Annotated in this window: 431 protein-coding genes, 7 tRNA genes, 3 rRNA genes, 1 pseudogene and 1 riboswitch (1 of these 443 running past the window's edge); of the genes and pseudogenes, 247 read left to right on the top strand and 195 right to left on the bottom strand. The window is 71.0% G+C overall.

All coding sequences use genetic code 11. The annotated features are described in order from the left end of the window. The first annotated feature begins 69 nt into the window (after positions 1-69). Positions 70-942, top strand: coding sequence for an NAD(P)H-binding protein (locus DEJ20_RS16310; protein WP_111235648.1), 873 nt, complete (start codon positions 70-72; stop codon positions 940-942). A gap of 43 nt (positions 943-985) precedes the next feature. Here the strand turns inward: DEJ20_RS16310 and DEJ20_RS16305 are convergent, their stop codons facing one another. Together DEJ20_RS16305 and clpS are read right to left on the bottom strand one after the other, a co-directional pair. Beyond that, the gene (locus DEJ20_RS16305) at positions 986-1,459 is read right to left on the bottom strand and encodes a DUF2017 family protein (protein WP_027466644.1); all 474 of its coding nucleotides are present in this window, start codon (positions 1,457-1,459) and stop codon (positions 986-988) included. Next, complete coding sequence (gene clpS / locus DEJ20_RS16300) at positions 1,456-1,761, bottom strand: ATP-dependent Clp protease adapter ClpS (RefSeq protein ID WP_071404706.1); 306 nt, start codon at positions 1,759-1,761, stop codon at positions 1,456-1,458. The genes DEJ20_RS16305 and clpS overlap by 4 nt, the downstream gene beginning before the upstream one ends. 38 nt (positions 1,762-1,799) lie before the next feature. After that, positions 1,800-1,884, top strand: a riboswitch (ZMP/ZTP riboswitch). Positions 1,885-1,980: 96 nt separating this feature from the next. On the opposite strand from clpS, the gene glyA reads away from it, so the two are divergent. The 3 genes from glyA to DEJ20_RS16285 all read left to right on the top strand — a co-directional run bounded on the left by glyA (position 1,981) and on the right by DEJ20_RS16285 (position 4,775). Beyond that, entirely contained in the window at positions 1,981-3,258 is a 1,278-nt protein-coding gene (gene glyA, locus DEJ20_RS16295) for a serine hydroxymethyltransferase (RefSeq protein ID WP_017888107.1), read from the top strand. Further along, positions 3,255-4,190 (top strand): tetrahydrofolate dehydrogenase/cyclohydrolase catalytic domain-containing protein, encoded by a 936-nt coding sequence (locus DEJ20_RS16290; protein ID WP_111235649.1) that lies wholly within the window; start codon positions 3,255-3,257, stop codon positions 4,188-4,190. The genes glyA and DEJ20_RS16290 overlap by 4 nt, the downstream gene beginning before the upstream one ends. A 135-nt stretch (positions 4,191-4,325) precedes the next feature. After that, the gene (locus tag DEJ20_RS16285) at positions 4,326-4,775 is read left to right on the top strand and encodes a hypothetical protein (protein ID WP_111235650.1); all 450 of its coding nucleotides are present in this window, start codon (positions 4,326-4,328) and stop codon (positions 4,773-4,775) included. 124 nt (positions 4,776-4,899) lie between these two features. Here the strand turns inward: DEJ20_RS16285 and galK are convergent, their stop codons facing one another. Together galK and galT are read right to left on the bottom strand one after the other, a co-directional pair. Next, complete coding sequence (gene galK, locus DEJ20_RS16280) at positions 4,900-6,039, bottom strand: galactokinase (protein ID WP_111235651.1); 1,140 nt, start codon at positions 6,037-6,039, stop codon at positions 4,900-4,902. Beyond that, entirely contained in the window at positions 6,036-7,133 is a 1,098-nt protein-coding gene (gene galT / locus DEJ20_RS16275) for a galactose-1-phosphate uridylyltransferase (RefSeq protein ID WP_111235652.1), read from the bottom strand. The genes galK and galT overlap by 4 nt, the downstream gene beginning before the upstream one ends. A 64-nt stretch (positions 7,134-7,197) precedes the next feature. Here galT and DEJ20_RS16270 point away from each other — a divergent pair, with 64 nt between their 5' ends. Together DEJ20_RS16270 and DEJ20_RS16265 are read left to right on the top strand one after the other, a co-directional pair. Next, positions 7,198-8,052, top strand: coding sequence for a DeoR/GlpR family DNA-binding transcription regulator (locus DEJ20_RS16270; RefSeq protein WP_111235653.1), 855 nt, complete (start codon positions 7,198-7,200; stop codon positions 8,050-8,052). Further along, positions 8,049-8,981 carry an aldose 1-epimerase family protein gene (locus DEJ20_RS16265; protein WP_111235654.1) on the top strand — a complete coding sequence of 311 codons (933 nt, stop codon included), beginning with the start codon at positions 8,049-8,051 and terminating at the stop codon, positions 8,979-8,981. Before DEJ20_RS16270 ends, DEJ20_RS16265 begins: the two co-directional genes overlap by 4 nt. An 87-nt stretch (positions 8,982-9,068) precedes the next feature. On the opposite strand, the gene DEJ20_RS16260 is transcribed toward DEJ20_RS16265, so the two are convergent. The 4 genes from DEJ20_RS16260 to DEJ20_RS16245 form a co-directional block, all read right to left on the bottom strand. Beyond that, complete coding sequence (locus tag DEJ20_RS16260) at positions 9,069-9,389, bottom strand: hypothetical protein (RefSeq protein WP_027466636.1); 321 nt, start codon at positions 9,387-9,389, stop codon at positions 9,069-9,071. 175 nt (positions 9,390-9,564) lie between these two features. Continuing rightward, entirely contained in the window at positions 9,565-10,401 is an 837-nt protein-coding gene (locus tag DEJ20_RS16255) for an SGNH/GDSL hydrolase family protein (RefSeq protein WP_181431572.1), read from the bottom strand. A 41-nt stretch (positions 10,402-10,442) separates the two neighbouring features. After that, positions 10,443-10,515: transfer RNA gene (locus tag DEJ20_RS16250), tRNA-Lys, on the bottom strand. 53 nt (positions 10,516-10,568) lie between these two features. Then, positions 10,569-10,730 carry a DUF2207 domain-containing protein gene (locus tag DEJ20_RS16245; RefSeq protein ID WP_146245443.1) on the bottom strand — a complete coding sequence of 54 codons (162 nt, stop codon included), beginning with the start codon at positions 10,728-10,730 and terminating at the stop codon, positions 10,569-10,571. 127 nt (positions 10,731-10,857) lie between these two features. Between DEJ20_RS16245 and DEJ20_RS16240 the strand changes: the two genes are divergently transcribed. The 3 genes from DEJ20_RS16240 (at position 10,858) to DEJ20_RS16230 (ending at position 13,466) form a co-directional block, all read left to right on the top strand. Next, on the top strand, positions 10,858-11,487 hold the full coding sequence (locus tag DEJ20_RS16240; RefSeq protein ID WP_027466634.1) for a hypothetical protein: 630 nt from the start codon (positions 10,858-10,860) through the stop codon (positions 11,485-11,487). Between the two features lie 507 nt (positions 11,488-11,994). Continuing rightward, entirely contained in the window at positions 11,995-12,594 is a 600-nt protein-coding gene (gene sigK, locus DEJ20_RS16235) for an ECF RNA polymerase sigma factor SigK (RefSeq protein ID WP_027466633.1), read from the top strand. Beyond that, entirely contained in the window at positions 12,591-13,466 is an 876-nt protein-coding gene (locus DEJ20_RS16230) for an anti-sigma factor (protein WP_111235656.1), read from the top strand. The genes sigK and DEJ20_RS16230 overlap by 4 nt, the downstream gene beginning before the upstream one ends. A gap of 184 nt (positions 13,467-13,650) precedes the next feature. On the opposite strand, the gene pstB is transcribed toward DEJ20_RS16230, so the two are convergent. The 9 genes from pstB to DEJ20_RS16185 form a co-directional block, all read right to left on the bottom strand. Continuing rightward, positions 13,651-14,430 (bottom strand): phosphate ABC transporter ATP-binding protein PstB, encoded by a 780-nt coding sequence (pstB, locus tag DEJ20_RS16225; RefSeq protein ID WP_027466631.1) that lies wholly within the window; start codon positions 14,428-14,430, stop codon positions 13,651-13,653. A 49-nt stretch (positions 14,431-14,479) separates the two neighbouring features. Continuing rightward, positions 14,480-15,565: a phosphate ABC transporter permease PstA gene (gene pstA / locus DEJ20_RS16220; protein ID WP_027466630.1), complete on the bottom strand. Its 1,086-nt coding sequence runs from the start codon at positions 15,563-15,565 to the stop codon at positions 14,480-14,482. 13 nt (positions 15,566-15,578) lie between these two features. Then, on the bottom strand, positions 15,579-16,529 hold the full coding sequence (gene pstC, locus DEJ20_RS16215; RefSeq protein ID WP_111235657.1) for a phosphate ABC transporter permease subunit PstC: 951 nt from the start codon (positions 16,527-16,529) through the stop codon (positions 15,579-15,581). A 166-nt stretch (positions 16,530-16,695) separates the two neighbouring features. Continuing rightward, the gene (locus tag DEJ20_RS16210) at positions 16,696-17,802 is read right to left on the bottom strand and encodes a phosphate ABC transporter substrate-binding protein PstS (RefSeq protein WP_111235658.1); all 1,107 of its coding nucleotides are present in this window, start codon (positions 17,800-17,802) and stop codon (positions 16,696-16,698) included. A 372-nt stretch (positions 17,803-18,174) separates the two neighbouring features. Further along, entirely contained in the window at positions 18,175-19,122 is a 948-nt protein-coding gene (locus DEJ20_RS16205; protein ID WP_071404718.1) for an NUDIX hydrolase, read from the bottom strand. Beyond that, on the bottom strand, positions 19,119-21,284 hold the full coding sequence (locus tag DEJ20_RS16200) for an RNA degradosome polyphosphate kinase (RefSeq protein WP_071404719.1): 2,166 nt from the start codon (positions 21,282-21,284) through the stop codon (positions 19,119-19,121). The genes DEJ20_RS16205 and DEJ20_RS16200 overlap by 4 nt, the downstream gene beginning before the upstream one ends. A 116-nt stretch (positions 21,285-21,400) precedes the next feature. Next, positions 21,401-21,994 (bottom strand): hypothetical protein, encoded by a 594-nt coding sequence (locus DEJ20_RS16195; protein ID WP_111235659.1) that lies wholly within the window; start codon positions 21,992-21,994, stop codon positions 21,401-21,403. An 83-nt stretch (positions 21,995-22,077) separates the two neighbouring features. Then, entirely contained in the window at positions 22,078-22,914 is an 837-nt protein-coding gene (gene mshD / locus DEJ20_RS16190; protein ID WP_111235660.1) for a mycothiol synthase, read from the bottom strand. After that, positions 22,914-23,597: a response regulator transcription factor gene (locus tag DEJ20_RS16185; RefSeq protein WP_017888078.1), complete on the bottom strand. Its 684-nt coding sequence runs from the start codon at positions 23,595-23,597 to the stop codon at positions 22,914-22,916. Before DEJ20_RS16185 ends, mshD begins: the two co-directional genes overlap by 1 nt. A gap of 137 nt (positions 23,598-23,734) precedes the next feature. Between DEJ20_RS16185 and DEJ20_RS16180 the strand changes: the two genes are divergently transcribed. The 3 genes from DEJ20_RS16180 to ygfZ all read left to right on the top strand — a co-directional run bounded on the left by DEJ20_RS16180 (position 23,735) and on the right by ygfZ (position 25,837). Then, on the top strand, positions 23,735-24,016 hold the full coding sequence (locus DEJ20_RS16180) for a hypothetical protein (protein WP_146238581.1): 282 nt from the start codon (positions 23,735-23,737) through the stop codon (positions 24,014-24,016). 136 nt (positions 24,017-24,152) lie between these two features. Continuing rightward, on the top strand, positions 24,153-24,755 hold the full coding sequence (locus DEJ20_RS16175) for a heme-binding beta-barrel domain-containing protein (RefSeq protein ID WP_027466617.1): 603 nt from the start codon (positions 24,153-24,155) through the stop codon (positions 24,753-24,755). Further along, entirely contained in the window at positions 24,755-25,837 is a 1,083-nt protein-coding gene (gene ygfZ, locus DEJ20_RS16170) for a CAF17-like 4Fe-4S cluster assembly/insertion protein YgfZ (protein ID WP_111235662.1), read from the top strand. The genes DEJ20_RS16175 and ygfZ overlap by 1 nt, the downstream gene beginning before the upstream one ends. A gap of 14 nt (positions 25,838-25,851) precedes the next feature. Here the strand turns inward: ygfZ and DEJ20_RS16165 are convergent, their stop codons facing one another. Then, complete coding sequence (locus tag DEJ20_RS16165) at positions 25,852-26,625, bottom strand: class I SAM-dependent methyltransferase (RefSeq protein ID WP_111235663.1); 774 nt, start codon at positions 26,623-26,625, stop codon at positions 25,852-25,854. A gap of 44 nt (positions 26,626-26,669) precedes the next feature. Here DEJ20_RS16165 and DEJ20_RS16160 point away from each other — a divergent pair, with 44 nt between their 5' ends. Beyond that, positions 26,670-27,416: a phosphoglyceromutase gene (locus DEJ20_RS16160; protein WP_071244006.1), complete on the top strand. Its 747-nt coding sequence runs from the start codon at positions 26,670-26,672 to the stop codon at positions 27,414-27,416. 93 nt (positions 27,417-27,509) lie between these two features. On the opposite strand, the gene DEJ20_RS16155 is transcribed toward DEJ20_RS16160, so the two are convergent. Next, positions 27,510-28,058 (bottom strand): P-loop nucleotide/nucleoside kinase family protein, encoded by a 549-nt coding sequence (locus DEJ20_RS16155; RefSeq protein WP_111235664.1) that lies wholly within the window; start codon positions 28,056-28,058, stop codon positions 27,510-27,512. Positions 28,059-28,106: 48 nt separating this feature from the next. Next, the gene (gene phoU / locus DEJ20_RS16150) at positions 28,107-28,775 is read right to left on the bottom strand and encodes a phosphate signaling complex protein PhoU (RefSeq protein WP_111235665.1); all 669 of its coding nucleotides are present in this window, start codon (positions 28,773-28,775) and stop codon (positions 28,107-28,109) included. A 146-nt stretch (positions 28,776-28,921) separates the two neighbouring features. Here phoU and DEJ20_RS16145 point away from each other — a divergent pair, with 146 nt between their 5' ends. Then, positions 28,922-30,088, top strand: a complete 1,167-nt coding sequence (locus tag DEJ20_RS16145) for a sensor histidine kinase (RefSeq protein WP_071404724.1) — start codon at positions 28,922-28,924, stop codon at positions 30,086-30,088. Continuing rightward, positions 30,085-30,765, top strand: coding sequence for a response regulator (locus tag DEJ20_RS16140; RefSeq protein WP_027466611.1), 681 nt, complete (start codon positions 30,085-30,087; stop codon positions 30,763-30,765). Before DEJ20_RS16145 ends, DEJ20_RS16140 begins: the two co-directional genes overlap by 4 nt. A 96-nt stretch (positions 30,766-30,861) precedes the next feature. Here DEJ20_RS16140 and DEJ20_RS16135 read toward each other — a convergent pair whose 3' ends face one another. Further along, positions 30,862-31,500, bottom strand: coding sequence for a hypothetical protein (locus DEJ20_RS16135; RefSeq protein WP_111235666.1), 639 nt, complete (start codon positions 31,498-31,500; stop codon positions 30,862-30,864). Between the two features lie 159 nt (positions 31,501-31,659). Between DEJ20_RS16135 and DEJ20_RS16130 the strand changes: the two genes are divergently transcribed. From DEJ20_RS16130 to rlmB, 4 genes are all read left to right on the top strand, one after another. After that, positions 31,660-32,142, top strand: coding sequence for a CarD family transcriptional regulator (locus tag DEJ20_RS16130; RefSeq protein WP_017888066.1), 483 nt, complete (start codon positions 31,660-31,662; stop codon positions 32,140-32,142). 61 nt (positions 32,143-32,203) lie between these two features. Further along, positions 32,204-33,406 (top strand): 2-C-methyl-D-erythritol 4-phosphate cytidylyltransferase, encoded by a 1,203-nt coding sequence (gene ispD / locus DEJ20_RS16125; protein ID WP_111235667.1) that lies wholly within the window; start codon positions 32,204-32,206, stop codon positions 33,404-33,406. A 32-nt stretch (positions 33,407-33,438) separates the two neighbouring features. Then, positions 33,439-34,848 carry a cysteine--tRNA ligase gene (cysS, locus tag DEJ20_RS16120; RefSeq protein WP_111235668.1) on the top strand — a complete coding sequence of 470 codons (1,410 nt, stop codon included), beginning with the start codon at positions 33,439-33,441 and terminating at the stop codon, positions 34,846-34,848. A gap of 28 nt (positions 34,849-34,876) precedes the next feature. Next, positions 34,877-35,887, top strand: coding sequence for a 23S rRNA (guanosine(2251)-2'-O)-methyltransferase RlmB (rlmB, locus tag DEJ20_RS16115; RefSeq protein ID WP_111235669.1), 1,011 nt, complete (start codon positions 34,877-34,879; stop codon positions 35,885-35,887). Between the two features lie 437 nt (positions 35,888-36,324). Here the strand turns inward: rlmB and DEJ20_RS16110 are convergent, their stop codons facing one another. Both DEJ20_RS16110 and DEJ20_RS16105 read right to left on the bottom strand, forming a co-directional pair. Then, complete coding sequence (locus DEJ20_RS16110; RefSeq protein ID WP_111235670.1) at positions 36,325-37,650, bottom strand: DUF4032 domain-containing protein; 1,326 nt, start codon at positions 37,648-37,650, stop codon at positions 36,325-36,327. An 84-nt stretch (positions 37,651-37,734) separates the two neighbouring features. Further along, positions 37,735-38,835, bottom strand: a complete 1,101-nt coding sequence (locus DEJ20_RS16105; protein WP_111235671.1) for an ABC transporter ATP-binding protein — start codon at positions 38,833-38,835, stop codon at positions 37,735-37,737. A 243-nt stretch (positions 38,836-39,078) separates the two neighbouring features. Between DEJ20_RS16105 and DEJ20_RS16100 the strand changes: the two genes are divergently transcribed. Further along, positions 39,079-40,023 (top strand): DsbA family protein, encoded by a 945-nt coding sequence (locus DEJ20_RS16100; RefSeq protein ID WP_111235672.1) that lies wholly within the window; start codon positions 39,079-39,081, stop codon positions 40,021-40,023. Between the two features lie 85 nt (positions 40,024-40,108). Here the strand turns inward: DEJ20_RS16100 and ypfJ are convergent, their stop codons facing one another. After that, on the bottom strand, positions 40,109-41,002 hold the full coding sequence (gene ypfJ, locus DEJ20_RS16095) for a KPN_02809 family neutral zinc metallopeptidase (RefSeq protein ID WP_111235743.1): 894 nt from the start codon (positions 41,000-41,002) through the stop codon (positions 40,109-40,111). Between the two features lie 114 nt (positions 41,003-41,116). Here ypfJ and DEJ20_RS16090 point away from each other — a divergent pair, with 114 nt between their 5' ends. After that, entirely contained in the window at positions 41,117-42,259 is a 1,143-nt protein-coding gene (locus DEJ20_RS16090) for a glycerol dehydrogenase (protein ID WP_111235673.1), read from the top strand. A 28-nt stretch (positions 42,260-42,287) separates the two neighbouring features. Here DEJ20_RS16090 and DEJ20_RS16085 read toward each other — a convergent pair whose 3' ends face one another. Next, the gene (locus tag DEJ20_RS16085) at positions 42,288-43,091 is read right to left on the bottom strand and encodes an NAD(P)H-hydrate epimerase (protein ID WP_258377187.1); all 804 of its coding nucleotides are present in this window, start codon (positions 43,089-43,091) and stop codon (positions 42,288-42,290) included. On the opposite strand from DEJ20_RS16085, the gene DEJ20_RS16080 reads away from it, so the two are divergent. From DEJ20_RS16080 to DEJ20_RS16070, 3 genes are all read left to right on the top strand, one after another. Further along, on the top strand, positions 43,090-43,875 hold the full coding sequence (locus DEJ20_RS16080; RefSeq protein WP_111124194.1) for an alpha/beta fold hydrolase: 786 nt from the start codon (positions 43,090-43,092) through the stop codon (positions 43,873-43,875). The two genes, DEJ20_RS16085 and DEJ20_RS16080, sit on opposite strands and share 2 nt — an antisense overlap. Positions 43,876-43,928: 53 nt before the next feature. Further along, a complete protein-coding gene (locus DEJ20_RS16075; protein ID WP_110861756.1) occupies positions 43,929-44,960 on the top strand; it encodes an aldo/keto reductase in 1,032 nt (343 codons plus the stop codon). 208 nt (positions 44,961-45,168) lie between these two features. Continuing rightward, on the top strand, positions 45,169-45,921 hold the full coding sequence (locus tag DEJ20_RS16070; RefSeq protein WP_284183349.1) for a DUF3800 domain-containing protein: 753 nt from the start codon (positions 45,169-45,171) through the stop codon (positions 45,919-45,921). 105 nt (positions 45,922-46,026) lie between these two features. Here the strand turns inward: DEJ20_RS16070 and DEJ20_RS16065 are convergent. Both DEJ20_RS16065 and msrB read right to left on the bottom strand, forming a co-directional pair. Next, positions 46,027-46,102: transfer RNA gene (locus DEJ20_RS16065), tRNA-Thr, on the bottom strand. Between the two features lie 37 nt (positions 46,103-46,139). Continuing rightward, the gene (msrB, locus tag DEJ20_RS16060; RefSeq protein WP_027466599.1) at positions 46,140-46,547 is read right to left on the bottom strand and encodes a peptide-methionine (R)-S-oxide reductase MsrB; all 408 of its coding nucleotides are present in this window, start codon (positions 46,545-46,547) and stop codon (positions 46,140-46,142) included. 65 nt (positions 46,548-46,612) lie between these two features. On the opposite strand from msrB, the gene DEJ20_RS16055 reads away from it, so the two are divergent. The 7 genes from DEJ20_RS16055 to DEJ20_RS16025 all read left to right on the top strand — a co-directional run bounded on the left by DEJ20_RS16055 (position 46,613) and on the right by DEJ20_RS16025 (position 52,632). After that, on the top strand, positions 46,613-47,086 hold the full coding sequence (locus tag DEJ20_RS16055; protein WP_111235675.1) for a GNAT family N-acetyltransferase: 474 nt from the start codon (positions 46,613-46,615) through the stop codon (positions 47,084-47,086). After that, the gene (locus DEJ20_RS16050; protein WP_111235676.1) at positions 47,086-48,087 is read left to right on the top strand and encodes a DUF2332 family protein; all 1,002 of its coding nucleotides are present in this window, start codon (positions 47,086-47,088) and stop codon (positions 48,085-48,087) included. Before DEJ20_RS16055 ends, DEJ20_RS16050 begins: the two co-directional genes overlap by 1 nt. Positions 48,088-48,183: 96 nt before the next feature. After that, complete coding sequence (locus DEJ20_RS16045; RefSeq protein WP_258377188.1) at positions 48,184-48,510, top strand: DUF3263 domain-containing protein; 327 nt, start codon at positions 48,184-48,186, stop codon at positions 48,508-48,510. Next, positions 48,507-49,112 (top strand): LytR C-terminal domain-containing protein, encoded by a 606-nt coding sequence (locus DEJ20_RS16040; RefSeq protein WP_111235678.1) that lies wholly within the window; start codon positions 48,507-48,509, stop codon positions 49,110-49,112. Before DEJ20_RS16045 ends, DEJ20_RS16040 begins: the two co-directional genes overlap by 4 nt. A gap of 203 nt (positions 49,113-49,315) precedes the next feature. Then, a complete protein-coding gene (locus DEJ20_RS16035; RefSeq protein ID WP_017888049.1) occupies positions 49,316-49,519 on the top strand; it encodes a cold-shock protein in 204 nt (67 codons plus the stop codon). A 257-nt stretch (positions 49,520-49,776) separates the two neighbouring features. Continuing rightward, complete coding sequence (groL, locus tag DEJ20_RS16030) at positions 49,777-51,399, top strand: chaperonin GroEL (protein ID WP_071404070.1); 1,623 nt, start codon at positions 49,777-49,779, stop codon at positions 51,397-51,399. Positions 51,400-51,735: 336 nt separating this feature from the next. Then, positions 51,736-52,632, top strand: a complete 897-nt coding sequence (locus DEJ20_RS16025) for a putative endonuclease domain-containing protein (RefSeq protein WP_284183348.1) — start codon at positions 51,736-51,738, stop codon at positions 52,630-52,632. Between the two features lie 199 nt (positions 52,633-52,831). Here DEJ20_RS16025 and DEJ20_RS16020 read toward each other — a convergent pair whose 3' ends face one another. From DEJ20_RS16020 to DEJ20_RS16000, 5 genes are all read right to left on the bottom strand, one after another. Next, positions 52,832-54,526 (bottom strand): sensor histidine kinase, encoded by a 1,695-nt coding sequence (locus DEJ20_RS16020; RefSeq protein ID WP_111235680.1) that lies wholly within the window; start codon positions 54,524-54,526, stop codon positions 52,832-52,834. Positions 54,527-54,592: 66 nt separating this feature from the next. Then, entirely contained in the window at positions 54,593-55,288 is a 696-nt protein-coding gene (locus DEJ20_RS16015) for a response regulator transcription factor (protein ID WP_017888045.1), read from the bottom strand. 51 nt (positions 55,289-55,339) lie between these two features. Further along, positions 55,340-57,037, bottom strand: coding sequence for a DNA repair helicase XPB (locus tag DEJ20_RS16010; RefSeq protein ID WP_111235681.1), 1,698 nt, complete (start codon positions 57,035-57,037; stop codon positions 55,340-55,342). A 48-nt stretch (positions 57,038-57,085) separates the two neighbouring features. After that, a complete protein-coding gene (locus tag DEJ20_RS16005; protein ID WP_111235682.1) occupies positions 57,086-58,852 on the bottom strand; it encodes a helicase-associated domain-containing protein in 1,767 nt (588 codons plus the stop codon). 28 nt (positions 58,853-58,880) lie between these two features. Continuing rightward, positions 58,881-59,180, bottom strand: a complete 300-nt coding sequence (locus DEJ20_RS16000) for a hypothetical protein (protein ID WP_128780559.1) — start codon at positions 59,178-59,180, stop codon at positions 58,881-58,883. Positions 59,181-59,235: 55 nt separating this feature from the next. Between DEJ20_RS16000 and DEJ20_RS15995 the strand changes: the two genes are divergently transcribed. Both DEJ20_RS15995 and DEJ20_RS15990 read left to right on the top strand, forming a co-directional pair. Next, on the top strand, positions 59,236-59,613 hold the full coding sequence (locus tag DEJ20_RS15995) for a cold-shock protein (protein WP_017888041.1): 378 nt from the start codon (positions 59,236-59,238) through the stop codon (positions 59,611-59,613). A 4-nt stretch (positions 59,614-59,617) separates the two neighbouring features. After that, entirely contained in the window at positions 59,618-60,430 is an 813-nt protein-coding gene (locus DEJ20_RS15990) for a DUF3027 domain-containing protein (protein ID WP_111235683.1), read from the top strand. Between the two features lie 78 nt (positions 60,431-60,508). Here DEJ20_RS15990 and serC read toward each other — a convergent pair whose 3' ends face one another. Then, positions 60,509-61,624 (bottom strand): phosphoserine transaminase, encoded by a 1,116-nt coding sequence (gene serC / locus DEJ20_RS15985; protein ID WP_111235684.1) that lies wholly within the window; start codon positions 61,622-61,624, stop codon positions 60,509-60,511. Between the two features lie 184 nt (positions 61,625-61,808). On the opposite strand from serC, the gene DEJ20_RS15980 reads away from it, so the two are divergent. The 14 genes from DEJ20_RS15980 (at position 61,809) to DEJ20_RS15915 (ending at position 75,361) form a co-directional block, all read left to right on the top strand. Next, a complete protein-coding gene (locus DEJ20_RS15980; protein WP_111235685.1) occupies positions 61,809-62,504 on the top strand; it encodes an iron-dependent transcriptional repressor DtxR in 696 nt (231 codons plus the stop codon). 227 nt (positions 62,505-62,731) lie between these two features. Further along, positions 62,732-63,718 (top strand): C40 family peptidase, encoded by a 987-nt coding sequence (locus DEJ20_RS15975; protein ID WP_146245444.1) that lies wholly within the window; start codon positions 62,732-62,734, stop codon positions 63,716-63,718. Positions 63,719-64,070: 352 nt separating this feature from the next. Beyond that, entirely contained in the window at positions 64,071-64,565 is a 495-nt protein-coding gene (locus DEJ20_RS15970) for an HNH endonuclease (protein WP_027466591.1), read from the top strand. 159 nt (positions 64,566-64,724) lie between these two features. Further along, the gene (locus tag DEJ20_RS15965; protein ID WP_181431575.1) at positions 64,725-65,492 is read left to right on the top strand and encodes a CPBP family intramembrane glutamic endopeptidase; all 768 of its coding nucleotides are present in this window, start codon (positions 64,725-64,727) and stop codon (positions 65,490-65,492) included. Continuing rightward, positions 65,489-66,352: a CPBP family intramembrane glutamic endopeptidase gene (locus DEJ20_RS15960; protein ID WP_111235688.1), complete on the top strand. Its 864-nt coding sequence runs from the start codon at positions 65,489-65,491 to the stop codon at positions 66,350-66,352. Before DEJ20_RS15965 ends, DEJ20_RS15960 begins: the two co-directional genes overlap by 4 nt. A gap of 27 nt (positions 66,353-66,379) precedes the next feature. Continuing rightward, entirely contained in the window at positions 66,380-67,084 is a 705-nt protein-coding gene (locus DEJ20_RS15955) for a TIGR00266 family protein (protein ID WP_111235689.1), read from the top strand. A gap of 153 nt (positions 67,085-67,237) precedes the next feature. Continuing rightward, the gene (locus DEJ20_RS15950; protein ID WP_111235690.1) at positions 67,238-67,426 is read left to right on the top strand and encodes a hypothetical protein; all 189 of its coding nucleotides are present in this window, start codon (positions 67,238-67,240) and stop codon (positions 67,424-67,426) included. Further along, positions 67,423-68,055 carry a hypothetical protein gene (locus DEJ20_RS15945; protein ID WP_111235691.1) on the top strand — a complete coding sequence of 211 codons (633 nt, stop codon included), beginning with the start codon at positions 67,423-67,425 and terminating at the stop codon, positions 68,053-68,055. Before DEJ20_RS15950 ends, DEJ20_RS15945 begins: the two co-directional genes overlap by 4 nt. Next, the gene (locus DEJ20_RS15940; RefSeq protein ID WP_111235692.1) at positions 68,052-69,281 is read left to right on the top strand and encodes a PrsW family intramembrane metalloprotease; all 1,230 of its coding nucleotides are present in this window, start codon (positions 68,052-68,054) and stop codon (positions 69,279-69,281) included. Before DEJ20_RS15945 ends, DEJ20_RS15940 begins: the two co-directional genes overlap by 4 nt. Positions 69,282-69,635: 354 nt before the next feature. Then, positions 69,636-70,508, top strand: coding sequence for an EamA family transporter (locus tag DEJ20_RS15935; protein ID WP_111235693.1), 873 nt, complete (start codon positions 69,636-69,638; stop codon positions 70,506-70,508). A gap of 200 nt (positions 70,509-70,708) precedes the next feature. Continuing rightward, positions 70,709-71,650 (top strand): phosphate/phosphite/phosphonate ABC transporter substrate-binding protein, encoded by a 942-nt coding sequence (locus tag DEJ20_RS15930; RefSeq protein WP_111235694.1) that lies wholly within the window; start codon positions 70,709-70,711, stop codon positions 71,648-71,650. Positions 71,651-71,685: 35 nt separating this feature from the next. Further along, on the top strand, positions 71,686-72,522 hold the full coding sequence (phnC, locus tag DEJ20_RS15925) for a phosphonate ABC transporter ATP-binding protein (protein WP_111235695.1): 837 nt from the start codon (positions 71,686-71,688) through the stop codon (positions 72,520-72,522). Then, positions 72,519-74,264: a PhnE/PtxC family ABC transporter permease gene (locus DEJ20_RS15920; RefSeq protein ID WP_111235696.1), complete on the top strand. Its 1,746-nt coding sequence runs from the start codon at positions 72,519-72,521 to the stop codon at positions 74,262-74,264. Before phnC ends, DEJ20_RS15920 begins: the two co-directional genes overlap by 4 nt. After that, positions 74,261-75,361, top strand: coding sequence for a TIGR03364 family FAD-dependent oxidoreductase (locus tag DEJ20_RS15915; protein WP_111235697.1), 1,101 nt, complete (start codon positions 74,261-74,263; stop codon positions 75,359-75,361). Before DEJ20_RS15920 ends, DEJ20_RS15915 begins: the two co-directional genes overlap by 4 nt. A 48-nt stretch (positions 75,362-75,409) precedes the next feature. Here DEJ20_RS15915 and DEJ20_RS15910 read toward each other — a convergent pair whose 3' ends face one another. Genes DEJ20_RS15910 through DEJ20_RS15900 form a run of 3 tightly spaced genes read right to left on the bottom strand, consistent with a single transcriptional unit; the run spans position 75,410 to position 78,286 of the window. Then, positions 75,410-76,519: an alpha-D-ribose 1-methylphosphonate 5-triphosphate diphosphatase gene (locus DEJ20_RS15910; protein WP_111235698.1), complete on the bottom strand. Its 1,110-nt coding sequence runs from the start codon at positions 76,517-76,519 to the stop codon at positions 75,410-75,412. 7 nt (positions 76,520-76,526) lie between these two features. Then, the gene (locus DEJ20_RS15905) at positions 76,527-77,594 is read right to left on the bottom strand and encodes an alcohol dehydrogenase catalytic domain-containing protein (RefSeq protein WP_111235699.1); all 1,068 of its coding nucleotides are present in this window, start codon (positions 77,592-77,594) and stop codon (positions 76,527-76,529) included. Continuing rightward, the gene (locus tag DEJ20_RS15900) at positions 77,591-78,286 is read right to left on the bottom strand and encodes an HAD family hydrolase (RefSeq protein WP_111235700.1); all 696 of its coding nucleotides are present in this window, start codon (positions 78,284-78,286) and stop codon (positions 77,591-77,593) included. Before DEJ20_RS15900 ends, DEJ20_RS15905 begins: the two co-directional genes overlap by 4 nt. 176 nt (positions 78,287-78,462) lie before the next feature. Between DEJ20_RS15900 and DEJ20_RS15895 the strand changes: the two genes are divergently transcribed. The 4 genes from DEJ20_RS15895 (at position 78,463) to argG (ending at position 82,054) form a co-directional block, all read left to right on the top strand. Next, positions 78,463-79,188, top strand: a complete 726-nt coding sequence (locus tag DEJ20_RS15895; RefSeq protein ID WP_220035002.1) for a GntR family transcriptional regulator — start codon at positions 78,463-78,465, stop codon at positions 79,186-79,188. Between the two features lie 66 nt (positions 79,189-79,254). Then, positions 79,255-80,358, top strand: a complete 1,104-nt coding sequence (locus DEJ20_RS15890; protein ID WP_111235702.1) for an epoxide hydrolase family protein — start codon at positions 79,255-79,257, stop codon at positions 80,356-80,358. A gap of 13 nt (positions 80,359-80,371) precedes the next feature. Then, a tRNA-Arg gene (locus DEJ20_RS15885) sits at positions 80,372-80,446 on the top strand. A 165-nt stretch (positions 80,447-80,611) separates the two neighbouring features. Further along, positions 80,612-82,054 (top strand): argininosuccinate synthase, encoded by a 1,443-nt coding sequence (gene argG / locus DEJ20_RS15880; protein WP_042540079.1) that lies wholly within the window; start codon positions 80,612-80,614, stop codon positions 82,052-82,054. Positions 82,055-82,145: 91 nt separating this feature from the next. Here the strand turns inward: argG and DEJ20_RS15875 are convergent, their stop codons facing one another. After that, positions 82,146-82,859 (bottom strand): alpha/beta hydrolase, encoded by a 714-nt coding sequence (locus tag DEJ20_RS15875; RefSeq protein WP_111235703.1) that lies wholly within the window; start codon positions 82,857-82,859, stop codon positions 82,146-82,148. 190 nt (positions 82,860-83,049) lie between these two features. Here DEJ20_RS15875 and DEJ20_RS15870 point away from each other — a divergent pair, with 190 nt between their 5' ends. Together DEJ20_RS15870 and DEJ20_RS15865 are read left to right on the top strand one after the other, a co-directional pair. Further along, positions 83,050-83,250 (top strand): hypothetical protein, encoded by a 201-nt coding sequence (locus tag DEJ20_RS15870; RefSeq protein ID WP_111235704.1) that lies wholly within the window; start codon positions 83,050-83,052, stop codon positions 83,248-83,250. A gap of 41 nt (positions 83,251-83,291) precedes the next feature. Further along, complete coding sequence (locus DEJ20_RS15865) at positions 83,292-83,918, top strand: copper resistance CopC family protein (protein WP_111235705.1); 627 nt, start codon at positions 83,292-83,294, stop codon at positions 83,916-83,918. Positions 83,919-84,075: 157 nt separating this feature from the next. On the opposite strand, the gene DEJ20_RS15860 is transcribed toward DEJ20_RS15865, so the two are convergent. Both DEJ20_RS15860 and DEJ20_RS15855 read right to left on the bottom strand, forming a co-directional pair. Continuing rightward, positions 84,076-85,503 (bottom strand): MATE family efflux transporter, encoded by a 1,428-nt coding sequence (locus tag DEJ20_RS15860; RefSeq protein ID WP_111235706.1) that lies wholly within the window; start codon positions 85,501-85,503, stop codon positions 84,076-84,078. A gap of 259 nt (positions 85,504-85,762) precedes the next feature. After that, positions 85,763-86,200, bottom strand: a complete 438-nt coding sequence (locus DEJ20_RS15855; RefSeq protein ID WP_111235707.1) for a MarR family winged helix-turn-helix transcriptional regulator — start codon at positions 86,198-86,200, stop codon at positions 85,763-85,765. 454 nt (positions 86,201-86,654) lie between these two features. Between DEJ20_RS15855 and nadE the strand changes: the two genes are divergently transcribed. Both nadE and DEJ20_RS15845 read left to right on the top strand, forming a co-directional pair. Then, on the top strand, positions 86,655-87,482 hold the full coding sequence (gene nadE / locus DEJ20_RS15850; protein WP_111235745.1) for an NAD(+) synthase: 828 nt from the start codon (positions 86,655-86,657) through the stop codon (positions 87,480-87,482). Between the two features lie 175 nt (positions 87,483-87,657). Further along, positions 87,658-89,115 (top strand): SPFH domain-containing protein, encoded by a 1,458-nt coding sequence (locus tag DEJ20_RS15845; protein ID WP_111235708.1) that lies wholly within the window; start codon positions 87,658-87,660, stop codon positions 89,113-89,115. Positions 89,116-89,149: 34 nt separating this feature from the next. On the opposite strand, the gene DEJ20_RS15840 is transcribed toward DEJ20_RS15845, so the two are convergent. Then, positions 89,150-89,539 (bottom strand): hypothetical protein, encoded by a 390-nt coding sequence (locus DEJ20_RS15840; protein ID WP_111235709.1) that lies wholly within the window; start codon positions 89,537-89,539, stop codon positions 89,150-89,152. Between the two features lie 217 nt (positions 89,540-89,756). Between DEJ20_RS15840 and DEJ20_RS15835 the strand changes: the two genes are divergently transcribed. The 9 genes from DEJ20_RS15835 to DEJ20_RS15795 all read left to right on the top strand — a co-directional run bounded on the left by DEJ20_RS15835 (position 89,757) and on the right by DEJ20_RS15795 (position 99,985). After that, positions 89,757-91,817, top strand: coding sequence for an MDR family MFS transporter (locus DEJ20_RS15835; protein ID WP_111235710.1), 2,061 nt, complete (start codon positions 89,757-89,759; stop codon positions 91,815-91,817). A gap of 77 nt (positions 91,818-91,894) precedes the next feature. Next, entirely contained in the window at positions 91,895-92,488 is a 594-nt protein-coding gene (locus DEJ20_RS15830) for a TetR/AcrR family transcriptional regulator (RefSeq protein WP_111235711.1), read from the top strand. Positions 92,489-92,728: 240 nt separating this feature from the next. Then, the gene (locus DEJ20_RS15825) at positions 92,729-94,066 is read left to right on the top strand and encodes an enolase C-terminal domain-like protein (RefSeq protein ID WP_111235712.1); all 1,338 of its coding nucleotides are present in this window, start codon (positions 92,729-92,731) and stop codon (positions 94,064-94,066) included. Positions 94,067-94,110: 44 nt separating this feature from the next. Further along, positions 94,111-95,346, top strand: coding sequence for an ABC transporter substrate-binding protein (locus tag DEJ20_RS15820; RefSeq protein ID WP_258377189.1), 1,236 nt, complete (start codon positions 94,111-94,113; stop codon positions 95,344-95,346). Positions 95,347-95,454: 108 nt separating this feature from the next. Then, entirely contained in the window at positions 95,455-96,429 is a 975-nt protein-coding gene (locus DEJ20_RS15815) for a carbohydrate ABC transporter permease (RefSeq protein WP_111024311.1), read from the top strand. Continuing rightward, on the top strand, positions 96,422-97,312 hold the full coding sequence (locus DEJ20_RS15810) for a carbohydrate ABC transporter permease (RefSeq protein ID WP_111235714.1): 891 nt from the start codon (positions 96,422-96,424) through the stop codon (positions 97,310-97,312). Before DEJ20_RS15815 ends, DEJ20_RS15810 begins: the two co-directional genes overlap by 8 nt. Before the next feature lie 50 nt (positions 97,313-97,362). Further along, positions 97,363-98,688: an alpha-L-fucosidase gene (locus DEJ20_RS15805; protein WP_111235715.1), complete on the top strand. Its 1,326-nt coding sequence runs from the start codon at positions 97,363-97,365 to the stop codon at positions 98,686-98,688. Continuing rightward, entirely contained in the window at positions 98,688-99,032 is a 345-nt protein-coding gene (locus DEJ20_RS15800) for an L-rhamnose mutarotase (protein ID WP_111235716.1), read from the top strand. The genes DEJ20_RS15805 and DEJ20_RS15800 overlap by 1 nt, the downstream gene beginning before the upstream one ends. Further along, the gene (locus DEJ20_RS15795) at positions 99,029-99,985 is read left to right on the top strand and encodes an aldo/keto reductase (protein WP_111235717.1); all 957 of its coding nucleotides are present in this window, start codon (positions 99,029-99,031) and stop codon (positions 99,983-99,985) included. Before DEJ20_RS15800 ends, DEJ20_RS15795 begins: the two co-directional genes overlap by 4 nt. A gap of 90 nt (positions 99,986-100,075) precedes the next feature. On the opposite strand, the gene DEJ20_RS15790 is transcribed toward DEJ20_RS15795, so the two are convergent. The 6 genes from DEJ20_RS15790 to DEJ20_RS15765 form a co-directional block, all read right to left on the bottom strand. Beyond that, positions 100,076-100,351 carry a GlsB/YeaQ/YmgE family stress response membrane protein gene (locus DEJ20_RS15790; RefSeq protein WP_027466577.1) on the bottom strand — a complete coding sequence of 92 codons (276 nt, stop codon included), beginning with the start codon at positions 100,349-100,351 and terminating at the stop codon, positions 100,076-100,078. 96 nt (positions 100,352-100,447) lie between these two features. Next, positions 100,448-101,125 carry a FadR/GntR family transcriptional regulator gene (locus DEJ20_RS15785; protein WP_110862381.1) on the bottom strand — a complete coding sequence of 226 codons (678 nt, stop codon included), beginning with the start codon at positions 101,123-101,125 and terminating at the stop codon, positions 100,448-100,450. A gap of 100 nt (positions 101,126-101,225) precedes the next feature. After that, the gene (locus tag DEJ20_RS15780; protein WP_258377190.1) at positions 101,226-101,999 is read right to left on the bottom strand and encodes an SDR family NAD(P)-dependent oxidoreductase; all 774 of its coding nucleotides are present in this window, start codon (positions 101,997-101,999) and stop codon (positions 101,226-101,228) included. After that, positions 101,999-102,847: a fumarylacetoacetate hydrolase family protein gene (locus DEJ20_RS15775; protein ID WP_111235718.1), complete on the bottom strand. Its 849-nt coding sequence runs from the start codon at positions 102,845-102,847 to the stop codon at positions 101,999-102,001. Before DEJ20_RS15775 ends, DEJ20_RS15780 begins: the two co-directional genes overlap by 1 nt. Positions 102,848-102,889: 42 nt before the next feature. Further along, the gene (locus DEJ20_RS15770) at positions 102,890-103,804 is read right to left on the bottom strand and encodes an amidohydrolase family protein (protein WP_111235719.1); all 915 of its coding nucleotides are present in this window, start codon (positions 103,802-103,804) and stop codon (positions 102,890-102,892) included. A gap of 146 nt (positions 103,805-103,950) precedes the next feature. Further along, positions 103,951-104,220 carry a glutaredoxin family protein gene (locus DEJ20_RS15765; protein WP_017888006.1) on the bottom strand — a complete coding sequence of 90 codons (270 nt, stop codon included), beginning with the start codon at positions 104,218-104,220 and terminating at the stop codon, positions 103,951-103,953. Positions 104,221-104,294: 74 nt separating this feature from the next. Between DEJ20_RS15765 and DEJ20_RS15760 the strand changes: the two genes are divergently transcribed. From DEJ20_RS15760 to DEJ20_RS15725, 8 genes are all read left to right on the top strand, one after another. Beyond that, the gene (locus tag DEJ20_RS15760; protein WP_111235720.1) at positions 104,295-105,260 is read left to right on the top strand and encodes a PrsW family intramembrane metalloprotease; all 966 of its coding nucleotides are present in this window, start codon (positions 104,295-104,297) and stop codon (positions 105,258-105,260) included. Positions 105,261-105,302: 42 nt separating this feature from the next. Beyond that, positions 105,303-107,030: an adenosylhomocysteinase gene (locus DEJ20_RS15755; RefSeq protein WP_111235721.1), complete on the top strand. Its 1,728-nt coding sequence runs from the start codon at positions 105,303-105,305 to the stop codon at positions 107,028-107,030. Then, complete coding sequence (locus DEJ20_RS15750; RefSeq protein ID WP_258377191.1) at positions 107,027-108,412, top strand: amidohydrolase family protein; 1,386 nt, start codon at positions 107,027-107,029, stop codon at positions 108,410-108,412. Before DEJ20_RS15755 ends, DEJ20_RS15750 begins: the two co-directional genes overlap by 4 nt. After that, positions 108,409-108,906 (top strand): cupin domain-containing protein, encoded by a 498-nt coding sequence (locus tag DEJ20_RS15745; protein ID WP_253183664.1) that lies wholly within the window; start codon positions 108,409-108,411, stop codon positions 108,904-108,906. Before DEJ20_RS15750 ends, DEJ20_RS15745 begins: the two co-directional genes overlap by 4 nt. 25 nt (positions 108,907-108,931) lie before the next feature. Continuing rightward, positions 108,932-109,723, top strand: coding sequence for a DUF3800 domain-containing protein (locus DEJ20_RS15740; RefSeq protein WP_071404035.1), 792 nt, complete (start codon positions 108,932-108,934; stop codon positions 109,721-109,723). A 242-nt stretch (positions 109,724-109,965) separates the two neighbouring features. After that, a complete protein-coding gene (locus DEJ20_RS15735; protein ID WP_111235722.1) occupies positions 109,966-110,787 on the top strand; it encodes an ABC transporter substrate-binding protein in 822 nt (273 codons plus the stop codon). A 4-nt stretch (positions 110,788-110,791) separates the two neighbouring features. Then, on the top strand, positions 110,792-111,670 hold the full coding sequence (locus tag DEJ20_RS15730) for an amino acid ABC transporter permease (protein WP_071404033.1): 879 nt from the start codon (positions 110,792-110,794) through the stop codon (positions 111,668-111,670). Then, on the top strand, positions 111,667-112,443 hold the full coding sequence (locus DEJ20_RS15725; RefSeq protein WP_111235723.1) for an amino acid ABC transporter ATP-binding protein: 777 nt from the start codon (positions 111,667-111,669) through the stop codon (positions 112,441-112,443). The genes DEJ20_RS15730 and DEJ20_RS15725 overlap by 4 nt, the downstream gene beginning before the upstream one ends. Here the strand turns inward: DEJ20_RS15725 and DEJ20_RS15720 are convergent. Continuing rightward, entirely contained in the window at positions 112,440-113,405 is a 966-nt protein-coding gene (locus DEJ20_RS15720; protein WP_111235748.1) for an NAD(P)H-quinone oxidoreductase, read from the bottom strand. The genes DEJ20_RS15725 and DEJ20_RS15720 overlap by 4 nt on opposite strands. Before the next feature lie 148 nt (positions 113,406-113,553). Here DEJ20_RS15720 and DEJ20_RS15715 point away from each other — a divergent pair, with 148 nt between their 5' ends. Then, positions 113,554-114,042, top strand: coding sequence for a hypothetical protein (locus DEJ20_RS15715; protein WP_111235724.1), 489 nt, complete (start codon positions 113,554-113,556; stop codon positions 114,040-114,042). Between the two features lie 95 nt (positions 114,043-114,137). On the opposite strand, the gene DEJ20_RS15710 is transcribed toward DEJ20_RS15715, so the two are convergent. From DEJ20_RS15710 to DEJ20_RS15695, 4 genes are all read right to left on the bottom strand, one after another. Further along, positions 114,138-115,016: an aldo/keto reductase gene (locus tag DEJ20_RS15710; RefSeq protein WP_111235725.1), complete on the bottom strand. Its 879-nt coding sequence runs from the start codon at positions 115,014-115,016 to the stop codon at positions 114,138-114,140. Between the two features lie 67 nt (positions 115,017-115,083). After that, the gene (locus DEJ20_RS15705) at positions 115,084-116,331 is read right to left on the bottom strand and encodes an FAD-dependent oxidoreductase (protein ID WP_111235726.1); all 1,248 of its coding nucleotides are present in this window, start codon (positions 116,329-116,331) and stop codon (positions 115,084-115,086) included. Between the two features lie 141 nt (positions 116,332-116,472). Further along, complete coding sequence (locus DEJ20_RS15700; protein WP_111030703.1) at positions 116,473-116,940, bottom strand: DUF6264 family protein; 468 nt, start codon at positions 116,938-116,940, stop codon at positions 116,473-116,475. 10 nt (positions 116,941-116,950) lie between these two features. After that, positions 116,951-117,823, bottom strand: a complete 873-nt coding sequence (locus tag DEJ20_RS15695) for an HpcH/HpaI aldolase/citrate lyase family protein (RefSeq protein WP_027466565.1) — start codon at positions 117,821-117,823, stop codon at positions 116,951-116,953. Between the two features lie 185 nt (positions 117,824-118,008). Here DEJ20_RS15695 and DEJ20_RS15690 point away from each other — a divergent pair, with 185 nt between their 5' ends. Next, a complete protein-coding gene (locus DEJ20_RS15690) occupies positions 118,009-121,836 on the top strand; it encodes an ATP-binding protein (RefSeq protein WP_111038986.1) in 3,828 nt (1,275 codons plus the stop codon). A 302-nt stretch (positions 121,837-122,138) separates the two neighbouring features. Beyond that, on the top strand, positions 122,139-122,723 hold the full coding sequence (locus tag DEJ20_RS15685) for a CDP-alcohol phosphatidyltransferase family protein (protein WP_111235728.1): 585 nt from the start codon (positions 122,139-122,141) through the stop codon (positions 122,721-122,723). Between the two features lie 87 nt (positions 122,724-122,810). On the opposite strand, the gene mscL is transcribed toward DEJ20_RS15685, so the two are convergent. The 3 genes from mscL to DEJ20_RS15670 all read right to left on the bottom strand — a co-directional run bounded on the left by mscL (position 122,811) and on the right by DEJ20_RS15670 (position 124,259). Continuing rightward, positions 122,811-123,305: a large conductance mechanosensitive channel protein MscL gene (gene mscL, locus DEJ20_RS15680; protein ID WP_111235729.1), complete on the bottom strand. Its 495-nt coding sequence runs from the start codon at positions 123,303-123,305 to the stop codon at positions 122,811-122,813. A gap of 77 nt (positions 123,306-123,382) precedes the next feature. After that, positions 123,383-123,673, bottom strand: coding sequence for an FmdB family zinc ribbon protein (locus DEJ20_RS15675; RefSeq protein ID WP_111235730.1), 291 nt, complete (start codon positions 123,671-123,673; stop codon positions 123,383-123,385). A gap of 1 nt (position 123,674) precedes the next feature. After that, entirely contained in the window at positions 123,675-124,259 is a 585-nt protein-coding gene (locus tag DEJ20_RS15670) for a 5-formyltetrahydrofolate cyclo-ligase (protein WP_111235731.1), read from the bottom strand. 114 nt (positions 124,260-124,373) lie between these two features. On the opposite strand from DEJ20_RS15670, the gene galU reads away from it, so the two are divergent. From galU to DEJ20_RS15645, 5 genes are all read left to right on the top strand, one after another. Next, entirely contained in the window at positions 124,374-125,264 is an 891-nt protein-coding gene (gene galU, locus DEJ20_RS15665; protein WP_027466560.1) for a UTP--glucose-1-phosphate uridylyltransferase GalU, read from the top strand. Between the two features lie 87 nt (positions 125,265-125,351). Further along, positions 125,352-126,011: a GNAT family N-acetyltransferase gene (locus DEJ20_RS15660; protein WP_017887986.1), complete on the top strand. Its 660-nt coding sequence runs from the start codon at positions 125,352-125,354 to the stop codon at positions 126,009-126,011. A gap of 118 nt (positions 126,012-126,129) precedes the next feature. Further along, positions 126,130-127,248 carry a hypothetical protein gene (locus DEJ20_RS15655; RefSeq protein ID WP_111235732.1) on the top strand — a complete coding sequence of 373 codons (1,119 nt, stop codon included), beginning with the start codon at positions 126,130-126,132 and terminating at the stop codon, positions 127,246-127,248. Positions 127,249-127,321: 73 nt separating this feature from the next. Next, positions 127,322-127,394: transfer RNA gene (locus DEJ20_RS15650), tRNA-Ala, on the top strand. Between the two features lie 217 nt (positions 127,395-127,611). Beyond that, positions 127,612-128,439: a glycoside hydrolase family 25 domain-containing protein gene (locus DEJ20_RS15645; protein WP_111235733.1), complete on the top strand. Its 828-nt coding sequence runs from the start codon at positions 127,612-127,614 to the stop codon at positions 128,437-128,439. 113 nt (positions 128,440-128,552) lie between these two features. Here the strand turns inward: DEJ20_RS15645 and DEJ20_RS15640 are convergent, their stop codons facing one another. Continuing rightward, positions 128,553-128,936 carry a response regulator gene (locus tag DEJ20_RS15640; RefSeq protein ID WP_146245445.1) on the bottom strand — a complete coding sequence of 128 codons (384 nt, stop codon included), beginning with the start codon at positions 128,934-128,936 and terminating at the stop codon, positions 128,553-128,555. A gap of 105 nt (positions 128,937-129,041) precedes the next feature. Between DEJ20_RS15640 and DEJ20_RS15635 the strand changes: the two genes are divergently transcribed. Continuing rightward, entirely contained in the window at positions 129,042-130,100 is a 1,059-nt protein-coding gene (locus tag DEJ20_RS15635; protein ID WP_146245446.1) for an amidase domain-containing protein, read from the top strand. Between the two features lie 16 nt (positions 130,101-130,116). On the opposite strand, the gene DEJ20_RS15630 is transcribed toward DEJ20_RS15635, so the two are convergent. From DEJ20_RS15630 to DEJ20_RS15615, 4 genes are all read right to left on the bottom strand, one after another. Continuing rightward, positions 130,117-131,346, bottom strand: a complete 1,230-nt coding sequence (locus DEJ20_RS15630) for a putative hexosyltransferase (protein WP_181431576.1) — start codon at positions 131,344-131,346, stop codon at positions 130,117-130,119. Between the two features lie 150 nt (positions 131,347-131,496). Next, positions 131,497-133,383: a glycoside hydrolase family 2 protein gene (locus DEJ20_RS15625; RefSeq protein ID WP_111235735.1), complete on the bottom strand. Its 1,887-nt coding sequence runs from the start codon at positions 133,381-133,383 to the stop codon at positions 131,497-131,499. A 90-nt stretch (positions 133,384-133,473) separates the two neighbouring features. Continuing rightward, entirely contained in the window at positions 133,474-133,929 is a 456-nt protein-coding gene (locus tag DEJ20_RS15620; protein WP_111024335.1) for a MaoC/PaaZ C-terminal domain-containing protein, read from the bottom strand. Positions 133,930-133,949: 20 nt separating this feature from the next. Next, positions 133,950-135,422 carry a CYTH and CHAD domain-containing protein gene (locus DEJ20_RS15615; RefSeq protein ID WP_111235736.1) on the bottom strand — a complete coding sequence of 491 codons (1,473 nt, stop codon included), beginning with the start codon at positions 135,420-135,422 and terminating at the stop codon, positions 133,950-133,952. Positions 135,423-135,550: 128 nt separating this feature from the next. Between DEJ20_RS15615 and DEJ20_RS15610 the strand changes: the two genes are divergently transcribed. After that, the gene (locus DEJ20_RS15610; RefSeq protein WP_258377192.1) at positions 135,551-136,891 is read left to right on the top strand and encodes a phosphotransferase; all 1,341 of its coding nucleotides are present in this window, start codon (positions 135,551-135,553) and stop codon (positions 136,889-136,891) included. A 75-nt stretch (positions 136,892-136,966) separates the two neighbouring features. Here DEJ20_RS15610 and DEJ20_RS15605 read toward each other — a convergent pair whose 3' ends face one another. Next, the gene (locus tag DEJ20_RS15605) at positions 136,967-137,317 is read right to left on the bottom strand and encodes a DUF1844 domain-containing protein (protein WP_027466553.1); all 351 of its coding nucleotides are present in this window, start codon (positions 137,315-137,317) and stop codon (positions 136,967-136,969) included. Between the two features lie 314 nt (positions 137,318-137,631). Here DEJ20_RS15605 and infC point away from each other — a divergent pair, with 314 nt between their 5' ends. From infC to DEJ20_RS15460, 29 genes are all read left to right on the top strand, one after another. Further along, positions 137,632-138,306, top strand: coding sequence for a translation initiation factor IF-3 (gene infC, locus DEJ20_RS15600; RefSeq protein WP_081827403.1), 675 nt, complete (start codon positions 137,632-137,634; stop codon positions 138,304-138,306). A gap of 60 nt (positions 138,307-138,366) precedes the next feature. After that, positions 138,367-138,561 (top strand): 50S ribosomal protein L35, encoded by a 195-nt coding sequence (gene rpmI / locus DEJ20_RS15595; RefSeq protein ID WP_017887976.1) that lies wholly within the window; start codon positions 138,367-138,369, stop codon positions 138,559-138,561. A 27-nt stretch (positions 138,562-138,588) separates the two neighbouring features. Next, entirely contained in the window at positions 138,589-138,972 is a 384-nt protein-coding gene (gene rplT, locus DEJ20_RS15590) for a 50S ribosomal protein L20 (protein WP_017887975.1), read from the top strand. A gap of 65 nt (positions 138,973-139,037) precedes the next feature. Beyond that, on the top strand, positions 139,038-139,889 hold the full coding sequence (locus DEJ20_RS15585; RefSeq protein WP_111235737.1) for a TrmH family RNA methyltransferase: 852 nt from the start codon (positions 139,038-139,040) through the stop codon (positions 139,887-139,889). A 96-nt stretch (positions 139,890-139,985) separates the two neighbouring features. Then, complete coding sequence (gene pheS / locus DEJ20_RS15580; protein ID WP_111235751.1) at positions 139,986-141,026, top strand: phenylalanine--tRNA ligase subunit alpha; 1,041 nt, start codon at positions 139,986-139,988, stop codon at positions 141,024-141,026. Beyond that, positions 141,026-143,518: a phenylalanine--tRNA ligase subunit beta gene (gene pheT / locus DEJ20_RS15575; protein WP_111235738.1), complete on the top strand. Its 2,493-nt coding sequence runs from the start codon at positions 141,026-141,028 to the stop codon at positions 143,516-143,518. The genes pheS and pheT overlap by 1 nt, the downstream gene beginning before the upstream one ends. A 77-nt stretch (positions 143,519-143,595) precedes the next feature. Then, positions 143,596-144,693: an N-acetyl-gamma-glutamyl-phosphate reductase gene (locus DEJ20_RS15570; RefSeq protein ID WP_111235739.1), complete on the top strand. Its 1,098-nt coding sequence runs from the start codon at positions 143,596-143,598 to the stop codon at positions 144,691-144,693. Next, entirely contained in the window at positions 144,690-145,889 is a 1,200-nt protein-coding gene (gene argJ, locus DEJ20_RS15565; protein WP_111032408.1) for a bifunctional glutamate N-acetyltransferase/amino-acid acetyltransferase ArgJ, read from the top strand. The genes DEJ20_RS15570 and argJ overlap by 4 nt, the downstream gene beginning before the upstream one ends. Then, positions 145,889-146,941 carry an acetylglutamate kinase gene (argB, locus tag DEJ20_RS15560; protein WP_071405141.1) on the top strand — a complete coding sequence of 351 codons (1,053 nt, stop codon included), beginning with the start codon at positions 145,889-145,891 and terminating at the stop codon, positions 146,939-146,941. Before argJ ends, argB begins: the two co-directional genes overlap by 1 nt. Then, complete coding sequence (locus tag DEJ20_RS15555; RefSeq protein WP_110865443.1) at positions 146,938-148,161, top strand: acetylornithine transaminase; 1,224 nt, start codon at positions 146,938-146,940, stop codon at positions 148,159-148,161. The genes argB and DEJ20_RS15555 overlap by 4 nt, the downstream gene beginning before the upstream one ends. Continuing rightward, positions 148,158-149,081 carry an ornithine carbamoyltransferase gene (gene argF / locus DEJ20_RS15550; RefSeq protein WP_110865444.1) on the top strand — a complete coding sequence of 308 codons (924 nt, stop codon included), beginning with the start codon at positions 148,158-148,160 and terminating at the stop codon, positions 149,079-149,081. The genes DEJ20_RS15555 and argF overlap by 4 nt, the downstream gene beginning before the upstream one ends. 18 nt (positions 149,082-149,099) lie before the next feature. After that, the gene (locus DEJ20_RS15545; protein WP_111235740.1) at positions 149,100-150,296 is read left to right on the top strand and encodes an argininosuccinate synthase; all 1,197 of its coding nucleotides are present in this window, start codon (positions 149,100-149,102) and stop codon (positions 150,294-150,296) included. A gap of 38 nt (positions 150,297-150,334) precedes the next feature. After that, the gene (argH, locus tag DEJ20_RS15540; RefSeq protein ID WP_017887965.1) at positions 150,335-151,771 is read left to right on the top strand and encodes an argininosuccinate lyase; all 1,437 of its coding nucleotides are present in this window, start codon (positions 150,335-150,337) and stop codon (positions 151,769-151,771) included. After that, positions 151,768-152,466: a DNA-3-methyladenine glycosylase gene (locus tag DEJ20_RS15535; protein ID WP_111235741.1), complete on the top strand. Its 699-nt coding sequence runs from the start codon at positions 151,768-151,770 to the stop codon at positions 152,464-152,466. Before argH ends, DEJ20_RS15535 begins: the two co-directional genes overlap by 4 nt. Positions 152,467-152,529: 63 nt before the next feature. Beyond that, the gene (tyrS, locus tag DEJ20_RS15530; protein ID WP_111235742.1) at positions 152,530-153,843 is read left to right on the top strand and encodes a tyrosine--tRNA ligase; all 1,314 of its coding nucleotides are present in this window, start codon (positions 152,530-152,532) and stop codon (positions 153,841-153,843) included. A 582-nt stretch (positions 153,844-154,425) separates the two neighbouring features. Then, positions 154,426-155,947, top strand: a 16S ribosomal RNA gene (locus DEJ20_RS15525). A 434-nt stretch (positions 155,948-156,381) separates the two neighbouring features. Further along, positions 156,382-159,509, top strand: a 23S ribosomal RNA gene (locus tag DEJ20_RS15520). Positions 159,510-159,667: 158 nt separating this feature from the next. Further along, a 5S ribosomal RNA gene (rrf, locus tag DEJ20_RS15515) occupies positions 159,668-159,784 on the top strand. Together the 16S, 23S and 5S rRNA genes form the textbook arrangement of a ribosomal RNA operon. A gap of 369 nt (positions 159,785-160,153) precedes the next feature. After that, complete coding sequence (locus DEJ20_RS15510; protein WP_111235961.1) at positions 160,154-161,134, top strand: hypothetical protein; 981 nt, start codon at positions 160,154-160,156, stop codon at positions 161,132-161,134. Then, positions 161,125-162,018, top strand: a complete 894-nt coding sequence (locus DEJ20_RS15505; RefSeq protein WP_111235962.1) for a tetratricopeptide repeat protein — start codon at positions 161,125-161,127, stop codon at positions 162,016-162,018. The genes DEJ20_RS15510 and DEJ20_RS15505 overlap by 10 nt, the downstream gene beginning before the upstream one ends. A 13-nt stretch (positions 162,019-162,031) precedes the next feature. Next, positions 162,032-163,021 carry an HAD-IIA family hydrolase gene (locus DEJ20_RS15500; protein ID WP_111235963.1) on the top strand — a complete coding sequence of 330 codons (990 nt, stop codon included), beginning with the start codon at positions 162,032-162,034 and terminating at the stop codon, positions 163,019-163,021. A gap of 10 nt (positions 163,022-163,031) precedes the next feature. Further along, complete coding sequence (locus tag DEJ20_RS15495) at positions 163,032-163,199, top strand: hypothetical protein (RefSeq protein ID WP_181422652.1); 168 nt, start codon at positions 163,032-163,034, stop codon at positions 163,197-163,199. Beyond that, positions 163,192-164,025: a TlyA family RNA methyltransferase gene (locus tag DEJ20_RS15490; protein WP_111235964.1), complete on the top strand. Its 834-nt coding sequence runs from the start codon at positions 163,192-163,194 to the stop codon at positions 164,023-164,025. Before DEJ20_RS15495 ends, DEJ20_RS15490 begins: the two co-directional genes overlap by 8 nt. Continuing rightward, complete coding sequence (locus DEJ20_RS15485) at positions 164,022-164,945, top strand: NAD kinase (protein WP_071245131.1); 924 nt, start codon at positions 164,022-164,024, stop codon at positions 164,943-164,945. The genes DEJ20_RS15490 and DEJ20_RS15485 overlap by 4 nt, the downstream gene beginning before the upstream one ends. A 56-nt stretch (positions 164,946-165,001) precedes the next feature. Beyond that, complete coding sequence (gene recN / locus DEJ20_RS15480; RefSeq protein WP_111235965.1) at positions 165,002-166,696, top strand: DNA repair protein RecN; 1,695 nt, start codon at positions 165,002-165,004, stop codon at positions 166,694-166,696. A 126-nt stretch (positions 166,697-166,822) separates the two neighbouring features. Next, on the top strand, positions 166,823-168,538 hold the full coding sequence (gene pyrG, locus DEJ20_RS15475) for a CTP synthase (RefSeq protein ID WP_111235966.1): 1,716 nt from the start codon (positions 166,823-166,825) through the stop codon (positions 168,536-168,538). Positions 168,539-168,716: 178 nt separating this feature from the next. Further along, entirely contained in the window at positions 168,717-169,292 is a 576-nt protein-coding gene (locus DEJ20_RS15470; RefSeq protein ID WP_111235967.1) for an NUDIX domain-containing protein, read from the top strand. Then, entirely contained in the window at positions 169,289-169,888 is a 600-nt protein-coding gene (locus DEJ20_RS15465; RefSeq protein WP_111235968.1) for a DUF1349 domain-containing protein, read from the top strand. The genes DEJ20_RS15470 and DEJ20_RS15465 overlap by 4 nt, the downstream gene beginning before the upstream one ends. A gap of 37 nt (positions 169,889-169,925) precedes the next feature. Beyond that, positions 169,926-170,906 carry a site-specific tyrosine recombinase XerD gene (locus DEJ20_RS15460; protein WP_111235969.1) on the top strand — a complete coding sequence of 327 codons (981 nt, stop codon included), beginning with the start codon at positions 169,926-169,928 and terminating at the stop codon, positions 170,904-170,906. Positions 170,907-170,921: 15 nt separating this feature from the next. Here DEJ20_RS15460 and DEJ20_RS15455 read toward each other — a convergent pair whose 3' ends face one another. After that, positions 170,922-171,368 carry a DUF2510 domain-containing protein gene (locus DEJ20_RS15455; RefSeq protein ID WP_181431596.1) on the bottom strand — a complete coding sequence of 149 codons (447 nt, stop codon included), beginning with the start codon at positions 171,366-171,368 and terminating at the stop codon, positions 170,922-170,924. Between the two features lie 124 nt (positions 171,369-171,492). Between DEJ20_RS15455 and DEJ20_RS15450 the strand changes: the two genes are divergently transcribed. Then, positions 171,493-171,951: an ASCH domain-containing protein gene (locus DEJ20_RS15450; RefSeq protein ID WP_220035010.1), complete on the top strand. Its 459-nt coding sequence runs from the start codon at positions 171,493-171,495 to the stop codon at positions 171,949-171,951. Positions 171,952-171,961: 10 nt separating this feature from the next. Here the strand turns inward: DEJ20_RS15450 and DEJ20_RS15445 are convergent, their stop codons facing one another. Further along, a complete protein-coding gene (locus DEJ20_RS15445; RefSeq protein ID WP_111235972.1) occupies positions 171,962-172,999 on the bottom strand; it encodes an LLM class flavin-dependent oxidoreductase in 1,038 nt (345 codons plus the stop codon). A gap of 49 nt (positions 173,000-173,048) precedes the next feature. On the opposite strand from DEJ20_RS15445, the gene DEJ20_RS15440 reads away from it, so the two are divergent. Continuing rightward, a complete protein-coding gene (locus DEJ20_RS15440) occupies positions 173,049-173,381 on the top strand; it encodes a TraR/DksA family transcriptional regulator (protein WP_111235973.1) in 333 nt (110 codons plus the stop codon). Between the two features lie 130 nt (positions 173,382-173,511). Next, entirely contained in the window at positions 173,512-173,961 is a 450-nt protein-coding gene (locus DEJ20_RS15435; protein WP_111235974.1) for a TIGR02611 family protein, read from the top strand. Between the two features lie 138 nt (positions 173,962-174,099). On the opposite strand, the gene DEJ20_RS15430 is transcribed toward DEJ20_RS15435, so the two are convergent. Continuing rightward, positions 174,100-175,353 (bottom strand): MFS transporter, encoded by a 1,254-nt coding sequence (locus tag DEJ20_RS15430; protein WP_111235975.1) that lies wholly within the window; start codon positions 175,351-175,353, stop codon positions 174,100-174,102. A gap of 103 nt (positions 175,354-175,456) precedes the next feature. On the opposite strand from DEJ20_RS15430, the gene DEJ20_RS15425 reads away from it, so the two are divergent. Then, on the top strand, positions 175,457-175,822 hold the full coding sequence (locus DEJ20_RS15425) for an ArsR/SmtB family transcription factor (RefSeq protein ID WP_111224270.1): 366 nt from the start codon (positions 175,457-175,459) through the stop codon (positions 175,820-175,822). After that, entirely contained in the window at positions 175,819-177,405 is a 1,587-nt protein-coding gene (locus tag DEJ20_RS15420) for a DUF7059 domain-containing protein (protein ID WP_258377210.1), read from the top strand. Before DEJ20_RS15425 ends, DEJ20_RS15420 begins: the two co-directional genes overlap by 4 nt. A 3-nt stretch (positions 177,406-177,408) precedes the next feature. Here the strand turns inward: DEJ20_RS15420 and DEJ20_RS15415 are convergent, their stop codons facing one another. Next, a complete protein-coding gene (locus DEJ20_RS15415) occupies positions 177,409-178,272 on the bottom strand; it encodes an NAD-dependent epimerase/dehydratase family protein (RefSeq protein WP_071245140.1) in 864 nt (287 codons plus the stop codon). Positions 178,273-178,452: 180 nt separating this feature from the next. Beyond that, positions 178,453-179,043, bottom strand: a complete 591-nt coding sequence (locus DEJ20_RS15410; RefSeq protein WP_084741272.1) for a TetR/AcrR family transcriptional regulator — start codon at positions 179,041-179,043, stop codon at positions 178,453-178,455. Positions 179,044-179,228: 185 nt separating this feature from the next. Between DEJ20_RS15410 and DEJ20_RS15405 the strand changes: the two genes are divergently transcribed. Then, positions 179,229-181,709, top strand: coding sequence for a beta-glucosidase H (locus DEJ20_RS15405; RefSeq protein WP_111236044.1), 2,481 nt, complete (start codon positions 179,229-179,231; stop codon positions 181,707-181,709). A gap of 584 nt (positions 181,710-182,293) precedes the next feature. On the opposite strand, the gene DEJ20_RS15400 is transcribed toward DEJ20_RS15405, so the two are convergent. Continuing rightward, positions 182,294-183,307, bottom strand: a complete 1,014-nt coding sequence (locus tag DEJ20_RS15400) for an LLM class flavin-dependent oxidoreductase (protein ID WP_111235976.1) — start codon at positions 183,305-183,307, stop codon at positions 182,294-182,296. Between the two features lie 80 nt (positions 183,308-183,387). On the opposite strand from DEJ20_RS15400, the gene DEJ20_RS15395 reads away from it, so the two are divergent. After that, positions 183,388-185,958: a DEAD/DEAH box helicase gene (locus tag DEJ20_RS15395; RefSeq protein WP_111235977.1), complete on the top strand. Its 2,571-nt coding sequence runs from the start codon at positions 183,388-183,390 to the stop codon at positions 185,956-185,958. Between the two features lie 91 nt (positions 185,959-186,049). Beyond that, entirely contained in the window at positions 186,050-186,301 is a 252-nt protein-coding gene (locus tag DEJ20_RS15390; protein ID WP_027465939.1) for a DUF6458 family protein, read from the top strand. A 13-nt stretch (positions 186,302-186,314) separates the two neighbouring features. Here DEJ20_RS15390 and DEJ20_RS15385 read toward each other — a convergent pair whose 3' ends face one another. Both DEJ20_RS15385 and DEJ20_RS15380 read right to left on the bottom strand, forming a co-directional pair. Next, positions 186,315-186,836: a ribonuclease H family protein gene (locus tag DEJ20_RS15385; protein WP_027465941.1), complete on the bottom strand. Its 522-nt coding sequence runs from the start codon at positions 186,834-186,836 to the stop codon at positions 186,315-186,317. 63 nt (positions 186,837-186,899) lie between these two features. Next, entirely contained in the window at positions 186,900-187,730 is an 831-nt protein-coding gene (locus DEJ20_RS15380) for a LysM peptidoglycan-binding domain-containing protein (protein ID WP_146245459.1), read from the bottom strand. A 118-nt stretch (positions 187,731-187,848) separates the two neighbouring features. Here DEJ20_RS15380 and DEJ20_RS15375 point away from each other — a divergent pair, with 118 nt between their 5' ends. Continuing rightward, complete coding sequence (locus DEJ20_RS15375; RefSeq protein ID WP_111235979.1) at positions 187,849-188,187, top strand: hypothetical protein; 339 nt, start codon at positions 187,849-187,851, stop codon at positions 188,185-188,187. Here DEJ20_RS15375 and DEJ20_RS15370 read toward each other — a convergent pair. The 3 genes from DEJ20_RS15370 to DEJ20_RS15360 all read right to left on the bottom strand — a co-directional run bounded on the left by DEJ20_RS15370 (position 188,184) and on the right by DEJ20_RS15360 (position 191,056). Further along, positions 188,184-188,756, bottom strand: a complete 573-nt coding sequence (locus DEJ20_RS15370; RefSeq protein WP_111235980.1) for a hypothetical protein — start codon at positions 188,754-188,756, stop codon at positions 188,184-188,186. The genes DEJ20_RS15375 and DEJ20_RS15370 overlap by 4 nt on opposite strands. 56 nt (positions 188,757-188,812) lie before the next feature. Next, positions 188,813-189,631 (bottom strand): aldo/keto reductase, encoded by an 819-nt coding sequence (locus DEJ20_RS15365; protein ID WP_111235981.1) that lies wholly within the window; start codon positions 189,629-189,631, stop codon positions 188,813-188,815. Positions 189,632-189,850: 219 nt separating this feature from the next. After that, positions 189,851-191,056 (bottom strand): MFS transporter, encoded by a 1,206-nt coding sequence (locus tag DEJ20_RS15360; protein WP_111224260.1) that lies wholly within the window; start codon positions 191,054-191,056, stop codon positions 189,851-189,853. Positions 191,057-191,411: 355 nt separating this feature from the next. Between DEJ20_RS15360 and nrdH the strand changes: the two genes are divergently transcribed. The 4 genes from nrdH (at position 191,412) to nrdF (ending at position 195,362) form a co-directional block, all read left to right on the top strand. After that, positions 191,412-191,645: a glutaredoxin-like protein NrdH gene (gene nrdH, locus DEJ20_RS15355; RefSeq protein WP_017886897.1), complete on the top strand. Its 234-nt coding sequence runs from the start codon at positions 191,412-191,414 to the stop codon at positions 191,643-191,645. A gap of 112 nt (positions 191,646-191,757) precedes the next feature. Beyond that, complete coding sequence (gene nrdI / locus DEJ20_RS15350) at positions 191,758-192,174, top strand: class Ib ribonucleoside-diphosphate reductase assembly flavoprotein NrdI (protein WP_027465945.1); 417 nt, start codon at positions 191,758-191,760, stop codon at positions 192,172-192,174. A gap of 17 nt (positions 192,175-192,191) precedes the next feature. Beyond that, entirely contained in the window at positions 192,192-194,297 is a 2,106-nt protein-coding gene (gene nrdE / locus DEJ20_RS15345) for a class 1b ribonucleoside-diphosphate reductase subunit alpha (RefSeq protein ID WP_110864196.1), read from the top strand. A 90-nt stretch (positions 194,298-194,387) separates the two neighbouring features. Next, positions 194,388-195,362 carry a class 1b ribonucleoside-diphosphate reductase subunit beta gene (gene nrdF, locus DEJ20_RS15340; RefSeq protein ID WP_017886894.1) on the top strand — a complete coding sequence of 325 codons (975 nt, stop codon included), beginning with the start codon at positions 194,388-194,390 and terminating at the stop codon, positions 195,360-195,362. A gap of 214 nt (positions 195,363-195,576) precedes the next feature. Here the strand turns inward: nrdF and DEJ20_RS15335 are convergent, their stop codons facing one another. Both DEJ20_RS15335 and DEJ20_RS15330 read right to left on the bottom strand, forming a co-directional pair. Next, positions 195,577-196,218, bottom strand: coding sequence for a GNAT family N-acetyltransferase (locus tag DEJ20_RS15335; protein ID WP_111235982.1), 642 nt, complete (start codon positions 196,216-196,218; stop codon positions 195,577-195,579). A gap of 392 nt (positions 196,219-196,610) precedes the next feature. Further along, positions 196,611-197,015, bottom strand: a complete 405-nt coding sequence (locus tag DEJ20_RS15330) for a hypothetical protein (protein WP_146245460.1) — start codon at positions 197,013-197,015, stop codon at positions 196,611-196,613. A 240-nt stretch (positions 197,016-197,255) separates the two neighbouring features. Here DEJ20_RS15330 and DEJ20_RS15325 point away from each other — a divergent pair, with 240 nt between their 5' ends. Further along, positions 197,256-197,465, top strand: coding sequence for a hypothetical protein (locus DEJ20_RS15325; RefSeq protein WP_146245461.1), 210 nt, complete (start codon positions 197,256-197,258; stop codon positions 197,463-197,465). After that, a complete protein-coding gene (locus tag DEJ20_RS15320; protein WP_111235984.1) occupies positions 197,462-197,926 on the top strand; it encodes a hypothetical protein in 465 nt (154 codons plus the stop codon). Before DEJ20_RS15325 ends, DEJ20_RS15320 begins: the two co-directional genes overlap by 4 nt. Before the next feature lie 165 nt (positions 197,927-198,091). Here the strand turns inward: DEJ20_RS15320 and DEJ20_RS15315 are convergent, their stop codons facing one another. From DEJ20_RS15315 to DEJ20_RS15295, 5 genes are all read right to left on the bottom strand, one after another. Beyond that, positions 198,092-198,964 (bottom strand): carboxypeptidase-like regulatory domain-containing protein, encoded by an 873-nt coding sequence (locus DEJ20_RS15315; protein ID WP_181431597.1) that lies wholly within the window; start codon positions 198,962-198,964, stop codon positions 198,092-198,094. A 224-nt stretch (positions 198,965-199,188) separates the two neighbouring features. Continuing rightward, complete coding sequence (locus tag DEJ20_RS15310; protein WP_111235986.1) at positions 199,189-200,424, bottom strand: acyl-CoA dehydrogenase family protein; 1,236 nt, start codon at positions 200,422-200,424, stop codon at positions 199,189-199,191. A 416-nt stretch (positions 200,425-200,840) separates the two neighbouring features. Beyond that, a complete protein-coding gene (locus DEJ20_RS15305; RefSeq protein WP_111235987.1) occupies positions 200,841-201,266 on the bottom strand; it encodes a hypothetical protein in 426 nt (141 codons plus the stop codon). 260 nt (positions 201,267-201,526) lie between these two features. After that, the gene (locus tag DEJ20_RS15300) at positions 201,527-202,576 is read right to left on the bottom strand and encodes a methionine synthase (RefSeq protein WP_111235988.1); all 1,050 of its coding nucleotides are present in this window, start codon (positions 202,574-202,576) and stop codon (positions 201,527-201,529) included. Positions 202,577-202,613: 37 nt separating this feature from the next. Then, complete coding sequence (locus tag DEJ20_RS15295; protein WP_111235989.1) at positions 202,614-203,570, bottom strand: putative oxygenase MesX; 957 nt, start codon at positions 203,568-203,570, stop codon at positions 202,614-202,616. Positions 203,571-203,689: 119 nt separating this feature from the next. On the opposite strand from DEJ20_RS15295, the gene DEJ20_RS15290 reads away from it, so the two are divergent. Continuing rightward, positions 203,690-204,631 (top strand): LysR family transcriptional regulator, encoded by a 942-nt coding sequence (locus tag DEJ20_RS15290; RefSeq protein ID WP_111235990.1) that lies wholly within the window; start codon positions 203,690-203,692, stop codon positions 204,629-204,631. A 56-nt stretch (positions 204,632-204,687) separates the two neighbouring features. Here DEJ20_RS15290 and DEJ20_RS15285 read toward each other — a convergent pair whose 3' ends face one another. Then, on the bottom strand, positions 204,688-206,091 hold the full coding sequence (locus DEJ20_RS15285; RefSeq protein ID WP_146245462.1) for a family 20 glycosylhydrolase: 1,404 nt from the start codon (positions 206,089-206,091) through the stop codon (positions 204,688-204,690). A gap of 166 nt (positions 206,092-206,257) precedes the next feature. Continuing rightward, positions 206,258-206,860 carry a hypothetical protein gene (locus tag DEJ20_RS15280; protein WP_146245463.1) on the bottom strand — a complete coding sequence of 201 codons (603 nt, stop codon included), beginning with the start codon at positions 206,858-206,860 and terminating at the stop codon, positions 206,258-206,260. A gap of 207 nt (positions 206,861-207,067) precedes the next feature. On the opposite strand from DEJ20_RS15280, the gene DEJ20_RS15275 reads away from it, so the two are divergent. The 5 genes from DEJ20_RS15275 (at position 207,068) to DEJ20_RS15255 (ending at position 213,634) form a co-directional block, all read left to right on the top strand. Further along, positions 207,068-208,129: a LacI family DNA-binding transcriptional regulator gene (locus DEJ20_RS15275; RefSeq protein ID WP_220035011.1), complete on the top strand. Its 1,062-nt coding sequence runs from the start codon at positions 207,068-207,070 to the stop codon at positions 208,127-208,129. Between the two features lie 147 nt (positions 208,130-208,276). Beyond that, positions 208,277-209,614, top strand: a complete 1,338-nt coding sequence (locus DEJ20_RS15270; protein WP_110892194.1) for an ABC transporter substrate-binding protein — start codon at positions 208,277-208,279, stop codon at positions 209,612-209,614. 11 nt (positions 209,615-209,625) lie between these two features. After that, the gene (locus DEJ20_RS15265) at positions 209,626-210,579 is read left to right on the top strand and encodes a carbohydrate ABC transporter permease (protein WP_220035012.1); all 954 of its coding nucleotides are present in this window, start codon (positions 209,626-209,628) and stop codon (positions 210,577-210,579) included. After that, positions 210,576-211,484 (top strand): carbohydrate ABC transporter permease, encoded by a 909-nt coding sequence (locus DEJ20_RS15260; protein WP_110864171.1) that lies wholly within the window; start codon positions 210,576-210,578, stop codon positions 211,482-211,484. Before DEJ20_RS15265 ends, DEJ20_RS15260 begins: the two co-directional genes overlap by 4 nt. Continuing rightward, positions 211,481-213,634: a beta-galactosidase gene (locus DEJ20_RS15255; RefSeq protein WP_258377211.1), complete on the top strand. Its 2,154-nt coding sequence runs from the start codon at positions 211,481-211,483 to the stop codon at positions 213,632-213,634. The genes DEJ20_RS15260 and DEJ20_RS15255 overlap by 4 nt, the downstream gene beginning before the upstream one ends. Before the next feature lie 77 nt (positions 213,635-213,711). Here DEJ20_RS15255 and DEJ20_RS15250 read toward each other — a convergent pair whose 3' ends face one another. Next, positions 213,712-214,455: an SDR family oxidoreductase gene (locus DEJ20_RS15250; RefSeq protein WP_111224243.1), complete on the bottom strand. Its 744-nt coding sequence runs from the start codon at positions 214,453-214,455 to the stop codon at positions 213,712-213,714. An 83-nt stretch (positions 214,456-214,538) separates the two neighbouring features. On the opposite strand from DEJ20_RS15250, the gene DEJ20_RS15245 reads away from it, so the two are divergent. Then, positions 214,539-214,988, top strand: a complete 450-nt coding sequence (locus DEJ20_RS15245; RefSeq protein WP_111235994.1) for a MarR family winged helix-turn-helix transcriptional regulator — start codon at positions 214,539-214,541, stop codon at positions 214,986-214,988. Between the two features lie 262 nt (positions 214,989-215,250). Here DEJ20_RS15245 and DEJ20_RS15240 read toward each other — a convergent pair whose 3' ends face one another. Next, on the bottom strand, positions 215,251-215,871 hold the full coding sequence (locus DEJ20_RS15240; protein ID WP_111235995.1) for a hypothetical protein: 621 nt from the start codon (positions 215,869-215,871) through the stop codon (positions 215,251-215,253). 271 nt (positions 215,872-216,142) lie between these two features. Here DEJ20_RS15240 and DEJ20_RS15235 point away from each other — a divergent pair, with 271 nt between their 5' ends. Further along, on the top strand, positions 216,143-217,390 hold the full coding sequence (locus DEJ20_RS15235; RefSeq protein ID WP_111235996.1) for an endo-1,4-beta-xylanase: 1,248 nt from the start codon (positions 216,143-216,145) through the stop codon (positions 217,388-217,390). Between the two features lie 52 nt (positions 217,391-217,442). Here DEJ20_RS15235 and DEJ20_RS15230 read toward each other — a convergent pair whose 3' ends face one another. The 7 genes and pseudogenes from DEJ20_RS15230 to DEJ20_RS15200 form a co-directional block, all read right to left on the bottom strand. Further along, positions 217,443-217,781, bottom strand: a complete 339-nt coding sequence (locus DEJ20_RS15230; RefSeq protein ID WP_111235997.1) for an SdpI family protein — start codon at positions 217,779-217,781, stop codon at positions 217,443-217,445. A gap of 86 nt (positions 217,782-217,867) precedes the next feature. Further along, entirely contained in the window at positions 217,868-218,161 is a 294-nt protein-coding gene (locus DEJ20_RS15225; RefSeq protein WP_258377212.1) for a helix-turn-helix domain-containing protein, read from the bottom strand. A 15-nt stretch (positions 218,162-218,176) separates the two neighbouring features. Further along, on the bottom strand, positions 218,177-219,250 hold the full coding sequence (locus DEJ20_RS15220) for a threonine aldolase family protein (RefSeq protein WP_111235998.1): 1,074 nt from the start codon (positions 219,248-219,250) through the stop codon (positions 218,177-218,179). Positions 219,251-219,254: 4 nt separating this feature from the next. Beyond that, positions 219,255-219,938 (bottom strand): SDR family NAD(P)-dependent oxidoreductase, encoded by a 684-nt coding sequence (locus DEJ20_RS15215; RefSeq protein WP_111235999.1) that lies wholly within the window; start codon positions 219,936-219,938, stop codon positions 219,255-219,257. Then, positions 219,935-221,399 (bottom strand): annotated as a pseudogene (locus DEJ20_RS15210) (DUF6421 family protein). The gene DEJ20_RS15215 and the pseudogene DEJ20_RS15210 overlap by 4 nt, the downstream one beginning before the upstream one ends. Positions 221,400-221,607: 208 nt before the next feature. After that, positions 221,608-221,925, bottom strand: a complete 318-nt coding sequence (locus DEJ20_RS15205) for a hypothetical protein (RefSeq protein WP_111236000.1) — start codon at positions 221,923-221,925, stop codon at positions 221,608-221,610. Next, complete coding sequence (locus DEJ20_RS15200; protein WP_111039793.1) at positions 221,922-222,443, bottom strand: hypothetical protein; 522 nt, start codon at positions 222,441-222,443, stop codon at positions 221,922-221,924. The genes DEJ20_RS15205 and DEJ20_RS15200 overlap by 4 nt, the downstream gene beginning before the upstream one ends. A 449-nt stretch (positions 222,444-222,892) precedes the next feature. Between DEJ20_RS15200 and pstC (DEJ20_RS15195) the strand changes: the two genes are divergently transcribed. The 9 genes from pstC (DEJ20_RS15195) to DEJ20_RS15155 all read left to right on the top strand — a co-directional run bounded on the left by pstC (DEJ20_RS15195) (position 222,893) and on the right by DEJ20_RS15155 (position 235,009). After that, complete coding sequence (pstC, locus tag DEJ20_RS15195; protein ID WP_111039792.1) at positions 222,893-223,876, top strand: phosphate ABC transporter permease subunit PstC; 984 nt, start codon at positions 222,893-222,895, stop codon at positions 223,874-223,876. Positions 223,877-223,878: 2 nt separating this feature from the next. Next, positions 223,879-225,243: a phosphate ABC transporter permease PstA gene (gene pstA, locus DEJ20_RS15190; RefSeq protein ID WP_111236001.1), complete on the top strand. Its 1,365-nt coding sequence runs from the start codon at positions 223,879-223,881 to the stop codon at positions 225,241-225,243. Further along, a complete protein-coding gene (pstS, locus tag DEJ20_RS15185; RefSeq protein WP_258377213.1) occupies positions 225,240-226,982 on the top strand; it encodes a phosphate ABC transporter substrate-binding protein PstS in 1,743 nt (580 codons plus the stop codon). Before pstA (DEJ20_RS15190) ends, pstS begins: the two co-directional genes overlap by 4 nt. After that, a complete protein-coding gene (locus tag DEJ20_RS15180) occupies positions 226,979-229,582 on the top strand; it encodes a hypothetical protein (protein ID WP_111236003.1) in 2,604 nt (867 codons plus the stop codon). Before pstS ends, DEJ20_RS15180 begins: the two co-directional genes overlap by 4 nt. 64 nt (positions 229,583-229,646) lie before the next feature. Then, the gene (locus tag DEJ20_RS15175; RefSeq protein WP_111236004.1) at positions 229,647-231,713 is read left to right on the top strand and encodes an Ig-like domain repeat protein; all 2,067 of its coding nucleotides are present in this window, start codon (positions 229,647-229,649) and stop codon (positions 231,711-231,713) included. A gap of 89 nt (positions 231,714-231,802) precedes the next feature. Beyond that, on the top strand, positions 231,803-232,849 hold the full coding sequence (locus DEJ20_RS15170) for a sortase (RefSeq protein ID WP_111236005.1): 1,047 nt from the start codon (positions 231,803-231,805) through the stop codon (positions 232,847-232,849). A 98-nt stretch (positions 232,850-232,947) separates the two neighbouring features. After that, complete coding sequence (locus DEJ20_RS15165) at positions 232,948-233,724, top strand: phosphate ABC transporter ATP-binding protein (RefSeq protein WP_228513776.1); 777 nt, start codon at positions 232,948-232,950, stop codon at positions 233,722-233,724. Between the two features lie 111 nt (positions 233,725-233,835). Next, positions 233,836-234,375, top strand: coding sequence for a hypothetical protein (locus DEJ20_RS15160; protein WP_146245464.1), 540 nt, complete (start codon positions 233,836-233,838; stop codon positions 234,373-234,375). Positions 234,376-234,430: 55 nt separating this feature from the next. Beyond that, positions 234,431-235,009 (top strand): TetR/AcrR family transcriptional regulator, encoded by a 579-nt coding sequence (locus DEJ20_RS15155; protein WP_111236007.1) that lies wholly within the window; start codon positions 234,431-234,433, stop codon positions 235,007-235,009. Between the two features lie 82 nt (positions 235,010-235,091). Here DEJ20_RS15155 and DEJ20_RS15150 read toward each other — a convergent pair whose 3' ends face one another. Continuing rightward, positions 235,092-235,736 carry a GntR family transcriptional regulator gene (locus DEJ20_RS15150; RefSeq protein WP_111030607.1) on the bottom strand — a complete coding sequence of 215 codons (645 nt, stop codon included), beginning with the start codon at positions 235,734-235,736 and terminating at the stop codon, positions 235,092-235,094. A 97-nt stretch (positions 235,737-235,833) separates the two neighbouring features. Between DEJ20_RS15150 and DEJ20_RS15145 the strand changes: the two genes are divergently transcribed. From DEJ20_RS15145 to DEJ20_RS15130, 4 genes are all read left to right on the top strand, one after another. Further along, entirely contained in the window at positions 235,834-236,541 is a 708-nt protein-coding gene (locus DEJ20_RS15145; RefSeq protein ID WP_111236008.1) for a DUF969 domain-containing protein, read from the top strand. After that, entirely contained in the window at positions 236,538-237,620 is a 1,083-nt protein-coding gene (locus tag DEJ20_RS15140) for a DUF979 domain-containing protein (RefSeq protein ID WP_111236009.1), read from the top strand. Before DEJ20_RS15145 ends, DEJ20_RS15140 begins: the two co-directional genes overlap by 4 nt. Further along, entirely contained in the window at positions 237,607-238,668 is a 1,062-nt protein-coding gene (locus DEJ20_RS15135) for a DUF2891 family protein (RefSeq protein WP_258377214.1), read from the top strand. The genes DEJ20_RS15140 and DEJ20_RS15135 overlap by 14 nt, the downstream gene beginning before the upstream one ends. 63 nt (positions 238,669-238,731) lie before the next feature. Next, positions 238,732-238,914: a hypothetical protein gene (locus DEJ20_RS15130; protein ID WP_111236010.1), complete on the top strand. Its 183-nt coding sequence runs from the start codon at positions 238,732-238,734 to the stop codon at positions 238,912-238,914. Positions 238,915-238,983: 69 nt separating this feature from the next. On the opposite strand, the gene DEJ20_RS15125 is transcribed toward DEJ20_RS15130, so the two are convergent. From DEJ20_RS15125 to DEJ20_RS15110, 4 genes are all read right to left on the bottom strand, one after another. Continuing rightward, positions 238,984-239,286 carry a putative quinol monooxygenase gene (locus DEJ20_RS15125; RefSeq protein WP_111024724.1) on the bottom strand — a complete coding sequence of 101 codons (303 nt, stop codon included), beginning with the start codon at positions 239,284-239,286 and terminating at the stop codon, positions 238,984-238,986. A gap of 63 nt (positions 239,287-239,349) precedes the next feature. Then, positions 239,350-240,234 (bottom strand): 5-oxoprolinase subunit C family protein, encoded by an 885-nt coding sequence (locus DEJ20_RS15120; protein ID WP_111236011.1) that lies wholly within the window; start codon positions 240,232-240,234, stop codon positions 239,350-239,352. Beyond that, positions 240,231-240,863: a 5-oxoprolinase subunit B family protein gene (locus DEJ20_RS15115; protein WP_111236012.1), complete on the bottom strand. Its 633-nt coding sequence runs from the start codon at positions 240,861-240,863 to the stop codon at positions 240,231-240,233. Before DEJ20_RS15115 ends, DEJ20_RS15120 begins: the two co-directional genes overlap by 4 nt. Beyond that, a complete protein-coding gene (locus DEJ20_RS15110) occupies positions 240,860-241,621 on the bottom strand; it encodes a LamB/YcsF family protein (RefSeq protein ID WP_111236013.1) in 762 nt (253 codons plus the stop codon). Before DEJ20_RS15110 ends, DEJ20_RS15115 begins: the two co-directional genes overlap by 4 nt. A 169-nt stretch (positions 241,622-241,790) precedes the next feature. On the opposite strand from DEJ20_RS15110, the gene DEJ20_RS15105 reads away from it, so the two are divergent. Next, positions 241,791-241,961: a hypothetical protein gene (locus DEJ20_RS15105; protein ID WP_181431600.1), complete on the top strand. Its 171-nt coding sequence runs from the start codon at positions 241,791-241,793 to the stop codon at positions 241,959-241,961. A 247-nt stretch (positions 241,962-242,208) separates the two neighbouring features. Next, positions 242,209-243,573: an MFS transporter gene (locus DEJ20_RS15100; protein ID WP_111236014.1), complete on the top strand. Its 1,365-nt coding sequence runs from the start codon at positions 242,209-242,211 to the stop codon at positions 243,571-243,573. A 104-nt stretch (positions 243,574-243,677) separates the two neighbouring features. Here the strand turns inward: DEJ20_RS15100 and DEJ20_RS15095 are convergent, their stop codons facing one another. The 4 genes from DEJ20_RS15095 to DEJ20_RS15080 all read right to left on the bottom strand — a co-directional run bounded on the left by DEJ20_RS15095 (position 243,678) and on the right by DEJ20_RS15080 (position 246,485). After that, positions 243,678-244,022, bottom strand: a complete 345-nt coding sequence (locus DEJ20_RS15095) for a hypothetical protein (protein WP_110864146.1) — start codon at positions 244,020-244,022, stop codon at positions 243,678-243,680. Positions 244,023-244,168: 146 nt separating this feature from the next. Then, positions 244,169-244,999: an alpha/beta hydrolase gene (locus DEJ20_RS15090; RefSeq protein ID WP_111236015.1), complete on the bottom strand. Its 831-nt coding sequence runs from the start codon at positions 244,997-244,999 to the stop codon at positions 244,169-244,171. A gap of 92 nt (positions 245,000-245,091) precedes the next feature. After that, positions 245,092-245,757: a hypothetical protein gene (locus DEJ20_RS15085; protein WP_111236016.1), complete on the bottom strand. Its 666-nt coding sequence runs from the start codon at positions 245,755-245,757 to the stop codon at positions 245,092-245,094. Next, positions 245,754-246,485, bottom strand: coding sequence for a hypothetical protein (locus tag DEJ20_RS15080; RefSeq protein WP_111236017.1), 732 nt, complete (start codon positions 246,483-246,485; stop codon positions 245,754-245,756). Before DEJ20_RS15080 ends, DEJ20_RS15085 begins: the two co-directional genes overlap by 4 nt. A 9-nt stretch (positions 246,486-246,494) precedes the next feature. Between DEJ20_RS15080 and DEJ20_RS15075 the strand changes: the two genes are divergently transcribed. Continuing rightward, positions 246,495-247,526 carry a YeiH family protein gene (locus tag DEJ20_RS15075; protein WP_111236018.1) on the top strand — a complete coding sequence of 344 codons (1,032 nt, stop codon included), beginning with the start codon at positions 246,495-246,497 and terminating at the stop codon, positions 247,524-247,526. A gap of 75 nt (positions 247,527-247,601) precedes the next feature. Here DEJ20_RS15075 and DEJ20_RS15070 read toward each other — a convergent pair whose 3' ends face one another. The 4 genes from DEJ20_RS15070 to DEJ20_RS15055 form a co-directional block, all read right to left on the bottom strand. After that, entirely contained in the window at positions 247,602-248,678 is a 1,077-nt protein-coding gene (locus DEJ20_RS15070) for an ABC transporter permease (protein WP_071405948.1), read from the bottom strand. Continuing rightward, positions 248,675-249,556, bottom strand: a complete 882-nt coding sequence (locus tag DEJ20_RS15065) for an ABC transporter ATP-binding protein (protein WP_111236019.1) — start codon at positions 249,554-249,556, stop codon at positions 248,675-248,677. Before DEJ20_RS15065 ends, DEJ20_RS15070 begins: the two co-directional genes overlap by 4 nt. A 358-nt stretch (positions 249,557-249,914) precedes the next feature. After that, a complete protein-coding gene (locus DEJ20_RS15060; RefSeq protein ID WP_111236020.1) occupies positions 249,915-250,607 on the bottom strand; it encodes a response regulator in 693 nt (230 codons plus the stop codon). Then, the gene (locus tag DEJ20_RS15055) at positions 250,589-251,863 is read right to left on the bottom strand and encodes a sensor histidine kinase (RefSeq protein WP_111236021.1); all 1,275 of its coding nucleotides are present in this window, start codon (positions 251,861-251,863) and stop codon (positions 250,589-250,591) included. The genes DEJ20_RS15060 and DEJ20_RS15055 overlap by 19 nt, the downstream gene beginning before the upstream one ends. A gap of 65 nt (positions 251,864-251,928) precedes the next feature. On the opposite strand from DEJ20_RS15055, the gene DEJ20_RS15050 reads away from it, so the two are divergent. Next, the gene (locus DEJ20_RS15050) at positions 251,929-252,279 is read left to right on the top strand and encodes a YciI family protein (protein WP_111236022.1); all 351 of its coding nucleotides are present in this window, start codon (positions 251,929-251,931) and stop codon (positions 252,277-252,279) included. On the opposite strand, the gene DEJ20_RS15045 is transcribed toward DEJ20_RS15050, so the two are convergent. Next, positions 252,185-253,387: an MFS transporter gene (locus DEJ20_RS15045; protein ID WP_181431601.1), complete on the bottom strand. Its 1,203-nt coding sequence runs from the start codon at positions 253,385-253,387 to the stop codon at positions 252,185-252,187. The two genes, DEJ20_RS15050 and DEJ20_RS15045, sit on opposite strands and share 95 nt — an antisense overlap. A 62-nt stretch (positions 253,388-253,449) precedes the next feature. On the opposite strand from DEJ20_RS15045, the gene DEJ20_RS15040 reads away from it, so the two are divergent. Continuing rightward, positions 253,450-254,037, top strand: a complete 588-nt coding sequence (locus DEJ20_RS15040) for a TetR/AcrR family transcriptional regulator (RefSeq protein WP_111236024.1) — start codon at positions 253,450-253,452, stop codon at positions 254,035-254,037. Next, positions 254,034-254,927: an alpha/beta hydrolase gene (locus tag DEJ20_RS15035; protein ID WP_111236025.1), complete on the top strand. Its 894-nt coding sequence runs from the start codon at positions 254,034-254,036 to the stop codon at positions 254,925-254,927. The genes DEJ20_RS15040 and DEJ20_RS15035 overlap by 4 nt, the downstream gene beginning before the upstream one ends. A 138-nt stretch (positions 254,928-255,065) precedes the next feature. Here DEJ20_RS15035 and DEJ20_RS15030 read toward each other — a convergent pair whose 3' ends face one another. Then, positions 255,066-255,548 carry an ATP-dependent zinc protease family protein gene (locus DEJ20_RS15030; protein ID WP_027465989.1) on the bottom strand — a complete coding sequence of 161 codons (483 nt, stop codon included), beginning with the start codon at positions 255,546-255,548 and terminating at the stop codon, positions 255,066-255,068. An 87-nt stretch (positions 255,549-255,635) separates the two neighbouring features. Between DEJ20_RS15030 and DEJ20_RS15025 the strand changes: the two genes are divergently transcribed. The 4 genes from DEJ20_RS15025 (at position 255,636) to DEJ20_RS15010 (ending at position 261,788) form a co-directional block, all read left to right on the top strand. Continuing rightward, positions 255,636-256,814: a RimK family alpha-L-glutamate ligase gene (locus DEJ20_RS15025; protein WP_110861118.1), complete on the top strand. Its 1,179-nt coding sequence runs from the start codon at positions 255,636-255,638 to the stop codon at positions 256,812-256,814. Between the two features lie 69 nt (positions 256,815-256,883). Beyond that, a complete protein-coding gene (locus tag DEJ20_RS15020; RefSeq protein WP_111232933.1) occupies positions 256,884-257,957 on the top strand; it encodes a 3-oxoacyl-ACP synthase III in 1,074 nt (357 codons plus the stop codon). Continuing rightward, entirely contained in the window at positions 257,954-260,671 is a 2,718-nt protein-coding gene (locus DEJ20_RS15015; RefSeq protein ID WP_258377216.1) for an alpha/beta fold hydrolase, read from the top strand. The genes DEJ20_RS15020 and DEJ20_RS15015 overlap by 4 nt, the downstream gene beginning before the upstream one ends. Positions 260,672-260,795: 124 nt before the next feature. Continuing rightward, positions 260,796-261,788 (top strand): NAD-dependent epimerase/dehydratase family protein, encoded by a 993-nt coding sequence (locus DEJ20_RS15010; RefSeq protein WP_111236026.1) that lies wholly within the window; start codon positions 260,796-260,798, stop codon positions 261,786-261,788. Here DEJ20_RS15010 and DEJ20_RS15005 read toward each other — a convergent pair. The 10 genes from DEJ20_RS15005 to DEJ20_RS14960 all read right to left on the bottom strand — a co-directional run bounded on the left by DEJ20_RS15005 (position 261,764) and on the right by DEJ20_RS14960 (position 267,612). Further along, the gene (locus tag DEJ20_RS15005) at positions 261,764-262,414 is read right to left on the bottom strand and encodes a gamma-glutamylcyclotransferase family protein (RefSeq protein ID WP_258377217.1); all 651 of its coding nucleotides are present in this window, start codon (positions 262,412-262,414) and stop codon (positions 261,764-261,766) included. The genes DEJ20_RS15010 and DEJ20_RS15005 overlap by 25 nt on opposite strands. 98 nt (positions 262,415-262,512) lie before the next feature. Further along, on the bottom strand, positions 262,513-262,929 hold the full coding sequence (locus DEJ20_RS15000; protein ID WP_111236027.1) for an MFS transporter permease: 417 nt from the start codon (positions 262,927-262,929) through the stop codon (positions 262,513-262,515). Beyond that, positions 262,926-263,786, bottom strand: a complete 861-nt coding sequence (locus tag DEJ20_RS14995; protein WP_111236028.1) for an Asp23/Gls24 family envelope stress response protein — start codon at positions 263,784-263,786, stop codon at positions 262,926-262,928. Before DEJ20_RS14995 ends, DEJ20_RS15000 begins: the two co-directional genes overlap by 4 nt. 79 nt (positions 263,787-263,865) lie before the next feature. Next, positions 263,866-264,039 (bottom strand): CsbD family protein, encoded by a 174-nt coding sequence (locus tag DEJ20_RS14990; RefSeq protein ID WP_071246087.1) that lies wholly within the window; start codon positions 264,037-264,039, stop codon positions 263,866-263,868. Positions 264,040-264,122: 83 nt separating this feature from the next. Continuing rightward, positions 264,123-264,686: a hypothetical protein gene (locus DEJ20_RS14985; protein WP_110864128.1), complete on the bottom strand. Its 564-nt coding sequence runs from the start codon at positions 264,684-264,686 to the stop codon at positions 264,123-264,125. Then, a complete protein-coding gene (locus tag DEJ20_RS14980; RefSeq protein WP_111236029.1) occupies positions 264,683-265,258 on the bottom strand; it encodes a DUF6286 domain-containing protein in 576 nt (191 codons plus the stop codon). Before DEJ20_RS14980 ends, DEJ20_RS14985 begins: the two co-directional genes overlap by 4 nt. A gap of 9 nt (positions 265,259-265,267) precedes the next feature. Further along, entirely contained in the window at positions 265,268-265,582 is a 315-nt protein-coding gene (locus DEJ20_RS14975) for a hypothetical protein (protein WP_111236030.1), read from the bottom strand. Further along, positions 265,579-265,770, bottom strand: a complete 192-nt coding sequence (locus DEJ20_RS14970; protein ID WP_017885412.1) for a DUF2273 domain-containing protein — start codon at positions 265,768-265,770, stop codon at positions 265,579-265,581. The genes DEJ20_RS14975 and DEJ20_RS14970 overlap by 4 nt, the downstream gene beginning before the upstream one ends. Continuing rightward, positions 265,767-266,225, bottom strand: coding sequence for an Asp23/Gls24 family envelope stress response protein (locus DEJ20_RS14965; RefSeq protein ID WP_111236031.1), 459 nt, complete (start codon positions 266,223-266,225; stop codon positions 265,767-265,769). The genes DEJ20_RS14970 and DEJ20_RS14965 overlap by 4 nt, the downstream gene beginning before the upstream one ends. Positions 266,226-266,394: 169 nt before the next feature. Further along, positions 266,395-267,612: an AraC family transcriptional regulator gene (locus DEJ20_RS14960; protein WP_111236032.1), complete on the bottom strand. Its 1,218-nt coding sequence runs from the start codon at positions 267,610-267,612 to the stop codon at positions 266,395-266,397. A gap of 82 nt (positions 267,613-267,694) precedes the next feature. Between DEJ20_RS14960 and DEJ20_RS14955 the strand changes: the two genes are divergently transcribed. From DEJ20_RS14955 to DEJ20_RS14925, 7 genes are all read left to right on the top strand, one after another. After that, the gene (locus tag DEJ20_RS14955) at positions 267,695-267,985 is read left to right on the top strand and encodes a metal-sensitive transcriptional regulator (RefSeq protein WP_027466001.1); all 291 of its coding nucleotides are present in this window, start codon (positions 267,695-267,697) and stop codon (positions 267,983-267,985) included. A gap of 32 nt (positions 267,986-268,017) precedes the next feature. Next, the gene (locus DEJ20_RS14950) at positions 268,018-268,236 is read left to right on the top strand and encodes a heavy-metal-associated domain-containing protein (RefSeq protein ID WP_111024449.1); all 219 of its coding nucleotides are present in this window, start codon (positions 268,018-268,020) and stop codon (positions 268,234-268,236) included. After that, positions 268,233-270,464, top strand: a complete 2,232-nt coding sequence (locus tag DEJ20_RS14945) for a heavy metal translocating P-type ATPase (RefSeq protein ID WP_111236033.1) — start codon at positions 268,233-268,235, stop codon at positions 270,462-270,464. Before DEJ20_RS14950 ends, DEJ20_RS14945 begins: the two co-directional genes overlap by 4 nt. 237 nt (positions 270,465-270,701) lie before the next feature. Next, a complete protein-coding gene (gene pgi, locus DEJ20_RS14940) occupies positions 270,702-272,423 on the top strand; it encodes a glucose-6-phosphate isomerase (protein ID WP_111236034.1) in 1,722 nt (573 codons plus the stop codon). Between the two features lie 237 nt (positions 272,424-272,660). Beyond that, positions 272,661-273,197, top strand: a complete 537-nt coding sequence (locus DEJ20_RS14935; RefSeq protein ID WP_111236035.1) for a hypothetical protein — start codon at positions 272,661-272,663, stop codon at positions 273,195-273,197. A gap of 155 nt (positions 273,198-273,352) precedes the next feature. Beyond that, a complete protein-coding gene (locus DEJ20_RS14930; RefSeq protein ID WP_111236036.1) occupies positions 273,353-274,810 on the top strand; it encodes a sugar porter family MFS transporter in 1,458 nt (485 codons plus the stop codon). 138 nt (positions 274,811-274,948) lie between these two features. Next, a complete protein-coding gene (locus DEJ20_RS14925) occupies positions 274,949-275,689 on the top strand; it encodes a ZIP family metal transporter (RefSeq protein ID WP_111058054.1) in 741 nt (246 codons plus the stop codon). A gap of 97 nt (positions 275,690-275,786) precedes the next feature. Here DEJ20_RS14925 and DEJ20_RS14920 read toward each other — a convergent pair whose 3' ends face one another. From DEJ20_RS14920 to DEJ20_RS14905, 4 genes are all read right to left on the bottom strand, one after another. Next, complete coding sequence (locus DEJ20_RS14920) at positions 275,787-276,761, bottom strand: zinc-binding dehydrogenase (protein ID WP_111236050.1); 975 nt, start codon at positions 276,759-276,761, stop codon at positions 275,787-275,789. A 27-nt stretch (positions 276,762-276,788) separates the two neighbouring features. After that, on the bottom strand, positions 276,789-277,211 hold the full coding sequence (locus DEJ20_RS14915) for an organic hydroperoxide resistance protein (RefSeq protein ID WP_027466009.1): 423 nt from the start codon (positions 277,209-277,211) through the stop codon (positions 276,789-276,791). A 107-nt stretch (positions 277,212-277,318) separates the two neighbouring features. After that, a complete protein-coding gene (locus DEJ20_RS14910; protein ID WP_181431602.1) occupies positions 277,319-277,777 on the bottom strand; it encodes a MarR family winged helix-turn-helix transcriptional regulator in 459 nt (152 codons plus the stop codon). Between the two features lie 36 nt (positions 277,778-277,813). Beyond that, a complete protein-coding gene (locus DEJ20_RS14905; RefSeq protein WP_111236037.1) occupies positions 277,814-279,412 on the bottom strand; it encodes a Mur ligase family protein in 1,599 nt (532 codons plus the stop codon). A gap of 124 nt (positions 279,413-279,536) precedes the next feature. Here DEJ20_RS14905 and mvk point away from each other — a divergent pair, with 124 nt between their 5' ends. Genes mvk through DEJ20_RS14880 form a run of 5 tightly spaced genes read left to right on the top strand, consistent with a single transcriptional unit; the run spans position 279,537 to position 284,811 of the window. Beyond that, a complete protein-coding gene (gene mvk, locus DEJ20_RS14900) occupies positions 279,537-280,520 on the top strand; it encodes a mevalonate kinase (protein ID WP_111236038.1) in 984 nt (327 codons plus the stop codon). Further along, positions 280,514-281,527, top strand: a complete 1,014-nt coding sequence (gene mvaD / locus DEJ20_RS14895) for a diphosphomevalonate decarboxylase (protein ID WP_111236039.1) — start codon at positions 280,514-280,516, stop codon at positions 281,525-281,527. The genes mvk and mvaD overlap by 7 nt, the downstream gene beginning before the upstream one ends. Then, on the top strand, positions 281,524-282,606 hold the full coding sequence (locus DEJ20_RS14890; RefSeq protein WP_111236040.1) for a phosphomevalonate kinase: 1,083 nt from the start codon (positions 281,524-281,526) through the stop codon (positions 282,604-282,606). Before mvaD ends, DEJ20_RS14890 begins: the two co-directional genes overlap by 4 nt. Continuing rightward, positions 282,599-283,663 (top strand): hydroxymethylglutaryl-coenzyme A reductase family protein, encoded by a 1,065-nt coding sequence (locus DEJ20_RS14885; protein ID WP_111236041.1) that lies wholly within the window; start codon positions 282,599-282,601, stop codon positions 283,661-283,663. Before DEJ20_RS14890 ends, DEJ20_RS14885 begins: the two co-directional genes overlap by 8 nt. After that, the gene (locus tag DEJ20_RS14880; RefSeq protein ID WP_111236042.1) at positions 283,660-284,811 is read left to right on the top strand and encodes a hydroxymethylglutaryl-CoA synthase; all 1,152 of its coding nucleotides are present in this window, start codon (positions 283,660-283,662) and stop codon (positions 284,809-284,811) included. Before DEJ20_RS14885 ends, DEJ20_RS14880 begins: the two co-directional genes overlap by 4 nt. An 86-nt stretch (positions 284,812-284,897) precedes the next feature. On the opposite strand, the gene DEJ20_RS14875 is transcribed toward DEJ20_RS14880, so the two are convergent. Beyond that, on the bottom strand, positions 284,898-285,881 hold the full coding sequence (locus DEJ20_RS14875; protein WP_284183343.1) for an SRPBCC family protein: 984 nt from the start codon (positions 285,879-285,881) through the stop codon (positions 284,898-284,900). Further along, positions 285,881-286,264, bottom strand: a complete 384-nt coding sequence (locus DEJ20_RS14870; protein WP_111236825.1) for an ArsR/SmtB family transcription factor — start codon at positions 286,262-286,264, stop codon at positions 285,881-285,883. The genes DEJ20_RS14875 and DEJ20_RS14870 overlap by 1 nt, the downstream gene beginning before the upstream one ends. A 79-nt stretch (positions 286,265-286,343) precedes the next feature. Here DEJ20_RS14870 and DEJ20_RS14865 point away from each other — a divergent pair, with 79 nt between their 5' ends. Genes DEJ20_RS14865 through DEJ20_RS14850 form a run of 4 tightly spaced genes read left to right on the top strand, consistent with a single transcriptional unit; the run spans position 286,344 to position 289,282 of the window. Further along, on the top strand, positions 286,344-286,811 hold the full coding sequence (locus tag DEJ20_RS14865; RefSeq protein ID WP_111236826.1) for a hypothetical protein: 468 nt from the start codon (positions 286,344-286,346) through the stop codon (positions 286,809-286,811). Further along, a complete protein-coding gene (locus DEJ20_RS14860; RefSeq protein ID WP_111236827.1) occupies positions 286,811-287,716 on the top strand; it encodes a hypothetical protein in 906 nt (301 codons plus the stop codon). The genes DEJ20_RS14865 and DEJ20_RS14860 overlap by 1 nt, the downstream gene beginning before the upstream one ends. A 4-nt stretch (positions 287,717-287,720) precedes the next feature. After that, positions 287,721-288,878, top strand: coding sequence for an alpha/beta hydrolase family protein (locus DEJ20_RS14855; RefSeq protein ID WP_111236828.1), 1,158 nt, complete (start codon positions 287,721-287,723; stop codon positions 288,876-288,878). A gap of 8 nt (positions 288,879-288,886) precedes the next feature. Then, positions 288,887-289,282, top strand: coding sequence for a DUF7882 family protein (locus tag DEJ20_RS14850; protein WP_111236829.1), 396 nt, complete (start codon positions 288,887-288,889; stop codon positions 289,280-289,282). A 366-nt stretch (positions 289,283-289,648) separates the two neighbouring features. Here the strand turns inward: DEJ20_RS14850 and DEJ20_RS14845 are convergent, their stop codons facing one another. From DEJ20_RS14845 to DEJ20_RS14795, 11 genes are all read right to left on the bottom strand, one after another. Beyond that, positions 289,649-291,439: a sulfite reductase subunit alpha gene (locus DEJ20_RS14845; RefSeq protein WP_111236830.1), complete on the bottom strand. Its 1,791-nt coding sequence runs from the start codon at positions 291,437-291,439 to the stop codon at positions 289,649-289,651. Beyond that, complete coding sequence (locus tag DEJ20_RS14840) at positions 291,436-297,006, bottom strand: glutamate synthase-related protein (RefSeq protein WP_111236834.1); 5,571 nt, start codon at positions 297,004-297,006, stop codon at positions 291,436-291,438. The genes DEJ20_RS14845 and DEJ20_RS14840 overlap by 4 nt, the downstream gene beginning before the upstream one ends. Positions 297,007-297,346: 340 nt before the next feature. Continuing rightward, the gene (locus DEJ20_RS14835; protein WP_258377290.1) at positions 297,347-298,639 is read right to left on the bottom strand and encodes a bifunctional glycosyltransferase family 2/GtrA family protein; all 1,293 of its coding nucleotides are present in this window, start codon (positions 298,637-298,639) and stop codon (positions 297,347-297,349) included. A gap of 182 nt (positions 298,640-298,821) precedes the next feature. Beyond that, on the bottom strand, positions 298,822-299,091 hold the full coding sequence (locus DEJ20_RS14830) for a hypothetical protein (RefSeq protein WP_071406090.1): 270 nt from the start codon (positions 299,089-299,091) through the stop codon (positions 298,822-298,824). Between the two features lie 100 nt (positions 299,092-299,191). Further along, a complete protein-coding gene (locus tag DEJ20_RS14825; protein WP_111236832.1) occupies positions 299,192-300,754 on the bottom strand; it encodes a sensor histidine kinase in 1,563 nt (520 codons plus the stop codon). 56 nt (positions 300,755-300,810) lie between these two features. Beyond that, on the bottom strand, positions 300,811-301,533 hold the full coding sequence (locus DEJ20_RS14820) for a response regulator transcription factor (protein WP_111236833.1): 723 nt from the start codon (positions 301,531-301,533) through the stop codon (positions 300,811-300,813). A gap of 35 nt (positions 301,534-301,568) precedes the next feature. Continuing rightward, entirely contained in the window at positions 301,569-303,743 is a 2,175-nt protein-coding gene (locus DEJ20_RS14815; protein WP_258377291.1) for an ArnT family glycosyltransferase, read from the bottom strand. Positions 303,744-304,085: 342 nt separating this feature from the next. Then, positions 304,086-304,898, bottom strand: coding sequence for a fructosamine kinase family protein (locus tag DEJ20_RS14810; protein ID WP_111236730.1), 813 nt, complete (start codon positions 304,896-304,898; stop codon positions 304,086-304,088). 69 nt (positions 304,899-304,967) lie between these two features. Then, positions 304,968-305,702 (bottom strand): response regulator transcription factor, encoded by a 735-nt coding sequence (locus DEJ20_RS14805; protein ID WP_111236729.1) that lies wholly within the window; start codon positions 305,700-305,702, stop codon positions 304,968-304,970. Further along, entirely contained in the window at positions 305,690-306,901 is a 1,212-nt protein-coding gene (locus DEJ20_RS14800) for a sensor histidine kinase (protein ID WP_111236728.1), read from the bottom strand. Before DEJ20_RS14800 ends, DEJ20_RS14805 begins: the two co-directional genes overlap by 13 nt. A 70-nt stretch (positions 306,902-306,971) precedes the next feature. Beyond that, entirely contained in the window at positions 306,972-307,820 is an 849-nt protein-coding gene (locus DEJ20_RS14795; RefSeq protein ID WP_111236727.1) for a LysR family transcriptional regulator, read from the bottom strand. Positions 307,821-307,891: 71 nt separating this feature from the next. Between DEJ20_RS14795 and DEJ20_RS14790 the strand changes: the two genes are divergently transcribed. From DEJ20_RS14790 to DEJ20_RS14780, 3 genes are all read left to right on the top strand, one after another. Continuing rightward, the gene (locus DEJ20_RS14790) at positions 307,892-308,797 is read left to right on the top strand and encodes a DMT family transporter (protein WP_111236726.1); all 906 of its coding nucleotides are present in this window, start codon (positions 307,892-307,894) and stop codon (positions 308,795-308,797) included. A 98-nt stretch (positions 308,798-308,895) separates the two neighbouring features. Further along, on the top strand, positions 308,896-310,482 hold the full coding sequence (locus tag DEJ20_RS14785; RefSeq protein ID WP_111236732.1) for a long-chain-fatty-acid--CoA ligase: 1,587 nt from the start codon (positions 308,896-308,898) through the stop codon (positions 310,480-310,482). Between the two features lie 42 nt (positions 310,483-310,524). Further along, complete coding sequence (locus tag DEJ20_RS14780; protein ID WP_111236725.1) at positions 310,525-311,394, top strand: UbiA family prenyltransferase; 870 nt, start codon at positions 310,525-310,527, stop codon at positions 311,392-311,394. A gap of 67 nt (positions 311,395-311,461) precedes the next feature. Here DEJ20_RS14780 and DEJ20_RS14775 read toward each other — a convergent pair whose 3' ends face one another. Continuing rightward, positions 311,462-312,655: an FAD-dependent oxidoreductase gene (locus DEJ20_RS14775; protein WP_111236724.1), complete on the bottom strand. Its 1,194-nt coding sequence runs from the start codon at positions 312,653-312,655 to the stop codon at positions 311,462-311,464. 130 nt (positions 312,656-312,785) lie between these two features. On the opposite strand from DEJ20_RS14775, the gene DEJ20_RS14770 reads away from it, so the two are divergent. Beyond that, positions 312,786-313,472: a hypothetical protein gene (locus DEJ20_RS14770; RefSeq protein WP_181431659.1), complete on the top strand. Its 687-nt coding sequence runs from the start codon at positions 312,786-312,788 to the stop codon at positions 313,470-313,472. 68 nt (positions 313,473-313,540) lie between these two features. Further along, a complete protein-coding gene (locus DEJ20_RS14765) occupies positions 313,541-314,509 on the top strand; it encodes a DUF2382 domain-containing protein (RefSeq protein WP_111236723.1) in 969 nt (322 codons plus the stop codon). 110 nt (positions 314,510-314,619) lie between these two features. On the opposite strand, the gene DEJ20_RS14760 is transcribed toward DEJ20_RS14765, so the two are convergent. The 4 genes from DEJ20_RS14760 to DEJ20_RS14745 form a co-directional block, all read right to left on the bottom strand. Further along, positions 314,620-315,834, bottom strand: a complete 1,215-nt coding sequence (locus tag DEJ20_RS14760) for an acyltransferase family protein (protein ID WP_111236722.1) — start codon at positions 315,832-315,834, stop codon at positions 314,620-314,622. A 292-nt stretch (positions 315,835-316,126) separates the two neighbouring features. Then, on the bottom strand, positions 316,127-317,425 hold the full coding sequence (locus DEJ20_RS14755; protein ID WP_071406544.1) for an NAD(P)/FAD-dependent oxidoreductase: 1,299 nt from the start codon (positions 317,423-317,425) through the stop codon (positions 316,127-316,129). 102 nt (positions 317,426-317,527) lie between these two features. After that, entirely contained in the window at positions 317,528-318,076 is a 549-nt protein-coding gene (locus DEJ20_RS14750; protein ID WP_111236721.1) for a dihydrofolate reductase family protein, read from the bottom strand. A gap of 21 nt (positions 318,077-318,097) precedes the next feature. After that, positions 318,098-318,640, bottom strand: a complete 543-nt coding sequence (locus DEJ20_RS14745; protein ID WP_111236720.1) for a hypothetical protein — start codon at positions 318,638-318,640, stop codon at positions 318,098-318,100. Between the two features lie 82 nt (positions 318,641-318,722). On the opposite strand from DEJ20_RS14745, the gene DEJ20_RS14740 reads away from it, so the two are divergent. Together DEJ20_RS14740 and DEJ20_RS14735 are read left to right on the top strand one after the other, a co-directional pair. Then, a complete protein-coding gene (locus DEJ20_RS14740; protein ID WP_146245515.1) occupies positions 318,723-319,496 on the top strand; it encodes an alpha/beta fold hydrolase in 774 nt (257 codons plus the stop codon). A gap of 71 nt (positions 319,497-319,567) precedes the next feature. Continuing rightward, on the top strand, positions 319,568-320,272 hold the full coding sequence (locus DEJ20_RS14735) for an esterase/lipase family protein (protein WP_111236718.1): 705 nt from the start codon (positions 319,568-319,570) through the stop codon (positions 320,270-320,272). 113 nt (positions 320,273-320,385) lie between these two features. On the opposite strand, the gene DEJ20_RS14730 is transcribed toward DEJ20_RS14735, so the two are convergent. From DEJ20_RS14730 to DEJ20_RS14710, 5 genes are all read right to left on the bottom strand, one after another. Further along, positions 320,386-320,772 (bottom strand): VOC family protein, encoded by a 387-nt coding sequence (locus DEJ20_RS14730; protein ID WP_220035037.1) that lies wholly within the window; start codon positions 320,770-320,772, stop codon positions 320,386-320,388. Positions 320,773-320,938: 166 nt separating this feature from the next. Continuing rightward, positions 320,939-321,970 carry a LacI family DNA-binding transcriptional regulator gene (locus DEJ20_RS14725; protein ID WP_111236717.1) on the bottom strand — a complete coding sequence of 344 codons (1,032 nt, stop codon included), beginning with the start codon at positions 321,968-321,970 and terminating at the stop codon, positions 320,939-320,941. Between the two features lie 27 nt (positions 321,971-321,997). After that, positions 321,998-323,026: a Gfo/Idh/MocA family protein gene (locus DEJ20_RS14720; RefSeq protein WP_111236716.1), complete on the bottom strand. Its 1,029-nt coding sequence runs from the start codon at positions 323,024-323,026 to the stop codon at positions 321,998-322,000. Then, positions 323,023-324,045, bottom strand: coding sequence for a Gfo/Idh/MocA family protein (locus tag DEJ20_RS14715; RefSeq protein ID WP_111236715.1), 1,023 nt, complete (start codon positions 324,043-324,045; stop codon positions 323,023-323,025). The genes DEJ20_RS14720 and DEJ20_RS14715 overlap by 4 nt, the downstream gene beginning before the upstream one ends. A 39-nt stretch (positions 324,046-324,084) precedes the next feature. Continuing rightward, a complete protein-coding gene (locus DEJ20_RS14710; RefSeq protein ID WP_111236714.1) occupies positions 324,085-324,738 on the bottom strand; it encodes a CatA-like O-acetyltransferase in 654 nt (217 codons plus the stop codon). A gap of 41 nt (positions 324,739-324,779) precedes the next feature. On the opposite strand from DEJ20_RS14710, the gene DEJ20_RS14705 reads away from it, so the two are divergent. Further along, complete coding sequence (locus tag DEJ20_RS14705; RefSeq protein WP_111236713.1) at positions 324,780-325,337, top strand: YbaK/EbsC family protein; 558 nt, start codon at positions 324,780-324,782, stop codon at positions 325,335-325,337. Here the strand turns inward: DEJ20_RS14705 and DEJ20_RS14700 are convergent. From DEJ20_RS14700 to DEJ20_RS14670, 7 genes are all read right to left on the bottom strand, one after another. Beyond that, the gene (locus DEJ20_RS14700) at positions 325,318-325,686 is read right to left on the bottom strand and encodes a VOC family protein (RefSeq protein WP_071246991.1); all 369 of its coding nucleotides are present in this window, start codon (positions 325,684-325,686) and stop codon (positions 325,318-325,320) included. The genes DEJ20_RS14705 and DEJ20_RS14700 overlap by 20 nt on opposite strands. Positions 325,687-325,705: 19 nt before the next feature. Next, positions 325,706-329,557 (bottom strand): ATP-dependent RNA helicase HrpA, encoded by a 3,852-nt coding sequence (gene hrpA, locus DEJ20_RS14695; RefSeq protein WP_111236712.1) that lies wholly within the window; start codon positions 329,555-329,557, stop codon positions 325,706-325,708. Positions 329,558-329,597: 40 nt separating this feature from the next. Next, a complete protein-coding gene (locus tag DEJ20_RS14690; protein ID WP_111236711.1) occupies positions 329,598-331,430 on the bottom strand; it encodes a thioredoxin domain-containing protein in 1,833 nt (610 codons plus the stop codon). 91 nt (positions 331,431-331,521) lie between these two features. After that, on the bottom strand, positions 331,522-332,052 hold the full coding sequence (locus DEJ20_RS14685) for an AAA family ATPase (RefSeq protein WP_111236710.1): 531 nt from the start codon (positions 332,050-332,052) through the stop codon (positions 331,522-331,524). Between the two features lie 4 nt (positions 332,053-332,056). Continuing rightward, positions 332,057-333,124 carry an NAD-dependent epimerase/dehydratase family protein gene (locus DEJ20_RS14680; protein ID WP_111236709.1) on the bottom strand — a complete coding sequence of 356 codons (1,068 nt, stop codon included), beginning with the start codon at positions 333,122-333,124 and terminating at the stop codon, positions 332,057-332,059. 51 nt (positions 333,125-333,175) lie between these two features. Next, positions 333,176-334,036, bottom strand: a complete 861-nt coding sequence (locus tag DEJ20_RS14675; RefSeq protein WP_181431658.1) for a sulfurtransferase — start codon at positions 334,034-334,036, stop codon at positions 333,176-333,178. Between the two features lie 317 nt (positions 334,037-334,353). Then, a complete protein-coding gene (locus tag DEJ20_RS14670) occupies positions 334,354-335,895 on the bottom strand; it encodes an MFS transporter (protein WP_111236836.1) in 1,542 nt (513 codons plus the stop codon). Between the two features lie 170 nt (positions 335,896-336,065). Between DEJ20_RS14670 and DEJ20_RS14665 the strand changes: the two genes are divergently transcribed. Further along, on the top strand, positions 336,066-336,728 hold the full coding sequence (locus DEJ20_RS14665; RefSeq protein WP_111236837.1) for a TetR/AcrR family transcriptional regulator: 663 nt from the start codon (positions 336,066-336,068) through the stop codon (positions 336,726-336,728). Positions 336,729-336,891: 163 nt separating this feature from the next. Here DEJ20_RS14665 and DEJ20_RS14660 read toward each other — a convergent pair whose 3' ends face one another. Next, the gene (locus tag DEJ20_RS14660; RefSeq protein ID WP_111236838.1) at positions 336,892-338,523 is read right to left on the bottom strand and encodes a dolichyl-phosphate-mannose--protein mannosyltransferase; all 1,632 of its coding nucleotides are present in this window, start codon (positions 338,521-338,523) and stop codon (positions 336,892-336,894) included. 109 nt (positions 338,524-338,632) lie between these two features. Between DEJ20_RS14660 and rsmI the strand changes: the two genes are divergently transcribed. The 4 genes from rsmI to rsmA all read left to right on the top strand — a co-directional run bounded on the left by rsmI (position 338,633) and on the right by rsmA (position 342,939). Beyond that, positions 338,633-339,454: a 16S rRNA (cytidine(1402)-2'-O)-methyltransferase gene (rsmI, locus tag DEJ20_RS14655; RefSeq protein ID WP_111094536.1), complete on the top strand. Its 822-nt coding sequence runs from the start codon at positions 338,633-338,635 to the stop codon at positions 339,452-339,454. 133 nt (positions 339,455-339,587) lie between these two features. Continuing rightward, positions 339,588-341,156, top strand: a complete 1,569-nt coding sequence (metG, locus tag DEJ20_RS14650) for a methionine--tRNA ligase (protein WP_111234346.1) — start codon at positions 339,588-339,590, stop codon at positions 341,154-341,156. Beyond that, positions 341,153-342,085, top strand: coding sequence for a TatD family hydrolase (locus DEJ20_RS14645; protein WP_071406527.1), 933 nt, complete (start codon positions 341,153-341,155; stop codon positions 342,083-342,085). Before metG ends, DEJ20_RS14645 begins: the two co-directional genes overlap by 4 nt. Positions 342,086-342,087: 2 nt before the next feature. Next, positions 342,088-342,939, top strand: coding sequence for a 16S rRNA (adenine(1518)-N(6)/adenine(1519)-N(6))-dimethyltransferase RsmA (gene rsmA, locus DEJ20_RS14640; RefSeq protein ID WP_111236839.1), 852 nt, complete (start codon positions 342,088-342,090; stop codon positions 342,937-342,939). A gap of 138 nt (positions 342,940-343,077) precedes the next feature. Here the strand turns inward: rsmA and DEJ20_RS14635 are convergent, their stop codons facing one another. Beyond that, positions 343,078-343,818 (bottom strand): SDR family oxidoreductase, encoded by a 741-nt coding sequence (locus DEJ20_RS14635; RefSeq protein ID WP_111236840.1) that lies wholly within the window; start codon positions 343,816-343,818, stop codon positions 343,078-343,080. A 101-nt stretch (positions 343,819-343,919) separates the two neighbouring features. Here DEJ20_RS14635 and DEJ20_RS14630 point away from each other — a divergent pair, with 101 nt between their 5' ends. From DEJ20_RS14630 to DEJ20_RS14610, 5 genes are all read left to right on the top strand, one after another. Next, positions 343,920-344,762: a helix-turn-helix transcriptional regulator gene (locus tag DEJ20_RS14630; protein ID WP_111236841.1), complete on the top strand. Its 843-nt coding sequence runs from the start codon at positions 343,920-343,922 to the stop codon at positions 344,760-344,762. A 273-nt stretch (positions 344,763-345,035) separates the two neighbouring features. Beyond that, complete coding sequence (locus DEJ20_RS14625) at positions 345,036-346,034, top strand: ATP-grasp domain-containing protein (RefSeq protein ID WP_111235752.1); 999 nt, start codon at positions 345,036-345,038, stop codon at positions 346,032-346,034. A gap of 147 nt (positions 346,035-346,181) precedes the next feature. After that, a complete protein-coding gene (locus tag DEJ20_RS14620; RefSeq protein WP_071406522.1) occupies positions 346,182-347,222 on the top strand; it encodes an LLM class flavin-dependent oxidoreductase in 1,041 nt (346 codons plus the stop codon). Beyond that, positions 347,222-348,541 carry an O-acetylhomoserine aminocarboxypropyltransferase/cysteine synthase family protein gene (locus tag DEJ20_RS14615; RefSeq protein WP_111235753.1) on the top strand — a complete coding sequence of 440 codons (1,320 nt, stop codon included), beginning with the start codon at positions 347,222-347,224 and terminating at the stop codon, positions 348,539-348,541. Before DEJ20_RS14620 ends, DEJ20_RS14615 begins: the two co-directional genes overlap by 1 nt. A 9-nt stretch (positions 348,542-348,550) precedes the next feature. After that, entirely contained in the window at positions 348,551-349,483 is a 933-nt protein-coding gene (locus DEJ20_RS14610) for a 4-(cytidine 5'-diphospho)-2-C-methyl-D-erythritol kinase (RefSeq protein WP_027466065.1), read from the top strand. A 63-nt stretch (positions 349,484-349,546) separates the two neighbouring features. Here the strand turns inward: DEJ20_RS14610 and DEJ20_RS14605 are convergent, their stop codons facing one another. After that, a complete protein-coding gene (locus DEJ20_RS14605; protein WP_111235754.1) occupies positions 349,547-351,199 on the bottom strand; it encodes a glycosyltransferase family 39 protein in 1,653 nt (550 codons plus the stop codon). Between the two features lie 95 nt (positions 351,200-351,294). Between DEJ20_RS14605 and DEJ20_RS14600 the strand changes: the two genes are divergently transcribed. Genes DEJ20_RS14600 through DEJ20_RS14580 form a run of 5 tightly spaced genes read left to right on the top strand, consistent with a single transcriptional unit; the run spans position 351,295 to position 355,452 of the window. Beyond that, a complete protein-coding gene (locus DEJ20_RS14600) occupies positions 351,295-352,353 on the top strand; it encodes a ThiF family adenylyltransferase (protein ID WP_181431577.1) in 1,059 nt (352 codons plus the stop codon). Between the two features lie 59 nt (positions 352,354-352,412). Beyond that, entirely contained in the window at positions 352,413-352,829 is a 417-nt protein-coding gene (locus tag DEJ20_RS14595; RefSeq protein WP_111235756.1) for a TOBE domain-containing protein, read from the top strand. Beyond that, positions 352,826-353,611, top strand: coding sequence for a molybdate ABC transporter substrate-binding protein (modA, locus tag DEJ20_RS14590; RefSeq protein ID WP_111235757.1), 786 nt, complete (start codon positions 352,826-352,828; stop codon positions 353,609-353,611). The genes DEJ20_RS14595 and modA overlap by 4 nt, the downstream gene beginning before the upstream one ends. A 3-nt stretch (positions 353,612-353,614) precedes the next feature. After that, the gene (locus tag DEJ20_RS14585; RefSeq protein WP_111235758.1) at positions 353,615-354,415 is read left to right on the top strand and encodes an ABC transporter permease; all 801 of its coding nucleotides are present in this window, start codon (positions 353,615-353,617) and stop codon (positions 354,413-354,415) included. Beyond that, positions 354,412-355,452 carry an ABC transporter ATP-binding protein gene (locus DEJ20_RS14580; protein WP_258377193.1) on the top strand — a complete coding sequence of 347 codons (1,041 nt, stop codon included), beginning with the start codon at positions 354,412-354,414 and terminating at the stop codon, positions 355,450-355,452. The genes DEJ20_RS14585 and DEJ20_RS14580 overlap by 4 nt, the downstream gene beginning before the upstream one ends. 274 nt (positions 355,453-355,726) lie before the next feature. Here the strand turns inward: DEJ20_RS14580 and DEJ20_RS14575 are convergent, their stop codons facing one another. Genes DEJ20_RS14575 through DEJ20_RS14565 form a run of 3 tightly spaced genes read right to left on the bottom strand, consistent with a single transcriptional unit; the run spans position 355,727 to position 358,476 of the window. Further along, complete coding sequence (locus DEJ20_RS14575) at positions 355,727-355,975, bottom strand: MoaD/ThiS family protein (protein ID WP_111235759.1); 249 nt, start codon at positions 355,973-355,975, stop codon at positions 355,727-355,729. Positions 355,976-355,978: 3 nt separating this feature from the next. Next, the gene (gene moaA, locus DEJ20_RS14570; protein WP_111235760.1) at positions 355,979-357,031 is read right to left on the bottom strand and encodes a GTP 3',8-cyclase MoaA; all 1,053 of its coding nucleotides are present in this window, start codon (positions 357,029-357,031) and stop codon (positions 355,979-355,981) included. A 5-nt stretch (positions 357,032-357,036) separates the two neighbouring features. Next, positions 357,037-358,476, bottom strand: a complete 1,440-nt coding sequence (locus DEJ20_RS14565; RefSeq protein ID WP_111235761.1) for a glycosyltransferase 87 family protein — start codon at positions 358,474-358,476, stop codon at positions 357,037-357,039. An 87-nt stretch (positions 358,477-358,563) separates the two neighbouring features. Between DEJ20_RS14565 and DEJ20_RS14560 the strand changes: the two genes are divergently transcribed. Genes DEJ20_RS14560 through pheA form a run of 4 tightly spaced genes read left to right on the top strand, consistent with a single transcriptional unit; the run spans position 358,564 to position 362,052 of the window. Beyond that, a complete protein-coding gene (locus tag DEJ20_RS14560) occupies positions 358,564-360,006 on the top strand; it encodes a molybdopterin-dependent oxidoreductase (RefSeq protein ID WP_111235762.1) in 1,443 nt (480 codons plus the stop codon). After that, positions 360,003-360,482: a hypothetical protein gene (locus DEJ20_RS14555; protein ID WP_111235763.1), complete on the top strand. Its 480-nt coding sequence runs from the start codon at positions 360,003-360,005 to the stop codon at positions 360,480-360,482. The genes DEJ20_RS14560 and DEJ20_RS14555 overlap by 4 nt, the downstream gene beginning before the upstream one ends. Before the next feature lie 28 nt (positions 360,483-360,510). After that, positions 360,511-361,056 carry a MarR family winged helix-turn-helix transcriptional regulator gene (locus tag DEJ20_RS14550; protein ID WP_017888293.1) on the top strand — a complete coding sequence of 182 codons (546 nt, stop codon included), beginning with the start codon at positions 360,511-360,513 and terminating at the stop codon, positions 361,054-361,056. A 39-nt stretch (positions 361,057-361,095) separates the two neighbouring features. After that, positions 361,096-362,052: a prephenate dehydratase gene (gene pheA, locus DEJ20_RS14545; RefSeq protein ID WP_071406510.1), complete on the top strand. Its 957-nt coding sequence runs from the start codon at positions 361,096-361,098 to the stop codon at positions 362,050-362,052. Between the two features lie 17 nt (positions 362,053-362,069). Here pheA and DEJ20_RS14540 read toward each other — a convergent pair whose 3' ends face one another. Next, positions 362,070-363,140, bottom strand: coding sequence for a diacylglycerol/lipid kinase family protein (locus DEJ20_RS14540; protein ID WP_111235764.1), 1,071 nt, complete (start codon positions 363,138-363,140; stop codon positions 362,070-362,072). Between the two features lie 55 nt (positions 363,141-363,195). Here DEJ20_RS14540 and serS point away from each other — a divergent pair, with 55 nt between their 5' ends. From serS to DEJ20_RS14515, 5 genes are all read left to right on the top strand, one after another. Continuing rightward, on the top strand, positions 363,196-364,461 hold the full coding sequence (gene serS, locus DEJ20_RS14535) for a serine--tRNA ligase (RefSeq protein WP_111235765.1): 1,266 nt from the start codon (positions 363,196-363,198) through the stop codon (positions 364,459-364,461). After that, positions 364,458-365,321: an HAD family hydrolase gene (locus DEJ20_RS14530; protein ID WP_111235766.1), complete on the top strand. Its 864-nt coding sequence runs from the start codon at positions 364,458-364,460 to the stop codon at positions 365,319-365,321. Before serS ends, DEJ20_RS14530 begins: the two co-directional genes overlap by 4 nt. Before the next feature lie 83 nt (positions 365,322-365,404). Continuing rightward, positions 365,405-365,489 (top strand) — tRNA-Ser (locus DEJ20_RS14525). Positions 365,490-365,503: 14 nt separating this feature from the next. Beyond that, the gene (locus DEJ20_RS14520) at positions 365,504-366,022 is read left to right on the top strand and encodes a GNAT family N-acetyltransferase (protein WP_258377194.1); all 519 of its coding nucleotides are present in this window, start codon (positions 365,504-365,506) and stop codon (positions 366,020-366,022) included. Beyond that, positions 366,019-366,582, top strand: a complete 564-nt coding sequence (locus tag DEJ20_RS14515) for a GrpB family protein (RefSeq protein ID WP_111235768.1) — start codon at positions 366,019-366,021, stop codon at positions 366,580-366,582. The genes DEJ20_RS14520 and DEJ20_RS14515 overlap by 4 nt, the downstream gene beginning before the upstream one ends. A gap of 10 nt (positions 366,583-366,592) precedes the next feature. On the opposite strand, the gene DEJ20_RS14510 is transcribed toward DEJ20_RS14515, so the two are convergent. After that, positions 366,593-366,994 carry a hypothetical protein gene (locus tag DEJ20_RS14510; protein WP_146245447.1) on the bottom strand — a complete coding sequence of 134 codons (402 nt, stop codon included), beginning with the start codon at positions 366,992-366,994 and terminating at the stop codon, positions 366,593-366,595. Between the two features lie 113 nt (positions 366,995-367,107). Then, entirely contained in the window at positions 367,108-367,803 is a 696-nt protein-coding gene (locus tag DEJ20_RS14505; protein ID WP_111029862.1) for an SDR family oxidoreductase, read from the bottom strand. A gap of 84 nt (positions 367,804-367,887) precedes the next feature. Between DEJ20_RS14505 and DEJ20_RS14500 the strand changes: the two genes are divergently transcribed. Further along, positions 367,888-368,343: a winged helix-turn-helix transcriptional regulator gene (locus DEJ20_RS14500; protein WP_111235770.1), complete on the top strand. Its 456-nt coding sequence runs from the start codon at positions 367,888-367,890 to the stop codon at positions 368,341-368,343. Positions 368,344-368,414: 71 nt separating this feature from the next. Here the strand turns inward: DEJ20_RS14500 and DEJ20_RS14495 are convergent, their stop codons facing one another. Continuing rightward, complete coding sequence (locus DEJ20_RS14495; protein WP_258377195.1) at positions 368,415-369,428, bottom strand: LacI family DNA-binding transcriptional regulator; 1,014 nt, start codon at positions 369,426-369,428, stop codon at positions 368,415-368,417. 76 nt (positions 369,429-369,504) lie between these two features. Further along, on the bottom strand, positions 369,505-370,770 hold the full coding sequence (locus tag DEJ20_RS14490; RefSeq protein WP_502866585.1) for a Gfo/Idh/MocA family protein: 1,266 nt from the start codon (positions 370,768-370,770) through the stop codon (positions 369,505-369,507). Between the two features lie 201 nt (positions 370,771-370,971). Here DEJ20_RS14490 and DEJ20_RS14485 point away from each other — a divergent pair, with 201 nt between their 5' ends. The 5 genes from DEJ20_RS14485 to DEJ20_RS14465 all read left to right on the top strand — a co-directional run bounded on the left by DEJ20_RS14485 (position 370,972) and on the right by DEJ20_RS14465 (position 375,567). After that, positions 370,972-371,946, top strand: a complete 975-nt coding sequence (locus tag DEJ20_RS14485) for a carbohydrate ABC transporter permease (protein WP_228516654.1) — start codon at positions 370,972-370,974, stop codon at positions 371,944-371,946. An 11-nt stretch (positions 371,947-371,957) separates the two neighbouring features. Next, positions 371,958-372,899: a carbohydrate ABC transporter permease gene (locus DEJ20_RS14480; protein ID WP_171907877.1), complete on the top strand. Its 942-nt coding sequence runs from the start codon at positions 371,958-371,960 to the stop codon at positions 372,897-372,899. A gap of 26 nt (positions 372,900-372,925) precedes the next feature. Further along, entirely contained in the window at positions 372,926-374,299 is a 1,374-nt protein-coding gene (locus tag DEJ20_RS14475) for an ABC transporter substrate-binding protein (RefSeq protein ID WP_220035004.1), read from the top strand. A gap of 117 nt (positions 374,300-374,416) precedes the next feature. Continuing rightward, the gene (locus tag DEJ20_RS14470; protein WP_051596847.1) at positions 374,417-374,887 is read left to right on the top strand and encodes a BLUF domain-containing protein; all 471 of its coding nucleotides are present in this window, start codon (positions 374,417-374,419) and stop codon (positions 374,885-374,887) included. Between the two features lie 71 nt (positions 374,888-374,958). After that, a complete protein-coding gene (locus DEJ20_RS14465) occupies positions 374,959-375,567 on the top strand; it encodes a ScbR family autoregulator-binding transcription factor (protein WP_146245448.1) in 609 nt (202 codons plus the stop codon). Positions 375,568-375,610: 43 nt separating this feature from the next. Here DEJ20_RS14465 and DEJ20_RS14460 read toward each other — a convergent pair whose 3' ends face one another. The 3 genes from DEJ20_RS14460 to DEJ20_RS14450 form a co-directional block, all read right to left on the bottom strand. Further along, the gene (locus DEJ20_RS14460) at positions 375,611-376,039 is read right to left on the bottom strand and encodes a BLUF domain-containing protein (RefSeq protein ID WP_027466101.1); all 429 of its coding nucleotides are present in this window, start codon (positions 376,037-376,039) and stop codon (positions 375,611-375,613) included. 75 nt (positions 376,040-376,114) lie between these two features. Then, the gene (locus DEJ20_RS14455) at positions 376,115-377,269 is read right to left on the bottom strand and encodes an AI-2E family transporter (RefSeq protein ID WP_111235775.1); all 1,155 of its coding nucleotides are present in this window, start codon (positions 377,267-377,269) and stop codon (positions 376,115-376,117) included. A 10-nt stretch (positions 377,270-377,279) separates the two neighbouring features. Beyond that, positions 377,280-378,497 carry an MFS transporter gene (locus DEJ20_RS14450; RefSeq protein ID WP_111235776.1) on the bottom strand — a complete coding sequence of 406 codons (1,218 nt, stop codon included), beginning with the start codon at positions 378,495-378,497 and terminating at the stop codon, positions 377,280-377,282. Positions 378,498-378,565: 68 nt separating this feature from the next. On the opposite strand from DEJ20_RS14450, the gene DEJ20_RS14445 reads away from it, so the two are divergent. Genes DEJ20_RS14445 through DEJ20_RS14435 form a run of 3 tightly spaced genes read left to right on the top strand, consistent with a single transcriptional unit; the run spans position 378,566 to position 380,637 of the window. Continuing rightward, complete coding sequence (locus DEJ20_RS14445) at positions 378,566-379,321, top strand: MSMEG_4193 family putative phosphomutase (protein WP_111235777.1); 756 nt, start codon at positions 378,566-378,568, stop codon at positions 379,319-379,321. A gap of 33 nt (positions 379,322-379,354) precedes the next feature. Further along, positions 379,355-379,882: a DUF3090 domain-containing protein gene (locus tag DEJ20_RS14440; protein WP_110892335.1), complete on the top strand. Its 528-nt coding sequence runs from the start codon at positions 379,355-379,357 to the stop codon at positions 379,880-379,882. Continuing rightward, positions 379,879-380,637: an SCO1664 family protein gene (locus DEJ20_RS14435; protein ID WP_111235778.1), complete on the top strand. Its 759-nt coding sequence runs from the start codon at positions 379,879-379,881 to the stop codon at positions 380,635-380,637. The genes DEJ20_RS14440 and DEJ20_RS14435 overlap by 4 nt, the downstream gene beginning before the upstream one ends. A 70-nt stretch (positions 380,638-380,707) precedes the next feature. On the opposite strand, the gene DEJ20_RS14430 is transcribed toward DEJ20_RS14435, so the two are convergent. Together DEJ20_RS14430 and DEJ20_RS14425 are read right to left on the bottom strand one after the other, a co-directional pair. Further along, positions 380,708-382,726, bottom strand: coding sequence for a vWA domain-containing protein (locus DEJ20_RS14430; protein ID WP_111235779.1), 2,019 nt, complete (start codon positions 382,724-382,726; stop codon positions 380,708-380,710). Next, on the bottom strand, positions 382,719-384,104 hold the full coding sequence (locus DEJ20_RS14425) for a MoxR family ATPase (protein ID WP_111235780.1): 1,386 nt from the start codon (positions 384,102-384,104) through the stop codon (positions 382,719-382,721). The genes DEJ20_RS14430 and DEJ20_RS14425 overlap by 8 nt, the downstream gene beginning before the upstream one ends. A gap of 224 nt (positions 384,105-384,328) precedes the next feature. Here DEJ20_RS14425 and DEJ20_RS14420 point away from each other — a divergent pair, with 224 nt between their 5' ends. The 4 genes from DEJ20_RS14420 (at position 384,329) to DEJ20_RS14405 (ending at position 388,665) form a co-directional block, all read left to right on the top strand. Beyond that, entirely contained in the window at positions 384,329-385,783 is a 1,455-nt protein-coding gene (locus tag DEJ20_RS14420; protein ID WP_502866584.1) for an MFS transporter, read from the top strand. A gap of 169 nt (positions 385,784-385,952) precedes the next feature. Further along, the gene (locus DEJ20_RS14415; RefSeq protein ID WP_111235781.1) at positions 385,953-386,633 is read left to right on the top strand and encodes a GntR family transcriptional regulator; all 681 of its coding nucleotides are present in this window, start codon (positions 385,953-385,955) and stop codon (positions 386,631-386,633) included. Positions 386,634-386,835: 202 nt separating this feature from the next. After that, entirely contained in the window at positions 386,836-388,137 is a 1,302-nt protein-coding gene (locus DEJ20_RS14410; RefSeq protein ID WP_258377196.1) for an LCP family protein, read from the top strand. 438 nt (positions 388,138-388,575) lie between these two features. After that, a tRNA-Ser gene (locus DEJ20_RS14405) sits at positions 388,576-388,665 on the top strand. A gap of 65 nt (positions 388,666-388,730) precedes the next feature. Here DEJ20_RS14405 and DEJ20_RS14400 read toward each other — a convergent pair. Further along, a complete protein-coding gene (locus tag DEJ20_RS14400; RefSeq protein ID WP_111235783.1) occupies positions 388,731-389,921 on the bottom strand; it encodes an MFS transporter in 1,191 nt (396 codons plus the stop codon). 127 nt (positions 389,922-390,048) lie between these two features. On the opposite strand from DEJ20_RS14400, the gene DEJ20_RS14395 reads away from it, so the two are divergent. The 3 genes from DEJ20_RS14395 to DEJ20_RS14385 all read left to right on the top strand — a co-directional run bounded on the left by DEJ20_RS14395 (position 390,049) and on the right by DEJ20_RS14385 (position 392,375). Continuing rightward, positions 390,049-390,498: a MarR family winged helix-turn-helix transcriptional regulator gene (locus DEJ20_RS14395; protein WP_111235784.1), complete on the top strand. Its 450-nt coding sequence runs from the start codon at positions 390,049-390,051 to the stop codon at positions 390,496-390,498. Positions 390,499-390,577: 79 nt separating this feature from the next. Further along, positions 390,578-391,579 carry a type IV toxin-antitoxin system AbiEi family antitoxin gene (locus tag DEJ20_RS14390; protein ID WP_111235785.1) on the top strand — a complete coding sequence of 334 codons (1,002 nt, stop codon included), beginning with the start codon at positions 390,578-390,580 and terminating at the stop codon, positions 391,577-391,579. Next, positions 391,566-392,375: a hypothetical protein gene (locus tag DEJ20_RS14385; RefSeq protein ID WP_111235786.1), complete on the top strand. Its 810-nt coding sequence runs from the start codon at positions 391,566-391,568 to the stop codon at positions 392,373-392,375. The genes DEJ20_RS14390 and DEJ20_RS14385 overlap by 14 nt, the downstream gene beginning before the upstream one ends. 38 nt (positions 392,376-392,413) lie before the next feature. On the opposite strand, the gene DEJ20_RS14380 is transcribed toward DEJ20_RS14385, so the two are convergent. Beyond that, the gene (locus tag DEJ20_RS14380; protein ID WP_111235787.1) at positions 392,414-393,418 is read right to left on the bottom strand and encodes a LacI family DNA-binding transcriptional regulator; all 1,005 of its coding nucleotides are present in this window, start codon (positions 393,416-393,418) and stop codon (positions 392,414-392,416) included. 116 nt (positions 393,419-393,534) lie between these two features. Here DEJ20_RS14380 and DEJ20_RS14375 point away from each other — a divergent pair, with 116 nt between their 5' ends. From DEJ20_RS14375 to DEJ20_RS14355, 5 genes are all read left to right on the top strand, one after another. Beyond that, positions 393,535-394,776 carry a Gfo/Idh/MocA family protein gene (locus DEJ20_RS14375; RefSeq protein ID WP_111235788.1) on the top strand — a complete coding sequence of 414 codons (1,242 nt, stop codon included), beginning with the start codon at positions 393,535-393,537 and terminating at the stop codon, positions 394,774-394,776. Continuing rightward, a complete protein-coding gene (locus DEJ20_RS14370; RefSeq protein ID WP_111235789.1) occupies positions 394,773-395,777 on the top strand; it encodes a sugar phosphate isomerase/epimerase family protein in 1,005 nt (334 codons plus the stop codon). The genes DEJ20_RS14375 and DEJ20_RS14370 overlap by 4 nt, the downstream gene beginning before the upstream one ends. Before the next feature lie 203 nt (positions 395,778-395,980). After that, a complete protein-coding gene (locus DEJ20_RS14365; RefSeq protein WP_110865495.1) occupies positions 395,981-396,985 on the top strand; it encodes an AAA family ATPase in 1,005 nt (334 codons plus the stop codon). Then, positions 396,985-398,316 (top strand): DUF58 domain-containing protein, encoded by a 1,332-nt coding sequence (locus DEJ20_RS14360; protein WP_111032893.1) that lies wholly within the window; start codon positions 396,985-396,987, stop codon positions 398,314-398,316. Before DEJ20_RS14365 ends, DEJ20_RS14360 begins: the two co-directional genes overlap by 1 nt. Positions 398,317-398,321: 5 nt before the next feature. Further along, positions 398,322-400,673, top strand: a complete 2,352-nt coding sequence (locus DEJ20_RS14355; protein ID WP_146245450.1) for a transglutaminase TgpA family protein — start codon at positions 398,322-398,324, stop codon at positions 400,671-400,673. A 355-nt stretch (positions 400,674-401,028) separates the two neighbouring features. On the opposite strand, the gene DEJ20_RS14350 is transcribed toward DEJ20_RS14355, so the two are convergent. Together DEJ20_RS14350 and DEJ20_RS14345 are read right to left on the bottom strand one after the other, a co-directional pair. Beyond that, complete coding sequence (locus DEJ20_RS14350; RefSeq protein WP_111235791.1) at positions 401,029-401,631, bottom strand: TetR/AcrR family transcriptional regulator; 603 nt, start codon at positions 401,629-401,631, stop codon at positions 401,029-401,031. A gap of 247 nt (positions 401,632-401,878) precedes the next feature. After that, on the bottom strand, positions 401,879-402,640 hold the full coding sequence (locus DEJ20_RS14345) for a trimeric intracellular cation channel family protein (protein WP_071406483.1): 762 nt from the start codon (positions 402,638-402,640) through the stop codon (positions 401,879-401,881). A 69-nt stretch (positions 402,641-402,709) separates the two neighbouring features. On the opposite strand from DEJ20_RS14345, the gene efeU reads away from it, so the two are divergent. The 3 genes from efeU to efeB are packed head-to-tail and all read left to right on the top strand — an operon-like array spanning position 402,710 to position 406,861. Beyond that, the gene (gene efeU / locus DEJ20_RS14340; RefSeq protein WP_111235792.1) at positions 402,710-404,350 is read left to right on the top strand and encodes an iron uptake transporter permease EfeU; all 1,641 of its coding nucleotides are present in this window, start codon (positions 402,710-402,712) and stop codon (positions 404,348-404,350) included. Then, entirely contained in the window at positions 404,337-405,560 is a 1,224-nt protein-coding gene (efeO, locus tag DEJ20_RS14335) for an iron uptake system protein EfeO (protein WP_111235793.1), read from the top strand. The genes efeU and efeO overlap by 14 nt, the downstream gene beginning before the upstream one ends. Beyond that, entirely contained in the window at positions 405,557-406,861 is a 1,305-nt protein-coding gene (efeB, locus tag DEJ20_RS14330) for an iron uptake transporter deferrochelatase/peroxidase subunit (protein WP_111235794.1), read from the top strand. The genes efeO and efeB overlap by 4 nt, the downstream gene beginning before the upstream one ends. 320 nt (positions 406,862-407,181) lie before the next feature. Here efeB and DEJ20_RS14325 read toward each other — a convergent pair whose 3' ends face one another. From DEJ20_RS14325 to DEJ20_RS14310, 4 genes are all read right to left on the bottom strand, one after another. Continuing rightward, positions 407,182-409,578, bottom strand: coding sequence for a bifunctional metallophosphatase/5'-nucleotidase (locus tag DEJ20_RS14325; protein ID WP_111235795.1), 2,397 nt, complete (start codon positions 409,576-409,578; stop codon positions 407,182-407,184). A 102-nt stretch (positions 409,579-409,680) separates the two neighbouring features. Continuing rightward, complete coding sequence (locus tag DEJ20_RS14320) at positions 409,681-411,495, bottom strand: thiamine pyrophosphate-requiring protein (RefSeq protein WP_111235796.1); 1,815 nt, start codon at positions 411,493-411,495, stop codon at positions 409,681-409,683. A gap of 152 nt (positions 411,496-411,647) precedes the next feature. After that, complete coding sequence (locus tag DEJ20_RS14315) at positions 411,648-412,574, bottom strand: sugar phosphate isomerase/epimerase family protein (protein ID WP_111235797.1); 927 nt, start codon at positions 412,572-412,574, stop codon at positions 411,648-411,650. Further along, positions 412,571-413,728 carry a Gfo/Idh/MocA family protein gene (locus DEJ20_RS14310; protein WP_181431579.1) on the bottom strand — a complete coding sequence of 386 codons (1,158 nt, stop codon included), beginning with the start codon at positions 413,726-413,728 and terminating at the stop codon, positions 412,571-412,573. The genes DEJ20_RS14315 and DEJ20_RS14310 overlap by 4 nt, the downstream gene beginning before the upstream one ends. Positions 413,729-413,804: 76 nt before the next feature. Between DEJ20_RS14310 and DEJ20_RS14305 the strand changes: the two genes are divergently transcribed. The 3 genes from DEJ20_RS14305 (at position 413,805) to DEJ20_RS14295 (ending at position 416,224) form a co-directional block, all read left to right on the top strand. Further along, positions 413,805-415,226: a glucose-6-phosphate dehydrogenase gene (locus tag DEJ20_RS14305; protein ID WP_111235799.1), complete on the top strand. Its 1,422-nt coding sequence runs from the start codon at positions 413,805-413,807 to the stop codon at positions 415,224-415,226. A 29-nt stretch (positions 415,227-415,255) separates the two neighbouring features. Beyond that, positions 415,256-416,041, top strand: a complete 786-nt coding sequence (locus DEJ20_RS14300) for a dienelactone hydrolase family protein (RefSeq protein WP_111235800.1) — start codon at positions 415,256-415,258, stop codon at positions 416,039-416,041. Positions 416,042-416,151: 110 nt separating this feature from the next. Continuing rightward, a tRNA-Arg gene (locus DEJ20_RS14295) sits at positions 416,152-416,224 on the top strand. 157 nt (positions 416,225-416,381) lie between these two features. Here DEJ20_RS14295 and DEJ20_RS14290 read toward each other — a convergent pair. Further along, positions 416,382-418,496, bottom strand: coding sequence for an acyltransferase family protein (locus DEJ20_RS14290; protein ID WP_111235801.1), 2,115 nt, complete (start codon positions 418,494-418,496; stop codon positions 416,382-416,384). An 81-nt stretch (positions 418,497-418,577) separates the two neighbouring features. Here DEJ20_RS14290 and DEJ20_RS14285 point away from each other — a divergent pair, with 81 nt between their 5' ends. After that, a complete protein-coding gene (locus DEJ20_RS14285; RefSeq protein WP_111235802.1) occupies positions 418,578-419,339 on the top strand; it encodes a hypothetical protein in 762 nt (253 codons plus the stop codon). Between the two features lie 94 nt (positions 419,340-419,433). Here the strand turns inward: DEJ20_RS14285 and DEJ20_RS14280 are convergent, their stop codons facing one another. From DEJ20_RS14280 to DEJ20_RS14260, 5 genes are all read right to left on the bottom strand, one after another. Then, positions 419,434-420,555: an alkene reductase gene (locus DEJ20_RS14280; RefSeq protein ID WP_111235803.1), complete on the bottom strand. Its 1,122-nt coding sequence runs from the start codon at positions 420,553-420,555 to the stop codon at positions 419,434-419,436. Between the two features lie 37 nt (positions 420,556-420,592). Next, positions 420,593-420,805: a hypothetical protein gene (locus DEJ20_RS14275; protein ID WP_027466129.1), complete on the bottom strand. Its 213-nt coding sequence runs from the start codon at positions 420,803-420,805 to the stop codon at positions 420,593-420,595. A gap of 51 nt (positions 420,806-420,856) precedes the next feature. Beyond that, positions 420,857-421,300 (bottom strand): MarR family winged helix-turn-helix transcriptional regulator, encoded by a 444-nt coding sequence (locus tag DEJ20_RS14270; RefSeq protein ID WP_111235804.1) that lies wholly within the window; start codon positions 421,298-421,300, stop codon positions 420,857-420,859. A gap of 133 nt (positions 421,301-421,433) precedes the next feature. Further along, positions 421,434-424,085 carry an MMPL family transporter gene (locus tag DEJ20_RS14265; RefSeq protein WP_111235805.1) on the bottom strand — a complete coding sequence of 884 codons (2,652 nt, stop codon included), beginning with the start codon at positions 424,083-424,085 and terminating at the stop codon, positions 421,434-421,436. Positions 424,086-424,171: 86 nt separating this feature from the next. Beyond that, entirely contained in the window at positions 424,172-424,810 is a 639-nt protein-coding gene (locus DEJ20_RS14260; protein WP_027466131.1) for a TetR/AcrR family transcriptional regulator, read from the bottom strand. Positions 424,811-424,971: 161 nt separating this feature from the next. On the opposite strand from DEJ20_RS14260, the gene DEJ20_RS14255 reads away from it, so the two are divergent. Then, entirely contained in the window at positions 424,972-426,453 is a 1,482-nt protein-coding gene (locus DEJ20_RS14255; RefSeq protein WP_111235806.1) for a mannitol dehydrogenase family protein, read from the top strand. Positions 426,454-426,613: 160 nt separating this feature from the next. On the opposite strand, the gene DEJ20_RS14250 is transcribed toward DEJ20_RS14255, so the two are convergent. Then, positions 426,614-427,171, bottom strand: coding sequence for a GNAT family N-acetyltransferase (locus DEJ20_RS14250; RefSeq protein ID WP_111235807.1), 558 nt, complete (start codon positions 427,169-427,171; stop codon positions 426,614-426,616). A gap of 102 nt (positions 427,172-427,273) precedes the next feature. Between DEJ20_RS14250 and bla the strand changes: the two genes are divergently transcribed. Further along, positions 427,274-428,176, top strand: coding sequence for a class A beta-lactamase (bla, locus tag DEJ20_RS14245; protein ID WP_502866598.1), 903 nt, complete (start codon positions 427,274-427,276; stop codon positions 428,174-428,176). Between the two features lie 32 nt (positions 428,177-428,208). Here bla and DEJ20_RS14240 read toward each other — a convergent pair whose 3' ends face one another. After that, a complete protein-coding gene (locus DEJ20_RS14240; RefSeq protein WP_111235809.1) occupies positions 428,209-429,198 on the bottom strand; it encodes an alpha/beta hydrolase in 990 nt (329 codons plus the stop codon). 56 nt (positions 429,199-429,254) lie between these two features. Next, positions 429,255-430,187 (bottom strand): NADP-dependent oxidoreductase, encoded by a 933-nt coding sequence (locus DEJ20_RS14235; RefSeq protein ID WP_111235810.1) that lies wholly within the window; start codon positions 430,185-430,187, stop codon positions 429,255-429,257. Positions 430,188-430,290: 103 nt separating this feature from the next. Between DEJ20_RS14235 and DEJ20_RS14230 the strand changes: the two genes are divergently transcribed. Then, positions 430,291-430,785, top strand: a complete 495-nt coding sequence (locus DEJ20_RS14230; RefSeq protein WP_111235865.1) for a MarR family winged helix-turn-helix transcriptional regulator — start codon at positions 430,291-430,293, stop codon at positions 430,783-430,785. Between the two features lie 31 nt (positions 430,786-430,816). On the opposite strand, the gene DEJ20_RS14225 is transcribed toward DEJ20_RS14230, so the two are convergent. Together DEJ20_RS14225 and DEJ20_RS14220 are read right to left on the bottom strand one after the other, a co-directional pair. Further along, positions 430,817-431,008, bottom strand: a complete 192-nt coding sequence (locus DEJ20_RS14225) for a hypothetical protein (RefSeq protein WP_111235811.1) — start codon at positions 431,006-431,008, stop codon at positions 430,817-430,819. A gap of 55 nt (positions 431,009-431,063) precedes the next feature. Then, on the bottom strand, positions 431,064-431,633 hold the full coding sequence (locus tag DEJ20_RS14220) for a GNAT family N-acetyltransferase (RefSeq protein WP_220035006.1): 570 nt from the start codon (positions 431,631-431,633) through the stop codon (positions 431,064-431,066). A 239-nt stretch (positions 431,634-431,872) separates the two neighbouring features. Between DEJ20_RS14220 and DEJ20_RS14215 the strand changes: the two genes are divergently transcribed. After that, on the top strand, positions 431,873-433,927 hold the full coding sequence (locus tag DEJ20_RS14215) for a transglycosylase domain-containing protein (protein WP_258377197.1): 2,055 nt from the start codon (positions 431,873-431,875) through the stop codon (positions 433,925-433,927). A gap of 81 nt (positions 433,928-434,008) precedes the next feature. Here DEJ20_RS14215 and DEJ20_RS14210 read toward each other — a convergent pair whose 3' ends face one another. Genes DEJ20_RS14210 through DEJ20_RS14195 form a run of 4 tightly spaced genes read right to left on the bottom strand, consistent with a single transcriptional unit; the run spans position 434,009 to position 438,217 of the window. After that, positions 434,009-435,028, bottom strand: coding sequence for an ABC transporter substrate-binding protein (locus tag DEJ20_RS14210; protein WP_111235812.1), 1,020 nt, complete (start codon positions 435,026-435,028; stop codon positions 434,009-434,011). A gap of 11 nt (positions 435,029-435,039) precedes the next feature. After that, entirely contained in the window at positions 435,040-435,990 is a 951-nt protein-coding gene (locus DEJ20_RS14205) for an ABC transporter ATP-binding protein (protein WP_258377198.1), read from the bottom strand. Then, positions 435,987-437,117, bottom strand: coding sequence for a FecCD family ABC transporter permease (locus DEJ20_RS14200; RefSeq protein ID WP_258377199.1), 1,131 nt, complete (start codon positions 437,115-437,117; stop codon positions 435,987-435,989). Before DEJ20_RS14200 ends, DEJ20_RS14205 begins: the two co-directional genes overlap by 4 nt. Then, positions 437,114-438,217 (bottom strand): FecCD family ABC transporter permease, encoded by a 1,104-nt coding sequence (locus DEJ20_RS14195; RefSeq protein ID WP_246566063.1) that lies wholly within the window; start codon positions 438,215-438,217, stop codon positions 437,114-437,116. The genes DEJ20_RS14200 and DEJ20_RS14195 overlap by 4 nt, the downstream gene beginning before the upstream one ends. Before the next feature lie 28 nt (positions 438,218-438,245). Here DEJ20_RS14195 and DEJ20_RS14190 point away from each other — a divergent pair, with 28 nt between their 5' ends. Then, complete coding sequence (locus DEJ20_RS14190) at positions 438,246-439,076, top strand: siderophore-interacting protein (protein ID WP_111235813.1); 831 nt, start codon at positions 438,246-438,248, stop codon at positions 439,074-439,076. A 387-nt stretch (positions 439,077-439,463) separates the two neighbouring features. Here the strand turns inward: DEJ20_RS14190 and DEJ20_RS14185 are convergent, their stop codons facing one another. From DEJ20_RS14185 to DEJ20_RS14175, 3 genes are all read right to left on the bottom strand, one after another. Next, a complete protein-coding gene (locus tag DEJ20_RS14185; RefSeq protein ID WP_111235814.1) occupies positions 439,464-440,375 on the bottom strand; it encodes a carbohydrate ABC transporter permease in 912 nt (303 codons plus the stop codon). A 1-nt stretch (position 440,376) separates the two neighbouring features. Further along, positions 440,377-441,348 (bottom strand): carbohydrate ABC transporter permease, encoded by a 972-nt coding sequence (locus DEJ20_RS14180; RefSeq protein WP_027466146.1) that lies wholly within the window; start codon positions 441,346-441,348, stop codon positions 440,377-440,379. A gap of 84 nt (positions 441,349-441,432) precedes the next feature. Further along, complete coding sequence (locus tag DEJ20_RS14175; RefSeq protein WP_111235815.1) at positions 441,433-442,788, bottom strand: extracellular solute-binding protein; 1,356 nt, start codon at positions 442,786-442,788, stop codon at positions 441,433-441,435. 295 nt (positions 442,789-443,083) lie between these two features. On the opposite strand from DEJ20_RS14175, the gene arfA reads away from it, so the two are divergent. Next, entirely contained in the window at positions 443,084-444,589 is a 1,506-nt protein-coding gene (gene arfA / locus DEJ20_RS14170; protein WP_111057630.1) for an arabinosylfuranosidase ArfA, read from the top strand. Between the two features lie 223 nt (positions 444,590-444,812). Here the strand turns inward: arfA and DEJ20_RS14165 are convergent, their stop codons facing one another. Continuing rightward, positions 444,813-445,838, bottom strand: a complete 1,026-nt coding sequence (locus DEJ20_RS14165; protein ID WP_035808788.1) for a LacI family DNA-binding transcriptional regulator — start codon at positions 445,836-445,838, stop codon at positions 444,813-444,815. 196 nt (positions 445,839-446,034) lie between these two features. Between DEJ20_RS14165 and DEJ20_RS14160 the strand changes: the two genes are divergently transcribed. The 4 genes from DEJ20_RS14160 (at position 446,035) to DEJ20_RS14145 (ending at position 451,312) form a co-directional block, all read left to right on the top strand. After that, entirely contained in the window at positions 446,035-446,979 is a 945-nt protein-coding gene (locus tag DEJ20_RS14160) for a carbohydrate ABC transporter permease (protein ID WP_027466150.1), read from the top strand. After that, positions 446,976-447,947 (top strand): carbohydrate ABC transporter permease, encoded by a 972-nt coding sequence (locus DEJ20_RS14155; protein ID WP_220035007.1) that lies wholly within the window; start codon positions 446,976-446,978, stop codon positions 447,945-447,947. The genes DEJ20_RS14160 and DEJ20_RS14155 overlap by 4 nt, the downstream gene beginning before the upstream one ends. Before the next feature lie 97 nt (positions 447,948-448,044). Continuing rightward, positions 448,045-449,379 (top strand): ABC transporter substrate-binding protein, encoded by a 1,335-nt coding sequence (locus DEJ20_RS14150; protein WP_181431580.1) that lies wholly within the window; start codon positions 448,045-448,047, stop codon positions 449,377-449,379. 103 nt (positions 449,380-449,482) lie between these two features. Further along, complete coding sequence (locus DEJ20_RS14145; protein ID WP_111235817.1) at positions 449,483-451,312, top strand: glycoside hydrolase family 35 protein; 1,830 nt, start codon at positions 449,483-449,485, stop codon at positions 451,310-451,312. A 99-nt stretch (positions 451,313-451,411) separates the two neighbouring features. On the opposite strand, the gene DEJ20_RS14140 is transcribed toward DEJ20_RS14145, so the two are convergent. Next, the gene (locus DEJ20_RS14140; protein WP_111235818.1) at positions 451,412-451,876 is read right to left on the bottom strand and encodes a hypothetical protein; all 465 of its coding nucleotides are present in this window, start codon (positions 451,874-451,876) and stop codon (positions 451,412-451,414) included. Then, positions 451,873-452,172, bottom strand: coding sequence for a biopolymer transporter Tol (locus DEJ20_RS14135; RefSeq protein WP_111235819.1), 300 nt, complete (start codon positions 452,170-452,172; stop codon positions 451,873-451,875). The genes DEJ20_RS14140 and DEJ20_RS14135 overlap by 4 nt, the downstream gene beginning before the upstream one ends. Positions 452,173-452,216: 44 nt before the next feature. Here DEJ20_RS14135 and DEJ20_RS14130 point away from each other — a divergent pair, with 44 nt between their 5' ends. Further along, positions 452,217-453,290, top strand: coding sequence for a spore photoproduct lyase family protein (locus DEJ20_RS14130; RefSeq protein ID WP_111235820.1), 1,074 nt, complete (start codon positions 452,217-452,219; stop codon positions 453,288-453,290). Positions 453,291-453,305: 15 nt separating this feature from the next. Here the strand turns inward: DEJ20_RS14130 and DEJ20_RS14125 are convergent, their stop codons facing one another. Then, on the bottom strand, positions 453,306-454,406 hold the full coding sequence (locus tag DEJ20_RS14125) for an SDR family oxidoreductase (RefSeq protein ID WP_111224677.1): 1,101 nt from the start codon (positions 454,404-454,406) through the stop codon (positions 453,306-453,308). Between the two features lie 205 nt (positions 454,407-454,611). Between DEJ20_RS14125 and DEJ20_RS14120 the strand changes: the two genes are divergently transcribed. Together DEJ20_RS14120 and DEJ20_RS14115 are read left to right on the top strand one after the other, a co-directional pair. Further along, positions 454,612-455,121 carry a nucleotidyltransferase domain-containing protein gene (locus DEJ20_RS14120; protein WP_181431581.1) on the top strand — a complete coding sequence of 170 codons (510 nt, stop codon included), beginning with the start codon at positions 454,612-454,614 and terminating at the stop codon, positions 455,119-455,121. Between the two features lie 41 nt (positions 455,122-455,162). Continuing rightward, positions 455,163-455,519, top strand: a complete 357-nt coding sequence (locus tag DEJ20_RS14115) for a hypothetical protein (protein WP_146245452.1) — start codon at positions 455,163-455,165, stop codon at positions 455,517-455,519. 22 nt (positions 455,520-455,541) lie between these two features. Here DEJ20_RS14115 and DEJ20_RS14110 read toward each other — a convergent pair whose 3' ends face one another. After that, positions 455,542-455,940, bottom strand: coding sequence for a DUF3253 domain-containing protein (locus tag DEJ20_RS14110; protein ID WP_111235823.1), 399 nt, complete (start codon positions 455,938-455,940; stop codon positions 455,542-455,544). 81 nt (positions 455,941-456,021) lie between these two features. On the opposite strand from DEJ20_RS14110, the gene DEJ20_RS14105 reads away from it, so the two are divergent. Next, on the top strand, positions 456,022-457,316 hold the 5' portion of the coding sequence (locus DEJ20_RS14105; RefSeq protein WP_220035008.1) for an alpha-amylase family glycosyl hydrolase. Its footprint extends 46 nt past the window's final position; only the first 1,295 of its 1,341 coding nucleotides appear in the window; its start codon is at positions 456,022-456,024; its stop codon lies beyond the right edge, outside the window.

Genomic DNA, 457,316 nt, shown 5'->3' with positions numbered 1-457,316 from the left:
GATCGTACCGGCGTACATTCTGGTATCAGGAAACTGATACCAGGTTGGTCAGCGGGACGAGGAGCAGACATGGGCGAGATCGTGGCGGTCACCGGCGTGACCGGGGACGTCGGGGGCAAGACGGCGGAGCTGCTGCGGGCGGCCGGGGTGACGGTGCGTGCCGTGGTCCGACGGCCCGAACAGGTCGACGCGCTCCGGGCGCGGGGCATCGACGGACGCCTGGCCGACCTGGACGACGAGGGCGCACTCACCGCGGCGCTCGAGGGGGTCGACCGCTTCTTCCTCGTGACGCCGGTCAGCCAGCGGCAGCGCGAGCAGGGCGCCACCGGGGTCCGTGCGGCGCAGCGCGCAGGGGTCGGCCGGATCGTGCAGCTGTCGGGCGGGGACGCCGCCGAGCACTCCCCGATGTCGTGGGCGAGCGCCGCCTGGCACATCGACCGGCTGGTGCGCGAGAGCGGGCTGGCGTGGACGATCCTGCACCCCTCGTCGTTCATGACGAACGTGCAGCCCTCGGCGCCCGCGATCCGACGGGGGTGGTTCCCGCACACCACGGGCCGCGGGGTGATCGGCTGGATCGACACCGAGGACATCGCCCGGACCGCCGCACGGGTGCTGACGGAGGACGGCCACGACGGCACCGAACCGGTGCTCACCGGGCCGGACCTGCTCGATGCGCGGGGTGTCGCCGCGGCGCTCGCCACCGGGCTCGGCCGACCCGTGCGCGCCCTGCACCTGCCGAGCCGGGTCTACGCCGGTGTGCTGCGCCTGAGCGGCGTGCCCGTGTGGCAGGCCGAGGGGCTCCGGCAGCAGTTCGGCCGGGTCGTCCGCCGCGGCCTCGACGGCGTCGACGTGATGAGCGACGACGTCCGGCGCATCACCGGCACCGCACCCAGGAGCCTGACCAACTGGGCGCGAGCCCACCGCGACGACCTGCTGGGGTGACCCGCCGCACCGGAGGTGACCCGGGCCTCCAGGCCGTGGGCCGTCAGCGCGACGTGAGCGTGACGACCAGGTGTTCCTGTACGTAGCCGAGCCAGTCGTAGACGTCGCGCAGGCCGACGCCCGCGTCGGCCTCGACGGAGCGCTCCTCGTCGTCGGCGTCCTCGATGCCCAGCCGGTCGGCGATCGTCAGCCGCAGGTCGGTGAGGGTGCGGAGCCACGCCTGCTCGTCCTCGGCGTCGAGCGAACCGTCGCGGGTGCCCGTCAGCCAGTCGTGCACGATCGAGGCGTTCGTCGTCTTCTGCGTGAGCAGGTCGGACTGCGTGTACTTCCGGAACTCCGCGCTCGCCTCGTCGTCACCCGGGTAGGCGTCCGGGAACATCCGCTCGCTGATCGGGTCGGTGGACAGGTCGCCGCCGAGCACCTGCCGCAGCTGTTCGGTGAGCGAGGCGAGCAGGTCGCGCTCGCCGGAGGACAGGCCGAGGTGGACGCCGTCGGCGCGGCGGACGAACGGGATCACGCTTCGGGGGCCTTGTCGACGGTCGCCTGCAGCCCGTAGCCGTGCATGGACTGCACGTGGGCCTCCATCGACTCACGCGGGCCCGTTGCCACGATCGCCCGACCGTCGTCGTTGACCTGGTGCATGAGCCGCTCGGCCTGCTCGCGCGAGAACCCGAAGTGCCGCTGGAAGACGTAGGTGACGTACGACATCAGGTTCACCGGGTCGTCCCACACCACCGTGACCCACGGGGTGTCCGCCCGCGCACTGGTCCGTTCGTCCGTGGTGGTCCGTTCGTCCACGTCGGGCGAGAGCAGCGTCATGCATCCAGGGTGACACAGGGTGCGGTGGCTCGGTACGATCGTCAGGTCGCGACTGGCGTTGGATGGGTCACCATCGGGGAGCGACAAAGACACGGTGCGCGGCCGTACGCCTGGGCTGCACCGACCGACCGTCCGAGTGCGACCAGCTGGTCGTCCGCACACCGTAGGAGTTCCGTGTCCATTGCCGATCTGCCCCCGTTCGTCTCCGACTCGGCCGAGGTGGCCGAGCAGGCCGCCGCCCGCGCCGCGTTCAACGCCCCGCTCACCGAGGTCGACCCCGAGATCGCCGCCGTCCTGCAGCAGGAGCTCGGCCGCCAGCGCGACACCCTCGAGATGATCGCGTCCGAGAACTTCGTGCCGCGCGCCGTGCTCGAGTCGCAGGGCTCCGTGCTCACCAACAAGTACGCCGAGGGCTACCCGGGCAAGCGCTACTACGGCGGCTGCGAGTACGTCGACGTCGCCGAGCAGCTCGCCATCGACCGTGCCAAGGCGCTCTTCGGTGCCGAGTACGCCAACGTGCAGCCGCACTCCGGCGCGACGGCGAACGCGGCCGTCCTGCACGCCATCGCATCGGCCGGCGACACCATCCTCGGCCTCGAGCTCGCGCACGGCGGGCACCTGACCCACGGCATGAAGCTCAACTTCTCGGGCCGCATCTACAACGCCGTGGCGTACGGCGTCGACCCCGAGACGTTCGAGGTCGACTACGACGACATCCGTGCCAAGGCCATCGAGCACCAGCCGAAGGTCCTGATCGCCGGGTGGTCCGCCTACCCGCGCCAGCTCGACTTCGCGAAGTTCCGCGAGATCGCGGACGAGGTCGGCGCGAAGCTCTGGGTCGACATGGCGCACTTCGCTGGCCTCGTCGCCGCCGGTCTGCACCCGTCGCCGGTCCCGCACGCCCACGTCGTCTCGTCGACGGTCCACAAGACCCTGGGCGGCCCCCGCTCGGGCATCATCCTGTCGAACGACGAGACCCTGTTCAAGAAGCTGAACTCCGCGGTCTTCCCGGGCCAGCAGGGCGGCCCGCTCATGCACGTGATCGCCGCGAAGGCCACCGCGTTCCTGCTCGCCGGCACCCCGGAGTTCAAGGACCGTCAGGAGCGCACCATCCGCGGCGCCCAGGCCCTCGCCGCTCGCCTGACCGCTGATGACGCAAAGGCCGCGGGCATCGACGTGCTCACCGGCGGCACCGACGTGCACCTGGTGCTCGTCGACCTGCGCGCGTCCGAGGTCGACGGCAAGCAGGCCGAAGACCTGCTGCACGAGGTCGGCATCACGGTGAACCGCAACTCCGTGCCGTTCGACCCGCGCCCGCCGATGGTCACCTCGGGTGTCCGCATCGGCACCTCGGCGCTGGCGACCCGTGGCTTCGGCGACGCCGAGTTCACCGAGGTGGCCGACATCATCGCGCTGACCCTCATGCCGAACCCGGACGTCGCAGCACTCTCGGCGCGGGTGAAGGTCCTGACCGACGCGTTCCCGCTCTACGCGTGAGCGGTTCGGTCAGCGCGGCGCTCCCGCGCGAGCTCTGGGCCGGTGCGGGCAGTGCCGTCCGGATCGACGGCACCGCCCTCGCCGCCCGGACGCTCGACGAACTCCGGGTCCGGATCGACCGCCTGCACGAGCACGGCATCCGTCCGGGCCTCGGCACGATCATGGTCGGCTCGAACCCCGGCTCGATGTCCTACGTCGCGGGCAAGCACCGCGACTCGGCGTCGATCGGGCTCGACTCGCACCGCATCGACCTGCCCGAGACGGCGTCCGCTGCCGACATCCGGGCCGCGATCCTGCAGATGAACGACGACCCCCGGGTCACCGCGTTCATCGTGCAGCTCCCGCTGCCGCAGGGCATCGACCCGACGCCGATGCTCGAGCTCATGGACCCGTCGAAGGACGCCGACGGCCTGCACCCGACGAACCTCGGCGAGCTGGTGCTCGCCGTGCCCGGTGGCGCCGGCACGATCGACGCACCGCTGCCGTGCACCCCGCGGGGCATCGTCGCGATGCTCGACGCGTACGAGATCCCGATCCGTGGCGCGCACGTCACGATCATCGGCCAGGGGCTGACCGTCGGGCGGCCGCTCGGCCTGCTGCTCACGCGGCTCGAGGCGACCGCGACCCTGACGCACTCGCTGACCGCCGACGTCGCCGCGGAGTGCCGTCGCGCCGACATCATCGTCGCCGCGGCCGGGGTCGCCGGGCTCGTCAAGCCGGACTGGGTCCAGCCCGGTGCCGCCGTCATCGACGTGGGCATCACCCGCGTGGTCAACGAGGAGACCGGCAAGGCGAAGCTGCACGGCGACGTCGACCCCGCGGTCGCGTCGGTCGCGGGCTTCCTGTCGCCGACCCCCGGTGGCGTCGGGCCGATGACCCGCGCGATGCTCATGAAGAACGTCGTCGAGGCCGCCGAGCGCCAGCTGTCGTAGCGCGCGGGAGCGTGCGCTCGCGTGGCGCTCGCGTGGCGCTCGCGTGGCGATGGTGTGCAGCAATGGTCGGGTGGCGTCATCGCACCGGACCATTGCTGCTCACGTAGTGCACTCCGCCGGTGCTACGGTCGCGGCATGGGGGACGAACGGCTGCAGACGACGCCGGTGATGCGAGCTCGGCCCGAACCGTCGCAACTGACCAAGGACGCCCGGTGGCTGATCGTCATCGTGGTGCTCTGCGTGCTGTTCCAGGCTCCGGGGTCGACCTGGGCGACGACCTTCGTGCACGCCGGCCAGGAGTACACGTTCACGTCGGGCCCCTGGTCCGGATGGACGCTCGCGACGGTCGGGTTCGCGGTCGCCGGGTTCGTCGTCGCGATCGCCCGCCGTGGTGCAGCCCGCTTCGACGAGCACACCGTGATGGGCCTGACCCTGGCCGCCGTGCTCGGGACCACCGCGCTGGTGTGGCTGCTCATGCCGGCGCAGACCGCGTGGGTGGAGTGGGCCGTGGAGCACGGTCGGACGCACCCGTTCGTGGTCGGGAACGTGGTGGAGTACGTCCGGTACGCGGACTACCTCGGCTGAGTCGGCGGGCGCGCGGCGGGACGCTGCTGTTCTTTCGCGCTGAGCGGCAGTCCACGGGCTGATCGCCGCGTGAACTGTCGTTGAGCGCGAAACGTCGAGCGCGCCCGCGAGCGGCGGAGCGCCGTCAGTCGCGCCGGGCGCCCTGCGCGGCGTGCACCGTGAACACGTTCGGCTCGCGGAACCCGGCGTCGGCGAAGGCGGCGGTGACAGCGGCGGTGATCGCCCCGCGTGACTCCTGGTCGACCAGCGCGATCGCCGCACCGCCGAACCCACCACCGGTCATGCGCGCACCGACGGCACCGTGCTCGACCGCGGTCGCGACGGCGAGGTCGAGCTCCGGCACGGAGATCTCGAAGTCGTCGCGCATCGACTCGTGCGACGCGACGAGCAGGGAACCGATCGCCCGGGGACCCTGTTCGCGCAGCGTGCGGACGGTGTCGAGGACGCGCTGGTCCTCGGTCACGATGTGCCGTACGCGGCGGAAGGTCTCGTCGTCCAGGAGCTCCTGCGCACGAGGCAGGTCCTCGACGCTGACGTCACGCAGGGCCTCGACACCGAGCACCCGCGCACCCTTCTCGCACGAGGCCCGACGAGCCGCGTAGCCACCGGTCGCGTGGGCGTGCTCGACGCGGGTGTCGATCACCAGGACCTCGAGCCCGTTCGCCTCGAGCGCCAGGTCGACGACGGCGGTGTCGAGCGTGCGGCAGTCGAGGAACACGACGGCGTCCTGCTCGCCGAGCAGCGAGGCGGACTGGTCCATGATCCCGGTGGGGGCACCGACGGCGTGGTTCTCCGAGTACTGCCCGACGCGCGCCAGGGTCTTCCGGTCGAGGCCGAGTTCCCACAGGTCGTTGAACGCAAGCGCGACACCGCACTCGATCGCCGCACTGGACGACAGGCCGGCACCGACCGGCACGTCGGACTCGATGAAGACGTCGAACCCGGACTTGTCGTCCAGATCGGCACCGGCCTGCTCGCGCAGGGCCCAGGCGATGCCGAAGACGTACGCCGACCAGCCGCCCATCGCCTCGGGCGACAGGTCGTCGAGGGACAGCGCCACCGGCTCGCTCGTGGCGTCGAAGGCGGAGGCGACGCGGATCGTCCGGTCGGCGCGCTGCGCGATGGAGGCGGTGGTGCGACGGTCGATCGCGAAGGGCAGCACGTAGCCGTCGTTGTAGTCGGTGTGCTCACCGATCAGGTTGACGCGACCCGGAGCGGAGTACCGCACCGTCGGCTCGTACCCGTAGACCTGCTGGAACGTCATGCGCGCTCGACTCCCTGTCGGATGAACTCGGCCGCCTTCTCGGGCACGAGGTCCCCGATCCAGGCACCCATGGCGGCTTCGCTGCCAGCCAGGAACTTCAACTTGTCCGCCGCACGTCGCGGCGAGGTGATCTGCAGCATCAGCCGCACGGTGTCGCGGGCGGTGTGCACCGGTGCCTGGTGCCACGCGGCGATGTACGGCGTCGGGTCGCCGTAGAGCGCGTCGAGCCCGCGGGTGAGCCGGAGGTGCATGTGCGCCAGCTCGTCCTTCTCGGCGTCGGTCAGGCCGGCGAAGTCGGGGACGTGACGATGCGGCAGCATGTGGATCTCGATGGGCCAGCGCGCGGCGAACGGGACGAAGGCGGTGAAGTGCTCGCCAGCGAGGACGACCCGCTCGGAACCCCGCTCGTTCGCGAGGTGCTGCTCGAACAGGTCCGGCCCGAACCGCTCGATGCTCGCGAGCAGGCGCTGGGTGCGCGGCGTGATGTACGGGTACGAGTAGATCTGCCCGTGCGGGTGGTGCAGCGTGACGCCGATCGCCTCGCCCCGGTTCTCGAAGGGGAACACCTGCTGGATGCCCGGCATCGCGGAGAGTGCGGCGGTGCGGTCGGCCCAGGCTTCGACGACGGTGCGGGCACGCGACTCGGAGATGGAGGCGAAGGACCCGGACGTCTCGGGCGAGAAGCACACGACCTCGCACCGGCCGACCGAGCGGAGCTGGCGGTTCAGGCCGACGTCGCTCAGGGACTCGAGTGACTCGGGAGCGTCGTCGGCTTCGAACAGCGGGCCGAACGACGGCGAGCGGTTCTCGAACACGGCGACGTCGTAGCGGCTCGGGATCTCGGACGGGTTGGCCGGGCTCTGGGGTGCGAGCGGGTCCTGGTCGGCCGGCGGCAGGAACACCCGGTTCTGCCGGGACGCCGCGATCGACACCCACTCGCCCGTCAGGACGTCCTGCCGCATCCGCGCCGTCTCGGGCCGCGGGTCGAGCACGCGCTCGTCGATGCTGCGTTCTGCGGGCAGCGTCGAGTCGGCGTCGTCGAAGTAGAAGAGGTCGCGGCCGTCCGCGAGCTTCGTCACGCGCTTGGTGATCACCGGAACAGCCTAGCGCCCATCCGAAGCGTTGCGAAAGACATCGGAAGCAAGCGAAACTGTGCACATGACGGACGCCGACCTCTCCTTCCTCGCCGGCGCGCTGCCCGCGCCCCTCCGGCAGGACCGCATCGTCGCGATCGTCGAAGGCGCCCCCGGCATGGTCCGGACGGCCGCGTTGGCCGCGTCCCTCGGCACCAGTGAGGTGACGGTCCGCCAGGACCTCGCCGTCCTCGACCAGGAGGCCCGGATCCGGCGGGTGCACGGAGGCGCGGTCCGCCTCGGGGCCGGGTTGACCGAGCGCCCCTTCGAGGAGACCGCCGTCGAGCACCAGGTGGCCAAGGCCGCCATCGGCCGTGCGGCCGCTGCGCTGGTCCGCCCGGGGGAGTGCGTCGTCCTCGACGTCGGCACCACGCCGGCCGCCGTCGCCGAGGCCCTCGTGGCGCGCACCGAGCTCACCGGCGTCACGGTCGTCACGAACTCCCTCACCACGGCGCTCGCGCTCGAGCGAGCTGTCCCGCGCTTCACCGTGATCGTCACCGGCGGCACCCTCCGGCCCCTGCAGCACTCGCTCGTCGCCCCCTTCAACGGCGCGGTCCTGCCGATGATCGCCGCGGACCTCGTGTTCCTCGGCGGGACCGGACTCGACGTCGACCACGGCCTGACGAACGTGAACCTGCCCGAGACCGAGGCCAAGCGGATGCTCGCGGCGACGGCCCGGCGTACGGTCGTGGTCGCGGACGGGTCGAAGTTCGGCCGGGCCCACATCGGGGTCGTCCGCGCGCTCGAGGACATCGACGTCGTCGTCACCGCCGAGGCCGACGCCGCCGTGGTCGCCACGATCCGGGCGGCCGGGGCCCAGGTGATCGTCGCCGACGGCGAGCAGCACACCGAACCAGCCGGAAGGAAGAACACCGCATGACCGCAGCACCCACGGGTGGCCAGTACCGCCTCCACCACGCCGGACCCGACGGGGTCGTCGAAGCCGTGGTCACCGAGGTCGCCGCGGGCATCCGCGAACTCCGCGTCGCCGGCTTCGACATCACCGAGCCGTTCCCCGTGACCGAGCAGCCGCCGGGGGCGAACGGCATCGTCCTGGCACCCTGGCCGAACCGCGTGGCCGGTGGTGTGTGGGAGCTCGACGGCAAGCGGCAGCAGCTCGACGTCTCGGAGCCGAAGTACGGCAACGCCTCGCACGGCCTGCTCCGGTTCGCCCCGTACCGGGTGGTGTCGCAGACCGAGACCTCGATCCAGCAGGAGGCGACGATCCACCCGCAGCACGGGTGGCCCTTCACCCTCGAGACGCGCGTGCTGCACGAACTCGTCGACGACGGCGTCCGTGTCACGCACGAGGTCACGAACCGCTCGGGCGTCCGTGCACCCTTCGCCGTCGGCGCCCACCCGTACCTGCGTGCCGGTGACACCCCCGCCGACGACCTGGTCGTCACGCTCGACGCCGCGACCGCCTTCACCGTCGACGAGCAGAAGGTGCCGAACGGTTCGGTGCCGGTCGAGGGCACGCCGTACGACCTGCGCCAGGGGCGACGTGCCGGGGACTCGGACCTCGACACCGCCTACAAGGACGTCACCCCCGACGCCGACGGGATCCGCCGCACGACGATGCACGGGCCCGAGGGCGACGGTGTGGAGCTCTGGCAGGACGCCTCGTTCCCCTACGTGCAGGTCTTCACCTCGCGCGAGTACCCGCGGGGCGACGGGAAGGGCCTGGCCGTCGCGGTCGAACCGATGACGGCGCCCGCGAACGCCCTGAACTCGGGCGAGGGCCTGCGCTGGCTCGAGCCGGACGAGACCTGGACCGGTTCGTGGGGGATCCGCCGCGTCTGGTCCTGAGGAGTCCGGTCGGCGCCACCACCGACACGAGGAAGGCCCCGCCGGGTGTCCGGCGGGGCCTTCTGTGTTCGTGTCGGACGCCGGGCGTCAGCCGCGGCGCATCCGGAGTGCCTCGACCGCGAGGGACTCGGTCGCGTACCGGCCGACCTCGTGCGCCCACGCCGGGTCGTCGCCACGGAGCGCGATGAAGTCCTTGCGCTGCCGGCAGACGTAGCCGAGCACGGCGGTGGCCGTCGCGACCTCGATGAAGTCCTTGCGGATGTGGCGGGTCGTGACCTGGGCGTTGCGGCGGAGCGTGTCGAGCAGGAGCTCGTTGCTCATCGTCGTGTTGGTCGCTGCTGCGAGCTCGACGATGCGGCGCGCGTCACCGGTGGTGCTGGTCTGCGTGGCTTCGATGGGCTCGATCACGGTGTACCCCGTTCGTTCGTGGTGGTGCTGTGCTGCAGGATCCGGTGATCGGATCCGGGAACGACACTATCGGCGGCAGCCCAACAATCCGCTGAGGGCGGGCTGTGGTGGGCAGGGGATCTCCCATGAGCCCGCTGGGGACGGATTGTACCCCGTTCAGGAGCAGACGGCGTCCTCAGACGCAGCGGGCGCTGCCGACGGGTCCGCCGAGGGCGTCGAGGGACTCGCTGACGCGGTCCGCCAGGTACTGGTAGCCGGCGTCGTTCGGGTGGCCGCCGTCGACGGCGGAGTACCCCGGGCTGTTGCTCGACGTGAACCATCTGCCGGCGAGGGCGTCGATGTAGGGCACACCGGCGGCGGCGGCACCCGCGGAGACCGACGCGGCAACGCCGACGGTCGAGTTCGCCCACGGCAGCGGTGCTGACGGGCCGAGCGCGACGACGACGGCGTCCGGCCAGGTCTGCTGCGCCGTGCGGAGGGTCCGCTCCACCGTGGCGCGGAGGGTGTCCGAGTCCACGAGCCAGTCGTTCTGGCTGCCCTGCACGATCACGAGCTGGGGGTCGAACGAGGCGTGCCGCTCGAGGCGTGGCCCGTACGTGTAGTGCGACGAACCGGTCCGGCCGGTGTCGACGTAGCCCGTGCCCGGGTACCCGTCGATCTTGGCCGTCCACCCACGGTCCTCGCTGAGGTCCTGCGCCCAACCGCGGAGTCCGCTGGCCGAGCCCCGACCCGAGGTGTACGAGTCGCCCACGATCAGGACGCGTGACCCGGGCTCGATCGCCGCGGCGACGCGGTCGGCCGCGACGCCGGGGGCAGCGACGGCCGAGGCCGAGGTCGACGAGGACACCGGCTGGCAGGCATTCGAGACGTTCGGCAGGATCAGCAGGAGTCCGGAGACCCCGAGTGCCATCGCACCGAGGGCGAGTGCCGGCACCAGCTTCCGGCGGCGTCGGCGCATCGTTGCCGGGCCGGTGGGGGTGCCCGGCCGCTCGCGCTGCGATCGTCGGCCCATCGAAGACATTCTAGACAGGAGCGCGAAGCGAGACTGGGAGGTGGGCCCCGTGGGGCTCGAACCCACGACCCTCGGATTAAAAGTCCGGTGCTCTACCAACTGAGCTAGAGGCCCTCACCCGCAAGGCTAGCGGGTGAGGGCCTCTGGGACAGAACCTTGCGGACGGGTCAGCCCCGGCGCCCGGTGAGCGACCGCAGCAGCCACGCGATGACCGCGATGATCAACAGCACGATGCCGACCCAGAGCAGGAACTTCAGGCTCGCGGCGAACCCGCCGACGAACAACAGGATGACTGCGATCACAGCCAGGATGATGAGCAGGGCGTTCATGGAAGATCCTCTCCTTCACGTGCAGGGAGGAGCGCCTCCCTGCCGCAACACGGTACGCGTGGCGCAGCCGTTGCGTTCTGGGCGAACGGGACGCGGGCGTGTCACCGGCCGCGCCTACACTGCTGCGGTGCCTCGCGATCACCACCGTCCCGTCCACTTCACCGACGCAGAGTTCGCCGCCATCCAGGGCGGTGAGGACCCGGCGCTCGTGAACCGTGTCGCGCACGAGACCGCGAACGCCCTGCTGCACCGGGTGCGCGAGGACCCGGACCCGGCCGTGGTCGAGCGGCTCGTCACCTACACGGACGTGCACGGCATCGACGCCATCGCGGAACTGTGGGCACGGGTCGGGGCGCACACCCTGCCGGGGGCGCTCTGGCGGGTGTACCTGGTGCGCATCGTGATCCGGCAGAACCCGGAGGAGATCGCGTACCTGTTCGAACGGGGCACGGCGCAGATCGGGACGATCGACCAGGCGGTCGCGGGTGCCGAGGAACCGACGGGCCCGGCCGAGATCCTGACGCTCGCCGACCGCATCCTGCACGGCCTGTACACGGGCGACCTCGCGGTGGCGCTCGACCGCGGGGCGTCGTTCTGCCGTCTGACCGCCGCCGGCGCGACCGCCGTGGCGGACGAGTCCGACCTGGTGGCGTCCGAGCGCGCGAGCGAACTCACGACGCGGGCGCTCCGCCTGACGGAGCTGGCGGCCGACCTGACCGAGGCGGCGGCGCTCTGGCGCCGCGACAGCCTGGACTGAGCGAGCGGCGGGGCGGACCCGCACCGGGCCTCCAGGCCGAAGTCCGCAGCAGAAAACCCGGACGCGACCGCATCCGGGCATGAAAAGACCGGGCCGCAGAAGCGCCTCTCGGCGCGAGGCCGCTCGAAGCGGCGAATTTTGGAGCCCGGGGCTTGCTGCGGCCCGGCGAGACCAAGTCTACGAGACGTCGGCTGATCACTCGACCCTGTTCACTCATGGTGGACAGAACCGGCCCCGGGCGTGCCCGCGCGCACCCCCGTGCAGGCCCGCCGCGCCCATCCCGCCGAGAAATCCCGACCCCCATCCAATCCACAGCGGGGACCGCGCCGAATCATCTGCGTGACGGACGGAATGCCCGTCACGAAGCGAGAGGCCCGGTGTGACCCGGACCGGCACCGCCGGTCAATTCCCTGTGGGTCACGCCGGCCCCTCGTCTCGACCGCCCATGCGGAGGCTTCGTGCTCCCCGCTTGGTCAACGAAAGCAACCGAGAGGAGGGAAACCTGCAATGCTTGCCCTCGTGGATAGCGACACCGAACGCTGGAGCTCGTCAGAGCCAGCTCAGGCATCGCCGGACGACCTCCTCGCCCGGGTCGCCGCCGGTGACCAAGCCGCCTTCGCGGACCTCTACGACGCACTCTCCGGTCGGGTCCTCGGTCTGATCACGCGCCTCCTCCGGGACCGCGCGCAGTCGGAAGAGGTCACGCAGGAGGTCTTCCTGGAGGTCTGGCAGCAGGCCACCCGCTTCGACCGGAAGCGCGGGACGGCCGCCAGCTGGGTCCTCACCATGGCCCACCGCCGAGCGGTCGACCGGGTTCGCGCCTCGCAGTCGTCGCACGACCGCGACACCAAGATCGGCATCCGCGACCTCGAGGCCGGTTTCGACCAGGTCTCCGAGTCCGTCGAGATCCGCATCGAGCACGAGCGCGTCGGCCGAGCGCTGGCGAAGCTCACCGAGTTCCAGCGGCAGGCCGTGCAACTCGCGTACTACGGCGGTTACTCGCACAGCGAGATGGCCGAACACCTCGGTGTCCCCATCGGCACCGTCAAGACCCGTCTCCGTGACGGGATGATCCGACTCCGAGACGAGATGGGGGTGACCTCATGACCGAACGCCACGACGACCCCGCACTGATGACGGGTTCCCACGCACTCGACGCGCTGTCCGACGACGAGCGTGCGCTCCTCGAGGACGCCCTCCGGACGTCCCCCGAGCTGCAGGCCGAGAACGACTCACTGCGCGAGACCGCGCTGCAGCTCGCCTACGCCGTCGCACCGATCGAGCCCCCCGCGTCGCTCAAGGCGTCGCTGCTGGCCCGGATCGCGACGACCCCCCAGGTCGCGCCTCTCGCCGACACGACGGTCGACCAGGCCCCGGTCGCCGAGACCGCCTCCGTCCAGGAGGCCCGTCCCGAGCCCGCCAGGCACGTCGCCTCGATCGCCGACGGCCCCACCGCCGGTGGCCGGGCATCGTCAGAGGCTCGCCGCCGCTGGTTCCAGCGTCCGGCGGTCATGCTGACGGCCGCAGCTGCCGCCGCCGCGGTCTTCTTCGGCGGACTCGGCGTCGGATCGATCTTCGACCCGAACGGCTCCGGCACCGGCACGACGCAGGCGTCGAGCGGCCTCGACCGCATCTACGCCGCCTCGGACTTCCAGCGCACGACGACCAAGGTCGCCGGCGGCGGTTCGGCGACGGTCGTGTGGTCGAACGACCTCGGCAAGTCCGCGGTGATCCTCGACGGTGTCGAGCAGGCGCCGAAGGGCAAGACGTACGAGCTGTGGTACATCGGCTCCGAGGAGCAGGGCGGCACCATCAAGTCGGCCGGCCTGGTCGACGGTGCGGCTGACGGTGTGCACTCCGCCGTGCTGCAGGGCTCGATGTCCGAGGGCGTCACGATCGGCATGACGGTCGAACCCGAGGGCGGTTCCGAGCAGCCGACCACCTCGCCGATCATGGCGGTCCCCACCACCACGGCCTGACGCCACGGGCGGTCCTGCTGGACCGTCACCGACGCAGAACGACGAAGCCGCTGTCACACGACAGCGGCTTCGTCGTTCTGCGTGCGCACGGCTTTCCGGCGCAACCACGAAGGCCCGGCGCGCGTCCGTGGCGGACGTGCACCGGGCCTCCAGGCAGTCCGTCAGTGCGACGGACGGATGCCGATCAACCGAAGCGGCCCGAGACGTAGTCCTCGGTGGCCTGTACGGACGGGTTCGAGAACATCGTCGCGGTGTCGTCGAACTCGATGAGCTTGCCGGGGGCGCCGGTACCGGCGATGTTGAAGAACGCCGTCTTGTCGCTGACGCGCGACGCCTGCTGCATGTTGTGGGTCACGATCACGATCGTGAACTCCTTCTTGAGCTCCTCGATCAGGTCCTCGATGGCGAGGGTCGAGATCGGGTCGAGGGCCGAGCAGGGCTCGTCCATCAGGAGCACGTCCGGCTCCACCGCGATCGCGCGGGCGATGCAGAGACGCTGCTGCTGCCCACCGGACAGGCCCATGCCGGGCTTGTCGAGGCGGTCCTTGACCTCGTTCCACAGGTTCGCACCCTGCAGCGAGCGCTCGACGATGTCGTCCGCCTCGGAGCGGGAGACGCGCTTGTTGTTGAGCTTCACGCCCGCGAGCACGTTGTCACGGATCGACATCGTGGGGAACGGGTTCGGACGCTGGAAGACCATGCCGACCTGCCGACGAACGAGCACGGGGTCGACGCCGGCGCCGTACAGGTCGTCGCCGTCGATCTTGACCGAGCCTTCGACCCATGCGCCGGGGATCACCTCGTGCATGCGGTTCAGGGTGCGGAGGAAGGTGGACTTGCCGCAGCCCGACGGGCCGATGAAGGCCGTGACGGTGCGGGGCTCGATGGTGATGTCGACACCCTCGACCGCCTTGAACTTCGAGTAGTAGACGTTGAGGCCGTCGACCTCGATGCGCTTGGACACGTTGATCCTTCTGGGTGGGTGGTGTCGCTGGTTCCGCGGGGGCGGAGGGTCAGCGGCTGAGCTTGGGGGCGAAGAGACGGGTGATGAACCGGGCGAGCAGGTTGAGCAGCATCACGATCAGGATGAGCACGAGGGCCGCGGTCCACGCCCGGTCGACGAACGGCACCGGGTTGGCGCCCTGCTGCGAGTACTGCGTGTACGCGTACACCGGCAGGGTCATCATCGGGTCACGGAACAGGTTGTAGTTCATGCTCGCGGTGAAGCCGGCCGTGACGAGCAGCGGGGCGGTCTCACCGATGACGCGGGCGATCGAGAGCATGACGCCGGTGGTGATGCCGGCGAGGCTGGTGGGGAGCACGACCTTGAGGATCGTGAGGTACTTCGGCACCCCGAGGGCGTACGAGGCCTCGCGGAGTTCCATCGGGACGATCTTCAGCACCTCTTCGGTGGAGCGCACGACGATCGGGATCATCAGCACCGACAGGGCGACGGAACCGACCAGGCCGAAGCGGGCCCCCGGGCCGAGGAACAGCGCGAAGAGCGCGTAGGCGAACAGACCGGCGACGATCGACGGGATGCCCGTCATGACGTCGACGAAGAACGTGATGCCCTTCGCCAGTGCACCGCGACCGTACTCGACCAGGTAGATCGAGGTGAGCAGGCCGATCGGCACCGAGATGAGCGCCGCGAACAGTGTGATCTCGAGCGTGCCGATGAGGGCGTGGACCGCGCCGCCGCCCTCGGAGATGACCCCGCGCATCGAGTACGAGAAGAAGTTGGCGTCGAAGCGGGCGATGCCCTTGGCGATGACCGTCCAGAGCAGCGACACCAGCGGCAGGACCGCGATGACGAACGCCGTGATGACGAGCGAGGTGACCAGGCGGTCGACCGCCTTGCGGCCGCCCTCGACGATGCGCGAGATGACGACGATGAGGACGTCGAACAGGACCGTGCCGAGGAAGATCGCCGCGACGACGTTGAAGTCCTTGACGGCGCCACCCGCGTTGAGCAGGGCGAAGACCAGGACGAGGGCGACCCAGCTGCCGACGAGCAGCAGCCACGGGACGGAGGCGTGCAGCTTGCCGTTGGCGTAGACGTTGCCGGCGGTGCCGGTCTGACGGAGCGCGAGGGACATCGGGTGCGACCTCTCAGCTGACTCGGCTGCGGACGATGTACCGCGCGAGCATGTTGATGACCAGGGTGATGACGAAGAGGATCAGACCCGACGCGATGAGCGCGTTCAGTGCCGTACCGGATGCCTCGGCGAACTGCAGGGCGATGTTCGCGGCGATCGTCGAGGGGTTCTGCGACGTCAGCATCTGGAACGTGACGTTCGTCGAGACCGACAGCACCAGCGCGATCGCCATCGTCTCGCCGAGTGCGCGGCCGAGGCCGAGCATGATCGCCGAGACGATGCCGGACTTCGCGAACGGCAGGACCGACAGGCGGATCATCTCCCAGCGGGTCGCGCCGAGGGCCAGGGCCGCTTCCTCGTTGAGGGTCGGGGCCTGCAGGAAGATCTCACGCATGACCGCGGTCATGATCGGGATCGCCATGACGGCGAGGACGATCGACGCCGTCAGGATCGTGCGGCCGGTGCCGGACACCTGGCCGGAGAACAGCGGGAACCAGCCGATGTACTCGTTCAGGAACACGTAGAACGGCTTCACCAGGGGCGCCAGCACGGCGATGCCCCAGAGGCCGTAGACGACCGACGGCACCGCGGCCAGCAGGTCGATCACGTAGCCGAGGACCGGCGCGAGTCGACGCGGCGCGAAGTGCGAGATGAAGAGGGCGATCCCGAGGGACAGCGGCACGGCGATCACGAGCGCGATGAGCGCGGACCAGACGGTACCGAAGACCAGGGGGCCGACGAAGTCCCAGAAGTTCGTGGCCTTGCCCGGCAGCTCGCCGACCTTGGCGGAGAAGGCCGGGATGCTCTGCCAGACGAGGAACGCGGCCACGAGCACGAGCACGAAGAGGATGAGGCCGCCGGCGATGACCGACGCGGCGGAGAAGACGCGGTCGCCGACACGGACGACGGCCTTCGGCTTGATCGGGGTGACGGTGGCCCCTGGCTGGGCCGGTGCGGTCGTCATGGGGTACTCCTGTCGGAGGAACGCCGGGGGAGGCGACGGGTTCTGGGGTGGTGGTGCGCGTCCGGGTGGGTCCTGGACGGGTTCGCGTCCGGGTGCGGTCCTGGACGGCTGAGTGCCCGGACGCCGGTCGAGTGGGTGGGACCGGCGTCCGGGCGCTCAGGGGGCCTTACTTGATGGAAGCGACCGCGTCCTTGGCCTTCGACGCGAGGTCGGAGGAGAGGGCGGCCGACTTGGCCTCCTTGGCAGCGGCGTCCTGAGCGGCGCTCGAGACGACGTAGTCGAGGTAGCCCTTCACGAGCTCGGCCTTGTCGGCGTCCTTGTACTCCTGGCACGCGATGGCGTAGGAGACGAGGACCAGCGGCCAGGCACCGTCAGCGGTGTCCTTGCGGTCGATGTCGATCGCGAGGTCGTTGTCCTCGCGGCCGGTCGCGATCTCGGAGTCGGCGACGACCTGCGCGGCACCGTCGGCCGAGATCTCGGTCGCCTTGTCGCCGACCATCAGCTTCGCGCGGTCGAGGTCGCCCGCACCGGAGTCGTCGATGTAGGTGATGGCGTTGGTGGCGTTGCCCATCGCGGAGGCGACACCGGAGGTGCCCTTCGCGCTGTCACCGACCGAGTACGGGAAGGTCTGGCTGGGCTCTTCGGTCCAGACGTCCGAGGCGTTCGCGGAGACGTACTCCGAGAAGTTCTGCGTGGTGCCCGAGTCGTCGGAGCGGTGCACGACCGTGATGTCGGCGTCCGGCAGCTTCGCGTCCTTGTTCAGGTCGGCGATCTCCGAGTCGTCCCACTTGGTGATCTTGCCCGAGAAGATGCCCGCGATGGTCTTCGCGTCGAGCGTCAGGTCGCTGACACCGTCCACCTTGTACGCGATGGCGATCGGGGAGATGTAGACGGGAATGTCGATGCCCTTGGTGTCCGCCTTGCAGGACTCGAAGGTGCCCGAGAGCTCCTCGTCCTTCAGCGCGGCGTCGGAGCCGGCGAAGTCCGCGGCACCCGACATGAAGTTCTCGCGGCCGGCGCCCGAGCCGTCCGGAGTGTAGTTCACCGTGACGCCCGAGGCCTCGTTCTGGAAACCGGCGGCCCAGGTGGCCTGCGCGGTCTGCTGTGCCGACGAGCCGGAGCCGGTCAGGGTGCCGGAGAGGCTCGAGTAGTCGTTACCGCTGGTGGAGGAGGACTCGGTGCTGCCCGCGTCCTCGTTCGCCGCGCAGGAGGAGAGCACGACTGCGCCGGCGATCGCGATTGCTGCGATCGAACCGATTCGCTTGATGTTCACAGGGGTCCCTTCGGGAATGGAATGCAGTGGGACCACTGCGGTCCCTGGGCCGGTGCCGACCCGGGAGCGACTGTAGGGACGCGAGGTGACCGCAATCACCCCCGCTGGTGAACGGGAGGTGAACGAGGGGTTGTCCACGTCGGGGCGGCGTGCGCCGCTCCCGCGCAGGGAGCAGGATCGGGGGCACTGTGCGCTCGTTCGGAAGATGCGCACGCATGATCGCGGACGAGCGGTCGGGAGGCCCGGATCGCGTTCCCGGGCGCGGCGCGGCCCCGTCGTGTGGCCGGGTACCGGGCGTCTGCGCTGCGGTCCGGCGGCACTGCGGTGCGGCGGCGCTGTGGTCCGCCGGCGCTGCGGTCTGGCGGTGGCCGGCTACGCCGGGATCGTGTTGCGGTGCGTCTCGACCGCGACGAGCGTGTCCCCGGCGATGTGCATGACGGAGAAGTCCCCGACGGACAGCATGGCGGCGCGGCGCAGGTCGAAGCGGCCGGAGTCGTCGGCGGTCGCCGTGGCGATCCGGGCGATGATGTCGGGCAGCACCGGACCGTGCGAGCAGAGCACGGCGGTCTTGCCCTTGTCGAGTCGGCGCCGGACGACGCCCTTGACGTCGGCGGCGCCGCGGTCGTGGGCGTCCTGGCTGATGTCGGCGGTGCTCGAGACCCCGAGCTTCGTCGCGGCGGACAGCGGCTCGACGGTCGCGAGGCACCGCGCCGCCGTGCTGCTCACGATCTTCTTCGGGCCGAACGCCGCGACCGGTGCCGCGGCGGCCTTGGCCTGCGAACGGCCGACGGGCAGCAGTGGACGGGTGGCGTCGGGGCCGTCCCAGTCCGAGCCGGGCACCGTCTTCGCGTGGCGCAGGGTGATCAGGGCGAACGTGCGGTGCTGTCCGGCGGCGGCGCGTTCGGCGAACCGGTCGAGGATCGCGACGTCCCGCTCGTAGGTCAGGCGGTTGCGGGCGTCGTCGATGGTGACCCACTCGAGCGCGGCGACCTCGTGGTTCGGCACGAAGGCACCGGCGCGGGCGTACTCCTTGGCCGAGACCCGGGCCGCCCAGTAGTGCACGACCTTGTCGCGACCGTTCGGCAGCACGTACTCGGCGGTGCCGAGCGGTGCGCCGAGGTGGACGCGGTACCCGGTCTCCTCGTCGATCTCGCGCACGGCGGTCGTCGGGACGGCCTCGCCCGGGTCCACCTTGCCCTTGGGCAGGGAGACGTCCTTGTGGTGGTCGCGGTGGATGAGCAGCACGAGGGGTGTGCCGTCCTGTTCGCGCCAGACGACCGCACCCGCAGCGACGACGGGGCCCGAGGGACCGCCGCTCACCGAGTCGAGCGCTTCCGGGCCGAGATCTTCCGCATGGTCACATTCTGCACGTCCTCGAGCGGACGGCCCGCATCGTCCGTGGAGTGCCGTGTCCACTCGCCGTCGGACTCCAGGTGCCACGAGCTGGCGGTGTCGGCCATCGCCAGGTCGAACATCTCCTGGACCTCGTTGATGTGGTCCGGGGCGACCAGCCGCACGAGCGCCTCGACGCGTCGGTCGAGGTTGCGGTGCATCATGTCGGCGCTGCCGATGAACACCGCGGGGTCGCCGTCGTTGTGGAACGCGAACGCACGGGAGTGCTCGAGGTAGCGCCCGACGATGCTCCGCACGCGGATCGTGTCACTGACGCCTTCCATGCCCGGCTTGAGCGAGCAGATGCCGCGCACCCAGACGTCGATCGGCACACCGGCCTGGCTCGCCAGGTAGAGCGCGTCGATGATCTGTTCGTCGACCATCGAGTTGACCTTGATCCGGATGCCCGAGGGCTTGCCGGCGCGGGCGTTGGCGGCCTCGGTCTGGATGCGCTTGAGCAGGCCCTTCCGCAGGTGCAGCGGTGCCACGAGCAGGCGCTTGAACTTCTTCTCGATGGCGTAGCCGGACAGCTCGTTGAACAGGCGGGTGAGGTCCTTGCCCACGGTGTCGTCCGAGGTGAAGAGGCCCATGTCCTCGTAGATGCGCGAGGTCTTCGGGTTGTAGTTACCCGTGCCGATGTGGCTGTAGTGCTTGAGCGTCCCGCCCTCTTGCCGGATGACGAGCACGAGCTTCGAGTGCGTCTTCAGCCCGACCAGGCCGTAGACGACGTGCACGCCGGCCTTCTCGAGCTTCCGGGCCCAGGTGATGTTGTTCTGCTCGTCGAAGCGGGCCTTGATCTCGACCAGGGCGAGGACCTGCTTGCCGGCGGCCGCTGCGTCGATGAGCGCTTCGACGATGGGGCTGTCGCCGGAGGTGCGGTACAGGGTCTGCTTGATCGCCAGCACGTTCGGGTCGGCCGCGGCCTGCTCGAGGAATGCCTGCACGCTCGTGGCGAAGGACTCGTAGGGGTGGTGGACCAGGACGTCGTTCGCCTTGATCGCGCGGAACAGGTCCGGCTTGGTGTTCGGCTCACCCGGCTGGAACTGCACCGGGGTGGTCGGCACGTGCTTCGGGTAGTGCAGGTCCGGACGGTTGATCTTGGAGATCTCGAACAGCCCGCCGAGGTCGAGCGGCGACGGCAGCCGGAAGACCTCTTCCTCGGTGATGTCGAGTTCACGCACGAGCAGGTCGAGGGTCACCGGGTCCATGTCCTCGGTGATCTCGAGGCGGATCGGCGGACCGAACCGACGGCGCAGGAGCTCGCGCTCGAGCGCCTGGATGAGGTTCTCGGCCTCGTCCTCCTCGATCTCGACGTCCTCGTTGCGGGTGACCCGGAACACGTGGTGCTCGAGGACCTCCATCCCCGGGAACAGGTCGTCGAGGTGGTTCGCGATGAGGTCTTCGAGCGGGATGAAGCGCATCCGGCCGGAGTTGTCGTCGGGGAGCTTGATGAAGCGGGAGAAGTTCTGCGGCACCTTGAGGCGCGCGAACTCCTGGCGCTGCGACTTCGGGTTGCGGACCCGCACCGCCAGGTTGAGCGAGAGCCCGGAGATGTAGGGGAACGGGTGCGCCGGGTCGACGGCCAGGGGCATGAGCACCGGGAAGATCTGCTCGTTGAAGTACTCCCGCATCCGCTGCCGGTCGGCTTCGTCGAGGTCGGACCAGTGCTCGATGTGGATGCCCGCGGCGTCGAGGTCGGGCTTGAGCGACCCGATGAACGCCTGGGCGTGCCGGTCCTGCAGCTCGTGGGCCTTCTTCGCGATGTCCCGCAGGACGTCGCTGGGGGCACGGCCGACGTTGGTCGGGACGGCGATGCCGGTGTCGATGCGGCGCTTCAGGCCGGCGACGCGGACCATGAAGAACTCGTCGAGGTTGGACGCGAAGATCGCCAGGAAGTTCGCCCGCTCCAGCAGGGGCTGCGTGCGGTCTTCGCCCAGCTCGAGCACGCGCTGGTTGAACCGGAGCCAGCTGAGCTCGCGGTCGAAGTAGCGGTCCGTCGGCAGCGACTCGTGCTCGATCTCGACGACCTCGTCGAAGTCGTCGAGGTCGGGTGCGACGGATTCGCCGTCGAGCTGCGGTTCGGTGTCCATCCCCACATCCTGCCACCCGGCCCCTGCCATCGGAGGGGCCTCGGTGGACGCTGTGGAAACCGGCGGTGAACCGTTCGGTTGTGGAGGGCCGGCCGCGACGGACCGAGGTGCTGCGCTCAGCGTGCGAAGACCTGCACGAACGCGCCCCACTGCGCCGGCGCCCGCTGCTCGAGCCACGCGCAGAACTCGGGGTAGGCGGCATCGATGGACAGGACACTGATCACCCCGCGCTGGCCGTTCACTTTGACGTCCAGGCCGCCGAAGCGGTTCGTCGTGGGCCGGATGTGCTTGATGGCAGCGGGGTCGACGGTCCGGGCGGCACGGAACATCGGCGTGACGACCAGCTGCGAGTCGTACGCCTCGACCCGGCGCCGCTTCTGCCCGACGCCCAGGTAGACGAACAGCAGCCCGAACAGCCCGATGCCGAGACCGCCGAGGAGCATCCCGATCGCGTCGGGGTCGTCGAGCAGGGCGAGTGCGCCCAGCAGGAAGAACCCGCCGACCACGATGAAGACGATCCCGATGATCCGGAGCAGCAGGCAGTTCCACCGGCGAGCGCGGACGATGAAGAGCACGCCGTACGCCTCGTCCCCGACGACCGTCGACGGGGGTCGCTTCCGGTCGCTCTGGCGGACGAGTGCGGTGACGACGGCGGGGATGGCGACCATCGCGGCCATCGCGAGGAACACCGGCGACGGGTTGAAGTTCACCGGGCTGCCCCCGACCGTGCGTCCGGACGTCGTCGTTCGATGGGCGATCCGCCCTGGTCCCCCTGGATCACGGGCGGAGCGTATCAGTGACCGGCGGCCTGCTCCGGTGCCGCGTACTGCACGTCGATCGCGTGCTGCGTGAACCGCGAGCGCCGGTACAGCGCCAGCGCCGGCTCGTTGTCCCCCTCGACGTACAGCGCGGCGGCGGTCAGGCCGCGGCCGCGCAGCCGAGCGGTGCCCGCACGCATGAGCAAACCGCCGAGTCGCTGCCCCTGCAGGTCGGGCCGCACGGCGACGGCGTAGAACTCGCCGATGCCGTCCTCGACCTTGAGCCAGCACGAGCCGGCCAGCTGCCCGGAGGCGTCGCGGAGCAGCAGCAGGTCCTCGCCTGCGAACCAGTCGTCGGCTTCGCGTGCGTGCAGGTCGTCGAGCGTCATCCGCCCCTGCTCGGGGTGGTGGGCGAAGGCGGCGGCGTTCAGCGCGAGCCAGTCGGTCTCGTCGTCGGTGCCGGGGCGGAACGCCGACAGGGAGTAGCCGTCGGGCAGCGCCACGTCGACATCGACGTCATCGACGTCATCGACCTCGGCGACGGGCGCCCGGAGCTGCAGCAGCGTGCGGACCGCGCGCCAGCCGAACCGGTCAGCCAGCGCACGCGCTGCCGGGTGGTCCCCGTGCGCCCACGCGAGCCGGGGAGCGGCCCCGCCGCCCAGCGCGAGTGCCTGCGACACCAGGGCCGTGCCGATGCCCCGGCCACGGGCCTCCTGGGCGACGACGAGTTCCAGCTCGCCGTCACGGACCACCGCGACCCCGTGGTCGACGGTCAGGACGGTCGCGCGCCCCGCGCGGACGTCGACCAGGGTCTGGTCGGAGAACGGGGGAGCCTCGCCGGGGGCGACGAAGCCGCCGAGATCGGGGAGCACTACTGCCCCATCAGGCGCTCGGCCTCGTCGTCGTAGACGTTGAAGCGGTACCCGACGTTGCGGACGGTGCCGATGAGCGACTCGAGGTCGCCGAGCTTGGCACGCAGCCGTCGGACGTGCACGTCGACCGTGCGGGTGCCACCGAAGTAGTCGTAGCCCCAGACCTCGCTGAGCAGCTGCTCGCGGGTGAAGACGCGTGACGGGTGGGTGGCGAAGAAGCGCAGGAGCTCGAACTCCTTGAACGTCAGGTCGAGCGGCCGGCCGCGCACCTTGGCGGAGTAGCTGGCCTCGTCGATGACGACACCGGACGCCTGGATCTTCGAGCTGGTCTGGCCCTTCGCCGCACGACCGGCGGACAGTCGGATGCGGGCGTCGATCTCGGCCGGGCCCGCGCTCTCGAGCACGACGTCGTCGACGTTCCAGTCGCTGTTCACCGCGGTCAGCCCGCCCTCGGTGACGACGAGCACGATCGGCGTGGTCGACCCCGACGAGGCGAGGATCTTGCACAGGGCCTTCGCGCTGACCAGGTCGGTGCGGGCGTCCACGAACATCAGGTCGCTCTGCGGGGCGTTGACCAGCTGTGCGGCCTCGGCCGGCACGTGGCGGATCCGGTGGCTCAGGAGGCCCAGGCTCGGCAGGACGTCTCCGGGCGCGGTCGAGGTGAGTACCAGGAGCTGTGCCACAGGACCTCCGGAGGTGGATGACGTCGTGGAGACATCCTAGTGATGCTCGGGAAGGACTCATCCGGCCGGACGGATTGCGCGTCATCCCGCACCGCACGGTGCGTGCGTTCCGCACGTCCCCTGCCATGATGGAGCGCGTGACCGAGCCCGTGCACCCCACCGACCAGCGTCGCCTGCGGCTGACGTCCGTCCTGCCGGTCTGGGTGCTGGCGGTCGTCGGGGCCGTGCTCGTGCTGACCCTGGCCGAGCGCGACGCGTTCGCCTGGCTGCTGCTCGTCTTCGTCGCCTGCGTGATGGTCAGCTTCGTGCTGCAGCTCATCACCGCCACCAAGGACGGTCTGGTCGAACGGATCAGCATCGCGTCGTCCGGGGCGTTCGTCGTGGTCCTCGTCACCGCGGTGGTGCTCCTGGCGCGTTGAGCCGAGCCGCGTAGACTCCGAGCATGGATTCGCTGCTTGCGCTCGAGCTCTTCTACGTCGGCCTCCTCGGCCTGGCGTCGCTCGCGATCGCGTTCATCTCGGTCGTCGTCGTCGTGAAGCTGTTCAAGGGCCAGCGTTGATCGAGCTGCCCGAGGGCCTCGCCCCCGAACTGGTCCCGCTGTCGTGGCTGGTCGGCGTGTGGGAGGGCACCGGTGTGGTCGAGTACCCGGTCGGTGACGACGACGAGGTCCGGAACTACGAGTTCGGCCAGCGCGTCAGCTTCAGCCACGACGGCCTGCCGTACCTGAACTACTCGTCGACCACCTGGCTGCTCGACGACGACCACACCCCGCTCGCCGCCGAGATGGGCTACTGGCGGATCGACCGTCCGACCGAGCCGGGCGACCGCGGCCCCGCGATGCTCCTGGGCGACGGGCCCACGCCCTTCAGCACGGTCGAGAGCGTCGAGGCGCTCCGCAACACCACGGACGGCTTCGACGTCGAGGCCGCGATCATCCACCCGACGGGGGTCAACGAGCTCTACGTCGGCCGTGTGCTGAAGGGCCGGATCGACCTGTCGACCGACGCCGTGCTGCGCTCGCCGAACGCGAAGGACTACTCCGCCGCGACCCGCCTGTACGGGCTGGTCGAGGGCAAGCTCTTCTGGGCGTGGGACATCGCCGCGCTCGGTCGCGAACTCACCTCGCACGCCTCGGGGCAGCTCGCGAAGGTCGACTGATGTCGGCGTTCGCCGCGCGTGACGGCTTCGTCGCGGCCGACTCCGTCGCCGCGCACTTCGGCAACCCGATCGGGGAGCAGCGCCTGCTGACCCGGGGGCGTGCCGTCGTCGAGCTCGGTCTCGGTGTCGTCACCGTCTCCGGACCGGACCGGTTGTCGTGGCTCAACTCGATCACCTCGCAGCAGCTCACCGGGTTGCCGACCGGCGTCAGCACCGAGACGCTCGTCCTCGACCAGGCCGGACGCGTCGAGCACGCGGCCCGCGTCGTCGACGACGGTGCGACGGTCTGGCTGCTCACCGAGCGCGCTGACGCTGCGCCGCTCGCCGGGTGGCTCGACTCGATGCGCTTCATGCTCCAGGTCGAGGTCGCCGACCGCTCCGACGACTTCGTCACCCTCGGCTGGTTCGGGGCGGACGCCCCGTTCGCGTCCGTCGAACTGCCGGAACCGCCCGTCGCCGAGTGGGCCGACCCGTGGGGTGCCGTCACGCCCGGCGGATGGGGCTACGCCGACCAGGAGGCCCACCCCGGCTCCGACTGGACCCTCCGCATCGCCGTGGTCACCTCCGGTACCGCGGCCGCGATCGCCGCGTCGGACGTGCCCGTCGCGGGGCTGCTCGCGTACGAGGCACTGAGGATCGCCGCCTGGCGCCCGACCCTGTCCGACGTGGACGAGCGGACGATCCCGCACGAGCTCGACTGGCTGCGCTCCGCCGTGCACCTGTCGAAGGGCTGCTACCGCGGGCAGGAGACCGTCGCCAAGGTCCACAACCTCGGGCACCCGCCGCGTCGGGCCGTGCTGCTGCACCTCGACGGGTCCGACGGTGTGCTGCCGGCGCCCGGCACCCCGGTGCTGCTCGACGACAAGCAGGTCGGTCGGCTGTCGGCGTCCGCGATCCACCACGAGCTCGGGCCGATCGGGCTCGCCGTGGTGAAGCGCTCCCTCGACCCCACCGCGACCCTGCGGCTCGAGGCCGACGACGTCGTGGTGACCGCGGCGCAGGAGACCATCGTCCCGCCCGAGGCCGGTGCCACGGCGAACGTCCCGCGACTGCCCCGCCTCGGAGCCGTCAAGCGCTCCTAGTCCGCGCCCTGTCGTCAGGCGGGCTCGACGGCCGACCACGGGACGCTGAGCTCACCGAGCCGCCACCGCGTCACCCCGTGCAACACCGGCCACCCGCGGTCGCGCATGCCCCGCACCGCCGCGATCCACCGCTGCCGGGGCCCGTACGTGCCGAGCGGTGCCGCGACCGCCCACGCCAGGTCGAGGTCCCGCAGGAACGCGTGCACCCGTTCGCCGGGCACGTTGCGGTGGATCAGGGCCTTGGGCAGCCGCTCGGCGACGACCGAGGGCACGTCGAGCCCGGCGAGCCGCAGCGACACCGTGAAGGTCTGCGGTGCGACGTCGTCGAGCGTCACCCACGAGGCGACCCGGCCGACCTCGTTGCAGGTCCCCTCGACGAGCGCACCGCCGGGCTGCAGCCGGTCCTGCATGATCCGCCACGAGCCGACGACCGCGGACTCGTCGTACTGCCGCAACACGTTGAAGGCCCGGATGACGGCGGGCCGGCGCTGCCCGGGTGTCGGCGTCTCGAAGCCCCCCAGGCGGAACGTCACGCCGTCGCGGGTCCCGGCGTTCGCGAGCGCGACCCGCGAGGGCTCGATCTCGATGCCCGTCACCTCGACGTCGGGTCGGACGGCGGCCAGCCGGTCGCGCAGCTCGAGAGTGGTGGTCGGTGAGGCCCCGTAGCCGACGTCGGCGACGAGCGGGTCGTCCGTCCGGCGCAGCACCGGCAGGGTCGCGATCCACCGGTCGACGCGGCGGAGCCGGTTGTACCCGGTCGTCCCGCGCGTCACGTTCCCGATGGGCATGCGTCAAGGGTACGGGGCCGGTACCGCTCGGTAGACTCGGAGGCATGACCTCCACGCTCGTCCTGCTCCGTCACGGCAACAGTGACTGGAACCAGAAGAACCTGTTCACCGGCTGGGTCGACGTCCGGCTCAGCGAGCTGGGCGAGAAGGAGGCGAAGCGCGCCGGCGACCTCATCGCCGAGTCCGGCATCGTCCCCGACGTCCTGTACACCTCGCTCCTGACCCGTGCGATCCAGACGGCGGACATCGCGCTGCTGCAGGCCGACCTGGCCTGGCTGCCGGTGAAGCGCGACTGGCGCCTCAACGAGCGCCACTACGGCGACCTGCAGGGCAAGGACAAGGCCCAGACGCTGGCCGAGTACGGCGAGCAGCAGTTCATGGAGTGGCGCCGCTCGTTCGACGTCCCGCCGCCCCCCATCGCCGACGACGCCGAGTGGTCGCAGTTCGGTGACCGCCGCTACGCCGAGCTCGGCGACCAGCTGCCCCGCACCGAGTCGCTCAAGCTCGTGATCGACCGCCTGCTGCCGTACTGGGAGTCCGACATCACGAAGGACCTCGCCGCCGGCAAGACCGTGCTGGTGACGGCCCACGGCAACTCGCTGCGTGCGCTCGTGAAGCACCTCGACGGCATCTCCGACGACGACATCGCCGGGCTGAACATCCCGACGGGCATCCCGCTGGTGTACGAGCTCGACGACGACTTCACGCCGACGAAGCCCGCGTACTACCTGGACCCCGAGGCCGCCGCAGCCGGCGCCGCCGCCGTCGCCGCCCAGGGCGCCAAGAAGTAGCACCCACGCGAACGACGAAGGCCGCAGCCCCGACGGGGCTGCGGCCTTCGCTGCGTCCGGGCAGACGACACCCGACCACGCGGAGCGTGACGGTCAGACGAAGTGCGACGCGATCTCCTGCACCAGGGCGCCGACGTCGTAGGGCTTCGTCGTGTCGACCCGGATCACCGGGACGCCGCGCAGCCCGACGGGCCGGGCGTCGTCGCCGTGCTCGTCCCAGAAGGCCAGCACGTCGGCCAGGTCCCCGTGCACCTCGTGCCGCACCGGCACGGTGCCCGGGTCGTACCGGTCGCGCAGCCGCTGCTCGGCGGTGGCGCGGTCCGTGTCGCACCACACCTCGACGGCGCGAGGCGACCCGGCGGACGCGAGTCCGGCCTCCAGGAGGTCCCGGTCACGCGACGGCAGCCAGACGGCGTCGAGGACGACCCCGTTCTCGACGGCCCGCGCCATGGACCACATCGTGTCCATCGCGATGCCGCCGAGCGGCCGCGAGGCGATCATCGGGCCGACGACGTCGGCGAGGGGCTCCTTGATGCGGTCCTTCGACAGGAACGGGCAACCGAGCACCTCGGCGAGTGCCGTGCCGATGCTGCTCTTGCCGGAACCGGGCATGCCGTTGACGATGATCGCGACCTGGGCCATGCCACGATCCTCGCAGACCGATCGGGCCGGGTCAGACGATGGGTCGGGTCAGACCGCCGCGGTCGAGGTGGACGCGCCGGTCCAGTCGCCCGTCGCCAGGTACTCGACCTTCTTCGCGATCGAGACGGCGTGGTCGGCGAAGCGCTCGTGGTAGCGGGAGGCCAGGGTGGCGTCGACGGTGTCGATCGGAGCGCCCTTCCAGGCCTCGCCGAGCACGAAGTCGAAGACGCTGGCGTGCAGCTCGTCGACGGCGTCGTCCTCGTCGCGGATCTCGGCCGACAGCGCGATGTCCTCGGTGGCGAGCAGCCGCGTCAGCTTCTGCGCCATCGCGACGTCGTGCCGGCCCATCTCCTTGAACGTGCTGCGCAGGCCCTTCGGCACGACCTTCTCGGGGAAGCGCTGGCGGGCGAGCTGCGCGATGTGCTCGGCCATGTCGCCCATGCGCTCGAGCGAGGAGCTGACGCGCAGGGCCGTGACGACGACGCGCAGGTCGCGCGCCACCGGTGCCTGGCGGGCGAGGATGTCGATCGCGATCTCGTCGAGGCTGTTCGCGGCGAGGTCGATCTTCTCGTCGTCGGCGATCACCTCTTCGGCGAGGGCGACGTCGGAGTCGCTGAAGGCCTGCGTGGCTCGGGTGATGGCGGACTCGACGAGCCCGGCGATCTCGGTCAGTCGCTCCTGGACGTCCTGGAGTTCCTGCTGGAAGACTTCGCGCATGGGGGAGTACCTCTCTCTGCGTACCGGACGAGTGTCGTCAGCCCAGGTGAACGAACGGTGACGCGGGGCTGAACGCTTCGCGTTCTGGCCTTCCGCAGACGGTGAACGGTACCGGAACCCCGCATGACCATCCCTACACTGGCGGCATGGACAACGCGTGGCTCGTGCCACTGTCGATGCTCCTCGGCGGGGTCTTCGGCGCGGGCGTCGTGGTGCTGATCATCACCGCCGAGCGGACGGCACGTGCTGCCGACGTGGCGGAGCGGACCCTGCCGGACGGCGTCGCAGCGGTCATCGCGACGATGCACAACCCGGCGGTCGTCATCGACCCGTCGAACACCGTCGTCGCGGCATCCCCCCAGGCCCTCACGGCGGGGCTCGTCGTGCGCCGGCGCCTGGTGCACCACGAGCTGCTCGAGCTCATCGACCGGGTGCGCAAGAGCGGGGAGATGGGGTCGGAGGACCTCGAGCTGCCGCGCGGCCGCCACGGGGAGCTCATCGGCTACCTCAGCTTCCGTGCCGCCCAGCTCGGCAACCGGTACGTCCTGCTCACGGCGGACGACCTGACCGAGAGCCGGCGCATCGACGAGGTCCGCCGCGACTTCGTCGCCAACATCTCGCACGAGCTGAAGACGCCGATCGGCGCCATCGGCCTGCTGTCCGAGACCCTCGTCCTCGCCGCCGACGACCCCGTGCACGTGAAGAAGTTCGCCGCGCAGCTCATCACCGAGTCCGAGCGGCTCGGGGCCTTGACGAAGGACATCATCGAGCTGTCCCGGCTGCAGTCCGTCGACGCGCTCGAGAACAGCGAGGAGACCGGCATCGACAAGATCGTGCAGGCCGCCATCGACGCGAACGAGGTCGTCGCCCGCGCCCGCTCGATCGAGATCATCCGCGCCAAGAAGTCGAAGCTGCGGGTGATGGGCGACCGGGGGCTGCTGCAGGTCGCGGTGTCGAACCTCATCGCCAACGCGGTGAAGTACTCGCCGGACAACACCCGCGTGGGCGTGGGCGTCCGGTCGTCGAAGGGCTTCGTCGAGATCGCCATCACCGACCAGGGTGTCGGCATCCCCGAGGCCGACCTCGACCGCGTCTTCGAACGGTTCTACCGTGTCGATCCCGCACGGTCGCGCGCCACGGGGGGCACCGGCCTCGGGCTCGCGATCGTCAAGCACGTCGTCAGCAACCACGGTGGCGACGTGCGCGTCTGGTCGCAGCCCGGCAAGGGTTCGACCTTCACCATCCGTCTGCCCGAGGCAGATCCCGAACTGACCACAGCACTCGAAGAGCAACTGGAAGAGCAGCCATCGTGACCAAGATCCTCATCGTCGACGACGAGCCGGCCCTGAGCGAGCCCCTGGAGTTCCTGCTGCAGCGTGAGGGGTACGAGACCTCCGTCGCTGCAGACGGCGTGACCGCGCTGTCGAAGTTCGACGCGGAGAACCCCGACCTGGTGCTCCTCGACCTCATGCTGCCGGGCCTGAGCGGCACCGAGGTGTGCCGGCAGATCCGGACCCGGTCGAACGCGCCGATCATCATGCTGACCGCGAAGGACTCGGAGGTGGACATCGTCGTCGGGCTCGAGCTCGGCGCCGACGACTACGTGACGAAGCCGTACTCGACCCGAGAGCTCCTGGCCCGGATCCGTGCCGTGCTCCGTCGCCGGACCGAGGACGACCCGGCGGACAGCGGGATCCTGCAGGTCGGCGGCATCCGGATGGACGTCGAGCGGCACACGGTGTCGGTCGACGGGTCCGAGACCCCGATGCCGCTCAAGGAGTTCGAGCTCCTCGAGCTGCTGCTCCGGAACGCCGGGCGCGTGCTGACCCGCGGGCAGCTCATCGACCGGGTGTGGGGTTCCGACTACTTCGGCGACACCAAGACCCTCGACGTGCACATCAAGCGCATCCGCTCGAAGATCGAGCGGGTCCCGTCGACCCCCGAGATCCTGGTGACGGTCCGCGGTCTCGGGTACCGCATCGAGGCCTGAGGCGTACGGACGGGAGGCCCGGTGCGAGTCCTCGGGACTCGCACCGGGCCTCCTGTGCGAACGATCCGGGCGCGGTGTCAGCCGCGCCCGTCGGCGTCAGTTGGTGCCGTTGTCGCCCTCGGACGAATCCGTCTGCGAGTCGGTCGGCTGCGTGCCGGGGACGGCCTCGCCGGTCGACTGTGCGCCGCTCTCGGACGGCGACGTCGAGGTGGGCGTCGGGGTCGGGCTCGGCGCGAGGGTCTGGTACTCCTCCTGCGAGCTCGTCAGCACCGGCACGTTCGCCGAGACACCCTCGGCGTCGGGGTAGCTGAAGTAGACCTTGACGAGCGAACCGGGCTCCGCGTCCGCGTCGTCGAACACGATCGGCTCGGCGTCACCGGCGGTGGTGCCCTGCGTCGTGTCGCCCTCTTGCACGCTCGACTCGTCGTCGCTGCCTGCACCCGCGGCCATGGCGAGGTCGACGTGGGTGTTCGCCGGCACGTCGACGGTCTGGGTGTCGCCGCCGATCTCGATCGAGACGGTGTAGTCGTCCTGGTCGTCGTTGTTCACGAGCGTGCCGATGAAGCGGGCGCTCGCACCGTCGTCCGAGATCAGGAGGGCGTTCCGCACGTCGACCTTGCCGGTCGAGACGTCCACGCCGTCGGTGATCTGCTTGATGTCGACGGTGTGGGCCGGCGACATGAACTCGCACCCGGTGGCGCCGAGCGCGATGGTTGCCGCAACGGCGACGGACACGAGTACCCGAGGTCGCAAGAGATTCCTCCGTAAGTCACGATGAGGACCGGGCGGTCCCCGCGCCCATCCTAGCGATCACCGGGAGGGGTGAGCGTTGAGGGTCCCCTTACCGGAACAGCCCTTGTGGTAAACTGGATGTCTGGGAACGGAGCCTGATACATGCAATTCGAGGTCGGCGAGACCGTCGTCTACCCCCATCACGGGGCGGCAACCATCTCTGAAGTCAAGACTCGCGTCATCAAGGGCGAGGAAAAGGTCTACCTGAAGCTGCGGGTGACGCAGGGTGACCTGACGATCGAGGTCCCGGCGGACAACGTCGACCTGGTCGGCGTCCGCGACGTGATCGGCAAGGAAGGACTCGACAAGGTGTTCGAGGTCCTCCGGGCGCCGTTCACGGAAGAGCCCACCAACTGGTCACGCCGCTACAAGGCGAACCTCGAGAAGCTCGCTTCCGGTGACGTCATCAAGGTGTCCGAGGTCGTCCGTGACCTCTGGCGACGCGATCAGGACCGCGGGCTCTCCGCGGGTGAGAAGCGGATGCTGGCCAAGGCCCGGCAGATCCTGATCTCCGAGCTCGCGCTGGCCGAGAAGACCGACGAGGACAAGGCATCGACCGTCCTCGACGAGGTCCTGGCTTCCTGAGCCTGACGACAGCGCACTGAACACGACAGCACGAACGACGACCGCACGGTTCCCCGAAGGGGTGGACCGGGCGGTCGTCGTCGTTGCGGCGGGCTCCGGCACCCGGCTCGGCATCGGGACCGCGAAGGCGTTCGTGCCCGTGGCCGGTTCGCTGATGCTCGCGCGGGCGCTCGAACCCCTGTTCGCGCTGCCGTCACCGACGCTCGTCGTCGTGGTCGCACCGGCGTCGCACCTGGACGAGTGCCGGCAGGTGGTCGGTTCGGTCGCGGGTGCTGCGGTCGCGTACACGGCCGTCGTGGCCGGAGGCGCGGATCGCCACGGTTCGGTCGAGGCCGGCCTGGCCGTCCTGCCGGACTCCGTCACCACGGTGCTCGTGCACGACGCGGCGCGGTGCCTCACGCCCGCGGCACAGTTCTCACGGGTGTTCGACGCCGTCGCCGCCGGTGACGGCGCGGGCGTCGTGCCGGCGCTCCCCGTCACGGACACGGTGAAGCGGGTCGACGGTGACGTCGTCGTCGAGACCGTCGACCGTGCGGCGCTCGTCGGGGTGCAGACGCCGCAGGGCTTCCCGCTCGCGGCACTGCGGCGGGCGTACGCGGTGTCGTCGCAGTCCGAGACGGACGATGCCGGGGTGTTCCAGGCCGTCGGCGGCACCGTCCGGTTCGTGTCGGGTGACGCCGACGCCTTCAAGATCACGACGCAGTGGGACCTCGGTCGGGCCGAGTCGATCGTGCGGGCGCGGACCGAGGCGGGTGCTGGTGCTGGTGCCGGTTCTGGCGCGGCGGACGCTGTCGTCGCGGTCCGACTCGGGCTCGGGGTCGACGTGCACGCCTTCGACGACGCCTCGCCCTGCCGCGTCGGGCTGCTCGACTTCCCCGGCAAACCCGGCCTCTCCGGGCACAGCGACGGTGACGCGGTGGCGCACGCGGTGTGCGACGCCCTGCTCTCCGCCGGGGGCCTCGGCGACATCGGCGGACGCTTCGGCACCGCTGACCCGCAGTACGCCGGCGCCACGGGGGACGTGTTCGTCCGCGGCGCGGTCGCGCTCCTGGCCGACGCCGGGCTCGTGCCGGTGTCCGTGACCGTGCAGGTCATCGGCAACCGGCCGCGCATCGGTCGTCGCCGTGACGAGATGCAGGACGCCCTGTCCGCGGTCGTCGGCGCGCCCGTCGCCGTGTCCGGCACGACGACCGACGGGCTCGGGTTCACCGGCCGTGGCGAGGGGCTCGCGGCGATCGCCACGGCACTCGTGCGTCCCTCCTGAAACCGCGGCCCCGCGCCGATTAGGGTTGAGGCGTGACCGTTCGCCTCTACGACTCCCGCGCCGCAGCCGTCGTCGACCTCGTGCCCCTGGTCGACGGACACGTGAGCGTCTACGTCTGTGGTCCGACGGTGCAGTCGTCGCCGCACATCGGGCACCTGCGGTCCGCGCTCGTCTACGACATCTGGCGCCGGTGGCTCACCCACCGCGGGTACCGGGTGACGCTGGTGCGCAACGTCACCGACATCGACGACAAGGTCCTCGACCTGGCGGCCGGCACCGACGAGGAGTGGTTCGCCCGCGCCTACCGGGTCGAGCTCGAGTTCACGGCTGCGTACAACGCCCTCGGCATCCTGCCCCCGACCTACGAGCCGCGGGCCACGGCGAGCGTGCCGCAGATGCACGAGATCATCCAGCGCCTCATCGACCGTGGGCACGCCTACGCCGCCGACGACGGCTCGGGTGACGTCTACTTCGACACCGGCAGCTGGGCCGACTACGGGGTGCTCACCCGGCAGCGGCGCGAGGACATGGTCGAGGCCGCCGACGCCGATCCGCGTGGCAAGCGCGACGCCCGTGACTTCGCGCTCTGGAAGGGTGCGAAGCCCGGCGAGCCGTCGACGGCCAACTGGGACTCCCCGTGGGGCGCCGGCCGTCCGGGCTGGCACATCGAGTGCTCGGCGATGTCCCGTCGGTACCTCGGCCCCGCGTTCGACATCCACGGCGGCGGGCTCGACCTGCGCTTCCCGCACCACGAGAACGAGCTCGCGCAGTCCACGGCCGCCGGGGACCCGTTCGCGTCGTACTGGCTGCACAACGGCCTGGTGACGGTCGAGGGGCAGAAGATGTCGAAGTCGCTCGGCAACTCGATCTTCGCGGCGGACTTCCTCGGATCCGCTCGTCCCGCCGTCGTCCGGTACTTCCTCGGTGCCGCCCACTACCGCTCGTCGATCGACCACCACGAGGGTTCCCTGGCCGAGGCCGAGGCGGCGTACGACCGCATCGCCGGGTTCCTCGAGCGCGCCGAGACCCGGCTCGAGGGCGTCCACCTCGCCGACGCCCCGGCCGTGCCCGAAGCCTTCGCCGCGGCCATGGACGACGACCTCTCCGTGCCCCAGGCCCTGGCCGTGCTGCACGAGACCGTGCGCACCGGCAACGCCGCCCTGGACGCCGACGATGCGGAAACGCTCGGGACCGCGTACCATCAGGTGGCTGCGATGGTGGAGGTGCTCGGCATCGACCCGCGAGCCGCCCACTGGTCGGGCGGCGGCCAGGACACCTCGGCAGGCCCGCTCGCCGCCCTCGTCGAACGCCTCGTGCAGGAGCGCGCGGACGCCAGGGCAGCACGGGACTTCACCGCGGCCGACCGCGTGCGCGACGACCTCGCCGCCGCGGGCATCACGATCGAGGACACGCCGTCCGGAACACGCTGGAGCATCGCCTGAACACGGCAGTGCCGAACAGGAGCTACGCATGAAGAACGTCTCGGGAAGCAAGAAGGGTCGGCCCGGCGCCGTCCGCTCCGGTCGCAAGGGCAACAAGCAGGTCGGTTCCGGCGGGCAGGGCGCCCAGGCGCTCGAGGGCCGCAAGCCGACCCCGAAGGCCGAGGACCGCCCGTACCACCCCGCGGGCAAGCGCAAGGCCGCGAAGGAGCGCTTCGAGGCCGCCAAGGGCCGTCACGGTTCCTCGAGCACCCCGCAGGGTCGGACGGGCCGTCCGCCGGCACGCAAGACCGACGACTCCGAGTTGGTGACCGGGCGCAATTCCGTGCTCGAGGCCCTGCGGACGAAGACCCCGTCGTCGACGCTCTACATCGCGTCGCGCATCGAGGTCGACGACCGCGTCAAGGAGATCCTCGCGCTCGCCAACCACCGAGGCGTGCCGATCATCGAGCTCATGCGTCCCGAGCTCGACCGCATCACCGGACACGACAGCGTGCACCAGGGCGTCGCCCTCAAGGTGCCGGCCTACCAGTACGCCGTGGCCGAGGACATCGTCGAGCAGGCGTTCTCGCGCGACCAGGTCCCGCTGCTCGTCGCGCTCGACGGCATCACGGACCCCCGCAACCTCGGCGCGATCATCCGCTCGACCGCGGCCTTCGGCGGACACGGTGTCATCGTGCCGCAGCGTCGTTCGGTCGGTGTGACGGCGTCGGCGTGGAAGACCTCGGCCGGTGCCGCCGCACGCACCCCCGTCGCGATGGCCCCGAACCTCACGCAGACCCTGAAGTCGCTCAAGTCGATGGGCCTGTTCGTCCTCGGCCTGGACGGCGACGGCGACGTGGAGCTCGACGGCCTCGAACTCGCCGACCGTCCGATCGTGATCGTCGTCGGGTCCGAGGGCAAGGGCCTGTCGCGCCTGGTCACCGAGACCTGCGACGCCATCGTGTCGATCCCGATCTCGAGCGCCACCGAGTCCCTGAACGCCGGCATCGCCGCGAGCGTCACCCTGTGGGAGGTCGCGCGGCGCCGTCGCACCGCGTAGCCGCAGCACTTCGTGCGCAGGAATGGTCGCCTCCCCGAGCGGGAGGCGACCATTCTTGCTCACGGTGCTGGCTGAGGCGGGCTCGAAGGGTCAGGACACGTCGGCTGGTGCCTGCCGTGCGGTCACGCGTCGTCGCTGGGCGACGCCGCAGGTGACAGTCCGTGACCGGTCGACCTTCGCCCGGCGGGGTGTCGTGACCGCTCGACGTCGGATGTCACCACCGGCGGGCTGGGCGTGACGGTCTGGAGGGCCAGCGCCGGTCTCCGGGACGTGGGCCGGGCCTCCAGTCGGTCGCGTTCTCGACCCCCGAACGGTCAGGACACGTCGGCTGGTGTCCGCCGTGTGGTCACGAGTCGTCGCTGCGCGACGCCGCAGGCGACGGTCTGCGACCGGTCGGCGCCCACCCGGCGGGGTGTCGTGACCGACCGGGGACCGCGTCAGACCGTGGCGCGCCAGTCGTCGACGTCGTCGGACTCGTCGGACTCGTCGGACTCGTCGGACTCGTCGTCGTCCAGCACCGGGATCGGCACGGTGATCGACGAGGTCGGCGGGTTGATGAGCAGGCGCTCGTCGCGACGGTGTCGGAGCACGTCGTTGATGTAGGCGGTCGTGGCCTCCGGCAGGGAGACGGAACGCTCCTCTTGCTGGGACATGAACCAGCGGTGCTCGAGCAGCTCGTGGAACACCTCGGCTGGTTCGAGCCGGCCGCGCAGGTCGCGGGGGATCGAGCGGACGACGGGCTCGAAGACCCGCGAGACCCACTCGTGCGCCACCATCTCCTCGTCGAGTTCGTCACGGCCGTTGCGGGCGCGGTACGAGTCGAGGTCGTTGAGCAGGCGCCGGGCCTGGTTCTCGCCGGCGTCGAGCCCGGTGAGGCGCAGCAGTCGGCGCTGGTGGTGCCCGGCGTCGACGACCTTCGGCTGGATCCGGACCTGCGAGCCTCCCTCGGTCGTGTGGATCGAGAGCTCCTCGATGTCGAAGCCGAGCTCGTTCAGGCGCTCCACGCGGTCGTTGATGCGCCAGCGTTCCTTGATGTCGAACTGCTCGGTGCCGGTGAGCTCGGTCCAGAGCGTCCGGTACTGGGCGACGATGCGGTTCGAGACGTCGACGGGGTCGGCGTTCTCGTCGAGTCGACCGCCGGCCTCGAGGTCGAGCAGCTCGCCGGCGATGTTCACGCGGGCGACCTCGAGGTCGTTCTCGCGCTGGCCGTTCGACAGCCCGCCGGGGTAGAGCTTGCCGGTCTCGGCGTCGACCAGGTACGCGGCGAAGGCTCCGGCGTCGCGACGGAACAGCGTGTTCGACAGGGACACGTCGCCCCAGTAGAAGCCGATGACGTGCAGGCGGACGAGCAGCAGCGCGAGGGCGTCGACCAGGCGGGTGGCGGTCTCGGGGCGCAGGGTCTGCGAGTAGAGCGCGCGGTAGGGCAGGGAGAACCGCAGGTGGCGGGTCACGAGCACGGGGTGCAGCGGTTCACCGTCGGCGTCGACGCGGTTCGTGATCACCGCGACCGGGTCCACGCACGGCACGTCCATGCGCTGCAGGGTGCGGAGCATCTCGTACTCGGCCCGGGCGACCTCTTCACCCGTCTCCTTCACCGCGGCCACGTACCCGCTCAGGTGCACGAACCGCACGAGGTGCCGCGAGATGCCCTTCGGCAGCGCGACGATCGTGTCGTCGGGCCAGTCGGCGAGCGGCAGGTGCCACGGCAGGTCGAGCAGTCCGGGGTCGACGGTGGCGGCGGTGATGGACATCGAGTCGGGCACGGTGGTTCCTCTGGTGTGGGGGACAGCCGAGAGCCCGCGTCCGCCCTTGTGAGGCGGGCACGGGCTCTCGGGGGAGTGCGCTGGTTACGCGCTGACGACGGCCTTGTCGTCGAGGCGGTCGCCCGACTCGCTGTCGAAGGCGTGGACGTGGCCCTGCTTCGGCGTGACGACGATCGTGTCACCGATCGACGGGTGCGCACGACCGTCGACACGTGCGACGATGTCGGCGCGCTGGCCGTTCACGTCTGCGTGACCGTAGAGGTAGCCGTCGGCGCCGAGCTCCTCGACGACGTCGACCGTGACGGGCAGGCCCTCGCCGGACTGCGACACGATGACGTCCTCGGGGCGGATGCCGACCGTGATCTGTGCGGCACGGGCGTTCGACAGGGTGTCGCGGTCGATCGCGTGGTTGAGCGTGCCGAACTTGATACCGCCCTCGATGACGTCGGCGGGCAGCAGGTTCATGGCGGGCGAACCGATGAAGCCGGCGACGAACACGTTGTTCGGCTTCTCGTACAGGTCGCGCGGGGTGCCGACCTGCTGCAGGATGCCGTCCTTGAGCACCGCGATGCGGTCACCCATGGTGAGGGCCTCGGTCTGGTCGTGCGTGACGTACACCGTGGTGACGCCGAGACGACGCTGCAGCGACGCGATCTGCGTGCGGGTCTGGACGCGGAGCTTGGCGTCGAGGTTCGAGAGCGGCTCGTCCATGAGGAACACCTGCGGCTGACGGACGATCGCGCGGCCCATCGCGACGCGCTGACGCTGACCACCGGAGAGCGCCTTCGGCTTGCGGCCGAGGTAGTCCTCGAGGTCGAGGAGCTTGGCGGCCTCCTGCACGCGGGTGGCGCGCTCTTCCTTGCCGACACCCGCGATCTTGAGCGCGAAGCCCATGTTCTCGGCGACGGTCATGTGCGGGTACAGCGCGTAGTTCTGGAACACCATCGCGATGTCGCGGTCCTTCGGCGGGACGTCCGTGACGTCACGGTCGCCGATGCGGATCTGACCGGAGTTGACCTCTTCGAGGCCGGCCAGCATGCGGAGCGAGGTGGACTTGCCGCAGCCCGAGGGGCCGACGAGGACGAGGAACTCGCCGTCGGCGACGTCCAGGTCGAGGGAGTCGACCGCGGGACGGCTGCCTCCGGGGTAGAGACGGGTTGCCTTGTCATAGGTGACGGACGCCATGAGCGTTCGGTCCTTCCTTCACCGGCAGGTACGTGCCGGACGATCCGAGTGAAGCGGTGTGCCCGTACGGGCCCCGGACAGTCGCCGTCGACTGTCGAGGTTCATACAACACGAGTTCACCCGGGTGCGCCAGTGTTTTCCCCCTTGGTCGGCGGCTTCCCAGAGCGTCCCACTACAATCGCCGGGTCCGTCCGCCGAGCAGGGGAACGCCGAGCGGACACCGATCAGGAGGACGACGCACCGATGAACAACCGCCCCGAGGGTGCCGCCCGCGCCGCGCGGAACGAGCGCCGTGAAGCCGCCCGCCAGCGAGCCCAGCGTGCCCGGACCCAGCAGAAGCGACGCCAGCGTGGTGTCCGGCTCGGCCTGCAGATCGGGCTCGGGGTCGTGCTCCTCGCCGCCGCGACGATCGTCACGCTCGTCCTGGTCGACTCCGTGAAGCCCGCCGGCCCCGGCCCGTCGACCATGTCGCAGGGCGGCATCACCATCGGGCAGGGGCTGAAGCCCGTCACGGCGTCCGCGTCCGGATCGGCCTCCGCGTCGCCGAGCGGCGCCGCGACCGACGGTGCCGGCACCGTCCGGATCACCCTGTACGTCGACTACCTCTGCCCGGGCTGCGGCCAGTTCGAGCAGGCGAACGGTGACTACATCGAGGACCTCGTCGACTCCGGTGCGGCCACCGTCGACATCCACCCGGTCGCGATCCTGTCGAACCGCTCGCAGGGCACGAAGTACTCGCTCCGCGCCGCGAACGCCGCCGCCTGCGTGGCCGAGCACTCCCCGAACCAGTTCTACGCGGTGAACCAGGCGCTCTTCGCGGAGCAGCCGGACGAGGGCACCCCTGGTCTGACCGACGCCGAGCTCACCGACGTCGTCACGGGCGTGCAGGGACTGCAGGAACGCAGTGCCGTCCGGAGCTGCATCGCCGACCAGGACTACGCCAAGTGGGTGGACGAGCAGACGACGGCGGTGTCGGACGGAACGATCCCCGGGTCGACGCTCAAGGAGTTCCCCGGCACGCCGCTCGTGCTCGTGAACGGGCAGCGCTACGAGCTGACCTCGCCGGTCACGAACGACGACTTCCGCACCTTCGTGGTGACGGCCGCCGGTGCGACCGACGCGACCCCGACGCCCATGCCCACGCCCACGCCGAGCGCGACCCCGTCGCCCACACCGACCAAGCGCTGACTTCCGGACGAGCGCTGACGCGCTGACTGCGATCTGGAGGCCCGGTGCCAGCTGGCACCGGGCCTCCCGTCCGTCACCGGTGCGGCTACAGGGCCGAACCCGGGATGCTCAGGGTGTCGCAGCTCGTCGCGCCCTGCTGGTAGCCCCGCAGGAACCAGCGCTGTCGCTGCTCGCTCGACCCGTGCGTGAACGAGTCCGGGTCGACGCGGCCGGTCGCACGCTCCTGGATGCTGTCGTCGCCCACGGCGCTCGCCGCCGACAGGGCGTCGGTGATCTGGGAGCGGGTGATCGGTTCGAAGAAGGTCTCGCCGTTCGCGTCCTCGGTGGTCGCGGCGTCGCCGACCCAGGCCCCGGCGTAGCAGTCCGCCTGCAGCTCGACGCGGACACTGCCCGACGACGCACCCGTGCCGGAGCGGTCGGTGTTCGCGAACGACCCCTGCAGCTGCTGCACGTGGTGGCCCCACTCGTGTGCGACGACGTACATCTGCGCGAGCGGACCGCCGGACGAGCCGTACTGCGACTGCAGGTCGTCGTAGAACGCGGTGTCCAGGAAGATCGCACGGTCCGGCGGGCAGTAGAACGGGCCGGTCGCGGCCGAGGCCTGCCCGCACGAGGTGTCGGTGGCGCCCTGGAACAGGAAGAAATCCGGTGACGTGTACGAGATGCCGAGCGACCGTGCCTCGGACGTCCAGTAGGCGTCGAGCGACTCGGCCGCGCCCTCCATCCGGCACTCGACGCGCAGGTTGGCGTCGCGCCCGGTCCGGCACTCGGGGGCGGCGTCGACGGATTCGCCCTCCTGCTGGATCGTCGTCAGGCCGTTGCCGCCGCCGACGATCCCGCTCAGGTCGAAGCCGGTGAACTGCGCGATCAGGAACACCACGATGGCGCCGACGCCCACGGCGCCTCCGCCGATCGCCGTGGTGCGACCCCGCCGCTTGACCTTGCCGCCCCGGAGTTGGGAGTCGTCGTTGAACGTCATGATCCCGAACCTACCGATCAGCACCTCTCGATCAGCGGCCGCGCGTACCGTCGGCGGCGTCGGCCACCCCGACACCTGTCGTACACCTGTCGTACAACCGGAAGGAACCGCACGATGGCCACTCCCATCAGCACCGTGATGAGCCCCGCCCGCTACGTCCAGGGCAAGGACGCGATCACCCGCGTCGGCGAGTTCATCGCCCCGATCGGCAAGCGGCCCCTGATCGTCGCCGACGACGTGGTCTGGGGCATCGTCGAGACCGCCGTCTCCGAGAGCTTCCGGTCCGCCGACCTGGCCGTGGAGCGTGTCGGGTTCGGCCGCTTCGCCACCCTCGAGGCCGTGGACGAGCTCGTCGAGCAGATCCGCGCGACGGACGCCGACGTCATCGTGGGGCTCGGCGGCGGCTCCGCCATCGACGCCGCGAAGGCCGCTGGGCACCTCGCCGGCATCCGGTGGGCCAGCGTGCCGACGGCCGCGTCCACCGACGCCCCCACCTCGGCGCTCGCCGTCATCTACTCCGCCGAGGGCGAGTTCATCGAGTACCGCTTCTTCCCGCACAACCCGGACCTGGTGCTCATCGACACCAGGCTCGTCGCCAATGCGCCGGTGCAGTTCCTGGTCGCGGGCATCGGCGACGCGCTGGCGACCTGGGTCGAGGCCCGTGCCGCGAAGCGGGCCAACGCCGACACCATGGCCGGCGGCCTGCAGACCCAGACCGGCGTCGCGCTCGCCGAGCTGTCGTGGAAGCTCCTGCACGAGAACGCCCTGCAGGCCATCGAGGCCGTCAAGGCCAAGGTCGTCACCCCGGCGCTCGAGAAGGTCGTCGAGGCGAACACGCTGCTGTCCGGCCTGGGCTTCGAGTCCGGTGGGCTCGCGGCCGCCCACGCGATCCACAACGGACTGACCGCGGCTCCGCAGGCGCACGGCCTGGCGCACGGGCAGAAGGTGAACATCGGGACGATCGCGCAGCTCGTGCTCGAGGGTGCCCCGGCCGAGGAGATCGAGGACTTCGTCGTCTTCACCACGAAGGTCGGCCTGCCGAACACCCTGACCGAGATCGGCCTGACGGTGGACGACCGGGACGTGCTGCGCGCCGTGGCCGAGGCCGCGACGGTGGAGGGCGAGACCATCCACAACATGCCGTTCCCGGTGACGCCCGAGCTCGTGGTCGACGCCCTGGTCGCGATCGAGGGCATCGCACGCAGCATCCGCGCCGAGCACGGTCTGCCGGAGCCCGTGCTGTACGAGCACCACTGACGTTCGAGCAGCACTGACGTTCGAGGGATCAGGTGCGGATCAGCGGTTCCATCGTCGCCAGGTCCGCACCGATCCCGACGTCGACGAGTTCGATCCGCCCGGCGAGGGTGGCGGCGGGTCCCGTCAGCAGGCCGGCCTTCACGCCCCCGAAGGTGACGGTGACGTCGGCGTGCAGGACGTGGTCGTCCGCGACGCCGCCGGTGTCCACGTCGATCCCACTCGGCACGTCCACCGCGACGACGAACGGGGCACGCTGGTCGCGGGCGAGCTCACGGATGGCGTCCACGACCTCCCGCGCGGGGGACCGCAGCGCGTTCGCGCCGCGTGCCCCGATGCCGAGGATGCCGTCGAGCACGAGGTCGGCCTCGAGTGCCGCCTCGGTCGCGACGTCCGCCAGCCGCTCGCCGTCGCTCCGGCCGGCAGCCCGCAGGATGTCGGCCGCTCCGCCCGCGTTCGGTCCCGAGGCGCCGGACGGGCCGTCCAGCAGACGGGCGCCGGCGTCCAGCGCCGCTGCCAGGCCGGCCTCGTGGACACGGGAGCCGACGCGCAGGACCGCCACGTGCCTCCCGGCCGCTGCCAGGCGTGCGCCCGCGAACAGGGCGTCACCGCCGTTGTCGCCGCTGCCGGCGAGCACGAGGACGGACCCCGGCCCGTCGACCGGCCGCACGGCCGGGTCGTCCAGCAGGTCGCCGACGATGCGCGCGAGCCCGTCGGCGGCCCGCTGCATCAGGGGTTCCCCCGCGTCGAGGTGGGGGCGTTCCGCCGCCCGGATCTGATCGCCGCCGTAGCCGTCCATGGCCACCACACTGCCCCGATACGCTTGAGAGGACATGTCACTCGTCCCCGAAGCGCCCCGCCCCCGGTTCGTGATGTCGCCCGACGGGCTGCGACTCGCGACCTACGACTTCGGCGACCCCGACGCCCCGGCCGTCATCGCGGTGCACGGTTTCGCGTCCGGTGCGGTGCTCAACTGGCACGCCTCGGGCTGGACACGGCACCTGGTCCGTGCCGGGTACCGGGTCCTGGCGCTCGACCAGCGCGGGCACGGCGCGAGCGCGAAGCCGCACGACCCGGGTGCCTACTCGATGGACCTGCTCGTCGCCGACGTCACCACGGTCATCGACACGTACCTGCTCGACGACGTGGCGTTCCTCGGCTACTCGCTCGGCGCACGGGTCGGCTGGCACACCGCCGAGCGGCTGCCGGGCCGGATCTCGCGCGCGGTGTTCGGCGGGATCCCGGACGCCGACCCGATGCGTCGCGTCCGCGTCGACCAGGCGAAGGCGTACATCGCCGACGGCACCCCCATCGAGGACCGCGTCACCAACGGCTACCTGACGATGGCGGGCAACGTCGAGGGCAACGACCTCGGCGCGCTCGTGGCCATGGTCGAGGGGATGCGGAACAGCATCGAGCCGACCCCGGAGAACGCCCCTGCGCAGCCGCTCCTGATCGCCGCCGGCAGCGAGGACGGCATCCGCGACAGCGCGGTCCGGCTCGCCGAGGCCGCGCCGAACGCCACCTTCTTCGAGATCCCGGGGCGCAACCACTTCAACGCCCCGACCTCGCGGCCGTTCCGCGAAGCGGCGCTGCGGTTCCTGTCCGCCCCGCGCTGAGGGGTACTCGTGGGTCCCCTCGGTCGGACGGCACCGGGCGTACCGTCCCGGCCATGGACTACAGACTCCTCGGCAACAGCGGGACATCGGTGTCGACGCTGACCCTCGGCACCATGACGTTCGGCAGCGAAGCCGACGAACCCACCTCACACGCCATCCTCGACGCCTTCGTGGCCGCCGGTGGAACGCTCGTCGACACGGCGGACGTCTACTCCGGCAACGAGTCCGAGCGGATCATCGGCCGCTGGCTCGCAGCACACCCCACCGAGGCCGCGCAGGTCGTCCTCGCCACCAAGGGCCGGTTCCCGCAGGGCGACGGCCCGAACGACCTCGGCCTGTCCCGTCGACACCTGCGCGTGGCCCTCGACGCCTCGCTCGAGCGGCTCGGCGTCGACCACATCGACCTGTACCAGATGCACGCGTGGGACGCCCTGACCCCCATCGACGAGACCCTGCGGTTCCTCGACGACGCCGTGTCCGCCGGCAAGATCGGCTCGTACGGGTTCTCGAACTACCTCGGCTACCAGGTCACCAAGGCCGTCTACGAGGCGAAGGCGCACGGCTGGGCCCCGCCCGTCACCCTGCAGCCGCAGTACAACCTGCTCGTCCGCGACATCGAGCACGAGGTCGTGCCCGCCTGCCTCGACGCCGGCATCGGCCTGCTGCCCTGGTCGCCGCTGGCCGGCGGCTGGCTCTCCGGCAAGTACCAGCGCGACGAGGCCCCGACCGGCGCCACCCGCCTGGGCGAGAACCCCCAGCGCGGCATGGAGGCGTGGGAGGCCCGCAACGGCGACGAGCGCACGTGGGAGGTGCTCGACGCCGTCTCCGAGGTGGCCGACGCCCACGACGCGTCGAAGTCACAGGTCGCACTCGCCTGGCTGCTGGCCCGTCCCGCGGTCACGAGCGTGATCCTGGGCGTCCGCACCCTGTCGCAGCTCGAGGACAACCTCGGTGCCGCGGACCTGGTGCTCACCGACGACGAGCTCGCCCGGCTGACCGACGCCAGCGCTCCCCGCATCGACGACTACCCCTACGGCACGGCCGGCGTGGCGCAGCGGGAGCGGAAGATCACGGGCGGACGCTGAGCGGACAGGGCCGCTGCGCGTTCGTGCACATCGTGCGGATTTCCGCGGATGTGGGGTCAGGGTGTGGACGCGCGGGTCGGTGAGGTGTCATCCTCATCGCACGACCGGCTGGTTACCGCGTCCAGCGCCCGGAACGCCCCCTGATCCGCGTTCCGTGTGCCGATGCCCCGGGCGAGACTTCGCCCGGGGCATCGCTTCGTGTGGGGCAGTGCGTCGCGCCCCCTCCACGCCTCCTGTACGGCAGTATTCCACCGTGCTGCTCTGCTTCGTCGATGAATCCTTCAAGCCGGACCTCTACGGCTTCGGCGCCGTGATGGCGGACGCGGCACAGACCCGCTGGCTCACGCACCGCATGCACGAGATCGTCGCGGCGCTCGAGGAGTACGGCGTCGAGGCGCAGGCCGAGATCCACGCCCACCCGATCTTCCACGGGAAGGGCGCTTGGGGTGCCGTCCCGCCACGCGTGCGCGTGAAGGTGTTCCTCGACGTGGTCGAAGCCGTCGTGACTTCCGGAGCAACCGTGCTGCTCCGAGGTTGCCGCCCCGGGCAGTTGCGTCGGTACCAGGATGCGCGGGGCTTCCGTGATCGGCACTCCCCGGAACAGGTGGCCTTCCAGCACCTCCTGCAGCGGGTCGACGCGAAGGCCGGTGAGATGGATGTTCACGCGCTCGTCATCGCGGACGAACGGTCGGATCGAGACCGGCACCGTGAGCGCTTCGCGGTGTACCAGGCCTACGGGACTCCCGGAACGTACATGCACAGCCGGCTCGAGCGGTTGCTCGACACCGTTCACTTCGCGCCGAGTCACCACTCACGCATGCTGCAGGTCGCCGATCTCCTGGCGTTCGTCTGGGTGCGCTCGCGGACGGTGGAGGAACGGGATCCGAGGCAGGCGCGTGTCCTCGCCGCACTCGTCGACGACGTCGAACGGTGCGCGTACCATCCCGGCGTCTGGCCCTGAAACTGGTCGACCGGCACCACCGCCCGGACGCACGACAGCCCCGCTCGAGGCGGGGCTGAAGGCGGTGCGGGCGGCGAACGAGTCGCGGCCTGCGCATGCAGTATATGGGGCCGGCAGCGGGACTTGAACCCGCAACCCCCGTATTACAAGTACGGTGCGCTACCAATTGCGCCATGCCGGCTGACGCCGCTCATCCTACCGGTGAGGGCGTCCGGAGCTCACTCGCCCGACTTCTCCGAGAAGTTCAGCGAGATCGAGTTCATGCAGTACCGGTCACCCGTGGGGGTGCCGAACCCGTCCGGGAACACGTGGCCCAGGTGCGAACCGCAGTTCGCGCAACGGACCTCGGTGCGGGCCATGCCGAGGGAGTTGTCCTCGATGAGCTGCACGGCGTCCGGGTTCACCGACTCGTAGAACGACGGCCAGCCGCAGCCGGAGTCGAACTTCGTGCCGCTCTTGAACAGCTCCGCGTTGCAGGCCGCACAGGTGTAGACGCCGGCGCGCTCCTCGTCGAGGAGTTCACCGGTCCACGGTCGTTCGGTCCCCGCCTGGCGGAGGACGGCGTACTGGTCCGGGGAGAGCTCCTCGCGCCACTGGGCGTCGGACTTGTCGACGTTGTATGCCATTGGTTCCTCCTGCTTCCGGCCGGGCTCTTCCTGGCACTCCCGACCACTTCACTAAACTCGCCACGATGTCCGAGCATTCCGTGCACCACGCCCGCTGGACCCGTCTGACGACGGACGAACTGTACGGCATCGTCGTCCTGCGCAACCGCGTGTTCGCGCTCGAGCAACGGGTCACCGCCGAGGACTTCGACGGCCGTGACCGCGAGCCCGACACCGAGCACTGGTGGTTCGGCACGGACACCGATGCGGTTGGGTACCTGCGGCTCATCCGCCCGGCGACCGACGAGGTCCACCCCGACGGCGCAGCGCCGCCGGCGTGGGTGATCGGCCGCGTCGCGACCGACCCGGAGCACCGTGGACAGGGGATCGCCGGCCGGCTCGTCGCCGCCGTGCTCGACGAACACGGACACGACCCGTTCGTCCTCCACGCCCAGGAGTACGTCGCCGCCCTCTACGAGCGGTACGGCTTCGTGCGGTTCGGGGAGCCGTACGACGAGGCCGGCATCCGCCACGTCGGCATGCACCGGCCCGGGCGCTGATGGACACCCGCGCCCGGTACGACGCGTACGCCGACCGCATCCAGGCCGTCTCGCCGTCGTACGCCGCCTGGGCACGGTCGCTCGACGACTCCCTCGTCGCGCTCCTCGCCGAGGTCCCCGAGCAGCAGCGGCAGCCGGAACTGTTCTTCGCGGTCGCGCGGCGGCTGGGCGCGGACCCGTCGGACCCGGGTGCGCTGCGCGCGCTCGGCCTGGAGGCCCGCCCCGCGCTGGTCACGGCCCTCGCCTCCGCCACGGTGCAGGCCAACGACCCGCAACGGCTCGCACCGGTCGTCCCGCTGTTCGCGGCGCTCGCCGAACGGTCCGCGCGTCCGCTCGGCCTGGTCGACGCCGGGGCCGCCGCCGGGCTGTGCTCGATCCCGGACCGGGTGACCCTGGACTACCGCGTCGGTTCCGGGGCCTCGGTCCTCCGGATGCACACCCCGGTCGCCGAGCCCTCGGTCCGGCTTGTCGCGGACGCAACCGGGGCCGTTCCCACACCCGCGACCGTCCCGATCAGGGTCGGGGCCCGGGTGGCCCTCGACCCGAACCCGATCGACCTGTCGGTCCCCGGTGCGTTCGACCGGCTGGTCGAGGCCGTCCCGCCCGAGGCGTCGGACCGGACCGCCCTGATGCGCGCGGCGGCGTCCGCGACGCTCACCGTGCCTCCAGTCCGGATCCGGGGCGCGCTGCCCGGCGACCTCGACCGTGCACTCGACGCCCTGCCGGACGACGTCGAACCGGTCGTCCTGACCACCGGGACCCTGGTCTACGTTCCGGGCGCGGACCGGCAGCGGTTCGTGGACCGGATCCGTGCGCGAGGCGTGCACTGGATCGCCCTCGAACGCACCGGGATCCTGCGCGGGGTGGCGGCGACGCTGCCCGACGACGTGGACGCGGCGGACACGGACGCGTTCGCGACGGCTTCGCTCGACGGGGTCGCGGTCGCCGTCTCCGACCCGTTCGGGACACGTGTGCGCTGGTTCCGTGCGCCGAACCTGTGACCGGTGTTCGCGACAGTCCAGCGCCGTGCCAGGGTCCGGATCGACTCCACCCCTACGATGTGCGAGACCCGTTACCCGACCGTGATCGGAACCGCCGTGACCAGCCCCACCGACGAACGCAGCGTCGACGAGCGCCGTGCTGACCAGCTCAGTGAGCTCGCGGAGCGCGTGCTGACGTTCGAGCAGGACCGGGCACGGCACGACCGCACGAAGGAAGCGGAGATCCGGGTGGAGTTCGAGATGTCGGCGGCGCGCTATTACCAGGTGCTGAACCGCGTGATCGACTCGCCCGCGGCACTCGCGTACGACCCGCAGCTCGTCAGCCGGCTGCAGCGGCTCCGTCACGCGCGCACCAGCGCCCGGGCGACGCGCAGCTTCGTCGCGCCCGGTGCAGCTCCCGAAGGACGTGAAGAGGAACGATGAGCACGAGATTCCCCCGAGACCGGTTCGACGACGTCGCCGACGGCCCGCGGGTCGGTGCGCACCGCGGTGCCCAGCGTCGCGGCCGTGGCTGGATCGCCTTCGCCTGGGCGGCGCTCGCCACCGGTGTGCTCGTCGGCATCGGGGTGCTCGTCCTCGCACTGCTGAACGGCAGCTACTCGTTCAACGGATCCGACTCGCCCTCGGCCTCCACGTCGGCGTCCGCCACCGCGAAGCCCTCGGCGACGTCCAAGCCGTCCGCGTCCTCGTCCGCCGGTTCCGGCTCCGCGGGGTCGGGCAGCGCTGCGGCCGCGACGCCGGCACAGCAGGGCACCACCACCGTCGTCGTCCTGAACGGTACGACCACCACGGGCCTCGCCAGCCGTGCGAGTGCGGCGCTGACCGGCGCCGGCTGGCAGGTCGCCTCCACCGGTGACGCCGGGACGACCGGGTCGACGTCGACGATCGTCTACTACCAGCAGGCGTCGCAGGCGGCGGTCGCGCAGGGCATCGCGAAGCAGCTCGGCGTCACGGCCGTGCAGCAGTCGGCGGCGTTCCCGAACGCCGACGTGAGCGTCGTCCTCGGCGCCGACTACACCGGCTGATCGGCCGCCGCGGGGAGTCCTGCCGGTCGTCGCGCCGCGTTTTCCGCGCATTGTGTGACGGCTGTGTTTCGGGCACGTTGATTTCTGACGGAATCGACGTGAAACAACGTCACACCTCTTGCCTGATCGGACGGGTTCGGTCAGAGTCCCATGCAGACGACGATCACGTCGTTCCGCACTGCAGTACCAGGGAGCAAGAGATCATGGCCAACGGAACCGTGAAGTGGTTCAACGCTGAAAAGGGCTTCGGCTTCATCACCGTGGATGGAGGGGGCCAGGACGTGTTCGTGCACTACTCGGCCATCGACATGTCGGGTTACAAGGTCCTCGAGGAGGGCCAGGCCGTCGTCTTCGACGTCGGCACCGGGTCGAAGGGTCCGCAGGCAGAGTCCGTCCGCCCCGCCTGAGCACGACCACTTCCAGAACGCGCCGTCCCGTCAGGGGCGGCGCGTTCGTCGTGTGCGGGGACGGTGACCGGCGCGGGGAGCGCGACCGCGGCGGTGGTGCGGGGTCCGCCGGACGCGACGTGTCCTGGGAAGTCGTCACGAGCCTCCCGACTGTGTTGCACTCACACCCGGCGAGTGCCAGAATCGGCGTTGGCACTCGCTCACGCTGAGTGCCAGCACGACCCCCAAGACGACGTCCGGGAGGGACGAAAAACCACATGGCTAAGATCATTGCTTTCGACGAGGAGGCCCGCCGTGGCCTCGAGCGCGGCCTGAACCAGCTGGCCGACGCCGTGAAGGTGACGCTCGGCCCGCGCGGCCGCAACGTCGTCCTCGAGAAGAAGTGGGGCGCCCCCACGATCACGAACGACGGTGTCTCGATCGCCAAGGAGATCGAGCTCGACGACCCGTACGAGAAGATCGGCGCGGAGCTCGTCAAGGAGGTCGCCAAGAAGACCGACGACGTCGCCGGTGACGGTACGACCACCGCGACCGTCCTCGCCCAGGCGCTCGTCCGTGAAGGCCTCCGCAACGTCGCCGCCGGTGCCGACCCCGTGTCGCTCAAGCGCGGCATCGAGAAGGCCGTCGCCGCCGTCTCCGACCAGCTCCTCGCCAACGCGAAGGACATCGAGACCAAGGACCAGATCGCCGCGACCGCGTCGATCTCGGCTGCTGACCCGACCATCGGCGCGCTCATCGCCGAGGCCATCGACAAGGTCGGCAAGGAAGGCGTCGTCACCGTCGAGGAGTCGAACACCTTCGGCACCGAGCTCGAGCTCACCGAGGGCATGCGCTTCGACAAGGGCTACCTGTCGCAGTACTTCGTCACCGACCCCGAGCGTCAGGAAGCCGTCTTCGAGGACGCCTACATCCTGATCGTCAACTCGAAGATCTCGAACATCAAGGACCTCCTGCCGGTCGTCGACAAGGTGATCCAGGCGGGCAAGCAGCTCCTGATCATCGCCGAGGACGTCGACGGCGAGGCCCTGGCCACGCTCGTCGTGAACAAGATCCGCGGCATCTTCAAGTCCGTCGCCGTCAAGGCCCCGGGCTTCGGTGACCGCCGCAAGGCCATGCTGCAGGACATCGCGATCCTCACCGGTGGCCAGGTCATCTCGGAAGAGGTCGGCCTCAAGCTCGAGAACGCGACGCTCGACCTGCTCGGTCGTGCCCGCAAGGTCGTCATCACCAAGGACGAGACCACGATCGTCGAGGGTGCCGGCGACGCCGAGCAGATCGCCGGCCGTGTCCGCCAGATCCGTGCCGAGATCGAGGCGACCGACTCCGACTACGACCGCGAGAAGCTCCAGGAGCGCCTCGCGAAGCTCGCCGGTGGCGTCGCCGTCATCAAGGCGGGTGCCGCGACCGAGGTCGAGCTCAAGGAGCGCAAGCACCGCATCGAGGACGCCGTCCGCAACGCGAAGGCTGCCGTCGAAGAGGGCATCGTCGCCGGTGGTGGCGTCGCCCTCATCCAGGCCGGTGCCGTCGCACTCGAGGCCCTCGAGCTCGAGGGTGACGAGGCGACCGGTGCGAACATCGTCCGCGTGGCCATCGACGCGCCGCTCAAGCAGATCGCACTGAACGCCGGTCTCGAGCCGGGTGTCGTCGCCGCCAAGGTCCGCGAGCTCGAGTCGGGTTGGGGCCTCAACGCCGCGACCGGCGAGTACGTCGACCTGATCGCCGCCGGCATCATCGACCCCGCCAAGGTCACGCGTTCGGCGCTGCAGAACGCTGCGTCGATCGCCGGTCTGTTCCTGACCACCGAGGCCGTCGTCGCCGAGAAGCCCGAGCGCACCCCTGCTGCTCCGGCTGGCGACCCGACGGGTGGCATGGACTTCTAAGTCCGTCTGACGGAAGGGCCCCACACGCTGCGCGTGTGGGGCCCTTCCGCGTGTGCGGGGGCGGCGGGTCGGCGGGGCTGGGCCGGGGGCCGGGCGGGCGGTCACAACACCCCGCTCAGGTTCGCCGCGCGGTCACGAACCGTCGGTTGTGCCCGTTCCCGTCGACACTTCGTGACCGTTGGCCGGCGCAGGAGCGGGGAGTCGTGGCCGGCTCGTGCGTGCGGCTTGCGCGTGTCCTGGGTCGTCTCTCCCGCACAGGAGGCCCGGCTCACCTCGTTCTCCACAGGTCCCGAGTGCGCGTGGCCGGCTCGCGTGCCCCGCAACGACCATGACGGCATGCCAGCTGCCCGTCGCCTCCCTGCCCCGTTCGACCGAATCACCTTCCGCGTGGCCGATGCGGTCGGTGACGGCATCGATCCGGAACGGCTCCGACGCACCGACCTGGCAGCCCCGGTCCACGGTGTGCGTGCTCCGATCGACTCGGTGGACTTCATCGACGCCGTCGCCCTGGTCATGCGTCCCGACCAGTTCTTCAGCCACACGACCGCCGCCGCGATCTGGGGTGCGCCACTGCCGCAGTCAGTGCGCTCGGTCGGCCCGGTGCACGTCTCGACCGCGAGGGACGGGAGCCGGATGCGTCGGCCCGGCGTGGTCGCGCACCGGCTGGACCGGCCGAGGACCGTCGAACACCGCGGGTTCCCGGTCAGTGTCCCCGCGCAGATGTGGTTCGAGTGCGCCGGCGTGCTCGCACGTGATGCGCTGGTCGCGATCGGGGACCACCTCGTCGGACCAGCCGGGCTGGCGACGGCGGACGACCTCCGTGCGTCGATCCGCCCCGGCACACGCTTCGCGCTCGCTGCTCGGCGCGCGCTGGACCTCGTCCGGGCCGGGGCGGAGTCGCCGCAGGAGACCTGGCTCCGTCTGGCAGTGGTCGAAGCGGGCTTCCCCGAGCCGGAGCTGAACGTCGACGTGCACGATGGTGCGGGGCGGTTCCTCGGACGCGTCGACATGGCGTGGTCGGAGTTCGGCATCGCGTTGGAGTACGACGGCGATCACCACCGGGAGCGCGACACCTTCCGACACGATCAACGACGGGACAACGGGTTCGTGGTGAACGACTGGCTCGTGATCCACGCGACGGCATCGGACGCACACCGACCCGCGGTGCTGTTCGAGCGACTTCGCCAGGCGTTCGAGGTCCGAGCGGTCGGAAGTCGTCGGCAGTCAGTGTGATGGCCGTGATCGCCACGCTGAAGATCTCGTCGCCGGGCGGTCACGACACGTCGTTGGCTGTGCGCCGGCCGGTCACGAACTGTCGGCCAGCGGGCGCGCAGACGACAGATCGTGACCACTCGGCGGCGTCGGACGGGGTGTTGTGACCGCCCGGGACGCCGGCGGGACGCGAGCGGCCGGGCCGCACGGCCCGCGTGGGTCAGGCGGAGAAGTCGCGGGGGAGCAGGGGGAGCCAGACGCGGAAGGTGGCGCCGCCGCCCTCGGTGTCGAAGACCTCGACGGAGCCGTGGTGCGCCGCGACGATGCCGGACACGATGGCGAGCCCGAGGCCCGAGCCGCCGGTGTCCCGGGCGCGAGAGGTGTCCGCACGCCAGAAGCGCTGGAAGATCTTCTCGCGCAGCTGCGGCGGGATGCCCTCACCGTGGTCGATCACGTCGAGGTGTGCCATGCCGCGATCGTCGTCCACGCCGATGCCGATCTCGATCGGGTCGTCGTTCGCCGTGAACCGCATGGCGTTGCCCATCAGGTTCGTGACGATCTGGCGGATCTTGTTCTCTTCCGCCAGGACGATCGGCGGGCGCTTCGGCAGCACGACCGTGGGCAGCGGGGTGGTCTCGTCGGTCGGCGCGGCACCGGCGTCGATGTTCATGGCGCGGGTGCGACGGGCCCGCAGGCGCGCGATGGTCTGGCGCGAGAACGCGATCGGCCCGGTGGTGTTCGCCGAGGTGGGCGACACGGGCGGTGCTTCGCCGGAGTCCGGGGAGCCGATGGACGCCGACGCCGACGGGCGGACCGCCTGGGGCACGCTCTCGCCGGTCAGGGAATCCTCGACGAGGACCTGGATCTCGCGGTCGGGGTTGGAGGCCATCGTGTCGAGCGCCGAGTCACGGGCGATGGCGACGAGGTCGACCGGGCCGAGCTCGAGCGGCTTCGACTCGTCGATGCGGGCGAGCTGCAGCAGGTCCTGCACGAGCAGACCCATCCGCTGCGCTTCCTTCTCGATGCGCTCCATCGCCTGGGCGACGTCCTCTTCCTTGCGCAGGGCGCCCATCCGGTACAGCTCGGCGTACCCGCGCAGGGACACCAGCGGCGTGCGGAGCTCGTGCGAGGCGTCCCCGACGAACCGGCGCATCTGGGCGATGGTGCGCTCGCGGTCCTCGAACGCGGAGTCGATCCGCTCGAGCATGACGTTGAGGGAGCGGTTGAGGCGGCCGACCTCGGTGTTCGGGGTGTCGGCCTCGAGGCGCTGGTTGAAGTCACCCGCGGCGAACCGGGCGGCGGTGTCCTCGACGTCGCGCAGCGGGTCGAAGGTCGCGGTGACGAGCAGGCGGGTGAGCATGGCGCCGAGCAGGATGACCGACGCACCGAACCCGAGGAAGATCGCGGTGAACTTGCCGATCGTCTCGTCGGTGCCGGCACTGGAGACGGCGATGAGCACGTAGCCGGTCTCGGTGGTGCCGTCGGACTGGTTCTGCAGCGACGCCGGGATGATCTGGGCGCGCCACTCGTGGTTGTGCTGGCTGTCGTACAGCGAGATGCGCTGGTTCGACTGCGAGGCCTCGACCAGGGTGGCTTCACGGACGTCGGGCCGACTCGCCGCCTTCGTCTGGCAGATCCGGTCGCCGTCGGCGTCGTACGCGGCGACGTAGGCGCTCTGCGACACCACGACGGAGAGTTTGCAGTACTGCTCGCCGTCGCTGATGTTCTGGCCCTCGAGCTGCTCGGTCGTCTGCTTGACCGTGTTGTCGAGCTGTTGCATGAGGTAGGTGGACAGCACGGTCATCGTGCCGAGTCCGGCGACGAGCAATCCGAGCGCGACGAGCAGCACCGTGATCCCGGTGATCTTGGTGCGCAGGGAGATCCCGTCCCACCAGTGGTTCATTCGCGTGTGCATGCTGCCCCAACGATAGACAGCGGCCGCCCGGTGAAACCGGACGACCGCCGTGAAGAGGTGATGGTGCTACGAAGCCTTGGACGCCTTCAGCATGTACCCGAAGCCGCGCTTGGTCTGGATGATCGGCTCGGCGGAGTACTGGTCGAGCTTGCGGCGCAGGTACGAGATGTAGCTCTCGACGATGCCCGCGTCGCCGTTGAAGTCGTACTCCCACACGTGGTCGAGGATCTGCGCCTTCGACAGCACGCGGTTCGGGTTGAGCATCAGGTAGCGGAGCAGCTTGAACTCGGTGGGCGAGAGCTCGATCTGCGCGTCGCCGATCGTGACCTCGTGCGTGTCCTGGTCCATCGTGAGCTCGCCGGCGCGGATGATCGCGTCTTCCTCGTCGTTCATGGTGCGACGGAGGATGGCCTTGATGCGGGCGACGATCTCGTCGAGCGAGAACGGCTTGGTGACGTAGTCGTCGCCGCCGACGGTGAGGCCGGTGATCTTGTCCTCGGTGTCGTCCTTCGCCGTCAGGAACAGGATCGGCGAGGTGTAGCCCGAGGAACGCAGGCGCTTGGTCACGCCGAAGCCGTTCATGTCGGGCAGCATCACGTCGAGGATGATGAGGTCCGGCTCTTCTTCCAGCACGGCGGAGATCGCCTGTGCCCCGTTGCCCACCGCACGCACGGCGAAGCCGGCGAAGCGCAACGAGGTCGTCAGGAGGTCGCGGATGTTCGGCTCGTCGTCGACGATCAGGATCTTGGGGCCATCGCTCATGGCCCTATCTTCTGACCGTTCCCTCGGGGTTTCCTGAGAGCGGTTCGTACGTCAGCCAACGGGCGTCTGGACCTGGTCGGCGTCCAGGATCGTGTACGAGTAGCCCTGCTCCGCCAGGAACCGCTGCCGGTTCTGGGCGAAGTCCTGGTCGACGGTGTCCCGGGCCACGAGCGTGTAGAAGGACGCAGGCAGGCCGTCCTTGTTCGGGCGGAGGAGTCGGCCGAGTCGCTGCGCCTCTTCCTGCCGTGACCCGAACGAGCCGGAGACCTGGATGGCGACGGTCGCGTCGGGCAGGTCGATCGAGAAGTTCGCGACCTTCGAGACGACGAGCACGTCGACCTCGCCGGACCGGAACGCGTCGTACAGCCGCTCCCGTTCGTCGACCGGGGTCGCCCCCGTGATCTCCGCGGCGTCGAGCGACGCAGCCAGTTCGTCGAGCTGGTCGATGTACTGCCCGATCACCAGGATCTGCTCACCGCGGTGCTTCTCGATGAGTTCCCGCACCACCGGGGTCTTGGCCGGGGACGTCGCGGCGAGCCGGTAGCGCTCGTCGTCGCTCGACGCCGCGTACTCCAGGCGGTCCTGGTGCGGCAGGTCGATGCGGACCTCGTAGCAGGAGGCCGGCGAGATGTAGCCCTGCGCCTCGATCTCCTTCCACGGGGCGTCGTACCGCTTCGGCCCGATGAGCGAGAAGACGTCGCCCTCGCGGCCGTCCTCGCGCACGAGCGTCGCGGTGAGGCCCAGGCGACGGCGGGCCTGCAGGTCGGCGGTCAGCTTGAACACCGGCGCCGGCAGCAGGTGCACCTCGTCGTAGACGATGAGGCCCCAGTCGAGGGCGTCGAGGAGCGACAGGTGCGTGTACTCGCCCTTCCGGCGGGCGGTGAGGATCTGGTAGGTCGCGATCGTGACCGGCCGGATCTCCTTGACGCTGCCCGAGTACTCGCCGATGTCCTCCGGCGTCAGGGTCGTTCGCTTGAGGAGCTCGGTGCGCCACTGCCGTGCCGAGACGGTGTTCGTCACGAGGATGAGCGTGGTCGCCTTGACGGTCGCCATCGCACCCGCGCCGACGAGTGTCTTGCCCGCGCCACAGGGCAGCACGACGACGCCGGAGCCCTGGGCGAAGAACGTGTCGACCGCCTGCTCCTGGTACGGCCGCATGTGCCACTCGGTGGTGTCCAGGTCGATCGGGTGCGGCTGGCCAGGGGTGTAGCCCGCCAGGTCTTCCGCCGGCCAGCCGAGCTTGACGAGCTCCTGCTTGATCTGCCCCCGCGCCCACGGCTGCAGCTCGACCTCGGTCGAGGACCGCATGTCACCGAGCAACGGCTTGATGCGCTTCGACCGGATGACCTCGGCCAGCACCGACGGGTCCTCGGCGGTGAGGAGCAGGAGCGGCAGCCGTTCGAGTTCCTCGGAGGGCGAGTTCGCGATCACGGGGGCGTCGGGCCGTTCCTCGCGACGGATCACGAGCCGTCCGTAGCGCGAGACCGTGTCGCGGATGTCGACCGTGACGCTCTGCGGCACGGGGAACTTCGCGAAGCGTTCCAGGGTGTCGATCATCGCCTCGGCGTCGTGGCCCGCGGCGCGCGCGTTCCAGAGTCCGAGGCGGGTGATCCGGTAGGTGTGCACGTGCTCGGGAGCGCGTTCGAGCTCGGCGAAGGCCGCGAGCTCGTGGCGTGCGTCCTCGGCGTCGGGGTGCGCGACCTCGAGGAGCACGGTGCGGTCGCTCTGCACGATCAGCGGTCCGTTCATGACCTGCCAGCCTAGCCGTCGGCACCTGCGTGCGGGTGACCGCGCGGCTCAGGCGTCGCTCTCGACCGACACGACGAGCGACAGCGGCAGGGTCCGTTCGACGTCGACGGCCGTGTCCCGTCCGCGGACGCGTCCGGCCGCGACCGAGGTCGGCACGATCGAGAACGGCCGCTCGGAGCCGTCCGGCATCCGGACGGTCACACGGATCGGCGTGCGTCCGCGCACGGCCAGGTCGATCTGCCGACCGAGCCACTCCTGCTCCGGCTCCGCGTCGCCGCGTTGCGTCGTCAGGCGGAGCCGTTCGACGAGTGCGTGCGCCGACTGTTCCGGCGAGCGTCCGGTGGGGCTGCGCCGGCCGGGAGGCCCGTGGTGCGCCTCGGGGCGGGCTGCGGTCGTCAGGACGGCCGGGTAGCGCTGGTCCTCGAGCGCGGTGTGCACGACGTGCGGCGGGTAGCGCGTGGTCAGCGTCGTCAGGTCGGGCCGCTCCCACGCGAGCTGCCGGAGCTCGGCGTCCACCCCGACGAGGTCGAGCTGGTCGGCGGTGCCGCGGACCTCGGTCCCGACGCCGCCCGGCCCCCGGTCGACGACGATGCTGCCGTCGCGTCCGGCCACCTGGTCGATCAGGTAGGCGAGGGGCTGCGGGATCCCGGTGGCCGACAGTCGTCCGAGCAGGGACAGCACGTCGTCGCGGGAGTGTCCGGCCCGGAACGCCGCGCGGAGGGTGTCCTCGGAGATGCGGTAGCGCGCGGCGAGCCCCGGTGCCTCGAGCACGGCGACGGTGCGCAGGGCGTCGTCGTCCACCGGCGCGAGCGGCCCCGGTGCGATGACCGTGAGGTCGTGCTGCAGGTAGACCCGCTCGACGGTGCCCGGCAGGTCCTCGGCGGCCTGCTCGGCGTCGCCGTCGAGCAGCGCCCGGCCCGTGCTCGTCACGATGCCGTCGACCGCCAGGCCGAGCGACGCCGCGGTGCCGGCGACGTCGAGCAGCAGGGCGTCGAGCCAGCGGGACCCCGCCGGGTACGCCCACCGCCCGAGCGGCACGAGGTCGCGCAGGTCCCCGTCGGCCAGCTCGAGCACCTGGTGCACGGCGGGCGGGAGCGTGTCCGACCACGCGGCCACCAGCGACACCCAGCGCTCCGGCCAGCTCGCGAGCAACCAGGCGTGCCCGGCGTCGGTGACGATCCAGCGTCCGGTGTCGGGGTCGGCAAACCCGATGTCGTCGAGCAGCGCCAGGCGACCGGCGACGAGCTCGGCGTCGGTGCCGATGCGCTCGGCCAGGGTGCGGGCGAGCGGCATGCCGATCCCGCCCTTGACGAGTTCGCGGACCGCGCCGGCGTCGACCGCCCGCAGCAGCTCGGCGAGCACGGTCATCGTCGCGAACGCCTGCTCCGCGCCGGTGGTGCGCGCACGCTCGAGTGCCGCGGCGTCGAGGGCGGGAGCAGCGGGGCGGACCTGCTCCGGGCCTCCAGGCTGCTCGTCGAGCGAGGTGAGGTCGGGGTGGGCGGCCACGCGTGCGGCGACCGCGTCGTCGACCGCGCCGTCCTCGTCGGCGAGTCCGAGCTCGATCGCGGGGCCGAGCGCGTCGACGGCTCCGCCGTCGCGAAGCGCCAGGATCGTCGCGCGCGGCAGGTGCTCGACCGCGGCGTCCACGGCGTCGTCGCTGCGGAGCGCCTCGGCGAGGTCGAAGAAGTCGGTGATGCGCTGCGGGCCGGTCTCGGCGAGTGCAGCGGTCGGGAGTCGCCTCGCCGCGACGAGGCGCTCGAGCGCATCGTCCGGCATCGCCCGGAGTCGGGCGGCGAGGTCGGCGGTGGTCGTCATCGTCCGGTGCCAGCGTCCGGGGCGGACGTCAGCGAGCCGTCCGGTTCGCTCGTGCGCGACGTGTCCAGGTGATGCCGAGGAGCGTGAAGACCAGCACCATGGCGATCGGGAAGCCGTAGAGCGGGATCGCCATGACCACCGGCCACGGCATCGCACCCTGGGCGCTGGGAGCGGTGAGCCACATGATGATCATCGCGACGAAGCAGAGCAGGCCGAGGATGATGATCCCACCGATCATGAACGCCAGAGCGCGTTCGGTACGATTGAACGTCACCGGGGGTTCTGCGGAGTCCTGCGGGTTCCCGGTTGATCGGGTCGGCTTGGCCATCGACCCAGGATATCCGACGCACCACGGCCGTACCACGACCTCGAGGAGTCCACGCATGCCCACCGGCAAGGTCAAGTTCTACGACGACGACAAGGGCTTCGGCTTCATCACCGGAGACGACGGCGACCAGGTGTTCCTGCACGCGTCCTCGCTGCCCGACGGCGTCGTGACCGTCAAGGCCGGCACGCGGCTCGAGTACGGCGTCGTCCAGGGCAAGAAGGGGTCGCAGGCGTTGTCCGTGCGGCTGCTCGAGCCCCAGCCGTCGCTGTCGCGGATGACCCGTCGCTCCGCGGACGACATGGCCGTGATCGTCGAGGACCTGGTGAAGGAACTCGACCGGATCAGCGGAGACCTCCGCCACGGCCGCTACCCGAAGAACGGCGATCGCATCGCCGCCATCCTGCGGCACGTCGCAGACCAGTTGGAGGCGTGACCCCATGACCGAGTCCGAGACAGCAGGGGCCGAGACGGCTCCCGACGCAGCGTCCGTCGACGCAGCGTCCATCGACGCAGCGTCCATTGACTACACCGACCTGGCGCGCGAGGCGTTGCTCGAGGTCACCCCGGAGTCGACCGTCGGTGCACCCGTCGGTACCGTGGACGAAGGGGACGGCGTCGTGTCCATCCTGTTCGCCAACCGGCTGCCCGGCTACCCCGGGTGGCGGTGGACGGTCAGCGTCGCCAAGGTCGGCGACGACGAACCGACCGTGCTCGAGGTCGAGCTGATGCCCGGGGACGGCTCGCTCGTCGCGCCCGAGTGGGTGCCGTGGTCCGAGCGGCTGGCCGAGTACCGGGCCGCGCAGGAGCACGAGGGTGAGGACGGCGCCGAGGACGCGTCGGACGAGGACTCCGACGACGAGGACTACGACGACGAGTCGGACGCCGACGACGACGAAGAAGACGACGACGAGTCGGACGACGACGAGGACGACGACTACGACGACTCGGATGACGACGAGGACGACGACGAGTCGGACGATGACGATGACGACGAGTTCGACGCCGACGAGGACGACCTCGACGAGTCGGACGACGACGACATCGAGGGTGTGGACGTCGATGTGCTCGCCGACGTGAGCGACAGCGACAGCGGCACTGACACCTCCGCCGGCTCGGCCGCCGAGGACGAGGCCCCGCAACCGCCCCGTCGTCGCCGTGCCCGCCGCGTGCAGCCGTTCGAGCCCGACGCCGATCTCGAGGTCGACCAGCTCGACGCCGGCGAGACCGACCCGGGCTTCCACCGCGCCTGACCCGGACCGACGAACGGGCCCGGCACCACCGATCCGGTGGTACCGGGCCCGTCCTCGTTCCGGCGGGTGTCGCCGAGGTCAGTGCAGGGCGTCGATCGTGAAGTCGATCGCGCGCACGAGCTTCGCGACGTCGTCCGGGTCGATCGCGGTGAACGTGGCGACGCGCAGCTGGTTGCGGCCGAGCTTCCGGTACGGCTCGGTGTCGACGATGCCGTTCGCACGCAGGGTCGCGGCCACGGCCTTGGCGTCGATCGAGTCGTCGAGGTCGATCGTGGCGACGACCTGGGAGCGAGCGGCGGGGTCGGAGACGAACGGGGTCGCGGAGTCGCTGGCCTCGGCCCAGTCGTAGATCGTCGACGACGAGGTCTTCGTGCGGAGGTCCGCCCACGCCAGGCCGCCGGACTCGTTCATCCACCGGACCTGCTCGTCGAGGAGCAGCAGCGTGGAGATCGCCGGGGTGTTCAGGGTCTGGTTCAGGCGCGAGTTGTCGACGGCGTTCTTGAGCGACAGGAACTCCGGGATGTACCGGTCGGAGGCGGCGATCCGCTCGATCCGCTCGATCGCTGCGGGGGAGAGCAGCGCGAGCCACAGGCCGCCGTCCGAGGCGAAGTTCTTCTGCGGGGCGAAGTAGTAGACGTCGGTGGCGCTGACGTCGAACAGGGCGCCACCGGCGGCGCTGGTCGCGTCGACGACGGTGAGGGCGCCGGCGTCACCGGTCGCACGGACGACCGGGGCCATGACGCCCGTCGAGGTCTCGTTGTGCGGGTAGGCGTAGACGTCCACGCCCTCGACCGGCTCGAGTGCGGAGAGGGAGCCACCCGGTGCCTCGACGACGTGCGGAGCGTCGAGCCACGGGGCGGCTGCGGCCTTGGCGAACTTCGACCCGAACTCGCCGAAGGACAGGTTCTCGGCACGGCGTTCGATGAGGCCGAACGCGGCGGCGTCCCAGAACGCGGTCGAGCCGCCGTTGCCGAGGACGACCTCGTAGCCCTCGGGGATCTGGAACAGGTCGGCGAGGCCGGAGCGGACGCTGCCGACCAGGTCCTTCACGGGCTTCTGGCGGTGCGAGGTGCCGAGGATCGTGGCACCGCGCGTCACGAGGGACTCGAGCTGGGCGCCACGGATCTTCGATGGACCGCAGCCGAAGCGACCGTCGGTGGGGAGGAGTTCGGCCGGGATGACGATGTCTGCCATGCACCGATCCTACCGACGACGATCCGCCTGCCCGAGCCCGTGTACCGGCCGGACGGGGAGGGTTCGGCCCGCCCGTCCACCGCGTCGGATGACCCATTCTCACGTGCACCCAGGCGCCGGTCGGTGCTCGTCGGTGCGAACAAGTAGTGTGGTCGGCGCTGGGCCCAGACATGAGAGGCGGACCGTGACCGATCTCGTCGACACCACGGAGATGTACCTTCGCACCATCCTCGACCTCGAGGAAGAGGCGATCGTGCCGCTGCGCGCGCGCATCTCCGAGCGCCTCGGACACTCGGGCCCGACGGTCTCGCAGACCATCGCCCGCATGGAGCGCGACGGCCTGGTCGTCGTCTCCGGTGACCGCCACCTGGAGCTCACGGGTGAAGGTCGTTCCCGCGCCACCCACGTGATGCGCAAGCACCGCCTGGCCGAACGCCTGCTGGCCGACGTCATCGGACTCGACTGGGCCTTCGTGCACGACGAGGCCTGCCGGTGGGAGCACGTGATGAGCGAGCAGGTCGAGGTCCGCCTGCTCGAGATGCTCGGCAACCCGACGGAATCGCCGTACGGCAACCCGATTCCCGGACTGGCCGAGATCGGTGGCCCCGCAGCCGCCGGGTTCCTCGACGGCGTCCAGAACATCGTCGCCGCGACCGAGGGCACCGACGCCGTCGCGACCGGGGTCATCCGGCGCCTGGGCGAGCCCGTGCAGTTCGAGCCGGAGCTCCTGCACCAGCTCCGCACCGCCGGGGTCATGCCCGGACGCATGGCGAGCGTGCAGCGTGCGGGCGCCTACGTCGCGGTCCGCGTCGAGGGCGAGGACTCGGGCATCGAGCTGCCCATCGAGGTCGCGCAGCACGTCTACATCGAGCGGGACTGACCGTTCCTGGTCGTCCCTGAGAGTCTTTACCGTTTCGTTACCCACGGGGCGTTTGGTCTCGACACGGTAACGACGCCTCCGTACACTCGTCCGAGTCGCCGCGCTGCCCCTGAGCCGGCGACCCGTGGCAGGACGTCTCGAACCCGTCTCCTGCCTCGATCGGAAACGATGACGAACGGATGGGGTTGCACACCGCCGGACACCCACGGCGGCGTGATGACGAGACGTTGGAGACCCACCTCTTGACGCAGACCGGTACCGCCGCGGACGACCAGACGCCCGTGAACCCGACGAACACCGAGAACGCCACCACCGCCCCGCTCACCCGGCGGGCCGTGCGCGAGACCGAGGGCCGCCCGGTCCGCAAGGTCGTGCCGGTGCGCTCCGCTCCGCTGCCCGGTGGTCGTCGTGCCGCGCAGGCCGCGGCCGCAGCGAACACCGCCAAGGCCAGCTCATCGTCGCGCAAGCGCAAGTTCCTCGCGCCGGTCGTCCTCACCGTGGCCGCCGGCATGTTCGGCACGGTCGCGGTCGCCCCGGCCTTCGCCGCGACGACCTCCAGCAACTCGACCGCCGTTGCCGACGCCCAACGTCAGGTCCGTGCCACGCAGAGCCAGGAGCTGTCGGTCTCCGACGCCGTGGCCCTCGCCGACACGAGCCGTGACGGCTACGGTGCGACCTCCACTGCGACGCTCGACGCCGAGAAGGCCGCCAAGCAGGCCGCCGCCGACCAGGCCGCCGCAGCCGAGGAAGCCGCCGAGCAGGCCGAACAGACCCAGACCGCCCGCGCCGCGACCGCGAAGCAGTACTCCTCGTACACCGGTCCCACCGCCGCCGAGTACGCGGCGAGCTCGTCCGCCGCCGACACCCCGTTCTCGCTGCCGGCCGTGGTCGCCACCGGCAAGCAGTACATCGGCACCCCGTACGTCTTCGGTGGCGCGGACCCGTCGGGCTTCGACTGCTCGGGCTTCATCATGTTCGTGTACGCCCAGTACGGCATCAACCTCGCGCACTCGGTGCCGCTGCAGGACCAGGCCGGCACCACGATCCCCGAGTCCGAGGCGCAGCCCGGTGACGTCGTCATCTTCAACAACGAAGCGCACGACGGCTTCTACATGGGGAACGGCATGATCATGGACGCCCCGAAGCCCGGTGGCACCGTGCAGATCCGCCCGATCTGGACCAGCGACTACCACATCGTCCGTTTCGGCATCTAGCGTCCACTGCCCCTCCGGCGTGTGAACTTCACCGGAACCGGCCCGAGCACCCTCGTGCAGGGCCGGTTTCTGGGTTAACCTGACGCTGCACCGGTCCGCACCGGCGCGAACAGGAGACCCTCATGTCGATGTTCCGCACGACCCGCACCATGGGTCGGCGCGCGCGCGTCGACATATGGTCGAGCACAGCCTGCGTGCACGAGCACGCCCCTGCATGACGAGAGCACTGCCCATCCGGGTGGTGCTCTTCGTGGTTCCAGGGGTGTGAACAGGTCGTCCTCACCCGTTCGCGTCGTCGGTCCGACGCACCCGCAGCGCCTGGAAGCCGTCCAGGCACGTCGGAAGGGAACCCATGCGCACTCTCGTCCTCAACGCCGGTTACGAGCCCCTCGCGGTGATCTCGTTCCGACGAGCCCTCGTGCTGGTCATGAACCAGAAGGCCGCCATCGTCGCCGCCGACGTCGAACACCCCGTCACCGGGTCGACGTCGAGCTACGATCGTCCCTCCGTCATCATCCTCACCCGCTACGTGCGCATCCCGCACTCCAGGCTCGTGCCGGTGTCCCGTCGCGGTGTGCTGCGTCGGGACGGCAACCACTGTGCCTACTGCGGCCGGCACGCCACCACCATCGACCACGTGCAGCCGCGGTCGCGCGGTGGGCAGGACTCGTGGGAGAACCTCGTCGCCTGCTGCCTGGCCTGCAACAACACCAAGGGCGACCGCACCCCGCAGGAGATGGGGTGGCGCCTCAGGTTCCCGCCGAAGGTGCCGCACGGGTCCTCGTGGGTCGTGCGCGGCATCGAGCGCCCGCAGGCGGAGTGGGACGAGTACCTCGTGGCCGCGTAGCGGCCGTCTACGCGCCGACTGACGGACTGGAGGCCCGTGGCGGCACCGCCACGGGCCTCCAGTCCGACGGTTCCCGGTGGCGGCTCGTGGTGGGAAGCAATCTGGCCGCAAAGCGCGAATCGCCGCCATACTTCCCCTAGGGCGTGAGGGGGAATCACCGTGCGGATCACACCGAAGGTACGGATCGGCTTGGCGGTCTTCGTCGGCTATGCCCTCCTGGTTCTGGTCGTCCAGCTCAGCAGCGGGATCCCGTACGAGGAGTGGGGGGACTCCGCGGGGAATCTCTTCCGCGGCGGCGTCCTGTCGCTCATCGTTGCGTCGGTGGTGCTGGCGGTGGTCGTCACGTGGTTCGGATGGTGGGGGCCGGTCCTGCGGGACCGGGCGCCGAGCCAGCGTCGCTGGCCGGTCATCGCGCCCATGTTGATGGCGGCGATCTCCGTGGTGGGACTGTTCTCCGCGGACTGGAACGCCGTCAGCGGGCCGTTCCTCGCAGCCGCGCTCGGCCTGTGCCTGGTGGGGTTCACGGAAGAGGTCGTCACCCGCGGCGTGCTGCTCGTGGCATTGCGGACCCGATTCGCTGAGGTGTGGGTGTGGTTCATCTCCACGGCACTGTTCGCCCTGATGCACTCCATCAACATCGTCCTGGGACAGGACGTCGGCTCCACGCTCGAGCAAGTGCTCGCCGCGTTCTGCACCGGGACGGCGCTGTACGTCCTCCGCCGGACGACGGGCTCGCTCCTCCCGGCGATGATCCTGCATGCCCTGTGGGACTTCACCATCTTCGTCCTCGGCAACGGCACCCCCGGCGCCGCCGCCGGCATCGCTCAGGACTTCTACATCCCGGTCGCCGTCCTGTCACTCGTCGCTGTCGCGTTCGTCATCCGGCGCTCCGACGAACGAATCAACGTCCCGAGGAGGACCGCTTGACCACGCCGACCACCATCACAACGACCACACGGCCAGAACGGTTCCGCCGCAGCATCTGGGTGGCCTTGGTCGCGGTCGCGGTCTACGTCTTCCTCGCAGCCGTTGTCGGCAACCTGTTCGGCGGGCTCGCCGAGCCCGGTGACAACATCGCCGAGTTCGTCCTGTCCCACTACATCGCGCTTCCCATCGGGATCGCGCTGGCAGTGCTGTTCGTCCGGTGGGCGGGATGGCCAGGCGTCTGGTCGGAGACGCCGACGCCGAAGCTGCACCCGCGCCGCCTGTGGCTGATCGCCATCCCCGTCCTGACGGTCGTCATCGCGTGCTCGAACCTCGCCGGGATCGACTGGTCCGCGTGGTCGGTTCCGACGGTCCTGCTCATCGTCATCGGGACGCTGATGGTCGGGCTCGGTGAAGAGCTGTACCTCCGCGGCGTCCTCCTCTCCGCCGTTCGCGCGCGTCACAGCGAACTCGCGACCCTCCTGGTCACATCGGTCGTGTTCGGAGTGGCGCACGTCGTCGGCAGCCTCTGGTCCGGTCTGTCCCCCGCGTTCATCCTCTTCCAGGTCTCGGCGCTGTCCCTCGCGGGTGCGACGTACTACTGGGTCCGCCGCGTCACCGGGCGCCTCTGGGTTGCTGTTCTCGTGCACGCGTTCTCCGACTGCGTCCTCTACCTGGGCTCCGGTGCCGCCCGCCAGTCGGACGCCCTTGCCCACGACGCCTCCGGCAGCAGTGACGTCATCGTCGGCTGGGTGCAGATCCTCCTCATCGTCCTCACGCTCCTCAGCGTCCTGAGCGTCGTCCTGGAGGACCGCCGCAACCGGAACGCACGTCGGGCCGCCGCGACGGCAGCGACGGCCTGATCCATCCCACCAACCGAAGGACGACCGATGCGCAGCACCATCTCCGGGACCACCATGCCGACGCTCGAGCTCACGCTCGACGCGGGTGAACGCATCGTGGCCGAGGGCGGTGACGTCGCCTGGCTGACCCCCGGGTTCGCGATGGACACGTCGACCGCGCACGGCGGCAGCGGCGGGTTCCTCGGGGGCCTCAAGCGTGCGCTCGGCGGCGGGCAGCTGTTCCTCACCGAGTACACGGCACCGGCCGCAGGCGGGCGGCTCACCTTCGCCGCGAGCCTCCCGGGCACGATCCGCGAGATCACGGTGGACCCGGCGGACCAGTTCCTGGTGCAGTCCGGTTCGTACATGGCGAGCACCGCCGACGTGGACGTGTCCGTCGGGTTCCAGAAGCGTCTGGGAGCAGGGATCTTCGGTGGCGCGGGCGTGGTGTTCCAGGCGCTCTCGGGCTCGGGGACGGCCTGGGTGCAGCTCGCCGGTGAACTGACCGAGGTCGAGCTCGCCGCGGGGGAGTCACTGCTGGTCCACCCGGGACACCTGGCGATGTACCGCGCGGGCACGTCGGTCGAGTTCGCCACGGTGAAGGGCATCAAGAACAAGGTGTTCGGGGACTCGATGTTCCTCGCCGAGGTGCACGGTCCGGGTCGGATCTGGCTGCAGTCGATGACGCCGGCAGCCCTCGCGGCGGCCATCCAGCCGTACCTGCCGAAGCCGCAGGGCAGCGACCGCGACTGAACCCGCCACGCCCGGCCGCAGTTGGTCTGGCCGGAGAACGCGGCATCCGGGCATACTTCCCCTGAGACCTGAGGGGGCTTCATGCCCTGGCCGGTGTCGACCTGTCGACGGACAGCCCCGCCCCGCAGCCACACCGACTCGAGAGCAGGACCCGTGACCGACATCCGCAGCACCCGGACCATCCCGCGAGCGATCTGGGTCGGCCTGCTCCTCACCCGGCAGGCTGGTCGGACAGCCGAGGCGTTGAGCGCGCCGTCACCGTTCACGGAACGTCGTCGGTGGTGGATGCTCGCCGTCCCGATCGTCCAGGCAGCGAAGCCCGGATCGGCGGACGTCGCATGACGCTCCGGGCAGACACCACCCGGCGGCGACACCGGTGGGTTCCCGCCGACCGACGGTGGTGGGGACTGGACCGACGGACGGTCCTGCCCGCGGTGATCGTGCTGGCGACCGCCGCGATCATGCACTGGGGCGTGCCGTGGCTGAACGACCAGGTGTCGTTCAGCGAGACGGTCCCGGCGGGCAGCACGATGTCACTGAAGCAGGACGTCGAGTTCACACCGCCGGCCGGTTGGGGCATCAGTGACGGTGTGCTCACCGGTGACGCCGAAGCCGGCGGCACCTACCCGGCATCCGCGACCGTTTTCGACGGTACGACGTCGATCACGCTCCGGACCGGCACGTTCGAGGGCACGCCGCGCGCACTGCTGCGGCAGATCCAGACCACCAATGCGGCCACTGGAACCCAGGCGCTCCGGTCGACGGTGACGCCCATCACGACGGCGTCCGGGGTGCGCGGGGTGATCAGCGAGTTCCGTGACGTCCGGAACGACGGCGCCATCGCCGCGTTCGTCGCGGACGGCGTCGGCGTCGAAGTCGTCATCAGCACGCCGAACAGCACACCGACGAGGACGGCCACCCTGATCGGACAGGCCCTGTCGTCGATCACGGTCGAAGGAGCCGGATCATGAGGCTGAACCTGTTCCGACGGGATCCCGAGCGCACCACGGGGACGGTCACCGTGTCGTCGGTGCCGACCGAGCTGGAGCAGGCGCGGACGGCCGTCTTCGAACGGTCCGGGTGGGGCCTGCGGATGGAGGTGTTCCAGCCGCGGAACGCCGCGTTCTGGGTGTTCTGGGTGCTGGTGATCGCCGGCCTCTGGAACGCGGTGAAGTTCGTGCAGCCGGCCGCGGCACCGTTCGCCTCGGCGGTCACGACCAACAGCCTGGTCCTGGTCCTCTACGCGGCCCTGTTCTGGTGGGCTACCCGTGCGATGGACCGGTACTCGACGCTGCCGATCAGCCTCGTGGTCCACGCGTTCCTGTGGGGTGCCACCGCGGCGACGTTCTTCATGGCCATCTACGCCAACGACGCGATCCTCGGCCTGTACGGCAAGACCTTCGGGCAACGCTGGGCCGCCGACTGGGCAGCTGGGCTCACCGCGCCCTTCACCGAAGAGGTGTCGAAGGGCATCGGTCTGGTGCTCCTGATCACCCTGGCACCGCGGATCGTCCGGACCACGTTCGACGCGTTCATCCTGGGTGCGTTCCTCGGGCTCGGGTTCCAGGTCGTCGAGGACGTGCTCTACGTCGCGCAGACCTCCGGCGTCGACTTCGGCGCGCACCCGTTCCTCGCGGGGGCGGAGACCCTCGTGGTGCGGATGGCGACCGGCGTCGCCGGGCACATCGCGTACTCCGCGATCTTCGCGACGGGGCTGTTCCTGCTCGCCGGCAGTCCCGCCCAGAAACGGCGTGTGGGACCCGGGATCCTCCTGATGCTGCTCGCCGTGGTCCTGCACGGTCTCTGGGATGATCTCGGCGCGCTGCTCGGCCCGCTGCAGGCGTTCAACTTCGTGTTCATCGCGGTCCTGACGGCGCTGGTGGTGTTCGTGGTGTTCCGGGTCTTCCGGTTCGCGGTCCGCCCCGAGCAGGAGGACCTCCGCACGGTGCTCGCGCCCGAGGTGGCGGCGGGGCTGCTCTCGACGGACGAACTCGACGCCGTCGTCGGCAGCCGGAAGACACGGCGGCGGTACGTCAAGGCGGCCGGATCCCGGCAGGAGCGCCGCCGACGCCGTGTGCTGCTGACCGCGATCCACGACCTCGCCGAAGCGCTCCCACACGTCGACGACCCGGACCACATCGCGTTCACGCGACAGGAGGTCACCCGGGTGCGGGACGGCGGCCAGCAGACCGCGTAGGTCTGCCGTCTCGCGCGTGAGCGTGATCAGCGACGGACGGGAGGCCCGTGGCGAGCCCGCCACGGGCCTCCCGTCCGCTCGTCTGCCGCTTTCAGACCGGACACGACCCGACGACGCCGACGAACGTCCGCCGAACGGCGCCTGAACGCGCGCTCGCGCCTGTCCGGACAGGTTGGCGACGGCCGCCTCGGCGGTGTTAGCGTCCCCGTCGACAGCGCCTAGGGTTCCGGGACTCCCCGTCCGACTGGTCCGAGCGGCGCCACGGTCCGCCGCCGAACGCGGGCCGTCATCTGAACGGACAAAAGCCTGGAGGACCTCGCCCGTCGCGCCGCGCGCCGGGCAGAAGGTCCTGCCGTGACACCGCTCGCCGTCCTCCTCGTCCTGTCCGCCGCCGTCGCCCACGCGGGGTGGAACGTCATCGCCCACGGGGTGAGCCGGATCGGGATGCCGTTCCTGTGGCTCGGCGCGGTGTCGAGCGTGCTGGTCTGGATCGGCGCGGTCCCGCTCACCGGCGGCCTCGGTGACGCGGACCCCGGCGGGTTCGTGCTCGGGGTCGCCGCGTCCGGGGTGCTGCACGTCCTGTACATGCTGGTGCTGCAGCGGGGGTACCGGGTCGGCCGGCTGTCGACCGTGTACGCCACGGCGCGGGGGACCGGGCCGACGATCAGCGTCGTCCTGGCGGTCGTGCTCCTGGGTGAGCGCCCGCACTGGATCGCCCTGGTCGGCGGGCTCCTGGTGCTCGTCGGTGTGGTCGCCGTCGGGCTCGCCGACCGGGGGACGACGTCGACGGAGCTCCCGCGGAGGCGGATCGACCCCGGGCTCGTCGCGGGTCTGCTCACCGGGGTGGCCATCGCCGCGTACACGATCTGGGACGCCTACGTCGTCCGCGACCTCGGTGTCGCACCGGTCGCGTTCATGGTCGGGTGCACGGCCGTCGAGGTCGTGTTCTTCGGACTGGCCCTCGGGTCGCGGCGGCGCGAGGTCCTGCCCGTGCTGCGGCAGCACTGGCCGCGGGTGCTCGCGTTCGGGGTGCTGTCGCCGCTGTCGTACATCCTCGTGCTGGTCGCGATCGGCATCGCGCCCGTGGCGCTCGTCGCCCCGATGCGCGAGGTGAGTGTCGTGCTCGTCAGCCTGTTCGGGGTGCTGGTGCTCCGCGAAGGCCGTGCGCTCGCCCGGGTCGGTGCCGCGGTGGTCGTGCTCGGCGGCATCGCGCTGCTCGCACTCTGACGGCGGCGACGGAGTTGGCGGCGGCGACGACGTTGGCGACGGCGGAGGCGACGGCGGCCTGTCCGGACAGGTGCCAACCGAGTTCACCTGCCGTCCACGCCGCGTGTACCGGGACGGAACTCCGCTCCACCGGTCGGCTGCGACAGTTGCGGTCGTCCGCACCGGACCCGCCCCCCCCCCGAACCGCCCGAAAGGTCGTCATGCCCATCTCCGCACGCAAGTCGCTCGTCGCGCTGGCCGGCGCCCTGGCCCTCGTCGCCACGCTCAGCTCCTGCTCCGCAGGCTCCACCGCCGCGACCGGTGACGGCAGCCCCGCAGGCGGCTCCGACGCAGTGCAGTACGCCGCGGACGAGAACACCATCGTGTTCGGCGTGGTCCCCGACTCCGTGGACACCGAGACGAACTACCAGCCGCTGATGGACTACATCGCGAAGGAGACCGGCAAGAAGGTCGAGTACCACGAGTCGACCGACTACGCCGCGCTCATCGAGGCGTCCGTCGCGGGGAAGATCGACGTCGCGTCGTTCTCCGGGTTCACCTACGTCACGGCGAAGAACAACGGCGCGAAGATCACCCCGATCTCCTCCATCATCACCGCCGAGGGGCAGAAGCCCGGGTACTACTCCGAGGCCATCGTGCCGAAGGACAGCGACATCGACTCGCTCGAGGACTTCGCCGGCAAGAAGGTCTGCTTCGTCGACCCGTCGTCGACCTCGGGCTACCTGTTCCCGAGCTACAACCTGCTCAAGGCGGGCGTCGACCCGAAGACCGACGTCACGCCGGTGTTCGCCGGCAAGCACGACGTCAGCGTCCAGAAGGTCGCAGCGGGCACCGAGTGCGACGCCGGGTTCGCCGAGGACAGCGAGGTCGAGAAGAACGATGACGTGCGCGTCGTCGCGAAGACGATGGTCCCCGGCGCCCCGATCGTCGTCTCCGACACCCTGCCGTCGGCCGAGAAGGAGACGCTGACGAAGGCGCTGTCCGACGTCACCATCGACCAGATCATCGACGCCGGTGTCACCAGCGCCGACAGCGACGGCTTCCGCAGCGTCTTCTACGGCACCAAGCCCGTCGACGACGAGTACTACGACCTGATCCGCGACATCTGCAAGACGACGAAGTCGACCACCTGCCAGGCCTGACCCGGCGACCGCGAGACGGCAGCCCGAGGAGCACCATGACGAACCACGCACCGGTCGGTACCCCGGCCGTCGAGATCACCGGCCTGACGAAGCGCTTCGGCGACACGACGGCGTTGCGCGACGTGTCGCTGCGCGTCGGGCAGGGCGAGGTCGTCGTGCTGCTCGGGCTGTCGGGCTCCGGCAAGAGCACCCTGCTCCGGCACGTCGACGCGCTCGAGCTCCCGACGTCCGGCAGTGTCCGGGTGGACGGGACCGAGGTGCACTGCCTGACCGGGCGTCGGCTGCGCGAGCTGCGGAGTCGCGTCGGGTTCGTGTTCCAGCAGTTCGAACTCGTGCCGGCGCTCACCGTCCTCGAGAACGTGCTCACCGGAGCGCTCGCGACCCTCCGCGGCCCGCGGCTCGGCCTCTGGTCGTACCCGCGCGGCCTCCGTCGCACCGCACTCGGGCACCTCGACCGCGTCGGGCTGCTCGACCGCGCCTACCAGCGGGCCGACACCCTGTCGGGCGGGCAGCAGCAGCGCGTCGCGATCGCCCGCGCCCTCATGCAGGACCCGACGGTGCTCCTGGCCGATGAACCGGTCGCCTCGCTCGACCCGGAGTCCAGCGGGCAGGTCATGCGCCTCATCCGCGAGATCGCCGCCGACCGTGGCCTGACGGTGCTCTGCAGCCTGCATCAGGTCGACCTGGCCCTGTCGTGGGCGGACCGGATCATCGGGCTCCGGCACGGCGAGGTCGTGCTGGACACCAGGACCGACGGCCTCGGTAAGGCGGAGGTCATGGAGATCTACGGGCAGGTCGCGACGAGCACCGACGAGTTCGCCACCATCGAGGCCGAGCTGCACGCACTCGACGCGGGGGAGCGGACCTCGTGACGACGCTCGACACCCGACCCGGAACCGCGGCGGCGCTCGCCGAGGACGTGGCCCGTCGGGCACCCCGCCGCCGGGTCTCGCCGGAGCGCACCGCGGCGGTGCTGACCCTCGTCGCCCTCGGCGTGCTGGCGTGCGTCGCGGTCGCGCGGGTCGACATCTCCATCCCGAACATCATCGCGTCGTGGTCGAACGCCGAGCACTTCTTCCAGCGTGTGGGCACCGTCCGGTTCCCGGCCGCCCCGGTGCTGCTGCAGCAGACCGCGCTGACCGTCGGGCTCGTCCTGCTCGGCACCCTGCTCGCCGCCGCGCTGAGCGTCCCCGTCGCGTACCTGGCGGCAGCGAACACCAGCCCGGGCCGCGGGTGGGTGGCCGCCGCGCGGTTCGTCAGCGTCCTGACCCGGGCCGTGCCGGACGTCGTCCTCGCGATGGTGTTCGTCCTGGTCTTCACGATCGGTCCGCTGCCCGGGATCCTGGCGATCGGCATCCACTCCGTCGGGATGATCTCGAAGCTCTTCGCCGACGCCATCGAGCAGATCGACGAAGGGCCGCGCAACGCGATCCGGGCAGCCGGGGGGAGCCGTGCGCAGCAGTTCACCGCCGGGGTGCTCCCGCAGGTGCTGCCGTCGTGGGTCGCGACGATCCTGCACCGCAACGACATCAACCTGCGCGGGTCGGTCATCCTCGGGTACGTCGGCATCGTCGGCCTCGGCCGCGAGATGTCCTTCGCGTTCAAGTCGCTCGACTACTCACTCGGCATCGGGTACGCCATCGTCATCTTCGGGCTGTGCGTCCTGATGGAGATCGTCTCCAGCTCGGTGCGCGCCGCCATGCTCGGCGTGGCCCCGTCCGGGCGCGGCATCGGTGCCACGGCTGCCCGTCGGTGGATGCGGCGGCGGGACCGGCAGCGAGCCGAGGCCGCACCGGCCACGCGGCGACCGGTCGCCGCGACGGTCGAGGGGACCCTCCGGCGCCCGTGGACCCCCGTCCGGGTCCGCCACGCGATCTGGTGCTGGGTCGCCCTGGCCGTCGTCGTCGGCAGTGTCGTGGTCTGCGACATCGCCTGGGGTGACCTGGTCACCGTGTGGGGCAAGATCCCCGCCGTCGCCGTGCAGTTCTGGCCGCCGTCCTTCGGCAGCTACGGCGCCGGCATCATGTTCGGCGCGATGTTCGACACCGTCGCGATCGCCCTCGCCGCGACCGTCCTCGCGCTGCTGCTCTCGCTCGTCATCGGGTCCCTCGCCGCCCGCAACGTCGCTCCCGGGCGCGGGGTCCGGGGCGGCGCGCGGCTGCTGCTCGTCGTCGTCCGCGGGATCCCGGAGACGATCCTCGCGGTCGTGCTCATCGTCGTGACGGGGCTGGGTGCGCAGGCGGGGACCCTCGCCCTGGCCTTCGGTGGCATCGGGCTCCTCGGCAAGTTGATCGCGGACTCGCTCGAGGAGGTCGCTCCCGGGCCCGAGCGCGCAGTCACCGCCACCGGCGCGGGTCGCCTGCAGCGCTACGCCTCGGCGACGGTGCCGCAGGGGTTCCGCGCGATGGTCGGGCACACCTTCTACCTGCTCGACACGAACATCCGTGCGGCGACGATCCTCGGCATCGTCGGAGGTGGTGGCATCGGCTACTACCTCCTCAATGCAGCGCAGGGATCGAACTACGCGTCCGTCACCGCGATCGTCCTGCTCATCCTGGTCACGGTGCTCGTCACCGAGGGCCTGGCCATGTGGCTGCGGCGGGTGTTCCGGTGAGCGCGACGGAACGGTACGACGTCGTCGTGGTCGGCGCGGGCATCGTCGGGCTCGGCATGGCCTACGAGGCACTCCGGCAGGGCGCCCGCGTCGCGGTGGTCGACCGTGCGGCCGCGGTCGTCGGTGCGAGTGTCCGGAACTTCGGTCACGCCTGCGTCACCCCGCAGACCGGGGAGGCGGCCGGGTACGCGCAGGAGGCACGCCGCCGCTGGCTCGCACTCGCGCAGCTCGCCGGGTTCACGGCGCGCGAACGCGGTGCGCACGTCGTCGCCCGTCGTCCCGAGGAGCTGGCGGTGCTCGAGGAGTACCGCGACTCCGGCGCGGACCTGCGGCTGGCCGACGCCGCCGAGATCGCCGCGGCGGTGCCGGTCGATCCCACTACGGCCCTCGGCGGCGCGCACCTCGCGCACGACCTGCAGGTCGACCCCCGGGAGGCGGCACCCGCGATCGCGCGCTGGCTCGCCGGGCACGGGGTCACCTTCCACTGGCGCACCCCTGCGCTCGAGGTCACCACCGGCGCCGTCCGCACCGGTCGTGGCGTCGTGGAGGGGACCCGGATCGTCGTCTGCACCAACCACGACCTCGACCAGCTCTTCCCGGAGCTCGCCGAGTCGATCGGTCTGGTCCGCTGCCGGCTCCACATGCTGCGTGCGACGATCCCGCTCGCCTTCCCGCTCGCCACGCCGCTGCTGACCGGGTGGTCGCTGCTGCGCTACTCGGGGTTCGCCGCGATGCCCGGAGCGAATGCCCTGCGGGACCGGCTCGCCGCCGACCTGCCCGAGGGGATCCGCTGGGACCTCAACCAGATGTACACGTCACCGCCGGACGGCAGTGTCATCGTCGGGGACACCCACGAGCGCGGGGTCGATGCGCCGCCGTTCCAGGACGAGGACGGCTTCCGGCTGCTCGTCACCGAGACCGAGCGGCTGTTCGGTGCGCCGGTCTCCGTGGTCGACCGGTGGCAGGGCGTCTACGCCTCGGCCCCGGGGCGGGAGTTCCTCATCGACCAGCCGGTCCCGGGCGTCGACGTCGTGACGGTCACCACGGGCATCGGTATGACGACCGGCCTCGGCATCGCGCCGACGGTCCTCGGCTGACCCCGGTGGTCCTCGGCTGACCCCGGTGGCCTTCGGCAGGGGCGACCGTCAGTCGCGGAACAGCCGCTGCCGGCCGTCGCGCCAGACACCGACCACACGGTCCTCGCGCACGGCGACGAAGTCCGCACGGCGACCCGGTGCGAGGAGCCCCCGGTCCGGAAGCCCGACGTGTTCCGCGGGGTTCCGGGTGACCGTCGCGACGAGCTCGGCGAACGGTGCGACTCCGGCGGTGGCGGCCGCTCGCAGCCCCGGCAGCAGCGACCCGAGCTGGTAGTCCGACGCCACCACGTCGGCCCGACCGGCCGCGATCGCCGCGCGAGCGGACAGCCCGGAGCCGTGCGACCCGCCCCGCCAGAGGTTCGGGGCACCGACGACGACCCCGAGCCCGGCGTCGATCGCCGCGGCCGCAGCGCGCTCGCTGACCGGGAACTCCGAGATCCGGGCGCCGAGCCGCCGGGCCTCGAGGACGGCTTCGGGTGTCTCGTCGTCGTGTGCTGCGACGACGACACCGGCCCGGTTCGCGAGTTCGGCGACGGCCGCTCGTCGGCGGCCGATGCCCTCGGCACCGGCGTGGAACGCCGCAAGGCGGGCGTCGAGCACCTCGTCGTCGGCGCGGTCGAGCGCGCGGTAGGCCCGTCTCCAGGCGGCGACGGTCGAGTACTGGCCGCGTCCGGGGGTGTGGTCCATGTACGAGACCAGGGTGACCCGATCCGGATGCGCCGCCACGAGCCTCCCGGCTGCCGCCACGGCGTCGTCGTGGGTGACGTCGACGCGCAGGTGCACGCGGACGTCGACCGGCAGGTCGGACGCGGCGACCGCGTCGAGGACGGCGGCGGCGTGCTCGGCGCTGCGCGCCGGAGCCGTCGCGTGCTCCACCGAGCAGCACAGCAGGGCGGTCGTCACGCCGGCGAGCAGGGCGTCGGCGGCGAAGGACTCGAGCGCGTGCCCGAGCGGCACCGGGACGCCGGGGCGCGGCTGCTCGAAGCGGGACAGCGAGTCGGCGTGCAGGTCGACCAGACCCGGCAGGACGTCGACGTCGCCGAGGTCGACCACCGGTCCGTCCGACGCCTCAACGACGACGCCGTCGCGCACGGCGAAGGACGAACCCGGCGTCCCGCCGTCGCCCCGGTGGACACGGGCAGCGGTGAAGGTCGTCACGCAGCCATCACACCACGGCGACCGCGGGGGCGACCCCGCGGCGCAGGAACCCGTCCGACGGCAGTGTCGTGACGGCGTGCCCGACCGCGTCGAGGCCGACCGGCCGCTCGACCAGGTCCGCGAAGGGCAGCTCGCTGCGCGCGAGGAAGGCCACCGCGGTCGCGAGGTGACGGGGCGCGTAGTTGTGGACCCCGACGATCCGGTTCAGCCGCCGCACGATCTGCTCCGGGTCGATGGTCACCGGACGGCTCGTCGAGACCGCGCCGACGAGCACGGCGACACCGTCGACGTCGAGGGAGTCCACCGCCGCCTCGACCGCATCGGGGTGGCCGGACAGCTCGACCGCGACGTCGAAGGACCCGATCGCGTCACCCGGGGCGACGGCCCGCGCCGCGCCGAAGCAGACCGCTCGGGCACGTCGCCCGGCGTTCGGGTCGGAGACGGTCACGGTGGCACCCGCGTCGACGGCCATCGCGACGGCGGTGATCCCGAGCATGCCGGCACCGGTGACCAGGACCCGTGCGCCGTCGAGCGGTCGGTGCACCGCGTCGAGTGCCGCGGCCACGGTCGCCGTGGCGCAGGCCGCCGGCGCGGCGACGGCCGCCGGCACGTGCGCGGGGACGACCGCGATCGCCGTGCCGGGGAGCAGGACGCAGTGCGTGGCGAAGCCGCCGTTCAGGGTCCAGTCCGCCGTGACGGCCTCGTGGCCGTACTTCCGCAGGGAGCGGCACTTCTGCGGGATGCCCGCAGCGCACCGGTCGCAGTCGCCGCACGACGCGGCGACCGACCACACGACGCGGTCACCGACCCGGACCGGCTGTCCCTGGACGGTGGTCGGCGGAACGGCGTCGACCGCGACGACGCGGCCGACCTGTTCGTGGCCGAGGACACTCGGCGTCGGACCCGGACGGTGGCCGAGCGCGGTGTGCAGGTCGCTGCCGCACACGGTGGCCAGCTCGACCTCGACGAGCACACCGCCGTCCGGCAACGTCGTCGACGGCAGCGACTCGACGGTGACCGGGGCACCGACGCCGTGCCACAGGGCGTACCGGGCGTCGGCGCGCACCGGCGTCACGCCAGGACCCGGGCGGCGTCCTCGACTTCGGCGAGCACCGACGGCACCTCGGTGACCGAGTCGAGGACGTGGGTGTGCTGGACGGTCGCGAAGTCGGCGTCCTGGTGTGTCCCGGTCCGCACGCCCGCCACGACGGAGGCACCGGCGCGGTGTCCCGTGAGCAGGTCGGCGACGGTGTCCCCGACGACCGCCACGTCACGGACGTCGTCGGTGCCGGTCCGGAGCACGGCGGCGAGCACCATGTCCGGGTACGGGCGCCCGCGGCCGGCGTCGGCGGGTGAGAGCGCGAGGTCGATCAGCGGCCACCAGCCGAGCAGGTCGAGCACCGCGTCGCGCGTCGCGGGCGAGAACCCGGTGGTCAGCGCGATCCGTCGCCCCGCTGCGCGGAGTGCGACGAGCGTCTCGACGGCGCCGTCCACCGGCCGCACGCCGCGGTCGAGGGTCCGGCCGTACGCGCGCTCGAACGCGGTGTTGGCCGCCTCGGCGCGGACGCCGTCCCCGTCGAAGAGCGCCGTGAACACGGCGATCTTCGACTGGCCCATGGTGTCGACCGCGTACTGCACCGCGCGGTCGTGCTCGGAGCTCCCGTGCTCGAGGCCGACGTCGGTGAGCGCGGTGCGGAAGGCGTCGAGGACGACGCCACCGTCGTCGACGGTGGTTCCTGCCATGTCGAGGCAGACGAGCGAGATCATGGGACTCCTGGGTTCGTGCCGTCACGCCGGGACCGGCGCGGTCCGACCAGCGTCGGAGTGCGCCGTGGCGGGCAGACGGTGCGCAGGTGTCCGCCAGGTGAACGACGCCGGGAGGCTCGTCACGGCCTGTCCGGACAGGCATGCGGTCCGCCAGGGGGACCGGCTACAGTCCGAGCGTGCCGGAGACCCGATACCTCGACATCGCCGCCGCCCTGGAGGGCGAGCTGGCCGATCTGCCGATCGGCTCGCGGGTGGCCAGCGAGGCGGAGCTGGCGGCGCGGTTCGGCGTCGGGCGGTCCGCCGCCCGGGCAGCGCTGCAGCACCTGCAGCGGCGCAACCGCATCCGTCGGGTGAAGGGCGTCGGCAGCTTCGTCGCACGCCGCATCGACTACCTGATCGGTTCGCGGGCGGCACCGTCGTGGAGCCACACCGTCCGCGCCGCCGGTGGCAAGCCGTCGAGTGTGACGCTGTCGTGTGCACTCGTCCCCGTCCCGCCGCGCATCGCCGAGTCCCTCGACCTGCAACCTGGAGCGCCCGTACACCGCCTGACCCGGCGCTCACTGGTCGACGGGCTGCCAGCTGCGTGGGGCGTGGAGTGGGTGCCGCCGGCGATCGTGCCCGAGCTCGCCGAGGCGCTGCAGGTCAGTGACTCGCTGTACGAGGTGCTCCGGCAGGTGGGACGATCCACGCCGCACCGCCGATGGGTCCGTGCGACCGCCGACGTGGTGTCCGAGGACGTCGCCCGGCACCTGGACCTCGACGAGGTCACGCTCGGCTGGTTCATCGAGAGCCTGACGTCGGACCGCGACGACGAGCGACCGCTCTGCCTGAGCGAACGGTGGATCCGGGCGGACGCCATCCGGGTGCTGTTCGAGGCCGGTCGGGACACACCGCTGACCTGATCGGCCGGGGCCTTCCGTTCGTCTGGCTTCTTCCGTTCGTTGGTGGCGCTGACTAGCGTCGCCGGCATGGGCGAGACACCGCACATCGACGACGCGACCATCGACGACCTGCGCGCTCGGCTGCGTGCCACGCGCTGGCCGGACGCGCCCGCCGGGGTCGGCTGGTCGCTCGGCGCGGACCTCGACGTCCTGCGCCCGCTGGTCGAGTACTGGGCCGACGGTTTCGACTTCGACGCGCACCGTGCCGAGCTCGCCGCGCTGCCCTCGCGCCGTGTCGTCGTGGACGGCATCGGCATCCACGTCCTGCACGTCCGCGCTCCGCGGCCCGACGCCCTGCCGGTCCTGCTCGCGCACGGCTGGCCGGACTCCGGTTGGCGGTACCGCAAGGTGCTGCCGATGCTCGTCGACGCCGGGTACGACGTCGTCGTGCCGGACATGCCCGGGTACGGCTTCTCCGATGCGCCGCCGCAGGTGCTCGACGCCCGGCAGGTGGCCGGCATGTGGGCGACGCTGATGACGGACCTCGGGTACGAACGGTTCGCGGTGTCGGGCGGCGACATCGGCACGCACGTCGCCCGCTACCTGGCGCTCGACCACCCCGACCGGGTCGTCGCCGTGCACCGCATCGACGGCGGGCTCGCCTGGCCGGGCCTCGACCCGTCGACGTTGTCCGCCGCCGAGCGGGAGTTCGTCGCCGCGACCGATCGGTGGCGCACCGCCGAGGGCGCCTACGCGATGCTGCACCGCACGAAGCCGCAGACCGCCGCCGTCGGGCTGAACGACTCGCCCGCGGGTCTCGCCGCCTGGATCGTCGAGAAGCTCCGGGCGTGGAGCGACTGCGACGGGGACCCGTGGTCGGTCTACACGCGCGACGAGGTCCTGGCGCTGCTCACCGAGTACTGGGCCACCGCCACGATCGGGTCGGCGATGCGGATGTACCACGCGAACGCGGCGATCCCGGCGGACCAGCTGGAGCGACGGGTCGAGGTGCCGTCCGGGTTCTCGATCTTCCCCGGCGACATCGTGCGGGCGCCGCGCGAGTGGCTCGAGCGCACCACGAACCTCGTGTTCCACCACGAACTCGACCGCGGCGGGCACTTCGCGCCGTTCGAGCAGCCCGACCTGTTCGTCGACGAACTGCACGCGTTCCTGCAGGGCTTCCGCCGCTAGAGTGGACGGGCCAGCCTCTGTAGCTCAATGGAAGAGCAGTTCCGTCCTAAGGAAACGGTTGGGGGTTCGAGTCCCTCCAGGGGCACCAGCAGGTCGAAGGGGGTTCGAGTCCCTGCAGTGCCGTCCAGGGGCACCAGCAGGTCGAAGGGGTTCGAGTCCCTGCAGTGCCCTCCACCGGCACTTTGCAGCTCAGTTCTCCACAACCGTCGCCCCGGACGGTAGTCGAGCCCGCTGGCCCCGTACGATTGACCCCGTGTCCAAGGTCCTGAGCAGTCTCCCCGTCGGCGAACGAGTCGGCATCGCGTTCTCAGGGGGTCTCGACACCTCCTGCGCCGTTGCCTGGATGCGCGAGAAGGGAGCGATCCCCTGCACGTACACGGCCGACATCGGCCAGTACGACGAGCCGGACATCGACGCCGTCCCGAGCCGCGCCCACGAGTACGGCGCCGAGATCGCCCGACTGGTCGACGCGAAAAGCGCCCTGGTCGAAGAAGGCCTGGTCGCTCTGCAGACCGGCGCGTTCCACATCCGCTCCGGTGGCAAGACGTACTTCAACACGACGCCGCTCGGCCGCGCGGTGACGGGCACGATGCTCGTCCGCGCGATGAAGGAAGACGGCGTCGACATCTGGGGCGACGGCTCCACCTACAAGGGCAACGACATCGAGCGGTTCTACCGCTACGGCCTGATGGCCAACCCGCGTCTGCGGGTCTACAAGCCGTGGCTCGACTCCGAGTTCGTCGAGGAGCTCGGCGGCCGCAAGGAGATGAGCGAGTGGCTCGTCGCCCGCGGGTTCCCGTACCGCGACTCCACCGAGAAGGCGTACTCGACCGACGCGAACATCTGGGGTGCGACGCACGAGGCGAAGAGCCTCGAAGAGCTGTCGAGCGGCCTGGACATCGTCGAGCCGATCATGGGTGTCGCCGCCTGGCGTGACGACGTCGAGGTCGCGACCGAGATCGTCAGCGTCCGCTTCGAAGCCGGTCGCCCCGTTGCGATCAACGGCGTCGAGTACACCGACGCGGTCGCGCTGGTCTACGAGGCGAACGCCATCGGTGGCCGCCATGGCCTGGGTGCGTCCGACCAGATCGAGAACCGCATCATCGAGGCGAAGAGCCGCGGCATCTACGAGGCTCCGGGCATGGCGCTGCTGCACATCGCCTACGAGCGCCTGCTCAACGCGATCCACAACGAGGACACGGTCGCCTCGTACCACAACGAGGGCCGTCGTCTCGGTCGCCTGATGTACGAGGGCCGTTGGCTCGACCCGCAGTCCCTCATGCTCCGCGAGTCGCTGCAGCGCTGGGTCGCCTCCGCCGTCACCGGCGAGGTCACGCTGCGCCTGCGTCGCGGCGACGACTACACGATCCTCGACACCACGGGTCCGGCGCTGTCGTACCACCCGGACAAGCTGTCGATGGAGCGCGTCGGCGACGCAGCCTTCGGCCCGGACGACCGCATCGGCCAGCTCACCATGCGCAACCTCGACATCGCGGACTCCCGTTCGCGGCTCGAGCAGTACGCCGCCGCCGGCCTCATCGGTGGCGCGACGGCCGAGCTCGTCGGCGAGCTCGAGGCGGGCGAGGCCGAGGAGATCCTCGGCGGCGCGATCGTCGCCTCCGACGCCGAGGACGCGATGGGTCGTCGGACGGACCTCGCCTCCGAGGGCGCAGCCTTCGACTCCGGCACCGACTGATCGAGCGGACCCGCGCCCTGGGCGCGACCCCCTGATGACGGGAGGCCCGGTGCCAGCTGGCACCGGGCCTCCCGTCCGTCGTCGTGACGTCTCAAGCCGCGGTGCTCCCGAGCAGCAGCTCGAGCTGCTCGACGACCAGGTCGGGTCGGGTGACGAACGGATGGTGCCCGGTGGGGACGTCGACGCTCCGCGTCGCCCGTGCCGCGTGCGCTCGCTGGAGGCCGACGGTGGTGCTCCGGTCCTCCGTGCAGACCAGGTAGGTGGAGTCGACGCCCTGCCAGCCCGCGGCGGTCGTCGGCGTGACGAACGCGGCAGCGGACTGTGCGGTGACGCGGTCCCACGCAGCTCGCTGCACCTCCGGGTCGGCATCCTGCAGGAACCGCGCGCCGAACGACGAGGCGTCGTACCCGACCACTGCCAGGGCTCCGTCCCCGGCATCACCGATCGCCACCGGGTCGGGCTCGTCCGACATGATCCCGGCTTGGGCCGCTCCGACGTCGGGCAAGTAGGACGATGCAAAGACCAGGTGCTCGACGGCATCGTGCTGGCCGGCCTCGGCCATGACCGTTCCGCCGTACGAGTGCCCGACGACGATCGCGCCGTCGCTGCGGTCGAGCGCGGCCCGAAGCGCTGCCGCGTCCTCGACGAGACCGCCTTCGGGGCGGCCGGAGGGGCCCTCGCCGCAGGACGGCAGTGCCACCGATCGACTGCGGACACCGGTGCGTTCGAACAGCAGGTCGGCGGTGGGCTGCCACCACCAGTCGCCGTCGCGGACGAGCGCGCCGTGGACGAAGAGGATCTCCATGCGCCGACGCTACAGCGCACCCGCCTCGCCGGTCCGTCGCGTCCGTCAGCCGCGAAGCGCATCCGCCTCGACGGCGATCCGGCCCGACCGTATCGTTGCGGTACCGGGTCAGACATCAGGGACTCGTCGTCACGATGCTCCTCACGATCTGTGGGGTCTGGCACAGCGGGTCGACCCGGTCGGATCCGAGATGCGCATCATCTCGAACGAAGGGCTGGTCGTCATGACCGCCACCATGCAGAACGCCTGGCACCGCCACGGCCTCCGTTCGCCCGAGGACCTCGCCGCCCTCGTCGCCGAACGCCTCGAAGGAACCGGCCACCAGCTCGTCAGCGTCAGTGAAACGCGCTACGAACCCACCTACGCGGACTTCCTCGGCGAGCAGCTCTGACCCCCAGCGGGCTGCCGCTCGACCGTCGGTAGAGTCTGCGCATGCGCACAGCCCGAACCACGGCGGCGGCACTGGCGATCGTCGCGGCGGGACTGCTGACGCTCGTCGGTGTCCAGCCCGCGTCGGCCCACTCGGCCCTCACCAGCAGTACCCCGGCGGACGGGGCGGTCGTCACCGAACCGCTCGGGTCCGTCGACCTGACCTTCTCCGAGGCGCCGCTCGCCGGCCTCGACGCCGGACTCCGCATCCAGGTGACGGACGCTTCCGACACCGAGGTCGCCACGGGTGACGTGACGGTCTCCGGGACGACCATGCGCCGCGCGGTCGACCTCGACCAGGGCCGCTACACGGTGCTCTGGCGGTACGTGTCGCCGGACGGCCACCCGATCGAGGGCACGCTCGCGTTCGAGTATCGGGCCGCAGCGCCCGTGTCGACCCCGAGCGCGAGCGTCACCCCGACCCCGACGGCGAGCACCGCTCCCACCTTGAGTGCCACCGCGACGGCCACCGGAGCCTCGGACGGTGCTCCGCCCTCGTCGCCGGGCATCGCGCCGGGCGTGTGGATCGGCCTCGGCGCCGGAGCCGTCCTGGTGGCCGGCGCGGTCGTCGTGCTGCTGCTGCGGCGCGGCCGCAGCACCGAGCGCGGGCGGCGCCAGCCCACTTCGTGAGCAGAACAGGTCGGGTCGCCCGCGCGCACCCGACCGTTCCTGCTCACCAAGCGCACGCGGCGCACGTCACCCGACCACGCAACGGACTGGAGGCCCGGTGCCGGACCGGCACCGGGCCTCCCGTCCGCACGTGGTGCGTGACGCCGGAGGCGACGCCTCACGCCACGGGGGCGGCCTCCAGCGCGGCGTCGGCGCGTGCCGCGCTGCCCTCGGCCAGGCCTCGGGTGATGCGCCCCCGTGTCGCCAGCCAGAGGACGACCGCGGCGACGAACACGATGCCCTCGGTGACGGTGAGTGCCCAGATGATCCCGGCGAGCCCGAACCACACGTTGCCGGCGATCACGATCGGGATGAACAGCACGCCCTGCGCCATCGACAGCACCATCGCGGGCATGACCATCCCGGTCGCCTGGAACAGCGAGGTGAGCAGCCCCGTGAACCCGTTGACGACGGCGGCGACGAGCTGTGCCGTCAGGATCGTCATGCCGATCGCGAGCACCGAGTGGTCACCGGAGAAGATCGTGAAGACCTGCTCGCGGAACACGAACACGGTGCCGGAGAAGACCAACACGATGCCGCCGACGGTCAGGGCCGCGGCGCGCAGGCCGGAACGCAGTCGAGCTGCGTCACCCGCGCCGAACGCGTAGGCCAGCAGCGGCAGCACGCCGATCGTCACGCCCATCACCAGGAACTCCGGCACCTGGGCGATGCGGACCGCGACGCCCATCGCTGCCAGCGGGTCGTCTCCGTAGGCGGCGGCGAGGTTGTTGAGGACGAGTGTCGTGACGATGAGGAACGCGGACTGCAGCAGCTCGCCGACGCCGATGCCGAACACGGGCTTCAGGATGTCCGCACGCAGGGTGAACCACTTCGGCGCGAAGCTGACGTTCTCGCTGTTCCGCTGCAGCCAGGTCACCCAGTAGGCGATCGAGACCACGTTGGCCAGGCCCACCGCGAGTGCGGCGCCGCCGACACCCCAGTGCAGCCCCAGGATGAACAGGACGTCGAACACCAGGTTGCCGACCGTGGACAGGACCAGGCCGATCATCGCCTGCCGCGCGGCACCCTCGGAACGGACGATCTGCTCGAGTGCGAAGGACGCGGCGAGGACGGGGACGAACGCGAGCATCACGGCGACGTACTCGCTCGTGGCGGGGACCGCTGCCGCGTCGGCGCCGAGGACGGCGACGAGCGGGCGGAGCAGCAGGAGACCGACGACGCCGAGCACCGCTCCGGTGACGACGGCTCCCCACAGGGCGAACGAGGCGACGTGCTTGATGTCCCGCGCCTTGTCGGGGTCGTGTTCCGATGCGCCGAGCAACCGGGACATCAACGCGCTGCCGCCGACGCCGAACACCCCGCCCACGGCCATCACGAGGCCGAGCAGCGGTGTGCCGAAGGTGATCGCGGCGAGCAGGGACGTGTCGTGCTGGGCGCCGATGAAGCCCGCGTTGATGACGTTGTACAGGGCGCTGACGACCATCGCGGCGGCCATCGGCACGCACAGGTGCACCAGGGCTCGGGCGATCGGGGCAGCGGAGAGGTACCAGCGGTTCGTCGCCGCAGCGGTGGTGGTGGAGGACATGACGGTTCCCTTCCGGGCATGACGGTGGGCGCGCCGACGGACGCCGGCACGGCAGGGGGGAGCACGCGACCGATGGGGTCGCGCGGTCGCGGGATCGCGGGATCGAGAAGGCGCGGGATCGCGGGTCGCGGTGTCGCGAGGGCGCGCCGGCGGATCCGGCCGGGAGGCGCGTGGTGCGTGGTGCGTGGAGCGGGTCGGTGCGGTGGCGCGGGTGCGCTGGTGCGGGTTGTGCTGGTTGTGCGGTGGTGCGGTGGTGCGGCTAGCGGGTCGGCGGCGCGAGTTCCGCGGTCACCTTCTGCAGCAGTCGCCGCAGGGTGGCGCGTTCGTCCGCGTCGAGCGGTGCGAGCAGGGAGTCGTCGAGGGTGACCATCGCGTCGGTGAACCCGGCGATGAGGTCGATACCCGCCTGGGTGGCGTGCACCGTCTTCGTCCGCCCGTTCGTGGCGTCCGGTCGTCGTTCGATCAGGCCACGCCGCTCGAGCCCCTGCAGGAGACTCGAGACGCTGGCCGCGCTGGTCCGGGTGGCCTCGGCGATGTCCCGCTGGATGGCGCCGGGGTGTTCCTGCAGGTACCCGAGCACGAAGGACTGCTCGTGGGTGAGGTCGCGCTCACGGACCCACTCCTCGGCGCCCTTGCGCTGTGCCCATCCGATCCACCGCATGAGCTGGAGCGGTGTCGTGAAGTCCGGTGCCTGCATGATGAGGACTCTAACTGTTAGCCATCGAACTGTCAACGATGCCGGGCTGGGTCCTGCCCCCACAACGGGGGCATCGAGTGCAGCGCGGATCCTGGTAACTTGCACAGGAAGCGGCCTCACCAGCCGCCTCCGGCCCGTTCGACGGGCCCTCACATCCCTCGGCTCACCACCGGGGGCGGATCAGCGGCGGCCCCCCGTCGGAGGAGGACGCATCGTGCCACACCACGGACCACCCACCGCGATCCCGGCGCGACGAGTTCGTCGCGCCTGACCAGGACGGACGCCGGCGGGTACCGGCGTCCGCCTCACCGGGTCCGCGACGCGTTCGGGTCGTCGCGGATCCCCGGGGCGGTGGTGATCGGGTCACCACCGCCCCGGGACCTCCCGGTCGATCCGATCGACGTCTTCGGGAACCTGCCGGTCCACGGAGCCGGATCGGCGTGATACTGGGGTGGTGCGTGAACTCCAAGCCGCCATCGCAGCGGACCTCAACGTCCAGCCGACCATCGACCCGGAGCAGGAGGTCGCCCGTCGTGTCGGGTTCCTGCGCGACTACCTGCTGACGACCGGGGCGAAGGGGTACCTCCTCGCCATCAGCGGCGGGCAGGACTCCACCCTGGCCGGCCGCCTGACCCAGCTCGCGGTCGAGTCGCTCCGCGCCGAGGGGCACCCGGCCGAGTTCACGACCGTCCGCATGCCCTACCGCGTGCAGGCCGACGAGGACGACGCCCAGCTCGCCCTGCAGTTCATCGCGGCCGACCCGGGCATCACCGTGAACATCGAGCACGGGGTCGACGGGGTCATGCAGGACACCGCGGCCTCGGGCGTCGAGCTGAGCGACTTCGTGAAGGGCAACGTCAAGGCGCGCATGCGCATGGTCTCCCAGTACGCGATCGCCGGGCAGCGCGGCCTGCTGGTGGTCGGCACGGACCACGCGGCCGAGGCCGTCACGGGCTTCTTCACCAAGTACGGCGACGGCGGCGTCGACCTCACCCCGCTCACCGGGCTGTCGAAGAGCCAGGGGCGGCAGCTGCTCGAGCACCTCGGCGCACCGGCCCGCCTGTACGAGAAGGCGCCCACCGCCGACCTGCTCGACGAGCTGCCCGGGCAGACCGACGAGGCGAACCTCGGACTCACCTACGCCGAGATCGATGCCTACCTGCAGGGACACGACGTGCCGGTCGAGGTCGCCGAGGCGATCGAGTCGCGCTACCGCGCGACGGAGCACAAGCGCCAGGTGCCGGCGACGCCCTTCGACGAGTGGTGGCGTGCGGGCGCGTAGGCGCTGACGCAACCCCGGACGGGAGGCGCGGTGCAGGTGATCCTGCACCGCGCCTCCCGTCTGTTGTCCCAACCCTCCCCAGCGCGGCCCCGCTGTCGGCGTTCGCTCCTAGGATGGGAGCCAACGGAACAACAGATGCGGAATCCAGGCTGGCGCCTGGTCCGGAGGGGGAGTCATGGAAGTCCTGTTCGCGCTCGGAGCCGTCCCGCTGATCATCGTGGGGATCATCGTCCTCGCCGTGATCGCGCTGATCTACGCCAAGGTCGTGTACCGCAACGCCGGTGCCGACGAAGCGCTCATCATCACCGGCAAGCGCTCCCGCAAGGTCAAGAACGCCGACGGCACCGAGACCGTCGAGTCCGGCATCAAGGTCGTGCTCGGCGCCGGCGTGCTCGTCCGCCCCTTCTTCGAGAAGGTCGCGAAGCTGTCGCTCAGCTCGCGTGCGATCGACATCAACGTCAACGCGCAGGACTCCCGCGGTGTCACCATCGACGTCGAGGCCGTCGCGCTCGTCAAGGTCGGCGAGACCGACGCCTCGATCCGGGCGGCCGCACAGCGGTTCCTCGGGCAGGAGAAGAAGATCGACGACTTCGCGCGCGAGGTCCTGTCCGGTTCGCTCCGCGCCTCGATCGGTGCGACCGACGTGTCGACCATCATCCGCAAGCGCGACCAGCTCACCGTCGCCGTGCTCGACGTCGCAAAGGACGCCCTGCACAGCCAGGGGCTCGACGTCGACTCGTTCGAGATCAAGGGCATCTCGGACCGCAACGAGTACATCAGCGACCTCGGCCGTGCGGAACGTGCACGCGTGCGACTCGAGGCCGAGAACGCCGAGGCCCAGGCCGACCGTGAGGCTCGAGAGGCCCGCGCGACCGCCGATCAGGCGATCGCCGAGGCCGAGAACACCCTGGCCATCCGTCGTGCCGCGCTGCAGCTCGACGCCGACCGTGCGTCCGCCGAAGCCGCTGCCGCCGGCCCGCTCGCCCAGGCCCGTGCGGCGCAGGGCGTCGTCGAGCAGGAGCAGCTGACCGCGCAGAAGCGTGCCGAGCTGCGCCGTGCCGAGCTCGAGTCCGAAGTCTCCGCGGTCGCCGAGGCCCAGGCGCGCAAGACCCGCGTCGAGGCCGAAGCCGCTGCCGGGGCCCAGGTCGAGACCGCCCGCGCCCAGGCCGAGGCCCGCCGGATCTCCGCCGAGGCCGTCGCGGCGGAGGCGAAGGCCGAAGCGGACGCCCGCAAGCTCGCCGCCGACGCCTCACGCGCCGAGGGTGAAGCCGCCGCCGACGCGATCCGTGCGAAGGGTCAGGCCGAGGCCGATGCGACCAAGGCGCAGGCCGACGCGCTCGCGCAGCACTCCGAGGCCGTCCTGCGGGTCAAGGCCATCGAGACGCTGCCGAGCATCGCCCGCGAACTCGCTGCTCCGATGAGCAACATCGACACGCTCACCGTGGTGTCCTCCGACGGTGCCGGTGCGCTGTCGAAGAGCGTCGTGAGTCAGTTCAGCGAGGTCGATGCGCTGCTCGGTGCCACCGCCGGGTTCACCCTGAGCGACATCGTGAAGAGCACCACGACGGGTCAGGCGGCTGCCCGTGCCGTCGTGCGCGAGCAGTCGGTGCCACAGGTCGAGCCGGCCGAGTAGCCGAGCGGGAGCCTGCAGCGGGCGCGACGGGGGATCAGCCCTCGTCGCGCCCGTTCTCGTGCTGCGGATCGCGCTGCTGCGTGCCGGCGTCCTCACGCTCGTCCGCGAGCCGCTGCTGCCAGACGACACTGCGGGCCGCGCCCGAGAGCACATCGTCGACGCTGCGACCGCTCTGGGCGGCGAGGGCGCCGCTGAGCCCAGCGGTCAGGGTGCCGCCGGCCGAGGCGAGTCGCTCGACGACTTCCTCTTGCCGCGGGGTCAGGGGCTCGTCGACCAGTTCGTCGATCGTGTCGCGGATGTTCTGCTCGCTCGCGTCCAGTGCCGCCTCGTCGCCGGACTGCAGGGCTGCTGCCTCTCCGACGACGACGAGACCGAGGCGCGCGGCGTCGTCTTCGGGACGCGGGGTGCGGTGCTCATCAGTCATGCGGTGGACCGTACGCTCTGGTGCGCCGCGCTCCCTGGACAGACGCGTCCCCCGGGCCACCCTGAGAACCCGTTCACGAACGTGCACGCTCGGCAACTTTGCGTTGGCGGCAAAGGTGCTGACGGTGTAAAGTTGCAGAGCCTGCAAGGTCGACCCTCGTTCGGGGTCCCGACCAAGCCGACGACCACCACGCCACATCCCCTGTGAGGAACCCCGCATGTCCACTGCCACCGCACCCGTCGAGGTGTCGCGCGGACGACAGGACTCCCCGGCGAGCACGCCGGGCAAGCCGATCATGTCGCACCGCCAGATCCTGCTCGTCATCTACGGCCTGATGGCGGGCATGTTCCTGTCGTCCCTCGACCAGACCATCGTCGGCACGGCGATCCGCACGATCGGTGACGACCTGCACGGCCTCGACCAGCAGGCCTGGGTCACGACGGCCTACCTGATCGCGTCGACCATCACGACTCCGATCTACGGCAAGCTCTCCGACGTCTTCGGCCGTCGCCCGCTCTACATCTTCGGCATCGCGGTCTTCATCCTCGGGTCGCTGCTCTCGACCCTGTCGACGTCGATGACCATGCTCGCCGCCTTCCGCGCGTTCCAGGGCATCGGTGCCGGTGCGCTGATGTCGCTGCCCCTCGCAATCATGGGCGACATCCTCGCGCCCCGCGAGCGTGCGAAGTACCAGGGCTACTTCCTGGCGGTCTTCGGCATCTCGTCCGTCATCGGCCCGCTCATCGGTGGGCTGTTCGCCGGTGCGAGCTCGATCGTCGGCATCACCGGCTGGCGCTGGGTCTTCCTGATCAACGTGCCGATCGGCGTCGCGGCGCTCCTCATGGTGATCGCGTTCCTGCACTTGCCGAAGTTCGGCGAGGCCAAGGCCAAGCCGCGCATCGACTGGTGGGGCGCGACCTCGGTCATCGTCACCCTCGCGCCGCTGCTCCTCGTCGCGGAGCAGGGCCGCACGTGGGGCTGGGGTTCGGCCAGCGCGATCGCCTGCTACGTCATCGGTGCGCTCGGCCTCGTCGCCTTCCTGGTGATCGAGACCCGCATGCAGGACGACGCGATCATCCCGCTCAAGCTCTTCCGCTCGAGCACGTTCTCGATGGCGACCATCCTGGGCTTCCTGGTCGGCTTCGCGATGTTCGGCGCGATGCTCACCATCCCGCTGTACCTGCAGATCGTCACCGGCCTCACGCCGACCGAGTCCGGCTTCGCGACGCTGCCGATGATCGGTGGCCTGATGATCGCCTCGATCGCTTCGGGGCAGATCGTGGCCCGCACCGGCCGGTACCGGATCTTCCCGGTCATCGGCACGGCCCTGGTGTCGCTCGGCTACGTCGTCCTGACGTTCATGACGATCGACAAGCCGCTGTGGTTCCTGATGATCGGCATGTTCCTGATCGGTCTCGGGCTCGGCCAGCTCATGCAGAGCATCACTCTGGCCTCCCAGAACTCGGTGCAGCCGCGCGACATGGGTGTGGCGACCTCGTCCGCCACGTTCTTCCGCCAGATCGGTGGCACGCTCGGCACCGCCGTCCTGCTGTCCGTCCTGTTCTCGCTCATGCCGGCGAACATCCTGCACGCCACGGCGGACGAGTCGAACCTGAAGCCCGCCCTCAGTGCGGCGCTCGACCCGGAGATCGCCAGCGCGAAGGCGAACCAGGGCGTCATGGACCAGATCTGGAACCCGATCGTCACCCCGCTCCAGCAGCAGGTGCAGTCCGGCCTCGACACCGCCACCGACCAGGTGACCCAGGCCACCGCCGGGGCTCCCGACGCCGTGCAGCAGCAGGCGCTCACCGCCGCCGCCGACAAGGCGCACGCCAGCGTGCAGGACGGCCGGCTCGTCGTCGACTGGTCGGACTCGGGGCAGCGCACCTACTGGGTGGACCAGCTCGCACCGGAACTGTCGAAGCAGATCGACAAGGGCGCGAACGACCCGAGCGACTCGAACGCCGAGACGAGCGACACGTCGTACCTCAACGGTGCGGACTCGGCCCTGACCCGGCCGTTCATGTCCGGGTTCAACGCCTCGGCCGTGACCGTCTACTGGGTCGGCTTCGCGGTGATCCTGCTCGCGTTCGTCCTGAGCTTCTTCTTCAAGGCGCCGCCGCTCCGCAAGAGCTCGGCCCTGCAGGAGCAGGCGGACGACGCCGGCACCGCTGACGACCTCGAGGCGCAGGCCGTGCGGGCCGCGGACACGATGGGCTCGCCCACCGCCCCGGTCACCGGTTCGATCCCCGTCCAGGGTGGTCGGGCGCAGGTCTGACTCACGCCGGGCCTCCTCGTCACAGGACGCGGGGGCCCGGCGTCGCACCAACCCGAGAACAAGACGGAGCGCAGCACGTGCACCAGCTCACCACCACCGAGGCCACCGCCCTGACCGACTGCGGCCTGCGGGAGCGCAAGAAGCAGCAGACCCGGGCCGCCATCCACCGGTCGGCGCTCGCCCTCGTCACCGACCACGGACTCGCCGGGGTGACCGTCGAGCAGATCTGCGCGGACGCCGGGGTCTCCCCGCGGACGTTCTTCAACTACTTCCCGTCGAAGGCCGAAGCAGCCCTCGGATTGCCGGCGACGACGGTCCCGGACACGGCACGCGCAGCGTTCCTCGGTGCCACGGGGCCGCTCGTGTCGGACCTCTGCGACCTCGTCGCGCACACGGTCACCCTGCCGCAGGACCGCCGGCGCATGAAGGAGCTCGTCCGAGCCCGCCCCGAGATGGTCCCGGCGATGATGCAGTGGATGGCGCACGCGCGGCAGACCGTGCTGGCGGTCGCCGCCGAGCGCGTCGACGAGGACGCTGCGCGGACCGCGACCACCCTGGTGATGGCCGCCGTGATCGAGTCGGCCCACCGATCGGCGGACGGCTCCCGCGACGAGCTCGCTGCGCGGCTGCGCGCGGTCGTCGCCGAGATGGGGCGGCTCGCCACCGCTTGACCAGCGTGACCATCGCGTCGCCCCCGGCGCGGGGTGACCACGGCCTGGAGGCGCGGTGCGGATCCGACCCGCACCGCGCCTCCAGGCCGTTGGTGCGTCCACACGGCCACGCAGTCAGTCATCGGACGGTTGCGCGACGACTTTCGTCAGAACGGCAAGAACAAGCCTCTTGACGCACAAGACATCGGATGTTTTGATTGCACCGTTCGGTCGACGGAGACCGAACGGCAGGAGATACAGATGAGCCGCATCACCGGTCTGCACGTGCACGACATCCGGTTCCCGACCTCGCGAGAGCACGACGGGTCCGACGCCATGAACCCCGCGCCCGACTACTCCGCCGCCTACGTCGAGATCACCACCGACGCGCTCGACGGCCTGGTCGGCACCGGCTTCGTCTTCACCATCGGCCGCGGCAACGAGGTGCAGGAGTCGGCGATCGCAGCGCTTCGTGGTCACGTCGTCGGAGCCGATGCCGAGGCCGTCCTCGCCGACATGGGCGGCACCTGGCGCGCGATGGTGCACGACTCGCAGCTGCGGTGGCTCGGCCCGGAGAAGGGCGTCATGCACATGGCGATCGGCGCCGTCGTCAACGCCCTGTGGGACCTCCGGGCGAAGCGTGCGGGGCAGCCGCTCTGGGCCCTGCTCGCCGACCTGAGCCCCGAGGAGCTCGTCGACCTGGTGGACTTCCGGTACCTGACCGACGCGATCACCCCGGCTGAGGCGCTCGAGCTGTTCCACGCCGCCGAACCGATGCGTGCCGAACGCCGGGCCCGCCTGGAGCGCGAGGGCTACCGGGCCTACACGACGACTCCGGGCTGGCTCGGCTACGACGACGAGAAGCTCGCGCGGCTGTGCCGGGAAGCCGTGGACGACGGGTTCACCCAGATCAAGCTCAAGGTCGGCGGCGACGTGGACGACGACGTCCGCCGGATGGGCATCGCCCGTGCCAGCGTCGGCCCGGACATCCGGATCGCGATCGACGCGAACCAGCGCTGGGACGTCGACGAGGCCGCGGCGTGGATCGACCGGCTCCGCCCCTTCGACGTCGCGTGGGTCGAGGAACCGACGAGCCCGGACGACATCCTCGCCCACGCCGAGATCGCCCGGCGCATCGCCCCGATCCCGGTCGCGACGGGGGAACACATGGCGAACCGGGTGATCGCGAAGCAGTTGATCCAGGCCGGCGCGATGAGTGTGCTGCAGATCGACGCCACCCGGGTCGCCGGGGTGAACGAGAACCTGGCGATCCTGCTCCTCGCCGCCAAGCACGGGGTCCGCGTCTGCCCGCACGCCGGCGGCGTCGGCCTGTGCGAGGCGGTGCAGCACCTGTCGATGTTCGACGCGGTCGCCCTGACCGGTGACCTCGACACCCGGTGCATCGAGTTCGTCGACCACCTGCACGAGCACTTCGTGACCCCGGTCGACGTCCACGACGGCCGCTACTGGCCGCCGACTGCGCCCGGTGCCGGCACCGAGATGCGTGCCGACACCCTGACCACCCACGCGTTCCCGGACGGCCCTGTCTGGGCCGAGTCCGATCCCGATCGGGTCCCGGACGCCGTCCGGGTCGCCTGAGACCCCACCGCACACCCCATCACCACGACGAAGTGGAGACACCGATGCAACGACGACGCACCGCCGGGCTGGCGGCAGCAGCAGCTGCCGTGCTCGTGCTCACCGGCTGTTCCGCTGGCAGCAACGCCAGCGACGGCCAGTCCGAGGACTCCCTCACCTGGGCCATGTGGATCGCCGGGAAGGAGGACAAGGCCGCGTGGCAGAAGGTCGCCGACACGGTCAAGACCGACGACGACGTGGACGTCTCGATCCAGGGCTCACCCTTCAACGACTACTGGACCAAGCTCCGCACCCAGCTGTCCACCGGCACCGCACCCTGCATCGTGAGCATCCAGTCGCTCCGCGCCGCGAACTACACCGACGTGCTCGTCCCGATCGACGACATGGCGAAGCAGGCCGACCTCGACCTGAGCGAGTACGACCAGACCGGGCTCGACGGCATGAAGGTCGACGGCAAGCTCTACGGACTGCCGTACGACACCGGCCCCATGGTCATGTTCTACAACAAGGACATCTTCGAGAAGGCGGGCGTCGACGAGCCGAAGCCGGGCTGGACGGTCGACGAGTTCGAGGACGCCGCGAAGCAGCTCAAGGCCGCGGGCACGCCGATCTGGGGCACGAGCGTCGAGGACATCCCCCTCGAGTCGATGATCCTCGGCTACAACGGCGGTCGGGTCATCGACGAGGACGGCACGCTCGACGCCTCGAACGCGGAGTTCGCTGAAGGGCTCGACTGGATCGGCGGTCTGGTGCAGGACGGCTACGCCACACAGGCGAGCACCGACGGCTCCACCGACGACAACGCGTTCGTGTCCGGTGACGTCGCGATGTACAGCGACGGCCCCTGGTCGATCATCAGCCAGAAGGCCAAGGTCAAGTTCGACCTGGGCATCACGACCATCCCCTCGGGCACGGACGGCCCCAGCTCGTTCGCCGCCGGGTCGGGCTTCGGCATCTCGAAGCAGTGCAAGTACCCCGAGCAGGCGTTCAAGGCCATCACCACGATGACGAACGAGGCCACGCTCACCTCGCTCGCCGAGCAGGGTCGCGCCTTCCCGGCACGCACCGCGGCGCAGCAGGCCTGGTACGACAACGCCGGCATCGACGGGGTCGAGGACGCCCTGAAGACCGGGCTCGAGAACGCCACCCCGTTGCCCGGCAACAAGCAGAGCGACCAGCTCAACCAGCTCTTCGCGCAGTACGCCCTGCAGGCGGTGAACGGACAGACCTCCGGCAAGGAGACGATGTCGTCCATCGCGAGCCAGCTCGGCTCGCAGTGACGGGCGTCACCCCCTGATGGACGGCAGGCGCGGGTCGACCCCGCCCCGCGCCTCCCGGTCCGTCCCATCCCCTGACCAGGACCGCGCGAACGACGAGGAGGTCGTCGCATGACCACCATCCAGGACCCACCCGCCGAGGCGGCGCTACCCGCCCCCGCGGTCGCGGTCGCGACCGGCGCGGCCCCGCGCCGGAAGGACAGCGGCGCCGACGCCGAGCTCGGCCGCCGCTCCTGGTGGGGCGCCGCCTTCGCCGCTCCGCACTCGATCGGCCTCGTCGTGTTCACGGCGTTCCCGATCCTCGCGTCGCTCGTCGTGAGCTTCATGAACTGGCCGATGCTCGGCGAACGCTCGTGGGCCGGCCTGTCGAACTACGCGCAGCTGTTCTCCGACCCGATCTTCCGCACCGTGACGCTGAACACCGTGCTGTTCGTCGTGCTCTACGTGCCGCTCAACCTGGTCGTGTCCCTCGGGCTCGCGGCCTGGCTCACGCCGAAGATCCGCCACCGGCACGTCTTCCGCGTGTTGTTCTTCATCCCGACCATCACGCCGATCGTCGCGAACGTCGTCGTCTGGCGGATGCTGTACCAGCCGGGCGGTGCCATCGACGCGACGCTGCAGTCGACCGTCGGCGTGAACGCCCCGAACTTCCTGGCCGACGACAACTGGGCCATGCTCGCCGTCGTCGCGATGAGCGTCTGGCAGGGGTTCGGCTACAACATGCTGATCTTCTCGGCGGCGCTCGATTCGGTGCCGGAGAACCAGATCGAGGCTGCGCAGCTCGACGGGGCGAACGCCTGGCAGATGTTCTGGCGGATCAAGTTCCCGCTCATCTCGCCGTCGATCTTCTTCGCGACGATGATGACCCTGATCACCTCGTTCCAGGTGTTCGTGCAGCCGTTCGTCCTGACGAAGGGCGGCCCCGGCACCGCCACCGAGACCCTGGTGCAGTACATCTACAACACGGGGTTCCAGACCCAGCAGCTCGGGCTCGCATCGGCCGGGGCCTGGGTGCTGTTCGTCATCATCCTCGGAATCACGGCCATCCAGTTCCTCGGACAGAAGCGGTGGGTGCACTATGACTGAGCTGACCTCGTCCAACCGGACGATCAACCCGCGGGCGCTGCCCCGCACGCACCCGCAGACCGGCCGGGTGCGCCACGCGGTGGGCTACGTGCTGCTCTGCCTGGTGGCCCTGCTGTTCGTCTCGCCGCTCATCTACATGGTGGCGACGAGCCTGAAGCCGTCGGCCGACGTGTTCACGACCCCGCCGACACTGTGGGGCTCGTCGATCGAGTGGGGCAACTACGCACAGGCGTTCACGTACCTGCCGTTCGCCCGGTTCATCCTGAACGGCGTCTTCGTCGCCGCGGCCGGCACGGCGATCAACGTCGCCGTCGCGGTGCTGTCCGGCTACGCGTTCTCGCGACTGCGCTGGCGCGGCCGGAACACGGTGTTCGTCCTGTTCCTGGCGACGCTCATGATCCCGCAGGACGTCCTCGTCATCCCGATGTACGTGATGATGCAGGGCTTCGGGTGGGTGGACACGTTCCAGGCGCTCATCATCCCGTGGGCGTTCACGGCACTCGGCGCGTTCCTGGTGCGGCAGTTCTTCCTCACCGTGCCGCAGGAACTCGACGACGCCGCCCGGGTGGACGGAGCCGGAGCGATCCGGACGTTCTTCTCGGTGATGCTCCCGCTGGCCCGGCCGACGATGGCGGTCCTCGCCGTGTTCTCGTTCATCGCGTACTGGAACTCGTTCCTCTGGCCGCTCGTCATCGTCAACGACGTCGAGGCCCGTGGCACCATCCCGCTCGGCCTGCAGCAGTTCTTCGGGCAGCAGGGCTCCGAGTGGAACCTCGTGATGGCGGCGTCGGTGATCTCGATGCTGCCCACGGTGATCCTGCTGATCCTGCTCCAGAAGCACCTGGTCAAGGGGATCGTCACCAGCGGTCTCGGCGGCCGGTGACACGGCCGCACCGTCCCCCCTCGCCCTCCACTGAAAGGAACACTGGCCTCATGACCATCACCGCACCTGCCGAGCCGCAGACCGCGACCGACTCCGCGGGGTTCCCCGCGTGGTTCTCCCACGACCGGCTCGGCATGTTCATCCACTGGGGGCTGTACGCCCTGCCGGCGCGGCACGAGTGGGTGAAGAACCGCGAACGGATCACCGACGAGGACTACCAGAAGTACTTCGACCACTTCGACCCGGACCTGTTCGACGCCGCGGACTGGGCACGTCGGGCACGGCAGGCGGGGATGAAGTACGTCGTCCTCACCACCAAACACCACGAGGGCTTCTGCCTGTGGGACACCGCCCTGACCGACTACAAGTCCACGAACACCCCCTTCGGCCGGGACATCGTGCGGGAGTTCGTCGACGCCGTCCGTGCCGAAGGGCTGCGGGTCGGTTTCTACCACTCGCTCATCGACTGGCACCACCCGGACTTCACCGTGGACGGGGTCCACCCGCGGCGGGACGACGGCGAGCGGGCGATCGCGGCGCTGAACGAGGGCCGCGACATGACCCGGTACCGGGAGTACCTGCACGGGCAGGTCGAGGAGCTCCTGACGGGCTACGGGCAGATCGACTACCTGTTCTACGACTTCTCGTACCGGGACAACGACCACGAGGACATCTGGGGTGGCAAGGGCCGGGACGAGTGGGGGTCCGAGGAGCTCATGGCGCTGACGAAGCGGCTGCAGCCCGGCATCATCGTGAACGACCGGCTGGACATCCCCGGCGATCTGGTCACCCCCGAGCAGTACCAACCCGACAAGCCGATGGAGGTCGACGGCGTCCCGGTGCCGTGGGAGGCCTGCCAGACGCTGAACGGCTCCTGGGGCTACGACCGCGACAACGTGAACCTGAAGCCGGTCGACCTGCTCGTCCGCATGCTCGTCGACGGGGTCTCGAACAACGGGAACATGCTGCTGAACATCGGGCCGACCGGTCGCGGCGAGTTCGACGGGGTCTCGCGGCAGACGCTCGACGGCATCGGGACGTGGATGCACCAGCACGCCCGCTCGGTGTACGGGGCGGGGCCGTCGCGGTTCGTCGCCCCGCGGAACACTGTCTACACGCAGAACGGCAACCGCCTGTACCTGCACCTGTTCGCGTGGCCGTTCGAGCACGTGCACCTGCCCGACCTCGCCGGCCGGGTGGCGTACGCGCAGCTGCTCAACGACGCATCGGAGATCCACTTCCGCGAGATCCCGCCGGGCACCCGGGCGCAGAACACCGGGCTCGGCGGCCAGCCCGCCGGCACGCTGACCCTGACGCTGCCGATCGTGCGGCCCGACGTCGCCGTGCCGGTCGTCGAGCTGTTCCTGCGCGACTGATGCAGCGGATCCTGACGCGGACACGGCTCCGGGCCGGGAACGAGGCGGCGTACGACACCGTGCACACCTCGGTCCCGCCCGCGCTCGCGGCACGACTGCGCGAGGCCGGGGTGCACGACTGGACGATCTGGCGGGACGGGCTCGACCTGGTCCACCTGATCGAGGTCGAGGACCACCGGGCGATGCGCCGGGCGCTCGCAAACGACCCGGTCAACGCCGAGTGGCAGGAGACGATCAACCCGCTGCTCGAGGCGGACGACGACTACTCGGGCGACGGCGACGGGATCCCGCGGGTCTGGTCGCTGGCGGACCAGGTGCACCACGTGGATCAGGTGGACCCGTGACGGCCCTCGACCTGGACCGCGGCCCGTTCTGGTTCGGCGGGGCCGGCATCGGCAACCTGCTCCGTCCGGTGTCCGACGACGACGCCCGCGCCACGGTCGACGCCGCATGGGACGCCGGGGTCCGCGGGTTCGACACCGCCCCGCACTACGGCCTGGGGCTGTCCGAACGGCGGCTCGGTGCAGCGCTCGCCGGACGCCCCCGGCAGGACTTCCTCGTGTCGACGAAGGTCGGGCGGGTGCTCGTGCCCGGGCGCGGCGACGGCGACGACCTGGCGTCCGGGGGCTTCGCGGTGCCGGACGACACCGTGCGGCAGTGGGACCCGTCGCCGTCGGGCGTGCGGCGCTCGCTCGACGAGTCGCTCTGCCGGCTCGGGCTCGACCACGTCGACGTCGCCTACCTGCACGACCCGGACGTGTACTCGCTCACGGATGGCCTGACCCAGGCGCTGCCGACCCTCGCCGAGCTCCGTGACGATGGCGTGGTGCGGGCGGTCGGCGTCGGGTCGAACTCCGTCGAGGCGCTGTCGGCGGCCGTCGACACCGGACTCTGCGACGTCGTCATGCTCGCCGGCCGGTACACCCTGCTCGAGCAACCGGCGGCGGCACTCGTCGACCGGTGCGCGTCGCTGGGCGTCGCGGTGGTGGCGGTCGGGGTCTACAACTCGGGGCTGCTCGGCCAGGAACGCCCTTCGGCGGGTGCGACCTACGACTACGCCGAGGCACCGTCGTCGCTGCTCGCCCGGGCGAACGCCATCGCCGACGTCTGCGAGCGCCACGGGGTCACGCTGCCCGAGGCCGCACTGGCGTTCCCGCGGCGGGCTGCGGCGGTCGAGGCGATCGCGCTCGGGGTGCAGTCCGCCGACCAGGTGCGCTCGAACGTCGCACGCGCCGCCGCCGACGTGCCGGAGGCGCTGTGGGACGACCTGCGCGCGGCGGGCCTGCTCGCGATGTGACGCCAAGTACGACGAAAGTCACCCCGAACCACGCGTTGCGTGGTTCGGGGTGACTTCGGTGGTGCGCCGGTCGGACCGGCAGCGTGGTGCCTAGCGGCGCGAACCGCGGCCGGCGACGCGCGTGTAGATGAACAGCACGATGATGGCGCCGATGATCGAGCCGATGATGCCGGCGGGCTGGAAGAAGCCGTCCATCGGGTCGTGCTGGAAGATCAGGAACCCGAGGAACCCGCCGACGAACGAACCGACGATGCCCAGGACGATCGTCATGAGGATGCCGATGTTCTGCTTGCCGGGGATGATGAGCCGGGCGAGAGCGCCGGCGATGAGACCGATGATGATCAAGCTGATGATGAGACCGAGCACGGTGTCCTCCTCGTGGGTGCGGTTGCCGCGGCATGGTTGCCGGAGTCAGGGCCGAGGACCGACACAACTCCGAGGTTCCTGGGAGGATTGTCGGGTTCAGTCGAGGGAGCGTCGCAACCAGCGCTCGACACCTTCGACGTGCGACACGACGAGGGCCTGCACGAGCTGCGGATCACGGCGCCGGATCGCGTCGACGATGGCGGCGTGCTCGTCGAGGGTCCGCTGCACCGACCCGTTCTGCGTCAGTCCGCGCCACACCCGCACCCGCACCGTCTTGCTCGACAGCGCGTCGAGCAGCCCGGACAGGTACTGGTTGCCGCCGATGCCCGCGATGGTCGAGTGGAACAGCAGGTCGTGGGCGACGAGGTCCTCGACGCCGGTGTCCTCGCCGACGGACTGCATCAGGGTCGCGAGCTCGTCGATCTGCTGTTCCGTGGCGCGGGCCGTCGCCAGGACAGCGGACGCCGGTTCCAGGATGCGGCGCACCTCGAGCAGGTCGACGAGCGACCGGTCGTGGTGCATGTCGACGACGAACGACACCGCCTCGAGCAGGACGCCCGGTTCGAGCGACGTCACGTAGGTGCCGTCGCCGCGTCGGACGTCGAGCACGCGGATCAGCTCGAGCGCCTTCACGGCTTCGCGGAGACTGTTGCGGGACAGTCCGAGCGACTCGCTCAGTTCCTTCTCGGGCGGGAGGCGCTGGCCGGGTTGGAGCTCGCCGCTCACGATCATCTGCTGGATGCGTGCGATCGCATCGTCGGTCAACGACGCCACGTCACCACCTCCTGTGGACCCGGCCGCGTGCGCGACGGGACGTCCCGACGATACCCGGGACGGGCCTCCAGGCCGGTGCGGCGGAGCCGTGCAGCGACCATCAGGCCGGCCGCAGCCGGAGCGCCTGCATCCCGCCGTCGACCGCCAGCTCGACGCCCGTCGTCGACCGGGCGAGCGGGCTCGTCAGGTAGGCGACCGCCTCGGCGACCTCCGCCGCCTGAACCAGGCGTCCGTGCGGCTGACGTGCCTCGAGCGCGGCGCGTTCGGCGGCCGGGTCGTCCGCGGACGACAGGAGTCGTGCGACCCACGGGGTGTCGGCGGTGCCGGGGTTGACGGCGTTGACTCGGATGCCCTCGCGGACGTGGTCGGCGGCCATCGCGCGGGTGAGTGCGGAGATCGCCCCCTTCGTGGCGGAGTAGAGCGCCCGCCGGGGCAGTCCGGCGGTGGCCGCGACGGAGCACGTGTTGACGATGCTCGCGCTGTCCGACGCTCGGAGGTGCGGGAGTGCGGCGCGGGACAGGCGCACGGCGCCGAGCACGTTGACCTCGTACACGCGTCGCCACTCGTCGTCGGTGTTGTCCTCGACCGTCCCCTGGGCGCCGATGCCGGCGTTGTTGACGAGCACGTCGAGACCGCCGAGCTGGTCGACCGCCGAGGCGACGGCTGCACGGACGGACTCGTCGGACGACACGTCGCAGGTGACGGAGACGAGCCCCCCGGCGGTGGACGGTTGCAGGTCGAGCACCGCGACCGCTGCGCCGCGCTCCTGCAGCGTGGCCGCGATGGCCGCGCCGATGCCGGAGGCGCCGCCGGTGACGATCGCGCGGAGACCCGCGTGGGTGCTGGGCATACCGGTCGCGGTGGTGTCGGTCATCAGGCTGCTCCCACTGTCTGGCGCTGCGAGCCGAGCCCGTCGGCGGTGAGCTCGACCACGTCGCCGGGCTGCAGGTACGGCGCGTGCCCAGCCAGGGCGACCCCGGCCGGGGTGCCGGTGCTGATGACGTCGCCCGGGTACAGCACCATGAACTGCGACAGGTACCGGACGATCTCGACGGGGCGGAAGATCATGTCGGCCGTGGTGCCGTCCTGCCGCACCTCGCCGTTGACGGTGAGCCGGAGCGCGAGCGCCGCCGGGTCGACCTGGTCGGGGGTGACCAGCCACGGGCCGAGGGGGTTGAACGTCTCGCAGGACTTCCCCTTGTCCCACTGCCCGCCGCGCTCGAGCTGGAAGGCCCGTTCGGAGACGTCGTTCGCGATGGCGTACCCGGCGATGCAGGCGCTCGCGGCCTCGTCGGAGTCGCAGTAGCGGGCGGTCCGCCCGATGACGACGGCGAGCTCGATCTCCCAGTCGGTCTTCTCGCTGCCGCGGGGGATCAGGACCTCGTCGTCCGGCCCGATCACCGTCATCGGGTCCTTCATGAACACGATCGGTTCGGTCGGGATCTCGGCACCGGTCTCGGCGGCGTGGTCGCGGTAGTTCAAGCCGATGCAGACGACCTTGCCCGGACGGGACACCGGCGCACCGCGGCGGAGGCCCTCGGCGTCGGGCAGCGCTCGGAGGTCCCCGGCGCTCCGCGCGTGCCGGACACGGGCGACCGGGTCGGACGCCAGGAAGGCCCCGCTGATGTCGGTCGTGATCGGGCGGAGGTCGAGGACCTCGCCGTCGGTGTCGACCGCGACGGGTATCTCGCCGCCCGCGGGGCCGAGTCGTGCGAACTGCATCGTTCCTCGCTCTCCGGCTGCACCGGCGCAACCAGAGACATCCTATGTCTGGTCCGAGTCCCCGACAAGGTCGCCGGTACTGAGGGTCCTCCCGTGCAGGTACGTGCGCTCCGCCGTCCCGCTCAGCACCGACTGCCGTTCGTCCGGGGTCAGGTCGGCCAGCGCGTCGGTGGTCCGCCGCACCACGTCGTCGTAGGTCGTGGCGAGCGTCGAGACGGGCCAGTCCGACCCGAACAGTGACCGCTCCGGGCCGAACCGCTCGACCACGGCACGGACGTACCGGTCGACGGGCTGCCGTCGCCACGCGGGGCCGGCCTCGGTGAACAGTCCGGACACCTTGCAGGTCACGTTCGGACGAGCGGCGAAGTCGTCGATGCGGGTCGCCCACCCGGGGTCCCCGCCCGCGATGTCGGGTTTGCCGGCGTGGTCGAGGACGAACGAGCCCTCGGGCACGGCGTCGAGCAGCGAGAGGGCAGCGCGGTGCTCGCGCGCGCGGACGAGCACGTCGAACACCAGGCCGGCGGCGGCCACCGCACGGACCCCGCGGACGACCTCGGGGCGGGCGAGCCAGTCAGGGTCCGGTTCGTCGTGCGCCTGGTGGCGGATGCCGACCAGGCGGGTGCTGGCCGGCCGATTGCCCGCCAGCCGGCTGCTGGCCGGCCGGTCTCCGCCGGACCCCGCGATCAGTGCGGCGATGCGGTCGACGACGTCCGGGGTGGTCAGGTCCACCCAGCCGACGACCCCGGCGACCGGCTCGGGCTGCTCGAGGAGCCAGGCGGTCTCGCCGGGGTCGTGCACGGCCTGCACGACGATCGTCCGGGTGACGTCGGTGCTCCGGGCGGCGGCGCGGAGGTCGTCCACGTCGAACCGGCGGCGGATCGGAGCGACCGAGTCGTCCATCCAGGGGTACGGCCGGTCGGCGGGATCCCAGAGGTGGTGGTGAGCGTCGATGATCACGCGCTCATGATGCCCGATTCATCCGATGTCCGCTCGGGGGGGGGGGGCGTGCCGGTGCGACGACTCTTCGCGCTCAGCGACACCTCACGCGCCACAGTGCCCGTGAGGTGTCGCTGGGTGCGTGGAGTCGCAACCGCCAATGCCGATCAGACGACCCCGGAGGCCTCGAGCTCGGCTCGCAGCTCGGCGTCCGACGGCTCGACGAAGTGCTTGCCGTTCGGCAGCACCACGACGGGGATGTTCTTCCGGCCGCTGATCGCCTCGGCACGGTCGGCCGCGGACAGGTCCTGCTCCACGTCGACGTACTCGTAGTCCACGCCGAGGGTGTCGAGCAGCGCCTTGGACCGACGGCAGTCGCGGCACCAGTCGGCACCGAACATGGTCACGCGGTCGGGGGCAGTCGTCGCATCGCTCATGTGCAGAGAGTACGTCGGAGCGCCCCGAGGCATTCCCGTGACACCCCTCGCCCCGCCCGGAGCACGATGTGCCCATGAGCCTGCCCTGGGACACCCCCGTCGCACACCCCCACCACCGCCACGGCTGGTGGTGGAAGACCCTGCTCGTCGGCTTCGTGCTGTGGGTCGTCACGATCATCGTCACGGTGTCGACGCAGAACTCGAACCTCGTGCCGACGATCATCCTGCTCGGCAGCTTCCTCGTGCCGTTCACCGTCGTGCTGTTCGTGATCGAACGCGTCACCGGCACGGTCAGCACCATGCAGCTCGTCACGGCGTTCTTCGTGGGCGGGATCCTCGGGGTGCTCGGGGCGTCACTGCTCGAGGCCGACCTGGAGCAGGGAGCGGGGCTGTACCTGGTCGTCGGGTTCGTCGAGGAGTTCGTGAAGGGCGTCCTGCTCGTCGTCGTGGGGTGGCGCGTCCGCCCGAAGACGGCGAGGCAGGGTGCGCTGCTCGGCGCGACGATCGGTGCCGGGTTCGCCGCGTTCGAGTCCGCCGGCTACGCCTTCAACGCGGCGATCACGGCCCGGGGGATCGACCTGGCATCGCTCCTGCAGACCGAGGTGGCCCGCGCGGTGCTGGCGCCGGTCGGGCACGTGCTGTGGACCGCGATCCTCGGTGCGGTGCTGTTCGGCGCCGCCACCGGACGCGCTCGCTTCCGCTGGTCGTGGCCGCCGATCGTGGCGTACGTGGTCGTCTCGGTGCTGCACGGGCTGTGGGACGCGAACGGCACGATCGCCACGCTGATCGCGTTCGTCGTGTCCGGGGTCCCGTTCTCGGCCGCGCAGTACGGCATGGTGCCGGCGGCGGTCGGCGGGATCGTGACGACCGTCTACGTGATCGGGCTCGCGATCGTGAGCGTCATCGGCGTCGCCGTGCTGGTCGGGGTCCTCCGGCACCACCGCGGACGCACGCAGGCCCTGTCGGCACCCGTCGGGTGGGACGGGACGCAGGCACCCGCCGGGTGGGACGGAACACCCGGACCCGACCGCCTGCGCTGACCCGCGCCGGAGCGCCGCTGCCGCTCGCCCTACGATTGGCACATGCCGCCAGCACCCGACCCCGCGACGCTGGCCTGGGCCTCGGCGGCCGTCCGGCGCTTCGCCGCCGCGACCAACCTGCTCGTCGCCGCCCGCCGGTTCCGCATCGTCGGCGGCGACCCCCGGGATGCCGCGGCGCTGCGGCACCTGCTGACCGCACTCGGGGCGCGCGAGGTCGAGCAGTCGAACCATTCGGACCAGTCGCACCAACAGCACCAGCCGTCCGATCTCGTCGATCAGCTCTGGTGCCTCGGCACGCCGGAGGAATCGACCCCCGCGGTCGAGCAGGCCGCCGACCGCCCGCGCGGCACCACCCTGGTCGTCATCGACGCCGGCCGGTACCTGCCCGCCGTCGACGAGGACGCCTTCGGCCCCGTCGCACCCGCCCGCCCCGGCGTGCTCGCCGTCCCGATGTTGTCCGACGACGTCTTCCTCGTCTCCACGGGCCGTGACCCCGAGGACGACCCCGGGGCGGACGCCCGCCTGCGCTGGGCACGACGGTCGATGCCGGTCGCCCGGTCGGTCGCCGCGGAGCTCCGCGACGGCGGACTCCTGCGCGGCACACGGATCGGCGTTGCGATGTTCCTCGAACCCAAGACGGCGGTGCTGAGCCTGCTGCTCCGTGACGCCGGTGCCGAGGTCGTCGTCTACGCCCACGCCGACGAGACCGACGACGCCGTCGCCGAGGCACTGCGGTCCGCCGGCCTGACGGTGTTCGCGAGCAGCACGGCGACGCTCCCCGAGCAGAAGCAGCTGGCCCTCGCGATGCTCGACACCGCGCCGCACATCCTGCTCGACGACGGCTCGCACGTCATCCGGCTCGCCCACCAGGAGCGCCCCGACCTGCTGCCGACGATGCTCGGAGCCGCCGAGGAGACCACGAGCGGCCTGCGGCCCCTGCGTGTCCTGGCAGCGCGCGGCGAGCTCGGCATCCCGGTGATCGCGGTGAACGACGCCCGCACCAAGACGTTCTTCGACAACCGGTACGGCACGGGGCAGTCGACGGTGTTCGCGGTGCTCGACCTGGTCGACGGGCTCGCGTCCGGCACGCACCGGGCGATCCCGGGAGGCGCGGCGGCGGTTGCCGGGTTCGGGCACGTCGGCGAAGGGGTCGCCCTGGTGCTCACCGCCCTCGGGTTCCGGGTGACGGTCGCCGAGACCGACCCGGTCCGCGCCCTGCAGGCGCGCTTCGCCGGGTACGCGGTGGCCCCGCTCGTCGAGGCGGTGCGTGACGCCGACCTCGTGATGAGCGCCACCGGGGTGCCGGACACCATCGACCTCGAGGTGCTCCGTGCCTGCGCGGACGGTGCCGTCCTCGCCGTCGCCGGAGGGGTCGACCAGGAGATCGCCGTCGACGACGCGCTCGCCGCCGGGGTTCGGCGCCAGGACGTGGGGCCGAAGGCCGAGCGGTTCGTGTTCCCCGGGGTCGACGGTGGGCCGATCGTGCTCGACGACGGTGGCTGCATCAACATCACCGCGGCCGAGGGCAACCCGGTCGAGATCATGGACCTGTCGTTCGCCGTGCAGCTCGGCGCCGTCCGGATGCTCCTGGAGCGCGGCGACGAGCTGGAGCGTGCCGTCGTGCCGATCGACCCCGCGGTCGACGACGTGACCGCTCGCACGGCGCTCGCCGCTTTCGGGAGCCGACCCCTGCCTCCCGGCCTCCCCGCTGAGCACCCGGCGGACCGCGAGCCGGACGTCCGGACGCACCGTTTCGGAGACCCGGCGTGAGGGCCCGACAGCACCCGGTCACCGTGCACTCGGCGCGCGTCGTCGTCCCGATGACCGCGCCACCGATCGCCGACGGCGCGGTCGCCGTGCAGGACGGCCGGATCCTGCACGTCGGAGACCGATCGTGGGTCATCGACCAGCTCACCGGGTCCGGCGCGACCTTCACCGAGCGGCAGTGGCGTGGCGCGCTCCTGCCCGGACTCGTGAACGCGCACTCGCACCTCCAGTACACCGGCATGGCCAGTGTCGGCCGACGCCAGTACGACGGGTTCGAAGACTGGGCTGCTGCGTTCAACGTCGACTACGCCGAACCGCACGACTGGCGGACCGAAGCCGCGGACGGTGCGCGGGCGTCGATCCTGGCCGGCGTCACGAGCATCGCGGACATCGTCACCGACATCGACGCCTCGACCGCGCTGCAGGACGCCGGCCTCGGCGGCATCGCGTACTGGGAGGTGATGGACTGGGAGAACGACGCCTGGCAGTCGCACGGTCGCGACCAGGTGCTCGACGAACTCGACCGGATCCCCACGACGCCCGGTGCGGGCCTGTCGCCGCACGCGCCGTACTCGCTCGAGGTCGCCCCGCTGCTCGAGCTCCCCGACATCGTGCGGCAGCGCGGCCTGCGCCTGCACCTGCACCTCGGTGAGGCGGCGTTCGAGGGGGAGCGCACCGCCCTCGGTCCGGTCCCCGGGCTCGACGGGGTCGACGGCGTCGGTCACGGGAACGACTGGCACCTGGCGAACGTGCCGTCGTTCCGGGCGCTGCGAGCCCTGGGCTTCGGTGCCAGCGCGACCGCGTTCGTCGACCGCCTCGGCGTGCTCGGGCCGGACTGCCACATCGCCCACGGCGTGTACATGACCGCCGCCGACCGGGCGCTCCTGCGTGCCCGCGGCACCGCGGTGGCGCTGTGCCCCCGCTCCAACGCCGTCATCGGCCTCGACCCGCCGCCCGTCGCCGACTACCTGCGCGAGGGCAGCCCGATCGCGATCGGCACCGACTCCCTGTCGTCGTCGCCGTCCCTCGACCTGATGGCCGACGTCACCGCGCTGCACCGGATCGCACGCGCCCAGGGGTACGGACACCGTGACCTGCACGAGCGGCTGCTCGCGGCGGCGACCCTCGGTGGTGCGCACGCGATGGGCCTCGCCGTCGGGCCGGACCGCATCGGGCACCTCGCCGTCGGGGCGCGCGCCGACCTGGCGGTCTTCGACGTCGACGCCCGCACGGTGCCGGACGCGCTCGCCGAGCTCGTCGAGGACGGCGCGGGGCGGGCAGCCGCCACCGTGATCCGTGGGGTCGTCCGCGCCGCGGCGGGCGTCGTCACCGAGCCGGGTTCCCCGCACATGGACATCCCCGCACCGCCCCAGGAGGAACGATGACCGAGTCCGCACCCCACCCCGGCATGGCTGCACGCCGAACCGTCACCGGTGAGCTGATCGAGTGGCTCGACGTGCCGAAGCGCGCGATCGCCCTCGGCATGGAACCGCACCCCGAGGGTGGCTGGTACGTCCGCACCTGGACCTCGCCGGCGACGGTCACCACCCCCGCGGGGGACCGGCCGGCCGCCACCCTGATCCACTTCCTGCTGCCCCCGGGCGAGGCCTCCGCCTGGCACCGGGTCACGAGCGACGAGATCTGGATGTGGCACGGTCCGGACACCGTCGACCTGCAGCTCGGCGGCGACGGTGACGTCCCCGAGCCCGGCGCGACGATCACCCTCGGCCCGGACGCCGGACGTGACCGGGTGAACGACGCGCAGGCGTTCGTGCGCGGCGGCGTCTGGCAGCGGACGATCCCGGGCGACGGCGAGGTGCTGCTGAGCTGCCTGGTGTCGCCCGGCTTCTCGTTCGACGACTTCACGATGGCCGACTGAGGTACCACATTGGTATGTTGGCTGGATGGAGTCCGGTCGCGTCCCTGCCCTCGCTCGCGCGGCGCTCGACGCGCCGTTCGAGTTCGCGTACGTGGACGAGACCGGAGACAAGGGTGACCCGGCTGCGTCTCCGGGCGCGACTCGTACCTACACACTGGGGTGCGTGCTCGTCCCGGGCGGTGACTGGACCGATCGGCTCGACTGGCTGACTGGGGTCCGTCGTGAGATCCGTGACACCTACGGCATCCTCCTGCGCCATGAGCTCAAGGCGAACGTGCTGCTGCGTGGGCGAGGAGACCTGCGTGACCTCGGGCTCGGAGACGGCCAGCGGCGTGACGTGTTCCGGAGGTCGCTCGGTGCGCTGACCGTCGTGGCATCGGGGGTCTTCGCGGTGGTGATCGACAAGGAAGCCCGGCCGATGGACTACCGGCCCGAGGACCGAGCGTGGACCTACCTGCTCCAGCGTCTGCGGATCCGGTCCGAGCAATCCGGCAAGCCGATCATCCTGGTGCACGACGCGGGCGACGACGCGACGGTCCGCGCGATCCACCGGCGCTTCCGTCGGCACAGCTTCGCGCCGGGCGGTTCTCGCGTCAGTGCGCCGCTGCTCGTCGAGGATCCGGTCCCTCGTGACTCGGGGTCGTCGTACTTCGTCCAGGCGGCCGACCTGGTCGCGTACGCAGGGTTCCGGCGGTTCCAGGCGCCCGGCACGAAGACCGGCAGCGTCTGCGACGAGACGATGTGGGACGAGCTGCGACCCGTCTGGCGCACCGAGGTGACGAACGCACGGCGCGACGCCGTCGTCGTCTGGCCGTGACGGCGTTCGGGGGCGTCTGGAAACAGAAAGGGGGCGCCCCGTGCTGGGACGCCCCTTGATCTCAGACCTCAGCCGAGCATGCGCCCGGTTCAGCCTGCGTCGCCAGATTACCAGCCCGGTCCCGACCCGTCGACTGGTGTGTGACACGAGATCAGGTCACCAGGGCCGCCCGGAGTCGCGTTGGTATCCCACTGCGAAGTACACTTCGACCTGCCCCCACCCCCTCGCACGAAGGCCCGACCGTGACCCGTCACCTCCGCTTCACCCTCGCCGTCGCCACCGCCGCGGTCGCCGCCCTCGCCCTGTCGGCCTGCTCCGCCGGGGGCAGCAGCAACGCCGACGGCACCGTGACCGACGGCAAGCTCACGATCGCCACCGGTGACCCGGCCTACTCGCCCTGGGTCGAGGACAACAAGCCGCAGTCCGGCAAGGGCTTCGAGTCCGCCGTGGCGTACGCGGTCGCGAAGGAGATGGGCTACGGCAAGTCCGACGTCGTGTGGAAGCGCAGCACCTTCGACAGCGCCATCGCCCCGGGCCCGAAGGACTGGGACCTCAACGTCCAGCAGTTCTCGATCGACGCGAAGCGCAAGAAGGCCGTCGACATGTCGAGCGCCTACTACACGACGACCCAGGCGGTCGTGACGACGTCCGGGTCGAAGGCTGCCGGTGACACCACGATCGCCGCGCTCAAGCAGGACGCCATCGGCGTCGCGACCGGTTCGACGAGCATCGCGAGCGTCAAGGACGTCCTCGGGGTCACGCCGCAGGTGTTCAACTCCAACGACGACGCCGTGCTCGCGCTCAAGTCCGGGCAGATCGACGCGATCGTCACCGACCTGCCGACGGCGTTCTACATGGCCTCGGCGCAGGTCGACGACGGCACCGTGTCCGCGCAGTTCCCGTCCGACGGCAAGGGTGACGAGTTCGGCTTCGTCCTGCCGAAGGACTCGGAGCTCACGAGCAAGGTCGACAAGGCCCTGAAGACCCTCGACGACGACGGCACCCTGCAGGACCTGCAGACCAAGTGGCTCTCGTCGGAGACCGGTACGCCGGTCCTGAAGTAACCGGATGACCCTGCCAGCAGGGGCCGGCACCCCGGTCGCCGCTCCCGCGCCGAGTCAGGTCGAGCTCGAGCGTCGGCTCTACCGTCGCCAGCGTGGCCGTCGCTCCGTCGTGGTGTCGGTCGTCTCCACCCTGGTCGTGCTCGCCGTCGTGTACTTCGGCGTCGTGAACACCCCCGGGTGGGCGGCGGTGCAGCAGTCGTTCTTCGACCCGCAGACCGCGGTCGACACGTTCCCGGACATCCTGCTGGGCCTCTGGCTGAACGTCCGGATCCTGTTCTTCAGCGCCATCGGCGTGGCCGTGTTCGGCACGCTGCTCGCGGTCGTCCGCGGCCTGCGCAACCCGGTGTTCTTCCCGCTGCGGATGCTCGCGACCGGCTACACGGACCTGTTCCGCGGCCTGCCGCTCATCATCGTGCTCTACCTGGTCGGCTACGGCATCCCCGGGCTCGGGGTGTTCCCGCGGCTCCCCGCCGAGGTCTGGGGCACGATCGCGATCACCCTGACCTACTCGTCGTACATCGCCGAGGTGCTCCGGGCCGGCATGGAGGCCGTGCACCCCTCCCAGCGCCTGGCCGCCCGGTCGCTCGGACTCTCGCACGCCAAGACCCTGCGGCTCGTGGTGCTGCCGCAGGCGATCCGCAAGGTCACCCCGGCGCTGATGAACGACTTCGTGTCGATGCAGAAGGACGTCGGTCTGGTGTCGATCCTCGGGGCCGTCGACGCGGTCCGCTCCGCCCAGATCGCGCAGGCCGAGACCTACAACTTCACGCCGTACTTCGTCGCCGGGCTGCTGTTCGTGGTGATCAGCCTGCCGCTGATCCGCGTCACGGACGCGATCGCGCGTCGCCAGCAGCGGCGCGAGCAGATCGGAGGGACCGTATGAGCGAGGCCGGCCCGGAGGCCCGTGGTGCGTCCGGTACGGACGCCGCGGTCCTCGAACTGCGCGGGTTGCGCAAGGCCTTCGGCGAGCACGAGGTCCTGCGCGGGATCGACCTGACGGTCCACCGCCACCAGGTCATCTGCGTCATCGGGGCCTCGGGCTCCGGCAAGTCGACGCTGCTCAAGACGGTCAACCTGCTCGAGGGCATCGACGACGGCGAGATCCTGCTGCAGGGCACGGACATCGCCGACCCGCGCATCGCCGTCGACGCCGTGCGGGCGCGCATCGGCGTGGTGTTCCAGCAGTTCAACCTGTTCCCGCACATGAGCGTGCTCGACAACGTCACCCTTGCGTCCCGCCAGGTGCACGGCATCGGACGGGCCCAGGCCGAGGAGACCGCGCGCCGGCTGCTCGACCGGATCGGGCTCGCCTCGTTCGCCGATGCGTACCCCGACCGCCTGTCCGGCGGGCAGCAGCAGCGCGTCGCCATCGTCCGGGCGATCGCGTCGGACCCGGAACTCCTGCTGCTCGACGAGGTCACGAGCGCCCTCGACCCGCAGCTCGTCGGTGAGGTGCTCGACCTGGTCACCGAGCTGAAGCGACAGGGTTCGACGATCCTGATGACGACGCACGAGATGCACTTCGCGCGGAACGTCGCCGACCGGATCGTGTTCCTGCACCGCGGCGAGGTCGTCGAGCAGGGTTCCCCCGCCGACGTCCTCGACCACCCGCAGCACCCGGCGCTCGTCGAGTTCCTCGCCCGCGTGCACGCCTAGGGCGTCAGCAGCACCTTGCCGATGACCTCGCCGTCGCGCACGCGGCGGTGGGCCTCCTCGACCTCGGCCAGGGGCAGCACCGAGTCGACGACCGGGCGCACCCGGCCGTCGGCGACCAGCGGCCAGACGTTGTAGCGGACCGCCTCGACGATGGCGGCCTTCTCGCCGAGTGGCCGTGCGCGCAGGGTCGTGCCGCTGATCGTCGCGCGCTTCCGCATCAGCACCCCGAAGTCGAGCTCGGCGGTGCGGCCGCTGCCCGAGGCGATGACCGCGACGTGCCCGTTCGGGGCGAGGGCCTGCAGGTTCCGCTCCAGGTAGGACGGTCCGACGACGTCGAGCACGACGTTGACGCCGACACCGTCGGTAAACGCCATGACGCGTTCCACGAAGTCCTCCGTGCGGTGGTCGATGACCAGGTCGGCGCCGAGGTCACGGGACGCGGCGACCTTGCGGTCGCCGCCGCTGGTCGCGATCACCGTCGCACCGAGGGCCTTCGCCCACAGCACCGCGTGCGACCCCATGCCGCCCGTACCGCCGTGCACCAGGAGGGTCTGCCCGGGGCGGAGTCCGGCGAGCATGCCGATGTTGGAATAGACCGTGCACGCGGCTTCGGGCAGGCCGGCTGCCTCGACCAGGTCGACGCCCTCGGGGACCGGCAGCACCTGGGTGACCGGCGCGACCACGAGTGCCGCGTACCCGCCGCCGGAGAGCAACGCGCACACCCGGTCGCCCACCGCCACGGTCGTGACGCCCGCACCGACGGCCCGCACGGTGCCGGAGACCTCGAGGCCGAGGATCGCCGACGCCCCGGGCGGCGGCGGGTAGTTCCCGGCGCGCTGCTGCAGGTCGGCGTTGTTGACACCGGCCGCGGCGACCTCGATCAGGACCTCGTCCGTGCCGGGTTCGGGGTCGGGCAGGTCGGTGACGGACATGGAAGCGTCGTCGAACGTGATGGCTCGCATGCCCTCGACGGTACGCGCCACCCGCCTCCGGCCGGCTGCCGGTCACCCACAACCGCGCCGGTCTCCCTGTGGACGTTCCCTGTACGCTCGACGACGGATCTGCACCTCATCCGGGGGAGTGCGGACAGATCGAGGGGGACTCTCCACCATGCCCAAGAAGCTCATCGCGCTGGCCACGGCCAGCCTCGCACTCACGCTGCTCGCCGGTTGCTCGGGCGGCGACGGCGGTTCGTCCGACGGCGGCTCTTCCGGAGGCGACTCGGGCTCGTCCAGCGCACCGTCGGCCTCGAAGACCGCCGCCGCAGCACCCGCCCAGACCAAGGGGGAAGCCTGCTCCCTGCTCGAGAACGAACTCGCGTCGTTCCTCAAGGAGCAGGGTTCGAGCTCTGCCCCGGCCGAGCCGAAGGCCCGTGCGGCGCTCGTCGACGAGTTCGTCCAGCGCATCGACTCGGCGCTGACGAAGGTCTCGAACGACCAGGTGCACGACACGTTCGAGGACTTCTCCGGTGCGGCCAAGGGCTACAGCTCCGCCATCCGCTCGGGTGCAGCCGAGGACTCCGCCGAGCTCACGAAGGCCCAGTCCGAGGTGCAGACCACGCTCGATCAGGTCTCCGCGGTCTGCCCCGCCAAGAGCTGAGCGGCCCCACACGCAGCCCCGCACGTGACGACGCCCCGTGGCTCCTGGACCAGGAGCGGCGGGGCGTCGTGCTTCCCGTGTTGCGGGAACGTCGGTCAGACGGCCGCGGGCTGCGAGGCGTCGAGGCGTGCGACGTCCTCCGGCCGCAGCCGCACGGTCGGCGCCGTGATCGAGTTCAGGATCGACTGCGGCCGCGATGCACCGGGGATCGGCACGACGACGTCGCTCTTCTGCAGCTCCCACGCCAGCGCGATGACCTGCGGGGTGACCCCACGGTCGCGGGCGATGTACGCGAAGTCCTCGAACGCGGTCCCGAGGTCCGCCGCGCTCCCGATGCCACCGAGAGGGCTCCACGGCAGGAACGCGATGCCGAGCTCGTCGCACAGTTCGAGTTCCGGCTCGCTCGACCGGAACTTCGGTGAGTACTGGTTCTGCACGGACGCCAGGCGTCCGCCGAGCACCTCGTTCGCGGTGCGGATCTGGTCCGGGTCGGCGTTCGAGATGCCCGCCATCCGGATGACGCCCTCGTCGAGCAGCTCGGCGAGCGCCCCGATCGAGTCGGCGTACGTCACGGCCGGGTCGGGGCGGTGGAACTGGTACAGGCCGATCTGCTCGACGCCGAGCCGCTTCGCCGAGGCCTTCGCCGCCTCCTTCAGGTACTCCGGGTGCCCGTTCTGCGCCCAGTTGCCGGCCTCGGGGCGCAGGTGTCCGCCCTTCGTTGCGATGAGCACGTCCGAGGTGTCGTCGTGGAACTCCCGGACGGCCCGCGCGATGAGCTCCTCGTTGTGCCCCACCTCGTCGTGGCCGCCCAGGTGGTAGGCGTCGGCGGTGTCGATGAGCGTGACACCGTTCTCGAGCGCTGCGTGGATCGTGGCGATGGACTGACGCTCGTCCGGCCGGCCCTCGATCGACATGGGCATCCCGCCCAGACCGATGGCACTGACGGACACGTCTCCGATGACTCGTTGCTTCATCGGCCCAGCATGCGCCCGGCCCCGACGCCGACGCCCAGTTCCCGCACCGACGAGCCACGAGCCCCCGTCACCGACGAGCCCACGCCGGCGCGTGTTCCGGCAGCGGGCCGAACGCGATGCCGCGGGCGTAGAGGCCACGGACCGGCGGGACCCAGCGCGCGAGCAGCACCGGGAGCAGCGGCGGACCGTCCTGCAGGTGCCCGGCGAAGGCCCGCTCGAACACGACCCGGTGCAGCACCGCCTGCGCGGCCTGCACCAGGGCTGCGGGCGGGGTGCGGCGACGCTGGACGGCTGCGAGCGCCCGGTCGAGGCCGCCACCGCGGAGCCCCTGTCGGAGCGCCGGCACCAGGATCGTCGCGGTCGCCACCGCGTCCTGCACCGCGAGGTTGATGCCGACCCCGCCGGCGGGCGACATCGCGTGCGCGGCGTCCCCGATGCAGAGCAGCCCCGGGCGCCACCACCGGCGCAGGCGGTCCATGCGGACGTCGAGCACGTGCACGTCGTCCATCGAGGCGATCGCGTCGACCCGGTCCGCGAAGTCCGGTCGGAGCCGCGCCACGCGGGCCCGGAAGGCCGCCACCCCTGCAGTGCGCAGGGCCGCGTCCGAGCCCTTCGGCGCGAAGTACGCGACCTGGTGGTACTCCGGCCGCGGGAAGCTCAGCAGCACGTCCCGGTCCGAGAACGCGGGGGTGAGGGCGCTCGCCGCGTCCCCGGGGTGCCGGGGCAACCGGAACCACCAGGTGTCGAACGGCACCCGGAACGCTCGCGGCACGAGCCCGGCGGCGCGACGCAGCACCGAGTTCCGCCCGTCGCAGGCGATCACGACGTCGGCGCGGAGTTCCTCGGGTTCGCCGGTCCCGTCCCTCGGCCGCAGGTGGACCCCGGTCACGACCCCGTTCTCCTCGATGAGCCCGGTCGCCGCGAGGCCCATCGAGATGCGGAACGACGGTTCCTGACGGGCGGCGGTCACGAGCAGGTCGAGCAGGTCCCACTGCGGCACCATCGCCACGTGGTCGTACGGAGGTGCGAGACGCGAGAAGTCACCGAGCAGCAGCCGGGAGCCGTCGCGCATCGGCAGCGAGAAGTCGTCGAGGCGTGACTGCGGCAACGCCCGGAACGGTGCACCGAGTCCGAGTTCGTCGAGCAGCCGGATGGTCGAGGCGTGCACCGTGTCGCCCCGGAAGTCCCGGTTGAAGTCGTCGTGCCGCTCGAGCACGCGCACGTCGACGCCGGCGCGGGCGAGCAGCAGCCCGAGGACGACCCCTGCGGGGCCGCCACCGACCACCGCGACCGTCGTCCGCGACACCGTCACCATGCCCCGGACGCTACCCCGCTCCGGCCTGGAGGCGCGTGGCGGCCCCGCCCCGCGCCTCCAGGCCGGAACGCGCACGCGTTCGCAGGCCCGACACGCGTCGGACGACGGTGTCCGGTCGGAAGGGTGGTGCCGGTGCGCCGGTCAGGCGCTGGCGGACACCGACGACGAGGCAGAACCGCTGTCGACGGCGTTCGCGAAGACGACCCCGCCCCACACGATGACGACGATCGCGAGCACGAAGCCGATCGCGGCGATCCACCACGAGGGCTTCCGTCGGATCCACGCGCCGATCGACAGCACGATCGTGGCGACCCCGATGACGAAGGCGCCACCGACCGCGATGGCCGCGCCACCGAAGTACCCGCCGGGCGTGCAGCCCGACGAGGCGTCGCACTCCGCCGTGGCCGAGGCGATCGCGACGATGCCGACGACCGCCGTGATCGCGGTCATGACGGCACCGAACACCAGGAGCAGCACCGTCGAGATCCGGTCGGCGAGCTTCGCCGGCGGGAACAGCGTGGTGCCGCCGCGCTCCCACGCCGCGCGCTGCGCGTCCGTGGGGCCGGAGGAGGACTGCGGCGGAGGGCCGGGGACGTTGGACCAGGTCATGCGTGCAGTCCTACCGCGCCTCGACCCCGAACGCCTGTGCGAGCCGCTGGATCTTCTGCGCCCGACCGAGCCGCGGCAGGTCGGAACCGTCGCGGATGACCCGGCCGCGGGCCTCGAAGTCGTCGAGGAAGTCCTGCGCCCAGGCGACGTCGGTCGGCGTGGGGGAGATGACCTCGTTGATGACGGGGAGCTGCTCGGTGTCCAGGCAGAGCTTGCCGGTGAGGCCGAGCGACACGGCCACCTGCGACTGCTCGCGGAGGATCGGGTGCGACGACCCGACCGTGGGGCCGTCGATCGGACCCGGTAGGTCGCCGACGCGCGAGGCGACGACCAGCTTCGACCGCGGGTACGCCATCGCGAGCGTGTCGGCGCTGGTCCCGGTGTCGCGGCGGTAGTCGCCGGAACCGAAGGCCAGACGGAACGCACCCTGGGCCTTGGCGATCGAGACCGACTCCTCGATGCCCAGGGCCGACTCGACCAGCGCGATCACCGGCGTCTGGCCGCCGAGCCGGTGCCAGGTGTCGGTGACCTGGGCGGGGGACTCGGTCTTGGCGAGCATGACGCCCTGCAGCCCGGGCAGGCCGCGGAGCTCCTCGACGTCGTCCGCCCAGAAGTCCGTCGTGACGTCGTTGATGCGCACCCAGGCCTCGCCACCGCCGGCCAGCCAGGCGGCGACGCCCTGCCGGGCCGAGGGCTTCGCGGCGGGGTCGACGGCGTCCTCGATGTCCAGGATGATCTGGTCGGCGCGGGAGCGCTGGGACTTGTCGAACCGGTCGGTGGCGGTGCCGGAGACCAACAGCCACGACCGTGAGATCTCGGCGGGGACCGATCGACGCCGGTTCGGCGTGGGGGCGGACGGAGTGGTGCGGTCGTCGATGGCCATGCCCCGTTGGTACCACACCGGACGGGGCCGCCGTCGGATCGGGCGCGCCGCACGTCGGGTCGGACGGTGGCGCATGTCGGGCCGGACGGCGGTCACGTCCGTGCGGAAACCCCGAAACCTCGGTTCATTGCCAGAGAGGCCGTCCGGTTCCGCCTACAGTGTCGGATGTGTGGCGAGCGGACAGGGTGACCGACGGTGAGGACGACGTGAACGACGACGTCCCCGTCGAGGGTGCCCGCGCGCGCCCCGACGACGATCGAGACGAGCAGCAGGACGTGGACCAGGAACGGACCGACGACGAGCCGGACCGCACGCTCCGCCCGGAGCTGCAGATGACGAGCCCGCAGGCGATCAGCCTCGGCGACCCGCGGCTGCAGGCCGGCAACGCGGCCGAACCGACGTGGGACGGCTGGCGCACCCAGCTGACCGGCGTCGGCGGCACGAGCCCGCTCACGCACTTCAGCGACCACCCGCGCGCCCGCATCGAGCTCTCGACCACCCATCCGGGCGGTCTCGCACAGTTCATCACCGGCAAGACGACCCTGCTGTCCAGCCTGATCCGCGACGAGGTGGCGCTCCGTGCCGCCCGCGTGGCCGCCGGACACGTCGAGGCGAAGGGCACCGAGCTCGCCACCGTGCGCGGCATCGACGCCGTGAAGCTCGGCATCGGCATGGCCGACTGGAAGCACGGCGACGAGCAGTTCCGCGGCCCGGTGCTCCTGCGCCCCCTGGCGATCCGCCGGCACGGACGCGACTTCGAGGTGCGCCTGCTCGGTGAACCGGTGCTCAACCCGGGCCTCGCCGACGCGCTGCACGAGCAGTTCGGGGTCATCCTCGACGCGCAGTCCTTCGTGGCCCTCGCGCAGCAGGACGGCTCGTTCACGCCGAACCCCGTCATCGACCGCCTGCGTGGCCTGACCGCGCACATCCCCGGCTTCTCGGTGCACGCACGCCTCGTGGTGTCAACCTTCGCCGAGGTCGCCACCGGCATGGTCGAGGACACCGGCGACCTGTCGCACCCCGTGCTCGACGCCCTCGCCGGCAACCCGAGCGCGAAGTGGCAGGTCGAGCAGTCCTACCACCCGGTCGAGCAGACCCCGTCGGACGAGCGCAGCCCGGAGACCGACACGCTCCTGCTCGACGCCGACGACGAGCAGGAGAACGTGATCGCGCAGATCACGGCCGGCAACTCCATCGTCGTGAAGACCCTGCCCGGCACCGGTGGCACCCAGACCATCGTGAACGCCCTGGGTGGCCTGGTCGCCGCGAACAAGCGCGTGCTCGTCGTGAGCCCCCGCCGCGCGACCCTGCGGGGCATCGCCGCCCGCTTCGGTGAGGTCCAGCTACCCGGGGTCGCGGTCACGCCGTCGACCCTGCGCCGTGACGTCGTCCGTGCCATCGCCCGGAACGAGAAGGCCGCGCGTCCGAACCTCCGCGAGGTCGACGACGCCCTGGTCCGCCTGCGCAAGGTGCTGAAGGACTACCGCGGCTCGCTCACCCGCAAGGACCCCGACTTCGGCGTCTCGGTCCTCGACTGCCTGGTCGAGCTGTCGCGCCTGTCGCTGCTGCCCGTCGCCCCGTCGACCACCGCGCGCCTGTCGAAGCAGTCCGTCGCCTCGATGGTCGAGGGCCGCTCGCGCGTCGCCGAGACGATGGTCAGTGCCGCGAACCTCGGTGAGTTCCGCTACGGCCCCGACGACTCGCCCTGGTACGGCGCGAAGTTCGGTTCGAGCGACGGCGCCCAGCGTGCGCACCGCATCGCGAAGGACCTCGACGCCGACGGCCTGCCGACCCTGCTCCGCCGTGCCCACGACCTGGTGAGCTCGACGCACATGCGCCAGTTCACGACGATCAACGAGCTCGGCATCTACCTGCGCCTGCTCACCGAGATCCGTGACACGCTCGACCGCTTCCTGCCGGTGGTCTTCGACCGCTCGGTGTCCGAGCTCGTGGCCGCCACCGCTCCCCGCGGCGAGGGCGCCCCGATGTCGTCGACGAACCGTCGCCGGCTCAAGAAGCTCGCCCGCGAGTACGTCCGTCCGGGCGTCCACGTGTCCGACCTGCACGAGGCCCTGACCCGCGTCCAGCAGCAGCGGGTGCTCTGGCAGCGCTACGTCGCCGCCGGCGTGAACCCCGAGGTGCCCACGGGCATCGCCGACGTCCAGGTGCTGTTCTCGAACGTCGCCGAGGACCTCGCGCGCCTCGACGAGCCGCTGGGCCGCACCGAGCGTGACCGCCAGCTCGCGAACACGCCGGTCGACCAGCTCGTCCCGACCATCGCCGAGCTCGCCGCCGAGTCCGACGTCCTGCACAACCTGCAGGAGCGCACCGAGCTCATGCAGACCCTGCGCGACCTGCAGCTCGAACCGCTCATCACCGACCTGGCCAACCGGCACGTGCCGGACGTACAGGTGCCGGCCGAGCTCGAGCTCGCCTGGTGGCAGTCCGCCCTCGAGACCATGCTCGAGTCCGACCGGGCACTGCTCGGCGCCAACACCGACATGCTCGACCGGGTCGAGGCCGACTTCCGCCTGGTGGACGACGCCCACGCGGCCGGGGTCTCCCAGGGCCTGGCGTGGCAGCTCGCCGAGAACTGGAAGGTCGGTCTCGTCGACTGGCCCGAAGAAGCGACCGCACTCAAGACCCAGCTCCGCGACGGCGCGATCACCTCGCGCCTGCTGCAGGACTCCGCACCGCACCTGTCCCGGTCGATCGCACCCGTCTGGCTCGCCAGCCCGTACGAGGTGCCGCAGATCGCCGACACGATGCCCTTCGACACCGTGATCCTGGTCGACGCCGGCGCCGTGACGATCGCGGAGACCGTCGGTGCCGTCCGACGTGCCCGCCAGACCGTCGTGTTCGGTGACCCGGTCACCCAGACGCCGTCGCCGTTCCGCATCGCCGTGGACCCCGAGCACCGGGCGCTGCAGGTCGACGAGGGCACGCTCGACGCGTTCCACGCCGACTCCGCCCTGGCGAAGCTCTCCACCCTGCTGCCGACCCTGTCCCTGTCGCGGTCGTACCGCGCCGGCGGCGAGGACCTGGCCGAGCTCGTGAACCGTCGCTTCTACGGCGGCAAGATCGAGTCCCTGCCGTGGGCCGGCTCGTTCCTCGGCCACGGCTCGATCGCGCTCGACTACGTCAGCGACGGCAAGGCCGTCCCGGACCCCGAGTCCGGTGCCGTCGAGAGCGTCGATGCCGAGGTCGACCGCGTGGTCCGGCTCGTCATCGACCACGCCCGCACCCGTCCGACCGAGTCGCTCATGGTCATCACCGCGTCGGCGAAGCACGCCGTGCGCGTCGAGCAGGCCGTGCTGACCGCCGCGCAGGGCCACAAGGACCTGACCGAGTTCGTCATCGGCGACCGTGCCGAGCCGTTCATCGTGGCGACGCTCGAGCAGTCGGTGGCGCAGAGCCGCGACCGCGTCGTGTTCTCCATCGGCTACGGCCGCACCCCGCACGGTCGCGTGCTGCGCGACTTCGGTCCGCTCGGCAAGCCCGGCGGCGAGCGGCTGCTGGCGGTCGCCATGACCCGTGCGCGTCGCTCGATGGTCATCGTCACCTGCTTCCAGCCGTCGGACATCGAAGCCGAGCGCATGGGCCACGGCACCGTCGCCCTCGCCGAGATCCTGGCCGAGGTGCGTGCCCGCACCACCGCCGAGTACGTGCCGGACGACTCCGACCCGCTGCTCGTCGACCTGGCCCGGCGCCTCGAGATGCGTGGCATCCCGGTCGCGCTCGGACACCGCGGCAAGCTCGGCCTCGTCGCCGCGCACGGCGGGGTCTGCGTCACGATCGAGACCGACGCGTCGCTGGTCAAGGGATCGCTGCGCGAGTCCCTGCGCCTGCGTCCCGAGGTGCTCCGCCGACTCGGCTGGCACTACGTACGCGTGCACGCGTTCCAGCTGTTCTCCGACCCGGACCGCGTCGCCGACACCGTCGCGTCCGTGCTCGGGGTCGACCGCGGCGCCACGCAGGAGATCTCGATACCGCCGATCCCCGCCCGCCGATGAGCCGCCGGGCCTCGCGGCCCGCCGGTCCGGTGACGCCGGAGACGGACCAGCTGGTGGGCACGTCGACGCGAGTCGACGACGTGTCGTCAGCCCTGCCTCCCGTCCGTCCCGCCACTGACGGAGGCGAGACGGCGGACCAGCCGGGAGGCCCGGTGCGGCGCCGCAGACGCGTCACCACTCAGCCGGTGGCGGGCTACGACCCGACGCCGCCGCCGGAACCGGCGCGGCACCGCGACGGTGAGAACGACGACCAGCTCCGGCGCGACGTCCCCCCGCACTGGTAACCGGTAGCCTGGCCCGTGATGATTGACACCGCGCGACAGCGCCCAGACTGGCAGACCTGGCCGAACCTGATCACGCTGTTCCGCCTCGTGCTGATCCCGGTGTTCATCGGCCTCGTCGTCGCCGGCCACCCGGGATGGGCGCTCGTCGCCCTCGTCGTGATCGGCGTGAGCGACTGGGCGGACGGCTTCATCGCCCGCAAGTTCGACCAGGGGTCCAAGCTCGGCAAGGCGATCGACCCCGTCGCCGACCGCCTGGCCATCATCGCGATCGTGCTGTCCCTGGTCCTCGTCGGCCTGCTGCCCTGGTGGGTGGTGGCCGTCGTCGTGCTCGTCGACCTGGTCCTCGTCGTCCTGTCGAGCGTGCTGTTCCACGGCAACCCGGACCTCGACGTCACGTGGACGGGCAAGATCCGCTCGGCCCTGCTGTTCGTCGGGCTGCCGGTGCTGCTGTTCTCCGCGGTGCACACCGTCGACGAGAACGCGCCGTGGGTCCGGGTCGTCGCCCTGGTGTTCGTCTACCTCGGCACTGCGGGCCACGTGCTCGCCGGCGCCCAGTACGCCGTCGCGATGTTCGCGAAGCGCCGCGTGGTTCCCGCCGCCTGACGGGCCCCTGCGCAAACGAAACCAGGTTCCGGACACAGCACCGCGGATCTCCGTGGTGTTGTGCCCGGAACCTGGTTCCGGCGCGCGCTAGAGCTTCGTCGAGCCGCCGATGCCGGGCCCCTCGGGAGCGTTCGACGGGGCGATGTGCGCCCCCGTGCTCGTGGCGCCGCCGGTCTGCGGGCGGAGCAGGTCGCGGATCTCGAGCAGCACCTCGACGTCGGTCGGGGGGACGTCCTGCGGGGTCTGCTGCTCGTCGTTCTTGACGCGCTCGAACGCCACCTTCTTCAGACGGTTGACCGGTACCACGAGCACGAAGTACACCACCGCGGCGATGATGACGAAGTTCAGCACCGCCCCGATGATGGCGCCGAAGTAGAGCGTGGCGTGGTCACCAGACACCGTGGGGATCCGGACCTTCAGGGCGTCGTCGAGGCTCGAGGCGTTGAACACTGCACCGATGAGCGGGTTGATGAGCGCCTGGACGATCTTGTTGACGATCGCGGTGAACGCCGCACCGATGACGACTGCGACGGCCAGGTCGATGACGTTGCCGCGGAGCAGGAACTCCTTGAAGCCCTTCATGCGAGGGTCTCCTTCCGGGTCGAGGACGGCCGCCGGGTGGCGACGCGCCCCAACCTATCCGGAGAGCGCAGACTGCGTCAGGACGCGGCGGGCTTCGAACTGCTGGGCTTCGACTCGGCCTTCTTCGCCGGCTCGGCCTTCTTCGGCTCGGACTTCGCGGGGGTGCCTGACGAGCCTTCGGACTTCGGGGCCGGGCGCGAGTCGGTGCGGTAGAAGCCGCCGCCGTTGAAGGTCACGCCGACGGGCGAGAACACCTTGCGCAGAACGCCGCCGCAGACCGGGCACTCCGTCAGGGTGGCGTCGGAGAAGGACTGCTTGATGTCGAACGCGTTGTCGCACTCGGTGCAACGGTACGAGTAGGTGGGCACGTCAGCTCCGGAACGTGATGATGCGCGACGGCGTGATGATGCCGTCAACGGGTTCGTCGTGGGGTTCGCGCGGGACCTCGTCGAGGTACTCCGCGTCGAAGATCACAGCATAGACGGGCGGGCGGTTCGCCATGGACCCGAGGGTCTTGTCGTAGTAGCCGCGCCCCCAGCCCATACGGACGCCGTCGTGCCCGACCGCCGCCGCCGGGGCGAGGATCGCGTCGACGTCGTTGATCGCGAGCGGGGACAGGACCTCGCCGACGACCTCGGGCAGGCCGAGCAGGCTCTCGGTCTCGCTCTCGCCGTCGCCCACGGCCCAGTCGAGCAGGCCGTCCTCGCGGGTGATCGGCAGCAGCACGCGGATGCCCTGCCCGAACGCCCAGTTCAGGAACGGCCGGACGTTGGGCTCGTCCGGGGCGGACAGGTACAGGGCGAGGGACGTCACCTGGCGTTCCTCGACGAAGCGCTGCAGGGTCGCGGTCAGGGTCTGGGTGTCCGCGTCGCGTTCGGTCGTGGTCCGGGTGCGCCGCCGCTGCCGGAGTTCGGCTCGCAGGGCGCGCTTCTCGTTCCCGAGATCGGCGATCATGCGCAGGAGTCTACCGAGGGGTACGGTTGCGGCTTCCCGCCGGGAACACGCGGTGTCCCGTGTCCCCCGGAGCGACGACATGCCCTCGAAAGGGGGATCGGATACGGTCTGAGCATGGGCTTCCAGATTTCGAAGGCGGTGATCCCGGCCGCAGGGCTGGGTACCCGCTTCCTCCCCGCGACCAAGGCGATGCCGAAGGAGATGCTCCCCGTCGTCGACAAGCCGGCCATCCAGTACGTGGTGGAAGAGGCTGTCGGCGCCGGGCTGACCGACGTGCTGATGATCACCGGGCGCAACAAGAACGCGCTCGAGAACCACTTCGACCACGTGTCGGAGCTCGAGGAGACCCTCCGCAAGAAGGGCGACCACGAGAAGCTGCAGAAGGTGAACCAGTCGACGGACCTCGCCGACATGCACTACGTGCGACAGGGTGACCCGCTCGGCCTCGGCCACGCGGTGCTCCGCGCGAAGATGCACGTCGGCCGCGAGCCGTTCGCCGTGCTCCTCGGTGACGACATCATCGACGCCCGTGACCCGCTGCTCCAGCGCATGATCGAGGTCCAGGGCGAGAAGAACGCCACCATCGTGGCCCTGCTCGAGGTCCCCGAGTCGCAGACCCACCTGTACGGCATCGCCACGGTCGAGCCGACCGACACCGACGACGTGGTGAAGATCACCGGGCTCGTCGAGAAGCCCCCGCAGGGCGAGGCGCCCTCGAACCTGGCCATCATCGGCCGCTACGTCATCCGTCCCGAGGTCTTCGACGTCCTCGAGAAGCAGGAGCCGGGCAAGGGCGGCGAGATCCAGCTGACCGACGCGCTCATGAAGATGGCGAGCGCCGAAGAGTGGACCGGCGGCGTGTACGGCGTCGTGTTCCGTGGACGCCGGTACGACACCGGTGACAAACTCGACTACATCAAGGCGATCGTGCAGCTCGCCTCGGACCGCGATGACCTCGGCCCCGACCTCAAGTCGTGGCTGAAGGAGTTCAACGCGGGCGAATAGTCGGCCATCCCGCTCGGGTCCGGTGATCACGGACCCGGGCGGGACACCCCGTCCCGCACCGGGGCGGGACCCCGGAGGAACCCAGCGATGACGACGATCCCGACCCTGTCCCACGGGCGGGTCACCATCCGGCCCCTCCGACTCCGCGACACCCGCGACCTCGACGCGGCACTCGCGACGAACCGCTCGTGGCTCCGCACCTGGGAGGCCACGAACCCCTCCGGACACGTCTCCACCGACGTCCGGGGCAGCATCCGCGCGCTCCAGGCCAACGCCCGCGCGGGACTCGGTCTCCCGTTCGCGATGGAGCTCGACGGCCGCTTCGTCGGGCAGCTCAACGTCTCCGGCATCTCCTACGGCTCGCTCGCGAGCGCCTCCATCGGCTACTGGGTCGTCGAGGACGCCGCCGGCCACAACGTGACGCCGATCTCGGTCGCCCTCGCCGTCGACCACTGCTTCCGCTCGCTCGGCGTGCACCGGATCGAGATCTGCATCCGACCGGAGAACGCTCCGAGCCTGCGCGTCGTCGAGAAGCTCGGCTTCCGGTACGAGGGACTCCGTCGCCGTTACATCCACATCAACGGGGACTGGCGCGACCACTTCTGCTTCGCGCTGGTGGCCGAAGAGGTCCGTGGGGGCGTCCTCGAGCGCTGGGTCCAGGGGCAGGTGCCTCCCGGCGTGGGGACCGTGCCGCTCGCCGCACGCGACGAGGCGGCGATGCCGCTGGACACGACGCCCCGCATCTGACGTCCCACGTCTGACGGGCCTGGAGGCGCGGCTCGCCTCCCGCGGATTCCGCCCCGACACGCGCAACACACGTCCGGCAATGACGCGGCGCGGGAACCGCCGCCCCTACCGTGTTCGCATGGCAGGAATCGGCTCGTGGGGTGGCGGCATCGTCCTGCTCGTCGCGGCCGTCCTCTGGCTCGTCTACCTGATGCCGTCGTGGGCCGCCCGCCGCCAGTACCTGGCCACCGAGCGGAACGCCATCCGGCTGCAGCAGACCCTCCGGATCCTCGCGCAGACCGCCGAGCTGCCGGACGAGGTCCGCATCGAGATGAACGCGAAGTCCCTCGCCCAGGCGCAGCGCGTCGCCCGGTCCGAAGAGGCCAAGCGCACCGCCATCGTCCGAGCCCACGAGGCCGCGCGGCAGCGTGAGATCACCCGCCGCCTGGCCGAGCAGGCCCCCGTGCTCGAGCGGGCGTCCGCCGTGCCGGCCCTCACAGCGATGCGCATGCGCCGTTCCCGGCTCGGGGCGACCTTGTTCGGCACGCTCGGCGTCGTCATCGCCCTCGTGGTCTTCGTCGCGGCACCGTCGCTCTGGCTCGTCGGTGTCGCCGGCCTCGTCGCCGCCGGTGGGTCCGCAGCGGTCCTGGCCCAGCTGCACCAGGTGGCGAAGGCACGGAAGCAGCGTCTCGCGGCCGCCGAGACGGGCGCGACCCGCGCCTCCCGGCCGTCCACCGCATGGACGGACCCGGCGCCGCCCCTGTCGACCGAGCAGCCCGCCGAGCCTGCAGCAGACCGCTCGTGGACCCCGAACCACGTGCCGAAGCCCCTCTACGTGGAGCGGCCGGCTGCTCCGGCCGCCTCGCCCGAGTCGTCGGCGGAACTCGCTGCCCGCCTGAAGGAGCGCGTCGCCGCGGCCAAGGCGGAAGCCGAGGCCGAAGCTGCGGCGATCCGCGCTGGGGAGTCCGACCCGTCGCTGGCGCGAGTCTCGCGGATGCGACCCGAGCTCGAAGAGGCCGCGGCGTCGCTCTCCGCGCACGACCAGGGGCGCCTGGCCGAGCGGCTCGGGCTCCGGGCCCCTGCCGCCCCTGCTGCGTCGGCCGGCGTTGTTCCTGGCGTTCCTGCTCCCGCCGCTCCTGCTCCCGCCGACGAGCCCGCCGGGCCGCCGAGCAAGTGGGCCGGCATGGGTGTCCTCGACGACGACGCCTACCAGCAGGCCGACCTCGACGCGATCATGCGACGGCGTCGCGCGGTCTGACCCGCGGCACGCCCGAAGGGCCACCTGCGATTTCGGCTGGACCGAACGAGGGTGCTAGTGTGGTCGAGCACTTGGGGCTATGGCGCAGTTGGTAGCGCGTCTCGTTCGCAATGAGAAGGTCAGGGGTTCGAATCCCCTTAGCTCCACCCGGTAGCAACCACGAGAACGGCCCGGAACCCACAGGTTCCGGGCCGTTCTGTCGTTGGCGGTCGTGTCGAGGGGATCGTCCTCCACAGGCCGAGTCAGGTGGATCGTTCGACACAGTTCACGGACAGGGGTGGTGTGTTGTCCAACGCACCGCCCTAGACTCCCCGTGCCCCGGTGGGGCGCGGCCGACCTGTTCGGCCCGATCAGGGGGAGAGCATGTTCCGTATCAGTCGTCTCGTCGCGACCATCGCGACCACGGTGGTGGTGGCCGCCGGCATCGCCGTCGCCGGCCCGTCGTCGGGTGCATCCGCAGCGGTCACGCCGCTGGGCGTCGACATCTCCTGGCCGCAGTGCGGCAGCCAGGTGCCGACCGACCAGGCATTCGGCATCGTGGGCGTCAACGAGTCCCTCGGCAACACCACGAACCCGTGCCTCGCCGAACAGCTCGCCTGGTCGGCGAAGTCCGTCGGGGGTTCGGCCCAGCCGAAGACGCAGCTGTACGCGCTGTTCGCCAACCCGGGTCTCCAGGCGTCGGTCTGGCCCACGTCGAACCGGTACCAGAACACGGTGCCCACCAACCCGTTCGGCAAGTGCGTGACCAAGGGCGGCAAGAAGCAGGTCACGCTGGCGTGCTCGTTCATGTACGGCTACGCCCGTGGGTACGACGACGTCCAGAGCCGTGGCGTCCCGAACCCGTCCGCCTACCGCTGGTGGATCGACGTCGAGACGGGTCTGTCGTACCAGCGTGACACCGCCCAGAACCGCGCGGCGATGCAGGGCATGATCGTCGGGCTGAAGACCGCCGGCATCAAGCGGGTCGGCCTCTACTCGACCGGTTCGCAGTGGAAGACCATCGCCGGCACGGTCAAGTCGAACAGCCCGCTGTACGGCCGCTCGAACTGGATCGCGCTCGGCCGGAGCACGGTCACCAAGGCGCGGAAGGCCTGCTCCGGCACCCCGCTGCCTGGCGGCACCATCGCGATGGTCCAGGTCGAGGTGCCCTACGGCTCCGGCACCATCGACCGCAACGTCTCCTGCACGTGATCGCACTGCGGTGAAGTCGTGACCCCGTGACGGACAGGAGGCCCGGTGCCAGCTGGCACCGGGCCTCCTGGCCGTCTGCAGGTCGCGTCGGACCCGCCCCCATGGTCGACGAGTCAGCCGGCGATGCTCTCCGTCAGCACGCCGGACTGCGCGAAGGTGGTGTGGATCGCGTTCGCGGCCTGCTCGAAGGCACGGTTGCCGCGCGAGATGCCGAGCGCTCCACCCTTGATCGCGGACTTGCCCGAGCCGCGCAGCAGTCGGGCGACGGTCCGGCCGTCCGGGGCGATCATGATCTGCACGTCCAGGCGGGTGTGGAACGTGCGGTCGTTCGCCATGCCGCCGATGAGCAGCGTCAGGCCGAGGCTGCCGCGGGTCGCACGGAGTGCCCCTTGCTCGGCGTCGTCGACGGTGTAGCCCTCGCGGGACAGGGCTTCGCGTACCTGTGCACGGGCGGTCTCGGGGTCGGTGGCGACGAAGAAGCGGTGGCTCTCGGGCATGTGTGTTCCTTCCGAACGGGTCCGCTGGGACACGAAGGACGCTCGCCCCCGAAGACGATCATGCCGTGCCGGAACGACGGAGGTGTCGCTTACGCTGGTCGTGTCATGACTGCCTCGATGAACCGCCGCGCACTCCTGTCCCTCGCCGGCGTCGCCGGGATCGGGCTCGCCGTCGCGGCGTGCTCCTCCGGCAGCGACAAGGGCGGCGACTCGGGCACCGGCTCGGGCGGCGGGCGCGGGAGCTCCGGGGGTGGGGATGCAACGTCCACCCCGACGGCGAAGCCCGTCGCGAAGGCCGTCACTCCGGCGCAGGTCCCGCTCGCCGGTGGCGTCACGATCACCGTGACGGGGACCGGACTCGCCGCCGTCAAGGGCGTCACCGTCGGTGGTGTCGCGGCACGCGACGTCACGGCGACCGCGTCGAAGGTGACCTTCACGGCCCCGCACCAGGCGATGTACACCGCCGGTGACGCCGACGTCGCACTCTTCACGTCCGCGATCGAGCCCACCGCGTCGGCGAACCAGTCCTCCGACGGCAACGGCAGCGCCGCGAACGACGGGCAGAGCGGCGCCACTCAGGACACCGCGACGACCACGCCGACCCCGACCGCCGCCGCGAAGCCCGCTGCTGCCAGCGCGGTCGCCTCGACCACCCTGGCCTACGCCGCACTGACCGACGTCGACCGGCAGCTCGCCTACGCGATGCGGTACTGGAAGGACTACAACCTCGCCGAGTACGGCACGATGAACCCGATCGGCGGCGACTGCGCGAACTACGTCAGCCAGACGCTCATCGCCCGCGGGTGGGAACAGCGGTCCGACTGGTACAACCGGTCAGCCGGTGCCGAGCACAGTGCGACGTGGACCTACTGCCCGACGATGGACCCGTGGCTCGAGACCAACGCGGCCGAGTTCGGGCTCACCCGGCGCTCATCGGACGAGCGCGACAAGGTGAAGGTCGGCGACATCGTGTTCTTCGACTGGAACGCCAACGGCTCACCGGACCACACCACCATCGTGTCCGAGGTCTTCACCGAGCCCGACGGCACCATCCGCATCAAGTCGGCGAGCCACAACCAGGACGGCCCCTACCGCGACCTCGACGAGATGATCACGGTGCAGCACCCCGGCGGATCGGCCTGGTTCCACACCTTCGACGCGTAGCGCTGATCAGCGCCGCTCACGGGTACCCGAGGAACCACAGCAGCACGATCGCGACCGGCTGCAGGCACACCCCGACGACCAGCCACGTCACCGCCCGCCGCCGTGTCCCGACGAAGACGTCCGATCCGAGCAGCGGCGCCATCGGCATGAGCAACCGCGGCAAGGACTGCTGCGGCAGGAACACCGCCACCAGGTACAGCCCGTAGGACGCCGTGAACGCGAGCACGTCGGTGCCCAGGGCCAGGGTGCTCCTGCGCGAGAAGAACCACACGGCGCCGGCGAGCACCACCATGACGAGCACGATGCCGAGCGGGCCGAGCCACGTCGACGCCATCGTGAACCACGGCGTCAGCGGTGCGAAGTGCTGGCGGCCGACGAACCCCACCCACCACGACAGTTCCGTGTCCAGGTACGCGTTCGGTCGCCCCGTCACGGCCGTCGCGATGACGGGCCACGCCAGTCCCGCAGCCGCGACGACCATGCCGGTCACCACGATCGCGATCCGGTCACGCCACGGGAACACTTCGGCAGCGCGCCCCGACCGGTGCGCTCCCCACCACCGCACGACCAGGTGCACGGCCAGGGCCAGCGCCAGCGCGAGGACCCCGGGCTTCGTGAACGCCGCCACGACACCGAGCGGTGCGATCAGCCAGTACCGACGCCGCACCAGCGCCAGCAGCGCGCCGAACAGCAGCACGAGCAGCAGGCTCTCCGCGTAGGCGACCTGCAGCAGGAACCCCGTCGGTGCGAACGCGAACAGGGCCGTCGCCCAGCGGGCGCGGTGCGAGCACCCGACGGCGAGCACCAGCCGGTACAGCAGCACGCAGGCGCCCGCTCCGGCGATCGACGCCACCACGACCCCGGCGACCCAGAACGAGGCGCCGGTCAGCGTCATCAGGAGCCGCACGACCGCGGGGAAGACGGGCAGGAACGCCCACGCGTTCGGCAGGACGTGCCCGGAGTCGTCGACCGGCAGCGTCGCGGGGTACCCGTGCTCGGCGATGGTCCGGTAGAACGAGGCGTCCCACGAGCCCGAGAACGTGAAGAACGAGGGGTCCTGCCGGTACGAGGCGAACGCCCAGCCGTTCGCGGTCGCCAGCAGGTACACGGTCGCCAGCAGCACCGTGCTGACGACCCGCGAGCCCGCCCAGATCAGCAGCGGTGCGGTCCAGGCGCTGCGCCGTCCGGTCAGCAGGCTGCGGAACCCCCGCCTGGAGGCCCGGCTCGCTTCCGCCACGCTCGTCACCCGCCCGATCCTCCCAGATCGCAGGCCGCGCCCCGCATCGCGGGCCGCCACCTGCCCGGCGCGAGGCAACCCGTGTGCATCGTGAGCAGGAATGGTCGGGTCCGCCTGCCGGACCCGACCATTCCTGCTCACGAAGTGCGGGCCTCCCGGCTAGCGCCCCGTGACCGCGCGACGGATCTGCTCGATCGGGACCTTCGGGGAGCGGTCTGCGTTGAGCAGGCCGTTCGTCTCCTGCATGGTGTCGGTGAGCTGCGTGTAGCAGGACCCGGCGAGGAACGAGCTCGCACGGATCGCGTCGTACAGCGCGGTGATGCGGGCGACCCAGTCGTCGCCGTCAGTGGCCGACGTGTACCCCCAGCCGTCCTCGCGCTGGACGCCCGGCTGGTAGTTCACGCCGCCGAACTCGGTGAGCATGACCGGCTGGCCGAGGTCCTCGGCGCCGCCGACCAGGATGCGGCGGTCCGCCGGACCGATGCCACCGAGCAGCCGGGTCCGTGCGGTCTCGTCCGCGTAGGTGGCCGCGAGCCGGGGTCCGTCGCCCTCGTAGTCGTGGATCGTGACGATGTCCGAGTTGGTGTGCTCCCACCCGTCGTTCGAGATCACCGGACGCGTCGGGTCCAACGCCCGCGTGACGTCGGCGAGGGCCCGGGCGTAGGCCTGCTGGGCCGGGTCGGTGGCGATGTGCTGCACACCCCAGCTCTCGTTGGCGGGCACCCACGTGACGATCGACGGGTGCGAGGCGTCACGCTCGACAGCGTCCATCCACTCACGCATCAGACGCTTCACGGCGCGGGGGGAGAACGCGTAGGCGCCGGGGGCCTCGCCCCACACCATGAGTCCGAGCCGGTCGGCCCAGTACAGGAACCGGGGGTCCTCGATCTTCTGGTGGTTGCGGGCCGCGTTGAAGCCGAGCTCCTTGATGAGTTCGACCTCGCGGCGGAGTGCCTGGCGGGACGGGGCGGCGATGTGCGACTCGGGCCAGTAGCCCTGGTTCAGGACACTGCGGACGTCATGGCGTCGGCCGTTGAGCAGGAACGCGCCCCCGTCGACCCCGACCGTCCGGATCCCGAAGTAGCTGGCGACGGCGTCGAGCGCGCCCGTGCCCACCGTCGTGCCGTTGCCGTTGCCGGAGCGCGCCAGCAGCGTGACCGTGGCGTCGATCAGCCGGGGCGTGTCCGGCGTCCAGTGCAGCTCGTCCTCGGCCTGCCCGTTCGTCTGCCGCGCGATCGGCACGACCACGTCGAACTCGTCCCCGGTCTCGCCGACGGTGGTCTCGATCGTGGCGAGGTGCTCGTCGCGGTCGTCCCAGCGGGCCTCGACGCGCAGGCGCTCGCCGCCGGTGCGGAGACCGTCGAGCCGGACCGTCAGCCGCATCGTCGCGTGGTCGACGTTCGTCCAGCGCAGGGACGCGATCGAGGCGGTCGGCACGGCCTCGAGCCAGACCGTCTGCCAGATCCCGGTGGTCCGGCGGTACCAGATCGCGTGCGGGTCCTCGTGCCAGTCCTGCTTGCCGCGCGGCTGGGTCAGGTCGTGCGGGTCGTCCTCGGCGCGGACCACCAGGGTGTGCACGGCGTCGGGGTCGGCGGCCAGCGCTTCGGTGACGTCGAAGGAGAACGGGGTGTGGCCGCCCTCGTGTCCGCCGATGAACTGCCCGTCGATCCAGACGCGGGCACGGTGGTCGACGGCGCCGAAGTGCAGGACGAGTCGAGGGGCGCCGTCGCCGAACCCCGCGGCGTCGAGCTCGGAGCGGGTGATCGCGCGGGAGTACCAGACCACGGGGTGGAACCCGGGCTCGTCGATGCCCGAGGCTGGGGACTCCGGCGGGAACGGGACGACGATGTCCCGGGGGTCGGTGAAGCCGGTGCGCCAGGCGTCGTCGTCGCCGTCGTTCCGGAACGACCACGTACCGTCGAGGTCGGCCCAGGCGGTGCGGAGCATCTGCGGCCGGGGGTACGTGCCGTCCTGCCGCGAAGCGAGGGGGAGGCCGGGGGCGGAAGCGGAGTCAGGTGCGGCCACGATGCCGTCGAGCGTGCTCATGCGTCCATGCTCCCGTGCTGGTACATCGTTGTAAAGAGGGAGTCGGGATTGCGCGGAGCAGGTTCCGCGGGGCGCTCGTCGAGCGGTCGCTCAGCCGATCGCGGCGTCGCGCGTGAGCACCATGACGTCCATCCGTCCCTGCTGGACGACCACGCCGTGCTGGTTCCGCAGGGCCACCGCTCGTTCGACGATCCCGGTCGTCCCCGAACTCGTCAGTCGGGTGCCCAGGACCTCGACGGTGCAGGTCACGGTGTCGCCGATGAACACGGGCTCGGTGAACCGCCACTGGTCGATCCCGAGCAGTGCCACCGCGGACCCCTCGAACACGCCCGTGCGCGCGATGAGCCCGAGGCACAGCGAGGTGCCGAGCAAGCCGTGCACGATCCGCTGCCCGTACCGGGTCTTCCCCGCGAACTCGACGTCCGTGTGCACCTGGTTGTTGTCGTTCGTCCACGAGGCGAACGACACCACGTCCGCCTCGGTGATGGTGCGCCCCGGCGTCGTGAAGGTCTGTCCGGCAGCGAGGTCCTCGAAGTAGTGCGGCACGGCCCGATTCTCGCACCCGGTCAGAGCCGCGCGAGCAGCTTCCGTGCTCGGCGCAGGCCCTGCGTGCTGGCCGTCTGCTCGGTCGTCGCCAGGACGCCGTACCCGAACGTGTCCTCGCCGTGCTGCGCTGCCACGGCTGCAAGCCGTCGGTACGCATCGGCGGCGTGTGCGGCGTCGAGCGTCTCGCCGAGGGTCTCCTGCACCCGTCGCAGTCGACCGAGCCGGCGCTTCCCGGCGTCGGGCACGTCACCGGCCGCCTGCAGTGCGTAGCGCAACCGGCGCGCGGCCTTCCGGACCTCGTGCAGGGTGTCGAGGTCATCGCTCGGATCACCCATCAGCCGACCGACGCGTGCCCGCTCGTGCCGGATGCGCCGGGCGGCGAACGTGGCCGCGTCGTCGTCCGCGTGCGGGCCGGCCGGTGCCCGGAGCAGCAGGTCGTCGAGGGCATCGAGTGTCCGGAACCAGGCGTCGGAGCGCAGCGCTCGCCGGAGTTCGGACGCGGCGACGCTGCGACGTTCCGCGGTCTCCGAAGCGATGCGGTCGAGGGTCTCGGCGTCCACGTACCCGTCGGGGGCGTGTGCCGCCGACCGGGACAGGCCGGCGTGCAGCACCTCGGCATCGCGAGCGGTCCCGGCGATCCGTCCGGTCTCGGCAAGGGCGGCACGGAGGTCTTCGGTCGCCTGGCGGTCGAGCGCGCCGCGGAACGCCGCGAGCACGCTCCGCAGGCGGCGCAGCACCTTCCGCAGGTCGTGCACGGCCTCGGACTCGTCGGCCCGTACCCGGGGGTCCGCCGCGACCAGGTCGCGCCGCAGGGCATCGAGCACCCGCAGGACGAACCCCGCGGCGGTGTCCGGCCGGGGGCGCTTCGCCCGGCCGCGTCGGCGCTCCGGCACCGGCTCCGGGCCCCGGGGGAGCGGCACCGACGAAACGTCCACCGGATCGGTCGCCGCGTCGTGCAGCGCTCGTTCGGCCGCTCGTGCCGTGGCACCGTCGCGTCCGTCGTCCGTCAGCGCCCACCACCGCGACGATCGCAGCACGGTGGTGTCCGGGTCGCCGTCGTCCACGCGCACGTCGGCGACCTCGGCCCGCACCCGGCCGTCCCTGCCACGGAGGGTCACGAGCGTCGTGGTGGTGTCACGGACCAGGACGGTCCGCAGTGGACGACCACGCAGGAACACCTCGACGGCGTCCCGTGGGGGATCGTCGGACACGCCCCCGAGCGGTTCCGGGCCGGTCCCGTGCCCGCCCCGGTCGATCGTCCAGTCGCCGTCCGGCAAGCGTGTGAGCACGACGCCCTCTGCGGCGAGTACCCGGTCGTCGGAGTCCCACACCGTCTCGCGCACCGTCACCGCTCCGTGGCGGCGGACGTCGGCGGCGAACGGCTCGAGCGCGGGGAGCCTGCGGTCGTCGAGGATCCGCCAGGCCCGGCGGGGGTCGGGGAGCGCACGTGCAGCGTCAGCGGCGGGGGGAGGAGCGGCAGCGGATCGGGGCATGCCGCAAGTGTCGTCCGACGCACCCGTGTCAGACCGGGGGCATCGGGGCTCTGTGGACGGAGCCCGGCCCGGCCCGTCCTGTGGGGGACTCGGCACCTCGCCAGGCCCCGGCGCGTAGGTTCCGCTGCATGAGCGACGGAGCACCCAGCGCCCCCGACACCCGCGCAGACACGAGCGCAGACACCCGCGCAGACGCCAGCGCCCCCGACACCAGCGCCCCGGACACCAGCACGCCGAGCGACCGCGACCTCGAGTCCTGGATCGCCGACCGCCGCTGGTACGCCTCGAAGGGGTCATTGCCACGCCTCCGGACGATCTCGACCGACGACGGGTCCCGGCTGGTGCTCGACGAGGCTCCCGCGGTCCCCGTCCTCTACCAGTCGCCGATCACCAGCGACGCCGACGGCGCGATCGTCGACGCCACAACCGACCTCGCGTGGGTGTCGGCACTCGCCGCACGCATCGACGCGGCACCGGACAGCCTCAGCCCGATCGGTCGGGTCACCGCCGCCCGCGTCCTGACGGGTGAGCAGTCCAACACGTCGGTCATCTGCGACACCGAGTCCGGCGACCGCGTCATCATCAAGGTCTTCCGCGTGCTGCACCACGGCGACAACCCCGACGTGACCACGCAGCTCGCCCTCACGGCGGCGGGCAGCACGCGCGTGCCGCGGGTCTACGGCGCCCTCCGTGCAGACTGGCCCGACGTCGGACGCCCGGACGGCACGGCGACGGGGCACCTCGCCTTCGCCCAGGAGTTCCTCCCCGGGCTCGACGACGCCTGGCGCGTCGCCCTGCAGGAGGCGCAGGCTGGCACGCCGTTCGGTGACCGCGCCGAGCAGCTCGGCACCGCGCTCGCCGACGTGCACCGCACCCTCGCCGGAGCGCTGCCGACGGAACCGGCCGACGCGCCCCGACGGGACGCCGCCGTCGCGACGATGCACGCCCGACTCGACACCGCCTCCCGCGAGGCCCCGGCCGTCGCCGACCACGCCGACGCCGTCCGCGCGGTCTACGCCCGTGCCGCCGAAGCAATCTGGCCGGACCTGCAGCGCATCCACGGTGACCTGCACCTCGGACAGGTCCTGTCGGCACCGGAGCCCCGCGGCTGGGTCTTCCTGGACTTCGAGGGCGAGCCCCTCCGCCCCCTCGACGAACGCTCGCTGCCGGACGTCACCCTGCGCGACGTCGCGGGCATGCTCCGCTCGTTCGACTACGTCGCGGGTGCGCTGGCGCACGACGCCGAACCGGTCGACGCGGCCGCCTGGGCAGCCGAGGCGCGGGCACGCTTCCTCGAGGGCTACCAGCGGGGCGCCGGCGCGGACCTCGCCGCCCACAGCGCGCTGCTCGACGCCTTCGAGCTCGACAAGGCGGTCTACGAGGTCGTCTACGAGACCCGCAACCGACCCGACTGGGTCGGCATCCCGCTCGCGGCCGTCGCGCGCCTGGTCGGCGACAGCGGGTCCTGACCGCGACCCACGAACGGACGGGAGGCCCGTGGCGACACCGCCACGGGCCTCCCGTCCGTCACCGGGTGACGTCGTCTAGTTGACGGGACCCGTGTACTTCTCGCCCGGTCCGGCACCGATCGGGTCCGGGATCGCCGACGCCTCGCGGAAGGCGAGCTGCAGCGAACGCAGCCCGTCGCGGAGCGGACGGGCGTGGTGGTCGCCGATCTCGGTCGCGGCTGCGGTGACCAGGCCGGCCAGCGCGGTGATGAGCTTCCGTGCCTCGTCCAGGTCGGTCTGCTCCTGCGGGTCGTCTGCCAGGCCGACCTTGACGGCCGCGGCACTGAGCAGGTGCACCGCAACGGTGTTGATGAGTTCGACCGCCGGCACCTCCGCGATGTCCCTGGCGGCGTCGATGCCGGTGTCGTCGATCGGGGTGTCGCTCACGGTGCTCCTCTGCTAGGCTTGCTCGCGGCAGATGCTGTCCGTGTGCCGTCAGTTCCCTTGACATCAGTTCTCCTGAGATCAAGATCCTCGACAACACCCGGACGGTGTCACGAAAGAGGAGTCTCTCCCACCCGCGGCCGCGTTCCACCAGGCTACCGGGTCACCACCGCTCCGCGAGTGCACGTGTTGCACTCGTCGGTCGGATCCCACGGATCCGATGCAGGGCGGCTGCCGAACGGGTCGACATCCCGTGCGTCAGATCTCCTCTCTCGTGCTGTCGTCCAGGGCAAACGCTCCGGACGGCCACCACCTGATTGAAGGAGCTCCGCATCACCGATCCCCGTACCAACGACCGAATCCGCGTTCCCGAAGTCCGACTCGTCGGTCCGCAGGGTGAGCAGGTCGGCGTTGTCCCGATCGCCATGGCACTGCGTCTCGCGCAGGAAGCCGAACTGGATCTGGTCGAGGTCGCGCCGAACTCGAAGCCGCCCGTGGCCAAGATCATGGACTACGGCAAGTTCAAGTACGAGGCCGCTCAGAAGGCCAAGGAAGCTCGTCGCAACCAGGTGAACACGGACCTGAAAGAGGTCCGTTTCCGCCTGAAGATCGACGTGCACGACTACGAGACGAAGCGCAAGCGCGCCGAGGGGTTCCTCCTCGGCGGCGACAAGGTGAAGGCGATGATCCTCTTCCGTGGCCGCGAGCAGTCGCGTCCGGAGCAGGGTGTCCGTCTCCTCCAGAAGTTCGCGGAAGAGATCGCCGAGTTCGGTGTCGTCGAGTCGCGTCCGACCCAGGACGGTCGCAACATGACGATGATCATCGCCCCGCTCAAGAACAAGTCCGACGTCAAGGGCGAGCAGAACGCCAAGCGTGCTGCACAGAAGGCCGAGCGTCGTGCCACCGAGCACGCCGCGAAGGGCAAGGACGAGGCCGAGGCCGGTTCCACGTCCGAGGCAGCTGCGGAATCCACGGACGCCGCGGCCGAATAGGTCCCCGGACCGAACCCGCAACGACGCGGCCCCCCATCCATCCCACGGAAAGGCACCACCATGCCCAAGCAGAAGACCCACTCCGGGTCGAAGAAGCGCTTCAAGGTCACCGGTACCGGCAAGATCATGAAGCAGCAGGCCGGTATGCGTCACAACCTCGAGGTCAAGAGCTCCAAGCGCAAGGCCCGCCTGAACGAGGACCAGGTCCTCTCCAAGGGTGACGCGAAGAACGTCAAGAAGCTCCTCGGCCACTGAGCCCCCGGATCGTAAAGGAATAGTGCAATGGCACGAGTAAAGAGAGCGGTCAACGCCGCCAAGAAGCGCCGCGTCATCCTCGAACGCGCCGAGGGCTACCGCGGCCAGCGTTCGCGCCTGTACCGCAAGGCCAAGGAGCAGGTCACCCACTCCCTCGTCTACGCGTACCGCGACCGTCACGCGAAGAAGGGCGAGTTCCGTCGCCTGTGGATCCAGCGCATCAACGCTGCGTCCCGTGCGAACGGCCTGACCTACAACCGCCTCATCCAGGGTCTCAACCTGGCCGGCGTCGAGGTCGACCGTCGCATCCTTGCCGACCTCGCGGTGAACAACCCCGAGACCTTCACCGCGCTCGTCGAGACCGCGAAGAAGGCCCTCCCGGCCGACACCTCGGCCCCGAAGGCTGCGTAGTCAGTTCTTCTGCTCGCGAAACCCCCGCCGCACGGCGGGGGTTTCGTCGTTCCTAGACTTGGGTCGTGAGCGATCTCCTCGAGAACCCCCGTGCCGGACGCGTGAAGGCCGTTGCGGCCCTGGCCAAGAAGGACGTCCGGGCCGAGACCGGCCTGTTCCTGCTGGAAGGGCCCCAAGCCGTCCGCGAAGCGCTGGAGTACGCCCCGGAGCTCCTGCGCGAGCTCTACGTGACGCCGACCGCCGCAGCCCGCTACGGGCTCGACGACGCGCCGGTGGACACGTGGTTCGTGACCGAGCAGGTGCTCGACGCGATGGCCGACACGGTCACTCCGCAGGGCGTGGTGGCGGTGTGCCAGCAGTTCCCGACGTCGGTGAAGGACGTCTTCCCGGACCGCGCTGCGGCCGCCGCCGCCCAGGAGGCCCGTGATGCGTCCGACGACCAGGCCGCGTTGCCCGGACTGGTCGCCATCCTCGAAGAGGTGCGGGACCCGGGGAACGCGGGCACGATCATCCGGGCCGCCGACGCGGCCGGCGCCGACGCGGTGGTGCTGACCGGACGCTCGGTCGACCCGTACAACCCGAAGGTCGTCCGGTCGACGACCGGGTCCCTGTTCCACGTCCCGGTGTCCGTCGGCGTGACCCTGGCCGACACGATCGAGCGGGCGAAGGCCCTCGGCTACACGGTGCTCGCGGCGGACGTCTCCGGCGACGACCTGCCGGTGGTCCGCGCCGAGGGGATGCTCGACGGTCCGACCGCGTGGGTCTTCGGCAACGAGGCCCGCGGACTCACCGCCGACGACCTGGCGCTCGTCGACCGGGCCGTCAAGGTGCCGATCTACGGGCAGGCGGAGTCGATGAACCTCGCCACCGCTGCGTCGGTGTGCCTGTACGAGTCGGCCTTCGCGCTCCGGAGCTGACGCTCCTCCCTCCCCGGGCCGGTCGTCGGCGTCGGTCATCCACCGTCCGCTCGGTGCAGGTGGGTGGTATCCCGACGGCCGGTAGGCTTGGGTCTCGTGTCAGAACCTCTCGAGATCAGCGAATCGGCCGTCGCCGACGCGGTGGACGCGGCCCTCGCCGCCGTCCGTGCCACGACGACGGTCGCCGAACTGAAGCAGGCCAGGGCCGAGCACACCGGTGAGCAGTCACCGTTGGCGCGGATGAACGCATCGATGCGCAGTGTGCCGCCGGAGCAGAAGGCCGCGGCGGGCAAGCTCGTCGGGCAGGCCCGTGGGCGGGTGAACGCGGCGATCGCCGAGCAGGAATCCGTGCTCGCGGCGGCCGAGGAGCGCGCACGGCTCGAAGCCGAGCGCGTCGACGTCACCGCGTTGCCGGTCCACCGCGCCACCGGCTCCCGCCACCCGCTCTCGCTGCTGAACGAAGCCGTCGCCGACATCTTCGTCGGCATGGGGTGGGAAGTGGCAGAAGGCCCCGAGCTCGAGCACGAGTGGTTCAACTTCGACGCCCTGAACTTCGACCAGGACCACCCGGCCCGGGCCATGGCGGACACGATCTTCGTCGAGCCCGTCGACCGGCACCTGGTCATGCGCACCCACACCTCGCCGGTGCAGGTGCGGTCGCTGCTGTCGCGTGACCTCCCGCTGTACGTGATCGCGCCGGGTCGGGTCTACCGTGCCGACGAGCTCGACGCCACGCACCTGCCGGTCTTCACCCAGGTCGAGGGCATCGCGATCGACAAGGGCCTGACGATGGCGCACCTGCGCGGCACCCTCGAGCACTTCGCCCGGCAGATGTTCGGCGCCGAGGCGCAGATCCGGCTCCGCCCGAACTACTTCCCGTTCACCGAGCCCAGCGCCGAGATGGACGTCTGGCAGCCGAACGCCAAGGGTGGCGCGCGGTGGGTCGAGTGGGGTGGCTGCGGCATGGTGAACCCCAACGTCCTGCGTGCCGCCGGGATCGACCCGGACGAGTACCAGGGCTTCGCGTTCGGCATGGGCATCGAGCGGACGCTGCAGTTCCGCAACGGCCTGAACGACATGCGTGACTTCCTCGAGGGCGACATCCGCTTCTCGCAGCAGTTCGGAACGGTGGTCTGATGCGCGTCCCACTCCGTTGGCTCGGTGAGTCCGTCGACCTCCCCGAGGACGTCACCCTCGAGCACGTCCACGCGGCGCTCGTGTCGGTCGGCTTCGAGGAAGAGGACGTCCACACCTTCGACCTGACCGGTCCCATCGTGGTCGGTCGGGTCCTCGAGCGCGTCCCCGAGCCGCAGAAGAACGGCAAGACCATCAACTGGTGCCAGGTGGACGTCGGCGAAGCCGAGCCCCGCGGCATCGTCTGCGGCGCGCACAACTTCGACGTCGGCGACCTGGTGGTCGTCACGCTGCCCGGCGCGGTCCTGTCGGGGCCGTTCCCGATCGCCGCCCGCAAGACCTACGGGCACGTGTCCGACGGCATGATCGCCTCGGCCCGCGAGCTCGGGCTGGGCGACGAGCACGACGGCATCCTGCGCTTCGCTGACCTCGGCATGGACCCCACCGTCGGTGCCGACGCCATCGCGCTCCTCGGCCTCGACGACGCCGCGGTCGAGATCAACGTCACGCCGGACCGCGGCTACGTCCTCAGCATGCGCGGGGTCGCCCGTGAGTACGCGCATGCCACCGGAGCCAGCTTCCACGACCCCGTCGACCGCGTCGCGCCGCGTGCGGCCGAGGGGTTCCGGGTCACGATCGACGACCAGGCCCCGATCCGGGGTCGGGCCGGAGCGTCGACGTTCGTCACGCGCGTCGTGCGCGGGATCGACCCGACCGCGAAGACACCGTCCTGGATGGTGTCGCGCCTGTCGCTGGCCGGGGTGCGCTCGATCTCCCTGCCCGTCGACGTCACGAACTACGTCATGTTCGAGCTCGGCCAGCCGCTCCACGGCTACGACCTGCAGACCGTCGCGGGCGGCCTCGGCGTGCGCCGGGCGACCGCTGGCGAGACGCTCGAGACCCTCGACGGCACGGTCCGGAAGCTCGACCCCGAAGACCTCGTCATCACCGACGACGACGGTCCCGTCGGCCTCGCCGGCGTCATGGGCGGAGCCCGCACCGAGATCTCGGCGAGCACCACCGACGTCCTGATCGAGGCCGCCGGGTTCGACCAGGTCTCCATCGCCCGCACCGCTCGTCGCCACAAGCTCCCCAGTGAGGCATCCCGTCGCTTCGAGCGCGGGGTCGACCCGCAGGTGGCCGAGGCCGCGGCGAACCGTGCCGTCGAGCTCCTCGTCGAGCTCGCCGGCGGCACCGCTGACGCCCTCGGGTCGACGCTCGTCGACACCGAGCCGCGGGCGACCGTGACGATGCGGCTCTCGCGTCCGGCCGAGCTCGTCGGTGTCGAGTACACCGACGCCGAGGTCATCGACACGCTCCGCGCGATCGGCGCCACGGTCGAGGCCGACGGCGAGCAGCTCGCGGTCACCCCGCCCACCTGGCGTCCCGACCTGACCGACGACACCACCCTCGTCGAAGAGGTTGCGCGCATCGTCGGCTACGACCGGATCCCGAGCGTGCTGCCGGTCGCGCCGCCCGGCCGGGGCCTGACCCGGCACCAGCAGGCTCGTCGTCGGGTCGCCTCGGCGCTGGCCGCGGCGGGCCTGACCGAGGTCGTCACGGCACCGTTCGTGTCGGCGGCCACGCAGGACGCCTACCCGGGGATCGACCCGCAGGGCGGACCGAGCGTCGTGCTCGCGAACGCCCTGGACAGCGAGCAGAACCTCCTGCGCCGGAGCGGCGTTCCGGCCCTGGTCGACGCTGCCCGTCGCAACGTGTCGCGCGGGCTCGTCGACGTCGCGCTCTACGAGGGGTCCCGGGTGTTCCTGCCGGTGACGGGCGTGACGCTCGGCACCGACGAGGTCCCGGCGGGCGCCGCCCGGCCCGACCGTGCGACGCTCGAGGCGCTGGACGCCTCGCTGCCCGCCCAGCCCTTCCACGTCGCCGCGCTGCTCACCGGCCACCGGGTCGTCAAGCAGCCCGGCACCACGGCGGAACCGTTCGGCATCGCCGACGCGATCGACGCTGCCCGCCAGGTCGCCTGGGCCGTCGGTGTGGAACTCACCGTCGCGCAGACGATCCACCCGTCCCTCCACCCGGGCCGGGCCGCGTCGCTGCTCGTCGACGGCACGGTCGTGGGCGTCGCTGGTGAGCTCCTGCCCGAACTGGCCGAGGCCGCCGTCCTGCCCCGGGTGGTGGCGGTCGTCGAGCTCGACCTCGACGCGCTGGTCGCCGCGGCCCCGGAACTCGTCGCGGTCGCGCCGATCGTCTCCTACCCGGCGGCCACGCAGGACCTCTCGCTCGTCGTCGATGCCAGCGTGCCGGCCGGTGACGTGCTGGATGCGGTGCGCTCTGGCGCCGGAGACCTGTTGGAGTATGCTCGGCTCGTGGATGACTACCGGGGCTCCGGCGTGGACGAGGGACAGAAGTCCCTGACGTTCGCCCTGCGCTTCCGTGCCACGGACCGCACGCTGACCGCTGCCGAGGCCACCGAGGCCCGTGACGGCGCTGTCCGACGTGCCGGCGAGCGATTCGGGGCGACCCTGCGCGACTGACCCACACGGGATCAGCACCGCCCGGGGTCGCCGCCTCCGACTCTCTCGACGACCAGTCCGACCAAAGGTGGAATCCCATGTCCGTATCCGTCGCCGTGGCGGGAGCCTCCGGCTACGCGGGTGGTGAGCTCCTGCGCGTGCTCTCCGCCCACCCCGAGTTCGAGGTCAGGACGGTGACGGCGTTCTCGAACGCCGGACAGCCCCTGATCGCGACCCAGCCGCACCTCCGTTCACTGTCGCACCTGACCCTGGCGGAGACGACGGCCGAGACGCTGCGCGGGCACGACGTGGTGTTCCTGGCGCTGCCGCACGGCCAGTCGGGTGCGATCACCGCGGAACTCGGCGACGACACGCTCGTCATCGACTGCGGCGCGGACCACCGGCTGACGGACCCGGCGGCGTGGGAGCGGTTCTACGGCGGTGACTACTTCGGCGCGTGGACCTACGGGCTGCCCGAGCTCCTGCTCGCGGCGCCCACCCCGGGTTCGGCCGATGAATGGCGCGAGGTCGACGACATCGCGTCGCAGGGCAAGCAGCGTTCCGCCCTGGTCGGCACGAAGCGCATCGCGGTCCCCGGCTGCAACGTCACCGCGGTGACGCTCGGCATCCAGCCGGGCATCCAGGCCGGCCTCGTCGAGTCCGACGACCTCGTCGCGGTGCTCAGCGTCGGCCCAAGCGGTGCCGGCAAGAAGCTGTCCACCACCTACCTGGCCTCCGAGATCATGGGGTCCGCCAGCGCGTACGCCGTCGGCGGCTCGCACCGGCACGTCCCCGAGATCCAGCAGAACCTGCAGGTCGCGGGGGCCGCCGACGTGACGATCTCGTTCACGCCGGTCCTGGTCCCGATGTCGCGGGGCATCCTGGCGACCACCACCGCGAAGCTCTCGCCCGGCGTCAGCGCACGCGACGTCCGACTCGCCTGGGAGCAGGCGTACGCCGACGAGCCCTTCGTCCACCTGCTGCCCGAGGGCGAGTTCCCCCGGGTCGCGGACACGATCGGTGCGAACACCGCGCTCGTCGGCATCGCCGTCGACGAGGCCGCCGGCCGCGTCGTCGCGGTGACCGCGCTCGACAACCTCGCCAAGGGCACGGCCGGCGCCGCCGTCCAGTCGGCGAACATCGCCCTCGGTCTCCCCGAGACCACGGGCCTCAGCGTGGACGGAGTCGCACCGTGACCGACGCAGGCACGACCACCCAGACCGAGCCGGGCCTCCAGGGCGTCACAGCGGCAGCGGGCTTCCGCGCCGCCGGTGTCACCGCAGGCCTCAAGACGAGCGGCAAGCCGGACGTGGCCCTCGTCGTCAACGACGGCCCCGACGCGGCCGTGGCCGCCGTCTTCACCAGCAACCGGGCACAGGCGCACCCCGTGATCTGGTCCCGCCAGGTCGTCGGGGACGGCGTCGCCCGTGCCGTCGTCCTGAACTCCGGCGGCGCGAACTGCTTCACCGGCCCGTTCGGCTTCCAGACCACGCACCTGACGGCCGAGGCCGTGGGCGACGCCCTCGGGATCGGAGCCGGCGACGTCGTCGTCTGCTCCACCGGGCTCATCGGTGTCGGCGACCAGACCTTCCGCGACAACGTGCTCCGTGGCGTCGACCTGGCGAGCACTGCACTCAGCAGCGACGGCGGCCCGGACGCGGCGACCGCGATCATGACGACGGACACGAAGGCCAAGCAGTCCGTCGTGACCGAGGACGGCTGGACCGTCGGCGGCATGGCCAAGGGCGCCGGGATGCTCGCCCCGGGCCTCGCGACGATGCTCGTCGTCATCACGACCGACGCCGTGCAGACGCCGGACCAGCTCGACCAGGCGCTCCGTGCCGCCACCCGCATCACGTTCGACCGGGTCGACTCCGACGGCTGCATGTCCACGAACGACACCGTCGTGCTGCTGTCGTCGGGTGCGAGCGGCGTGACGCCCGAGGTCGGTGACTTCCAGGAAGCCCTGACCGCGGTCTGCGCCGATCTGGCCCGCCAGCTGCAGCAGGACGCCGAGGGTGCGAGCCACGACATCGCGATCGAGGTCGTGCACGCCGCGACGGAGGACGACGCCGTGACCGTCGGTCGGAGCGTCGCCCGGAACAACCTGTTCAAGGCGGCTGTCTTCGGCAACGACCCGAACTGGGGCCGGGTGCTCGCGGCGATCGGTACGACCGACGCCGAGTTCGACCCGTACGCGGTGGACGTCAGCATGAACGGCGTCCGGGTCTGCCACGCGGGCGCACCCGACGAGCCGAGCGACACCGTCGACCTGACCCCTCGTGACACCCACGTGCGCATCGACCTCGGTGTCGGCACGCACTCGGCCACGATCCTGACCAACGACCTCACGCACGACTACGTGCACGAGAACAGCGCGTACTCCAGCTGATGGCGGCGGACACGAACGGGGCCGGCACGCCCCTCACGAAGGAAGAAGAACACGAGTTCGCCGCGGTCAAGGCCGCGACGCTCATCGAGTCGCTGCCCTGGCTGAAGCGCTTCTCGGGCAAGGTCGTCGTGGTCAAGTTCGGCGGCAACGCCATGGTGAACGAGGACCTGAAGCGCGCCTTCGCCGAGGACATGGTCTACCTGCGGTACGCCGGTCTGCACCCCGTCGTCGTGCACGGCGGCGGCCCGCAGATCTCCGCGGCCCTCAAGGAACAGGGCATCGAGTCCGAGTTCCGCGGCGGCTACCGCGTCACGACGACCGAGGCGATCACCGTCGTCCGCGACGTCCTGGCCGGCGAGGTCAACCGCGAGATCGTCGACTTGGTGAACGAACACGGCGAGGGCCTGGCCGTCGGCGTGTTCGGCGACGGCGGCTCGCTGTTCACCGGCGAGAAGAAGGGTGTCGTCGTCGACGGACAGGAGTACGACCTCGGCCACGTCGGGGACATCACCCACGTCGACCCGTCCGGCGTGCTCGCCGCGATCGAGGCCGGCCGGATCCCGGTCGTCTCGAGCATCGCGATCGACGACGCGCACCCCGACCAGGCACTCAACGTGAACGCGGACGCTGCGGCGGGTGCCCTGGCGATCGCGCTGCGGGCCTCGAAGCTCATGATGCTCACCGACGTCCCCGGCCTGTACCGCAACTGGCCCGACCGTGACTCGATCGTCGACCTCATCGCCGTCGACGAGCTCCGCGAACTCCTGCCGAGCCTCGAGTCCGGGATGATCCCGAAGATGACCGCGTGCCTGGACGCCGTGGTCGGCGGGGTCGGCGGTGCGACGATCATCGACGGCCGGATCCCGCACTCGATCCTGCTCGAGGTCTTCACCCTGCGGGGTGCGGGCACCGAGGTGATCCCGGACCCGAGCCGACGAACCGAGAACCAGATGACCCACGCCGAGATCGGCCGTCGCGTGGCGTCGCCGTCGATCGACAGCAGTACCGGCCAGCACGTGGCGGGTACGGACGAGAAGGGACACCAGCAGTGAGCACCGAGACGCAGACCGAGACCTGGAACGACCGGTTCGGGGCGTCGCTCATGCGATCCCTGACCCCGCCCAAGATCATGCTCGAGCGTGGCCAGGGCTGCCGCGTCTGGGACGTCGACGGCAACGAGTACCTCGACTTCCTCGCCGGCATCGCGGTGAACTCGCTCGGCCACGCGCACCCCGCCCTGGTGGAGGCGATCGCTGACCAGGCCGCGAAGCTCGTGCACGTGTCGAACTACTTCGCCACCCCGCCGCAGCTCGAACTCGCCGAGCGCCTCAAGCGCATCACCGGTGCGGGCGACGCCGGCCGTGTCTACTTCGGCAACTCCGGCGCCGAGGCGAACGAGGCCGCGTTCAAGCTGGCCCGCCTCAACAAGGGTGCGGACGGCACGAAGACCCGGATCCTCGCGCTCAAGCAGGGCTTCCACGGGCGCACGATGGGTGCCCTCGCGCTCACCGGCAAGCCCGCGCTGCAGCAGGACTTCCTGCCGATGATCCCGGGTGTCGAGCACATCGACACCTCGATCGAGGCGCTCGAAGCGTCGATCGACGACTCCGTCGCCGCCCTGATCCTCGAACCCATCAAGGGCGAGGCCGGCGTGGTCGACCTGCCGGAGGGCTTCCTGCTGGCGGCACGCCGACTGACCGCGGAGCACGGCGCACTGCTGATCCTCGACGAGATCCAGACGGGTGTCGGCCGGACCGGCAACTGGTTCGCGTTCCAGGGCCACGGTGTGACGCCGGACGCCATCACCGTCGCGAAGGGCATCGCCGGTGGCTTCCCCATCGGCGCCCTCGTCACGTTCGGCTGGGCGTCCGACCTGTTCTCGGCCGGCCAGCACGGGTCGACCTTCGGCGGCAACCCGCTCGGCACCCGCGTCGCCAACGCGGTGCTCGAGGAGATCGAGCGTGCGGAACTCGTCGCCGGCGCAGTGGTCAAGGGCGAGCGGATCCGTGACGGCATCCGCGCCATCGGTTCCCCGCTGGTGGAAGAGGTCCGTGGCACCGGCCTGCTCATCGGCGTCGGTCTGACCGGTCCGATCGGTCCGGCCGTCAACGCTGCCGCCCTCGAGCGTGGCCTCATCATCAACGCCCCCAACGAGTCGAGCCTGCGCATCGCGCCGCCGCTCATCGTGTCCGACGCCGAGATCGACGAGTTCCTGTCGATCCTCGCCCAGAGCCTCGCGGCCGTCGCCGCAGCGCAGGAGCCCACCGCATGACCCGCCACTTCCTCCGTGACGACGACCTGAGCCAGGCCGAGCAGTCCGCGATCCTCGACATCGCCGACCGCATGAAGGCCGACCGCTGGGCGGAGAAGCCGCTGGCCGGTCCGCAGAGCGTCGCGGTGATCTTCGACAAGTCGTCGACCCGCACGCGGGTGTCCTTCCACGTCGGCATCTCCGACCTCGGCGGCAGCCCGCTGATCATCTCGACGGCGAACAGCCAGCTCGGCGGCAAGGAGACCCCGTCGGACACGGCCCGCGTGCTCGAGCGCATGGTGTCGGCGATCGTGTGGCGCACCTACGGTCAGGCCGGGCTCGAGGAGATGGCCGCCGGCACGACGGTCCCCGTCGTCAACGCGCTGTCCGACGACTTCCACCCCTGCCAGCTCCTCGCCGACCTGCTCACCATCCGTGAGCACCGCGGCGCCCTCGCCGGGCAGACCGTGGCATTCATCGGCGACGGTGCGAGCAACATGGCGCAGTCGTACCTGCTCGCCGGGGCGACGGCGGGCATGCACGTCCGCGTCGCAGCCCCCGCCGAGTTCTCCCCGTCGCCGCAGGTCGTCACCGACGCCGAGGAACGCGCCGCCGTGACGGGCGGCTCCGTCCTCGTGGTGAGCGACCCGGTGGCCGCGGTCGCGGGTGCCGACGTGGTCGTCACCGACACCTGGGTGTCGATGGGCAAGGAGTCCGAGAAGCAGTCGCGCCTCGACACCTTCGCGGGGTACCGCGTCGACGACGCGCTCATGGCGCACGCCGCCGACGACGCCGTCTTCATGCACTGCCTGCCGGCCGACCGGGGGTTCGAAGTGACCGCCGACGTCATCGACGGCCCGCGCAGCATCATCTGGGACGAGGCGGAGAACCGTCTGCACGCCCAGAAGGCGCTGCTGGCCTGGCTGCTCGCCAACGACTAGCCGACGGACCGATCACCAGTGGCTGACCGCGTCGTCCTCGCGTACTCCGGCGGTCTCGACACCTCCGTCGGGATCGGCTGGCTGCGCGACGCCACCGGCAAGGACGTCGTCGCACTCGTGGTCGACGTCGGCCAGGGCGGCGAGGACCTCGAGGCGGTCCGGCAGCGTGCGCTCGACTGCGGCGCCGTCGAGTCACTCGTCGTCGACGCCAAGGACGAGTTCGCCGACGAGTACATCGTGCCGGCGCTCCGGGCCAACGCGCTCTACCAGAAGCGGTACCCGCTCGTCTCGGCACTGAGCCGCCCGCTCATCGCGAAGCACCTCGCACTGACGGCGAAGCAACTCGGTGCCGACAGCGTCGCGCACGGCTCCACCGGCAAGGGCAACGACCAGGTCCGCTTCGAGGCAGCCGTCGCGGCGATCGCACCGGACCTGCGGACCGTCGCACCGGTGCGGGACCTCGCCCTCACCCGCGACCGCGCCATCGCCTACGCGGAGGAGCACCGGCTGCCGATCCAGCACTCGGAGCGGGAGCCGTGGTCGGTCGACCAGAACGTGTGGGGCCGAGCGGTCGAGACCGGGCTCCTCGAGGACCCGTGGACCGCCCCCGCAGACGACCTCTACGCGACCACGCAGGACCCGGCGCTCCCGCAGCAGGCCGACGAGGTCACGATCACCTTCGACCGCGGTGTCCCGGTCGCCCTCGACGGGCAGCGGTTCAGCGTGCTGCGCATGGTGCAGGAGCTCAACGCGGTCGCCGGCAAGCACGGCGTCGGGCGGATCGACGTCGTCGAGGACCGGGTGGTCGGCATCAAGTCGCGCGAGGTCTACGAGGCGCCGGCCGCGATCGCGCTCATCGCCGCGCACGAGGAGCTCGAGAGCCTCACCCTCGAGCGTGACGTCGCACGGTTCAAACGCGGCGTCGAGTCCGAGTGGGCCGACCTGGTCTACGACGGACTGTGGTTCGGCGGACTCAAGCGCAGCCTCGACGCCTTCGTCGAGCACACCCAGCAGCACGTCTCCGGCGAGGTCCGGTTGCGGCTGCAGGGCGGGCGTGCCACCGTGACGGGCCGTCGGTCGGAGCAGAGCCTCTACGACTTCGACCTGGCGACGTCCGACACCGGCGACGCGTTCGACCAGTCCGTGTCCAGGGGGTTCATCGAGCTCTGGTCACTGCCCAGCAAGATCTCCGCCCGCCGCGACGCGGCGAACTGACCGACAGCCGCACCACAGACGAAACGACGCAGGACGACATGACCGACGAGAAGACCGACGCCACCAACACCGGTGCCCTCTGGGGCGGCCGCTTCGCCGACGGCCCGAGTGCGGCCCTCGCCGCGCTCTCGAAGTCGACGCACTTCGACTGGCAGCTCGCGCCCTACGACATCGCGGGGTCCCGTGCCCACGCCCGAGCGCTGCACACCGCGGGCTACCTCACCGCCGACGAGCTGGAACGGATGCTCGCCGGCCTCGATCGACTCGAAGCGGCGCACGCTGACGGCACACTGCAGCCCGACGACTCCGACGAGGACGTCCACGGCGCCCTCGAACGCCTGCTCATCGCCGACCTCGGTCCCGAACTCGGCGGCAAGCTCCGTGCCGGTCGGAGCCGCAACGACCAGATCGCCACCCTCGGCCGCATGCACATGCTCGACCACGGGCGGCGCATCGGCCGACTCGTGATCGACCTCGTCGACGCGATCACCCAGCAGGCGACCGAGCACCCGGCCGCGATCATGCCGGGGCGCACGCACCTGCAGCACGCACAGCCGGTGCTCCTGGCCCACCACCTGCTCGCGCACGCCTGGCCGCTCGTCCGCGACCTCGAGCGCCTCCGCGACTGGGCCGGCCGCGCGAGCGTCAGCCCGTACGGTGCCGGTGCGCTGGCGGGCAGTTCCCTCGGCCTCGATCCCGCCGCGATCGCCGCGGAGCTCGGCTTCGACCGTCCGGCGGACAACTCGATCGACGCCACGGCAGCCCGTGACGTCGTCGCCGAGTTCGCGTTCGTCCTCGCGCAGATCGGCATCGACGTCTCGCGCCTGTCGGAAGAGGTCATCCTCTGGAACACGAAGGAGTTCGGCTTCGTCCGGCTCCACGACGCGTTCTCGACCGGCTCGAGCATCATGCCGCAGAAGAAGAACCCGGACATCGCCGAGCTCGCCCGCGGCAAGTCGGGGCGCCTGATCGGCAACCTGACCGGGCTCCTCGCGACCCTCAAGGGACTGCCGCTGGCGTACAACCGCGACCTGCAGGAGGACAAGGAGCCGGTCTTCGACTCCGTCGCCACGCTCGAGGTCCTGTTGCCCGCGTTCACCGGCATGATCGCGACCCTGACCTTCGACACCGACCGGATGGCCGAGCTCGCGCCGCAGGGCTTCTCGCTCGCGACGGACGTCGCCGAGTGGCTGGTCCGTCAGGGCGTCCCGTTCCGGGATGCGCACGAGGTCTCCGGCGCGCTCGTCCGGTACTGCGAGGAGCGCGGCATCGAGCTCGACGAGCCCACTGACGACGAGTACCGGTCGGTGTCCGAGCACCTCACGCCCGACGTCCGTTCCGTCCTGACCATCGAGGGCAGCGTCGCATCGCGCTCCGGCGTCGGCGGCACCGCACCCGACCGGGTCGCCGAGCAGCTCGCGTCCGTCACCCGCCGCGTCCGCGACCTGGCCGAGGGCGCACCCTTCTCGCGATGACCCGGGGGATCGCCGCGCTGCTCGCCGAGCCAGCCCCGATCGTCGCGCCGGCCCTGCTCGGTGCGACGATCGCGGGGCGCGGCGTGGTGCTCCGCATCACCGAGGTCGAGGCCTACTCCGGCCCCACCGACCCCGGCTCACACGGACACCGGGGGATGACGGATCGCAACCGCCACCTCTTCGGTCCGCCCGGCACGCTGTACGCCTACCGCTCGTACGGCATCCACACCTGCGTCAACGTCGTGAGCGGGCCGGCCGGCTCCTCGTCGGGCTCGCTGCTGCGCGGTGCGCAGGTCGTCGAAGGACTCGACGTCGCGCGAGCGCGTCGCGGGTCGAAGGTCGCGGACGTCGCCCTGGCACGCGGGCCCGGCAACCTCGGTGGTGCGCTCGGAGCGGTCCTCGGGCAGGACGACGGCACGTCGCTCATCGACGGGTCCGGCCCGTTCGTGCTCACCCTGGCACCCGGCCTGGAGGCCCGGCTCGCCTCCGCCGGACCGGCCCACGTGGTCGACGAGCTCCTGTCCGAGACCCTGGCCGGTCCGCCCGCGGGCGCTGCGGTCCCGCGCATCTCCCGCGGCCCGCGCACCGGCGTCGGCGGCATCGCCGGCGGGGTGCGGTACCCCTGGCGCTTCTGGCTGACGGGTGACCCCACGGTCTCGACGTACCGACGGCACAAGGGCGCCCTCGACTCGTGAACCCGGCCACGGGCCTCCCGGCTGCCGCGCCTGCCGGACGTCCGTCGCCGCTACGATGGCGGGGTGTCCAGTGATACCGCTCAAGACGTCCTGACGCGCCAGCAGAACGACCCGGCCTTCGACTCGGTGTGGGACGAACTGCAGTGGCGCGGTCTGGTGCAGGTCTCGACCGACGAGACCGCGCTGCAAGAGGCCCTCGACGGTGAGCCGATCACGTACTACTGCGGCTTCGACCCGACCGCGCCGTCGCTGCACTGCGGCAACCTCCTGCAGCTCCTGACCATGCGGCGGCTGCAGCTCGCCGGGCACAAGCCGCTCGCGTTGGTGGGCGGCTCGACCGGTCTCATCGGCGATCCCCGTCCCACGGCCGAGCGCACGCTGAACACCCCGGAGACCGTCGCGGAGTGGGTGTCCCGGCTGCAGGCACAGGTGTCCCGGTTCCTCAGCCCGGACGGCGACAACGGCGTCCGCCTGGTGAACAACCTCGACTGGACCGCCCCCTTGTCCGCGATCGACTTCCTTCGTGACGTCGGCAAGTACTTCCGCGTCAACTCGATGCTCAAGAAGGACGCGGTGGCCGCGCGGCTGAACTCCGATGCGGGGATCAGCTACACCGAGTTCAGTTACCAGATCCTGCAGGGGCTCGACTACCGCGAGCTCTACCGGCAGTACGGGTGCACGCTGCAGACCGGTGGCTCGGACCAGTGGGGCAACCTGACCTCCGGTACCGAACTCATCCGTCGTGCCGAAGGTGCCACGGTGCACGCCCTCGGGACCCCGCTCATCACGAACTCCGACGGGACGAAGTTCGGCAAGAGCGAGGGCAACGCGATCTGGCTCGATGCCGAGATGACCTCGCCCTACGCGCTGTACCAGTTCTGGCTCAACACGGCGGACGCCGACGTGATCGCCCGGCTGCGGGAGTTCACGTTCCTGACGCGTGCCGAGATCGAACGACTCGAGCAGGCCGTCGCCGACGAACCCTTCCGGCGAGAGGCCCAGCGGACCCTGGCGTTCGAGGTCACCTCGATCGTGCACGGGGTGGCGGCGACCCAGGCGGCGATCGATGCCGCGGCCGCGCTGTTCGGCAACGGCGAGCTCGGTGCGCTGGACCCGGAGACCCTGCGGTCGGCGATCGCCGCGCTGCCGGGCACGGTCACGCTCGACTCCGGAGCGGACGTCGCACGCGCACTCGTGGAGACCGGACTCGTGAAGTCCCTCGGTGAGGCTCGCCGCGCGATCGACCAGGGCGGTGTCTCCGTGAACAACGTCCGGGCCGAAGACCCTGCCGCCCCGCTGTCCGACCTCGCCCTGCCCGGGGGAGTGCTCGTCCTCCGTCGTGGCAAGAAGACCCTCGCCGGCGTGACGCTCGCCTGATCCCGGTTGCCCGACCGCCTGTGGTGCCCGGTTCCCCTGTGGAACCGGGCATCGCTGCGTCCGGGCGACGTGTGTTGCACAACGCGACACGCCCGGGATGGGAGCTGGCTTGGCGCACTCGCTCAGGGCTGCGTATAGTTCTTACTCGTCACCCCAAAGGTGCGGCGGAGCGGCTGGAGCGAAAGCCCAGAGCACGTCGGCCCTCAAGCGGGACCATCCTCCACTGAAGTTCAGATCGGGCCTTGCGCCGGATTGCTTCGACGCCTAGGATGACAAGCCCACCGGTTCTCTCCCCTCGGGATGAGCCACTGGACCTCCGGGTCCGACGAACAACCGGTGGCAAGCCAAGAACACAAGCCTTGTGGCTGAAGCTCGAACTCGAGCCGAGGAGCAAGTGCGTCTGGTCCTTGAGAACTCAACAGCGTGCACATTGTCAATGCCAATTTATTGATTGACCTCGTGCCTGGTCGGCTTGCTGACCGGGTCATGAAGCAATTCCTTTTGGATTGAAGATTGTCAGTAGACAGTCAACAGTCAGAATCAACTCGGTCTGACACTTTCGGGTGTTGGGTCTGTATTTTTTTTACGGAGAGTTTGATCCTGGCTCAGGACGAACGCTGGCGGCGTGCTTAACACATGCAAGTCGAACGATGATGCCCAGCTTGCTGGGTGGATTAGTGGCGAACGGGTGAGTAACACGTGAGTAACCTGCCCCTGACTCTGGGATAAGCGTTGGAAACGACGTCTAATACTGGATACGATCACTGGCCGCATGGTCTGGTGGTGGAAAGATTTTTTGGTTGGGGATGGACTCGCGGCCTATCAGCTTGTTGGTGAGGTAATGGCTCACCAAGGCGACGACGGGTAGCCGGCCTGAGAGGGTGACCGGCCACACTGGGACTGAGACACGGCCCAGACTCCTACGGGAGGCAGCAGTGGGGAATATTGCACAATGGGCGAAAGCCTGATGCAGCAACGCCGCGTGAGGGATGACGGCCTTCGGGTTGTAAACCTCTTTTAGTAGGGAAGAAGCGAAAGTGACGGTACCTGCAGAAAAAGCACCGGCTAACTACGTGCCAGCAGCCGCGGTAATACGTAGGGTGCAAGCGTTGTCCGGAATTATTGGGCGTAAAGAGCTCGTAGGCGGTTTGTCGCGTCTGCTGTGAAATCCCGAGGCTCAACCTCGGGCTTGCAGTGGGTACGGGCAGACTAGAGTGCGGTAGGGGAGATTGGAATTCCTGGTGTAGCGGTGGAATGCGCAGATATCAGGAGGAACACCGATGGCGAAGGCAGATCTCTGGGCCGTAACTGACGCTGAGGAGCGAAAGCATGGGGAGCGAACAGGATTAGATACCCTGGTAGTCCATGCCGTAAACGTTGGGCGCTAGATGTAGGGACCTTTCCACGGTTTCTGTGTCGTAGCTAACGCATTAAGCGCCCCGCCTGGGGAGTACGGCCGCAAGGCTAAAACTCAAAGGAATTGACGGGGGCCCGCACAAGCGGCGGAGCATGCGGATTAATTCGATGCAACGCGAAGAACCTTACCAAGGCTTGACATACACCGGAAACGGCCAGAGATGGTCGCCCCCTTGTGGTCGGTGTACAGGTGGTGCATGGTTGTCGTCAGCTCGTGTCGTGAGATGTTGGGTTAAGTCCCGCAACGAGCGCAACCCTCGTTCTATGTTGCCAGCGGGTTATGCCGGGGACTCATAGGAGACTGCCGGGGTCAACTCGGAGGAAGGTGGGGATGACGTCAAATCATCATGCCCCTTATGTCTTGGGCTTCACGCATGCTACAATGGCCGGTACAAAGGGCTGCGATACCGTAAGGTGGAGCGAATCCCAAAAAGCCGGTCTCAGTTCGGATTGAGGTCTGCAACTCGACCTCATGAAGTCGGAGTCGCTAGTAATCGCAGATCAGCAACGCTGCGGTGAATACGTTCCCGGGCCTTGTACACACCGCCCGTCAAGTCATGAAAGTCGGTAACACCCGAAGCCGGTGGCCTAACCCTTGTGGAAGGAGCCGTCGAAGGTGGGATCGGTGATTAGGACTAAGTCGTAACAAGGTAGCCGTACCGGAAGGTGCGGCTGGATCACCTCCTTTCTAAGGAGCATCTGGTCAGTGCTGGTCGCCCATTAGGGGTGGTTGGTTGCTGGTCCAGGCGCCTGTTTCGGACCGAACGTGTCCGACGGGTAGCTCATGGGTGGAACATTGACAGTGCAGTTGGGAGTGATGCTTCCGACCTCAGTACGCTCTGCTTGCAGGGTTGGGACGGGTCGAAGGTGGAGCGCTCAGCTGGTGCACGTTGTTGGGTCCTGAGGGACCAGGCTTCCCGCTGTCACGTGAGTGGTGGTGGGGGTTGGGCCTACGGGTCCTTCGTCGGGCCAGGGTGAACCTACCGTTGTGGTGGGGGAGTGCTGGTGCCGATCGTATGTTGAGAACTACACAGTGGACGCGAGCATCTTTGATTCGCGTCATCCATGATCAGCCTTTCGGGTTGTTGATTGGTGACGTTGGATCGCAATTTTAATCTTTGTGGTCAAGTTTCTAAGAGCAAACGGTGGATGCCTTGGCATCTGGAGCCGATGAAGGACGTAGAAATCTGCGATAAGCCTCGGGGAGCTGATAATCGAGCCTCGATCCGAGGATTTCCGAATGGGGAAACCCCGCCAGGCGTTTTGCGACCTGGTGACTCCCGCCTGAATATATAGGGCGGGTAGAGGGAACGTGGGGAAGTGAAACATCTCAGTACCCACAGGAAGAGAAAACAACATGTGATTCCGTGAGTAGTGGCGAGCGAAAGCGGATGAGGCTAAACCGATCATGTGTGATAGCCGGCGGGCGTTGCATGGTCGGGGTTGTGGGACACGTCACTCAGTTCTGCCGGACTGGGACGGTTACAGCGCATCATAGTCGAACCGGTTTGAAAGCCGGGCCGTAGTGGGTGCCAGCCCCGTAGACGAAATGGTGTTATGGCCGGATGTGTATCCCAAGTAGCACGGGGCCCGAGAAATCCCGTGTGAATCTGTCAGGACCACCTGATAAGCCTAAATACTCCCAGATGACCGATAGCGGACAAGTACCGTGAGGGAAAGGTGAAAAGTACCCCGGGAGGGGAGTGAAATAGTACCTGAAACCGTTTGCTTACAAACCGTCGGAGCCTCCTTAGTAGGGGTGACGGCGTGCCTTTTGAAGAATGAGCCTGCGAGTTAGTGATATGTGGCGAGGTTAACCCGTGAGGGGCAGCCGTAGCGAAAGCGAGTCTGAATAGGGCGTTTGAGTCGCATGTTCTAGACCCGAAGCGAAGTGATCTATCCATGGCCAGGTTGAAGCGACGGTAAGACGTCGTGGAGGACCGAACCCACTTCAGTTGAAAATGGAGGGGATGAGCTGTGGATAGGGGTGAAAGGCCAATCAAACTTCGTGATAGCTGGTTCTCTCCGAAATGCATTTAGGTGCAGCGTTGCGTGTTTCTCGCCGGAGGTAGAGCTACTGGATGGCCGATGGGCCTCAACAGGTTACTGACGTCAGCCAAACTCCGAATGCCGGTGAGTGAGAGCGCAGCAGTGAGACGGTGGGGGATAAGCTTCATCGTCGAGAGGGAAACAACCCAGACTACCAACTAAGGTCCCTAAGCGTGTGCTAAGTGGGAAAGGATGTGGAGTTGCACAGACAACCAGGAGGTTGGCTTAGAAGCAGCCACCCTTGAAAGAGTGCGTAATAGCTCACTGGTCAAGTGATTCCGCGCCGACAATGTAACGGGGCTCAAGCACACCACCGAAGTTGTAGATTTCGCACTATAGACAAGCCTTCGTGGTTCAGTCGTGCGGAGTGGTAGGAGAGCGTCGTGTGGCGAGTGAAGCGGCGGAGTGATCCAGCCGTGGACGCTACACGAGTGAGAATGCAGGCATGAGTAGCGAAAGACGGGTGAGAAACCCGTCCTCCGAAAGACCAAGGGTTCCAGGGCCAGGTTAATCCGCCCTGGGTAAGTCGGGACCTAAGGCGAGGCCGACAGGCGTAGTCGATGGACAACGGGTTGATATTCCCGTACCGGCGAACAACCGCCCAAGCTAATCCAGTGGTGCTAAGAGTCCTAACCCGGTACAACCGGATCCCTTCGGGGTGATGGTGGCCGGTCTAACGCTCGACCCCATGCTGGTGCGGTTAGCGTATGAACAGGTGTGACGCAGGAAGGTAGCTGAGCCAGGCGATGGTATCCGTAAGGTGAACCTGGTGTAAGGATGTAGGGCTGACGATAGGCAAATCCGTCGTCTGTGTGCCTGAGATCCGACGCGTACCCGTAAGGGGAAATCAGTGATCCTATGCTGCCGAGAAAAGCATCGACGCGAGGTTGCAGCCGCCCGTACCCGAAACCGACTCAGGTGGTCAGGTAGAGAATACCAAGGAGATCGAGAGAATCGTGGTTAAGGAACTCGGCAAAATGCCCCCGTAACTTCGGGAGAAGGGGGGCCGGACACGTGACCGGATTTACTCCGTGAGCGTTGAAGGCCGCAGAGACCAGTGGGAAGCGACTGTTTACTAAAAACACAGGTCCGTGCGAAGTCGCAAGACGATGTATACGGACTGACGCCTGCCCGGTGCTGGAAGGTTAAGAGGAAGGGTTAGCCTTTGGGCGAAGCTCTGAATTTAAGCCCCAGTAAACGGCGGTGGTAACTATAACCATCCTAAGGTAGCGAAATTCCTTGTCGGGTAAGTTCCGACCTGCACGAATGGCGTAACGACTTCCCAGCTGTCTCAACCGCGAACTCGGCGAAATTGCACTACGAGTAAAGATGCTCGTTACGCGCAGCAGGACGGAAAGACCCCGTGACCTTTACTACAGTTTGGTATTGGTGTTCGGAGTGGCTTGTGTAGGATAGGTGGGAGACTGTGAAGCGGGCACGCTAGTGTTCGTGGAGTCATTGTTGAAATACCACTCTGGTCACTTTGGATGTCTAACGTAGGACCCTGATCGGGTTCATGGACAGTGCCTGATGGGTAGTTTAACTGGGGCGGTTGCCTCCCAAAGAGTAACGGAGGCGCCCAAAGGTTCCCTCAACCTGGTTGGCAATCAGGTGGCGAGTGTAAGTGCACAAGGGAGCTTGACTGTGAGACTGACAGGTCGAGCAGGGACGAAAGTCGGGACTAGTGATCCGGCAGTGGCTTGTGGAAGCGCTGTCGCTCAACGGATAAAAGGTACCTCGGGGATAACAGGCTGATCTTGCCCAAGAGTCCATATCGACGGCATGGTTTGGCACCTCGATGTCGGCTCGTCGCATCCTGGGGCTGGAGTAGGTCCCAAGGGTTGGGCTGTTCGCCCATTAAAGCGGTACGCGAGCTGGGTTTAGAACGTCGTGAGACAGTTCGGTCCCTATCCGCTGCGCGCGTTGGAAATTTGAGAAGATCTATCCCTAGTACGAGAGGACCGGGATGGACGAACCTCTGGTGTGTCAGTTGTTCTGCCAAGGGCACCGCTGATTAGCTACGTTCGGACCGGATAACCGCTGAAAGCATCTAAGCGGGAAGCCGTCTTCGAGATGAGATTTCCATGCACCTTGAGTGTGAGAGGCTCCCAGCAGACTACTGGGTTGATAGGCCGGATGTGGAAGCGGGGACTAACGACCCGTGGAGCTGACCGGTACTAATAAGCCGAAGACTTGATAACACACTGATTTCCGTGCACTTGTTGCACGGGCTCGCGTCCACTTTGTGGTTCCCGACAGACGATCGGGAATCGAAACTGAATACACCGCTCTGCCCTCTTCACGGAGGGCAGCAGCCGGGACAGCTTTGAGACCAAATGCATGATCTGGTCGAGAGTGTTCCGGTGGTCATAGCGAGAGGGAAACGCCCGGTCACATTCCGAACCCGGAAGCTAAGCCTCTCAGCGCCGATGGTACTGCAAGGGGGACCTTGTGGGAGAGTAGGACGCCGCCGGACTTAACGTATGAAAGATGTGGCCATCGGCCCTCCATCGAGAATTCGCAGGGGAAACCCTCGTTCTCGGTCGGGGCCGGTGGCCATTTCTGTTTCTGCCGCCGTCGCTCGACGCCGGCTCTGGTTCGTGATGGACTGGAGGCCGACGTCGGGTGACCGACGCGGCACCCAACACAACGACACAGCGGACGAACGCCCGAGGCACTGCACCGGGCACGCGATGAGGAGCAACGGTGGCGAACGACGACGATCAGCGGCGGAACGACGGGGACCGCGGAGATCGACCCCGGCGGGGCGGCGACCGGTTCCCGCGTCGCGAGGGCGCTCCGCGTCGCGACGGCCAGAGCGATGGTCGTTGGTCGTCCGGTCCTCGTGAGTTCGAGCGCCGCGAAGGCGACCGTCGTGATCGTCCGCAGGGTGGAGACCGTCCGTTTCGTGACGGCGCGCCTCAACGGGACAGCGCTCCGCGTCGCGACGGCGACCGTCCGTTCCGGTCCGGCGACCGGAACGACCGTCCGTCGTGGCAGGGCGACCGTGGTGACTCCGGCCGGCCGCCGCGCGGCGATGGTCCGCGCGGTGCCGATCGTCCGCGACGCGATGGCGATCGTCCGTTCCGTGGTGGCTCGGACCGCCCGGCTCGTGACGGTGATCGTCCGCTCCGTGGTGGGAGCTCTGACCGTCCGCGTCGTGATGGTGACCGCCCGTTCCAGGGTGGTTCAGACCGTCCGCGTCGTGATGGCGATCGTCCGTACCGCGGTGGATCGTCCGACCGCCCGGCGCGTGACGGTGATCGTCCGTACCGCGGTGGATCGTCAGACCGCCCGGCTCGTGACGGGGACCGCCCGTACCGCGGTGGTTCGGACCGTCCGGCTCGTGACGGGGACCGCCCGTACCGTGGCGGGTCCTCAGACCGTCCGCGCCGTGACGGAGACCGACCCTTCCAGGGCGGGTCTGACCGTCCGCGTCGCGATGGCGACCGCCCGTACCGCGGGGGCTCCGACCGTCCCGCTCGCGACGGGGACCGCCCGTACCGCGGGGGCTCCGATCGGCCCGCTCGTGGCGGCGACCGTCCGTACCGTGGTGGTTCGTCCGACCGTCCGGCCCGTGGTTCGTCCGACCGTCCGTTCCGCGGCGGTTCGTCGGACCGCCCGGCTCGCGACAGCGGTGAGGACCGTCGTCGTTTCGGTGACGGCAGCCGTCACGCCGGCGCCCGTTTCGGTGAGGCCGCGCGCGACGACTGGGAGGACCGCGACCCCTACGGCACGAAGTCGATCCGTCCGCGCCACGACGACCCGGAGATCCCCGAGGAGATCCAGGCGCGCGACCTCGACCCGGCGGCCCGGATGGAGCTGAAGACCCTCAGCAAGGACAACGCCGACTGGGTTGCGCGTCACCTCGTGGCAGCTGCGCTCTTCGTCGACGACGACCCCGAGACGGCGAACCAGCACGCCCTGAGCGCTGCTCGTCGTGCCGGTCGTGTCGGTGTCGTCCGCGAGACGGCCGCGATCACCGCGTACCGCCTCGGCGACTTCGCCACCGCGCTCCGGGAGCTCCGCACCTACCGTCGGATCTCCGGTCGCAACGACCAGCTCCCGATGATGGTCGACTGCGAGCGTGGCCTGGGCCGTCCGGAGCGGGCACTCGAGCTCGGTCGTTCGGTCGAGCGCTCGGCCCTCGAGACCCCGGTGCAGGTCGAGCTCGCGATCGCCATGTCCGGCGCTCGTCTCGACCTCGGGAATCCCACAGCCGCCCTCGGCGAGCTGGAGATTCCACAGCTCGACCCGTCCACCGCCTACACGTGGTCCCCGGCGCTCTACAGTGCTTACGCGGCCACGCTCGAGGAGCTCGGTCGACAGGACGAGGCCGACGAGTGGTGGGCCCGTGTGGACCGCGCGGCAGCGGCCCTCGCCGAAATCGCGGACGACAACGCTTGGGAGACAGTTGATGTGGTCGAGGAAACGCTCGAAGTCGAAGAACACGGAGACGCCGGAGACGACGACGCCGATGACCTCGGAGCCGACGACGTCGCGACCGACGAACTCGACGACGACTCCGCCGACGAACTCGACGACGACTCCGCCGACGACCTCGACGACGACTCCGCCGACGACCTCGACGACGACATCGACGACGAACCCGCCCTCGACGACCTCGACGACGACACCTCCGCAGCCGACGAGCCCGGCGAGATCGACGACGACAACCCCCGCGACGTCGACGGCTCCGCAGCCGACTGAGCAGTCGGCGGCCTTGACCGACGGCGTCGACGTGGTCCTCACCGACCTCGACGGCGTCGTCTACCGGGGCCGCAACGCCATCCCCCACGCGGTCGAAGCCCTGACCCGGGCATCGCTGACGGCGCGGGTCGGCTACATCACGAACAACGCGTCCCGCCGTCCCGTCGACGTCGCCGAGCACCTCGAGCGTTACGGGCTCGAGGTGTCCGAGGGTGACGTCGTCACCTCGTCGCAGGCCGGCGTCCAGCTGCTCGCGACCCTGGTGCCGGCCGGATCGACCGTCCTGGTCACCGGCGGGCTCGGGCTGTCGAGCATCGTCGAGGCAGCCGGGTTCACGGTCACCTCGAGTGCCGAGGACTCCCCGGCCGCGGTCATCCAGGGCTTCTCGCCGGACCTCGGTTGGAAGGAACTGGCCGAGGCCTCGTTCGCCCTGGCCGACCCCGACGTGCCGTGGGTGGCCACGAACATGGACTGGTCGATCCCGGTCGAGCGGGGCATCGCGCCCGGCAACGGCACGCTCGTGTCCGCCGTGCACCAGGCGGTCGGCCGGATGCCCGTGGTCGCCGGCAAGCCCGAGCGGCCGATCTTCGACACGGCGGTCGAGCGCTTCGGCGGCGGTCGGACCCTGTTCATCGGGGACCGGTTGGACACCGACATCAAGGGTGCGAACGACGTCGGGATCCCGAGCGTGCTCGTGCTCACCGGCATCGACAAGGCGAAGCAGGTGCTCGCGGCCGACCAGCGCTCGCGTCCCACCTACGTGCTCGAAGACCTCCGGGGACTGGCCCAGCCGTACCCGGAGACGGTGCGGCGCGAGGACGAGGACGGCACCCGGTACGTGACCGTCGGGACCTCGACGGTGGCGATGCGCGGGCACGTCGTCCGGGTGCTCGACGCCGGGACCGACATCGATCGGCTGCGTGCCGGCTCGACGCTCATCTGGGAGTCCGGTTTGGCCATCTACGGCCTCGACGTGGACCCGCAGCTGTACGGCGGCGAGTAGCGTGTCGGACGTGCCGAACCCCGAGCAGCCGTCCGCCGAACCCGAGCAGCAGGACGCCTTCGCCGCGCGCACAGCCGAGGCCGAGGCCCTGCCGCTCGCCGACCGTGCCGACGCCTTCTCCGCCCTGCACGACGAGCTGCGGACGCGGCTCGAGAGCGGCGGCTCCGCGAGTGCCTGAGCCGGACGGAGCCGTGCACGACGCGACCCCGGTCCGCCTCGACGCCCTCCTCGCAGCACGCGGGCTCGCACGGTCGCGCACCGTCGCCAGCAAGCTGATCCAGGACGGCCGGGTGCTCGTGGGCGGCCGCGCCGTCCTGAAACCGTCGACGCCGACCGCATCCGACGCGGACATCGAGGTCGACGCCGCGGACGAATGGGTCTCGCGTGCGGCCCGGAAGCTCGTCGGTGCACTCGACGCGTTCGACGTCGACCCTTCCGGTCGGGTCGTGCTCGACGTGGGCGCGAGCACCGGTGGGTTCACCCAGGTGCTGCTCGCACGCGGCGCGCGCCGTGTCATCGCGCTCGACGTGGGGCACGGACAGCTGCACCCCACCATCGCGCTCGACGAACGCGTCGCCGTGGTCGAGGGAACGAACGCGCGGAACCTCACGCGCGCCGACTACCTGGCGCTCGACGGCGCCGCTGGCGAGACGAGCCTGGTGGTGGGGGACCTGTCCTTCATCTCGCTCCGACTCGTGCTGCCGGCGCTGGCCGAAGCCGTCCCCGCGGACGAGTTCGTGCTCCTGGTGAAGCCCCAGTTCGAAGTGGGTCGCGGCGGTGTGCGCGAGGGCATCGTGCACGACGCCGGGCTCCGGAACGACGCGCTCATGAACGTGCTGTGGGCGGCGTGGGACCTGGGCCTCGGCACCAGTGGGATCGCCGCGTCCCCGATCGTCGGGACACACGGCAACCACGAGTACCTGGCCCGCTTCCAGCGCGGTGTCGGGGGCAATCCGACAGAATGGAGAGTCCGGGCGACCGAACTCACGGAAGGGTCTTCATGAGTGACGAACGGCACATCCTGCTCGTGTCCCACACGGGTCGCCGTGACTCGATCGACGCTGCGGTCGAGGTCTGCGACCTCCTGCACGCAGCCGGTCTCACGCCCGTCATGCCCTTCGACGAGTACGCCGACATCCGTCGTGCCGAGGCGTCGGTCGGCAAGGTCGACATCCTCGGCGTCGACGTCCAGCCGAACCAGCTCGAGATCGTCATCGTGCTCGGTGGCGACGGCACGATCCTCCGCGCCGCGGAACTCGTGCGGAACACCGGCGCTCCGCTGATCGGGGTGAACCTCGGGCACGTCGGGTTCCTGGCCGAGAGCGAGCGTGACGGCCTGTCCGAGACGGTCGAGCGCGCGCTGTCCGGTGAGTACAACGTCGAGGAACGCGTCACCCTGCAGGTCGACGTGGTCGTGGGCAACCAGATCGTCTACTCGAGCTGGGCGCTGAACGAGGCCACGATCGAGAAGGCCTCGCGGGAGCGGATGCTCGAGGTCGTGACCGAGGTCGACGGCCGCCCGCTGTCGTCCTTCGGCTGCGACGGCGTGGTCGTGTCGACCCCGACCGGCTCCACGGCGTACTCGTTCTCCGGCGGTGGCCCCATCGTGTGGCCGGACGTCGACGCGCTGCTCATGGTGCCGCTGAGCGCCCACGCCCTGTTCGCCCGTCCGATCGTCGTCGGGCCGGACTGCACGCTCGCGATCGAGGTCCTGCGGCGCACGAGCGGCGTCGGTGTCCTCTGGTGCGACGGCCGACGGACCCACGACCTGCCCCCGGGCGCCCGAGTCGAGGTCCGGCGTTCGCCCGACCCGGTGCGTGTCGCCCGCCTCAAGGACGCCCCGTTCACCGACCGCCTGGTCGCGAAGTTCCAGCTGCCCGTCGCCGGGTGGCGCGGCCCCCAGAGCGACGAGGACGACCGATGAGCGCGGAGAACACGCGATGAGCACGGAGAACACCCGATGAGCACGGAGGACGACCGATGATCGAGGAGATCGCGATCCGCGACCTCGGTGTCATCGGTGAGACCACGCTCGAACTCGGGCCGGGCTTCACCGTCGTCACCGGGGAGACCGGTGCGGGCAAGACGATGATCGTCACCGCGCTCGGGCTGCTGCTCGGTGCGCGGGCCGATGCCGGATCGGTGCGCCGCGGGGCCTCCAGCGCCGTCGTCGAAGGTCGCTGGCACGTCCCCGAGCAGGACGCCGTCGCCGAACGCGTCGAGGACGCCGGCGGCACCGTGGAGGACGGCGAACTCATCCTCACCCGCACGGTCTCCGCCGAGGGGCGCAGCCGCGCCACGGTGGGCGGTCGGAGTGCGCCCGTGGCGGTGCTCGGCGAGCTCGCCGACCAGCTCGTCACCGTGCACGGGCAGTCGGACCAGATCCGCCTCACCTCGGCCACTGCGCAGCGGGCTGCCCTCGACGGGTTCGGGGGAGCCTCGCTCGAGAAGGCCCTCGCCCGGTACGTCGCCGCGTACGACGCCTGGCAGCAGCACGCCGGTGAACTCGAGGTCCTGGTCCGCGACCGGGACGACCGGGTGGCCGAGGCCGAGCGGATCCGCGCGGCCTCCGACGAGATCGAGGCCGCCGACCCACAGCCCGGCGAGGACGTCGAGCTGGCCGAGCGCGCCGAACGGCTGGGGAACCTCGAGGAGCTCCGGTTGTCCGCGGCCCTGGCGCACGAGGCGTTGTCCAGCGAGTCCCTCGACGGCGTCTCCGACGTCGTCGGCCTGGTCGAGTCCGCACGCCGTGCCGTGGAGCGCGTCGCGTCGTCGGACAGTGCCCTGCAGCCGGTGCTCGAGCAGCTCACGGAACTCGGGATCCAGGCGGCCGAGGCCTCGGCGAGCATCTCGAGCTACCTCGGTTCCCTGGAACCCGAGGCCGGGCACGACCTCGAACTCATCAACGAACGCCGAGCCCTGCTGGCCGGCCTCACCCGCAAGTACGGCGAGACGGTGGACGACGTCATCGTCTACGGGCAGCGCGCGAGCGACCGGCTGCTCGAGCTCGACGGCGACGACGACCGGATCGCGGCGTTGCAGCAGTCCGTCGAGCAGGACGAGCAGGCGCTCGAGTCCGCCGCCGCCGCGCTCACGACGGCGCGCACCAAGGCGGCCACCGACCTGGCGAAGCGCGTGACCGCTGAGCTGAAGACCCTCGCGATGGGCGGTGCGACCCTGGTGGTCGAGGTCACCGACGCCGGCGAGTACCGCCGCCACGGCCGTGACCAGGTCACGATCCTCCTCCAGCCGCACTCCGGCACCGACCCCCGGCCGATCGGCAAGGGGGCGTCCGGCGGTGAGCTGTCGCGCGTGATGCTCGCGATCGAGGTCGTCATGGCCGGCAGCACCACGGTGCCGACGTTCGTCTTCGACGAGGTCGACGCGGGTGTCGGCGGGGCGGCGGCGATCGAGATCGGCCGACGGCTTGCGAAGCTCGCCGAGCGCACGCAGGTCATCGTCGTCACGCACCTGGCCCAGGTCGCGGCCTTCGCGAACAACCACCTCAACGTCGTGAAGGACGCCAGCGGTGCCGTCACGTCGTCGAGCGTGCGCCGGCTCGAGGGCGAGGACCGGTTGCAGGAGATGGCACGGCTGCTCTCCGGACTCGGTGACAGCGCCAGCGGCATCGAGCACGCCCGCGAGCTGCTCGACGTGGCCGGCCAGCGGGCCTGACGACCAAGCAGGCGGGTGCCGCCCGCCGACCCGGCCACGGCCCGAGGACCCGGCCACCCGCTCGCGCAACGCCCACGGCGAACCGAGGTCGCGCCTCCCGGCAGTTCTGACGTACGATGGAATCCCGTGGCGGACACTCTCAGCGGCGGTACCAATTCCTCGAACTCGACCCCGAAGGTGACGAAGCAGATCTTCGTGACCGGCGGGGTCGTCTCGTCTCTCGGCAAGGGCCTGACGGCGGCCAGCCTCGGCAACCTGCTCACGGCTCGCGGCCTCAGGGTCGTCATGCAGAAGCTCGACCCGTACCTCAACGTGGACCCGGGCACCATGAACCCGTTCCAGCACGGCGAGGTCTTCGTGACCGACGACGGTGCGGAGACGGACCTCGACATCGGGCACTACGAGCGTTTCCTCGACATCAACCTGTCGCAGGCCGCGAACGTCACGACCGGTCAGGTGTACTCGACGGTGATCGCCAAGGAGCGTCGCGGCGAGTACCTCGGCGACACGGTGCAGGTCATCCCGCACATCACCGACGAGATCAAGCGCCGGATGCGCGAGCAGGCGCAGAACGACCCGCAGCCCGACGTCATCATCACCGAGGTCGGTGGCACCGTCGGCGACATCGAGTCGCAGCCGTTCATCGAGTCCGCCCGTCAGGTGCGGCACGAGCTCGGCCGCAACAACGTGTTCTTCGTGCACGTCTCGCTGGTGCCGTTCATGAACGCCTCGGGTGAGCAGAAGACCAAGCCGACGCAGCACTCCGTCGCCGCGCTCCGCTCGATCGGCATCCAGCCCGACGCGCTCGTGCTGCGCAGCGACCGTCCGGTGTCGGAGTCGAACAAGCGCAAGATCGCGCTGATGTGCGACGTGGACGAGGACGCCGTGGTGAACGCCGTGGACGTCCCCTCGATCTACGACCTGCCGACGCTGCTGAACAACCAGGGCCTCGACCAGGTCATCGTCGAGGCGCTCAAGCTCGACGCCGGTCCGGTCGACTGGACCGCGTGGACCCCGGTGCTGAAGGCCGTGCACGAGCCGAAAAAGGACGTCACGATCGCCCTGGTCGGCAAGTACATCGACCTGCCGGACGCCTACCTGTCCGTCACCGAGGCGCTCCGTGCCGGCGGATTCGCGCACGACGCCAAGGTGACGCTGAAGTGGGTCGTGTCCGACGACTGCACCACGCCCGAGGGCGCGGCGAAGCAGCTCGGCGACGTCGACGGCATCTGCATCCCCGGTGGGTTCGGCGTGCGCGGCATCGAGGGCAAGCTCGGCGCGCTGAAGTTCGCGCGTGAGCAGGGCATCCCGACGCTCGGCCTGTGCCTCGGCCTGCAGTGCATGGTCATCGAGTACGCCCGCCACGAGGTCGGTCTGACCGACGCGTCGAGCACCGAGTTCGACCCGGAGACCTCGACCCCGGTCATCGCGACGATGGCGGAGCAGGTCGACATCATCGCCGGTGGCGACCTGGGCGGCACGATGCGCCTGGGCCTGTACCCGGCGTCGTTCACGCAAGGCTCGCTGGCGGCGGAGCTGTACGGAGCGCCCGAGGCGTCTGAGCGCCACCGTCACCGCTACGAGGTGAACAACAAGTACCGCGAGCAGATCGCGGACGCCGGCCTCGTCTTCTCGGGCACGTCGCCCGACGGCACGCTGGTGGAGTACGTCGAGCTCCCGCGCGACGTGCACCCGTTCTACATCGCCACGCAGGCGCACCCGGAGCTCCGCTCGCGTCCGACCGATGCGCACCCGCTGTTCGCGGGGCTCGTCGCGGCCGCGATCGAGCGCCACGAGGCGTCCAGCCTGTTCGACCCGCAGACCGAGGAGCAGGTCGCGTAAGCGCCGGTCTCCACGATCGGACGGGAGGCGCGGTGCCAGCTGGCACCGCGCCTCCCGTCCGTCCGGGGTCGCGTCCACGGCACCTGGTTCCGGACACGGAACCACGGAACGACGCGGTGCTGTGTCCGGAACCTGGTTCCGATGGGGGCGTCAGGGGCACGCGTGCTTGGATGGAGCCGTGACAGACGCACCGATCGCTGACGAGTCCGCCTCCTTCGAGGTCACCGAATCCACCGTGGTGTACGAGGGCGCCGTCTGGGACGTGCGCCGCGACACCGTCGCGTACAACGGCGACTCGATGGTCCGCGAGTACATCGACCACACGGGTGCCGTCGCCGTGTACGCCGAGGACGACGAGGGCCGCGTCCTGGTCATCCAGCAGTACCGACACCCGGTGCGGCTGCGCGACTGGGAGCTGCCCGCCGGTCTGCTCGACATGGAGGGCGAGGACCACCTGACGGCCGCGAAGCGCGAGCTGGGCGAGGAGGCCGACCTCGAGGCCGACACGTGGGAGCCCCTGGTCCGCTACAACACGTCTTCGGGCGGCAGCGACGAGTTCATCCAGATCTACCGGGCGCGCGGTGTCCGGTCGACCGGGTCCGCGTTCGAGCGCGAGGCCGAAGAGGCCGACATCGTGACGCGCTGGGTCCCGCGGGCGGAGCTGCTCGAGGGGATCCTGGGCGGTCGGCTCAACAACTCGGCCCTCGTCGTCGCGACGCTCGCCGTGGAGGCGATCGAACAGCGCGGCAAGTGAGCGGGCCCGCGGCCGACGGTCTGCGCGACCTGGTCGCCACCGGCACCTGGACGCACGAGCCGGAGGCCGCCGAGTTCGACCGCGACGTGTTCCGCGTCACCGCGGTCGAGGGCAGTGACGCCTGGCGGACCACCTCGTACGGGTTCGTGCACGACTCCGAGCACGCGCTGCTGCAGCCGACCGACAGGCCGTTCTCGGTCGAGGCGTCGTTCGTGCTCGACTACACCGAGCAGTTCGACCAGGCCGGGGTGTTCCTGCGCGTCGACGAACAGACCTGGATCAAGGCCGGCGTGGAGTTCTCGGACGGAACCCCGCAGCTCGGCGCCGTGGTGACGCGCGGGTTCTCGGACTGGTCGGTGTCGCCCGTGCCGGAGTGGGCGGGCCGGGTCGTGACCGTCCGCGCGAGCCGCGATGGTGACGCCGTGACGATCCGGGCGTGGGCCGACGGCGACGAGTCCCGTTTGGTGCGGGTCGCGTACCTCGACCCGGACGCCGTCGTGTCCGCGGGGCTGCTGTGCGCCGGGCCGACGCGGGCCGGGCTGACCGTGACGTTCACCGGGTTCCGCGTGGGCACGCCGGACGAGGCGTTGCACTGACGGCGGGTGGCCCCGCGCCGGTTAGCCTGCTGAGGTGATGCCCCTCGACCGTGCCGCGGAGACGTACCTGCGGCACGTCGCGATCGAGCGGGGACTCTCGCAGCACACGTTGTCCGCGTACCGGCGGGACCTCGTCGTGTTCACGTCGTGGTTGGCGGCCGCTCCGGTCGTCGAGTCGGACGGTGCGGACCGGGCCGGGGGGTCCTCGGCGCTGCTGGACGTGGCACGGTTGGCACGGGCGGACGTCTCGGGGTTCGTGACACACCTGGCCACCCGACCGGAAGGTCCGCTCGCACCGCGGTCGATCGCGCGGATGCTCAGTTCGGTGCGCTCGTTCACCGCCTTCGCAGCGGGGGAGGGCTGGCTGCCGCTCGACCCCGGCACCGCCGTCCGACCGCCGAAGGCCCCGATGCGGCTGCCGAAGGCGATCCCCGTCGAGGACATGGAACGGCTGCTCGGGGCAGTGTCCGTCGACGCCGACGACCCCGTCCAGCTGCGGGACAAGGCCCTGCTCGAGCTGCTCTACGCCACCGGTGCGCGGATCTCCGAGGCGGTGGGACTGTCGGTCGACGACGTGACGACGGTGTCGGACGCCGACGGCGAGCTCTCCGTCGTGAAGGTCACCGGCAAGGGCAACAAGCAGCGGATCGTGCCGCTCGGCAGCTTCGCCCGGGCCGCGATCGACGCCTACCTGGTGCGCGCACGGCCGGTGTTCGCGGCACGAGGGCCGTCGACGCCGGCACTGTTCCTCGGTGCCCGTGGAGCGCGGTTGTCGCGGCAGAGCGCCTGGCTCGTGATCCAGGCCGCCGCTGCTGCCGCCGACCTGGAGGCGCACGTGTCACCGCACACGTTCCGGCACTCGTTCGCGACGCACCTGCTCGAGGGCGGTGCCGATGTGCGCGTGGTGCAGGAGTTGCTCGGCCACGCGAGTGTCGCCACGACGCAGATCTACACGATGGTCACGGCGGACATGCTGCGGGACGTGTACCAGACGGCGCACCCTCGGGCGCGGCGGTAGGCGGGCCCTGCGCCCTCAGAACAGGTGGAACTGGGCCGACGCAGCGATGACCGTCGTCGTCACCGCGACGACGAGGGCGCTCGCCGAAGCGCTCCGCGCCAGGACCGCCCAGGCACCGACGGCCCCGGGACGGACGATGCCGATGACGCCGCACGCCACGCCGAGCAGCCCCGCCAGGCCCCAGGGGTTCACGACGACCGAGACCACGGCGAGCAGCACCGCGAGCACCGTGAACACACAGAGTCGGCGGTCGCCGGCGGTGCCCGATGCCCACGCGTCCGTCCGGATCGCGGCGGTCTGCACCGAGAACGACGGCCCCACCGGCGCGACGACGATCGGCGTGACCGGTTCTGCAGCGGCCGCGGGGACCCGCGTGGCTGCGCCCCAGGTGCGACCGTCCCACCAGCGCAGACGACGGGCGTCCTGCGGGTCCGGGAACCAGCCTGCGGCCGGCAGCGTCACGGTTGCTCCTCGAGGTGCGGGGTGGATCGACGCTCCCGAGCCTAGGAGCGCGGTCGGCCTCGCCCCAGTCCCCAGCCGGGTGTCAGCACAAGGGGGGACCGGACCGGTGCACTACGGTCGGGGCGTGCCCTCGACGCTCGACGACTTCTGGACCGCGCGACGCAGCGAGCGTCCGAGCCTTCCGACGGACGTGCCGGAGGCGTGGTCCTTCGGCGCGACCCCGGAGCAGGCGGACGCGCTCCTGCAGCTCGTGCTCGACGGGGTCAAGGTCGGCACGGCGTCGTCGCTCTGGGACTACGAGGCGACCGGTGACCCGCCGCCGGCGGCCGACGAGTTGAGCATCGTGACCGACGGCTCGGGTTCGCCCCGTGCCGTCATCGAGACGACGGTGGTCCGGGTGGTGCCGTTCGACCAGGTCGGCGCGGACCACGCCTGGGCCGAGGGCGAAGGGGACCGGACGCTCGAACACTGGCGGACCGTGCACGAGGCGTTCTGGCGCGCACACTCGGAGAATCCGCGCGGGTTCGCGCCGGACATGCCGGTCGTGTGCGAGCGGTTCCGGCTGCTCTGGCCGAGCAGCTGAGGTCTTCCGGTCAGGCGGGGACCGGCTCCGCGTCGACCTCGGTGAACACGTCCTTCACGGCGGCGAGCAGGCGAGCGTTGAAGTCCACGCCCAACTGGTTCGGCACGGTGACGAGCACGGTGTCGGCAGCCCGGACGGCCTGGTCGGCCGCGAGTTCCGCGACGAGCTGTTCTGGCTCACCGATGTAGGACCGGCCGAACCGGGCCAGCCCGCCGTCGAGGTGCCCGACCTGGTCCTGCCCCTCGACCTGCGCGCGCACGCCGAAGTAGTGGCGCGACTCGTCGTCGATGATCGGGATGATGCTGCGCGAGACCGAGACGCGCGGTTCGCGGTCCCAGCCGGACTCGGACCACACCCGGCGGAAGCGCTCGATCTGCTCGGCCTGCAGCTGGTCGAACGGCACACCGGTGTCCTCGGTCAGCAGGGTCGAGGACATCAGGTTCATGCCCTGCTCGGCGGTCCACTCCGCGGTGGCACGGGTGCCGGCGCCCCACCAGATGCGGTCGCCGAGCGAGTCGGACAGCGGGGAGATCGGCAGGGACCCGACCGAGCCGGTCATCTGCGGGTTGGCGTTGGCCATCGGCTCGCCGGCGATCGCTCGGCGGAACACGTTCGTGTGCGCACGGGCCATGTCGCCGCCGTTCTCGTCAGCGGCGTCGGGCACGTAGCCGAACTGCTGGTAGCCGGCGAGGGCGGTCTCGGGTGATCCCCGCGAGACACCGAGCTGCAGTCGGCCGCCGGAGATCAGGTCGGTGGCCGCGGCTTCCTCCGCCATGTAGAGCGGGTTCTCGTAGCGCATGTCGATGACGCCCGTGCCGATCTCGATCCGGCTGGTCTTCGCGGCGATGGCGGAGAGCAGCGGGAACGGTGCGGCCTGCTGCGGGGCGAAGTGGTGGACGCGGAAGTAGGCGCCGTCGACACCGGCTTCCTCGGCTGCGACCGCGAGGTCGATCGCCTGCACCAGGGCCTCCCGCCCGCTGCGCACCTTCGACCCCGGCACGTCACGCCAGTGTCCGAACGACAGGAACCCGATCTTCGTCATGTCCATGCGAACGCATCCGGAGGCGGGGCCATTCCGCGCGACTACCGTGGCGGGGATGGAGGACCCCCGCCCCGCACTCGAGGCCGAGCGCGCCCGCAACGAACGGTTGCTGCTCGAGGTCGAGCGGAGCATGCGTGACGTCAGTGACGCCCGGCAGGACGCCAACTCCGACGACGAGCACGATCCGGAGGGCGCGACCCTGGCCTGGGAACGCGGCTCGCTCGGTGCGGTCCGTGACGGCGCGCAGCTGCGGGTCCGCCAGGTGGACGCAGCGCTCGCACGACTCGACGACGGCACCTACGGCCGCTGCACGGTCGGCGGCGAGCCGATCCCGGAGGCCCGGCTGGCCGCCGTCCCGTGGGCGGCGACGTGCGTCGCGCACGCGTGAGGGGCACGCGGCCGGTGTCGCCTGACGGCCTGGAGGCGCGGTGCGGCCCCGCCACGCGCCTCCCGGCATGCGCACCCCGCGTCCACCCCGTGCGCCGCTGATTCCCAGCCGCGCGCCCTACGTTTTCGGCATGGACGGCGACCCGAACGACCGACCCGGCGAAGCCCGGGCCGACGGCGCGCCGCGCCAGCGCTTCCAGTGGTTCCACCGCCTGCGCACCTGGATCCACGCGCGGCCGCACGTGCACCTGCTCTACAAGGTGCTGGTCGGTCTGGTGGGTGGGCTGGTCGTCATCATCGGGCTGATCCTGGTGCCGCTGCCGGGCCCGGGTTGGCTCGTGGTCTTCATCGGCCTCACGGTGCTGGCGAGCGAGTTCCACTTCTTCCACAGGATCATCACGTGGCTCCGGGCACAGTTGCACCGCTTCTGGGACTGGGCCAAGCGGCACGGGCCGAAGCGTCTGCGCGATGCTGCGGACCGGGGCAAGGCCGACGTCGATGCTGCGCACACCGGGGCGGCGCGGACCGTCGGGGTGCGTGCGCGCGCTCGCGGGACGAACTCGGCGCGACCGGGCCACTAGTCGGGCCGCCGCGGTCGGGCGCTGGTGCTGTCGGCACCGTGCGGTGCTGGTCACCGCGTGCGAGGTTGATGGCTCCGTGCGGCGCTGCAGGCCCGCACCGAGCGATCAACCTCGCACCGAATGCGCGTCGGACCGTGCCTACTCGGCCGCGACCCGGATCGAGCCGGTCGCGGTGCGCTCGATGACCTCGGCGGCGTGCTCCTCGACCTCGGCGGCGTCCTTCGACGACAGCTGCAGCACGAGGGCGACGACCGCGGCGAGCACGATGAAGCCGCCGTACCCTGCGATGACCGGGACGAGACCGACCGACGGCTCGAGCAGCCCGCCGAGGACCGAGGGCACCCCGAACGCCAGGTAGCTGACGACGTAGATCGTGGAGAGCAGTCCGGCGCGGTGGGTCGGGGCAGCGGTGGCGAGCAGCATCCGCAGCGGCGCCTGGAACCCGGCACCGAAGCCGACACCGGCGATCGCGCTGCCGACGACCATGCCCGGCAGGGAGTGTGCGAACACGAACGACACGGTGACGATCGGGCCGAGCACGAGGGCCACGAGTCCGAGCAGGACCGCGCGACGGGTGTCCATCCGCTGGATCGCCAGGCCGGTCAGCGCGCCGACGCCGGTGACCACGGCGATGAGCGCACCGGCGGCGAAGTGGTTCGTGATGCCGAACACCGCGCCGAGCGCCGAGGGGACGAGCGACAGGAACATGCCGCCGAGGGCCCAGCTGGCGACGAGTGAGCCGGCGACACCGCGGAACAGCCGGCGTGAGGACCGCGGCACGCTGATCGTCGGGCGCAGGGAGCGGAGTGCGCCGGGGCGACGCTGCACCTGCTCGGGGACGACGAACAGCGCGAGCACCAGGAGCACGAGGAGCGCGCCGAACAGCAGGTAGACGAGCTGCTCCGGTGCCGGACCCCACTGCACCAGCGCGCCGCTCGACATCGCACCGGTGGCCAGGGCGATCGGCGGGATGACGCCGTTCAGCACGCCGGCCATGGTCGGGTGGCGTTCGAGGGAGTTGTCGATGAGGGCCGCACCGAGGGCCCCGATGAGCAGCCCGACCGAGACACCCTGCACGATCCGGTCGACGATGAGCGCGACGACCCCGTCCGCCATCGCGAACAAGCCGAGCGACAGTGCGACGCCCAGGCCGCCGACGACCAGCACGGGCTTGCGGCCGACGTGGTCGGACAGGCGACCCGCGACGAGCAGGCTCGCGAGCAGGCCGGCGACGTAGATGGCGAAGACCCCCGTGAGCATGAGCGGGGTGAGGTGCCACTCGGCCGCGTAGACCGGGTAGATCGGCGACGGCACGGCCGACGACGCGACCGAGACCAGGAGCATCGCCGCCAGGATCCAGAACCCGGCGACCGAACGAGCTGACTGGTGCATGCGCACCCCTTTCCATCTCCGTGCAGTACGACTGCATTCGTACCGCACTCGAACAGTACGACGCAAGTCGTACAGCAAGCCGAACGGTGGTAGCGTCCCGTCCATGCCCGCGCACGTCGATGCTCCTGAACGGCTGCCGCAGCCGTCCGTGGCCGAGATGGACCTCCCGGTCGTGATGGACGCCCTGAGCGACCCGATCCGGCTCGCGATCCTGCACCGCTACCTGGTCGACGCGGCCGGGGGTGAGCGCAGCTGCGGCTGGGTCGGCATCGACCGGCCGAAGTCCACGTTGACCCACCACTTCCGGGTCCTGCGCGAGGCCGGTCTGCTCGAGCAGCACCTGGAGGGCCTGACCCGCGTCAGCCGCGTCCGCGTCGAGGACGTGCAGCAGCGGTTCCCCGGGCTCCTCGACCTGGTGCTCGACTGGCAGGTCCCCGCGGTCCTGCTGCGCGAGGGGATCGCCTCGTGAGCACCGGCGGGAGCACCGACGTGGACGCTGTGCACACGCTGCCGTCGATCGTCGCGGACCCCGCCGTCACAACGGCGCTCGCCGCGGACCTGACCGCAGCCGGCTTCACCGTCGAGGGGGTCGACGCCCTGTGGGGCGCCGAGGCCGCCGCATCGCTGCACCGCGGTTCGCGGGTCGCCGCGCTCCGCGCGCTCGCCGCCCGCGAGATCACGCCGCTCGGCACCCTGGCGACGCTGTTCGTGCTCGGCATGCCGGTGGCGCGGGCCGAGGCCGCCGCGGCGTTCCCGACCGCCGGGCTGGACGCCGTCGTCGCCGCGGGCCTGCTGCGTAGCGAAGGCGACAGTGCCGACGCGCTCGTGCACCCCACCGTCGACCTGCGCCCCTACGCCTTCGTCGACGACCTCGGCGCCGGCAGCTGGTGGATCGTCTCCGACCTCGGCGAGCTCGCCCTCGGGCACGCCATCAGCGAGGAGCACGTCCTCGGCATCGGCGGCGCCACCACGACGCTGAGCGGCCTGCAGGTGCCCGTACCGGTCGAGCGTGTGCTCGACCTCGGCACCGGGTGCGGCATCCAGGCCATGCACGCGCGGCGCTTCGCCGACCAGGTGGTCGCCACCGACATCTCACGCCGTGCACTCGACATCGCCCGGTTCAACGCCCAGCTGAACGGCATCGACGGCATCGACTTCCGGTTCGGCTCACTGTTCGAGCCGGTCGCGGGAGAGCGCTTCGACCGGATCGTCTCGAACCCGCCCTTCGTCATCACACCCCGTCGCGAGGGTGTCCCGTCCTACGAGTACCGCGACGGCGGCATGGTCGGCGACGCCCTGGTCGAGACGGTGCTCCGCGGCCTGTCCGACCACCTGGAGCCCGGCGGGACCGCCCAGCTCCTCGGCAACTGGGAGTACCACTGGGGCGTCGACGGCCTGGACCGCGTGCGCGCCTGGTTCGCCGACACCGACCTCGACGTGTGGGTGATCGAGCGCGAGCGGCAGGACCCGACGTCCTACGCGGAGACCTGGATCCGCGACGGCGGGACGAAGCCCGGCACGGCCGAGTTCGACACCCTGATGGGCGCCTGGCTCGACGACTTCGCGGACCGTCGCGTCACCGGCGTCGGCTTCGGCTACGTCGTGGTGCGTCGACCCCTGCCTGGAGGCCCGTCCGGCCTCCGCCGGTTCGAGCGGGTCCCCGAGACGCTCGGCTCCAACCCCGCGGGCCTCGGCGCGACGGTCGCCCGCGTCCTCGACGCGGCCGCCTGGCTCGCCGCGCACGACGACGCCGCGCTCGCCGCCGCCCACCTGTCGGTGGCCGGTGACGTCACCGAGGAGCGGTACTACTGGCCGGGCAACGACGATCCCACCGTGATGACCCTGGTGCAGGGCGGCGGGCTCGGGCGCCGGGTGGACGCGGACACCGCACTCGCGGCGTTCGTGGGCGCCTGCGACGGCGACCTGTCCGTCGCGGCGATCATCGGCGCGCTCGCGCAGATCACCGGCGTGGACGAGCAGGCACTCGCCGCCGACCTGTTGCCGGCGGCGCGCGACCTGGTGCTCGACGGGCTGCTCGTCCCCGCCGCCTGACGATCAGGCGCGGTGGTCGCGCCAGCTGTGCTCGGGCGTGTAGCCGAGGAGTTCGCGGGCCTTCTCCGACGACAGCAGCGAGCTGACGCCGTCGATGTCCGCACGGCGCTCGATGTCCGGTACGAAGCGCTCGACGAGCTCGATGGTCGGGGTGTCCATCACCGTGTCGGGGCTCGCGATGACGAACGCCTCGAACCCGGTGAGGTCGGCCTCGAGTGCCCGGCGGACAGCCTGGGCGCCGTCACGGGAGTCGATGTAGGACCACAGGTTGAACGTCTTCGCCTCGGGGGTGGCGTCCCACGGGAACGCCGGGTAGTCGGTCTCGTCCATCACGTTCGAGAAGCGCAGGCCGATCATCTTCAGTTCCGGGTCCCAGCGCGTGAAGTGGCGGGCCATCTCCTCTTCCACCGCCTTGCCGAGGGAGTACGACGACTGCGGGCGGACGGCGAACTCCTCGTCGACCGGCAGGTAGGGCGGGTGGTGCTCGCCCATCGGGATGCCGAGCAGGGTCTCGCTCGACGCCCACACGACGTTCTTGATCTTCGCGGCACGTGCGGCGTGGAAGACGTTGATCGACGAGGTCACGTTGTTCGTGATGAGGGCCACGTCGGGGACCTGCCCCGGGGCCGGCACCGCCGCGAGGTGCACCACGGCGTCCACGTGGTCGTACCGGTCGTCGATGCCGAGCAGGGCGTTCAGGACCTGGCCGTGGTCGGTCAGGTCGATCCGCACGAACGGGACTCGCTCGGGCTTGTCGGGCGAGGGGACACGGTCGAGCAGGACCACGTCGTACCCGTGCGCATCGAGGTCACGCACCACCGCTCGTCCGAGCTTGCCGCTGCCACCGGTCACCACTACACGCGTCATCGCGTCTCTCCACATCGTCGTCGGATCACGCCCTGGCGGGCATCGACCATCCTGCCCCGCCGCACCTGACGCGACCAGGCCCTGTCCGTACCCCACTGCGGAACCTGGTTCCGGACACGACACCACGGGATCGCGCGGTGTTGTGTCCGGAACCTGGTTCGGGCGGGGCGGGGGAGCCCGTCAGGCGGTGGGAGTGACCTGGGCGATCGCGAGGCGGGCGACGAGCTCGACGTGCTCGGCCATGTCGCGGGTGGGGTCGAAGAGCCACTGGATCTGCATGCCGTCGGATACCGCGAGCAGCACGCTGGTGAGTTCGTCGGGGTCGATGTCGGTGCGCAGCCGACCGTCCTGCTGCATGGTGCGGAAGTCGGCGGACAGGTCGCGACGGCTGCGTTCGTAGCGCTCGCGGAAGTACTCGTGCGCCGGGTGCTCGGCGTCGGTGGCGGCCGCGGCGGACAGGTTGACGAACATCTGCACCAGGCCGGGGACCTCGGCGTTGTGCCGCACGATCGCGGCGAGCAGGGCTGCCGGGTCCGCGGCCTGCCAGTCGTGCGCGAGGTCGAGCTCGTCGCGGCGGCGGAGGATCTCGACCCAGAGCTCGTCCTTGGAGTCGAAGTAGTGCAGCAGGCCGGCCTGGGTCAGCTCCACGGCGTCGGCGATGTCCTTGATGCTCGTCCGCCGGAAGCCCTGCGACGCCACGAGGTCCAGCGCGACCGTGAGGATCTCCTCGCGCTTCGCGATGCCCTTTGCGTACGAACCCCGTCGTGCCATGGCCAGACTGTACCGCCCGCAGGAGACCCGAGAAAACCAAGCAACGGTTGGTTTTCGGTGGTACGGTGCAGGAGCTGCCAGCGCGGGCGGCGAACCCGGTGGATGGTGGGTGTGGGCGACGAGGCCCCGGCCGTCCAGGCGGCGCCCCGCGGCCCTGAACGAGAGGACCGACCACCGTGACCACCGTGACCACCGTGAACGACGCGAGCACCGCCTCCAGTCCGTCGACGCCGCTGACCGAGCGCATCGATGCGCTCCTCGGCCAGCTGACCACCGACGAGAAGGTGCAGCTGCTCACCGGACGTGACTTCTGGACCACCTGGCCTATCGAGAAGATCGGGCTGCGCCGGATCCTGATGTCGGACGGACCTTCGGGCGTGCGCGGCGAGGTGTGGGACGAGCGCGACCCGTCCCTGAACCTGCCGTCGGCGACCGCGCTGAGTGCCTCGTGGGACCGCGCGATCGCGAAGCGCTACGGCGCCGCCGCCGCGGTGGAGGCCCGCCGCAAGGGCGTCGACGTCGTGCTCGGCCCGACCATCAACCTGCACCGGTCCCCGCTCGGTGGCCGGCACTTCGAAGCGTTCAGCGAGGACCCGGTGCTCACCGGCGACCTGGCCGCGTCGTACGTCGACGGCGTGCAGGAGAACGGTGTCGCCGCGACCCCGAAGCACTACATCGCGAACGACTACGAGACCGACCGCTTCACCGCGTCGACCGAGGTGTCGGACCGTGCGCTGCGCGAGCTGTACCTGCTGGCGTTCGAGAAGGCCGTGACCGAGGCGCACGCCTGGGCGATCATGTCGTCGTACAACGCGATCAACGGCGTGACGGCGTCGGAGAACGACCTGCTCGAGACCCCGCTCAACTCGGAGTGGGGCTTCGACGGCGTCGTCGTGTCCGACTGGACCGGGGTGCGTTCGGTGGACTCGGCGAAGGCGTCGCAGGACGTCGCGATGCCCGGGCCGAACCCGTGGTGGAGCGAGGGCCCGCTGCTCGCCGCCGTGCAGTCCGGCGAGGTGCCGATGGCGGCGATCGACCGCAAGGTCCGCCGGATCCTGACCCTGGCCGCCCGCGTCGGCGCGCTCGAGGGCTTCGAGCCCGTCGCCGCGTCGCCCGTGCACGTCGAGGACGGCATCGCGTTCGTGCGCGAGGCCGAGGCCGAGGGCACGGTCCTGGTCCGCAACTCCGGTGTCCTGCCGCTCGACGCCCCCGCCGTGTCACGCATCGCGGTGATCGGGCACAACGCCGACCAGGCCCGCACGCAGGGCGGTGGCTCGGCCACGGTCGTGCCGTCGCAGGTCGTGTCACCGCTGGACGGCATCCGTTCGGCGTTCCCCGGCGCGAGCGTGGACTACGCGATCGGCGCCGTCGTGCAGGAGGGCATCGCGGAGTTCCCGCTGTCCACCATCACGAACCCCGGCACCGGGGAGCCAGGCGCCCGGGTCGCCTTCGTCAAGGACGGCGAGGAGCTGTTCGTCGAGGACCGCCGCGCGACGGCACTGTTCTGGTTCGGCGGCGACGCCCCGACCCGCGAAGCCGACCGGCTCGACATCACCACCACCTACACGGCCGAGTCGACCGGGACCGTGCGGTTCGGCATCGGCGCGGCCGGCCGGTCACGCATGTGGATCGACGGCGAACTGCTGCTCGACGAGGACGTGCCGTTCGAGGGCGACCAGCTCGGTGCCGCGTTCCTCAACCCGCCGGCGCGGTCGGTGCCGGTCGAGGTGGCTGCGGGACAGCAGGTCGCGATCCGCATCGAGTACGACATCGTGCAGGACGAGACGCTCGGCGGGGTGCTGGCGTACCAGTTCGGCACCGAGCCGTCGGACGACGACCCCGCCGTGCTCATCGAGGCCGCGGTGGACGCCGCCCGTGGTGCGGACGTCGCCGTCGTCGTGGTCGGCACGAACTCCAAGGTCGAGTCCGAGGGCTACGACCGCTCCTCGTTGGCACTGCCCGGCCACCAGGACGACCTGGTGCGCGCGGTCGCTGCGGCGAACCCGAACACGGTCGTCGTCGTGAACGCCGGGTCGCCGGTCGAGATGCCCTGGCGGAACGACGTCGCCGCGGTGCTGCTGACCTGGTTCGGCGGGCAGGAGTACGGCAACGCGCTGGCCGACGTGCTGACGGGGGCACAGGAGCCCGGCGGCCGCCTGCCCACCACGTGGCCCGTCGCGATGGCCGACGTCCCGGTGCTCGACGTCACCCCGGTCGACGGGAAGGTCGCCTACGACGAGGGTGTCCACGTCGGTTACCGGGCCTGGCTCCGCGCCGGCACGGAGCCGGCGTACCCGTTCGGCCACGGCCTCGGCTACACCACGTGGTCGATCGAGGGCGTCTCCGCGACCCCGACCGTGCGCGAGGGCGACGCCGTCATCGTCACGGCGACCGTCGCGAACACGGGTGACCGCGCCGGCAAGCACGTCGTGCAGGTCTACGCGTCCCGTGCGGAGTCGGCGGTCGACCGCCCGGTGCGCTGGCTGGTCGGGTTCGCCCCGGTCCGGCTCGCTGCGGGCGCCTCGACGGAGGTCTCCATCGAGGTCCCGGCGCGAGCCTTCGCCCACTGGGACGGCTCGTGGCAGTACGAGTCGGGGACCTTCACGCTGCACGTCGGCGCCTCGGCCACCGACGACGCCGGAACCGCGTCCCTCGAACTGGAGTGACGAAGTCGTCCGGTTTCCGCGCAGCTCCCAACTCCATTCAGTAGCATCTATGTGCGCGAGTCGGCTGGTTACCGTCCGCGCACGCACCGACTACGGGGTCGCTGGGTGAGCGACTCGGTCTCCTGATCCGGCCGTTGTTGCCCTGGCCTCCCCGGTGCGTCCCAGAATGCGTCCCCGCGTCCGCGCGGGGACGCATTCGTCGTTCCGGCCCCGATGCGCAGGCGAACCGGCGCGGGAACCAGGTTTCGGACACAACACCACGGGATCGCGCGGTGCTGTGTCCGGAACCTGGTTCCGTGGCTCGTTCCGGCCCCGATGCGCACCTGCTCGGGCACTTCGGACAGATCCGGAAAAACGAGTGACACTTGGTCAACTTCATACGTCCCGGGTGCGCGGATCGGTGTGACAAACCGCTCGGTAGGTGGAACGATGGGTGCACCATCTCGTGCGGATCAGGGACGAGATGGTCATCCGGCCGGGCTCTCGGGCCTCACCAACTCGATCAGAGCCCCGCCGGATGCCCTTGACTCTCGGTGGTGGTGCGGCGGCGGGACCGCGGACGGTCAGGCCCGCACCGCCGGCCCTCAGCCCCGCAGCGCCGGGGCGATCTCCTCGGCCACGATGCGCAGGATCCGCTCGTGCGCCGCACGGTCGCCGTTCGCCGGCAGGGTGATGACGAGTTCGTCGGTGGCGATCACCGCCGGGTCGGCGAGCAGGGCGTCGACGATGGTCGCCGGTTCGCCGGACAGGACCTTGCTGAACCGGAACGGCGGGGTACCCGAGAGTGGCCGGCCCTCGTCGTCCATCCCGGAGGCGTACCCGGTCAGGAACTCCTCGTGCACGGCGCGGTCGTGGTCGTCGAGGAGCGGCACCACGATCCGGCCGACGGCGACCTTGGCCTCGCGCTGCGGGTGCAGCTCGGCGAACCGCTCGCGGTAGGCGGCGATCTGGTCGGCCTGCGCCTGCGCGAACGGGGCGCCGGTGTCCTCGGTGTTCAGGGTCGAGCAGTGCAGCAGGAGGCCCTTCTCGGCGGTGCGGATCGCCGTGCCCATGCTGCCGCCGCCCCACCACACGCGGTCGCGCAGGCCCGGGCTGAGCGGCTGCAGCGTCAGGTCGGCCCCGGCGGGGATGCTCTCGTAGCCCTTGCCGGCGCTGCCGAGGGGCTCACCCTGCAGCACCTCGAGCAGCCGTGCGGCGCGGGCCTCGGCCTCGTCGCGGAAGCTGCGGTCGACCGTGCCGAACACCGGGTCGAGGATCGGGCCGTACCCGGCGATGCCCGTGCTGATGCCGAGCTGCACCCGCCCACCGCTGAGCAGGTCGACGGTGCTGGCGTCCTCGGCCAGGCGCACCGGGTCCTCGTAGCGCATCCCGAGCACGGCGGTGCCGAACGCGATGGTGCTGGTGCGCTGCGCGGCGGCCGCGAAGAACGTCATCGGGCTCGTCAGGTACGGCTCGAAGTGCCGTCCGCGCACCCAGCCCGTCCCGTAGCCGAGCGACTCGGCGGTCTCGAACAGGTGCAGGCCGTCCTCCAGGGCGCCGGCGGCGCCGTCGGTGCCGCCGTGGTTCGGGACGAAGGAGAGGAAGCCGAGTTCGCGCATGTCGCGAGTCTATGCGGACGTATCGAAATGCGCCTGAGTCGGCGACGGGGCGGCACATGCGCACCTGGGAGGATGGGCGCATGACCGACGTCACCACCCTGCCCCCGCTCGTCGCCGCGATCCCGGCGGCGGTGGACGGCGTCGTCGACCCCGACGAGGTCTACGAGGCCTTCGCGGCCTGGGCCGCCGAGGGCGGCCGACCGCTGTACCCGGCGCAGGACGAAGCGGTCATCGAGCTCGTCTCCGGCGCGAACGTCGTGCTGAGCACGCCGACCGGCACCGGGAAGTCGCTCGTCGCGGCCGGCGCGCACTTCGCCGCGCTCGCCGAGGGTAAGCGGAGCTACTACACGGCACCGATCAAGGCGCTCGTGTCCGAGAAGTTCTTCCAGCTCGTGGAGCTGTTCGGTGCGCAGAACGTCGGCATGGTCACCGGTGACTCGAGCGTCAACGCCGACGCCCCGATCGTCTGCTGCACCGCCGAGATCCTGGCGAACCTCGCCCTGCGGCAGGGGCCGGACGCCGACGTGGACGTCGTCGTGATGGACGAGTTCCACTTCTACGGCGATCCCGACCGCGGCTGGGCGTGGCAGGTGCCGCTGCTCGTGCTCGAGCGTGCGCAGTTCCTGCTCATGTCGGCGACCCTCGGCGACGTCACCACCATCGCCGACGACCTGTCCCGCCGGACCGGTCGGCCCACCGCCCGCGTGACCGGTGTCTCGCGACCCGTGCCGCTCGAGTACCAGTACGTGATGACGCCCGTGCAGGAGACGGTCGAGCGGCTGCTCGAGGAGGGCAAGGCGCCGATCTACATCGTGCACTTCGCCCAGGCCGCCGCACTCGAACGGGCGCAGTCGCTGATGTCGGCGAAGGTCGCCTCGCGCGAACGCCGCGACCAGATCGCCGACGCCATCGCCGGCTTCCGCTTCAGCGCCGGGTTCGGACAGACCCTGTCGCGCCTGATCCGGGCCGGCATCGGCGTGCACCACGCCGGCATGCTGCCGAAGTACCGACGACTCGTCGAGCAGCTCGCCCAGCGCGGCCTGCTGCCCGTCATCTGCGGCACCGACACCCTGGGCGTCGGGATCAACGTGCCGATCCGGTCCGTGCTGTTCACCGGGCTGACGAAGTTCGACGGCACGAAGATGCGCCAGCTGTCCGCGCGGGAGTTCCACCAGATCGCCGGCCGCGCCGGACGTGCCGGCTACGACACCGAGGGTGACGTCGTCACCGAGGCACCCGAGCACGACATCGAGAACGCCCGCGCCGTCGCCAAGGCCGGCGACGACCCGAAGAAGAAGAACAAGATCAAGCGGAAGAAGGCGCCCGAGGGCTTCGTGTCCTGGGGCCAGGCGTCGTTCGAGCGGCTGATCGCCGCCGAGCCGGAGCCGATGGTGTCGCGCATGCGGATCACGCACGCGATGGTGCTGTCCGTCGTCGCCCGCGGAGGGGACGCCTTCGCGGACGTCCGGTCACTGGTCTACGACAACCACGAACCGCGCTCGCGACAGCTCGCGATGGCCCGGCGGGCACTCGTCATCGCCCGGACCCTCATCAACGCGCGGGTGATCGAGAAGGTCGACGGCGCCTACCGCCTGACCGTCGACATCGCGCCGAACTTCGCGCTCAACCAGCCGCTGTCGCCGTTCGCGCTCGCCGCGTTCGAGTTGCTCGACCCGGAGTCGCCCACCTACGCGCTGGACATGGTGTCGGTCGTCGAGGCCACGCTCGACGACCCGCGGGCGATCCTGTCGCAGCAGCAGTTCAAGGAGCGCGGCGAGGCCGTCGCCCGCATGAAGCAGGAGGGGATCGAGTACGAGGAGCGGATGGAGCTGCTCGAGGAGGTCACCTGGCCGAAGCCGCTCGACGAGCTGCTGACCGCCGCCTACGAGGCGTACGCCGCCGAACAGCCCTGGGTCCTCGACTTCCAGCTGTCCCCGAAGGCCGTCGTCCGTGACATGTACGAACGCGCGATGACCTTCGGTGACTTCGTGCGCTTCTACCAGCTCACCCGCTCCGAGGGGCTCGTGCTCCGCTACCTGTCCGACGCGTACCGGACCATGCGGCAGACCATCGCCGAGGAACAGCGGACCCAGGAGCTCGACGACCTGATCGAGTGGCTGGGCGAGGTCGTGCGGCAGACCGACTCCTCACTCGTCGACGAGTGGGAGGCGCTGCTCAACGGCGACGTCCTGCTGGCGTCCGAGGAGCACGAGGAGATCGCGCCGCCGCAGCCCGCACGGCTCACCGGCAACCCGCGGGCGTTCCGGGTGCTCGTGCGCAACGCCCTGTTCCAGCGGGTGCTGCTCGCCGCGGCCGACGACATCGACGGGCTCGGGGAACTCGACGCGACCGCGGGCTTCGACCGGTCGGCGTGGGACAACGTGCTCGAGGAGTACTACGAGGAGCACGACAGCATCGGCACCGATGCCGACGCGCGCTCGATGCAGTACCTGGTGCTCGACGAGAGCGGTGCCACCGCATCACCCCGGGTCTGGAAGGCGCGGCAGATCTTCGCCGACCCCGAGGGGGACAAGGACTTCGGGTTCTCGGCGACGATCGACCTGGACGCCTCGGACGAGGTCGGCGAGGCCGTCGTGCGGGTCACCGAGATCGGGCGGTTCGACGGGTGGGCCGAGGTGGACGTCGATTGATCGGCGCGAGCGTCGGCTCGGGGCGCTCCGGCGCTGGGGTTGTCAGACGTGTACCGTCTCCGGCACCACCCCCACCCGAGAGGACTGCGTCATGCGCATCGGATCCAGCATCGCCCTGATCGTCATCGGCGCGATCGTCGCCTTCGCGCTGAACATCCAGCTCGCCGGTATCGACCTCCGCCTGATCGGCTACATCCTGATGGCAGCCGGTGTCGTGCTGCTCATCATCAGCCTCGCCGTGGCCTTCGGCGGTCGCCGCACCACGACCACCACGCGCTCGGGCGTCGACCCGGCGTCGGGGGAGCAGATCACCCGCCAGGATCGGCGCGACGGGACCTACTGACCCGCGGGAAGGGTCAGAAGAGGGTCGCGGGCGGGGTCGCGTCGGGCAGCGCAGACGGCTCGGGGACCTCGGCCCCGGGCCAGCCGGGGCCGTGCGGCACGTCGGTGCCGTTCTGAAACGCGGTGGCGGCACCGCGGGCACGCACGTCGGCGGCCTCGTTCATCTCGTGACCGACGTGGCCGCGTACCCACTCGAACGTGACCTTGCGACCCTGCAGTTCCGCGTCGAGTTCCTTGATGATCTCGACGTTGAGGACCGGCTTGCCGTCGGCCTTCCGCCAGCCCTTGCGCTTCCAGCCGGCGAGCCACTCGGTGCAGGCCTTGATGGCGTACTGGCTGTCGCACAGGATGTGCAGCGGCTCGCCGGTGTCCTTCGTGGCGCGGAGCAGCTGCAGGACGGCGGTGAGCTCGCCGATGTTGTTCGTCGCACGGGGCCAGCCACCGGCCGCCCACCGGTCGTCGTCGACGTACCAGGCCCACCCGGCGGGGCCGGGGTTGCCGAGGGCTGAGCCGTCTGCGGCGGCGACGATCGTCACGATGGGACCTCCTGGTGGTGCCGAGTGCTGGTCAACCGTAACGGACCGGACCGGCCCCTCGTCTCAACGGCGAGCAGGGTCGATGTTCAGCTTGTTGCCTTCGAGCAGCCAGTCGTCGTCGAGAGGATCCAGGTACGGGTTCATCCACAGCAGCTGCGCCGGCGTGATCCCGAACCGCTCCGCGACGGTCGAGAGCTCGTCGCCGTGTGCGACCAGGTAGTTCGCCGGTCGGCCATCGGCCTTGGTGACGATGCCGTAGGCGCCTGGTCGGTCCTTGCCGACGGTGACCCGGAGGTCGGGGTAGGGGTTCGGGATCTTCCACGCGAGGTCAGCGGCGGCGAGCACCGACCCTGCCCACGGGCGCTTGGACGAGTCCTCTTCGGCCACTGTCGCCGGCACGAGGACGACACTGCGCAGGTAGTCGGGGCGTGGACCCGCCTGACCCATCGTGAACGAGGTCGGAGGAGCAACCGCGGCGTCCCACTCAACCGTCTCGCGCACCTCGCCGTCCGCACCGTCGAGCGGCTTCGCATGCCGGTGCCGGAACTCCAGACGCATGGGCTGCGGATTGGTCGTCCGGTACCCGGAGAGCTGGGCATCGAAGGTACCGCGGTCGTTCGCGACCACCCGGACGTGGATGCTGGTCTCACCGCTCGGCGAGACCACGTCGGTCTCCGCCGCCACGGTGCCGGTGGGCAGCGCCTGCTCGGGCTCGGTCTCGACCGGATCGGTGCCGCGCGTCGGGTCCGGCGCGGGTTCCGCCGTGCGCTCGGTCGCCTGTCGCGTCGGCGTCGGGATCGCGTCGTCGCCGCCGAACGCCGTGCACCCGGCGAGCAGCAGCCCCACCAGTGCCGAGCCGATCACCGCGGTCGTCGCGGTCCGTGTTCGTCCCATCGTTCCCCCTCGTCGGCAGCGTAGCGCGGGCCAGGGACGTCATCGAGTGCGGGGAGCGGACCGAGCCAGACTCGTTACACGGGGCCGAGGACTACCGTCCGCTGCAGGAGGAACCACCATGAGCGACAGCATCCCGAACGCCCCCGGCCCCGAGCCGTCCGACGACCGCGCACGCAACGACGCGCTCCGCGACGCCGCGCACAGCGACGACGTCGACGGGGTCAGCGGACGCGAGCAGCGAGCAGCGGACACGTCGTACAGCCCGTCGAGTGAGCGCGAGATGGACGCGTCCCAGACGAAGCAGCGCGACGACGCCGACCTGCGTGCGGACGGCATCGACCCGTCCAAGGTCATCGCGGCCCCCGGGACGGGCGGCGCGGACGACGTTGGCGACGTCGAGCCCGAACCGGGTGACCTGCACCTGCCGTGGCAGTCCGAGGAGGACCGCCGGGGCTAGCTCGACGCCCGGTCGAGTTCGCGCACGAGGGCCTCGCCATCGGTGACGTCCCAGAACGCCATCGGCTGTGGCCCGAAGAAGCCGTCGAGACCGGTGTTCGCGTAGATCTTCGCGTTTGTTCCCCACCCGAGGAGCATCGATCCCGGTCCGCCTCCCGTCGCGTCCCACTCGACGTTGCAGTGCTGTCGGTCGCCGGTCCAGCTCACAGTGCGGTCAGTGCGGCCGATCGGGACCTCCCGCGTGGCGCGAGGGGTGATCACGAGGGCCCGGCGATCGGTCACGGCGTAGACGGTCGTCCGCTTGCGGTACCGCTTCACGAGGAACCGTCCGACGAGCAGGTGCAGGCCCATCAGTGTGAACAGCGACCCGACGACCAAGAAGAAGGGCGGCGCCCCGCTGGTCACGGCCGAGACGGTCCAGAACGCCACGAATCCGCACCAGAGCAGCGAAAACGGGATGAGGAAGCCGTCGCGGCCCGAGAGGAGCCTGGCCGGGTCGCTCGTGCCGACCCAGTACAGGTGCTCGTCGGGGCGCAGGTGTTCACGGGCGGTCTGTTGAGGATCGATCACCCCTCGACAGTACGGCCCGTCACTTGCTGTGGCTGAACAGTGCGTACCCCGCCCGGCTACGACACCGAGTCCGGGTGGGAGCCCGTCCGCTGCCCGGACTCGAGCGTCGCGATCGCCGCGAGCTCGTCGTCGGTCAGCTCGAAGCCGTCGACGTCGAGGTTCGAGCGGATCCGCGACGGCGTGACCGACTTCGGCAGCACCACCACGCCCTGCTGCACGTTCCACCGCACGAGCACCTGCGCCACACTCACGCCGTGCGCGTCCGCGATACCGGTCAGCACCGGCTCGTCGATCAGGCGCCCACGACCGAGCGGCGACCACGCCCCGGTCACGATGTCGTGCTGCTCGTGGAACGCGATGAGTTCGCGCTGCGGCAGCCACGGGTGCCGTTCGACCTGGTTCAGCGCCGGTACCTCGCCGGTCTCGTCGATGAGCCGCTGCAGGTGCGGCACCTGGAAATTCGAGACACCGATGCTCCGCGCCCGCCCTGACTCACGCAGTTCCACCAGAGCGCGCCAGGTCTCGACGTAGCGGTCGTTCGCGGCGGCCGGCCAGTGGATCAGGTAGAGGTCGACGGCGTCGAGCCCCAGCCGCTCGAGGCTGCCGTCGAACGCCCGCAGGGTCGCGTCGCGCCCCTGGTGGTCGTTCCACACCTTGGTCGTCACGAAGACGTCGTCACGGTCCAGCCCGGAGGCCTGGATCGCCTTGCCGACGCCGGTCTCGTTGCCGTACATCTCGGCGGTGTCGACGTGCCGGTAGCCGGCGTCCAGCGCGAGGCCGACCGCCGTCTCTGCTTTGGCATCATCGACCTTGTAGACGCCGAAGCCGATCGCGGGGATCGAGCGGCCGTCGCGCAGGGGAACTGAGGTGACCATGCACCCATCCTGCCGGTGCCTGGCGGGCGTGCGCCGGGCCTCCAGGCCATCTGTGGAGAACGCGACCCGTATGCCGGGCGCACGTTCCTTCCCATAGCGGCCGCGATGGCGAGTGGAAACGGGCGTACCTGGTCAGAACTCCCGACCAGGTACGCCCGATTCAACCAGGTACGCCCGAAACCGCCCGCCGCCCGACTCCCGCCGCCGCCGCGCGCCCGCTCAGGTCGGCAGGTGCACCGGCTCGGTGTCGGGGAGGGGGCTGGCGTCACGGCCGCGCAGGTCGGGCAGCCAGCTCCGCATCGCCAGGGGGAGCAGCACGCCCAGGCCGGCCATCACGGCGCCGACGGTGAAGCCGCCGACGGGGCCGCTGCCGTCGATCAGGAAGCCGGCGATCGCCGAACCGCCGGCAGCACCGATCAGTTGGCCGGTGCCCATCCAGCCGTAGGCCTCGGCGGTGTCGGAGAACTTGACGGTGGCGGAGACCGAACCGAACATCACCGCGAGGGCCGGTGCGATGCCCACACCCGCGATGACCAGGGCGAGGCAGAGCCACCAGAAGCCCGTGCCGCCGAGGGCCAGGGTGAGGCCGACGAAGACGACGGCCATGCGCGTCCACAGGGTGTTGCGGGAGATCGGGCGGTGGCCGAACGCCAGGCCGCCGACGAGCGAACCGACCGCGAACACCGCGAGGACGATGCCGGCGTTCGGGCTGCCCTCACCGAAGACGCTGGTGACGCTCGCCTCGACCGCGGCGCACGCCCCGATCAGGAGCAGACCGGTCAGGGTGGCGACGACGACCGCGGGGCGCTTCAGCACGACACCGAACGCGCGCTTCGAACGGGGGATGCGGACTCGTCCGAGCTCGGGGGAGGCGATGAACCACGCGCCGCCGACGACCAGGAAGACCATCGCGACGACGATCGCCTCGACCGTGCCGACCTGGGTGGCGACGAAGGTGGTGATGACCGGGCCGGCGACCCAGATGAGCTCCTGCGCGCTGGCGTCGAGGGAGAAGAGGGGTGTGAGCTGCGCCGACGTCACCATCTTCGGGTAGATGGTGCGCACCGCCGGCTGCACGGGCGGGACCGCCAGGCCGCCGAGGAACCCGACCACCACGTAGCCCCAGAGCGGCATGACCACGAACGCGATGACCACCATGCTGATCAGCGCGACGATGCTCGTCAGGATGAGGACGGGGCGCATGCCCCAGCTGCCCATCCACCGGCTCGTCAGGGGGCCGGCCAGCGCCTGCCCGATGCTCGTCGTCGCGAGCACCAGACCGGCCGCGCCGTAGGAGTCGAACACGTGCTCGACGTGCAGCAGGTAGGCCAGCGACAGCATGCCGAACGGGAACCGTGCGGTGAGCTGTGCGGCGATGACACGACCCACGCCAGGGGTCTTCAGGAGGGGCCCGTACGTACTCACGAGACGAGTGTACGGACCGGCCGGACGGGGGTGTCCCCCGTCCTGGGGAGGGGCGGTTCGCGACACGCCGACGCGTTGATTCCACACATGTGGATCGGGACTGTCCACCGGTGTGGGGAAGTGTCGGTGGTCGGCCGCAGACTGGCGGAAACTCGGGCCTCCCGGGAATCCACAGACTGTGGAGGACGTTGTGGAGAACTACATGGCTGTAACACTTCCTCTAGTGGTCGGTGCTGCGGCTAGCCACTAGATGTAGTGTGGAGGCATCGCAGCGGCCCCTCCCGGACACGACTGCGGACAGACATCAGCACAACCTCCACAGCACAGCAGAAACCAGTAGGAACCAGGGGAGAACATGGCCGTCACCGTCTACACCAAGCCGTCCTGCGTCCAGTGCACCGCGACGTACCGGGCCCTCGACAACAAGGGCATCGAGTACGAAGTGCACGACGTCTCCACGGACGAAGCAGCGCTCGAGCACGTCAAGAGCCTGGGCTACATGCAGGCCCCCGTCGTCGTCACGGACGACGACCACTGGTCGGGCTTCCGCCCCGACAAGATCGCGACCCTCAGCGCCGAACTGGCGTAGTCGTTCTGCGGGCCCCGAAGGGGCCCGCAGGCAGGGCATCTCGGGAGGCGCGACTCGCCTCTCCTGGCCCGTCCGGTCCGCCTGTTCCGCACCTTCTCCAGAGGAGCGCACCATGAGCCGATTGGTCTACTTCTCGAGCGTGTCCGGGTACACCGCGCGCTTCGTCGAGAAGCTCGGCCGCGACGCGGACCGGATCCCGCTCTACCCGAGCGAACCGTTCCTGCACGTCGACGAGCCCTACGTCCTTGTCCTGCCCACCTACGGTGGCGGCAACGGCGAGGGTGCAGTCCCCAAGCAGGTCATCAAGTTCCTCAACGACGCCCACAACCGCTCGCTCATCCGCGGCGTGGTGGTGGGTGGCAACACGAACTTCGGCGAGGCGTACGGCCTCGCAGGGGACGTCATCGCGCAGAAGTGCAACGTCCCCCTTCTCTACAGATTCGAACTCTTCGGGACCCCTGACGACGTGTCGGCGGTCAACTCAGGATTGGATGCATTTTGGACGCAGCAGTTGCAGACGTCGATCTGACGTCGCCGCAGACGGGGATGGACTACCACTCCCTCAACGCGATGCTCAACCTCTACGACGCGGACGGGAACATCCAGTTCGACAAGGATCGTGAGGCCGCCAAGCAGTTCTTCCTGCAGCACGTCAACCAGAACACCGTCTTCTTCCACAACCTGAAGGAGCGGCTCGACTACCTGGTCGAGAACGAGTACTACGAAAAAGCCACGATCGACATGTACTCGCTGGACTTCATCCAGCGACTCAACGACCTGGCGTACTCGAAGAAGTTCCGGTTCCAGACGTTCCTCGGTGCGTTCAAGTACTACACGAGCTACACGCTCAAGACGTTCGACGGCAAGCGGTACCTGGAGCGCTTCGAGGACCGCGTCGTCATGACCGCCCTTGGCCTGGCCCAGGGCAATGAGCAGCTCGCCATCGACCTGGTCGAAGAGATCGTCGCCGGCCGCTTCCAGCCCGCGACCCCCACGTTCCTCAACACGGCGAAGGCACAGCGCGGCGAGCTCGTCTCCTGCTTCCTGCTCCGCATCGAGGACAACATGGAGTCGATCTCGCGCGGCATCAACTCCTCGCTGCAGCTCTCGAAGCGCGGCGGCGGCGTGGCCCTGCTCCTCTCCAACATCCGCGAGGCCGGCGCCCCGATCAAGCAGATCGAGAACCAGTCCTCGGGCATCATCCCCGTGATGAAGCTGCTGGAAGACTCCTTCTCCTACGCGAACCAGCTCGGTGCGCGTCAGGGTGCCGGCGCGGTCTACCTCAGCGCCCACCACCCGGACATCATGAAGTTCCTCGACACCAAGCGCGAGAACGCCGACGAGAAGATCCGCATCAAGACGCTGTCCCTCGGCGTCGTCGTGCCGGACATCACGTTCGAGCTCGCGAAGAACAACGAGGACATGTACCTGTTCTCGCCGTACGACGTCGAGAAGGTCTACGGCGTCCCCTTCGGTGACGTCCCGATCTCCGAGAACTACCGCGCGATGGTCGACGACTCGCGCATCAAGAAGACGAAGATCAAGGCGCGTGACTTCTTCACGACCATCGCCGAGATCCAGTTCGAGTCGGGCTACCCGTACATCGTGTTCGAGGACACGGTGAACAAGGCCAACCCGATCAAGGGTCGGATCAACATGTCCAACCTGTGCTCGGAGATCCTGCAGGTCAACACCCCGACGACCTTCAACGAGGACCTGTCCTACAAGGAGATCGGCAAGGACATCTCCTGCAACCTCGGCTCGCTGAACATCGCGCTGACGATGGACTCGCCGGACTTCGGCAAGACCATCGAGACCGCCATCCGCGGCCTGACCTCGGTCTCGCAGATGTCGCACATCACCTCGGTGCGTTCCGTCGAGGACGGCAACGACAAGTCGCACGCCATCGGCCTCGGCCAGATGAACCTGCACGGCTACCTCGCTCGTGAGCGCGTCTACTACGGCTCCGAAGAGGGCATCGACTTCACGAACATCTACTTCTACACGGTGCTGTTCCACGCCCTTCGTGCGTCGAACAAGATCGCGATCGAGACCGGCGAGACCTTCGACGGCTTCCGCGACTCGAAGTACGCGTCGGGTGAGTTCTTCGACAAGTACACCGACCAGACGTGGACCCCCGCGACCGCTCGTGTTGCCTCGCTGTTCGACAACGCGAACATCACGATCCCGACGCAGGACGACTGGAAGGCGCTGAAGGCGTCCGTCCAGGAGCACGGCATCTACAACCAGAACCTGCAGGCCGTCCCGCCGACCGGTTCGATCTCGTACATCAACCACTCGACGTCGTCGATCCACCCGATCGCGTCGAAGATCGAGATCCGCAAGGAAGGCAAGCTCGGCCGCGTCTACTACCCGGCGCCGTTCATGACGAACGACAACCTGGACTACTACCAGGACGCGTACGAGATCGGTGCCGAGAAGATCATCGACACGTACGCCGCGGCGACGCAGCACGTGGACCAGGGTCTGTCCCTGACGCTGTTCTTCAAGGACACCGCCACCACGCGTGACATCAACAAGGCGCAGATCTACGCATGGCGCAAGGGCATCAAGACGATCTACTACATCCGTCTCCGCCAGCTCGCGCTGGAGGGCACGGAGGTCGAGGGCTGCGTCAGCTGCATGCTGTAGAGCTGCCGCTCTGCTCCCTGGAGGCGCGGTGCCAACCCGCACCGCGCCTCCAGTCCGTCACTTAGTCACCATCTCTGTAAGGAACACACGTTGGTCGAGAAGCTGAAGCTCATTGATCGGGTCCAGGCCATCAACTGGAACCGCATCCAGGACGACAAGGACGTCGAGGTCTGGAACCGTCTCGTCAACAACTTCTGGCTGCCCGAGAAGGTGCCGCTGTCGAACGACGTGCAGTCGTGGAACACGCTGACGCCGGCCGAGCAGACCCTGACCATGCGTGTGTTCACCGGTCTCACCCTGCTCGACACCATCCAGGGCACCGTCGGCGCCGTTTCACTCATCCCCGACGCGATCACCCCGCACGAGGAAGCCGTCTACACGAACATCGCGTTCATGGAGTCGGTGCACGCCAAGTCCTACTCGTCGATCTTCTCGACCCTCGCGTCGACGCGTGAGATCGACGAAGCCTTCCGCTGGTCCGAGGAGAACCCGAACCTGCAGAAGAAGGCGTCCATCGTGATGGACTACTACCAGGGCGACAACCCGCTGAAGCGCAAGGTCGCCTCGACGCTGCTCGAGTCGTTCCTGTTCTACTCGGGCTTCTACCTGCCGATGCACTGGTCGTCGCGCGCCAAGCTCACGAACACCGCCGACCTGATCCGCCTGATCATCCGTGACGAAGCCGTCCACGGGTACTACATCGGCTACAAGTACCAGAAGGGCCTCGAGACCCTCACGCAGGCCGAGCGCGACGAGCTCAAGGACTACACGTTCTCGCTGCTGTTCGAGATGTACGAGAACGAGGTGCAGTACACGCAGGACCTCTACGACGAGGTCGGTCTGACCGAGGACGTCAAGAAGTTCCTGCACTACAACGCCAACAAGGCGCTGATGAACCTGGGCTACGAGCCGATGTTCCCGAAGAACATCACCGACGTGAACCCGGCCATCCTCTCCGCCCTGTCGCCGAACGCGGACGAGAACCACGACTTCTTCTCGGGGTCCGGGTCGTCGTACGTCATCGGCAAGGCCGTGAACACTGAGGACGAGGACTGGGACTTCTGATCCTGGTCTGACTCCTGGGGACGCCCCGCTGGCTTCGGCCGGCGGGGCGTTCTCAGCTGACGGGCACCGTCGCCGGTGCGGCCGGATAGCGGTCGCTCATCGAGATTCGTTTCGGACGAGCTATGCGAGACGCGAACGCCGTCATGTGCGTGCCGCGGGAGGCCGTCTCCGCTGAGGGATCGGCTACCGGGCGGCTGTGTCCTCGCCTGCTCGACTACATCAAGAACTCGGTCGCTGCTTCGACCCCTTCAGTCGTCAGGCTCCAGCTCGGCCGAGCGAAGTCCTCCCGCCTCAAGCGCACCCTGACCTCGTCAACGACCTCATCGGCGCGGGTTTGGGCCCGAGTGACACCGTTGAGCTCGTAACCGAGCTTCGCGGACACCCGTAGGGATGGCTCGTTCCAAGCGGCTGCGCTCGACTCAGCCCACTCAGCTCCCAAATGGTCGAACGAGAACAGCAGCAGCGCCGCCCGCATCTCGGTCCCGAGCCCTCGGCCCTGCTGCGCGAGGGCAAGCCATGAGCCGCTCTCGACGGTCCTTCGAGCTGCGAAGCGGCGAGCGTGCAGCTCCTGAACCCCGACCGGCGTCCCCTCGTGGAACACGGTGAAGCTCACACCCCACGAGTCACGGCTCACCCCGAACCGGAGCTTCCAGTGGTACTGCGCCAAAGAACGAGCCAACGTCGTCGGTTCTGCGTCCGTCCACGGGACACCGAACGGCATCCGAGCGGGATCGTGGACACCTGACAGGGCCACGTCGACGAGTCCAGGAAGATCCTCGTCGCGCAAGGGCCGCAGTTCCAGACGAGGAGTCATGAGGCGCAGCCCGAACAAGGGCCAAACGTGATCGAGATTCATCGCCCAACGATACGAGCGCGGCGTCGAACGTTACGGGCTCGCGATGTCCCGCTGGCCGATCGGCAACCGGACGGCACCTCTGTCGCCAACGGCTCGCTAAGCTCCACCCACATCTGGAGTGGCACGACCGATCAAATAGGGGTAGCAATGTTGATTCTGCAGTTGCTCGTGCCGGTGGTCCTGGTTGTCGTCGCCGTGCTCATCTTCCTCGCGGCCCGCGGGAGCATGAGTCGAAGCCCGCTGCAGGATCAGCAGGACGCCGAGTGGCGGGCGAGGCGTGACGAGCGACGTCGAGCTCGAGCCGAGCGTCGTTCCAGCGACCGGTAGACGATCGGCCAATGAGACGTTAGCCGGCCACCCGATGCACGCCGCCGGCAGCCTCACCGGACAGCTCAATTCGGCTGTGCTGCAAAATGGACGACGGTCGCAGCGAGGGCAAAGAGGGCGACGATGGTGAGGATCGCCCCTGCTCCAGACATCCACGCGCGACGATGGGCACGCCGGCGGCGTTCAGCAACCGACGCCCAAACCACTGTGCTGACGACGGCCGCGATCGGGAAGCCAATGTAGGCGACCGATCCGGCGGCGTAGTTGCACCCCCCGGCACTGCACGCGTCGAAGGCGAACATCGAGAGCACGACGCCGAACCAACCGACAACGAGCATCGGCAGGCTCAGACCGAACAACGTCAGCGTGACTGCTAGATCCTGCCAGCCTGCTGGAGCCTGGATCGAGTGCCTGCGGCGGTCAGGAGCCCCGAGCGGGAAGAGCTCCTCATCGATGTCGTCCTGCCTCATGGCCTCAAGTGTGCCGTGGAGCACCGCTACGCTGCCTGCCACTTTCGATCACAGGGCCAGGCAGTCCCGAGTTGGTCGAGCTGACGCGGGCGTTGCGTGTCGAGTACCCCAGTGTCTCGCTGGATATCTTGCAGACCTACAGACTCCAACCCACTGGCCCGTCTTCGCCGGCGCTCGCATCAAGGCATCTCGATAGTCAATCGTCGTGCGAGACAATGTGTCCGCCGTTACATTGAGCTGGTGAAGCCGCCGAAGTATCCGCGCCCGTTTGCGTGGTTCATGGTGATCGCAGCCAGTCTTCTGCTCGCGCTCGGACTGCTGAACCTCATCATCAACACCACCGGACCCGGGTCGTGGCTTCTGTTGATCGTGCTCATGCCGTGGCCGCTTTCCGCGGGCTTGAAACGCTTGCGTCCGTCGCCTACGAGCACGTGGAGTAGCCCGCCTTGATCATCATGAAGTCCAACGGGTCAGTCAGCAATGTGCTGAACGACACGTTCCGCCCGCTCCCGGACCAGGTGCGACGCAGCCTCGGCCTTCTTGACAACGACGACCACTTCGCGTGGCTCGTCTTCTCCGCGCCGATCGACCACCAGACCTGGCGCGCCGGCCCGCAGTCGGTCATCGACGAGTACGGAAACTCCTACCTGCAGGCCGGTGGCACCGCGGAGAAGATGAGCGTGGAGCTGCGCCGCCGCGAGGACGACGGTGAATACCGCTTCTACGTCGTCGGCCGTGATCACGACCTCTCGGAACCGCTCACGGAGACCATCGACGTGCAGGCTGCCCACGAGCCTCGGCATCCTGCCGAGCTGTTCACGGCCGATCAGGCTGCGCCGGTGTTCATGCACTACGTCGAACACCAGACGGTCCCCGACGGCTACACGCTCCGTCTCATCGCCGACATGTAGAAGGTGGCGACGCCACCGTCGCGTGTCCGCGACCGTGTGCCGGACAGGAGGCGCGGTGCCAGCTGGCACCGCGCCTCCTGTCCGTTGCTGCTCACGCGACCGCGTGCAGTCACGCAGCCAACCGTGTCCGGCCAGCCCTGGGCTGGGGATGGTGCTGGGGCCGGATCACCCGAGGGCGCCGCCCCAGAAGTTGCCACCGCCGAACACGACCTTCACCGGCACAGCCTGCGCTCGGTCGATCAGGTACCGGTACACGCCGCCCGGACGTCCGAGCCACAGCACCTGCGCGGTCGTTGCGGTCGTCGCGACGGTCCGGAGTTCCACCACGTACTGCCCGGAGGGGATCTGGAACTGCGCCGTCTGCTCGCTGTCGAGCAGCGTCGAGAACCGGGTCGAGAACGACGCACCGGTCGTCGCGTTCGTCACCGTGACGGTCGCACCGCTCAGTTGCGCCGAGGGGCTGCGGGACGCCGAGGCCGCGTAGACGACCAGGTCGTAGTCGCTGTGTGCGTAGTGCCGTGACAAGGTGACCCGGGACGCCGGGAGCGTTCCTCGCTGCTGGTACACCCGGGTCTTCCAGACGGCGGGCGACGCCGTTCCGCTGGCGTAGGCCTCGATGCGGTACTTCCCGGTGCTCAACCCGACGAACCGGTACTGGCCCGCGCTGTCCGAGGCCGTCCGGAACACCTGCGAGGTGTCCTCGTTCCAGGCGTACATCAGGCGCCCAGCGGCGGGTCCAGTGGGGCCGACCACGCCGCCCTGCACGGTGGCGCCGATCACGAGCGGCACGGTGACCGCGACTTTCGAGCCGCCGCGGACGGCGATGCCCGAGCGGAGTCCGGGGGCGTAGGTCTCGGTTCCGTGCGGCGGGAGTTGCCGCGTCGTCACCGTGACGGTGTCCGGTGCGGGGATGCCGGTGAACGTCGCGGCGCCGTCATCGTCGGTCGTGGCGTTCCCGACGACGACGTCGGTGCCGATCGCTGCGAGTTCGACGTCCGCCAGCCGGATCGCGGTGCCGTCCGGCGTTGCGAGCTGCACGGTGATCGTTCCGGATCCGGCCGCAGTCGCTGGTGGCGCGAGGCCGATCAGCGCGCCTGCTGCCAGCGCAACGGCCAGTGTCGTCCCCGTGATCAGTCGCATCGCGTTCCCCGATGGTCGGCCAGCCGTGCGTTGCCAGGGACTGTACGCGCACGGCGGCCGGGCGGCGGGGCCGGCACGTCGCAGCAGCGGTCACGCGGAAGCCGTCTCGGCTTCGACAGGCGTCACGAGGTGCGGGTCGCACCGATCGCCCAGACGCGGGGCGGTTCGGCACCGTTGACCGCGTGGTCACCGATGATCCGTGCCTTGAACACCCACGGGTTGTGGCTGCCGGCGGTGCGAGCGTTCCGCCAGTGCCGGTCGAGGTTCTTCGTCGCGCTCACCCCGGACGCCGCGAGCGCGTCGAACAGGTGCGAGGTCGCCGTCGTCGCCAGCGTGGTCAGCGCCACCTGCGCCTGCGCGGTCGCGAGTTCGGCGCGGTCGTTGCGGCGCTCGTCCTCGGCTGTGTCGAGCCCGGCTCCCTCGTACGCACCCTGCAGGGCCGCGGCGGCCCGGTCGACGATGGCGGTGGCGGCGAACCCGGCCGCCGACACCTCGCCGACGACCTGGAGGATCTGCGGGTCTGCCGCGAACGTGTCGGCGTTGCCGTGGGAGAAGACGCGGGTGCGGTTGCGGACCTCGCGCGCGATCTCCCGCTCGGCTGCGAGGACGGACCCGGCGAGGACGCTCAACAGCACGCCCTGGTAGAACGCCGTCTGGTACTTGAACCGCTCGTCGAAGGGGATCACCGCGTCGGCCTGCACGACGGCGTCGTCGAAGGTGCTGGTGCCGGAGCCGGTGGTGCGCTGCCCGAACCCGTCCCAGTCGTCGGTGTGCGTGACCCCGGGCTGGTGCGCGTCGACGATCGCGATGACCCGCTCGCCGGTGTCCGTGCGTTCGGCGTAGGTGTCGATCCAGTCGGCGAAGATGCTGCCGGTCGAGTAGTACTTCTGCCCGGTGATCCGGAACGTCCCGTCCGGCTGCGGGGTCACCTTCGTGATCACGTCGCCGACCTGCACCGACCCGACCTCGGTCCACGAGTTGCCGGCGATCTCACCGCGGCCGAAGCGGTCCAGCCACCCCTCGCGTTCCCCGGTCCGTGCGACCAGCCGGTCCTCCACCAGCGCGAAGTGACCGCGGAGCGCCTGAGGGATGTTGCTGTCAGCGGCGGCGAGTTCGGTCAGCAGGCGGAACAGCTGGGGCAGGGTCGCCCCGGCTCCGCCGTGGGCGACGGGGACGCGGACGGCGCCGAATCCTGCGGCGGCGAGTTCGCGGATCTCCTCGAACGGGAGGCGGCGGTCGCGTTCGCGCTCGGAGGCGCCGGCAGCGATGCGGTCGAAGATCGGACGGAAGCGGGCGAGGAGTTCGTCGTCGGCGCCCTCGTCGATCGTGCTGTCGGCGGTCTGGTTGCTGATGGTCACGAGGACTCCTTCGTGCTCTGGGCTGCTACCTGTCGCGTGGTGTGGCGTCGTCTGGTGTCGATTCGTCCGGTGTGGGCGGACAGCCCGACCAGATGTGCGCCATCGCGAGACTGTGGCATCGCCGAACGCCCGCGAGAAGGGTTGTGTCGATGTGTGTCGGAGGGTGACTTCCCATGACACGTGACCACGCTGCGACGCCGTGAGCGTTCGCCGCAGCGCCTTCGCGGTGCTGCGCGTGTGCGACGGCCGCGGAGCCCGTCGGACGAAGACGGGCACGCTCCTCCGAGAGACCCGCGTCGGCCACGCTCAGAGGAGCGCGCATCATCGATGGAACACGCGCTCGCCAGAGGACTGGCCGCTGCCATGCTTGGTGTGGGCGATAGCCGTGGTCTCGGCGCCGTTCACCCCGGTGGCGTTCAGGCCGGCGGTGTCGTCCCTGCGCCCTCGGTGTCGTCGGCACCCGCAAGACCTGTCCCGGCCTGATCGAGGTTCTCGTGGGGGTCGCCCATGTCGCCGGTTGCAGCGCCGGTGCGGGACAGCCCGAAGTGTTTGCGGACGGCGTTCGCCTCGGCGGGGGACAAGGTGCGTCCGGCTCCGAGGGACGGCGCGTCCTTGATCGCGTCCTTCGTGTACCCGACGTGCACGTCCGTGCCGTCGAACGTGGCATCGTCGGCGGGGACGAGCGCCTGGTGTCGCCCGAGCAGGCCGGTTGCGACACAGACGTAGGCCGCACTGCCGTCCTCGTCGGAGGGGAACACCTGCGCGACCTTGCCGACTGACACGCCGTTGCGATCCCGGACAGTCGCACTCTCGACCTGGTGGATGACGCCCTTGGTGATCATGAACGTAGTCAACGCCCTCGAGTCTGACGCTTCGCAGACGCCGTCCCCTTGATGGGCGGGGTGGACTCGATCACCACCGGACGCACGCCGATGGTGACGGCGAGACGCCTGTCGTGATCCGTACCCGGTGCCGACGCCACCTGTCGGCGCAACCGCAGCCGTGCCTCCAGGCCGGACCGAAAGCCGCGCACGCGGCGGACGCAACACGAACGGCGGCTCTCCTCCTTCCGGAAGAGAGCCGCCGTGGTGTTTCGCGGCGATCAGCGGGCCGACGGGACCGCCGTGCCGACGAGCTCGGCCCGCACGATGTCCGCACCAGCCGACAGCGCACCGAGCTTGTCCAGCGCCGCACCCCGCGCCAGGGGAGCCATCCCGCAGTTGGAGCTGGGGATGAGCTTGTCCGCATCGACGAACTCGAGCGCCCGACGCAGCACCTCCGCGACCTCCTCCGGGGTCTCCACGGTCTCGGTCGCGACGTCGATCGCCCCGAGCATGACCTTCTTGCCGCGGATCAGCTCGACGAGCTCGAGGGGAACGTGGGAGTGGATGCACTCGAGCGACACGATGTCGATCGAGGACTGCTGCAGCAGCGGGAAGGACTGCTCGTACTGCCGCCACTCCGCTCCGAGCGTCTCCTTCCACTTGTTGTTCGCCTCGATGCCGTAGCCGTAACAGATGTGCACGGCGGTCTCGGCGTGCAGGCCCTCGGCTGCGCGTTCGAGTGCGGCCACGCCCCAGTCCTGCACCTCGTCGTGGAAGACCGTGAAGGCGGGCTCGTCGAACTGGATGATGTCGACGCCGGCGTCCTGCAGTTCGCGTGCCTCTTGGTTGAGGATCGTGGCGAATTCCCACGCCAGCTTCTCGCGGCTCTTGTAGTGCTGGTCGGAGAGGGTGTCGATCATCGTCATCGGGCCGGGGAGCGCCCACTTGATCGGCCGGTCCGTCTGCGCGCGCAGGAAGCGGGCGTCGTCCACGAACACGGGCGCCCGACGGCTGACGGCACCGACGACGGTCGGGACGGCCGCGTCGTACCGGTCGCGGATGCGGACGGTCTCCTTGCGCTCCAGGTCGACGCCGTCCAGGTGCTCGATGAACGTCGTGACGAAGTGCTGGCGGGTCTGCTCGCCGTCGCTGACGATGTCGATGCCGCGGCGCTCCTGCTCGTGCACGGCGGAGCGCAGGGCGTCCTGCTTGCCCTCGGTCAGTGCTGCTCCTTGCAGCTCCCAGGGGGACCAGAGTCGCTCGGGCTCGGCGAGCCAGGACGGCTTCGGCAGGCTGCCGACGATCGAGGTGGGGAGGAGAGAACGCATGGGGGTGACGGTCCAGTCAGTCGAAGGGCAGAGGAAGTCAGCGCGCGAGGGCGGGATCAGCCAACCGGGCGAGGAGTGCGTGGTGCGGCCGCACCAGGTGCTCCTCGGTCCACCGGCCCTGCGTGATCCCGAGGCGGCTGCGCTCCTCGCGGTCGTACGTCACCGGGGTGGGCGTGAAGTCGGTGTGGTCGAGGGTGGGGTGGTAGGTGCTGCCGGCCGGGGTGTTCGCGGCGTAGACCTCCGGGCGGTAGATCTTCTGGAACGTCTCCATGGTGGCGATCGTGCCGATGAGCTGGAGGTCCGTGTAGTCGCCGGTCAGGTCGCCGCGCGTGTAGAACGCGAGCGGAGCAGCTGCCCCGGCGGGCTGGAAGTACCGGACCCGCATGCCCATCCGGCCGAAGTAGTCGTCGGTGAGCGAAGAGTGCTCGTGCTCGTACTCGGCGCCGAGCACCGGATGGACGTACCCGTTCCGGCGGTAGCTCTGGCTCGTCGAGACGCTGATGCAGACGACGGGCTCGGCACCGAACTGCGACCCGAACACGTCTGACTCCAGGAAGCGCTGGAAGAGCGCCCCGTGCAGCTGGCCGAAGTCGGACGGCAGTGAAGGCGACGACGGCAGCAGCACCGAGAAGTCGTAGTCGCGCAGGTACGACGAGAAGTTGTTGCCGAGGATCCCGTGGTGGCGCTCGCCGGTGTGCTCGTCGACGATCGTGACGTCGAGCATCTCGAGCAGCGGAAATTCGGCGTCCGAACCACCGTCGGAGAACTCCAGTGCGACCGAGACGATGTCGAGTTGCAGACGGTAGCGGTCGTGCGCCGCGGCCAGCTCGTTCGCTCGCCCGTCGATCATCGCCAGCGCAGCGCGGAGGTTCTGCTGACGGCGCTCGCCGCGCGCCAGGTTGGCGAAGTTCGTGGTCAGCCGGGAGCTGTCGGCGGGGGAGTAGTCCTCGTCGAACCGGGTCCGGGTGATGCTGAAGGTGAGGTCGTTCGCCATGGTCGGCAATCTGTTCGTCGAGCGCCCGCGGGCGCTGGGGAAGGGGTGCCTCGATCATGGCCGCATTCCCGAGCCATCAGGTAATACCGAGACGCTATGCACCGGTATAGCCTCGGCCTATGGCCCGGGTCTCGAACGACATCACCCTGCAGCAGCTCCGGTACTTCATCGAGGTCGCGACGGAGGGGTCGATCAGCGCAGCGGCCGACATGCTCTACGTGTCGCAGCCGACGATGTCTGCGGCGATGAAGGACCTGGAGACGCGGATCGGGCGCCCGCTGTTCACCCGATCGGCCCGAGGGGTCGTGCTCACCGTCGACGGCGTCGAGTTCCTCGGGTACGCCCGGCAGGTCGTCGAGCAGGTCTCCCTGCTCGAGCAGCGGTACGTCGGCGGCCAGCGGTCGCGTCGGTTGCTCGGGGTGTCCGCCCAGCACTACTCGTTCGCGGTGGAGGCCTTCGTCCGCATGGTCGAAGCAGCGGCTGCGGACGAGTACGAGTTCTCGCTGCGCGAGACGCGCACCTGGGACATCATCGAGGACGTCCGCACGCTGCGCAGCGAGGTGGGCATCCTCTACCGCAACGACTTCAACAAGCAGGTGCTCGGCAAGCTGCTGCGGGACGCCGGCGTCGTGTTCACACCGCTGTTCGTCGCGCAGCCGCACATCTTCGTGGCCAAGCGGAACCCGCTCGCATCACGGGAGCGTGCGACCCTCGAGGACCTCGCCGACCTGCCGCGGCTCACGTTCGACCAGGGTGCGAACAACTCCTTCTACCTGGCCGAGGAGATCCTGTCGACGATGTCGAGCAAGCGGGAGATCCGGGTGTCGGACCGGGCGACGATCTTCAACCTCATGATCGGCCTCGGCGGGTACACGATCTCGACCGGGCTGATCAGCGACGACCTCGACCCCGAGATCGTCGCCATCCCACTCGACGTCGACGAACGCATCGAGATCGGCTGGATCGCGCACGCCTCGGTTCCCCTCACCGTGCAGGCGCAGGCGTACCTGGACGAGTTGCGTGCGGTGGTCACCAGCTACGGCGTGGAGCCGCTCGGGTAGGCAGGCGGCGGGTCCGGCGGTTCCAGCGATCGGCCTGGAGGCCCGACATGCGTCCGTCAGGAGGCTGCGGTCTCGATCATCGCTTTCACATGCGGTGCGCTCCACCGCAGGAGCGCGCCAGATGGCGGGTCCTCGAGGTCCTCACCCCAGATCGCGACGGCGGCGCCCGACATCGGAGCCGAGAGCAGCGAACCGGAGTCGCCGTCCCACGCCCGGAGTGACCAGTTCTCGCGGAGGTCGGCGACGGTGTACTCGCTGTCGGCCGGGTCGAGGTCCGTCGGCACCTCGTAGAGGTAGTACGAGTTGTAGTTGAGCAGGTCGATCCCGGCCTGCTGCAGGTCGACCGCACTGGCCCGCCGTGCTCGGCGTTCGCGCCGCTCGGCTGCGTCCTCGGTGTCGCCGTCGAAGCTCCAGTACGTGACGTGGATGCGCGGGTCCAGTCGCCCGACGGCGACCCGGTCGATCCCGTCGTTCCAGGCCCAGACTTCGCGGTTGCCGACCGTGGCCGCCATCGCGTTCATCCAGGCGACGCGTTGGGCGGCGGTGACGTCGTCGCCCCATTCGTCGCCGCCGATGTGCACGGTTCGGCTGGAGGGGAAGGTCCGCTGCACCTCTGCGTACAGCTTCTTCGCCAGCGCGAGACTCTCGGGCGCCGACGTGTCGAGTTCGTTCTCGCCCGAACGGATGCGGTCGACCCATGTCTTGCCGTGCTGCGCCTCGAGCAGGGCGAAGGCGGCGGCCATGTGTCCGGGAGTGTCGATCTCCGGCACGATCGCGACGCCTCGCTTCGCCCCGTAGGAGGCGATCGTGTGTGCCTGCGCGGCGCTCAGGAACGGGCGATGGGTCACGCGGCTCGTGTACACGCCGTCGTCGAGATCAGCGTTGGCGAGGGTCTGGCCGAGCACCGTGCTCTCGATCCCGACGTTCTGGTCATCGGTGAGGTGCAGGTGCAGGAAGCGTCCGCCGTCGTCGGCGAGGAGGTCGATGTACCGATTGAGCAACGCCACGGGGTAGTAGGCGCGAGCGACGTCGAGCATCACGCCAGTCTCCGGACGCGCGCGCTTCGTCGGCTTGGTGGTGACGGTCGCGGTCGACGTGCGGCACTGCTTCGCCGAGTACGCGCCGGCGCAGGCGAGGACGGAGTACTTGCCGGCTGCGGCGCGGGAAGGTGTCCCGCGCACTGCGGTGACCGAGGTGCTCGAACCAGCGGCGAGTGCCTTCACCGCGACCCGGCCGAGCGTGTACTTCTTCGTGCCGGCGGACAGGTACAGCCACACGGAAGAAGCCGGCTTCCGCACCGAGGCGGTGTTCTTGACCTTCAGGGTGGTGCGCACGGCGGTGCCGGTGGTGGACGCGGTGACCTTCGTGACCGTCACCGTCGAGGCTGCGGTGTCCGCTGATCCTGCCGTTGCACGGATGCCGACCAGCGCTGCCGCCGACACGGCGATCGCCAGACCCACCGCGAGCGTGCGTCTGGCAGACGATCCGGGACCCACGTGCCCCTGCTGACGCACCACGATGTCCTCCCCCTCGAACACCCGTTGCCCTCGCTGGATCAGGATGCGCGCACGATCGTATCCGCCCTGCGTCGAACGCACACCGCCCAGCGGCGTGCAGCGGGACTCCTCAGCGGACCTCCGCGCTCGACCACAGCGCACGCGCAAGACTCCGACCTCGGCGAAGAATCGGCTGCAGGCTGAGGGCAGCCCCGACGACCAGCGTGCCGGCCTGTGCGAGGAGGAATGCCACGAGCGCCACCGGGATGAACGCGGTGACGATCCAAGCGGCGGCGAACCCCACGAGCATCACCGCGAGGACCCGCACCGCGGTGGAGTTCCGCGAACCGCGAAGGGCCAGCAGCCCGGCGGCTGCGAAGGCCAACGGGACGAGCGCCTGCAGGATGACCGCGATGGGGAGCCACAGCTGGCTGCTGGTCGCCGGCGACAGAGTGCCCACGAAGACGACAGTGGCGGCCGCGAAGACGAGGTGCGCGGCTTCGTGAGCGAGCGCAGCACCGGCAGCGGCCACGATTCCTGCAGACACGGAGATCGCAGCGACCATCAACACTGGCCCTGCTGCGCTCGGATGCGTTCCGATGAAGCCGAGCAGGTTGTCGACCGCCAGCAGCGAGGCACCGGTGGTGGCGACCATCAAGGCGGCGGTGGCAGCTCTGCGCGCGGAGGGCCAGGTGCCTGACGCCCTCACCGCTTGTCTCCGCCCGCGTGGCATGCGACCCGGATCTTCTCCATGTTCTTCCTCTCGGTTCGCGCCTCGGCACGGCCAACCGATCCAGAATGCTGCACATCAATACAAGCCACAACCTTGCAGCTGCGATGACCACCGCGGAATCGCTCTTGACTACGTAGACAATTCCGTGGTTGTCTTGCTCCCACATCCGGTCCTGGCCGGTCCCACGGAGCAGCGAAGGAGCTGACGATGAGCGGCAACGCATCGGTTCATCGCCTCCGTCCGGCCTCCATGACCGACGTCGCGACCCTGGCCGGCGTCTCCCAGAAGACCGTCTCCCGCGTGGTGAACGACGAACCGCACGTCACCGAGGCGGTCCGCGCCCGGGTCCTCAAGGCGATCGACGAACTGGGCTTCCGCCCGAACGCAGCCGCCCGCTCCCTCAAGTCGCAGCGCTCCCGCCGGATCGGTCTCATCACCATCGGCACGAACCTGTACGGCCCGACCGCCATGCTCACCGGCGTCGAGCAGGCGTGCCGCACGAACGGGTACAGCCTGGCCATCGTCCGGACCGTCGCCGCGACCGCATCCGAGCTCCAGCCGGCGGTCGACTCGCTCGTCGGCCAGGACGTCGAGGCGATCGTCTTCTCCGAGCCGGTTGAGAACCAGATGGACCAGCTCCGCCTGCCCCAGGGCGTGACGGTGCTGACGCTCGGGCCGCCGGACGTCGCCGACCGAGAGAACACCCTGGCGGTCGGTCTGGACGAGAGCGGCGCTGCGTTCGCGGCCACCGATCACCTGCTGGCCCTCGGGCACGAGACCGTGTGGCACATTGCGGGCCCGGCGGACTGGACCTCGAGTTCGCGCCGGCTGGCGGGGTGGCGGGCGGCGCTGCAGGACGCCGGCGTCGCCGAGCACGCGCCGGCCGAGGGGGACTGGTCGCCGCAGAGCGGCTACGAGGCCATGCGCTCGTTGCTCGGCCGTCCGGACCTGACGGCGGTCTTCGTCGCGAACGACCAGATGGCGATCGGCGCGATGTCCGCCATCCAGCAGCACGGGTTGTCCGTGCCGGGTGACGTCAGCATCGTCGGCTTCGACGACATGCCGATCTCGGCGTACCTGCCGACGCCGCTCACGACCATCCGTCAGGACTTCGACGAGGCCACCCGCCTCGCGATGCACCGCCTCTTCCGCACCCTCGACGGCCACCCGCCCGCCGAGCGCCACCGGATGCTGCCTGGCCAGCTGATCACGCGCGCCACCAGCGCGCCGCCGTCCGCTGAGCGGCGTCACCTCCGCCCCGCCGACTGAACCCCCGGACGGGAGGCGCGGCCCGCGTCCGTCCCGTGAGTGAGCGCTCACGCGCGCTCACCGCCACTTCCGCACGCACCTCGACGACGACGTCAGGAGACCTCCGTGACCCCAGTACCCAGGCGACTTTCCCCACCTGCGCCACCCGTGCCTCCAGGCCGTGGGCCGAGCCGACGCGACCTGCTCCGGTGGGGCGCCGCCGCTGGCGGCAGCATCGCCCTCGGCGCGCTGCTCGCCGGCTGCTCCCCGCAGTCGACGGCCGCCGTCCGTTCCGGACGCGCCGACCTGTCCTTCTGGACCCACGACCCCGGCTACGAGAAGTTCTTCACCGAGGCGTTGCCGGTCGCCGACCGGAAGTCGGACTTCGACTTCGCGCTCGACATCACCACGATCGCGGCGGCGGACATCCCGACCAAGCTCATCGCGCAGGCCGTCGCCGGCACGGGGACGCCGGACGTCGCCGGGCTCGAGATCGGGGCGTTCTGCCGGATGCTCCGCGGGGACATCGCTGCCGAACTGCTGAGCGACCTCTCGCCGTCGGTGGCGTCGCGCAAGGACGACCTGATCGCTGCACGACTCACGCCGTTCTCGAAGGACGGGCACCTCTACGCGCTCGATTCGGACACCCCGTTGTGCGTCTACTACCACCGAGCCGACCAGTTCGAGGCCCTCGGCATCCCCGACGACCTGACGACGTGGGAGGAGTACATGGACGTCGGCGCGAAGCTCAACAAGAGCAAGGGCGTCTCGCTGCACGCCGTGGCGGTCACCGATCCGGGCGGCACGCTGCAGAGCTACCAGATCCTGCTGCTCCAGCGGGGCGGCGACCTGTACGACGAGGACGGCGGCATCGACATCCAGACGCCGGAGGCCGAACGCACCCTGCAGTTCCTGGTCGACGGTGTGCAGTCCGGTGCCATCGCGACGGTCGCCGACATGTACGGACCGAGCCTGCAGTCCGGGCTGAAGGGGGGCACGATCCTGGCCGTCGACATGCCCTCCTGGTACGCCAGCTACGGCATCAAGCCGAACGTGCCCGAGCAGAAGGGCAAGTGGAAGGTGCGGAACCTGCCCCGGTTCGCGGGTGGTGGCAGCACGACGAGCGTCGGCGGCGGTACCGGGTTCTCGGTGCTCCGCGACAAGCCGCTCACGAAGGCCGGGATCGATCTGGTGCTCGCCGCGTACCTCGATCCGGACCAGCAGGTGAAGCGCTACCAGGACCTCGGTTACCTGCCGACGCTCCGATCGGTCTACGACGACCCGCGGCTCGCGGCGCTGAGCGATCCGTACTTCGGCGGGCAGCAGTTGTTCGGCGTCTACAAGTCGGTCGTCGACGACGTGCCCTCGCAGCACCAGAGCGCCGATGCCTCGATCCTGCAGACCGTCCTGAGCGGTTACCTCATCAAGGCCTACAAGGGCCAGATCTCCCCGAAGCAGGCGCTCGACGCCGCTGCGGCCGACTTCCGCGGCCAGACCCGCGCCTGAGGAGGACGACGTTGTCCACATCAACCGCCACCGGCATCCCGGTGTCCGCCACCACGACCACCACCGATCCACCCGATCGCCGTCGCCGCCGCCTGAACACGAACGGTGGCAGCGCGCCGTACCTCTTCATCGCGCCGTTCTACGTGCTGTACGGCCTGTTCATGATCGTGCCGGTGCTCGCCGCCGTGTACCTGTCACTCACCGAGTGGGTCGGCCTCGGCGCGCCGAACTGGATCGGCCTGTCGAACTACGCGAACCTGTTCCGGGACACCAGCTTCGGCACCGCCCTGGTCAACTCGTTGATCTACACACTCATCGCCGTGTTCGTCATCGTGCCGTGCTCGCTCTTGGTCGCGCAGGCGCTCAACGCCAAGGGACTCCGCGCCCGAGACTTGTTCCGGGTGACGTTCTTCATCCCGATGGTGCTGTCGCCGATCGTCATCGCGCTCATCTACAGCCTGGTGTTCGACACGAACTACGGGCTGCTCAACGCCACGCTCAAGGCGCTGTTCGGCCTGCCGAACACCGACTGGCTCGGCGACCCGACGCTCGCGAAGGTCGCCATCGGCTTCGTGCTCCTGTGGCGCACGGTCGGGTACCTGACGATCTTCTTCCTGGCAGCACTGCAGAACGTGTCGCCCGAGCAGTACGAGGCCGCGTCGCTCGACGGGGCAGGAACCTTCCGGAAGTTCACCAACGTGACGCTCCCGGCGATCCGACCGGTCACGGCGTTCGTCGTGGTGACGAGCTTCATCAGTGCCGCGCAGCTGTTCGACGAGCCCTACCTGCTCACCAAGGGCGGTCCGGGCGAAGCCACGCTCTCCGTCGCCATGTTCATCTACCGCGCCGCCTTCGAACGGCAGCAGTTCGGGTACGCGGCAGCCGCCGGTGTCGTGCTGTTCGTCGTCGTGTTCGGCGTCAGCCAGATCCTCAACCGCGCACTCGCCATCGGGAGGGACGCATGACCGCCACCACCGACCGCCCGGACACCCGGGCCGTCACGACCGCCGGAAGCCGGGCACCCCGGTCCGGCCCGCCCCGCACCAGGGGCTGGATCGCTCGCCGCGGCCTGCTCTACGCCACACTCGTGGCGCTGCTGCTGGTCTTCGTGTTCCCGCTGCTCTGGGCGCTGTCCGGCTCGTTCAAGCAGCGTGGCGACATCTTCGCGACACCGCCCACGCTCATCCCGAGCCCGGCGACGGGGGAGAACTACACGAACCTGCTCGCCACCCAGCCGTTCTGGGCCTGGTTCGGCATCAGTGTGGGCACCGCCCTGATCGCGACCGTCGTGTCCGTGTTCGTCTGCGCGATGGCCGGGTACGGCTTCGCGAAGTTCCGGTTCCGGGGCAAGCGGATCCTGTTCGCCGTGATGTTCTCGTCGCTCTCGGTGCCGTTCGCGGTGATCCTCGTGCCGCTCTTCATCCTGGTGGTGAAGTCCGGGCTGACGAACCCCTGGTTCTCGCTCGTCGTGCCGTGGGTGGCGCCGGCGTTCGGCATCTTCATGATGCAGCAGTTCATCGTGCAGGCGATCCCCGACGAACTCATCGAGGCGGCCCGCATCGACGGCAACTCCGAGTTCGGCACGTTCCGCCGGGTCGTACTCCCGCTGCTCCGACCGTCGCTCGGCGCCCTGGCGGTGTGGAGCTTCCTGCAGAGCTACAACTCCTTCCAGTGGCCGTTGGTCCTGCTGTCCGACTCGAGCCAGTACACGTTGCCCCTCGGCCTCAACGCGATCTTCGCGTCGGAGAACCGGTCGTACGACCTGGTGCTCGCCGGGGCCGTGCTGGCGAGCGTGCCGACGATCCTCGTGTTCCTGCTCCTCCGCAAGCAGCTGCTCGACGGGCTGACCGCGGGGGCGGTCAAGGGATGACCGACACCCGCACCCACCACCGATCCTTCTCGAACGGAGCACCCAGCACCATGCAGCACGACCGCGTCCTCTTCGGCGCCGCCTACTACCACGAGTACCAGCCGACCCCTCGGCTCGATGAGGACATGCGCCTGATGCAGGAGGCCGGCTTCTCGGTCATCCGCGTCGGTGAGTCCGTCTGGAGCACCTGGGAGCCGGAGAACGGCCGCTTCGACCTGGAGTGGCTCGCACCGGTGCTCGACGCCGCCCACGAACACGGCATCCGGGTGATCCTCGGTACACCCACGTACGCCGTGCCGATGTGGCTCGCCCGCATCGTGCCGGAGATCAACGTCCGCCGCCGCACCGACGGCGAGGCGATGGGCTGGGGTGCCCGGCAGGAGATCGACTACGCCCACCCGGCGTTCCTGTTCCACGCCGAGCGGGTCATCCGGAAGATCGTCGCCCGCTACGCCGAGCACCCAGCCGTGATCGGCTACCAGGTCGACAACGAACCGGGCAACGAGCTCATCGCGAACCCCGAGGTGTTCCAACGCTTCGTCGACCACCTGCGCCACACCTACGGCAGCGTCGAGCGGCTGAACGAGGAGTGGGGCCTGACCTACTGGTCCCACCGGCTGTCCACCTGGGCGGACCTGTGGACGCCGGACGGCAACGCGCAGCCGCAGTACGACCTTGCCTGGCGCCGGTTCCAGGCCTCGATCACGACGGACTTCATCGCCTGGCAGGCATCGGTCGTGCGGGAGTACTCGCGTCCGGACCAGTTCGTGACCACGTGCATCGCCTACGAGCGGCCGACCGTCGAGGACGAGGTGCTCACCCGGACGCTCGACGTCACCGCCGGCAACCCGTACTACCGGATGCAGGACGCCCTCGAGCTGCCGAGTTTCGAGGAACCCGCACAGTTCTGGACCTCGTCCGGTGCCTGGTCGATCTTCGCCTCGGGCGACCGCATGTACGGGTCGAAGCAGGCACCGTTCCTGGTCACCGAGACCAACGCGCAGGCCATCGGGTTCTCGTGGATGAACGAACCGGCCTACGAAGGGCAGTGGCGCCAGGCCGCCTGGGCGCTCGTGTCCCGAGGCGCGTCGATGATCGAGTACTGGCACTGGCACACGCTGCACTACGGCGTCGAGACGTACTGGGGTGGCGTCCTGCCGCACTCGCAGCAGCCCGGTCGCACGTACGAGGAGATCGCCCGGATCGGAGCGGAGTTCGCGCACGCCGGGGACCGGGTCGCCGGCCTCCGCCCGCACGCCGACGTCGCCCTGCTGTTCTCGAACGAGTCGAAGTGGGCGCTGAACGAGCACCCGGTGCTCGGCGACGGCATGGAGCCCGACCGGCGCTCGTGGCAGACGATCTACGACGCCTACGCCCGAGGCGTCTTCGATGCGGGACTGCAGGCGAACACCGTGCACCCGTCGCAGGTCTTCGACCGTGAGCCGGCGTCCGTCGCCGCGGAGCGTCCGGTGCTCGTCGCTGCCGCGTTCACCATCGCGACCGACGCCCAGCTGCAGTGGCTCGCCGCCTACGCCGAGGCAGGTGGCCACCTGGTCGTCGGCATCCGCACCGGGTACGAGGACGAAGAAGCCCGTGCGCGGCTCGAACGGAAGCCCGCGTTCCTCGACGTGCCCGCGGGCGTGCACTACGACGAGTTCAGCAACCTCGGCCGACGCATCCCGGTGTCGGCCGGAGCCGCTGCCGCTGAGCACGGGTTCACCGTGCCGGCCGGAGCGACGGCCACCCGGTGGGCAGACGGCTTGCTCGTCGACGACGCCGACGTACTCGTCGGGTACGACCACCCGCACCACGGTCGGTTCGCGGCGGTGACCTCCCGGTCGCACGGAGCCGGTCGGGTCACCTACGTCGGGACCGTCCCGGATCCGGCGCTCGCCGCAGCGATCACGGAGTGGGCGGTCGCGCAGGGCAGCGGGTCGCCGAGCTGGCAGCCGCAGGCCGACACGCAGTCGGTCGCGAGTTCGGTCAACGGCCGCGGCGAGACGGTGCACGTGATCCACAACTGGTCGTGGGAACCGAGCACGTACGCGGTGCCGGTCGCCGCGGAGGACATGTTCGAGGGCACGGCACTCGCCGCGGACGCCGTGCTCGAGCTCGGGCCGTGGGACGTCCGGGTGGTCGTCGTCGCATAGCGAGACCGGAGCAGGCGGGCCGTCGGGTCGGACGGTCCGCCTGCTCCTTCTGTGCAACAGCGGCACTCGGACAGTGGTCAGGCCGCGGCCCGGAACGCCTCCAACGCCGTTCGGGCTTCCGTCGACGACGCGAGTGAGACGGAGCGGCTGCCGATGCCCGTCGCCAGGGACAGCGCGACGGCGGCGGCACCGACCTCGGACGCCGAGACCCACTCCGGCTCGCCGTCGACGAACCGGGTCCGCACCGGCCCGAGCACGAGCGCGTGGACATGCTCGTCCGGCGACTCCGCCGCGAGGACCCGCTGCATCATGAGCACCGCGGCCTGCTCCATGCTCACCAGCCCGCTGCCCGGCACCGGGAACTCGGCGGACTGCCCGACGACCACCGTGTACGCGCCGACGCCACTGAGCCGCGGGACGATCGCCCGCGCCAGTGCCATGTGCGCCGTGGCGAGCCCGGTGAACGCTCCCGCCCAGTCGTCCTCGTCGATGGTGGTCAGGGGCCCGCCCTGCCACCATCCGCCCACGGGGACGACCACGTCGTCGATGCCGCCGAGTCGTTCGGTCATCTCGGCACCGAGTGCTTCCGCCCCGGCGAAGGACGTGTAGTCGTGCGTCGGCAGGTGCAGCAGCTGGGAGGTGCCGATCGCGCCGAGCGCGGCGCGGAGTTCTGTGCCGCGCGCATCCGAACGGGTGGGGACGACGACGTCGGCACCGGCGTTGAGGTAGGCGCTGACGATGCCCTCCCCGACACCGCCTGTGCCGCCCGGCACGAGGACGCGACGACCTGAGAGGTCAGGGCTGATGGGATCTGTGGACATGTTCGACTCCTTGGTGAAACCAATGTTGGTTCAACCAACGATACACTCAAATGGTTGGTCGCACCAACTGATAGTCTTCGGGCATGGCCGACGACCCCACTCCACCCCAGGCGCTCCGGACGCTCGTGAGCTGGCAGGCCGGGCGACTTGCCACGATCGGTGCGCGCCTGACCAGCGCCCGGATGCCCCTCGAAGCGCGGTCCGACTTCGCGGTGCTGGCAGCGCTCGACGAGAACGGCGCGCTGAGTCAGGCCGAGATCGGCCGGGTGCTGGGTCTGGACCGCAACAACGTCAACGGCATCGTCGTCCGGCTCGAGGGGGACGAGGCCGTGACTCGGGAGCCTGACCTGTCGGACCGCCGGCGGAACGTCGTCACGATCACGCCCGCCGGACGGCGCAGGCTCGCCGAGATCCAGGTGCTCGCGGATGCCGTGCAGGACGAACTGCTCACCGCGTTGTCGACGAAGGAGCGGAAGGACCTCATTCACCTGCTCGACCGGGTGCTTGCCGGTCACGGAGGTCAGTCCGTCTGACCCACAGGTGACGCCGCAGGGCCGACTCGGAGGTGACGGCGGTGATCCGCGCTTTCCTCGTTTCTGCAGTGGGTGGCTACAGCATCGACGCTGAATCGCAATGTGCCGACGGCGATTACGGAGAGATGACCGGGAGCGGCTCGACCAGCTGATCAGGGGCTCATCAACGGACCTCCGCTCGACCACGGCTCGTGCGCGATCCTCCGGCTGCTGCATGTCCGAGATGACCGTGTCCTGCGCGAAGGGCACGCTGTCCGTGTGGTCAGTCGGAAGAAGCGGGCGGTAGGTCGATGGCAGGCTCCCTCGGCCGCAACCCGAGCTCGGCAGCAGCCGTGAGGTACGCGCAGTACACCTCGCCGTACCGAGCGGTCGCGCGATCCGCACGAGCGACGTCTGTCGGGCGCTCGACGTTCGTCTCGTACCCGATCGTCCGGCGCTCCGCGGCCTCGTCGATGACCGCTACCGACCACCGCCAGATGTCGGAACTCGACGCAGTCGGCGGCGCATGCTGCAGCACCTCGTCCGGTACTGGGATCACTCGCTGATCGGGGGCGGCGCTGCGGAAGAAGGCGAAGAGCATCGCGGGGACGGCGACGACGCCTCCGCCGAGGACCACGCCGATGAGTCGGGCAACGACTGGCTCGTCTCCGGGCAGCAGCGGCGGCGCGACCACGAAGCCGAACGCGCCGCCTGCCATGTACCCGATCGCAAAGACCGCCAAGGCGGACGCTGTTGCGAGCCGGTCCTGACGGCGCACGCCAGCTGGATCGTGGAGTCTGCGCCACCGAGACGCGGTGTCGGCGGCGGGGCCGTCGCGATCGACGTACACGCGGCCGTCGGGGGCCCGGAAGAAGGGTGAGTCTGCACGCTCCAGATCGATCACGGGATTCCGTCACCCCTGCTCATCGTCCCTGCGGACAGCATCAGAAGTCCGGGCTCTGGTGAGTCTGACCCTTGGCCAAGGAGCATCTGACCAGCGACCCGCGCAAGCGTGGCTCCGGACACGCAGACGAGCACCGGCGTCCACCGTGAGGTGCGCCGAGCGCAATGCTTCTGCGAGTTCACACCATCAATCTAGGGCGTGACGCCCACGCCCTCCACTGCTATGTTTGCGCGCACAACAAATCCCGGACGACGACGTCGGAGGACGCGCGATGACGCACGCACCAGATCACCGCTTCGGCGAGACGACCCTGAAGGTCGTCGATGCCACCGGCGCACCCATCCCCGGTGCCGACATCACCGTCGAGCAGACCGGCCATGCCTTCGCCTTCGGCAACATCGGCTTCGACTTCATCGAACTGGCCAACGGCGAGGCGACCGGCGACGCCAACGCCGAAGCGCAGGACGAAGCAGGCGCCGAGCGCCTCGCCGACCTCTACACCGACGTCTTCAACACCGCGACGCTCCCGTTCTACTGGGGCCGCTTCGAGCCCGAGCGCGGAGCCCCGGACACCGCCAGGCTCCTGACGACGGCGCAGTGGTTCCGCGACCGGGGCATCGCCCTCAAGGGTCACCCGCTCGTCTGGCACACCGTGCAGCCCGACTGGCTGCTGGGGCTCCCGCTGGACGAGGTCGAGCGGCTCCAGCGGGAGCGCATCCGCCGCGAGGTCTCCTCCTTCGCCGGCACGATCGACACCTGGGACGCCATCAACGAGGTCGTCATCATGCCGGTGTTCGACAACGGCGACAACGCGATCACCCCGCTCGCCCGGGCCAAGGGCCGCATCCCGATGATCCGGATGGCCTTCGAGGAGGCCCGCGCCGCCAATCCGCACGCCACCCTGCTGCTCAACGACTTCGACCTGTCGAGTGCGTACGAGTGCCTGATCGAGGGCGTGCTCGAGGCTGGCGTGCAGATCGACGCCATCGGACTGCAGACCCACATGCACCAGGGCTACTGGGGCGAGGGCACGATGCTCGCGATGGTCGACCGGTTCGCCCGCTACGGCCTGCCGCTGCACCTGACCGAGACCTCGCTCGTCTCCGGCGACCTCATGCCCGCGCACATCGTCGACCTCAACGACCACCAGGTTGCTTCGTGGCCGTCGACGCCCGAGGGTGAGGCGCGCCAGGCCGACGACATCGAACGCCACTACCGGAGCCTCGTGGGGCACCCTTCCGTCGAGGCGATCACCTACTGGGGCATCACCGACGCCGGCGCCTGGCTCGGCGCCCCGATCGGACTCGTCCGCGCCGACGGCACCCCGAAGCCGTCCTACGACGCGCTCCGCCGCCTGGTCAAGGAGGAGTGGTGGCTCGGCCCGACGGCGCTGCGCACCGACGACCGCGGTCGGGTGCAGGTCCGCGGCTTCCGCGGCGACTACCGCGTCGATGTGCGCGGCACGTCCGCCCCGTTCGCCGTCACCGACGTGCCCACGCAGGTGCGGATCGTCACGTGACCACCTGACGGACTGGAGGCCCGCTGCGCCCCCGCCCCGCGCCTCCGGTCCGTCATCTGGTCGCGCGTCCTGCGGTGACAACACCCCAGAGGGCTCCACCGACGAGGATCGCGGCGCACGCGACGAACGCGGGCACGTCGTCGGCGCGTCCGACTGCGATGTAGACCAGGCTCACGACCACCGTCGCGCCGCCGGCGATGCTCGTCGGGACGACCGCTGCTCGGTGGCCGAGCATCCAGTCCTCGTCGCTGCGCATCGTCGCCCGGGTGCGGATGCCCACGAGCCCGTTCCGGCCGATGAGGCCCCGCGCCGGCAGTGCGACGAAGACGATGGTCAGGACGGCGGCCGCCGTCTCGATCGCGATCACGTGGTCTCCTTCTGGGGCGGTCATCGCGCTCGCGTGTGTGGCTGGGATCGGAGCGCGTCAGACCAAACCTGCCGGTATCCGGTGAAATACGCAAGGGGCAACAGGGCCCGCTACCGCCGCACGTACCGGTGCTCCGGCCGCCCCGCAGCCCCGTACCGCAACTGCATCGCCACGGTCCCGTCCGCTGTGAGCTGCGCCAGGTACCGCTGCGCCGTCGCCCGCGACACCTCGATCGCCGCAGCCACCTCGGCGGCGGATCGTTCCTCACCGGCCACGAGCTGCTCGAGCACCAGCGCCGCCGTGGCCGCCCGGGACGGCGACGCCCCACCGCTGTGGCCGGCGTGCAGGATCCGGAACGCCCGCTCGACGGCCTCCTGGTCGAGGGTCGACCGCTCGTCGAGCACGTTCCGCGACCCGGCTCAGGCGGCGTCGAGCTCCCGGGTCAGGGCCGCGACGAAGTCGTCGATGTCCTGCTCCGAGGTGTCGTACGCGCACATCCACCGCACCTCGTTGCGGCTGGCGTCCCAGTCGTAGAACCGGAAGTGCTTCCGCAGCCGGCCGGCCACCCCGGCGGGCAGGGTCGCGAAGACGCCGTTCGCCTGGGTCTGCTGGCTGAAGCCGACACCCCGGATGCTGCCGTCGGCGATGCCGGCCTCCAGCGCACCGCGCAGTCGGGCGGCCATGGCGTTGGCGTGCCCGGCGGAGCGCAGGTACAGGTCGTCGCTGAGCAGGGCGATGAGCTGCGCGGAGACGAACCGCATCTTCGACGAGAGCTGCATGTTCATCTTGCGCAGGTAGTGCAGCCCCTCGGACGCCGAGGGGTTCAGCACGACGATCGCCTCGCCGTAGAGCATGCCGTTCTTCGTCCCGCCGAAGCTCAGCACGTCGACGCCGGCGTCGGTGGTGAAGTCGCGCAGGGGGACCCCGAGGGACGCCGCGGCGTTGGAGATGCGGGCGCCGTCCATGTGCAGCTTCATGCCGAGTGAGTGGACGTGGTCGGCGATCGTCCGGACCTCGTCCACCGTGTACGCGGTGCCGAGTTCGGTGGTCTGCGTGATCGACACGACGAGCGGCTGGGCGCGGTGCTCGTCGCCCCAGCCCCAGGCCTCGCGGTCGATGAGCTCGGGCGTCAGCTTGCCGTCGGGTGCCTCGACCGGCAGGAGCTTCATGCCCGCGACGCGCTCGGGCGCCCCGGCTTCGTCGGTGTAGATGTGCGCGGTCGCGGTGCACACGACCGCTCCCCACCGCGGCAGCATCGACTGCAGGCCGACGACGTTCGCGCCGGTGCCGTTGAAGACCGGGAACGCCTCGGCCTGCGACCCGAAGTGCTCCCGGATCACCTCGTTGAGACGTGCCGTGTAGACGTCCTCGCCGTAGGCGATCTGGTGGCCATCGTTGGCCGCGGCGATGGCGGCGAGGATCTCGGAGTGGACGCCGGCGTAGTTGTCCGAGGCGAAGCCCCGCAGGTCCAGGTCGTGCAGTCGGAGGGTCACGCGTTCATCCTAGGTTCGAGGGATCAGGCGCCGTGAGCGGGATGCGGGCACCGTTGACGTCGGCCGGTGCGGTGTCCCAGAGCCGGACGACCTCGGCGCCGAGCCGCTCCTCGAGGCCGGACAGCGCGCCGACGACGAACACGGCGGCCGCGGCGGTCTCCGGTGCCTCCTTCCGGAACCCTTGCGCGACCGCCCGGACCCAGGCGTCGGACGCGGCCTTCGCGGCGGCGTAGTTCGCGGCACCGGCGGTGGGGGAGTCGACCGCGGTGGACGACACGAACGCGAGCCGTCCGGCAGGGGACGCCACCAGGTCGTCATGGAAGACCCGGGTCGTGTTCCGCAGGGTCCGGAAGGCGCGGTCGAAGAAGTCCCAGTCCGCGTCGGACTGGCCGACGATGCTGCCACCGCCGCGCCACCCGCCGACCAGGTGGACCAGCCCGTCGACGCGGCCGGCGTCCGCGTGCACGTCGTCGGCCAACGCGGTGACCGCACCCAGGTCCGACAGGTCGCACGTGCGCGTCGTGACGCCCGGGACGGACGCGCGCAGGGCCTCCAGGGCGTCGGGTCTGGTGCCGATCGCGACGACGGCCGCACCGGCGGCGGTGAGTGCGCGCGCGACGGCTGCGCCGCTGGCACTGGTCGCACCGGCGATCAGCACCAGGCGACCGGCCACCGAGCCGTCGGTCACGCGGCGGCCTCGGCGACGAGCTCGGCGTCCGTGGTGCCGGTGATGCCGGCCGTGGACGCGATGACGGTCGCCATCTTCTTGTCGAGGGCCTCGTAGAACATCGACAGCGGGAACTCGTCGTCGAGCACCGCGTCGGTGTAGCCGCGCGGCGGCCCGGCGAGCGTCTCGTCGGGCAGGCCACGCGCCCACTTCGACGCCGGGTGCGGCGTGAGCGTGCGGGTCAGCATCTCGTACGCGGCGAGCCAGTGCGCCGACTTCGGCCGGTCGATCGAGCGCCGGTAGAGCTCGTTGATCTCGTCGCTCAGGGCGATGATCACGTCCGGCACCTCGGGCCAGTCGATCGTCAGCTGCGTGTCCGTCCAGTGCAGGACGCCGTGCTGGTGCATCCAGGCGAACAGCAGCTGGCCGCCCAGTCCGTCGTAGTTGCGGACCCGGCTGCCGGTGATCGCGAAGCGGAAGATGCGGTCGAAGACGACCGCGTACTGCACCAGGCGCGCGTGGTCGCGGATGGCGCGCTGCGCGTCCTGGAGGCCCGTGTCGGGTCCGGCGGACAGCTCGCGTTCCAGACGCACGGACTCCCGGAACGCGGTCAGGTCGCAGCGGAGCTCCTCGAGCGAGTAGAGGAAGAACGGCATCCTGCTTGATCATGAACGGGTCGAAGGGCAGGTCCCCGCGCATGTGCGAGCGGTCGTGGATGATGTCCCACATCACGAAGACCCGCTCGGTCAGCTGCTGGTCGTCGAGCATCGCCGCGGCCTCGGCCGGCAGCTCGAGCTTGGTGACGTCGGCGGCGGCACGGACGACCCGGCGGTAGCGGGCGGCCTCGCGGTCCTGGAAGATCGCGCCCCACGTGAAGGCGGGGATCGAGCGCATCGCGACGGTTTCGGGGAACAGCACCGCCGAGTTCGTGTCGTACCCCGGGGTGAAGTCGACGAAGCGCAGCGCGACGAACAACGCGTTGCCGTGGTCGCCGGCCTCGAGCTCGGCGATGAATTCCGGCCAGATGACCTCGACCAGGACCGCCTCGACGAAGCGCGAGGTGCTGCCGTTCTGGGTGACCATCGGGAACACGACCAGGTGGCCGAGCCCGTCGACGCGGTGCTGCTGCGGCTGGAACGCGATGAGGGAGTCGAGGAAGTCGGGGACCCCGAAGCCCTGCTCCTGCCAGCGTGCGAAGTCGAGCTGCAGCACCTGCAGGAACGCAGCATCGTGCGGGAAGTGCGGTGCCAGCTCGGCGACGGCCGGCACGATCACCGCGACGTGACCGGCGGCAGCGGCGTGGTCGGACGGTTCGGGGACGGAGCCGTCCCGCGTCTGCAGGGCCTGCAGGGCGACGACCGCGCGCTTGAGCCGGAGCCAGGCGGGGTGAGCGGCGATCTCGCGCACGGACAGGTGGTCCTCGACGACCTCGGGCTCTCCGACGATGGCGTCCTGCGAGATCTTCTGGGCGAACTGGGACATGTCGAACCTCCCGTCATCGGGGTCGGCCGCGGATCTGCGGACGAGTGGTGCGCGTTACCGGATCGTCTCGAGCCTAGGGAAGTTCGGGGGACGCAAAGTTGCCCATCTGCGGTGGAATCGTGCGTCGTCGTGGTGCTCGCGCGGGGATCCGACTGCTGCGCGCACGGAACCGTCGCCGGTCCTGCGTGGGCGGTCAGCGTGGTCGGAGTCAGCGGCGCCGGGCGGGTCGCCCTGAGCTGTTGTCTCCACGGGCCTCCGAGTCGATGCGCTCACGCTTGGTGACGGCATCGATCGCTTCGCTCACCGTCGAGTCCGGATGGGTCTCACGCCAGCTTCGCACCTGTGCCGGGTCTGGTGCTGACCCCGGGTGGATCGGCGTACTCCCGACGATGCTCGGAGCGAAGGCGGCGTACGTGATCGTCGCGAGCGCTGCCAAACACGCGTAGAGCAGATCGAGCGAGAGCCAGGCGCCGACCGTCGACACGATTCCGAAGAGCACGATGAAGGCCGGCGCCCGGCGCCTCATCGGAAGCACCCTCGCTTCACTGCCGCGATGCCGAGGAGCTCAGCCCCCAGCGCAGCCGCAGCCCCGCCGAGGGCCCGGATCTTCTCCCAGCTGAAGGACGCGCCCCACATGATCCGGACTGCCTTCGTGACGCCGCCGAGCGAGTTGATCAAACGTTTGATCTTCAAGATCTTCGCGACGGGGAATGCCGTTGAGGCGATCACGAGCGCGATCGCTCCCGTGCACTCGAGGATGCTCGCACGAGTCGCTCGCTGGACCAGCGGGTTGCCAGCTGCCCATTCCTCGTACGCGGTCTGGCCCTGGAGGAGGACGGCTTCCGGAACGCTCTCGATCAGCGCAAGCCCGCGTTCGACGTCGGCGGCCTGGAGATCGAGGTCCTCGACGATCGAGGTGACCGAAGCCGCAGGTGCTCCCGTGGCAGCGTGAGCTGGCGGAGCGGCGAACGTGGACGCGCACAACCCGGTTGTCAACAGCCCGACAATTGCGATCTTGCTCGTGGAGACGGTGAACGACGTCATTGGGTGCCCTCCCGATCGACGTCCTTCGCCGATCGCAGACCAATCTGCCGCTATCCGGTGAAATGTGCAACGACAAGTTTGATACGTGGGAACGGAAGCTCGAGCCTCGTTCCCCTGGGTGTTCACCCAGTGGCGGGAGGGGAGCGCGTGAGTGTGAGGAAATATTGGTTCCGGGAACGAACCACCTTCCGATCTGGGGTTCTGTGGCGCATCGGGCTTGTGCCCCGATCGCTGTACCCCGGACTGCTCCGTCCGCCCCCGAACGGAGGGTGTGGCGACCACACGAAGCTTGCGATCCGCTCAGGAAACCCGTCTGTTCACTTCTGAGCCCTTTCCTGGACGCCGGCTGAGGGGCCTTCGTTGGTCGAGCGACTGCCAATGTGATGCCCGCCGGAACGGGAGCGCAGCATCCCCCGGCGCACCCGACCTGCTGCCCCGGATTCCGAAGGATGCCGTTGTCCACAGATTCGCCCCGCCTGCTCACGGTCGTGCGGGACCCATCGGACGTCAGGTTCCGGAACATCGCCCGTGCCGGCGGTGTCACCGTCCTCGCGATCATGTTGCTCGTCGGGCTGTTCCTGGCCGTCCGGGCCGCCGAGGCCCTGCGCGTCGCCGGGTTCGGGTTCCTCACCACGCAGGCCTGGGACCCCGACGCGCACCGGTTCGGCATCGCCGCAGTGCTGGTCGGCACGGTGCTGATCGCCGCCGTCGCGATCGCGTTCGCCCTGCCGCTCTCGCTCGGCACCGCGCTGTACATCACCGAGTACGCACCCCTGCGGATCCGCAAGGCGTTCATCGGGCTCGTCGACCTGATGGCCGCGATCCCGAGCGTCGTCTACGGGCTCTGGGGCTTCTTCTTCCTGCAGTCGCAGATCACTCCGGTGTCGCGGTGGATCTCGCAGTGGTTCGGCTGGATCCCGCTCTTCTCGGTGTCGGGCGTCGACCTCGACGACCCGCTCGCGTCGCCGACCGCGTACACGGCCTCGACGTTCATCGCGGGCATCGTCGTCGGGCTGATGATCACGCCGATCGTCACCTCGATCATGCGCGAGGTGTTCTCGCAGGCCCCGCTCGGTGAGCGTGAGGGGGCGCTCGCGCTCGGGTCGACGCGGTGGGGGATGATCCGCTCGGTCGTGCTGCCGTTCGGCCGGGGCGGCATCATCGGCGGGACGATGCTCGGTCTGGGCCGGGCGCTGGGCGAGACCATCGCGGTCTACATGATCATCTCGCCGGTGTTCGTCATCCAGCCGCACATCCTGCAGGCCGGAGCGAGCTCGGTCTCCTCGCTGATCGCCCTGCGGTACGGCGACGCGACACCCTTCGGCATGTCGGCGCTCATGGCAGCGGGTCTGACGCTGTTCCTGATGACGCTGTGCATCAACTTCGCCGCGTCCGCCGTGGTCGCCCGATCGCGTTCGGGAGCGAGCAGCTAACCATGACCGACACCACCCAGGCGCCGTCGGGCGTCACGTCACCCCTGCCCACCGTCCCCCTGTCGACGCCCGTGCCGGCCAGCCCGGTGACGGTGTCGACCCCCTCGGGCTCCGGCTCCGGCACGGTCCTGCCGCGGCTCGAGCGCGAGTCCGAGCCGGCCCGCGGGCCCGAGGAGCGCCGGTTCAGCGGCACCCGGATCAGCGACGTGCTCTGCGTCGTCGGTGCCGGGGTCGCCTCGGTCTCGGTCACGTCGATCGTGTTCATCGAACTCGCCCCGGTCTCCGGCCCGATCGCCTTCGCGGCCGTCGCCTACGTGATGTTCCTGGTGTTCTACGCGCTCCTCGTCGCCACCAACGAGAGCGCGGCCGTGGTCCGTGACCGGGTCGTCTCCGCCGCGGTGCACTCGCTGGCGTTCGTCGTGGTGGCCACGCTGGTGTTCGTCGTCTCGTTCAGCGTGATCCGGGCCACGAAGGCGCTGCCGCACTGGAACTTCTACACACAGGACATGGCGCTCACCGGGCCGCTCGACCCGATGACCTCCGGCGGGGTGCTGCACGCCATCGCGGGGTCGCTCATCCAGATCTCGATCGCGCTCGTGATCACGGTGCCGCTCGGCGTGACCACGGCGTTGTTCCTGACCGAGGTGCCCGGACCCTTCGCCCGGTTCGTCCGCACCATCGTCGAGGCGATGACCGCGCTGCCATCGATCGTCGCGGGGCTCTTCATCTACGCGAGCGTCATCGTCGGGCTCGGCTTCGACAAGTCCGGGTTCGCGGCGTCCCTGGCGATCAGCGTGATGATGCTGCCGATCATGATCCGGTCCGCCGACGTCGTGCTCCGCCTGGTGCCGTCGACGCTGAAGGAGGCGTCGATCGGGCTCGGTGCCGGTCAGTGGCAGACGGTGTGGCGGGTCGTGCTGCCGACGTCCCGCTCCGGCCTGGTGACCGCGATCATCCTCGCCACCGCGCGCGGCATCGGCGAGACGAGCCCGGTGCTGCTGACCGCCGGCTTCGCGCCCGACCTCAACCTCGACCCGACGAGCGGTCCGATGATCTCGCTGCCCCTGGCGATCTTCGAGTTCGTCAAGTCGCCCGAACCGAACATGATCGCCCGCGGCTTCGGCGCGGCCGCGGTCCTGATGTTCCTCGTGCTGGTGCTCTTCGTGATCGCCCGCGTGATCGGGTCGCAGACCGTCGCCACCCGTGAGCGCCGCAACGACCGCTTCCGGGCGCTCGGTCGCCTGGTCCTGCGCGGTGTCGCCGTCGCCGAACCGGTCTGGCGCCCCGTCGGCCGTTTCGTCCGCCGGCATGCCCGCCGCTACGTCCACCCGTTCCCCGCCGACGCCTCCCAGAAGGACCCCTCGTGAGACCCCGCAGAACACGCCTGATGGGCGCGGTCCTGGCCGCCGCCGCACTGGCCCTGTCGATCCTCCCCGCCACCGCGGCCGACGCGGGCGAGTCCTACGTGCCCATCTCCGGCGCCGGCTCGTCGTGGAGCTCCGTCGCGATCCAGCAGTGGGCCGTGAACGTGCAGCAGTACGGGATGAAGGTCCGGTACGCCAGCACCGGGTCCTCCGACGGCCGCAACCAGTTCAAGGCGGGCACGGTCGACTTCGCCGTCTCCGAGATCCCGTACGGCATCAAGGACGGTGGGGTCACCGACGTCCCGCCGACGGTCGGCTACGCGTACATGCCGATCGTCGCCGGTGGCACGTCGTTCATGTACAACCTCAGCGCCGGTGGCAAGCAGATCACCAACCTGCGGCTGTCCGGCCCGGTGCTCGCGGGCATCTTCACCGGCAAGATCACGAGCTGGGACGACCCGAAGGTCAAGGCCGACAACCCCGGGCTCGACCTGCCGAAGCGCCGCGTCGTGCCGGTCGTCCGGTCCGACGGGTCCGGGTCGACCGCGCAGTTCACCACCTGGATGAGCAAGAAGTACCCAAGCGAGTGGAACGCGTACTGCAAGCAGGCGGGCCGGCCGCTGCCGTGCGGCATCACGTCGAACTACCCGACGGTCGCCGGCAAGGGGTTCATCGCCCAGCCGAACTCGCAGGGCGTGTCCGGCTACGTCGCCCAGAAGGCCAACGTCGGCACGATCACGTACGTCGAGTACTCCTACGCGCTGAAGACCGGCTACCCGGTGGCGAAGGTGCTGAACAAGGCCGGTTACTACGTCGAACCGACCGCCTCGAACGTCGCGGTGGGCCTGCTCGGCGCGAAGATCAACCAGGACAAGCGGTCGTCGTCGTACCTGACGCAGATCCTCGACGGCGTCTACGACAACCCCGACGCCCGCACCTACCCGCTGTCGTCGTACTCCTACATGGTGGTGCCGACGACCACCGACGCGAGCCTGACCCCGGCGAAGGGCAAGACCCTCGGGGCGTTCGACTACTACTTCCTGTGCGAGGGGCAGCAGCAGGCCGAGGTGCTCGGGTACTCGCCGCTGCCGATCAACCTGGTGCAGGCCGGACTCGACCAGGTGCGGCGCATCCCCGGCGTCGAGGCGAAGAAGATCGACATCCGGAAGTGCAACAACCCGACGTTCTCCGCCGACGGCAAGAACACCCTCGCCGTCAAGGCGCCGCAGCCGCCCGCGTGCGACAAACTCGGCGCGACCCAGTGCAACACGGGCACCGGCGGGGCGAAGGGCACCACGACGCCGACCCAGAGCGGTGGCGCGTCCGGCGGTGGCGCGGGCGGCTCCGGTGGCGGTACCGGGGCGGCCCAGGGCTCCGGCTCGGGCTCCGGCGGCGGTTCGGCAACCGGTGCGAAGGGCGGCGGGTCCGGGGGTTCCGGTTCCGGCGGCTCGAGCGGATCCGGTTCGGGATCCGGGAGCGGTTCGACTGAGCTCTCCGGCGGCAGCACCGGCAGCGGTGGCACCGGCGCGGTGCCCGCACTGAACAACGGCTCGCCCGTGCAGTGCGACGCCGACAGCGGTGTGTGCCAGAACGTGGCCGCCCTGCCGGTCGAGGTCGACGCGGCCGACGGCTGGACGCCGACCCGCACCCTGATGCTCTGCGCCGTGGCCGCACTGCTGGGCGTGGTCCTCCTGCCCCCGCTGATCGGCGTGCTCGTGTCCCGACGGAGGACCCAGAAGTGAAGAACCAGCACCTCGTCCGACTCGGTTCCGCGGCCCTCGTCTTCGGCGCCGTCACCTCGACCATCGCCGGTTCGTTGCTCGTCGCCACGATCCCGGCGTCAGCCAACGCGCCGTCGGCCACGCCCTCGTCCGCGGTGACGAAGTCGTGGGTCGACGCGCAGGCCGCCCTCGGTGCCGGGGGATCGACCACCACGCCCGACCCCGACGCTGCGGACTTCTCGAAGATGTCCTTCACGGTCAGCCAGACCCGCGAGCTCACCGACCAGGGCGTCACGGTGAGCTGGACCGGTGCGAAGCCGACCTCGCCGAGTGAGTACGCCACCGACTACGTCCAGGTCATGCAGTGCTGGGGCGACGAGGCGGCCGGACCGTCCCCCGAGCAGTGCCAGTGGGGCGCTCCGTCGTCGACCATCGCGGCGCTGACCGGCGTCGGTGCCGCCAAGCGCGACCTGGTGAACGGGGACGACCCGCTGCAGGACCCGACCCTGACCGGACCGGACGCGAACGCCGACCTGCTGCTCGACCCGCCCGTCGAGAACCCGTTCCTCCGCGCCTACCGCGTGCCCTTCCGGTCGGTCGACGGGACCCTGTCGAAGAGCACGACGGAGCTGTCGAAGCAGTTCGACGCGACGACCACGAACGAGGTCACGGCCGCGCGCACCGCGAGCGACGGCACCGGCCAGGTCACCTTCGAGACCCAGTCGGGGCTCGAGGCGCCGCAGCTCGGCTGCGGGCAGGACCGGGTGGCTGCCGGAAGGACGACGCCGCGGGACTGCTGGCTCGTGATCGTGCCGCGCGGCAGCCACAACCTCGACGGCGGCACCGCGGGGTCGACCGCCGCCGGTCGTGTCACCGGCTCGCCGCTGTCGGCGTCGGCCTGGCGCAACCGCGTCGTGTTCCCCCTCGGGTTCCAGTCCGTGGCCCAGGCCTGCCCGATCGGCAACGCGGAGCAGCGCCTGGTCGGCTCGGAGCCCGCCACCGAGGCGGTCACCGCCTGGCAGCCCGCACTGTGCGGACTCGGCACCACCTACGGCTACTCGCAGATCGGCGACGAGGAGGCACAGCACCAGATCGTCTCGACGACCGACGGAGCATCACGGCTCGCCCTGGTGAACACCCCGCTCGACCCCGCGACCGCCCCGGACACGACCATCCGGTACGCCCCGGTGGCGCAGTCGGCGATCGTGATCGGGTTCTCGATCGACTACCGGCTGTACCCGGACGCCCCCGCCAAGGCGCGGAACGGGCTGCAGGCGCAGGAGCTCACCCTCGACGCACGGCTCGTCGCGAAGCTGCTCACGCAGTCGTACCAGGCGGACGTGCCCGGCCGTGGCAAGGGCGACCCCACCGTGGCGGCGAACGCCTCGAGCATCGTGACGGACCCGGAGTTCCTCGCGCTCAACCCGACCTTCGTCGGCTCGAAGAGCGACACCGCCCCGGCCGGCCTGATGGTCGCGCTCGGGGACACGAACGCGAACGCCCGGGTCTGGGCGTGGCTGCGGGCGGACCCGGTCGCGGCGGCGTTCCTCGACGGGCGCCCGGACGAGTGGGGGATGCGGATCAACCCCGCCTACCGCCCGCTGTCACTGGCGACCGACACGACGATCGACAGCTTCCCGAAGGCCGACCTGACGATCGCGAAGGGCGGCGACCCGGACGAGACCGGCTACGGCACCCTCGACATGCGCCCGTACATGAACGACATGCACGAGGGTGCCTACCGGACGCTCAAGGCGGACCCCAACCAGAAGGACTCCTGGAACCCGTTCGGGCAGCCGAAGGGCTACACCTCGCTCGGCGCCCAGGTGCCGGGGAGCCGGTTCCTGCTGTCGATCACGGACACGGCCTCGGCCGCCCGGTACGCGCTCCCCACCGCGAAGCTCGTGAACGCCGCCGGCGAGGCCGTCGCCCCGACCACCGAGTCGATCACGAAGGGCATCGCGACCATGCGGCCGTCGACCGTGCCGGGCGTCGTCGTGGCGGACCCGGCGAACCGTGACGCGGGGGCGTACCCCCTGGCCATGCTCAGCTACGCGGCCGTGAACGTCTGCGCCTCGAGCCCGGCGGAGCGTTCGGACTACGCCACATTCATCCGGTACGCGAGCGGTGCCGGTCAGGTACCGGGGGAGAAGCAGGGCGAGCTCCCTGCCGGCTACGTCCCGCTGTCGAGCAGCATGCGGACAGCGGCCGGGCAGGTCGCCGCCGGGCTGACCGACGCCCGGACGGTCACCGCGGCGTGCCCGAAGCCGCCGGCGGCGTCGGCTCCGACCGAGCCGACGGCGTCCGGCACCGACGGGGCGGTCCCACCGCCCACCGACACGACGGAGACCGTCACCGATCCCGTCACCGACCCGGGGACGTCGACCGACACCCTGCCGGACGCGACCGTCGACCCGGTGGCCGATGCCGCGCCTCCCGTGTCGACCAACGACGTCGACGAGGCGTCCGGACCCACCCAACGCACCCACGACCAGCCGCTCGCCGCGACCCGCCTGGGTCTCGCCGCGGCGCTCGGAGCCGGCCTGCCGGCGCTCGGCGTGGGGCCGTTCCTGATCCGCCGTGGCCGGAGGCTGGCGATGCTGGCCGCCGCCCACGTGTGACCGAGTTCCATCCACGACCGCTGCCACCTGGGCAGCGTCGAACCCACGAAAGGAAACACCAGCCATGAAGGTCAACACCTTCTGCAAGTCGGCAGTCACGTTCGGTGCAGCCGCGCTGATCGTCGGTGCCCTCTCCGTGCCGGCGGCCCAGGCCGACCCCGCGGGGAACGCGTTCGGCAAGCTCGTCGGCCTCGGCTCGGACACGACGCAGGACGTCATGAACGGCGTCGCAGCAGCGGTCGGGGGGAACCAGATCGCCTCGTACGACGCGACGAACGCCGGCCCCACCGTCGTCACCCGCTCCGGCGGAGCGGCCATCCCGCGTGTCTCCGGCTCCGGTGCCGGCCGTGACGAGCTGCTCGTCTCCGTCGGTGCGGTCGCCAACAAGTCGGGCGTCGCCCTGGCCGACGGCACGAGCACGACGATCGACGAGTCCGTCGTCGGCCAGCTCGACTTCGCCCGTTCGTCGAGCGGCCCCGCCGCCAAGGACCAGTCGGCCGACGGCGTCCTGGCGTACGTGCCGTTCGCCCGCGACGCGGTCGACGTCGCCTACGCGCCGGGCAGCCCGCTGGCGAAGGTGCCCTTCTCCATCGGGGACGGGTCGCAGGCCAAGACGGCCCCGACGCTCTGGAACGTCTACCGCGGTGATGTGTCCTACGCCTACTTCAACGCGGACGGCACCTACAACTCCGTGGGCGGCAGCGCGACGGGTCCGGACGGCACCAAGGCCTCCAAGATCCAGCCGCTCCTGCCCAAGTTCGGTTCGGGCACCCGCAGCTACTTCCTCGGCCAGCTCGGTCTGACCGACGCCTCGGGCTTCACGAGCACGAACTCCTTCGTCTCCGACACCTCGGCCGGCAAGCCGATCGAGGAGCACGACGGCACCGCCGTCGTCGCGGCCGACACCGGCTCGACGCTCGCGATCGCCCCGTTCTCGGTCAGCCAGTGGGTGGCGCAGGCCAACGGCGTCGGCGGCGTCGCCGACCGTCGCCACGGCGTGACGCTCGCCGACCTCGGCAAGACGGCCGGCAGCCAGACCCCGGCGACCACCGGCAGCGGCAAGGCCTACGCGACCAACCCGGCGTACGCCGGCTTCGTCCGTGACGTCTACAACATCGTCCCGTCGCGCCTGGCGGACGACCCGTCCAGCGCGATCGCGAAGGCGTTCGTCGGCAAGGACTCGCTCGTCTGCAAGCAGACCGCGACCATCGCCGCCTACGGGTTCCTGCCGGAGCCGGCGACCAACGCCGCCACCACCTGCGGCTACGCCCAGCTGCGCGCCTTCCCCGCATCGCTGAGCACCACCGCCCTGTCGATCCCGGCGAAGGCCGTCGCGGGCAAGCCCGTCAGCGCCACCGTCTCCGTCGACTCGTTCGGCACCGGCGGCGGCACGGTCCGGTTCCTGAACGGCTCCACCGTCGTCGGGACCGGCACCATCGCCAAGGGCGCGAAGAGCGTCACCGCCCCGGTGACCCTGCCCAGCGGCACGGCCTCGGTCAACGCCCTGTTCATCCCGGCGCTCGCCGGCGTCGCGTCGAGCACCTCGGCGGCGTCCACGGTCACGGTCTCGGCCGCGACCGGCGTCACGATGACGGTCCCGCGTCTGACGGTCGGCAAGACCGCCAAGGTCACCACGACGATCACGGGCGGGAACGCCACGGGCGGCACCGTCACGATCAAGAACGGCACGGAGACCGTCGGCACCGCCAAGGTCGCCGCCGGGGCCACCACCGCGTCGGTCTCGTTCGTCCCGAAGCGCACCTCGTACAGCCTCGTCGCCACCTACACCCCGGCCACGGCCGGCGGGACGGTCGCCACGAGCACCGTCTCGACGGTGAAGGTCGCCAAGGGCGCGCCGACCGTGAAGGCCGGCAAGGTCAAGTCGGTCTCCGCGAAGTCCCACGCCAAGGTCACCGTCGCCGTGAGCGGCACCGGCGTGACCCCGACCGGCAAGGTCACCGTCAAGGAGGGCAGCAAGACGCTCGCCTCGGTGTCGCTGTCGAAGACCGGGCGTGGCACCGTCTCGCTCCCGCGTCTCAAGGCCGGCACGCACAAGCTGACCGTCGTCTACGGCGGCGACTCCCTCTGGAACACCGCGCGGACCTCGTCCTCGGTCAAGATCACGCGCTAGCCCCACCCCGCCCGGCCGGTCCGACAGGACCGGCCGGGCACCCCACACCGAAGACACCACCACCCCCGAACACCCCGACGGACGGATCGATGACGAGCTTCACCTCCTGGTTGCCGGGCCGGCGACCCTCCGGCGAGCAGGACGCGAGCGGTCGCCGCCGAGCCGCCGGCCCGTGGCGGCCGATCCGGGGGCTGCGACCGTCCCGCACGCGGCGCCCCTCCCGCCCGGTCAGCGGCTGGTCCCACGAGTCCGCCGGCCCCGCCGCCCGGGCGATCCCCGTCCTCGGAGCCCCCGACCGCTGGCGGTTCAGCGGCTCCGCGATCGTCGTCGTCGGCCTGCTGCTCGTCGGGTTCGCGCTGCAGTTCACCGCGGTGTCGCAGGTCACGTACTCGCGCGACCAGCAGCTCGCCCGTGACGCGTTCCGCTACCAGCTCGCCAACGCCACCGCCCCCGTCGGCCAGACCGGCACCGACGGCCGCCTGGTCCCCGAGGGCACCCCCGTCGCGATCGTCCGGGTGCCGGCGCTCGGCCTCGACACGGTCGTGCTGCAGGGCACCACGTCGGAGACCACCCGCTCCGGCCCCGGCCACCGTCGGGACACCCCGCTGCCCGGTCAGGTCGGCGCGAGCGTCGTCTACGGGCGCCAGACCGCCTACGGCGGCCCCTTCGGGCGCATCGACCAGCTCGACAAGGGTGCCGTCATCACCGCGACGACCGGGCAGGGGACCGCGAAGTACCGGGTCGTCGACGTCCGCCGCACCGGCGACCACGTCCCCGCACCGCTCGAGGCCGGCGACGGTCGGCTCACCCTGGTCTCCGCCGCCGGGCTGCCGTTCCTGCCCGACTCCGTCGTCCGCGTCGACGCCGAACTCGTCTCGAAGGCCGCTCCCACCCCGACGCCCTCGTTCGGCTACGCCGCACTCGCCCCCGCCGAACTGACGATGGCCGGTGACGGCTCGGTGTGGCCGTTCCTGGTGCTCGGCCTGATCGTCCTGGCCGGCATGGTCGCGCTGTTCGCGGTCGGGATGCGCTTCTGGGGCCGTCGACAGACACTCGTCGTCGCCGTCCCGGTGGTGCTCGCCGTCGGGCTCTCCGCGGCGTCCCAGCTCACCGTCCTCCTGCCCAACCTGATGTGACCGAAGAGACCACGATGCCCGGAACAGAAACCGAAACCCTCCTCGCCGAGTTCGACAGCTGGTTCGACCGCGTGCCGCCGGCACCGGATCCGTCGACCCTGCCCGCGACGCTCGACGCCCGATCCGTCTCCGCCTGGTTCGGGGACCACAAGGTGCTCGACCGTGTCTCGCTGACCATGCCGGCCGGCCAGGTCACCGCCCTGATCGGACCCTCCGGCTGCGGCAAGAGCACGTTCCTCCGCACGCTCAACCGCATGCACGAGCTCGTCCCCACGGCGTCGCTCGCGGGTGAGGTGCTCCTCGACGACGTCGACATCTACGACGCGTCCCGGCGCATCACCGAGGCCCGGCGGCAGATCGGCATGGTGTTCCAGAAGCCGAACCCGTTCCCCGCGATGAGCATCCAGGACAACGTGCTCGCCGGGCTCGCCCTGACGGGTGTGCGGCTCGACAAGGCCGCGAAGGCCGCGCTCGTCGAGGAGACCCTCACCAAGGCGGGCCTGTGGAACGAGGTCAAGGACCGCCTGCGGCAACCCGGCGGCGGTCTGTCCGGTGGGCAGCAGCAGCGGCTCTGCATCGCGCGGTCGCTCGCCGTCCGTCCGCGGGTGCTCCTGATGGACGAGCCGTGCTCCGCCCTCGACCCCACGTCGACCCGGCGCATCGAGCAGACGATCACGGAGCTCGCCACCGACGTGACGATCGTCATCGTCACGCACAACATGCAGCAGGCGCAACGCGTCTCCGACCGCTGCGCGTTCTTCCTGGCCGAGGCCGGGACACCCGGTGCGATTGTCGAGCACGGCCCGACCGACGCGATGTTCCAGACACCGCAGGATCCGCGCACCGCCGACTACGTCAACGGTCGCTTCGGATGACGGACGGGAGGCGCGGTGCGGGCCCGCACCGCGCCTCCCGTCCGGCTGTGGTCGCGGACCACGGCACCAGCGGACGCCCGTCACGCCTGTCCGGGCAGTATGGTCTGGGATGTGAAACATCAGAACCGAGCGATCCAGCAGATGCGGCGGAGTGGGGTCCGGGTGATCCTGTTCGCCAGCATGGCGCTCGGGGCCTCGATGATGAGTGCTCCGAACGAGGCGTCCTGGAATCCGGGGGCGTTCCTGCTCGTCGGTGGCGCCGTCTGCGCCCTGTCGCTCTTGCCCGGTCGGCGTCGGCGCAGAGGCCCCGCGAGGGCCGGGATCTCCACGTCGGACTGGGTGGTGCTGTCGACGGGGCTCGGGGCAGGGCTGCTCGTCGGACTCCTCTTCTTCGACGGCTCGGCTGCCTTCACCGCGCTCTTCCCGGTCCCGTTCGTGGCGATCCACTCCGCCGTGAGTCGCTCGGACGGGAGCCTGCGAGCCCGGTCGATCGTGCTCGCGGTGACGGCGGCGTTGGTCGTCGCGATCCTCGTCAACGTTGACGATCTGCAGCGCGGCTTCGCCGACCTCGTCCAGGGGGCCGTGGTCGCCGGCGTCCTGTTGACGCTCGCGCTGGTCCTTCGGAGCGCTGTGCGGAGACAGCGGGCCTGAAGCTGCTGCGGTGCACTCCAGCTCTGTGGGCCGCGTGGTCGGTACGGTGGTCGCCATGGCCCGATTCACGCCCCCAGCCGCTGACGCGATGCGCGCCCGGCTCCTGCTCGCCGCGCGGGACGAGTTCGCCGCGGTCGGGCTGGCCGCTGGCAGGGTCGAACGGATCGGTGCCGCGGCGTCGAGCAACAAGGCGCAGGCCTTCCACTACTTCGGCAGCAAGGAGGGGCTGTTCGACGCCCTCGTCGCGGACACCGTGACCGAGACGTTCGCCGAGGCTCCACTCGACACCGCCGACCTCGCTGCCTGGGCCGGCCGGGTGCACGACTCGTACGTCCGTCGCCCCTGGGCCCAGCGGCTCGCGGCCTGGCACCGACTCGAGCGCGCCGACGTCCCGCTCGAGTCCGTCGCGACGAGCTACGCCGACGCGGTGGCCGAGGTCGAGCACGCGCAGCGCGCCGGGGTCCTGCCGCGGGCGTTCCGTCCGGCGGTGCTCCTCGGGCTCGTCCTGCACACCGCTGCGTTCTGGAGCGCGACCGCTCCGGAGTACGAGCCGCTGGTGCAGGCCGTGACGCCGCCGCGGCGTCGCCAGGTGGTGGTCGACGCGGTCACGGCGCTGCTCGGTGGGAAATCCTGACCGAGGGGTCCGCAGGGATCAGCGTTAGCGCCGCCGGACGGAACGTGCGGGGCGGAGCCGCACCGGGCCTCCTGGCCGTCCCTCAGTCGGCTGCGCCGGCGGCGACCCGCAGCGTCCGCTCCGCATCGTCGAGGTAGTCGGCGAGCAGCGCCGAGGCGGCGTCCTGGTCGCCACCGCGCAACGCGGACACGATCGCGTCGTTGCGTTCGACGAAGTCGGCGTGGAACGAGGCGGGGTCCGCGGTGGTCAGGAAGGCGAGCCGCATCTCGGCGAGCAGGCCGTCCATCAGGGCGTGGATCCGCTCGCTCGGCACCGCGCGCACGAGCTCGGCGTGGAACCGGATGTCGGCGGTCCCGACCGCACCCCAGTCGCCCGCGGACGCGGCTGCCCGGGCGTCGCTGACCGCTGCGGCGGCCTCGGCGAGTGCCGGTGCGTCGGGGGTGCAGGCACGGACGGCTGCCTCTTCGAGCACCCGCCGAGCCGCGTAGAGATCGGTGACGTCGGCGGCGGAGAGCCGGCGGACGAACACCCCGCGGTTGAACACGTGCTCGACCAGACGGTCGCGGGCGAGCAGCCGGAAGGCCTCGCGCAGGGTGTTCCGCGAGACCCCGAGCTGGTCGCTCAGCCGCTCCTCGGACAGCTGCGCCCCGGGGGAGAACCCACCCGACGCGATCATGGTGCGCAACCGCGTGGCCGTGGAGTCAGCGCCGCCGACGGTTCGGGTCATGGCACCGATCCTGGCACGGGTGGCGTTTGTGAAGGGCGTGTTACAGAGCAGAACCGGCTCTTGCGATTGTTGAACAATGCGGTCCAGACTGTCCCGCATGTTCGTCCTCATCGGCGTCGCCGTCGTCATCGTCGGCTTCGCATCGCGCATCAACGCGCTCCTCGTCGTCACGGTCGCGGGCATCGTGACCGCGGCCATCGGCGGGATCGGTCCCGTCGGCATCCTCGACGCGTTCGGCAACGGGTTCGCCTCGAGCCGGTCCGTCACGACCTTCGCGCTCGTCCTGCCCGTCATCGGCCTGATCGAGCGCTACGGCCTGCAGGACCAGGCGAAGCGCCTGATCGCGAAGCTCGACAAGCTCACGACCGGTCGTCTGCTCGCCGGGTACCTGGTGATCCGGCAGGTCACCGCGGCGGTCGGTCTGACGAGCATCGGTGGCCCGGCGCAGACCGTGCGTCCGCTGGTGTACCCGATGGCCGAGGGTGCGGCGACCAAGAAGTACGGGCGGATCGACGACCGCATGCGCGAGAAGATCAAGGGCTACTCGGCGTCGTCCGACACGGTCGGCGTGTTCTTCGGCGAGGACGTCTTCGTCGCCGTCGGCTCGATCCTGCTCATCACGACGTTCGTCGACTCGACCTACGGGCTGTCGCTCGAACCGATAGACCTGGCCCTGTGGGCGATCCCGACAGGCATCGCGGCACTCATCGTGCACGGCGGACGCCTGCTGCTGTTCGACCGCCGACTCGACAAGATGGCGGCGGACGCCCGTGCCGACGCCCCGACCCTGGGGGCAGCAGCGTGATCACCAGCGAATGGCTCTACTGGCTCATCGGCGCGTTCTTCATCGCCGTCGCCGTCCTGATCGTCACCGACACCGCGCACGCGAAGCGCCTGGGCAACGCGGCGTTCTGGGGCATCCTCGGCCTGTCGTTCTTCTACGGCACCTTCGTCGCCGCCGGCACCGTGCCGGCCTGGACGCTCGGGATCGCCGTCCTCGTGATGGTCGCGCTCGCCGGACTCGGCTTCACCGGGACGACGAGCCGCACCCGGGTCGCGAGCATCCCCGGCGCGGGCACGGGTGTCGAGACCGGCCCCGCCGAACCCACCGGCGTGACGCAGAAGATCACGCACGCCGGCAGCGGCAGCACGAGTGTGCTCGCCACCACCAGCCCGGACGAGCGCGCCGCGTTCGCGACGAAGTTCGGCAACCGGCTCTTCATCCCGGCCCTCGTGGTGCCGGTGGTCGCCGTGCTGGTCGCGACGCTCGGCCCGCTCGTCTCGTTCGGCGGCGAACCGCTCCTCGCCGAGGGCAGTGCGACCCTGACCGGTCTGGGCATCGGTTCGGTGCTCGCCGTGGTCGTGGCGGTGTTCGTCCTGCGCCCGCCGAAGATCGCCACCCCGATCCGCGAGGGCGGTCGCCTGCTGCAGGCGATCGGCTGGGCGGCGCTGCTGCCGCAGATGCTGTCGACGCTCGGCATCGTCTTCACCCAGGCGGGGGTCGGTGACGCCGTGGGCACGATCATCAAGTCGGTCCTGCCCGACGGCTCGCTGCTCGCCGCCGTGGTCATCTACTGCCTGGGCATGGCCCTGTTCACGATCATCATGGGCAACGCCTTCGCCGCGTTCCCGATCATGACGGCCGCGATCGGCTGGCCCGTCCTGGTGCAGGGCTTCGACGGCAACCCCGCCGCGATCTTCGCGATCGGCATGCTCGCCGGCTTCTGCGGCACGCTCGTCACCCCGATGGCCGCGAACTTCAACCTGGTGCCGGCTGCGCTGCTCGAGATGCGGGACAAGTACGGCCCGATCAAGGCGCAGATCCCCACCGCCGCCATCCTGCTCGTCGTCAACATGGGAGTCATGTACCTTGTCGCATTCTGATGCCGCCCCGATCGACCTGACCCGGGCTGCCTGGGCCGACCGCTTCGCGGCCGTCGCCGCGGACAACACGACCCGCGAGTACCCGTACGCCGCACACCACGCGACGTCCGGACCGGACGACCGGGCCCTGCCCGTCGAGCTCCACCCCGCCTTCGCCACGTCGTACGACTGGCACTCGTCGGTGCACATGCACTGGCTCGCGGCGCGCCTGGTCGCGCACGGCCTGCCCGCCGACCTGGAGGCCCGGCTCACCTCGATCCTGCAGGCGCACCTCACGACGGATCACCTCGCGACCGAGGCCGCTTACCTGCGCGAGACGCCGCACTACGAGCGCCCCTACGGCTGGGCGTGGCTCGCGCGGCTCGCCGCCGAGGTGTCGGCATCCGAGGCACCCGCTGTCCGGGCACTGGCGCCGGACTTCGCACCCGTCGTCGACGTCCTCGAAGACCTGGTCGTCCGGTGGATCGACGGCGCCGCGCACCCCGTCCGGCACGGCGTGCACTCGAACTCGGCGTTCGGGCTGCTGCTCGTGCTCGAGGCCGCCCGGTCGCTCGACCGTCCGGCCCTGGCGGCAGCGGTCGAGGGGGCTGCGAAGGACTGGTTCGGCGCGGACGCCGGGTGGCCGTTCGCCTGGGAGCGGAGCGGGCACGACTTCCTGTCCGCGGGCCTCGCCGAAGCCGACCTGATGCGGGCGGTGCTGCCCGCCCCTGAGTTCGCCACGTGGGCGCGCGGCTTCTTCGCCGCGGTGCAGCCGGGTGACGCGATCCTGCGGTCGACGGTGGTCCGGGACGAGAACGACCCGCAGCAGGTGCACCTGTTCGGGCTCGACCTGTCGCGGGCGGGCTCGGCCCGGCGCATCGCGGACGCACTCCGCGCCGGCGGCCCGGACGACTCCGGCACCGGCATCGCCGACCTGCTCGACGACGCGGCCGACCGGCTGCTCGCCTCGGGCCTCGCGGCGAGCGTGGGCGAGGAGTACTACTCCACCCACTGGCTGGCGAGCTTCGCCTGGGACGCCATGGAGGCCCGGGAGCACGCCGCTCGCTGATCGTTCGTCGGGAGCGCTGATCGTCTGCGGACACGTCGAGGATCCGGAGGTAGCTTCGGGGCCATGAGCGATCCGAAGGACGACGAGACCCTCGACGACTTCCGCGAGGCGCAGGAGACCGACTACGAGCCGGAGCCGACCGTGCTCGACCCCGACGACCTGCCGGTGGTCGACGACGCGGACGACGAACTGCTCCCCGACGACGACCGACCGGTGCCGCTCGACACCGACGACGACTCGATCTGAGCGATCGCGCCGTCGTCGTGCCGCGGCACCGGCGCTGACGCCGGCGTCAGCTTCTGCGTCGGCGTGCGCTCAGTCGAGGGGGAGAGTCCGCGCGAAGGTGCGGGTGACCGGAGTCGCGGCGAGGAACGGTGCCATCGCCGGAGCGCCCTCGGGTGTCGCACGCCAGGCCACGTAGGTGTCGTGGTCCTCCGCGGTCGTCCACGACTCGACGACGACCATGCGTGCCGGGTCCTCGTCGTCGACCAGGACCTCGAGCGACTCCAGACCGTGGAACGACGCGGTCTGTTCGAGCGTCTCGCGGATCGCACCCTGGAGTGCGTCTTCGGGGGCGTCGCTCTGGAACTGGACCTCGAGCAGGACGGTCATCGACATGGGGAACCTTTCGTCAGCGGTGTCCAAGCCAACCCCTGACCCCCTGCGCTTGTTCCGGGCCGGTCAGCCGACGATGCGGAACCGGAGCGGATCGCCCGGACGGAGCTGCGCAGCGAGGTCGATCGACGACGGTGTCAGGACCGCGACGACCGGGTAGCCGCCGGTCACGGGGTGGTCGGCGAGGAACAGCACGGGGAAGCCCTCGGGTGGCACCTGCAGTGACCCGGTCTCGACGCCCTCGCTCGGCAGCTCGTGTGTCACGGAGCGAGCGAGCGGCGTCTCGGCCGTGGTGCGGACCCCCACGCGGTCGCTGTCCGCACTGACGGAGAAGTCCTGACCGGTCAGGGTCGCACGCCACTCCGGGGTGAACCAGTCGTCGCGCGGTCCGGGCACCACGTCGAGCACGACCGGCTCGTCGGGCCACCGCGGCTCGGGCTGCGGCACCGCGTCGACGATCGGCCACGACACCCGCGCGTCACCGACGGGCAGGACGTCACCGGCCGACAGCGGCGGCGGTCCGAGGCGCGCGAGGGAGTCCCACGAGCGGCTGCCGAGCACCGGGTCGACCGCGAAACCCCCGAGGACCGCGACGTAGGCGCGCAGGCCCACGGTCGCGGTGCCGATCCGGAGCGTGTCGCCCGGGGTCAGCAGCAGCACCTCGTGCGAGGCGGCACCGCGGACCGATCCGTCCGCCCGCTCGACCTCGACGGGGCAGGCCGCGCCGGTGGTGGCGGCGACCACGTACGCGTCGGCGCGGAGCGTGACGGAGCCGAGGAGGGCCTCCAGGACGGCCGCGTCGGGACGGTTGCCGACCAGTCGGTTGCCGAGTGCCGCGGAGCCGCGGTCGGCGGCCCCGGCCGCGCCGAGACCCATGTCGCTGAAGCCCGGGCGCCCGAGGTCCTGCGTGGTCGCGCCGTAGCCGACCTGCACGACGGTCAGCGCGGTCATGCCGCACCCGCCACGACGAAGCGGACGAGGGTGCCGGCGGGCGCGAGTGCCGGGGGCGTGCGGTCGAGCGACCACATCGGCACGTCGGTGCGGCCGATGAGTTGCCAGCCGCCGGGCGATGTCCGCGGGTAGACGGCGCTGAACTCGCCGGCCAACGCCACGGCCCCGCTCGGGACGGCCGTCCGGGCGGTGCTGCGGCGGGGCAGGTCGAGCGGTCGATCACTGCCGGTGAGGTAGCTGAAGCCGGGTGCGAAGCCGCAGAACGCGCTCGTCCAGAGCTGCCCGGTGTGCCACGCCACGAGCTCGTCGCGCCGCATGCCGGTCAGCTCGGTGACGGCGTCGAGGTCCTCGCCGTCGTAGGTGACGGGGATGACGAGCGGCTCGGTGTCGCGCGCTCCGAGCGCTGCGCTGACCGGGCTGACCTGCGTGAGCTCCGAGCGGAGCCGCCCGGCGTCCGTCGTCGTCGGGTCGAACCGGAGCAGCAGCGTCCGGGCGCCGGAGACGACCTCGGTCAGCCCCGGCAGTGTTGCCTGTGCGAGTCCGGCGCGGAAGGCGACGACGTCGGCGAGGGACTCGAACGTGGCGAGGAGTGCGGTGCCGCCCGCGGAGCGGACCTCCGGACCAGTCACGGTGCGAACGGCGCGATCGTCACGCCGTGCTCGGTCAGCAGCGCTCGGATGGCGCGGGCCATCGCGACCGCGTCGGGGGAGTCGCCGTGCACGCAGACCGAGTCGGCACGCACGGCGATCTCGGACCCGTCGACAGCGGTCGCGACCCCGTCGGTGACCATGCGGAGCACCCGGGCTGCGACCTCGTCCGGGTCGTGCAGCACCGACCCCGGCTGCTTCCGTGACACCAGCGAGCCGTCGGGTTCGTAGGCGCGGTCGGCGAAGGACTCGCTCACCGCGCGGAGCCCGTGCCGCTCGGCTGCCAGCAGCAGTTCCGACCCCGGCAGCGCGAGCACGGCGAGGGACGGGTCGACGTCGGCCACGGCGCGGACGACGGCCTCGGCCTGCACCGGGTCGGCGCAGGCGGTGTTGTACAGGGCGCCGTGCGGCTTGACGTAGGTGACGGCAGTGCCCACGACGCGCGCGGTTGCGGCCATCGCGCCGAGCTGGTGGACGACGTCGGCGTACAGCTCGTCGGGGGTGACGTGCACGGGTCGGCGGCCGAACCCGATCAGGTCGCGGTAGGCCACGTGTGCCCCGACCGCCACACCACGTTCGGCGGCGGCGCGGGCGGTGGTGAGCATGATCGTCGGGTCGCCGGCGTGGAACCCGCACGCGACGTTGGCGCTCGAGACGACGTCGAGCATCGCGGCGTCGTCGCCCATGGCCCAGGCACCGAAGCCCTCGCCCAGGTCGCTGTTCAGGTCGATCGTGGTCACGGGTGCTCCCTGTCCTCGCGGGTTGTTGAACAATCTACCGATCACCCCGCTCCCTGTCATCCGCTTCCCCCGGTCGGACGGCGGTTTCCGAGGTGCGCCACGTACTGTCCGAGTCCTCAGTACCACCGGCGGCAGTGCTGCCGGATCGATCTCTGCACTGGAGCAGCTCATGACCGACAGTGACAACACGCACGACGCCCCGAAGAACGACTCCGAGGGCACCGAGAAGCCGGACGGCCTCGGCGACGACAACACCATCCCGAACAACCCCGACGGCCTGGCCGCGGGGCACACGGGTGACGACTCGCACTTCAACCCGGAAGAGGACGGCGAGCACTAGCGGCTCCTTTCCGGCCTGCGGGTCGATGCAGAACGACACCGTCGTTGTCCTCCGACAGCGGCGGTGTCGTTCTGCGTCCGCACGCATTCGCACGCGTCCGCACGCAGCTGCACTCACCCGTCCGCCCCCGACGAAACATGCGTCACAAAACCTTCCGGCACGAGGTTTCCGGTGCTACAGTCCCGATCACCTAGCAGCACTAGGGATTCAGCGGGCGCCGAAGCCCCCTGTGACTCAAGGAGGAGTCATGTCGACACCGACGTCGAAGGAAGAACCCACGCGGGGCATCGCCGGGACCGCGTCCCCAGCGGTCACCGCAGCCGCCGGGGCCACCGCCACGGACGCCGCGGCGTCCCGAGCGTTCTCGGTCGAGGGCATCACGCAGTCCGTCAGCACCGTCCGGGTGGGCCGCGGCTACCTCTGGGGCCTCAGCTTCGCCCAGTTCGGCCTGTTCGTCGCCCTGCTCACGCCCGTCTTCGTGAGCATGTCGATCAAGGCGACGGAGCTGAACCCGACGAGCCCCGAGACCGTCGTCGGCTCGGTCCTGCCGTTCGGAGCGCTCGGCGCCCTGTTCGCCAACCCCCTGTTCGGCGCGCTCTCCGACCGCACCCGCACGCGGTGGGGCCGTCGCCGCCCCTGGATGGTCGGCGGTGTCGTCGTCTTCGTCGGTTCCCTCGCCTGGCTCGCGTTCTCGCCCGACGTACTGCAGCTCACCCTGGCCTGGGTGCTGGCGCAGGTCTCCGCCAACGCCGTCCTCTCGACGCTGACGGCGAGCTTCGCCGACAACGTGCCGGAGTTCCAGCGCGGCAAGGCGTCGAGCGTCATCGCCCTGGCACAGAACATCGCGATCCTGGCCGGGCTCTACCTGGCCGTGTACCTGGTCGGGAACCTGCCGGTCCTGTTCATCGCACCGGGCGTCCTGGCGATCGTCGCGGTCCTCGTCTACTCGTTCGTCGCTCGTGACGACCTGCCGACGACGCCGGTCAAGCCCTTCAGCTGGATCAACCTGATCAGCTCGTTCTGGACGAACCCGATCAAGCACCGCGACTTCGGACTCGCCTGGTGGGGCCGTTTCCTCATCACCTTCGGCACGTTCATGTTCACGACGTACCGCCTGCTGTACATGCAGGACCGCATCGGGCTCCCGCAGGGCGAAGCGGTCGGGGTCGTCGCGTTCGGCGTGCTCCTGTACACGATCACCCTGCTGGTCAGTGCGGCCGTCTCCGGCTGGGTGTCCGACCGGATCCAGCGTCGCAAGGTCTTCGTCTGGGGTTCGACGGCGATGACCGCCGTCGGCCTGGTGATCCTGGCCCACGTCGACAGCATCGGCGGGTTCTACTTCGCCGAGATCGTCCTCGGTTTCGCCTTCGGCATCTACGCCGCCATCGACACCGCCCTGATCGTCGACGTGCTGCCCGACCCGGAGCGCCCCGGCAAGGACCTCGGTGTCATCAACATCGCGAACGCCCTGCCGCAGTCGCTCGCCCCCGCCGTCGGTCTGTTCCTGCTCGGCATCGGTGGCGGCCAGAACTACACGCTCATGCTCTGGGGTGCCGGCGTCGCCGTCATCCTCGGAGCCCTGGTGATCCTGCCCATCAAGTCGGTCCGCTGACCGACGCGACCGCCTGGAGGCGCGACCCGCGTCCGCGACGCACGCCGCGCCTCCAGGCGGTCACCTCCACCCCACGTGCCCACCCGGCGGGCGCGTGGAGGGACTCAGAGCTGCGGTGTGCGCCTGCCGAACAGCGCGTCGAGGAACCGCGAGAACCGCGACTCCGGCTCGTGGGGCGTCTCGATCGAACGGGTCGGTGAGCGGAACGCCAGGTCGTGCAGCATGTTCCGCTTGGACCCGTCCCAGTTCGCGAACAGGTAGGTCCCGCCGATGAAGGACATGCTCCGGACCGGCGTGCGCTTCCACGAGTCGGCAGCCACGTAGTAGCCCGCGTGGCCGGCGCGGATGTGCTGGATCACGGTGTCCACGTCGATGACACCGGTCGGTGTCACGACGGCGGTGATGCCCGTGCGGTCGCGGGCGACGTACTCGATGAGGTGTTCGGTCACGATGGAACTCTTCGTCACGGTGGTGAGACGCCACGGCAGGGAGCGTGGCGAAGGGGATTCGGAACCGCCGTTGCTTCCGTTTCCAGAGTACGTCCGCCGCAGGCGTGTCGTCCCCGGATGTCCGCCGTTCGCAGGCGGATGAGCGTTCAGCGGATGGGGGTCCGGTCGGCCCAGTCCACGATGCGTTCGATCGTGTCGTCGAAGTCCCGCGTGCCGGGTCGGTTGAGGAACGCGTGGCGGCTGTCCGGCAGGACGTGTCGTTCGACCTCGACGTCCGCGGCCGCGAGCTCGTCCGCAAAGCGCTCGCTCGAGGCGCGCATCACGTCCCGCTCGGCGTCGATCAGCAGGGTGCGGGGGAACCTGCCGAGGTCGTCGGACGCCGGGTAGACCGCAGTGGGGTGGCCACCCGCGTAGGCCCGGTTGCTCAGGTCGAGCAGCAGCGGCGCGTGCGTGAGCCGCCGGTGCCCTCGGACGAGTCGCTGCACCGCCCGGTCACGGGGGAGCCGGGCGTGGAAGAACCCGTAGGTCAGCACGAGGCCGACCAGCGGCGGGGCGGTCGCGACCGCGGATGCCGCCAGGCACGCACCAGCGCTCGCCCCACCGAGCAGCAGGCCGGACGGTGTCTCGTGGTGCAGGTGGCGGAGCACGGCGACGATCTCGTCCCGGGCGTGCGGTGCCCGTCGTCGCCCACGTGGTCCACCCCGGCCGAGCCACGGCAGCCCGGGCAGCGGTCCGAGGCGGTAGTCGACGGTCACGACCGGCAGCCCGCGCTCGGCGAGTGCCCGTGCGACGGCGTCGGACTCCGGCAGGTCGAGGTCGCCCCGGAAGAACCCGCCGCCGTGCACCCAGACCAGGGTCGGGGTTCCCGTGCCGCCGCTCCGGTCCAGGGGCCGGTAGCGCCTGATGGGGACCGCCCCGTGTGGTCCGTCGATCCGTTCATCGGCGACCTCGATCGTGTCCTGCTGCTTCCCCCGCATGGGAGCAGTGTCGCAGCACGCCGCACCACCGCAACCTTCACCTGGAACGACGAGCCCGGCCGGGTCGAGATGACGGGCGACACCCCGCCCGCTCAGTGACGGTCAGCCGGCGCGGAAGCCACACCGAGTTCCCGCTGCAGCGTGCGGAGGACCCGCACGAGGGTGTCGAGCTTGTCCGGTCCGGCCTCGAACCCACGTCCGAGGGCAGACCGCGGCTGCACGACCACGTCGGCACCGTCGGTCGTGGTGATCCAGACGCCGAAGTCGGCGCGCTGGCCGCGGGAGTCCTTGGTTGCCACGGAGAACCGTCGGATGCGCGCCCACGGCAGGTCGAACACCGGCGCGTCCCGTGACGGTGCCCACGCGTGCAGGCCGAACTCGTCGACGGTCCAGACCTCGGGGCGGGGCTTCGGGAAGTCGTCGGAGGTGCGCAGGCCGGACGTCAGCACGGGCAGGTGGAACCGGGGTGCCCGCCCCGCTCCGATGCGCGCGAGCGTCCGGCGGTCGCCGCGCCCGGCGGACAACGTCGAGACGGCCAGCAGCACCCCGATCCCGGCGACCAGCATCGGCCACAGCACGAACGACCCCTGTGTCCGGGCACTGTCGATGCCGCGCAGGAAGTCCGGGAACGCGAACTCGGCGACGAGCGCGGCGAGCCCCACCGCCGTGGTGACGACCGCCGCGAGCAGCACCGGCCCCCGCTTCGGCATCTCCCCGTCGCGCAGCCGCTGCACCCAGGGCTCGTCCGCCGGGGTCATCGCTCGGTCCGTGTCCGACCAGGACGCCCGGCGTCCGGCTGGGACCCGAGTTCCCGGCGCAGCGACCGGAGCACCTGCATCACGATGTGGATCTTCGTCGCGCTGGCACCGAAGGGCCGTCCGATCGCTGGCCGCGGCTGCACGGTGAAGCGCCCGACGTCCTCGGTGATGATCCAGATGCCGGTGTCCACCCGCTGCCCGCGGACCTCTGCCGAGGCGAGTTCGAGCGAGTGGACTGCACTCCACGCCAGGTCGAACACCGGAGTCTCCCGCTCCGGCGACCACGCGTGCAGCCCAGCGGCGTCGACCGTCCACATCTCGGGTCTCGGCTCGGGGAAGTCGTCGAGCGTGTACTCGCCCCTCCGCACGACCGGCAGGTGGAAGCGCGGCGTCGTACCGTGCCGACGGATGCTCGCGAGGATCCGTCGGTCACTCCGGCCGCGCATCCGCGAGAGGACGGCTGCGACGGGGCCGAGCACGAGCAGGACCACCGAGAACAGCGGCACGGCGAACGGACGGCGTGCCTCCGAGTGCAGGAGGGCGTCGAGGTGCGTGATCGAGAACACGACCCCGGTGCCGCCGGCCACGGTCACGATCGCCAAGCCGAGCAAGAACGGCCACCGCTTCGGCATCTCCCCGTCGCGCAGCCGTTGCACCCATCGTTCCCCCGAGTACTCCACCGTGCCATCCTGCCCGTCGCGGCCACCGATCGTCCGCGGGCGCGACATGCTGTTCCCATGCAGTCCGTCCGTGCCGCCGCACCCGGTGTCGCCCTCGCCGTGGCGATCGGCATCGTCGCCACCCTCGTCGGCCGGGTCGTCCCGGTCGTCGGCGGCCCCGTCCCCGCCGTCCTGATCGGTGCCGTCGTGGGGTGGCTCGTCCGGCGCCGCACCGGTGGCACACTCGCCGCGCTGGCTCCCGGCGTGAAGTTCTCGTCCAGCCGGGTCCTGCAGTTCGCGGTGGTCCTGCTCGGCGCGCAGCTGTCCATCGGCGAGGTCCTGCGCATCGGAGGTGCGACCCTGCCGGTGATGCTCGCGACGCTCGTCGTCTGCCTGGTGGCCGCTTGGGGGATCGGCCGACTGCTCCGGGTCTCGGGCGCACTCCGCACCCTCATCGGCGTGGGGACCGGCATCTGCGGCGCCTCGGCGATCGCCGCCGTGACACCCGTCATCGGCGCGGTCAGTGCGGACGTCGCCTACGCGATGTCGACGATCTTCCTCTGCAACATCGCCGCTGTATTCGCCTTCCCGCTGCTCGGGCACGCCCTGGGCCTCAGCCAGCACGCCTTCGGCGTCTTCGCGGGCACCGCCGTGAACGACACGTCGTCCGTCGTCGCCACCGCGACGGTCTACGGCCGCCAGGCGACCGACACCGCGGTCGTCGTGAAGCTGGTGCGCACCCTGATGATCATCCCGATCGTCATCGGGCTGGCCGGACTGGAGGCCCGCCGAGCCTCCCGCGAGCAGCTCGCCCCCGCCTCGGGGCCGGGTCGCGGGTTCCGGGTGTTCCGGTTGGTGCCGTGGTTCCTGATCGGGTTCCTCGTGGTGGTGCTGCTCCGGACGGTCGGCGTCCTGCCCGCGTCCGTGGCGCCGGGGTTCGCGACGGCCGCCTCGTTCCTCATCACGGTGGCGCTCGCCGCGATCGGCTGCTCGACGGACTTCGCCGCGCTCCGCCGTGCCGGGTTCCGGCCGATGCTGCTCGGGATCGCGCTCTGGGTCCTGGTGGCGGGGACGAGCCTGGGCATGCAGGCGGCCTTCGGTCTGCTCTGAAGAAGGCCCGCCCGACGTGAGCTGATCTGCTCACGCTGGGCGGGCCTCCTGGCCGAACCTGACGGGCCAGCGGCGTCAGCCGCGCAGCGCCTCTGACAGCTTCACGCGACTGCCGGTGCGGAGCAGTGCGTTCTCGTAGACGCGGGCGCCGATGACCACGACCGCGACCACCGAAGCGGCGACGATGACGAGCGACAGGATCGGCTCCCACCACTCGGCGGTCCCCAGGAAGATCCGCATGGGCATGCCGATCGGGGCACTGAACGGCACGTACGACATGATGCCGAGGATCGTCGGGTTGTCGTACGCGACGATGATCAGGAAGTACGGGATCATCACGAGCATCATCACCGGGGTGGTGACGCTGCCGACGTCCTCCTGGCGTGACACCAGCACGGCCGCCGCGGCGAACAGCGACGCGAGGAGCACGAACCCGATCGCGAAGAAGCCGATGAACCACAGGATGCTCGGGCCGAGCATCGCGAACATGTTGTCCTGGCCGGTCACCGCCAACGTGACGATGGCGGCGACGGCCACCGCGACGATCTGGGCGAAGGCCATGATGCTGTTGCCGAGGACCTTGCCGGCGAGCAGCGCCCTTGCCGGGATCGCGGACATCAGGATCTCGACCACCCGTGTCGACTTCTCCTCGACGACGCTCTGCGCGATCGACTGGCCGAACGTCACCGCCGACGCGAAGTACACGACGCCGAACGCGATGGCGATGAGGTACACCAGCCCACCCGGCAGTGCGTCCGGGTCGAGCAACTCGATGCGTGGGGTGACGCTCAACGCCGAGACGACCTCGGACGGTGCCTCGTCGAGCCCGACGACCTTGTAGCCGAGCGGGTCGTCCGACGGCACGATCGCCGCGTCGACGTCGCCCTTGGTCACGAGCCGTTCGGCGTCGTCGACCGACGCCGACTTCGTGACGTCCAGCCCACTGGTGGTCGGCAGCGAGACGCCGTCGACGACCGCGACCGGGGTGGTGTCGTCGGCGGTGGCCTTGCTCACGATCCCGCCGACGACGATCGACGCGACGACCATGCCGATCAGGATGAGCGCCGAGACCACGAAGGCCTTGCTGCGGATACGTGCCTGGATCTCACGTGCGGAGACGAGCCGCACGGCCTGCACGAAGGAGTTGTTCATCGGACGACCTCCCGGAAGACCTCGCTGAGCCGCGGCACCCTCGGCGAGAACGACCCGACGGTGCCGTGCTGGACGGCACGCTGCAGGACGCGCTGGGCGGTGGCGGCGTCGGCCTCGAAGACCGCGTACCCGCCGTCGAACTCCCGCACGGCCACACCCGGCTCGTCGCGGAGCCAGGCGACGTCCCCGTCGACCAGCAGCTCCCACGCGGCTGGGCCGGCCTGCTTGCGGAGTTCCTCCTGCGGACCGGCGGCGCGGATCGTGCCACCGGCGATGACGACGACGTCGTCGCAGAGCCGCTCGACCACGTCGAGCTGGTGGCTCGAGAACAGCACCGGGACGCCCCGGGCCGCGGTCTCGCGCAGGACACCGAGCACCGTGTCGACGGCCATCGGGTCGAGGCCCGAGAACGGCTCGTCGAGCACGAGCACCTCGGGGTCGTGTGCCAGCGCCGCCGCGATCTGCACGCGCTGCTGGTTGCCGAGGGAGAGCTTCTCGACGGGGTCGCCTTCGTGTGCGGTGAGTTCGAGGCGTTCGAGCAGCTCGCCGGTGCGGGTCGTCGCGGCGCGCTTGTCGACACCGTGCAGCCGGGCCAGGTAGGTGATCTGCTCGGCCACCGGCATCTTCGGGTACAGGCCGCGTTCCTCGGGCATGTAGCCGAAGCGGCGGCGGTCGGCGGGGCGGACCGCCGTGCCGTCGATCGACACCGAGCCGGCGTCGGCCTGGAGCACGCCGAGCATGATGCGCATGGTGGTGGTCTTGCCGGCACCGTTGCCGCCGACGAAGCCGGTGAGGCGGCCGCTGCCGACCGTGAACCCCACGTCGTCGAGCACCCGGCGGTCGCCGAAGTGCGTGGTCACCCCTTCGATGGTGAGCATGTCGTTCCCCTTCGTCGCGACGCTGGTCGTCGCTGCGTCCGACGCTATTGGCCGGGAGGCCCGCCCCGCCTCCGCCGCCAGGCGGGACTTGGGTGGGTGGTCGGCTCCACCGCGTGGGGGAGGAACGCCCGGTGGTCCGGTGGGGCGCGTGAGCCGGGTCGGCACGGTGCGCGCTTGGTGCGGGTCGGCACGGTGCGGCCTTGTGCGGTTCGTGCGGGTTTGGTTGCTCGGTGCGTCGTTCTGGCGGCGCACGGTGCGGTCAACGCGGCACGGGTTGAGCGACCCTGCACGGTGCGAGGTGGGTGCGGGGCGGCACGGTGCGCGCTTGTTCGGCTCGTGCGGGTTCGGCCCGGCTCGGTCAGCCGGCGACGCCGTGCTCGAACGCCCAGACGACGGCCTGGATCCGGTCGCGCAGTGCGAGTTTCTGCAACACGTTCGACACGTGGGTCTTCACGGTGGCGTCCCCGACGTAGAGCTCGGCGGCGATCTCCGCGTTGCTCAGGCCCCGGGCGAGGAGCCGCAGCACCTCGGTCTCCCGCTCGGTCAGCCCGGCGGCGGCGAGTGCGTCCTCGCCCGTCGCAGTCGTCGCGGTGCTGGTCGCCGAGGGCTGCACCGCAGCCGACGCCGTCGCCCGGCTGATCACCCGGCGCGTGACGTCCGGCGCGAGCAGGGCGTCCCCGGCGGCGACGGTCCGCACGGCGTCGATCAGCCGCTCGGGGGAGGCGTTCTTCAACAGGAACCCGCTCGCTCCCGCCTCGAGCGCCTGGAACAGCGCGTCGTCGCTGTCGAACGTCGTGAGGATGAGCACCGCCGGCGGGGCCGGCAGCGCCGCGATCCGCCGTGCCGCCTCGAGCCCGTCGACGCCCGGCATCTGCACGTCGAGGCAGACGACGTCCGGACGGAGCTGCTGCACGGCCTCAACCGCCCCGGCGCCGTCCGCGGCTTCGCCCACGACCCGGAACCCGGGCTCGGACTCCAGGATCACGCGGAACCCGGCGCGGACGAGTTCCTGGTCGTCGGCCAGCACGATGGTCAGGTCGTCGGCAGCCATGCCCGCACCAGGTAGCCTCCCCGGGCTCGTGGCCCGATCTCGATCCGTCCGTCCACGGCGGCGACGCGTTCCCGCATCCCGACGTGTCCGAGCCCGCTGCCGGAGGTACTCCGGGCGGCACGGGCACCGAGCCCGTCGTCCGTGACCTCCACCTCGACGCCGTCGTCCAGGTACCGCAGCCGGACGTCCGCACGCGCGGTCGGTCCGGCGTGCTTGAGGATGTTCGTCACCGCTTCCTGCACGATCCGGTACGCCACCGCGGCCACCGTCGGCGGCACCGGGCGCTCGTCGCCCACGACGACGTACTCGGCGGGGTGGCCGGCCACCCGGGCGGACTCGGCCAGCTCGGCGATCCGCGTGATGCCCTCGGTGCTCGGGCCGTCGCCCCCGGCCGCCCCGAGGCCGTCCGCGTCGTCGTCGGAGCGCAGGGTGCCGAGCATCCGCCGGAGTTCCTCCACCGCGGTGCGGGCGCTCTCCTCGACCACCCCGAGTGAGGCGGTGGCCTGGGCGGGGTCGCGGTCGATCACGCGCCGTGCAGCACCCGCCTGCACGCCCATCAGCGAGACGTGGTGGGCGACGACGTCGTGCAGCTCGCGGGCGATCCGTACCCGCTCGATCGTGACGGCCTGTGCCGCGGACCGCTCCCGCTCGGCGGCGAGTTCGGCGGTGCGTTCGGCGAGCTGGTGCCGTGCGACCGCGGAGGCCCAGGCGCGGTTGCCGGCGTACCAGGCGGCGCCGAAGTAGATCACGTTGATGACGATGTTGAGCAGCGAGATCGCGACGTAGGGCGCCACGGGGGAGTCCGTCTCGTTCGGCAGGGCGTTCGGTGACGCCCACCCGAACGAGATCGCGACGAACAGCCACGCGAACATGCCACCGATGACGACCCAGCGCACCGCTTCGGCCCGCACCCGATCGGAGCACCACGCGCCCACCGTGTACAGCGCGATGAAGAGCGTGAAGTTGACGAGGAAGACCTCGGGCACCTGGAGCAGCTGCGTCGCGGCGAACGCCACCGCCGACACCAGGGCCACCGACATCGGGAACCGTCGGCGGCACGCGATCGGGGCCGCGTTCGCGACGATCATCAGCGCCGAGACCCACCAGGCGGCCTGGTCGTCACCGTAGGTACCGGCCGACCCGTACAAGAACGTCGTGACGGCGAGCCCACCGGCCAGCACAACTGCGAGCACCGTGTCCTGCCGGTACTCGTGCCGCCCCACCGGCAGTCGCGACCACTCCGCCGTCGTCCCCATGCTGGAAACGCTACTGGGTGCGCTCGACCAGGAGTAGCCTCCCGCCAACGAGCAGGGGAGACGCCATGCAGTTCCTCGTCAACGTCATCGACGACGGCCAGGCCGCCGCCGTCGGCAACACGTACTCCGCGACCGACGCCGAAGCCGCCGCGGTCGATGCCTTCAACCAACGGATGGCCGACGCGATCGTGTTCGCCGCCGGGGTCTCCGCACCCGCGGACACCACCGTGGTCGACGCCCGCGAGGGCGCGGCCGACACAACGGCCGACACGACGACCGGGCCCGCCACCGACACCGACGAGTACGTCGCCGGATTCTGGGTCATGGACCTCCCGGACGCCGAGACGGCTGCCCGGGTGGCGCACCAGGCGTCGCAGGCGTGCAACCGGAAGATCGAGCTCCGCCCGCTGCTCTGACGGCACGGACGCCACCCGGCCGACGGACCACCGGGGGCACGGCGCTCGCCGCGGTCACGACCGCCCCGACCACGAACGTCGCGACGAACCCGATCGCACCGACGAGCGCTCCGGCCCCCGCAGCGCCGACGGCCTGCCCGAGCACGAGTGCGACGAACAGCATCGACGTGCCCGCCGACGACCGCTCGGCATCGATCTCGGTCGTCCACGCGATCAGCGCCCCGGTCGCCGCCGTGTAGCCCCAGCCGAACACGGCACACGCCAGCAGTGCCGCGACCGTCGACTGCGGCGCTGCCCCCAGCACCACGACGGCGATGGCGACCGACCCCGCCGTGACCGCCCAGAGTGTCCGGGCGCGCAGTCCGTTCGTCCACCGCGCGGTGACCACGACGGCCGCTCCGCCGATCCCGAGCGCGATCCAGGCCGACACCGAGACGACGCCCGATGCACCGGCCTCCACCAGCGCCGAACGTCCGTAGGTCCAGACGACGGCGGACCCGGCCCCGAACAGCAGCGCCAGCGCGAGGACTCCTCGGTGCGCCGCGAACCACGGAGCACCGGGCAGCGGTGACCGGGACGCAGCAGCCCCGCCGCGGGACGCCACGAGCAGCAGGGCTCCGACGGCCAGGGCGAACACCCCGGACACCGCCCAGGCCGTCCGCCAGTCGGGCAGCAGCACGAGTGCGAGCACCCCGGCGCCCACGAGCCCGGGGCCGGTGCCGGCGTTCACGATCGCCTGCGCTCGACCGAGCAGCGCCGACGGCACCTGCTCGGCGACGATCCGGACGAGGGCGGGGGACGCGAGTCCGGCACCCGCCGACGCGAGCACGGCGCTGACGCCGAACGCCAGGGAGCCGCCGGCCGTCGCCATGGTGATCGCGCCGACTCCCGCCACCAGGGTGGCGACCGCGACGAGCACCCGGGGCATCCGTGCGGCGAGCAGGAAGCCGGCGACCGCACCGACGCAGTACAGCGCCGAGGCACCCGACGAGACCCACCCGGCGGCGTCGGACCGGAGCCCCAGGTCGCGCTGCACGTCGGGCAGGAACAGCCCGTACGCCAGGCGCACCAGGCCGTAGGTGGCGGCGATCAGGCCGAGTCCGCTCACGAGGAGCAGTCGTTGTCGTAACGAAAACGATCGTTTCACTTTTCAGAGCCTAGGGTGCTCTCATGGTGATGCGCCCAGGGACCGAGCAACGGCTGCTCGACGCCGCCGAGGAGCTCTTCTTCTCGCAGGGCATCGCCGCCACCCCGATCGACGCCGTCCTGGAACGGGCCGGGGTCTCGACGGCCACGCTCTACCGCGGCTACGCGAGCAAGGAGTCGCTCGTCGCCGCAGCCCTCACCCGTCGCCACGAGGACTGGATCGCCACCTGGGACCGTGCGGTCACCGCCGAACGGGACGACCTGGGCCGACTCCTGGCGGTCTTCGACGCCCTCGACGACTACCGCTCGACGCCCACGGGCTCCCGCTGGTGCGCCTTCCTCGGCACCGCCGCCGAGTACGCCGACGCCCCGGCCGAGGTCCGACGGGTCCTGGACCTCGAGACCACCACCTTGCGTCGGCGGCTCGTGACACAGGCGGTGCCGGTGGTCGGTCCCCGTGCCGACGCCCTCGCCGACCAGCTGCTCCTCGTCGTCTCCGGTTACCTCGCGATGCGGTTGCGCGACCCCGCGCTCGACACGACGACGGCACGGTCCGTCGCCGCGTCCCTCATCCGGGAACACACCCCAGACGGAACGGCGCCCACCACATGACCCGATCGCGCGCTGCCACGATCACCCGCCGTTCCCTGCTGATCGGTGGCACGGGCGTCGTCGCCGCGGGAGCCGTGGCCGAGGGGATCAACCTCGGCCTGCTGCCCGGGCGCTCGACCCTGTACCGGGTCCTCGGTCTGGACGGCACCGACGGCACGGTCCCCGACGTCGAGCCCGTCCCCACCACCTCCGGCACCTTCGTGTCGACCGCGCGGAAGGGCCGCACCGTCGGCTGGACGATCGCGGCCCCGGCGTCCGACACCCCCTTGCCGGTGGCGGTCGCCCTGCACGGCTACGGCGACGACCACACCTCGTTCTTCGGGCGGAGCCTGGGCTACGACCGGTTCCTCGCGGCGCACGTCGCCGACGGTGGAGCACCGTTCGCGATCGCCTCGATCGACGGCGGCAACCGCTACTGGCACCCACGAGCCGACGGGGACGACCCCGCCGCGATGGTCGTCGACGAGTTCCTGCCCCTGATCGCCCGCCGCGGCTTCGACAGGGACCGCCTCGCCCTGACCGGCTACTCGATGGGTGGCTTCGGAGCGCTCCGGCTCGCAGGGGTCCTCGGTGCCTCGCGCGTCCGGGCGGTCTCGGCCATCAGCCCCGCGCTCTGGAAGTCGGCCGCCGACACCGCTCGCGGCGCCTTCGACGACGCGGCCGACTTCCGCGCGAACACCGTCCTCGGCCGGCAGCGCGCGCTCGACGGCGTCGCCGTCCGCGTCGACTGCGGCAACGGCGACGGGTTCGCGCCGGCGGTGCACGCCTACGTCGACGGCTTCGCCACGCCTCCGGCCGGAGGCTTCGCACCCGGCGCCCACACGCACGGCTACTGGCGCCGCCTGGCGCCCCAGCAGCTCGCCTTCCTCGGCCGCCACCTGGGTCGCTGATCCGACCAGCGCCCGGGACGCGCGTCGAGGCGGACGGGAGGCCCGTGGCGGCCCCGCACCGCGCCTCCAGGCCGTCGACCGGTCACCGCAACGGCCCGTGCTGCGTGACCAGGAGCGCCCAGGAGCGCCCAGGAGCGCTCAGGCGCGACCGCGGTTGCGGCGCCGGATCTCCTTCGGAGCGCGCCCGGCCATGAAGGACCGTGCAGGATCGACGAGGAAGCCCTGCCGGAGCGCCTCGCGACCGACGAGCATCCGGAACCCCATCTGGTCCCGGTTGCTCAAGGTGACCTCGGACTCGACGACCTGCCCGGCCAACGCGATCCGCGTGCGGACGACGATGCGCTCCTGGGTGTGCCCGGTCGAGCTGCGGACGATGCGCCGGTCGTGCACGTCGCACTCGATGGTGGAGGCGTCGGCATCGGTGTCCTGCCAGGGGTGCAGCGAGAACCGGACCCGCTCGCCGGGCAGTTCCTCGAGGTCGAAGGCGTGCAACGCGGAGCTCCGGGCGCCGGTGTCGAGCTTCACCTTGATCCACGGCACGCCGAGGTCCGGCAGCCCCGCCCACTCCCGCCACCCGGCGACGACGAGCCCGCTGTCGGAGGACTTCGGAGCTCGGGCCATGTGCCCATCCTGTCGCATGCTCCGTGGCCACGTCCGCATGCTTTGATGGAGCGTCGCCGTCGATCCGACCCAGCGGAGAACCCCTCGATGAAACTCGCCATCCTGTCGCGCGCGCCCCAGGCGTACTCGACCCAGCGCCTCCGCGCAGCGGCACTCGACCGCGGTCACGAGGTCAAGGTGCTCAACACCCTGCGCTTCGCGATCGACCTGTCCGGCGACGATCCGGACCTGCTCTACCGCGGCAAGCTGCTGAGCGACTACGACGCCGTGCTGCCGCGCATCGGCAACTCGATCACCTACTACGGCACCGCCGTGGTGCGCCAGTTCGAGCAGATGGACGTCTACACGCCGAACACGGCGAACGGCATCACGAACTCGCGCGACAAGCTCCGGGCGAACCAGATCCTGTCGCGGCACGACATCGGCATGCCGGCGACGACCTTCGTGGCCGGGCGCAACGACGTGCGCGGCGCGATCGAACGGGTCGGCGGCGCGCCCGTCGTCATCAAGCTCCTCGAGGGCACGCAGGGCATCGGCGTGATCCTGGCACCCGAGGCGAAGGTGGCCGAGTCGATCGTCGAGACCCTGCACTCCACCAAGCAGAACGTCCTGATCCAGCGGTTCATCGCCGAGAGCCGCGGTCGTGACATCCGGGCCCTCGTCGTCGGTGACCGGGTCGTGGCGGCGATGCGCCGGACCGCCTCGGGCGACGAGTTCCGCTCCAACGTGCACCGCGGCGGCACCGTCGAGAAGGTCACGCTCTCGCCCGAGTACGAGGCCGTGGCCGTGCGCTCGGCACAGATCATGGGCCTCAAGGTCGCCGGCGTCGACATGCTCGAGGGCAACGACGGTCCGCTCGTGATGGAGGTCAACTCGTCGCCAGGGCTCGAGGGCGTCGAGCGTGCCACCGGCCTCGACATCGCCGGTGCGATCGTCGACTTCATCGCGAACCAGGTCGCGTTCCCCGAGATCGACGTCCGCCAGCGGCTGTCCGTCTCGACCGGCTACGGCGTCGCCGAGCTCCTCGTGCACACCAACGCCGACCTGGTCGGCAAGACGATCAAGGAGTCCGGGCTCTGGGACCGTGACATCACGGTCCTCACGCTGCACCGCGGCTCGAACGTCATCCCGAACCCGCGCAGTGGCGTCGCCCTCGAGCCCGGGGACCGCCTGCTCTGCTTCGGCAAGCTCGAGGAGATGCGGTCGATGATCCCGGAGCGCCGCAAGCGGCGCGCGAAGGTGCGGAAGCTGCCGAAGGACGTCTGATCCGGAGCCGTCCAGCGCATCCGGATCGCGCACACAGGCCAGATGCGGAAGTATGTGTCGGTGACGATCATGACGGAACGGCCGGTCGACCAGGCATCGAGCAGTGAACCGGAGCAGCCCGGCAACGCCACGGCGAAGCACCGGAACGTCTCACTGCTCTCCGTGGCGACCACCACTGCGGAGCGTGTGACGACCTCGGCTGACATCGAGGCCAAGCTCCGCGGGGTCCTCCGTCGGCTCCGTCTGCCGATGGGGCTGCTCGAGCGCGTCGCCGGCGTCATCGAGCGCCGCAACTGGGGCGAGGGCCAGACCTTCCAGGACGCGGCGATCGACGCCGGCCGTCGTGCCATGGCCGAAGCCGGTGTCCGGCCCGACGAGATCGGGCTGCTCATCAACACCTCGGTGACCCGTCCGCACCTCGAGCCGTCGGTGGCCGTCCGCCTGCACCACGGCCTCGGGCTGCCGTCGTCCGCCATCAACTTCGACATCGCGAACGCCTGCCTGGGGTTCGTCAACGCCATGAGCGTCGCCGCGGGCATGATCGACTCCGGGCAGATCAAGTACGCGCTCGTCGTCGACGGCGAGGACGCCGACCAGGTGCAGCTCAACACCATCGACCGCCTGAACCAGGGCGGCCGGAACCGCAAGGACTTCATGAGCGAGTTCGCCAGCCTGACCCTCGGGTCCGGTGCCGCGGCCGCCGTGCTCGGCCCGGCGGACCTGCACCCCGAAGGCCACCGGATCGTCGGCGGAGTCACCCGCGCGGCGACCCAGTGGTACGACCTGTGCGTCGGCAGCGTCGACGGCATGTTCACGGACGCGAAGATGCTGCTCAAGGGCGGCATGGAGCTCGTCGTCGCCGCCTGGACCGAGGCCCGCGCACACTTCGACTGGGCCGAGATGGACCGCTACGTGCTGCACCAGGTCTCCGACGTGCACACCAACGCCTTCGTCGAGGCGATCGGCATCCCGCGCGACAAGGTCCCCACCACCTACCAGCGCTTCGGCAACGTCGGCCCCGCGTCGATCCCGATCACCCTCGCCGACGAGGTCGCTTCCGGCGGCATCCGGCGCGGTGACCGCGTGTTCCTGGGTGGCGTCGGTTCCGGCATCAACACGGCGATGATGGAACTCCACTGGTGAGGTCCCGGCTGCCCCGCGTCGCCGCGAGCACGGCTCCGGCGACGCAGTCGCCCTCCCTGCCCGGCCTCGACCCCGCGTGGTCGCGTCTGGTCACGGTCCCCGCGTGGTCTGCAGAGCGGACGGGAGGCACAGATCGCGCCGCGCGCACCTGGCACCTCCTCGACACGGCCGGGTCCCTGGCCGCGCTCGGCGTGGAACCGGTCGGCACGATCCTCTGCGTGCACGGCAACCCGACCTGGTCGTACCTGTGGCGGTCGGTGCTCCGCACCTCGCTCGAGGTCGCCCAGGCCGGCGGCCCGGCCTGGCGCGTGGTCGCCGTCGACCAGCTCGACATGGGCTTCTCGGAGCGCACCGGCGTCGAGCGGGGACTGGGGCAGCGCGTCGCGGACCTCGGAGCCCTGACCGACGAACTCGGGCTGACCGGTCCGGTCGTCACCCTCGGCCACGACTGGGGCGGTGTCGTGTCGCTCGGTTGGGCGGTCGACCACCCGGACGTCCTGGCCGCCGCGATGACGTGCAACACCGCCGTGCACCAGCCCGACGACGCCCCGATCCCCGCACCGCTGCGGCTCGCCCTCGGCCCGGGGATGCTCGGCCGCGCGACGGTCGTGACCCCGGCGTTCCTCGAGACCACCCTGGCCATCGCGCACCCGAAGCTCGACCGTGCCACGGCTGACGGCTACCGGGCGCCCTACCGAGGTGCAGCCCGACGCGGGGGCATCGGCGGCTTCGTCGCGGACATCCCGGTCGACGCCCGGCACCGGAGCGCACCCGAACTCGACCGCATCGCCGCCGGGGTCGCCGCGCTCGACGTGCCGGTGCTCCTGCTCTGGGGTCCGCGCGACCCGGTGTTCCTCGAGCGCTACCTGGACGACCTGACCGAGCGCGTGCCGCACGCGGACGTCCACCGGTTCGAGGGCGCCGGGCACCTGCTGCCCGATGACGCCGACGTGGCGGGCGCGGTCTTCGACTGGCTCGGTGACCGCCTGCCGGACGGTGGCCGTCCTGCGCAGGCCCCCACGGGCCTCCAGTCCGACGTCGTGGACCCGGGCCAGCCCGCACCGGCGACCCCGCCGCTCTGGGCACGGCTCGACGAACTGCGTGGCAGTGACGAACCCGCGCTGGTCGAGATGGCCGCCGCCGGTGGCCCCCGCACGATCACGTGGCGACTGCTCGCCCGACGGGTCGACGAGATCGCCGCGGGACTCGACGACCTGGGCGTCCGCAGCGGCGACCGTGTCTCGCTCCTGGTGACCCCCGGTGCCGACCTGACCGCCGTCCTGTACGCCTGCGTGCGGATCGGGGCGGTCGTCGTCGTCGCGGACGCCGGACTCGGACTCGGCGGCCTGACCCGGGCCGTCCGTGGAGCCCGACCGGACTGGATCATCGGCGCGCTGCCCGGGCTCGGTGCCGCGCGTGCCCTCGGCTGGCCGGGGCGACGCATCGCGACGCTCTCGCTGCCCGCGCCGGCCCGGAAGGCGCTGCGGGTGGAGCACACGCTCGTCGACGTCGCCCGACGTGGTGCCCGCCGTCTCGCCCACGGCACCGCGCTGCCGACGGCTCCGTCGCCGGACGCACCTGCTGCCGTGCTCTTCACCTCGGGATCGACCGGGCCGGCGAAGGGCGTCGTGTACACGCACGGGCAGCTCAGCGCCGTCCGGGACGCCCTGGCCACCCAGTACGACGTCGGGGTCGGCACCGGCCTCGTCGCCGGGTTCGCGCCGTTCGCGCTGCTCGGCCCGGCCCTCGGGGCACGGTCGGTCGCGCCCGACATGGACGTCACCGCGCCGCGCACCCTGACAGCGAAGGCGGTCGCGGCCTCGGTCGCCGCGGCCGACGCCACCGTGGTGTTCCTGTCGCCGGCGGCCCTGGCGAACGTCGTCGCGACCGCGGCGGAGCTCACCGACGCCGACCGGACGGCACTGAAGGGCGTGCGGCTGTTCCTGTCGGCCGGGGCTCCCGTCTCGGCCGCGCTGCTGACCGCGGCGACCGAGCTGATGCCGAACGCCAGCGCCCACACCCCCTACGGCATGACCGAGGGGCTGCTCATGACGGACGTCGACCTCGACGGGGTCCGTGCCGCCGGCCGGTCCGATGACGAGGGGATCTGCGTCGGGGTGCCGGCAGCGAACGTCCGCGTCCGCATCGCGCCGCTCGACGGTTCCGGGCGCTCGACCGGAGCGCCGACGGACGAGCCCGGGGTCACCGGCGAGATCGTCGTCGCGGCACCCCACGTGCGCGACCACTACGACCGGCTGTGGCGCACCGACCGGGTCTCGCGCCTCGGCGTCGACGACCCGCGCGGACACCGCACCGGGGACGTCGGACACCTGGACACCGCGGGACGGATCTGGGTCGAGGGTCGGCTGCAGCACGTGCTGGTGACTCCGGACGGGGTCGTCACGCCGGTGGGGCCGGAGCAGCGGATCGAGGCCGTCGACGGTGTCGGACGTGCCGGGGTCGCGGGCATCGGGCCGGTCGGCACGCAGCAGGTGGTGGCCGTCGTCGAGACCGACCCCGCCGTGCGCCGGCCGGGTCTGGTGTCGCCGCAGCTCGCCGCAGCGGTCCGCGCCGCCGCCGGGGTGCCCCTCGCCGCGGTGCTCGTCGTGCCCGTGCTGCCGACGGACATCCGGCACAACTCCAAGGTCGACCGCACCCGGCTGTCCCGCTGGGCCGGCTCGGTGCTGTCCGGCGGACGGATGGTCCGCCCGTGATCGGCGCGTTCGGCGCGTTCTCACGCGCTCACCGACACCTCACGGGCCGTCGAGGGCGTGAACTGTCGGTGAGCACGAATCTCCGACCCGTCGCGGTTCGAGACGGCGGACGGATGGTCCGCCCGTGAAGGTCCTGGTCACCGGGGCCAGCGGGTTCCTCGGGCAGGCCACCGCCGCCGCCGTGCGGGACGCCGGGCACGAGGTCCGGACGTTCCAGCGCCGTCCCTCGGGCGTAGCCGGGGTGCAGGACGTCGCCGGCACGATGACCGACGACGCCGCGATCGCCCGCGCGGTCGACGGGGTCGAAGCCGTGGTGCACCTGGCCGCGAAGGTGTCACTCGCCGGGGACCCGGCCGACTTCGCGCGGGTCAACATCGAGGGCACGCGCTCGCTGCTGCAGGCCGCCCGTGCTGCCGGGGTCGGGCGCTTCGTCTTCGTGTCGTCGCCGTCGGTCGCGCACACCGGGTCGTCGCTCGTCGGGGCCGACGCCGGTCCGGCCGAGCCGTCCCGTGCCCGAGGCGACTACGCCCGCACCAAGGCCGCGGCGGAGCTCCTGGCACTCGACGCCGACGCCCCGGACTTCGCCGTCGTGGCGGTCCGGCCGCACCTGGTGTGGGGTCCGGGCGACACGCAGCTCGTTGGACGGATCGTCGATCGGGCCCGGACCGGACGGCTCCCACTGCTCGACTCCGGCGCCGCGCTCATCGACACGCTCTACGTCGACAACGCCGCGACGGCCATGGTCGCGGCGCTCGAACACGTCACGGACGACGGCGTCCACGGCAACGCCTACGTCGTCACGAACGGTGAGCCCCGCCCGGTCGCCGATCTGCTCGCCGGCATCTGCACGGCGTCGGGCGTCCGACCGCCGCAGTGGCACGTGCCGGCCGCGGTCGCACGGGCCGCGGGCTCCGTGGTCGAGACCGTCTGGCGCGTCCGACCGGGCGAGGACGAGCCGCCGATGACCCGGTTCCTGGCCGAACAGCTGTCGACCGCGCACTGGTTCGACCAGCGGCGTCCCCGGCGCGACCTGCGGTGGACCCCGTCGGTGTCGATCGACGAGGGGCTCGAGCGACTGGCGGCGGCAGCGGCTCAGGCCTCGTCGGCCGCCACGTAGACCCAGGCCGTCGAGCCCGAGGCCAGCGTGACCCGGATGCGCTGGTAGTCGGCGACCTCGTAGCCGTCGACCGCGCGGAGCTGCCACTCGTACCCGAGCGTCAGGGCCACACCCTCGACGACGTCGCCGGCAGAGCCGCGGCGGAGGATCGGGTGCCGGTCGGAGCCGCTCGTCCGGATGACGTCCGGGTCGGTGATCGTCACCCAGTCGAGCCGCCAGCCGGGCAGGGAGTCCGGGGTGGTGGGGACGTGGTCGCCGAACAGCGACTCCTGCACGAGCGGCTGCTGGAGCGTGCCGTACGAGAAGACCCGGTGCGTCTCGCCGGGGCGCGGCGTCGGACGCTCGACGGGACGCGGAGCGATCGCCGGGGTCGAGGTCCAGACGAGTGCACCGGCCAGGCCGGTCAGGCCGAGGTGCAGCAGCCCGATGACGCCGAGGGCGCTGCCCCAGAAGATCCCGGATTCGTGCCGGAGACAGCTGGACTGCGGCCAGACCTCGGATCCGGACAGGCACTCGTACCGGTTCGTGATCCCGACCACCAGACCGATGACGCCGACGACGAGACAGACGAGCGCGAACGCGCCGAGACCGATGACCCAGCGCTGGCCGGGGGAGAGACGCTTCACGTCGCGAGGCTAGCGGACGGGCAGTGGACCCCGGGACCACCCGGGTGGGCCGACCGGGTCGGGTGGGGCGGGCCTCCAGGCCGGGACCGTGCACGACGTCAGCCGGTGAAGCGGGTCCAGAGCTCGGTGACGATCGGCCAGACGTCGCCGGCGCGGTCAGCGGAGCCGACGGCGACCAGGACGACGGGGACCAGGGTGACCGCCACGCTCACCAGGACGGCGAGCACGACGGCGCTCGTCGCGGTCGCGGTGTGCCGGCGGGTCAGGGCGAGCAGGAGCAGCGCGAGCACCACGACCGCACCGAGCAGGGCGATCAGGGTGACGCGGACGAACGGGAACGGCACGAGGCCGGCGGTGGTGGCGGTGACCCCGCCGAGGAAGCCGACCAGCGGCAGGAACCCGCCGACCGCGACGGCGAGCACGAGGAAGACCCCGATGCCGCCGGCGATCCAGACGCCCCGGGGTCGGGGGCGCCGGTCGCGGGACCGGTGCCCTCCGGACCAGGCGGTGGTCACGGCTGGTCCCGGTGACGGGGAGCCGCGGCGGCAGCCGCTGCCGCGTCGGCGGCGACGGCTGCGTCGTCGGCCGCGTCCGCCGCGGCAACGGCAGCGTCGGCGGCCCTGTCGCGGGTCGTGCCGGCCGCGTCGACGACGACGTCGCGGGCCTGCTCGGCGGCGTCCTTCGCGGACGATGCTGCGTCGGCGGCCTGCTCGGATGCCCGAGCGAGCGACTCCGAGGCGGCGTCGCGCACACGCTGGCCCGTCTCGGCGGCGGCGTCGACGGCACGCTTGTCGGCGGCGGCGTCGGCAGCCTGCTTCGTCGCATCGGCCGTGGCCGTCGCGGCACGCTTGGTCGCGTCCGCGGTGGTCTCGGCGGCCCGCTTGACCGCGTCGCCGGTCGGCTCGGCCGCCTGCTCGACCGCATCGGTCGCCTGCTCGGCGGCCCGGCCGAGCGGGGACTGCTCGTCGTCGAACGGTCCGTGCACGTCGAGGACGCGGACGTCCACGCTCGTCGGGAGCTCGGACAGCTGCCGCGTCGCGGCGGTCACCTGCTTCCGCACCTCGTCGGCGACGTGCAGCACCGGCTCCGGGTAGCTGACGACGATGGAGACCTGCACGCCGAGCGCGCCGTCGTCCTCGTCGACCTGCACGCCGGCGGCGCCGGCGCTCCGGCCGAGCTGCTTGCGGAGCTGGTCGGCTGCGCGGGCGGCGATCCCGCCGAGGTGGTGCACGCCGGGCACGCCGAGTGCGGTCTCCGCTGCGGTCCGGGCGACGATCGTGACGGTGCTCGCGTCGTCGGGCAACGGCTCCGTGAGCTCCGCGGGCAGTGCCACCTCGGTGACCTGCGTGTGCGCGTTCGGGTCGTGCTGCATGGTTCTCTCCTCGTTCGGGTTCCGCCGGAACGCGTCGGGGCACTCGACTGCGCGAGTGCCCCGACACGGTTCGTGCGACCTACTTCTTGAAGACGTCCTTGACGTCCTCGCCGGTCTGCTTCGCGCTCGCGGCGGCCTGGTCCTTCTTGCCCTCGGCGACCTTGGAATCGTCGTTGGTCAGGTTGCCGACGGCTTCCTTCGCCTTGCCGGCGAGGTCCTGTGCGGCGTTCTTGATCTTGTCGTCGAGTCCCATGACGGGTCCTTTCGTGGGTGGGCGGTGCGCCCGGTGGTGTGGTGGTGGGCCGGGAGGCCCGGGGTACGTCCGGCTGACGGGTGTCAGTGGACGCGGGTCGACTTCGCGAGCGCGGAACGGGTACCGCCGGTCAGGTGCACGAGCACCGGGACCGGACGGCCGAGGGTGCGGTCGAGGACCGCGACGGCTCGGTCGACGGCGTCGAGCACGCTGACGGCGTCCCCGCCGCGGCGGACCGCGACACGGATCCGGGCGGCGCGCTGCCGGCGGACGAGGTAGGTGTCGACACGGGACCCGACCACGTCGCGGACACCCGCGAGTTCGTGCTCGAGGACGTCCCGGACGAGTGCGACGTTGACGGTGACCGCATCGTCGCCCGAGTGCTCCCGGACGGCGACGGACGTGCCGCCACCACCGCGGGTGAACACCCACACGAGCGACAGGACGATCACGAGGGCCGCGGCCCCGGCGACGATCCACAGCGCGGACGCGGGGACGTCGAGGCTGCGGGGGAGGTCGACGTACGGCTTGACGGCGTCCTGGACGGCGGGCAGCACGCCCGCGCCCATCGCGATCCCGACGACCACGGCGACGAGGCCGAGGACGAACAGGATGATCCGGTTGAGGGTCCGGTTGCTCTTGGTCATGCGAGGGTTCCCTTCTCCTCGACCCGGACGCGGACGCGTCGGCCGAAGCGCTCGTCGAGACCGCTCAGACGATCCACGACGGCGGCGCGGACGCTCGCCTCGTCGACCGGGACACCGGTGACGGGGACGATGCGCACCTCGGTGGAACGGCCACGGGCGGTGGCGGAGGCGTTCCCCTCGGGGACACCGGCCGCCGTGCCGGCGGCGTTCGCCGCGGTGGAGGCGACGATGCGGGCGTCGATGACGACCGCACCACGCGCGTGCTCGACGACCGAACGGTGCTGGCGGCCGGGCTTGAGCGCCAGGACGACCAGCACGACGCCGAGGACGACGAGCACACCCGCGACGACCTCGACGACGGTGACGAACGCGGCGTCCGGGCGGAGCGCCGTGTCGACCACGGTCTGGGGGTCGGCGACCAGCGGCGGACGGCCGATGGCGCTGAGCACCGCCTCGGTGCCGATCCAGGCGGCCACCAGGGCGAGCACCACGAGTGCCACCGCCACTGCTGTGGAGCGGGAGCGGTGCACGCTCCGACGACGGATGCGTCGTTCGACGGAACCGTTGCTCATGATGGCCTCCTAGCGGGCACGGGACTCGTGCTCGCGCACGATCCCGGTGAGTTCGATGTGGGCACTGCCGACGCGGCGCCCGGTCAGGTCGCTCACGCGGCCCTTGACCTGGTCAGCGATCCGGATCGACCCGGAGACGATGTCGTCGCCCGCGGCGATCGGCCCGGTGATGTCGAGCGACAGTGCTCCCGACGCGTCGCCGAGTCCGACGCGAACCCGCTTGACGGGGGCGCCGAGCCCTTCGGCTGCGACGGCCCGCGCCAGCGAGGTGAGCGCGCGTGCGGTGATCTCGACGCGGCCCGGGACGCCCGGGCCGGCGTTCACCGGGAGCTCCGGCGTCCGGTCAGCACGTCGGTCAGGGCACCGCGGTCGATGCGCCCGGTGGCGAGTGCGGCCACGAGGGCCCCGATCGCACCGAAGACGATCACGAGCACGAAGCCCCAGAACCCGAACTGCAGTGCCACGACGGCGAGGACTGCGCCGATGAGGGCGCCGATCAGCGTGTTGCTCATGCGACTCGGGCTTCCTTCTTCTCGTCGTCGTTGTCGTCGTCGTCACCCGGGATGTAGACGTCCTGGACGGTCACGTTGACCTCGGCGACCTCCATGCCGACGATCTGCTCGAGGGCACGGGCGACACCGGAACGGACGCCGTCGGCGACCTGCTGGAGCGACACCGGGTACTCGGCGACGATCACGATGTCCGCGGCGACCTGCTTCTCGCCGACCTCGACCTTGACGCCCTGACCGAAGTCGCGCTGGCCGATGGCGTCGCGGAGGGCGCCGATGGCACGGGCTGCGCCGTTGCCGAGGGAGTGCACGCCGTTGACCTCGCGGGCGGCGATGCCGGCGACCTTCGACACGACGGTGTCGTCGATGACGGTCTTGCCGGTGACGCCGCTGGTGCCGGCGCGCGAGGTGGCACGGGTCGCCGTGGTGGCCGGGGTGGGGGTGATGGTGTCAGCCATGTTCGTTCCTTCCGTTGACCCGCCGGGCGTTCCCAGCGGTTGCTGTTCACGGATGAGACGGGCTGTGGAAGAGATTCGTCACACACGACTTCTCGGATTCGGGTGGTGTCCAGGCATCCCCGGAAATCCGCGGATCTGCGTGTACCCCCGGGCTGTTCCGTCGGGCCGTTCAGCCGTTTCCGGCCGCGTCGTTGCGCTCGGCCACGGCCCGCATGGCACGGACGCAGGCCATCGGGGACTCGCCGCGCTCCTCGCGGAAGAGCTGCTGCAGGCGTCGGGGGAGCACCCCGGCGGCGGCCGCGATGTCGTCGAGCGTGAGCGGGTCGTCGAGGTGCTGTTCGATGTACGACACCGCACGGCGGACACGCCACGACGCCTTGCCGGCCTCCGGCTGCGCAGCCAGCGACGCGCGTTTCGTCACGGCGGGGTCCTCGCCGAACCGGTCGCGGTAGGTCTCGGCGAACCGGCCCGGGTTGGTGAAGCCCCAGCGGCGGGCGATCGCGGCGATCCCCGACGACACGAGTGGGCAGTCCGCGGCCGTCGTGCCCCCGCGGTCCGCACGCAGGAGCTCTTCCCGCACGCGGTCCAGGCGGTGGTCGCGGAGGAACCGGTGCGGGGTGGTGCCGAGCGTCCGGGCGAAGACGTCCTGCAGCCCGCGCTGGCTCAGTCCGCAGGCGGCGGCGATCGTGGGGATTGAGGGGCGTTCGGCGGCGTGCAGCTCGATGAAGCGGATCGCGTCACGGAGCCGGTTCGCCACGGGCACGTCGTCGCCGCGGTTGCGGATGGGGAACGTGTCGAGGATGACGACGGCCAGCCGGCGGTTCAGCGCGGTCCGCATCGGTCCGAGCACGCGGTCGTCGACCAGGGCCGGCCCGAGTTCGCGGATCATGTGTCGCAGCGGTTCGCGCCGGGCGACGACCTCGTCCTGCTGGTCGAACAGCAGCGGGCCGTCGGGCAGGCGGTAGCCGAGGTCGCGGCCGACGCTCCGCAGGAACCGGTCGGACACGTGCACGCCGTTGTAGACGGTGCCGTCCGACTCGAACCGGTAGGCCTCGGACGCCGAGGCGATGTACGGGCTGCCCGGTTCGACGGTGCGGGTGCGGTCGGCGAAGTGCATCTCGAGGCGACCCTTGGTCAGCCAGAACACCACGTGGTCGTCCCGCACCCCGATGACGCCGCCGCGCCGACCGCCCTCGGCCCGCATGGTGCGGAGCGTCAGGTCGTCGTCGCCCACGACCGTGTACTCGTACCGGGTGTCGTCGGTGGCGAAGGTCTCGGAGGCGAAGTCCGAGCCGCCGTACTCGGCCGTGAAGATCTCGGAGTAGTCGGAACCCTCGCCGTCGGAGAACCGCAGCCGGCGGAATCCGTTCGTCGTCGAGGGGTCCATGCGCCGATCATGCCACCGGTTGCGCGCGGACGAGATCGGAATACCCTAGGGGGGTACCGTATTGAGAACGGTGGAGGCGGACATGCACGAACACGTCGGGTACATCGGCGACAAGGACGACCTGCTCAAGCGACTCCGTCGCGCCGAGGGACAGGTGCGCGGCATCGCGCGGATGGTCGAGGACGAGACGTACTGCATCGACGTCCTGACCCAGATCTCGGCGGCGAACCGGGCGCTCGAACGCGTCGCGCTGTCGCTGCTCGAGGACCACCTGGCGCACTGCGTCGCCGAGGCCGTCGCCGAGGGCGGGGACGCCGCCGACGAGAAGGTGCGCGAGGCCAGCCAGGCGATCGCCCGGCTCGTCCGCTCCTGACCCCGACGACCCACCACCGAGAAGGAGACACCATGACCACCGAAACGCTGCTCGTCGAGGGCATGACCTGCGACCACTGCGTGATGAGCGTCACCGAGGAACTCACCGAGGTCGACGGGGTGTCGGGCGTCGACGTCCGACTCGTCCCCGGCGGATCGTCCGAGGTCACCGTCAGCTCGGCGGCACCCGTCGACGCGGACGCCCTCCGCGCCGCCGTCACCGAGGCGGGGTACGAGGTCGTGCGCTCGTGACCGACCGCACCGTCGAACTCGACATCACCGGGATGACCTGCGCCTCGTGCGCGAACCGCATCGAGCGGAAGCTCGGCAAGCTGCCCGGGGTCACCGCCACGGTCAACTACGCCACCGAGAAGGCGCAGGTGCAGGTCGCCGCGGAGGGCACCGCCGACCCTCAGGCGCTGATCGCCGCGGTGGAGTCGGCCGGCTACGGTGCCACGGTGCCGGCCCCGCCCGCCGCTGCTGACGCCGACCCCGCGGTGGACGAGGACCCGACCGGCCCACTGCGCCGACGCCTGGTCGTGTCCGCCGTGCTCGCGGTGCCCGTCGTGGTGCTCTCGATGGTGCCGGCGCTGCAGTTCCCGAACTGGCAGTGGCTCGCCCTGACGCTCGCGGCGCCCGTCGCCGTCTGGGGTGCGCTGCCGTTCCACCGTGCCGCGTGGGTCAACGCCCGGCACGGTGCCGCCACCATGGACACCCTGGTGAGCGTCGGCGTCCTCGCTGCCTTCGGGTGGTCGCTGTACGCCCTGTTCTTCGGCGACGCCGGCACGACCGGCATGCACATGACGTTCTCGTGGTTCGCCACGGACCCCGAGGCCACCGACCTGTACCTCGAGGTCGCGACCGCCGTGACGGTGTTCATCCTCGCCGGCCGGTACATGGAGGCCCGCGCGAAGACACAGTCCGGTGCCGCACTCCGGGCGCTGCTCGAACTCGGCGCGAAGGACGCCACCGTCCTGCGCGACGGCGGCGAACACCGCGTGCCCGCCTCGTCCCTCGTCGTCGGGGACGTCGTCGTGGTGCGACCGGGCGAGCGGATCCCGAGCGACGGCCTGGTGCAGGACGGCTCCTCGGCCGTCGACCTCAGCATGCTCACCGGCGAGTCCGTGCCGGTCGAGGTCGGACCGGGTGACCGGGTCACCGGCGCCACGATCAACGTCGGCGGCCGGCTCGTCGTCGGCATCACCCGCGTCGGTGCCGACACCGAGCTCGCCCGCATGGGGCGCCTGGTCGAGGACGCCCAGACCGGCAAGGCCGAGGTGCAGCGCCTGGCCGACCGCGTTTCCGGGGTCTTCGTGCCGATCGTCATCGCGCTCGCCGTGCTGGCCTTCGTCGGCTGGCTCGTGTTCGGCGGCTCGGTCACCGCGGCCTTCACCGCGGCCGTCGCCACCCTGATCATCGCCTGCCCGTGCGCCCTCGGACTCGCCACGCCCACCGCACTGCTGGTCGGGACCGGCCGAGGCTCCCAGCTCGGCATCCTGATCGGCGGTCCGCAGGGGCTCGAGCGCACCCGCGGCGTCGACACCGTCGTGCTCGACAAGACCGGCACCGTCACCACGGGGTCGATGACCCTGCGGTCGGTCACCGCCGTCGACGAGACCGAAGACACCGTGCTCCGGCTCGCCGCCGCGGTCGAGGACGGCTCCGAGCACCCCGTCGCCCGTGCCGTCACCACCGCGGCCCGTGCCCGAGGCGTCGACCTGCTGGAGGCCGAGCAGTTCACCGCGACCGCCGGCGCCGGTGTGCAGGCCGTCGTGGACGGCGACGTCGTCCTGGTCGGCACGACCCGCTGGCTCGCCGACTCGTGGTCGATCACCCTGCCCCCGGTGCTGTCCGACGCCGTCGACCGCGCCGAGGCCGACGGGGGCACGGCGGTCGTCGTCGCCCGGAACGGCACGGCCCTGGGCATGGTCGTCGTCGGAGACACCGTGAAGCCCGAGGCCGCCGACGCGATCGCCCGCTTCCGCGCGCTCGGCCTGCACCCGGTGCTGCTCACCGGCGACAACGACGGTGCCGCACGTGCGGTCGCCGCGAGCGTCGGCATCGACGAGGTGCACGCCCGCGCGACCCCGGCGTCGAAGCTCGAGACCGTCCGCCGGCTGCAGGCCGAGGGTCGGAGCGTCGCGATGGTCGGCGACGGCGTGAACGACGCCGCCGCACTGGCCGCGGCCGACCTCGGCATCGCCATGGGGGCCGGCACCGACGCGGCCATCGCGGCGAGCGACATCACGGTGGTCAGCGGTCGGCTCACCGTGGTGGCCGACGCCATCCGGCTGTCGCGCGCGACGCTCGGCGTCATCAAGGGCAACCTGTTCTGGGCGTTCGCGTACAACGTGGCGGCGATCCCGCTCGCGATGGCGGGGCTGCTCAACCCGGTGCTCGCGGGTGCGGCGATGGCGTTCTCGTCGGTCTTCGTCGTGACGAACAGCCTGCGGCTGCGCCGCTTCGCGGCGCAGCCGTGAAGCCGGCCACAGCCGTGAACCCGGCGAACGGACCGCGGCCCTGAACGTGGCAAGCCGACCGCAGCCGTGAACGCGACCGGCCGGGAGGCGTGACGCGCGCAGCGAACGCGAGCCGCGCCTCCCGGCCGACTGTGCGCACCACCTGCCGGAGCGCACTACGCTCGAAGACGGTCCGCGACGCAGCGCTGCGTGACCCGCGGGCTGTACGTCTCGAACGTGATCCCCAGGAGGACCGAAGTGACCGAATCCGCTCCCGTCGACCCCACATCGACCGAAGGCTGGAAGAAGCTCGACAGCATCGCTGCCGGCTTCACCCCGGACCTGCGAGGGTGGTTCGACAGCGACCCCGGTCGTGCCGAGCAGTACACCTTCCAGGCGGCCGACCTGACCGTCGACCTCTCCAAGGGCCTGGTGACCGACGAGATCCTCGCCGCGCTGCTGCAGGTCGCGAAGGACACCGGCGTCGCCGAACGCTTCCAGGCGATGCTCGCCGGTGAGCACATCAACGTCACCGAGGACCGCGCCGTGCTGCACACCGCGCTCCGCCGCCCGAAGGCGACCGAGGGCCTCGTGCCGGCGGCGCCCCTGACCGTCGACGGTCAGGACGTCGACGCCGACGTGCACGCCACGCTCGACAAGGTCTACGGCTTCGCCGAGCAGGTCCGCAGCGGCGCCTGGACCGGCGTGACCGGCAAGCGCATCGAGACCGTCGTCAACATCGGCATCGGTGGATCGGACCTCGGCCCGGTCATGGTCTACGAGGCACTCAAGCCCTACGTCCAGCCCGGCCTCGAGGCCCGCTTCGTCTCGAACATCGACCCGGCGGACATCTACGAGAAGACCGCGGACCTGGACCCCGAGACCACGCTCTTCATCGTCGCGTCGAAGACCTTCGGCACGCTCGAGACCCTGACGAACGCGCGCCTCGCCCGCCAGTGGCTGTGGGAGGAGCTCGGCCTGACCGACGCCGCCGACGACGAGAAGAAGAACGCGGTCGCCAAGCACTTCGTCGCCGTCTCCACCGCGCTCGACAAGGTCGAGGCCTTCGGCATCGACCCCGAGAACGCCTTCGGCTTCTGGGACTGGGTGGGCGGCCGCTACTCGGTCGACTCGGCCATCGGCACGAGCGTCGTCATCGCCATCGGCAAGGAGAACTGGGAGCAGTTCCTCGCCGGCTTCCACGCCATCGACGAGCACGTCCGCACCACGCCGCTCGAGCAGAACGTCCCCGTCCTGATGGGCCTGCTCAACGTCTGGTACACGAACTTCCTCGGTGCGCAGAGCCACGCGGTCCTGCCGTACACGCAGTACCTGCACCGCTTCGCCGCGTACCTGCAGCAGCTCACCATGGAGTCGAACGGCAAGCGCGTCCGCTGGGACGGCTCGCCCGTCACCACCGAGACCGGCGAGGTCTTCTGGGGTGAGCCCGGCACGAACGGCCAGCACGCGTTCTACCAGCTCATCCACCAGGGCACCCGCCTGATCCCGGCCGACTTCATCACGGTCGCCAACCCGGCCCGTCCGCTCAAGGACGAGACCGGCGACGGCAAGGGCGTCGCGCCCGGCACCGACGTGCACACGCTCTTCCTGGCGAACTTCTTCGCGCAGACCAAGGCGCTCGCGTTCGGCAAGAGCGCCGACGAGGTCCGCGCCGAGGGCACCACGGACGAGGGCACCGTCGCGGCGCGCACGTTCCCCGGCAACAAGCCGACCACGTCGATCATCGCGCCGGAGCTCACCCCGAGCGTCCTCGGCCAGCTCATCGCCCTGTACGAGCACATCGTGTTCACCGAGGGCACGATCTGGGGCATCGACTCGTTCGACCAGTGGGGTGTGGAGCTCGGCAAGCAGCTGGCGCTGCAGGTCACGCCGGCCGTCGAGGGCGACCAGGCCGCGCTCGACGCGCAGGACCCGTCGACCAAGGCGCTCATCGCGAAGTACCTGGAGCTGCGGAAGTAACGCACGCCCCCACCTGACGGACGGGAGGCCCGTGGCGGATCCGCCACGGGCCTCCCGTCCGTCAGTGCGTGCGCTGCGGCCGCGGGGCGGACGCCGGGCCGGTTTCGCGGTCAGCGACACCTCACGCGCGCCGCGGCCCGTGAGGTGTCGCCCAGCGCGAAACGCCGTCTGCCGCCGCGCGCCGCCACCGCGCCGGACGGTCCGCCGGTGTCGGTCGGAGCGGCTACGGTCGAGGGCATGGAGCGTTCGGAGATCCTCGCCGCGGCTGCCGCCGCGCACGCCGCCCGCATCGCAGCGGCCGGTGGTGACGACGTCGCAGCGCGTGAACGGGCCGACAGCGTCCGGCGCCGGGCCGACGGGCTCACCGACCGGTACGACACGGTCGAGGGCTCGGGCACCGAGTCCGACGCACGTGACGCCGCACGCCGTCGCGCGGGAGAGGCCGACCGCGCCGCCTCGCGCACCGAGGGTGTGCTGTCGGACTGGCACCGGATGGGCACCCGTCGTGGCGTCACCCCCGACGCCCAGGTCCGCACGGCGTGGACCGTGACCGGGGTCCCCGAACGCGGCGATGCCCGAGCCCTGGCGAACGTGCTGTTGTCCACCGCGGGGCATGCCGGCCGTGTCGCCGACGCCGCCCGACGCAACCCCGCCCTGTCCGGTGCCGCGAGTGCCGCCGCCCGACGGACCGTTCGCCGCTACACCGACCACGGGGCCGACATGGCCTCGTTGGGGGACGTCCTGGGCGACGGCCCCGTCGACGACGAGCACTGAGCCCGATCCGCGGATTGGACCGCTCCCGTCCTCATCAGGCCTTCTGTGGACCGATCCAAACGACCTGACGACAGAATGTCCAATTGACAGGACATGGATTCGGGTTACGATCGGTCCACGCACTGACGCGCGATCACCGACGAAGGAGTCACCGAATGGTCGATATCAAACCGACAGCCCCGACTGTCGCACTGCCCCCGTTGGGGACCGGGCCGCACCGCCGACGACTCGGTGTGCTGGCCCTCGTCGCCACGTTCGGCGGGTTGCTCTTCGGGTACGACACCGGCGTGATCAACGGCGCCCTGAACCCGATGAAGGCGGAGCTCGGCCTGACGAACTTCACCGAGGGTGTGGTCACCAGCTCGCTGCTCTTCGGTGCCGCGATCGGCGCCATGCTCGGCGGCCGCATCGCCGACGGCTGGGGTCGCCGCAAGACGATCATCCTGCTCGCCGTCACGTTCTTCGTCGGCACGCTGATCTGCGTGTTCGCGCCGACGTTCGAGGTCATCGTCGTCGGTCGTGTGCTCCTCGGCCTCGCCGTGGGTGGCGCATCCACGGTGGTGCCGGTGTTCCTCGCCGAACTCGCACCGTACGAGATCCGCGGGTCGCTGTCCGGCCGCAACGAGCTCATGATCGTGATCGGTCAGCTCGCCGCGTTCGTGGTCAACGCGTTCATCGGCACCTTGTGGGGCGAGGGCAACGGCGTGTGGCGCGTCATGCTGGCCGTCTGCGCGCTCCCTGCGATCGCGCTGTTCGTCGGCATGCTCCGCGTGCCGGAGTCGCCGCGCTGGCTCGCGTCGAAGGGTCGCAACGACGAGGCACTCTCGGTCCTCGGGCAGATCCGCACGACGGAGCGGGCGAACGCCGAGCTCGACGACATCAAGCGCACCAACGACCTCGAGGCGAAGCTGCAGAAGGTCAGCGGCTGGCGCACCCTGCTCGGCAACAAGTGGCTCATCCGCATCGTGCTCATCGGTGCCGGCCTCGGGGTCGCGCAGCAGCTCACCGGCATCAACTCGATCATGTACTACGGCCAGACCGTGCTGATCGAGTCGGGCTTCGAGCAGTCGGCAGCGCTCATCGCCAACATCGCGCCCGGCGTCATCGCCGTGATCGGTGGCGTCATCGCCATCTACAACATGGAGAAGATCAACCGCCGCACGACCCTGATCATCGGGTTCTCGCTGACGACCGTCTGCCACTTCCTCATCGGCATCGCCTCGGTGGCGCTGCCGGACGGCAACCCGGCTCGTCCGTGGGTCATCCTGTTCCTGGTCGTCGCCTTCGTCGGCTCGATGCAGACCTTCCTGAACATCGCCGTCTGGGTCGTGTTGTCGGAGATCTTCCCGACGCAGATCCGTGCGCTCGGCATGGGCATCGCGGTGTTCTGCCTCTGGATCGCGAACGCGTTCCTCGGGCTCTACTTCCCGACGATCGTCGCCGCGACCGGCATCACCGGGACCTTCTTCGGCTTCGGGATCGTCGGGCTGCTGGCTCTGTTCTTCATCTGGAAGTTCGTGCCGGAGAGCCGCGGTCGCACCCTCGAAGAGGTCGAGGAGGGCGTCACCACCGGCAACATCTTCACCGTCCCCGTGAAGGCGTCGCGCCGCTAGTCCACACCGCGCTGCACCGAGTGAGCAGAAGACGTCGGGTCGCCCCAGGGCACCCGACGTCTTCTGCTCACCATGGGCGCGCAATCGTGTCCGGGCGACCTTGGCGCGTCCGCACCGCCCGGTTCCTACACTCGACCCGTGCATCCCCTCCTCCTGGCGACCGGGGCCGGCCTGGCTTCCGGTCTCGCCCTCGTCGTCGGCGCCGCGATCGCCTGGTTCGTCCGCGTGCCACGGACCGTGGTCGCCACCATCACCGCCTTCGGCGCCGGCGTCCTCATCTCCGCGCTCTCCTTCGACCTCGTCGCCGAGGCCACCCGGTCCGGCACCTTCTGGACGGCGATGGCCGGGTTCCTGGGCGGCGCGGTCGTCTACGTCGGCCTCGACGTGCTGCTGGAACGGCGCGGTGCGCGGAAGAAGCGCAGCGGGGCCGGGTCGCCCGGCTCCGGCACCGGGCTCGGTATCGCCCTCGGCGCGTTGCTCGACGGCATCCCGGAGACGGCGGTGCAGGGCGTCGGGCTCGCCGCGGGCGGATCGCTCTCGATCGCGGTCCTCGCGGCCGTCGTCATCTCGAACCTGCCGGAGGGACTCTCCAGCACGTCGGACATGAAGGAGAACGGCCGGGGAGCACGGTACGTGTTCTCCGTCTGGGGCGGCATCGCCCTGGCGTGCGCCCTGTCGGCGCTCGGCGGGTACGCGATCCTCGGGCAGGCACCCGCCGGCGTGCAGAGCGCCGTGACCGCGGTCGCCGCCGGAGCGATCCTGGCGATGCTCGCCGACACCATGCTGCCGGAGGCGTTCCGGAAGACCGGCCCGTGGACGGGCCTCATCGCGGTCGTCGGGTTCTTCGCCGCCTACGGCATCCACGTGGTTGGCGGCTGACGCGCGATCCAGCGTCCCGGCGGTGGACGGGTGGGCAGACGGACGGGAGGCCCGTGGCGGTGTCGCCACGGGCCTCCCGTCCGTCGTGCTCGTCGCGCTACGGGCGCAGGAGCACCTTGCCGACGCGGCCGGCGGTGTCGCTGGCGCGCACGGCGTCTCGGACCTGCTCGAAGGCGAAGGTCTCGGCGACGGGGAGCGTCAGCGAGCCGTCGAGCACGCGCGTGATGAGCTCACCGAAGAGCTGCCCCTTCGTCTCGTCGGGCATCGTCTTGCTGACGACGGAGCCCCAGAAGCCCTTCACGGTGAGCTGGCCGAAGATGACCTTGCCCGACGGGATCTCGAGCGTCGGCGACGCCATCGCGCCGAAGACGACGAGGGTGGCGTTCTCGCCCAGCACGGAGGCGATGTCGCCGGCGGCCTTGCCACCGACCGACTCGACGCCCGCGATGATCGGGGCGCCACCGGTGATCGCGGCGACCTGGTCCTGCCAGTCGTCGGCGTCGGTGGCGACGATGCGCTCGATGCCCTGCTCGCGGAGCTCGTCGACACCGGCGGCGCGACGGACGAGTCCGATCACGTTGATGCCGCGGGCGGCACCGAGCTGGGCGACCATGCGTCCGACCGCACCGTTGGCGGCGTTCTGGATGATCCAGTCGCCCTCGTCGAGGTCGAGCGAGTGCAGCAGGCTGATGGCGCTGAACGGCATCGAGACGAGCTGGGCGGCGGCCTCGTCGGTCATCGCGTCCGGCACCGGCACGAGGCCGGCGGCGTTCGCGGTGTAGTACTCGGCCCAGACGCCGAAGGCACCACCGGCGACGCGCTGCCCGACCTGCAGGTTCGTGACGCCCTCGCCGAGCGCCTCGACGACACCGAGTGCCTCGGTGCCCGAGGCCGCGGGGAGCTCCGGCTTGAAGCCGTAGGTGCCGCGGACGGTCCACAGGTCGTGGTTGTGGATGGGGGAGAGGACCGTGCGGACGAGGACCTCGCCGGCACCGGGGGTCGGGACGGGGCGCTCCTGCACCTCGAGGACCTCGGCGGGCTCGGCGAACGTCTCGTGGACGACGGCACGCATGGTGGTGGGGGTGGTGGTGCTCACGGGTCAGTCCTCCGAGACGACGATGGTGACGTCGATGTTGCCGCGGGTCGCGTTCGAGTACGGGCAGACCTGGTGGGCTGCGTCGGCGAGGGCCTGGGCCTGGTCGTGCTCCAGGCCGGGGATGACGACCTCGAGCATGACGGCGAGCTGGTAGCCACCGTTGCCGTTCGGGCCGATCGACACGCGGCCGCCGACGGACGAGTCGGTGATCTTCACCTTCTGGCTGCGGGCAACGCCCTGCAGTGCGGAGTGGAAGCATGCGGCGTACCCGGCGGCGAAGAGCTGCTCGGGGTTGGCACCGTTGCCGGAGCCACCCATCTCCTTCGGGATGGCGAGGTCGAACTCGACCGTGCCGTCGCTCGTGGCGACGTGGCCGTTGCGGCCTTCGCCGGTGGCCAGGGCCTCGGCGGTGTAGAGGGCTTCCATGGGGTTCCTTCCTTGTGGGGCGGATCGTGCAGTCGGGGTGCTGGGGTGCGTCGCGTGGTCTCGCGCTCAGCGACAGTTCACGGGCGCACGGGGGCGTGAGGTGTCGCTCAGCGCGAAACGGCGCCGGCACCGGCGGGGTCGGCCGCCGCGTGCATCGTCTCGGTCAGCCGGTGCAGCGTCGCGATGAGCTCGGCGGCGGCGCGTTCGTCGGCCAGGCCCATCCCGGCGGCGATGCGCGCGGGGATGCCGCTCAGCTCGGAGCGCAGTTCGCGGCCGCGCTCGCCCACCGTCACGGTGACCACGCGCTCGTCGGTGCTGCGGCGCTCGCGGCGGACCAGGTCGCTCTGCTCCATGCGGCGGAGCAGTGGCGAGAGGGTGCCGGAGTCGAGCTGCAGGTGTTCCCCGAGGCTCGAGACGGTCTGGTCGCCCTCGACCCACAGGGTGACGAGCACCAGGTACTGCGGGTACGTCAGGCCCCAGGGTTCGAGCATCGTGCGGTACGCCTGCGTGGTGGCGCGGGACGCCGCGTAGAGGGAGAAGCACACCATCTCGTCGGTCACGGGCATGCGTCCACCCTGCCACGCAACTGAGTTGTGTGCAACCTACATCGACGGTTCGCAGGCGAGCTCACAGCGAGCGCCGGGCAGGTGCCCCGCCTCGGCGAGTGCGGCCTGGGCGTCCCGGAACGACGAGTAGGGCACGTGCACCCCGCGGACGTCCCGGTAGTCGGTCAGGCCCGGACCGGCCCAGTACACGACCCCGTCGTCACCGACCTCGGCGATCGCCCGGCGGATCGCCCGCGCCGGGTCCGGCTCCTCGACGACCAGCGCGTCGTGCCCGCTCGCTCGCGCACCCTCGACGATGGCCGCCCGGATCGGGGCCGGGGCCTCGAACCGCGGGTGGTGGTCGGCCACGACGACGACGTCGGCGGCCTCGGCCGCCACCACTCCCATCGCCGCTCGCTTGCTCGGGTCCCGGTCGCCGTCCGCCCCGAGGACGATCCCGACCCGGCCCGGTGCGAACGCCCGCACCGCCTGCAGGCTCTTCGCGAAGGCGTCCGGGGTGTGCGCGAAGTCCACGAAGACGCGAGGGCCGGTCGCCGCCGATGCGTCCGCCATCCGCCCGGGGACGACGACGTCGAGACGGCCCTCGGTCGCGTCGAGCAGTGCTGCGACGGGCACCCCGGCGGTCGCGAGCATCGCCACCGCCAGCCCGGCGTTCGCCGCCATGTGCACGCCGAGCAGCGGGAGGTCGAGGTCGAACGTCGTGCCGTCCGGTGCGGTCAGGGTCGACCGGGTGCCGTCGGGCCGCTGCTCCCGCACCAGGACGGTCCAGTCGGCTCCGGCCGCGGGGTCGGTCGAGACCGTCGTCACCGGGACCGTCGCCCGCTCGACGACCCGTCGACCGGCGGGGGAGTCGAGTGACACCACGCCGGCCCGCGACCGAGCCGGCGTGAACAGCAGGGCCTTGGCCGCCAGGTACTCGTCCATGTCGGCGTAGTCGTCGAGGTGGTCGTGCGACAGGTTCGTGAAGCCCGCCACGTCGAACCGGACGCCGTCAGTGCGGTGGCGGGAGAGGCCCTGCGCACTCACCTCGAGGGCGGCGCCGTCGACCCCGCGTTCGGCGGCGCGTGCCAGGAACGCGTGCAGTTCGGGAGCCTCCGGTGTCGTCAGCGCACTCGGCAGCGACTCGTCGTCGACACGGCGCTCGATCGTGCTGCTGATCGCCGACCGCCACCCGAGCCGGCGCATCAGGGCGTCGAGCAGGTGCACCGTCGACGTCTTGCCGTTCGTGCCGGTCACCCCGAACAGCGGGAACGGCAGCGACTCCGTGCCGGCGAGGAGCCGTGCGACGGCGCCCAGGTGCGCACGGACGTCCGGCACGACGACGACCGGCAGCCCGCTCCGTCGCGCCGCGGCCTGCCCGTCCGGGTCCGTCAGCACCGCGGCGGCACCGGCGTCGCGCGCCACCTCGGCGTACTGCGCGCCGTGTGCGACGCGGCCGGGGAGCGCGGCGAACAGCATCCCCGGCCGGAGCTCGTCGGTGGCGAGCGCCAGGCCGGCCACCGGGACGGCACCGGGGCCGGGGCCACCAGCGGCACCACCACCGGCACCGTCGCCGGGGCCGTCGACGCCGAGTGCTCGGGCGAGCACGTCGAGTCGGACCGGGCGCGGGCGGTCCGGTCGGAAGGCGTGCGGCATCGCGGCTCCTCGTCGTGGGCGGACCCCGATGGTGCGCCGTGCTCCCGGAACGGGGTCCCAGGTCCGCCCGCAGCGCACGACGAACACGCCGACGGCCCGGACGGTTAGGCTGACGTGACCCACGATGACCAGCAGCGACCTCGACAACACCACGACCCCCGGCAACGGATCGGCGTCGTCCCACGGCAAGACGATCCTGATCGGTGAGCACGCCGTGGTCTACGGCGCACCCGCTCTCGTCCTGCCGGTGCTCGACGCACGGGTCGTGGCGACGGTCACCCCGGTCGCCGCCGACGCCGAGCAGCCCGGTCACAGCCTGCAGTCGACCGTGCACACCGGCCCCCTCGACCTCGCACCGGCCGCCGTGATGCCGACCGTCACCGCCGTCACTGCGACCCTGCGCCACTTCGGGGTCACCGACCGGCACTTCCACGTCCGGGTCGACAGCGAGGTGCCGACAGCCCGCGGCATGGGCTCGAGCGCTGCGGTCGCCGCCGCCGTGACCGCCGCCGTCGCCGATGCCCTGGGCGAGACCCTCGACGTCGAGACCCACCACGAGCTCATCCAGGAGTGCGAACGCGTCGCCCACGGCCGACCGTCCGGCCTCGACGCCCGGGGCGTCGTCGCGTCCGCGCCGGTCTGGTTCGAGGGCGGGCAGATCGAACCCGTCACGCTCGGCGCCCGGTTCACCTTCGTCGTCGCGGACACCGGCGTGCCCGGGCACACCCGACAGGCGGTGTCGGCCGTCCGCGCCCGCCACGACCAGGACCCGGCCGGGGTCGGCGCCGTGATCGACCGGATCGGCGCGCTCGCCCGACGGGCACGGGGGACACTCGAGGACGGCGATGCCCAGGCTCTGGGTGCCACCATGGACGCCGCGCACGACCTGCTCAGCACACTCGACGTGTCGAGTGAGGACCTGGACCGGCTCGTCGACGCCGCACGTGCTGCGGACGCCCTCGGCGCGAAGCTCACCGGCGGCGGGCGGGGCGGGTGCGTCCTCGCGCTCGCCGCGGACGACGACCACGCGGACCGCGTCGCGGCCGCACTCCGCGGCGCAGGGGCCGCAGCCACCTGGACCACCACGATCGGAGCCCGCGCTTGCTGACAGCCACCGCCGTCGCGCACCCCAACATCGCCCTCGTCAAGTACTGGGGGAAGGCGGACGCGCAGCTCGCGCTGCCCGCCACGGGCAGCGTCTCGATGGGGCTCGACGTGTTCCCGACGACGACCACCGTCACGGTGGACGGCGGGTCGGGTGACGGCCGGGAGGCGCGTGACGCGTTCACGCTGAACGGTCACGTCGTCGACGACGGTGCGCTGGTGCGCGTGCAGCAGTTCCTCGACCTGGTACGCGAGCTGGCGGGGTCGTCCGAGCGGGCGTCGGTGGTCTCCGAGAACACCGTCCCGACCGGTGCCGGGCTCGCATCGAGCGCGTCCGGCTTCGCCGCCCTGGCGACCGCGGCCGCCGCGGCCTACGGCCTCGACCTGTCGCCGCGCGACCTGTCCCGTCTGGCCCGTCGCGGTTCCGGCTCGGCCACGCGCTCGATCCCGGGCGGTGTCGCCGTCTGGCACGCCGGCGACGACCAGGGCTCCTTCGCCGAGCCGATCCCGGCCCCGCCGATGGCGATGGTCGTGGTCACGATCGACGCCGGCCCGAAGCCGATCGGGTCGCGCGAGGCCATGCGCCGCACCATCGCGACGTCGCCCTTCTACCCGGCCTGGGTGACCTCGACGACCGAGACCGTCGGCGACATGCTCACGGCCTGTGCCGCCGGCGACTTCACCCGCATCGGCGAGATCACCGAGAGCAACGCGCTCCGCATGCACGCGACGATCGAGGGCGCGTTCCCCCCGATCCGCTACCTCAACGCCCGCAGCGTCGCCGTGTTCGACGCCGTCGCCGAGCTGCGTGCCGGCGGCACCGAGGCCTACGCCACGGCCGACGCGGGCCCGAACGTCGTCGTGCTCACGAAGCCGCAGGACCGGTCGGCCGTCGCCGGGGCGCTCGCGTCGCTGGGGGACGTCATCGAGTCCGGCACCGGACCTGCCGCGCGGGTGCTCCGCTCCGAAGAGATCGGGAGCAATCCCGACCAGAAGGAGTCCGCGCAGTGATCGAGTTCCGTGCACACGGCAAGCTGTTCGTCGCCGGCGAGTACGCCGTCGTCGAGCCGGGCCAACCGTCCGTCCTGATCGCCCTCGACCGTGCCATCACGGCGAAGGTGCGCGAGGGCCACGGCGCGGGCAGCGTGCACTCCGAGGAGTACGGGCACCTGCCGCTCACGTGGACCCGTGCCGAGGACGGCCTGGCGCTCGACCGCGAGCACCACCCGTACGACTACGTGATGGCCACGATCGACCTGGTCGAGAAGCTCCGCGCCGAGCACGGCATCGCCCCACGGTTCCACGACCTGCGCATCGAGAGCCAGCTCGACGACGCCAGCGGCCGGAAGTTCGGCCTCGGGTCCTCGGCCGCGGTCACCGTCGCCACGGTCGGCGCCCTCGACCGCTTCTACGGCATCGGGCTGACGCAGCGCCAGCGCTTCCAGGTCGCCCTGCTCGCCACCATCCGGGTGAACCCCCGGGCCTCCGGCGGCGACCTCGCCGCGAGCACGTTCGGTGGCTGGCTGCGTTACAGCGCCCCGGACCGCGAGCGGCTCGCCGCGATGCTCGGTGACCACGCCGTGTCCGCGATCCTGACGGACGCCGACGCGTGGGACGGCTTCGACGTCCAGCGGCTGCCCGCCCCCGAGAACCTGCAGCTGCTCGTCGGCTGGACCGGCTCGCCCGCGTCCACCACGAAGCTCGTCGACGTGGTGCGTCGGCACCGCAACGGCGGGTACCAGGCGTTCCTCGACGAGAGCCGCAGCGCCGTCGACGACCTGACCACGGGCCTCCAGACCGGCGACGCCGAGCGCACGCTCGGTGCCCTCCGACGCGCCCGCGGGCTGCTGCAGCGCCTCGGTGCGTCCGTCGGGTCGCAGATCGAGACCGAGCGTCTCGCGACCCTGTGCGACGTCGTCGAGGCGGCGGGCGGGGCGGCGAAGCCGTCCGGTGCCGGCGGCGGCGACTGCGGCATCGCCGTCGTCCCGGCGGACACCGACCCCGCCGGCATCCACCGCGCCTGGGAGGCGCACGACATCAGACACCTCAGCGTCGCGGTGCGAGCACCAGAAGGAGCCCTCGATGAGTGACCTGCTCACACCGATCCCCACCAAGTGGGTCGGCCCGATCCGCATCAGCGGCAACGCCGTGCAGGGGGAGCACGAGGTCCCCCTCGCCACCTACGAGTCGCCGCTCTGGCCGTCCGTCGGCCGCGGCGCCCGCATCTCGCGCATGGTCGAGGACGGCATCGTCGCGACCGTCATCGACGAGCGCATGACCCGCTCCGTCGTGGTCCGTGCCGACAGCGCCGCAGCGGCCCACGTCGCCGCGGGGCAGATCCTCGCGCGCCAGGACGAGCTCGCCGCGATCGTGTCCGGGCAGAGCCGGTTCGCCAAGCTCATCGAGGTGCACCCGGAGATCGTCGGGGACCTGCTGTTCCTGCGATTCGCGTTCACCACCGGCGACGCCTCCGGGCACAACATGGTCACGCAGGCGGCGGACAAGCTGCTGCCGGCGATCCTGGACTGGCAGCCGGGCCTCCGGTACGTCTCGGTGTCGGGCAACTTCTGCACCGACAAGAAGGCCACCGCCGTGAACGGCATCCGTGGCCGCGGCCGCAACACCATCGCCGAGATCGTGATCCCGGGTGAGGTCGTCGAGAAGCGCCTGCGGTCGAGCACCGCGCGCATCGTCGAGCTGAACATCGCGAAGAACCTGATCGGCTCGACGATCGCCGGGGCCATCCGCTCGGCGAACGCGCACTACGCGAACATGCTGCTCGGCTTCTACCTGGCCACCGGGCAGGACGCCGCCAACATCGTCGAGGGCTCGCAGGGCATCACGAGCGCCGAGGACCGCGACGGCGACCTGTACTTCGCGACCTCGCTGCCGCACCTGATCGTCGGCACGGTCGGCAACGGCAAGGGCGGGGACCTGCCCGTCGTCGAGGACGCCCTGGTGCGCCTCGGCTGCCGCCAGGACCGCGAGCCGGGCGGGAACGCCCGCCGACTCGCCGCCCTGTGCGCCGCGACCGTCCTGTGCGGGGAGCTCTCGCTCCTCGCCGCACAGACCAACCCGGGTGAGCTGATGGCCGCCCACGTCGCCATGGAACGCCGCGGCGCGAAGCCCGCAGGGGGTGCGGCATGAGCGGCGTCGGCATCCACGACATCGCGATCGCGACCGGGCACCACGTGCTCGAGCTCGACGACCTGGCCGAGCGGCTCGGTGTCGACCCGGCGAAGTACCACGTCGGCATCGGGCAGGACGCCTTCAGCGTGCCCGCGCCAGACGAGGACATCGTCACGATGGGCGCCGCCGCCGCCAAGGAGCTCATCGACCGGCACGGCGTCGAGGGCATCCGCACGGTGCTGTTCGCCACCGAGTCCGGCGTCGACCAGTCGAAGGCCGCCGGCGTGTACGTGCACGGCCTGCTCGGGCTGCCGAAGGCCGTCCGCGTGGTCGAGCTGAAGCAGGCCTGCTACGGCGGGATGGCCGCGGTGCAGCTCGCACTCGGCATCGTCGCTCGCGCCCCGCACGAGCGGGTGCTCGTCATCGCCGCCGACGTCGCCCGGTACGACGTCGACACCCCGGCCGAGCCGACCCAGGGTGCCGGTGCCGCAGCGATCCTGGTGTCCGCCGACCCCGACCTGATCGAGATCGAGCCGGCGGCGGGCGTCTACACGGCGGACGTCGACGACTTCTGGCGCCCGAACGACCGCTCCACCGCACTGGTCGACGGTCGACTCTCGGTGAGCGCGTACGTCAACGCCTTCGTCGGTGCCTGGGACGACCTGGCGGAACAGGGCGGCCCGGCGTACGACGACATCGCCCGGTTCGTGCACCACCAGCCCTTCACCAAGATGGCGATCAAGGCGCACCGCAAGCTCACGCAGCACGTCGGCGCACCGTTCGACGAGGCCGACCTGGCGATCGGGTTCACCTACAACCGGCAGACCGGCAACACCTACACGGCGTCGCTCTGGATCGGGCTCGCAGCGCTGCTCGACCTGGACGACGACCTGGCGGGGGAGCGGCTCGGCCTGTTCAGCTACGGCTCGGGCAGCGTCGGTGAGCTCATCACCGGCATCGTCCGGCCCGACTACCGCGAGCACCGTCGTGCGGGTCGCGTGCGGTCGCTGCTCGAGGCACGGGTCCCGCTGACGGTCGACGCCTACCGCGCGCTGCACGCAGCGGGTGCCGCCACCAGCGAGGACGTCGAACGTCCGCGCGTCACGACCGCGCCGTTCCGCTTCGCGGGCGTGCGCGGCGGCGCGCGCCACTACGAGGCGTCCTAGACCGGTACGAGGCGTCCTGGACCGGACACCGGGGCGGACGGGAGGCCCGTGGCGGCGCCGCCACGGGCCTCCCGTCCGCCCCCTGGTCACGCTGCGGACAGGACCTCGCGTTCCAGCCGCTGGTAGCTGGCCTCCATGCCCTCCGTCATGCCGGTCGCGAGGATCGCGTCCCGCTGCTCCCGGTCCGGGTAGGTGACGAGCAGGGTCATGAGCGTGACGCCGTCGTCCTCGTCGAACTGCAGGTCGTTCGTGTTCGGTGGGAAGGGCGCCCCGGTCATTCGTTCGGTCGACACCATCCGGCGCTCCGGTTCCACGACGAGGTTCTCGCCCTCGAACCCGAAGGGCTCGCCCTCGGTGTCACCCGTCGGCGCCCAGGCCTGCCGGAACGTGCCGCCCGGGGTCAGGTCGTTCTCGTACACCGTCATCTCCCACCCGTCGGGGCCGAGCAGCCACCGGCGCACCAGGTCGGGCTCGGTGTGCGCCCGCCAGAGCAGGTGCCGCGGTGCCGCGAACGCCCGCGTGATCCGGACGTGGGCGTCGTCCAGGACCTCGGTCTCGGTGCCCGCTCCGAGCGCCCACTCGCGCAGGTCGGCGAGCACCCGGTCGAGCTGGCCGAACGCCTGCTGGTAGCCCTCGAGCATGCCCATCTCGAGCATCGCGTCGAGGTCGGCGGTCGAGGCGAACGAGGACACCACGGTGACCCGCGAGCCATCGTCGGCCGGCCCGAACGACAACACGGTCTCGCTGGTGGGCAGCGACTCGTCGACCGTGCCCTCCGGGTCGGTGAACAGGTCGCGGAAGACGATGCGGCGGGGCTCGTCGACCTCGGTGACCTGCCAGACGGCGTGGAACCGCTCGCCCTGCGGAGACGTCATCCGGTAGTCGGCCCGGCCGCCGGGGCGCAGGTCGAACGTCGTGAACGTCGCGGGGAACCCGGGCGGTCCCCAGAACCGCTCCAGCTGGCGTGGGTCGGCGAAGGCGGCCCAGAGGCGTTCGACGGGGACGGGGAACTCGGCGACGAGGGTCATCGAGAGGGTGTCGGGATCGGTGTGGACGGACGTGGTGGGCATCATCGCTCCTGGTGTCGTCGGGTGTCGTCTGGTGCTGGGTGTCCGGACGGGTCGCCGTCGAGCAGGTCGCCCAGGCGGTCCATCCGGGTGTGCCAGAGGCGGCCGTAGGTGTCGAGGAGGGCACGGACACGGTCGAGCTGCTCCGGCTCGGCGCGCACGATGCGGGTGCGGCCGCGGGCCTCCTTGCTCACGAGTCCGGCTCCTTCGAGGACGGCGACGTGCTTCTGGACGGCGGCGAACGACATCGAGTAGGCGTCCGCGAGCTCGCTCACGGACGACGACCCGACGAGCGTGCGCCGGACGATGTCACGACGGGTCGCGTCGGCCAGTGCGTGGAACACCCGGTCGACCTCGGCGTCGGACAGTTCGATTCGTACAACCATTTGGTTGTAGGTTACGTCCGGCCGGTCTCGTCCACAAGGGGGACCTGCCGGTAGTCTTGCCGCGGAGATCGGAGGGGCGATGGCGGAGCAGCTGGGTGCGTCCGGTGCCGTCCGTGCCCTCGTCGCCACCCTGCCCCGTGCGCCGCAGCTGTCCGACGTGGTGAGCGGCGTCGGTCGGATGGTCGGCAAGCCCACGCGCGTCGTCGACGTCGACGGGCCGAGCTGGGGTCCGCTCACCGCGCTCGTGTCGCAGTCCGAGCACGAGAACCTGGTGCTCGTGCCGGCCGACGCGCCGCCGCTCTACCGCATGCACTGCGTGCTGCACGAGCTCGGGCACCTGGTGCACGGCGACGTCGGCACGCCGACCCCGTTGTCCGTCGCCGAGTTCGCCGCCGGGGGCCACGTCTGCCGTCGCGCGCTCGACGCCGACTCCGGGCTCGTGAGCATCTCCGACGACGACGAGCACTTCGCCGAACGGTTCGCCTACGAGCTCGCGACGGTGCTGCTCGCCGGGGCCACCGGGGCGGACGAGCGGGCCTACGGCTGATGGCCGTCCTGCACGCCGCGGCCTTCTGGTTCGCGGCGCTGATCTTCCTCGCCCGCACGCCGTACGTGCTGCGGAACCCCCGTGGTCGGGCTGCCTGGGGTGCCACCGGTGTCGGGGCGCTCGGGCTCCTGACCCTCGGCAGCGTCGTGCCGCAGCCGGCGCTCGACGGGGCCCTGGGCGGCTCGAACCTCATCAACCTGGTGCAGAACGTCTGCGCGACCGTCGCGTTCTGGCTGATGCTGCGCGCGAGCACGGACGACCTGCCGGAGCGCCCGGTGCTCGCCAGGCCGATGGCGCTGCTCGTCGTGGTCGTGGCGTTCACGGTGCCGTTCCTGCTGGTCGAGGAGCGCGGCGGGACCGACTTCCACTTCATCGTGCGCGAGATCGAGCAGACCCCGATGTGGCTCTACGCGACCGTGTACATGGTGGGCGTGGGACTGATCGCCGCGACGACACTGCGCCGCGGCGTGCTGCAGAACCCGGTGGCACTCGTGGTGTTCCGCGTCGGGCTCGCCCTGGTCGTCGTGGCGAGCGTCGACGAGGTCGCCTCGCTCACCGCCGACCACTTCGGACTCTTCCCGGCCGGGGTGCGGGACGGCCTGCGCCTGGCCTTCGACCCGCCGTTCTACCTCGGCATCGTGCTCATCGTCGTGGCGATGGCCTCGCTGACGTTCCGGCGGTGGGGCCGTGACCTGCGCCACCGCGGGCACCACCGACGCCTGCGCCGGATCGCCCGTCGGCACGCGGTGCGGGCGGTCGAGCGGCCGGGGGACCCGCAGGCCCGGACCTACGACCTGGTCATCGCGATCCGCGACGCCGAGGTGCAGGGACGGACCCTCGACGACGCCGAACTCGCGCAGGTGCGGTCGGCCGAACGGACCCTGACCCGGAGCCTCGGAGGATGACGACGTGACGATCGTGTGGTGGGTGCTCGGAGCGCTCGTGGTGTTGGCGGCGGTCGCCCTGGTCGTCCTGCGGAAGGTCGTCGGCAGGATCGTGCTGCCGGGTGGCGATCGGTGGACGCCCGTGATCGAGTCCGACGCGGACTCCGTGCGGCTGCCGATCACCGACGACACCGTGCGGCCGGGGGAGTACGGGCTGTGGCACGACGGCCCGGGGCACACCACCGTCGGGCCGGTGCTCGAGGTCGACGAAGCCGCCGGGTTCGTGCGCCGGGCGGTGGTGCGGACGACCGGCGCGGTGTCGTCGCGCGTGCGGTGGAGCGGACACGTGCACCCGGACCCGGCGGCGATGGACGTCGACTGGTCCGAGGTGTCGCTGCCGACGCCGGTGGGGCCGGCACCCGCGTGGGTGGTGCGGCCGGGGCCCGGCGGCGCTGGGCGCCCCGACCCCGCGTCCGCCCGCACCTGGGCCGTCCACGTCCACGGGATCCGGACGACCCGGGTCACCGCGCTCCGGACCGTCCCCGCGGCGCTCGAGCTCGGCTGGACCTCGATCGTCCCGTCGTTCCGCGGCGACGGCGAGGCCCCGTGGGAAGGCCGGGCCTCGCACCTCGGTGCCCGCGAGTGGGCGGACGTCGAAGTGGCGCTCGACCACGCCGTCGCGAACGGCGCCGAACGGCTCGTCATCGTGGGGTGGTCGATGGGCGCGACGATCACGCACGAGCTCCTCGCCCGCTCGGCGCACCGCGACCGCCTGGCCGGGATCGTGCTCGTCGCCCCGGCGCTGGACTGGGCCGTCACCGTCCGGTCCCAGGCCCGTCGCGCGGGGCTGCCGGGCTTCGTGGTGACTGCTGCCCTCGGGGCGATGGCGACCCCGGTCCTCTGCCGGATGGTGGGGCTGCGGTCGCCGGTCGACGTGCGCGCGCTGTCCTGGTTGCGCGCACCCCGGCCGCTGCCACCGACCCTGCTCATCCACTCCACCGGCGACACCACGGTGCCGTTCTCGGCCAGTCAGGAGTTCGCCGACGCCCACCCCGGCACGGTGACACTGGCGGTCAGCGAGCCGGCCGAACACGCCTGGGAGCGCAACGTCGACGCCGTCTGGTTCGACCGCACCATCACGAACTGGGCGTCCGGTCTCGCGCACACCGGAACACAGGAGTAGAAGGAGCCATGGGGCAGCTCATCTACGACGGCCGACCGCTCGACCTGCGGATCGACGACCGCGCGCTCACGCACCTGCAGATCGTCATCGTCAACATGCTCCGGCGCGACCACCGTTTCGCGTTCTCGTGGAAGGACGACGTCGTCCACGGCAACGGTCGCAGCACGATCTGGCTGAACCCCAACGTGAGCCTGCACTTCAAGTTCACCGGCAGCCGGGTGCCGTCGATCAACCGCAGCTGGCTCGAGGACCTCTACGCCTCGGCCACCTCGGGGTCAGGGCTCGTGCTGACGCCGGAACCGCCGGACACCAGCACGGCGGCCGACTCGGCATGGTCGCGAGCGGTGGCGCCCGGCGACGCCGATGACGCATCCGGGACACCGAGCGGTAGCACAACGCGCTGATCCGGGTCAACGGGTTCCCCTCGGTCCGTCCGGATCGTACGGTTTCTGTACCGCGGGCCCCTGTCGTCCCCCAGCACCGGCCTTCTAGGGCGTCGGTGCAGGCAGGAACCGCGGGAGGAGGGGAACCCGAATGGCCGTGGCGCAGCACGCGTCCGGCGCCGACCAACCATCGGTGGCCGTCAGACGTGCACGACGGGAGTCCCGGATCAGGGGACTCCGCGTCCGGGAAGCCGGGTCACGCACCCGACCCGTCGCGTCACGCTGCTGGGCTCGCCGGTCCGCCCCCATCGACCGGCGCTCCTCCGAGACCGCCCCGGCCAACGGATTCGGGTTCCGTGGCCGGGGCGGACTCACCGCCGACGTCGGTCAGTAGACGTCGCGCACGTACCGCTTCGCGCGACGCATGTCGGCCAGGTACGCCTGCGCATCGTCCTCGCCGCGCCCCCGTCCGGTCCCGATGACCTGGAGCAGTGCGGCCTCGACGTCCTTCGCCATGCGTGAGGCGTCGCCGCACACGTACACGTGGCCGCCGTCCTCGAGCCAGGCGAACAGCTCGGCCGAGCGCTCGAGCATCCGCGTCTGCACGTAGACCTTCTCGGCCTGGTCGCGCGAGAACGCCAGGTCGAGGCGGTCGAGCACGCCCCGTTCCTGCAGCTCGGTGAGCTCGTCCTGGTACACGAAGTCCGTGTCCCGGTGCTGGTCACCGAAGAACAGCCAGTTGCGCCCCGTGGCCCCGGACACAGCGCGCTCGTGCAGGAACCCGCGGAACGGCGCCACACCCGTACCCGGTCCGATCATGATCATCGGGGCCGACTCGTCCGCCGGCACCCCGAACGACGCGTTCGGCTGCAGGTAGACGTCGACGGTGCCGTCCGGGTCGACCCGGTCGGCCAGGAACGTCGACGCGACACCGGCGTACATCCGGTGCGGGTCGCCGTAGCGCACCGACGCGATGGTCAGGTGGATGCGGTCCGGGTGCGCCAGCGGGCTCGACGAGATCGAGTACTGCCGCGCCTGCAGCGGCCGCAGGTTCGGCAGCAGCTCGTCGAGTCCCGGGGCCGCCGGGCCGGCGTCGCGGAGCAGGTCGAGGACGTCGCGTCCCCAGAGCCAGCGGTCCAGCTCGTGCTTGTCGCCGTGCGCCACGACGGCCGCGAGCTCGCTCGACGGCGCGCGCTGCACCAGGTCGGCGATCAGGTCCTTCGAGGGCGTCCGGATCTCACGGTCGGTCCGCAGGACCTCGGTGATCGGCCGGCCGTCGAACGCCTCGCCGCCGTTCGCGCCGACCTGCTCGAGCAGGTCCGCCACGAAGACCTCGTCGTTCACCGGCACGACCGCCAGGGCGTCGCCGGCCGTGTACTCGATGCCCGAGTCGCCGAGGTCGAACTCGTAGTGCCGGATCTCCTTCGCGCTGCGCGGCGAGGAGAGCAGCCGGTTCTCGACCAGGCGTGACGGGTACGGGTTGCGCTTGTTCCACTGCGACCCCGGCCGGGAGGCACGGCTCGCGCCCGCCCCGCCGGTCGCGCCTGCACCGTCGCCGGCACCACCGCCCGTGGTCGCCCCGGGTGCGGCCGTCGCGCCGGCCTCGGCGGCGAGGCGGTCGAGGACCGCCGCGGTCCACAGTGCGGCCGGGTCCTCGAAGTCGACGTCGCAGTCGACGCGCTCGTGGATGCGGGTCGCGCCGAGCTGCTCGAACCGGGTGTCGAGGAGCTTGCCGGCCTGGCAGAACTCGTCGTAGCTCGTGTCGCCGAGCCCGAGGACGGCGTACTGCAGCCCCTCGAGCCGCGGCACGGTGCTCGCCTGGACGGCGTCCCAGAACAGCCCGGCGTTGTCGGGCATCTCGCCCTCGCCGTAGGTCGAGGTGACGACGAGCACGTGCGACATCTCGGCGAGCTGTTCGGGGGTGACGGCGTCGAGCGCACTGGCGCGACCGCCGAGTCCGCGGGCCTTCGCTCCGGCGACGAGCTCGTCGGCCAGGAACTCGGCGTTGCCGGTCTGGGTGCCGAAGAGCACGTCGATCGTCGTCGTGGGCGCGCTGGCTGCGACCTTCTTGCCGGCGGCGGCGATGCCCGCGATGAACCCGGCGAGCCAGGACTCCTGCGCGGCCGAGAACGGTGCGTCGACGGGGATCAGCGACCCGGTCGGGGGGAGCAGGCTCACGCGGTCACCGCCTCGGTCGGCGCCTGCGGTGCACGGCGGGCGATGTCCTCGAGCGCCGCGGTGGCGAGCAGCTCGTCGAAGCGGGCCTCGCGGACGCGACCGTCGTTCTTGGCGTTCTGGTGCATGATCCACCCCGTGGTGCCCGGCGCGTCCATGCTGCGGTTGTTCCGCTGCGTGAGCGCGCGCTTGTAGTCGTCGAGCCGCTTGATCGCGATGAGGGTCGCGAGCTGGTCGTCGGCGAACCGGTCGAGGGTGCCGCGCAGGTACTTCACGACGCGCTGCTTGACGGAGAAGTCCTCGGTGAGCACGAGGTTCTTGACGGCCTCGGCGACCCGCGGGTCGGCGGCACCGAACGCACCCGGGACGCGCTCGAGGGCGACGTCCTGGGCGACCCCGAGCACGGTGTACGACGACAGCAGCGAGAACATGTCCTCGCCCTGGTCGCCGAGCGCCGGGGCACGGCCGTCGAGCACCGTGCGCTGGTCGCGGTAGTCGAGCTTGAACGCGCGGAGCTTGTCGGTGGCGATCGAGGTCGCGAGCTCGTCGAGGAGCTCGGGCCGGGTCGCCGCCGCGAGGATCTCGCCGGCGTCCTGCGTGAGCAGCAGGGCACGGGGCATGCCGACGTACACGTGCGCGCGGGCGGTGTCCCACTCGGCGAGCAGCCGCTCGGCCAGGGCCGAACCGGTCGCCTCGAGGTGCCACTCGAGCAGCAGACGGGCGGCGGACTCGTGGAAGGCACCGCGTTCGGTGTCGGTGACCGGGAACACCAGGAGCGAATCCGTGCTGGCACGCTCGGCGACCTGGCCGGAGGGGTCGTACTGGTACAGGAACCCGCCGGACATACCGTTGCCGAGGCCCTTGCCGAACGCACCGAGGTTGAACACGGCGCCACCGGTCATGTACTCGCAGCCGAAGTCGCCCACGCCCTCGACGACGGCGGTCGCGCCGGAGTTGCGGACGGCGAAGCGGTCACCGGCCTCGCCCTCGACGAAGGTGCGGCCGCCCGTCGCCCCGAACAGCGCGAAGTTGCCGACCAGCACGTTGCCGCCCTGTTCGGCGCTGCCGCCACCGGGCGCGCGGACGATGATCCGTCCGCCGCTCTGGCTCTTGCCGACGCCGTCGTTCGCGGTGCCGGTGTGCTCGAGCACGACGCCGTCGTTGTTGAAGACGCCGTAGGACTGCCCGGCCGATCCCTGCGTGCGGATCGTGACCGCGCCGTCCACCAGCCGGCGGCGTCCGCGGTCGTCCGTGGTCACGGCGGGCAGGCCCTGCACGTCCTCGGCGCGGAGCTCGTGGTTGAGCAGGCGCTCGAGGTCGATGCCGAGCTGGCCACCGACCGACTTGTCGGCGTTGCCGAGCAGCACGCCGTGCACGAGCACGTGCTCCTGCGCGTGGTCGACGAGGGCGGTGCGGACGCGCTCGAGCAGGGCGTCGTCGGTGTGGAAGTCCTTCTCCAGGTACTCCGGGTCCGCGACGATCTTCTCCGGCACCTGGGCGAGCAGGGCACGGGCGTCGAGCCGGCCGACGCTCGCCGGGTGGTCCAGGAGCTGCAGCAGGTCGGTCCGGCCGCGGGCCTCGCGCAGGGAGCGCAGGCCGAGACGGGCCAGGATCTGCCGCACGTCGTGGGCGATGTTGAGCAGGTACTGCGCGAGCGCGCGGGGGTCACCCTCGAACGCCTCGGCGTTCGTGGTCAGGCCCGCCGGGCACTTCACGTTGCAGTTCTTCGCCATCACGCAGCCGAGCATCATGAGCGCGGTCGTGCCGAACTCGAAGCTGTCGCCGCCGAGCAGGGCGCTCGTGACGACGTCGCTGCCGGTCTGGTGCGCACCCGAGCAGCGGAGCGTGACCTTCTGGCGCAGGCCGTTCGCGACCAGGGCCTGGTGCACCTCGGCGACGCCGATCTCCGCGGAGCGGCCGGCGTACTTGAGGCTGGTGACCGCCGCGGCGCCGGTGCCACCGGTGTTGCCCGCGACGTTGATCACGTCGGCGCCGGCCTTCGCGACGCCGACCGCGATGGTGCCGATGCCCTCGGACGAGACGAGCTTCACGATCACCCGGACGCGGGCGGCCTTGCAGTCGTGGATGAGCTGCGCGAGGTCCTCGATCGAGTACGTGTCGTGGTGCGGCGGCGGCGAGATCAGCTCGACGCCGGGCGTGCCACCACGGGCCGCGGCGATGTCCACCGTGACCTTGGGCGCGGGCAGCTGGCCACCCTCGCCGGGCTTCGCGCCCTGGCCGATCTTGATCTCGAGCTCCTCGAGCATGGGGTCGGCGAGGTACCCGGCCCAGATGCCGAACCGGCCCGAGGCGAACTGCTTGATGCGCGAGCCGCGGATGGTGCCGTAGCGGGAGTGGTGCTCGCCGCCCTCACCGCTGTTCGACATGCCGCCGACCATGTTCGTGCCGTGCGCGACGGCTTCGTGGGCGGTGGCGACGAGCGCGCCGTGGCTCATCGCACCGGACGCCAGGGTCCGGGTGATCTCGTGGGCCGGCTGCACCTCGTCGAGCTCGACGCTCGCCGGGGCGCTCTGCAGCAGCGCGAGCAGCGCGACGGCCGCACCGGTGGCGCGGAGCGTCACCCCGGTGTCGTCGACGGCGTCGACGTCGATCTGTCCGGGGTGGAGCAGCGCGAGGCCGTCCGCCAGGGCCGCGTGGCGCAGTGCACCCGTGGTCCCCGTCGACGTGAGCTCCAGGCGGAACCGCTCCGTGCCTCCCGGCAGGTCCTGGTCGTCCGACGGACGCGAGCCGGAGAGCCCGCGCACGGTGACGCTGGCGTTGCCGCTCGTCGAGAAGCGGCCGAGCTCGCGGGCGAAGTCCTCGGCCGTGTCGATGCCGGTGACGTCCGCGGGCAGCGCGAGCACGTCGCGGAGCGCGGCGGGGCGGCGGGACCGCTCGTCGTGGGTCGTCTGCAGGAACGTGACGTAGCCCGGCGTGATGCGGTGCGCGTCGATCTCGGCGTCGCTCAGCCGGTCGTACCCGGTGTTCCGGTACGCGGCGTCGGTGATGCCGAACGAGTCGTCGAGCTGGCCGAGCGTGAGCAGGCGCAGCGCGTCCGAGTCGCCGGAGCGTTCGAAGGCCGGGCGCTCCTCGGTCATGCCGCCGAACCCGCGGACGCTCGCGACGCCGAACGAGTGGCCGGCGCCGTCGGATCGTTCCTTGAACAGCCCGAGCAGCGGGACCTGGCCCTCGGACGCCACCGAACGGGCACGCTCGTGCCAGTCCGTCGCCGCCTGGGCGATGCGCGCGAAGCCGACGCCGCCGACCGGGGCCTGCATGTGCGGGAAGATCCGCGCCAGGACGTCGTCGCCGGTGTCGAGGTAGTTCGGCTCGAAGAACTCGCCACCGATGTAGCTCTCGGCGGTGCACAGGCCGACACGGCCCATGGTCTTCGCCAGGGCCTTCTCGGCGGCCTTGCGGAACTGCTTCAGTGCCAGGTCGGTCGCAGTCAGCTCGCCGGCGGGTGCGGGTGCGGCGGGGTACTTCTCCTCCGCACGCAGCCGAGCGCTCAAGCTGTACACAGCGGCGGCACCGAAGCCCAGCGCGGTCGCGACGTGGTGTGACGATGGCAGCTGACCGCTCTCCGCGACGACGGACACCCGCAGGCGCAGACCGGTCTCGATGAGCCGCTGGTTGACGGCGGCCACGGCAAGGATCACGGGGAGGGGTGCATGGGTCGACGACACCTCGCGGTCGGTCACGACCGCGATCCCGCCACCGCGCGCCGCGAACGCCTCGATCGCGTCACACAGGGCGTCCAGCGCGCCACGCATCGCGTCGGCGTTGGCCTGCTCGTCGGCGGGCACCGGCACGTAGAGCATGTCGAAGCGCTCGAGCGGCACGATGTCCTGCTCGCGCAGCCGCACCATGTCGAGGTGCCCGAGGATCGGCGACTGCACGACGAGCTGACGCCCCGTGGTGCCCGTGCCGTCCGGCTTCGCGCCGAGTGCCACGCGCATCGACATCCCGTCGGCCTCGCGGATCGAGTCGAGCGGCGGGTTCGTCACCTGGGCGAAGCGCTGCGAGAAGTACTTCGCCATGCCGCCCTCGGTGTCGCTCAGGGCGTTGATCGCGTTGCCGTAGCCCATCGCCGAGATGCGCTCCGACCCGTTCTGCAGCATCGGGTCGAGCATGAACCGGAAGCTCTCCTGGTTCAGCGAGTACGCCACGTACCGGCCAGCGAGCGACAGGTCGCCGTCGTAGCCCAGGGTGGACGTCGTGCGCTCGTAGTCCGGAGCGGGCACGTCGTCCAGGTTCACGCGGGCGGCGTCGAGCAGGGCGCCGTAGTCACGGCGGGCCGCGAGCATGTGCAGCACCTCGCCCGTGCGCATGCGGGTGCCGGTGCGGTGGTCGACGACGAGCATGCCGCCGGCCTCGATGCGGCCGCGGTGCACGACCTCGTCGGCGTCGAACTCGACCTGGCCGGCCTCGGACGACACCATCAGGTACTCGGCCGTCTCGACGGTGCGCAGCGGCCGCAGGCCCAGGCGGTCCAGGCGGGCGCCGACGACGTCGCCGTCGCTGAAGATCACGGCGGCGGGGCCGTCGTTCTTCTCCTCGTACAGCGAGAAGTACTCGAGCATGTCCCGGACGTCAGGGGTCAGGGTGCGGTCGTTCTCCCACGCCGGCGGCATGAGCGAGACCACGGCCTCGATGATCTCGAGCCCGTCGTCGAACACGCGGCTCTGCAGGGTCTGGTCGAGTCGGCTCGAGTCCGACTGCCCGGGCGGACGCACGATGCTCCGGGTGCGGGCCCGCGCGAGCGCCTCGTCCGACAGCCGGTTCTTGCGGTCGGTGTTCAGCTCGCCGTTGTGCGCCATCAGGCGGAACGGCTGCGCCATCGTCGGGTGCGGCTCGGTGTTCGTCGAGAACCGGGTGTGGAAGTACAGCGTCCGGACCGAGTGCCGGGGGTCACGCAGGTCGGTGAAGTACCCGATCACCTCGCCGGAGTTCAGCCGGCCCTTCAGGATCTGGGTCCGGGCGCTGAGCGACAGCGGGTACAGGGCGGCGTGCTCGGCGCGCTCGGCGGCGGCCTGGGCGTAGGAGACCGCCTCGATGGCGAGCAGGGCGCGGTTCGCGGCGGCGTCGACCTCGGTGCGGTCCCAGTCCGACGGTGCACGGAAGACCCACTGCACGATCGGCAGCTGGTACTGCTCGGCCTCGGGGCGCGCGACGGAGTGGTCCACCGGGACGTCACGGACCAGCAGCAGCTCGAAGCCCTCGGCCGTGATGGCGTCCGTGACCGTCTGCTCGGCACGACTGCGCTCGTCGGTGCCGTCCGCTCCGTCACTGCTCGGGACGAAGCAGTTCGCGACGCCGAAGTGCCCGGCGCGCAGCTGCTCGCCGGTGATGGCGCTGAAGAACTCCACCGACAGGTCGATGCTGACGCCCGCGCCGTCACCGACACCCTCGGCGGACTTGCCGCCGCGGTGCGGGATGGAGCACAGCGCTTCGTCGCCCTTGCGGATGACGTCGTGGCTCGGCGTCCCGTCGAGACGGGTGATGAAACCGACGCCGCAATCGCTCGATTCGCGGGCAGGGTCGTAGAGACCGAAAGAGGTGGGGTTCACGTGCGGGTCCAGTGGGGCGTTGCCGGCAGCGGACGGCGCGGGCTGCATCGATGGAGCGCTCGCCGCGGGCAGACCGATGGTGGCAGTCGGGCCCTGTGGGGTGGTGGTGCGGTAGGGCGATGCTACGGCTTGGTATACCGACCGTGCAACACGGGTGGTGCGGGCGTGTGATGGTGTCGCACCGTGCGGGTCTGTTCGGCTGGTGCGAGGTTGCACGCACGGTGCGAGTTCGTAGCGCTGCACGGAGCGTGCAACCTCGCACGGGATGGCCGACGCCGCACGGTGCGGCATGCCGCGGGCGCCGTGCAACCCTGCACCGGGTGGGTAACCCGGCACGGTGTCAGGCTGCTCGCTCGCCGGTTCGGTCGCTCACCGCGATCGGCTCCGTGACCGCCGTGCTCGCGTCGGCGGCGGGGGTCGTTCCGGGGCGGACGAGCTCCGGGTGACGGCGACCGGTGCGGAACACCCACGCCTTGAAGAGCACGAAGCGCACGCACGTCGCCACCAGGTTGGCTGCCGTCAGCACCGCGATCTCCGCACCGTGCGAAGCGCCCGGTACCGACGCGTGCAGCACCACCAGCGACCCCGACGTGATCGCCCAGGCGATGCCGAACACGACCAGGCCCTGCACGTGGTGCCGACCCGCTCCCGCACGGCCCCGCACCCCGAACGTGAACCGCCGGTTCAGAGCGGTGTTGCCGATCGCCGTGACCAGCAGCGCGAGGAAGTCCGCGGTCTGGGCGCCGATCGCCGGCCGGAACAGGGCGTACAGGGCGGCGAACGCCAGGGTCGAGAGCACCCCGATCGCCCCGAACCGCAGGACCTGCCCCGGGAACCCCACGCTCGGTGGGGTGAACGGCTGCCGACCGATCGCCGCGTAGACCGTGCTGATCGGCACCCGCCCGGTGGCGATGTTCCTCGACACCCGCCACATGCCCTTCAGGTCCTCGGTCGCGGTCGACGCGATGTGCACCGAGGAGTTGACGTCGTCGACCCAGTCGACGGGGACCTCGTGGATGCGGAGTCCCGCGTGCTCGGCCAGCACGAGCAGCTCGGTGTCGAAGAACCAGGCGTCGTCCTCGCACAACGGCAGCAGGTGGTCGGCAGCGGCCTTCGTGACCGCCTTGAACCCGCACTGCGCATCCGAGAACGACACCCCCATCGTCGTCCGGAGCAGCAGGTTGTACGAGCGCGAGATGAACTCCCGCTTGCTGCCGCGCACCACGCGCGACGAACCTGCCAGCCGGGTGCCGATCGCCAGGTCCGAGTGCCCCGACAGCAGGGGTGCCACGAGGGGTTCGAGCGCGGCGAGGTCGGTGGACAGGTCCTCGTCCACGTACACGAGCACGGTCGCCGGCGACGCTGCCCAGACCTCCTTGAGCGCGCGGCCCCGGCCCTTCTCGGGCAGGTGCACCGCGTGCACGCCGGGGAGCATCGCGGCGAGGTCGTCGGCGATCCGGGCGGTGTCGTCGGTCGAGGCGTTGTCCGCGATCGTGATCCGCCACGAGTGGTGCAACGACGTCCGGCAGAACGTGTGGAGCCGTCGCACGTGGGCGGCGAGCGTGTCCTGCTCGTTGTAGCAGGGGACGACGATGTCGATGTCGATGTCGAGGGGCTGGTTCGTCTCCGTCATGCCGCTCATGCTCGGCAGCGGGGCTACGGGGGCCGAGGCAGGGCGCTGTGGCCCTGGTAAGAACGGGTCCGCAGGCACCACGCCCGGATTTCTTGCTCAGCGACACCTCACGCGGTCGGTGCGTGCGGTGTCGCTGAGCGCGTGAGAAGGCGTCCGGGCGCCCCGCCCCGCTGCGCTCTCGGTCAGCGGGGCAGCAGGATCTGCACGATCGCGACGACCACGAGCGCCGCGATCGGGACGCCCGCGATCCACGCGCCCGCACGCATCTGCGTCCGACGGATCGTGGGCGGTGCGTGCGAGGAGCGCGCGAACTCGGTCGCGGCCACGAGCTCCGGCGCCGCGGCGGGCGGTGCGGGTTCTGGCTGGGGGCGGTCGTCCTCGAACGCCGGGACCTCGACCACCAGGTCGGCGGGGTCCGGGCGGCCCGGGAGCTTGTCGTACGCGTTCGTCACGGGGCCTCCTCGTCCGGCGTTCTCCGACCAGTATGCGACCGGGACGGCACTCGGTGAGCAGGAGATGTCGAATGCGGTCGCGGCACCGAACGTCTTCTGCTCACGAAGCGCCCGAAGCGCCCCCCGTCAGCCCGTCGCCGGCCGAGGCCGGCAGGTCCACGGTGAACGCGGTCCGGCCGGGCTCGGACGCGACCCGCACACTGCCGCCGTGCGCCAGGACCACGGCTCGGACGATCGCGAGCCCGAGGCCGCTCGTGCCGTGCTCCCGTGAGCGCGAAGCCTCGCCCCGGGTGAACCGGTCGAACAGGGTCGGCAGGGACTCGGTGGGGATCGGCGGCCCGTCGTTCGCCACGACGAAGCGGACAACGGCACCGTCCGACGCAGACGCAGACGCAGGCGCAGACCCCGACCCGGGCACCGACTGCAACGACACCACGACGGCCGTCCCCGGCGGCGTGTGCGTCCGGGCGTTGGTCAACAGGTTCGTGACCACCCGCCGGAGCTGCACCTCGTCGCCGGCCACGGTCACCGGCTGGTCGTCCACGATCTGCAGCGTCCACCGGTGGTCCGGCGCGGTCGCACGGGCGTCCATTGTGGCCTCGACGACGAGCGAGGTCAGGTCGACCGGCTCGCGAAGGACCTGCGACGCCGGAACCTCCGACACCAGGGCCGAGGCGTCGAGCCGTGCGAGCAGCAGCAGCTCGTCGACGAGGTCGCCCATCCGGACGGCCTCGCGTCCGATCCGATCGACGTTGCGGTGCACGGCGTCCAGGTCGGAGGTCCGCTCCGACAGCTCGGCGTACGCCCGGACGGTGGCGATCGGGGTCCGCAGCTCGTGCGAGGCGTCGGCGACGAACGTCCGCATGCCGGCCTCGGCGTCACGACGGACGGTGAGCGCCCGGGCGACGTGGCCCAGCAGCCGGTTCAGCGCGTTGCCGACCTGCGCGACCTCGCGGTTCGCGCGCAGGTCGGAGTCGGACACACGGACGGGGATGTCCGGGTCTCCGCGTTCCAGGTCGAGTGCGGTCACGCCGGACGCCACCGCGGCGACCCGTTCCAGCGGCCGGAGCGATCGACGGACGAGCACCGTGAGGGCCCACGCGGCGACGGCGAGCCCGAGGACCGTGACGACCCCGATGACGAGCAGCAGTCGGGCGATCGCGGCGTCGAGGTCACCGAGGGGGAGCGCGGTGACGAACACGTCGCCGTCGTCGCCGACCGCCTGCACCCGGTGGTCGCCGAGCGCGCCGAGTCCGACCGTCACGGGGTCACCGCCGGTCTGCACCGCGGCGAGGGTCCGCTGCTGCGCCGCGGTCAGGCGGCGCTGGTCACCGTCCCCGTCGGTGTAGCCACCGAGCACCACGTCGCCGTCGCGGACGATGGCGATGACCGTGCCCGCAGACTGCCCCGGCGCACCGATGAAGGCGTTGTCGGGATCCGGCAGATCGTCCGACGAGGACGAGGACGAGGACGACGACGAGGACGACGACCCCGGCGGCGGCCCGGAGGCCCCCGGCGGCGGTTCGGCCCCGTCCCGTCCGCCGACGGTCCGCATCGCCGCCGTCGACAGCTCCGCATCGAGCCGGTCGACCAGGTACCCCCGGAACGCGACGACGGTCACCGCCCCCACGACGACGTTCGTCGCCACGAGCAGCAGGGCCACGGCCGCCACGATCCGCCAGCGCAACGACGGCACACGCCCGGTGCGCCCGGGCCGGCTCACGTCGCCGGCCGGAGCACGTACCCCGCCCCACGGACGGTCTGCAGCATCGGCTCGCGTCCGGCGTCGAGCTTCTTCCGCAGGTACGACACGTACATGTCCACCAGGTTCGACGACGTGCCGAAGTCCATGCCCCACACGCTCGCCAGCAGCTGGTCGCGGGACAGCACCCGGTTGGCGTTCCGGGCCAGGTGTCGCAGCAGTTCGTACTCGGTCGGCGTGAGCTCGATCGGGTCCCCGGCACGGCTGACCGAGCGGGCGTCCTCGTCGAGCCGGAGGTCCCCGACCACGACCTCGGCGCTCGCCCCGGCCGCGGCTACCCGGTTCGAGGTGCGCGCCAGGATCCGCGCACGGACCAGCAGCTCCTCGATGCCGAAGGGCTTGGTCAGGTAGTCGTCGCCGCCGCCGGTCAGCCCGGCGAGCCGGTCCTCGGGGGCGTCGCGTGCGGTGAGGAACAGCACCCGCACGCCGTCGCGGGCGTCGCGGAGCCGTTCGAGCACCTCGAACCCGTCGATGTCCGGCAGCATCACGTCGAGCACGATCACGTCCGGCTGGAACTCCCGGGCCGCGAACAGCACATCGCGCCCGCGGTGCACGGACCGCACGGCCCAGCCGTCGCCCGCGAACGCCAGGGCGACGGCATCGGCCAGGGCGTGCTCGTCGTCGACGACGAGGGCGCGGACGGGGGAGCCGTCGGTGCGCTGCAGCGGGGGACCGGGCATGTCCCGGAGCCTATCCACCGCGCCCTCGTCGCCGATCACTCCGTGCTGCTCAGGTCGTAGACGGTCTGGCCGCCGACGGTCGTCGACTCGTAGTTCGCCGCGACCCACTCCTGGATCGCCGACGCGGTCGACGAGCCGCCGCCCATGCCGCCACCGGAGCCGGACGACACGTAGTACCCGATGTCGCCGTCGGCGACGTACGCCTTGAACTGCGCGAGTGTCGGTGCCGGGTCGCTCGACCAGCCGCCGATCGCCATCACGGCGGTGTCGGTGTCGAGTTCGAGCTGTGCGGCCGACTGCGATCCGTTGACCGCGGCCGCCCACTTCGCGTCGGATGCCTCGAGCAGCTCCTGCAGGGCGGACGAGGTCGACGCACCCTCGCCACCACCCCCGGCCTGGAGGCCCGTCCCCGACCCACCCTCGGAGGTCGCGTCGTCCGTGCCGTCCTGGCCACTGCCCGGTGCCGTACCGGACGTGCCGTCCGGCATCTCCGGCGCCTCGCCGGACGCGCCCTCCGGCGGGGTCCCGCCGGGACCCTGCTGGGTGTCCGACGTGCTGTCGGAGCCGCCGTCGTCGGAGCCGGAGGTCGACCCACCCGGTCCGCCCGTGCCTCCCGGGAAGCCACCGGTACCACCGCCGCCCGTCCCGCCGGAGCTGCTGCCCGCCGGACCGACGCTCGGGATCGAACCGGAGTGCGCGACGGTCGTCGTGGCGAGGGCGTAGGCGGTGGTGCCGGACAGCCCGAACAGGGTGCCGGCGAGGACGCCGATCGTGACGAGCCTGCGCAGCGACGGCACGCTGCCGATGACGATCAGTGCTGCGGACAGCAGCCCGCCGGCGAGCATCACCCAGCGCAGCCAGGGCAGCCAGGTCGGGTTCTCGTTGAGCAGGCACCAGCCCCAGAACGCCGTGGCGCCGATCATCGCAGCGAGGCCGAGGCGGCCGACGAACCGCGCTCGGGCGTGCCAGAGCAGGGCACCGCCGGTACCGACGAGTCCGGCGATGGCCGGGGCGAGGGCGACCGTGTAGTACGGGTGGATCGTGCCGGACATGTACGAGAACACGAGTCCGGTGACCAGGAGCCATCCGCCCCACAGGACCAGCCCGGCGCGTGCGGGATCGGCCAGGTGCCGACGGCCGACGACGACCAGCCCGACGACCAGGGCGATGAGCGCCGCGGGCAGGAGCCACGAGATCTCGAGCCCCATCTCGGACGAGAACAGGCGGTTCAGGCCCGTCGAGCCGCCGAACGAGCCTCCGGCGGTGCCGCCGGTCATGCCGCCGCCTCCGCCCCCGTTGCCCGAGCCCCCGAAGATCCGGCCGAGGCCGTTGTAGCCGAACACCAGGTCGAGGACGGTGTTGTTCGTCGAGCCGCCGATGTACGGGCGGGACTCGGCGGGCCAGAGCCACACGGCGACGACCCACCAGCCGGCGGCCACCACGAGGGAGCCGGCCGCGACGAGCAGACCGATCACGCGTCGGCCCCAGCCGGTGCGGGCGGCGAACAGGTAGACGAGGCCGAAGGCGGGCAGGACGAGCAGGCCCTGCAGCATCTTCGTCAGGAACGCGAACCCGAGGGCGACCCCGGCGAGCGCGATCCACTTCCAGCTGCCCTTCGGCAGCGCCCGCACCGTGCAGTACGCCCCGGCGGTCATCAGCAGGACGAGCAGGGCGTCCGGGTTGTCGAAGCGGAACATCAGCGCCGCCGCTGGGGTCGCTGCGACGACGAAGCCCGCGAGCAGGGCGCCGACGTTCGCCGTGGTGGCGCCGAGCCGGGCCAGGGTGCGGCGGACCGTGCCCCAGACCAGGGCGACGGAAGCGACGGCCATCAGCGCCTGGGGGAGCAGCAGGCTGAAGCTCGAGAAGCCGAACAGCCGGGCCGACAGCACCATCACCCACAGCGAGGCCGGCGGTTTGTCGACCGTGATGAAGTTCGACGAGTCGAGGGAGCCGAAGAAGAACGCCTCCCACGACTTCGTGCCGGCCTGCACGGCGGCGGCGTAGAAGCTGTTGGCGTACCCGGAGACGCTGAGGTCCCACAGGTACACCACGGCGGTCACGGCCAGGAGCGCCCAGAACGCCGGCCGGAGCCAGCGGGCGTCCTCGCGCTCGCCGAGGAACAGCCGGGCGAGGGGCGGGCGGCGCCGATCCCGCGCGGCACTGCGCGCGGGGTCGCGTCGGTCGGTCACGGGTATCGGGTACGTGGTCATGTCGATGAGCATCCGGGGCGTTCCCCGACTGCTGCACTGCGCCGGCTGTGTGCGCGCTAAGGACGCACGGTGCGCGGCTGGCCGGCGGGCGGCGGGCGGTGGGCGGTGGGCGGCCCAGCGCACGGTGCGCTGTCGTCCGGTCCGTGCGGGGTTGCCTGCTCGGTGCGTGGTTGTAGCGCTGCACGGGGCGGGCAACCCTGCACGGGGTGAGCGAGGCTGCACGGTGCGGCGCCGGCACCGGGGCGGGCAACCTCGCACGGGGTGAGCGAGGCTGCACGGTGCGGCGCCGGTACCGGGGCGGCAACCCCGCACGGGGTGAGCGAGGCCGCACGGTGCGAGGGGTCAGGCGTACCGCCGCGCTGCCCGGAGTGCTGCCCCGGTGTACGAGCCGCCGAACAGGAACACGTGCAGCAGCAGCGGCGCGAGCTGGTGGAGCTCGACGCGCTCCTGCCAACCGTCGGCCAGCCGTGACTCCCGGTCGTAGGCGGCGAGCACCGTCTCGAGCCGGGGCAGCCCGAACAGCCCGAGCAGTGCCAGGTCGGTCTCCGCGTGCCCACCGTGGGCGATCGGGTCGATGAGCACGGCGCCGGTCGGTTCGGACGAGTCCGTCGGCCAGAGGACGTTGCCGGCCCACAGGTCGCCGTGCAGGCGAGCGGGTCGGTCCCCGACGAGCGCGGGCTGCGGCGACCCGAGCGTGCCGTCCTGCACGCGTGCGGCGACCCGCTCGAACACCGCGGCCTCGGCGTGGTCGAACCCGCCGGCGTCGACGATGCGGCGGACGAAGTCGCGGATGCGGTACTCGGCGAAGAACTCGCCCCAGGTCGCCAGTGCCTGCTCGGCCGCGACGAACGGCGTGCGCGAGCGGCCCATCCGCAGCGCCGCACCGCGGGTCCAGCCGGCGGGCGGCGCACCCCAGTGGTCGGCGCCGGCCGCGTGCGTGTGCGCGAGGGAGCGGCCGAACCGCTCGGCCTGGGCGGCGGTGGGGGAGCCGTCGGAGACCAGCTCGAGGTCGAGCACGGTCGCGCCCGGACGCTCGAGTACGCGGGCGATGCGGGTGCCTCCGGTGTCCTCGGCCTCGGCGAGCCAGGCGAGTCCGGCGGCTTCTGCTGCCGCTTCGTCCGCGGCGGTGAACGTCTTCACGTGCGTCTCGGCCATCGGCCCATCCTGCCGAGGGGCCACCGTCGACCGTTCAGCCGACGGTCACCCGGCGAACCGGTCACCCGGTCACGCGGTGGGCTCCCCGCGCCGGGCCGCGTGCACCACGAGTGCCAGCTGCACCCGGTTCTCGACCCCGAACTTCTCGTACACGTGCCCGACGTGCGTCTTCACGGTGGCCAGGCCCACGTACAGGTCGGCGGCGATCTGCGCGTTCGACGCCCCGTTCGCCACGGCGAGTGCGACCTCCCGTTCCCGCTCGGTCAGCAGGGCGAGCAGCCGGCGCGCCTCGGTGTCGTCCGCCGCGGCATCCACCGGCGGCCCGGCCGGTCCATCGCCCGGACCACCGGCCGCCCGGGCCGAGCGGGGACCGGCCGCGAACGCGATCACCCGGTCGAGCACGGACGGGGACAGGATCGAGCGCCCGGCCGCCACGGTCCGCACGGCCTGCACGAGTTCGTGCGGCGGGGTGTCCTTCAGCAGGAACCCACGGGCACCGGCCTGCAGCGCTCCGAGCACGAGGTCGTCCCCCTCGAAGGTCGTCAGCACCAGGACGGCCAGGTCGGGTCGTCGGCGCAGTTCGCGTTCGGTGGCGACGAGTCCGTCGCACCGGGGCATCCGGATGTCCATGAGCACGACGTCGGGCGCGGTCGACGCGATGACACCCTCGGCTTCGAGCCCGTCGCCCGCCTCGCCCACCACCACTACGCCGTCGTCGCCGCTGAGCAGCATCCGGAGCCCGACGCGCACGAGCTGGTCGTCGTCGACCAGGACGACGCGGACGGGAGCGGTCACGGGGTCCACGGCAGCACCGCCTCGACCACGTGCACGCGTCCGTCGTCGCTGCCGGCGCGGAAGCTCCCGCCGACGAGCCGGGCGCGTTCGGCGAGCCCGCGCAGGCCGTGCCCGGCCGTGTGCCCGGAGGTGTCCGCGGGCGCAGGTCCGTCGGCCTGCGTGTTCGACACCACCACCCGGATCGCCGGGCCGGGGACGGTCTCGACGACGACGTCGACGGGCGCTCCGGGGGCGTGCCTGCGGGCGTTCGTCAGCGACTCCTGCACGATCCGGTAGGCGTGTCGCCCCACGGCGGTCGGGACCGCCGTGCCGTCCGTGTCGACGCGCGCCCGGACGGTCGCACCGCCGGAACGCGCCTGGTCGAGCAGGCCGGGCAGGTCGACGAGCGTCGGCTGCGGAGGCGCGGTGCCGGTCACCTCGTCGCCGCCGGTCGCCGCGGGGTCGCGCAACACCCCGAGGACGTCGCGCAGGTCGGTGAGCGCGGAGTGCGCCTCGGCCCGCACCACCCCGGCCGCCGCGGCGGTCTCGTCGGGGGTGAGCCCCGGGCCGCGGTACTCGAGCGCGCCGGCGTGCAGCGCGACCAGGGACAGCCGGTGGCCCAGGACGTCGTGCATCTCGCGGGCGATGTGGGCGCGCTCCTGCTCGCGGGCACGGTCCTCGCGCAGCTGCTGGTCGCGTTCGAGCAGGGCCGCGCGCTCGCGCAGGGACAGCAGCAGGGCGCGGCGCTGCCCGATCCCGATGCCGATCGCGACGAGCAGGGCGGTCACGACCACGCCGGCGATCACGATCTGCCACAGCGGCATGGTCTGGTCCGGCGCCAGGAAGACGTCGTAGAGCAGGGTGGCGGCGAGGAGCGTCGCGCTGACGATCGCGATCTCGACGGCACGGCGCCGGGTCGCGAGCGACACGAGCGCGAGTCCGGATGCTCCGACGGCCAACGTCGACACGGCGCTGAGGGCGACGATGACGACCGTCATCAGCAGGGGTGCGCGGTGCCGGAACGGCAGGAGGACGAGGGCGACGACCCCGGCCGCGAAGTCACCGAGGAGCAGGCTGCCGATGTGCAGGTCGCTCCACCCGCGGGTGTCCATCGTCGGCCAGACCAGGCCGGCGGTGATCAGCCCGACGAGCGCGGCGACGCTCACCCGCCACGTCTGCGCCCACACCCGGCGCCCGAGGGGGACGGCGGGGAGCACGGTCGAGGTCATGCCCCGAGCCTAGGGAGCCGCGTCGACGAGCGGATCCGCCGAAGGTCGGAGGTCGGAGGAGCCCCGTGTCTCAGACCGCGTCCACCAGGGCCCGCGCCAACGGGTGCCACGCACGGGACGACGGTCCGCTCAGCACCAGGGTCCGTTCGAGCCGCCGGGCCATCGGGATCATCACGAGGTCGGGCGGCAGCATCCCACGGCCCAGGGTCGGCACGATCGACACGCCCTCGCCCCGCTGGATCATCCCGAACATCGTGCTCATCTCCCGCACCCGGTGGGCGTAGCGGAACGGGCGGCCGTCGAGCTCGTGGAGCTTCTGGATCTGGTACTCGCAGCCACCGCCGCCCGCCACCAGGCCGTCCTCGTGCAGGTCGTCGAGGGTGAGTGCGGGCAGGTCGGCGAGGGGGTGGTCGCGGCTGATCACGGCGGCCATCTCGTCCCGCGCCACGACCACGCCACCGGCGGGTGCCGGCGAGGGGTCGACGAGCACGGCGGCGTCGACGGTGCCGGCCTCGAGCCACTCCGGCATCTCGTCGTCGTCCCCCTCGTAGACCTGCACGTCGACGTCGGGCAGGGTCACCGCCCACAGCTCGCGGAGCCGCGGCAGCAGGCCCTGGCAGACGGTGGGGACGGCGGCGAGGCGCACGGTGCCGCGCGCCGTGGCGGGCCGGACCACCGCCTCCAGGGCTTCGACCGAGGCGAGCACGCTGCGGGCGTGGGCCAGCAGACGGTCGCCCAGCGGTGTGGCGGCGGCGACCGCGCCGCGGCGCACCACCGGGCCGCCGACCTCGCGTTCGAGCCCGGCGACGGCGTGGGACACCGCGGACTGGCCGACGCCCAGCGCGGCGGCCGCTGCGGTGAAGGACCCGGCGTCGAGCGTGGCGACGAACGCGCGCAGTTGCTGGACCGAGACTGTCATGCGTCCTCCTCATGGTGACATGAGTGACATGCGTTTGCCGCATGTCACCCGGTGGTCCGACACTAGGCCACGTGAACGCCCTCCTCTACGCCCTCGTCGCACTGACCTGGGGATCGAGCTTCCTCTTCGCGAAGATCGGACTCGACGGTCTCGCCCCGCAGCAGGTCGCCACCGTGCGGACCGTGCTCGGTGGGGTGACGCTGGTCGTGGTGCTCCTGGCGACCCGTCGCCGGTGGCCCCGGGAGCCGCGGACCTGGGCGCACCTGGCGGTCGTCGCGGTGTTCCTCAACGCGGTGCCGTCGTCGCTGATGGCGTGGGCCGAGCAGACGGTGCCGTCCGGGCTCGCGAGCATCTACAACGCGACGACCCCGATCATGACGCTGGCCGCGCTCGCGGTGCTCGTGCCGTCCGAACGGCTGCGCGGACGGCAGGTGCTCGGGATCGTGCTCGGCATCGTCGGGGTGCTCGTGCTGGTCGGCCCCTGGGACGTCCTGACCGACCCGGAGGTGCTGGCGAGCGTGCCGGGGCAGGTCGCGCTGCTCGGCATGACCGCGTCCTACGGCATCGGGCTCGCCTACCTGCGCCGGGTCGCGGTGGCGAGCGCGTACGACCCGGTCACGCTGGCGACGGTCCAGCTGACGCTGGCCTCCGGGATGCTCCTGCTGGTCGCGCCCGTCATCGCGACCGGTCCGGTGCAGCTGGACGGGAGGATCGTGGCCGCGATGGTCGCGCTCGGTTGCGTCGGCACGGGGCTGGCCTACGCCTGGAACACCCGGCTCGTGCAGGCGTGGGGCGCCGGCCGCGCCTCCACCGTCACGTACCTGACGCCGGTGGTCGGGGTGGCGCTCGGTGTGCTCGTGCTGGGGGAGCGGGTGCGGTGGAACGAGCCCGTCGGCGGACTCGTCGTCCTGCTCGGGATCGCCCTGGCGTCCGGGGTGCTCGTCCGTCGGCGGGAACCTGCGGCGTCCGCTGTCTGACCGGTCCGGCGGGCCGCGCCTGTCTGACCGGTCCGCCGGGTCGAGCCGTAGGATCGGCGGTGACGACGACGAGGTCGTCGACGAAGACGGAGACCGGCATGCACGACACCAACACCACCCGCGCGACCGCGTCGGTCGCAGCCATCCTCGCCGAGTCCGCGGCACGGTACCCGGACGACGTCGCCGTCACCGTGGGTGACGTCCGCACCACCTACGCCGAGCTGTGGGCGCAGACCCTGGCCTACGCCGGGGCACTCCGGGCACGGGGCGTGACCGAGGGGTCGAAGGTGGCGATGCTCGTACCGAACGTCGCGGACTTCCCCCGCGTCTACTACGCCACGCTGGCCCTCGGCGCGGTGGCCGTGCCCGTGCACGCGCTGCTGAAGTGCCGCGAAATCGAGTACGTCCTGCGCGACAGCGGTGCCGCCCTGCTCGTCTGTGCTGCCCCGCTGCTCGGTGAGGGCGCCGCCGGAGCCGAGCTCGCCGGGATCGACGTCGTGACCGTGCTCGCACCGGCGACGACGGACGACGGGTCCGCGGCCGGCCCCGACCGGCTCGAGGCCCTGGCCGCGCAGAGCGAACCGCTCGACACCTACGTGCCGCGGCACCCGTTCGACACCGCCACGATCCTGTACACGAGCGGCACCACCGGCCAGCCCAAGGGTGCCGAGGGCTCGCACTTCGCGCTGCTCGAACAGGTCAACACGAACCTGATGACCACGTTCGACATGCACCGCGGGGACGTCCTGCTCGGCGCCCTGCCGCTGTTCCACACGTTCGGGCAGACCTGCACGATGAACACCGGGTTCCGGACCGGCGCGACGCTCGTCATGCTGCCGAAGTTCGACGGTGACACGGCGCTCGCCGCGATGGTCGAGCACGGCTGCGGCATCTTCATGGGCGTCCCGACGATGTACATGGCGCTGCTCGACGCCGCGACCCGGTCCGAGGCCCGTCCGACGCTCCGGTACGCGATCTCCGGCGGGGCCTCGCTGCCGCTGGCGGTGCTCGAGCGGTTCGAGCAGGTCTTCGACGCGCCGATCCACGAGGGGTACGGGCTGACCGAGACCTCGCCGGTCGCCACCTTCAACCACGTCGGGCGACCGCCGCGGCCCGGCACCATCGGCACAGCGGTGTGGGGCATCGACGTCGAGATCGCCGACCCCGAGGTCCGCGACGCGATCGTCATGCTGCCGCACGGCGAGATCGGCGAGCTCGTGATCCGGGGTCACAACCTGATGAACGGGTACCTCGACCGACCCGAGGACACCGCCGAGGCCATCGTCGACGGGTGGTTCCGCACCGGTGACCTGGGCACGAAGGACGACGACGGGTACCTGACGATCGTCGACCGCACCAAGGACATGATCATCCGCAACGGCTACAACGTGTACCCGCGGCAAGTCGAGGAGGTCCTCGCCACCCACCCCGACGTCGCGATGGCCGCGGTGTTCGGCGTGCCGCACGCGGTCCACGGGCAGGAGATCGAGGCAGCGGTGGTCCTGCACGCCGGCGCGTCCGTCGAGCCGCAGGTCCTGGTCGACTTCGTCGCCGCCGAGATCGCCGCGTACAAGTACCCGCGTGTGGTGCACGTCCTCGACGCGCTGCCGCTCGGACCGAGCGGCAAGGTGCTCAAGCGCGAGCTCGTCGACCGGTTCGGCGTCGAGGTGACGGCAGTTCCGTGACCCCTGCCACGACCGCGCAGGCGCGATCCGTACGCTGACCGGGTGACCGCCAGCCGTACCCCGTCGACCGCACGACTGCTCTTCGCGTCGTCGCACCCGGGGCCCACGGTCACCGTGACCGTCCTCGCCGCGGTGATCGCCGCCGCCGTGGGGCACCCCGTGTGGCTCGTGGTGCTGGTGGCGCTGACGGTCGTCGCCGGGCAGCTGTCCATCGGGCTGGCGAACGACTGGATCGACGCGGACCGCGACCGGGCCGTCGGGCGGAGCGACAAGCCCGTGGCCCGCGGCCTCATCGCCGTCGGCACCGTCCGCTCCGCCGCGTACGCCACCGCCGGGATCGCCGTGGTGCTCTCGATCTTCCTCGGGCCGGTCGCCGCGGTCGCGCACCTCGTGCTGGTCGCCGCCGGGTGGGCCTACGACGCCGGGTTGAAGCGTTCGGTGTGGTCGGTGGCGCCGTTCGTGGTCGCCTTCGGGCTGCTGCCCGTCGTGTCCGTCGCGGCCGGGCCCGAGGGACAGTGGCCGGCGTGGTGGGCGATCGCCACGGGTGCCGTCTTCGGGATCGCGATCCACTGCACCAACGTGCTGCCCGACCTGGTCGACGACGCCGCCACCGGGGTGCGGGGCTTCCCGCACCGGCTCGGGCTCCGCGGCGCGGGGATCGTCGCGTTCGCCTCGCTCGTCGTCGCGGCCGCCCTGGTGCTCGGCGGACAGGTGCTCGGCGACGACCCCGTCCGGGGTCTCGGCGTCGTGCTCGCGGTCCTCGGTGCCGTCGTGGTGGCCGTGCTCGCCGTCGTCGGCGTCCGGTTGGTGCTCGCGGGGCGGGCATCACGCACCCTGTTCCGGCTGGTCATCGCGTCGTCCCTCGTGCTCGTCGTCGAGCTCGGTTTCGCGGGCGCGCGACTCGTCGCCTGACGACGCGGAACACGCTGCGCCTCTGCGCAGACACGCGTCTGCGCTTCTGCACGCCGGACGCGAGCCGTCAGGCCCAGCGCATCGCGTAGAGCCGGGCCAGGCCGTGCGCGGTCGGCAGGGACAGGGCGGTCCGGAGCAGCGCCTCCCGGCCGGTCGCCGTGACGGGGCCGAGCGGACGGCCCAGGGCCATGTTCACCTCGGCCTGCCGTGCCGCGCGGCGGGCGGCTGCCTGGCGGCGGGCGGCGTAGCCCGGCCACGGACCGGCGACGCCGGTGCGGACCGCGGCCGCCAGCAGGGGCGCCAGCTCGGCAGCGTCGAGCCACCCGAGGTTCATGCCCTGCCCGCCGATCGGGCTGATCTCGTGGGCGGCATCCCCGACGAGCACGGCCCGGCCGACGCCCACGCGCTCGGCGGTGCGGCGGCGCACCCGGAAGCCGCTGGTCATCGAGCAGCTCGCAGGGTCGGGGACGACACCGGTCCGCTCGGCGACGAGCGCGGCCAGGCGTGTGACGACCGCGGGGTCCGGCGTGCCCGTCCAGCTGCCCTCGGCCGAGGCGAACGCGTCGTCGTCCGGCACCAGGGCGACGTACCGGCGCCGCGTGCCCGGCAGCGGGAAGGACTCGACGACGCCGTCCGGGCCGACGTCGACCAGCGCGGCGGACCGGGCCGACGGGGCCTCGGGGTCGGCGAAGTCGCCCATCACGTAGCGGTCCGGGTACTCGCGCCCGGTCGTGCCGATGCCGAGCAGGTCGCGGACGGCGCTCCGTGCACCGTCGGCACCGACGACGAAGGCCGCACGGATCGTCACGGTGTCGCCGTCCGGTCCGGTCCCGGTGGCGTCGACGTGGTCGGCCTGCCGGGACAGTGCGGTCAGGGTGGTCCCGGTCCGCAGGGCGCTCGGTGCGCTGGCCCGGAGCCGGTCCCGGAGCAGGGACTCGGTGCGGTGCTGGTCGAGGGTGGCCACGTACGGGTGGGTCGGCGACGCGCGGTCGAAGCGCAGGGTGCCGAGGGTCCGGCCACGGCTGCGGGCCACTCCGGCGTGCACCAGCGACGCCTCGGCGAGCACCGCGGTGTCCAGGCCGATCGCGGCGAACGCGTCGAGGGACGGCGGGTGGATGCCGATGGCCCGCGAACCGGTCGGCGGCTCGGCCCGTCGTTCCCACACCCGAGCGTCGACGCCCTGCGCCGCCAGGAGTGCCGCCAGGAACAGTCCGACGGGGCCGCCGCCGACGACGAGGACGTCCGTCCGATCCGTGTGCACGGGGCGAGCCTACGGAGCCACGGGCGGGGATGTGCGGAGAGCGCAGGCGGACGCCCCGTCTGTCCGCACTCTCACGTGCCCCGGAGTTGCCTCACGCCGAGGGGACGACCAGCACCTGTGGAGGTTCACCATGAGCACACCGGACGACCGGGGACGACCCGCCGACGCGCGCACCACCGACACCGGCGGGGACGCCGGGCACGACGCCGCCCGACCGGGCCGAGCGGTGCCCGCCGAACGCGGAGCGACGCAGCGGGAGAGCGTCCTCGAGCGCGAGCAACAGGAGTTCGCCGGGTTCAAGTGGGGGTCGGCCTTCTTCGGCTGGCTCACCGCGACCGGCACCGCGGTCATCCTGACGGCGATCCTCAGCGCCGTCGGGGCCGGGGTCGGACTCGGCCAGAACAGCGGTGACGTCGACGCCGCCGCGAAGGACGTGACCACGAACGGCGACGTCATCGGGATCGTCGGCGCGATCGCGCTCGCCGTGGTCCTGTTCGTCGCGTACTTCTGCGGCGGCTACGTCGCCGGCCGGATGGCACGCTTCGCCGGAGCCAAGCAGGGCATCGCCGTGTGGATCTGGGCCGTCGTCATCGCCGTGGTCGTCGCGATCGTCACGGCCGTCGCGGGGTCGCAGTTCAACGTGCTCGGCAACGTGGACAGCTTCCCGCGGATCCCGGTCGACGAGGGCACGCTCACCGTCACCGGGATCGTCACGGCGATCGTCGTCGCCGTCATCAGCCTGGTCGGTGCCGTCCTGGGCGGCATCTCGGGCATGCGCTACCACCGCAAGGTCGACCGCGTCGGCCTCGGTCGCTGACCACCATCGCCGCATCGGTGCGGGGCAGGGCCGCCCCGCACCGCACCACAGGAGAGAGAGGCAACACCATGATCGACACCACCAACATGAACAGCGTCTTCGGTGCGAAGGTCGTCGACCCGGACGGCGAGAAGGTCGGCACCGTCAAGCAGGTCTACGTCGACCAGCAGGACGGACACCCGCTCTTCGCCAGCGTCAGCACCGGGCTCTTCGGCTCGTCGGAGTCCTTCGTGCCGCTCGAGGGTGCGGAGCTGACCGGCGACGAACTCCGGGTCGCCCACGACAAGGGCCGGATCAAGGACGCACCGCGCGTCGAGGCCGATGCCGAACTCAGTGACGAGGAGCAGGACCGCATCTTCGAGCACTACGGGATCGGCGGCGGACCGACCGGGTCGACCGGCAGCACCGGCAGCACCGGCAGCGCGGGGTCGACCGGGACCGGCGCCGGCGGTGCCAACGGCACGGACCCGGACCTGGTCGCGGGCGCAGCGGGCCAGGACACGAGCGGGACTGCCAGTACGACCGGCACCGCTGGCGCGACCGGCGCGACCGGCGCGACCGGCACCGCCGGCACGACCGGCGCGACCGGCACCGACCCCGACCTCGCCGCCGGTTCCGCATCGACCGCGCCCGCCGGGCACGACACGTCGGGCCCGGACACGGACGACGCCATGACCCGCTCCGAGGAACGCCTGCAGGTCGGGACCGAACGGGTCACCACCGGCCGAGCACGCCTGCGCAAGCACGTCGTCACCGAGCAGCAGAACGTCACGGTCCCGGTGCAGCACGAGGAGCTCCGCATCGAGACCGAGCCCGTCACCGACGCGAACGCCGGTGCAGCCCTGGACGGCCCGGCACTTTCCGACGAGGAGCACGAGGTCACCCTGAACGAGGAGCGCGTGGTCGTCGACAAGGAGACCGTGCCGGTCGAGCGGGTCCGGGTCGGCAAGGAGACCGTCACCGAGCAGCAGCAGGTGTCGGAGGACGTCGCGCACGAGGAGATCGACCTCGACCAGGACGGCGCGACGCGTCGCTGACGCGTTCGGGGACTGATCGCGCGGAGACGATCGGACGGGAGGCGCGGTGCCAGCCGGCACCGCGCCTCCCGTCCGTCGAGGGTCGGGTCCACCGCCCGCTGCAGCCGACCTCAGCCGGTCGCGCCGCGGGCGGGTGCGCCGCGCGCAGCCCGCACGCGACCCGCTCGGACGCGAGCGCGGAACCGTTCGACGGGGACCTCGACGGCGAACGCGGCGCCGATCGACACGATCACCACCGTGCCGACCAGGCCGACCGTGCCCCACGGGCCGATCGCGAAGGTGCCGAGCAGCGCGATCACCAGCGGGTGCCAGAGGTACGCCGAGTACGACACCCGGCGGCCGAACCACGACACCGGCGTCCAGGCCAGGGCGGCCGACACCGGGGAGCGGACCGAGACCAGCCCGCCGATCGCCACCGCTGCGATCAGCCCGGTCAGCGGCAGCACGATGCCGAACGTCGACGCGTGCTGCGTCCAGTCGTCGTCGATCCAGAGCAGCACCCCGACCAGCAGCACGAGACCGAGCCAGGTCGCCACGTGCCCGAGGACCCCGGCGGCCCGCACGCGCACCCGTTCGTCGTCGAGCAGCAGGGCCAGTGCGCAGCCGATCGCGAGCGGCACGACCCCCAGCACGGGCGAGAAGTAGACGTCGGGCGTGGCACCGCCGCTCGGGCTGCGGTAGCTCGCCCACGACGCCGCCGACGCCCCGACGACCAGGATCCCGAGGCCCGTCAGGAGCCAACGACGGCGGACCCGGAGCGCGGCGAGCAGGACCAGGACCGGCGGCCAGACCAGGTAGAACTGCTCCTCCATCGACAGGCTCCACGTGTGCGCGAAGACGCCCTGCGAGGTGTCCCAGAAAACGCGGAACAGGTTGCCCGTGTAGGTCAGGGCGATGATCGCCGCTTCGCCGGACTGCAGTGAAGCGCCCTTGTAGTCACCGACCCAGTTCCAGAGCAGGAGCCCGACGACGACGAACGCGAGCAGCGCCGGGTACAGGCGGAGCAACCGCTTTACCCAGAACGAGCCGAGGCGCACCCGCCCGGTGCGACGCCGTTCGCCGAGCAGCAGCGTCGTGATGAGGAAGCCGGACAGCACGAAGAACACCGTCACGCCGATGAAGCCGCCCTCGAACTGCGGCACGTGCAGGTGGTACAGGACGACGACCAGGATGGCGAGGGTCCGGAGTCCGTCGAGCGCGGGTGCGCGGTGTGTCAGCGGGGGCGGCGGAGCCTGCGGCGACCCGGCCTCGGAGTGCGCCGGGGTGGCCGCGCGGTGCTGTGGCTGCGCCTGCCTCCGCGCCTGGGTCAGCGTGGTCGTCGCCATGGTCCCTCCCCGCGCTGCTCGGTTCCCTGTCGCCGACCAGGGTCCTCTTCGCGGGTAAGAGGAGTCTCAACGAGCGGGGTGCACCAGGCCGGTCCCACGGTCCGGGCCACGCGTCGGCGCCAGCCCCGCGCACGACGCGCCGGCCGGGAGGCTCGTGGCCGGCCCGCACCGCGCCTCCAGGCCGTCGCGTCCCGCGTCCACCGCACGCCCTTCGTGTGCAGGAACGGTCGGGTCCGACGTGCGGACCCGACCGTTCCTGCTCACCAAGCGAGCGTGCGAGCGACCCCGGCGGCTACTCGGCCTTCTGCAGCTGCCAGGGGTCCGGCTCGCGGTCGCCGTTCGGGCGCACCGGGCGCACGTCGCCGACGATCGGGATCGAGCGCTTCCGCATGAACCACACGTAGCGGACGAAGAAGTGCGTCAGGGTCGACATCCGGTTGCCGGCGCCGAGCAGGCTCGTGATGTGCACGAACACCCAGGCGAGCCAGGCGACCGGGCCGACCATCGTGATCCCGCCGCGCAGCTGGGCGACCGCGGCGTTCGTGCCGATCGTCGCCATCGTGCCCTTGTCGAAGTACTTGAAGCGCTCGGTGGCCTTGCCCTCGAGCAGGCGCACTATCTGACGAGCCGAGTGCCGTCCGCCCTGCAGCGCGGGCTGGGCGAGCTGGGCGAGGGCGTCGTCCTGCGCCGCGATGTCGCCGGCGGAGAAGATCCGCTCGGCGCCCTTCACGCTCAGGTCGTCGTTCACCTGGATGCGGCCACCGTGGGTCTGCGGCAGGCCCCAGCCGGAGACCTCCTTGTGGGCGGCGACACCGGTCGCCCAGATCACCTGCGACGCGGGGATGAACTCGCCGTCCGCGGTCATCACGCCGTCGCGCTTGACCTCGGAGACGCCGGTGTTCAGCCGCAGCACGACACCGCGCTTGCGCAGCACCTTGGCGGCGTAGCGGCGCAGACGCGGGGCGAACGGCTTGAGCAGCTCGCCGCTGCGGTGCACGAGGGTGATCGAGATGTTGCCGCGTTCGATCTCCGGGTACGCACCGACGAGCGCCTGGTCGCGGAGCTCGGCGAGCGCGCCGGCCATCTCGACGCCGGTCGCACCGCCACCGACGATCACGATGCGGATCTCGTCGGGGCCCTGGTTGGCCGCCGCTTCTTCCAGCCGGGTGAACAGCTCGTCGCGGATGCGGAGTGCCTGCGAGCGGGAGTACATCGAGTACGCGTACTCGTACGCACCGGGCGTGCCGAAGTAGCTCGTGTTCACGCCGTTGGCGAGGATCAGGTAGTCGTAGTGCAGGTGCTCGCCGTCGGACATCTCGGCGATGCGCTCGTCGGTACGGATGCCGGTCAGCAGGCCGTGACGGAACTCGGCGTTCGACTGGCGGGCCCGGAGCGAGCGCAGGAAGTACGTCACGTCGCCGGCGTTCAGGCCGCCCGTCGCCACCTGGTACATCAGGGGCTGGAACATGTTGTAGACGTGGCGGTCGACCAGGGTCACCCGGACCGGCGCGTCGGCGAGCTCGCGCATGGCGGCCACACCGGCGAATCCACCGCCGACGATGACGACGTGCGGGCGGGTGTCCTGGGTCATGCTTGCTCCGGTGTTCCTCGGGTGCGGATGGTCACCATCGAGGGTACGCGCGGTTTGCCGGGGCGCATGACGGGTGGGGCCGGGAGGCCCGTGGTGCGTCCGTCAGGCGTCGAACCGCCCGTAGGTGTTCAGCACGTTCCCCTTGCTCGTCACGGTGCTGTCGACCAGACGCAGCCGCGTGGGCGGGTCGGTCGGTTCGAACAGTCGCCGGCCACGGCCGGCGATCGCCGGGTGGATCATGAGCTGCAGTTCGTCGAGGACCCCGGCGAACAGCAGGCTGCGGACGAGCGTGACACTGCCGCACACGGCGATGTCTGCCCCTTCGCGCTGCTGCAGTTCGCGGACGAACGCGGGGACGTCGCCCGGGATCCGCGTGCTGTTCTGCCAGGTCAGGTCGTCGCCGAGCGTGGTGGAGGCCACGTGCTTCTCGATCGGGTTGATCCACTGCCCGAAGGGGTCGTCGGCGTGGGCGGGCCACCACTCGGACCACTCCAGGTAGCTGTTCCGGCCGAGCAGCACGGTGTCGGTCCGGGCCATCCAGGCGCCCATCGCCGCACCGAGCTCGTCGTCGAAGCTGTCGTACTGGAACTCGTAGGGGTCCTGCACGACGCCGTCGACCGACGTGAACAGACCGGCAGTGGTCTTCCGCATGGGACGGATCGTACCCGCTGGTCAGCTGCCGGTGCCGTCGGTGCTGCTGCTGCCGTCGCTCGTGCCGTCGCTGGTGCTCCCGTCGCTGCTGCCGGAGCCGTACCCGGGGGCCTGCCCGGTGCCGTTGCCCGGGAACCCGTTCGTGCCGGGCACCTGCGTGGTCGACTGCGTCCGGTCCGCACCGATCGCGTGGCCGATGGCGAAGCCGACGCCTCCGCCGACGAGCAGTGCGGCGAGCCCGACGATCGCGGCGAGGAGCGGCCAGAACCACGGGGGCTTCGGGCCTGCGCTGCGGCGGTTGGTCGGGCTCACGGCGCCGGCTGCGGCTCCGTACCAGGGGGTGGTGCCGTTCGGGGCGGTGGAGTCCCAGGCGCCCGGGGTCGTGGCGCCGGCGTCCGCGCGGTACGGCTGCTGCTGCTGCTGCTGCTGTTGCGGCGCGGGGGCGTCGAGCGTGGAGGTCGACGTCGGGGTCGGGGCGGCGCCCCAGCCGGTCGGAGTCGTCGCCCGGTTCGCCGGGTCGGAGCCGTCCGGTTCGTGGCCGTTGGTGGGAGTGGTGTCGCTCATGCCAGGAGTGCACACGGCCCGGCTGTGTGCAGCCGATGACGAGGCTGACCCGGTGCTGCGAACCGCCGCGTAGCCTCAGCTCGTGCGCGCTGCTGTGGAGACCGTCCGGATCGACGGGTTGCCCGTGCGCCTGCACGCGATGGCGTCGCGGCAACCGGTCCGCGACGACACCGACTCCACCGTCGTGTTCGTCCACGGCATCGGGATGTCCCACCGGTCCTTCGCCCGGTCGCAGCGCGCCGTCGCCGCCGAGCACCGCACGATCAGCGTCGACCTGCCGGGGTTCGGCTGGCTGCCCGCCGCCGGTCGGCGGCTGTCGATCGAGGAGCTCGGCGACGTCGTCGTGCGGGCCGTCCGTCACCTGGTCGACGGCGACCTGGTGCTCGTCGGGCAGTCGATGGGTGCCCAGGTCGTGGTCGAGTCCGCTCGGCGTCACCCGGAGACCGTCCCGGCGATCGTGCTCGTCGGTCCGGTGATCGACTCCGAGCGGCGATCGCTCCCGCTGCAGGCACTCGACCTGGGCCGCGACGGGTTCGTCGAGGGGGTCCGGATGAACGGCGTCCTGGTCACCGATTACCTGCGGAGCATGCGGCAGTACACGCGTGAGCTCGGGCCGATGCTCCGCTACCCGACCGAGCAGACGATCACCGGGGTGACGCAGCCGGTCCTCGTCGTCCGAGGCACCCAGGACCCGATCGCGCGGCACGACTGGTCGGCGCGGGTCGCGGCCGCTGCGCCGAACGGCACCTTCGTGGAACTGGCCGGCCCGCACCACGTGCAGGAACGGCAGCCGGACGCCTTCGCACGCCTCCTCGAGACGTTCCGCAGCGCCGAGCGCCTGGAGGGGCTGCGATGACCCGGCCGGCGACGTCGGGGACGGAGACGGCGCGGACGGCGCGATCCGCGCCTCCAGGCCGTGTCCCGCTGGTGCGACGCGCGTGGTGGGCCGCACTCGACTGGGGGTACGCCGCGAGGTGGCAGGTCCGGAGCCTCGGCCCGACCACCGCGGACGACTACCGGACCGGCACCGGGCAGCCCGTCGTCGTGGTCCCCGGCGTCTACGAGACCTGGCACTTCATGCGGCCGCTGATGGACGCGCTCCACGACCGGGGGCATCCGGTGCACGTGCTGCCCGTCCTGCGGCACAACCTGCGGCCCGTGCCCGACTCGGCGCGCGAGGTGATCGCGACCCTGGAGGAACAGGACCTGCGGAACGTGCTCGTGCTCGCACACAGCAAGGGCGGACTGATCGGCAAGTACGCGATGACGCAGCTCGACCAGCACGAGCGGATCGACCGGATGGTCGCGGTGTCGACGCCCTTCGCGGGCTCGGTCTACGCGCGGCTCGCGCCGGTGCCGCACCTGCGGGCGTTCCGGGCGGCCGACCCGGTGCTGGCGGGGCTCGCGCGGGAACTCGACGCGAACGCGCGGATCACCTCGGTGTACGGAGTGTTCGACACGCTCATCCCCGAGGGCAGTGAGCTCCAGGGGGCGACGAACGTGCGGCTGCCGGTGGGTGGGCACTTCCGGATCCTCGGCGATGCGCGGACGCGGTCGGCGGTACTGGCGGCGGCGGACCCGGCTGGGGGCGGCTCGGGCTCCGGTTCCGGCTCCGGCGGTCTTTCGCGCTGAGCGACACTTCGTGGGAGCGCGACGGCGTGACGTGTCGGTCAGCGCGAAACTGCAGCGGCAGCCGCAGCCGCAGCGGCAGCGGCAGCGGCAGCGGCAGCGGCAGCGGCAGCTCGTCACGCCCCGGGCAGGAACAGGCAGAACGGGTGGCCGTCCGGGTCGAGCAGTACCCGGACGTCGTCCTGCGGCTGGAACGCGGCCTGACGGGCACCGAGCTGCTCCGCGCGCGCGACCGCAGCAGGCAGGTCCTCCACCTGGAAGTCGAGGTGCAGCTGCATGCCCGGGGCGTCCTCGGTGCCGGGCCAGGTCGGGGCGACGTAGGCCGGTTCGTACTGCACGGACAGGCCGGGACCCTCGTCGGGGCGCACGCGGACCCAGGTGGGCCCGTCCTCGTGGACGGTCCACCCGGTCAGGGCGCCGTAGAACCGGCCGAGGGCGACCGGCTCGGGGGACTGCAGGACGGTCGCGGCGAGTGTCGGCATCGAGGCGTCTTCGCTGGTCATGCGGCGCAGCGTACGCGCCGGACGGTCAGGCGGCGGCGAGCGCTGCGGCGGGGAGGGCTGCTCCGGCGGCGGCGTTCGCTCCGGCGGTCTTTCGCGCTGAGCGACACCCCACGCGTGCGCGGCCGCGTGAGGTGTCGGTCAACGCTAAACGGCGGCGGCGTCGGCTTCAGCGCGGGCGTCTGCGTCGGCGCGCGCGGGCAGCGACGCTCGCGCGCTCGACGATCCGGTGCGGCACGACGACGGTCTCCGGCGCGGCACTGCGGTCCGCGATCCGCCGGGTCAGCAGGTCGAGTGCCGCCGTCGCGAAGGCCCGACGGTCGAACGACACCGTGCTGAGCGACGGGATCGCGTACGCGGCCGCGTCGACGTCGTCGAACCCGATGACACTGACCTGCTCGGGCACCCGGACGCCGCGGGCGGCCAGTACGTGCAGCACCCCGAACGCGATCGAGTCGGTGAAGGCGAAGACGGCGTCGGGCAGGGGGTGCTCGTCGAGCCAGGCCGCGAAGGTCGTCGCCGCGGAACTCGTGGTCCACGACGGCAGCGGGACTCGGAGCGACGGGTCGGGCGTGATCCCGGCGGCGGCGAGCGCGGCGGTGTAGCCGCGTTCGCGGAGCTCGCTGGTCGCCGTCGCGGCACCATCGGGCGACGCCCCGACGATCGCGATGCGCCGGTGCCCACGGGCGATGAGGTGTTCGGTGACCTGCTCGGCCGCCGCACGGCTGTCGACGTGCACCTGATCGACGTGTTCGGGCTCGACCTCGCCGATGACGACCGTGGGTGGCAGCCCCTCGGTCGAAGCCAGGACGCTCGCGCTGAGCGACACCGGGTTGAGGATCAGCCCGTCCACCAGGTGCGCCCGGGCACGGGAGACCAGTTCGCGTTCGCGGGCCGGGTCGTTGCCGGTCTGCTCGAGCTGCACGACCCAGCCGCGTTCGCGGGCGAGTTCCACGAAGGACTGCGCGAGCTCGGCGGAGTAGGCGCTGCCCATCTCCGGCAGCGTCAACGCGATGGCTCCGGAGCGGCCGTTCCGGAGCCCGCGGGCGGACAGGTTCGGCACGTAGTCGAGCTCGGCGACCGCCCGCTCGACGCGTTCGCGGGTCTCCGGGCGCACGACCACGCCGCCGTTGACGACGTTGGAGACGGTCTTCGGGGACACCCCGGCGAGGGCGGCCACGTCCCGCACGGTTGCGCGCATCGGGACGAGCGTAGCGCGGGGCGGTGCTCAGTCCGTGACCTGAACCGGGACCGTCCTGCCCGTCCGCACCGACTCCTGCGCCGCCAGCACGATCGACAGCGTCCGGAGTCCGACTCCGACGTCCGGCTGCGGCTGCTCCCCGGACCGCGCCGCCGCCAGGAACGTCCGGAGCATCGGCAGGTCGTGGTCGGGTCCGTACCGGAGCTCGATCGGACGGCCCCCGACCGCGTCGAGCCCGCGAGCAGCCGCTCCGAAGAAGTCCACCGACACCGTGCCACCGGTCCCGGCGACGTCGAGCGTCAGCCCGCCCCACGCCGGCGATGTGTCCGGTCGGCTCCACGAGCAGTCGATCGCCGCGATCGTGCCGTCGTCGTACGTGATGGTCACCAGGCCCGCGGTCTCGGCGTTCGCGCGGTCCGCGTGCAGCACCCGGTTGGCGACGGCGGTGACGGACACCGGCGCCGCTCCGGTCAGCCCGTCGATCAGGTCGGCGACGTGCACGACGTGGTCGACGAGGGCGCCGCCTCCGCTCGACCGGACGTCGGTGAACCAGTCCCGGGCGAGCGGCAGCATGCCGTTGTTCGCGCCCCGCACCGAGAACACCCTGCCGAGTGCGCCCGAGTCCCGCGTCGCGCGCAGCCGGTCGAACGCCGAGGCGAAGCGCACCGGGAACGCCATCATGAGCAGCACCCCGGCGCGGTCCACCGCATCGCGGATGGCGAGGCCGTCCTGCCACGAGGTCGCGAGCGGCTTCTCGCAGAGCACGTGTGCCCCCGCTGCCACCGCGAGCTCGACGTGCTCGCGGTGCCGGGCGTTCTCGCTCGTGACGATCACCGCGTCCGGACCCCAGGCGAGCAGCTCGTCGACGGAGTCCGCGTACCCGACGCCGAGCGCGCGTGCCAGTTCGGCTCCGCGCAGGTCGCCGAGCTCCGTCCCCGTCGAGGTGCCGTCCGGATCCGTGCCGCGCACCTCGACGTCGGGCATCGCCGCCAGGGCACCGAGGTAGCTGATGGCGTGCGTGTGGGCGAAGGAGAGCACCCCGACCCGGAGCGTCACCGCGACACCTCCACCGGCTGGCCGGACTCGATCGAGGCGATCGCCGCGTTCGCGATCCGCACCGCGGCGACGCCGTCGCCCACTGTCACCCGGGGCGGTGCACCGCCGTCGAACGCGGCGAGGAAGTCGGCGAGCTCCAGCGCGTACGGGTCGTCCGCCGGGTCGACCGTCGGCAGGAAACCGTCCACGGAAGCCGGTGCCGCCAGGTCACTCCGGGTGTCCTCCTCGGCCCGGGACGAGTGCGACAGGCTGCCGAGTGTCCCCGTCACCGAGTACTCGGTCGTGAAGGCGAGGTGCTGCGGCCCCCACAGCCCGGCGACGTGGCTGATCGCGCCCGACTCGTGCGTGAGCAGGACGTGCGCCGCCTCGACCGGCTCCGCGTCGGAACCCGCGCGGACGCTCACCGCCGACACCCGGGTCACCTCGCCCGCCACCCAGCGTGCGATGTCGAGGTCGTGGATCATCTGGTCCATCACGATCCCGCCTGACAGCGCGTGGTCGCCGAACCAGGGGACGTGGGTGGGGAAGGCGCCGGACCGCGAGAACCGCAACACCGCCAGGTCGCCCAGGAGGCCCGTGGTCGCGGCCTCGTGCAGGCGCGCGTACGCGGGGAACCAGCGCACCACCTGGGCCGGGTAGAGCTGCACGCCTGCGTCCGCAGCGCGGGCTGCCAGGTCCGCCGCGTCCGCGTCGGTCCGGGCCAGGGGCTTCTCGGAGACGACGTCCTTGCCGGCCGCGATCGCCGCACGGACGACCTCGGCGTGGGCGTGCGTCGGGACCACCACGTCGACGACGTCGACCACGGCGAGGAGTTCGTCGAGACTGTCGGCGACGGTGATCGTGCTGCCCTCGGCCCGGGCGGTGTCGGTGAACGCGGCGACGAGTTCGTGGGCGCCCTCGCGAGCGTGCACCACCACGTCGCCCAGGCGGAGCAGCCCGGGCAGGTGGGCGACGGAGATGCCGCCCGCGCCGACGAGCCCGATGCGTTGGCGGGCCAAGGACTCGGACTGCGACGTCATGGGGTCAGCGTAGGAGATGCGGTGGGACGACGGGCAAGGTCAGCCGAGCCAGCCAGGGGCGGCGAAGAGCTCCTCGAGCTCGCGCAGCAGCCGGGTCGTGTGGAAGCCGTCGGCAGCCGCGTGGTCGACGTGCAACGCCAGCGGCAGCAGCGTCCGGTCACCAGCGGTCCGGTACCCGCCGAGCGTGATGATCGGCAGCAGGTGGTCCCAGCCGTCGCGCACCTGCAACGAGAAGCCGGTGAACGACGCTCCCGGCAGGGTCGAGACGTCGAACACGTTGCTGGGCCGGTCGTCCTGCGGGAACATCCGGGTGTCGTCGCGGTGCTCCGCCATCGTCGACACCGCAGCGTCGTGGAAGGTGTCGAAGTCGTCGTCGTACGGCACGACGAGGGCGGAGAACGTCTCGGTGTCCGGGTGGAACACGGTGAACATCGGGTGGACACGGTCCCACACGGCGGGGGAGCCGTCGTCCAGCAGCTGCATCCGGAACTCGTCGTGCCGGTTCACCACGGTCGCGATGGCCCAGAGCTGCGACGCGTAGGTCCGACGGCCGGTTGCTCGGACGCGCTCGACGAAGGCGGTGACGTCGAGCTCGACGGTCACCTCGTACGCACACGGCACCCGGTGCCGGTAGTGCTCGAAGTGCTCCCGGCGGGGCCACTGGTCGACGTCGATCGCCCGGAGTTCGGTCATGGCTCCACCCTCGTGCGGGATCGCTTCCCTACGGTGGAGCCATGCCGACGCTCGAACGTGTTCCCGCCCTGGTCGCCACCGGATTCCTCGCGATCCCCGTCGCCGAAGCCCTCGTCGCGTTGCCGACCGAGGTCGTCATGAAGATCGAGGGGGCTCCGATCGACGCCGACCTGGCCGACACCGCCGCGTTCTCGGAGGCGTACGGCTACCCGCTGGCCGGCGGCGCGAACTGCATCGTGGTCGCAGGGAAGCGCGGCGACGAGGTCCGCTACGCCGCCTGCGTCGTCCTCGCATCGACCAAGCTCGACGTCAACCGCGTCGTGAAGCAGCTGCTCGACGTCCGCAAGGCGAGCTTCGCCCCGATGGACGAAGCGGTCGAGCTGACCGGCATGGAGTACGGCGGCATCACCCCGATCGGACTGCCGTCGTCGTGGCCGCTCTACATCGACGCGCGCGTCCTCGAGGCACCCGAGGTCGTCATCGGTGCCGGGCGTCGCGCCGCGAAGCTGTTCCTGCCAGGCGCCGCACTCACAGCGCTGCCGAACGTCACCGTGGTCGAGGGTCTGGCGACCGAACCGGTCAGTCCGACGGCCGGATGAGACAGAACGGGTGCCCTGCGGGGTCGAGGTAGACGCGGAACGTCTCCGTGCCCGACCCCGTCGCCGTCGCACCGATCGCGAGCACCGCGGCCTCGCCGTCATCGAGGTCATCGACCTTCACGTCGAGGTGGCTCTGCTGCGGGACCGTCTGCCCCGGCCAGTCCGGCGCCCGGTAGTCGTCGACCTGCTGGAACGCCAGGATCGGACGGTGGTCGGTGAACGGGAGGGCGAGCTCCGCCCAGTCCTCGTCGAAGCCGACGATCTCCCCGCCGAGCAGCTCGGCGTAGAAGCGGGCGAGGGCGCGGGTGTCCGGGCAGTCCAGGACGACGACGTCGAGTGTGCCGATCATGGCCGACACGGTAGACCCATCAGCGCGCGGCGGTCAGGGCCTTCGTGATCCGCTGCAGCGAGACGGTCTCGGCGGTCCCGAGTTCCTGCGCGAACAGGCTGAGCCGGAACTCCTCGAGCATCCACCGCGCGTGCACGAGCTCCGGGTGCGCCCCGACCGCGGGCGGGAAGGCACCGCCGGCATCGGTGTAGCGGTCGGTCGCCACGGTGACCTCGCGCATCCAGGTCGCGTCTCGCCCGGGGTTCTGCAGCAGCTTCTGCACGCGCGCCTCGATGCCCTGCAGGTACACGCGGATGCGGCGCAGCCGGTCGAGCCCCGCGACGGCGACGAACCCGGGGAACACCAGGCGCTCCATCTGCTGCCGCATGTCGCTGAGGGCGGCGAGCAGCGACATCGAGTTCGCCTGCTTGAGTGCCCGTTCGGCGGAGCGCTGCGCCGCCAGGACGGCCGCGACCTCGGACACGGCGGTGAACATCGTGTCGACGACGGTGGCCGAAACGGCATCGCGGACCGACTCGAACTCGGCCTTCGTGAAGACGAGGCCGTCCGGGTGGGTCCGACGGATGCCGGCGTCGACCACGGCGGCCAGGACGTCGTCGAACAGCGCGGCGGTCGACGGGTAGGGGCTGGCCGCGAGGGCGAGCTTCTCCTGCGCGGTCAGGTGCGACTGGATGTACGACACGGGCGACGGCACCGCGTGCATCACCAGACGACGGACCCCGGCGGGCATCCGGACGACGCGGTCGGACGGGGTGGCGAGCAGCTGCACGCCGACGGTCGCCTTCGGACCGGTGCCTTCCTCGACCAGGGACGGGTACGCGCGGATGACGCCACCCGCCTGCTTGGTGTCGAGGGTCTGCGGCAGGTCCTGGTCGGGCCAGGCGGTGAGTCCGGACTGTTCCAGCGGGCGACCGGCGCCGGCGGATGCGACGCGCGCCGCGCCTCCTGTCCGTCCCGCGCCCTTCGCCGTGGCGGAGGCGACGCTCTGCTGGGTCCGGTCCTTCAGTTTGGTCTGCAGGGCCGACAGGTCCTTGCCGGTCTCGACCCGGCGACCACGCTCGTCGACCACGGCCCACGTCGGCAGCAGGTGCGCAGGGACGCGGGACAGGTCGAAGTCGGACTCGGAGACCGGGACGTAGGTCATGCGCTGGATCGCCTTGGCGAGGGTGGCGCGGAACGACTCCGTCGGCTCGGTCGGGGCGTCGTCGGGCAGCTCGGCGACGATCTTCTCGGCCCAGTCCGCAGCGGGCACGACGTTCTTGCGGATCTGCTTCGGCAGCGACTTGATGAGCGCGGTGACGAGTTCCTTGCGGAGGCCGCGCACCTGCCAGTCGAAGCCCTCTTCACGCATCCGTGGCAGGAGCGCGAGGGGGACCTGCACGCTGACGCCGTCGTCCTGTGCGCCGGGCTCGAAGCGGTACTGGATGGCGAGACGCTGGTCGCCGCTCCGCCACTGGGTCGGGTACTCGACGTCGTCCTCGGCGGCTTCGGCCGCTGATTCGTCCAGCAGGTCCGACCGGCGCATCGTGAGCAGGTCCGGCTGCTCACGGCGGGTGGTGCGCCACCACCCCTCGAAGTCGCGGGTCGTGGCGACGTCGGTCGGGATGCGGGCGTCGTAGAACTCGTAGACGTTCTCGTCGTCGAGCAGGATGTCCCGGCGGCGGGTGCGTTCCTCGAGCTGCTCGAGTTCCTTGCGGAGCTTCCGGTTGGCGCGGTCGAAGGCCTGCTGCGATTCCCACTCGCCCTCGACCAGGGCGTGCCGGATGAAGAGCTCGCGGGAGTGTTCCGGGTCGATCCGCGAGTACTGCACGCGGCGGCGCTGCACGATCGGGACGCCGAACAGGGTCACGCGCTCGTAGGCGACGACCGCCCCCTGCTTCTTCTCCCAGTGCGGTTCGCCGTAGGTGCGCTTGAGCAGGTCACCGGCGAGCGGCTCCACCCAGGCTGGGTCGATCCGGCCGACGGTCCGGGCGAACAGCCGGCTCGTCTCGACGAGCTCGGCGGCCATCACGGCGTCGGGCTGCTTCTTCGCGAGCACGCTGCCCGGGAACACCACGAACCGGGTGTTCCGGGAGCCGAGGTAGTCGCGCTTCTCGCGGTCCCGCAGCCCGATCTGGCTGAGGAGTCCGGAGAGCAGCGCGCGGTGCACGGCGTCGCCGTCGTCGGAGCGGGACTGCCCGACTCGGACGTCGACCTGCTTCGCGGCACGGGAGAGCTGCCGGTACAGGTCCTGCCACTCGCGGATGCGCAGGTAGTTCAGGAACTCGGCCTTGCACAGTCGGCGGAACGCGCTCGACGAGAGTTCCTCCTGCTGGTCCTCGATGTGGTTCCAGAGGTTCAGCAGGGTCAGGAAGTCGCTCGTCGGGTCGGCGAACCGGGCGTGCAGCTGGTCGGCGTGCGCGCGCTTCTCGAGGGGGCGCTCGCGGGGGTCCTGGATGCTCAGGGCGCTGACGATCGCGATGACCTCACGTCCGACACCCTGCCGTCCGGCCTCGAGCACCATCCGACCGAGCCGGGGGTCGATCGGCAGCCGGGTCAGCTGTCGCCCGGACTTGGTGATGCGGCCGTCCTTGTCGACGGCGCGGAGCTCGCGGAGCAGGTCGAGGCCGTCCTTCACCCCGCGGCTGTCCGGCGGCTGCAGGAACGGGAACGACTCGATGTCCCCGAAGCCGAGCGAGATCATCTGCAGGATCACCGCGGCGAGGTTCGTGCGGAGGATCTCGGGGTCGGTGTACTCGGGGCGTCGGCCGAAGTCGTCTTCGGAGTAGAGCCGGATCGCGATGCCGGCACTCGTGCGGCCCGCTCGACCGGAGCGCTGACTGGCGCTGGCCTGCGAGATCGCCTCGATCGGCAGGCGCTGCACCTTGGCCCGCGGGGAGTACCGCGAGATGCGTGCCGTCCCCGTGTCGATCACGTACTTGATGCCGGGCACGGTCAGAGAGGTCTCGGCGACGTTGGTGGCGAGGACGACACGACGGCGGATGCCCGGGGTGTGCCGGCGCTCGAAGACCCGGTGCTGGTCGGCGGCGGACAGGCGGCCGTACAACGGCAGGACCTCGGTGCCCGGGTAGCGCTTGCCCTCGATCGCGTCCTGCGCGTCGCGGATCTCGTTCTCGCCGGACAGGAACACGAGCACGTCGCCCGGGTCCTCCTGCGCCAGCTCGTCGAGGGCGTCGGTGATGCCCTGCAGGGTGTCGCGGTCGTCGGCTGCGTTGCCGCTGTCACCGGTGCGGGAGTCCGACTCGTCGTCGGCGTCGTCGTCCTGGGCTTCGGCGACGAGGGGGCGGTACCGGATCTCGACCGGGTAGGTGCGGCCGGACACCTCGATGATGGGGGCGTCGTCGAAGTGCTTCGAGAACGACTCCGGGTCGATCGTCGCACTCGTGATGATGAGCTTCAGGTCGGGGCGACGGGGGAGCAGCCGCTTCAGGTAGCCCAGCAGGAAGTCAATCGTCAGGGACCGCTCGTGCGCCTCGTCGATGATGATCGTGTCGTACCGCTTCAGGTCGCGGTCGAAGTGGATCTCGTTCAGCAGGATGCCGTCGGTCATCAGCTTCACGCGGGTCTCGGAGCTCACCTTGTCGGTGAACCGGACCTGGTAGCCGACGAGCCCGCCGAGCTCCCCGCCGCCCAGTTCTTCCGCCACGCGCTCGGCGATGGTCCGCGCCGCGATCCGGCGGGGCTGGGTGTGCCCGATGTGCTCACGACCGAGCTCGAGGCAGATCTTCGGCAGCTGCGTCGTCTTGCCCGAGCCGGTGGCCCCGGCGACGATGACCACCTGGTTGTCACGGATGGCAGCCGCGATGTCGTCCCGCAGCTGCGAGACCGGCAGTTCGGGCGGGTACGTGATGACGGGCAGCGGAGAAGACATGAGCATTCCAGGATACAGGCGCGCCGGGCGGGAGGGGGCGTCAGGCGATCTGCTGGGCCAGGGCGTCCGCCGACCGTGTCGGCAGTTCGCACACCCGGTCGTGGCAGACGTACGCGGCAGGGTCGAGCACGTCGCGTCCCTCGAACACCGAGAACCCCGCCTCGGCCCAGTCGCGTGCCTGCTCCGGCGTGGTGGTGGCGACGACCGTGCCGGGGCGCCGAGCACGGTGTGCCACGGCCCGCATCGGATCGTCGGTGCCGCTCGTGACGACGACGATCTCGCGCGACGGCCGTTGCAGGGCGAGGGCGACACCGAGGGCATCCGCGTGACCGAGGGGTCGCTCGGTCCCGGTGCGGGCGCGGTCGGCGACGAGTCGTGCCGCGGCACTCCGCAGTGCCTCGTCGCCCGTCAGTGCACCGAGTGTCGCGGCGGCCGATGCCAGTGCCACGGTGCCGGACCGCATCGCCGTCTGCGGCTGTTCACCCGTGGCGGTCCCTGCAGAGGCCAGCACCGGGTCGACGTCGAAGCGCTCGGCCAGGCCGTCGTCGACGAGCGAGCGTGCGGCGGTCGCGTAGGAGACCTCGCCCGTCACCAGGGCCAGTTCGAGCAGCCCTTCGGCGAGCAGGCCGACGTCCTCCACGGTGGCCGGTGCGGAGGACACCCCGCGCGGTGTGCTGGACCGCACCGTCACGTGGCCGTCCTGCACGTGGGCGGCGAGGACCGCGTCGGCCGCGCCCCGCGCGAGCGCGACGAGTTCCGGATCGCCGTGCCTCGCGCCGGCGATCGCGAGCCCCCGGATCGCCAGGCCGTTCCAGCCCGTGAGCACCTGGTCGTCCAGCGGTGGCGGGTCGAGCTGGGCGCGCTCGGCGATCGGCCGGCGGTACCACTCGCCCTCGACCCGACGGCCGTCGATGGTCGACTCGCTGTCCTGCGCGGCGACGAACGCCCCGTCGGCACGGCGCAGGGTGTCCCGGAGGAAGTCGGCGATGCCGCGGGCCTGCTCGGCCCCCGCGACCGCGAGCAGCCCCGCGTTGTCGTAGAGCATCCGTTCGTAGTGCGGCACGCTCCAGTCGCGTTTGGTGGCGTACCGGAAGACGCCGCCGTCGGCGTCGGTCAGCTCGGACGCGCGGATCGCGTGCAACGACCTCTCGAGCAGCCCGTCGGCTTCGGCGTCGCCGTCGGCCGCCGCGTCGGCGAGGAACTCGAGCAACGGCGTACTCGGGAACTTGGGCGCGCCGCCGAAACCGCCGTAGGTGGTGTCCTCAGCCTGCGACAGCTGGCTCGTGACGGCCCGGATGGCGTCGACGGACGGGAGGCCCGGGTCGGCTCCGGCACCGCCCTCACCCGAGCGGGTGGCTGCGTCCGCCACGGCGCCCTGCCGGATCGCCGTCGCGATGGCCGAGGCGTTCGCGTCGACCTCGTGCCGACGCTCGGTCCAGGCGTCGAGCACCGCGGCCAGGATCTGCCGGAACGCCGGGACCTGCCCGACGGGAGTGGGTGGGAAGTACGTTCCCGCGAAGAAGACGTGGCCGTCGGGCGTCAGGAACGTCGTCAGCGGCCAGCCGAGCTGTTGCGTGAACACACTCGCCGACGCCATCAGGCTCGCGTCGACGTCCGGCCGTTCTTCGCGGTCGACCTTCACCGACACGAAGTCCCGCCGGAGCAGCTCGCCGATCTCCGGGTCGTCGAAGCTCTCGCGCGCCATGACGTGGCACCAGTGGCACGTGGCGTACCCGACGGACACCAGCACCGGGACCCCGCGCTCGCGCGCTTCGGCGAACGCCTCGGGACCCCACTCGCGCCAGTCCACCGGGTTGTCGGCGTGCAGACGCAGGTAGGGGCTGACCGAGGTGCCGAGGCGGTTGTCGTTCATGGCTCCAGCGTGCCCGCCCGCGACTGGGCGGACCACCGCCCGGGGACATCTGTGGACGGGACGCCCGCTCTGCACAGGCCGTGCGGGGAGATCATCGCTCGAGCCACCCCGTGATCGACGCGAGCCGTGCGGCCACCTGGGCGGGGCTGTGGCCGTCGGTGTCCACCCGGGTGACCGTGTCCGCGGTGGCCGAGTCGAGCCTCCCGGCCGTCCGCGTGCTGTGCGCGAGCTGCGCCCGCGGGACCGCACCACCCGCTCGTCGTGCGAGCCGGTCGGCGGTCGTGTCGTCGGATGCGCGGAGCAGGACGACGCGCACCAGCGGATCGTCGCCCATCGCCGCAGCGAGGCGCTCGTGCTCGAGCACGGACACGGTGTTCGTGAAGACGAGCCGGTGGTGACCGATCGCCCGGTAGCCGGCCCAGATCGTGGCCAGGTTCCGCTCGGCCAGGCGCGCCTCGGGGTGTTCGACGTGCGGTGCCGGGTGCGCGAGGTCGAGCACGTCGCCCTCGATCACCGCGTGCCGGACGTCCGCCGCGACGAGCAGGTCGTGCAGTGCCTCGGCCGCCGTGGACTTGCCCACGCCGGAACGTCCGCCGATGAACAGGACCTCGGACCGGGGCACCGCGTCAGCCCAGGTTGAGGGAGAGGAGCGCGAGTGCGGCGTCCTCGGGGCCGTAGTCGAACATGTGCTCCCAGAACGGGTCGTCGGCCCACGGGACGTCGCCGTCGGCATGGGTGGCGTGGGCGGTCTCGACCAGCCATGCCAGCTCCGGGGCGACAGCGGCCTGGAACTCCGGCGGTTCCCAACCCAGGGCGCGTGCCGCCGTGGTGTCGAGGACGAACGGCGACGGCGACGACCAGGGCGTGCCGCCCACGAAGGCGGGCGCGTCCTCGTCGAGCAGGACCTCGTCGAACCGGTGGTCCAGGTGTCCGGCGATCGTGCGGACGATCTCGAGCACGGTCGGGGCAGAGGCGTCCGCGACGTTGAGGATCCGGCGGTCCGGTGCGTCCGCCACGAGTCGGACGAGCGAACCGATGCCGCTCGCCGCCGTCGTGTGGTCGATGCCGCGGCCGTGGTCGGCGAGCAGGAGGCGCTCCCGGCCGTCGAGCACACGGCGGACGACGAACCACTCCCGCGGGCGGCCGATGCCGACGCCGTACACCTTCGACGGGCGGAGCACCGTGACCGGGGCGCCGTGGTCCAGCAGGACCTGTTCGGCCGCCACCTTCGCGGCGCCGTACCCGTCACGACTCGTCGGGTCGCCGTCCCCGGCGGCCACGGTGGGCTGGATCTCGGTGACCGCGCCGCCGAACACCGGCTTGTCGAGCGAGTTCGCGTGCCGGCCCTGCTCGTCCGCGTAGACGGCCTTGGACGAGACGAAGACCGTCGAGCCGACGTCGTCGAGGAACGGCAGGAGCTGCTGGGCGTCGTCGCGCGTCACACCGACGGTGTCGACGAGCAGGTCGGCTCCGGGGCGGAGCAGGTCACGCAGGACGGACCGATCGCGGCGGTCACCGGGCGTGAACGTGGCGCCGGCTGCGGTCAGGGCATCCGCTGCGGGACCGCCTCGGTGTGCGAGCACGTCGACCTGCCAGTCGTCCCCGCCCCGGCCCGAGGCGTCGAGGAGCTCTCGTGCGACGGCCGAGCCGATGCCGCCGGTGCCGCCGAGGATGACCGCGCGTCTGGTGCTCATGGTGCAACGGTAGTGCGGCGGGGCGCGGCCGTCGTTCCGCGATCGGTTCCGTCAGGAGGCGAGCTGCTCGTGGCGCCACCAGTCGGCGAGCGAACCGTCGTAGACCTTCACCCGGTCGTGCCCGAGCACCGTCAGGGCGAGGGCGTCGACGCACGCGGCGCTGCCCACCCCGCAGTACGTGACGATCTCGTCGGCACCGATCACCGCGGCGAAGGCCCGCTCGAGCTCGGCACCGCGCAGGTACGCGTTCGTCTCGGGGTCCACCAGGGTGTCCGCCGTGATCGGGGTGCTGCCCGGCACGATCGGCGGGTGGTCGTCACCGAGGGCGGCCCAAGGCGCGGCGAACACCAGGGACGCCGGCTCTTCGCCGGAGACCGCTCGGGTGACGCGGTCGTGGTCGGCCCAGAGTGCACGTTCTTCGCCGGCCAGGAACGCTCCGGCGTCGGGGTCAGACGGCGCCGCGGGCGTGCGGAGTGCGCCCACGCGGACGGGGCGGCCCTCGTCGCGCCACTTCGTGAAGCCGCCGTCGAGCACCGCGACCGAGTCGAAGCCGAACGAACGGAAGATCCACCACAGGCGTGCCGACCACTCGCCGACGCTGTCGTCGTAGACCACGACGGTCGAGGTGTTCGTCACGCCGAGCTGTGCCGCGGCGACCTCGAAGCGCTCGGCGCCGGGGCGGGTGAACGGGACGTCGGCGTCGGCGGCGGAGAAGTCGTCGATCAGGTCGGCGAAGCGGGCGCCGGGCACGTGGCCGCGCTGCTCGTGGGAGTCCCGTCCGGGGAGCCAGCTCGTGTCGAACCCGGCCCCGACCGTGTGCACCGAGGCGTCGAGCACGACGAGCTCGTCAGCACCGAGGTGGTCTGCGAGCCACTGCGTCGACACGAGTGGTGAGGTCAGGACGGGGGCCATGTCGCACACCATAATCCGCACCCCTGACGTGGGCCAGGGACGTGGACACACGGCGCAACCGGGGGCGGGGGCGGGGTGGCGGTGCTGACGCGGAACGACGGTGTCGTCGTCGTACGACATCGACATGTCGCACCCGCGCGCGGGCAACTGTCGGCGCGTGCACGGAGCGTCGATGTCGTCGTCGTACGACGTCGACGATGTCGTTCGGCGTCGGCGCCCCCCTGCCACCGCGCCCGCCCCCCACACGCACGACGGCCCGCCCCGGCAGAACCGGAACGGGCCGAAGGCGCGAAGCGAAGCGGAGCAAACCGCCGGGGTCAGTGCGCCGCGGCGGGGATGCTCCCGGTCGTCGCGGACCCGGCACGGGCGAGCCGCTCGACCCGCACCGACTGCCGGTTGATGAGCAGTCCGCCGGCCAGGGCGACGAGCACGAGCACCCCGGCGGAGATCCCGAAGGCCACGTGGTACCCGTCGAGCGTGGCCTGTGCCTGCTGCAGCTTGGTCGGGGCGGCGGTCAGCCCGGACAGGCTGTTCGACACCACGTCGGCGAAGATCGTCGACAGCAGCGCCGTACCGATCGAGCCACCGATCTGCTGCATGGTGTTGACCGTCGCCGAGGCCACACCGGCGTCGGCCCGGGCGACCCCGGTCGTCGCGGTGTTCATCGCGGACGAGAAGATCGTGCCCATGCCGAGACCGATCACGATCAGCGCCGGCAGGACGGTGCCCGCGTAGGAGCTGTCCAGGTCGGTGCGGAGCAGCAGGAGGAGCCCGGTCGCGGCGACCAGGCCACCGGCGAAGATGAGCACCTTCGGCCCGACGCGCGGCAGCAGGCGGCCACCGATCTGCGTCGCCGAGATCATGATCGACAGCGGCATCGGCAGGAAGGCGAGACCGGTCTGCAGCGAGCTGAAGCCGAGGGTCTGCTCCAGGTAGTAGGTCAGGAACAGGAAGATGCCGAACATGCCGATCGCGACCAGGCCGATCGCGATGAACGAGCCGCCGCGGTCTCGGTCGAGCACGACGCGCAAGGGCAGCAGCGGGTGGGCGACGCGGGTCTCGATGAACACGAACGCGGCGATCAGCACGACGCCGCCGGCGAGCATGGCGATCGTGACGGGGGAGTCCCAGCCGTTCGTCTCGGCGTTCGAGAAGCCGTAGACGACGCCGACCAGCCCGAGCGTGATGGTGATGACCCCGAGGACGTCGATGCGCGGACGCTCGACCTTCGGCGGCTTCTCCATGAAGACGAGGGCGCCGATCACGCCGAGCACGGCGAAGACGACGTTGACGTAGAGGCACCAGCGCCACGAGGCGTACTCGGTCAGCACGCCGCCGAGCAGCAGGCCGATGGCCGCACCCGAGCCGGCGATGGACCCGAAGATGCCGAACGCACGACCGCGTTCCTTGGGGTCGCGGAACGTGGTCGTCAGCATGCCGAGTGCGGACGGGGCGAGCAGCGCGCCGAAGACGCCCTGCAGCGCGCGGGCCGCGACGAGCAGGCCGAACGAGTCGGCGAGGCCACCCAGCACCGACGCCACGGCGAAGCCGACGAGCCCGATGATGAAGGTGTTCTTGCGGCCGAACAGGTCGCCGAGACGACCGCCGAGCAGCAGCAGCGAACCGAACGCCAGCGAGTACGCGGTGACGATCCACTGCCGCTGGTCGGTGCCGAAGTTCAGGTCGGCCTGGGCCGAGGGCAGGGCGATGTTCACGATGGTCGCGTCGAGCACGACCATCAGCTGTGCGAGGGCGATGACCGCCAGGGCGATCCAGCGGTGGTTGCTCTTGGCGGGGGTGGTGCCCGGAGTCGTGGGTGCTGTCCCGGTGGGGGTCGGCACGGTGTGTTCTGCCGTCACGGCAGCCTCCTTCGAGAAGGTTGGAGGGTGGGGTGGAGGTGCGCGCCGTCGGGCACTCCGGAGATGTGGTGGTGACGAACCGGATGCGAGGCATCCGTTTGTGGTCAGTGTAGACCGAAACGGAAGGAGGGCATCCACTTGTTCCCAGAAAGTGCAACTACGGTCGGATCGTGAGCACCACCGACTCTGCGTCCGACCTCGAGCGACCGCTGCGCGCCGACGCAGCGCGCAACCGCGAGCTGATCCTGCAGACGGCGCGCAAGTGCTTCGCGGAGCGCGGGCTCTCCGTCACGTTGAACGACATCGCGCACGAGGCCGGCGTCGGGGTCGGCACCGTCTACCGACGGTTCGCCGACAAGGACTCCCTGATCGAGGCGCTGCTCGCCACCAAGTTCGAGGCCATGAACGACGCCGCAGCGCGCGCCGCGGACGTGTCCGACCCGCGTGAGGCGCTCCGGGTGTACCTGATGGGCGTCTTCGCGTTCCGTGCACGCGACCGTGCCCTCGCCGACGCCATCGTCCGTGCCGGCAAGGCCCGACCGTCCATCGTGCAGGAGCGCGACCGGCTCGAACGGCAGGTCGCCGCGATCATCGGCCGTGCCGAGACCGCCGGCGTCGTCCGCCCCGGCTTCGACTACCGGGACCTGCCGATGCTCACCGCGATGGTCGGCGCGGTCGCCGACGCCACCCGCGAGCACGACCCGGACGCCTGGCGCCGCTACGCGGAACTCCTGATCCAGGGCGTCCTGCCGGGCACGGACGACACCGCGCCGATGCTCGGCGACCCGCTGGACCGCGAGTCGATCGAGCGCGCGCTGCACGCGCAGTCCTGACGCGTCCGCGCGGACCGCGCGCGGCTCTGGTGCCAGCCGACTCCGGACTGGAGGCCCGTGGCGGCGCCGCCACGGGCCTCCAGTCCGGCGGTGGTCGCCACCAGAGCCCCCAGCGCGACGGGCGCGGCCGGACCTGCCAGACCTGCCAGACCTGCCAGACCGGCTACAGCCAGCTGGGGATCCAGTAGTGCGACCGGACGAAGTCCCACGGCACCTGCGTCGCCGTCCACATCGGGTACCAGTAGACCGAGGCCAGCACGACGACGCCCAGGTACACGCCGACCCACAGGATCGCCCGTGACCTGCGTGACCGTTCGTCGCTCCGCCTGCCGAGCACCAACCCGATCGCGGCGGCCAGCGCCATCACCATGTAGGGCTCGAAGGCGATCGTGTAGAACTGGAACACCGTCCGGTCGACGTACATCAGCCAGGGCAGGTACCCCGCCGCGACGCCGAGCAGGACGAAGCCGTACTCCCACTTCCGGCGCAGGATCCAGAGCACGAGCAGCGCCACCGTCGCGATGACCGAGGCGTACCAGATGAACGGGTTCGCGATGCCGGTGATCGCCTCGCCGCAGCGGTTCGCCCAGCAGCCGTCCTGTCCGGCGTCCGTGCCGACGTAGAACATCGACGTGGGGCGCTGCATCACGAGCCAGAGCAGCGGGTTCGCCTGGTACGAGTGCGGGGTGTGCAGCCCGATGTTGAAGGCGTAGATCTCCGACTGGTAGTGCCACCAGTTCTGCAGGCTGTCCGGCACCCAGGCGAGCAGCCCGGTCCAGCGTTCGCCGCCCGAGGACAGCCAGTTGCGGTCCCAGCCGTCCTTCGACACGAACCAGCCGGTCCACGACGCCACGTAGGTCACCGCGGCGATCGGCACGGTCAGCAGGAACGACACCGGTGCCTGCTGCAGCAGCGCGCTCGACGACCAGAACTCGACCCCGGCACGGCGGCGCATCATCATGTCGCTCAGCACGGAGTACACGGCGAAGAACGCCAGGAAGTACACCCCCGACCACTTCGTCGCCGCTGCCAGCCCGAGTGCCAGGCCCATCGCGAACAGCCACGGCCGCCACCAGAACACCGGCCCCCACAGGGTGGTCCTGCCGGCGGCGGCGCGGGCGGCCACCCACTCGTCGAGCCGCCGTTGACCCTGCCGACGGTCGAGCAGCAGCGCCCCGAACCCGAGGATGACGAAGAAGGTCAGGATGCCGTCGAGGAGCGTCACCCGCGACATCACGATCGCCTGCCCGTCGATCGCGAGCAGGAAGCCGGCGAGCGTGCCGATCATCGTCGAACGGAACAGCGACCGGGCGATCACCGCGGTGAGGAACACCGTCGCGATGCCGAGCACGGCCACCGTGAAGCGCCAGCCGAACGAGTTGTCCGCCCCGAACAGCAGCATCCCGAGGCCGATGAGGTACTTGCCGAGCGGCGGGTGCGCGATGAACTCCGCGGCGCTCGTGAAGATGTCCGTCTCACCGCGCACGAACCGGTCGTCGGTCGTCGGGGCGGTGTCACCGCTCGGGTTCGCGGGCCAGGTGCCCTCGTACCCGAGGTGCACGATCGACCAGCCGTCCTTGACGTAGTACGTCTCGTCGAACACGAGCGAGTGGGGGTTGCCGAGGTTCACCAGCCGCAGCACGGCGGCGAGGAGCGTCACGGCGAGCGGACCCGTCCACCGCCACACGGCGACCCGCTGCGACGTGGAGAGCACCCGCCCCCACCAGTCGTCCAGGCGCGAGCCGACCGGCCCGTCGGGCACGGCCGTGCGGTCGTCGGTCAGCTCGCTGGTCATCGCTGAGCATCCTACGGATCGACCACATGTCCCCGCTGCGACGGGGCTGCTCGCGCCGACGCGGCCGCGCCGGGCCGCGCCGGGGTCGCGGTGCGGGGACAATGGGTGCGTGATCGTCCTCGCAGCAACGCCCATCGGCAACCTCGGGGACGCCTCGCGCCGTCTCGTCGAGACCCTCTCCAACGCCACGGTCGTCGCGGCGGAGGACACCAGGACCGCCATCCACCTGATGCGTGCCCTGGGCATCGAGAACCGTCCGCGGCTCATCGCCCTGCACGAGCACAACGAGCGGGCGAAGGCGTCCGAGGTCGTCGAGCTCGCCCGCGACGAGGACGTCGTCGTCCTCACCGACGCCGGCATGCCCGCGATCAGCGACCCCGGCTTCCCGCTCGTCGAGGCCGCCGCGGCCGCCGGGGTCACCGTCACCGCCCTGCCCGGGCCGTCGGCCGTGCTCATGGCGCTCGCCGTGTCCGGGCTGCCCACCGACCGCTTCACGTTCGAGGGGTTCCCGACCCGCAAGGCCGGTGAGCGCCGCCGGGCGTTCCAGTCGCTCGCGGGGGAGCAGCGGACGATGGTGTTCTTCGAGTCGCCGCACCGTCTGGCCGAGACCCTTGCCGACATGGCAGTCGGGTTCGGGGGCGACCGACGCGCCGCGGTCTGCCGCGAGCTCACGAAGCTCTACGAGGAGGTCCGCCGTGGGCCGCTGGACGAACTCGTCGAGTGGGCGTCCGAGGGCGTCCGAGGCGAGATCTGCATCGTCGTCGCCGGCGCCGCCGAGGCCACCGAAGAGGCCACGCTCGACGACGGGGTGCGCCTGGTGCTCGAGCGGGTGGCCGCCGGCATGCGCATGAAGGAGGCAGCCGCGGCGGTCGCGGACGCGACCGGGCTGTCGAAGCGGGACCTGTACGAAGGGGCGCTCGCGGCGCGCTGAGCGGGCTCGTCACGTTCGCGTCCGCCGGTCTGGAGGCGCGGGGCGGGCCCGCCACGGGCCTCCAGGACCCGGTTCTCCACAGTCCACCGCCGCACGCGTCATCAGGGTTCGGTGCGCCCGTAGGATGGTCCGCATGTCCGCCGGGTCCTCGTTCAGCATCACCACGCCGATCTTCTACGTGAACGACGTGCCCCACATCGGGCACGCCTACACCGAGGTCGCCGCGGACTTCCTCGCGCGCTGGCACCGGCAGCGCGGTGACGACACCTGGCTGCTCACCGGCACCGACGAGCACGGGCAGAAGATCCTGCGCACCGCCTCGGCGAACGACGTCTCGCCCAAGGAATGGGCCGACCGGCTGGTCAACGACGCCTGGAAGCCACTGCTCGACACGGTCGACGTCGCGAACGACGACTTCATCCGCACCACCGACGAGCGGCACGAGCGCGGCGTGACGGCGTTCCTGCAGAAGCTCTACGACGACGGCTTCATCTACGCCGGCGAGTTCGAGGGCTTCTACTGCGTGGGCTGCGAGGAGTACAAGCAGCCGAGTGACCTGGTCGCCGGCACCGGTGCGTACGAGGGTCAGCAGGTCTGCGCGATCCACTCGATCCCGGTCGAGGTGCTGGCCGAGCGCAACTACTTCTTCCGGATGTCCGACTTCGAGCAGCGCCTGCTTGACCTGTACGAGTCGAACCCGCTGTTCATCCAGCCCGAGAGCGTCCGCAACGAGATCATCTCGTTCGTCAAGCAGGGGCTCCGCGACCTGTCGATCTCGCGCTCCAGCTTCGACTGGGGCATCAAGATCCCGTGGGACAGCGACCACGTGCTGTACGTGTGGTTCGACGCCCTGCTCAACTACGTCACGGCGCTCGGCTACGGCACCGACGACGACGAGGCCTTCAAGCGCCTCTGGCCGAGCGTGCACATCGTCGGCAAGGACATCGCCCGCTTCCACGCCGTCATCTGGCCGGCGATGCTCATGGCCGCCGGGCTGCCCGTGCCGGAGCGCGTCTTCGGTCACGGCTGGCTGCTCGTCGGCGGCGAGAAGATGTCCAAGTCGAAGCTGACCGGCATCGCGCCGTCCGAGATCACCGACACGTTCGGGTCCGACGCGTTCCGCTACTACTTCCTGCGCGCCATCACCTTCGGGCAGGACGGCAACTTCAGCTGGGAAGACATCTCGGCGCGCTACCAGGCCGAGCTCGCGAACGGCTACGGCAACCTCGCTTCGCGCCTGGTCGCCATGCTGCAGAAGTACTGCGACGGCGAGGTCCCCGCTCGCGGCGAACTGACCGAGTCCGACCAGGCGATCGATGCCCTGGCCGTGTCGGTCACCGAGCGTGCCGACGCCGCCATCGCCGCCTTCGCCCCGCACGAGGCGATCGCGAGCGTGTGGGAGCTCGTCGACGCCCTGAACGGGTACATCACCGAGCAGGCGCCGTGGGCCCTGGCGAAGGACGACGCCAACCGCGAGCGCCTCGGCACGGTCCTGACCACCGCGCTCCGCGGCCTCGGCACCGTCACCGTCCTGCTGTCCCCGGTCATGCCGAAGGCGACCGAGAAGCTCTGGGCCTCGATCGGCGCCGGCGGGTCCGTCGCCGAGCAGCGGGTCGACCGCGCGTACGAGTGGCAGGGTGCGTCGCACGTGGTGCCGCTCGAGAGCGGGCTGTTCCCCCGGATCGAGCAGGTCTCCGCGTGACCGACGCCGAGTCGCACGTCCGGTCCCGCGGTGACGGGGCGTCCGGTGGCTCGAAGCGCGACCTGACGTACCCGCCACTGCCGCAGGCGCTCGTCGTGCCGGTGTACGACAACCACACCCACATGGAGATCGCCGACGGTGTCGGCGACGGGGGTGACGGTCCGCTCGAGTACCGCGAGCACCTCGACCGTGCCTCGAGCGTCGGCGTGCGCGGTGTCGTGCAGGTCGGCACCGACCTCGCCACCTCGGAGTGGTCCGCGTCGATCGCGGCTCGGGAGCCCCGGGTCCTGGCGGCCGTCGCGCTGCACCCGAACGAAGCGCCCGTGCTGCAGGAGCAGGGGCTGCTCGACGAGCACCTCGCCGGCATCGAACGGCTCGCCGCCCTGCCGCGGGTCCGGGCGATCGGTGAGACCGGCCTCGACTTCTTCCGCACCGGCGAGGACGGCCGTGACGCCCAGGTCCGTTCGTTCGAGGAGCACATCCGCATCGCGAAGGAGCACGACCTCGCGCTGACGATCCACGACCGCGACGCGCACGACGCCGTGGTCGAGGTCCTCGACCGCGTGGGGGCTCCGGAACGGACCGTCTTCCACTGCTTCTCCGGCGGGCCGGACCTCGCCCGGCTCTGCGCCGAGCGCGGCTGGTACATGTCGTTCGCCGGCACCGTGACGTTCAAGAACGCCGCCGTGCTGCGTGAAGCCCTGGTCGTCGCCCCGCGGCACCTGATCATGATCGAGACCGATGCACCGTTCCTGACGCCCACCCCGTTCCGCGGCCGCCCGAACGCGCCGTACCTCATCCCGCTCACCCTGCGGTCGATGGCGGAGACGCTCGGCACGGACGCCTCGATGCTCGCGGCCCAGATCGCCTCGAACACCGAGCTCGTCTACGGCGCGTGGGACGCCGAGCCCGTGACGGTGGACGAGTAGTCGTGGGTGCACTGCTCGGCCCGGCGGAGATCCGGGAGCTCGCGGCCGAACTCGACGTCACCCCGACGAAGAAGCTCGGGCAGAACTTCGTGCACGACGCCAACACTGTGCGCCGCATCGTGTCCGTCGCCGGTGTGACCCCGTCGGCGCAGGTGCTCGAGATCGGCCCGGGGCTCGGGTCGTTGACGCTCGGGCTCGCCGAGACCGGCGCGCCCGTCACCGCGGTCGAGATCGACAGGCGTCTGGCTGCCAAGCTCCCGTCGACCGTGTCGTCGATGCAGCCGGACGCCAGGCTGACGGTCGTGCAGCAGGACGCCATGACCGTCGCCGCCACGGACCTCGACGTCGAGCCGACGCACCTCGTCGCGAACCTGCCCTACAACATCTCCGTGCCCGTGCTGCTGCACCTGCTCGCGACCTTCCCGTCGATCGAGCGGTCGCTCGTCATGGTGCAGGCCGAGGTCGGGTACCGGCTCGCCGCGGGCCCCGGCAGCAAGGTCTACGGGTCGCCGAGCGTCAAGGCCGCCTGGTACGGGTCGTGGAGCACCGCCGGGTTGGTGAGCCGGCAGGTCTTCTGGCCGGTGCCGAACGTCGACAGTGTCCTGGTGGCGTTCGACCGGCTCGAGCCCCCGGGCGACGAGCTCCTGCGGTCGCGGGTGTTCACGCTGGTGGATGCCGCGTTCCAGCAGCGGCGCAAGATGCTGCGGCAGAGCCTGTCCGGTGTGCTGGGCGGCAGTGCGCACGCGTCCGAGGTCCTGACGGCGGCGGGCATCGACCCGACCGCCCGCGGTGAGGCGATCGGTGTGGACGACTTCGTGCGGCTCGGGCGGACGGTCCTGGCGGCTGCGGAGTAGTCCGTCCCCTCGCCCGGTGTCCGCCCCGCCGTGACGCCTGCGTGCCTGCTGACCGCGATGGTGCGAGGTTCCGTGGTCCGTGCGAGCCGAAGTGCCTCGCACCGAACACGGAACCTCGCACCATTCGAGGCACCCGGGTCAGTGCTCGCGGGACGCCATCATCTCGAGGATCTGCTGGTGGTTGCCGTTCCGCTCGGCGAAGCGCAGCGGGTGCACGTTCTGCACCAGGATCTCCGGGGCAGCGCCGGACTCGATGAGTGCCATGACCTCGTCGGCGAAGGCGTCGAGCGGCATCCCACCGAAGTCGGCGCCGCCCATCAGGTCGGTCATGACGGCCGGTGGGGCGAGCTCGAGCACCTCGACGGACGAACCGACGAGCTGCTGCCGCAGGGCCTGGGTGTACGAGTGCACCCCGGCCTTCGTGGCGTTGTAGGTCGGCGTGGCGGTCAGCGGCACGAACGCGAGACCGGACGTGACGGTCATCAGCGTCGCGGCGGGCTGGGCGAGCAGGTGCGGCAGGAAGGCGTCGATGAGCCGGATCGTCCCGACCAGGTTCGTCTGGATGGTCTCGATCGCGTCGTCCATGTGGTCCGAGGAACGCAGGTCCTCGTTGCGCATGATGCCGGACATGGTGATCAGGGCGTCGAGCGTCGGGTACGCCTCGAGCACCGAGGTGGCAGCGGCCTCGATCGACGACGCGTCCGCGACGTCGATCTGCGCGGTGCCGAAGCCGTGCTCGGCGGCGAGGGAATCGAGGAGCGCCTGACGACGCCCGCCGATGACGACGGTGCTGCCGGCGGCCTGCAGGCGCTGGGCGAGCGCGAGACCGATGCCCGAGGTCGCGCCGGGGATGAAGACGGTGGAGTTCGTGATGTCCATGACCACCACGATGCTCCGCGGACAGGGTCGCAACCAGAGCGCGGTCATCGGGGGATCGGCGATCCCTGGCACCCGGGCAGGAAGCGGACGACAATCGACCCATGGACCGTGCCGCGCTCGCCGACTTCCTCCGCCGTCGCCGTGAGCTGCTGCGCCCCGAGGACGTCGGTCTCGGGCAGGGTCCACGACGCCGGACCCCGGGGCTCCGCCGTGAAGAGGTCGCTGCCCTCGCCGGCATGTCCGTCGACTACTACACGCGACTCGAGCAGCAGCGCGGACCGCAGCCGTCCGAGCAGATGATCGCCGCGATCGCCCGGGCCCTGCGCTGCAGCCTCGACGAGCGCGACCACCTGTTCCACCTGGCCGGGCAGAACGCCCCGACCCGGATGCACCGCGCCGACCACGTCGACCCGGCGATCCTGCGGGTCCTCGACCGGCTCGAGGACACCCCGGCGATCGTCGTCAGCCACCTGGGCGAGCCCCTGGTCGAGAACCGGCTCGCGGCGGCGCTCCTCAGCAGCTCGGTCGACCTGCCGGGCAACCGGCGGTACCAGGCGTGGCGGTGGTTCGTGACGGGTGAGGAGCTCGCGAAGTACGCGCCCGAGCAGCACGAGCGGCTGGGTCGGGTGGTGGTCGCGTCGCTCCGCGCGGCTGTCGGGCTCGCGGGTCCGGGCGACCGTCGGGCGACGGAACTCATCGCCGAGCTGCAGACGCGCAGTGCCGAGTTCCGCGACCTCTGGGCCAAGCACGAGGTGGCCACGCGCTGGTCGGACAACAAGACGATCGTGCAGCCGGAGCTCGGCCGCATCACCGTCGACTGCCAGGTGCTGCACACCGACGACCAGGCGCAGGCCCTGCTGCTCTTCACGGCGCCTCCAGGATCAGAGGACGCGCAGAAGCTCGAGCTCCTCGGCGTCGTCGGACAGCAGACCTTCGCCGGCTGACGACCTCGCACGGTGCGGGTTCGCTCGGCTCGTGCGAGGTTGGTCGACCCCGCACGGTGCGAGGTTGGTCAGCCCGTGCATCGTTGACCGCTTGGTGCCGCCCTACAGTCCGCCACCGAGCGACCGACCTCGCACCGACCGGACAAGCGCGCACCGTGCGACCCCCGCCCCCGCCCCCGCCCGCGCCCCCCGCCCCCCGCCCCCCCCCCCCCGAGAAGCAACGCCACGTCACACACTTGGGCACGTGCGGTATACCGTGCCTAGGGTGGGGGCGTGAGCAACCCGCGCGTGTACGTCATCCACGAGAACCCCGAGTGGTTCCCCCCGCTCGCCGCTGCCTTCGAGGCCGAGGGCGTCCCGGTCGAGGAGATCCTGCTGACCGAGGGGCAGATCGACCTCGCGGCCGAGCCGGCACCCGGCGTCTACTGGAGCCGCATGTCCGCGAGCTCCCACACCCGCGGCCACGAGCACAGCAAGGAGTACACCCGCGCGATCCTCGGCTGGCTCGAGCGTGCCGACCGCCAGATCGTCGGCGGCAGCCACGTGCTCGAGCTCGAGGTGTCGAAGGTCGCCCAGCACGGTCTCCTGCAGCAGGCCGGGTTCGACGTGCCCCGCACCACCGCCGTGTTCGGCACGACGACGCTCAAGGACGCCGCCCGCGCCTTCACCGACGGGCAGGACGTCCCCTTCATCACGAAGCACAACCAGGGCGGCAAGGGCCTGGGCGTGCGCCGGTTCGACTCGCTCGCCGAGTTCGACGCCTACGTCGACAGCCCCGAGTTCGAGGCCCCGGTCGACGGCATCACCCTGCTGCAGGAGTACCTGACGGCCCGCGAGCCCTTCATCACCCGCGTCGAGTTCGTCGGCGGCGAGTTCGTGTACGCCGTCCGGGTCGACACGAGCGCCGGGAGCTTCGAGCTCTGCCCCGCCGACGCGTGCGAGGTGCCCCAGGTCATCGCCGGTGCCGTCTGCGACGTGCCCGGCACCGAGACCGCCGGTGCGCCCCCGGCGTTCGCCGTCCGGACCGAGATCACCGCCGAGCACCCGCTGGTCCAGCAGCTCCGCACGTTCCTCGCCGACCAGCGCATCACCATCGCGGGCGTCGAGTTCATGGAGACGACGGACGGCCGCACCGTCGTCTACGACATCAACACGAACACGAACTACAACCCCGCGGTCGAGGAGTCCGCGCCGGCCTCCGGCCCGCGCTCCATCGCGAAGTACCTCGGTGGTCTGCTGGAGACGCAGTACGCGGCGCAGCTCACGGCCTGAGAACGCAAGAACCACCGGACTGGAGGCCCGTGGCGGGCCCGCCACGACTGCCTCCGCTGGCTCCGGCAGCGCGACCCGCACAACGCTTCGCGTCGTCAACCAGCGGCTCCCGCCCGTCCGCCTTTCCCACACCCCCAAGGAACCAACGTGCGATTCGGATACTGGACCCCGCTCTTCGGCGGCTGGCTGCGCAACGTCGACAACGAGAACATGCCGGTCACCTTCGACTACGTGAAGCGCCTGGCGCAGCGCGCCGAGCGGATCGGCTTCGACCTGACGCTCGTGCCGGAGCTCAACCTCAACGACATCAAGGGCACGGCCGCGCCCTCGCTCGAGGCGTGGTCGCTCGCAGCGGCGATCGCGGCGACGACCGAGCGCCTGGAGATCATGGCGGCGATGCGTCCCGGGTACCACCTGCCCGCGGTGACGGCGAAGCAGGCGGCGACGATCGACGACATCTCGTGCGGCCGGTTCACCTTCAACGTCGTGAGTGCCTGGTGGGCGGAGGAGGCGAAGCAGTACGGCGGGATCTTCTCGGAGCACGACGACCGGTACAAGCGCACCGCGGAGTTCGTCGAGGTCATGAAGGGCCTGTGGCGCGAGACCCCGTACTCGTTCTCGGGCGAGTACTACGACATCGAGAACGCGCACCTCGAGCCGAAGCCCCGCGTGACGCCGCGCATCTACGCCGGTGGGGAGAGCGAGGCCGGCAAGGCAGCGATCACCGGGTACGCCGACGCCTACGTCACGCACGGCGGCACGGTCGAGGAGCTCCGCGCGAAGATCGACGAGATGAAGCAGCGCCGCGTCGACGCCGGCCTGCCGCCGTTCGAGGCGTTCGGCATGGCCGCGTACGTCATCGTGCGCGAGACCGAGGAAGAGGCGCAGGCCGAGCTCGCCCGGATCACCGACGTGCAGCACGGCAAGGCGTACGAGTCGTACCAGGACTTCATCTCGAAGTCGCAGCTCGAGCACGTGCCCTCGCTCGAGGACTACTCGGTGTCGAACCGCGGCCTGCGCCCCGGGTTCGTGGGCACGCCGTCGCAGGTGGCCGACCGCATCCGTGAGTTCGAGGACGCCGGGGTCGACACGCTCCTGCTGCAGTTCTCGCCGCAGCTCGAGGAGATGGACCGGTTCGGCGAGCAGGTCATCCCGCTCGTCCGGCAGTCGGTCGGGGCGCAGTCCTGATGGGTGCCGCGCCGACCAACGCCGAGGACGGCTGGGCGTTCGAGACGCGCCAGATCCGCGCCGGCTTCAAGGCCGACCCGGGCTGGGGCGCGAACGTGCCGCCGATCGCGCAGAGCGCCGCGTACGTCTACCCCTCGGGCGAGGACGCCGCCGCGCGCTTCATGCTCGACGCCCCCGGCCACACCTACACGCGGGTGAACAACCCGTCGGCGGCAGCCCTCGAGCGCCGGATCGCCGACCTCGAGGGCGGGATCGGTGCGCTGGCGCTGGCGTCCGGGCAGGCGGCGACGTCGCTGGCCGTGTTCGGTGTCGCACGCGCCGGTGACCACGTGGTGTCGAGTGCCTCGCTGTACGGCGCGACCTACACGCTGTTCGCGTCGACCCTGCGGGACCTCGGCATCACCTTCACGTTCGTGCAGGACCCGACGGACCTGTCCGAGTGGGCAGCGGCGGTGCGTCCGGAGACGAAGGCGTTCTTCGGCGAGTCCATCCCGAACCCCCGCGGGGACGTCCTGGACTTCGCCGGGGTGGCCGGGGTCGCACACGAGGCCGGTGTGCCGCTCATCGTCGACAACACCATCGCGACGCCGTACCTGGTGCGCCCGATCGAGCACGGCGCCGACATCGTCGTGCACTCCGCGACGAAGTACCTGGCCGGACACGGCAGCGCCATCGCCGGGCTCATCGTCGACAGCGGGAACTTCGACTGGGCCGCGCACGCCGACGCCTACCCGCAGCTGGCCTCGACCGAGCAGTCCGGGTTCGCGAACACGAACTTCGCCGAGAAGTTCGGGCGACGGGCGTTCATCCAGCGCACCCGCTCGAAGCTGTCCGCCGACCTCGGGCCCGCGATCGCACCGTTCAACGCGTTCCTGGTGCTGCAGGGCATCCAGACGCTGTCGCTCCGCATGGACCGGCACGTGTCGAACGCCGCCACCGTGGCGAGCTGGCTCGACGCACACGACCAGGTCGAGCACGTGCACTACGCCGGCCTGCCGGACTCGCCGTGGCACCACCTGCAGCAGCGCTACGTGCCGAAGGGGCCGTCGGCCGTGCTGTCGTTCGACCTGGCCGGCGGGGTCGCCGCGGGTCGCCGGTTCGTGGCGGCGCTCGAGCTGTTCGACCACGTCTCGAACCTCGGTGACGTCCGCTCGCTCGTCGTGCACCCGGCGTCGACCACCCACGTGCAGATGACCTCGGCCGAGCGGGCGGCCGCCGGGGTGGGGGACGGACTCATCCGCCTGTCGATCGGCCTCGAGCACATCGACGACATCACCGCGGACCTGGCGCGGGGGTTCACGGCAGCCGCAGCGGGATAGGTTGGGGGCATGACCACGTTGGCCGCACCGACCCGCGTGCGGACGCGCGCCCCCGGCAAGATCAACGTGTTCCTGTCCGTCGGGGCGCTGCAGGACGACGGCTACCACGACGTCGCCACGGCGTACCAGGCGGTGTCCCTGTACGAGGACGTCACCGCCGAGGCCGCCGACGACTTCTCGGTCACCTTCACCGGTCCGATCGACACGAGCACCGTGCCGGTCGACGAGTCGAACCTGGCCATCCGTGCGGCCCGGCTCGTGGCCGACGCGGCCGGACACCGCGGTGGGGTGCGGCTGACCATCGACAAGCAGGTGCCCGTCGCCGGCGGCATGGGCGGTGGCTCCGCGGACGCCGCGGCGACCCTGCTCGCCGTCGACACCCTTTGGGGCACCGCACTCGGTCGCGAGGAGCTGCTCCGGCTCGCCGCGCAGCTCGGCGCCGACGTGCCGTTCGCCTTCGCCGGCGGCACAGCCGTTGGCACCGGTCGTGGTGACGAGCTGAGCCCGGCGCTGGCCAAGGGCGAGTTCCACTGGGTCCTCGCCCTGAGCGACGACGGGCTGAGCACGCCGGCGGTCTACCGTGCGCTCGACGAGCACCGGGAGCGGTACCGCGCCGACATCTCCCCGGCGCCGTCGCACCCCGTGGTCGAGGCCAACGTGCTGCAGGCCCTGCGCGCGGGCGACCCCGACCTGCTCGCCGACTGCGTGCACAACGACCTGCAGGCACCGGCCATGCGCCTGCAGCCCCGGCTCGCGGCGACCCTGGAGCTCGGTGAGAAGTCCGGTGCCCTGGCCGGCCTGGTGTCCGGCAGCGGCCCGACGGTGGCGTTCCTGGTGGGCGACCGTGACGCCGCGCTCGAACTGCAGGTCGAGCTCAGCGCCGCCGGCCTCGTCGCACTCCGGGCCACCGGTCCGGTGCACGGCGCACGCGTGGTGCACTGACCCGACGCCCCGGCAAAGCCGACGGCGGTTGGACCGCCACCGTCGGTGCCTGGACCGCTGCCGTCAGCGGCTGTACTTCCAGAGGATGACCGTGCCGGTGTGCCAGTAGCGCACGACGTGGAACCCCTCGGCCACGAGCGTGTCGGTGACCTGCGGGCGGATGTTCCGTGACTTGCCGCCGACGAACCACACGGTGTCGATGCCGGAGATCCGCTGGGGCACCGTCGTCGCGATGTCCCCGTTGACGTTCCAGAGCTGCCCGCGTTCGGCACCGGTCTCGGCGACGGCGAGGTCGCGCATCTCGGTGAAGGCCTCGGGGTAGGAGTCGGCGATGACCTGCGCGGTGGTGCCCGGGTGCTCCCAGACGCTGCCGAAGACGACGCCCTCGTTCTGGTCGGTGCGCCGGTCCCGCTCGCGCTCGATGATGGCCGCCGCGTTCGCCCAGTGCGAGTCCTGCTTGGCGTGGGGCAGCCGGACGATCGTGCTCGTCGGTGCCGACACGAGCAGCATCCCGACGACCGCGAGCGTCAGCCACCGCCGGGGTCGGATCGCCGTGATCGCCAGGCCGATGAGCAGCGCGACGAACGGCAGGCTCAGGCTGGCGTACTTCGGGGAGTACAGGTGCTCCCCGGCCGCGGTCGCGCCGACGAGCAGTGCGGTGGGCAGGATCGTCAGGGGGACGGCGACGCGCACGGCCTGCATCCGCAGCAGGTCACGGGCGGCGGGGGAGGGGCGTCGGGTGGCCCGGACGGCGAGCACGACGCCGACGATCATCAGCGCCCACCCGAGTACCGCGTACGGCCAGACGGCACCGAACCAGGCGGTCGCGACGACCTGGCGCACGGTGGCCCACCCGACGCCGGTGATCCAGCCGACCTGCTTGGCCTGTCCTGCGGCGAGGACGATGAACGGCGACACCACGAGCGCGGCCCCGACGGCGGCGACGCCCCAGCGCACGAACGCGGCGCGGTCGACCATCGGCGCGGCCACCGGACCGCTGCGCTGCGAGAGCACGGCGTCGCGCCGTACGGCACGGTCGGCGACGGCGGTCCAGAGGAGCACGAACCCGTGCGCGACGACCGCCAGGGCCAGGTAGACGTTGAACAGCACGGCCACCACGGCGAGCAGGCCGTAGACGACCCACCACCGGGACGCGTGGTGCCCGGTCCGGGTGCGCCGGACCGCGGTGATCCCCACGAGGGTCAGCGCGACGGCGAAGGTCGTGACGGTGGCGTACGGGCGCCCCTCGGTACCGGCCCAGGCGACGCGCGGCAGGACCAGGAACACGATCCCGGAGACGACGCCGAGCCGCACCCCGCCGAGACGACGGCCGAGGGCGACGACGAGGCCGGCGGAGACCCCGATGGCCAGCGCGCTCGGGAACCGCAGCGTGAACGGCGAGTACCCGACGAGCGTGAACCAGACGTGCATCACGGCGTAGTACAGGCCGTGGACGGCGTCGACGTTCTGCAGTTCGGCCCAGAGCGCCGGCCAACTCCGTTGTGCGCTCGCGATGGTCGCGGCCTCGTCGTACCAGACCGACGGCACCCAGCTGAAGGCTGCTGCGACGACGACGCCGAGCGCGCCGACGGTGATCTCGGGGGTCCGTGCGAGGGCTCGGACAGCCGCCACGACGAGCCCCAACGAGCGCGCGCGCACCGACGCGTCCGACGTCGTGCGTCGGACCGGGACGGTACCGGTGCGCGGGGAACTCACGCCCGCGACCGTACCGATCTGCTCTGGGGATCCGCCGCGTCCGGGCGCTGAACTCTCACATGCAGGAGTTCGGTGCGACGGGCCAGAATGACGGGATGGATCCCCTCGTCGCCCCCGCCGCCGCGCTCTCCCCGGGGCGGACGCAGCTCGGTTCGCGGACCGCCGCGCTCGCCGACGTCGGGGTCACCGGGCTGCGACGCCTGGCCACATCGCGCATCCTCGTCGTCGGGGCCGGCGGGCTCGGGGCGCCGGTGGTCGCGTACCTCGCCGGGATCGGTCGGCTCACCGTGGTCGACCCCGACGTGGTCGACGCCTCGAACCTGGCCAGGCAGACGCTGTTCACCGCCGCGGACGTCGGCTCGCCGAAGGCGCAGGTCGTGGTCGCCCGGGCCGTCGCCGTCGACCCGGAACTCGACGCGGTCGCCGTGGTCGGCTCGTTCACGCCGGACCTGGTCGCCGGACACGACGTCGTGGTCGACGCCGCCGACTCGGTCGTGGTCACCCGGGCCGTCTCGGACGCCTGCGCCGAAGCGGGCGTGCCGTTCGTGTGGGGCACCGTGCTCGGCCACGACGGGCAGGTCAGCGTCTTCCGTGACGCCGGGCCGGACGGCGTCGACTTCCACGACCTGCACCCCGATGCCCTGCCCGACGAGGGCTCGTGCGCCCTGGACGGCGTCGTCCCGGCCCTGTGCGGTGCGGTCGGTTCGGTGATGGCGGGACAGGTCTTCGCGTTGGTCACCGGCAGCGGCGACCCGCTGCTCGGACGCGTCCTGACCGTCGACGCCCGCCGGTGGCGCTGGACCGAGAGCCCCGTCCGTCGCGGACCCGCCTCGCGTCGACCGGCACCTGCTGCCGGTGCCTCCGCGACGCCGCGCATCGCGCCGTCCGCCCTGGCTGCCAGGGTGGCGGACCCGTCGGACCCGCTGGTCGTCGTCGACGTCCGGACCGACGAGGAACGGGCGGCCGGCGTGGTCGCCGGTGCCGTCACCGACGACACCGGTGCGGACGAGGTCGTCGTCTACTGCGCGCGCGGACCCCGTGCGGACGCGTGGGCGGCGCGGCAACCGGCCGGGAGGCGCGTGACGGTCCTCGACGGCGGCTTCGAGGCCTGGCGTCGCGAGGGGTTGCCCGTGGCGATCGAGCACCGGTCCTGACCCGGCCTGGTCACCTCCACCGCCCCTGCCGCCGCATCCGCGGATAGGATCGGTGGATCATGACGCAACTGCGGGTACGGGACGCTGCGGCCTTCCTCGGGATCAGTGACGACACCGTGCGACGGCTCGTCGACGGCGGCACCTTCACCCGTGCCACGGACGACGCGGGGCGAGCCGTGGTCGACGGTCGCGAGGTCGCCGCCTACGCGCGGGAACGCAGCTCCGAGCTGACCGACCCGGCGTCCGCGGTGAAGAGCTCGGCGCGCAACCGCTTCGTCGGGATCGTCACCGACCTGGTCGTCGACACCGTGATGGCGCAGGTCGAGCTGCAGTGCGGTCCGCACCGCGTGGTGTCCCTGATGAGTGCCGAGGCCGTCCGCGACCTCGGGCTCGAGGTCGGGTCCGTCGCGGTGGCGTCCGTCAAGGCCACGATGGTCGCGGTCGAGGCGCCCGCCCACCAGGAGGACGAACGATGAGCCGCCTCCGGCCGTTCGCGGCGCTGGCCCTCGCCGCCACCGTCGCGCTCGGGCTCGCTGCTTGCACCGGGGCATCGGCCCCGGCGGGCTCCGACACCGAGGGGCCGACCGGTTCGATCACCGTGTTCGCGGCGGCGTCCCTGCAGCAGACCTTCACGACCCTGGGCAAGCAGTTCGAGACCGCGAACCCCGGTGCCTCGATCCGGTTCTCGTTCGCCGGCTCGAGCGACCTCGTCACCCAGATCCAGAACGGCGCCCCCGCCGACCTGTTCGCGTCCGCCGACCAAGCGAACATGGCGAAACTGTCGTCGACCGACCTGGCGAGCGGGTCGCCGCGGGACTTCGCGACGAACGTCCTCGAGATCGCCGTCGCGCCGGGCAACCCGAAGGGCATCACGGACCTCACCGACCTGACGGCTCCGGGCGTCCAGCTCGTCACGTGCGCCGCCCCGGTGCCGTGCGGTGCCGCGACGGCGAAGGTCGAGTCCGCATCGGGCGTCGATCTCGAGCCGGTCAGCGAGGAGCAGTCCGTCACCGACGTGCTCGGCAAGGTCGAGTCCGGTCAGGCCGATGCCGGACTCGTCTACGTGACGGACGTCCGAGGGGCCGGCGGCAAGGTCGACGGCGTCCCGTTCGACGAGTCGGGCAAGGCCGTCAACACGTACCCGATCGGCGTGCTCCGGGAATCCGAGGACCCGGCGCTCGCGCGGGCGTTCTCGGAGTACGTCCGCTCCGCCGCCGGGCAGCGCGTGCTCGCCGACGCGGGCTTCGGGAAGCCCTGACCCGTGGCTCCGCGCGCTGACGGACGGCCGCCGGCCGCGTGGTGGCTCCCGCTGCCCGCGGTGCTCGGCGGGCTGTTCGTCGTCGTGCCGGTGCTCGCGATGCTCGGCCGGGTGGACTGGTCGTCGTTCGTCGGGCTCGTGACCTCCACCGCGTCGCTGACCGCGCTCGGGCTCAGCCTCGGCACGGCGCTCGCGGCCACCGGCGTCGCGTTCGTCCTCGGGTACCCGCTCGCCGTGCTGTTCGCACGGTCGCGGTCGCGCTGGGTCGGCGTCGCCCGGGCCGTCGTGCTCCTGCCGCTCGTGCTGCCGCCCGTGGTCGGCGGCCTCGCCCTGCTCGCGGCCTTCGGTCGGCTCGGGGTGGTCGGGGCGTTCCTCGACGACCACGGCCTGCACATCGCGTTCACCACGACGGCGGTGGTCATCGCGCAGACCTTCGTCGCGATGCCGTTCCTGGTGTCCTCGGTCGAGGGGGCGCTCCGCGTCGAGGGGGACCGCTACGAACGGGTCGCCGCGACCCTGGGTGCCGGGCCGACCCGGACGTTCCTGACCGTCACGACGCCGCGGGTCCTGCCGGGGATCGTGTCCGGGCTCGTGCTCTGCTTTGCCCGGGCGCTCGGCGAGTTCGGGGCCACCCTGACCTTCGCCGGCAGCCTGCAGGGGGTCACGCGGACCCTGCCGCTCGAGGTCTACCTGCAGCGCGAGGTCGACCCGGACACCGCGGTGGCCCTGGCGGTCGTGCTCGTCGTGGTGGCCGTCGTCGTCATCGGGGCCTCGTCGATCCGGACCCGCGGAGCCCTGGCGTGACGGCCGAGGGTGCGGTGGGCGTCCGGGCGCACGTCGTCGTCGGGTCGCGGGACGTCGACGTCGCGATCGAGGTCCGCGCGGGGGAGTGCCTGGCGGTCATCGGGCCGAACGGTGCGGGCAAGTCGACGGTGCTCGAGGCCCTGGCCGGGCTGCTGCCGATCGACGCCGGCCGGATCGAACTCGACGGCGTGCAGGTCTCGCGCCCGCGGCACACCCTGCCCGCGCACCGTCGCCGGACCGGACTCGTCGCGCAGCGGTCCGACCTGTTCCCGTTCCTCGACGTCGTCGGGAACGTCGCCTTCGGGCCCCGTGCGGCCGGAGCCGGTCGCGCCGCGGCCCGGCAGCTCGCCCGCGATGCGCTCGACGCCGTCGGGGTCGCCGACCTGGCCACCCGCGACCCCGGGACACTGTCGGGCGGTCAGGCGCAGCGCGTCGCGATCGCCCGCGCGCTCGCCACCGACCCGGCGGTGCTGCTGCTCGACGAACCGACCTCGGCGCTCGACGTCGGCGCGCAGGACGAGGTCCGCGCGGCACTCCGGACCGCCGTCGCCGGCCGGCCCGCGGTGCTCGTCACGCACGACCCGGTCGAGGTCGTCGCCCTGGCCGACCGCGTCGTCGTGCTCGAGGGCGGACGGGTGGTCGAGCAGGGCACCCCCGCGGCCGTGCTCGGTCGTCCGACGAGTGCGTTCGCCGCGACGTTCTCCGGACTCGCGCTGGTGCGCGGGACCGCCACCGGGGGTGGGATCGCGATCGACGGCGGGGGTGAGCTGGCGTCGGGGGCGCACGCCGTGCCTCCCGGCCGGCCCGTCCTGGCCGCCTTCCACCCGACGGCCGCCGTGCTGACGCGGGACGGTGCCGGAGCCGCGCGCACCGTCTCGTCGCTCGAACCGCGCGACGGACTGGTGCGGGTGCGGGCCGGTGACCTGGTGGCGGACCTGACCCTCGCCCGGCTGACCGCGCTCGGGATCGCCCCCGGCGACGCGGTGCGCATCGACGTCCCCGCGGCCGAGGTGGCGGTCTACGCGCCCCGCGGTTGAACCTGGTCGTTCCGGGCGTACCTGGTCGATTCGGGCGTACCTGGTCGGAAGTTCCGACACGGTATGCCCGAAAGCACCAGGCATCGCGGGCGTTCTGGGAAGGAACGGGCGCGGGGCGCGCGGTCGCGGGGTCGAGTCGGGCGTACCTGGTCGAATCGGGCGTACCTGGTCGAATCGGGCGTACCTGGCCGGAAGTTCGCACCCTGTATGCCCGAAAGCACCAGGCATCGCGGGCGTTCTGGGAAGGAACGGGCGTACCGCTCAGCCGCCGAGCTCAGCCCCCGGCGAAGGGCGGCATGACGTCGACGACCTCGACACCGGCGAGCGAGGTGCTCCGGTCACGCGTGGTCACGCCGTCGACCAGGTACGAGCAGCGCTCCTGCAACGCACTCCAGCGCGCAGGGTCCGCCACGTCGGCCGCGTCGATCGCGCCGAGGGCGGCCTCGATGGTGGGGCCCGTGGTGGTCAGCGAGTCGACACCCACGGCAGCGCGGGCAGCGGCGAAGAACCGGATCGTGGTCATGCCTCAGCCGCCGATCGCACTCATGCCGCGCGTCGGGTGCACGAGCTCGTCGCTGTCGTCACCGTGGTCGCGCGGCTTCGCCCACATCGCGAGCCGCCAGAGCTCGGCGACCTGGTCGTCGTCCGCCCCGGAGCGCATCGGCCCGAGCACGTCGGTCTCCTCGTCCGAGAACAGGCAGCTGCGCACGTGCCCGTCGGCGGTCAGCCGCGTGCGGGTGCAGTCGGCGCAGAACGACTCGGTGATGCTCGCGATGATCCCGACGGTGCCGAGCGGCTGCCCGGTGACGGCGTCGTGCACGCGGTACCGCTCGGCCGGGGCACCGTCGCGCGGGGCGTCGTCCGGCGTGAGCACGAACGACGTCGCCAGCAGCGCGCGGGTCTCGGCCGCGGTGATCATCGAGGTGCGGTCCCAGGCGTGGTCGGGGTCGAGGGGCATCTGCTCGATGAACCGCAGCTCGTAGCCACGCTCCAGGCACCAGCGGAGGAGTTCCGGGGCGGCCTCGTCGTTGATGCCGCGCAGCAGCACCGCGTTCACCTTGATGTCGAGTCCGGCGTCGTGCGCGGCCGACAGCCCGGCGATGACCTTGTCGAGGAACGGCCTGCGGGTCACGGTGGTGAAGACGTCGGGGTCGACGGTGTCGAGCGAGACGTTCACGCGCCGCAGCCCGGCGTCGTACAGGCCCTGGGCGCGGTGGGCGAGGCCGATCGCGTTCGTGGTGAGCGACAGCTCCGGCGCGTCGGGCAGCGCGGCGCATCGGGCGATCACGTCGACCAGGTCGTGCCGGAGCATCGGCTCCCCGCCGGTGAACCGGACCTTGCGGACGCCGAACCGCGACGAGCCGATCCGGACCAGGCGCTCGATCTCCGTCGCCGTCATCAGGGCCTCGTCGGGGGCGAACGGCAGCCCGGCCGCGGGCATGCAGTACGTGCAGCGCAGGTTGCAGCGCTCGGTCAGCGACACCCGCAGGTCGACGGCGCGACGCCCGAAGCGGTCGACGAGCCCGGCGGGAGCCGGGTCCACGGAGCCGGTCGTGCCGAGCAGGATCGCGGGTGCCATGGTCGTCAGCGTACGTGTTCCACGCGCCGGAACGTCAGACGCTCCCACCACCGTCGCCACTCCGACCGCTCCGTGCGCAGCAAGGTGACGACCACGATGACCGCCACGGCCGCGAGCAACCACCACCGGTAGGCGTCGGCGGACGGCCACACCCCGCGCAGCGCGATGGCGAGGCCGATCGACAACCACTCCCACCGCCCGGACAGCACCACGAACGGGATGAGCAGCAGCGCGTACCAGGGGTAGCGCGGCGTCACGGCGAGGAACGTCACCCCGATCATCAGGACCTCGCCCGACCACGGCCGCGCCGGGTCGGACAACCGCCACGCCACGAACGCCGCGAGCAGCACCAGGAGCCCCACCACCAGGGTCGCCGCGTCGCCCTTGACCACGAGCGACACCAGCGCGAAGCGGGAGCCGTCCTCGTAGCCCTCCTCGTTCAGGTAGCCGGGCAGGTACCCGAGCACGTCGAGCCCGGTCGTCAGCACGTAGGGCACGTAGAGCAGCCCGAACACGGCGATGCCGATCGGGATCGCCCACCAGGCCCGACCGCGGCCGAGCAACGGCGGGTACACGATCGCCGGGATGAGCTTGGTCGCGGTCGCAGCCCCGAGCGCGATGCCGCCCCAGATCGGCCGGCCGAACGCCACGAGCACGACACCGGCCGTGGCGAGGGCGGCGCCGACGACGTCGACGTGCGAGTTGGTGACCGCCTCGGAGGCGACGAGCGGCGACCAGGCCCAGAGCGCCGCCCACCAGGTCGGACGGCCGATCCGGCGGAGCACCAGGACGAGCCCGACGGTCACACCGAGCGACACGAGCAGCCCGGCGACCTGGAACGGCAGGTACTGCGCGGTCGCCGGCACGAAGAACCGCACCGCGGCGAACCACAGCTGCGCCATCGGCGGGTAGATCGTCGTGACGTCCGGCCGGTTGATCGCGGTGCAGTGTCCGTCGGCGCCGTCGCCGAGTCCGCGGAACCGGGGCTTCAATGGATCGCACGTGCCGTCCACCTTGTCGGGGAACAACCAGTCGGGTCGGAGACCGGACAGTGCCGCGGACTGGGGGGTGTGCGCGTACGGTGAGACACCGGCATGCTGGACGATGCCGTCCCACGCGTACCGAGCGGAGTCGGTGCTCGTGTTCGGCGGGCCGACCAGCGCGGCGATGCCGATCACCACCGCTCCGCCGATGACCATGGTGGTCATCCACCGGACGGGCACGAAACGCACCGCGAGCACGGCGATCACGAAGACGGTCCAAGCGATCAGCGTCCACGCAACGAATGCAGAACGATGGCCCGATCGGAGGAACCCCAGATGCGTGACGCCGACGGCGATGACGCCCGACAGGGCGAGTACTCCCACGACGGCCAGCACCGTGCCGATCCGGGCGGTGGTGCCGTCGGCCAGGGACGGTCGGAGGGCACGCAGTCGGTCGCTCATGGTCCGTCGAGGCTATCCGGCGTCCAGCGCCTGCTGCACGACGGACGAGCAGCTCTGGCGTCCCCCAACCGCAACGCCCGCTCTGCGGTGGTGCTCGGGCGCCTGCTCGGCATCGCGTTCCTGGTCTGCTTCGGCACCGGGATCTACAGCCACCTGCTGCAGGAACCGCTCGGCTGGATGCGGTTCCCGACCCGTCCGACGCAGCTGTACCAGTTCACGCAGGGCCTGCACATCACGACCGGGATCGCGATCATCCCGCTGCTGCTCGCCAAGCTCAACACCGTCATGCCCGCCCTGGTGCAGGTGCCGCCGGTGCGCGGCGTGCTGCACCTGCTCGAGCGGCTGTCGATCGCGGTGCTCGTGTCCGCGTCGATCATCCAGGTCGTCACCGGCCTGCTCAACACGTACCAGTGGTACCCGTGGCCGTTCCCGTTCCGCCAGGTGCACAACGCCCTGGCCTACGTGATCATCGGCTCGCTGGCCATCCACATCGCCGCCAAGCTGCCGGTCATCGCCCGCTACTGGCGGAAGCGCGACTCCTACGACGTGCACGGCCGGTTCATCGCGGACCCCGCGTCCGGCAGTGAACTGCTCCCACCCGGTCTGGCGCAGCCCGCTCAGCGGGATCGCGCCAGCGATCCGCGGGATGCGCCGAGCGAGCTTGCGAGCGAGGGTCTCGCGTCCGCCCCGCACGCTGCTGTCGCCGAGACCGGCGGGTCCACCGCCCCCGGCCTGCTGGGCCGCGTGTTCCGCTGGATCGACGGCGTCGACGCCGCCCCCGGCGGCGCCGAGTCCCGGCCTACCGGACCGGACACGGCCCCGGAGACCCGCGAGGTGTCCGAGGAGCCGAGTCCCGCCCAGCCGACGGCCGACGTGGGGGAGCCGAGCCGGGCCTCCAGACCGACGCCGGAAGCCGCCGCCGGACGACGCCAGCGCATCGCCCGACGCGGGTTCTTCGCCGGCGTGACGGCGGCGACCGTCGGTGTCGTCGCGCTCACGGCGGGGCAGTCCTCGAAGCTCGCGGAACCGTTCAACGTGTTCGGAGCCCGAGGCCGCGGCATCGGCGCGAACGGACTGCCGGTGAACCGCACTGCGCGTGCAGCCGGCGTCCTCGCGACCGCGACCGCTGCCGACTGGACGCTCACCGTCGTCGGCCACGACGTGAGCCGGACGTTCGTCCGGGCGGAACTCGTCGCGCTCGGCACCGCGCAGGTCGACCTGCCGATCTCGTGCGTCGAGGGGTGGACCCAGATGGCGACCTGGAAGGGCTTGCGGATGCGCGACCTGCTCGACGCCGTGCAGGCGCCGCAGGGGTCACACGTGCGGGTGACGAGCCTGGAGCGGCACGGCGGCTACCGGATCATGGACATGGGACCGGAGTACGCCGAGGACCCGACGACGCTCATCGCCCTCGAGCTGAACGGTGCAACGCTCGACCTGGACCACGGGTTCCCGGCGCGGATCATCGCTCCCGGGCGGCCGGGTGTGCTGCAGACCAAGTGGATCGAGAAGATCGAGGTGCTCCGGTGAAGGCCGCGCGGATCGTGCTCGTGGTGATCGGCGTGCTGGTCATCGCGTTCGGGGCGTACGTGCTCGTGACGTCCGTCAAGCCGAACCGCATCGGCGGACTCGGGGTGTGGCTGCTCGCGGCGGTGGTGCTGCACGACGCGATCTTGTCGCCGTTCGTGGTCGGTGCCGGGCTGCTGCTGCGTCGGGCCGGACGCTCGCTGCGGGCCTGGGTGCTCGTCGTCGTGCAGGCGGCGATCGTGCTCGGCAGCGTGCTCGCCCTGGTGGTCCTGCCGGAGATCGCTGCCAAGGACCACGGGCAGAAGAACCCCACCGTGCTGCCGTTCGACTACGGCACGCGGCTGCTGCTCGTCGAGGGGGCGCTGCTGGTCGTCGTGGTGGTGGTGCTCGTGGTCGGGGTGGTGCGGTCGCGTCGCGCTGGCGGTTCGGCGGGTTCGGCGGGTTCGTCTGGTTCGTCCGCCGTGCGCACCACTGGTTAAAGGGACAACCTTTCGGTATGATCAGGTCATGACCGACGAGACCCCGTGGCTCACCCGCGAGCAGCTGCGCGCGTGGATGAAGCTCGTCGCGGTCATGGAACTCCTGCCGGCGGCGCTCGACCAGCAGCTCCAGCGTGATGCCGACCTGACGCACTTCGACTACATGGTCATCGCGATGCTGTCCGAGACCGACACCCGGACCCTGCGGATGTCGGCGCTCGCCTCGGCCACGAACGCCTCGTTGCCGCGGCTGTCGCACGTGGTGTCCCGCCTCGAGAAGCGCGGGCTCGTGACCAGGTGCCCGTCGACCTCCGACCGCCGTGCCACCGACGTCCGGCTGACCGACGCCGGGTACGCCACCATCGTCGACGCTGCCCCGGACCACGTCCGCACCGCCCGCCGAGTGGTGATCGACGCGCTCTCCGACGAGCAGGTCGCGCAGCTCGACGGCATCGCGGCGTCGCTCCTGACGCGGCTCGACCCCGAGGGACGGTTCGCGGCGCTGACCTACCCGCGCGAGGACGACGACACCGCGATCTGCGAGCAGCGGCTGACGGGTGCGGCGACCGACTGAGGCCGCCTGGCCTCCGCGTCCCTGCAATAGGCTCGCCGCATGACCGACCCCGCCGCGCCGTCCGACACGTACTCCTACCTCGGACCCGCCGGCACCTTCACCGAGGCGGCCCTGAAGCTCGTCGAGGCCGCTGCCGGCAAGCCCTGGCGGAGCGTCAACAACGTCGGCGAGGCCCTGGACGACGTCATGTCCGGCCGGTCCATCGGGGCCGTCATCGCGATCGAGAACAGCGTCGACGGCGGGGTCAGCGCCACGCAGGACGCCCTGGCCCGGATCCCCGGCGTGCGGATCGTGGGGGAGTACCTGGTCCCCGTCGACTTCGTGCTCGTCGCCCGACCCGGCACCACCCTGGCCGACGTCCGCACCGTGAACGCCCACCCGGTCGCCTACGCCCAGACCCACAACTGGCTCGAGGCGAACCTGCCCGGGCACGGCCACATCCCGGCGTCGTCGAACGTCGCCGCGGCCCTCGCCCTGCTCGAGGCGAACCCCACGGCCGACGCCGCCGTCGCGCCGCCCGGCATCACGGACCACCACGACGTCGTCGTCCTCGCGTCGTCGATCGGCGACAACGCCTCGGCGGTCACCCGGTTCGTGTTGGTGTCGAAGACCCTCGCCCTGCCCGAGCCGACCGGCGCCGACAAGACCAGCGTCATCGTCGAGCTGCCCGCCGACCACCCCGGCGCCCTGGTCGACATGCTCGAGCAGTTCGCGACGCGGGGCATCAACATGGGGCTGCTGTCGTCACGCCCGATCGGTGACGAGCTCGGCCGCTACCGGTTCGTCATCGACCTCGACGGGCACGTGCGCGACGAGCGGGTCGCGGACGCGCTGCTCGGCCTGCGCCGGTTCAGCCCGCGCGTGACGTTCCTCGGGTCGTACCCGCGTGCCGACGGTGCCCGCCCCGAGGTTCCGGCGCGCTACTCGGACGCCGCGTTCGTCGAGGCGCGGGACTGGCTGCGCGCGATCGTGTCGGGCGAGCCCGGGGCGCGGTAGCGCGGTAGCGCCGCGGGTCAGGGCACCTGGCGCGAGCCGTGGCGGTCGTCCGCCGGGTCCGGCACCCGCACGGAGAGCCCCATCGGGTCGATGCGCGAACGGAAGGCGATGACCTCGCCCACCGGGTCGCCGTCGATCTCGAACTCGTCGGGCCGCTCGAGCCGCGCCGTGAACTCCTGCCCGCGCAGGTAGCGCAGGGGTCGTTCCTCGCGCGACTTCGAGACGATCTTCTTGCCGACGGCGGTCTTGCCCAGGTTCGACCGGCGGAACGCCCGCAGGATCCCGTTTTCCCAGAACACCCGGGCACCGATCCGCACCCAGCCGAAGAACCCGCGGGGACGCATCACGGCGATGTCGAACACCCCGTCGTCGATCTCGGCGTCGGGCAGCAGGATCGCGCCGGCCTGCAGCATCCCGCAGTTGCCGACGATGAGCGAGTGCGCCCGGAGGGAGTGGTTGCCGTCGTCGTCGAGCTGGTAGCGGAACTCGAACGCGTTGGCGTCGCGCACTGAGCGGAACAGCGAGTCGACGTAGGCGAGCCAGCCGACCTTCTTCTTCAGCTCGGGTCGGGTGTTCACGAGCATCCGGGCGTCGAGCCCGAGGCCTGCCATCACCAGGAAGCCGAAGCGTTCGCGCTCGCCGCCTGGGCGCTCGATCTTGAGCATGCCGAAGTCGATCTTGCGGTCGTCGCCGTGGAAGATCGTCCGGACGCTCGCGGCCAGGTCGTCGAGGGGGAGCTTCATGTTGCGCGCGAGCAGGTTGCCGGTGCCGCTCGGCAGCAGCGCCAGGGTGGAACCGGACTCGTGCACGACCTCGGCGACCGCGCGGACCGTGCCGTCACCGCCGGCCGCCGCGACGACGTCGGCACCGGCCTCGATCGCCGCGCGGGCCATGCCGCCGCCCGGGTCTTCTTCCGAGGTCTCGAACCACAGGGTCTCGGCCCAGCCGGCCTGCTGCTGGTGTTCCGCGACCGTGCGCTTGAGGGTCGGCAGGTGGACCTTGACCGGGTTGTAGACCACCGCGGCCGTCCGCTGCTCGGTGGGGAGGGCGTCCTGGTCCGCGGGCGCGGTCTCCGAAGGGGTCGACATACGTCCACGCTACCGATCGAGCCTGCGTGCGGTTGCCCCCGTCTAGGATGGGGCGGTGATCGATCCACAGCTGCTTCGCGACAACCCGGACGTCATCAAGGCTTCACAGCAGGCGCGTGGCGCCTCCGTGGCCGTCGTCGACGAAGCCGTCGCCGCCGATTCCGCCCGCCGCAGTGCGATCACGTCGTTCGAGTCGCTCCGCGCCGAGCAGAACGCGTTCGGCAAGACCGTCGCCAAGGCTCCGAAGGACGAGAAGGCCGCACTCGTGCAGCAGGCCCAGGCCCTCGCCGCAAAGGTGAAGGAGGCGCAGGCCACCGTCACCGCGGCCGAGGACACCTTCAACACCGTCGTCCGCGGCATCCCGAACGTCGTGCTCCCCGGGGTGCCCGAGGGCGGCGAGGACGACTTCGTCACGCTCCGCACCGTCGGCACCAAGCCCGAGTTCGACTTCGAGCCGAAGGACCACGCCGACCTCGGTGAGCACCTCGGCATCATCGACATCCCGCGTGGCGTGAAGGTCTCCGGCTCGCGCTTCTACTTCCTGCGCGGCATGGGCGCCCGGCTCGAGATCGCGCTGATGTCGCTCGGCCTCGACCGTGCGATCGCCGCCGGCTTCGAGCCGCTCATCACCCCGACGCTCGTCCGCCCCGAGACGATGGCCGGCACCGGGTTCCTCGGCGAGCACGCGGCCGAGGTCTACCGGCTCGAAGCCGACGACCTGTACCTGACCGGCACGAGCGAGGTCGCCCTCGCCGGGTTCCACGCCGACGAGATCCTGCCGCTCGAAGACGGCCAGGCCCACCGCTACGCCGGCTGGTCGACCTGCTACCGGCGCGAGGCCGGTTCGGCGGGCAAGGACAACCGCGGCATCCTCCGCGTGCACCAGTTCAACAAGCTGGAGATGTTCGCCTACGTCCACCCGGACCAGGCCGAGGCCGAGCACGAGCGCCTCGTCTCCCACCAGGAGCAGATGCTCCAGGACCTCGGGCTCCACTACCGCGTGATCGACGTCGCCGCCGGTGACCTCGGCACGAGCGCGGCGAAGAAGTACGACATCGAGGCCTGGGTCCCGACGCAGGGCACGTTCCGCGAGCTCACCTCGACGTCGAACTGCACGACGTTCCAGGCCCGCCGTCTCGACATCCGGTACCGCACCGAGAGCGGCAAGACCGCTCCGGTCGCCACCCTGAACGGCACCCTCGCCACCACCCGCTGGATCGTCGCGATCCTCGAGACGCACCAGCAGGCCGACGGTTCCGTCGTCGTGCCGGAGGTCCTGCGCCCCTACCTCGGTGGCGTCGAGGTGATCGAGCCCCGATGAGCACCCAGGGACGGTTCGTGGACGGTACCGAGCAGGGCGCGGGCGCCGACGCGCCCGCCCGCACCAAGCGCTGGCTGGTCGCGCTCGACATCGACGGCACCACGATGCGCGAGGACGGTGTCATCACCGAGGCAGTCGTCGCCGCCGTCCGTGACGCCGAGGCCGCCGGCCACGAGGTGATGCTCTCCACCGGCCGCAGCGAGGGCATGACCGTGCCCCTGCTCGAGACCCTCGGCATCCGGCCGAAGTACCTGGTGTGCGCGAACGGTGCGCTCATCCTGGCCCGGCGCGCCGACGGCTCCTACGTGCGCGAACACGTCGAGCGGTTCGACCCGTCCGAGGTGCTGCAGACCATCCACGGCGCACTCGAGAACGCCGCGTTCGGCGTCGAGGACGAGACCGGTCACTTCCTGCTGTCGGGCAACTTCCCCGACGACACGATGACCGTCGCCGGCGAGCACGTGCCGTTCGAGCAGCTGCTCGGCGTCGAAGCCACCCGCGTCGTCGTCATCTCGCCCGGCCACGACACCGAGGACTTCCTGCAGATCGTCGAGCAGATGGGCCTGCACAAGGTCTCGTACTCCGTCGGCTGGACGTCGTGGCTCGACATCGCTCCCGAGGGCGTGACGAAGGCCACCGCGATGGAGCGCGTGCGCGAGTGGCTCGACATCCCGCGTTCCCGCGTCTTCGCCGCGGGCGACGGCCGCAACGACATCGACATGCTCCGCTGGGCCTCGACCTCCGGTCGCGGCGTCGTCATGGGCCAGGCCCCCGACGACGTCGTCGACGCCGGCAACGAGCTCACCGGCGGCATCACCGACGACGGCCTGGCAGCGGCGCTCGACTCCCTGCCCCGTTAGTCCGCGCTCGCGCGCACCCCAGCCTGGAGGCCCGGGTAGACTTCCCGGGACGCGATCACGTCTCGCCACGTGGTCGCGTCACTGGAGGGTTGTCCGAGCGGCCGATGGAGCCTGTCTTGAAAACAGGTGGGCAGAGATGTCTCGTGGGTTCGAATCCCACACCCTCCGCGATGGACACACGGTTGCGCCCACTCCGCCTCGACGACGCGGCCGTCCTGGCTGCGGTCATCACCGAGAACGCCGACCACCTGCGACCGTGGGAACCGGCGCGAGCGCCGTCGTACTACACGGAGTCCGGGCAGCGGGACGTCATCACGCAGGCCCTCGCCGCGCAGCGGGCCGGCAACGCGGTGCCGTTCGTCATCGAGTCGACCGACGGGGAACTCCTCGGCCGGATCACGCTGAGCGGCGTCGTCCGCGGCGCCCTGCAGTCGTGCGCGATGGGGTACTGGATCCGAGCCGACCGCACCCGCCAGGGCCACGCGTCCCGCGCTGTCCGCGCAGCGGCCGATCACGCCTTCGACGTGCTCCGTCTGCACCGCGTGCAGGCCGAGACCCTGCCCGAGAACGTCGGCTCGCAGCGCGCGCTCGAGTCCGCGGGCTTCACCCGGTACGGCTTCGCGCCGGAGTACATCAAGATCGACGGGGTCTGGCGCGACCACGTCATGTTCCAGCTCCTCGCGCCGACGCCGGCCTCGTGATCGAGGTCGTCGAGTACCGGTCGTCGTGGCCCGAGCGGTTCCGGCAGCTGCACGACGCCTACGCCGCCGCGCTCGACGACGCCGACGTGCCGTTCCGGAGCATCGAGCACGTGGGCAGCACATCCGTGCCGGGCTTGGCGGCGAAGCCCGTGCTCGACGTCGACGTCGTGGTGGACGCCGATGACGTGCCCGCCGCGGTGGCGGGGATGGCGACGATCGGCTTCGAGCCGCGCGGTGAACTGGGGGTTCCGGGGCGGCAGGCGTTCCGGGCTCCGGAGCGCTTCGCCCCGACGAACACCTACGTCGTCGCGGCCGGATCGCTCGCGCTGCGGAACCACCTCGCCGTCCGCGACGTGCTGCGTGCCGACCCGGCGCTCCGCGATGAGTACGCCGCCGTGAAACGCCGGGCAGCAGCCGAAGCCGAGGACATCGACGACTACATCGAGCGGAAGAGCGACGTGCTGAGCCGGATCCTCCACGCCGGTGGCCTGTCCGACGACGAGCGCGCCGCCATCACCGCCACGAACCGTCGGATCACCGGCCGCGGCGCAGCCGGTTGACCCGCCGCACTCACGGCACGAACGGGAGCGGGTACGGCATCAGGAGGTGGCCGTCGGTGAGGGGCATCAGCGCCATCATCCCGACCAGCGAGCTCGTGATCAGCGCGACCGCGGCGAACCACCATGCCGACCGGCGGTCGCGACGTGCCCTCCGGGCGGTCAGCAGCAGGACGCAGAAACCGATCACATGCGCGACCACCACCACCGGGAGGCCGAGGGACAGAGCGCCCTCGTTCGGGTGCGAGAAGTCGTCAGCTGAACGCCGGTTGTCGACGTCGGACGCCAGGTACAGCCAGAACCACGTGGCGAAGCCAGCGAACGTCCCGAGCGCTGCCGTCGCCCAGAAGACCGCAGCGCGCCCTGCCGATGCCCACCCGCTGCGCCGCTGACCCAACGCTTCCCCCGCCGTCATCGGGTCAGCGTACCGGCGGGGAGCGGGCAGTTGACCGGGGCGGGTGACGGTTCTGGTTCAGGAACACGGGTGTTCGCGAACCAGAACCGTCACCGCCCGAACGGGAACATGCCTCAGGCGCTTGCGAGCATCGGGTAGAGCGCGGTGAGCGGGGCGCTCAGGCCGGCACGGACGTCGCGGCTGACCTGGTCGGCGAGGACCTCGTGCTCGCCGGCCTCGACCGCGTCCCAGATCGACCGGACGATGTCGGCGGGGTCGGACTTCTCGACGTCGAGGTCGGCGATCATGCCGGTGTCGGTGTAGCCGAGGTGGGCGCCGACGACCTGGGTGCCCTGGGGTGCGAGCTCGAGGCGCAGGGAGTTCGTGATCGACCAGAACGCGGCCTTCGACGCCGAGTACGCGCCGGCGAGGGCGACCCAGCTCAGAGCGGAGTGCACGTCGATCAGTGCGCCGTTGGCGATCGAGGGGGCGAAGGCCTTGGCGACGCGGAGTGCACCGAAGACGTTGGTGGCGAAGATGCGCTCGACCTCTTCGACGGAGACGTCGACGAGCGGGTCGGAGCCGGCGATCCCGGCGTTGTTTACGACGACGGTCACGTCGGCTGCGGTGCGGGCCGCGGCGTCGACGCTCTCCTGGCTCGTGACGTCGAGGGCGAGCGGGACGATGCGCTCGTCGTCCCAGGTGCGGGGGTTGCGGGCGGTCGCGTAGACCTTGGTGGCGCCACGCTCCAGGGCCTGGCGGACGAACTCGGCGCCGAGGCCGCCGTTCGCTCCGGTGACGAGGACGACGGCGTTGGTGAGGTCGGTCATGAGTGCTCCAAAGATGAGAAGTTGAGTACGAAAACCGAACCTAGCACGTTGTGTCCGGAAATCGAACCCAGCTAGGATGAACGCATGCTCGGCATCCTCGGCGGCGACGAGCGCTGCCCCATCGCACGCTCCCTCGACGTCCTCGGCGAGAAGTGGACGCTCATGATCGTCCGCGACGCCGTCGGCGGCTCGACCCGCTTCAGCCAGTTCCAGCAGAGCCTCGGCGTCCCGCGCGAGGTCCTGACCGCACGGCTGACGTCACTCGTCGACGGCGGAGTGCTCGAGCGCACGACCTACAAGCCCGAGGGCGCCCGTGCCCGCGAGGAGTACGTCCTGACCGACGCCGGACGGGACCTGTCACTCGTGCTGCTCGCCCTCGGCGGCTGGGCCGACCGGCACCGGCCGTCCGAGCGGGCGTCGGACCTGCGCTTCGTCGACGCGGAGACCGGCGAGGCGGTCGAGGCTGCCGCCGTGACCGTGGATGCGCAGGAGCGCATCCCGACCGCGCGCCTCCGCGCCGTCATGGAGCCGGCGTCCTGAACGCGACCAGCTGACGGACAGGAGGCCCGTGGCGGCCCCGCCCCCGAACCTCCAGTCCGCTTTTGGGTGCGTCAGCGACGCACGTCGCACCCGCAACTCGCGCCGAGGACCAACTCGGCGGGGACCAGGTCGCGGTGCCACTGGTTGTCGGCGTCGAGGCCGAGCACACGGTCGACCGCGGCGACCGCCATCGTCTCGATCGGCTGCCGGACCGTGGTGAGCTGCGGGTTCGTGTAGTCCGCCTCGGCCGCGCCGTCGAACGACACGATCGCGACGTCCTCGGGGACGCGCAGACCGAGTTCCCACAGTGCGCGCATCACGCCGATCGCCTGCATGTCGGAGCTGACGAAGACGGCTCGGGGTCCGGTCTCGTCGGCGAACATGCGGAGGCCGGCTTCGTAGCCTCCGCGCCGGGTGAAGTCGGTGCGGACGATGGGGCCGTCGGGCAGGCCGGCTTGGCGCAGGGCACGCATCCAGCCCTGCTCGCGGAGCTCCATCGAGCCGGTGTGCCCCATCACGAGGCCGATCGAGCGGTAGCCGTGCTCGACCAGGTGCTGCGTGCCGTCGAGGGCACCACGCAGGGCGTCGACGCCGATGCTGGCGTACTCGGGGACCTCGAAGAACGTGTTGAGCAGGACCATCGGCAGACCGGGGTCGGTGACGGTCGACAGGTCCGGATGGGTCATGATGCTCGTCACGATGATGCCGTCGACCTGGCGGGCGGACAGGCTGCGGAGCCGTTCGCGTTCCTGGGTGGCGTCGCCGTCGCTGTTGGCGAGCAGGACGTCGTAGCCGCGTGCAGCGGCGGCGTGGGTGACGGCGACGGCGAGCTCGGACCAGAACGGGTTGTCGAGTTCGGGCACGATCAGGCCGAGCATCTTCGACGAACCGGTGCGCAGGGCCTGGGCGCTCGCGTTCGGGCGGTAGCCGAGGACGCGGATGGCCTCGCGCACCCGGGCGGCGGTGGCGGCGGCCACGGGGCGGGGTCCGTCGTGCACGACGTAGCTGACGACGGAGGTGCTGACCCCGGCGTAGCGGGCGACGTCCGCACGGGTGACCGCCCTGGGGTTCGTCGGGACGGTCACGGGTGCCACCTTCGTCGGGTCCGGGAGCGTCGTTCGGGTGCCGGCCCTCGACGGACCGGCACCCGAACGACACGTGTTACTCGGACGCGATCGTAGCCGACGACGTGCTGGCTGCTGATGTCGGTGCGCTCGTCGTGGCAGCGCTTGCCGTCTCGGGGGCGTCACCGAAGTCCGGCACGTCGAGGCGGGCGCCGCCCTGCAGCGCGGACTGGTGGGCGATGATGCCCGGCAGGGTGAAGCGCGCGGCGGTCCAGGCGTTCACCGGCGGCAGGGTCCGGTCGACGACGGCACGGACGAAGTCGTCGGCGAGGAACTGGTGGCTGCCCTCGTGCCCGGTCGGCACACCGTCGTACTCGTCGGGCAGGCGGTCGGTGTCGTGCACCTCGGCGTAGCCGGAGACGAACGCGTCGCGCAGGGACGGGTCGACGTCGGCCAGGCGCGGGTCGTCGAGGGACATCGTCGCCTGGGTGTCGATCTTGTCGCTGATGTCGTACGAGTCCTCCTTGTCCTGCCAGACGCTGGTCTTCGCGAGCTGCTCGAAGCTGGCCTCGGTGCCGAAGTAGCGGAAGCGCGACTCGCGGATGTGCGACGGGTAGCCGACGCGACGCATCTCGTTGATGCGCATGACCCCGCCGTTGTCGAGCTCGAACAGGGCGGTGGCGTTCGAGAAGTCGTTGTCGAACTGGCTGACGTCCTTGTCGAAGACGCCGTCGTCGCGGTCGTCCTTGACGCCGATGCAGCTGACGCTGACCGCGTGCCCGGGGATCGCACCGAGGACCCCGCCGACCGAGTGCGTCGGGTAGAGCATGGGCGGGTAGCTGGCGGTGCGCTTCCACTCGTCGCCCCCGCTGTACTGGTACGCGGCGTAGAAGCCGAGGTCCATGTCGTGCACGTAGTCGCCCTCGGCGTAGAACACCCGGCCGAAGGCGCCGGCGGCGACCTGCTTGCGGGCGAACACCGTCGCGGGGTTGTAGTAGCTCGTCTCGCCCATCATGTAGGTCAGGCCGGTTTCGCGGACCGCCTGGATGATGTCGCGGATCTCGTCGACGGAGATCGCCATCGGCACGGCGGAGTACACGTGCTTGCCGGCGCGCAGGGCCTTGACCACGAGCGGGCCGTGGGTCCAGCGCTGCGTGAAGATCGCGACGGCGTCGACGTCCGAGGCGAGGACGGCGTCGAAGTCCGGGAACGTGCCGTCGAGGTGCTGCGTCTCGACGAGTTCGGACGCGCGCTCGTCGACGAGGTCCGTGACGTAGACCCGGTCGACGTCGGGGTGGAGCTTGAACAGCTTGGCGAACTGGGGGGCGAACTGGCCCGCGCCGACCATTCCGACAGAGATCATCAGTGACCTTTCCAGGGTGTGGGATGCGTCGCCGAGCGGGTCGCTCCGATGCGATCGAGCGCCATCCTGACACACGCTGTCTACACGTGACAACCCCGGTCCACAGCCCGGAAATCGACTCTTGCCAGCGGTGGTCCCCACGTGTAGATTCCCGGCTCACGGACTGCTGCACATCAGTCCACCGCAGACGAAGGAGTCGCGATGGCAACCGAGAGCCCTGTGTCGTCACCCCTGACGACCGCCAGCACGAGACGGAGGAGTCGGTCCGCCGACCTCGCCCGTGCCCGCACCACCGCACCACGACGCCGCCCCAGGAACGACCTGTGGCTCGCGCTCGTCTTCATCGCCCCGGCAGCCGTCGGGTTCGCGGTGTTCCTCGCCTGGCCGACCGTGCGGGGCATCTACCTGAGCTTCACGTCGTACAACCTGCTCACCGAGCCCGAGTTCACCGGCCTGCAGAACTACGCCCGCCTGGTGCAGGACTCGATCTTCTGGCACTCGATGGTGGTGACCGTCGAGTACGTGCTCATCAACATCGTCATCCAGACCGTCGTCGCGCTGTTCATCGCCGTGATGATGCACCGCCTGACCAAGTCGACCTTCGTGCGTGGCATCGTGCTCGCGCCGTACCTGGTGTCGAACGTCGTCGCCGCCCTCGTCTGGCTCTGGATCCTCGACACCCAGCTCGGCATCGGCAACGAGATGCTCGCCGCACTCGGGCTCGACCGCATCCCGTTCCTGCAGAGCGACGTCTGGGGCATCCCCTCGATCGCGCTCATCAACGTCTGGCGGCACGTCGGCTACACGGCGCTGCTCATCTTCGCCGGCCTGCAGTCGCTGCCCGAGACCGTGTACGAGGCCGGACGCATCGACGGTGCGAGCGAGTGGAAGATGTTCTGGCGCATCACGGTGCCGCTGCTCCGCCCGATCCTGTCCCTGGTGCTGATCATCACCGTGATCGGGTCGTTCCAGGTGTTCGACACCGTCGCCGTCACCACGCAGGGCGGTCCCGCGAACGCCACGAACGTCGTGCAGAACTACATCTACAACCTGGCGTTCGGCCGGTTCCAGTTCGGCTACGCGTCCGCGGTCTCGGTCGCGCTCCTCATCGTCCTCAGCATCATCACGATCATCCAGTACCGCCTCACCCGCTCGGGTGAGTCCGACCTGGACTGAACGGAAGCGCCATGACCACGACACTCACCCGTTCCGTCACCACGTCCCGTCCGCCCCGGATGGGCGCCGGCCACCGTCGTCGCCCGTCGCTCGGCCGGGTGCTCGCCTGGGTCGCGATGATCCTCGTCATCGTCGTCACCCTGTTCCCGTTCTACTGGATCCTGCGCACCGCGCTGTCGTCGAACACCGCGATCAACTCCGACCCCACCTCGCTGCTGCCCGTCGGCTTCAGCCTGGGCGGGTTCGAGCGGGTCTTCGGCCTGCAGTCCACCGAAGAGGCGTTGGCGCAGGGCGGCTCCGGCGCCGCGCTGGACTTCTGGCGGTACCTGCTCAACTCGATCCTGGTGTCGACGCTCGTCACCGTCGGCCAGGTGTTCTTCTCGGCAGCGGCCGCCTACGCCTTCGCCCGGCTGCGCTGGCCCGGTCGCGACAAGGTGTTCGGGGTGTTCCTGGCCGGACTGATGGTCCCCGCGATCTTCACGCTGCTGCCGAACTTCACGCTCATCAAGCAGCTCGGGCTCGTCGACAACCTGCTCGGCATCGCCCTGCCGACGATGTTCATGACCCCGTTCGCGGTGTTCTTCCTGCGGCAGTTCTTCCTCGGCATCTCGAAGGAGGTCGAAGAGGCGGCCCTCATCGACGGCGCCGGCAAGGTCCGCGTGTTCTTCCGGCTCGTCATCCCGATGGCGGCGGCCCCGATCGCCACCCTCGCCGTGCTGACGTACATCACGAGCTGGAACGACTACTTCTGGCCGCTCATGGTGTCGTACACCGACAGCTCGCGGGTGCTGACCGTCGCGCTCGGCGTCTTCAAGTCGCAGACCCCGCAGTCCGGCACCGACTGGGCCGGGCTCATGGCCGCGACCCTGGTGGCGGCGCTCCCGATGATCCTGCTGTTCGGCGTCTTCGCCAAGCGGATCGTCAACTCCATCGGCTTCTCCGGGATCAAGTGACCCGGCTGTCGGACAGGACGAACACCATGACGAACCAACTGACCCGCCGCACGCTCTTCGCCGGCGGCGCCTCTGCCCTGGCCCTCGGCGCGCTCGCCGCGTGCTCGTCGCCCGGTCGCCGCACGACGAACCGGTCGGGTGCGCGCACCGTGAGCTACTGGCTCTGGGACGCCAACCAGCAGCCCGCGTACCAGGCCGTCGCCGACGCGTTCCACCGCGCGAACCCCGACATCACGGTCAAGATCACCCAGCTCGGGTGGAACGACTACTGGACCAAGCTCACCGCGGGCTTCATCGCCGGCACCGCGCCCGACGTCTTCACCGACCACCTGACGAAGTTCCCGCAGTACGCCGACCTCGACGTGCTCTACGGGCTCGACGAGCTCGACGCCACGAAGGGCATCCGTGACGACGACTACCAGTCCGGGCTCGCCGAACTGTGGAAGGGCCAGGACGGCCACCGCTACGGCTCCCCGAAGGACTGGGACACCGTGGCGATGTTCTACGACAAGAAGGCGATGGCGAAGGCCGGGGTCTCCGCCGAGGAGCTCGGGTCGCTCGCGTGGAACCCGGACGACGGCGGCACGTTCGAGCGGATGCTCGCGCGGCTGACGGTCGACTCGAAGGGCCGACACGGCGACGAGGACGGCTTCGACAAGGACGACGTCGCCGTCTACGGCATCTCGTCGAACGGCTCGGGCGGCGACGGCTTCGGCCAGACCCAGTGGTCGCCGTTCACCGGGTCGGTCGACTGGTTCTACACGAACGAGAACCCGTGGGGCGACAGGTTCCGCTACGACGAGCGGGTCGTGCAGGACACCCTCGCGTGGTACTACCGGCTGGCCGAGAAGGGCTACATGGTGAAGTACGGGGTGTTCTCCACCACGACCGGGCCCGAGGTCCAGCTCGGCGCCGGCAAGTGCGCGCTGTCGTTCAACGGCTCGTGGATGATCGGTTCGTACCTCGGCATGGAGGACCTCGACGTCGCGGTCGCCCCGACCCCGATCGGCCCGTCGGGTCACCGTGCGTCGATGTTCAACGGGCTCGGCGACTCGATCACGAAGCAGGCGAAGGACCCCGAGGCCGCCGCGAAGTGGGTGGCGTTCCTGGGCAGCGACGAGGCGCAGCGGATCGTCGGCGAGAGCGGCATCGTGTTCCCCGCTCGTCCCGCGGGCACCGAGGCCGCGGTGGCCTCGTTCCGGAAGCGTGGGCTGGACGTCTCGGCGTTCACCCGGCAGGTCGAGGAGGACACCACGTTCCTGTTCCCGGTCACGAAGAACCCCGCCGACGTGCAGGCCCTGCTGCAGCCCGCCTTCGACGACGTCTACGCGAACGGCAAGCCGATCTCGACGCTGACCGGGGTCAACGAACAGGTCAACAACCTGCTCGCCCTCACCTGATCGAAACCCGAAACCCGACACCCGACACCCCGCCCGTCGTCCGCATGCCGCACCCTCCGGTGCGGTGTGCGGACGACGCGTTGACCGTGCCGCCGACCACGACCCAGACTGCAGGGGATGACCTCCCTCACCTCCCTCGTCTACATGTCCGTCGCCGTCGACGACCTGACCGACGACCAGCTGGTCGCCATGCTGCGTGAGGCGCGGCTCCGCAACCACGCGCTCGGCGTCTCCGGGCTGCTGCTCGCCAAGGGCGGCCGCTTCATGCAGGTGCTCGAGGGTCCGGTCTGGAGCGTCGAGGACCGCTTCGCCGCGATCGAGCGCGACCCGCGGCACACCGGCGTGAAGTCGCTGTCGCGTGAGTCCATCAGCACGCGTCGGTTCGACGGCTGGGCGATGGCGTTCGGCAGCCCGACCGGGGACGAACTCCGTGACGAGCCCGGCTTCAGCACCTTCCTCAGCGACCGCACCGGTCTGCCGACCGGGGTGGCGGGCACGCCCGCCGACTGGCTGCTCCGCTGGTTCCGTGGGCGCGACCTGCAGGACCTGCCCGAGGAGCGCATCACGCTCGGCCGGCACGCGGCCTGAGACGCACCACCCCTCGGACTGGAGGCGCGGTGCGGGCCCGCCCCGTGCCTCCAGACCGACAGACTGGTCCCGTGGAACGACGTGAGCAGATCCTGGTGGCCGCGGCGGAGGAGTTCGACCGCGTCGGCTTCGCCGGCGCGACGATCGCGGGCATCGCCCGCACGGCGGGCGTCTCGCAGGGCACGCTCCACTTCCACTTCCCGACGAAGCTCGCCCTGGCGCTCGGCGTCATCGGCGAGCAGAACGCCCGCACCTTCGACGTCGTCAGCCACACCGACAGCTCGCCGGTCGCCGCGCTGATCGGGGCGTCGCACGGCATCGCCGACCTGCTCCGGACCGACCCGATCGTGCGGGCGGGGATCCGGTTGTCGCTGGAGCGCGGCGAGTTCCAGACCGCGACGCTGAGCTTCTACGAGCAGTGGATCGGCGGGATCGTCGACGTGTTCCGGTTGGCGGTCGCGAGCGGCGAACTCCGGACGGACCTGACCGCGGAGCAGCTCGGTTCGACGGTGGTGCCGTACTTCACGGGCGTGCAGCTCGTGTCCGACGTCCGGACGCGACGCACCGACCTGATGCCGGCCGTGGCGACCATGTGGCGCGTGGTGATCGCGGCGACGGCAGATCCGAAGCACCGCGACCGGCTGCTCGCCGTCGTCGAGGACGCGTTCGGCACCGACTGAACCGCTGGGTATGGCGCGGTCGGAGTGCGTCGCTGCCGGTGGGTCAGAGGTCGTGCAGCTCGCGGTCGCGGAACCACTTCAGCAGCCAGGCCGCACTGGTCCGGTCGAACGAGCGCGGGAAGTCCATCGTGCCGGACAGGAAGGGACTGAAGCCCTCCTCGGAGCGGAGGTCCGAGTCGTCGAGCGCGCGGTAGGCCATCGACCAGCCGTCGAACCGTCGGCGCTCGATGTCCTCGCGCACCAGCGACTTGACCTCGCCGTGACGTCGGTCCTTCGCGATCACGTCGTACCGGTCCTGCACGCTCCACGCGGGCCCCTCGAGCAGCTGCATGAAGCGGCCGCCCTTGGCGAGCAGGAGCCCGGAGACCCCGAGCGCTTCGTTGCGCAGCCGGGACTCCGCGAGCAGCACCGCCATGGCCTGGTCGTCGAAGGGGACGACGGCACGACTCATGTAGACGATGGAGACGAGCACTCCTCCATCCTGCTGGGTGCAGGCCCGTTGCGCGAAGTGGATGTCCGCAACGCGCCTGCGGATCAGCCCTGCGGATCAGCCCTGCGGCAGCTCGTGCGCGGTGACGTCCTCGTTGCGCTTCTTCCGCCACGGACGGGCCGGAGTGTTCGGGCCGTCCCAGACCAGGATCGCACCCCAGGCCGCGGCGATCAGCGGCACCGAGATGATCGCGCCGGTGATGCCGGCGAGGACGGTGCCGGCGGTCAGCCCGATCAGGATGACGAGGCCGTGCAGCTTGAGGGTGCGACCCATCAGGACCGGCTGCAGGAAGTTGCCCTCGAGCTGGTTCACGACGATCACGATGCCGACCACGATGAGCGCCTGCACCGGGCCGAGGGCCACGAGCGCGACGAGGGCCGCGAGGATACCCGCGGCGGTGGCACCGACGATCGGGATGAACGCGGTGATGAACACGATGACGGCCAACGGCAGGGCGAGGGGCACGCCGACGATCGCGATGCTGACGCCGATGCCGATCGCGTCGACGGCAGCAACGGTGGCGGTGCCGCGGACGTACCCGCCGAGGGTCGAGACGACCCGGTCGCCGACGCGACGAGCTCGGGCGTAGCGCTCACCGGTGAAGGGGCGGAGCAGGAACTCCCAGATGCTCGGGCCGTCCTTCAGGAAGAAGAACAGCACGACGATCATCAGGACGAGCCCGGTCAGGAAGTTCGCGGTGGCCGAGGCGCCGGCGAGGGCACCGGAGCCGAACTGCGCGCTCGTGACGAAGTCGGAGGCCCCGGCGACCGCGTCGTCGATCTGCTTGTCGGAGATCGAGAACGGCAGGGTCTTCGCGAACGTCTGCAGCTGCTGGAACCCGTCGACGGCGGACTTCTGCAGCTGTGCCCACTGGTTCTCGACCGCGACGACGATGAGCCAGCCGAGCAGGCCGAGGACCGCGAGGACGCCGATGAGCACCGCGAGGGTGGCCACCACCGACGGCACCCGGTGCTTGCGGAGCCACGACACCACGGGGTGCATGGCCGACGCGATGATGAGGGCGAGGAGCACGGGGATCGTGACGACGCTCAAGATGTTGCTCGCCCAGACGATGCCGGCGACGACCACCACGACGATGATGAGCTGCAGGCAGCGGGTCGCGAGGTGCCCGGCGGAGTCGGACCACGCGGCCTGGACCCTGGACGGCGGGGCTGGGGTGGTCGGGCGCGGAGCGTCGCGGAAGAACGGCATGCCCGAGACGCTACCGACCGGACGGCCGACGCGCCGCTTCCGCCGGCTCGATCGTCCGCCCAGTGTCCTGTCCCCGCGTCGCCGGCGCGACCAGGAACGCCGCGACCAGCAGGACGAGGGGCACGAGCATCGCCGTCTGCAGACCGAGGTGCTCCCCGACGAACCCGAGCAGCGGCGGCCCCACCAGGAACGCTATGTACCCGGCGGTGGCCACCACCGACACCCGGCGGTCGCCGTCGGTGGGGTGGTCGCCGGCGGCGGAGATCGACAGCGGGAACCCGAGCGCGATTCCCAGACCCCAGACGCCGGCGGCCGCCGCGGTGACGACCGGACTCGGTGACAGCACGACGAGCAGGACCCCCACCGCGCCGACCGCGGCACAGACCCGGACGACCGGGGCGCGTCCGAACCGGGCGACGAGCGGGGTGCCGGCCGCACGACCGATGAGCATGGCGAGGGCGAACCCGGTGAACACGAGGGACCCGACGGACTCGGGGGCGTCGTGGTCGGTGGTCATCAGCAGCGGGAGCCAGTCGCTCGCGGCCCCCTCGGCGAAGGCCATCGCCAGGGTGATCACGGCGATCATGGCGAGCTGCACGGTGAGGACGGAGCGGCGGGCTCCCCGACGGGTGCCGCGGGCAACAGCAGGCGCATCGGTCGGTGTCTCACGGGGCACCGGCCGCAGGTTCAGCGCCGCGAACCCCGCCAGCGCGGCCATCACCGCGGCGCCGACGAGCAGGTGCACCCGGACCGGGGTCCCCGCCGCCGTCATGGCGATGCCGACGACCCCACCGACCACACTGCCGAGGCTGAAGCACGCGTGCAACACCGGCACGACCGGTCGTCCGATCTGCCGTTCGACCGCGGCGGCCTCGACGTTCAGCCCGATCTCGGCGACTCCCGCCCCGAAGCCGATCAGGAACAGCCCGACCCAGACCCCGGCGGCGACCTGCGCCGGGGCGAGCAGCGCGACGAGCACCATGCCGACGACGGGCAGCGCGCCCCCGAGCAGGATGAGCGGGCGGTTGCCGGTCCGTCGCACCAGCGCCCCGGCGCCGAGGATCCCGATCATCGACCCGATCGACAGCCCGAGCAGGACGAGGCCCATCGCCTCGATCGAGGCTCCGAGCTCGTCGCGGATCGCGGGCGTCCGGGTGATCCACGTCGCGATCCCGAACCCGGTCACCGTCGACGTGGCGAAGAGTGCGAGTCGATGCCGCCCGGCCATGCCCCCATCTGATCGGTCCCCGGGCGGCCCGTCAAGGGCGGCCGCGTCCCGCGCTTAGGATCGGGCGCATGGCGACCGTCCTCCTCGTCCGTCACGGACGCACCACCGCGAACGCCACCGGCGTCCTGGCCGGACGCACCGCCGGCGTGCGACTCGATGCCGTCGGCCGCACCCAGGCCGAGCGGGCCGCGGAGCGCATCGCCGCGGTGCCCGTCGTCGCCGTGGTGTCGAGTCCGCTCGAGCGCTGCCGGCAGACCGCCCGTGCGATCCTGGACCGGCAGACCGGGTCACCCGCCTCGCTGATCGAGCGGGCCATCACCGAGGCCGACTACGGGCAGTGGCAGGGCCGGAAGCTCGCCGACCTGGCGAAGGAGCCCCTCTGGCGCACGGTGCAGGCGAACCCGAGCGCCGTCGTGTTCCCCGGCGGCGAGTCCATGCAGACGATGCAGTCCCGGGCCGTCGCGGCCGTCCGGCGCATCGACGCCGAGGTCGAGGCGGAGCACGGACCCGGCGCCGTCTGGGTCGCGGTGAGCCACGGCGACATCATCAAGAGCGTCCTCGCCGACGCGTTCGGCATGCACCTGGACCTGTTCCAGCGCATCGGCGTCGGCCCGGCCTCGGTGTCCGTCGTGCGCTACGGCGAGCACCGCCCCGAGGTCGTCGCGACGAACACCGAGTCCGGTGACCTGTCCTGGCTGCGCACCGCCCCGGCACCCAGCGGGGACGCCGCGGTCGGCGGCGGCGCAGGCCATCCGGAACCCGATGCGCACACCGGCACCGGGCGTCCGGCGCCCGACGCGCCCGCGGGTCCTGCCCGACCCTGAACGGCCGGAGCCGAGCGCTCCTACAATGCGGGTATGCCCACCATCGTCCACGGCTTCGACTGGCCGGACCGCCTCGTCGTCGGCACCATCGGCCGTCCGGGTGAGCGCGCCTTCTACATCCAGGCCCGCTCCGGTCGACGCGTCACCAGCGTCGCGCTCGAGAAGGAGCAGACCGCCGTGCTCGCCGACAAGATCGACGAGCTCCTCGACGAGGTCGCGACCGTCGACGACAACCGCTTCAGCGTGCCGCCGTCGGTGCCGGTCGAACTCCGCGACCCGGAGCCGCTCGACCAGCCCGTCGAGGCCGAGTTCCGCGCCGGAGCCCTGAGCCTGGGCTTCGACCCGGCCACCGCGCAGGTCGTCATCGAGGCGTACCCGATCGACGACGAGGTCGAGATCGTGTCCGAGGAGAGCGAGGACGGGATCGAGATCGAGGCCGTCGTCGAGATCCCCGAGCCCGCCGAGCTGTTCCAGGTGAAGATCCCGGTCGGCACCGCCCGGGCCTTCGTCGAGCGCACGCGTGAGGTCGTCGCCGCCGGTCGTCCGCCCGGCGACGCATGAGCGACGGCTCGCTCACCGTCCGGGCGCGCATCCGCGAGGCGTCCAACGCCACCTTCCTCGCGGAACTCGACGGTGCAACCGTCGTCTACAAGCCCATCGAGGGCGAGCGCCCGCTGTGGGACTTCCCGGACGGCACGCTCGCTGGCCGCGAGATCGCCGCACACCTGGTCTCCGAGGCGTTCGGCTGGGGCGTCGTCCCGCCCACGTGGATGGGTGACGGTCCGTTCGGGCCCGGCATGGTGCAGCGTTGGCAGGACGTCGACCCCGAGCAGGACGCCGTCGACCTGGTGACGCCGGAGCTCGCCGAGGCGGACGGTTCGCCCTGGCTGCCCGTGCTCGAGGCCATCGACGAACACGACCAGCCCGTGACGCTCGTGCACGAGGACTCCGAGGCGCTGCGCCGGATGGCCGTCTTCGACGTCGTCGTGAACAACGCCGACCGCAAGGGCGGGCACGTGCTCGCGATGCCCGACGGCCACCGCTTCGGCGTGGACCACGGGCTCACCTTCCACGTCGAGCACAAGCTCCGGACGGTCCTGTGGGGCTGGATCGGGGAGCCGCTCGGGCCGGACGAGCTCGAGGGACTCGACCGGGTGTCCGAAGCCCTGCGCGGTGGCCTCGGCGACGAGCTCGCCGAGCACCTGACGGACGAGGAGATCGACACGCTCCGGGCGCGCTGCGCGGCCCTGCGTGCCGTCGGGATCTTCCCGCCGCCGCCCGGTCACGGCCCCGCCGTGCCCTGGCCGCTGTTCTAGACGCACCCAGAGACGGACGGGAGGCCCGTGGCGGTCTCGCCACGGGCCTCCCGTCCGTCCCGTGTGGGGTTCAGAGCCCCCAGTCGTCGCGGAAGAGCGCGCCGCCGGCCCCCCGACGCGAGCCGAGGTACGAGCCGACCACGGCGACCCCGAGATCGTCGTTCTCCGGTGCCACGACGCTGCCGTCCACCCGCTTCGCCATGGCGTCGATGAACCGGGCGAGCCCCGGGTCCTCGCCGAGCCGGAAGAACGTCGTCTGGGCACCGAGGCGTCCGGCGTTCTCGAGCTCCCGCACGGTCAGCGCGATCGTCACCGGGTCGGGCGGGTAGTCGAACCAGACCTGCCCGTTCGGCTCGAGGTGCGACGTCGGCTCGCCGTCGGTGACGATGAGGAGCACCGGTTGGGCGGTCGGGTGCTTCCGGAAGTGCCGGTTGGCGAGCAGCAGGGCGTGGTGCAGGTTCGTGCCCTTGTCCCACATCGCGTCGAGACCGACGAGCTGTTCGACGTCCATCACCTCGGCTTCACGACCGAAGGCGATGAGCTGCAGGTCGTCGCCGCGGAACCGGGTCGACACCAGGGTGTGCAGCGCCAGGGCGGTGCGCTTCATCGGCACCCAGCGGTCCTCCATCGCCATCGAGAACGACGTGTCGACGAGCAGCGCGACGCAGGCCTGGGTGCGGGCCTCGGTCTCCTGCACCTCGACGTCCTCGATGCTCAGGCGTACGCCCGCACCCTGCCGCCCGCTGGCCGCCGTCCGCACGACGGCGTTCGTGATCGTCCGGGGGATGTCCCAGGGCTCGGTGTCACCGAACGCCCACTGCCGCGACGCCCCCGAGGGCTCGCCCGCGGCGCCCGAGCGACGGAGGTCCCGCGCTCCCTGGCGACCGGACATCCGCTGGGCGACGTCCTTGAGCAGGCTCTTGCCGAGCTGCCGCATCGCCTTCGGGGTGAGCCGGAGCTGCCCGTCAGCTCCGCGGCGCATCGCCCCGGAGTTCCGGAGCGCCTGCTCCAGGCGCTGCAGGGTCCTCGCGTCGACCGCCGCCTCGTCGCCGAGCTGCCGCGACAGCGCGTCGAGGTCCAGGTCGTCCAGCTCCGAGCCCGGGGCGGACTGGGCGAGCTGGTCGGCGAGGGCGTCGAGGTCCGCGATGTCCTGGAACACCCCGGTGCCGTCGCCCAGGCCGAGGCCCTGTTCACCGTCCATGCGTTCCGATCCGCCCCAGTCCTCGCCGGGACGCAGTGCGCGCAGGGTGCCGTCGAGCTGGGACAGCTGCCCCATCAGGTCGGGGGAGCCGAAGGCCTGCTGGGCGAGGGCGTCGAGTTCGTCCCGCTGCTCCTGGGTCATCGAGTTCCGCATGCGCTGCGCCGCGGCCGCGCGGGCCGCCAGGTCGTCGAGCAGCTCGTCGACGTTCGCGGGGTCCGACGGGAAGTACTCGCCGTGCTGGTCCATGAAGTCGTCGAACTGCTGCTGGGTGTCCTCGCCGCGGGCGTGCGCCTCGAGGAGCGCGTTGAGGTCCTGCATCATCGCGCTGACCGCGGCCCGGTCCTGGTCGGTGGCACCCTCGAGCGCCTGCTTCATGCCGGCGAAGCGCTGGTCGAGCACCTCGCGGCCGAGCAGGTCCTTGATCTCGTCGTACTTCTGGCGCGCGGTCGGGCTCGTCCAGTCGTAGTCACCGAGCTCCTGCACCGCGGCGGCGGGGGAGGGCGACAGGCTGTCGAGCTGCAGTTCGGCCAGGGCCCGGTCGCCGTCGTCGAGGTCGACGTTGCGGGCGAGCTCCCCGCGCTCGGCGAGCAGCGCCTGGTCGAGGAGCTCGCGCACCTGCTGCAGGGTGCCGTCGAGGTTGTTCCTGCTCGTCAGCTCACGGCGGCGCTCGGCCACCCGGCGGGCCAGGTCGTCGAGACCGCGCTGCGTCCGGCCGCCACGCCGCAGGAACTCCCGCATCGCGCGCTCGGGCGACGTGCCGCCCATCACGTCCTGCCCGATGGCGTCGAGCGCCTCGGCCAGGTCGACCGGGGCGGCGAGCGGGTCGGGTCCGTCGGTGTACCGGCCGTACCGGGTGTCGCGCGACAGGCGCCGGTTCTGCCTAGCCATAGACGGCTTCGCCCCCGCCGGACTCCTTGCTGATGCGCCGGGCCAGGAACAGGCCCTCGAGGGCGAGCTCGATCGCGCCGGCCCGTTCGCCGTCGTTCGTGGCACCCATCCGGTCGCACACCTGGTCGTACAGGTCGGACTCACCGATCGACGGGAGCCCTTCGAGGAACGCCCGGGCGCTGACCTGCTCGCCCGTGGTCACCATCGTGCCGCCGTCGAGCGCGTCCACGAGCACCGCGAAGTCGAGACCCGTGAACCGGGAGCGCACGGTCTCGGCGGTCGCGGTGCGGAGCAGGTGCTCGAGGACCTCGTCGGCCCGGTCCTCTTCGCCGTTCTCGAACTCGATCTTGCCGCCGAGGACGTCCACCGCGGTCTCGAGGTCGATCGGCCGCGCGACCGCCTCGTCCTCGCCCTGGCGAGCTGCGCGGTGCACCGCAGCAGCGGACACCGTCTCGGCACCGGCGATCGCGAACCGGGCGCTCACACCGCTGCGCTGGTCGACGGCGCTCGAACCACGAAGTGCCCGCGTGAACCGGGCGAGGATCTCGATCAGGGCATCGGGGACCTCGGCCGTCAGCTGGGCCTCCTGCCGGATGACGGCGATCTCGTCGTCGAGCTCGATCGGGTAGTGCGTGCGGATCTCGGCACCGAAGCGGTCCTTCAGCGGCGTGATGATCCGGCCGCGGTTCGTGTAGTCCTCTGGGTTCGCGCTCGCCACGACGAGCACGTCGAGCGGCAGCCGCAGCACGTAGCCGCGGATCTGGACGTCGCGCTCCTCCATCACGTTGAGCATCGCGACCTGGATGCGTTCGGCCAGGTCGGGCAGCTCGTTGATCGCGACGATGCCACGGTGCCCACGGGGGACGAGCCCGAAGTGGATGGTCTCCGGGTCGCCCAGACTGCGGCCCTCAGCGACCTTCATCGGGTCGACGTCACCGATCAGGTCGGCGACGCTCGTGTCCGGTGTCGCGAGCTTCTCGACGTAGCGGTCGTCGCGGTGCCGCCAGCTGATCGGCAGGGCGTCGCCGAGGTCGTCGGCGCGCCGGATGCTCGCGGTGGTGATCGGTTCGTACGGGTGCTCGCCGAGCTCGGAGCCGGTGATGACCGGTGTCCACTCGTCGAGCAGGCCCTGCAGGGTGCGGAGCAGGCGGGTCTTGCCCTGGCCGCGCTCGCCGAGCAGGACGACGTCGTGCCCGGCGATCAGGGCGCGTTCGAGCTGGGGGATGACGGTGGTCTCGAAGCCGTGCAGGCCGGGCCACGGATCGGTGCCCTGGCGCAGGGCGGTGAGCAGGTTGTCGCGGATCTCGGCGCGGACCGTCTTCTGGACGTGACCAGAGGTGCGGAGCTCGCCGACCGTGCGGATGTCAGGTCGGGTCACCTCTCCGACGCTACGCCGCGTTCGCGACGGCGACCAGGTACGGACAGGAGGCCCGTGGCGGGCCCGCACCGCGCCTCCCGTCCGCTTGTGGGTTTCCATCGCACTTGCGATCATTGAGATCCCGGCGACGGAGCCGGATTCGAAGTAGGGGGATCCGGCTCCGCCCCCGGTTCCTCGTTCCGCGTCTGAACCACATCGGCGATCTCGGCGTACGGTCCCCTTTCGTGAGCAGCGCGAACGCAACCATCAAGAGCCTGGTGCCCGCCAGGATGGACCGCTTGCCGTGGACCCGGTTCCACTGGAGCGTCGTCGTCGGACTCGGCGTGTCCTGGATCCTCGACGGTCTCGAGATCCAGATCGTGTCGAACGCGGGCTTCCAGGCGGACCTGAACCTGTCCACGCAGCAGGTGACGTCCCTCGGGACGATCTACCTGGTCGGCCAGGTCGTCGGTGCCCTGGTGTTCGGGCGCATGTCCGACCGGTTGGGGCGGCGCAAGCTGTTCATCCTGACGCTCGCGATCTACCTGATCGGTTCGGGCATCGCGGGCCTCGCGCAGGACTTCTGGTTCCTGGCGGCCTTCCGGTTCGTCGCGGGCTTGGGCATCGGCGGCGAGTACGCGGCGATCAACTCGGCGATCGACGAGCTCATCCCGGCGAAGTACCGCGGGCACGTCGACATCGCCATCAACGGCACGTACTGGGGCGGTGCCGCACTCGGCGCGTTCGCGAACATCTACCTGCTCGACACCTCCTACTTCGCCGAGGACATCGGCTGGCGCATCGGGTTCTTCCTCGGCCCGGTGCTCGGCATCGCGATCATCTTCCTGCGACGCCACATCCCGGAGAGTCCGCGGTGGCTGATGACGCACGGGCGCGAGGAAGAGGCCGAGGCCACCGTCTCCCGCATCGAGGCGTCGGTGGAGAAGGCGACCGGCAAGCCCCTGCCCGAGGTCGACCAGTCGAAGGCGATGACGGTCACGCCGACCGACCGTGTCGGGTTCCTGGCCATCGCGCGCGTCCTGCTGAAGCAGTACCCGACCCGCACGCTCGTCGGCGCGACGATGATGATCACGCAGGCGTTCCTGTACAACGCGATCTTCTTCACCTACGCCCTGGTGCTCACGAACTTCTTCGGCCTGAAGACAGCGGAGACGGCGGTCTACTTCTTCCCGTTCGCGATCGGCAACCTGCTCGGCCCGATCATCCTGGGACGCTTCTTCGACACCTGGGGTCGTCGCCAGATGATCTTCCTGACGTACCTGGTGTCCGGCCTCGTGCTCGCCACGTCCGCGTTCCTGTTCCGGGCCGACGCGATCTCGGCGACGGTGCAGGTCGCATTCTGGTGCGTCTCGTTCTTCTTCGCCTCGGCCGGCGCGTCGAGCGCCTACCTGACCGTCAGCGAGATCTTCCCGCTCGAGCTGCGGTCGCAGGCCATCTCGTACTTCTTCGCCCTGGCGCAGATCTTCGGTGCGGTCGCACCGGCCATCTACGGTGCCTTCATCGGTGACGGGTCATCCCGGGAGCCGCTGTTCTGGGGGTACTTGCTCGGTTCTGCCGTGATGATCGGCGGCGGTGTGGTGGCGTTGATATTCGGGGTCGACGCCGCCCGGAAGGGGCTCGAGGACGTCACTCAACCGCTCTCGGTGCTCACCGGGGACGCGAAGTCCGACCGGAGGTGAACCCGGCGGCGGCGGACTGACATTCTGTATTCAGAGTGTTTAGCGCCGCCGTCGCAGCGCTGTCACTGTGCCTGCATGGCACTCCTCCACAGCGCGACACCGGCGACCACGATCCACGGCAGCGACCGCCCTCGCCTCGGGGGTGCCGCCCGTGCGTGACCCTGGGCTGATGGAGCACACCCCCATCCGAGCAGGCGTCGGCGGCCTCGATCCCCACGGCCTGCGCCGCAGTCTGCTGCGCGACGCGGTGTTCCTGCGACTGCTCGACAACGTCCTGCGGGGGGAGTACCGCCGCGGGCAGCGGCTGCGGCTCGACACCCTGGCATCGGACATGCGGGTGTCGCGCACACCGGTGCGCGAAGCCCTCGTGACCCTCGAGTCGCTGCAACTGGCCACCGTGCAGCGCTACGTCGGTGTCGTGATCTCGCAGTGGTCGGTCGACCAGATGATCGAGCGACTGCGGATCGCCCAGGCCCTGCTCGTCGATCCGCCGTCGAACTCCGTCGGGTACCACGACCGGTTCGACAAGGTGTGGCTGCGGGAGTGCTGGACCGAGGCCGGTGCCTTCGTCGAACTCGGCGCCTGGTACCTGCGGCGCCGCGGGTCGTCGGTCAGTGGCGACTGGTTGCTGTCGCAGCGCATCGTGCTCGACATGTTCTTCACCGACGACGTCGCCCTGGCGAACGGGATCGATGCCGTGGTCGACCGGCGACGACGGGTCGAGATCGTCGAGCGGGCCGTGGCCGCTGCTGAGCGAGACGCCCTCGACGACTGTGCCGCGGCGCTCCTCGACCTGTCGTCCGCCCTGATCGCCCTGCCGGACCGATTCCGGGTGGTCGTGTCCGCCTGAACCGACGTCGGCTGCGGATCCGCTCAGGTCCGCGTCGACCGCCGAGGATCCGCAGGTCGCGGCACCGCACAGTGAGCGTCACCGGTGTCCCTCGCACTGGATCGTCAGGCAACGTCGTGGCAGCCTTGACCGGTTGCCGTCCCCGGCGTGTCCACCGACGACAGGAGTGCCCGTGAACGACGTCCGCGATCGATCCCACCGCTTGAACCGAGCGTCCGGGATCGCACGGCACGGACGTCTGCGGCGCTCGAGCCCCTTCGCGACCGCTGCCAAGACGGTCTCGGCGGTCGTCGCAGTGGCCCTGGTGAGTTCGGTCTCGGTCACGGCGATCGCGGCGAAGCAGGTCACGGACGACCTCGGTGACGGCGTCGAGATCCAGGGCCAGCCCGCGCCGCAGGCGAAGGGCGGCGCGAAGCCGATCAGCGCCTTCACGGGCGGGTTCAACATGCTCGTCGTCGGCACCGACAACGACCCCGAGCAGAGTGCTGCCTTCGGGGAGCGCGATGCGACCCTCAACGACGTCAACATCCTGCTGCACGTCTCGGCCGACCACACCAACGCGACCGCGGTGAGCATCCCGCGCGACCTCGTCACGCCGATCCCTGCTTGCAAGAAGACCGACGGCACGGGCACGGCCCCGGCGATGGCGGCGCAGCCGATCAACACCTCGTTCGGCGAAGGTGGCCTGAACTGCGTCACGCAGACCGTCGCCGGGCTGACCGGACTCGACATCCAGTACTCGGCGGCGGTGTCGTTCAAGGGCGTCATCGAGATGTCGAACGCGATCGGCGGCGTGCCGGTCTGCGTCGCCCAGCCGATCACCGACTCGTACACCGGGCTGAACCTGCCCGCCGGTACCTCGACCCTGCAGGGTGACGAGGCCCTGGCGTTCCTGCGCACCCGGCACGGGGTCGGCGACGGATCGGACCTCGGCCGGATCTCGAGCCAGCAGGTGTTCCTGTCGTCGCTGCTCCGCACCGTGAAGTCGAACGACACCCTCGGTTCGCCGGCCCGCCTGTACAAGCTGGCCCGGGCGGCGGCGTCGAACATGCAGCTGTCCCAGAGCCTGAACGACATCGGGACGATGGTGCAGATGGGTCTGGCGCTGCGCGACCTGCCGCTGGCGCAGGTGAACTTCGTGCAGTACCCGGGCACCACGGGCGGCACCGGCGTCTACGAGGGCAAGGTCGAACCGACGACGTACCTGGCCGACCGGCTGTTCGCGAAGATCAAGGCCGACCAGTCGTTCTCCCTCGGGGCGGACAGCACGGGCATCGGGTCCGAGACGAACCCAACGCAGACGAACCCGACGCAGCCGACCGCAGCCCCTTCGTCGCCGGCCGCTGTGTCGGAGCCCGCGGATCCTGCGACCCCTGCAGCGCCGTCTGCTGGCACCCCGTCGTCCGCTGCGCCCCGCACGCCGTCCCCGACGCCCGAGACCATCGACGGCCTCGAGGGCCAGTCCGCCGACCAGCAGACCTGCTCCAAGGCGTTCGGGTACTGAGGCGCGGGCGCAGGCGGTTGCTTGCTTGCCGCCCCCGAGTCTCGGTCGGGCGGACTCTCTGCGGCCTTCAGCGCCCGTGAACTGTCCGCGGGGACGAGTCTCGGCTCGGTAGGTGCCTGCCCCGGAACGCAGAAACGGGGGCGCGGTGGTGGGCCGCGCCCCCAGGGGAAGTCGCTCCCCGCCGGGCGCCACGCGATCGGGCGCGCCGGGCCCGCACGGGGAACGACGTCGGGTGCTGTGTCGCGACGACGGGGACGAGCCCCGGAACGTGATTGCCGCGTCCCGATGATGGTATGCAGTGGGGTACGCCCCGACAACCCCCACGTGTCCCCACTTCGGGGGACCGAGTGTGACGGGTCGTGCCACGCGCGGGCGTGCGTCGGGTCGAGAGTGGCGCGGTCCTCCTGTATGGTGGTCGCAGCGCTCGCGAGAGTGCTTGGAGACGTCGCATAGTCCGGCCGAGTGCACCACCCTGCTAAGGTGGAGTCCCCTTTGAGGGGACCGAGGGTTCAAATCCCTCCGTCTCCGCACGACGATGAACCCCGGTCCGATCGGACCGGGGTTTCGTCGTTCTCAGGCACGAAGTGCCCGCGTCAGACCGTCGCGATGCTCCCCGTCGTCGTGGTCCGTACGCCCGAGCGACCACGACGCACCGCGCCCATCGCCACGAGCGTCAGCACCACGGCCGCCAGGGTGATCCCCGACCCCGCCCAGATCGGCGACGTGTACCCGAGCCCGGCGGCGATGGTCAGGCCGCCGATCCAGGCCCCGAGTGCGTTGCCGAGGTTGAACGCGGCGATGTTCGCCCCGCTCGCCAGGGTCGGTGCGTGGTCGGCGTACTGCATCACCCGCGTCTGCAGGGCCGGGACGGTCGCGAACCCGAACGCCCCCATCAGCACGAGGGCGATCACGGTGAGCACCGGCGAGGTCGCGACGAGGGCGAACACCGCGAGCACGACGGTCAGCACGACGAGCACCACGAGCAACGTGCGGTCGATCGAGCGGGCCGCGAGCTTGCCGCCGGCGAAGTTGCCGACGAACAGCCCGATGCCGAACACGATGAGCAGCCACGGCACCGCCGACGACGGGAACCCGGACACCGAGGTCAGGGTGTACGCGATGTAGGTGAAGGCGCCGAACATCCCGCCGTAGCCGAGCACGGTCATGCCCAGTGACAGCCAGACCTGCCCGGACCGGAAGGCGCTGAGTTCGCGGGCGAGGGACGGGACCTCGGTGGAGCGGACCGCGGGGACGAGGACGAGCACGCCGATCAGGGCGACGACGCCGATGGCCGCGATCGCCCAGAACGTCGCACGCCACCCGGCGGCCTGGCCGAGGAAGGTGCCGAACGGCACGCCGAGCACGTTCGACGCGGTGAGTCCGGTGAACATCAGGGCGACGGCCGACGCGCGCTTGGATCGCTCGACCATGTTGGCGGCGACGACCGAGCCGATGCCGAAGAACGCGCCGTGGCACAGGGCGGCGATGACGCGGCCGGTCATCATCACGCCGTAGGTCGGGGCGATCGCGGACAGGGTGTTGCCGACGACGAACAGCACGAGCAGCCCGAGCAGGACGGGCTTGCGGGGGAGCCGGGTGGTCGCGGCGGTGAGCCCGAGGGCCCCGACGATGACCGCCAGGGCGTACCCGGTGACGAGCCAGCCGGCGGTGGTCTCGGTGACGCCGTAGTCGGCCGCCACCTCGGGCAGCAGCCCGGTGATGACGAACTCGGTCAGGCCGATGCCGAATCCGCCGAGTGCGAGGGCGATGAGTCCCGCGGGCATGGATGTCCTTCCGTCGTGCAGCTGTGCCGCGTACGCTGGTTGTTGCAGACGCGGGACATCGATAGTTGCACACGCGGGGTATCCGCGCAAGCAACTGTCGCCGTCTGCACCGACCGAAGGAGCCCCGATGTCCGTCGACGACACCTCCACCGCCGTCCGCGCCCACGGCTGGCGCACCCTGGCTGCGCTGCACGGCCTGATCGAGACGCGCCTGGAGCGGGACCTCCGGCAGGTCGACCTGTCCGTCGTGGAGTTCACTGTGCTCGATGCCCTGCGCCGCCAGGACGGCTTCCACATGCGCATGCAGCAGCTCGCCCGCGCGGCCGCCCTCAGCCCGAGCGCGACCACCCGGCTGGTGAACCGGCTCGAGGAGCGCGCCCTGCTGACCCGCGTCCTGTGCGCCGATGACCGTCGCGGGCTCTACACGGAGCTCACGCACGCCGGACAGGTCCTGCTCGAGCGTGCGACGCCGATCCACGCCGCGGCGCTCGAGGGCGCCCTCGCCGAGGCGCACGAGGTCCCCGAACTCGCCGACCTGGCCGAGTCCGTCGACCGGCTCGAGGGTGCGCGCGTCTGATGGATGACGTTCCGCGGTGTTCAGTTTTTCGACTTGTTCAATTAGATTGAACATCGAGAAAAAATGAACGAGGAGCGTCATGAACGACCAGATCGTGTACGAGGCCATCGCGCGACTCCGCGAGTACGGCTTCGATATCGCAGCCTCGAGGGAGCCTGAGGGGTTCGACGGCTCTGCTCTCTGGGACGCCGTACTCACCCGCGATGCTGACCCCAGCTGGCGATGGCCAGTGGACATCGCACTCCTCGAGCCGCTCACGATGGAGTCCCTGCGACGGGCACCTTGGAACGTGAAGTCGACACCGACGTTGCTGGTCGGAGCGAAGATCTCAGCCCGGACTGCAGAGCAGTTCCGATCGCTCGGGACTTGCTTCGTCGACGTCGCTGGCAACGCGTTCATCCGGCACGACGGGGTACTCGTGGACGTGCGGGGCCGGACGAGACCGGGCGCGTCCGAGGAGCGCGGTGTGAGCAGTCGAAACGTGAACCTCTTCAGCATTCGCCGAGCGCAGGTCCTGTTCGTCCTGCTGACCTGGCCGCGGATGATGTCAGCGCCGCGGCGAACCGTCGCGAGGGTCGCAGGTGTGTCCGTCGGGCTCGCCAGCGAGGTCGTCGAATCGCTGCGAGCGTCCGGGACGGACGAGGCAGACCTCCAACCCGGGGGTGCAGCCCGCGAGCAGCTCATCGACCAGTGGTCCGCTGCGTTCGCCTCGGGTCTCGGAGCTGAGAAACGAGCGCGGGCCTTCGCCGGCCAGACCCTCGAGGTCCAGTCGGTGGACGGGGTGGAGGTGTTCCGGAGCGGTGAAGCGGCAACCGCGTGGTTGCGGCCCGAGACACTGTCGCTGTGGGTTCGGCCATGGTCGTCGGCGCTCGCGCTCGCGAACCGTTGGCGTGCCGGGGCCACGCCGAACATCTGGGTGCGGGAAGCCTTCTGGACCGACCCGCGGCCCTATCCGTCCGGAGTGAGGACGGCGCCGCCACTGCTCGTGTACGCGGAGCTCATGGCTGCTGGTGATTCTCGCTCGCAGGAAGCAGCGGCCAGAGTCCGCGCGGAGACGGGACTCGCCGATGCACTCGGATGAACGTCTCGACGTCGTCGATCACGTCGTCCGAGACCTCGTGGGTCGACAGGTCGACCCCGCGCGCCTCATGATCATCGGCGCGGAGGCTCGGGACCAACTCCATCACGTCCAGTTCGGCCGGACTGACACCGTGCGTGCGACCTCCGACGTGGACATCGCTATCGCCACAGACGACTGGCAGACGTACGAGGACGTCGTTGCGACGTACACGCGGACCGGTTCGAACGGCGTGCGTTTCGTGGTCGCCGACATGGAAGTGGACTTCATGCCGTTCGGCCGGGTCGAGGACCCCGACGGCGTGGTGACACCGGCCCGCCGCCGCGAGCAGATGAGCGTGTTCGGGATGGCCGATGTCTTCAGTGCAGGGACGTGGGTCGACCTGCCGAGCGGGCACCGTGTCCGCTTCCCCACCGCGGCTGGGTACACGCTGCTCAAGCTGCGAGCCTGGGTGGACCGTGGACACGCCAACGACCGTGACGCACAGGACCTTGCGCTGGCGGTGGACTGGTACTGCGAAGACGAACGGGTCCGGGAGGCATCCTGGAACGACGATCGGATCGAGCTCATGGAGGAGTACGGCTCCAACACGGACCACGTCGCCGCTCGTGTGCTCGGGCGCGAAGCCGCCGCGATCGTGTCGCGACCCCGCGCACGCGAGCTCGACGCACTCCTCGAACGGCGCCCGATCGCAGCGAAGCAGTTCGTGTTCTCCTCGGTTCGGAACTTGGCACTCGCCGAGCGCGAGGCTCGGGTCGGTGCGCTCGCCGCCGGGTTCGCTGAGATCGCTCGGTCCTGACCCGACGGAGGCGCAGACGCTCAACCGAGTAGCGGAGTTCAGAGGCGCGGCGGCCCCGTCGTCGACCGCACGACGAGCGTCGGGGGCACGAGTGTCCTGATGGGATCCGTCGGCGTCCCCGCTGCGGCGCCGATCCGCTCGACAAGCCGCGCAGCCGCCAGGCGCCCGACCTCGTCGTTGTGCGGGTCGACCGTCGTCAGGCGCAGCAGGGGTGACGCGGCGAGCGGGGTCTCGTCGTTGCCGATCACCGAGACGTCCTGCGGCACGCGGAGTCCGGCTTCCTGCACGGCGGCGATCGCGCCCATCGCCATGACGTCGTTCGCGGCGAACACCGCGGTCAGGTCGGGGTGCTCCCGGAGGGCGAGCCGCATGCCCTCGTAGCCCGTCGTCTCCGAGGTCGGGCCGGAGCCGTAGACCAGCGGTTGGATGCCGGACGCGACCAGTTGCGCGACGGTGGCGTCGCGGCGGAGCGCAGCCGGGCCTCCCGAACCGGTGACGTGGGCGATGCGGCGGTGACCCAGGCCGATCAGGTGATCCGCTGCCAACCGTCCGCCGGCGGCTTCGTCGGAGGCGACCACGTCGAGTCCGCCGGGGACGTCCTCGCGCGCGCCGGCGACCACGACCGGGGTGTCGGCGGGGACGACGACGTCGGGGAACCCCTCGGCGGCGAGCACCACGCCGTCCACCCGCAGGGAGACCAGGTCGTCGAAGGGCGAGGAGTCGAGGTGGGCGTTGGCGCGGGTGTCGGCGAGGGTGAGGCGGAGGCCGTGCGGGGCGAGGGCCTCGCGGATGCCGTCGAGCATCGGCACGTACCAGGGGTTCCGGAAGTCGTCGACGATGACGCCGACGGTGCGGGTCCGGGTGCCGGCGAGGATGGCGGCGGCGCGGTTCGGGCGGTAGCCGAGCTCCGCGACGGCGTCGAGTACCGCGGAGCGACGAGCGGGGGAGACTCCCGGATCGTCGCGCAGCACCATCGACACCAGGGACTTCGAGACGCCCGCGCGTGCGGCGACGTCGATGATCGTCGGCGGGCGAGGGGTCACGCTGAGCCTTTCCGGCACGGTGCTTGACAGGACATGGGCTGGTGCGGCTACAGTCTACCGACACGTTCTGGAACGTTCCAGAGTCGGGATCCAGCGATCTTCTCGAAGGAGAGAACATGAGCGACAGCATCGGTGTCGCCGTCATCGGCGCGGGCATGGCGGGCAAGGCCCACATGGCTGCGTGGCGGAACGCACCCTCCCTCTTCACCTCGACGCTGCCGCCGGTCCGGCTCGTCTCGGTCGGCGACGTCTACGAGCCCCTCGCCGCCGAGGCCGCACGGCGCTTCGGCTACGAGCGGCACGACACCGACTGGCGGGCCATCGCTGCGGCGGACGACATCGACGTGGTGAGCGTCGTCGTCGCGAACACGCTGCACCGCGAGATCGTCGAGGGGCTGCTCGCCGCCGGCAAGCACGTGCTGTGCGAGAAGCCGCTGTCCGACTCGCTCGACGACGCACGCGCGATGGCGTCCGCCGCTGCCGAGGCCGAGCAGCGCGGGGTACTCGGCCGCATCGGGTTCACCTACCGCCGGGCTCCCGGCCTCGCGGCCATCAGGGAGCTCGTCCAGGACGGCACGCTCGGCCGCGTCCTGCACGTCTCCGGCCGGTACTGGACCGACTACGGCGCCTCGCCCGACGTCCCGTTCTCGTGGCGCTTCACGGGGGAGCCGGGGTCCGGCGCGCTCGCCGACGTCGGCTCGCACCTGTCCTACGTCGCCGAGTTCCTGGCCGGCCCGGTCCGGAGCGTCAGCGGTGGGACGTTCACCACGTCGATCACCGAGCGACCCGTGGCCGCCGGACACTCCCTGCGGGGGCAGGCCGTCCCGCTCACCGGTGCGACCGCGGCCGTCGGCAACGACGACTACGCCACGTTCAGCGCACGGTTCGGCGACGGCACGGTCGTCGGGTCGCTCGAGGCCTCCCGCGTCGCGGCCGGGCACCCGAACGGCCTCGTCATCGAGGTGTTCTGCGAGCGCGGCGCCGCCCGCTGGGACCAGGAGCGCGCCTCCGAGATCGGCCTCGCGCTGCAGTCCGACGGCTCGCGCACGGGTGGGTACCGCCAGGTCGTGCTCGGTCCGGACCACCCCTACGTCGCGGGCGGCATGGCGATGGACGCCCCGGGCGTCGGCTGGGGGCAGAACCAGATGTTCGAGTACCAGGCGCGGGCGTTCCTCGACGAGATCGCGGGGCTGTCCGGCGCCGCGCCCGACGCCCTGCCCGCGAACGCCACGTTCGACGACGGCGTGCACAACATGGAGGTCCTCGACGCGGTGGCACGATCCGCCGCGGCCGGGGGCACGTCCGTCGACGTTGCCGACGCCGTCGTCCCGACCACGCAGGGTGGTGTCCGCGCATGAAGCTCGGTCTCTACAACGCGATCCTGCACGACCGGCCCCTCGCCGACGCGCTCCGGGTCATCGCGGCCAACGGCCTCACCGGCATCGAGCTGAACACCGGCGGGTTCCTGCCCCCGGTGCACGTGCCCGACGTCGACGCGATCCTGCAGGACGACGGGGCGCGTGACGCGTTCCTCGAGCAGTTCGCGGGGACCGGCGTCTCGATCGCCGGGCTCAACTGCAACGGCAACCCGCTGCACCCCGACCCGGCGATCGGCCCCGCGCACGCCGAGGACGTCCGGCGCAGCATCCGCCTCGCGGCCCGCCTCGGGCAGGACCGCGTCGTCACGATGTCCGGACTGCCGGCGGGGGAGCCGGGCGGGACGCGGCCGAACTGGATCGTGAACGCCTGGAACTCGGCCGCGCTCGACGTGCTCGAGCACCAGTGGAGCGTCGCGGTGCCGTTCTGGCAGGAGATCGACGCCCTGGCCCGGGAGCACGGTGTCAAGGTCGCACTCGAGCTCCACCCGCAGAACCTCGTGTTCAACCCGGCGTCGATCCGGGAGCTCGTCGAGCGCGGCGGGCTGACCAACGTGGGGGTCGAGCTGGACGCCTCGCACCTGTTCTGGCAGCAGATGGACCCGGTGGCGGTCGCCCAGGACCTCGGGCCGCTCGTGTTCCACGCCGCAGCGAAGGACGTCCGCATCAACCCGCACGCCGCGATCAACGGGGTGCTCGACAACTCGTTCCGCCGGTTGTCGCCGGACGAATCGCGCACGAACCTCGGCGGCGACGAGTGGGCGAACGAGTGGCCGAAGCCGTCGGCGTGGGACTTCGTCGCGCTCGGCAAGGGGCACGACGAGGCGTACTGGACGACGTTCCTCGAGGCCCTGCGTGCGATCGACCCGGACATGTGGGTGAACATCGAGCACGAGGACACCGAGCTCGGGCGCGAAGACGGGGTCGCGGTCGCCGCGCGCGTGCTGCGCGCCGCGGACGCGGCGCTGACGCCCCGGTCCTGACCGGCCGTCAGCTGACCCGGACACTGCCTGGAGGCCCGTTGGCCGTTCCGCGCACCAGGTGACGGATCGGCGTGTGGTGGGGCCGTGCCTCCCGGCCCCACCACCCGCGGATCGGCCGCCGGTGCGCGGAACGACCAGTCCGTGCACCCGTACCGGGTGCTGTCACCGGCCCGATGTAGCATGCACGACACCTGTCCCCGACGATGGAGCCCTGCGTGCCGGACCCGACCGACCCCGCCTTCCCGCTCGAACACGTGCGGGCGGTGGGCGACGACATCGTGGCCTCCGTCGCCACGGTGATCGACGGCAAGGCGGAAGCCATCCGCACGGCCCTGACGGTGATGCTCGCCGAGGGGCACCTGCTCGTCGAGGACGTCCCCGGCGTCGGCAAGACCGTGCTCGCCAAGGCGCTCGGTGCCTCGGTCGGCGGGTCGGTGAACCGCATCCAGTTCACCTCGGACATGCTGCCGTCCGACGTCACCGGCGTGAACATCTTCGACCAGTCGTCCGGCACCTTCCGGTTCTCGCCCGGCCCGGTGTTCGCGAACGTGGTCATCGGCGACGAGATCAACCGCACCAGCCCGAAGACCCAGTCGGCCCTGCTCGAGGCGATGGCGGAGTCACAGGTCACGGTCGACGGTGTGACGCGCCCGCTCGACCGTCCCTTCATGATCGTCGCGACGCAGAACCCGATCGACATGGAGGGCACGTACCCGCTGCCCGAGGCGCAGCGGGACCGCTTCATGGCCCGCATCGCGATGGGCTACCCGAGCGTCGACGCCGAACGGCAGATGCTCGCGAACCGCGGCGGCAGCGACCCGCTGTCGCGCCTGCGGCCGATCGTCGACGTCACCACACTGCGGGCGATCATCGAGACCGTCGCCGGGGTGCACATCGCCCCCGACGTCGAGGCGTACATCATCGCGATCGTCCGGTCGACGCGTACCCACCCCGACCTGGTGCTCGGTGCGAGCCCCCGCGCGACGCTGCACCTGGCGCAGGCGGCCCGTGCGCACGCCGCACTGCTCGGCCGCCCGTTCGTCACCCCCGACGACGTCGCGACGCTCGCCCCGATCGTGCTCGCGCACCGGCTCGTGCCGGTCGCCCGTGGGCTCGGTGGCACCGGCGAGGACACCGTGCGCGAGATCGTCGTCCGCATCGTCTCCGACACCGCCATCCCGTTCACGGCCACCCCCGTCCGCTCCTGATGGCCGGTCCATCGGCACCGCCGTCGCTGCTGCGACGCGTCGGTGCCGCGCGGTCGACGGCGGCACGGTTCGGCCGCCGGGGGCTGTCGTTGGCCCGACGCACCCCGTTCCCGCGCCCGACGATCCGGGGCTGGACGGTCATCGCCGTCGGCATCGGCCTGGTCGGCGGCGGTCTGGTCGGCACCACGAGCGTGGCCGTCACGGCCGGCCTGCTGCTGCTCGTGCTGGTCGTGCTCGGCATCGTGATGGCGTTCGTCGTCGCCACCCCACTCCGCGGCAGCCGCAGCACCGCACGGGCGATTGTCCAGGTGGGCGAGGTCTACCGGGAACGCATCACCCTCGGCAGCACCAGCCTGCCGATCGGTCCGCGGGCGACGCTGCTCGTGCGCGAACAGCTCGAGGACGCCTTCGCCAGCCTGGCCGAGGCGGAGACCTACGCCGAGGTCGGGCCGAACCTGCCGCCGGCAGTGCTCGACGTCGAGGCACTCGCGATGCACCGCGGCCGCTCGCTGGTCGGGCCCGTGACGATCCGGGTCGAGGACCCGTTCGGCCTGCTCCGCATCGACCGTCCCGTCGTCCCTGCCGAAGAGGTCGTCGTCGTCCCGGCCTCGGCACCCCTCGGGGCGATCGACGCCGGGGCGCTCGCCGGTGCGGTCTCGGCCGACGAGGGCCGGGTCGGACAGGGTGGTTCCGCCGACGACAGCGAACTCCGCCCGTACCGACCGGGTGACCCGATCCGCCGGGTGCACTGGGCCCAGAGCGCTCGGCGCGGGGAACTCCACGTCCGCCAGACCACCCAGGCCCAGCCGCCCGAGGCCGTGATCGCCCTCGACGTCCGGCGCGAGTCCTACCAGCGGCTCGGCCGAGAGGACCTCGCCGAGCTCTCCGACCTGGGCGGCGACCAGGCCTTCGAGCACGCCGTCGTGGTGGCCGCCAGTGTCGCCCGGGCGCTCGCCGCCCGGACCTCCCGTGTCGTGCTCGTGTTCGACGGTCCCGAAGGCGCGACCCGGCACGCGGGCGACGTCGGCGGGCTCACCGACGTGCTCGTCGGGCTCGCCGACGTCCGGCTCCGCTCCGACGCCCGCGAAGTCACCGACGTCCTGCCCGAGGTCCGTGGCCGCGACGTGCACGGCATGACCGCCGTCGTGACGGGCACCTGCACCGCGGAGGAAGCCGCCGAGCTCGTCAGTGCGACCAGCGGTTCGAGCCGCGGCATCCTGGCGACGATCGTGCCGCCGGACCCCGCCGTGCGGGGCATCCTCGACCGCGGCGGCTGGCGGACCCTCGTGGTGCCGGTCGTCGGCGCGACGCCGTCCGGGGCCGCCCGGTGACCGGGGTGAGCGCGCCGGCGCGTGGCCGTGCCGACGTGCGCGAGATCCTCGACCGCGACGACGACCTGCGTGACGTCCCGAGCGCCTGGGTCGTGGCCCTCGCGCCGGTGCCCGTGCTCCTCGCTGCCCTCGCCATCCGGCCGCTCGTGCAGGGCATCGCCTGGTGGGCATCGGGTGTCGTCGTCGTCGCCGTGCTCGTCGCCGTGATGCTCGCCGTGCGCCGCCAGACGCCCGGCATCCGCTTCGTCGTCCTGGTCGGCACGGTCATCGCCTGCTCGTGCGCCGCCGCCCTGGTCAACGACATCCAACCGCTCGGGTGGCTCGACGCCGACGGGGCCCTCGGGGAGACGCTCGCCGCGATCCGCCTGAACCCCGCACCACTGCCGCAGACCGACGCGATCCGGCTCGTCGTCACCGCGTCGATCGGCTGGGTGGCGGCGGTCTCGCTGTTCCTCGCCGCCATCGCGCGGATCCCGTCGCTCGCCGCGGCTCCGGCCCTCGTCATCCTGATCGTGCCGGGTGTCATCACCGGGCAGCCCGCCGGCACCCCGCTCGTCATCACCACGGCGGTGGCGTTCCTCGCCCTGCTCTGGCTGTCCGTGCGTCCGGTGCAGCGCGCACTGCCGGCCGCGGTCGTCGGGGCGATCGGGCTCGTCGTCGCCATCGGGCTGCCGACGATCGTGCCGCTCAACGCCAGCTGGTTGTCCGGCGTGACCGGTGCGATCCAGTCGCCGATCCAGCCCGGACGGCCCGGCACCCTGCTCGAACTCGGCAACGACCTGCGCCGTCCGAGCGAGCTCGAGGTGTTCCGCTACCGCTCGTCGGACGGGCAGCCCGAGTACCTCAAGCTCGCCGACCTGGACGAGTTCGGCACGGGGGACTGGGTGCCGACCGTGACGAACGCGGCCGAGGCCGACACCGCCGACGAGCAGCAGTGGGCCGAGGGCGTCAACCCGCGCCTGGCGAGCCGTGGCGACGTGACCGTCCGGATCACCGGGCTGTCCAGCACCTACCTGCCGGTGCCGTCGGGTGCGGTGTCGATCGAGTCGCAGTCCACCAACCTCGACCTGTCGCAGTGGCGGTGGATGGGGAACTCGAGCACCGTCCGGTCGACCGGAGCCGCGACCGCCCGCGGCGCGATGTACGAGGTCTACGGGGCCTCGACGTTCGCCAACGACTACCTCGACGCGGTCGCCGCCTCGGGGGTGCTCGCCCGCTCCGACGGCCGTGGCTTCCGAGAGCCCAGCCGCCAGCAGCTGCGCACCGACCTCGCCCTGCCAGACGACCTGCCCGCCAACATCTCGACCACAGCGACCCGCGTCGCAGCAGCCGCGACCGACGACTACGGGCGGGCGCGGGCACTCGAGCAGTGGTTCCGCAGCGACCTGTTCACCTACTCCGAGACCGCTCCCGTCGAGCAGGGCTACGACGGCGACAGCATGGACGTCGTCTCGACGTTCCTGCGGGTCCGCGACGGGTACTGCGTGCACTTCTCGTCCGCGATGGCCGTGATGGCCCGCACGCTCGGCATCCCCTCGCGCATCGCGGTCGGGTACCGTGCCGGGTCGCCGCAGCCCGACGGCGAGTACGCGGTCTCGAACCGGCAGCTGCACTCCTGGCCCGAGCTGTACATCCAGGGCGCCGGGTGGGTCGCCTTCGAGCCGACGCCCGACTCCGACGAGGCCGCGCCGTCCGAGGAGCCCTCGGCCTCGCCGACCGCGGCGGCACCGGAGACTCCGCTGCCGGCGCCCGAGCAGACCACCCCGGCGGACGAATCAGCGTCACCGACCCCGTCGGCGTCCCCGGTTCCGGGTGCCACGGGTGCGTCCGGCACCGGCGGCGGCGGAGGACCGGTCGGGCTGCTCGTGGGCCTGCTGCTCGTGCTCGCGGTCCTCGTCGCCCCGGCCCTCGTTCGTGCTGTTCGCCGCCGGTCGAGGCTGTCGGCGATCGCTGCCGGTCGGTCACCCGCCGTGCAGGCGTGGCGCGAGTTGCTCGACGACGTCGCCGACCACGGGTACGCCCCGGGCCTCGCGCCGCCGGGTGACGCCGCCGCCGTGGCCCGGACCGCCCGTGCCGTGCTCGGACGCCTGCGGCCTGGACTGCCCGCGTCGGTCGTGCCGCACCTGGAGGCCGCCGTCGACGCGGTCGACCGCGAGCGCTTCGCCGCCGGCGGTGCCGCATCGGTCGACAGCGCGGCGCTGGAGCGTCACGTCCGCGACGCTCGGGAGGCTCTCGACGCCTCGGTCCCCACGGTGCGCGTCGTGCGGTCGCGCCTGTTGCCGCCGAGCCTGCTGCCGTCGTCCGCCTGGTCCCACGACGGGCCGAAGCCCCGCCGTCGCGATCGTCGCACGGCCTGACGCGGCGCGTGCCGGCTGGCGGGTGCTGCACGGTGCGGGGTTGGTCGGGTGGTGCGTGGTTGGTGGCTCGGTGCGGGGCTGTAGGCGGGCACGGGGCGGTCGAGCGGGCACGGGGTGGCGAACCTCGCACGGTGCGGGCTCTGTTAGGCGATGGCTCGGCGGGTGTTGCACGGTGCAGGGTTCGTCGGGTCGTGCGTGGTTGGTGGCTCGGTGCTGGGCTGTAGGCGTGCACGGGGCGGTCGAGCGGCCACGGGGTCGCGAAACTCGCACGGTGCGAAGTCCGGACCGCCGCGCTGCCGCCGCCCGCCAACCGCCGCCCGCGCCCGCGCCGCCGAGCGGCGCGCCGCCGCCCGCGTCAGCGGCGGCGGATGACCGCCTCGACCAGGGTTGCGATGAGCTCGCCCGGATCGACGCCGGGCAGCGCCGGCGCGTCGAACACCAGGCCGACGTTCGCCCCGATGAGCACGGTCGCGAACTCCTCCGGGGTCATGCCGACCTCCACCTCGGGGTGGGCACCGAGCCACAGCCGCACCAGCTCGAGCACCCCGTCCTGCAGGACCCGGCGCTGCCGGATGAACTCGGGCAGGAACTCCGGGTGCCGCACCGCGTACCCGCGGAACGCCGAGAGCAGCGCGAACTGCTCGCTCTGGTCGTGCTGCCCGAACGCGGCGCGCAGGACGTCGCCGACGTCGACGGCGGCGATGTCCGCGTGCACGAGTTCCTGCAGCGAGCCGAGCACGACGTTCGTTGACCGTTGCATGACCTGGGCGAGCAGGTCTTCCTTGGACGAGAAGTTCGAGTAGACCGCACCCTTGCTGAACCCCGCGCGCGCAGCGACGTCGTCGAGCCGGGCGCCGTACACGCCCTGTTCGGCGAAGACCGCGGCTCCGGCGACGAGCAGGCGTTCCCGGACCTCGGCCCGCGGGATGCGCTGGGAAGGGGAAGCGTCGTCGCTCATCGGTTGCTGCTCCGACCTGTGGTGGTGGTCGTCGGGGAGGGCATCGTGGTGGAGACCTGCCGCGCCGCGCGTCTGATCCCGCGCGGCATCAGCGAAGCCCCCATCCCCACGTCTGCTCGGAACCGGCGCGTTCGGGTCGCGTCGGTGCTGTGCGGACAGCGTTCACCGGGATCATCCCCGGCAGAACTGCCAGGACGATACCCGGCGGTACTGATCGTAGCGTTGCGGAGCCGCGGGGGACAGTCCCTCAGTCCTCGTGCTCTTCTCGGACACTGCCGGCACCGGTCCGACGGCCCGGACGCCGGAGCAACCGGAGCGCGTCCGGCCGCAGGCTCCGACCCCGCCGGAGCAGCGAACCGAGGGTCGACTTCGGCTGCCAGTCGCGGCCGTTCGGCAGCCCCCAGCCCCGCCGGACCGCTCCCCAGCGCAGCCCGAGCGACAGGGTGATCGCGAGCAGGATGCCGAGCGACGGCGACCCGAGCGCCGAGGCGATCACCATCACGGCCGACGCGGCGACGGCCACGGTGGCGTACAGCGCGTTCCCGCCGAACACGGCCGGCACCCGCCGCAGCAGCAGGTCGCGCATGGCCCCACCGCCGACCGCGGTGATGGTGCCCATGATGATGGCGGCGGGCCAGTCGAGCCCGGCGTCGTAGGTCCGCTGCACGCCGACCACCGCCCAGAACCCGATCACGGCGGCGTCGAGCACGGTGAACAGCCGGTCCCAGGTGAGCTCGGAGAACGACACGAGGAACGCGATGAGCGCCCCGGCGACGGCGACCGGCACGTACAGCGGGTCGACGAGCGCGACGGGTGGTCCGTTCTGCAGCAGGGTGTCGCGGAGCATCCCGCCGCCGAGTCCGGAGACGAACCCGACGACCAGGAACCCGAACAGGTCGAAGTCCATCGCGCGGGCGATGGAGCCGCCGAGCAGGGCGGACGCGAAGACCCCGGCGAGGTCGAGCACGTTCGTGACCGACGCCAGGCCGTCGACGGACAGCAGGTTCATGAGAACCATCAAACATCACGTCGCACGACTGGCGGGCCGTTCGGCGGTTAGGTTAGCCTCACCTTCGTCATGCTCGCCACTCTCGTCATCGGTCTCCGTGAAGGCCTCGAAGCCACGCTCATCGTCGGCATCATCGCCGCGTTCCTGCGTCGCAACCGCGTTCCGCTCACCCCGATGTGGTCGGGCGTCGGGCTCGCGGTGCTGCTCAGCATCGCCGTCGGCTTCGGGCTGCAGGCCGTCGAGCAGGCGCTGCCGCAGGCCCAGCAGGAGGGCATGGAGGCGGTCATCGGCATCGTCGCCGTCGTCTTCGTCACGGGCATGATCGTCTGGATGCGCACGCACGCGCGCACCCTGACCGCCGACCTCGAGGCCAGTGCCACCGCTGCCCTCGGCCGTGGCACCGCCTGGGCCCTCGCCGGCATGGCGTTCCTCGCCGTCCTGAAGGAGGGCTTCGAGACCTCGGTGTTCCTCCTCGCCACGTTCCAGGCGTCGTCGGACACCGGCCTCGCCGCCCTCGGTGCCGTGATCGGCATCGCGGCCGCGGTCGTCGTCGGCTTCGGCATCTACACCGGTGGCGTCCGCCTCGACCTGTCGCGGTTCTTCACCGGCACCGGGGTCTTCCTGGTCTTCGTCGCGGGTGGCCTGGTGCTGACCGTCCTCCGCCGCGCGCACGAGGCCGGCTGGATCGTCATCGGCCAGCAGCGCACCGTCGACCTGTCGTGGCTCGCCCCGAACGGTTCGGTGCAGGGTGCCCTGGTCACCGGCGTGCTCGGCATCCCGCCGGACCCGCGGGTCATCGAGGTGCTCGGCTGGTTCCTCTACGTCGTCCCGGTGCTGGCCCTGACGCTCTGGCCGCGCGCCTGGCGTCCGTCGCCGGACCGCGTGCCCCGGGTGCGCGCCGTCGTCGCCGGTGCACTGGCCGTGGCCGCAGCGGCACTCGCGATCGCCGTGCCGACGGGCGGGGTCGACCTGCCCGGCACCACCGCGGTCAGCGGCGACGCCAGCTCCGTCTCCGCCAGCGTCGACGGTGCGTCCGGCGTCCTGCGCGTGTCGGGCACCGGCCGGGAGGCCCGGATCACCCTGCCGACGTCGGCCCACCGCCGCGTCACCCGCGCGGGCGTGGCCGCCGACCGGTGGCGCGTCGTGCAGGACGGGGCCGGTGAGCAGGACGGAAACACTGAGCAGGACGGGGACAGTGAGCAGGGGAGCGGTGCCGACCGTCCGTCGACGCTGACGCTCGACGACCTCGTCACCCTGTTCGGCCGCCTGCCCGTCGGGGTCTCCCCGTCGACGAACCCCGGCCCCTTCTCGGCGCGCTGGGCCGTGCGCGACACGGTGACCCTGTGGACCGTCCGTGGTGGGGTCCTGGACGCGACCCGCGACGAACGCGAGGTGCTGACGCTGAGCGGTGGGGGCCTCCCGTCCGCGCGCACCACGACCCTGGACCGCACCGTCTGGTCCGTCCCCGACGCCCGCGTCGAGCGGTCGGCCGCCTCGGTGGCCGCTGCGGACTCGCGGTCCGCCGACCTGCTGCTCTGGAAGGCCTGGCTGCCGATCGCCCTCGGTATCGCGGCCGCCGCGCAGGTGCTGCTGGCCCTCCGTGACCGCCGTCGCCGGCGACTCCCCACCATCCCCACCCCCGAACCCGTCCCCGCTCGTGGCCCTCCGGCCGCGGACCCTGCAAGGAGCACCGACCATGTCCTTCGGTAAGCCCGTCCGACCCCTGATCACCCTGGGCGCCCTCGGCGCCGTCACCGCCCTCGCACTCACCGGTTGCGCCGGTGGGTCCGCCGAGGCCGGCGGCTCCGGCTCCGGCGACGCGAAGGTCTCCCGCGTCACCATCACGCTCACCAACGACGGGCAGGACGCCTGCGCGGTGTCCTCGACGAAGGTCCCCGCGGGCCCCGTCACCTTCACGGTCAAGAACGAGTCGTCGACCGCGATCACCGAGGTCGAGCTGCTGCAGGACCAGCGGATCCTCGGCGAGAAGGAGAACCTGGCTCCCGGCCTCGACGCCGTCCGCTTCACCGCCACGCTGACCGGTGGGGAGTACCAGGTGTACTGCCCCGGTGCCGAGACCGAGCTGACGGACTTCACCGTCACCGGCAAGGCCGCGTCGACCGCGAACAGCAGCGCCTCGACCCTGCTCCGCGACGGGACGAAGGGCTACGCGACCTACGTCGACGGCCAGGTCACCGACATGGTCGCCGCGGTCGAGCAGATGCAGGAGCACATCGACGCCGGCGACCTCGACGCGGCGAAGACCGACTACGCCAACGCCCGTCCGTTCTACGAGCACGTCGAGAGCGACGTCGACGGCTTCGTCAAGAAGGGCTTCACGGCCACCGACAACGCCGGCAACCTCGACTACCTGATCGACATGCGTGCCTCGAACCTCGACCCCGCCGTCGGTTGGAGCGGGTTCCACGCCGTCGAGAAGGACCTGTTCCAGGCCGGGAAGATCACCGCGTCGACCAAGCGGACCGCCGCGGACCTGACCGAGGACGTGCAGCTGCTCGCGAAGCTCGTGCCGACGCTCGACTACAAGCCGGAGGACCTGGCGAACGGTGCCGCCGGTCTGCTCGAAGAGGTGCAGTCGAACAAGATCACCGGCGAGGAAGAGGCGTACAGCCACATCGACCTCGTCGACCTCGCCGCCAACGTCGAGGGCGCCCGTCAGGCCTTCGCGTACCTCAAGCCGGGGCTGACCAAGCTCGACCCGACCCTGACGAAGCAGATCGCCAAGCAGTTCGACGCCACGAACACGATGATGGACGGCTACCGCGACGCCGACGACCTGGGCGGTTTCGCCACGTGGGACGCCGCCACCAAGAAGTCCGACGCGAACACGATCTCGCAGCAGATCCAGGCGCTGCAGGACCCGCTGTCCCGGCTGGCCGAGAAGGTCGCGACCGCGTGACCGAGCCGGACGAGGCACCACGGGCGAACGAGGCACCGCGGGCGAACGTCTCCCGCCGTGGTCTGTTCGGCGCCGGCCTGGCCGTGGCCGGTGCCGGGGTCGGCGCGGCAGCGGGCGTCGGCGGCGCCACCGCGGCGACCGGGGTGAACCCGTTCACGGCGGCGACGAACGGTGACGAGTCGATCGACCTCTCGCAGAGCCAGCCGTTCTACGCCACCGCGGCACGGCAGCCGCAGGGCGGGATCCGCACCACCCCGCAGCGGTACTGCGTCTACATGACGTTCGACCTGTCGACGACCATCACGACCGAGCTGCAGGTGCTCCTCGCCCGCTGGTCGGCCGCGATCGCCCAGCTGCAGGCCGGCAAGACCGTCGGCAGCGTCGAGCCGGCGCACGGCAACGGGGTCGGCGCCGACACCGGCGAGGCGCTCGACCTCGGGCCGGCGTCCCTGACCGTCACGGTGGGCCTGGGCCCCGGCGTCTTCGACGAGCGCTTCGGGCTGGCCGACCGCCGTCCGGCCTCGCTCGCCGACATCCCGACGCTGCCGAGCGACAACCTGCAGGAGGGCCTGACCGGCGGGGACCTGTCCCTGCAGGCCTGCGCCGACGACCCCCAGGTGGCGTACCACGCGGTGCGCGACCTGGCACGGATGGCCCGCGGCACCGCGACCGTCCGCTGGACCGTGCTCGGCTTCGGCCGTGCCTCGGCGGGGCCGCACCAGAGCACGCCCCGCAACCTGATGGGGTTCAAGGACGGCACCCGGAACATCACGACCGACGCCGACCACGACCGGTTCGTCTGGCTCGACCACGACGCCGGGTGGATGGCCGGCGGCAGCTACCAGGTCGTGCGGAAGATCCGGATGAACATCGAGACCTGGGACGCCGACGTCGTCAGCGACCAGCAGCGGGTGTTCGGGCGGACGAAGATCCAGGGCGCACCGCTCTCCGGCGGACAGGAGCACACCACCCCGGACTTCCACGCCAAGGACGACGACGGTGCGACGAAGATCGACGCGACGTCGCACATCGCCCTCGCCGCGCACGAGGCGAACGGCGGCGTGAAGATCCTGCGCCGGCCGTACAACTACACCGACGGGCTCAACGAGTACGGCCAGCTCGACGCCGGGCTGCTGTTCATCGCCTACGTGAACGACCCGGACCACTTCACGCGACTGCAGCGGAAGCTCGGCGCATCGGACCGGCTGAACGAGTACGTCTCGCACATCGGGTCCGCGGTGTTCGCCGTGCCGCCGGCACCCCGCAAGGGGTCGTACATCGGCGAGCAGCTGTTCCGATGAGCTGAGTCGCTGACTTGAGGAGTGGGCGTCCTCCGCCGTTTCCCTGGAGGCGGAGGACGCCCGCGTCGCGGAGTCTCGCCGGACGGAACCACCGTCGACTTGCTGAAAGCGACCCGGCACGACGCGTCGCGGTGCGACAACCCCGAGAGTACCCCGCGGATCCGCGGATCCGCAGTGATCGACCGGGATGGGACAGCAACCGTGACCGCCGGGTCGCGCGAGGTGTGCGCCGGACGTGCTCCGGGCCTCCTGACCGACGCGAACGGGCCGCCTCACCAGGGTGAGACGGCCCGTTCGCGTGTGTGCCCGCAGGCTGTGGGTCAGTCCGTCAGGACCGTCGCGGCACGTCGTGCGCGGTTGCGGCGGAGGACCACGAGCGCCGTGATCCCGGCGAGCAGGAGCAGGCCGGCCGCGATCGCCGGAGCGGTCAGGTCCGCACCCGTGTAGGCGAGGTCGCCACCGGCACGCGGGTCGTCGTCGGTCCCGCCGACGCCACCGATGCCGGCGTCGTCACCGTCACCCGCGCCGGGCCCGGGGGTGACCCCGCCGCCCGGGTTCGGGTTCGGGGTCGGGTCCGTCGGGTCCGTGGGGTCGGTCGGGTCGGTCGGGTCCGTCGGGTCCGTCGGGTCCGTCGGGTCGACCGCTGCGGCGACCGGGATCGTCACGGCGAGGGTGACGGTCTGGCCACCCGGCAGGGTGACGACGAGCGGTGCGTCCGTCGTGGCGACCGGCTCGGCCACCGCGGCGAGCGAGACGGAACCGGCGGTGCGGGCGGCAGCACGTGCGGCCGGCGCCTCGATCTCGGGGACCGTGACGGTCAGGGTCGCGCGACCCTGCTCGTCGTTCTTGTCGGTGATCGTCGGGTCGATCGCCGACGATGCGAGCTCCTTGCCGTCCGCGGTGACCGAGACGGTGCCGGCCTTCGCGGGGTCCTCGCTGCTGAACACGAGCGACGACAGGTCGAGCTCGATCTCGTCACCGGGCTGGAACCCACCGGCCGGGGTCGGCGTGACCGTGACGCCGACGGCGCGCTGGTCCTTCAGGGGCGTGACCTTCGGGTTGGCGAGGAAGTAGTCCACCTGGGCCTGCAGGTCGACCTGGCCGGAGTCGGCGACGTTCGTACCGGTCGCGAAGGCGGCGAAGTTGTCGCCACCGGTCGACAGGAACGAGTTGACGGTCACCTTGAGGGTGTCGGTCAGCGCGATCGCCTTGTCGTCGAGGGTCATGCCGGTGATGCGTTCGCCGCGGCCCTTCGACGGGTCGTAGGTGTACGCGAAGCCGTCCGAGACGCCGAGCTTCAGGAACGGACGCTCGAGGCCGTCCGGCTGCCACTGCTGCTCGAGGGCGTTCTTGATCTGCTGGCCGGTCATGTCCTTCGTCACCAGGGTGTTGGCGAACGGCTGGACGAGCGCGGCCTCCTTGTAGGTGACGGTTCCGTCGGGGTCGCCGGCGCCGCTGGACGCGTAGACCATGTCGGTGCGGAGGCCGCCCGGGTTCATGAAGGCGATCTTCGAGCCGTTCCGCTCGGTGGCGCTGCGCTGGACCTCGGCGATGTAATTGCCCAGGACGGACTCGCCGCCGCGGTTCTCGGCCTTGCGGTCGGACTGCACGGCGCGACGCAGGTCACCCGTGATCTCGCCGAGCTTCTCGCCGCCCTTGACGTCGGCGACGGCCTTCGCGGCGGTCACGATGTCGCTCACGGCGTTGACCGAGGTGGTGTCGGCGGGGACACGCTTGTCCTCGTTGACGGAGGTGACCGAGGACGTGATGCCGGTGAGCTGCTTGTCGGCGTCCACGGTGAGCTGCAGGTGTCCGAGGTTCACCCCGTAGGACCCGGCCTGGATCACCGGACGCTGAGTGCCGTCGGGGCCCGCGATGGAGTGGTTGTACGTCGCGTGGGTGTGCGCCGAGACGATGGCCGAGACCTTCGACGAGACGCCGGAGGTGATCTTGCCGAAGGCACCGGTGCCGGTGGCATCGGCGAGCGCGCTCGTGGTGGCACCCTCGTGGACGAGCAGGACGAGCACGTCGGCCTCGCCGTTGTCGTCCTTGCCGTCGGTGAGCTGCTCGGCGTACCGGTTGACCTGGCTCACGATCGGGGCCATCGCGAGGCCCTCGACCCCGCCGGGGCTGACGAGCCCGGGGATGAGGTCCTCGGTGGTGGCACCGATGAAGCCGACCTTGACGCCGCCCTTCTCCACGATGGAGTACGGGGTGAACGCGGGGTCGGTGGTGCCGGCCTTGACGATGTTCGCCGAGACGTACGGCCAGTCGGCGCGGTCTTCGATGCGGCCGGTCAGGTCGTCCTGGCCCTTGTCGAGCTCGTGGTTGCCGATCGCGCTGACGTCGAGGTCCATGGCGTTCAGGGCGTCGATCGTCGGGGAGTCCTGCTGGATCAGCGAGGTGAAGGTCGAGGCGCCCACGTTGTCGCCGACGCTGGCGAAGATCGTGTTCGGGTTGGCCTCGCGGTACGACTGCACGACGCCGGCGAGCTTCGCGGCACCGGCGGCCTTGTCGGCGGCGGTGCCCTCGGACTCGATGCGACCGTGGAAGTCGTTGACGTCGATGATGTCGATCGTCGTGTCGCCCTCGGCGGCGACGGCTGCGGACGGGACGGACAGTGCGACCAGGACCCCGGCGGTGGCGAGGGCCGCGCCGGCGCCGAGGCGTCGTCGGGTCGTCGCACCGGCGGTTCCGGTGGTGTGGGAAGTGTTCATCGCCGTCGAACCTACGAAGACGCACAGGCGACTCGCCAGACCCCCGCGCAAGTCGTCACACGACGTTCACACGGCCGTCCCTCTCCGCCCGCCCGACCCGGTTCAGTCGCGGCCGAGGGCGCCCTTCACCCGCTCGGTGACCTCGGTCGCCATCGCCTTGGCGGAGTCCTTCACGACGTCGAACTCGACCGGATCGCCCTTCAGCAGGCTCTTCGCCGTGTTGATCGCGTACTCCTTCGTGATGTGCGGGGGCAGCGGCGGGACGCTCCGGCTGACGTACGCGTCGATCAGGGTCACGCCCTGGTGCGCGAACGCCCGCTCGACCGCAGGCTCGACCTCGGAGTCCTCGTGCACCGCGATGCCCTGGAACCCGAGCAGCGTCGCGTACCCGGCGTAGTCGATCGACTCGACGTCCTGCGAGCCGCGCCACATCGGGTTGCCGTCCTCGGTGCGCATCTCCCACGACACCTGGCCGAGGTCGTCGTTGTGCATGACCACGATGACGAGCTGCTGGTTCGGCCAGGCCGCCAGGTACTTCTTCACGGTGATCAGCTCGTTCATGCCGAGCATCTGGAAGGCCCCGTCGCCGATCGTGCACACCGCCGGACGGTCCGGGAACGCGAACTTGGCCGTCACCGCGTACGGCATGGCCGCGAGCATCGTCGCGAGCCGGCCGGACATGTCGCCGCGCATGCCCTCGCGCAGCCGGATGTGGTGGCCGTACCAGTCGGCGGTCGTGCCGGCGTCCGCGGTGACCGTGACGCCGTCGGGCAGCCGGTCGTTCACGGCCTGGATCACCCGGCGCGGGTTCACCCCGTCGTCGTAGGCGACCTCGGACTGCGCACGCATCTCCGACTCCCACTCGCGCATCTCGTCGGCGACGGTCTGCTGGAAGGACTTGTCGGTCTTCTGCTCGAGCAGCGGGAGCACCGCGTCGAGCGTCGAGCCGACGTCGCCCCACAGGTTCAGCTCGGTCGGGTACCGCAGGCCGAGCTGCTCCGGCTTGATGTCGACCTGGATGCCCCGGGCCTGCCCTGTCTTCGGCATGTACTCGCCGTACGGGTAGTTCGTGCCGAGCAGCACGAGGGTGTCGCAGTCGCGGATCTGGTGCAGCGACGGCAGCGACCCGAGCAGCCCGAGCTGCTGCGAGTGGTAGGGCACGTCGGACGGGATCACGTCCTTGCCGCGGAGTGCCGTGATGATCCCCGCACCCGCTTTCTCGGCCGCGGCGAGCACCTGGGCCGTCGCACCGCGCGCGCCCGCACCGACCAGGAACGTCACCTTCGACCCGGCGTTGATGATCTCGGCCATCTTCCGGACCTCGTCGGCGGGCGGCGTGATCCGGGTGGACGCTGGGACGTCGCTCGACCGCGAGGCCCAGTGCTCGAGCGGCGGTGCGTCGTACGTCATCGCCTGCACGTCGTGGGGCAGCACGACGACGGCCGGCTGCTTGCGGAGCGACGCCGTGCGGAACGCGGTGTCGAGCACCACGCCGACGGCTTCGGGCGTGGCCACCGTCTGCACGTAGCAGGCGACGTCGGCGAACACGCGCTCCAGGTTCGACTCCTGCTGCGTGAACGACCCCATCGCCGCGAGCCCCTGCTGGCCGACGATCGCCACCACCGGCTGGTTGTCCATCTGCGCGTCGTACAGACCGTTCAGCAGGTGGAAGGCACCGGGACTCGACGTCGCGACGCAGACCCCGACCTCGCCGGTGAACTTCGCGTGCGCGGTCGCCATCAGCGCCGCGATCTCCTCGTGCGTGGGGCGGACGTACTCCAGGCCGTCGCCCTTCGACGCCGCCTTGCCGAGCGCGCCGTCGAAGGCGCCGATCCCGTCGCCGGGGTACCCGAACACCCGGGAGACCCCCCACGCCTTGATGCGGTCGATGACGAAGTCGCTCACGGTCGTGCTCATGGCACCAGCGTGCGCGGGCGCGCACGGGTCCGTTCACAGGCACCGGACTGGAGGCCCGGGTCACGTGACCGACGTCGGTCACGTGATCCGGGCCTCCAGGCCAGGGCGCCTGTGCTGGCTGGTGCTCGGTGTCGGCTGGTGCTCGGTACCGGCTACGGCTCCTGCGCGATCAGCGGACGCAGCGTGCGGTGCGCGATGCGCAGCCCCTCGAGCACCCTGTCGTCGGTGCCGCCCCAGAGCGGGTCCTCGTGCTCGACGCTCAGCGTGCCGTCGAAGCCCGCCTCGTAGAGGCGGTCGACGACGCGCGGCCAGTCCACGACACCGCGACCCGGCACGCGGAACCGCCACCAGCCCATGTCCCACGGGTCGTCGCCCTTGTCGACCTTGCCGAAGAACCCGTACTCGTTGCGCTTCCGGGGGAAGAGTTCGAGGTCCTTCGCCTGGGCGTGCACGATGTGGTCGGCGAACGGCAGGATCGTCTCGACCGGGTCGATCCCGATCCACGTCAGGTGCGACGGGTCCCAGTTCAGGCCGAAGCCCAGGCCGGTGACCCAGCCCCAGAGCTCGGGGGAGTACGCGATGTTGCCGGGGTACCCGTCGGGGTGCCAGCCCTCCATCACGCAGTTCTCGATGACCAGCCGCACGCCGCGCTCGTTGGCGTAGTCGACGAGCTCGGGCAGGACCCGGTTCCCCTCGGCCATGTTCTCGCGGACGGACTTCGTGGTGTCGCGGCCGATGAAGGTGCCGACGTACGGGATGCCGAGCGTCTGCGCGGTGTCGATCGCGTGCTTGAGGTGGGTCCGCACCGCGGTCCGGTGCTCCGGGTCCTGGTGCAGGTTGTTCTCGTAGTAGGCGAGCGCGGAGATCTCGAGGCCGGTGCGGTCGAGCAGGGCGCGGGTGGCCAGGGCGTCCTCGTCCGTGAACGTGGCGACCGGCAGGTGCGCCGCCTCGAAGTCGCGTCCACCGGTGCCCGGCCAGACGGCGACCTCGAGCCGTTCGTAGCCCTGCTGCTGGGCGAACCCGGCGATCCGGTCGAGCGACCAGCCGGGCAGGCAGGCGGTCAGCATCCCGAGCTTCACCGGATCTCCCGCCAGGTCGTCTCGGCCGCGCTGCCCATCACGGCCTCGATGATGTCGGCCGAGCGGGCGCCGTCCGCGAACGTCGGCAACCCGTCGGGGGCGACCCCGGTGCGGACCGCGGTGTAGGTGTCCGCGACGAAGGCCGCGAAGGCGTCGAGGTACCCCTGCGGGTGCCCGGCCGGCACGATCGCCAGCCGGCGCTGGTCCGGGTACCCCTGTGATGGGTCGCGGACCACGATCTGCGCGCCGCGCTCGTTGCCGAACCAGGCCGACTCGGGCTGCTCCTGGTCGAACGCCGCGCTGCCGCGGGTGCCGTCGACCTCGAACCACAGGCGGTTCTTGCGGCCCGAGGCGACCTGCGAGATCACGACGTTGCCGATGCGGCCCGTGGCCGTGCGGAAGGTGGCGACGGCGGTGTCCTCGGTGGTGACCTCGGCGCGTTCGGCCGCGTCGGCCACCGGGTCCGGGTCGGGGGAGCCGGAGAACGACGGACCGGACGCCGCCGGCCGGGTCGGGTAGACGATGTCGGTCGCCGCGGACACCGAGGCGAAGCGCTCACCCGTCACGAACTCGACCAGGTCGCACCAGTGCGAGCCGATGTCCGCGAACGCGCGGGACAGCCCGCTCGAGGTCGGGTCGACCCGCCAGCTCGAGGCGTCCTCGTCGAGCATCCAGTCCTGCAGGTAGTGGCCGTGCACCGCGAGCAGCCGGCCGAGCTCCCCGTCGGCGATGCGCGCCCGGATCTCGCGGACCATCGGGTGGTACCGGTACACGAACGGCACCGTGGCCACGACACCGGCCTCGGCGGCGGCGGCGACGAGCTCGGCGGCCTGGGCGGGGTCGATCGCCAGGGGCTTCTCGCACACCACGTTGATGCCGGCCGCGATCACCGCGAGCGCCTGCGGGTGGTGCTGGTCGTTCGGGGTGCAGATGTGCACGACGTCGGGGGCGTCGGCGATGACCTCGTCGAGGGAGGCGTAGCCACGGGGCAGGTCGAGCTGCGCCGCCACCTGCTCGGACCGGGCGGCGTTCCGGCCGAGCACACCGAGGACCTCGGCGCCGGAGGCCCGGGCGGCCCGGGCGTGGACGCCGGCGATCATGCCCGTCCCGACCACGGCGACACGGAGGCGTCGCCCTTCGTACCCACTGCTCATGGTGCTCCCTCGCGCCGGACTGACACCACCGTAGCGGCCCGGCCGTCCCCGGGGGACGGTGAGTACGGTCTGGTGCATGTCGAGCCTCCAGACCAGCCTGCTCATCCTCGGAGCCAGCGGCGACCTGTCCAAGCGCCTGCTCCTGCCCGGCCTCGCGACCCTGCTCCAGGTGAAGGACGACTGGGACGTCCAGCTCGTCGGGGCCGGTGTCGAGGACCTGTCCGACGCCGACTGGAAGGCGCAGGTGCGCGAGTCCTTCGAGAACGCGCAGGCGTCGAAGAACGAGGAGGACGAGGGCGCCTCGGGTGAGACATCGCTGCCGGAGCGACTGCAGGCCGTGGTCGGCGCCTCGACCTACCGGAAGGCCGACGTCACCGACCCGGACGACCTGTGCGCACTGCTCGCCGCGTGCGAGCACGACCCCGCGATCTACTTCGCGCTGCCGCCGGCGGTCACCGAGAAGAGCTGCGAGCAGCTCGCCCACCTCGACCTGCCCGCCGGCACCCGCCTGGCGCTGGAGAAGCCGTTCGGCACCGACGCCGACAGCGCCTCGCACCTCAACGACCTGCTGCACTCCTTCATCCCCGAGGAGCGCATCCACCGCGTCGACCACTTCCTCGGCCGCTCCACCGTGCTCAACCTGCTCGGGCTGCGCTTCGCCAACCGCATCATCGAGCCGCTGCTCTCGTCGCAGCACGTCGAGCGCGTCGACATCGTCTACGACGAGACCCTCGGGCTGGAGGGCCGGGCGCGCTACTACGACAAGGCCGGGGCGCTCACCGACATGATCCAGAGCCACCTGCTGCAGGTGATGGCCGTCGTCGCGATGGAGGCCCCTGCCTCGATCAGGGCCGACGACCTGCGCACCCAGAAGGAGCTCGTGCTGCGGGCCGTCCGGCCGTGGGGCGGCGACGTCGTCACCGCGGGCAAGCGCGCCCGGTACACCGCCGGCACCGTCGGGGACCGCCAGCTGCCGTCGTACGTCGACGAGGACGGCGTCGACCCGTCGCTCGGTACCGAGACCCTCGCCCAGCTCACCCTGGAGATCGCGAACTGGCGCTGGGCCGGCGTCCCGTTCACCCTGCGCTCCGGCAAGGCGCTCGCCGCACAGCGCCGCGAGATCGTCATCACGTTCAAGGACTCCCCGCACGTGCCCGAGGGGCTCACCGGCACCGAGTTGCCCGACCGGCTGCGCATCTGGATCGCCCCGGACGAGATGCAGCTCGAGCTCAACGTCAACGGTGCCGGCGACCCGTACACGATCGACCACACGAGCCTCGAGGTGACCTTCAACCCCGGGCGCCTGAGCGCCTACGGCGAGGTGCTGGCCGGCGTGCTCGAGGGCGACGCCACGCTGTCGGTGCGCGGTGACAGCGCCGTGCAGGGCTGGAAGGTCGTCGGGCCGTTCCTCGACGCGTGGAAGGCCGGTAAAGCGCCCCTCGACGAGTACGCCGCCGGATCCGTCGGCCCCGACGGCTGGGACAACATCGAGGCCTGAGCCCGAGTGGCGGCGTAGCGTCGGGCGACGTGAACACCACCGACGACGTCCTGCAGACCGTTCCCGAACCCGCCGGCGCCGACATCCGTGTCGACGACGTCCCCTACGACCACGAGGGCACCGAACTGCTCGGCGTCCTCGCGAAGGACGCCGCGATCGCAGGCCCTCGTCCGGCCGTCCTCGTCGTGCACGACTGGCACGGCGTGAACGAGCACGTCGAGGCCCGGGTAACGATGCTCGCCCGGCTCGGCTACGTCGCGTTCGGCGCGGACATCTACGGCGCCGGTGTCCGCCCGGGGGATGACACCGCGGCCCAGGTCGCCGGCGGTTTCTACCAGGACCTGCCCCTGCTGCGGGCCCGAGCCACCGCCGGGCTCGAGCGACTGCTCGCCGACCCGGACGTCGACCCCGCCCGCGTCGTCGTGATGGGCTACTGCTTCGGTGGCTCGACCGCACTCGAACTCGCACGGACCGGGGCCGACCTGGTCGGTGCCGTGGCGTTCCACGGCGGCCTCATCGCGCACGACCCCTCGGACGCCGCGGACATCCGGGCGAAGCTGCTCGTCCTCACCGGGGGCGCCGACCCCGTCGTGCCGGACGAGGCCGTGCACGCGTGGCAGGACGAGATTCGGGCGGCGCCGGACGTCGACTGGCAGGTCGTGACGTACTCGGGCGCGATGCACGCGTTCGCCGTCCCGGGCACCGACGCCCCGGACCACGGCGCGCAGTACCAGGAGCGCGCCGATCGCCGATCGTGGCAGGCGCTCCGGGTGTTCCTGGCCGAGGTGTTCGACGAGGAGCCCGCGGCGCTGTGACGGTGCGGCCGTCGGAGACCGTTCGCGACACGCCGAGCACGGGGGCCGGAGGGCCTCGATTGGCGCCCGGGCCGCACCTGTTGTAGAGTCTTCCACGGCCGCAAGGCCACGCGCTCGTAGCTCAATGGATAGAGCATCTGACTACGGATCAGAAGGTTGGGGGTTCGAGTCCCTTCGAGCGCACAGGCAAGCAGAACGACGAAGGGCCCCGGTGGATTCCACCGGGGCCCTTCGTCGTTCGTGGGCCGCGCCACGTCCGTGCGACTCGGCGAGCAGGAACGGTCGAGTCCCGGAGACGGACTCGGCCGTTCCTGCTCACGAAGTGGCGGGCGAGTAGGGCTCAGCCTGCGAACGCCGCCAACCGGTCCTGCAGCGCACGCTCCAGGTACGGCTCGAGCGACGAGGCCCACGTCGCGGTGATGTGCGTGCTGTCCCGGTAGACCAGGACGCCCCCGACGACCGCCGGGCACGAGGTGTCGGTGCAGTAGTAGCGGCTCAGGTCGATCGACGCTGCCTTGCCCCCGGCTGCCCGGAACGCGGCGACGGCCTCGACCGACGAGTCCGTCGTGCCGAGTGCTTCGGCGCGGGATCGGTCACAGGCGTCCGTCGTCGGCCCGGACATCGTGCTCAGGCAGGCGACGACGTCGGGGCGGGGTACCGGGTTGTCGCGGACGGCGATGACGGGCAGCTCGTCACCGGCCGCCTGCTGCCACGCGTCGACCAGGCCGTTGCGGGTGGCCTTGTCGCGGGCCGGTCCGGGCGGCAGGCTGACCGGCATCTGCGTGGTGGAGTGGGTGACGACCAGGGCGTCGGCGTCGCGGTGCTCGCGGACGTAGTCGATGGCGGCGTGCTTCCACGAGTTGCAGCCCCGCATCGACGAGGGGCTCAGCGAGTCCTGCTGCGCGGTGGTGAGGTAGCACCCGCCGGCGCCGGCCAGGTCGATCCGCCAGCCGTTGTCGTCGGCGATCTTCTCGTACGCACCGAGCAGTGCGTTGCTGTGCGAGTCGCCGATGACGATGAGGTGCTTCGACCAGCCGGTGGCCTTGCCGAGGACGCAGGGCCGGAACGTGCCGCTCCAGCACTCGGCGCGGTTGTCGTCGTCGTCCTCGGCCACGGCCGGAGCGGGCACACGGACGTCGGCGAGCTCGGGGTCGACGCAGGGGTCGGCGAACCCGATGCGCGCGGCGGCACCGAAGCAGGACTCGTCGTCGTCCTCCTGCTCCGCGGTGACCTGCTTCGTGACGGTGGTCGCGTTGACCTCCTGCACGTAGACGGCGGTCAGGGTGGCGGCCCCGAGCGTCACGACGGTGAAGCTGCAGATGACGGCGAGCGAGACGACGCCCCGGGGCTGCAGGTCCCGCAGCCACGTCGAGAACCGGACGGGTTCCTCGAACCAGATCGTCGTGGCGGTCGCCAGACCGATCGCGACGAGCAGCACCGCCGAACTCGTCGCCCAGTCGAGTGGACGGCCGAGCATGATCGGCAGGATGACGACGAGCGGCCAGTGCCAGAGGTAGAGCGCGTACGAGATCCGCCCGAAGAAGGCGACGGGCCGCAGCGCACCGACGTCCTCGAACTCGGTGCCCGCGCCGAAGAGCAGTACGAGTGCCGCACCGGCGACCGGCAGCAGCGCAGCGATCCCGGGGAACGCCGTCTCCGGGGTGATCACGACGAGGGACAGTGCGAGGGCCACGACGCCGATGCCGGTGGCGACCAGGCGGACCCGTCGGGCGACCTCGGTGCGGACCTCGGGCAGGTGCACGGTGGCGACGAGACCGCCGAGTGCGAACTCCCACGCGCGGGTGCCGGTGGAGAAGTAGGCGACGCCGGGGTCGGTGGCCGTCTGCACGATGCTCCACACGAGGGACAGCACGACGACGCTGCCGAGCAGCAGCCGTGCGGTCACCAGCGGCGCGAACCGCCGGCGCGCGAGTGCCCCGACGCCGAGCAGCAGGAGCGGCAGGAGGATGTAGAACTGCTCCTCGACCGACAGCGACCAGAAGTGCTGGAACGGTGAGGGGGCGTCGGCCGACGCCAGGTAGTCGACGGCGTTCGCCGCGAGCTCCCAGTTCTGCAGGTACACCGTCGAGGCGATCAGCTCGCGCCCGTACTGCCCCCACAGCGCGCTCGGCACGGCGACGAGCACCGCGATGCCCGTGACCACGATGGTGAGGAACGCGGCCGGCAACAGGCGTTTGGCCCGGCGCGACCAGAACCGTCCGAGCCGGATCGTGCCCGTCGCGAGCTGTTCCCGCAGCAGGAGCCCGGTGATCAGGAAGCCGGAGATCACGAAGAAGACGTCGACACCGACGAACCCGCCGTGCAGGGCGCCCGGCCACAGGTGGTAGACGACGACCGCGAGGACGGCGAACGCGCGGAGGCCCTGGATGTCCCACCGCGTGGTGTCGCGCGCTCGGTGCGCGGGGCCCCGCTCGCCCGGCGTTGCTGTACTCACTGCGTCGATCCTAGGAGACGCGGACGGCTCCGCCGGGCGTTCGCGACACGGACGCTACGATCCTTCTCCAGAGGGGGGCCGATGGACCTGCGCTGGTTGACCGCGTCCGACGACGAGTTCGCGGCGGAGACGGCACGACGACCGCGGATGCGCCGCCCGCGACAGGCTCCGCGGTGGTGGAACGCGCTGCTCCCCGTGCACGTCGACGGCGTCCTGGACGTCGAGTTCGGCTGCGTCCAGCGGCGCTGGATGGTCTCGCGGGACTGGACGTACCTGACCGTCCGGCTGCCCGGCACGTTGCCGCACCTGCTCCTCGACGCCACGGCGAACGACGGTCGTCGCAGCGACCTGCCGGTGGTGCTCCGCCACCGGCAGCGGATGTCGCTGGAGGGCGACTTCGACCGGCACTTCCGGGTGTGGGCGCCGGAGGACTACGGCCAGGACGCGCTGTACGTCCTCACCCCCGACGTGATGGCGGCGCTCGTCGACCACGCGGCCGGCTGGAACGTCGAGATGGTCGACGACCGGCTGGTCTTCTCGGCGCCGGGAACCGCGGACTGGTCGCGTCCTGCGCCGTGGATGCGGGTCGAGGCTGTCTTGGGCGAGGTCGTGCCCCGTGTCGTCCGCGCTGCCTCCCGGTACCAGGACGACCGCTCGCTGCTCGAGGACGGGCACGCCGACGCGATCGCCGCCGCGGGGCGTCGCCTGGTGCTCCGCGACCGGCGGAAGAGCCGTCTGCGAGCGACGTGGGCGGGGGCCCTGTGGATGGGCGTCGTCTGCGTGTCCTACAGCGGACCGTTGGCCGTCGCGGTGGTCGGTTCGATGTCGGTCCTCGACCACTGACCGTCGGCGCACGCCTGCGACGTGGCCCCGGTACCGACAGGAGGCCCGTGGCGGTGTCGCCACGGGCCTCCTGTTTGACTTGTCGGTGCGTCGACTACGCGACGGTCGCGCGCGCCTCGGCCAGCGACGGGTAGTCGGTGTAGCCCTCGGCGGTCGCGCCGTAGAAGAGCTCCGGACGCGGCTCGTTGAGCTCGGCGTCGTGCTCCCAGCGGTGCGCGAGGTCCGGGTTGGCGATCGCGGCGCGGCCCACGGCGACGGCGTCGGCGTGGTCGCCCTCGACGATCGCGATGGCCTCGTCGCGGGTGGTGAGCGACGAGAAGCCCGAGTTCACGATGAACGGCGCGCCCGCGGTGCGGCGGACGTGCTGCACCAGGTCGCCGATCGGCTCGGCGTGCAGGACGTCGACGAAGGCGAGGCCGAGCGGCGCGAGGCCCTCGGCGACGGCGGTGTAGGTGGCGCGGACGTCGTCGGCGTCGTCCTCGATGACGCCCTGGATCCCGTGCTCGGGCGACAGGCGGATGCCGGTGCGATCGGCGCCGATGGCCTCGGCGATGGCCGTGGTGACCTCGACCGCGAAGCGTGCACGGTTCTCGGGGGAGCCGCCGTACTGGTCGGTGCGGGTGTTCGACACCGGCGACATGAACTCGTGCACCAGGTAGCCGTTGGCGCCGTGGACCTCGACACCGTCGAGTCCGGCGGCGATCGCGTTGCGGGCGGCCTGCACGAAGCCCTGCACGGCCTCCTGCACCTCGGCGGTGGTCAGCTCGTGCGGGACGGGCATGTCGGCCTTCGAGCCGTCGGCCAGGTGCGTCTGCCCGGGGGCGGCGATGGCGGACGGGGCGACGATGCGCGGGGTCTGCGAGATGTCGGTGTGCGAGACGCGGCCACCGTGCATGAGCTGCATCACGATCGTGCCGCCGGCGGCGTGCACGGCGTCGGTCACGCGGCGCCAGCCGGCGATCTGGTCGTCGGTCTCGATGCCGGGCTGCCCGGGGTAGGAGCGGCCCTCCTGCACGGGCCAGGTGCCCTCGGTGATGATCATGCCGAGGCCCGCGCGCTGCCGGTAGTGCTCGACCAGCAGGTCGTTCGGGACGCCGTGCTCGCCGGCGCGGGTGCGCGTGAGCGGGGCCATGACGACGCGGTTCGACAGGGACAGGGCGCCGATGGCGGCGGGTTCGAAGAGCTTCACGTCAGGGCGAACGACGAGTTGTCCCATGCAATTCCGCCTCGGAGGACTTCTTCAGGCAGTGCGGTCAGTCGCGCGGGCACACCAGCGTCGACGAGCGCACCTGGCCCTCGGGCCGGATCACCTGGTGCTGCGAGAGGGGCTTGCCGCAGAGGGGGCAGCCCCGGTCGATCGTCCGGTCGTCGATGCCCTCGGGGCGACCGGCGCCGATCTGCGAGGGGCCCATCTTGTTGATGAGCGTCGTGTTCCACCGTTCGTACCACTGGCCGAAGCGTCCCACGGTGCATCCTTTCGTTCGTGCACGAACCATTATGGCACTGATGGCCGCGGATCACACCTGGTCGATGCGCTCCAGCAGCTCGGTCAGCTCGTCCTTCAGGGACTCGAGTCGGGCGAGTGGCCACCCGAGCCGGTCCGCGACGGCGAGCGGCACCGCCTGCGCTCGGTCGCGCAGGGCGTGCCCGGCGGTCGTCAGGGACACCTCGAGCTGTCGTTCGTCGGCGGCGCTGCGGGTGCGGCGGACGTAGCCGGAGGCCTCCAGTCGCTTGAGCAGCGGGCTCAGCGTCGCGGAGTCCAGTCGCAGCTCCCCGGCGATCTCGCGCACCGACCGCGGGTCCCGCTCCCACAGGGCGAGCATCACGAGGTACTGCGGGTGGGTCAGGCCCATCGGTTCGAGCAGGTCGCGGTACAGCCCGATGACGCTGCGGCTCGTCGCCGCGAGTGCGAAGCAGAGCTGCCGGTCGAGCGCGAGCGGGTCCGGTGCGGTCTGGGTCATGCCCTCAGGGTACTTCGTTCGTGCACGAAGTGGTGTGGCCCGACCCGGGGCGGTGGGCGCAACGGCCTGGAGGCCCGGTGCCGGTCTCGTGGACCGGCACCGGGCCTCCAGGGTGGTTGCGCTGGTGCGTCGACTACGCGCGGTGCGCGGGCGGGTGGCCCGAGTCGTGCGCGTTCGCGTCCGGCTCCACGGGGAGCGCGTGGGTGCCGGTGTGCGTGTCCTCGTGGCCGGCGACCGGGTGGGTGCGCTCGAGCTTCGCGCCCTCCACGTCGACGTCCGGCACGATGCGGTCGAGCCACTTCGGGAACCACCAGGCGCTCTTGCCGAGCAGGTGCATCGCCGACGGGATGAGCAGCATGCGGACGACGAAGGCGTCGATCAGCACACCGAAGGCCAGCCCGAAGCCGATCGGCTTGATGGTGGACGAGTCCGAGAAGATGAAGCCCGCGAACACCGAGATCATGATGATCGCCGCCGCCGTGACCACCGCGCGACCCGCGTGCAGACCGCGCTGGACGGCCACCTTCGCGCTCGCGCCGTGGGCGTAGGCCTCACGCATGCCGGACACCAGGAACAGCTGGTAGTCCATCGCCAGACCGAACAGGATCCCGATCTCGATGATGGGCAGGAAGCTCAGGATCGGTGCCGGGTCGTGCACGCCGAAGACCGAGCCGAGCCAGCCGAACTGGTAGATCGCGGTCAGCCCACCGAACGACGCCAGCACGGACAGGATGAACCCGGCGGTGGCGGTGATCGGCACGAGGAACGACCGGAACACGATGATCAGGATGATCAGCGACAGTCCGACGACCACCACGAGGTAGAGCGGCAGCACGTTCGAGAGCTTCTCGGACACGTCGATATTCGCCGACGCGTTGCCGGCGACGCCGAGGGTGACCTTGCCGTCGTCGGTGGAGACGGTCTGCTCGCGCAGGTCCTTCACGACGTTCTCGGTGGAGACGCTGTCCGGGCCGCCGGCGGGCTTCACCTGGAACGCGATGATGTCGCGGTCCTTCGAGGCGCCGATGGGCAGCACGGCCTGCACGTCGTCGTTCTTCGCGATCGCCTGGCCGATGGTGACCTCGGTCGCGGTGACGTCGCTCTTGCTGATCGACTCCGGCAGGGTCGCCACGACGAGCAGCGGGCCGTTCTGACCGGCGCCGAACTCCTGCTCGAGCGTCTTGTACGCCTTGTACTGGCTCGACTCGACGGCCTCGGACGAACCGCTCGGCAGGCCCAGGCGCATCTGGGTCGCGGGCAGGGCGATGGTGCCGAGCACCGCGACGCCGAGGACGAGCGTGATGACCGCGCGCCAGCTCGACATCGGCTTGTTCGGGATCCGCGTGGAGTCGGTGTTGCCGATCTTCGCGCGCTCCTTCTTCCGCAGGATCCGCATGCCGATGAGCGACAGCAGGGCCGGGGTGAACGAGGTCGCGATGAGGATCGCGAAGAGCACCGCGACCGCACCGACCGTGCCCATCAGGCCGAGGAACGGGATGCCGGTGATGTTCAGCGCGAGCAGCGCGACGATGACGGTCGCACCGGCGAACACCACGGCGTTGCCCGAGGTGCCGTTCGCGAGCCCGATCGACTCGTGCACCTGCATCCCCTGCTTCAGCTGGGTCCGGTGCCGGTTCAGGATGAACAGCGAGTAGTCGATGCCGACCGCCAGGCCCAGCATCACCCCCAGCACCGGCGTGACCGAGATGAACTCGACGACGCTCGAGAACGACAGGGCGGTGAGCGAGGCGACGCCGACGCCGAGCACGGCGCTGACGAGCGGGACCGCGGCGCCGATGACCGTGCGGAGCATCAGGAGCAGCACGATCGCGGCGATGATGACACCGCCGATCTCACCCGGGCCGAGGATCGACGGCACACCCTGTGCGATGTCGTTCGAGACGTACACGTTGACGCCCTGGATGTCGGCCGACTCGGCGTCGTCCGCGATGGCGGTCTTCGTGTCCGCGGGGACCTCGTAGGTCGACTTCGTGAACTGCACGGTGCCGATCGCGGCGCTGCCGTTGTCCGACACGAAGCGGATGTCCTTCGACAGGTCGAGTAGGTCCGCGCCCTGTTCGAGCTCCTGCTCGCTGTCGTCGAGCTTCTGCTTGTTCGTGTCGATCGTCTTCTGGGCGTCGGCGATCTGCTGCTCACCGGCGTCGATCTGGGCCTGCTGAGCGTCGATCTGCGCCTGCGCCTGCTGGAGCTGGGCGGCTGCGGCCTGCGCCTGTGCGGCGGGGACGGCTGCGCCACCGGCTGCCTGCGCCTGCGCCTTCTGCGAGTCGAGCTGCGCCTGGGCGTCCTCGATCTTCTGCTTGCCGGACTCGAGCTGCGCCTTCTGGGCGTCGAGCTGCTCCTGTCCGGTCTCGATCTTCGCGCGACCGGACTCGATCTGGTCACGGCCGTCGACGATCTTCTGCCGCTGGTCGTCGAGCTGCTGCTGGGTGTCGAAGCCGCTCGTCGTGCCCTTGACGCCGTCGAGCTCCTCGAGGCTGGTCAGGAAGTCGTCGATCTCGGACTGCTGCGACGACGAGAACGCCTTGCCGTCCTTCGTCTCGAAGACGATCGTGCCGTTGCCGCCGTTCGCCGACGGGAACTTGTCGGCGAGCTGGTCCTGCACCTGACTGGTCTTGGTGTTCGGGATCGTGATCGACGACGAGATCGTGCCGGCGAAGAGCGTGTACGTGACGCCCGCGACGGCCATGATCGCGACCCAGGTGATGATCACGAGCCAGTGGCGTCGTGCGGAGAACCGTCCGAGACGGTAGAGGAGACCGGCCATGCGGTTGCCTGCGGTCCTTTCGTGTCAGGTGCTGGTGGTGCGGGGTGCGCCGGTGGACCCCTGGGGGATGAGGAGGTGGGGCGGTGTCAGTCGTCGGCCATGTAGCCGCTGCGGACGCTGTGCACGAGTCGTGCGAGCAGGTCGTCCCACGCGTCGAGCGCCGGCTGGTCGAGCTCGGGGCCGGACGTCGCCAGCCAGTGCTCCGCGATGACGACGATGCCGCTCATGAGCGACTCGACGAGCAGTGCGGCGTCGAGGGGATCGGCGGCCGGGTAGCGCCGGGCGACCTCGTGCCGGAGTCGTTCGGTCACACGCGAGAACGCCGTCTGGGTCAGCACCGCGGCCTTCGGGTCGTCCTTGCCGGGGTCGCCGAGGATCCGGTACATGCTGGCGATCGCCGGAGCCAGGTCGGCACCGCGGGCGGCGGACTCGAGCTCGTCGAACATCGACGCCCGGCTGCCGTCGCCCACCGGGGTCCGGGCCATGTCGGCGAGGAACCGGTCGATGATGACGGACAGCTCCTGCTCGCACACGGCCAGCAGGACCTCGTCGAGCGAGGCGAAGTGGTTGAACACGGTGCGCCGGGCGATGTCCGCCCGGGCGGCGAGGTCGTCCACGCTGAAGTCGCGGCCGCCGCGCTCGTCGATCAGGTCGCGAGCGGCCTGCAGGATCGCCGCACGGTGCTTCGCCTTGAGGGCAGCACGGCGGTCGGTCGCGATGGTCACGAGATCGAACACTAGGTGCATCGATGCACTCGGTGCAACGAGGTTGAGTGCATCCCCAGGTTCGTCCCCCGGTGCGGAACGGCTGTGCTGCACCGCTGTTCAGCCAGAGGTGTCGGGTGCCAGACTGGCCGGACGAACCGCTGCCGTACGAAGGAGTACCGATGCCCGTCCGCCTGTCCCCGGAGACCCTCGACGAGATCGCCGCGAGCGGTGTCGCCGTGCCCACCTACGACCGCGACGGCATCACCGCCGGCATCGTCCACTTCGGCGTCGGCGGGTTCCACCGCGCGCACCAGGCGATGGTGGTCGACCGGCTCCTGCAGCGCGGCGAGGCCCGCGAGTACGGCATCTGCGGCGTCGGCGTGCTCGAGCAGGACCGTCGGATGGCGACCGCGATGGCCGAGCAGGGCGGCCTGTACACGCTCGTCCTCAAGCACCCGGACGGCACCCGTGATTCCCGTGTCATCGGCAGCATCGTCGAGTACCTGCTCGCCGTCGATGACCCCGACGCCGTCGTCGAGAAGATGGCGCACCCGGACACCAGGATCGTCAGCCTGACCATCACCGAGGGCGGCTACAACTTCGACCACGTCACCGGCGAGTTCGTCGCCGACGAGCCCGGCGTCGCGGCCGACCTGCGCGGCGACGGCCCGCCCCGCACGGTGTTCGGCCTGGTGGTCGAGGCACTGCGCCGGCGACGGGACCGCGGCCTCGACCCGTTCACCGTGATGTCCTGCGACAACATCCAGGGCAACGGGCACGTCGCCCGGTCGATGTTCACCGCCTACGCCCGGCTGCAGGACCCGGACTTCGCGGACTGGATGGACGAGCACGTGGCGTTCCCGAACTCGATGGTCGACCGCATCACCCCGGTCACCGCCGACGAGGACCGCGCCTGGGTCCGCGACGAGCTCGGCATCGACGACGCCTGGCCCGTCGTCGCCGAACCGTTCTTCCAGTGGGTGCTCGAGGACGACCACCCCGCCGGCCGGCCGCCCTACGAGGACGCCGACGTCCAGCTCGTCGACGACGTCGAGCCGTACGAACTCATGAAGCTCCGACTCCTCAACGCCAGCCACCAGGGGCTCTGCTACTTCGGGTACCTGTCGGGCTACCGCTACGCGCACGAGGCCACGCAGGACCCGGCGATCGCGACCTTCCTGCGCCGCTACATGGACGACGAGGGCACGCCGACGCTGCACCCGGTGCCCGGCATCGACCTGGAGGACTACAAGGCGACCCTGATCGAGCGCTTCCAGAACCCCGAGGTGCGCGACACCCTCGCCCGGCTCTGCGCCGAGTCGAGCGACCGGATCCCGAAGTGGCTGCTCCCCGTCGTGCGCGAGAACCTGGCGGCCGGTCGGCCCGTCACGCTGTCCGCCGGCATCGTCGCGTCGTGGGCCCGCTACGACGAGGGCACCGACGAGTCCGGTGAACCCATCGAGATCGTCGACCGGCTCGCCGAGCCCCTGCACCGCATCGCCCTGACACAGCGCGACGACCGCCTCGCCTTCATCGCGAACCGCCAGGTCTTCGGCGACCTGGTCGACGACGAACGGTTCGTCGCCGCGTACCGCGACGCCCTGGACGGGCTCATCGCGGACGGCGCGCACGCCACCGTGGAGCGTCTGTCACGGTCCTGAGACGCGACCGACCGACGGACGGGAGGCCCGTGGCGGCGCCGCCACGGGCCTCCCGTCCGCCTGCTGCCCACGTGACGGGCACGGGACGGCGGCTCGTGTCCGCGCGATGACGGTTCCGGTTCGCGAACCCCGAGGATCGTGAACCAGAACCGTCAGCCGCTCACCGCGCGACGTCGTCCCACGGCACCGGGGTGGTCTCGCCCGTCTCCCAGTCGCGGCGCAGCACGCCGTAGCCGACCGACCCGACGGCCGGGCCGCCGTCGACGGGCCACGCCTCGCGGTAGTGGGCCTCCTGCACCCACCCGGCACGGACGAAGACCCGGCGCATGGCGGTGTTGTCCTCGCGGGTCTGGCCCTCGAAGCGCGTGATCGCCGGCAGCGTCGTGAACACGTGGTCGGTCACCGCGCGCAGGGCGGGGACCCCGAGGCCCCGACCCCGGAACCGACCGGCCAGGCGCAGGTCGAACAGGGGGACGGGGTCCGCCAGGTCCTCGAGGCGGACCAGTCCGATGCGCCCGAGGTCGTCGTGGTCGAGCCAGGAGGTGTCGTGCTCGTCGTCGCGGTAGGCGCCGGAGTCGACGGCGCTCGCCGCGTCGGCCGCGCTGATGCGCCGTCGGACGTGGAACGGGAACTCCTCGGACGTCAGGAACGCGAGCAACTCCTGGCGGTCGGTGCCGGTGGGGTCCAGACGGGTGAGGCGGACGGCGGGAGCTGGCATGCCGCTCAGGGTAGTTGCACGGTCGTCGGGCAGGCTCGGGGCGTGCGAGGTGGGACGAGGACGACGGCCGCGGCCCTGACGGCGCTGGTGCTGGTCGGGCTGGTGGGGTGCTCCGGTGGGCCGGGTGGTGACACGACCGGGCCGAAGCCGTCTGCTCCTGCTGCTGCATCTGGGGCGGCTTCGGGTGCAGCGGCGCCGTCGACCGACCCGGCGACCGACCCCGCCACCGCGCGGGCCTTCGCGGCGCTGGAGCGGCGGTACGACGCACGGCTCGGGGTCGCCGCGATCGACACCGGGAGCGGTCGGACGATCGCGCACCGTGCGGGGGAGCGGTTCGCGTTCGCGTCGACGGTCAAGGTGTTCATCGCGGCGGCGGTCCTCGACGCCTCGTCCGACGCCGACCTGGCGACCGTCGTGCACTACGACCGCGGCGACCTGCTCGAGTACGCGCCCGTGACGCGCGAGCACGTCGACACCGGGATGACGGTGCGCGAGCTCGTCGATGCGGCGCTCCGCTCCAGCGACAACACCGCGGCGAACCTGCTGGTGGAACGGCTGGGCGGGCTGGGCGCCGTCGAGCGGTGGCTGCGCGGCATCGGGGACCGGACGACGAGCGTCGACCGGGTCGAACCCGACCTGAACCAGGCGATCCCGGGTGACCGACGGGACACGACGACGCCGGAGCGGTTCGCTGCGGACCTCCGGACGGTGCTGCTCGGAGACGCCCTCGACGCTGCCGACCGTCGGGTGCTGCGCGAGGCGATGCTCGGCAACACCACCGGGGACGCGACGATCCGTGCCGGGGTGGACCCGTCGTGGCGGGTGGCCGACAAGACCGGCACGGCGTCCTACGGGGTCCGGAACGACATCGCGGTCGTGACGCCGCCGGGGCGCGACCCCGTCGTGCTCGTGGTGATGACGAGCCGCGCCGATGCCGGTGCGGAGCCGTCGGACGCGCTCGTCGCCGCGGCGACCCGCACCGCGGTGGCCGGGCTGTCCGACTGAGTCGCCAGCGTCGCGGGACTGTCGTTGCGGGACTAGCGGAGGGTGCTCGCCCAGCGCCCGATGGCGTCGTACGCCCGTTCCCGCACCTCCGGCGCGGACAGCACGACGTCGTGCAGGGCGCCTTCGAGTCGGCGGACCGTGACCTCCTCGCCGAGGGAGAGCGAGCGGTGCGCCACCGTGTCGACGTTCAGGGCGACGTCGGCCCGCGCCATGCCCGGGTCCCACCGCGGCTGGAGCATGCTCTTGTCGCTCAGCATCACCAGGGTCGGGACCCCGATCCCGAGGCCCTTCTCGACCTGTGCCTGGCCGTCGAACACCGCGGCGAGCCACCCGGGGTGCAGGGGGAAGCCGCGCTCCGGCCGCCACTTCTGCTCGTAGGTCCACGACCCCTCGCCCTCGGCCGAGACGGTGCGGGTGTAGAAGCCGGGGTCGACGGCGGGCATCGGAGCGAGGGGGTTCCGACGGGCACCGAGCTTGATGACCGGTGCGACGATGGCCCGGCCGACCGCGGTGGCCTGGAATTCGAGCCACGGGCTGTTCAGCACGAGGCCGTGCACGAGCTCCGGGTGCCGGGCGGCCCAGAGCGACAGGGTCAGGCCGCCGGTGGAGTGGCCCATCGGGACGAGTCGGCGGCGGTCCGAGCCGGGGTGCTCGGCCGAGATCGCGTCGAGCGCGGCGGCGATGTCCTCGTCGTACACCGCCAGGTCGTCGACCATGCCCGGGGTCTGGTACGGGCGCAGGCTCCGACCGTACTTCCGCAGGTCCAGCGCGTGGAACCGGGCACCGAGCCGCTCGAGGCGTTCGGCGAGCTCCACCTGGAAGAAGTAGTCCGACCAGCCGTGCACGTAGAGCACGTCGACCCCGTGCAGGGGCCCGCGACCGTGCAGCAGCAGGTCCGTCGGGGTGTGCCGGCGGCGGACCAGGGTGGCGACGACGGCCCCCTCGGAGTCGGTGCCGAGCGGCAGTTCGAGCCGCTCGTACGGTGCTCCGAGCACGTCCTCGTGCCACCCCTGGTCCGTCATGCGCCGAGCGTATCCGGCGCTGCTGCGGGTGGTGCTGGTGCGGGAGTGTGCGGCCGTCACCCGACCAGGACCACGACCTTGCCGCTGATCCGTCCGACGGCCGCCTCGGCGTGCAGGGACGGCAGTTCGGTCAGCGGGATGCGCCGGGTGACCTCGACCGTGAGCGCCCCGGCGTCGACCAGGGACACCAGCTCCGCCAGGCGTTCGCGGTTGCGCAGGACGAACACCGTCGCCGCCCGGACCCCGCGGGACTCGTCGTCCGGCGTGGCCATGAACGCCGTGGTGCTGACGACCGCGCCGCCGTCGCGCACGACGTCGACGAGTGCCGCGAAGTCCTGCGGGTCGATCGGGGCGAGGTTGAGCAGCACGTCGACCGGCTCCGTCACGGCGGCACGGACGTCGGTCGTGGTGTGGTCGATGACCTCGTGGGCGCCCGCTGCCCGGACGGCCTCGATGCTGCGCGGGCTCGCCGTCGCGATCACGTGGACCCCGGCGCGGACGGCGAGCTGGATCGCGTACTTGCCCACCACGCCGCCGGCTCCGACGACCAGCAGGCGTTGGCCTGCCTCGAGCCGCCCGTCGTCGAACAGTGCCTGCCACGCGGTGAGTGCCACCGAGGGCAGCGCCGCCGCGTCGACCAGCGGGATGCTCGTCGGTGCGGCGACCACCGCGTCCGCCGGGGCGATGACGTACTCGGCCGCCCCGCCGTCGAGTTCCATCGGCAGGAACGCGACGACCGCGTCCCCGATCGCGATCCCCTCGACGCCGTCGCCGAGCGCGTCGACGGTGCCGGACACGTCGTAGCCGGGAACGTGCGGCAGCTGGACCGGGATCGGCAGGAACCCGCCCCGCATCCCGTTGTCCGCCGCGTTGAACGCCGAGGCGGCGACGCGGAGTCGCACCTGCCCGGCGCCCGGGGTGGGCTGCTCGACGTCCTCGGTGCGGAGCACCTCGGGACCGCCGACCTCGTGGAACCGTACTGCCTGCATGATCGTGCCCTTCGTCGGTGTTGCTCGTGTGCTTCGAGTTCGAAGCAACTGACGATGACGCTAGCACTGCTTCGAACTCGAAGCAACGGGTAGGATGGATCTCGTGACCGATGCGCCGAACTCCCTGACCCCGACGCAGCTCGGGGCGTACTTCGCCTTCACCGAGGTGAGCAGCCTGCTGCGCCACGCGGTCGAGCGGCAGCTGCGCGACGTCGGCGGCCTGAGCTACGTGCAGTTCCAGCTGCTCGCCCGGCTCGGTGACGCTCCGGGCGGGCAGCAGCGCATGACCGACCTCGCCGACGGGGTCGTCTACAGCCGCAGCGGGTTGACGTACCAGGCGCAACTGCTCGAGCAGCGCGGGCTGGTCACCCGCGGGCCCTCGCCGGACGACGAACGCAGCACGGTCGTGACGATCACCCGGGGCGGTCGTGACGTCCTCACCGCGGTCTTCCCCGGACACATCGAGGCGCTGCACACCCTGCTGTTCGCGTCGATGTCGGACGCGGACGTCGATGACCTCGCGCGGATCCTCGGGGGAGCGGCGGAGCACCTGCGCGCGAACCCGCCACGCTCCGCGGGCACACGGCGGCGCAGCTGACCGAACGGTCGCGCCGGCGGGGGTGCGCGGCCTAGCTGCGGGGCGCCCGCACCAGGAACAGCGTGACGGCGCCCAGGACGACTGCGGCGACGATGAGCACCCAGGCGAGCACGATGACCGGCCCGTCCCAGGGGGTGAAGAGCAGTCCGACCCCGATCACCAGGGCCACGGCGGCGCCGATGAGGGCGAGGCGGTGCGGTCGTACCGGAGCGGTGCGTGTCACGGGACCCACGGTACGCGCGACGGGCTGGCAGCGCGGCGTCGAGCGGGTACGCCGGTCACACCGTCGTGCGCATCACCCACCGCCACTTGGCGATGCGACGGTCGCGCACGAACCCGAACTGCGTGAACAGTTCTTCCGGCCCGGTGTGCAGGTAGGCCCCGCGCTGCGGCTTCCGCTCGACCGTCTGCTCCGGGTAGGCCTCGACGGTCCCGCCACCCGCCCGCCGGATCTCCTTGAGCGCGGTCGTGACCGCGGCGCGTGCGACCCCCTGGCCGCGTTGCCGGGACTCCACGAACACGCAGCCGATCCGCCAGTCCGGCGGCGTCGAAGCGTCGCGGGCGTACGCGCCGGGGTTCAGGATCGTCGGCAGCTCGACCGGCCGGCCGAACTGGCACCACCCGACCGCCGTGCCGTCGGCGTAGACGAGCACCTGGTGGTTCGTGCCGTTCCGCACGTGGCGGTGCTTCGCCTCCTGGTGGGACACCGTCGGGTCGGGCGTCCCGCGTGGGCCGTCCGGGTGGAATCCGATGCACCAGCACCCGCCCCACACACCGTTGCTGCGGGTCACGAGCGCGGCGAAGTCGGGCCACGTCTCCTCGGTGAGCATCGCCGTCGAGTACTCCATGGGCCGATGATCCTCCGGTCGTGGCGATCCCGCCACCATCGCGACCGTGGTGCTCGGAACGGCGCGCGACCGGTGGTCCGGCTGCGCTGCGCCGAGCGGCGGCGCGGAGCGGATCGCACCGGCACTTTCCCAGCGGACACGACGGTGTTCCGCGGGGAAGTCACGGCGCCTGCCCGAGCAGGACTGGGAGCCTCTCCGGACCGCGCCGATGGCGGTGCGACCGAGGGGGGACGGACGACATGACGATGCGACGTGCAGGGGGAGCCGCGCTCGGCTTCGTGGGTGGCAGTGTGCTCGCCGGGTTGCTGGTGAGCGTCGGGGTGACGCCGGTGATCGCGGTCGCCGGCGTCGGCACGACCTCGGCGATCGGGGTGTTCGAGTCGCTGCCGGAGGACATCGAGATCGGGCAGCTGCCGCAGCGGAACCAGATCTGGGCGTACCGCGGCGGCGAACCGGTGCACCTGGCGAACGTGTGGGACCAGGACCGGCAGGAGCTCACGCTCGACCAGATCAGCGACCATCTGGAGCACGCCGCGGTGGACGGCGAGGACAAGCGCTTCTACGAGACCGGCGGTGTCGACGCGACGTCCGTCGTCCGGTCGCTCGTGAGCGTCGCCGCGTCACGGGGCGAGGGTGGCTCGGGTGGCTCGACCCTGACGATGCAGCTCGTGCGGAACATCAAGATCCAGCAGGCGAGCGAACTGCCCACCGCCGAGGAGCGTGAGGCCGCGTACAAGGATGCGACCCGGCGGACACCGCAGCGCAAGCTCGCCGAGATGAAGCTCGCGATCAGCCTGGCGAAGCAGTACACGAAGCAGCAGATCCTGGCGGCGTACCTGAACATCGCCTACTTCGGCGACCAGACCTACGGGGTGCAGTCGGCGGCGCAGCACTACTACGGCAAGTCGGCGACCGACCTGACCCCGGCCGAGGCGGCGTCCCTCATCGCGATCGTGCAGTGGCCGGAGCGACGGGACCTGTCGACGCCGGACCACCACCGCGACAACGCCGCCCGGCGGAACGTGATCCTGCGTTCGATGCACGAGCAGGGGCACCTGTCGACCAAGGAGTACCGCACGGCTCGGCTCTCCCGTGTCGCCGACTCCGTGCACCTGACGGCACCGCAGCAGGGGTGCGAGGCGGTCGAGGTGGGCGCGGAGTTCTTCTGCGACCACGCGGAGACCATCGCCCAGCGGCTCCCGCAGCTCGGCGCGACCAAGCAGCAGCGGGCGGAGGCCTGGCGCACCGGCGGGTACCGGATCCAGACCACGCTCGACCTCGACCTGAACGCGGAACAGAAGCGGCTGCTCGACCAGTACGACCCGAAGACCGAGACCCGGCTGGCGCTGGGGGCCACGTTCAACACGGTCGAAGCCGGGACAGGCCGTGTGCTGACGATGGCGCAGAACACCGACCACGACCGGTCGTCCGACGCACCCCGCACCGCGACGTCGCTGAACTACGCCACCGACCAGGCGGACGGCAGCTCGACAGGGTTCCAGACCGGGTCGACCTACAAGATGTTCACCCTGCTGGCGTGGATCGAGGCCGGCCGCAGCCCGGACACCGTCGTCAACGGCACACCGCACCCGCACAGCGAGTGGACCGCCTGCGGCGAACCCGCCTCGGCGTTCTGGCAGCCGAAGAACGACTCACCCGGGCAGCGTGGTCCGTACTCGGTCCGGTCGGCGACGGCGCAGTCCGTGAACGCGGCGTACCAGTCGATGGCCGAACAGCTCGACCTGTGCGACATCCGTGACGTGGCCGAGCGGCTGGGGGTGCACCTGGCGAGCGGCGGCGAGCTGCCCTGGAACCCGGGGTCCCTGCTCGGCACCGAGAGCATCGCGCCGCTCACGATGGCGTCGGCCTACGCCGGCATCGCGAACGGCGGGCGGTTCTGTGCGCCCGTGGTGATCGACCAGGTCATCGCACCCGACGGCGAGGAACTCGGCGGACAACCCCGCACGTGCACGCAGGCGGTGTCGCCGCAGACCGCGGCCACCGCGTTCGACGTCATGCAGGGCGCGTTCCGCGGCGGGACGGCGAGCGGTGGGCAGACCCCCGACGGTGCGACCCTGTTCGGCAAGACCGGCACCACGGACGCGGCCGACCAGGTGTGGCTGGTGGGCGGGACCTCGCGTGCCGTCACCGCCTACTGGCAGGGGAACACGGACGGCGCGAAGCACAACCTGCGGTCGTTCTCCAACGGTCAGGGCGGCACCTACGCGGGGTCGCGCGCGGCCGTCTGGCGCGAGGCGCAGACGGCCGTGAACGCGGCGCTGCCGGTCGGCTGACAGTCCGGAACGCGACCACCAACGGCCTGGAGGCGCGGTGCCAGCTGGCACCGCGCCTCCCGGCCGGTTCTCGGTTGCGTCCTACGACAGCTTCTTGCTGTCCTCGAGCCAGCCCGCGAGCTTGGTCATGTAGTCGGCCTGCGACGCGTAGTCGAGGGCCGGGAACGTCCAGCTGTGGACCTGGCCCGCCTCGAGTGCGGCGTTGTCGGCGAAGGTCGGCTGCTTCTCGAGGTCGGCGACCTGGTAGCCCTGCTGCGACAGCAGCAGCACGTCACCGGTGATCTGGCCGGCGTTCTCCCACGAGTAGATGCCCCAGTAGAAGCCCTCGGGCTTCGGGTTGACGAAGTCGACCCCGTACGACGCGTACATCTGCAGCGACGGCTCGTCGGTCGGGCGGGTGACGTACGCGCCGTCACCGTCGGCGTACATCGAGACGACCGACAGGTCCTGCTCCTTCGAGACCTTCTCGAGCTCGTCGGCCGCGGTGTCGAAGCGCTCCTCGGCGGCGTCGACCGTCGACTCCTTCGCACCGAGGGACTCGGACAGTTCGGCGATCTTCTCGATGACGTCCTCGCCCTTGCCGCCCCACTTCACCTGGACGACCGGCGCGATGGCCTCGATCTGCTTCTCCTGCGCCTTGTCCTTGAAGCCGTAGCCGGGCTGCTTCGTGTCGAGCGTGCCCTTGGCGTCGGTCGGGTAGACCGAGGTGACGACGAGGTCCGGCTTGAGCGCGGCGAGCTGCTCGAGGTCGATGTCGCCGTAGGCCGTGCCGAGCTGCGTGATGCCGTCGGTGTCCAGACCCTCGAAGCGGGCGTCCTTCGCCATCGTCAGCTGCCCGAAGGTGCCGACGGGCTTCAGGCCGTACTCGATGAACGACAGGGCGATGTCGTTCAGCACGACGACGCGCTTCGGCGTGTGGTCGACCTTCACGGTGGCGCCGGTGGCGTCCTCGTACGACCATGCCTTCGACGCGGCGGTGCCGCCGTCGGAGTCGGAGTCGTTCGAGTTGCCGGTGCTCGAGCAGCCGGTCAGGAGGAGTGCCGAGACGGTCACGGAGGTCAGGAGGGCGGCGCGCAGGTGGCCACGTCGGGAGGTCTTCACGTTAGGAGAGGCTAACCTAAGTTCGCGGCACTCGCCAGCACGTCTTCGGTTTTCGCCGGAACCGTGTGCTCGGTCGGGTGACTCGGGACCGTGTGTTCCGTCGGGGCACTCGGGACCGTGTGTTCCGTCGGGGCACTCGGCACGGGGTCGTGCTCGTCCGCCTCGGGCACGATCATCGGAGCCCCGGTCACCGGGTCGGGGAACACCCGGGCGTGCAGGCCGAACGCCTGCTCGAGCAGTGCCGGGGTGAGGACGTCGTGGGGGGTGCCGTCGGCCACGACCCCGCCGTCGTGCAGCACCACGAGCCGGTCGGAGTACCGCGCCGCGAGCGACAGGTCGTGCAGCACCATCACGATCGTCGACCCCTGCTCGCGGTTCAGCCGCCGGACGAGCCGCAGGACCTCGAGCTGGTGCGCGAGGTCGAGGTAGGTGGTCGGCTCGTCGAGCAGGAGCGTCTGGGCCTGCTGCGCGACGACCATGGCGATCCAGGCGCGCTGGCGCTGCCCGCCGGACAGGCTCGTGACGTCACGGTGCGCGACCTCGGTCAGGCCGGTGGCGGCGATGGCCTCTTCGGCGACGGCGGCGTCCTCGGCGGTCCACGGCTTCGCCCACGACTGGTGCGGGTTCCGGCCGCGCATCACCAGGTCGAGCACGCTGGTGCCCGCGGGGGCGACGGGGGACTGCGGCAGGATCGCGAGCTTGCGGGCGACCTGGCGGTTCGGTTCCCTGCGGATCGGGGTGCCGTCGAGCAGGACCTCGCCGGCCTGCGGCTTGAGCACGCGGCCGAACGCCTTGAGCAGCGTCGACTTGCCGCAGCCGTTCGCGCCGAGGAACGTCGTGACGGTGCCGCGTTCGATCCGGAGGTCCAGGTCGCGCAGCACGGGCTGGCGGTCGTAGCCGACGGACAGGCCCGTGGCTTCGAGGACGGGGGTGTCGTGCTCGTGCTGGTGCGGTGTTGTCATCGGGACATCTCCTTGCGGTGACGGACGAGGAGCCAGATCAGGTACGGCGCCCCGATCACGGTGGTGATGATGCCGACCGGCACCTGCCACGGGAACGCGGAACGGGACAGCAGGTCGGCGGCGAGCACGAGCACGGCGCCGAGGGCACCGGCGAGCAGCAGCGGCGGCCGGTTCGTGCCGGCGAGCCGGAGCCCGACCTGCGGGACGACGAACGCGACGAAGCCGACCGGCCCCGCGGCGGCCACGGCGGCGGCGGTCAGCACGACCGCGAGCGCGATGACGAGCAGCCGGTGCCGCTGGACGCCGAGTCCGACGCCCGTCGCCACCTCGTCGCCGAGCTGTCCGATGCCGAGGGCCGCACTCGTCGCCAGTGCGATCGGCACCGCGACGACGGCCACCACGAGCAGCGGCCAGACGCTCTCCCACGAGGTGCTCGACAGGCTGCCGACGAGCCACTGCGACGCCGCGGTGGCGACGGTGATCTTCGCGCGGACGAGCAGGTAGCTGGTCACCGCGTCGAGGGTCGCGCTCACCCCGATGCCGACCAGCACGAGCCGGTAGCTCTGCACGCCGCCGCGCCAGCCCAAGCCGTACACCAGGACCGCAGCGACCAGGGCGCCGATCGTGGAAGCCACCGGGATCCCGCCACCGAGCACCAGGGACGAGACCGAGTACGTCCCGCCGCCGAGCACGATGGCCGCGACCGCACCGACGCTCGCGCCCGCGGTGACACCGATGATGTCCGGGGTGCCGAGGGGGTTGCGGGTGAAGGTCTGGGTGAGCGCGCCGGCGACCCCGAGCGTCAGGCCGACGAGTGCGCCGGTGAGCACGCGGGGCAGGCGCAGGGTGGTGATGATGAAGGCGTCCGGCCCGGACTCCAGGCCGAGCAGGGACCGGATGACGACCCCGGGTGCGATCCACGTCGAGCCGACCGCCGTCCCGAGGACGATGAGCACCAGGACGGTGGCGAGTGCCCCGACCGTGTACCAGAAGACCCGGGGGCGCCAGGCGAGGCCGACGGGGCCGATGCGGATGCCGGTGCGGCCGGGGGTGTGGGCGGCTGGGGCGGGCGTGCCGGGCGTGCTGCCGGGCGTGCTGCCGGTGCTGCGCACCGCTGCCCCGCTCACAGCGACACCAGCGATCGGCGGCGGGCCACGGCGACGAACACCGGGCCCCCGATGACCGCGAGCACGATGCCGACCTCGACCTCGGAGAACCCGCCGATCAGGCGACCGATGACGTCCGCGAGCAGCACGAGGGCTGCGCCGACCAGACCGGAGACCGGAAGGGTCCAGCGGTGTCCGGTGCCGACGAGCGCGCGGGCGACGTGCGGCACCGTCAGGCCGACGAAGCCGATCGGGCCGGCAGCAGCGGTCGCCCCGGCGGCGAGCAGCGTGATCCCGCCCAGGCCGACGAGCCGGGCGACGAGCACGTTCTCGCCGAGCCCCTTCGCCAGCTCGGACCCGAGCCCGAGGGCGTCGAGGGCGCGGACGTTCAGCACCGCGAGCACGAGCCCGGCGGCCAGGAACGGCCACACCGCCCCGAGGATGTCGAGCTGGCGTGCGGCGAGCGATCCGACGACCCAGAGCCGGTACGCGTCGAGCGAGGCCTGGTCGGTCAGCACGACGAAGGAGGTCAGGGCGGCGAGCAGCGCCGAGACCGCAGCCCCGGCGAGGGCGAGCGGCACCGGACTGGCGGTGCCGCTGCCGGCGATGGTCACCGAGAAGACGACGACGCTGGCGACCAGGGCCCCGACCAGGGCGAACCACACGGTCGCGCTCGTGCTCGTCACCCCGAACACGTAGACGCCGAGTACCACCGCGAGCCCCGCACCCGACGAGACCCCGAACAGGCCGGGGTCGGCGAGCGGGTTGCGGGTGTGTCCCTGCATGAGCAGCCCGGCGATGCCGAGGGCCGCCCCGACCGCAGCACCGATGAGCGTGCGCGGGATGCGGGAGCCCCACACGATCGCCTCGTCGGTGCTCGACCCGGAGCGAGTGAGCCCCGCCCAGACCTCGGCGACACCGATGCGGTTGCTGCCGAGCAGCATGCTCGCGACGGCGACGAGCACCAGGGCGACGACGAGCCCGACGATCACCGCGGTCCGCCGGCGCATCGCGGTCCGGTGCACACCGAGGGCACGGGAGGCGTCGCCGTCTCGGGCGCTGGACGCGACGGGTTCGGGGGCCTCCGGACCGGAAGCCAGAACGGGATTGGGGGCTGGCACGGAAGTCATCTTAGGTTAGCCTTGCCTCATGGCGAAGACCCCGCGGCTCCTGCCGACGAACCCCCGGCTCTTCCGCGCCCGTGTCCTCCGGACCCAGCGGGTGACCCCTTCGATGCAGCGCGTCACCGTCACCGGGGACGACCTGCACGAGTTCGGCTACCTCGGTTTCGACCACTGGTTCCGCCTGTTCGTCCGGCGCCCCGACCAGGACGCCTTCCGGATGCCCGACCTGGACGGCAAGAAGTGGTGGCCGACGTTCCTCGGCATCCCCGAGGACATCCGCCCCCACTGCGCGAACTACACCGTCGCCGCGTACCGCCTGCTCGCCGACGGCACCGCCGAGCTCGACATCGACTTCGTCGTGCACCTGGACCACCGCGGTGAGCTCGAGGGCCGCGCAGCGATCTGGGCCTGCGCCGCCCGCCCCGGCGAGGAGCTCGCGATGCTCGACCAGGGCTGCATCTTCGACGTCCCCGCCGGCACCAGCGAGGTGGTCGTCGCTGCCGAGGAGACCGGCCTGCCGGGCGTCGTCGGCATCGCCGCCTCGTTGCCGCGCGACACCGTCGGCCGCATCATCCAAGAGGTCCCGACCGCCGCCGACATCCGCGACCTCGACGCCCCCACGGGCGTGCAGGTGACCTGGATCGTCCGGCAGCCGGGCACCGTCCCCGGCAGCGGCGCCCTCGCCGAACTGCAGCGGCACGTGCCGTCCGACGACCAGGGCTACGCGTTCGTCGTGGGGGAGTCGCGACTCGCAACGGAGGGCCGCCGCCACCTGCACCGTGCGGGCCTGCCGAAGTCGCGCATCACGTTCTCCGGGTTCTGGAAGCACGAGACGAAGGTCTCCGTCCCCGCCTGACCCGCGCGCTGCCTGGCAGGTATGCCCGTTCCCGCCAGGTACGCCCGGTTCCGCCAGGTACGCCCGGTTCCGCCAGGTACGCCCGATCCTTCCCCTGGCGGGCGCGATGCCTGGTGCTTTCGGGCGTACCGCCACAGAACTTCCGCCCAGGTACGCCCGTTCCGACCAGGTATGCCCGGTTCCGGCAGGTACGCCCGGTCCTTCCCCTGACAGGCGCGATGCCTGGTGCTTTCGGGCGTACCACCACAGAACTTCGGACCAGGTACGCCCGGTTCCGGCAGGTACGCCCGAAAGCACCAGGTGCGCCGCGCAGGCGCCGCGACCAACGGACGGACGGGAGGCCCGGTGCCAGCTGGCACCGGGCCTCCCGTCCGTGGTGGGGTCGCGTCAGCCCTTGAGGCCCGAGCCCGTCACGCCCTCCACGATCTGCCGCTGGAAGATCAGGTAGAGGATGATCAGCGGCAGCGCCGCGAGGATCGCGCCCGCCTGGATGTCGGCGTAGCGCTGCCCGAAGCTGCCCTGGACCGTGGCGAGCCCGACGGGGATCGTCATGAGGTCCGGGTTGGACAGCACGAACAGCGGCAGCAGCAGGTTGTTCCACACCCCGACGAAGGTCAGGATCGTCACGGCCGCGATCACCGGACGCGACAGCGGCAGGATGACCGACCAGTAGACCTTCCAGATGCCGGCGCCGTCGATGCGCGCGGCCTCTTCCAGCTCCTTGGGGATGCCGTCGAAGAACTGCTTGAAGATGAACACCGCGATCACGGCGGGCACCTGCGGGAAGATCACCGACCAGTAGGTGTTGAGCAGGCCGACCGCGTTGAGCTCCTGGAAGATCGGGATGATCAGCACCTGCGTCGGGATCATGATCCCGAGGATGATGAGCAGGAACGCGATGTTGCGGCCGCGGAACACCAGCCGCGACAGCGCGAATGCCGCCATCGACGCGAACAGCACGGTGAGTGCCGCCGTGACGACGCTCGTGATGGCACTGGCGAGGTACCAGTTCCAGATGTCGCCGGCCTGGAACAGCGACGAGTACGAGTGCAGCGTCGGGTTCCAGTTCGACAGGATCGCATTGGCGCCGAGGGCGGCGACGCCGTTGTCGGACAGCGACGTCTTCAGGGCGAACACGCTCGGGATGAGCCAGATGATCGCGAAGACCGTCAGGACGATCCCCGACGCGATCGTGAAGCCGCGACCGCTGACGCCGATCTTCGCGGCGCTCGTCGGAGCGGCGGACGAGACGCCGGTGCGGAGCTTGCGGCCGGTGGTGATGCTCTCGGTGGCGGTCATGTCAGGCCCCGATCTCTCGCTTGGCGGCAGCGCGCTCGACGAGCTGCCGGATGACCGCGATCGCCACGATCACGATGAACAGGAGGACCGACGCGGCCGATGCGGCACCGAGACGGTTGTCGGTGAAGCCGACGCCGGTGATGAGCTGCAGCGAGACCTGGGTCGAGATGCCCGGCCCGCCGTTCGTCATCAGGTAGACCTGGTCGAAGATCTTCAGGCTCGCGATGATCTGCAGCAGGACGACCAGCGTCGTCGTGCGGCCGAGCAGGGGGAGCGTGATCGACTTGATCTGCTGCCAGTTCGACGCACCGTCGACGGCGGCGGCCTCGTACAGTTCGCGCGGGATCTCCTGCAGACCGGCCAGGTAGAGCACGAAGTTGAAGCCGAGGGTCCACCACACGGTGGCGATCGCGACACCGATCATGGCCGTGTTCGGGCTCGACAGCATGCCGGAGCCGGGCGTCATGCCGATCGCCGACTGCAGGCTCGCCCACAGACCGGTGCTCGGCGTGAAGATGAACACCCAGATCAGCGAGATCGTCGCCGACGGCAGGATGAACGGCAGGAAGAACGCCAGACGGAAGAACCACTGCCCGCGGTTCATCCGGTTCGTCAGCACGGCGAACACGAACGCCAGGATGACGAGCGGCGGGGTCGTGTACAGCGTGAACTGCAGCGTGTGCCAGAGCGACGACCAGAAGTCGCTGCGCCCGAGCATCTCGGCGTAGTTCGCGAACCCGGCGAAGCTGCCGAGCCCGGTGCGGACGGTCGAGGTGTTGAAGAAGCTCGTGACGATCATCCAGACCGTCGGGCCGAGCAGGAAGGCCACGTAGAACAGGCCGAACGGGGCGAGGAACAGCCAGCCGCTGCGGCCCTGGCCGCGGTTCACGCTGGAGCCGTAGGAGCGGTTCCGGCGGAGACGCGGCGCGGTGGCCGCGTCGGTCGGCCGGTCGAGGACAGGTGCTGTGGTCACGTCATCGTGCCTTTCGCGCGGTGTTCACGGCGATCGCGGGGGTCGTCTGCCCGGGGTGGTCCGGCCGGGCGGTTGCGTGCCGGGTCACAGGGGGCTCGGGGTGTTGAGGTACGTCGCGAGCTGCGACTTGATGGCGCGCAGTGCCTGCGCGGGGGACGAGCTGCCCTGCTGCACGAGGGCGAGCTGGGCGCCCACCGTGCCCTCGAACGTCGAACCCGACCCGCCGTACCAGGCGGCGTCGTCGAACACGGCGGTCTCGGCTGCGGCCGCGTAGTTCGACTGGGGCGTGAGCTTCTTGTACGCGGCGCTGTCGAACGTCGGGATGTAGGCCGGCACGTGCCCGCCCTCGGCCCACGTCAGGCTCTGCTCGAGCATCTGCTTGATGAAGAGCATGTGCTGCTTGCGCTGCTCCGGCGTCCGGTCCTTCTTGGGCAGGACGAACGTGTGCGAGTCCGCCTGGGTCGCCGGCTTGTCGTAGAGCTGGGGGATCGGCGCCATGCCGAAGTTCAGGCCCTTGATCGACTGCGCGGTGCTGATCTCCCACTCGCCCTGCATGAAGAAGCCGGCCTTGCCGTCGAACATGAGCGACTGCGCGGTGGCGTAGTCGAGGGCCTTGTTCAGCCAGCCCTCCTTCACCCACTTCTGGGTGCGGCTCGTGACCTCGTTGTAGGCGTCCTCGTTGACGGTGAGCTTCGATCCGCCGTCGCTGATGAACGGGGTGGCGTCCTGCAGCTGGTTGTACATGGTCCAGAAGAAGCGCCACGGGGTGGCCGTCTCCGGCACCACGTTCGCGACGTTGAGTGCCGTGCCGCCGGTGACCTTGGCGACCGCGGCGAGGGCCTTCTCGAAGTTGTCCATGCCGTTGAGGTCGACGAGGTTGCCGTCGCCGTCGATCAGGCCGGCCTTCTTGCAGACGTCGACGTTGTAGAAGAGGACGAAGGGGTGGGTGTCGAGCGGGACCGCGATGTTGTTGCCGTCGGTCTTCTGCGCCGCCCAGGCCTTCTGGTTGAAGTCGGCGGCGCTCAGGCCGACGCTCGCCAGGTCGTCGGACGTGATCGGGTCGAGCAGGTCACCGTCCCAGAGCGGCTTCGCGCGGGTCAGGTGCGCGACCGCGACGTCCGGCGGCTTGTTCCCGACGGTCGCCAGTGTCAGCTTCGAGTAGTACGGGTTGCCCCACGCGAACGTGGTGCCCTGCAGCGCGCTCGAGCCGCCGTGCTGCTTCGCGTAGCCGTCCTCCATCGACTGCATGCGGACGCCGTCGCCGCCGCCGAACAGGTTCCAGAAGACGAGGGTCTCGGGGTTGAGTGCGCTGCCGGCGAGGCCGGCGGCGAGGGGGCTCGAGCAGGCGGCGAGCGGCAGGACCGTCGCGGCCGCTGCACCGGCGGCGAGGAAGCCCCGGCGCGAGAGGCGCGACGCGGGTGTTGCGGGTGGGATCGGCATGGCATCACTCCATCGGGATGGGCCGGGCTCGGGAACAGGGTCGGTGCTCCCGCCGGGGCATCGCTGCTCCGGACCCGGAGCACTGCTGCTCCGGACACGGAACGACCTTCCGGTGCTCCGTGAGCGCTCACATTAGCGCTCGCTCCCGGCATCCGCCACCCCTTTCGCGACGGCGTGGAACCCGGTAGCGTTTCTGCCAGGTGAGCGCTCACTTTCGTGACGGCCCGCTTCGGTTCCCGTCCGTGGCGCCACCCGCTCCCCGCACGAACCGCACCGCCACGATCGAAGGAGATCCATGCCCCGCACACACCTCGTCCTCGACGCCGCGTTCACCGTGGGGCCGGTGCGACGTCGCCTGTTCGGCGGGTTCGTCGAGCACCTCGGCCGCCACGTCTACGACGGCATCCACGAGCCCACCCACGAGACCGCCGACGAGCACGGCTTCCGCAAGGACGTCGTCGAACTCGTCAAGGAACTCGGCGTCTCCGCCATCCGCTACCCCGGTGGCAACTTCGTCTCCGGCTACAAGTGGGAGGACGGCGTCGGCCCCGTCGAGCAGCGCCCCCGCCGCCTCGACCTCGCGTGGCACTCGACCGAGACCAACGAGGTCGGCCTGCACGAGTTCCAGCACTGGCTCGACCAGGTCGGCTCGGAGCTCATGCTCGCCGTGAACCTCGGCACCCGCGGCACGCAGGAAGCGATCGAGCTCCTCGAGTACGCGAACATCGACGCCGGCACCGCACTGTCCGAATACCGTCGTTCGAACGGTCGCCAGGAACCCTTCGCCATCAAGATGTGGTGCCTCGGCAACGAGATGGACGGCCCGTGGCAGCTCGGCCACAAGAACGCCGACGACTACGGCAAGCTCGCCGCCATGACCGCCAAGGCCATGCGGCAGATCCAGCCCGACCTCGAGCTCGTCGCCTGCGGTTCCTCCGGGGCGTCGATGCCGACGTTCGGCGAGTGGGAGCGAACCGTCCTCGAGCACACCTACGACGACGTCGACTACATCTCCGCGCACGCCTACTACGAGGAGGACGACGACCTGCCGTCGTTCCTCGCCTCGGGCGCCAACATGGACCACTTCATCAAGACGGTCACCACGGCCGCCGACCACGTCCAGGCGCAGAAGAAGTCCGACAAGCGCATCGACATCTCGTTCGACGAGTGGAACGTCTGGTCGATCAAGAAGTGGGAGGCGAAGGCCAAGACCTTCACGCTCGACGAGTGGCCCGTCGCACCGCGTCTGCTCGAGGACGTCTACACGGTCGCCGACGCCGTCGTCGTGGGTGGCCTGCTCATCTCGCTGCTCCGCCACGCCGACCGCGTCGCCTCGGCCTCGCTCGCCCAGCTCGTCAACGTGATCGGCCCGATCATGACCGAGCCCGGTGGCCCGGCCTGGCGCCAGACGACCTTCTTCCCGTTCTCGGTCACCTCGCGCCTGGCGCAGGGCACCTCGCTGCAGGTCAAGGCCTCTGGTGACACGGTCGATGGTGGCAAGCACGGTGAGGTCCCGGTCGTGGACTCCGCCGCCACCGTGTCCGAGGACGGCAAGGCCGCGGTCTTCCTGGTGAACCGCCACCCCTCCGAGCCGACCACGGTGACGATCGACCTGGCCGGCATCGGCGCGACGGGTGACGTCCACGCCGAAGGTGTCTGGGACGACGACCTGCACGCCGTGAACGACCTGGAGAACACCTCGCGCGTGGGGCTCCGCACGAACGAGTCGGTCCGCCGCGAGGGCGACACCGTCACGATCGAGCTCCCGCCGGTCTCCTGGACCGCCGTCTCGATCGGCTGACAAGGCGCCTCGGCGCACGCCACGGCGGGCGTCGAGTGAGCACAGAGGACGTCGGGCGCTTGCGCCCGACGTCCTCTGCTCGTTCGGCCGGGAGGCCCGTGGCGGCCTGGCACCGGGCCTCCCGTCCGGCGCGTGCGCGAGTTCACGTGCTGGGCGACAGTTCACGGGGGCGTGCGCGCGTGAGGTGTCGGTGAGCGCGAAACGCGCGCCCCGCAGCGCCGCGTCAGCGCGCCGGCGGCGCCGCCGTGCTCGCCCGCTCGACGAGCCGCACCGGCACCAGGTCGGCCGCGACGCTGACCCGCTCGCCGTCGATCTGGGCGAGCAGGTTCGCGACCGCGCGGCGGCCGACCTCGTCGAAGGACTGGTGCACGGTCGTCAGCGGCGGCCAGAACGAGTCGGACTCGGGGGAGTCGTCGAACCCCACCACGCTGAGCGACGACGGCACCGGGCGTCCGGACTCGTGTGCGGCGCGCAGGACACCGAGGGCGGTCTGGTCGTTCGCGGCGAACACCGCGGTGATCTCCGGCCGTGCGGCGATCTCGAGCCCGGCCTCGTAGCCGTGCTCGGTCGTCCAGCCGCCGCGGAACACCGGGGGGACCGGTCGACCGGCGCGCGTCAGGGTGTCCTGCCACGCGGCGAGGCGACGGGCTGCCGAGTACGACGACTCCGGACCGGCGACGTGCCAGACGGTCTCGTGCCCCAGGTCGAGCAGGTGCTGCGTGGCCTGCCGGGCGCCGTCGGCCTGGTCGGTGTCGATCGCGGGGTGGTCGGTGCTGCCCGTGGAGTCGATGATGACCATGGGTACGCCGTCGGGCAGCACGACCTCGGCGGTGTCGATGATGTGCGACTCGATGATGATCACGACGCCGTCGACGGCCTGTTCGTGCAGGCGCGAGAAGGCGGAGCGGACGCCCGCCTCGGTGCGCGAGGCCATGGGCAGCAGGGTGATCGTGAAGTCGGCGACCCCGGCGGCGTCGGCGATCGCCTCGAGCGTGCGCATGTTGCCGAAGGACGCGAGCGTGAACATGATCACGCCGATCGTACGGAAGCGGCCGGAGCGCAGGGCACGGGCGGCACGGTTGGGCCGGTAGCCGAGGGACTCCATCGCGCGCTGGACGCGGTCGCGGGTCTCCGGGCTGACGTTGTCGAAGCCCCGGGCGACGCGCGAGACCGTCTGCATCGACACCCCGGCGGCGTCGGCCACGGCGGCCATCGAGGGGGCGCGGCGGGTGCCGGCGGGGGACTCCATCGTCACGCTGGCGCTCCTTCCGGATCGAGGGGCCGAGCGATCGGCCTCCCCGGACGCTAGCGCATGTTGACGTTGCCATGCTATCGTCGCGTCGTTCGATGTTGACGTCAACATCGGTGACCGCCCGGACACCCCGATCCGGCCCGGGCCGAGCCGCCGACATCGACCACCCGAACGCAGCAGACGAAGGAGTCACATGAGCACGCTCGCAGCGCGCCCCGGTGAGGCAGCACCGCGCCCCACCGCCGAGCGCCCGGCCGGCCGCCGCCCCAAGCCGCGGGGACGGTTCACCGGATGGCTGTTCGTCGGCCCGTTCGTCGTCGTCCTGGTCCTGATGCTCATCGTGCCGATCGGCTACGCGCTCTGGCTCAGCCTGTTCCGCGACCAGCTCATCGGCGGCAACCAGTTCGTCTGGTTCGCCAACTACGTGCAGCTCTTCCAGGACGCCAAGTTCTGGTCCGGGTTCGGTCGGGTCGCGATCTTCCTGGTCGTCCAGGTGCCGATCATGCTCGGCCTCGCCCTCGTCGCCGCCCTGGCCCTCGACAGCGCCCGACTGTGGGGGACGAGCTTCTTCCGCATCGCGGTGTTCCTGCCCTACGCCGTCCCCGGGGTCGTCGCGGCCCTCATCTGGGGCTTCATCTACGGCAACCAGTTCGGTCTGACGGGAGCCGCCAACGACGCGCTCGGCATCGACCTGCTGCAGCCGTTCAGCCCGAGCTGGGTCCTGACGTCGATCGGCAACGTGGTCACGTGGGAGTTCCTCGGCTACAACATGCTGATCTTCTACGCCGCACTCCGCACCGTCCCCGGTGAGCTGTACGAGGCGGCCGAGCTCGACGGTGCTGGCCCGATGCGCACGGTCTTCTCGATCAAGCTCCCGGCGCTCCGCGGCCCGATGGTCATCGCCACGATCTTCTCGATCATCGGCAGCTTCCAGCTCTTCAACGAGCCGAACCTGCTCAAGACGCTCGCCCCGAACGTCATCGGCAGCGCCTTCACCCCGAACATGTACGCCTACTCGCTGTCCTTCAGCGGTCAGCAGTTCAACTACTCCGCCACGGTCGCGATCGTGATGGGCGTGATCACCGCGGTGATCGCCTACGTCGTCCAGGTCCGCGGCACCCGCGAGGAGAACCGATGAGCACCATCCAGCACCCCGCCGGGTCCGCAGCGGCCACGGTGACCGAGGCGACCACGACGCAACGTGCGCCGCGCACCCGCTCGATCCGCGCCTCCAGGCAGCTCCGCACCGCGGAAGGCGGACGCAAGCCGAAGCGTTCCGGCCTGCTGACCGCGGTCATGGTCGTCTTCGTCGTCTACTCGTTCGCGCCGCTGTTCTACCTGCTCGTGAACAGCACGAAGACGCAGGCGTCGCTGCTCTCCACGTTCGGTCTGTGGTTCGGCGGGGACTTCAACCTCTGGCAGAACATCGTCGACACGCTGACGTACAACGACGGCATCTTCCTGCAGTGGTTCGGCAACACGCTGCTCTACGTCGTCGTCGGTGCCGGCGGGGCCACCCTGCTGGCCACCGTCGCGGGCTACGGCATGGCGAAGTTCCAGTTCCCCGGTCGCCGCGCGGTCTTCGCCGTGGTCCTCGGCGCCATCGCGGTCCCCGGCACGGCCCTGGCGGTCCCGACCTTCCTGCTGTTCTCGCAGGTCGGCCTGACCAACACCCCGTGGGCGATCATCCTGCCCTCGCTGATCAGCCCGTTCGGCATGTACCTGATCTGGACCTACGCGGTCGACGCGATCCCGGCCGAACTGCTCGAGGCCGCCCGCATGGACGGCGCCGGTGAGTTCCGGATCTTCTTCACGATCGCGCTCCGCCTGCTCGCGCCCGGTGTCGTCACCGTCCTGCTGTTCGCGGTCGTCGCCACCTGGAACAACTACTTCCTGCCGCTCATCATGCTGAGCGACCCGAAGTGGTACCCGCTGACGGTCGGCCTGAACCAGTGGAACGCGCAGGCCACCGGGTCCGGTGCCCAGCCGATCTACAACCTCGTCGTCACGGGATCGCTCCTCACGATCATCCCGATCGTGGTCGCGTTCCTCTTCCTCCAGCGCTTCTGGCAGTCCGGCCTCGCGGCCGGGTCGGTCAAGGCCTGATCCCTCGGACACCAGGCGCACGGCGACCCCGCCACGCGCCGCCCGGTCCGGCACACAGCAGCACCACCCCCTCCACGAAGAAGTGAAAGGCACTCCCATGAACAAGCGTCTCCGGCGCGGGCTCAGCGCCCTCGCCATCGGCGTCACCGCCGCGATCGCCCTCGCCGCGTGCGCCTCCGGCGGCTCCGGCTCCGGCGGATCGGCCGACGACATCGACAAGGCCCTGAAGGACGGTGGCACCCTGACCTACTGGTCGTGGACCCCATCGGCGAAGGCCCAGGTCGCCGCGTTCGAGAAGCAGTACCCCAAGGTGCAGGTCAAGCTCGTCAACGCCGGCACCGGTGCCGACCAGTACACGAAGCTGCAGAACACGATCAAGGCCGGCTCGGGTGCCCCCGACGTCGCCCAGGTCGAGTACTACGCCCTGCCGCAGTTCGCGCTGTCCGAGTCGCTGCTCGACCTGTCGGGCTACGGCTTCGACTCGCTCGAGAAGGACTTCGCGAAGAGCACCTGGAGCTCGGTGTCGATCGACGGCAAGGTCTACGGCCTGCCGCAGGACTCCGGCCCCATGGCGCTGTTCTACAACAAGAAGGTCTTCGACAAGCACGACATCGCCGTGCCGAAGACGTGGGACGAGTACGTCACCGCGGCCAAGAAGCTGCACGAGGCGGACCCGAAGGCCTACATCGCGGCGGACTCCGGCGACGCCGGCTTCACCACGAGCATGATCGCCCAGGCCGGTGGTACCCCCTTCACCACCGACGGTGACAAGGTGACCATCAACCTGCAGGACGAGGGCACCAAGAAGTGGACGAGCACCTGGAACGAGCTCGTCGAGCAGGGCCTGCTGTCGAAGACGGTCGGCTGGACCGACGACTGGTACAAGCAGCTCGGCAACGGTGAGATCGCCACGATGATCACCGGCGCCTGGATGCCCGGCAACCTGGAGTCCGGCGTCGCCCAGGCCTCGGGTGACTGGCGCGTCGCCCCGATGCCGACCTACGACGGTGGCACCGCCCAGACCGCGAACAACGGCGGCAGCGCCCAGGTCGTCATGAAGCAGTCGAAGAACCCGGCCCTCGCGGCGGGCTTCCTCAAGTGGCTGAACTCCTCGAAGGAGTCCACGAAGGTCTTCATGGAGTCCGGCGGCTTCCCGTCGACCACCGCTGACCTCGACTCGTCGGCGTTCCTCGACGAGAAGCCGGAGTACTTCGGCGGCCAGCAGATCAACAAGGTGCTCGTCGACGCGTCGAAGTCCTCGGACAACGACTTCACCTACCTGCCGTACCAGGTGTACGCGAACAGCGTCTACGCCGACACCGTCGGTCAGGCGTACGAGAACGGAACCTCGCTCGACGCCGGTCTCGAGGCCTGGCAGAAGGCCCTCGCCAAGTACGGCGAGGACCAGGGCTTCACGGTCTCGTCGAAGTAGTTCGACAGCATCCCCGCGGGGCCGTGCGGACACGTCCGCACGGCCCCGCTCCACGCCCGGCCGGCTCCACGCCCGGCCCGGCCGGCAACGAAAGAGTCACACCATGCGCTTCGCCATCGGCGACACCGACTTCCTGCTCGACGGCGAGCCGCACCGGGTCCTGTCCGGCGCGATCCACTACTTCCGCGTGCACCCCGACCTGTGGGCCGACCGGATCCGCAAGGCGAAGCTGATGGGCCTCAACACCATCGAGACCTACGTCGCCTGGAACGCGCACGCGCCGTCGCCCGGGGTGTTCGACCTGTCGGGTGGGCTGGACCTCGGCCGCTTCCTCGACCTCGTCGCCGCCGAGGGCATGCACGCCATCGTCCGCCCCGGCCCCTACATCTGTGCCGAGTGGACGAACGGCGGTCTGCCGTACTGGCTGTTCGCGGACGGCTCCGTGGGTGTCCGGCGCAACGAGCCCGGGTTCCTCGCAGCGGTCGAGACGTACCTGCAGCACCTGGCCCCCGTCTTGGTCCCGCGGCAGATCGACCAGGGCGGGCCCATCGTCCTGGTGCAGGTCGAGAACGAGTACGGCGCCTACGGCTCCGACCCCGAGTACCTGCGCGCACTCGAGCAGATGCACCGCGACATCGGGCTGACCGTCCCCTTCACGAGCGTCGACCAGCCGATGGGCACGATGCTCGAGGACGGCTCCCTGCCCTCGCTGCACAAGACCGGGTCGTTCGGCTCACGCTCCGCTGCCCGGCTCGAGCGCCTGCGGCAGGCCCAGCCCACCGGGCCCCTCATGTGCTCGGAGTTCTGGGACGGCTGGTTCGACAGCTGGGGCGAGCACCACCACACCACGCCGGCGTCCGCCAGTGCCGAGGACCTGGACGTCCTGCTCGCGGCCGGCGGCTCGGTGAACATCTACATGTTCCACGGCGGCACGAACTTCGGCTTCACGAACGGCGCGAACGACAAGGGCGTCTACCGTCCGATCGCGACGTCGTACGACTACGACGCCCCGCTCGACGAGGCCGGCCGACCGACGGAGAAGTTCCACGCCTTCCGTTCGGTGATCGCGCGCTACGCGCCCGTCCCGCCGCTGCCCGCGACGATGGAGCCGGGGGGGTCGGGTCGACTCGGTCCCGTGGACGCGTCCGGCGACGGCCTGGAGGCCCGGATCACCCCCGCCACGGACCTCGCCGTCCGTCTGGACCGCGTCGCGTCGCTCCGTTCCCTGCTGCCCACGCTCACGGCGTGGTCCGCGCACGACGAGCCGCCGACCTTCGACGCCCTCGGGGCCGCGAGCGGCTTCGTCACCTACCACGCCGAGGTCGACCTGCCCACCGGAGGGGTGCTGACCGTCGGCACCGAGGTGCGCGACCGAGCGATCGTGTCCGCCGACGGTGTCGTGGTCGGGGTCCTGGAGCGCGAGCACCACGACCGCGCCGTCACCCTGCCGCCGGTGACCGGCACGCTCGAGCTCCTCGTCGAGGACCAGGGCCGCGTCGACTACGGCATCCGCATCGGCGAGCCGAAGGGCCTGATCGGGGGCGTCTCGATCGATGGCGCCCCGGTTGCCCGGTGGACGGCATCGCCGCTCGCCCTCGACCCCATCGCGCCGGCCGCCGTGACCGCGCTGTCCGAGGTCGCTCCCACCGGCGGCGAGGTGCTCGCCGGACCGACGTTCGCAGCTGGCTCGTTCGAACTCGACACCGTGGACGACCGGTACCTGTCGCTCGACGGGTTCCGGAAGGGTGTCGCCTGGGTCAACGGGTTCTGCCTCGGCCGGTACTGGTCGCGAGGCCCGCAGCAGACCCTCGCGATCCCGGGGCCGGTGCTCCGCCACGGTCGCAACGAGCTCGTCGTGCTCGAGCTGCACGCCGCCGCGTCCCGCACCGCGTGCCTGCTCGTCGAGCCCGACCTGGGTCACACCGAGGCCTAGTCGCGCGGCCGGGTCGAATCGGGCGCACCTGGTCGAATCGGGCGTACCTGGTCGGAACTTCCGACCAGGTATGCCCGATCCTGCTCTCCGTCGCGGGCGTCATGGGACGTTTCGGACCTCGCGAGCCGCCGCCCACGCTCGAACTTCGAGGAGTGCCTCGCGTCGCCACCGCCAGAGCGGAGCGAACTTCGTGCCGTCGTCCTCCCGTGCCCTGGTCAGCAGCCAGATCTGCCGTCGGTGTTCGGCCCCGTGATCGTCGCGCCACTCGACGAACGCGTCGTCGAGCACCGCGGTGATCCCCGCACGCGGTGCGGTCCACGACGAGAGGAAGCCGGAGTACCGGAGGGTGTCGTCGCACAGGTGCACGGCGACGCGGCGGAGCCTGACCGTGGCCCAGGTTCCGCCGGCGATGAAGGCGACACCGAGGACGAAGACGAACACCCGCGCCGATGCTCCCGGTACGAAGGCCACGCCCGCGAGTGCGACTCCTGTCCCGATCATCACCGGGCCGAACACGATGAGGTTCAGGATGCGATCCGGGCGCGGTGGACGGATCGTCGTCACGGCAGGGCGTCCAGGGCGGCGAGGGCGCGCTCGGCGTCGGCGATCCGGTCGGTCTCGGGGCGCGTCCACCACTCGGGGCCGCGTTCGCCCAGGCCGTGCTTGGCCAAGCCGTTCCGGTGTCGTGCCGCGGCCAGCGCCTCGTCGTCGCCCGCGCGCTTCGCGGTCTTCACGGCGTTGCGCCCGCGCCCAAGATGGGAGCGGAGCGCGGCGGCGAGTTCCTCGGGCAGGGCGGGGTCGGTGCGGCGCCAGCGTCGGCCGTCCACGACGAAGAAGTGGTCGTCGGGTTCGGCGGTCATGGTCCGAGTCTGCACCGTCGGTGGTGCCGGGTAGACAGGAGCCGATGAGCCACGAACGCGTCCGCCCGATGCTCGACGTCCGACGCATCTACGCCGAGCCGGCCGCGCTCGAACTGCAGCGCGGGCAGGAGATCGTCGGGCGCTGGCCGGACGCCGAGATCGTCCCGGTCGAGTCGCACTGGAACATCCCCGAGGTGCACGGCGACGAACGGAACGTCCAGCGCTGGGTGCGGATCAAGACCGAGGCGCTCGTGCTCGGCGTGAAGAAGTCATTGGTGACCCGGCCGAACGGTCGCTCCGCCGACTTCATCGCACCGTCCACCGCGAACGGCTGCGCGATGGCGTGCGCCTACTGCTACGTGCCGCGGCGCAAGGGCTACAGCAACCCGGTGACGGTGTTCGCGAACATCGACCAGATCAGCAAGCACGTGGCTCGGAACATCGCCAAGCAGGGGCCGAAGACCGAACCGAACCAGTGCGACCCGGAGTCCTGGGTCTACGACATCGGCGAGAACAGCGACTGCTCGGTCGACGCGATGATCAGCGACAACGTCCGCGACCTCTGTGACCTGTTCCGGATGACGCCGACGGCCAAGGCCTCGTTCGCCACGAAGTACGTCAACCGCGACCTGCTCGACTGGGACCCGATGGGCCGGACCCGGATCCGTTTCTCGCTGATGCCGCACGAGACCGCGAAGGTCACCGACATCCGTACGAGCCCGATCGCCGAGCGGATCGCCGCGGTGAACGACTTCGTCGACGCCGGCTACGAGGTCCACCTGAACTTCTCGCCGGTCATCCTCACGCCGACGTGGGAGTCGGACTGGGCCGAGCTGCTCCGGCAGGTCGGCGACGTGCTGTCCCCGGCCGCCAAGGCGCAGCTCGCTGCCGAGGTGATCTTCCTGACCCACAACCAGCCCCTGCACGAGGTCAATCTCGGCTGGCACCCGAAGGCCGAGGACCTGCTGTGGCGTCCGGACCTGCAGGAGCAGAAGGTGTCGCAGAACGGTGCCGTGAACATGCGCTACCGGTCCGGCATGAAGGGGCAGCTCGTCGAGCGCTTCCGCGAACTCGTGGCTGAGCACCTGCCGTCCTGCCGGATCCGCTACGCCTTCTGACCGGCCCCTGACCGATCAGGGGATGAGGCGGTCGGCCCGATACCGGGCGAACAGGTCCGCGAAGGCCTGCTCGGTCCGCCGGAACGCCGTGAACCCGGCGTCGCGGCTCTTCCCCATGTCGGTGACGACCTCCATCGCACGACCGAGGTCGGCGTCGGTGTGCCACCACGAGGCGAGCCGGGTGATGTCGGCCTCGGCGAGACCGTGGCGCTCGGCGATGCCGGCCCACTCGGACTCGTACGGCGCCATCTGCTCCTCGAGCGGTCGCGGAGCGTCCTCGTAGCCCACGACGCGCGCGGGGTCGACACCGAGGTGCGCGGCCAGGCGCGGCCACATCCAGCGCCACCGGAAGACGTCACCGTTGACGATGTTGAACGGCTCGTCCGCACCCTCGGGTGACGTCGAGGCCCACACCATGTGCTCGGCGAGGATGCCGGCGTCGGTCATGTCGGTCAGGCCGTTCCACTGTGCCTCGCTGCCCGGGAACACGAAGTCCAGGTCGAGTTCCTTCGCCAGCGTGGCCTGCACGGCGAGTGTGAGGCCCATGTTCATGGCGTTGCCGACCGCGTGCCCGATCACGGTGTGCGAGCGGTGCACGGACCAGGTGAACCCCTGGCGTTCGGCAGCGGCGAAGAGCTCGTCCTCCTGCGCGTAGTAGAAGTTCGGGGTGTCGAGGCGCGGCTCCTCCTCGTGGAAGGGGGTGTCGGGCATCTCGCCCGCGGCGTACGCCTCGAACGGGCCGAGGTAGTGCTTCAGGCCGGTGACCAGGGCGACGTGCTCGAGCGGAGCGTGCGACAGCGCCGCGAGCAGGTCACGGACCATGCCGCCGTTGACGCGGATGTTCTCCGCCTCGGTGTCCTGCCGCTGCCAGGCGGTGAAGAAGACGTGGGTCGGGTGCTCGTCGCCGAGTGCGGCCGCCAGGCTCTCGGGGTCGCGCAGGTCGGCCGCGACGGTCCGGACGCCCTGTTCAGCGAGCGGTCGGCGGGAGAGCGCCGTCACGTCCCAGCCCAGGTCGAGCAGGTGGCGCACCAGGGCGGAACCGGTGATGCCACTGGCTCCGACGACCAGGGCTTCGCGGCGGGCAGAGGTCTGTTCGGTCGATCCGGTTGCAGTCATCCTTCGATGCAACCGACGTTGGACGACACGTGTTCCCTCCCGCGTGCCGTCGCGCGCTGAGTGTGCACAAAAACGCACCACGTGTACCGCTGATCGGTACACTCCCTGCGGAGGCATCGACATGCAACTCGTGAAACCACTCGCCACACTGCTGGGGGCCACGCAGGCTGACGCGCTCCGCGTCCTCGCTCGGACCGATTCCGGCATGACCGGACGCCAGGTGGCGCGGGTCGCGGGCGCTGCGCAGCACACCGGCATCAAACGCGCGCTCGACAAGCTCGAGGCAGCAGGGCTCGTGCAGGTCGAGCGTGGTCTCCAGCACTCCGCCTACCGGGTCAACCGGGAACACCTGCTCTGGCCAGCGGTGGAACTCGGCCTCGAAGCAGGCGACGAACTCGAACGTCGGATCGGCGCCTACGTCGAGTCGGCGGAGGCAGGGGTCCTCTCGGTCTCGATCTTCGGGTCAGTCGCCCGGGGCACCGCGACGCCGGCGTCCGACCTGGACCTCCTCGTCGTCTTCGAGCAGACCGTCGACACCGACGTCGTCGTCCGCCTCGGTGACCTCGTCCGGCGGTGGACCGGCAACGAGTGCCAGGTGTTCGACGTGACCCGCGCTGATCTCCGTCGGTTCGTGGCCGAGGGAGACCCGCTCGTCGGGTCGTGGCGAGAAGAAGCCCGAACAGTCTTCGGCGAGGAGATCAGGACGTACATCTGATGGGCACCCGCGTGCGCGCCGTCGACAGGGCCACAGTCGCGATGCGCCGAGACGAAGCGCAGGCCTACCTCGAGGTCGCGCTCCTCTCCGTCGAGTCCACGAGTCACGCGGACTGGAAGGCCGCCGGTGCGAACGCTGTGCTCGGCGGGATCGCGGCGTCGGACGCGATCTGCGGTGCGATCCTCGGCCACCACCACCTCGGCGACGACCACGCCGCCGCTCGTCGGCTGCTCGATACGGCCTGCGCACCGGACACCCGACCCGGCCTGCACTTCAAGCGCCTGACCGATGAGAAGACGAACTTCCAGTACTCGACGTCGCGTGTGACCCAGGAGAAGACACGGGCGCTGGTGACCGCGCTCGAACGGCTCATCCGCACGGTTCACGAGCGCACCTGAGACAGGCGTGGCGCGCCCCGGATCACCGCCGACGGCGGATGCGGATCGGGCCCTTGGCGGTCGACGGGTCCACGACGGACCCGCCCTGGGTGATCTCGACCTCGCCGCGCGCGACCATGCGCCGGGCGGCCCGACGTGCGGGCTCCATCAGCGGCCGCCAGTCGTCCGGGTCGAGCGAACGTGCCACCTCGGACGGGCAGATGCTCGAGGTCCGGGCTCGTGCCGCGAGCAGTTCGTCGATGCGCTGCTCGAGGGCCCGGTCGGTGTCGTCGAGGCCGTGTCGACGGCAGGCTCCGGAACACCACTTCGCCTCCGGCGCCGCGGAGGACGGCATCCGTCGCCCGCACGAGGCGCAGGTCCGTTCGGCGTGTGTCGACTCCGACGCCGACGCATCGGCTTCCGTCCTGATCGCCCGTCCCATGGCCCCATCCTCGTCCTGGTCGGCAGGGCGGTCCACAGCGACCACGCACACGGTCCAGGTGCGCCTGGCAGCATCGGACCGGTGAACTCCGACACCGCCCCCGCCCGTCCGTCCGAGCCGGCCTGGGTCCAGCACGTGATGTGGTGGCACGTCTACCCGCTCGGCTTCGTCGGCGCCGAGGTCCGCCCCGCGTCACCGGTGGGGGCGCGTCCGCTCGAACACCGCCTCGACCGCCTGACCGGGTGGATCGACCACGTCGTCGACCTCGGTCTGAACGGCCTGTTGCTCGGCCCGGTGTTCGCGAGCTCGACCCACGGGTACGACACGGTCGACCACTTCCGCGTCGACCCGCGCCTGGGCGACGACGCCGACTTCGACGCCCTGGTCACCGCGGCGCACGAGCGGGGCGTGCGGGTCCTGCTGGACGGGGTGTTCAACCACGTCGGGCGTGAGCACCCGGCGTTCCGTGCGTTGTCGGACCAGGGCCCGGAGGCGCCGACCGCCGACCTGTTCGCCATCGACTGGTCCGGGTGGCAGCCGGGGCAGCCCGTGCCCGTCGGACTGTTCGAGGGCCACGACATCCTCGTCGCGCTCGACCACGACAGCCGTGCCACCGAGGACCTCGTGGTGGAAGTGATGACGCACTGGCTGGCCCGCGGCGTCGACGGTTGGCGGCTCGACGCGGCGTACGCGGTTCCGCCGGCGTTCTGGGCGCGGGTGCTGCCGCGGGTGCGGGAGCGGTTCCCGGACGCCTGGTTCAGCGGCGAGGTGATCCACGGCGACGCGGCGGTGATCGCACGCGACTCGACGATGGACTCGCTGACCCAGTACGAGCTGTGGCAGGGGATCTGGCACGGCATCGCGGACCGCAACGGCCACGAGCTCGCGCACGCGATCGAGCGGCACGACGCGCTGCTGGCCACCTTCGCCCCGACGACGTTCGTCGGCAACCACGACGTCACCCGGATCGCGAGCGCGGTGGGGGAGCGGTTCGCCGGGCACGCCGCCGCGGTGCTGTTCACGGTGGCGGGGACCCCGGTGGTCTACGCCGGCGACGAGTACGGCTGGACCGGGGTGAAGGAGGAACGCGAGGGCGGCGACGACGCGGTCCGCCCGGAGTTCCCGGCCGAGGTGCCGGCCCCGACGGACCTGACCCACGCGCACGAGGCGCTCATCGCCCTGCGCCGTCGGAACCCGTGGCTGCACCGCGCGCACACCGACGTCGTGCACCTGACCAACACCGCCGTGGTGCTGCGGACCGCGACGGCGGACGCCGCCGTGGTGACCGCCCTGAACCTGTCGGACGACCCCGTCGAGGTGCCCGTGGCCGACGCGACGCAGGTCGAGGCGGGCGGGGCCGATCTCGGGATCGGGAC

Source organism: Curtobacterium sp. MCSS17_005 (assembly GCF_003234225.2).
GTDB lineage: Bacteria > Actinomycetota > Actinomycetes > Actinomycetales > Microbacteriaceae > Curtobacterium > Curtobacterium flaccumfaciens.
Note: the sequence above shows the minus strand (reverse complement) of the source record. Positions and strands in the feature narration are given on the sequence as shown.

Coding starts and splice junctions, on each gene's coding strand:
- DEJ20_RS15055 (WP_111236021.1), bottom strand. CDS start 251,863: ATGGGGACGACGGCGGAGTGGTCGCGACTGCCGGTGGGGCGGCACGAG.
- DEJ20_RS14500 (WP_111235770.1), top strand. CDS start 367,888: ATGCTCGGCATCCTCGGCGGCGACGAGCGCTGCCCCATCGCACGCTCC.
- DEJ20_RS16155 (WP_111235664.1), bottom strand. CDS start 28,058: ATGGCCCAGGTCGCGATCATCGTCAACGGCATGCCCGGTTCCGGCAAG.
- DEJ20_RS14125 (WP_111224677.1), bottom strand. CDS start 454,406: ATGACTGCAACCGGATCGACCGAACAGACCTCTGCCCGCCGCGAAGCC.
- DEJ20_RS14660 (WP_111236838.1), bottom strand. CDS start 338,523: ATGACCAGCGAGCTGACCGACGACCGCACGGCCGTGCCCGACGGGCCG.
- DEJ20_RS15855 (WP_111235707.1), bottom strand. CDS start 86,200: ATGCAGGCACCGGACTTCACGACACCGCTCCAGCTCATGCGGTGGATC.
- DEJ20_RS15485 (WP_071245131.1), top strand. CDS start 164,022: ATGAGTGACGAACGGCACATCCTGCTCGTGTCCCACACGGGTCGCCGT.
- DEJ20_RS15625 (WP_111235735.1), bottom strand. CDS start 133,383: ATGAGCACGCTCGACGGCATCGTGGCCGCACCTGACTCCGCTTCCGCC.
- DEJ20_RS15445 (WP_111235972.1), bottom strand. CDS start 172,999: ATGGACATGACGAAGATCGGGTTCCTGTCGTTCGGACACTGGCGTGAC.
- DEJ20_RS15655 (WP_111235732.1), top strand. CDS start 126,130: ATGGCAGGAATCGGCTCGTGGGGTGGCGGCATCGTCCTGCTCGTCGCG.
- DEJ20_RS14250 (WP_111235807.1), bottom strand. CDS start 427,171: ATGCCAGCTCCCGCCGTCCGCCTCACCCGTCTGGACCCCACCGGCACC.
- DEJ20_RS15810 (WP_111235714.1), top strand. CDS start 96,422: ATGACTGAGCTGACCTCGTCCAACCGGACGATCAACCCGCGGGCGCTG.
- DEJ20_RS14715 (WP_111236715.1), bottom strand. CDS start 324,045: ATGACGTCGCAGTCCGAGTCCTTGGCCCGCCAACGCATCGGGCTCGTC.
- nrdI (WP_027465945.1), top strand. CDS start 191,758: ATGAGCCGATTGGTCTACTTCTCGAGCGTGTCCGGGTACACCGCGCGC.
- DEJ20_RS16010 (WP_111235681.1), bottom strand. CDS start 57,037: ATGAACGGACCGCTGATCGTGCAGAGCGACCGCACCGTGCTCCTCGAG.
- DEJ20_RS15100 (WP_111236014.1), top strand. CDS start 242,209: ATGTCGACACCGACGTCGAAGGAAGAACCCACGCGGGGCATCGCCGGG.
- ygfZ (WP_111235662.1), top strand. CDS start 24,755: ATGTCGGCGTTCGCCGCGCGTGACGGCTTCGTCGCGGCCGACTCCGTC.
- DEJ20_RS15305 (WP_111235987.1), bottom strand. CDS start 201,266: ATGATCACCAAGGGCGTCATCCACCAGGTCGAGAGTGCGACTGTCCGG.
- DEJ20_RS15080 (WP_111236017.1), bottom strand. CDS start 246,485: ATGTCGCGCCCGCGGACGATCGGTGGCCGCGACGGGCAGGATGGCACG.
- DEJ20_RS15805 (WP_111235715.1), top strand. CDS start 97,363: ATGACCATCACCGCACCTGCCGAGCCGCAGACCGCGACCGACTCCGCG.
- DEJ20_RS15775 (WP_111235718.1), bottom strand. CDS start 102,847: ATGCAGTTCGCACGACTCGGCCCCGCGGGCGGCGAGATACCCGTCGCG.
- DEJ20_RS15820 (WP_258377189.1), top strand. CDS start 94,111: ATGCAACGACGACGCACCGCCGGGCTGGCGGCAGCAGCAGCTGCCGTG.
- DEJ20_RS14505 (WP_111029862.1), bottom strand. CDS start 367,803: ATGACCGACCTCACCAACGCCGTCGTCCTCGTCACCGGAGCGAACGGC.
- DEJ20_RS15800 (WP_111235716.1), top strand. CDS start 98,688: ATGCAGCGGATCCTGACGCGGACACGGCTCCGGGCCGGGAACGAGGCG.
- mvk (WP_111236038.1), top strand. CDS start 279,537: ATGACCAGCAGCGACCTCGACAACACCACGACCCCCGGCAACGGATCG.
- DEJ20_RS14190 (WP_111235813.1), top strand. CDS start 438,246: ATGGCGAAGACCCCGCGGCTCCTGCCGACGAACCCCCGGCTCTTCCGC.
- DEJ20_RS16165 (WP_111235663.1), bottom strand. CDS start 26,625: ATGCCCATCGGGAACGTGACGCGCGGGACGACCGGGTACAACCGGCTC.
- DEJ20_RS14915 (WP_027466009.1), bottom strand. CDS start 277,211: ATGGAAGCCCTCTACACCGCCGAGGCCCTGGCCACCGGCGAAGGCCGC.
- DEJ20_RS15765 (WP_017888006.1), bottom strand. CDS start 104,220: ATGAGCGATGCGACGACTGCCCCCGACCGCGTGACCATGTTCGGTGCC.
- DEJ20_RS14175 (WP_111235815.1), bottom strand. CDS start 442,788: ATGCCGATCCCACCCGCAACACCCGCGTCGCGCCTCTCGCGCCGGGGC.
- DEJ20_RS15995 (WP_017888041.1), top strand. CDS start 59,236: ATGCCCACCGGCAAGGTCAAGTTCTACGACGACGACAAGGGCTTCGGC.
- DEJ20_RS14400 (WP_111235783.1), bottom strand. CDS start 389,921: ATGCCCGCGGGACTCATCGCCCTCGCACTCGGCGGATTCGGCATCGGC.
- DEJ20_RS14950 (WP_111024449.1), top strand. CDS start 268,018: ATGACCACCGAAACGCTGCTCGTCGAGGGCATGACCTGCGACCACTGC.
- DEJ20_RS15125 (WP_111024724.1), bottom strand. CDS start 239,286: ATGTCGATGACCGTCCTGCTCGAGGTCCAGTTCCAGAGCGACGCCCCC.
- DEJ20_RS14875 (WP_284183343.1), bottom strand. CDS start 285,881: ATGCCCACCACGTCCGTCCACACCGATCCCGACACCCTCTCGATGACC.
- msrB (WP_027466599.1), bottom strand. CDS start 46,547: ATGGCATACAACGTCGACAAGTCCGACGCCCAGTGGCGCGAGGAGCTC.
- DEJ20_RS16100 (WP_111235672.1), top strand. CDS start 39,079: ATGAACAACCGCCCCGAGGGTGCCGCCCGCGCCGCGCGGAACGAGCGC.
- DEJ20_RS16085 (WP_258377187.1), bottom strand. CDS start 43,091: ATGTCCTCTCAAGCGTATCGGGGCAGTGTGGTGGCCATGGACGGCTAC.
- DEJ20_RS15760 (WP_111235720.1), top strand. CDS start 104,295: ATGAGCCTGCCCTGGGACACCCCCGTCGCACACCCCCACCACCGCCAC.
- DEJ20_RS14305 (WP_111235799.1), top strand. CDS start 413,805: ATGTCGAGCCTCCAGACCAGCCTGCTCATCCTCGGAGCCAGCGGCGAC.
- DEJ20_RS16075 (WP_110861756.1), top strand. CDS start 43,929: ATGGACTACAGACTCCTCGGCAACAGCGGGACATCGGTGTCGACGCTG.
- DEJ20_RS14235 (WP_111235810.1), bottom strand. CDS start 430,187: ATGCAGGCAGTACGGTTCCACGAGGTCGGCGGTCCCGAGGTGCTCCGC.
- DEJ20_RS16020 (WP_111235680.1), bottom strand. CDS start 54,526: ATGCACACGCGAATGAACCACTGGTGGGACGGGATCTCCCTGCGCACC.
- DEJ20_RS14345 (WP_071406483.1), bottom strand. CDS start 402,640: ATGAACCTGCTGTCCGTCGACGGCCTGGCGTCGGTCACGAACGTGCTC.
- DEJ20_RS15255 (WP_258377211.1), top strand. CDS start 211,481: ATGACCGACACCCGCACCCACCACCGATCCTTCTCGAACGGAGCACCC.
- DEJ20_RS16160 (WP_071244006.1), top strand. CDS start 26,670: ATGACCTCCACGCTCGTCCTGCTCCGTCACGGCAACAGTGACTGGAAC.
- DEJ20_RS15955 (WP_111235689.1), top strand. CDS start 66,380: ATGCGCAGCACCATCTCCGGGACCACCATGCCGACGCTCGAGCTCACG.
- DEJ20_RS14760 (WP_111236722.1), bottom strand. CDS start 315,834: ATGGCGACGACCACGCTGACCCAGGCGCGGAGGCAGGCGCAGCCACAG.
- DEJ20_RS14135 (WP_111235819.1), bottom strand. CDS start 452,172: ATGACCGCCGAACCCGACGACCACTTCTTCGTCGTGGACGGCCGACGC.
- DEJ20_RS14430 (WP_111235779.1), bottom strand. CDS start 382,726: ATGGCTAGGCAGAACCGGCGCCTGTCGCGCGACACCCGGTACGGCCGG.
- argH (WP_017887965.1), top strand. CDS start 150,335: ATGACCGACGAGAAGACCGACGCCACCAACACCGGTGCCCTCTGGGGC.
- DEJ20_RS14270 (WP_111235804.1), bottom strand. CDS start 421,300: ATGACCCAGACCGCACCGGACCCGCTCGCGCTCGACCGGCAGCTCTGC.
- DEJ20_RS14220 (WP_220035006.1), bottom strand. CDS start 431,633: ATGGAGTACTCGACGGCGATGCTCACCGAGGAGACGTGGCCCGACTTC.
- modA (WP_111235757.1), top strand. CDS start 352,826: ATGAGCCGCCTCCGGCCGTTCGCGGCGCTGGCCCTCGCCGCCACCGTC.
- DEJ20_RS15505 (WP_111235962.1), top strand. CDS start 161,125: ATGGAGCTGAAGACCCTCAGCAAGGACAACGCCGACTGGGTTGCGCGT.
- DEJ20_RS14415 (WP_111235781.1), top strand. CDS start 385,953: ATGGAGCACACCCCCATCCGAGCAGGCGTCGGCGGCCTCGATCCCCAC.
- DEJ20_RS14155 (WP_220035007.1), top strand. CDS start 446,976: ATGAGCACCATCCAGCACCCCGCCGGGTCCGCAGCGGCCACGGTGACC.
- DEJ20_RS14185 (WP_111235814.1), bottom strand. CDS start 440,375: ATGACCGCCACCGAGAGCATCACCACCGGCCGCAAGCTCCGCACCGGC.
- DEJ20_RS16105 (WP_111235671.1), bottom strand. CDS start 38,835: ATGGCGTCCGTCACCTATGACAAGGCAACCCGTCTCTACCCCGGAGGC.
- DEJ20_RS15020 (WP_111232933.1), top strand. CDS start 256,884: ATGACGGAACGGCCGGTCGACCAGGCATCGAGCAGTGAACCGGAGCAG.
- DEJ20_RS15695 (WP_027466565.1), bottom strand. CDS start 117,823: ATGGCCATCGACGACCGCACCACTCCGTCCGCCCCCACGCCGAACCGG.
- sigK (WP_027466633.1), top strand. CDS start 11,995: ATGCTTGCCCTCGTGGATAGCGACACCGAACGCTGGAGCTCGTCAGAG.
- pheT (WP_111235738.1), top strand. CDS start 141,026: ATGCGCGTCCCACTCCGTTGGCTCGGTGAGTCCGTCGACCTCCCCGAG.
- DEJ20_RS14455 (WP_111235775.1), bottom strand. CDS start 377,269: ATGCCGTTCTTCCGCGACGCTCCGCGCCCGACCACCCCAGCCCCGCCG.
- DEJ20_RS14965 (WP_111236031.1), bottom strand. CDS start 266,225: ATGGCTGACACCATCACCCCCACCCCGGCCACCACGGCGACCCGTGCC.
- DEJ20_RS14905 (WP_111236037.1), bottom strand. CDS start 279,412: ATGCCGCACGCCTTCCGACCGGACCGCCCGCGCCCGGTCCGACTCGAC.
- DEJ20_RS14265 (WP_111235805.1), bottom strand. CDS start 424,085: ATGGCCGGTCTCCTCTACCGTCTCGGACGGTTCTCCGCACGACGCCAC.
- DEJ20_RS14375 (WP_111235788.1), top strand. CDS start 393,535: ATGAGCGACAGCATCGGTGTCGCCGTCATCGGCGCGGGCATGGCGGGC.
- DEJ20_RS14390 (WP_111235785.1), top strand. CDS start 390,578: ATGAACGACCAGATCGTGTACGAGGCCATCGCGCGACTCCGCGAGTAC.
- DEJ20_RS15430 (WP_111235975.1), bottom strand. CDS start 175,353: ATGCACCAGTCAGCTCGTTCGGTCGCCGGGTTCTGGATCCTGGCGGCG.
- DEJ20_RS16255 (WP_181431572.1), bottom strand. CDS start 10,401: ATGGGCCGACGATCGCAGCGCGAGCGGCCGGGCACCCCCACCGGCCCG.
- DEJ20_RS15890 (WP_111235702.1), top strand. CDS start 79,255: ATGGGCGAGACACCGCACATCGACGACGCGACCATCGACGACCTGCGC.
- DEJ20_RS14365 (WP_110865495.1), top strand. CDS start 395,981: ATGGAGCCCTGCGTGCCGGACCCGACCGACCCCGCCTTCCCGCTCGAA.
- DEJ20_RS15870 (WP_111235704.1), top strand. CDS start 83,050: ATGCGCATCATCTCGAACGAAGGGCTGGTCGTCATGACCGCCACCATG.
- DEJ20_RS15040 (WP_111236024.1), top strand. CDS start 253,450: ATGGTGATGCGCCCAGGGACCGAGCAACGGCTGCTCGACGCCGCCGAG.
- DEJ20_RS14510 (WP_146245447.1), bottom strand. CDS start 366,994: ATGACGGCGGGGGAAGCGTTGGGTCAGCGGCGCAGCGGGTGGGCATCG.
- DEJ20_RS15335 (WP_111235982.1), bottom strand. CDS start 196,218: ATGAATCTCGATCACGTTTGGCCCTTGTTCGGGCTGCGCCTCATGACT.
- DEJ20_RS15085 (WP_111236016.1), bottom strand. CDS start 245,757: ATGACCCCGGCGGACGAGCCCTGGGTGCAGCGGCTGCGCGACGGGGAG.
- DEJ20_RS15070 (WP_071405948.1), bottom strand. CDS start 248,678: ATGAACAACTCCTTCGTGCAGGCCGTGCGGCTCGTCTCCGCACGTGAG.
- DEJ20_RS14865 (WP_111236826.1), top strand. CDS start 286,344: ATGGCGGAGCAGCTGGGTGCGTCCGGTGCCGTCCGTGCCCTCGTCGCC.
- DEJ20_RS14450 (WP_111235776.1), bottom strand. CDS start 378,497: ATGGCCGGGCGGCATCGACTCGCACTCTTCGCCACGTCGACGGTGACC.
- clpS (WP_071404706.1), bottom strand. CDS start 1,761: ATGACGCTGCTCTCGCCCGACGTGGACGAACGGACCACCACGGACGAA.
- DEJ20_RS14385 (WP_111235786.1), top strand. CDS start 391,566: ATGCACTCGGATGAACGTCTCGACGTCGTCGATCACGTCGTCCGAGAC.
- DEJ20_RS15940 (WP_111235692.1), top strand. CDS start 68,052: ATGAGGCTGAACCTGTTCCGACGGGATCCCGAGCGCACCACGGGGACG.
- DEJ20_RS14530 (WP_111235766.1), top strand. CDS start 364,458: ATGAGCACCCAGGGACGGTTCGTGGACGGTACCGAGCAGGGCGCGGGC.
- DEJ20_RS16200 (WP_071404719.1), bottom strand. CDS start 21,284: ATGGACACCGAACCGCAGCTCGACGGCGAATCCGTCGCACCCGACCTC.
- DEJ20_RS14785 (WP_111236732.1), top strand. CDS start 308,896: ATGCACGACACCAACACCACCCGCGCGACCGCGTCGGTCGCAGCCATC.
- DEJ20_RS14885 (WP_111236041.1), top strand. CDS start 282,599: ATGAGTGACCTGCTCACACCGATCCCCACCAAGTGGGTCGGCCCGATC.
- DEJ20_RS14725 (WP_111236717.1), bottom strand. CDS start 321,970: ATGCGCGCAACCGTGCGGGACGTGGCCGCCCTCGCCGGGGTGTCCCCG.
- DEJ20_RS14930 (WP_111236036.1), top strand. CDS start 273,353: ATGGTCGATATCAAACCGACAGCCCCGACTGTCGCACTGCCCCCGTTG.
- galU (WP_027466560.1), top strand. CDS start 124,374: ATGGGCTTCCAGATTTCGAAGGCGGTGATCCCGGCCGCAGGGCTGGGT.
- DEJ20_RS15815 (WP_111024311.1), top strand. CDS start 95,455: ATGACCACCATCCAGGACCCACCCGCCGAGGCGGCGCTACCCGCCCCC.
- DEJ20_RS15075 (WP_111236018.1), top strand. CDS start 246,495: ATGCAGTCCGTCCGTGCCGCCGCACCCGGTGTCGCCCTCGCCGTGGCG.
- DEJ20_RS14325 (WP_111235795.1), bottom strand. CDS start 409,578: ATGAACACTTCCCACACCACCGGAACCGCCGGTGCGACGACCCGACGA.
- DEJ20_RS15275 (WP_220035011.1), top strand. CDS start 207,068: ATGAGCGGCAACGCATCGGTTCATCGCCTCCGTCCGGCCTCCATGACC.
- DEJ20_RS14730 (WP_220035037.1), bottom strand. CDS start 320,772: ATGACCAGCGAAGACGCCTCGATGCCGACACTCGCCGCGACCGTCCTG.
- metG (WP_111234346.1), top strand. CDS start 339,588: ATGTCCGCCGGGTCCTCGTTCAGCATCACCACGCCGATCTTCTACGTG.
- DEJ20_RS15570 (WP_111235739.1), top strand. CDS start 143,596: ATGTCCGTATCCGTCGCCGTGGCGGGAGCCTCCGGCTACGCGGGTGGT.
- DEJ20_RS16005 (WP_111235682.1), bottom strand. CDS start 58,852: ATGACGACCACCGCCGACCTCGCCGCCCGACTCCGGGCGATGCCGGAC.
- DEJ20_RS15640 (WP_146245445.1), bottom strand. CDS start 128,936: ATGCCCGAGAGCCACCGCTTCTTCGTCGCCACCGACCCCGAGACCGCC.
- DEJ20_RS14765 (WP_111236723.1), top strand. CDS start 313,541: ATGATCGACACCACCAACATGAACAGCGTCTTCGGTGCGAAGGTCGTC.
- groL (WP_071404070.1), top strand. CDS start 49,777: ATGGCTAAGATCATTGCTTTCGACGAGGAGGCCCGCCGTGGCCTCGAG.
- DEJ20_RS15365 (WP_111235981.1), bottom strand. CDS start 189,631: ATGGTCACCTCAGTTCCCCTGCGCGACGGCCGCTCGATCCCCGCGATC.
- DEJ20_RS16090 (WP_111235673.1), top strand. CDS start 41,117: ATGGCCACTCCCATCAGCACCGTGATGAGCCCCGCCCGCTACGTCCAG.
- DEJ20_RS15755 (WP_111235721.1), top strand. CDS start 105,303: ATGCCGCCAGCACCCGACCCCGCGACGCTGGCCTGGGCCTCGGCGGCC.
- DEJ20_RS14745 (WP_111236720.1), bottom strand. CDS start 318,640: ATGAGCGACACCACTCCCACCAACGGCCACGAACCGGACGGCTCCGAC.
- DEJ20_RS14985 (WP_110864128.1), bottom strand. CDS start 264,686: ATGACCAAGAGCAACCGGACCCTCAACCGGATCATCCTGTTCGTCCTC.
- DEJ20_RS15150 (WP_111030607.1), bottom strand. CDS start 235,736: ATGACCCGAACCGTCGGCGGCGCTGACTCCACGGCCACGCGGTTGCGC.
- serC (WP_111235684.1), bottom strand. CDS start 61,624: ATGGCAGACATCGTCATCCCGGCCGAACTCCTCCCCACCGACGGTCGC.
- DEJ20_RS14820 (WP_111236833.1), bottom strand. CDS start 301,533: ATGCCCGGTCCCCCGCTGCAGCGCACCGACGGCTCCCCCGTCCGCGCC.
- DEJ20_RS15250 (WP_111224243.1), bottom strand. CDS start 214,455: ATGTCCACAGATCCCATCAGCCCTGACCTCTCAGGTCGTCGCGTCCTC.
- DEJ20_RS16285 (WP_111235650.1), top strand. CDS start 4,326: ATGGGGGACGAACGGCTGCAGACGACGCCGGTGATGCGAGCTCGGCCC.
- DEJ20_RS15745 (WP_253183664.1), top strand. CDS start 108,409: ATGACCGAGTCCGCACCCCACCCCGGCATGGCTGCACGCCGAACCGTC.
- DEJ20_RS15700 (WP_111030703.1), bottom strand. CDS start 116,940: ATGACCTGGTCCAACGTCCCCGGCCCTCCGCCGCAGTCCTCCTCCGGC.
- DEJ20_RS14675 (WP_181431658.1), bottom strand. CDS start 334,036: ATGGCCCCCGTCCTGACCTCACCACTCGTGTCGACGCAGTGGCTCGCA.
- DEJ20_RS15200 (WP_111039793.1), bottom strand. CDS start 222,443: ATGACGTCGTTCACCGTCTCCACGAGCAAGATCGCAATTGTCGGGCTG.
- DEJ20_RS15145 (WP_111236008.1), top strand. CDS start 235,834: ATGTTCGTCCTCATCGGCGTCGCCGTCGTCATCGTCGGCTTCGCATCG.
- DEJ20_RS15610 (WP_258377192.1), top strand. CDS start 135,551: ATGAGCGACGGAGCACCCAGCGCCCCCGACACCCGCGCAGACACGAGC.
- DEJ20_RS14610 (WP_027466065.1), top strand. CDS start 348,551: ATGACCACGTTGGCCGCACCGACCCGCGTGCGGACGCGCGCCCCCGGC.
- DEJ20_RS14160 (WP_027466150.1), top strand. CDS start 446,035: ATGAGCACGCTCGCAGCGCGCCCCGGTGAGGCAGCACCGCGCCCCACC.
- rpmI (WP_017887976.1), top strand. CDS start 138,367: ATGCCCAAGCAGAAGACCCACTCCGGGTCGAAGAAGCGCTTCAAGGTC.
- DEJ20_RS14475 (WP_220035004.1), top strand. CDS start 372,926: ATGACGAACCAACTGACCCGCCGCACGCTCTTCGCCGGCGGCGCCTCT.
- DEJ20_RS14680 (WP_111236709.1), bottom strand. CDS start 333,124: ATGAGCACCAGACGCGCGGTCATCCTCGGCGGCACCGGCGGCATCGGC.
- DEJ20_RS15860 (WP_111235706.1), bottom strand. CDS start 85,503: ATGTCCTCCACCACCACCGCTGCGGCGACGAACCGCTGGTACCTCTCC.
- nrdE (WP_110864196.1), top strand. CDS start 192,192: ATGGACTACCACTCCCTCAACGCGATGCTCAACCTCTACGACGCGGAC.
- DEJ20_RS14770 (WP_181431659.1), top strand. CDS start 312,786: ATGAGCACACCGGACGACCGGGGACGACCCGCCGACGCGCGCACCACC.
- DEJ20_RS14795 (WP_111236727.1), bottom strand. CDS start 307,820: ATGACAGTCTCGGTCCAGCAACTGCGCGCGTTCGTCGCCACGCTCGAC.
- DEJ20_RS14310 (WP_181431579.1), bottom strand. CDS start 413,728: ATGAGCAGTGGGTACGAAGGGCGACGCCTCCGTGTCGCCGTGGTCGGG.
- efeU (WP_111235792.1), top strand. CDS start 402,710: ATGCTCGCCACTCTCGTCATCGGTCTCCGTGAAGGCCTCGAAGCCACG.
- moaA (WP_111235760.1), bottom strand. CDS start 357,031: ATGGCACCCGCGATCCTGCTCGGCACGACCGGCTCCGTGGACCCGGCT.
- galK (WP_111235651.1), bottom strand. CDS start 6,039: ATGACGTTCCAGCAGGTCTACGGGTACGAGCCGACGGTGCGGTACTCC.
- DEJ20_RS15720 (WP_111235748.1), bottom strand. CDS start 113,405: ATGCGAGCCATCACGTTCGACGACGCTTCCATGTCCGTCACCGACCTG.
- DEJ20_RS15035 (WP_111236025.1), top strand. CDS start 254,034: ATGACCCGATCGCGCGCTGCCACGATCACCCGCCGTTCCCTGCTGATC.
- DEJ20_RS16000 (WP_128780559.1), bottom strand. CDS start 59,180: ATGGCCAAGCCGACCCGATCAACCGGGAACCCGCAGGACTCCGCAGAA.
- DEJ20_RS14440 (WP_110892335.1), top strand. CDS start 379,355: ATGCCCACCATCGTCCACGGCTTCGACTGGCCGGACCGCCTCGTCGTC.
- nrdH (WP_017886897.1), top strand. CDS start 191,412: ATGGCCGTCACCGTCTACACCAAGCCGTCCTGCGTCCAGTGCACCGCG.
- DEJ20_RS14240 (WP_111235809.1), bottom strand. CDS start 429,198: ATGACGGACCAGGGGTGGCACGAGGACGTGCTCGGAGCACCGTACGAG.
- DEJ20_RS15235 (WP_111235996.1), top strand. CDS start 216,143: ATGACGCACGCACCAGATCACCGCTTCGGCGAGACGACCCTGAAGGTC.
- DEJ20_RS14980 (WP_111236029.1), bottom strand. CDS start 265,258: ATGAGCAACGGTTCCGTCGAACGACGCATCCGTCGTCGGAGCGTGCAC.
- DEJ20_RS14600 (WP_181431577.1), top strand. CDS start 351,295: ATGGATCCCCTCGTCGCCCCCGCCGCCGCGCTCTCCCCGGGGCGGACG.
- DEJ20_RS14110 (WP_111235823.1), bottom strand. CDS start 455,940: ATGGGACGGGCGATCAGGACGGAAGCCGATGCGTCGGCGTCGGAGTCG.
- DEJ20_RS14990 (WP_071246087.1), bottom strand. CDS start 264,039: ATGGGACTCGACGACAAGATCAAGAACGCCGCACAGGACCTCGCCGGC.
- DEJ20_RS15400 (WP_111235976.1), bottom strand. CDS start 183,307: ATGCGCGAACTCGGCTTCCTCTCCTTCGTCCCGAACCACGGCGGCACC.
- DEJ20_RS15730 (WP_071404033.1), top strand. CDS start 110,792: ATGACCCTGCCAGCAGGGGCCGGCACCCCGGTCGCCGCTCCCGCGCCG.
- DEJ20_RS15825 (WP_111235712.1), top strand. CDS start 92,729: ATGAGCCGCATCACCGGTCTGCACGTGCACGACATCCGGTTCCCGACC.
- DEJ20_RS14615 (WP_111235753.1), top strand. CDS start 347,222: ATGGGTGCCGCGCCGACCAACGCCGAGGACGGCTGGGCGTTCGAGACG.
- DEJ20_RS14205 (WP_258377198.1), bottom strand. CDS start 435,990: ATGACAACACCGCACCAGCACGAGCACGACACCCCCGTCCTCGAAGCC.
- DEJ20_RS14490 (WP_502866585.1), bottom strand. CDS start 370,770: ATGATCTCTGTCGGAATGGTCGGCGCGGGCCAGTTCGCCCCCCAGTTC.
- DEJ20_RS14470 (WP_051596847.1), top strand. CDS start 374,417: ATGACCTCCCTCACCTCCCTCGTCTACATGTCCGTCGCCGTCGACGAC.
- DEJ20_RS14550 (WP_017888293.1), top strand. CDS start 360,511: ATGACCGACGAGACCCCGTGGCTCACCCGCGAGCAGCTGCGCGCGTGG.
- DEJ20_RS15030 (WP_027465989.1), bottom strand. CDS start 255,548: ATGGCCCGAGCTCCGAAGTCCTCCGACAGCGGGCTCGTCGTCGCCGGG.
- DEJ20_RS15130 (WP_111236010.1), top strand. CDS start 238,732: ATGAGCGATCCGAAGGACGACGAGACCCTCGACGACTTCCGCGAGGCG.
- DEJ20_RS16040 (WP_111235678.1), top strand. CDS start 48,507: ATGAGCACGAGATTCCCCCGAGACCGGTTCGACGACGTCGCCGACGGC.
- DEJ20_RS16015 (WP_017888045.1), bottom strand. CDS start 55,288: ATGAGCGATGGCCCCAAGATCCTGATCGTCGACGACGAGCCGAACATC.
- pstA (WP_027466630.1), bottom strand. CDS start 15,565: ATGTCCCTCGCGCTCCGTCAGACCGGCACCGCCGGCAACGTCTACGCC.
- DEJ20_RS15710 (WP_111235725.1), bottom strand. CDS start 115,016: ATGAAGCAACGAGTCATCGGAGACGTGTCCGTCAGTGCCATCGGTCTG.
- phoU (WP_111235665.1), bottom strand. CDS start 28,775: ATGCGCGAAGTCTTCCAGCAGGAACTCCAGGACGTCCAGGAGCGACTG.
- ypfJ (WP_111235743.1), bottom strand. CDS start 41,002: ATGACGTTCAACGACGACTCCCAACTCCGGGGCGGCAAGGTCAAGCGG.
- DEJ20_RS15330 (WP_146245460.1), bottom strand. CDS start 197,015: ATGAGGCAGGACGACATCGATGAGGAGCTCTTCCCGCTCGGGGCTCCT.
- DEJ20_RS15170 (WP_111236005.1), top strand. CDS start 231,803: ATGACGAGCTTCACCTCCTGGTTGCCGGGCCGGCGACCCTCCGGCGAG.
- DEJ20_RS14935 (WP_111236035.1), top strand. CDS start 272,661: ATGGAGCGTTCGGAGATCCTCGCCGCGGCTGCCGCCGCGCACGCCGCC.
- pheA (WP_071406510.1), top strand. CDS start 361,096: ATGACCGACCCCGCCGCGCCGTCCGACACGTACTCCTACCTCGGACCC.
- DEJ20_RS14800 (WP_111236728.1), bottom strand. CDS start 306,901: ATGACCTCGACCGTGCTCCCCGCCGTCCCCCTCGGGCGCCGGGTGTGG.
- DEJ20_RS14755 (WP_071406544.1), bottom strand. CDS start 317,425: ATGACCCAGGACACCCGCCCGCACGTCGTCATCGTCGGCGGTGGATTC.
- DEJ20_RS15780 (WP_258377190.1), bottom strand. CDS start 101,999: ATGACCGACACCACCGCGACCGGTATGCCCAGCACCCACGCGGGTCTC.
- DEJ20_RS15845 (WP_111235708.1), top strand. CDS start 87,658: ATGGAAGTCCTGTTCGCGCTCGGAGCCGTCCCGCTGATCATCGTGGGG.
- DEJ20_RS15425 (WP_111224270.1), top strand. CDS start 175,457: ATGCCCGCGCACGTCGATGCTCCTGAACGGCTGCCGCAGCCGTCCGTG.
- DEJ20_RS14565 (WP_111235761.1), bottom strand. CDS start 358,476: ATGAGCGACCGACTGCGTGCCCTCCGACCGTCCCTGGCCGACGGCACC.
- DEJ20_RS14700 (WP_071246991.1), bottom strand. CDS start 325,686: ATGATCGGCACACTCGACGTCGTCGTCCTGGACTGCCCGGACACCCGC.
- DEJ20_RS14370 (WP_111235789.1), top strand. CDS start 394,773: ATGAAGCTCGGTCTCTACAACGCGATCCTGCACGACCGGCCCCTCGCC.
- DEJ20_RS16080 (WP_111124194.1), top strand. CDS start 43,090: ATGTCACTCGTCCCCGAAGCGCCCCGCCCCCGGTTCGTGATGTCGCCC.
- DEJ20_RS15615 (WP_111235736.1), bottom strand. CDS start 135,422: ATGCCCCGATCCGCTGCCGCTCCTCCCCCCGCCGCTGACGCTGCACGT.
- DEJ20_RS14920 (WP_111236050.1), bottom strand. CDS start 276,761: ATGCGTGCCGTCGTCCACGAGACGTTCGCCGAGCCCGCCGAGGTCCTC.
- DEJ20_RS14150 (WP_181431580.1), top strand. CDS start 448,045: ATGAACAAGCGTCTCCGGCGCGGGCTCAGCGCCCTCGCCATCGGCGTC.
- DEJ20_RS14870 (WP_111236825.1), bottom strand. CDS start 286,264: ATGGTTGTACGAATCGAACTGTCCGACGCCGAGGTCGACCGGGTGTTC.
- DEJ20_RS16025 (WP_284183348.1), top strand. CDS start 51,736: ATGCCAGCTGCCCGTCGCCTCCCTGCCCCGTTCGACCGAATCACCTTC.
- DEJ20_RS14215 (WP_258377197.1), top strand. CDS start 431,873: ATGACGATGCGACGTGCAGGGGGAGCCGCGCTCGGCTTCGTGGGTGGC.
- DEJ20_RS15155 (WP_111236007.1), top strand. CDS start 234,431: ATGGCCCGATTCACGCCCCCAGCCGCTGACGCGATGCGCGCCCGGCTC.
- mscL (WP_111235729.1), bottom strand. CDS start 123,305: ATGAAGGGCTTCAAGGAGTTCCTGCTCCGCGGCAACGTCATCGACCTG.
- DEJ20_RS16035 (WP_017888049.1), top strand. CDS start 49,316: ATGGCCAACGGAACCGTGAAGTGGTTCAACGCTGAAAAGGGCTTCGGC.
- DEJ20_RS15375 (WP_111235979.1), top strand. CDS start 187,849: ATGAGCGACAGCATCCCGAACGCCCCCGGCCCCGAGCCGTCCGACGAC.
- DEJ20_RS15930 (WP_111235694.1), top strand. CDS start 70,709: ATGCCCATCTCCGCACGCAAGTCGCTCGTCGCGCTGGCCGGCGCCCTG.
- DEJ20_RS15535 (WP_111235741.1), top strand. CDS start 151,768: ATGACCCGGGGGATCGCCGCGCTGCTCGCCGAGCCAGCCCCGATCGTC.
- DEJ20_RS14690 (WP_111236711.1), bottom strand. CDS start 331,430: ATGAACGACAACCGCCTCGGCACCTCGGTCAGCCCCTACCTGCGTCTG.
- DEJ20_RS14285 (WP_111235802.1), top strand. CDS start 418,578: ATGGACCTGCGCTGGTTGACCGCGTCCGACGACGAGTTCGCGGCGGAG.
- DEJ20_RS14320 (WP_111235796.1), bottom strand. CDS start 411,495: ATGAGCACGACCGTGAGCGACTTCGTCATCGACCGCATCAAGGCGTGG.
- DEJ20_RS14705 (WP_111236713.1), top strand. CDS start 324,780: ATGCCGACGCTCGAACGTGTTCCCGCCCTGGTCGCCACCGGATTCCTC.
- DEJ20_RS15290 (WP_111235990.1), top strand. CDS start 203,690: ATGGCCCGGGTCTCGAACGACATCACCCTGCAGCAGCTCCGGTACTTC.
- DEJ20_RS14910 (WP_181431602.1), bottom strand. CDS start 277,777: ATGCCCGTGACCGACGAGATGGTGTGCTTCTCCCTCTACGCGGCGTCC.
- DEJ20_RS15840 (WP_111235709.1), bottom strand. CDS start 89,539: ATGACTGATGAGCACCGCACCCCGCGTCCCGAAGACGACGCCGCGCGC.
- DEJ20_RS15415 (WP_071245140.1), bottom strand. CDS start 178,272: ATGACGCGTGTAGTGGTGACCGGTGGCAGCGGCAAGCTCGGACGAGCG.
- DEJ20_RS15945 (WP_111235691.1), top strand. CDS start 67,423: ATGACGCTCCGGGCAGACACCACCCGGCGGCGACACCGGTGGGTTCCC.
- DEJ20_RS15295 (WP_111235989.1), bottom strand. CDS start 203,570: ATGGCGAACGACCTCACCTTCAGCATCACCCGGACCCGGTTCGACGAG.
- DEJ20_RS15865 (WP_111235705.1), top strand. CDS start 83,292: ATGCGCACAGCCCGAACCACGGCGGCGGCACTGGCGATCGTCGCGGCG.
- DEJ20_RS15435 (WP_111235974.1), top strand. CDS start 173,512: ATGGACGGCGACCCGAACGACCGACCCGGCGAAGCCCGGGCCGACGGC.
- DEJ20_RS14710 (WP_111236714.1), bottom strand. CDS start 324,738: ATGACCGAACTCCGGGCGATCGACGTCGACCAGTGGCCCCGCCGGGAG.
- DEJ20_RS16310 (WP_111235648.1), top strand. CDS start 70: ATGGGCGAGATCGTGGCGGTCACCGGCGTGACCGGGGACGTCGGGGGC.
- DEJ20_RS15900 (WP_111235700.1), bottom strand. CDS start 78,286: ATGATCTCGCTCGTCTGCCTCGACATGGCAGGAACCACCGTCGACGAC.
- DEJ20_RS14115 (WP_146245452.1), top strand. CDS start 455,163: ATGCGCCGAGACGAAGCGCAGGCCTACCTCGAGGTCGCGCTCCTCTCC.
- DEJ20_RS14630 (WP_111236841.1), top strand. CDS start 343,920: ATGGACCGTGCCGCGCTCGCCGACTTCCTCCGCCGTCGCCGTGAGCTG.
- DEJ20_RS15645 (WP_111235733.1), top strand. CDS start 127,612: ATGTTCCGTATCAGTCGTCTCGTCGCGACCATCGCGACCACGGTGGTG.
- DEJ20_RS16265 (WP_111235654.1), top strand. CDS start 8,049: ATGACCGCAGCACCCACGGGTGGCCAGTACCGCCTCCACCACGCCGGA.
- DEJ20_RS15380 (WP_146245459.1), bottom strand. CDS start 187,730: ATGGGACGAACACGGACCGCGACGACCGCGGTGATCGGCTCGGCACTG.
- DEJ20_RS14960 (WP_111236032.1), bottom strand. CDS start 267,612: ATGGACCCCTCGACGACGAACGGATTCCGCCGGCTGCGGTTCTCCGAC.
- DEJ20_RS14395 (WP_111235784.1), top strand. CDS start 390,049: ATGTCCGTCGACGACACCTCCACCGCCGTCCGCGCCCACGGCTGGCGC.
- DEJ20_RS14750 (WP_111236721.1), bottom strand. CDS start 318,076: ATGCGGAAGACCACTGCCGGTCTGTTCACGTCGGTCGACGGCGTCGTG.
- DEJ20_RS16055 (WP_111235675.1), top strand. CDS start 46,613: ATGTCCGAGCATTCCGTGCACCACGCCCGCTGGACCCGTCTGACGACG.
- DEJ20_RS14880 (WP_111236042.1), top strand. CDS start 283,660: ATGAGCGGCGTCGGCATCCACGACATCGCGATCGCGACCGGGCACCAC.
- DEJ20_RS14970 (WP_017885412.1), bottom strand. CDS start 265,770: ATGAGCAACACGCTGATCGGCGCCCTCATCGGCGCAGTCCTCGCCGTC.
- DEJ20_RS15660 (WP_017887986.1), top strand. CDS start 125,352: ATGACGACGATCCCGACCCTGTCCCACGGGCGGGTCACCATCCGGCCC.
- DEJ20_RS14130 (WP_111235820.1), top strand. CDS start 452,217: ATGAGCCACGAACGCGTCCGCCCGATGCTCGACGTCCGACGCATCTAC.
- DEJ20_RS15245 (WP_111235994.1), top strand. CDS start 214,539: ATGGCCGACGACCCCACTCCACCCCAGGCGCTCCGGACGCTCGTGAGC.
- DEJ20_RS15395 (WP_111235977.1), top strand. CDS start 183,388: ATGACCGACGTCACCACCCTGCCCCCGCTCGTCGCCGCGATCCCGGCG.
- phnC (WP_111235695.1), top strand. CDS start 71,686: ATGACGAACCACGCACCGGTCGGTACCCCGGCCGTCGAGATCACCGGC.
- rplT (WP_017887975.1), top strand. CDS start 138,589: ATGGCACGAGTAAAGAGAGCGGTCAACGCCGCCAAGAAGCGCCGCGTC.
- DEJ20_RS15175 (WP_111236004.1), top strand. CDS start 229,647: ATGAAGGTCAACACCTTCTGCAAGTCGGCAGTCACGTTCGGTGCAGCC.
- DEJ20_RS15460 (WP_111235969.1), top strand. CDS start 169,926: ATGCCCCTCGACCGTGCCGCGGAGACGTACCTGCGGCACGTCGCGATC.
- DEJ20_RS16230 (WP_111235656.1), top strand. CDS start 12,591: ATGACCGAACGCCACGACGACCCCGCACTGATGACGGGTTCCCACGCA.
- DEJ20_RS16245 (WP_146245443.1), bottom strand. CDS start 10,730: ATGAACGCCCTGCTCATCATCCTGGCTGTGATCGCAGTCATCCTGTTG.
- pstC (WP_111235657.1), bottom strand. CDS start 16,529: ATGACGACCGCACCGGCCCAGCCAGGGGCCACCGTCACCCCGATCAAG.
- DEJ20_RS14810 (WP_111236730.1), bottom strand. CDS start 304,898: ATGGCCGAGACGCACGTGAAGACGTTCACCGCCGCGGACGAAGCGGCA.
- DEJ20_RS15280 (WP_146245463.1), bottom strand. CDS start 206,860: ATGCCACGCGGGCGGAGACAAGCGGTGAGGGCGTCAGGCACCTGGCCC.
- DEJ20_RS15390 (WP_027465939.1), top strand. CDS start 186,050: ATGCGCATCGGATCCAGCATCGCCCTGATCGTCATCGGCGCGATCGTC.
- DEJ20_RS14995 (WP_111236028.1), bottom strand. CDS start 263,786: ATGCAGCACGACCCGAACGCGCACACGCAGGTCACCGAGGTGGCACTG.
- DEJ20_RS15670 (WP_111235731.1), bottom strand. CDS start 124,259: ATGATCGCCGATCTCGGGAACGAGAAGCGCGCCCTGCGAGCCGAACTC.
- DEJ20_RS15635 (WP_146245446.1), top strand. CDS start 129,042: ATGACTGCCTCGATGAACCGCCGCGCACTCCTGTCCCTCGCCGGCGTC.
- DEJ20_RS14435 (WP_111235778.1), top strand. CDS start 379,879: ATGAGCGACGGCTCGCTCACCGTCCGGGCGCGCATCCGCGAGGCGTCC.
- DEJ20_RS15705 (WP_111235726.1), bottom strand. CDS start 116,331: ATGGTGACGGTGTCGCGGACGACGGTCGCGGTGGTCGGTGGCGGCCCC.
- argB (WP_071405141.1), top strand. CDS start 145,889: ATGGCGGCGGACACGAACGGGGCCGGCACGCCCCTCACGAAGGAAGAA.
- DEJ20_RS15725 (WP_111235723.1), top strand. CDS start 111,667: ATGAGCGAGGCCGGCCCGGAGGCCCGTGGTGCGTCCGGTACGGACGCC.
- DEJ20_RS15685 (WP_111235728.1), top strand. CDS start 122,139: ATGATTGACACCGCGCGACAGCGCCCAGACTGGCAGACCTGGCCGAAC.
- DEJ20_RS15835 (WP_111235710.1), top strand. CDS start 89,757: ATGTCCACTGCCACCGCACCCGTCGAGGTGTCGCGCGGACGACAGGAC.
- DEJ20_RS14835 (WP_258377290.1), bottom strand. CDS start 298,639: ATGACGGAGACGAACCAGCCCCTCGACATCGACATCGACATCGTCGTC.
- DEJ20_RS15060 (WP_111236020.1), bottom strand. CDS start 250,607: ATGGCTGCCGACGACCTGACCATCGTGCTGGCCGACGACCAGGAACTC.
- DEJ20_RS14280 (WP_111235803.1), bottom strand. CDS start 420,555: ATGGGACAACTCGTCGTTCGCCCTGACGTGAAGCTCTTCGAACCCGCC.
- DEJ20_RS15205 (WP_111236000.1), bottom strand. CDS start 221,925: ATGAGGCGCCGGGCGCCGGCCTTCATCGTGCTCTTCGGAATCGTGTCG.
- DEJ20_RS16050 (WP_111235676.1), top strand. CDS start 47,086: ATGGACACCCGCGCCCGGTACGACGCGTACGCCGACCGCATCCAGGCC.
- DEJ20_RS16145 (WP_071404724.1), top strand. CDS start 28,922: ATGGACAACGCGTGGCTCGTGCCACTGTCGATGCTCCTCGGCGGGGTC.
- DEJ20_RS14165 (WP_035808788.1), bottom strand. CDS start 445,838: ATGGAGTCCCCCGCCGGCACCCGCCGCGCCCCCTCGATGGCCGCCGTG.
- DEJ20_RS15090 (WP_111236015.1), bottom strand. CDS start 244,999: ATGCGGGGGAAGCAGCAGGACACGATCGAGGTCGCCGATGAACGGATC.
- DEJ20_RS14485 (WP_228516654.1), top strand. CDS start 370,972: ATGGCAACCGAGAGCCCTGTGTCGTCACCCCTGACGACCGCCAGCACG.
- DEJ20_RS14955 (WP_027466001.1), top strand. CDS start 267,695: ATGCACGAACACGTCGGGTACATCGGCGACAAGGACGACCTGCTCAAG.
- DEJ20_RS15875 (WP_111235703.1), bottom strand. CDS start 82,859: ATGGAGATCCTCTTCGTCCACGGCGCGCTCGTCCGCGACGGCGACTGG.
- DEJ20_RS15715 (WP_111235724.1), top strand. CDS start 113,554: ATGCCCAAGAAGCTCATCGCGCTGGCCACGGCCAGCCTCGCACTCACG.
- DEJ20_RS14815 (WP_258377291.1), bottom strand. CDS start 303,743: ATGACCACGTACCCGATACCCGTGACCGACCGACGCGACCCCGCGCGC.
- DEJ20_RS14120 (WP_181431581.1), top strand. CDS start 454,612: ATGACCGGACGCCAGGTGGCGCGGGTCGCGGGCGCTGCGCAGCACACC.
- DEJ20_RS15300 (WP_111235988.1), bottom strand. CDS start 202,576: ATGCGTTCTCTCCTCCCCACCTCGATCGTCGGCAGCCTGCCGAAGCCG.
- DEJ20_RS15050 (WP_111236022.1), top strand. CDS start 251,929: ATGCAGTTCCTCGTCAACGTCATCGACGACGGCCAGGCCGCCGCCGTC.
- DEJ20_RS15440 (WP_111235973.1), top strand. CDS start 173,049: ATGGAGGACCCCCGCCCCGCACTCGAGGCCGAGCGCGCCCGCAACGAA.
- DEJ20_RS14540 (WP_111235764.1), bottom strand. CDS start 363,140: ATGTCGACCCCTTCGGAGACCGCGCCCGCGGACCAGGACGCCCTCCCC.
- DEJ20_RS15740 (WP_071404035.1), top strand. CDS start 108,932: ATGGAGTCCGGTCGCGTCCCTGCCCTCGCTCGCGCGGCGCTCGACGCG.
- DEJ20_RS14445 (WP_111235777.1), top strand. CDS start 378,566: ATGGCGACCGTCCTCCTCGTCCGTCACGGACGCACCACCGCGAACGCC.
- DEJ20_RS14480 (WP_171907877.1), top strand. CDS start 371,958: ATGACCACGACACTCACCCGTTCCGTCACCACGTCCCGTCCGCCCCGG.
- arfA (WP_111057630.1), top strand. CDS start 443,084: ATGCCCCGCACACACCTCGTCCTCGACGCCGCGTTCACCGTGGGGCCG.
- DEJ20_RS14145 (WP_111235817.1), top strand. CDS start 449,483: ATGCGCTTCGCCATCGGCGACACCGACTTCCTGCTCGACGGCGAGCCG.
- efeO (WP_111235793.1), top strand. CDS start 404,337: ATGTCCTTCGGTAAGCCCGTCCGACCCCTGATCACCCTGGGCGCCCTC.
- DEJ20_RS14350 (WP_111235791.1), bottom strand. CDS start 401,631: ATGAGCGACGACGCTTCCCCTTCCCAGCGCATCCCGCGGGCCGAGGTC.
- pstC (WP_111039792.1), top strand. CDS start 222,893: ATGCCGTTGTCCACAGATTCGCCCCGCCTGCTCACGGTCGTGCGGGAC.
- DEJ20_RS15105 (WP_181431600.1), top strand. CDS start 241,791: ATGACCGACAGTGACAACACGCACGACGCCCCGAAGAACGACTCCGAG.
- DEJ20_RS15025 (WP_110861118.1), top strand. CDS start 255,636: ATGAAACTCGCCATCCTGTCGCGCGCGCCCCAGGCGTACTCGACCCAG.
- DEJ20_RS15230 (WP_111235997.1), bottom strand. CDS start 217,781: ATGACCGCCCCAGAAGGAGACCACGTGATCGCGATCGAGACGGCGGCC.
- rlmB (WP_111235669.1), top strand. CDS start 34,877: ATGAAGAACGTCTCGGGAAGCAAGAAGGGTCGGCCCGGCGCCGTCCGC.
- DEJ20_RS14255 (WP_111235806.1), top strand. CDS start 424,972: ATGCCCGTCCGCCTGTCCCCGGAGACCCTCGACGAGATCGCCGCGAGC.
- DEJ20_RS14850 (WP_111236829.1), top strand. CDS start 288,887: ATGGGGCAGCTCATCTACGACGGCCGACCGCTCGACCTGCGGATCGAC.
- DEJ20_RS15990 (WP_111235683.1), top strand. CDS start 59,618: ATGACCGAGTCCGAGACAGCAGGGGCCGAGACGGCTCCCGACGCAGCG.
- recN (WP_111235965.1), top strand. CDS start 165,002: ATGATCGAGGAGATCGCGATCCGCGACCTCGGTGTCATCGGTGAGACC.
- DEJ20_RS15120 (WP_111236011.1), bottom strand. CDS start 240,234: ATGACCGCGCTGACCGTCGTGCAGGTCGGCTACGGCGCGACCACGCAG.
- DEJ20_RS14360 (WP_111032893.1), top strand. CDS start 396,985: ATGGCCGGTCCATCGGCACCGCCGTCGCTGCTGCGACGCGTCGGTGCC.
- DEJ20_RS14635 (WP_111236840.1), bottom strand. CDS start 343,818: ATGGACATCACGAACTCCACCGTCTTCATCCCCGGCGCGACCTCGGGC.
- DEJ20_RS16270 (WP_111235653.1), top strand. CDS start 7,198: ATGACGGACGCCGACCTCTCCTTCCTCGCCGGCGCGCTGCCCGCGCCC.
- DEJ20_RS15065 (WP_111236019.1), bottom strand. CDS start 249,556: ATGCTCACCATCGAAGGGGTGACCACGCACTTCGGCGACCGCCGGGTG.
- hrpA (WP_111236712.1), bottom strand. CDS start 329,557: ATGTCTTCTCCGCTGCCCGTCATCACGTACCCGCCCGAACTGCCGGTC.
- DEJ20_RS15410 (WP_084741272.1), bottom strand. CDS start 179,043: ATGGCACGACGGGGTTCGTACGCAAAGGGCATCGCGAAGCGCGAGGAG.
- DEJ20_RS14860 (WP_111236827.1), top strand. CDS start 286,811: ATGGCCGTCCTGCACGCCGCGGCCTTCTGGTTCGCGGCGCTGATCTTC.
- pstA (WP_111236001.1), top strand. CDS start 223,879: ATGACCGACACCACCCAGGCGCCGTCGGGCGTCACGTCACCCCTGCCC.
- DEJ20_RS14595 (WP_111235756.1), top strand. CDS start 352,413: ATGACGCAACTGCGGGTACGGGACGCTGCGGCCTTCCTCGGGATCAGT.
- argF (WP_110865444.1), top strand. CDS start 148,158: ATGACCCGCCACTTCCTCCGTGACGACGACCTGAGCCAGGCCGAGCAG.
- DEJ20_RS16130 (WP_017888066.1), top strand. CDS start 31,660: ATGCAATTCGAGGTCGGCGAGACCGTCGTCTACCCCCATCACGGGGCG.
- DEJ20_RS14575 (WP_111235759.1), bottom strand. CDS start 355,975: ATGACCACGATCCGGTTCTTCGCCGCTGCCCGCGCTGCCGTGGGTGTC.
- DEJ20_RS15260 (WP_110864171.1), top strand. CDS start 210,576: ATGACCGCCACCACCGACCGCCCGGACACCCGGGCCGTCACGACCGCC.
- DEJ20_RS15970 (WP_027466591.1), top strand. CDS start 64,071: ATGCGCACTCTCGTCCTCAACGCCGGTTACGAGCCCCTCGCGGTGATC.